Annotated in this window: 430 protein-coding genes, 12 tRNA genes, 2 other RNA genes, 4 pseudogenes and 4 riboswitches (1 of these 452 running past the window's edge); of the genes and pseudogenes, 303 read left to right on the top strand and 145 right to left on the bottom strand. The window is 65.2% G+C overall.

All coding sequences use genetic code 11. The features are described from left to right. From ABIA70_RS02235 to ABIA70_RS02190, 10 genes are all read left to right on the top strand, one after another. Positions 1–224, top strand: the end of a protein-coding gene (locus ABIA70_RS02235; RefSeq protein WP_354145975.1) for a hypothetical protein. Its footprint begins 283 nt before the window's first position; 224 of the gene's 507 nt are visible here — the last part of the coding sequence; its start codon lies beyond the left edge, outside the window; its stop codon occupies positions 222–224. Between the two features lie 730 nt (positions 225–954). Further along, positions 955–2277 carry a DUF3631 domain-containing protein gene (locus ABIA70_RS02230; protein WP_354145974.1) on the top strand — a complete coding sequence of 441 codons (1323 nt, stop codon included), beginning with the start codon at positions 955–957 and terminating at the stop codon, positions 2275–2277. Then, positions 2274–2495, top strand: coding sequence for a hypothetical protein (locus ABIA70_RS02225; protein WP_354145973.1), 222 nt, complete (start codon positions 2274–2276; stop codon positions 2493–2495). Before ABIA70_RS02230 ends, ABIA70_RS02225 begins: the two co-directional genes overlap by 4 nt. Beyond that, positions 2492–2740, top strand: coding sequence for a hypothetical protein (locus tag ABIA70_RS02220; RefSeq protein ID WP_354145972.1), 249 nt, complete (start codon positions 2492–2494; stop codon positions 2738–2740). The genes ABIA70_RS02225 and ABIA70_RS02220 overlap by 4 nt, the downstream gene beginning before the upstream one ends. Beyond that, positions 2737–2961, top strand: coding sequence for a hypothetical protein (locus ABIA70_RS02215; protein WP_354145971.1), 225 nt, complete (start codon positions 2737–2739; stop codon positions 2959–2961). The genes ABIA70_RS02220 and ABIA70_RS02215 overlap by 4 nt, the downstream gene beginning before the upstream one ends. Further along, entirely contained in the window at positions 2962–3165 is a 204-nt protein-coding gene (locus ABIA70_RS02210; protein ID WP_354145970.1) for a hypothetical protein, read from the top strand. Between the two features lie 10 nt (positions 3166–3175). Beyond that, on the top strand, positions 3176–3997 hold the full coding sequence (locus ABIA70_RS02205; RefSeq protein ID WP_354145969.1) for a hypothetical protein: 822 nt from the start codon (positions 3176–3178) through the stop codon (positions 3995–3997). 180 nt (positions 3998–4177) lie between these two features. Continuing rightward, positions 4178–4561 carry a hypothetical protein gene (locus ABIA70_RS02200; protein ID WP_354145968.1) on the top strand — a complete coding sequence of 128 codons (384 nt, stop codon included), beginning with the start codon at positions 4178–4180 and terminating at the stop codon, positions 4559–4561. A 304-nt stretch (positions 4562–4865) separates the two neighbouring features. Next, positions 4866–7718, top strand: a complete 2853-nt coding sequence (locus ABIA70_RS02195) for a phage tail tape measure protein (protein ID WP_354145967.1) — start codon at positions 4866–4868, stop codon at positions 7716–7718. A gap of 110 nt (positions 7719–7828) precedes the next feature. Beyond that, positions 7829–7993, top strand: a complete 165-nt coding sequence (locus tag ABIA70_RS02190; RefSeq protein WP_354145966.1) for a hypothetical protein — start codon at positions 7829–7831, stop codon at positions 7991–7993. Positions 7994–8111: 118 nt separating this feature from the next. Here ABIA70_RS02190 and ABIA70_RS02185 read toward each other — a convergent pair whose 3' ends face one another. Further along, the gene (locus ABIA70_RS02185; protein ID WP_354145965.1) at positions 8112–8426 is read right to left on the bottom strand and encodes a hypothetical protein; all 315 of its coding nucleotides are present in this window, start codon (positions 8424–8426) and stop codon (positions 8112–8114) included. Between the two features lie 76 nt (positions 8427–8502). Then, complete coding sequence (locus ABIA70_RS02180; protein WP_354145964.1) at positions 8503–8688, bottom strand: hypothetical protein; 186 nt, start codon at positions 8686–8688, stop codon at positions 8503–8505. Positions 8689–8712: 24 nt separating this feature from the next. Here ABIA70_RS02180 and ABIA70_RS02175 point away from each other — a divergent pair. The 13 genes and pseudogenes from ABIA70_RS02175 to ssrA form a co-directional block, all read left to right on the top strand. Continuing rightward, positions 8713–9675 (top strand): annotated as a pseudogene (locus tag ABIA70_RS02175) (TadA family conjugal transfer-associated ATPase); the annotation flags it as partial. Then, the gene (locus tag ABIA70_RS02170; protein ID WP_354145963.1) at positions 9675–10529 is read left to right on the top strand and encodes a type II secretion system F family protein; all 855 of its coding nucleotides are present in this window, start codon (positions 9675–9677) and stop codon (positions 10527–10529) included. The pseudogene ABIA70_RS02175 and the gene ABIA70_RS02170, both read left to right, overlap by 1 nt. Beyond that, positions 10526–11467: a type II secretion system F family protein gene (locus tag ABIA70_RS02165; RefSeq protein ID WP_354145962.1), complete on the top strand. Its 942-nt coding sequence runs from the start codon at positions 10526–10528 to the stop codon at positions 11465–11467. Before ABIA70_RS02170 ends, ABIA70_RS02165 begins: the two co-directional genes overlap by 4 nt. A 154-nt stretch (positions 11468–11621) precedes the next feature. Further along, positions 11622–11822: a hypothetical protein gene (locus tag ABIA70_RS02160; protein ID WP_354145961.1), complete on the top strand. Its 201-nt coding sequence runs from the start codon at positions 11622–11624 to the stop codon at positions 11820–11822. Positions 11823–11825: 3 nt separating this feature from the next. Next, positions 11826–12269: a TadE/TadG family type IV pilus assembly protein gene (locus ABIA70_RS02155; RefSeq protein WP_354145960.1), complete on the top strand. Its 444-nt coding sequence runs from the start codon at positions 11826–11828 to the stop codon at positions 12267–12269. A gap of 157 nt (positions 12270–12426) precedes the next feature. Then, positions 12427–12819: a hypothetical protein gene (locus ABIA70_RS02150; protein WP_354145959.1), complete on the top strand. Its 393-nt coding sequence runs from the start codon at positions 12427–12429 to the stop codon at positions 12817–12819. An 89-nt stretch (positions 12820–12908) separates the two neighbouring features. Beyond that, positions 12909–13322: a pilus assembly protein TadG-related protein gene (locus ABIA70_RS02145; RefSeq protein WP_354145958.1), complete on the top strand. Its 414-nt coding sequence runs from the start codon at positions 12909–12911 to the stop codon at positions 13320–13322. 53 nt (positions 13323–13375) lie between these two features. Then, positions 13376–14494, top strand: coding sequence for a peptide chain release factor 2 (prfB, locus tag ABIA70_RS02140; RefSeq protein WP_354145957.1), 1119 nt, complete (start codon positions 13376–13378; stop codon positions 14492–14494). Positions 14495–14669: 175 nt separating this feature from the next. Further along, complete coding sequence (gene ftsE / locus ABIA70_RS02135) at positions 14670–15482, top strand: cell division ATP-binding protein FtsE (protein WP_354145956.1); 813 nt, start codon at positions 14670–14672, stop codon at positions 15480–15482. Then, the gene (ftsX, locus tag ABIA70_RS02130; protein ID WP_354145955.1) at positions 15479–16393 is read left to right on the top strand and encodes a permease-like cell division protein FtsX; all 915 of its coding nucleotides are present in this window, start codon (positions 15479–15481) and stop codon (positions 16391–16393) included. The genes ftsE and ftsX overlap by 4 nt, the downstream gene beginning before the upstream one ends. Positions 16394–16420: 27 nt before the next feature. After that, entirely contained in the window at positions 16421–17848 is a 1428-nt protein-coding gene (locus tag ABIA70_RS02125; RefSeq protein WP_354145954.1) for a peptidoglycan DD-metalloendopeptidase family protein, read from the top strand. Positions 17849–17935: 87 nt separating this feature from the next. Then, positions 17936–18406 (top strand): SsrA-binding protein SmpB, encoded by a 471-nt coding sequence (smpB, locus tag ABIA70_RS02120; protein ID WP_354145953.1) that lies wholly within the window; start codon positions 17936–17938, stop codon positions 18404–18406. Positions 18407–18512: 106 nt separating this feature from the next. Beyond that, positions 18513–18881, top strand: a transfer-messenger RNA (tmRNA) gene (ssrA, locus tag ABIA70_RS02115). A 118-nt stretch (positions 18882–18999) separates the two neighbouring features. Here the strand turns inward: ssrA and ABIA70_RS02110 are convergent. Together ABIA70_RS02110 and ABIA70_RS02105 are read right to left on the bottom strand one after the other, a co-directional pair. Further along, the gene (locus ABIA70_RS02110) at positions 19000–19575 is read right to left on the bottom strand and encodes an acyltransferase family protein (RefSeq protein ID WP_354146573.1); all 576 of its coding nucleotides are present in this window, start codon (positions 19573–19575) and stop codon (positions 19000–19002) included. Beyond that, positions 19547–19969, bottom strand: coding sequence for an acyltransferase family protein (locus ABIA70_RS02105; protein WP_354145952.1), 423 nt, complete (start codon positions 19967–19969; stop codon positions 19547–19549). The genes ABIA70_RS02110 and ABIA70_RS02105 overlap by 29 nt, the downstream gene beginning before the upstream one ends. A gap of 266 nt (positions 19970–20235) precedes the next feature. Here ABIA70_RS02105 and ABIA70_RS02100 point away from each other — a divergent pair, with 266 nt between their 5' ends. After that, positions 20236–21222, top strand: coding sequence for a S1C family serine protease (locus tag ABIA70_RS02100; RefSeq protein WP_354145951.1), 987 nt, complete (start codon positions 20236–20238; stop codon positions 21220–21222). 2 nt (positions 21223–21224) lie between these two features. On the opposite strand, the gene ABIA70_RS02095 is transcribed toward ABIA70_RS02100, so the two are convergent. The 11 genes from ABIA70_RS02095 to ABIA70_RS02045 all read right to left on the bottom strand — a co-directional run bounded on the left by ABIA70_RS02095 (position 21225) and on the right by ABIA70_RS02045 (position 29949). After that, positions 21225–21359 (bottom strand): hypothetical protein, encoded by a 135-nt coding sequence (locus ABIA70_RS02095; RefSeq protein WP_354145950.1) that lies wholly within the window; start codon positions 21357–21359, stop codon positions 21225–21227. Positions 21360–21463: 104 nt separating this feature from the next. After that, on the bottom strand, positions 21464–21832 hold the full coding sequence (locus ABIA70_RS02090; RefSeq protein WP_354145949.1) for a hypothetical protein: 369 nt from the start codon (positions 21830–21832) through the stop codon (positions 21464–21466). Between the two features lie 85 nt (positions 21833–21917). After that, on the bottom strand, positions 21918–22313 hold the full coding sequence (locus tag ABIA70_RS02085; protein ID WP_354145948.1) for a fluoride efflux transporter FluC: 396 nt from the start codon (positions 22311–22313) through the stop codon (positions 21918–21920). Further along, positions 22313–22717: a fluoride efflux transporter FluC gene (locus tag ABIA70_RS02080; RefSeq protein WP_354145947.1), complete on the bottom strand. Its 405-nt coding sequence runs from the start codon at positions 22715–22717 to the stop codon at positions 22313–22315. The genes ABIA70_RS02085 and ABIA70_RS02080 overlap by 1 nt, the downstream gene beginning before the upstream one ends. An 11-nt stretch (positions 22718–22728) precedes the next feature. After that, a complete protein-coding gene (locus ABIA70_RS02075; RefSeq protein ID WP_354145946.1) occupies positions 22729–23445 on the bottom strand; it encodes a metal-dependent transcriptional regulator in 717 nt (238 codons plus the stop codon). 26 nt (positions 23446–23471) lie between these two features. Continuing rightward, the gene (locus ABIA70_RS02070) at positions 23472–24230 is read right to left on the bottom strand and encodes a class I SAM-dependent methyltransferase (RefSeq protein WP_354145945.1); all 759 of its coding nucleotides are present in this window, start codon (positions 24228–24230) and stop codon (positions 23472–23474) included. A 93-nt stretch (positions 24231–24323) separates the two neighbouring features. After that, positions 24324–25751 carry an aminotransferase class V-fold PLP-dependent enzyme gene (locus ABIA70_RS02065; RefSeq protein ID WP_354145944.1) on the bottom strand — a complete coding sequence of 476 codons (1428 nt, stop codon included), beginning with the start codon at positions 25749–25751 and terminating at the stop codon, positions 24324–24326. 36 nt (positions 25752–25787) lie between these two features. After that, positions 25788–25901: riboswitch (SAM riboswitch) on the bottom strand. Between the two features lie 168 nt (positions 25902–26069). Beyond that, on the bottom strand, positions 26070–26882 hold the full coding sequence (hisN, locus tag ABIA70_RS02060; RefSeq protein WP_131682648.1) for a histidinol-phosphatase: 813 nt from the start codon (positions 26880–26882) through the stop codon (positions 26070–26072). A gap of 54 nt (positions 26883–26936) precedes the next feature. Further along, a complete protein-coding gene (rsgA, locus tag ABIA70_RS02055; RefSeq protein ID WP_108599233.1) occupies positions 26937–28052 on the bottom strand; it encodes a ribosome small subunit-dependent GTPase A in 1116 nt (371 codons plus the stop codon). Then, positions 28036–29427, bottom strand: a complete 1392-nt coding sequence (aroA, locus tag ABIA70_RS02050) for a 3-phosphoshikimate 1-carboxyvinyltransferase (protein WP_354145943.1) — start codon at positions 29425–29427, stop codon at positions 28036–28038. The genes rsgA and aroA overlap by 17 nt, the downstream gene beginning before the upstream one ends. Positions 29428–29433: 6 nt before the next feature. Beyond that, the gene (locus ABIA70_RS02045; protein ID WP_354145942.1) at positions 29434–29949 is read right to left on the bottom strand and encodes a DoxX family protein; all 516 of its coding nucleotides are present in this window, start codon (positions 29947–29949) and stop codon (positions 29434–29436) included. Between the two features lie 258 nt (positions 29950–30207). On the opposite strand from ABIA70_RS02045, the gene ABIA70_RS02040 reads away from it, so the two are divergent. Beyond that, entirely contained in the window at positions 30208–31167 is a 960-nt protein-coding gene (locus ABIA70_RS02040) for a sigma-70 family RNA polymerase sigma factor (protein WP_502917168.1), read from the top strand. Beyond that, entirely contained in the window at positions 31164–31424 is a 261-nt protein-coding gene (gene rsrA / locus ABIA70_RS02035; protein WP_354145940.1) for a mycothiol system anti-sigma-R factor, read from the top strand. Before ABIA70_RS02040 ends, rsrA begins: the two co-directional genes overlap by 4 nt. Before the next feature lie 95 nt (positions 31425–31519). Here the strand turns inward: rsrA and ABIA70_RS21635 are convergent, their stop codons facing one another. The 7 genes from ABIA70_RS21635 to ABIA70_RS02005 form a co-directional block, all read right to left on the bottom strand. Then, on the bottom strand, positions 31520–31594 hold the full coding sequence (locus ABIA70_RS21635; protein ID WP_104061284.1) for a 50S ribosomal protein bL37: 75 nt from the start codon (positions 31592–31594) through the stop codon (positions 31520–31522). 106 nt (positions 31595–31700) lie between these two features. Then, the gene (locus tag ABIA70_RS02030) at positions 31701–32312 is read right to left on the bottom strand and encodes a PadR family transcriptional regulator (protein ID WP_354145939.1); all 612 of its coding nucleotides are present in this window, start codon (positions 32310–32312) and stop codon (positions 31701–31703) included. Further along, complete coding sequence (locus tag ABIA70_RS02025) at positions 32312–33157, bottom strand: DUF4097 family beta strand repeat-containing protein (protein ID WP_354145938.1); 846 nt, start codon at positions 33155–33157, stop codon at positions 32312–32314. Before ABIA70_RS02025 ends, ABIA70_RS02030 begins: the two co-directional genes overlap by 1 nt. A 170-nt stretch (positions 33158–33327) precedes the next feature. Continuing rightward, the gene (locus tag ABIA70_RS02020) at positions 33328–34128 is read right to left on the bottom strand and encodes an IS3 family transposase (protein ID WP_354146572.1); all 801 of its coding nucleotides are present in this window, start codon (positions 34126–34128) and stop codon (positions 33328–33330) included. 50 nt (positions 34129–34178) lie between these two features. Continuing rightward, positions 34179–34502: a helix-turn-helix domain-containing protein gene (locus ABIA70_RS02015; protein WP_354145937.1), complete on the bottom strand. Its 324-nt coding sequence runs from the start codon at positions 34500–34502 to the stop codon at positions 34179–34181. Positions 34503–34779: 277 nt separating this feature from the next. Beyond that, the gene (locus tag ABIA70_RS02010) at positions 34780–35379 is read right to left on the bottom strand and encodes a GDSL-type esterase/lipase family protein (protein ID WP_354145936.1); all 600 of its coding nucleotides are present in this window, start codon (positions 35377–35379) and stop codon (positions 34780–34782) included. Between the two features lie 119 nt (positions 35380–35498). Then, entirely contained in the window at positions 35499–39311 is a 3813-nt protein-coding gene (locus ABIA70_RS02005; protein WP_354145935.1) for a multifunctional oxoglutarate decarboxylase/oxoglutarate dehydrogenase thiamine pyrophosphate-binding subunit/dihydrolipoyllysine-residue succinyltransferase subunit, read from the bottom strand. Positions 39312–39787: 476 nt separating this feature from the next. Between ABIA70_RS02005 and ABIA70_RS02000 the strand changes: the two genes are divergently transcribed. The 5 genes from ABIA70_RS02000 (at position 39788) to ABIA70_RS01980 (ending at position 44995) form a co-directional block, all read left to right on the top strand. Continuing rightward, positions 39788–41122 carry a hemolysin family protein gene (locus ABIA70_RS02000; protein ID WP_354145934.1) on the top strand — a complete coding sequence of 445 codons (1335 nt, stop codon included), beginning with the start codon at positions 39788–39790 and terminating at the stop codon, positions 41120–41122. Further along, positions 41119–42189 (top strand): hemolysin family protein, encoded by a 1071-nt coding sequence (locus ABIA70_RS01995; RefSeq protein WP_354145933.1) that lies wholly within the window; start codon positions 41119–41121, stop codon positions 42187–42189. The genes ABIA70_RS02000 and ABIA70_RS01995 overlap by 4 nt, the downstream gene beginning before the upstream one ends. Positions 42190–42297: 108 nt before the next feature. Then, on the top strand, positions 42298–43308 hold the full coding sequence (locus ABIA70_RS01990; protein WP_354145932.1) for a metal ABC transporter solute-binding protein, Zn/Mn family: 1011 nt from the start codon (positions 42298–42300) through the stop codon (positions 43306–43308). Continuing rightward, positions 43305–44120, top strand: coding sequence for a metal ABC transporter ATP-binding protein (locus ABIA70_RS01985; RefSeq protein WP_354145931.1), 816 nt, complete (start codon positions 43305–43307; stop codon positions 44118–44120). The genes ABIA70_RS01990 and ABIA70_RS01985 overlap by 4 nt, the downstream gene beginning before the upstream one ends. Beyond that, positions 44120–44995, top strand: a complete 876-nt coding sequence (locus tag ABIA70_RS01980) for a metal ABC transporter permease (RefSeq protein ID WP_354145930.1) — start codon at positions 44120–44122, stop codon at positions 44993–44995. Before ABIA70_RS01985 ends, ABIA70_RS01980 begins: the two co-directional genes overlap by 1 nt. Positions 44996–45039: 44 nt before the next feature. Here the strand turns inward: ABIA70_RS01980 and ABIA70_RS01975 are convergent, their stop codons facing one another. Next, positions 45040–45525: a Fur family transcriptional regulator gene (locus ABIA70_RS01975; protein ID WP_354146571.1), complete on the bottom strand. Its 486-nt coding sequence runs from the start codon at positions 45523–45525 to the stop codon at positions 45040–45042. Between the two features lie 128 nt (positions 45526–45653). On the opposite strand from ABIA70_RS01975, the gene ABIA70_RS01970 reads away from it, so the two are divergent. From ABIA70_RS01970 to ABIA70_RS01955, 4 genes and pseudogenes are all read left to right on the top strand, one after another. Then, positions 45654–46310, top strand: coding sequence for an MBL fold metallo-hydrolase (locus tag ABIA70_RS01970; RefSeq protein WP_354145929.1), 657 nt, complete (start codon positions 45654–45656; stop codon positions 46308–46310). Positions 46311–46327: 17 nt separating this feature from the next. Beyond that, a pseudogene (locus tag ABIA70_RS01965) lies at positions 46328–47217 on the top strand (sulfurtransferase). Beyond that, positions 47214–48371 (top strand): NAD(P)-dependent alcohol dehydrogenase, encoded by a 1158-nt coding sequence (locus tag ABIA70_RS01960; protein WP_354145928.1) that lies wholly within the window; start codon positions 47214–47216, stop codon positions 48369–48371. The pseudogene ABIA70_RS01965 and the gene ABIA70_RS01960 overlap by 4 nt, the downstream one beginning before the upstream one ends. Continuing rightward, on the top strand, positions 48368–48799 hold the full coding sequence (locus ABIA70_RS01955) for an HIT family protein (RefSeq protein ID WP_354145927.1): 432 nt from the start codon (positions 48368–48370) through the stop codon (positions 48797–48799). Before ABIA70_RS01960 ends, ABIA70_RS01955 begins: the two co-directional genes overlap by 4 nt. Before the next feature lie 40 nt (positions 48800–48839). Here the strand turns inward: ABIA70_RS01955 and hrpA are convergent, their stop codons facing one another. Both hrpA and ABIA70_RS01945 read right to left on the bottom strand, forming a co-directional pair. Beyond that, positions 48840–52781, bottom strand: a complete 3942-nt coding sequence (gene hrpA, locus ABIA70_RS01950) for an ATP-dependent RNA helicase HrpA (protein ID WP_354145926.1) — start codon at positions 52779–52781, stop codon at positions 48840–48842. A gap of 161 nt (positions 52782–52942) precedes the next feature. Further along, positions 52943–53110 carry a hypothetical protein gene (locus ABIA70_RS01945; RefSeq protein ID WP_354145925.1) on the bottom strand — a complete coding sequence of 56 codons (168 nt, stop codon included), beginning with the start codon at positions 53108–53110 and terminating at the stop codon, positions 52943–52945. Between the two features lie 81 nt (positions 53111–53191). Here ABIA70_RS01945 and ABIA70_RS01940 point away from each other — a divergent pair, with 81 nt between their 5' ends. Beyond that, positions 53192–54160 carry a GlxA family transcriptional regulator gene (locus ABIA70_RS01940; protein WP_354145924.1) on the top strand — a complete coding sequence of 323 codons (969 nt, stop codon included), beginning with the start codon at positions 53192–53194 and terminating at the stop codon, positions 54158–54160. A 30-nt stretch (positions 54161–54190) separates the two neighbouring features. Here the strand turns inward: ABIA70_RS01940 and ABIA70_RS01935 are convergent, their stop codons facing one another. Both ABIA70_RS01935 and ABIA70_RS01930 read right to left on the bottom strand, forming a co-directional pair. After that, positions 54191–54514 carry a protealysin inhibitor emfourin gene (locus ABIA70_RS01935; RefSeq protein ID WP_354145923.1) on the bottom strand — a complete coding sequence of 108 codons (324 nt, stop codon included), beginning with the start codon at positions 54512–54514 and terminating at the stop codon, positions 54191–54193. A gap of 62 nt (positions 54515–54576) precedes the next feature. Next, the gene (locus ABIA70_RS01930) at positions 54577–55635 is read right to left on the bottom strand and encodes a M4 family metallopeptidase (RefSeq protein ID WP_354145922.1); all 1059 of its coding nucleotides are present in this window, start codon (positions 55633–55635) and stop codon (positions 54577–54579) included. Positions 55636–55969: 334 nt separating this feature from the next. On the opposite strand from ABIA70_RS01930, the pseudogene ABIA70_RS01925 reads away from it, so the two are divergent. From ABIA70_RS01925 to ABIA70_RS01915, 3 genes and pseudogenes are all read left to right on the top strand, one after another. Then, positions 55970–57504: pseudogene (locus tag ABIA70_RS01925) on the top strand (HNH endonuclease signature motif containing protein). 208 nt (positions 57505–57712) lie between these two features. Then, on the top strand, positions 57713–58372 hold the full coding sequence (locus ABIA70_RS01920) for a DUF6318 family protein (RefSeq protein ID WP_354145921.1): 660 nt from the start codon (positions 57713–57715) through the stop codon (positions 58370–58372). Beyond that, positions 58369–59304 carry a hypothetical protein gene (locus ABIA70_RS01915; RefSeq protein WP_354145920.1) on the top strand — a complete coding sequence of 312 codons (936 nt, stop codon included), beginning with the start codon at positions 58369–58371 and terminating at the stop codon, positions 59302–59304. Before ABIA70_RS01920 ends, ABIA70_RS01915 begins: the two co-directional genes overlap by 4 nt. A gap of 70 nt (positions 59305–59374) precedes the next feature. Here ABIA70_RS01915 and ABIA70_RS01910 read toward each other — a convergent pair. The 4 genes from ABIA70_RS01910 to ABIA70_RS01895 form a co-directional block, all read right to left on the bottom strand. Continuing rightward, positions 59375–59447 (bottom strand) — tRNA-Arg (locus tag ABIA70_RS01910). 77 nt (positions 59448–59524) lie between these two features. After that, complete coding sequence (locus tag ABIA70_RS01905; RefSeq protein WP_354145919.1) at positions 59525–61069, bottom strand: ferredoxin--NADP reductase; 1545 nt, start codon at positions 61067–61069, stop codon at positions 59525–59527. Further along, positions 61066–61938 carry an FAD:protein FMN transferase gene (locus tag ABIA70_RS01900; protein WP_354145918.1) on the bottom strand — a complete coding sequence of 291 codons (873 nt, stop codon included), beginning with the start codon at positions 61936–61938 and terminating at the stop codon, positions 61066–61068. The genes ABIA70_RS01905 and ABIA70_RS01900 overlap by 4 nt, the downstream gene beginning before the upstream one ends. A 3-nt stretch (positions 61939–61941) precedes the next feature. Continuing rightward, a complete protein-coding gene (locus ABIA70_RS01895; protein ID WP_354145917.1) occupies positions 61942–62427 on the bottom strand; it encodes an FMN-binding protein in 486 nt (161 codons plus the stop codon). A gap of 146 nt (positions 62428–62573) precedes the next feature. Here ABIA70_RS01895 and argS point away from each other — a divergent pair, with 146 nt between their 5' ends. The 26 genes from argS to ABIA70_RS01765 all read left to right on the top strand — a co-directional run bounded on the left by argS (position 62574) and on the right by ABIA70_RS01765 (position 92016). After that, a complete protein-coding gene (gene argS, locus ABIA70_RS01890; protein ID WP_354145916.1) occupies positions 62574–64223 on the top strand; it encodes an arginine--tRNA ligase in 1650 nt (549 codons plus the stop codon). 5 nt (positions 64224–64228) lie between these two features. Beyond that, complete coding sequence (lysA, locus tag ABIA70_RS01885) at positions 64229–65722, top strand: diaminopimelate decarboxylase (RefSeq protein ID WP_354145915.1); 1494 nt, start codon at positions 64229–64231, stop codon at positions 65720–65722. Beyond that, complete coding sequence (locus tag ABIA70_RS01880; protein ID WP_354145914.1) at positions 65723–67051, top strand: homoserine dehydrogenase; 1329 nt, start codon at positions 65723–65725, stop codon at positions 67049–67051. It begins immediately after the preceding gene. Then, positions 67052–68158 carry a threonine synthase gene (thrC, locus tag ABIA70_RS01875; RefSeq protein WP_354145913.1) on the top strand — a complete coding sequence of 369 codons (1107 nt, stop codon included), beginning with the start codon at positions 67052–67054 and terminating at the stop codon, positions 68156–68158. Between the two features lie 2 nt (positions 68159–68160). Then, on the top strand, positions 68161–69135 hold the full coding sequence (thrB, locus tag ABIA70_RS01870) for a homoserine kinase (RefSeq protein WP_354145912.1): 975 nt from the start codon (positions 68161–68163) through the stop codon (positions 69133–69135). A gap of 297 nt (positions 69136–69432) precedes the next feature. Then, positions 69433–71649, top strand: a complete 2217-nt coding sequence (gene rho, locus ABIA70_RS01865) for a transcription termination factor Rho (protein ID WP_354145911.1) — start codon at positions 69433–69435, stop codon at positions 71647–71649. Between the two features lie 309 nt (positions 71650–71958). Further along, complete coding sequence (gene prfA, locus ABIA70_RS01860; RefSeq protein WP_354145910.1) at positions 71959–73032, top strand: peptide chain release factor 1; 1074 nt, start codon at positions 71959–71961, stop codon at positions 73030–73032. Positions 73033–73058: 26 nt separating this feature from the next. Beyond that, a complete protein-coding gene (gene prmC / locus ABIA70_RS01855; protein ID WP_354145909.1) occupies positions 73059–73943 on the top strand; it encodes a peptide chain release factor N(5)-glutamine methyltransferase in 885 nt (294 codons plus the stop codon). A 15-nt stretch (positions 73944–73958) separates the two neighbouring features. Continuing rightward, positions 73959–74741, top strand: coding sequence for an L-threonylcarbamoyladenylate synthase (locus tag ABIA70_RS01850; protein WP_354145908.1), 783 nt, complete (start codon positions 73959–73961; stop codon positions 74739–74741). Between the two features lies 1 nt (position 74742). Further along, positions 74743–75651 (top strand): glycosyltransferase, encoded by a 909-nt coding sequence (locus tag ABIA70_RS01845; protein ID WP_354145907.1) that lies wholly within the window; start codon positions 74743–74745, stop codon positions 75649–75651. A gap of 6 nt (positions 75652–75657) precedes the next feature. After that, positions 75658–76614: a glycosyltransferase gene (locus tag ABIA70_RS01840; protein ID WP_354145906.1), complete on the top strand. Its 957-nt coding sequence runs from the start codon at positions 75658–75660 to the stop codon at positions 76612–76614. A 172-nt stretch (positions 76615–76786) separates the two neighbouring features. After that, complete coding sequence (locus ABIA70_RS01835) at positions 76787–78661, top strand: nucleoside-diphosphate sugar epimerase/dehydratase (RefSeq protein ID WP_354145905.1); 1875 nt, start codon at positions 76787–76789, stop codon at positions 78659–78661. Further along, on the top strand, positions 78658–79683 hold the full coding sequence (locus ABIA70_RS01830) for an MraY family glycosyltransferase (protein ID WP_354145904.1): 1026 nt from the start codon (positions 78658–78660) through the stop codon (positions 79681–79683). The genes ABIA70_RS01835 and ABIA70_RS01830 overlap by 4 nt, the downstream gene beginning before the upstream one ends. Positions 79684–79801: 118 nt before the next feature. Further along, positions 79802–80284 carry a hypothetical protein gene (locus tag ABIA70_RS01825; RefSeq protein ID WP_354146570.1) on the top strand — a complete coding sequence of 161 codons (483 nt, stop codon included), beginning with the start codon at positions 79802–79804 and terminating at the stop codon, positions 80282–80284. After that, positions 80277–80615, top strand: a complete 339-nt coding sequence (locus ABIA70_RS01820) for an AtpZ/AtpI family protein (RefSeq protein WP_354145903.1) — start codon at positions 80277–80279, stop codon at positions 80613–80615. Before ABIA70_RS01825 ends, ABIA70_RS01820 begins: the two co-directional genes overlap by 8 nt. An 81-nt stretch (positions 80616–80696) precedes the next feature. Continuing rightward, positions 80697–81497, top strand: a complete 801-nt coding sequence (atpB, locus tag ABIA70_RS01815; RefSeq protein WP_354145902.1) for a F0F1 ATP synthase subunit A — start codon at positions 80697–80699, stop codon at positions 81495–81497. A gap of 78 nt (positions 81498–81575) precedes the next feature. Continuing rightward, positions 81576–81779: an ATP synthase F0 subunit C gene (gene atpE / locus ABIA70_RS01810; protein WP_009356484.1), complete on the top strand. Its 204-nt coding sequence runs from the start codon at positions 81576–81578 to the stop codon at positions 81777–81779. Between the two features lie 57 nt (positions 81780–81836). Next, the gene (locus ABIA70_RS01805) at positions 81837–82382 is read left to right on the top strand and encodes a F0F1 ATP synthase subunit B (protein ID WP_354145901.1); all 546 of its coding nucleotides are present in this window, start codon (positions 81837–81839) and stop codon (positions 82380–82382) included. Next, positions 82382–83209 (top strand): F0F1 ATP synthase subunit delta, encoded by an 828-nt coding sequence (locus ABIA70_RS01800; protein WP_354145900.1) that lies wholly within the window; start codon positions 82382–82384, stop codon positions 83207–83209. The genes ABIA70_RS01805 and ABIA70_RS01800 overlap by 1 nt, the downstream gene beginning before the upstream one ends. Positions 83210–83292: 83 nt before the next feature. Beyond that, entirely contained in the window at positions 83293–84930 is a 1638-nt protein-coding gene (gene atpA / locus ABIA70_RS01795; protein WP_354146569.1) for a F0F1 ATP synthase subunit alpha, read from the top strand. A gap of 77 nt (positions 84931–85007) precedes the next feature. Beyond that, a complete protein-coding gene (locus ABIA70_RS01790; protein ID WP_354145899.1) occupies positions 85008–85901 on the top strand; it encodes a F0F1 ATP synthase subunit gamma in 894 nt (297 codons plus the stop codon). An 80-nt stretch (positions 85902–85981) separates the two neighbouring features. Beyond that, the gene (gene atpD, locus ABIA70_RS01785; RefSeq protein WP_131682607.1) at positions 85982–87436 is read left to right on the top strand and encodes a F0F1 ATP synthase subunit beta; all 1455 of its coding nucleotides are present in this window, start codon (positions 85982–85984) and stop codon (positions 87434–87436) included. Between the two features lies 1 nt (position 87437). Beyond that, positions 87438–87722 carry a F0F1 ATP synthase subunit epsilon gene (locus ABIA70_RS01780; protein WP_108598278.1) on the top strand — a complete coding sequence of 95 codons (285 nt, stop codon included), beginning with the start codon at positions 87438–87440 and terminating at the stop codon, positions 87720–87722. 10 nt (positions 87723–87732) lie between these two features. After that, complete coding sequence (locus ABIA70_RS01775; protein WP_354145898.1) at positions 87733–88164, top strand: DUF2550 domain-containing protein; 432 nt, start codon at positions 87733–87735, stop codon at positions 88162–88164. Between the two features lie 4 nt (positions 88165–88168). Beyond that, positions 88169–89476: an alpha/beta hydrolase gene (locus ABIA70_RS01770; RefSeq protein ID WP_354145897.1), complete on the top strand. Its 1308-nt coding sequence runs from the start codon at positions 88169–88171 to the stop codon at positions 89474–89476. Further along, complete coding sequence (locus ABIA70_RS01765; protein WP_502917145.1) at positions 89464–92016, top strand: bifunctional lysylphosphatidylglycerol flippase/synthetase MprF; 2553 nt, start codon at positions 89464–89466, stop codon at positions 92014–92016. Before ABIA70_RS01770 ends, ABIA70_RS01765 begins: the two co-directional genes overlap by 13 nt. A gap of 103 nt (positions 92017–92119) precedes the next feature. Here the strand turns inward: ABIA70_RS01765 and ABIA70_RS01760 are convergent, their stop codons facing one another. Both ABIA70_RS01760 and nucS read right to left on the bottom strand, forming a co-directional pair. After that, positions 92120–92323 carry a cold-shock protein gene (locus ABIA70_RS01760; RefSeq protein ID WP_011692441.1) on the bottom strand — a complete coding sequence of 68 codons (204 nt, stop codon included), beginning with the start codon at positions 92321–92323 and terminating at the stop codon, positions 92120–92122. 276 nt (positions 92324–92599) lie between these two features. Continuing rightward, positions 92600–93295, bottom strand: coding sequence for an endonuclease NucS (gene nucS, locus ABIA70_RS01755; RefSeq protein ID WP_354145895.1), 696 nt, complete (start codon positions 93293–93295; stop codon positions 92600–92602). A gap of 37 nt (positions 93296–93332) precedes the next feature. On the opposite strand from nucS, the gene ABIA70_RS01750 reads away from it, so the two are divergent. Further along, entirely contained in the window at positions 93333–93689 is a 357-nt protein-coding gene (locus ABIA70_RS01750; protein ID WP_354145894.1) for an Rv1322 family protein, read from the top strand. Positions 93690–93737: 48 nt separating this feature from the next. After that, positions 93738–94538 (top strand): alpha/beta hydrolase, encoded by an 801-nt coding sequence (locus ABIA70_RS01745; RefSeq protein WP_354145893.1) that lies wholly within the window; start codon positions 93738–93740, stop codon positions 94536–94538. On the opposite strand, the gene ABIA70_RS01740 is transcribed toward ABIA70_RS01745, so the two are convergent. Continuing rightward, positions 94535–95785, bottom strand: coding sequence for an AI-2E family transporter (locus ABIA70_RS01740; RefSeq protein ID WP_502917167.1), 1251 nt, complete (start codon positions 95783–95785; stop codon positions 94535–94537). The genes ABIA70_RS01745 and ABIA70_RS01740 overlap by 4 nt on opposite strands. A 286-nt stretch (positions 95786–96071) precedes the next feature. Here ABIA70_RS01740 and ABIA70_RS01735 point away from each other — a divergent pair, with 286 nt between their 5' ends. From ABIA70_RS01735 to ABIA70_RS01700, 8 genes and pseudogenes are all read left to right on the top strand, one after another. Beyond that, positions 96072–97781 (top strand): DUF8094 domain-containing protein, encoded by a 1710-nt coding sequence (locus ABIA70_RS01735; RefSeq protein ID WP_354145891.1) that lies wholly within the window; start codon positions 96072–96074, stop codon positions 97779–97781. A gap of 66 nt (positions 97782–97847) precedes the next feature. Further along, complete coding sequence (locus ABIA70_RS01730; protein WP_354145889.1) at positions 97848–98849, top strand: tetratricopeptide repeat protein; 1002 nt, start codon at positions 97848–97850, stop codon at positions 98847–98849. Then, positions 98849–99945, top strand: a pseudogene (locus tag ABIA70_RS01725) (NADH:flavin oxidoreductase/NADH oxidase). The gene ABIA70_RS01730 and the pseudogene ABIA70_RS01725 overlap by 1 nt, the downstream one beginning before the upstream one ends. 60 nt (positions 99946–100005) lie before the next feature. Continuing rightward, on the top strand, positions 100006–100800 hold the full coding sequence (locus tag ABIA70_RS01720; RefSeq protein ID WP_354145888.1) for an ABC transporter ATP-binding protein: 795 nt from the start codon (positions 100006–100008) through the stop codon (positions 100798–100800). Then, the gene (locus tag ABIA70_RS01715; protein ID WP_354145887.1) at positions 100782–102353 is read left to right on the top strand and encodes a transporter; all 1572 of its coding nucleotides are present in this window, start codon (positions 100782–100784) and stop codon (positions 102351–102353) included. The genes ABIA70_RS01720 and ABIA70_RS01715 overlap by 19 nt, the downstream gene beginning before the upstream one ends. 27 nt (positions 102354–102380) lie before the next feature. Further along, entirely contained in the window at positions 102381–103160 is a 780-nt protein-coding gene (nagB, locus tag ABIA70_RS01710; RefSeq protein WP_354145886.1) for a glucosamine-6-phosphate deaminase, read from the top strand. Positions 103161–103211: 51 nt separating this feature from the next. Then, positions 103212–103553 (top strand): DUF3039 domain-containing protein, encoded by a 342-nt coding sequence (locus tag ABIA70_RS01705; RefSeq protein ID WP_354145885.1) that lies wholly within the window; start codon positions 103212–103214, stop codon positions 103551–103553. Continuing rightward, entirely contained in the window at positions 103553–105334 is a 1782-nt protein-coding gene (locus tag ABIA70_RS01700; RefSeq protein ID WP_354145884.1) for a DEAD/DEAH box helicase, read from the top strand. The genes ABIA70_RS01705 and ABIA70_RS01700 overlap by 1 nt, the downstream gene beginning before the upstream one ends. Before the next feature lie 56 nt (positions 105335–105390). Here ABIA70_RS01700 and ABIA70_RS01695 read toward each other — a convergent pair whose 3' ends face one another. Then, positions 105391–106029, bottom strand: coding sequence for an isochorismatase family protein (locus ABIA70_RS01695; RefSeq protein ID WP_354145883.1), 639 nt, complete (start codon positions 106027–106029; stop codon positions 105391–105393). Continuing rightward, complete coding sequence (locus ABIA70_RS01690; protein WP_354145882.1) at positions 106029–107357, bottom strand: nicotinate phosphoribosyltransferase; 1329 nt, start codon at positions 107355–107357, stop codon at positions 106029–106031. Before ABIA70_RS01690 ends, ABIA70_RS01695 begins: the two co-directional genes overlap by 1 nt. Positions 107358–107512: 155 nt before the next feature. Between ABIA70_RS01690 and clpS the strand changes: the two genes are divergently transcribed. The 6 genes from clpS to rdgB all read left to right on the top strand — a co-directional run bounded on the left by clpS (position 107513) and on the right by rdgB (position 111877). Continuing rightward, positions 107513–107908, top strand: a complete 396-nt coding sequence (gene clpS / locus ABIA70_RS01685) for an ATP-dependent Clp protease adapter ClpS (protein ID WP_354145881.1) — start codon at positions 107513–107515, stop codon at positions 107906–107908. Continuing rightward, positions 107901–108467 carry a DUF2017 domain-containing protein gene (locus tag ABIA70_RS01680; RefSeq protein WP_354145880.1) on the top strand — a complete coding sequence of 189 codons (567 nt, stop codon included), beginning with the start codon at positions 107901–107903 and terminating at the stop codon, positions 108465–108467. The genes clpS and ABIA70_RS01680 overlap by 8 nt, the downstream gene beginning before the upstream one ends. A 125-nt stretch (positions 108468–108592) precedes the next feature. Then, positions 108593–109597 (top strand): glutamate racemase, encoded by a 1005-nt coding sequence (gene murI / locus ABIA70_RS01675; RefSeq protein WP_354146568.1) that lies wholly within the window; start codon positions 108593–108595, stop codon positions 109595–109597. After that, a complete protein-coding gene (locus ABIA70_RS01670) occupies positions 109594–110391 on the top strand; it encodes an MBL fold metallo-hydrolase (protein ID WP_354145879.1) in 798 nt (265 codons plus the stop codon). The genes murI and ABIA70_RS01670 overlap by 4 nt, the downstream gene beginning before the upstream one ends. A gap of 29 nt (positions 110392–110420) precedes the next feature. Beyond that, on the top strand, positions 110421–111179 hold the full coding sequence (gene rph / locus ABIA70_RS01665) for a ribonuclease PH (protein ID WP_354145878.1): 759 nt from the start codon (positions 110421–110423) through the stop codon (positions 111177–111179). A 41-nt stretch (positions 111180–111220) separates the two neighbouring features. Continuing rightward, positions 111221–111877: an RdgB/HAM1 family non-canonical purine NTP pyrophosphatase gene (gene rdgB / locus ABIA70_RS01660; protein ID WP_354145877.1), complete on the top strand. Its 657-nt coding sequence runs from the start codon at positions 111221–111223 to the stop codon at positions 111875–111877. Positions 111878–112000: 123 nt separating this feature from the next. Here rdgB and ABIA70_RS01655 read toward each other — a convergent pair whose 3' ends face one another. Next, positions 112001–112774 (bottom strand): VTT domain-containing protein, encoded by a 774-nt coding sequence (locus ABIA70_RS01655; RefSeq protein ID WP_354146567.1) that lies wholly within the window; start codon positions 112772–112774, stop codon positions 112001–112003. A 68-nt stretch (positions 112775–112842) separates the two neighbouring features. On the opposite strand from ABIA70_RS01655, the gene ABIA70_RS01650 reads away from it, so the two are divergent. After that, entirely contained in the window at positions 112843–113871 is a 1029-nt protein-coding gene (locus tag ABIA70_RS01650; RefSeq protein WP_354145876.1) for a 3'-5' exonuclease, read from the top strand. A gap of 102 nt (positions 113872–113973) precedes the next feature. Next, positions 113974–114492, top strand: a complete 519-nt coding sequence (locus ABIA70_RS01645) for a DUF4395 domain-containing protein (protein WP_354145875.1) — start codon at positions 113974–113976, stop codon at positions 114490–114492. Here ABIA70_RS01645 and ABIA70_RS01640 read toward each other — a convergent pair. Continuing rightward, positions 114479–115561, bottom strand: a complete 1083-nt coding sequence (locus tag ABIA70_RS01640; RefSeq protein ID WP_354145874.1) for an ADP-ribosylglycohydrolase family protein — start codon at positions 115559–115561, stop codon at positions 114479–114481. The genes ABIA70_RS01645 and ABIA70_RS01640 overlap by 14 nt on opposite strands. A 169-nt stretch (positions 115562–115730) precedes the next feature. Between ABIA70_RS01640 and ABIA70_RS01635 the strand changes: the two genes are divergently transcribed. Genes ABIA70_RS01635 through ABIA70_RS01625 form a run of 3 tightly spaced genes read left to right on the top strand, consistent with a single transcriptional unit; the run spans position 115731 to position 120990 of the window. After that, a complete protein-coding gene (locus tag ABIA70_RS01635; RefSeq protein WP_354145873.1) occupies positions 115731–116672 on the top strand; it encodes an MIP/aquaporin family protein in 942 nt (313 codons plus the stop codon). Positions 116673–116728: 56 nt separating this feature from the next. After that, positions 116729–117916 (top strand): exonuclease SbcCD subunit D, encoded by a 1188-nt coding sequence (locus tag ABIA70_RS01630; RefSeq protein ID WP_354145872.1) that lies wholly within the window; start codon positions 116729–116731, stop codon positions 117914–117916. Beyond that, complete coding sequence (locus tag ABIA70_RS01625; protein WP_354145871.1) at positions 117913–120990, top strand: AAA family ATPase; 3078 nt, start codon at positions 117913–117915, stop codon at positions 120988–120990. Before ABIA70_RS01630 ends, ABIA70_RS01625 begins: the two co-directional genes overlap by 4 nt. 106 nt (positions 120991–121096) lie before the next feature. Here the strand turns inward: ABIA70_RS01625 and ABIA70_RS01620 are convergent, their stop codons facing one another. Further along, positions 121097–121825, bottom strand: coding sequence for an IclR family transcriptional regulator (locus ABIA70_RS01620; RefSeq protein ID WP_354145870.1), 729 nt, complete (start codon positions 121823–121825; stop codon positions 121097–121099). Between the two features lie 252 nt (positions 121826–122077). On the opposite strand from ABIA70_RS01620, the gene ABIA70_RS01615 reads away from it, so the two are divergent. After that, on the top strand, positions 122078–123412 hold the full coding sequence (locus ABIA70_RS01615; RefSeq protein WP_354145869.1) for an MFS transporter: 1335 nt from the start codon (positions 122078–122080) through the stop codon (positions 123410–123412). A 116-nt stretch (positions 123413–123528) separates the two neighbouring features. On the opposite strand, the gene ABIA70_RS01610 is transcribed toward ABIA70_RS01615, so the two are convergent. After that, positions 123529–124176 carry a phosphoribosyltransferase gene (locus tag ABIA70_RS01610; RefSeq protein ID WP_354145868.1) on the bottom strand — a complete coding sequence of 216 codons (648 nt, stop codon included), beginning with the start codon at positions 124174–124176 and terminating at the stop codon, positions 123529–123531. Positions 124177–124281: 105 nt separating this feature from the next. Between ABIA70_RS01610 and ABIA70_RS01605 the strand changes: the two genes are divergently transcribed. Next, positions 124282–125295: a pirin family protein gene (locus ABIA70_RS01605; protein ID WP_354145867.1), complete on the top strand. Its 1014-nt coding sequence runs from the start codon at positions 124282–124284 to the stop codon at positions 125293–125295. 102 nt (positions 125296–125397) lie between these two features. Here ABIA70_RS01605 and ABIA70_RS01600 read toward each other — a convergent pair whose 3' ends face one another. Next, positions 125398–126225 (bottom strand): alpha/beta fold hydrolase, encoded by an 828-nt coding sequence (locus tag ABIA70_RS01600; RefSeq protein WP_354145866.1) that lies wholly within the window; start codon positions 126223–126225, stop codon positions 125398–125400. A 230-nt stretch (positions 126226–126455) separates the two neighbouring features. Next, positions 126456–127847: an amino acid permease gene (locus ABIA70_RS01595; protein WP_354145865.1), complete on the bottom strand. Its 1392-nt coding sequence runs from the start codon at positions 127845–127847 to the stop codon at positions 126456–126458. 304 nt (positions 127848–128151) lie between these two features. Here ABIA70_RS01595 and ABIA70_RS01590 point away from each other — a divergent pair, with 304 nt between their 5' ends. From ABIA70_RS01590 to ABIA70_RS01570, 5 genes are read left to right on the top strand one after another with little or no spacing between them, the layout of a single operon-like run. Next, positions 128152–128862 carry an NUDIX hydrolase gene (locus tag ABIA70_RS01590; protein ID WP_354146566.1) on the top strand — a complete coding sequence of 237 codons (711 nt, stop codon included), beginning with the start codon at positions 128152–128154 and terminating at the stop codon, positions 128860–128862. After that, positions 128859–130178 carry a quinolinate synthase NadA gene (gene nadA / locus ABIA70_RS01585; RefSeq protein WP_354145864.1) on the top strand — a complete coding sequence of 440 codons (1320 nt, stop codon included), beginning with the start codon at positions 128859–128861 and terminating at the stop codon, positions 130176–130178. The genes ABIA70_RS01590 and nadA overlap by 4 nt, the downstream gene beginning before the upstream one ends. After that, a complete protein-coding gene (gene nadB, locus ABIA70_RS01580; RefSeq protein WP_354145863.1) occupies positions 130178–131899 on the top strand; it encodes an L-aspartate oxidase in 1722 nt (573 codons plus the stop codon). The genes nadA and nadB overlap by 1 nt, the downstream gene beginning before the upstream one ends. Then, positions 131892–132779 carry a carboxylating nicotinate-nucleotide diphosphorylase gene (gene nadC, locus ABIA70_RS01575; protein WP_354145862.1) on the top strand — a complete coding sequence of 296 codons (888 nt, stop codon included), beginning with the start codon at positions 131892–131894 and terminating at the stop codon, positions 132777–132779. Before nadB ends, nadC begins: the two co-directional genes overlap by 8 nt. Positions 132780–132786: 7 nt before the next feature. Beyond that, a complete protein-coding gene (locus ABIA70_RS01570) occupies positions 132787–133944 on the top strand; it encodes a cysteine desulfurase family protein (protein ID WP_354145861.1) in 1158 nt (385 codons plus the stop codon). A 22-nt stretch (positions 133945–133966) separates the two neighbouring features. Here ABIA70_RS01570 and ABIA70_RS01565 read toward each other — a convergent pair whose 3' ends face one another. The 3 genes from ABIA70_RS01565 to ABIA70_RS01555 are packed head-to-tail and all read right to left on the bottom strand — an operon-like array spanning position 133967 to position 136022. Next, the gene (locus tag ABIA70_RS01565) at positions 133967–134458 is read right to left on the bottom strand and encodes a GtrA family protein (RefSeq protein WP_354145860.1); all 492 of its coding nucleotides are present in this window, start codon (positions 134456–134458) and stop codon (positions 133967–133969) included. A 17-nt stretch (positions 134459–134475) separates the two neighbouring features. Further along, on the bottom strand, positions 134476–135324 hold the full coding sequence (locus ABIA70_RS01560; protein ID WP_354145859.1) for a fumarylacetoacetate hydrolase family protein: 849 nt from the start codon (positions 135322–135324) through the stop codon (positions 134476–134478). A gap of 35 nt (positions 135325–135359) precedes the next feature. Continuing rightward, a complete protein-coding gene (locus tag ABIA70_RS01555) occupies positions 135360–136022 on the bottom strand; it encodes a DUF1684 domain-containing protein (protein ID WP_354145858.1) in 663 nt (220 codons plus the stop codon). A gap of 100 nt (positions 136023–136122) precedes the next feature. Between ABIA70_RS01555 and ABIA70_RS01550 the strand changes: the two genes are divergently transcribed. Both ABIA70_RS01550 and ABIA70_RS01545 read left to right on the top strand, forming a co-directional pair. Further along, a complete protein-coding gene (locus ABIA70_RS01550; protein ID WP_354145857.1) occupies positions 136123–136923 on the top strand; it encodes a hypothetical protein in 801 nt (266 codons plus the stop codon). 71 nt (positions 136924–136994) lie between these two features. Further along, complete coding sequence (locus ABIA70_RS01545; protein WP_354145856.1) at positions 136995–137801, top strand: transglutaminase-like domain-containing protein; 807 nt, start codon at positions 136995–136997, stop codon at positions 137799–137801. Positions 137802–137823: 22 nt separating this feature from the next. Here ABIA70_RS01545 and ABIA70_RS01540 read toward each other — a convergent pair whose 3' ends face one another. The 8 genes from ABIA70_RS01540 to bcp form a co-directional block, all read right to left on the bottom strand. Next, positions 137824–138300, bottom strand: coding sequence for a MarR family winged helix-turn-helix transcriptional regulator (locus ABIA70_RS01540; RefSeq protein ID WP_354145855.1), 477 nt, complete (start codon positions 138298–138300; stop codon positions 137824–137826). Then, positions 138300–139409 carry an LLM class flavin-dependent oxidoreductase gene (locus ABIA70_RS01535; protein ID WP_354145854.1) on the bottom strand — a complete coding sequence of 370 codons (1110 nt, stop codon included), beginning with the start codon at positions 139407–139409 and terminating at the stop codon, positions 138300–138302. The genes ABIA70_RS01540 and ABIA70_RS01535 overlap by 1 nt, the downstream gene beginning before the upstream one ends. Positions 139410–139546: 137 nt before the next feature. Continuing rightward, positions 139547–142783 (bottom strand): efflux RND transporter permease subunit, encoded by a 3237-nt coding sequence (locus ABIA70_RS01530; RefSeq protein WP_354145853.1) that lies wholly within the window; start codon positions 142781–142783, stop codon positions 139547–139549. Between the two features lie 69 nt (positions 142784–142852). Next, entirely contained in the window at positions 142853–144355 is a 1503-nt protein-coding gene (locus tag ABIA70_RS01525; protein ID WP_354145852.1) for a malate:quinone oxidoreductase, read from the bottom strand. 79 nt (positions 144356–144434) lie between these two features. Beyond that, positions 144435–146057 (bottom strand): ABC transporter substrate-binding protein, encoded by a 1623-nt coding sequence (locus tag ABIA70_RS01520; RefSeq protein WP_354146565.1) that lies wholly within the window; start codon positions 146055–146057, stop codon positions 144435–144437. A 228-nt stretch (positions 146058–146285) separates the two neighbouring features. Then, positions 146286–146960: a fasciclin domain-containing protein gene (locus ABIA70_RS01515; protein WP_354145851.1), complete on the bottom strand. Its 675-nt coding sequence runs from the start codon at positions 146958–146960 to the stop codon at positions 146286–146288. 213 nt (positions 146961–147173) lie between these two features. Then, positions 147174–147255, bottom strand: a tRNA-Leu gene (locus ABIA70_RS01510). Positions 147256–147396: 141 nt separating this feature from the next. Continuing rightward, positions 147397–147876: a thioredoxin-dependent thiol peroxidase gene (bcp, locus tag ABIA70_RS01505; protein ID WP_354145850.1), complete on the bottom strand. Its 480-nt coding sequence runs from the start codon at positions 147874–147876 to the stop codon at positions 147397–147399. Between the two features lie 95 nt (positions 147877–147971). On the opposite strand from bcp, the gene ABIA70_RS01500 reads away from it, so the two are divergent. Beyond that, positions 147972–148427, top strand: coding sequence for a MarR family winged helix-turn-helix transcriptional regulator (locus tag ABIA70_RS01500; RefSeq protein ID WP_354146564.1), 456 nt, complete (start codon positions 147972–147974; stop codon positions 148425–148427). Positions 148428–148432: 5 nt separating this feature from the next. Here the strand turns inward: ABIA70_RS01500 and ABIA70_RS01495 are convergent, their stop codons facing one another. Continuing rightward, a complete protein-coding gene (locus ABIA70_RS01495; RefSeq protein ID WP_354145849.1) occupies positions 148433–149101 on the bottom strand; it encodes an ArsR/SmtB family transcription factor in 669 nt (222 codons plus the stop codon). Between the two features lie 92 nt (positions 149102–149193). On the opposite strand from ABIA70_RS01495, the gene ABIA70_RS01490 reads away from it, so the two are divergent. Next, on the top strand, positions 149194–149688 hold the full coding sequence (locus tag ABIA70_RS01490; RefSeq protein ID WP_354145848.1) for a hypothetical protein: 495 nt from the start codon (positions 149194–149196) through the stop codon (positions 149686–149688). A gap of 190 nt (positions 149689–149878) precedes the next feature. Here the strand turns inward: ABIA70_RS01490 and ABIA70_RS01485 are convergent. The 3 genes from ABIA70_RS01485 to ABIA70_RS01475 all read right to left on the bottom strand — a co-directional run bounded on the left by ABIA70_RS01485 (position 149879) and on the right by ABIA70_RS01475 (position 152305). Next, positions 149879–149954, bottom strand: a tRNA-Lys gene (locus tag ABIA70_RS01485). A 115-nt stretch (positions 149955–150069) separates the two neighbouring features. Further along, positions 150070–151113: a PQQ-dependent sugar dehydrogenase gene (locus ABIA70_RS01480; RefSeq protein ID WP_354145847.1), complete on the bottom strand. Its 1044-nt coding sequence runs from the start codon at positions 151111–151113 to the stop codon at positions 150070–150072. Between the two features lie 85 nt (positions 151114–151198). Beyond that, positions 151199–152305: a sunset domain-containing protein gene (locus ABIA70_RS01475; RefSeq protein ID WP_354145846.1), complete on the bottom strand. Its 1107-nt coding sequence runs from the start codon at positions 152303–152305 to the stop codon at positions 151199–151201. Between the two features lie 273 nt (positions 152306–152578). Between ABIA70_RS01475 and ilvD the strand changes: the two genes are divergently transcribed. The 10 genes from ilvD (at position 152579) to ABIA70_RS01425 (ending at position 167658) form a co-directional block, all read left to right on the top strand. Then, a complete protein-coding gene (gene ilvD / locus ABIA70_RS01470; protein WP_354145845.1) occupies positions 152579–154300 on the top strand; it encodes a dihydroxy-acid dehydratase in 1722 nt (573 codons plus the stop codon). Positions 154301–154609: 309 nt separating this feature from the next. Next, positions 154610–156508 (top strand): acetolactate synthase large subunit, encoded by a 1899-nt coding sequence (locus ABIA70_RS01465; RefSeq protein WP_354145844.1) that lies wholly within the window; start codon positions 154610–154612, stop codon positions 156506–156508. A gap of 2 nt (positions 156509–156510) precedes the next feature. Next, complete coding sequence (gene ilvN / locus ABIA70_RS01460) at positions 156511–157023, top strand: acetolactate synthase small subunit (protein ID WP_131682556.1); 513 nt, start codon at positions 156511–156513, stop codon at positions 157021–157023. An 80-nt stretch (positions 157024–157103) separates the two neighbouring features. Then, entirely contained in the window at positions 157104–158129 is a 1026-nt protein-coding gene (gene ilvC / locus ABIA70_RS01455) for a ketol-acid reductoisomerase (RefSeq protein WP_354145843.1), read from the top strand. Positions 158130–158268: 139 nt separating this feature from the next. Next, entirely contained in the window at positions 158269–159858 is a 1590-nt protein-coding gene (gene serA, locus ABIA70_RS01450) for a phosphoglycerate dehydrogenase (RefSeq protein WP_354145842.1), read from the top strand. Positions 159859–160064: 206 nt separating this feature from the next. Next, complete coding sequence (locus tag ABIA70_RS01445) at positions 160065–162860, top strand: FtsX-like permease family protein (RefSeq protein ID WP_354145841.1); 2796 nt, start codon at positions 160065–160067, stop codon at positions 162858–162860. After that, positions 162857–163612, top strand: coding sequence for an ABC transporter ATP-binding protein (locus tag ABIA70_RS01440; RefSeq protein ID WP_354145840.1), 756 nt, complete (start codon positions 162857–162859; stop codon positions 163610–163612). The genes ABIA70_RS01445 and ABIA70_RS01440 overlap by 4 nt, the downstream gene beginning before the upstream one ends. Before the next feature lie 34 nt (positions 163613–163646). After that, positions 163647–165206 (top strand): methionine--tRNA ligase, encoded by a 1560-nt coding sequence (gene metG, locus ABIA70_RS01435; protein ID WP_354145839.1) that lies wholly within the window; start codon positions 163647–163649, stop codon positions 165204–165206. 177 nt (positions 165207–165383) lie between these two features. Next, a complete protein-coding gene (locus ABIA70_RS01430) occupies positions 165384–166436 on the top strand; it encodes a 3-isopropylmalate dehydrogenase (RefSeq protein WP_354145838.1) in 1053 nt (350 codons plus the stop codon). A gap of 109 nt (positions 166437–166545) precedes the next feature. Beyond that, complete coding sequence (locus ABIA70_RS01425) at positions 166546–167658, top strand: branched-chain amino acid aminotransferase (protein WP_354145837.1); 1113 nt, start codon at positions 166546–166548, stop codon at positions 167656–167658. Between the two features lie 129 nt (positions 167659–167787). Here ABIA70_RS01425 and ABIA70_RS01420 read toward each other — a convergent pair whose 3' ends face one another. Continuing rightward, entirely contained in the window at positions 167788–168390 is a 603-nt protein-coding gene (locus tag ABIA70_RS01420) for a hypothetical protein (protein WP_354145836.1), read from the bottom strand. Between the two features lie 92 nt (positions 168391–168482). Between ABIA70_RS01420 and ABIA70_RS01415 the strand changes: the two genes are divergently transcribed. From ABIA70_RS01415 to ABIA70_RS01380, 8 genes are all read left to right on the top strand, one after another. Continuing rightward, positions 168483–169274 carry an MBL fold metallo-hydrolase gene (locus tag ABIA70_RS01415; protein ID WP_354145835.1) on the top strand — a complete coding sequence of 264 codons (792 nt, stop codon included), beginning with the start codon at positions 168483–168485 and terminating at the stop codon, positions 169272–169274. 10 nt (positions 169275–169284) lie between these two features. Further along, positions 169285–170061, top strand: a complete 777-nt coding sequence (locus ABIA70_RS01410; protein WP_354145834.1) for a fumarylacetoacetate hydrolase family protein — start codon at positions 169285–169287, stop codon at positions 170059–170061. A 48-nt stretch (positions 170062–170109) separates the two neighbouring features. Further along, complete coding sequence (gltX, locus tag ABIA70_RS01405; RefSeq protein WP_354145833.1) at positions 170110–171621, top strand: glutamate--tRNA ligase; 1512 nt, start codon at positions 170110–170112, stop codon at positions 171619–171621. A 5-nt stretch (positions 171622–171626) separates the two neighbouring features. Next, positions 171627–172358, top strand: coding sequence for an HAD family hydrolase (locus tag ABIA70_RS01400; RefSeq protein ID WP_354145832.1), 732 nt, complete (start codon positions 171627–171629; stop codon positions 172356–172358). Positions 172359–172508: 150 nt separating this feature from the next. Beyond that, positions 172509–172580 (top strand) — tRNA-Gln (locus ABIA70_RS01395). 128 nt (positions 172581–172708) lie between these two features. Continuing rightward, positions 172709–172784, top strand: a tRNA-Glu gene (locus ABIA70_RS01390). A gap of 221 nt (positions 172785–173005) precedes the next feature. Further along, a complete protein-coding gene (locus tag ABIA70_RS01385) occupies positions 173006–174706 on the top strand; it encodes a dynamin family protein (RefSeq protein ID WP_354146563.1) in 1701 nt (566 codons plus the stop codon). Further along, positions 174703–176319 (top strand): GTPase, encoded by a 1617-nt coding sequence (locus tag ABIA70_RS01380; RefSeq protein WP_354145831.1) that lies wholly within the window; start codon positions 174703–174705, stop codon positions 176317–176319. The genes ABIA70_RS01385 and ABIA70_RS01380 overlap by 4 nt, the downstream gene beginning before the upstream one ends. Before the next feature lie 22 nt (positions 176320–176341). Here ABIA70_RS01380 and ABIA70_RS01375 read toward each other — a convergent pair whose 3' ends face one another. Together ABIA70_RS01375 and ABIA70_RS01370 are read right to left on the bottom strand one after the other, a co-directional pair. Continuing rightward, complete coding sequence (locus tag ABIA70_RS01375) at positions 176342–176881, bottom strand: DUF1697 domain-containing protein (protein ID WP_354145830.1); 540 nt, start codon at positions 176879–176881, stop codon at positions 176342–176344. 48 nt (positions 176882–176929) lie between these two features. After that, positions 176930–177649: an IclR family transcriptional regulator gene (locus ABIA70_RS01370; protein ID WP_108600545.1), complete on the bottom strand. Its 720-nt coding sequence runs from the start codon at positions 177647–177649 to the stop codon at positions 176930–176932. Positions 177650–177760: 111 nt separating this feature from the next. Here ABIA70_RS01370 and leuC point away from each other — a divergent pair, with 111 nt between their 5' ends. From leuC to ABIA70_RS01340, 6 genes are all read left to right on the top strand, one after another. Beyond that, positions 177761–179215 (top strand): 3-isopropylmalate dehydratase large subunit, encoded by a 1455-nt coding sequence (leuC, locus tag ABIA70_RS01365; protein WP_354145829.1) that lies wholly within the window; start codon positions 177761–177763, stop codon positions 179213–179215. Between the two features lie 9 nt (positions 179216–179224). Next, positions 179225–179827, top strand: coding sequence for a 3-isopropylmalate dehydratase small subunit (gene leuD, locus ABIA70_RS01360; protein ID WP_108600546.1), 603 nt, complete (start codon positions 179225–179227; stop codon positions 179825–179827). A 214-nt stretch (positions 179828–180041) separates the two neighbouring features. After that, a complete protein-coding gene (gene murA, locus ABIA70_RS01355; RefSeq protein WP_108600547.1) occupies positions 180042–181367 on the top strand; it encodes a UDP-N-acetylglucosamine 1-carboxyvinyltransferase in 1326 nt (441 codons plus the stop codon). A 10-nt stretch (positions 181368–181377) separates the two neighbouring features. Then, the gene (locus ABIA70_RS01350; RefSeq protein WP_354145828.1) at positions 181378–182145 is read left to right on the top strand and encodes a lysophospholipid acyltransferase family protein; all 768 of its coding nucleotides are present in this window, start codon (positions 181378–181380) and stop codon (positions 182143–182145) included. Further along, positions 182142–183194 (top strand): NAD(P)H-dependent glycerol-3-phosphate dehydrogenase, encoded by a 1053-nt coding sequence (locus tag ABIA70_RS01345; protein WP_354145827.1) that lies wholly within the window; start codon positions 182142–182144, stop codon positions 183192–183194. Before ABIA70_RS01350 ends, ABIA70_RS01345 begins: the two co-directional genes overlap by 4 nt. A 2-nt stretch (positions 183195–183196) precedes the next feature. Continuing rightward, positions 183197–184345, top strand: coding sequence for a D-alanine--D-alanine ligase family protein (locus tag ABIA70_RS01340; protein ID WP_354145826.1), 1149 nt, complete (start codon positions 183197–183199; stop codon positions 184343–184345). Between the two features lie 39 nt (positions 184346–184384). On the opposite strand, the gene ABIA70_RS01335 is transcribed toward ABIA70_RS01340, so the two are convergent. Further along, entirely contained in the window at positions 184385–184894 is a 510-nt protein-coding gene (locus tag ABIA70_RS01335) for a DUF3515 family protein (protein ID WP_354145825.1), read from the bottom strand. A 190-nt stretch (positions 184895–185084) separates the two neighbouring features. Between ABIA70_RS01335 and thiL the strand changes: the two genes are divergently transcribed. The 4 genes from thiL to rsmD are packed head-to-tail and all read left to right on the top strand — an operon-like array spanning position 185085 to position 189958. Further along, positions 185085–186035 (top strand): thiamine-phosphate kinase, encoded by a 951-nt coding sequence (gene thiL / locus ABIA70_RS01330; protein ID WP_502917166.1) that lies wholly within the window; start codon positions 185085–185087, stop codon positions 186033–186035. 22 nt (positions 186036–186057) lie between these two features. Continuing rightward, the gene (locus ABIA70_RS01325) at positions 186058–187053 is read left to right on the top strand and encodes a DAK2 domain-containing protein (RefSeq protein WP_354145823.1); all 996 of its coding nucleotides are present in this window, start codon (positions 186058–186060) and stop codon (positions 187051–187053) included. Further along, the gene (locus ABIA70_RS01320) at positions 187043–189325 is read left to right on the top strand and encodes an ATP-dependent DNA helicase RecG (RefSeq protein WP_354145822.1); all 2283 of its coding nucleotides are present in this window, start codon (positions 187043–187045) and stop codon (positions 189323–189325) included. The genes ABIA70_RS01325 and ABIA70_RS01320 overlap by 11 nt, the downstream gene beginning before the upstream one ends. A gap of 9 nt (positions 189326–189334) precedes the next feature. Continuing rightward, positions 189335–189958: a 16S rRNA (guanine(966)-N(2))-methyltransferase RsmD gene (gene rsmD / locus ABIA70_RS01315; RefSeq protein WP_354145821.1), complete on the top strand. Its 624-nt coding sequence runs from the start codon at positions 189335–189337 to the stop codon at positions 189956–189958. A gap of 13 nt (positions 189959–189971) precedes the next feature. Here rsmD and ABIA70_RS01310 read toward each other — a convergent pair whose 3' ends face one another. Together ABIA70_RS01310 and ABIA70_RS01305 are read right to left on the bottom strand one after the other, a co-directional pair. Then, entirely contained in the window at positions 189972–190760 is a 789-nt protein-coding gene (locus ABIA70_RS01310) for a spermidine synthase (RefSeq protein ID WP_354145820.1), read from the bottom strand. Next, positions 190760–191989 carry an aminotransferase class I/II-fold pyridoxal phosphate-dependent enzyme gene (locus ABIA70_RS01305; protein WP_354145819.1) on the bottom strand — a complete coding sequence of 410 codons (1230 nt, stop codon included), beginning with the start codon at positions 191987–191989 and terminating at the stop codon, positions 190760–190762. Before ABIA70_RS01305 ends, ABIA70_RS01310 begins: the two co-directional genes overlap by 1 nt. A 43-nt stretch (positions 191990–192032) precedes the next feature. Between ABIA70_RS01305 and coaD the strand changes: the two genes are divergently transcribed. From coaD to ftsY, 7 genes are all read left to right on the top strand, one after another. Beyond that, positions 192033–192533, top strand: coding sequence for a pantetheine-phosphate adenylyltransferase (gene coaD / locus ABIA70_RS01300; RefSeq protein ID WP_354145818.1), 501 nt, complete (start codon positions 192033–192035; stop codon positions 192531–192533). A 127-nt stretch (positions 192534–192660) separates the two neighbouring features. Next, positions 192661–193185, top strand: coding sequence for a YceD family protein (locus ABIA70_RS01295; RefSeq protein ID WP_354145817.1), 525 nt, complete (start codon positions 192661–192663; stop codon positions 193183–193185). Positions 193186–193221: 36 nt separating this feature from the next. Then, positions 193222–193425, top strand: a complete 204-nt coding sequence (rpmF, locus tag ABIA70_RS01290) for a 50S ribosomal protein L32 (RefSeq protein WP_009356569.1) — start codon at positions 193222–193224, stop codon at positions 193423–193425. 21 nt (positions 193426–193446) lie between these two features. Next, entirely contained in the window at positions 193447–194175 is a 729-nt protein-coding gene (rnc, locus tag ABIA70_RS01285) for a ribonuclease III (protein WP_354145816.1), read from the top strand. 7 nt (positions 194176–194182) lie between these two features. Then, positions 194183–195169, top strand: coding sequence for a bifunctional DNA-formamidopyrimidine glycosylase/DNA-(apurinic or apyrimidinic site) lyase (gene mutM, locus ABIA70_RS01280; protein WP_354145815.1), 987 nt, complete (start codon positions 194183–194185; stop codon positions 195167–195169). 140 nt (positions 195170–195309) lie between these two features. After that, complete coding sequence (smc, locus tag ABIA70_RS01275; RefSeq protein WP_354145814.1) at positions 195310–198918, top strand: chromosome segregation protein SMC; 3609 nt, start codon at positions 195310–195312, stop codon at positions 198916–198918. Between the two features lie 55 nt (positions 198919–198973). Further along, positions 198974–200182, top strand: coding sequence for a signal recognition particle-docking protein FtsY (ftsY, locus tag ABIA70_RS01270; RefSeq protein ID WP_354145813.1), 1209 nt, complete (start codon positions 198974–198976; stop codon positions 200180–200182). Between the two features lie 37 nt (positions 200183–200219). On the opposite strand, the gene ABIA70_RS01265 is transcribed toward ftsY, so the two are convergent. Further along, positions 200220–201488, bottom strand: coding sequence for an MFS transporter (locus tag ABIA70_RS01265; RefSeq protein ID WP_354145812.1), 1269 nt, complete (start codon positions 201486–201488; stop codon positions 200220–200222). A gap of 224 nt (positions 201489–201712) precedes the next feature. Between ABIA70_RS01265 and ABIA70_RS01260 the strand changes: the two genes are divergently transcribed. Beyond that, positions 201713–203047, top strand: a complete 1335-nt coding sequence (locus tag ABIA70_RS01260; RefSeq protein WP_354145811.1) for an ammonium transporter — start codon at positions 201713–201715, stop codon at positions 203045–203047. Next, positions 203044–203382, top strand: coding sequence for a P-II family nitrogen regulator (locus ABIA70_RS01255; protein ID WP_354145810.1), 339 nt, complete (start codon positions 203044–203046; stop codon positions 203380–203382). Before ABIA70_RS01260 ends, ABIA70_RS01255 begins: the two co-directional genes overlap by 4 nt. A 94-nt stretch (positions 203383–203476) precedes the next feature. On the opposite strand, the gene ABIA70_RS01250 is transcribed toward ABIA70_RS01255, so the two are convergent. Beyond that, a complete protein-coding gene (locus tag ABIA70_RS01250; protein ID WP_354145809.1) occupies positions 203477–204907 on the bottom strand; it encodes a glucose-6-phosphate dehydrogenase in 1431 nt (476 codons plus the stop codon). An 89-nt stretch (positions 204908–204996) separates the two neighbouring features. On the opposite strand from ABIA70_RS01250, the gene ffh reads away from it, so the two are divergent. Further along, positions 204997–206577, top strand: coding sequence for a signal recognition particle protein (gene ffh, locus ABIA70_RS01245; protein ID WP_354145808.1), 1581 nt, complete (start codon positions 204997–204999; stop codon positions 206575–206577). 68 nt (positions 206578–206645) lie between these two features. After that, entirely contained in the window at positions 206646–207380 is a 735-nt protein-coding gene (locus ABIA70_RS01240) for an alpha/beta hydrolase (protein WP_354145807.1), read from the top strand. Here the strand turns inward: ABIA70_RS01240 and thiC are convergent. Continuing rightward, on the bottom strand, positions 207363–209186 hold the full coding sequence (thiC, locus tag ABIA70_RS01235; protein ID WP_354145806.1) for a phosphomethylpyrimidine synthase ThiC: 1824 nt from the start codon (positions 209184–209186) through the stop codon (positions 207363–207365). The two genes, ABIA70_RS01240 and thiC, sit on opposite strands and share 18 nt — an antisense overlap. Beyond that, positions 209181–209288: riboswitch (TPP riboswitch) on the bottom strand. (Overlaps the previous gene by 6 nt.) Before the next feature lie 146 nt (positions 209289–209434). Between thiC and ABIA70_RS01230 the strand changes: the two genes are divergently transcribed. The 16 genes from ABIA70_RS01230 to ABIA70_RS01155 all read left to right on the top strand — a co-directional run bounded on the left by ABIA70_RS01230 (position 209435) and on the right by ABIA70_RS01155 (position 221521). Next, positions 209435–210310, top strand: coding sequence for a VOC family protein (locus ABIA70_RS01230; RefSeq protein WP_354145805.1), 876 nt, complete (start codon positions 209435–209437; stop codon positions 210308–210310). Positions 210311–210426: 116 nt separating this feature from the next. Beyond that, positions 210427–210864, top strand: coding sequence for a hypothetical protein (locus ABIA70_RS01225; RefSeq protein WP_354145804.1), 438 nt, complete (start codon positions 210427–210429; stop codon positions 210862–210864). 194 nt (positions 210865–211058) lie between these two features. Further along, on the top strand, positions 211059–211475 hold the full coding sequence (gene rpsP / locus ABIA70_RS01220; RefSeq protein ID WP_354145803.1) for a 30S ribosomal protein S16: 417 nt from the start codon (positions 211059–211061) through the stop codon (positions 211473–211475). Between the two features lies 1 nt (position 211476). Then, a complete protein-coding gene (locus tag ABIA70_RS01215; protein WP_056349097.1) occupies positions 211477–211719 on the top strand; it encodes an RNA-binding protein in 243 nt (80 codons plus the stop codon). Positions 211720–211831: 112 nt separating this feature from the next. After that, positions 211832–212377, top strand: coding sequence for a ribosome maturation factor RimM (gene rimM, locus ABIA70_RS01210; RefSeq protein ID WP_354145802.1), 546 nt, complete (start codon positions 211832–211834; stop codon positions 212375–212377). After that, positions 212378–213208 carry a tRNA (guanosine(37)-N1)-methyltransferase TrmD gene (gene trmD, locus ABIA70_RS01205; protein WP_354145801.1) on the top strand — a complete coding sequence of 277 codons (831 nt, stop codon included), beginning with the start codon at positions 212378–212380 and terminating at the stop codon, positions 213206–213208. A gap of 260 nt (positions 213209–213468) precedes the next feature. Beyond that, positions 213469–213828 carry a 50S ribosomal protein L19 gene (gene rplS, locus ABIA70_RS01200; RefSeq protein ID WP_108599783.1) on the top strand — a complete coding sequence of 120 codons (360 nt, stop codon included), beginning with the start codon at positions 213469–213471 and terminating at the stop codon, positions 213826–213828. Between the two features lie 80 nt (positions 213829–213908). Beyond that, positions 213909–214586 (top strand): signal peptidase I, encoded by a 678-nt coding sequence (gene lepB, locus ABIA70_RS01195; protein ID WP_354145800.1) that lies wholly within the window; start codon positions 213909–213911, stop codon positions 214584–214586. Then, complete coding sequence (gene lepB, locus ABIA70_RS01190) at positions 214587–215405, top strand: signal peptidase I (protein WP_354145799.1); 819 nt, start codon at positions 214587–214589, stop codon at positions 215403–215405. A gap of 11 nt (positions 215406–215416) precedes the next feature. Beyond that, positions 215417–216163, top strand: a complete 747-nt coding sequence (rnhB, locus tag ABIA70_RS01185) for a ribonuclease HII (RefSeq protein WP_502917165.1) — start codon at positions 215417–215419, stop codon at positions 216161–216163. Between the two features lie 56 nt (positions 216164–216219). Then, entirely contained in the window at positions 216220–216546 is a 327-nt protein-coding gene (locus ABIA70_RS01180) for a DUF2469 domain-containing protein (RefSeq protein ID WP_108599785.1), read from the top strand. Positions 216547–216665: 119 nt separating this feature from the next. Continuing rightward, positions 216666–217022 (top strand): YraN family protein, encoded by a 357-nt coding sequence (locus ABIA70_RS01175; protein WP_354145798.1) that lies wholly within the window; start codon positions 216666–216668, stop codon positions 217020–217022. Beyond that, positions 217023–218567, top strand: coding sequence for a YifB family Mg chelatase-like AAA ATPase (locus ABIA70_RS01170; RefSeq protein WP_354145797.1), 1545 nt, complete (start codon positions 217023–217025; stop codon positions 218565–218567). Positions 218568–218579: 12 nt separating this feature from the next. Continuing rightward, a complete protein-coding gene (gene dprA, locus ABIA70_RS01165) occupies positions 218580–219764 on the top strand; it encodes a DNA-processing protein DprA (RefSeq protein WP_354145796.1) in 1185 nt (394 codons plus the stop codon). 50 nt (positions 219765–219814) lie between these two features. Then, positions 219815–220741, top strand: coding sequence for a tyrosine recombinase XerC (locus ABIA70_RS01160; protein ID WP_354145795.1), 927 nt, complete (start codon positions 219815–219817; stop codon positions 220739–220741). 276 nt (positions 220742–221017) lie between these two features. Beyond that, positions 221018–221521 carry a DUF3145 domain-containing protein gene (locus ABIA70_RS01155; protein ID WP_354145794.1) on the top strand — a complete coding sequence of 168 codons (504 nt, stop codon included), beginning with the start codon at positions 221018–221020 and terminating at the stop codon, positions 221519–221521. 169 nt (positions 221522–221690) lie between these two features. Here the strand turns inward: ABIA70_RS01155 and ABIA70_RS01150 are convergent, their stop codons facing one another. The 6 genes from ABIA70_RS01150 to aceE all read right to left on the bottom strand — a co-directional run bounded on the left by ABIA70_RS01150 (position 221691) and on the right by aceE (position 229712). Then, the gene (locus ABIA70_RS01150; protein WP_354145793.1) at positions 221691–222926 is read right to left on the bottom strand and encodes a beta-ketoacyl-[acyl-carrier-protein] synthase family protein; all 1236 of its coding nucleotides are present in this window, start codon (positions 222924–222926) and stop codon (positions 221691–221693) included. A gap of 153 nt (positions 222927–223079) precedes the next feature. Continuing rightward, complete coding sequence (locus ABIA70_RS01145) at positions 223080–223325, bottom strand: acyl carrier protein (protein WP_306903669.1); 246 nt, start codon at positions 223323–223325, stop codon at positions 223080–223082. An 81-nt stretch (positions 223326–223406) separates the two neighbouring features. Then, on the bottom strand, positions 223407–224468 hold the full coding sequence (locus ABIA70_RS01140; protein ID WP_354145792.1) for a beta-ketoacyl-ACP synthase III: 1062 nt from the start codon (positions 224466–224468) through the stop codon (positions 223407–223409). Next, entirely contained in the window at positions 224465–225394 is a 930-nt protein-coding gene (locus tag ABIA70_RS01135) for an ACP S-malonyltransferase (RefSeq protein ID WP_354145791.1), read from the bottom strand. Before ABIA70_RS01135 ends, ABIA70_RS01140 begins: the two co-directional genes overlap by 4 nt. Positions 225395–225482: 88 nt before the next feature. Next, positions 225483–226727 (bottom strand): PucR family transcriptional regulator, encoded by a 1245-nt coding sequence (locus ABIA70_RS01130; RefSeq protein ID WP_354145790.1) that lies wholly within the window; start codon positions 226725–226727, stop codon positions 225483–225485. Between the two features lie 216 nt (positions 226728–226943). Further along, positions 226944–229712: a pyruvate dehydrogenase (acetyl-transferring), homodimeric type gene (gene aceE / locus ABIA70_RS01125; protein ID WP_354145789.1), complete on the bottom strand. Its 2769-nt coding sequence runs from the start codon at positions 229710–229712 to the stop codon at positions 226944–226946. Between the two features lie 396 nt (positions 229713–230108). Between aceE and ABIA70_RS01120 the strand changes: the two genes are divergently transcribed. The 5 genes from ABIA70_RS01120 to ABIA70_RS01100 all read left to right on the top strand — a co-directional run bounded on the left by ABIA70_RS01120 (position 230109) and on the right by ABIA70_RS01100 (position 232544). Beyond that, complete coding sequence (locus tag ABIA70_RS01120; protein WP_337349229.1) at positions 230109–230528, top strand: DUF3052 domain-containing protein; 420 nt, start codon at positions 230109–230111, stop codon at positions 230526–230528. Positions 230529–230551: 23 nt separating this feature from the next. Then, positions 230552–231019, top strand: coding sequence for a peroxiredoxin (locus ABIA70_RS01115; protein WP_502917164.1), 468 nt, complete (start codon positions 230552–230554; stop codon positions 231017–231019). 6 nt (positions 231020–231025) lie between these two features. After that, positions 231026–231946 (top strand): NAD-dependent protein deacetylase, encoded by a 921-nt coding sequence (locus tag ABIA70_RS01110; protein WP_354145787.1) that lies wholly within the window; start codon positions 231026–231028, stop codon positions 231944–231946. A gap of 100 nt (positions 231947–232046) precedes the next feature. Then, positions 232047–232122: transfer RNA gene (locus ABIA70_RS01105), tRNA-Val, on the top strand. 131 nt (positions 232123–232253) lie between these two features. Further along, on the top strand, positions 232254–232544 hold the full coding sequence (locus tag ABIA70_RS01100; RefSeq protein WP_354145786.1) for a hypothetical protein: 291 nt from the start codon (positions 232254–232256) through the stop codon (positions 232542–232544). Positions 232545–232751: 207 nt separating this feature from the next. Here the strand turns inward: ABIA70_RS01100 and ABIA70_RS01095 are convergent, their stop codons facing one another. Next, on the bottom strand, positions 232752–233522 hold the full coding sequence (locus ABIA70_RS01095) for a MerR family transcriptional regulator (protein WP_354145785.1): 771 nt from the start codon (positions 233520–233522) through the stop codon (positions 232752–232754). A 246-nt stretch (positions 233523–233768) separates the two neighbouring features. Here ABIA70_RS01095 and ABIA70_RS01090 point away from each other — a divergent pair, with 246 nt between their 5' ends. Together ABIA70_RS01090 and ABIA70_RS01085 are read left to right on the top strand one after the other, a co-directional pair. After that, the gene (locus tag ABIA70_RS01090; RefSeq protein WP_354145784.1) at positions 233769–234566 is read left to right on the top strand and encodes an IclR family transcriptional regulator; all 798 of its coding nucleotides are present in this window, start codon (positions 233769–233771) and stop codon (positions 234564–234566) included. Positions 234567–234747: 181 nt separating this feature from the next. Next, positions 234748–236097, top strand: a complete 1350-nt coding sequence (locus tag ABIA70_RS01085; RefSeq protein WP_354145783.1) for an MFS transporter — start codon at positions 234748–234750, stop codon at positions 236095–236097. A gap of 65 nt (positions 236098–236162) precedes the next feature. Here ABIA70_RS01085 and ABIA70_RS01080 read toward each other — a convergent pair whose 3' ends face one another. Continuing rightward, on the bottom strand, positions 236163–237227 hold the full coding sequence (locus tag ABIA70_RS01080; protein WP_354145782.1) for a D-2-hydroxyacid dehydrogenase: 1065 nt from the start codon (positions 237225–237227) through the stop codon (positions 236163–236165). 71 nt (positions 237228–237298) lie between these two features. On the opposite strand from ABIA70_RS01080, the gene ABIA70_RS01075 reads away from it, so the two are divergent. The 3 genes from ABIA70_RS01075 to ABIA70_RS01065 are packed head-to-tail and all read left to right on the top strand — an operon-like array spanning position 237299 to position 240080. Continuing rightward, a complete protein-coding gene (locus ABIA70_RS01075) occupies positions 237299–238210 on the top strand; it encodes an NAD(P)-dependent oxidoreductase (protein ID WP_354145781.1) in 912 nt (303 codons plus the stop codon). 14 nt (positions 238211–238224) lie between these two features. Further along, positions 238225–238995, top strand: a complete 771-nt coding sequence (locus ABIA70_RS01070; RefSeq protein ID WP_354145780.1) for an SDR family oxidoreductase — start codon at positions 238225–238227, stop codon at positions 238993–238995. After that, positions 238995–240080, top strand: a complete 1086-nt coding sequence (locus tag ABIA70_RS01065; RefSeq protein WP_354145779.1) for an L-idonate 5-dehydrogenase — start codon at positions 238995–238997, stop codon at positions 240078–240080. The genes ABIA70_RS01070 and ABIA70_RS01065 overlap by 1 nt, the downstream gene beginning before the upstream one ends. A 28-nt stretch (positions 240081–240108) precedes the next feature. Here ABIA70_RS01065 and ABIA70_RS01060 read toward each other — a convergent pair whose 3' ends face one another. Further along, positions 240109–240837 carry a FadR/GntR family transcriptional regulator gene (locus ABIA70_RS01060; RefSeq protein ID WP_354145778.1) on the bottom strand — a complete coding sequence of 243 codons (729 nt, stop codon included), beginning with the start codon at positions 240835–240837 and terminating at the stop codon, positions 240109–240111. A gap of 175 nt (positions 240838–241012) precedes the next feature. Between ABIA70_RS01060 and gnd the strand changes: the two genes are divergently transcribed. After that, positions 241013–242449: an NADP-dependent phosphogluconate dehydrogenase gene (gene gnd, locus ABIA70_RS01055; RefSeq protein ID WP_354145777.1), complete on the top strand. Its 1437-nt coding sequence runs from the start codon at positions 241013–241015 to the stop codon at positions 242447–242449. Positions 242450–242575: 126 nt separating this feature from the next. Then, a complete protein-coding gene (locus tag ABIA70_RS01050) occupies positions 242576–243409 on the top strand; it encodes an oxidoreductase (protein WP_354145776.1) in 834 nt (277 codons plus the stop codon). A 16-nt stretch (positions 243410–243425) separates the two neighbouring features. Here the strand turns inward: ABIA70_RS01050 and epsC are convergent, their stop codons facing one another. The 3 genes from epsC to msrA all read right to left on the bottom strand — a co-directional run bounded on the left by epsC (position 243426) and on the right by msrA (position 245575). Continuing rightward, on the bottom strand, positions 243426–244010 hold the full coding sequence (epsC, locus tag ABIA70_RS01045; RefSeq protein WP_354145775.1) for a serine O-acetyltransferase EpsC: 585 nt from the start codon (positions 244008–244010) through the stop codon (positions 243426–243428). Positions 244011–244049: 39 nt separating this feature from the next. After that, positions 244050–244985, bottom strand: coding sequence for a cysteine synthase A (gene cysK, locus ABIA70_RS01040; protein ID WP_354145774.1), 936 nt, complete (start codon positions 244983–244985; stop codon positions 244050–244052). A 65-nt stretch (positions 244986–245050) separates the two neighbouring features. Beyond that, a complete protein-coding gene (msrA, locus tag ABIA70_RS01035) occupies positions 245051–245575 on the bottom strand; it encodes a peptide-methionine (S)-S-oxide reductase MsrA (protein WP_354145773.1) in 525 nt (174 codons plus the stop codon). Between the two features lie 111 nt (positions 245576–245686). Here msrA and ABIA70_RS01030 point away from each other — a divergent pair, with 111 nt between their 5' ends. The 3 genes from ABIA70_RS01030 to ABIA70_RS01020 all read left to right on the top strand — a co-directional run bounded on the left by ABIA70_RS01030 (position 245687) and on the right by ABIA70_RS01020 (position 248001). After that, the gene (locus ABIA70_RS01030) at positions 245687–246610 is read left to right on the top strand and encodes a Nif3-like dinuclear metal center hexameric protein (protein WP_354145772.1); all 924 of its coding nucleotides are present in this window, start codon (positions 245687–245689) and stop codon (positions 246608–246610) included. Between the two features lie 135 nt (positions 246611–246745). Then, positions 246746–247483, top strand: a complete 738-nt coding sequence (locus tag ABIA70_RS01025; RefSeq protein ID WP_354145771.1) for a zinc ribbon domain-containing protein — start codon at positions 246746–246748, stop codon at positions 247481–247483. Next, positions 247474–248001 carry a DinB family protein gene (locus ABIA70_RS01020; protein WP_354145770.1) on the top strand — a complete coding sequence of 176 codons (528 nt, stop codon included), beginning with the start codon at positions 247474–247476 and terminating at the stop codon, positions 247999–248001. Before ABIA70_RS01025 ends, ABIA70_RS01020 begins: the two co-directional genes overlap by 10 nt. A 12-nt stretch (positions 248002–248013) precedes the next feature. On the opposite strand, the gene ABIA70_RS01015 is transcribed toward ABIA70_RS01020, so the two are convergent. Further along, positions 248014–248778: a YaaA family protein gene (locus ABIA70_RS01015; protein WP_354145769.1), complete on the bottom strand. Its 765-nt coding sequence runs from the start codon at positions 248776–248778 to the stop codon at positions 248014–248016. 56 nt (positions 248779–248834) lie between these two features. Between ABIA70_RS01015 and rnpB the strand changes: the two genes are divergently transcribed. The 4 genes from rnpB to ABIA70_RS00995 all read left to right on the top strand — a co-directional run bounded on the left by rnpB (position 248835) and on the right by ABIA70_RS00995 (position 252162). After that, an RNA gene (gene rnpB, locus ABIA70_RS01010) (RNase P RNA component class A) lies at positions 248835–249226 on the top strand. Positions 249227–249487: 261 nt separating this feature from the next. Continuing rightward, a complete protein-coding gene (locus ABIA70_RS01005) occupies positions 249488–250966 on the top strand; it encodes a glyceraldehyde-3-phosphate dehydrogenase (protein WP_354145768.1) in 1479 nt (492 codons plus the stop codon). A 79-nt stretch (positions 250967–251045) separates the two neighbouring features. Further along, positions 251046–251255, top strand: coding sequence for a hypothetical protein (locus ABIA70_RS01000; protein WP_354145767.1), 210 nt, complete (start codon positions 251046–251048; stop codon positions 251253–251255). Positions 251256–251364: 109 nt separating this feature from the next. Continuing rightward, entirely contained in the window at positions 251365–252162 is a 798-nt protein-coding gene (locus ABIA70_RS00995; RefSeq protein ID WP_354145766.1) for an HNH endonuclease family protein, read from the top strand. Here the strand turns inward: ABIA70_RS00995 and def are convergent. The 3 genes from def to orn form a co-directional block, all read right to left on the bottom strand. Further along, a complete protein-coding gene (gene def / locus ABIA70_RS00990) occupies positions 252159–252731 on the bottom strand; it encodes a peptide deformylase (RefSeq protein WP_354145765.1) in 573 nt (190 codons plus the stop codon). The genes ABIA70_RS00995 and def overlap by 4 nt on opposite strands. A 117-nt stretch (positions 252732–252848) precedes the next feature. Beyond that, positions 252849–252921 (bottom strand) — tRNA-His (locus tag ABIA70_RS00985). A 128-nt stretch (positions 252922–253049) separates the two neighbouring features. Next, complete coding sequence (gene orn / locus ABIA70_RS00980) at positions 253050–253673, bottom strand: oligoribonuclease (RefSeq protein ID WP_354145764.1); 624 nt, start codon at positions 253671–253673, stop codon at positions 253050–253052. A gap of 160 nt (positions 253674–253833) precedes the next feature. On the opposite strand from orn, the gene mptB reads away from it, so the two are divergent. From mptB to ABIA70_RS00965, 3 genes are all read left to right on the top strand, one after another. After that, a complete protein-coding gene (gene mptB, locus ABIA70_RS00975) occupies positions 253834–255390 on the top strand; it encodes a polyprenol phosphomannose-dependent alpha 1,6 mannosyltransferase MptB (protein WP_502917163.1) in 1557 nt (518 codons plus the stop codon). Positions 255391–255501: 111 nt separating this feature from the next. Further along, positions 255502–255843 carry a hypothetical protein gene (locus tag ABIA70_RS00970; protein ID WP_354145762.1) on the top strand — a complete coding sequence of 114 codons (342 nt, stop codon included), beginning with the start codon at positions 255502–255504 and terminating at the stop codon, positions 255841–255843. Next, positions 255843–256127, top strand: a complete 285-nt coding sequence (locus ABIA70_RS00965; protein ID WP_354145761.1) for a hypothetical protein — start codon at positions 255843–255845, stop codon at positions 256125–256127. The genes ABIA70_RS00970 and ABIA70_RS00965 overlap by 1 nt, the downstream gene beginning before the upstream one ends. A gap of 23 nt (positions 256128–256150) precedes the next feature. Here ABIA70_RS00965 and ABIA70_RS00960 read toward each other — a convergent pair whose 3' ends face one another. The 3 genes from ABIA70_RS00960 to ABIA70_RS00950 are packed head-to-tail and all read right to left on the bottom strand — an operon-like array spanning position 256151 to position 258771. Then, complete coding sequence (locus ABIA70_RS00960; protein WP_354145760.1) at positions 256151–256882, bottom strand: DNA alkylation repair protein; 732 nt, start codon at positions 256880–256882, stop codon at positions 256151–256153. Positions 256883–256891: 9 nt separating this feature from the next. Further along, positions 256892–257656, bottom strand: a complete 765-nt coding sequence (locus ABIA70_RS00955; RefSeq protein WP_354145759.1) for an alpha/beta hydrolase — start codon at positions 257654–257656, stop codon at positions 256892–256894. A gap of 2 nt (positions 257657–257658) precedes the next feature. Next, positions 257659–258771, bottom strand: coding sequence for a LacI family DNA-binding transcriptional regulator (locus ABIA70_RS00950; RefSeq protein WP_354145758.1), 1113 nt, complete (start codon positions 258769–258771; stop codon positions 257659–257661). 176 nt (positions 258772–258947) lie between these two features. Here ABIA70_RS00950 and ABIA70_RS00945 point away from each other — a divergent pair, with 176 nt between their 5' ends. Genes ABIA70_RS00945 through ABIA70_RS00935 form a run of 3 tightly spaced genes read left to right on the top strand, consistent with a single transcriptional unit; the run spans position 258948 to position 262185 of the window. Next, the gene (locus ABIA70_RS00945) at positions 258948–260117 is read left to right on the top strand and encodes a Gfo/Idh/MocA family protein (RefSeq protein WP_108600086.1); all 1170 of its coding nucleotides are present in this window, start codon (positions 258948–258950) and stop codon (positions 260115–260117) included. Continuing rightward, complete coding sequence (locus ABIA70_RS00940) at positions 260117–261331, top strand: dihydrodipicolinate synthase family protein (protein WP_354145757.1); 1215 nt, start codon at positions 260117–260119, stop codon at positions 261329–261331. Before ABIA70_RS00945 ends, ABIA70_RS00940 begins: the two co-directional genes overlap by 1 nt. Next, entirely contained in the window at positions 261328–262185 is an 858-nt protein-coding gene (locus tag ABIA70_RS00935; RefSeq protein WP_354145756.1) for a sugar phosphate isomerase/epimerase family protein, read from the top strand. The genes ABIA70_RS00940 and ABIA70_RS00935 overlap by 4 nt, the downstream gene beginning before the upstream one ends. Positions 262186–262313: 128 nt before the next feature. On the opposite strand, the gene ABIA70_RS00930 is transcribed toward ABIA70_RS00935, so the two are convergent. Further along, entirely contained in the window at positions 262314–263735 is a 1422-nt protein-coding gene (locus ABIA70_RS00930; RefSeq protein ID WP_354145755.1) for an FGGY family carbohydrate kinase, read from the bottom strand. Between the two features lie 2 nt (positions 263736–263737). Further along, positions 263738–264925 carry a xylose isomerase gene (xylA, locus tag ABIA70_RS00925; RefSeq protein ID WP_354145754.1) on the bottom strand — a complete coding sequence of 396 codons (1188 nt, stop codon included), beginning with the start codon at positions 264923–264925 and terminating at the stop codon, positions 263738–263740. Between the two features lie 132 nt (positions 264926–265057). Between xylA and ABIA70_RS00920 the strand changes: the two genes are divergently transcribed. Together ABIA70_RS00920 and ABIA70_RS00915 are read left to right on the top strand one after the other, a co-directional pair. Next, complete coding sequence (locus ABIA70_RS00920; protein ID WP_354145753.1) at positions 265058–266314, top strand: ROK family protein; 1257 nt, start codon at positions 265058–265060, stop codon at positions 266312–266314. Between the two features lie 133 nt (positions 266315–266447). Next, positions 266448–267368 (top strand): hypothetical protein, encoded by a 921-nt coding sequence (locus tag ABIA70_RS00915; RefSeq protein WP_354145752.1) that lies wholly within the window; start codon positions 266448–266450, stop codon positions 267366–267368. Positions 267369–267397: 29 nt separating this feature from the next. Here ABIA70_RS00915 and ABIA70_RS00910 read toward each other — a convergent pair. Beyond that, positions 267398–267470: transfer RNA gene (locus tag ABIA70_RS00910), tRNA-Arg, on the bottom strand. Between the two features lie 237 nt (positions 267471–267707). Here ABIA70_RS00910 and ABIA70_RS00905 point away from each other — a divergent pair. From ABIA70_RS00905 to ettA, 3 genes are all read left to right on the top strand, one after another. After that, entirely contained in the window at positions 267708–268283 is a 576-nt protein-coding gene (locus ABIA70_RS00905) for a single-stranded DNA-binding protein (RefSeq protein WP_354146561.1), read from the top strand. 388 nt (positions 268284–268671) lie between these two features. Then, positions 268672–268953: a DUF6993 domain-containing protein gene (locus ABIA70_RS00900; protein ID WP_354145751.1), complete on the top strand. Its 282-nt coding sequence runs from the start codon at positions 268672–268674 to the stop codon at positions 268951–268953. 46 nt (positions 268954–268999) lie between these two features. Continuing rightward, the gene (gene ettA, locus ABIA70_RS00895; protein ID WP_354145750.1) at positions 269000–270682 is read left to right on the top strand and encodes an energy-dependent translational throttle protein EttA; all 1683 of its coding nucleotides are present in this window, start codon (positions 269000–269002) and stop codon (positions 270680–270682) included. 121 nt (positions 270683–270803) lie between these two features. On the opposite strand, the gene ABIA70_RS00890 is transcribed toward ettA, so the two are convergent. Further along, complete coding sequence (locus ABIA70_RS00890; protein ID WP_354145749.1) at positions 270804–271784, bottom strand: acyl-CoA thioesterase; 981 nt, start codon at positions 271782–271784, stop codon at positions 270804–270806. A gap of 63 nt (positions 271785–271847) precedes the next feature. Between ABIA70_RS00890 and ABIA70_RS00885 the strand changes: the two genes are divergently transcribed. Continuing rightward, positions 271848–272513 carry a DUF8185 domain-containing protein gene (locus tag ABIA70_RS00885; protein ID WP_354145747.1) on the top strand — a complete coding sequence of 222 codons (666 nt, stop codon included), beginning with the start codon at positions 271848–271850 and terminating at the stop codon, positions 272511–272513. Positions 272514–272573: 60 nt separating this feature from the next. On the opposite strand, the gene ABIA70_RS00880 is transcribed toward ABIA70_RS00885, so the two are convergent. After that, on the bottom strand, positions 272574–273026 hold the full coding sequence (locus ABIA70_RS00880; RefSeq protein WP_354145746.1) for a globin: 453 nt from the start codon (positions 273024–273026) through the stop codon (positions 272574–272576). A 4-nt stretch (positions 273027–273030) separates the two neighbouring features. Continuing rightward, on the bottom strand, positions 273031–273720 hold the full coding sequence (locus ABIA70_RS00875) for a mechanosensitive ion channel family protein (RefSeq protein WP_354145745.1): 690 nt from the start codon (positions 273718–273720) through the stop codon (positions 273031–273033). Positions 273721–273840: 120 nt separating this feature from the next. On the opposite strand from ABIA70_RS00875, the gene ABIA70_RS00870 reads away from it, so the two are divergent. Continuing rightward, on the top strand, positions 273841–274842 hold the full coding sequence (locus ABIA70_RS00870) for an NAD-dependent epimerase/dehydratase family protein (RefSeq protein WP_354145744.1): 1002 nt from the start codon (positions 273841–273843) through the stop codon (positions 274840–274842). Here ABIA70_RS00870 and ABIA70_RS00865 read toward each other — a convergent pair. Together ABIA70_RS00865 and pepN are read right to left on the bottom strand one after the other, a co-directional pair. Then, the gene (locus ABIA70_RS00865; protein WP_354145743.1) at positions 274831–275304 is read right to left on the bottom strand and encodes an OsmC family protein; all 474 of its coding nucleotides are present in this window, start codon (positions 275302–275304) and stop codon (positions 274831–274833) included. The two genes, ABIA70_RS00870 and ABIA70_RS00865, sit on opposite strands and share 12 nt — an antisense overlap. 4 nt (positions 275305–275308) lie before the next feature. After that, positions 275309–277882 carry an aminopeptidase N gene (pepN, locus tag ABIA70_RS00860; protein ID WP_354145742.1) on the bottom strand — a complete coding sequence of 858 codons (2574 nt, stop codon included), beginning with the start codon at positions 277880–277882 and terminating at the stop codon, positions 275309–275311. Positions 277883–277992: 110 nt separating this feature from the next. Here pepN and ABIA70_RS00855 point away from each other — a divergent pair, with 110 nt between their 5' ends. The 3 genes from ABIA70_RS00855 to ABIA70_RS00845 all read left to right on the top strand — a co-directional run bounded on the left by ABIA70_RS00855 (position 277993) and on the right by ABIA70_RS00845 (position 280472). After that, positions 277993–279012, top strand: a complete 1020-nt coding sequence (locus ABIA70_RS00855) for a hypothetical protein (RefSeq protein ID WP_354145741.1) — start codon at positions 277993–277995, stop codon at positions 279010–279012. Between the two features lie 66 nt (positions 279013–279078). Further along, complete coding sequence (locus ABIA70_RS00850; RefSeq protein WP_354145740.1) at positions 279079–279573, top strand: ribose-5-phosphate isomerase; 495 nt, start codon at positions 279079–279081, stop codon at positions 279571–279573. Continuing rightward, positions 279573–280472: an Fpg/Nei family DNA glycosylase gene (locus tag ABIA70_RS00845; protein ID WP_354145739.1), complete on the top strand. Its 900-nt coding sequence runs from the start codon at positions 279573–279575 to the stop codon at positions 280470–280472. Before ABIA70_RS00850 ends, ABIA70_RS00845 begins: the two co-directional genes overlap by 1 nt. A gap of 67 nt (positions 280473–280539) precedes the next feature. Here ABIA70_RS00845 and ABIA70_RS00840 read toward each other — a convergent pair. Further along, positions 280540–280613: transfer RNA gene (locus ABIA70_RS00840), tRNA-Gly, on the bottom strand. Positions 280614–280759: 146 nt separating this feature from the next. Here ABIA70_RS00840 and ABIA70_RS00835 point away from each other — a divergent pair. From ABIA70_RS00835 to ABIA70_RS00810, 6 genes are all read left to right on the top strand, one after another. Beyond that, positions 280760–280834 (top strand) — tRNA-Pro (locus tag ABIA70_RS00835). A gap of 81 nt (positions 280835–280915) precedes the next feature. Continuing rightward, positions 280916–282316: a trigger factor gene (tig, locus tag ABIA70_RS00830; RefSeq protein ID WP_354145738.1), complete on the top strand. Its 1401-nt coding sequence runs from the start codon at positions 280916–280918 to the stop codon at positions 282314–282316. A gap of 229 nt (positions 282317–282545) precedes the next feature. After that, positions 282546–283169, top strand: coding sequence for an ATP-dependent Clp protease proteolytic subunit (locus tag ABIA70_RS00825; RefSeq protein WP_354146560.1), 624 nt, complete (start codon positions 282546–282548; stop codon positions 283167–283169). A 38-nt stretch (positions 283170–283207) separates the two neighbouring features. Continuing rightward, positions 283208–283867, top strand: a complete 660-nt coding sequence (locus ABIA70_RS00820) for an ATP-dependent Clp protease proteolytic subunit (RefSeq protein WP_190988153.1) — start codon at positions 283208–283210, stop codon at positions 283865–283867. A gap of 179 nt (positions 283868–284046) precedes the next feature. Then, positions 284047–285327, top strand: a complete 1281-nt coding sequence (gene clpX, locus ABIA70_RS00815; protein WP_354145737.1) for an ATP-dependent Clp protease ATP-binding subunit ClpX — start codon at positions 284047–284049, stop codon at positions 285325–285327. A 45-nt stretch (positions 285328–285372) separates the two neighbouring features. After that, on the top strand, positions 285373–285987 hold the full coding sequence (locus tag ABIA70_RS00810; RefSeq protein ID WP_354145736.1) for a mycothiol-dependent nitroreductase Rv2466c family protein: 615 nt from the start codon (positions 285373–285375) through the stop codon (positions 285985–285987). 337 nt (positions 285988–286324) lie between these two features. Here ABIA70_RS00810 and valS read toward each other — a convergent pair whose 3' ends face one another. Beyond that, on the bottom strand, positions 286325–288943 hold the full coding sequence (valS, locus tag ABIA70_RS00805; protein ID WP_354145735.1) for a valine--tRNA ligase: 2619 nt from the start codon (positions 288941–288943) through the stop codon (positions 286325–286327). A gap of 82 nt (positions 288944–289025) precedes the next feature. Between valS and ABIA70_RS00800 the strand changes: the two genes are divergently transcribed. Next, the gene (locus tag ABIA70_RS00800; protein WP_354145734.1) at positions 289026–289799 is read left to right on the top strand and encodes an SDR family oxidoreductase; all 774 of its coding nucleotides are present in this window, start codon (positions 289026–289028) and stop codon (positions 289797–289799) included. Positions 289800–289916: 117 nt separating this feature from the next. Continuing rightward, entirely contained in the window at positions 289917–290987 is a 1071-nt protein-coding gene (locus tag ABIA70_RS00795; RefSeq protein ID WP_354145733.1) for a glycerophosphodiester phosphodiesterase, read from the top strand. A gap of 66 nt (positions 290988–291053) precedes the next feature. On the opposite strand, the gene ABIA70_RS00790 is transcribed toward ABIA70_RS00795, so the two are convergent. Then, entirely contained in the window at positions 291054–292091 is a 1038-nt protein-coding gene (locus tag ABIA70_RS00790; protein WP_354145732.1) for an endonuclease/exonuclease/phosphatase family protein, read from the bottom strand. Between the two features lie 394 nt (positions 292092–292485). Here ABIA70_RS00790 and ileS point away from each other — a divergent pair, with 394 nt between their 5' ends. The 6 genes from ileS (at position 292486) to ABIA70_RS00760 (ending at position 299575) form a co-directional block, all read left to right on the top strand. Then, positions 292486–295818, top strand: coding sequence for an isoleucine--tRNA ligase (ileS, locus tag ABIA70_RS00785; RefSeq protein ID WP_354145731.1), 3333 nt, complete (start codon positions 292486–292488; stop codon positions 295816–295818). A gap of 3 nt (positions 295819–295821) precedes the next feature. After that, on the top strand, positions 295822–297180 hold the full coding sequence (locus ABIA70_RS00780; RefSeq protein ID WP_354145730.1) for a bifunctional folylpolyglutamate synthase/dihydrofolate synthase: 1359 nt from the start codon (positions 295822–295824) through the stop codon (positions 297178–297180). Positions 297181–297182: 2 nt separating this feature from the next. After that, a complete protein-coding gene (locus tag ABIA70_RS00775; protein WP_354145729.1) occupies positions 297183–297629 on the top strand; it encodes a DUF4233 domain-containing protein in 447 nt (148 codons plus the stop codon). A gap of 37 nt (positions 297630–297666) precedes the next feature. Continuing rightward, complete coding sequence (ndk, locus tag ABIA70_RS00770) at positions 297667–298086, top strand: nucleoside-diphosphate kinase (RefSeq protein ID WP_354145728.1); 420 nt, start codon at positions 297667–297669, stop codon at positions 298084–298086. A gap of 149 nt (positions 298087–298235) precedes the next feature. Further along, positions 298236–298724 (top strand): helix-turn-helix domain-containing protein, encoded by a 489-nt coding sequence (locus ABIA70_RS00765; RefSeq protein ID WP_354145727.1) that lies wholly within the window; start codon positions 298236–298238, stop codon positions 298722–298724. Beyond that, positions 298721–299575, top strand: a complete 855-nt coding sequence (locus tag ABIA70_RS00760) for an IS3 family transposase (RefSeq protein WP_354145726.1) — start codon at positions 298721–298723, stop codon at positions 299573–299575. The genes ABIA70_RS00765 and ABIA70_RS00760 overlap by 4 nt, the downstream gene beginning before the upstream one ends. Before the next feature lie 67 nt (positions 299576–299642). On the opposite strand, the gene ABIA70_RS00755 is transcribed toward ABIA70_RS00760, so the two are convergent. After that, the gene (locus tag ABIA70_RS00755; RefSeq protein ID WP_502917143.1) at positions 299643–300320 is read right to left on the bottom strand and encodes a vitamin K epoxide reductase family protein; all 678 of its coding nucleotides are present in this window, start codon (positions 300318–300320) and stop codon (positions 299643–299645) included. Positions 300321–300771: 451 nt separating this feature from the next. On the opposite strand from ABIA70_RS00755, the gene ABIA70_RS00750 reads away from it, so the two are divergent. From ABIA70_RS00750 to ABIA70_RS00690, 13 genes are all read left to right on the top strand, one after another. Continuing rightward, positions 300772–304248, top strand: a complete 3477-nt coding sequence (locus ABIA70_RS00750) for an Rne/Rng family ribonuclease (protein WP_354145725.1) — start codon at positions 300772–300774, stop codon at positions 304246–304248. A gap of 210 nt (positions 304249–304458) precedes the next feature. Continuing rightward, positions 304459–304556: riboswitch (TPP riboswitch) on the top strand. Positions 304557–304603: 47 nt separating this feature from the next. After that, a complete protein-coding gene (gene thiD / locus ABIA70_RS00745) occupies positions 304604–306082 on the top strand; it encodes a bifunctional hydroxymethylpyrimidine kinase/phosphomethylpyrimidine kinase (protein WP_502917162.1) in 1479 nt (492 codons plus the stop codon). Between the two features lie 272 nt (positions 306083–306354). After that, the gene (gene rplU, locus ABIA70_RS00740; RefSeq protein ID WP_108600109.1) at positions 306355–306663 is read left to right on the top strand and encodes a 50S ribosomal protein L21; all 309 of its coding nucleotides are present in this window, start codon (positions 306355–306357) and stop codon (positions 306661–306663) included. Positions 306664–306722: 59 nt separating this feature from the next. Next, positions 306723–306986 carry a 50S ribosomal protein L27 gene (gene rpmA / locus ABIA70_RS00735; RefSeq protein ID WP_009372867.1) on the top strand — a complete coding sequence of 88 codons (264 nt, stop codon included), beginning with the start codon at positions 306723–306725 and terminating at the stop codon, positions 306984–306986. Between the two features lie 116 nt (positions 306987–307102). Next, positions 307103–308692, top strand: a complete 1590-nt coding sequence (obgE, locus tag ABIA70_RS00730; RefSeq protein ID WP_354145724.1) for a GTPase ObgE — start codon at positions 307103–307105, stop codon at positions 308690–308692. After that, positions 308682–309833, top strand: a complete 1152-nt coding sequence (gene proB, locus ABIA70_RS00725; protein ID WP_354145723.1) for a glutamate 5-kinase — start codon at positions 308682–308684, stop codon at positions 309831–309833. The genes obgE and proB overlap by 11 nt, the downstream gene beginning before the upstream one ends. 26 nt (positions 309834–309859) lie before the next feature. Continuing rightward, on the top strand, positions 309860–311215 hold the full coding sequence (locus tag ABIA70_RS00720) for a glutamate-5-semialdehyde dehydrogenase (protein WP_354145722.1): 1356 nt from the start codon (positions 309860–309862) through the stop codon (positions 311213–311215). 74 nt (positions 311216–311289) lie between these two features. Next, positions 311290–311520: a hypothetical protein gene (locus ABIA70_RS00715; RefSeq protein WP_354145721.1), complete on the top strand. Its 231-nt coding sequence runs from the start codon at positions 311290–311292 to the stop codon at positions 311518–311520. Further along, positions 311465–312190: a nicotinate-nucleotide adenylyltransferase gene (gene nadD, locus ABIA70_RS00710; RefSeq protein WP_354145720.1), complete on the top strand. Its 726-nt coding sequence runs from the start codon at positions 311465–311467 to the stop codon at positions 312188–312190. The genes ABIA70_RS00715 and nadD overlap by 56 nt, the downstream gene beginning before the upstream one ends. Before the next feature lie 7 nt (positions 312191–312197). Next, a complete protein-coding gene (locus tag ABIA70_RS00705) occupies positions 312198–313445 on the top strand; it encodes a hypothetical protein (RefSeq protein WP_354145719.1) in 1248 nt (415 codons plus the stop codon). 58 nt (positions 313446–313503) lie between these two features. Continuing rightward, a complete protein-coding gene (gene rsfS, locus ABIA70_RS00700) occupies positions 313504–313905 on the top strand; it encodes a ribosome silencing factor (RefSeq protein ID WP_354145718.1) in 402 nt (133 codons plus the stop codon). 100 nt (positions 313906–314005) lie between these two features. Continuing rightward, positions 314006–314078 (top strand) — tRNA-Ala (locus tag ABIA70_RS00695). 167 nt (positions 314079–314245) lie between these two features. Next, a tRNA-Ala gene (locus ABIA70_RS00690) sits at positions 314246–314321 on the top strand. A 57-nt stretch (positions 314322–314378) separates the two neighbouring features. Here the strand turns inward: ABIA70_RS00690 and ABIA70_RS00685 are convergent. Next, a complete protein-coding gene (locus ABIA70_RS00685) occupies positions 314379–315725 on the bottom strand; it encodes a class I SAM-dependent methyltransferase (RefSeq protein WP_354145717.1) in 1347 nt (448 codons plus the stop codon). A gap of 103 nt (positions 315726–315828) precedes the next feature. On the opposite strand from ABIA70_RS00685, the gene ABIA70_RS00680 reads away from it, so the two are divergent. The 7 genes from ABIA70_RS00680 (at position 315829) to ABIA70_RS00650 (ending at position 323073) form a co-directional block, all read left to right on the top strand. Further along, complete coding sequence (locus ABIA70_RS00680) at positions 315829–316182, top strand: zinc ribbon domain-containing protein YjdM (protein WP_354145716.1); 354 nt, start codon at positions 315829–315831, stop codon at positions 316180–316182. A gap of 14 nt (positions 316183–316196) precedes the next feature. Beyond that, on the top strand, positions 316197–317303 hold the full coding sequence (locus tag ABIA70_RS00675; protein WP_354145715.1) for an FAD-dependent oxidoreductase: 1107 nt from the start codon (positions 316197–316199) through the stop codon (positions 317301–317303). After that, on the top strand, positions 317296–318432 hold the full coding sequence (locus tag ABIA70_RS00670) for a class I SAM-dependent methyltransferase (protein WP_354145714.1): 1137 nt from the start codon (positions 317296–317298) through the stop codon (positions 318430–318432). The genes ABIA70_RS00675 and ABIA70_RS00670 overlap by 8 nt, the downstream gene beginning before the upstream one ends. Before the next feature lie 110 nt (positions 318433–318542). After that, positions 318543–319799 (top strand): ROK family transcriptional regulator, encoded by a 1257-nt coding sequence (locus tag ABIA70_RS00665; protein WP_354145713.1) that lies wholly within the window; start codon positions 318543–318545, stop codon positions 319797–319799. Between the two features lie 109 nt (positions 319800–319908). Then, on the top strand, positions 319909–321261 hold the full coding sequence (locus ABIA70_RS00660) for an extracellular solute-binding protein (RefSeq protein ID WP_354145712.1): 1353 nt from the start codon (positions 319909–319911) through the stop codon (positions 321259–321261). Between the two features lie 3 nt (positions 321262–321264). After that, positions 321265–322161 carry a carbohydrate ABC transporter permease gene (locus tag ABIA70_RS00655; protein ID WP_354145711.1) on the top strand — a complete coding sequence of 299 codons (897 nt, stop codon included), beginning with the start codon at positions 321265–321267 and terminating at the stop codon, positions 322159–322161. 30 nt (positions 322162–322191) lie between these two features. Further along, on the top strand, positions 322192–323073 hold the full coding sequence (locus tag ABIA70_RS00650; protein WP_354145710.1) for a carbohydrate ABC transporter permease: 882 nt from the start codon (positions 322192–322194) through the stop codon (positions 323071–323073). Positions 323074–323170: 97 nt separating this feature from the next. Here the strand turns inward: ABIA70_RS00650 and ABIA70_RS00645 are convergent, their stop codons facing one another. Continuing rightward, positions 323171–323374 (bottom strand): hypothetical protein, encoded by a 204-nt coding sequence (locus ABIA70_RS00645; protein ID WP_354145709.1) that lies wholly within the window; start codon positions 323372–323374, stop codon positions 323171–323173. 152 nt (positions 323375–323526) lie between these two features. Here ABIA70_RS00645 and ABIA70_RS00640 point away from each other — a divergent pair, with 152 nt between their 5' ends. From ABIA70_RS00640 to metE, 8 genes are all read left to right on the top strand, one after another. Next, on the top strand, positions 323527–324534 hold the full coding sequence (locus ABIA70_RS00640) for an AAA family ATPase (protein ID WP_354145708.1): 1008 nt from the start codon (positions 323527–323529) through the stop codon (positions 324532–324534). Positions 324535–324540: 6 nt separating this feature from the next. Next, positions 324541–325425 (top strand): DUF58 domain-containing protein, encoded by an 885-nt coding sequence (locus tag ABIA70_RS00635; RefSeq protein WP_354145707.1) that lies wholly within the window; start codon positions 324541–324543, stop codon positions 325423–325425. After that, complete coding sequence (locus tag ABIA70_RS00630; protein WP_354145706.1) at positions 325415–325885, top strand: hypothetical protein; 471 nt, start codon at positions 325415–325417, stop codon at positions 325883–325885. The genes ABIA70_RS00635 and ABIA70_RS00630 overlap by 11 nt, the downstream gene beginning before the upstream one ends. Beyond that, positions 325876–326910, top strand: a complete 1035-nt coding sequence (locus ABIA70_RS00625; RefSeq protein ID WP_354145705.1) for a vWA domain-containing protein — start codon at positions 325876–325878, stop codon at positions 326908–326910. The genes ABIA70_RS00630 and ABIA70_RS00625 overlap by 10 nt, the downstream gene beginning before the upstream one ends. Further along, on the top strand, positions 326907–327932 hold the full coding sequence (locus ABIA70_RS00620) for a VWA domain-containing protein (RefSeq protein ID WP_354145704.1): 1026 nt from the start codon (positions 326907–326909) through the stop codon (positions 327930–327932). The genes ABIA70_RS00625 and ABIA70_RS00620 overlap by 4 nt, the downstream gene beginning before the upstream one ends. After that, positions 327929–328678, top strand: coding sequence for a hypothetical protein (locus ABIA70_RS00615; RefSeq protein ID WP_354145703.1), 750 nt, complete (start codon positions 327929–327931; stop codon positions 328676–328678). The genes ABIA70_RS00620 and ABIA70_RS00615 overlap by 4 nt, the downstream gene beginning before the upstream one ends. Before the next feature lie 327 nt (positions 328679–329005). Continuing rightward, positions 329006–329974: a methylenetetrahydrofolate reductase gene (locus ABIA70_RS00610; RefSeq protein ID WP_354145702.1), complete on the top strand. Its 969-nt coding sequence runs from the start codon at positions 329006–329008 to the stop codon at positions 329972–329974. A gap of 60 nt (positions 329975–330034) precedes the next feature. Then, a complete protein-coding gene (metE, locus tag ABIA70_RS00605) occupies positions 330035–332374 on the top strand; it encodes a 5-methyltetrahydropteroyltriglutamate--homocysteine S-methyltransferase (protein ID WP_354145701.1) in 2340 nt (779 codons plus the stop codon). Between the two features lie 30 nt (positions 332375–332404). Here metE and ABIA70_RS00600 read toward each other — a convergent pair whose 3' ends face one another. The 3 genes from ABIA70_RS00600 to ABIA70_RS00590 all read right to left on the bottom strand — a co-directional run bounded on the left by ABIA70_RS00600 (position 332405) and on the right by ABIA70_RS00590 (position 334737). Next, positions 332405–333175, bottom strand: a complete 771-nt coding sequence (locus ABIA70_RS00600) for a DUF4386 family protein (RefSeq protein WP_354145700.1) — start codon at positions 333173–333175, stop codon at positions 332405–332407. Between the two features lie 92 nt (positions 333176–333267). Further along, complete coding sequence (locus ABIA70_RS00595; RefSeq protein ID WP_354145699.1) at positions 333268–333774, bottom strand: DUF2004 domain-containing protein; 507 nt, start codon at positions 333772–333774, stop codon at positions 333268–333270. 45 nt (positions 333775–333819) lie between these two features. Next, a complete protein-coding gene (locus ABIA70_RS00590; protein WP_354145698.1) occupies positions 333820–334737 on the bottom strand; it encodes a LysR family transcriptional regulator in 918 nt (305 codons plus the stop codon). Positions 334738–334862: 125 nt separating this feature from the next. Between ABIA70_RS00590 and ABIA70_RS00585 the strand changes: the two genes are divergently transcribed. The 9 genes from ABIA70_RS00585 to nrdF all read left to right on the top strand — a co-directional run bounded on the left by ABIA70_RS00585 (position 334863) and on the right by nrdF (position 345295). Next, positions 334863–336239: an NAD(P)/FAD-dependent oxidoreductase gene (locus ABIA70_RS00585; RefSeq protein WP_354145697.1), complete on the top strand. Its 1377-nt coding sequence runs from the start codon at positions 334863–334865 to the stop codon at positions 336237–336239. Next, entirely contained in the window at positions 336236–336967 is a 732-nt protein-coding gene (locus ABIA70_RS00580) for a DUF1365 domain-containing protein (RefSeq protein WP_354145696.1), read from the top strand. Before ABIA70_RS00585 ends, ABIA70_RS00580 begins: the two co-directional genes overlap by 4 nt. Next, positions 336964–338337: a class I SAM-dependent methyltransferase gene (locus ABIA70_RS00575; RefSeq protein WP_354145695.1), complete on the top strand. Its 1374-nt coding sequence runs from the start codon at positions 336964–336966 to the stop codon at positions 338335–338337. Before ABIA70_RS00580 ends, ABIA70_RS00575 begins: the two co-directional genes overlap by 4 nt. A 65-nt stretch (positions 338338–338402) precedes the next feature. After that, complete coding sequence (locus ABIA70_RS00570) at positions 338403–340190, top strand: long-chain-fatty-acid--CoA ligase (RefSeq protein WP_354145694.1); 1788 nt, start codon at positions 338403–338405, stop codon at positions 340188–340190. 345 nt (positions 340191–340535) lie between these two features. Next, the gene (nrdH, locus tag ABIA70_RS00565) at positions 340536–340781 is read left to right on the top strand and encodes a glutaredoxin-like protein NrdH (RefSeq protein WP_131683980.1); all 246 of its coding nucleotides are present in this window, start codon (positions 340536–340538) and stop codon (positions 340779–340781) included. A gap of 51 nt (positions 340782–340832) precedes the next feature. Further along, positions 340833–341306, top strand: coding sequence for a class Ib ribonucleoside-diphosphate reductase assembly flavoprotein NrdI (gene nrdI, locus ABIA70_RS00560; RefSeq protein ID WP_354145693.1), 474 nt, complete (start codon positions 340833–340835; stop codon positions 341304–341306). A gap of 65 nt (positions 341307–341371) precedes the next feature. Further along, complete coding sequence (gene nrdE, locus ABIA70_RS00555; RefSeq protein WP_354146557.1) at positions 341372–343492, top strand: class 1b ribonucleoside-diphosphate reductase subunit alpha; 2121 nt, start codon at positions 341372–341374, stop codon at positions 343490–343492. A 37-nt stretch (positions 343493–343529) separates the two neighbouring features. Continuing rightward, positions 343530–344324: an NUMOD3 domain-containing DNA-binding protein gene (locus ABIA70_RS00550; RefSeq protein ID WP_354145692.1), complete on the top strand. Its 795-nt coding sequence runs from the start codon at positions 343530–343532 to the stop codon at positions 344322–344324. Continuing rightward, on the top strand, positions 344321–345295 hold the full coding sequence (nrdF, locus tag ABIA70_RS00545) for a class 1b ribonucleoside-diphosphate reductase subunit beta (RefSeq protein ID WP_108600538.1): 975 nt from the start codon (positions 344321–344323) through the stop codon (positions 345293–345295). The genes ABIA70_RS00550 and nrdF overlap by 4 nt, the downstream gene beginning before the upstream one ends. Before the next feature lie 180 nt (positions 345296–345475). Here the strand turns inward: nrdF and ABIA70_RS00540 are convergent, their stop codons facing one another. The 4 genes from ABIA70_RS00540 to ABIA70_RS00525 form a co-directional block, all read right to left on the bottom strand. Continuing rightward, entirely contained in the window at positions 345476–347011 is a 1536-nt protein-coding gene (locus ABIA70_RS00540) for an HNH endonuclease signature motif containing protein (RefSeq protein WP_354145691.1), read from the bottom strand. Between the two features lie 115 nt (positions 347012–347126). Further along, positions 347127–347894 carry an SCO1664 family protein gene (locus ABIA70_RS00535; RefSeq protein WP_354145690.1) on the bottom strand — a complete coding sequence of 256 codons (768 nt, stop codon included), beginning with the start codon at positions 347892–347894 and terminating at the stop codon, positions 347127–347129. Beyond that, on the bottom strand, positions 347894–348448 hold the full coding sequence (locus tag ABIA70_RS00530; RefSeq protein WP_354145689.1) for a DUF3090 domain-containing protein: 555 nt from the start codon (positions 348446–348448) through the stop codon (positions 347894–347896). The genes ABIA70_RS00535 and ABIA70_RS00530 overlap by 1 nt, the downstream gene beginning before the upstream one ends. 24 nt (positions 348449–348472) lie before the next feature. Further along, the gene (locus ABIA70_RS00525; protein WP_354145688.1) at positions 348473–349165 is read right to left on the bottom strand and encodes a histidine phosphatase family protein; all 693 of its coding nucleotides are present in this window, start codon (positions 349163–349165) and stop codon (positions 348473–348475) included. A 217-nt stretch (positions 349166–349382) separates the two neighbouring features. Between ABIA70_RS00525 and ABIA70_RS00520 the strand changes: the two genes are divergently transcribed. Continuing rightward, positions 349383–350354 carry a metallophosphoesterase gene (locus ABIA70_RS00520; RefSeq protein ID WP_354145687.1) on the top strand — a complete coding sequence of 324 codons (972 nt, stop codon included), beginning with the start codon at positions 349383–349385 and terminating at the stop codon, positions 350352–350354. Positions 350355–350427: 73 nt separating this feature from the next. Here ABIA70_RS00520 and ABIA70_RS00515 read toward each other — a convergent pair whose 3' ends face one another. Further along, entirely contained in the window at positions 350428–350790 is a 363-nt protein-coding gene (locus ABIA70_RS00515; RefSeq protein ID WP_354145686.1) for a UBP-type zinc finger domain-containing protein, read from the bottom strand. Positions 350791–350979: 189 nt separating this feature from the next. Between ABIA70_RS00515 and ABIA70_RS00510 the strand changes: the two genes are divergently transcribed. Both ABIA70_RS00510 and ABIA70_RS00505 read left to right on the top strand, forming a co-directional pair. Then, positions 350980–352749 carry an NAD(P)/FAD-dependent oxidoreductase gene (locus tag ABIA70_RS00510; protein ID WP_354145685.1) on the top strand — a complete coding sequence of 590 codons (1770 nt, stop codon included), beginning with the start codon at positions 350980–350982 and terminating at the stop codon, positions 352747–352749. Continuing rightward, on the top strand, positions 352733–353599 hold the full coding sequence (locus tag ABIA70_RS00505) for a hypothetical protein (protein ID WP_354145684.1): 867 nt from the start codon (positions 352733–352735) through the stop codon (positions 353597–353599). The genes ABIA70_RS00510 and ABIA70_RS00505 overlap by 17 nt, the downstream gene beginning before the upstream one ends. Positions 353600–353677: 78 nt before the next feature. Here ABIA70_RS00505 and ABIA70_RS00500 read toward each other — a convergent pair whose 3' ends face one another. Beyond that, complete coding sequence (locus ABIA70_RS00500) at positions 353678–354202, bottom strand: DUF2087 domain-containing protein (RefSeq protein WP_354145683.1); 525 nt, start codon at positions 354200–354202, stop codon at positions 353678–353680. 248 nt (positions 354203–354450) lie between these two features. Between ABIA70_RS00500 and ABIA70_RS00495 the strand changes: the two genes are divergently transcribed. Continuing rightward, a complete protein-coding gene (locus ABIA70_RS00495; RefSeq protein WP_354145682.1) occupies positions 354451–355299 on the top strand; it encodes a phosphatidylinositol-specific phospholipase C/glycerophosphodiester phosphodiesterase family protein in 849 nt (282 codons plus the stop codon). Between the two features lie 24 nt (positions 355300–355323). Here ABIA70_RS00495 and ABIA70_RS00490 read toward each other — a convergent pair whose 3' ends face one another. Continuing rightward, positions 355324–356178 (bottom strand): phosphatase PAP2 family protein, encoded by an 855-nt coding sequence (locus tag ABIA70_RS00490; protein ID WP_354145681.1) that lies wholly within the window; start codon positions 356176–356178, stop codon positions 355324–355326. Between the two features lie 155 nt (positions 356179–356333). Between ABIA70_RS00490 and ABIA70_RS00485 the strand changes: the two genes are divergently transcribed. Then, positions 356334–357152, top strand: a complete 819-nt coding sequence (locus ABIA70_RS00485) for a CPBP family intramembrane glutamic endopeptidase (protein ID WP_354145680.1) — start codon at positions 356334–356336, stop codon at positions 357150–357152. A gap of 34 nt (positions 357153–357186) precedes the next feature. Here the strand turns inward: ABIA70_RS00485 and ABIA70_RS00480 are convergent, their stop codons facing one another. The 4 genes from ABIA70_RS00480 to ABIA70_RS00465 form a co-directional block, all read right to left on the bottom strand. After that, a complete protein-coding gene (locus ABIA70_RS00480; protein WP_354145679.1) occupies positions 357187–358029 on the bottom strand; it encodes an SDR family NAD(P)-dependent oxidoreductase in 843 nt (280 codons plus the stop codon). Between the two features lie 94 nt (positions 358030–358123). Continuing rightward, a complete protein-coding gene (locus ABIA70_RS00475; protein WP_354145678.1) occupies positions 358124–358732 on the bottom strand; it encodes a hypothetical protein in 609 nt (202 codons plus the stop codon). Between the two features lie 25 nt (positions 358733–358757). Further along, entirely contained in the window at positions 358758–359192 is a 435-nt protein-coding gene (locus ABIA70_RS00470) for an ester cyclase (protein ID WP_354145677.1), read from the bottom strand. Positions 359193–359295: 103 nt separating this feature from the next. Beyond that, positions 359296–361926 (bottom strand): ATP-binding protein, encoded by a 2631-nt coding sequence (locus tag ABIA70_RS00465; RefSeq protein WP_354145676.1) that lies wholly within the window; start codon positions 361924–361926, stop codon positions 359296–359298. Between the two features lie 230 nt (positions 361927–362156). Here ABIA70_RS00465 and ABIA70_RS00460 point away from each other — a divergent pair, with 230 nt between their 5' ends. Further along, positions 362157–362429: a hypothetical protein gene (locus tag ABIA70_RS00460; RefSeq protein ID WP_354145675.1), complete on the top strand. Its 273-nt coding sequence runs from the start codon at positions 362157–362159 to the stop codon at positions 362427–362429. A 15-nt stretch (positions 362430–362444) separates the two neighbouring features. On the opposite strand, the gene ABIA70_RS00455 is transcribed toward ABIA70_RS00460, so the two are convergent. Then, positions 362445–363332: an HNH endonuclease gene (locus ABIA70_RS00455; protein ID WP_354145674.1), complete on the bottom strand. Its 888-nt coding sequence runs from the start codon at positions 363330–363332 to the stop codon at positions 362445–362447. Positions 363333–363404: 72 nt separating this feature from the next. Continuing rightward, a complete protein-coding gene (locus ABIA70_RS00450; protein ID WP_354145673.1) occupies positions 363405–364613 on the bottom strand; it encodes a globin domain-containing protein in 1209 nt (402 codons plus the stop codon). Between the two features lie 187 nt (positions 364614–364800). Here ABIA70_RS00450 and ABIA70_RS00445 point away from each other — a divergent pair, with 187 nt between their 5' ends. The 4 genes from ABIA70_RS00445 (at position 364801) to ABIA70_RS00430 (ending at position 367184) form a co-directional block, all read left to right on the top strand. Further along, positions 364801–365694 carry a ribonuclease Z gene (locus tag ABIA70_RS00445; protein ID WP_354145672.1) on the top strand — a complete coding sequence of 298 codons (894 nt, stop codon included), beginning with the start codon at positions 364801–364803 and terminating at the stop codon, positions 365692–365694. 134 nt (positions 365695–365828) lie between these two features. Then, on the top strand, positions 365829–366578 hold the full coding sequence (locus ABIA70_RS00440; protein WP_354145671.1) for an ANTAR domain-containing protein: 750 nt from the start codon (positions 365829–365831) through the stop codon (positions 366576–366578). A 20-nt stretch (positions 366579–366598) separates the two neighbouring features. Further along, positions 366599–366814: a hypothetical protein gene (locus ABIA70_RS00435; protein ID WP_354145670.1), complete on the top strand. Its 216-nt coding sequence runs from the start codon at positions 366599–366601 to the stop codon at positions 366812–366814. 19 nt (positions 366815–366833) lie between these two features. Next, the gene (locus ABIA70_RS00430; RefSeq protein WP_354145669.1) at positions 366834–367184 is read left to right on the top strand and encodes a hypothetical protein; all 351 of its coding nucleotides are present in this window, start codon (positions 366834–366836) and stop codon (positions 367182–367184) included. Between the two features lie 45 nt (positions 367185–367229). On the opposite strand, the gene ABIA70_RS00425 is transcribed toward ABIA70_RS00430, so the two are convergent. The 4 genes from ABIA70_RS00425 to ABIA70_RS00410 form a co-directional block, all read right to left on the bottom strand. Then, positions 367230–367976, bottom strand: a complete 747-nt coding sequence (locus ABIA70_RS00425) for a hypothetical protein (protein WP_354145668.1) — start codon at positions 367974–367976, stop codon at positions 367230–367232. 137 nt (positions 367977–368113) lie between these two features. Then, on the bottom strand, positions 368114–368305 hold the full coding sequence (locus ABIA70_RS00420; RefSeq protein WP_354145667.1) for a hypothetical protein: 192 nt from the start codon (positions 368303–368305) through the stop codon (positions 368114–368116). Continuing rightward, entirely contained in the window at positions 368302–368889 is a 588-nt protein-coding gene (locus ABIA70_RS00415) for a hypothetical protein (RefSeq protein WP_354145666.1), read from the bottom strand. The genes ABIA70_RS00420 and ABIA70_RS00415 overlap by 4 nt, the downstream gene beginning before the upstream one ends. Before the next feature lie 54 nt (positions 368890–368943). Beyond that, positions 368944–370320, bottom strand: a complete 1377-nt coding sequence (locus ABIA70_RS00410) for a wax ester/triacylglycerol synthase domain-containing protein (protein WP_354145665.1) — start codon at positions 370318–370320, stop codon at positions 368944–368946. A gap of 186 nt (positions 370321–370506) precedes the next feature. Here ABIA70_RS00410 and ABIA70_RS00405 point away from each other — a divergent pair, with 186 nt between their 5' ends. After that, the gene (locus tag ABIA70_RS00405) at positions 370507–371919 is read left to right on the top strand and encodes an amidase (protein WP_354145664.1); all 1413 of its coding nucleotides are present in this window, start codon (positions 370507–370509) and stop codon (positions 371917–371919) included. Between the two features lie 42 nt (positions 371920–371961). Beyond that, on the top strand, positions 371962–373494 hold the full coding sequence (locus ABIA70_RS00400) for a serine hydrolase domain-containing protein (RefSeq protein WP_354145663.1): 1533 nt from the start codon (positions 371962–371964) through the stop codon (positions 373492–373494). On the opposite strand, the gene ABIA70_RS00395 is transcribed toward ABIA70_RS00400, so the two are convergent. Then, positions 373466–373996 carry a MarR family winged helix-turn-helix transcriptional regulator gene (locus tag ABIA70_RS00395; RefSeq protein ID WP_354145662.1) on the bottom strand — a complete coding sequence of 177 codons (531 nt, stop codon included), beginning with the start codon at positions 373994–373996 and terminating at the stop codon, positions 373466–373468. The two genes, ABIA70_RS00400 and ABIA70_RS00395, sit on opposite strands and share 29 nt — an antisense overlap. Before the next feature lie 177 nt (positions 373997–374173). Between ABIA70_RS00395 and ribA the strand changes: the two genes are divergently transcribed. From ribA to ABIA70_RS00380, 3 genes are all read left to right on the top strand, one after another. After that, a complete protein-coding gene (ribA, locus tag ABIA70_RS00390; protein WP_354145661.1) occupies positions 374174–376045 on the top strand; it encodes a GTP cyclohydrolase II RibA in 1872 nt (623 codons plus the stop codon). Between the two features lie 110 nt (positions 376046–376155). Continuing rightward, the gene (locus ABIA70_RS00385; protein WP_354145660.1) at positions 376156–377133 is read left to right on the top strand and encodes a dienelactone hydrolase family protein; all 978 of its coding nucleotides are present in this window, start codon (positions 376156–376158) and stop codon (positions 377131–377133) included. 266 nt (positions 377134–377399) lie between these two features. Beyond that, positions 377400–378863 (top strand): protein adenylyltransferase SelO, encoded by a 1464-nt coding sequence (locus ABIA70_RS00380; RefSeq protein ID WP_354145659.1) that lies wholly within the window; start codon positions 377400–377402, stop codon positions 378861–378863. Positions 378864–378935: 72 nt separating this feature from the next. On the opposite strand, the gene ABIA70_RS00375 is transcribed toward ABIA70_RS00380, so the two are convergent. After that, positions 378936–379769, bottom strand: coding sequence for a C40 family peptidase (locus ABIA70_RS00375; RefSeq protein WP_354145658.1), 834 nt, complete (start codon positions 379767–379769; stop codon positions 378936–378938). Positions 379770–379772: 3 nt separating this feature from the next. Next, positions 379773–379961, bottom strand: a riboswitch (cyclic di-AMP (ydaO/yuaA leader). A 250-nt stretch (positions 379962–380211) separates the two neighbouring features. Here ABIA70_RS00375 and ABIA70_RS00370 point away from each other — a divergent pair. The 4 genes from ABIA70_RS00370 to ABIA70_RS00355 are packed head-to-tail and all read left to right on the top strand — an operon-like array spanning position 380212 to position 382957. After that, complete coding sequence (locus ABIA70_RS00370) at positions 380212–381507, top strand: aggregation-promoting factor C-terminal-like domain-containing protein (protein ID WP_354145657.1); 1296 nt, start codon at positions 380212–380214, stop codon at positions 381505–381507. A gap of 55 nt (positions 381508–381562) precedes the next feature. Beyond that, entirely contained in the window at positions 381563–381925 is a 363-nt protein-coding gene (locus ABIA70_RS00365) for a TraR/DksA family transcriptional regulator (protein WP_354145656.1), read from the top strand. Positions 381926–381928: 3 nt separating this feature from the next. Next, positions 381929–382501 (top strand): DNA alkylation repair protein, encoded by a 573-nt coding sequence (locus ABIA70_RS00360; RefSeq protein WP_354145655.1) that lies wholly within the window; start codon positions 381929–381931, stop codon positions 382499–382501. 15 nt (positions 382502–382516) lie between these two features. After that, a complete protein-coding gene (locus ABIA70_RS00355; RefSeq protein WP_354145654.1) occupies positions 382517–382957 on the top strand; it encodes a DUF1810 domain-containing protein in 441 nt (146 codons plus the stop codon). A gap of 82 nt (positions 382958–383039) precedes the next feature. Here the strand turns inward: ABIA70_RS00355 and ABIA70_RS00350 are convergent, their stop codons facing one another. Next, positions 383040–383933, bottom strand: a complete 894-nt coding sequence (locus tag ABIA70_RS00350) for a glucose 1-dehydrogenase (RefSeq protein ID WP_354145653.1) — start codon at positions 383931–383933, stop codon at positions 383040–383042. Positions 383934–384120: 187 nt separating this feature from the next. Between ABIA70_RS00350 and ABIA70_RS00345 the strand changes: the two genes are divergently transcribed. Both ABIA70_RS00345 and ABIA70_RS00340 read left to right on the top strand, forming a co-directional pair. Next, entirely contained in the window at positions 384121–384312 is a 192-nt protein-coding gene (locus ABIA70_RS00345) for a DUF1918 domain-containing protein (protein WP_354145652.1), read from the top strand. Between the two features lie 55 nt (positions 384313–384367). Continuing rightward, positions 384368–384904 carry an NUDIX domain-containing protein gene (locus ABIA70_RS00340; RefSeq protein WP_354145651.1) on the top strand — a complete coding sequence of 179 codons (537 nt, stop codon included), beginning with the start codon at positions 384368–384370 and terminating at the stop codon, positions 384902–384904. On the opposite strand, the gene ABIA70_RS00335 is transcribed toward ABIA70_RS00340, so the two are convergent. Next, positions 384898–385575 carry an endonuclease/exonuclease/phosphatase family protein gene (locus ABIA70_RS00335; RefSeq protein ID WP_354145650.1) on the bottom strand — a complete coding sequence of 226 codons (678 nt, stop codon included), beginning with the start codon at positions 385573–385575 and terminating at the stop codon, positions 384898–384900. The genes ABIA70_RS00340 and ABIA70_RS00335 overlap by 7 nt on opposite strands. A 156-nt stretch (positions 385576–385731) precedes the next feature. Between ABIA70_RS00335 and ABIA70_RS00330 the strand changes: the two genes are divergently transcribed. After that, positions 385732–386535, top strand: a complete 804-nt coding sequence (locus ABIA70_RS00330; protein WP_354145649.1) for a thioesterase family protein — start codon at positions 385732–385734, stop codon at positions 386533–386535. 12 nt (positions 386536–386547) lie between these two features. On the opposite strand, the gene ABIA70_RS00325 is transcribed toward ABIA70_RS00330, so the two are convergent. From ABIA70_RS00325 to ABIA70_RS00315, 3 genes are all read right to left on the bottom strand, one after another. Beyond that, on the bottom strand, positions 386548–388242 hold the full coding sequence (locus ABIA70_RS00325; RefSeq protein WP_354145648.1) for a SulP family inorganic anion transporter: 1695 nt from the start codon (positions 388240–388242) through the stop codon (positions 386548–386550). A 22-nt stretch (positions 388243–388264) separates the two neighbouring features. Then, positions 388265–388969 (bottom strand): endonuclease/exonuclease/phosphatase family protein, encoded by a 705-nt coding sequence (locus tag ABIA70_RS00320; RefSeq protein ID WP_354146556.1) that lies wholly within the window; start codon positions 388967–388969, stop codon positions 388265–388267. Between the two features lie 92 nt (positions 388970–389061). Then, positions 389062–389451 carry a DUF2177 family protein gene (locus tag ABIA70_RS00315; protein ID WP_354145647.1) on the bottom strand — a complete coding sequence of 130 codons (390 nt, stop codon included), beginning with the start codon at positions 389449–389451 and terminating at the stop codon, positions 389062–389064. A 16-nt stretch (positions 389452–389467) separates the two neighbouring features. On the opposite strand from ABIA70_RS00315, the gene ABIA70_RS00310 reads away from it, so the two are divergent. Beyond that, positions 389468–390235 (top strand): lipoate--protein ligase family protein, encoded by a 768-nt coding sequence (locus ABIA70_RS00310; RefSeq protein WP_354146555.1) that lies wholly within the window; start codon positions 389468–389470, stop codon positions 390233–390235. Between the two features lie 50 nt (positions 390236–390285). On the opposite strand, the gene ABIA70_RS00305 is transcribed toward ABIA70_RS00310, so the two are convergent. From ABIA70_RS00305 to ABIA70_RS00295, 3 genes are all read right to left on the bottom strand, one after another. Beyond that, the gene (locus ABIA70_RS00305; protein WP_354145646.1) at positions 390286–390927 is read right to left on the bottom strand and encodes an MBL fold metallo-hydrolase; all 642 of its coding nucleotides are present in this window, start codon (positions 390925–390927) and stop codon (positions 390286–390288) included. Further along, complete coding sequence (locus tag ABIA70_RS00300; RefSeq protein WP_354145645.1) at positions 390924–392009, bottom strand: S-(hydroxymethyl)mycothiol dehydrogenase; 1086 nt, start codon at positions 392007–392009, stop codon at positions 390924–390926. Before ABIA70_RS00300 ends, ABIA70_RS00305 begins: the two co-directional genes overlap by 4 nt. Before the next feature lie 84 nt (positions 392010–392093). Continuing rightward, positions 392094–392351, bottom strand: a complete 258-nt coding sequence (locus tag ABIA70_RS00295) for a mycoredoxin (protein ID WP_354145644.1) — start codon at positions 392349–392351, stop codon at positions 392094–392096. Positions 392352–392469: 118 nt separating this feature from the next. Between ABIA70_RS00295 and ABIA70_RS00290 the strand changes: the two genes are divergently transcribed. Beyond that, positions 392470–393219 (top strand): SOS response-associated peptidase, encoded by a 750-nt coding sequence (locus tag ABIA70_RS00290; protein WP_354145643.1) that lies wholly within the window; start codon positions 392470–392472, stop codon positions 393217–393219. 12 nt (positions 393220–393231) lie between these two features. On the opposite strand, the gene ABIA70_RS00285 is transcribed toward ABIA70_RS00290, so the two are convergent. Beyond that, the gene (locus tag ABIA70_RS00285; RefSeq protein ID WP_354145642.1) at positions 393232–393654 is read right to left on the bottom strand and encodes a VOC family protein; all 423 of its coding nucleotides are present in this window, start codon (positions 393652–393654) and stop codon (positions 393232–393234) included. A gap of 19 nt (positions 393655–393673) precedes the next feature. Between ABIA70_RS00285 and ABIA70_RS00280 the strand changes: the two genes are divergently transcribed. Beyond that, positions 393674–393994 carry a chorismate mutase gene (locus tag ABIA70_RS00280; RefSeq protein ID WP_354145641.1) on the top strand — a complete coding sequence of 107 codons (321 nt, stop codon included), beginning with the start codon at positions 393674–393676 and terminating at the stop codon, positions 393992–393994. 11 nt (positions 393995–394005) lie between these two features. Here ABIA70_RS00280 and ABIA70_RS00275 read toward each other — a convergent pair whose 3' ends face one another. Beyond that, positions 394006–394395 carry a hypothetical protein gene (locus tag ABIA70_RS00275; RefSeq protein ID WP_354145640.1) on the bottom strand — a complete coding sequence of 130 codons (390 nt, stop codon included), beginning with the start codon at positions 394393–394395 and terminating at the stop codon, positions 394006–394008. Between the two features lie 141 nt (positions 394396–394536). On the opposite strand from ABIA70_RS00275, the gene ABIA70_RS00270 reads away from it, so the two are divergent. The 6 genes from ABIA70_RS00270 (at position 394537) to pdxS (ending at position 402758) form a co-directional block, all read left to right on the top strand. Next, positions 394537–394857, top strand: coding sequence for a DUF6504 family protein (locus ABIA70_RS00270; protein ID WP_354145639.1), 321 nt, complete (start codon positions 394537–394539; stop codon positions 394855–394857). Beyond that, positions 394854–398342, top strand: coding sequence for a DNA polymerase III subunit alpha (locus ABIA70_RS00265; RefSeq protein ID WP_354145638.1), 3489 nt, complete (start codon positions 394854–394856; stop codon positions 398340–398342). The genes ABIA70_RS00270 and ABIA70_RS00265 overlap by 4 nt, the downstream gene beginning before the upstream one ends. A gap of 115 nt (positions 398343–398457) precedes the next feature. Further along, entirely contained in the window at positions 398458–400467 is a 2010-nt protein-coding gene (gene thrS, locus ABIA70_RS00260) for a threonine--tRNA ligase (protein WP_354145637.1), read from the top strand. 19 nt (positions 400468–400486) lie between these two features. Beyond that, positions 400487–401074, top strand: a complete 588-nt coding sequence (locus ABIA70_RS00255) for an HIT family protein (RefSeq protein WP_354145636.1) — start codon at positions 400487–400489, stop codon at positions 401072–401074. Further along, positions 401064–401684, top strand: a complete 621-nt coding sequence (pgsA, locus tag ABIA70_RS00250; RefSeq protein ID WP_354145635.1) for a phosphatidylinositol phosphate synthase — start codon at positions 401064–401066, stop codon at positions 401682–401684. The genes ABIA70_RS00255 and pgsA overlap by 11 nt, the downstream gene beginning before the upstream one ends. A gap of 147 nt (positions 401685–401831) precedes the next feature. Further along, entirely contained in the window at positions 401832–402758 is a 927-nt protein-coding gene (gene pdxS / locus ABIA70_RS00245; RefSeq protein ID WP_354145634.1) for a pyridoxal 5'-phosphate synthase lyase subunit PdxS, read from the top strand. 64 nt (positions 402759–402822) lie between these two features. Here pdxS and ABIA70_RS00240 read toward each other — a convergent pair whose 3' ends face one another. Further along, entirely contained in the window at positions 402823–404835 is a 2013-nt protein-coding gene (locus ABIA70_RS00240; protein ID WP_354145633.1) for a M3 family metallopeptidase, read from the bottom strand. A gap of 84 nt (positions 404836–404919) precedes the next feature. On the opposite strand from ABIA70_RS00240, the gene ABIA70_RS00235 reads away from it, so the two are divergent. Next, positions 404920–406200, top strand: a complete 1281-nt coding sequence (locus ABIA70_RS00235) for a CapA family protein (protein WP_354145632.1) — start codon at positions 404920–404922, stop codon at positions 406198–406200. A gap of 3 nt (positions 406201–406203) precedes the next feature. After that, entirely contained in the window at positions 406204–407574 is a 1371-nt protein-coding gene (locus tag ABIA70_RS00230) for a ferredoxin reductase family protein (protein WP_354145631.1), read from the top strand. 14 nt (positions 407575–407588) lie between these two features. On the opposite strand, the gene ABIA70_RS00225 is transcribed toward ABIA70_RS00230, so the two are convergent. Together ABIA70_RS00225 and ABIA70_RS00220 are read right to left on the bottom strand one after the other, a co-directional pair. Continuing rightward, entirely contained in the window at positions 407589–408350 is a 762-nt protein-coding gene (locus ABIA70_RS00225; RefSeq protein WP_354145630.1) for a type 1 glutamine amidotransferase, read from the bottom strand. Beyond that, entirely contained in the window at positions 408347–409639 is a 1293-nt protein-coding gene (locus ABIA70_RS00220; protein WP_354145629.1) for a Mur ligase family protein, read from the bottom strand. The genes ABIA70_RS00225 and ABIA70_RS00220 overlap by 4 nt, the downstream gene beginning before the upstream one ends. Before the next feature lie 91 nt (positions 409640–409730). Here ABIA70_RS00220 and pdxT point away from each other — a divergent pair, with 91 nt between their 5' ends. The 9 genes from pdxT to ABIA70_RS00175 all read left to right on the top strand — a co-directional run bounded on the left by pdxT (position 409731) and on the right by ABIA70_RS00175 (position 419665). Further along, entirely contained in the window at positions 409731–410441 is a 711-nt protein-coding gene (pdxT, locus tag ABIA70_RS00215; RefSeq protein ID WP_354145628.1) for a pyridoxal 5'-phosphate synthase glutaminase subunit PdxT, read from the top strand. Positions 410442–410444: 3 nt separating this feature from the next. Continuing rightward, positions 410445–411203: a YebC/PmpR family DNA-binding transcriptional regulator gene (locus ABIA70_RS00210; protein ID WP_354145627.1), complete on the top strand. Its 759-nt coding sequence runs from the start codon at positions 410445–410447 to the stop codon at positions 411201–411203. Positions 411204–411238: 35 nt separating this feature from the next. After that, entirely contained in the window at positions 411239–411817 is a 579-nt protein-coding gene (gene ruvC / locus ABIA70_RS00205) for a crossover junction endodeoxyribonuclease RuvC (RefSeq protein ID WP_354145626.1), read from the top strand. 100 nt (positions 411818–411917) lie between these two features. Then, complete coding sequence (gene ruvA / locus ABIA70_RS00200; RefSeq protein ID WP_354145625.1) at positions 411918–412562, top strand: Holliday junction branch migration protein RuvA; 645 nt, start codon at positions 411918–411920, stop codon at positions 412560–412562. Beyond that, complete coding sequence (gene ruvB / locus ABIA70_RS00195) at positions 412555–413643, top strand: Holliday junction branch migration DNA helicase RuvB (RefSeq protein ID WP_354145624.1); 1089 nt, start codon at positions 412555–412557, stop codon at positions 413641–413643. The genes ruvA and ruvB overlap by 8 nt, the downstream gene beginning before the upstream one ends. A gap of 183 nt (positions 413644–413826) precedes the next feature. Further along, positions 413827–414222 (top strand): preprotein translocase subunit YajC, encoded by a 396-nt coding sequence (gene yajC, locus ABIA70_RS00190; protein ID WP_354145623.1) that lies wholly within the window; start codon positions 413827–413829, stop codon positions 414220–414222. A gap of 112 nt (positions 414223–414334) precedes the next feature. Continuing rightward, positions 414335–416092 carry a protein translocase subunit SecD gene (gene secD, locus ABIA70_RS00185; RefSeq protein ID WP_354145622.1) on the top strand — a complete coding sequence of 586 codons (1758 nt, stop codon included), beginning with the start codon at positions 414335–414337 and terminating at the stop codon, positions 416090–416092. After that, entirely contained in the window at positions 416092–417114 is a 1023-nt protein-coding gene (gene secF, locus ABIA70_RS00180; RefSeq protein WP_354145621.1) for a protein translocase subunit SecF, read from the top strand. The genes secD and secF overlap by 1 nt, the downstream gene beginning before the upstream one ends. A gap of 157 nt (positions 417115–417271) precedes the next feature. Further along, positions 417272–419665: a RelA/SpoT family protein gene (locus ABIA70_RS00175; protein ID WP_502917141.1), complete on the top strand. Its 2394-nt coding sequence runs from the start codon at positions 417272–417274 to the stop codon at positions 419663–419665. Here the strand turns inward: ABIA70_RS00175 and ABIA70_RS00170 are convergent. The 3 genes from ABIA70_RS00170 to ABIA70_RS00160 form a co-directional block, all read right to left on the bottom strand. Beyond that, complete coding sequence (locus ABIA70_RS00170; RefSeq protein WP_354145620.1) at positions 419546–420232, bottom strand: type IV toxin-antitoxin system AbiEi family antitoxin; 687 nt, start codon at positions 420230–420232, stop codon at positions 419546–419548. The genes ABIA70_RS00175 and ABIA70_RS00170 overlap by 120 nt on opposite strands. Positions 420233–420363: 131 nt before the next feature. Further along, positions 420364–421971 carry a DUF349 domain-containing protein gene (locus ABIA70_RS00165; RefSeq protein ID WP_502917161.1) on the bottom strand — a complete coding sequence of 536 codons (1608 nt, stop codon included), beginning with the start codon at positions 421969–421971 and terminating at the stop codon, positions 420364–420366. Between the two features lie 171 nt (positions 421972–422142). Continuing rightward, the gene (locus ABIA70_RS00160; RefSeq protein ID WP_354145618.1) at positions 422143–422955 is read right to left on the bottom strand and encodes a peptidylprolyl isomerase; all 813 of its coding nucleotides are present in this window, start codon (positions 422953–422955) and stop codon (positions 422143–422145) included. A 232-nt stretch (positions 422956–423187) separates the two neighbouring features. On the opposite strand from ABIA70_RS00160, the gene hisS reads away from it, so the two are divergent. Continuing rightward, complete coding sequence (gene hisS / locus ABIA70_RS00155) at positions 423188–424561, top strand: histidine--tRNA ligase (RefSeq protein ID WP_354145617.1); 1374 nt, start codon at positions 423188–423190, stop codon at positions 424559–424561. A 5-nt stretch (positions 424562–424566) separates the two neighbouring features. On the opposite strand, the gene ABIA70_RS00150 is transcribed toward hisS, so the two are convergent. Then, positions 424567–425811, bottom strand: coding sequence for an APC family permease (locus ABIA70_RS00150; RefSeq protein WP_354145616.1), 1245 nt, complete (start codon positions 425809–425811; stop codon positions 424567–424569). 110 nt (positions 425812–425921) lie between these two features. Here ABIA70_RS00150 and aspS point away from each other — a divergent pair, with 110 nt between their 5' ends. Together aspS and ABIA70_RS00140 are read left to right on the top strand one after the other, a co-directional pair. After that, positions 425922–427712: an aspartate--tRNA ligase gene (aspS, locus tag ABIA70_RS00145; RefSeq protein WP_354145615.1), complete on the top strand. Its 1791-nt coding sequence runs from the start codon at positions 425922–425924 to the stop codon at positions 427710–427712. Positions 427713–427785: 73 nt separating this feature from the next. After that, positions 427786–428577, top strand: coding sequence for a GNAT family N-acetyltransferase (locus tag ABIA70_RS00140; RefSeq protein ID WP_354145614.1), 792 nt, complete (start codon positions 427786–427788; stop codon positions 428575–428577). On the opposite strand, the gene ABIA70_RS00135 is transcribed toward ABIA70_RS00140, so the two are convergent. The 5 genes from ABIA70_RS00135 to ABIA70_RS00115 form a co-directional block, all read right to left on the bottom strand. Further along, positions 428574–429962: an MFS transporter gene (locus tag ABIA70_RS00135; protein WP_354145613.1), complete on the bottom strand. Its 1389-nt coding sequence runs from the start codon at positions 429960–429962 to the stop codon at positions 428574–428576. The genes ABIA70_RS00140 and ABIA70_RS00135 overlap by 4 nt on opposite strands. 8 nt (positions 429963–429970) lie before the next feature. Continuing rightward, positions 429971–430294, bottom strand: a complete 324-nt coding sequence (locus ABIA70_RS00130) for a Dabb family protein (RefSeq protein ID WP_354145612.1) — start codon at positions 430292–430294, stop codon at positions 429971–429973. A gap of 1 nt (position 430295) precedes the next feature. Then, positions 430296–431975: a 4-oxocyclohexanecarboxylate 2-dehydrogenase gene (gene chcC1, locus ABIA70_RS00125; RefSeq protein ID WP_354145611.1), complete on the bottom strand. Its 1680-nt coding sequence runs from the start codon at positions 431973–431975 to the stop codon at positions 430296–430298. Positions 431976–432028: 53 nt separating this feature from the next. Next, entirely contained in the window at positions 432029–432790 is a 762-nt protein-coding gene (locus ABIA70_RS00120) for an SDR family NAD(P)-dependent oxidoreductase (RefSeq protein WP_354145610.1), read from the bottom strand. 121 nt (positions 432791–432911) lie between these two features. Beyond that, positions 432912–433697, bottom strand: a complete 786-nt coding sequence (locus ABIA70_RS00115; protein ID WP_354145609.1) for an IclR family transcriptional regulator — start codon at positions 433695–433697, stop codon at positions 432912–432914. A 127-nt stretch (positions 433698–433824) separates the two neighbouring features. Between ABIA70_RS00115 and chcC2 the strand changes: the two genes are divergently transcribed. The 6 genes from chcC2 to ABIA70_RS00085 all read left to right on the top strand — a co-directional run bounded on the left by chcC2 (position 433825) and on the right by ABIA70_RS00085 (position 440384). Then, positions 433825–435585, top strand: a complete 1761-nt coding sequence (gene chcC2 / locus ABIA70_RS00110; RefSeq protein WP_354145608.1) for a 4-oxocyclohex-2-ene-1-carboxylate 5-dehydrogenase — start codon at positions 433825–433827, stop codon at positions 435583–435585. Between the two features lie 21 nt (positions 435586–435606). Next, the gene (locus tag ABIA70_RS00105; RefSeq protein ID WP_354145607.1) at positions 435607–436374 is read left to right on the top strand and encodes an IclR family transcriptional regulator; all 768 of its coding nucleotides are present in this window, start codon (positions 435607–435609) and stop codon (positions 436372–436374) included. 150 nt (positions 436375–436524) lie between these two features. Then, positions 436525–437811 carry a cytochrome P450 gene (locus tag ABIA70_RS00100; protein WP_354145606.1) on the top strand — a complete coding sequence of 429 codons (1287 nt, stop codon included), beginning with the start codon at positions 436525–436527 and terminating at the stop codon, positions 437809–437811. Further along, entirely contained in the window at positions 437804–439132 is a 1329-nt protein-coding gene (locus ABIA70_RS00095) for an NAD(P)/FAD-dependent oxidoreductase (RefSeq protein ID WP_354145605.1), read from the top strand. Before ABIA70_RS00100 ends, ABIA70_RS00095 begins: the two co-directional genes overlap by 8 nt. Positions 439133–439141: 9 nt before the next feature. Continuing rightward, positions 439142–439465 carry a 2Fe-2S iron-sulfur cluster-binding protein gene (locus ABIA70_RS00090; protein WP_354145604.1) on the top strand — a complete coding sequence of 108 codons (324 nt, stop codon included), beginning with the start codon at positions 439142–439144 and terminating at the stop codon, positions 439463–439465. A gap of 121 nt (positions 439466–439586) precedes the next feature. After that, entirely contained in the window at positions 439587–440384 is a 798-nt protein-coding gene (locus ABIA70_RS00085; protein WP_354145603.1) for a dioxygenase family protein, read from the top strand. Here the strand turns inward: ABIA70_RS00085 and ABIA70_RS00080 are convergent. Beyond that, positions 440377–441087 (bottom strand): acVLRF1 family peptidyl-tRNA hydrolase, encoded by a 711-nt coding sequence (locus tag ABIA70_RS00080; RefSeq protein ID WP_354145602.1) that lies wholly within the window; start codon positions 441085–441087, stop codon positions 440377–440379. The two genes, ABIA70_RS00085 and ABIA70_RS00080, sit on opposite strands and share 8 nt — an antisense overlap. A 58-nt stretch (positions 441088–441145) precedes the next feature. Here ABIA70_RS00080 and ABIA70_RS00075 point away from each other — a divergent pair, with 58 nt between their 5' ends. The 6 genes from ABIA70_RS00075 (at position 441146) to ruvX (ending at position 447643) form a co-directional block, all read left to right on the top strand. Then, positions 441146–442564, top strand: a complete 1419-nt coding sequence (locus tag ABIA70_RS00075) for a replication-associated recombination protein A (protein ID WP_354145601.1) — start codon at positions 441146–441148, stop codon at positions 442562–442564. A 231-nt stretch (positions 442565–442795) separates the two neighbouring features. Continuing rightward, positions 442796–443422 carry a 30S ribosomal protein S4 gene (rpsD, locus tag ABIA70_RS00070; protein WP_056340296.1) on the top strand — a complete coding sequence of 209 codons (627 nt, stop codon included), beginning with the start codon at positions 442796–442798 and terminating at the stop codon, positions 443420–443422. Between the two features lie 145 nt (positions 443423–443567). Next, positions 443568–443945, top strand: coding sequence for a DUF948 domain-containing protein (locus ABIA70_RS00065; RefSeq protein ID WP_108598960.1), 378 nt, complete (start codon positions 443568–443570; stop codon positions 443943–443945). A 19-nt stretch (positions 443946–443964) separates the two neighbouring features. Next, positions 443965–444210, top strand: a complete 246-nt coding sequence (locus ABIA70_RS00060; protein WP_354145600.1) for a DUF6167 family protein — start codon at positions 443965–443967, stop codon at positions 444208–444210. 135 nt (positions 444211–444345) lie between these two features. Next, complete coding sequence (gene alaS / locus ABIA70_RS00055) at positions 444346–447024, top strand: alanine--tRNA ligase (protein ID WP_354145599.1); 2679 nt, start codon at positions 444346–444348, stop codon at positions 447022–447024. Positions 447025–447031: 7 nt separating this feature from the next. Next, the gene (gene ruvX / locus ABIA70_RS00050) at positions 447032–447643 is read left to right on the top strand and encodes a Holliday junction resolvase RuvX (protein ID WP_354145598.1); all 612 of its coding nucleotides are present in this window, start codon (positions 447032–447034) and stop codon (positions 447641–447643) included. 10 nt (positions 447644–447653) lie between these two features. Here ruvX and ABIA70_RS00045 read toward each other — a convergent pair whose 3' ends face one another. Beyond that, positions 447654–448175: a hypothetical protein gene (locus ABIA70_RS00045; protein WP_354146601.1), complete on the bottom strand. Its 522-nt coding sequence runs from the start codon at positions 448173–448175 to the stop codon at positions 447654–447656. Between the two features lie 39 nt (positions 448176–448214). On the opposite strand from ABIA70_RS00045, the gene mltG reads away from it, so the two are divergent. From mltG to nusB, 8 genes are all read left to right on the top strand, one after another. Then, positions 448215–449285: an endolytic transglycosylase MltG gene (mltG, locus tag ABIA70_RS00040; protein WP_354146553.1), complete on the top strand. Its 1071-nt coding sequence runs from the start codon at positions 448215–448217 to the stop codon at positions 449283–449285. Continuing rightward, on the top strand, positions 449282–450142 hold the full coding sequence (locus ABIA70_RS00035; RefSeq protein ID WP_354145597.1) for a shikimate dehydrogenase: 861 nt from the start codon (positions 449282–449284) through the stop codon (positions 450140–450142). The genes mltG and ABIA70_RS00035 overlap by 4 nt, the downstream gene beginning before the upstream one ends. 26 nt (positions 450143–450168) lie before the next feature. Further along, positions 450169–451368 (top strand): chorismate synthase, encoded by a 1200-nt coding sequence (aroC, locus tag ABIA70_RS00030; protein ID WP_354145596.1) that lies wholly within the window; start codon positions 450169–450171, stop codon positions 451366–451368. Further along, positions 451368–451937 carry a shikimate kinase gene (locus ABIA70_RS00025; protein WP_354145595.1) on the top strand — a complete coding sequence of 190 codons (570 nt, stop codon included), beginning with the start codon at positions 451368–451370 and terminating at the stop codon, positions 451935–451937. The genes aroC and ABIA70_RS00025 overlap by 1 nt, the downstream gene beginning before the upstream one ends. Next, positions 451934–453025 (top strand): 3-dehydroquinate synthase, encoded by a 1092-nt coding sequence (gene aroB / locus ABIA70_RS00020; RefSeq protein ID WP_354145594.1) that lies wholly within the window; start codon positions 451934–451936, stop codon positions 453023–453025. The genes ABIA70_RS00025 and aroB overlap by 4 nt, the downstream gene beginning before the upstream one ends. Further along, a complete protein-coding gene (locus ABIA70_RS00015) occupies positions 453025–453543 on the top strand; it encodes a tetratricopeptide repeat protein (protein WP_354145593.1) in 519 nt (172 codons plus the stop codon). The genes aroB and ABIA70_RS00015 overlap by 1 nt, the downstream gene beginning before the upstream one ends. A 179-nt stretch (positions 453544–453722) precedes the next feature. Next, complete coding sequence (efp, locus tag ABIA70_RS00010; RefSeq protein WP_108600500.1) at positions 453723–454286, top strand: elongation factor P; 564 nt, start codon at positions 453723–453725, stop codon at positions 454284–454286. Further along, the gene (gene nusB, locus ABIA70_RS00005) at positions 454286–454696 is read left to right on the top strand and encodes a transcription antitermination factor NusB (RefSeq protein WP_354145592.1); all 411 of its coding nucleotides are present in this window, start codon (positions 454286–454288) and stop codon (positions 454694–454696) included. Before efp ends, nusB begins: the two co-directional genes overlap by 1 nt. The last annotated feature ends 163 nt before the right edge of the window (positions 454697–454859 follow it).

Raw genomic sequence — 454859 nt, 5'->3', positions numbered from 1 at the left:
AGGACAAGCCCGTTTCTGTTGATGGCGCGGGCATACCGATCACTAACCACTCGGCCCACCAAGCCAGCCGTAGCCGCTGGCCCCTGGAATGCAAGGCTTGTGGCTTGAGATACACCTACAAGTCCGAGTCACTCCAGCCTGTTATCGCTGTGCTACTGCGTGCAGGATGGCGCGAAATATCCCTGTCAGGACTCGAGTCTGCAAGAAAACACACCAAGAATTAGCAGCTACGCCGTTTAGGTGCTATAGTCTCAAGGAGTTGGACAGGTGATTTACTAGCCGTCGCAACAGCAAGCCTCCAAGCAGAGGGAATTTTCCCATGCTCGGAGGCTTTTCTTGTCTTGGACAACTGAACGCGCAAGAGTCGCGTCACTCTCTCGAAGTCGCTCCGCCGATGATCCTGAACTGCTGGCAGCACGCCGCAACCTCAAGGCCGACCGACTAGCCAATTACGTCGCTGAAGTAGTCGCCTCGGCGCCCAGGCTCTCGCAGGAACAGATAGACCGCGTTTCGGTCCTGCTGCGTGGTGGTGCTGCATGACCCACGCACAAGAAAGCCGCCCCGGGCACGAATCCAAGGCGGCTGTAAATCTTGCTACCAACAGCATACCAGTTGCAGTAGACGGAATTATGGCGGCGGCGCTGGTAAATGGCGTACATGTCATAGTCGTGGAGACCGCCGCCGGCAAGTATCGACGTCGAGTGTTCCTGTCGCTAAAAAGTGCCCAAGCTGCCGCTGACAGGGCCGCCATGGCGGGGCACCCTGCAACACTCGTCCTCTGCATGCTTCTGCCCACTCCCGGCGGTGCACAGTGACAGATGACGAGATCCGCGAGTTCATGGCAGACGCTCCAGACGTCCGCACCACGGCCCGCCGCGCCCGGGAATGGATAGATGTACTGGCCTACAGGGCATCTCCCGCGTCCCATTACATACCGATGGCAGGGGATGGGCGATGACGATCCCCGATTACTTCCGCGCTGACACTTACGAGCCCGTCAGTTCCGCCGCTTACGTCAGTTCCGTCGGTTTGATTACAGACCCCCAATCCGTCGGTTCAACCGGTTCCGTCAGTTCCGTCGGTTCCATATCGGGGGTACTAACCGACGTGAGAGCCTGGCTCGCCCGGTTTGTCTGCGTCATGGATGACCTTGATTTGGACCTCCTGACACTTTGGGCAGCTCACACTCACCTTGCTTTTGAGACCTACACAACGCCGCGGCTCGTGCTGGATTCGTCCATGCCGGGATCCGGTAAGACAACAGTGCTGGAACACCTGTCCAGGCTCTGCCTGAGCCCCATACAGGCCGCTTCACTCTCATCCCCTGCTCTCCTTACCCGGATGCTCAACAAGTCCATGAGAACCATCCTCATAGATGAAGTAGACAGGTCCCTTGACCCCAAGAAGCCCGGCGTGGAAGACCTTATAGCCGTCCTGAACTCTGGCTACAAAAGGGGAGCAACCCGCCCCGTACTGGTTCCCAGTAAGGGAGGGGAGTGGGACGTAAGCGAGATGTCCACATTCTCACCGGTAGCGATGGCCGGCAACGCTCCAAACCTCCCAGACGATACCCGCTCACGCTGCATCCGCGTGCTACTCATGCCAGACCTTGAAGGACGCGTCGAATCCTCCGACTGGGAAGAAATAGAGGAAGAGGCCCAGGAACTCGGAAGACGCCTCGTAGAGGCAGCGGAAGAGTCGCGCGAGTTTGTGCGGACGGTACGCCCCGAACTCCCTGAGGGCTGCATAGGTCGCATCAAGGAACGTTGGAACCCCATCAAGCGGGTAGCCACAGCAGCGGGCGAGCATTGGGCCGCCATCGCTGACGAACTCATTAAGAGAGACATAGCGGAGGCAGAGATGGATAAAGAAGACGGAATCAACCACCTGCCCCCGGCTGTGATCCTCCTCAAGGACATAAGGGACGTATGGGACGGGAGTGACGCGTTCACCCCCTCAACAGTCCTCATTCACAAGCTGATTATGCACAACCCCGCCATGTGGAGTGAAGCCAGCAACTACGGCAAGGAACTGAACTCCCAGCGACTCGGCCGGATGTTGGTAACCGCGTTCAAGCTCCACTCAACCAGGCAGGGCGATTCCAAACGTGGATACTTCCGCAAGTCGCTCGAAAACGTGTGGCGTCGGATGGGCATGACTCCTCCAAAAGAAACCGACGGGACCGACGAAACCGCCAAGACCGACGGTTGCCCACTCCACCCAACACCAAAGCCAAACCTCTGCTTCACCTGCTCCAACCTTCAGGAGATCTCATGAATGACGCATTCCTCTCGGACCCGCGCATTGTCGCCGCGCTGGAACCCGACGTACTCACTTTCCTTCGCCAAAACCCGCCCCCGGCCGATGCCGACGCGGATACCCAGATAGGGCACTGGATGGGCGTCACCGCCACAGTCCTGACCAAAGTAACCGAGCTCAGCCAAGAGCTGGCACAGAGCCGGCAACGCGTCCGGGAACTCGAAGCCGACGCGTGACCAACCACAACGAAAAGGGAAAGCCGATGTTTATCAGCGCAGCCCGGTATTACGACCGAAACCTCAAAGACGCGCAGAACCTCAAGGCGCAGCCGGCACTGATAGAGGCACCCGACTGCGAACAGGAAGCCGGCGTCATCATTTGGGGCAGAAAAGACATTCGCGGCCTAATGCCCACTGCTGAGGCACTACGCCTAGCACTAGAGATAGTCGCGGCACTCGATGCCCACAAGGCCAAAGCATGAACCTCACGCCGTTCATCTCCTACCCGAACCGCTACTTGGAAAACGTGACGGGCTCCAGCAAGACGTACGCCCGCGCCGGAATCATCCAAGACACCCGCGGGAATGAAGCACCCTCCGTCGTGATCTTCCGGGCCAAGCAGTGCCTCGCCATCCTGACAGCAGAAGACGCAATCAGGCTCTCAAACGAACTCATCGACCAAGTAGAACGGCCAGTCATCTAAATGACCGAATGCACCTGCCTCGACATCAAGGCACTCATCCACTGCAACCTGACCCGCGGCGAAAACCCCTGCATCTCCACGACCGCGGAACCAGCCCCGGCGCCGGAAGCAACGCCCGAACCCCCGGCGCTCAACTCAGACGCCCTAACCAACTCACTCGCCAGCATCCTTGGCACCAACACCACCATTACCAACGAACTCTAGGGAGAATCACATGCCCATCATCGAAAGCCTCCACAACCTCCGCTCCAACATCGGCGCCGTCCTCGCAGCCGGCGGATCGGTCACCGCAGAATATGAGCGAATCGACAACCGCTGGACAGCATTCATGGACCGCGACAACAACGCCGCCTCACGCCTCGCCGCCGCGGTCATCGGCACCGAACCAGCCGAACAAGTCCACCTCCTGGCAGGGCTCGCACTCGCACAGCAGACAGGCCCGGTACAGATTGCAGCAGTAAACGAAGCAGTGGCCACAGAGGTCTACCCCGCCCTGCGCCTCGAATACAACAAGGTAGCCGCCACCAACTACGACGCACTACGGGAACGGTTCAACGCCACCGCCAAGGACTTCACAGCAGCATGCAACGCCGTAGACCCGGACGCCGAAGCTGAGGCCCTGATGGACGCAACAGACGCCCAGCGCAAAGCCTGGACAACCGCGGCAGTCCTCGCCCCCAAGCTCAGCGCACAGATCCCCGCACTCCTCACCGCAGCCAAGCTCGCCGGCACCATCATTACGGGCAACGATGACCAGCTCCCGCTCACCACCAACCCCGGCGAACAGCACCGCCGCCGCATATGGGAAGCATGGGACAGCACCGAAGGACGAGCAGGCAAGTGGGCTGCACTCATCAAAGCAGGGGCAACCATCGAAGCCCGTCCGCTCGAACAGTTCCGCAGCTACCGACGAGCAGCAGACATGGAGACGCGATACGTCCAGGGCGAGTGGGGTTATGGCCCCGTCGCAGTAGACCCCGAGGACAAGGACTACAAGCCCCAGACCACAGACGGCAAGACCATCGTCATGCGGTAGTCGCAGACCCACAGCCAAGGCGGCTGCGCCCAACACGCAGCCGCCTGGCACACAGGACACACAGGCGGGTACCGGGAGCCGACCGAGGCGCCTCCAAAAAAAAGACCGCCGGTGAGGTCAGCGGATTGCCGAGTGATCCCCGGGCCCCGTTTTTTCAAGCACTTTCGATAGGAGATAGATATGGCTGGTAAGCCAACCGCCCCCGCGGATTTGCGGGCGAGCGGTAAGAAGCTTTGGCGGGAAACGCTGAACGATTTTGACCTCACAGGACCGGAATTGCGGTTGCTTTTGGAGGCTTGCAGGACTGTCGATGAGCTGGAGATCCTCCGGGCGGCGATTCTTGACGGCGATTTGATCACGGTTGGCAGTACCGGCCAGCCTGTCGTTTCCCGCGTGTATGACGAGATCCGCAAACACCGCGATTCCCTGGCGAAGACGATAAGCGCCCTCGCCCTTCCGGCTGAGGATGATTCCAAGCCTCAGACCGTGGCTCAGATCAGGGCACAGAAGGCTAATAACAGCCGGTGGGCGGCTCACCGTAATGCCGTGGCAGTTCATGGCTAGGCGCCGCGCTCCGGAGCCTGTAACGCACGCTCTTGAGTCAGATCCGCGCCGCATTACGCAGCAGGTTTTACCCTCTCCCCGCGGTGACGTCAGGGCATGGTTCAAGGGCGGCGCTTGCTACCGCGTGAACATTGCCGGCGTCACTTACGGATGGGGAGAGGGCCCCAACGTTTGGGCCGCTGTCCTGGATGGCAGTTTCCGGCCCAACGATTATGGCAAACACAACAAAGGAAAGTAGGACACCATCGCAGATAGAAGCGTATCAATAGCGATCGAGGCGAAAGTAAGCAATTTCGTCTCCAATATGCGGACGGCGCAGAAGGCGACCAGTGATTTTGCTGATCGCACGGCGGCGTTCGCTCGGGACAATGAGCAGAACTTGGACCGCGTCGGTAAGGCGTCAATGGTTATGGGCGGCGCCTTGCTCGCGGGCATAGGGCTCGCGGTAAAGGCGGCGTCCGAATTCGATTCGGCAATGTCAGAGGTTCAATCCTCAGTCAAGGGCACTTCCGCAGAAATGGAAATGCTGCGTGAGGCTGCTATTAGTGCCGGCGCTGACACCGCGTTCTCTGCCAAGGAAGCCGCGCAGGGTATTGACGAACTGGCGAAGGCTGGCGTGGCCACAAAGGATATTCTTGGCGGCGGGCTCGCGGGCGCACTGTCACTCGCCGCGGCTGGATCTCTCGACGTTGCTGAGGCAGCAGAAATTAGCGCGTCGGCGCTCGTTCAGTTCGGGCTCGCGGGAGAGGATATCCCTCACCTTGCGGACCTCCTCGCGGCCGGTGCAGGCAAGGCGCAAGGTTCCGTTCAGGACATGGGCGCGGCACTGAATCAGGCGGGCCTTGTGGCGGCGTCTACGGGGCTCTCAATCGAAGAGACCACTGGCGGGCTCGCAGCATTCGCCTCTGCGGGCCTGTTGGGTTCGGACGCGGGAACGTCCTTCAAGTCCATGCTTCAGCGCCTCACGCCCCAGTCCAAAGAGGCTGAAAGCATGATGAAGGAACTGGGCATCTCCGCCTATGACGCCCAGGGGAACTTCAAGGGCCTTGAGGCATTCGCCGGGAACCTGAAGACCTCGATGAAGGACCTGACTCCGGAAGCCCGTAACGCGGCTATGGGAGTCATCTTCGGTTCGGATGCAGTTCGGGCCGCGAACGTCCTTTACGAGCAGGGCGCCAAGGGTATCTCTGACTGGACGGACAAGGTAAACGATCAGGGCTATGCCGCCGTAACGGCATCGATCAAAACCGACAACCTCGCGGGTGATATCGAAAAGCTGGGAGGCTCGTTCGATTCCGTGCTTATCAAGAGTGGCTCTGGTGCCGCAGAGTCCTTGCGCGGCCTTGTACAGGGCGCTGAGGACCTAGTAGACGCCATAGGCAAGATCCCCGCCCCCGTCCTGAATGCAGGCGTAGGAATCGCGGGAATTGCTGGCGGCGCTCTCCTACTCGGCGGGGTCGTAATGTCGGCACTCCCGAAGCTCATGGAGTTCCGAACATCCATGCAGGATCTCGCCACGGCCTCACCCAAGGCGGCCAGTGGTATTTCCAAGGTAGGGAAGGCTGCGGGCGGCGCGGTCGGTGCTCTGGTAGCCCTCCAGATCGCGGCGGCAGTATTCACGGAGAAGCACACCAAATCCGCAGAGGACTACGGGCAGGCGATTCTCAAGGTTGGGAAAGCTGCGGGCTCGGTCAATGCGGGTTCTGGGCTCGACTCCATCTTCGGGAATTACGACGTCGCGCTCGGCCAGTCCGTCAGCAACATCGACAACCTTTCCGACGCAGTCAGCCGACTGACAAACCAGAACTTCAATGACGCCGGCAATAAGCTATTTGATCCGATTCTCTCCTTCCTCACCTTCCCCAAGGGCGAGATCTCGCAGCTTGAAGCCAGGCTTGATGGCCTAGGCAACGAGATGGGGAACCTTGCTAAGAACGGTGCTGGCGAGACAGCGGCGAAGTCCTTCCAAGCCCTGACTAAGGAGTTTGAACGGAACGGCAAGGGTGCGAAGGAAGCACTGGACGCGCTGCCAGGCTATAGGGATGCTCTTATGGGGCTCGCCACTCAGGCAGGCGTCACTCTTGAAGGTCAGGACTTGCTCGACTTCGCCATGGGTAAAGTCCCCGCGTCCATGCGGGAAGCAGCAGGCGCAACGGAAACATTCACCAACGCGGCAGGGCAGGCTAAACCCGTAACTGAGGACATGGCCAAGGCTCTTGAAGAGGTAGGCATCGACGCAGCCGGCGCGATCGTCAACCTCGACAACTTCGCCCAGTCCCTCCTGAATGCGGGGCTGTTGCAGCTCAGCGCTAGGGATGCTGCACGTGGCTTCCAGGAGTCCATAGACAGCCTCTCAGCGTCGGTCATTAAGAACGGGATGACGCTGGACACCAACACGGAGCAGGGCCGCGCTAACGAGGCTGCGCTGGATGCTATTGCCGGGGCGGGTATCCGGGTTGTGGACTCCAACGCCAAGGCGGGTGCCAGCGAGGAATCGCTTCAGGCTAATCTCGCTGACACTTATAACGCGCTCATTGCGGGCGCGGGGCAGCTTGGGATTACCGGGCAGGCGGCTGTAGACCTTGCAAGGGACGTTCTGAAGATCCCGCCGGGCGTGACGATTGAGGCGTGGATGAAGGATCACGCTTCGGCGCAGCTCGATTCAATCAAGGGCAAGGCGGACGACCTCGACGGGCGCCGCGTCTCCATGCTGATTGAGACGATCAACAAGCAAGTCAACATGTCAGAAAACAGGGATGACCCTTCCATGGTTGGGCTCGATCCTGCACGGCACGCAACCGGCGGGCGGGTCTACGGGCCCGGAACACCGACCTCCGACTCAGTGCCGGCGCTCCTGTCGAAGGATGAGTTTGTTATCAAGGCATCCGCGGCCAAGGCAATTGGCTACGGGAACCTTGAACGCCTGAACGGCGGCGACACACAGCCGCTCAGGGCTGGCACGCTGTACGCGCCGGCGAGCGCACCGGCTCGCCAGGCATCGGCACCATTGTCCGGCGCCATGGGTGACATGACCGTGTACGTAACCAACCCCTTTACGGGCGAGGAAGTACAGGGAATCGTCCGCAGCGCCGCTAGTTCAGCGGTGAATGCCGGGATGAACGGCGTTGCCGCCATAGCAGGAGGCCGCGCCCGGTAGACCGCAAACGAAAATAGCCCCGGACCTCATAAGGGGTCCGGGGCCTCTTCATGTCGCACTCCGCCACTATGCTGGGCGGTGCAAGCATCATCCACAACAGGGGGTATTTCATGGCTACGTTTGAAATCAACGGCGGAACCAATTCACAGCGCAAGGTAGAGGCTGAGAAGTACGGCATCAACGACGGCTATTTCCACTTCACGACAGATGCAAAGGGCCGGGTTCTGTCGATAGCAGTCGAGCGGGTCGCATCGGTTGAGCGCGTGAACGATTAGGAACTAATCCGGCCTCCGATAGAAGGCTGACCCGTCTTTCGACTGAAACGCAAGAAACCCCCACCCGGGATATTCCCGGGTGGGGGTTTCTTTTTGTGTGGGAAACAGCGCAGGCGTGCTAAATCAGCGCGGCTATCTGCGCCAGTGCCTCAGCGATCTTTCCGGCCTCTGCGCCCTTCAGGGCATTGTCTCCGTCGCCATCAACATAGAACGTCACGCCATCTTCAAGGGTCCAGTGGCTTGTGACCTTCCAGCCGTCGCCCTCGAACGTGGGGCCGGAGAATGTGGCCCAGTCTTCCGTGCTGGATGAGTCCTTCGTAAACCCTGCCGGCGGCGTGGTGAACTCGATCAAGCGCTCAGTCGCGGTCTTGCCCTGGGCTTCTGCCTGGTTACCGAGTTCGCGGACAGTGGCGGGAGTGGTGATTTTTTCCATGACTGAGACCTGTTTCTGTTTTGTTGTTCCCGTCCCCCAGCGGGACGAGGTTAGCCTAACGGCTGGGTGAGACTATTTAGCGTTCGGTGACTCGGATGTCTTCAGGGTGAAGCTGTTCCCGGTGCCCGTCCTCGAAGGTGACCCAAACGCCATACCTGGTGACTCGCCAGACCTTACCTACAGGCCCGTCAGTGTTGCCCATCATGCCGACGAACTGCACGCGCTTGCCGGCGAATCTGGCTTTCATCTCTTCGAGCGTCATGAAAGAAACGTATATTGAAATAAATCCCCCAACGAGATATACGTGGCGAGAAACGGCGAGTCAGAGCTGACCTCCCTTAGCCTCACCGACCAACAGGTGCGCGACCTCGTGGAGCGCATGCTCAAGAGTTCCGGCCGCCGCTTGGACATGTCTTCCCCGTTCGTCGACGCCGCACTGCCGGACGGATCACGGCTCCACGTCGTCATTCCGGACGTCACACGCCGGCACTGGGCCGTAAACATCCGGAAGTTCGTCGTGAAAGCCAGCCGGCTTGAGCATCTTGTAGAGCTGGGGACATTGACCCCGCAGGCCGCCCGCTTCCTCGGGGCCGCAGTTTCCAGCGGACTGAACATCCTGGTCTCGGGTGCCACCCAGGCAGGCAAGACCACCATGCTCAACTGCCTCGCCGCGAGCATCGGCAGCCGTGAACGGGTCATTACTGTTGAGGAAATCTTTGAACTTCAGTTCCCGCTCCGCGACGTGGTTGGCCTCCAGTGCAGGCAACCCAACCTGGAGGGCGAGGGTGAGATTCCGCTGCGCCGGCTTGTAAAGGAAGCGCTGCGGATGCGCCCGGACCGCTTGGTAGTGGGCGAAGTTCGGGAGGCGGAAAGCCTGGACATGTTGATCGCCCTAAATAGTGGCCTGCCCGGGATGTGTACCGTCCACGCAAATTCTGCCCACGATGCCGTCACCAAGATCTGCACGCTCCCTTTGCTCGCAGGCGAAAACATCTCAAGCGCGTTTGTGGTCCCAACTGTGGCTTCCTGCATCGACCTGGTGGTCCACTGCAGCCGTCACGCCAACGGCCGACGCCAGGTGACTGAAATACTGTCCCTCGGCCGGCGCGTGGAAAACGGCATCATCGAATCGTCCATGATCTTCGCCATGGCGGAGGGCCAGCTTCAGCCGCGGGCCAACTCGATGCCGGCCCCTGAAAAGTTCGCACGCGCAGGGTACGACGTCGCGGCGCTGCTGGAACCGCGCTGATGGCACCTTTCTTGGGGGTGCTGGCCGGGACAGGGCTTTTCCTGATCTGGTGGTCCTTCTGGGACAAGCCGCCAGCGGTAAGCCGCGGCCCGAAGGTCAGCCGCCTTCAGGACCTGCTGGCCTCCGCGGGAATTGAAAAGGTAAGCGGTACGGGCCTCGTTGCCACATGCCTTGGACTGGGCCTCTTCGTTGCGCTCGTTTTCTTCGTGGTCAGCCGGTCGTGGCCAATCTCGGTGTGCTTCGGACTGTTCGGTGCCTGGCTTCCCATTAGCGTGGTCCGCTGGCGCGCCGCGAGGAGGACCGCTGTGCTGAGACAGCTCTGGCCGGACGTGGTTGACCATCTGCGTTCCGCCATCCGCGCCGGACTTTCCTTGCCGGAGGCTCTTATCCAACTGGGGGAAAAGGGCCCGGAGGAGTTGCGGCATGTCTTCCGGGATTTCGGCGCGGACTACCGTGCCGGCGGCCAGTTCGATGCCTCCATCAACAGGCTCAAGGACAGGTTGGCCGATCCGGTGGCCGACCGTATCGTCGAGGCCCTCAGGCTGGCCCGCGAAGTGGGCGGCTCGGACCTGGGGAAGATGCTCGGAACCCTGGCCGAATTCCTGAGGGAAAATGCCCGCACCCGCAGCGAACTCGAGGCACGGCAGTCCTGGACCGTGAACGCCGCCCGGCTCGCCGTTGCCGCTCCGTGGATCGTCATGATGCTCCTGGCCACACGGCCAGAGGCAGTGAGCGCGTACAACACCCCCGTCGGAGCGGGCGTCCTTTTGGGGGGCCTCGTCATATCGCTGTTTTGCTACTCCATCATGCTCCGCATCGGTGCCCTTCCTCGGGACGAAAGGGTGCTCCGATGAACGGAATCTCTGCGGCGGCCGTAATCTGCGGCATCGTGCTCGGGGTGGGGCTTTGGCTGGTGTTCGTTCGGTTGCCTTTCATGCGTCCCCTCACATTCGTCGAGCGCATCGAGCCCCAGCTGAAGTCACAGAACCTTGAATCGCGGCTGCTGCGTCCGAGCGGCCAGAACGCCACCCCGTTCGGGCCTCTGGAGCGGATATTGCGCCCACTGCTACGTGACGGCCTCACTGCGTTGGGAAAGCTGAACCTTGGTTCGAAGGCGCTGAACCGCAGGCTTGCGCAGGCCGGTATCAACAAAACGCCGGTGGATTTCCGGGCCGAGCAACTTCTCTGGGCGGCGGCCGGGTTCGCTGCAGCGTTGGCCGCAGTAATCCTTGGCGCGGTCGCTGGCCGGTTCAGTCCCTTCCTGGCTGTGGTGGCGGTCCTGGGAAGCGCACTGGGCGGTTTCCTCTTCCGCGACTACTGGCTGGGCGTCCAGATCAGCAGGCGGGAGACGCGCATGATGGCTGAGTTCCCCAGCCTCGCCGAACTCATGGCTCTGGCCGTCGGCGCCGGCGAAAGCGCCACGGGCGCCCTTGACCGCGTTTGCCGCAGTGCGCATGGGGAACTGGCCAAGGACTTCGCCAAAATCCTCGCCGAGACCAGGGCCGGGAAACCCCTCGTGGAAGCACTCCACGAATTCTCCGCCCGGACCGACCTCGGCCCGCTCGTACGATTTGTCGACGGCGTCATCGTCGCCGTGGAGCGGGGCACTCCTTTGGCAGACGTGCTCCGGGCTCAGGCCCAGGACGTCCGGGACACGGCCAAACGCGACCTCATGGAATCGGCCGGAAAGAAAGAAATTGCCATGATGGTGCCGCTTGTTTTCGGAGTCCTCCCACTGACGGTGGTATTTGCCGTGTTCCCTGGTATCGCTGCAATCAGCCTGGGCCTGTAGCCATGGCGGCGCCAAGCAGTCACTTCCTCGGACAACCACTTAGCCATCTCCTGACCACGAATAACTCACACACTGAATGGGACTGAAAATGAAGAACCTGGGAATCTCGAGCCGCTTTTTGTTCCTCGCACTTTTTGCGGGTGCATGGTCCTTGATGAGCGCACCTCTACGGCACCCTGAATCCGTCCGGGAAAATACAAACGCCTTCCCCCAGGACCATCCGGAACGCGGCGACGTTCCGGGGTGGGTAATGATCACGCTCATGTCCGCCGTCCTCGTGGCGGGACTCCTGGCCCTCGCGGGCCCTGCCCTCGAAACCATGTTCAACCAGGCAATGGACCGGGTCGGAAAGTAGCGTATGCCTGAGTCCAGCCAGTCCGGTCCCGGCCGGTCCTGCCCCCATCAGCAGGGGCGCGTGCGCCCGGGCTTGGGCAGGGACGAACGCGGCTCGGCTGTGGTGGACTTTGTTCTGGTTGGCGGTCTGCTCACCATGTTCTTCCTGGCAATCATCCAGCTCACGCTCGTCCTGCACGTCCGAAATACGCTCATCGACGCCGCTGCTTCCGGTGCGCGCTACGGGACTCTGGCCGATCGGGGAGCCTCGGATGCGCAGGAACGGGCGTCCGCGCTGATCGGGGCGGCCCTGAACCCCGACTTCGCCCAGGACATCAGCACATCCGAAGTGACCTTCCAAGGTCTGCGGACGCTGGAGGTGACCATCAAGGCTCCCATGCCCGTTATCGGACTCATCGGTCCCCGGGACCTGCTGGAGGTGAAGGGACATGCGGCCATCCAGCCCTAAGGGCCTGCTTTCCTGCCTCGCCCGCAGGTTCGACGAGGCCCTCTGCCGGAGCCGTCCACGACTCCGTCTCCAGGTGCCGGCGGCCGGAGCAAACCATCCATCAGGGCCGCTGGCTCAAGACAGCGTTATCGTCAGGCCCAATGAAGAGGGGAGCGCGGTGGTCGAATTCACGTTCCTGGCCCTCCTCCTGATGGTCCCCGTCGTGTACTTCATCATCACCATCGGCCAGCTTCAGGGAGGGTCCTTCGCCGTTGTGGGTGCGGCTGACCAGGCAGCAAAAGTCTTCGTGGCGCAGCCGGATGCGAAGTCGGCCCACGCCGCGGCGGAGCAGGCGGCCGTCATCGCGCTCGCGGACTTTGGCCACGAAGCCGGCCGGGCGCGGGTCTCTACCCGTTGTGAACCGGCCGACTGCCAGTCCCCGGGCACGGCAGTCACCGTCACAGTGAATCTCACCGTGACGCTGCCGTTCGTCCCGTTCAGTGATGACTTCAGGCTCAGCGCGAGCGAAGTTGAGGCATCGTCCACCCAACTGGTCGGCAGGTTCCGGTGACCCCGGCCGCGACTGCCCCGCAGAGTCCCAGGCAGACTCCCAGGCAGGGACCCCAGCCCAACCCCAGGCAGACCAACGATGACGGCCAGATGATTGTGCTGATCATTGGCTACGTCACGCTTGCCCTGCTGGTCGTCACTGTCGTCATCGGCATCTCCAGCGTTTACCTGGAACACAAGCGGCTTTTGTCCCTGGCCGACGGAGCTTCGCTTGCCGCCGCCGACAGCTACACCCTCGGCGAGGTCGCGGGCGACCACGGGACACCCTCCGCGGTGCTGGGTTCCGGACGGGTCCGCAGCGTGGCGGCGGACTTTATCGCCCGGAGCCCGTCGTCGGCCAGGTTCGACCAGTTGGGCGTTTCAGCGGCGACCGGCAGCCCCGACGGGTCCACCGCCGTCGTGGTTCTCACCGCGGCTGTCCACCCTCCGGTGGTGAACTTCCTGGTGCCGGACGGTATCAGGATCGAGGCGGTTTCCACCGCTCGTTCGCGGCTCACCCGGTGAGCGGACACGGGGGAGTCGGGCCCTTCAGCTGGATAGCGTAGGCTTAAACAACCATGGCCACTATTGATTTTCCCGCAGAAATCCGCGCTCTTCGCGCCACCTACACCTCCATCGAACGAGTCAGCGATGTCGAGGCACTGAAGGAAGACATCGCTGAACTGAGCGAGCGCGCCGGCGAACCGGACCTGTGGGACGACCCCGCTGCGGCCCAGAAGATCACCTCGCGGCTCTCGCACCGCCAGTCGGAGCTCGAGCGGCTGAACAAGCTTGCCTCCCGGATCGACGATCTGGAGGTTCTGGTGGAACTGGGCCAGGACGAGGACGACGCCGACTCCATGAGCGAAGCCGCCGCCGAACTCGAGTCCATCAAGAAGGCCCTGAAGGAACTCGAAGTGGTGACGCTGCTTTCGGGCGAGTTCGACGAACGTGAAGCTGTGGTATCCATCCGCGCCGGTGCCGGCGGCGTGGACGCTGCGGATTTCGCTGAAATGCTGATGCGCATGTACCTTCGCTGGGCCGAACGCCATGGCTACCCCACCACGATCATGGACACGTCCTACGCTGAGGAAGCCGGGCTCAAGTCCGCCACTTTTGAAGTCAAGGCCCCCTACGCGTTCGGCACATTGAGCGTCGAAGCCGGAACACACAGGCTGGTGCGGATCAGCCCCTTCGACAACCAGGGCCGCCGCCAGACGTCCTTTGCTGCCGTCGAAGTGATTCCGCTCATCGAGTCCACAGACTCCATCGACATCCCGGATAACGAGATCCGCGTTGACGTCTTCAGGTCCTCCGGCCCGGGTGGCCAGTCGGTCAACACCACGGACTCAGCGGTGCGCCTCACGCACATCCCCACGGGCACCGTGGTGTCCATGCAGAACGAAAAGTCACAGCTCCAGAACCGCGCTGCAGCCCTGCGCGTCCTGCAGTCCCGTCTGCTTCTCCTTAAAAAGGAGCAGGAGGACGCTGACAAGAAAGCATTCGCCGGTGATGTCAAGGCTTCCTGGGGCGATCAGATGCGTTCGTACGTTTTGAATCCGTACCAGATGGTCAAAGACCTGCGCACCGAACATGAGGTGGGCAACACCTCTGCCGTGTTCGATGGCGAAATTGACGACTTCATCGACGCCGGGATCCGCTGGCGGACGGACAACCGCAACGCAGACAAGTCGTAGCTGACACGCACGCTCACCGGGCCTGATCCGGCGACACACCCCCGGATCCCCCGAAAACCGGCGAAAAGACTGCGTATAGTCGAGGAGCCGGAGCTCTACTTCCCCCAAACGAAAGCCCGCGCGCCGGCTGCAGATCTGGGCTGCATAAGCCATGCCCTGCAGGGTATTTAGGGCCATGATCCGATTCGAAAATGTCACCAAGGTCTACGACCAGACAGCCCGTCCTGCGTTGGACGATGTCAGCCTTGAAATCGACCGTGGTGAGTTCGCATTCCTCGTGGGCGCCTCCGGATCCGGCAAGTCCACGTTCCTCCGGCTTGTGCTCAAGGAGGACAGAGCCTCCTCAGGTGCCGTATACGTGGCCGGGCAAAACGTCGCCAAGATCTCCAGTTGGCGCGTGCCCAGGCTTCGGCGCGGAATCGGCGTGGTGTTTCAGGACTTCCGCCTCCTTCCGCAGAAGAACGTGTTTGCCAACGTTGCCTTCGCGATGCAGGTCATCGGCAAGAGCCGGAGCGTCATCCGCGACACCGTCCCTGAAGTTCTTAAGACGGTGGGCCTGGAGGGCAAGGAGCGCCGCATGCCCCACGAGCTCTCCGGCGGTGAGCAGCAGCGCGTTGCCATAGCCCGCGCGGTGGTCAACCGGCCCGGTATCCTGCTTGCTGACGAGCCCACCGGCAACCTGGACCCCACTACCTCAATGGGAATCATGGGCGTGCTGGACAAGATCAACCAGAACGGCACCACCGTGGTCATGGCCACGCACGACGACGACATCGTCAACGAGATGCGCAAACGCGTGGTGGAACTGAAGCACGGCGTGGTCATCCGCGACGAGGCCAGGGCGCTTTACACCTCCATGATTCCGGTGGTGGGCCAGTCCCGCCGGCTCAAGGATGCCAGCGGCCGGGATGAGACGCCGCCGGCTCAACCGGACCGCCACAGGGACACCGAGCCGGACCGCCGGGATGCAGGGGAGGGGCAGCGATGAGGCTCGCTTTCATACTGGGCGAAATCGGCAGCGGCCTTCGCCGCAATGTCTCCATGGTCGTTTCCGTCATCCTGGTCACCTTCGTCTCCCTGACCTTCGTGGGCGCGGCCGGCATGCTGCAGCTGCAGATCAACCAGATGAAGGGCTACTGGTACGACAAAGTCCAGGTTGCCATCTTCCTCTGCAGCGACGGTTCGACGGCGGCAGGTTGCGCCACCGGTCCGGTCACCCCCGAGCAGCAGGAGAACCTCAAGACGCTCCTGAAGTCACCCGCGGTGGCCCAGTACGTCAACGATTTCCAGTTCGAGTCCAAGGACGAGGCCTACAAGCACTTCAAGGACCAGTTCTCGAATTCACCCATCGTTGATTCGGTGACGCCGGACCAGCTCCCGTCCTCCTTCCGGATCAACATGAAGGATCCGGAAAAGTACCAGATCATCAGTGAGACATTCTCGTCCCAGCCCGGCGTCGAGACTGTCATTGACCAGAGGCAGCTGCTGGAGCGGCTGTTCTCGGCCATGAATGCGGCATCCCTTGTGGCCGTCAGCATCGCCGGCGTGATGATCATCTGCGCCGTCCTCCTTATAGCGACGACTATCCGGCTGTCCGCGTTCAGCCGCCGCCGGGAGACAGGGATCATGCGCCTGGTGGGCGCGTCCAAGATGGTGATCCAGCTGCCGTTCATCCTCGAAGGCGTCATTGCGGCCGTGGTGGGTGCCGCACTGGCATCCGGGACGCTGTGGGCCGTGGCGCACTTCTTCCTGGGCGAGTACCTGTCCAAGCAGTATCCGGACACCGCTTTCATCTCACCGGGCCAGACGCTTATCCTTGCGCCCGCTTTGCTGATCCTTGGCGGATCTTTGGCTGGTATTTCGTCCCTCTTGACCTTACGCAGATATTTGAAGGTTTAGGCTGTGCAAACCGAACAAGGAATCCCTATGAACGTATTGCACCGAACTACGCCCCGTCACCGGGCAGAACGCCGACGTCCGGCGGGCCGCCTCAGCGGCATGCTCAGTGGCGTCCTGGTACTTGTCCTCGCCGCCAGCCTCGGCGCCTCAGCCCCTGTGGCGCGGGCCGATGAACTGGAAGACAAGCAGGCCGCCCTTAAAGCGGAGGCTGCGCGGGTGCAGCAGTCCCTAGAGTTCGTGGATTCCCGGATCGCAAAGGCCGCCGGCGACCTGGTGATTTACCAGGGCCAGTTGCCCGGTGCCCAGCAGGCACTTCTGGAAGCGCAGGGCCGGGTGGCAAGCGCGGTCAAGGAAGTTGAAGCGCTGACGACGCGCGTTGACCTCGCGCAGCAGAACAAAGCGAAAATCACCCAGCAGCTTGAGACCGACAAGCAGAAAATCGCCGACACCAAGAAGCTGATTGGCCAGATCGCCACCCAGGCCTACAAGTCCGGCGGCGTACCCTCGAACCTGACTCTGTTCTTTGGGGCGAACAACGGCGGAAGCCTGACCGAGACGATGGACCTGGCCGACCAGGCCATGCGCAGCCAGAACGCGGCCATGGACAAACTGTCCCAGCAAAGCGCAACCAACGTGAATTCCCAGGCCAGGCTTGAAGCCGTTGAGGTTGAAATCAGGGACCTGAAGGCCAAAGCTGACGCCGCATTGGAGCGGGAGAAGGCGGCCCGTGACGAGGCAGAGGCACGGAAGGCCCAGGTCGACCAGTTGATCGCCGACACCACCCGCCTTGACGCTGAGCTGCAGGCTGCCAAGCCGGGCATTCAGAGCCAAATGGCCGCGGTTGAGGCCAGCCAGAACGCCGTAGCCAACGAGATCGTAGAACGGGACCGCCGGCTCCGTGAAGCCTGGGAAGCCGAACAGCGGCGCCTCGCAGCAGCCGCGGCAGCTGCAGCGGCAGCGGAGGCCGCCGCCCGGAACCAGCCAGCGCCGCCGCAGGCGAGCTACACACCGGTGACAGGTTCGCCGTCGGCCTTTGGCCTGCGGCATCCGTTCTCCGGCGACGTTCCCATCACGTCGGGCTTCGGCTGGCGGGCCACCCCGCCGGGAACCATCGATTTTTACGGCTCCGGCGGCTACATGCACACCGGCATCGACTTCGGAGCAGGGTGCGGCACTCCCGTGTACGCCGCTGCGGCCGGTGAGGTTTTCTCCTCCGGCTGGAACTCCTCCGACGGCGGCGGGTTCCGGGTGAAGCTCTCCCACGGCGTGGTGGAGGGCAACTCGCTGACCACCATCTACTATCACAACGCCAGCGTGGTGGTATCCAACGGCCAGCAGGTTTCCCAGGGACAGCTCATCGCCTACTCGGGAAGCACAGGTAACTCGACCGGATGCCACTCGCACTTTGAGACCTGGCTCAACGGCGCCGCTGTTGACCCGATGCGGCTGCTTTAGGGACGGTCCGCCCCTGCCGTACACTGGTATGACTCCGCGCCGGACTGGCCGGAGTGAACCAGGATTCAAGAACTGAGGAGTTCCGCCGTGCCCAAAGAAAGTGGCCGAAAAGTGGTGGCCACCAACCGGAAGGCCCGGCACGACTACCATGTGCTTGACACCTACGAGGCCGGCATCGCCCTCATGGGGACCGAGGTCAAGTCCCTGCGCGAAGGCCACGCCTCTATGGTTGATGGCTTCTGCACCTTCTACAACGACGAGTTGTGGATGGAGGGCATCCACATCCCGGAATATAACCAGGGGAGCTGGACCAACCACTCGGCACGCCGCCGCCGGAAGCTGTTGCTCCACCGTGAGGAGCTCAACAGGATCTCGTCCAAGATCCGTGAGTCCGGTTTCACCGTGGTTCCGCTGCAGCTGTACTTCCTGGACGGGCGGGCCAAGGTGGAAATCGCGATTGCCCGCGGTAAGAAGGAGTACGACAAGCGCCAGACGCTGCGCGAGCAGCAGGACAAGCGTGAGTCGCTGCGCGAGCTGCGGGAGCGCAACCGCCGCTAGCCCGGACTTGCCCGGGAATGATCCGGGGCACCTGATGCGTTATGATTAATAGTCCGGCAGGGTTTTCCGAGCAATCAAAGGCTCAGCCGGTTTGATAACAAAATATGGGGATGATCGGTTTCGACGATGTTAGTCGCGACAGGTGAAGCGGGTCGAGGATGCAGAATTATCTCGTAAACGCTGTCTGCAAACCAATAAGTGCCAAAGCAAAAAGCACTGACTTCGCTCTTGCTGCCTAAGCAGTAAGACAGTCCGTCAGCCCGAGGTTGCTATTGCCCCGGAAACTGGCGTCATTTAGATAGCCACTGCTGCTTACCTCCGTCATCGGGGTGAGCGGGACTCTTAGATGACTGGGCCCGGATCAGCCTCCTGTTTGCAAGAGGGCTGGGGCCGAGAAAATCCAACGCAAACTGCGCCCGGAGAAGACCTGTTAACACGACATCGGACGGGGGTTCAATTCCCCCCATCTCCACCTCTGAGGTGAGTCGGGACATCCTTCACGGATGTGTCGGGCCACCGGTTGCACCCCGGTCTTCGGACCGGGGTGTTTTTCTTTGCCCGGATTTCGTCGAAGAGCGGTCCCGCGGCGCGGCTTAGACCGGCTGCCGGTGGCGCGCAGCCGTCTTGGCCTGCGGACGGCGAAAGAGGAAACTGAGCCCGCATTTCTTCAGGAGGTACTCCAACCCAGTGCATGCCAAGGCGACGGCCGCGGTCAGGGCGAGTGGGTAGATGAAGGCCATCGTGACTGAGTTTGCGATGACCGGGGCGGCCGGACCCAGTGGGCCATGGAAGGCGAGGACGATGCCGTCCATGACCGGGACGTGCAGTACGTAAATGCCCAGCGTTCGCTTTCCGACCCACGAACCCGCCGCGGCTATCCCACGGTTCCTGGTCAGTGCACTGATTACCGCGACGAGGGCCACGATGGCTGCCAGGCCCCTCAGGATGAAGAGCGCCTGATCGACAACAGGGTTCAGGTCCAACGCAAGCGATATTCCTGACAGCCCAAGGAAGAGCGGGATCGCCACTGCTGCGTGGACCAATTTGCGGACCTCGGCAATGCGGATCAGAAGCGCTTTTCCGTAAACTCCGAGGGCGAAGAAGAAGGCGAGTTCGGGGACCTTGGTCCACTGGCCGGAATCACTGCCTTGCGTCAGGACCGTGATCATCCTCACGGCCGCCAGCGCGGGGAGTCGCCCCGGTCATTGCAGCCGGGATACTAAGCAATGCGTAAACGAGCAGCCACACGGCGTACAGGTAGTAGTTGGTCAGGCTGGCACTGAGCGCCTTTCCATTGCCGAACCCGTTCCGGATCTTGGATGCAGCAAGCATCCCGGATACAGCAAGAAGAAGGGGCATCCGCACGGAGCCCAGCGCAATGGCCACCGTTTCCCACAGCGGGAAGGCGATGCTGCCGGCGTGCTCGAATTTCAGGAAATGCCAGTATCCGACGTGAAACAGAACCACAGCAATGACACAAAGCCCGCGTGCAGCGTCAATCCACTCGATCCGGGACGAGGCTGCGGGCCCGGAATGAATTGTGCCCTTCTGCCCCAAGGTCATGATCAAATCTAGCAACGGGATCCGCGGGTTTTTCCTGCTGCCGGGCACTTAGGGGGGATAGGTACCCCCCAAATTGTGATGCCTGGGATCTACCTTTGGCGGTGCCCAGGAACCATTCAAACCCCAGCAACCAGGCCCGTTGCCAGGGACGCCATCTTCGTTCACCTATGGCGTAACACCTCCGGGACTAGCCGCGCGGCCGCCGTCGTTGTACGCCGTAGGACCCAAGCGCACCTGCCGGGTCCGGTAACACCAGGAGGAGCGCCATGGACCAGCTGCGCAAGCCCAGTCCACCCCCGGCGGCCGACGACGGACCGCTGGACTTTTACTCCGAGACGGTCATGCGGGTGGCCGACACCGTCACACCCCACGTTGCGGCCATAGAAATGACCGGAAACCGCCGGAACGGACGCTTCCGCGTCGGCGCCGGCTCTGCTGTCCTCTTCACAGAGGACGGCTACCTTCTGACGAACTCACACGTCGTGGCGGGCACGCACCATGGCCACGCCGCGTTTGCGGACGGCAGCCGGACCGACCTGGAACTGGTAGGGGTGGACCCCTTGTCCGATCTCGCGGTGGTCCGCGGCAAGGCACCGAAGGTGGCCCCGGCACAGTTCGGCGACGCCGAGACGCTCCGCGTGGGCCAACTTGTCATCGCGGTGGGCAACCCCCTGGGGCTGGCAGGATCAGTGACCGCAGGCGTGGTCAGCGGTTTGGGCCGGGCCATTCCAGTATGGTCGGGCGGAAACCGGCGGGTGATCGAGGACGTCATCCAGACCGACGCGGCACTCAATGCCGGCAGTTCCGGTGGTGCCTTGGCCGATGCGCACAGCCGCATCGTGGGAATCAATACGGCGGTGGCCGGCGCCGGGCTGGGCCTGGCCGTACCGATCAACGCCACCACCCGGCGCATCATCTCAGCCCTGCTGAAGGACGGCCGCGTCAGGCGCGCCTATCTAGGTGTTGTCAGCACACCCATCCGCCTCAATGCCAGTGCCGTGATCAGGACGGGCCAGCGGGACGGGCTTAGGGTGGTGGAGGTTCTGGCTGGTTCCCCGGCCGACCACGCAGGCCTGCAGGCGGGGGACATCATCATGACAGCCGGAAGCCGCCCCGTCAGCAACGCGGAAAGCCTGCAGAAGCTGCTGTTCGCCGATGCAATCGGCCAGCACCTGCAGATCAGCGTCCTGAGGGACGGCAAGGAACTGAATCTGGCGGCCGTCCCGGAAGAGATGGCTGAGAACGGCGGGTAAAGCTACCGGCGCTTCTTCAGGTGGGCTACAGGGTCCTGCGCACCTTCGGGGCTCTTGGCCTTCTTCTCGGCGCGTTTTTCCTTGATGGTCTTAACCGGCTTCTTCGACAGGTTCTGGTGGGGTGTCTTGTCAGGCATGGCGTGCTCCTTACAGCAGGGGGACGGGCTGCGTCCCTCTTCGTAAAATACGCCTTTTTGTGCCCGAATGTAATGCCCTGAACGGGTACGGAATCAGCCCTGGATCAGTCCGGAACCGGGACGTCCGCGATGCCCACAAAACGGGTGCCGACGCCGTCGAACTCGCTCCTGATAAAGCCTTGCCGCACCTGCGGAACTTCACCGGGCGCATGGTGCCCGCAGATCACATACGTGAATTCCGGCCACCACTTTTTAGGGCGGGCCGCTTCTTCGTAGCCGCAGACGGCACATTCCAGGTGGACCCAGACCGGGCGCTTGCCCGTCCGGTTCGCCCGTGACTGGGTCAGCCAGGCCGGGGGATTGTCCAGGATTTCGCCCAGCTCGGCTTCGGTCAGGCGTTTGGGGATGCCATGGCGCTGCGCCATTTCCATCGGTACATCAAGGGCAATTGCCGCGTCGCGTCTGCTAATCATCACAGTCAACGATACGGGACCGCGCCAAACCAGCTAAGCGGTAAACGAACGACGACGGCGGCACCGCGCCTGGGGGAATTTTCAGCTAGGAAGCGATGGCGATGCCCAGGGCCGCAGCCGCGAAACCGGCGGCCAGGTTGGCGCCCACGTTGAGGGCCGCTGCGCCGAACCGCGACTCGCTCAGAAGCCGGACCGTCGCCGTCGTCCAAGAGCTGAAGGTGGTCAGCCCGCCGGCGAGCCCGGTGGCGACGGCCAGCTGCCATGCAGTGTCCAAACCGAGCCGCCCGGTAATACCGATGGACAGTCCGATGATGAGGCACCCGCCGACATTGACGATCAGCGTGGCCCACGGCCAGTGCCGGGGCCTACCAGCGGAGTCGACGGCGGCGCGGCGTCCCGCCCGGTGGGCGAACCAGCTGTCGACGGCGAAGCGCAACAGGGCGCCGGCCATCCCGAATACTCCCACGAGGACAGCAGTCATCATGAGACCACCGTCAGCCGGTCAGCCACCAGCCGCCCCGTCCGCCAGCCGCCAGCCGCGGCACCCAGACCGAGCAGAAGGGACAGCGCGAGGTAGGAGATCCACACGGGATGCCCGCCCGCCCGGGCCAACTGGTCCACGGAGAACACCACCGCAGAGAACGTGGTGAACGAGCCCAGCAGGCCCGGCCCCAGGCCCGCGCGAAGCCAGAAAGCCGTGGCCGGCCTGGCGATCCAGAGCGTTGTGAGAACGGCCAGCACGAAACTCCCCGTCACGTTGATGCCCAGCGTGGTCCAAGGGACCTGGCCGGCTGATTCAGGGAAAACCAGTCCCAGGCCGTAGCGGAGTTCCGTGCCGGCAAATCCACCCAAAGCAACTGCCAGCCATGCCCGCCAGTCAGGCATTCCGGCGATTCTCATGAGGCAGGTACAAGGACACAGCCCGCGTGGGCGTGGTCACTGTGAACCCACAGCGCCGCCGTCACTTCATCCGCCAGATCGTAATCCCGGCTCCTGCCGGCGTGGCGGATCCGCACCATCAGGGCGCCGCCAAACGGCCTGCGCCCCAGGACCTCCACCTCGGCGTCGAGGTCTATTTCCTCCGCCGCCAGGTATCGCAGCAGGTCCGGATTCTCGTCGCTGATGCGCGTGATCCTGCCAGTGTGGCCCTCATCGAGTTCAGCCAACAGGTGGGCGGGAGGCAACAGCACCGTGCCGTCTGCCGAGGGGATGGGGTCGCCATGCGGGTCCCGCTGCGGGTTGCCCAGCTTGGTGGCCATCCGCTCAATGAACGTGTCAGACACCGCATGCTCGAGCAGTTCGGCTTCATCATGGACTTCGTCCCAGCTGTAACCGAGCTCCTGCACAAGGTAGGTTTCGATCAGGCGGTGGCGGCGCACCATGGAAAGCGCAAGCCGAACGCCGGCAGGTGTCAGGGTGATGGCGCTGTATGGTTTATGGTCCACCAGCCCCTGGTCCTTGAGCTTGCGCACCATTTCCGAGACCGATGAGTTCGCAACGCCCAGGCGCTGTGCCAACTGCGAGGACGTGATGGGTTTGGCCTGCCACTCCGTAAAGCCGTATATGACCTTGACGTAGTCCTCGATGGAGGAGGAGGGCGCGCTGGTCTTCACCCCCCAAGCCTACCTGCTGGCGGGCATCACACCCTGGCTGCCCGCCATGTCAGGGTCAGATACGGCAGGCTGATGTCTTCGTCGGCATCGTGTCCCAGATGTTCGTGGAGATACCAGTCGAGGTTGGCCAAGACCTTGCCGCGGATTGCCTCCGTGGCACGCAGGTAATAGCTGCGGGACATCGTCAGCTCCATGATGTCCGCAGTGCTCAGGCTGTCCTCCCACCGGGTGACATGACTCTCGAGGCCTTCAAACCCGGGCCCCACTACCGGCCGGAAACCAGGCTTGTACACATCGCCTGCGTGCATGATGCGGGATAGCCGGTGAACCCAGGGAATGGACGTGTCGAGCTGGTTCCAGATCAGCCCCAGCGTTCCACCGGGCCGAAGGATCCGTGCCAGTTCCGTGCTAGCGGGCAGCGGATCGCACCAGTGCCACGCCTGCGCAACGCTGACGACGTCGAACGCAGAGTCCGGGAGCCCTGTCGCCTCTGCTGTCCCTTGGATTATGGACACCTCAGGGTATTGGGCGCGCAGCTGTTCAAGCATGTCCCCGGAGGGGTCCACCGCTGAGACCGTGAGGCCGCGTTCCAGCAGGAGGGCGGTGAACTTGCCCGTGCCGGCGCCGACGTCCACGGCGTCCCTGGCCCCGGCCGGGATCAGCCAGTCCGCTGATTCGCCGGGGTAGCCGGGGCGTACCCGCTGGTAGTGTTCCCCGCCAGCCTCGAAGCTCTGGCCGAGCTCCCGGCGGCGGCTGTGGTCAAGCCTGGGGCCACCCCGTGCCACGTGCGGCCTCCTTCAACTGATGCCCATGGGTATCCTTCGAATTTACCGCATGGGACCGCAGCCGCCTGATCGTGGCCTGCTGATCAGGAAAGCTCAGTCATCAAGGCACGGTGCCGCACCGGCGGTGCCGGGTGTGTTCGGCGCCCACTCCGGGTACGTGCGGGTGTCGTTGGCCGGAACCCAGCGACCTGAATCCACCACGTAATCCCAACCGAGGCCCGTGCTTCGGAGCTGCTCAATGCCGGCCAGCAGTCGCTGTGCGTCCTCAAGCCGGGACCCCACTCCAAAGCTCGCCCGCAGCGATCCCGAGGGAAGTCCGAGGCGCTTCAGCAGCGGGTGCGCGCAGAAGCGGCCATCCCGGAGGCCGACGCCGTGCTCGGCCGAAAGATAGGCAGCCACCAGTCCCGCATCGTAGCCGGCAACTGAGAAGTTCACGACGCCGATGGTGCCGGTTTCGGCGTCCGTGTCTGAGAAGATCTGGTGGACAGTGACGCCGTCGATTTTCTGCAGTCCTTCCACCAGGAAAGCCCTGATGGCTGATTCGTGGGCGTGCCAGCGTTCCTGATCCAGTGATGCGAGCACCTGGGTAGCGCGGGCCAGCGTGGCCGCACCCAGGACGTTGGGGGAGCCGCCCTCGTGCCGGGCGGGGCCCGTGGCCCAGCTGACGCCGTCGAGCCGTGCCTCACGGACGGCGCCGCCGCCGGCGAGGTGGGGCTTGCCGGCGTCGAGCCAGTCCGTCCGGCCCACCAGCACACCGGCGCCGAACGGGGCATAGAGCTTGTGGCCGGAGAAGACCACGTAGTCGATACTGTCAGCGGTGATGTTGATCCGGCGGTGCGGAGCGAGCTGGGCGGCGTCCACCACAATCCGGGCCCCGAACTCGTGGGCCAAGGTGGCCAGGGTTCTGATGGGGAGAATTTCGCCGGTGACATTGGATGCGCCCGTGACGGCGAGGAGGCTGACGCTTCCCTGCTCAAATTCGGCACGGAGCGCCGCGATGGTCCCCGCGATCGTGTCGGCGGCGACGACGCTGCGGTGCGGGACACCCTGCCACGGCAGGAGGTTGGCGTGGTGTTCGATGTCGAGGTAAAGCACATCGCCGGTTGGCCGTCCATCCGTCAGCGGAAGGCAGCCGGCCAGCAGGTTCAGCGAGTCCGTGGTGTTCCGGGTGAAGATCACGGAGTCGTCCGGGCGGCCGCCCACAAAGCTACGCACGACGTTCCGGGAGTTCTCGTAGACCGAGGTGCTGATCTGCGAGGCATAGCCGGCGCCGCGGTGGACGCTGGCGTAGAACGGCAGGATCTCGTTCAGGTAGGCGGACACCACGGAGAGGGCCGGTGCCGATGCGCCGTAATCCAGGTTGGCGTAACGGATGTGGCCGCCCTGGATCAGCGGCGCCTGGATTTCAGCGCCGGTGACGGCGGACAGGGGGCGCCCGGCGATGGCGAACGGATCGCCGAAAGCGGAGTTGGGTGTGCGAACAGGGGAAACGGCATGGGGGGAGACAGTGGCAGTTGTCACGGAGACCTCACTTTGAAAGGACGCCCGGTGGCCGGGAATCCGCGCTTGCCGGGTCCGTTCCGGACCGGCCTGGTCGTCACCCGGGGCACCCCACCGCGAATGGAGGGTTGCCGGCCAGCAAACCGGGGTTTAGCGCTGGCACTCGTGACCTGTTAAGAGCGTAGGACATCTCCTCGGCCGGGAAAAAGCCCGGACGAATGTTAAGGGCTTTGTTACGCGCATTTGGGTGGTCCCTGCTTTGTCCGAAGATACGACGGCGGACGCCCCCTTGAGGAGGCGCCCGCCGTCGAATGTTCGGAAAAAGGCTCCTGAACCGGACTAGAGGAGATCGTCCAGATCCGGATTCAACCGCTTGAGGACCTCGGAGTGCAGGATGGAGTTCGTGGCCAGGGCGTTGCCGCCGAACGGCCCGTCCACGCCTTCGAGCGAGGTGAAGCGGCCGCCGGCTTCCACCACAATGGGGACCAGCGCAGCCATGTCGTACAGGTTCAGCTCAGGCTCGCAGGCGATGTCCACGGAACCTTCGGCCACCATGCAGTAGGACCAGAAATCGCCGAACGCGCGCGTGCGCCAGACGTCCTCGGTCAGGCCCAGGAAGTCATCGAGGTTGCCGCGCTGCTTCCAGCCGCCCAGGCTCGAATAGGAGAGTGAGGCATCTGACAGCTTGGAGACGTCCGAGACACGGAGCCGGGTGGCGGCCGCGAGCGACCGGCCCATGTAGGCACCGGCGCCTTTGGCCGCCCACCAGCGCTTCCCCAAGGCGGGTGCACTGACCACTCCCACCACCGGTTCGCCTTCGTCTACGAGGGCGATCAGCGTTGCCCAGACCGGAACGCCCCGGACAAAGTTCTTGGTGCCGTCAATCGGATCAATGATCCAGCGTCGGGACCCGTGACCGGAGCTGCCGAATTCCTCCCCGAGCACGGCGTCGCGGGGACGCGAGCGGGAGAGCTGGCCGCGGATGGCTTCCTCGGCGGCTTTGTCCGCGTCGGTGACCGGCGTCAGATCAGGCTTGGTCTCGATGTGCAGGTCCTGTGCCTTGAAGCGGCTCATGGTCTGGTCATCCACGGAATCGGCCAGCACATGGGCCAGGCGCAGGTCATCGTTGTAGCTCGAAGCGGGTTGGATCATGGTTACAAACTACCGTCTTCCGGCTGCTGAGCCGGGGAGGTGGGCGTCCAGCAGCTAGCTGATGCTGCCCAGTTCCTTGGTTTCCTGGCCTTCCAGCCGCGGATCTGCGCCCAGCAGCCGCCTCAGCGATGCGAGCCGGGCCGGTCCGGTTGGGCCCGCGTTGCCGGCGGCCACCCACGCGTCCACTCCGCAGTTGACGGCGGCGGCGTTGTGCTTGCAGCCGCGTTCGCAGGCATCAGTGCCCGGCTCCAGGTCCGGGAAAGACCGCAGGATCCGGTCCGGGTCCACGTGGGCCAGGCCAAACGAGCGGATGCCAGGGGTGTCGATGATCCAGCTGCCCGCCGGGGCGTCGGTCAGTTTCAGGGCCAGGGCCGACGACGACGTGTGGCGGCCGCGGCCCGTCACCGCATTCACGCCGCCAGTGGCACGTTCCGCTCCCGTGAGCGCGTTGACCATGGTGGACTTGCCAACGCCGGAGTGGCCCAGCATCACCGTTACTTTCCCGTCCAGGTGCGCCCGGAGCTGCTCCACCGCATCGCTGTCCAGCCGCGCGGAGAGGCCGTCGTCCGAGCGGGCGTCGATGCCCGAAGCTGCGGAGTCTGCCGTCCGGCTGATGATGACCGGAAAGTCCAGGTGCTCGTAATTCGACAACAGTTCAGCAGGGTCCTTGACGTCCGCCTTGGTGACGAGCAGCAGCGGCTCAATGCCGGCGTCGTACGCGGCCACGAGGGCGCGGTCAATAAAGCCTGTGCGTGGCTCGGGATTGGCGGCGGCCACCACCACCACCAACTGATCAGCGTTGGCCACCACGGCACGCTCAATCGGGTCCGTGTCATCCGCGCTGCGGCGAAGCAGGGTCCGGCGGTCCTGGATCCTGACCAGGCGGGCCAGCGTGTCCGGTTCGCCGGAGACGTCCCCTACGAGGGAGACGAAGTCGCCGGCCACCACGGGGGAACGCCGCAGTTCGCGGGCCCGCGCGGCAATGATGACCCGTTCGTCCCCTGAGCCTTCACCGACAATGGCGGTATACCTGCCGCGGTCAACGGTGATGATGCGGCCGGTGACGGCGTCGTCGTGGCTGGGCCGGTCCTTGGTACGCGGCCGGGAACCCTTCTTGCTCGGCCGGATCCGGACATCGGACTCATCCCAGGAATCAGTGCTGCGCGCCATCGCTGGAACCTTCCGCCACCGCAGCTGCTGATCCGCCCTGGGCGAGCATGTCCGCCCACATCCGCGTGAACTCCGGCATGGTCTTGGCTGTGGTGGCGATGTCTTGGACCTCGATACCGGGTACCGCCAGGCCCAGGATGGCGCCCGCGGTTGCCATCCGGTGGTCGGCGTAGCTGTGGACGACGCCCGCGTGCAGCTTGGCAGGGCGGATCACCAGGCCGTCGCTGGTCTCCTCGGCATCGCCGCCGAGCCGGTTGATTTCGGTGACGAGTGCTGCGAGCCGGTCTGTCTCGTGGCCGCGCAGGTGAGCGATGCCGGTCAACGTTGAAGGACCGCTGGCCAGGGCACAAAGCGCCGCGACGGTAGGGGCAAGTTCGCTCGTTTCGGCAAAATTGCCACCCTTGATCTCAGGTCCGCCGGTAACAGTCAGGACACCGTCAGCCATGCTGACTTCCGCGCCCAGTTCCGCGAGGATGCTTCGCCACAGATCTCCCACCTGCGTGGTTCCTTCGGGCCAGTCCGGAACCCGCACCGTTCCTCCCGTGGCCAGTGCAGCGGCCAGGAAGGGGCCAGCGTTGGAGAGGTCCTGTTCAATGCGCCGGTCAAACGCGCGGATGGGTCCGGGCGCCACCACCCAGTGGTTGGGCACCGAGTCATCAACTGCCACGCCTACACCCCGGAGCACTGCGACTGTCATGTTGATGTGGTCCAGGCTGGGTACGGGTTTTCCAACGTGCTCAAGGTGGAGTCCCTCAGTGAACCTCGCACCCACCAACAGGAGCGCGGAGACAAACTGTGACGACGCGCTGGCGTCGATCACCAGGTGGCCGCCCCGGACTTCCCCGGTGCCCTCAACGCTGAACGGCAGCGAAGAGGGGGTGCCGCCGTCGTCCGTTGTCACTGTTACGCCGAGCCCCTTCAGCGCCTCGATGATGGTGCCCATGGGGCGCTTCCTGGCATGGGGATCGCCGTCGAAGTCGCTCACGCCGTTCCGCAGTGCCGCAAGCGGCGGGACAAAACGCATCACGGTTCCTGCCAGCCCGCAGTCGATGCGCGTCCGTGACGACGGCGCCTCCTGGCTCAAGGGAACGACCTCGAGGTCCGGCCCGAAGGCGCCGTCGCCGGGCACCTCGGTGATGGTGGCACCCAGCTGGCGGAGCGCATCAATCATCAGGGCGGAATCCCGGGAGTGCAGGGGGGCCCTGAGCCGTGACGGGCCGTCGGCCAGCGCGGCGAGCACCAGGAATCGGTTGGTCAGGGATTTCGAACCCGGCACTGTGACAGTGGCGTTGATCGGCCGGCCGGCGAAGGGGGCCGGCCAGTGCGGAACAGTATCGGGGGCGGTGGCGGAAGCTGCGGGGGTGGAACCGGTCATCCGTCCTTACGCCCCCGTTGCCTGCTCCACGGCACGGCGGACTGCCTTGTCCGCCTTATGGAGCTGTTTGCCGGTGGTCTTTTTGGCATCCGCGGCGATGTGCTCGGCACGCCAGGCGAGGCCCGGCTTGCCGGCGGTGTCAACTGATGCGAGAAGAGCTCCGCCGCTGAGTGAGACGTTCTTCAGCAACTGGTTCCGCCGGGCCTCACGGCCTGCTTTGGTGCTGACATCGGCGCTGCGCCATTCCACGAAGGTGTTCAGGAGCGAGATGACTGTCAGTACCGTTGCCGAGAGACGGCTGAACTTGCCTAGGCCGAACAGCACCCCGGCGCCAACCTGCGTTCCGCCGATTACCCGTGCCAGCGTCCGCTCGTCGGCCCGGAAGGGCAGCGATGCTGCTGCTTTCTTCAGGAGCGGCGAAAGCTGCTGGGCGGTGTCGTCGGCATTCTTGAGCTTGTCCAGCCCGGCGGCGACGAAACTCGAGGCAAGCATGGGACGGGCGAGATTACGGACAAAGGACATGGATTTCCTCCTGGCTGGACGAACCGCGTCGAATGCGGCGAAGTCGGTTCTAGTCTTGCACTTTTGGGGAATATTTGCCTGCCACGTGGGGTTATGGATTGCGGGTCCGTCGAACGTTTGGCGGCCCGAAGAATTGACCGGCAACGAATTGCCGCCAGAGATACGCGCCTCTTCCTCAGTGGCCAGTGCTTGGAACTGGCTTTACTTGGAGTGGCCTGACACAGAGTGGAGTTGCCCTTGAGATCGCTGTTGGACGGGATGGACTCTTCAGGCCCCGTAGTACTGCATACTCTGGAATCCGATCCTCCGGAGTACGGAACACCGCGCGCCAAAGCCGTCACAGTAGACTTGAACTCAATGAGCACCCTGGATCCGGCCGTTGAGGCCATGTATGAGGCCTCCGGACGCGAAGCCAAAGCGAGCAACAACGCCCAGCGTGGAGCTGCCGGGACGGGCACAGCCGGGTCTGAAGCGGAGGTGCCTGAAGCCGCAGTGCCTGACGCAGGGCCGGAAGCCGCAGTAACTGAAGCCGCAGTGCCGGAAACGGATGCGTCGGAAACGGACGCGCCGGGTTCGGCCGAGCAGGCCGTGGATGTGGCCACGGAATCAACCGAAGAACGCCGGATCCGTTTTGAGCGCGACGCCATGCAGTATGTGGACCAGCTCTACTCGGCGGCCATGCGGATGGCCCGGAACCCCGCGGACGCGGAGGACCTGGTGCAGGAGGCCTATACCAAGGCGTTTTCGGCCTTCCACCAGTACAAGCCCGGCACCAACCTCAAGGCCTGGCTGTACCGGATCCTGACGAACACGTACATCAATCTTTACCGCAAGCGGCAGCGTGAGCCGCTGCAGTCGAACTCGGACAGTATCGAGGACTGGCAGCTTGCCCGGGCGGAGTCGCACACTTCCCGCGGACTTCGGTCGGCGGAGGCGGAAGCGCTGGACCACCTGCCTGACACAGACGTCAAGCGCGCTTTGCAGGCCATTCCGGAGGAGTTCCGGCTGGCGGTGTACTTCGCCGACGTCGAGGGCTTCGCGTACAAGGAAATCTCGGACATCATGAACACGCCCATCGGCACGGTGATGTCCAGGCTCCACCGCGGCCGGAAGATGCTGCGGGACATGCTGGCGGAATACGCCGCCGAAAGAGGATTCAAAGGTGCCGTCGAATCACAGGACACGGCGGCAAATACAAAACAGGAGAACCGGAAATGAGCGACTGCCAAGGATTGGGCGACTGCGATGATACGCGGATGCAGCGCATCTACGAGTACCTCGACGGAGCGCTGACCCGCGAGGACATCACGGAGATCAAGCACCACCTTGATGAATGTCCTGACTGCACCGAGCAGTACGACCTCGAGTGCGTGATCCGCAAGGTGGTCAAGCGCTCATGTACCGAGGCCGCCCCGGCGAACCTGAAGAATGCCATCCTGGACCGGATCCACGCCATCCGCCCGGTGGACGCCTGACGCGCCTGATTCAGCAGCAGAACCAAAGACGAAGGACCCCGGATGCCGTGTGGCTTCCGGGGTCCTTCGCTTAAACCGATATTCCAAGCTGTTGCTTAGGCGTTGGGGCGCTTGCCGTGGTTCGCGCCGCCACGCTTACGGTCACGACGTTTGCGTGCACGTTTGCTCATAGCTGGCCTCCTTAAATGTTGGTACTCAAAAGAGCTGCCCTCAAGTCTCCCACACCATGGGACAGGCCGTGAAACCGGACGCGCTCATGGACGGTTGCGCGGCGGCTCAGCCGGGCAGCGAGTTGCGGATGGAGATACGCGCCTGGTCCAGCACCGTTTTGACCGTTTCAAGAGTCACGGGGCTCAGTGGCTGCCGGCTCGCGTGCAGGCGGAGCTCTACCCGGAGATCGTCTCGGAATGCCTGCAGCAGCATTTCGGCCTCCTTGAGTTCGCGGATCCCTTCGGTTGGCTGCCGGCCGATATTCCTGAAGTCGGCGGCCCGCGCGGTGGAACGGGCCGCCTCGGCCGTCGCCGCCAGGTCTGCGCGCAGCCCCCGCATGTTGGCGCGGACGTCCTCGCGCAGATTGTCGGCCAGACGGCGGACAGAGGCGGAAATGTCATTTTCGACGCCGGCGAGCTCGTCCCTGCGCTTGTTCAGCTCTGCGAGCCCGGCCTCCGTGATGCGGTAGTTGGTGCGGCGGCCTGCTGTTTCGGTAACCACCAGCCCCTCTTCCTCAAGCTTGCCCAGCCTGGGATAGATGGTGCCGGCGCTGGGGGAGTACGTGCCGCCGAACCGCTCGCTTAACGCCTTGATCAGGTCGTAGCCATGCTTTGGCCCGGACTCGAGCAGGGCCAGCAGGTACAGCCGCAACGCACCGTGGGCGAATACCGGAGGCATCAGTGTGCTGCTTCCGGGTCTTCGGCTTCCCCGTTCCGCGCCGGCTGGCCATGGAAAATGGACGTCTTGCCGGATACGGAGTTGGTACGGACCAGCATGAGCTTGCCGTCCGGTCCGGCAATTGTCTCCAGCTTGCCGCCGGGCTGGGTGTACTTCTGGTCGTCGATAACCACCACGCCGCCGCCGGCTGACTTCGCCACGATGTCCACCCCGACGTCGTGCGGCAACCTGATGGTGAGATCGCCCGACACCGAATTGGCGCCGAAGTCGTTGGTGAAGCTGAGCAGGTCAAAACTCATGTCGCCACTGACGGTGTTGGCCCGTATGTTGGTGAAATGGCCGGACGCTGTAACCTCGCCCGAGACACTCTTGGCGGTCAGGACGCCGTCGTGGTTTCGCACGATGACTTCGCCGCTGACGGTGTTGACGTGCAGGTCCCCGGAAGTGCCGTCCGCCATGACGGAGCCCGAGACTGTATTGAGCCGGGTGTGCCCACTGATGCCCGAAACCAGTCCGTCGCCGCTGACCGTGCCTGCTTCCACATCAATGCCGGCGGGCAGGGCGATGCTGATGACGGCCGAGTTGTTGCTGTTGTGGTTGACCGTTCCCATCAGGTTCTTGAACCACCCCTGCGGGCCGTGCAGTTGGTGGCGGACCTCAAGCCGGCCATCGGTCAGCGACACCGCGACAGGATCGCCGTGGACGTCCGTGATCTCCACCCGGGCGACGTCCTCCGAGTGGGTGACGACGTCGAACCTTCCGCGGACCATGCCCAGCTTCAGTGACTTAACGGCGTCCAGATCAATGGTCTGCGGACCTGTGACGGTCCAGTTGTTCTCCGGCATGAATCCTCCAAGACCGCGATATATCGTGACTGATAAACCCAAGATACTCCCCAGTACATTTCGGGTCAAGATATATCGCGAACAGACGCTCTCGCACTTACTGCGCGTTTTCCGGCAACGCTCTGTCGCGCTGAACTGGTCCCGAGAAGTTGGACTGGCTAAATGAGATCCTAAGCTGCTAGGGCTTGGGCTCGGTATTGCACCGGGCTTAGGCCTTCGAGCTTTGTGGAGATTCTTTTGGTGTTGTACCAGTGGATGTAGTCCTTGATTGCAGCTGCCAGTGCGTCGGTGTTGAGGAAGCGGACGCGGTGGAAGAGTTCTTCCTTGAGGTGACCGAAAAAGTTCTCCATGACGGCGTTGTCGTAGCAGTTGCCCTTGCAGGACATCGACTGGACCGCGCCGGCGCCCTCGATCAGGGTGCGCCAGGAGGCGTGGCGGTACTGAAAACCCTGGTCCGAGTGCACCAGCGGCTGCTGACCGGGCTGCAGGCAGGTCAGAGCCTCACGCAGGGAATCGTTGGTGAGCGCCAGGTTCGGCGACAAGCCCACCGTATAAGAAATGATCTGCCGGTCGAAGAGGTCCATGACCGGTGAGAGGTAGAGCTTCCGGCCGCCGACGTTGAACTCGGTCACATCGGTAACCCACTTCCGGTTCGGCGCATCAGCCTCGAACTCCCGGTTCAGCACGTTGGGCGCTACCGCGCCCTGTTCGCCCTTGTAGGAGTTGTAGCGCTTCCTGCGCCGGACCTTGCAGACCAGCTGCAGTGAGCGCATCAGCTTCAACACGGTCTTCTTCGCGACCGTCCACCCTTGATTGAGCAGCTCCGTATGGACCCGCCGGTGCCCATAGCGGCCATGGTTCGTCTCGAAGACCTCGGTGACCGCCGCTTTGAGCTTCCCTTTCGGGTCGGGCGCCTGGAGCCGGGCCTGGTGATAGAAGAACGTAGACCGGGCCAAACCCGCGACCTGCAGCAGGACCGGGAGAGGATAGTCAGCCTTGAGAGAAACGACGGCCTGGACCTTTACCGTCGTCCCTGTTCCCTCAAGGCCCGCAGTTTTCCCAGATACGCCACCTCAGCGCGCAACCGCTCATTCTCCCGCCGCAACCGCTCAAGCTCGGGCAACTCCGCAGGCGGCGGGGAATCGGGCTTCCGCGGTCTGCCTCCAGGCTTAGGCCGTAACCCGTCCTCACCTTCGAGCCGATACGCCCGGACCCACTTCTGCAGCAGCTCACGCGAGGCCAGACCTGCCTCGACTGCAAGATCGGGGCCGGTCTCGCCCGCGAGGAACCGCTCGACCAAGGCGAGCTTGAACTCGAAAGAGTATGACCTCGCCGGCCTGCTCACCAGCACTCCTTGCCCATGAATCCTCCACCGCCCATACAGTGCCCTGACCGGCACACGAGGCGCATCGAGCGACCGAGCCGCCGACATGTACCCGACACCCTTCTCAAACAACGCTACAGCCGCCGCGCGCTGAGCCTCAGACAATGAACTACGTGCATGCATAAAACTGCTCCCCGGAAGTCCGAACTGAATTTCTCAGTCCAACTTCCGGGGAGCAGTTCACGCGGTGACAGAGGGTTGCACGTTTGGCTGCAGCAAGTGAGAGAGGGTTGGTGGCCTACTCCGGTGTCGCGAGCCCCAGCCACTGGAACCAGCCGCGGTGGAGGACCAGCCACGCCATGAGGCCATAGCCGGCCTGTCCGGGGGTGCCGGCGTTCGCCGCCAGGTCCTGGCGCCACTGTTCGTGGTTCAGCAGCGGGGAGAACGTGTCCACGTAAAGGTGCTTGCGCCGCGTGGTGACGTCCGCGAAGGCTGTGTTCAGCTCGGCGAGGCGGCGGTTCTGTTCGGGGTCCAGGGTGGGCGGCGGACCCACCACGAACACCTCGATCCGGTTCTGCGAGGCGGTGTCGAGGATGTTGGCCAGGTTCAGGCGGCTCCGGGCAGTGGACAGGCCGAACTCGATGTCCCGTCCGGAGAGTCCGATCACCAGGCGGTTCTCGTGGTCGTTGCCGAACCGCCGCCCTGCCTCCTCCAGCCACCGTGCAGCCAGGCCTTCCGTGCCCTCCTGGGGACAGGGGAGGGCATAGCTTTCCAGCGCCATGCCGTCCTGCGGAGTGCGGGCCAGTACGCGGCCCAGCCAGCCGAGCGCCCTGGGATCGCCCAGCCCGGCCAGCAATTCATCTCCTACAGCTGCGAGTCGCAGCTTCCTGTCTTCCACAAGTCCCTCTTTACGTCCGTGCCGGCTGGGGTCAGCCGGCATGTCTATGATCCACCCATTAAACAGAACTGCCCGGCCGGAGTCTGGTATTTCGACGTCCGGCCGGGCAGCCACCGTGGCTACTTCCGTGCAAATGCCTGCTTCAGGAGGGAATCCTGCTCGGCAGCGTGGCGCTTCATGGATCCCGCAGCGGTGGAGGCCGATGCAGGACGCGACACGAGCCGGACCGGGCGGTCCAGCGCGGTCGGCAGGTGGAGGCCCATGAACGGCCACGGACCCTGGTTGGCGGGCTCGTCCTGCGCCCAGATAACCTCGGCGTTCGGGTACTTTGCCAGTTCGGCCGCAATTTCCGCCTGCGGCAGCGGGTAAAGCTGCTCCACACGGACAATCGCGGTGGTCTTGTCATCGGTCTTCTGCCGGGTGGACAGAAGGTCGTAGTACAGGCGGCCCGAGACCAGCAGCACGCGTTCGACGGCGTTGGCCGCCAGCTGCTCATGGTCACCGATCACGGGGCGGAAGGCGCCGGTCGTGAAGTCTTCGACGGACGAAGCGGCAGCCTTGAGGCGCAGCAGCTGCTTCGGCGTGAACACGATCAACGGCTTCCGCGGCCGGCTGTACGCCTGGCGGCGCAGCAGGTGGAAGTGTGATGCGGCCGTCGTCGGGTTGGCCACAATCATGTTCTCTTCGGCACACATCAGCAGGAACCGTTCGATCCGCGCGGAGGAGTGGTCCGGTCCCTGGCCTTCGTAGCCGTGCGGCAGCATCAGCACGAGGGATGAACGCTGGCCCCACTTCTGCTCGGCCGAGGAGATGAATTCATCGATGATGGTCTGCGCGCCGTTGACGAAGTCACCGAACTGCGCCTCCCACAGGACCAGCGCGTCCGGCCGCTCCACGGAGTAGCCGTATTCGAAGCCCATTGCAGCGTATTCGGACAGCAGGGAGTCGTAGATCCACAGCTTGGCCTGGTTGTCGGAGAGGTGGCCCAGGGGCAGCCACTCGTTGCCGTTGGCGCGGTCGTGGAACACGGCGTGCCGCTGGACGAAGGTGCCGCGGCGGGAGTCTTGGCCGGCAAGCCGGACAGGCACGCCCTCCATGATCAGCGAGCCGAAGGCTGCGATCTCGCCAAAGCCCCAGTCGATGCCGCCTTCGCGGGACATCTGTTCGCGCTTTTCGAGGAGCTGCTTGAGCTTGCCGTGGACGGTGAAGTCCTCGGGGATCTCGATGTGGGCGTGCCCGATCCGGGCCAGCGTCTCCGGGGAGATGGCAGTGGAGACCGGAGCATTGGAGCCGGAGTCGGACTGCTGGGCGATGGGACGCTCCAGGTCCGAGACGGCAGCGGAGTCCGCGGTGATGATCGGAATCGGCGAGGTCTGGGCAGCATGTGTCTCGGCGAACACCCGCTCCAGACGTTCCTGGTAGTCGCGCAGCAGCTGCTCTGCTTCTTCCTCGGTGATGTCGCCGCGGCCGATCAGTGCCTCGGTGTACAGCTTGCGGACGGAGCGCTTGGCTTCGATCAGGTTGTACATCATGGGCTGGGTCATCGAGGGATCGTCACCCTCGTTGTGGCCGCGGCGGCGGTAGCACACCATGTCGATCACCACGTCCTTGTGGAAGCGCTGGCGGAACTCGTAAGCGAGCTGCGCGATGCGCACCACGGCTTCGGGATCGTCGCCGTTCACGTGGAATACCGGCGCCTGGATCATCTTGGCAACATCAGTGGAGTACGTGGAAGAGCGCGACGACGACGGTGCCGTGGTGAAACCGACCTGGTTGTTGACCACAACGTGGATGGTGCCGCCCGTGCGGTAGCCACGGAGCTGGGAGAGGTTCAGTGTCTCGGCAACCACGCCCTGGCCCGCAAACGCAGCGTCGCCGTGGACCATGATGGGCAGGACCGGGAAGGCCTCGCCCTGGTCCAGGCGGTCCTGCTTGGCGCGGACGATGCCTTCGAGCACAGAATCAACTGCCTCGAGGTGGGACGGGTTGGCGGCGAGGTAGACCTTGGTCTCGTTGCCGTTCTCCGAAGTGAACGTACCCTCGGTGCCGAGGTGGTACTTCACGTCGCCGGAGCCCTGCACCGAGCGGGGATCCTGGGTGCCTTCGAATTCGCGGAACACCTGGGCGTAGGTCTTGCCGGCGATGTTGGTGAGGACGTTCAGACGGCCGCGGTGGGCCATGCCGATCGCGACCTCGTCCAGGCCGTCGTCGGCGGCGTCGGAAATGATGGCATCGAGCAGCGGAATCAGGGATTCGCCGCCCTCGAGCGAGAAACGCTTCTGGCCGACGAACTTGGTCTGCAGGAAGGTTTCGAACGCTTCGGCTGCGTTCAGCCTGGACACGATGCGCAGCTGCTCTTCACGGCTGGGCTTCGAGTACGGGTGCTCCAGCTGGTCCTGGAACCACTTGCGTTCCTCCGGCTCCTGGATGTGCATGTACTCGATGCCGGTGGTGCGGCAGTAAGCGTCACGGAGCACGCCCAGGATGTCGCGGAACTTCAGCATGGGTGCGCCGCCGAAGCCGCCGGTGGGCCACTCGCGGTCCAGGTCCCACAGCGTCAGGCCGTAAGTGAGGACATCTAGGTCGGGGTGCTTGCGCTGGACGTACTCCAGGGGATCGGTGTCAGCCATCAGGTGGCCGCGCACGCGGTAGGAGTGGATGAGCTGCTGGATCCGGGCGACCTTGTTGATTTCGTCAGCTGGATCGACCTGCAGGTCGGGGCTCCAGCGGACCGGCTCGTACGGAATGCGGAGGGACTCGAAGATCTCGTCGTAGAAGTTCTGCGCGCCCAGCAGCAGCTGGTGTACGAGCTTGAGGAACTCGCCGCTGCCTGCACCCTGGATGACGCGGTGGTCGTAGGTGGAGGTCAGCGTGAGGACCTTGCTGATGGCGTTGTGCGCGATGATTTTCTCGCTGGCGCCCTGGAACTCGGCCGGGTAGTCCAATGCGCCGACGCCGATGATTGCGGCCTGGCCCTTGGAGAGGCGCGGCACGGAGTGGACAGTGCCGATCCCACCGGGGTTGGTCAGCGAAACCGTGGTGCCCTGGTGATCGTCAGCGGTCAGCTTGCCGGCGCGGGCACGCTTGATGAGGTCTTCATAGGTGTGCCAGAACTCGGAGAAATTGAGGGTCTCCGCCTTCTTGATGTTCGGAACCATCAGCAGGCGCGTGCCGTCAGGCTTGGGCATGTCGATGGCAATGCCGAAGTTCACATGGGCGGGCTGGACGGCGACCGGCTTGCCATCAATCTCGTCGTAGTAGACGTTCATCGACGGGAACTGCGACAGGGCCCGGATGACGGCGTAGCCGATCAGGTGGGTGAAGGAAACCTTGCCGCCGCGGGCGCGGGCCAGGTTCGAGTTGATGACCACCCGGTTGTCGATCAGCAGCTTGGCCGGAATGGCCCGGACGCTGGTGGCCGTGGGGACCTCAAGGCTGGTGACCATGTTGGTGGCAATGGCCTTCGCCGGGCCGCGAAGAACGGAAACGACGTCCTCTTCAGGAGCCGTGGGTGCCTTGACGTTCTTGGGCAGCTGCGCGGGGATCGGCGGCGTGCCGGTGCCTGCCTCGGTCTTCTTTGCGCCGTCGCGGGCGACCGTGGCCGGGGCCTTTTTTACCGGTGCAGGGGCGGCCGGAGCCGCCTGGGCGGCTGCCGGGGCCGGTGCCGCGTGCTTCGCCGGGGAGGGCGCAGCCGCAGGAGGGGCCGGCGGCACGGCAGGCATCTCACGGGTGGCGGGGTTGGCTACGGCAGTTGCCGTGCTCCCATTGGAGTTGGAGGAAGATCCGCTGCCTGAGTCGAAGGATTCGAACAGGGGCCACCACTTGGCATCCACGGTGTTCTTGTCCTTTTGATACTGCTCGTACAGTTCATCGACGAGCCACTCGTTTCCGCCAAATTCCTCGGGTAGACGGTGGCTAGGCTGCTCTGGCACTTGAAATACGCCTCTTCCATGAGTTTGATTTCTCTCTGGTCGCCAAGGTGCCGCAGCACAACATTCGAACCAGTCTCTGCGTCCTCTGAACCCAGACCTTTGCCAGTCTAATGAGCATCCTGTGTTAACTGCCAATAAGGGTGACCCAAATCATGGAATGACGTCCGGAAGCCCAATTGTGGCGCGCCGGGCACACCCGCCAGGGCCTTTTTCGAGGACAGGGACGGGCCAATCCGCTCCTGTAGACTGTGATCCTTATGGACAGTAAATCTAGGTGCCGGCCTGGGGGCTGTCAGCGGAGCGTAAACAGCAGCGCCGCGCAGTCCACCCGCAGAGCCGGCAAACCCCGTTCACGCGCCCATCACTCTCCCTCGGTTCATGCCGGCAGAGCCTCTGTGGAAACATCATCGGCCCCGGCCGACCATCCTCCGCCTGGCAGCATTCCCCGGACTCCGGCCATTTTGGCGGGATGCTGAATGGAGTGGTTGCTCCTCGCGGCAGGCTTCCTGCTGATCGCCGGCACCGGTTTCTTCGTCGCCGTCGAATTTTCCCTTATTGCTCTTGACCAGGCCACTGTCCAGCGTGCCATCGACAACGGTGACACCGGAGCTGTACCGCTCCTGAAGTGCCTCAAGTCCCTCTCAACCCAGCTTTCCAGCTGCCAGCTCGGCATCACGCTCACCACGTTGCTGACCGGTTACGTGATGGAACCGTCCGTGGGCCGGCTCCTCGAAGGTCCGCTGGCCGCCGTCGGCATCCCCGAAGTGGCTGCCGCATCCATTTCCCTCGTCATCGCCATGGCGCTGGCCACGCTGCTGTCCATGCTGCTCGGCGAACTGGTGCCCAAAAACATGGCCATCGCGCTCTCCTTTCCGGTGGGCAAAGCGCTGGCGCGGCCACAGCTGGTTTTTACGGCGATTTTCAAGCCCGCCATCGTGGTGCTCAACGGCTTCTCCAACAAAGTACTGAACATCTTCGGTCTTGAAGCCAAGGAAGAGATTTCCGGTGCCCGGACGCCCGCCGAGCTTGCCTCCTTGGTGCGGCGCTCCGCCGCCATGGGAACGCTCGACGCCGGCACGGCCAACTTCGTGGCGCGGACGCTGAACTTTTCGGCGCGGACGGCCGCCGATGTCATGACGCCGAGAATCCGCGTTGAAACCATCGACGCCGACCAGCCGGTCTCGGAAATCCTGGACGCCGCGCGGCGCACCGGGTACTCCCGTTTCCCTGTTATCGGCGAGTCCTCCGACGACATCAAAGGCCTGGTCCACGTCAAAAAAGCCGTTGCCGTGCCCTGGGACCGCCGGGCCAACCTGGAGGCCGGTGCCATCATGACCGATGTCCTCCGGGTGCCGGAGACCATCCACCTTGATGCCCTCCTGGCCGAACTGCGGGAAGGAAACCTCCAGCTCGCGGTCGTACTCGATGAATACGGCGGAACGGCTGGCATCACCACCCTTGAGGACCTCGTGGAGGAAATCGTGGGTGAAGTGGCCGACGAACATGACAAGGTCCGCCCGGGCCTGCTCCAAAGCGCCTCGGGTGACTGGTACTTTCCCGGACTGCTGCGTCCTGACGAGCTTTCCGAACAGATTCCCGGCCTCACCGTTCCGGACGAGTCTGCCTACGAAACCGTCGGCGGGTACGTCATGAGCGAGCTGGGCCGCATCGCCCTCGTGGGCGACACCGTCCCTGTTGGCGGGGGAAGCCTGAGCGTGACAAGAATGGACGGCCGAAGGATCGACAGAATCTGCTTCCACCCGGTCTCGCCCGAACCAGAGCCCGCTCCGGATGACAGGAGCGCACGATGAGTGACTGGGCCGGAATTCTCTGGCTGATAGTCCTCCTGCTTGGCAACGCGTTTTTTGTCGGCGCCGAGTTCGCGGTGATGTCCGCGAGGCGCAGCCAGATTGAACCCCTTGCCGACGCCGGTTCCAAACGGGCGCAGACAACCCTGCGGGCCATGGAGAACGTTTCGCTGATGCTGGCCTGCGCGCAGCTGGGCATCACCGTATGTTCCCTGCTGATCCTGCAGGTGGCCGAACCGGCCATCCATCACCTGATGGCTGCGCCGCTGGAAGCCGTGGGGCTGCCAGTGGAGGTCGCCGACGTCGCAGCCTTCGCCATCGCCCTGATGGTGGTGACCTTCCTCCATGTGACCTTCGGGGAGATGGTGCCGAAAAACATCTCGGTATCCGTGGCTGACAAGGCCGCACTGCTCCTGGCTCCGCCGCTGATGTTCGTGGCAAGGCTGGTCAACCCGGCCATCGTGGCGCTGAACTGGTCTGCGAACCACATCCTCAAGCTGCTCCGGATTGAGCCCAAGGATGAAGTGAACTCGTCTTTCACGTTGGAGGAAGTCCAGTCGATCGTTCAGGAGTCCACCCGCCACGGGCTGGTGGATGACGACCAGGGGCTGATCACCGGCGCGCTCGAGTTCTCGGAATATACGGCATCGAACATCATGGTGCCGCTGGATAACCTGGTGATGCTGAAAGCGGCCACCACACCGGTGGAATTCGAAAAAGCCGTGAGCAGGACGGGGTTCTCCCGGTTCCCCATGCTCGATGACGACGGCATCATCGCCGGCTACCTGCACGTGAAGGATGTGCTGTCGATCCCCGACTCGGACTATCAGCATCCCATCGCCGAGAGCCGGATCCGGTCGCTGGCTAATCTCTCCCTGGACGACGAAGTAGAGACAGCAATGTCGGTCATGCAGCGCACGGGCTCGCACCTTGCCCGCGTGATCGGCGCCGACGGGCAGACGCATGGAGTCCTGTTCCTTGAGGACGTGATCGAGCAGCTCGTGGGCGAGATCCGGGATGCCACCCAGGCGACCGGAATCAGGCGGCTCGGGCAGCCCAATGGTGACTAGAGTGGGCGCCGGCCGGACCCGAGGTCTTTTCTAAATAGGAATCATTCCCATTTAGGGATAGACTCCGTAAAGCAGAAAAGTCCATTCCTGTATTGATTTGAGGTTTCCGTGCGTCACCCCGCCGCCATCCGAACGCCCCTCGCAGCCCTCGCGGGCCTGAGCCTTCTCCTGACGGCCTGCAGCCCGGGCAGCGGGACTGCGCCGCCGTCGGGTTCGGAGACCTCTGCCGGCGCGGTAGACATCGTGGCATCCACCAACGTCTACGCGGACATCGCCAGGCAGGTGGGCGGGGACAAGGTCAACGTCTCCTCCATCATCAACCAGGCCAGCCAGGATCCGCACTCTTACGAGGCAAACGCGCAGGACCGGCTCCTGGTCTCCAAAGCCGATTTGGTGATCGAAAACGGCGGCGGGTACGACGACTTCCTGCACAAACTGGCCGATGACAGCAACATTCCACACAGCAAGATCGTGTCGGCCGTGGAAGTCTCAGGCCTGGCGCCGGAGGAAACCGGCGCCGAGTCGCCGGCCGCCGTCGAATCCGGGGCTGCCAGTGAAACGGATGCAGGGCATGCGCATGACCACGGCGAGTTCAACGAACACGTCTGGTACAGCGTGGACGCGATGGGCAAGCTGGCTGATTCCGTGGCGGCCAAACTGGGCGAACTCGAACCCGCGTCAGCCGCCGTGTTCACGGCAAATGCTGCCACCTTCAAGACCGGGGTGGGCGGCCTGGCCGGCAAGCTTGCGGCGCTGAAGGCCAGCGGTGCAGGTGCACCCGTGGCCGTGACCGAGCCTGTTCCGATGTACCTGCTCGAAGCGGCGGGATTGGAGAATCGGACACCTGCGGACTACACCGCCGCCATCGAAGAAGGCTCCGATGTCCCGCCCGCCGTCCTGAAGGCTGCCACGGACCTGGCAGGATCCAAGGAACTCCGGTTCCTGGCCTACAACTCCCAGACCGAAGGCCCCCAGACCGAAGCCCTGAAGAAGGCGGCGGAAGCGGCCGGTGTTCCCGTCATAGACTTCAGCGAAACCCTTCCGGAGGGCAAGACGTACCTGGAGTGGATGACGGACAATGTTGAGAACGTCGGCAAAGTTTTGGAGAAAAATAGTTGAAACCGGTGGTCAGCCTCCGCGGGGCGTCCCTGCAGTTCGGTAAACGGACGCTCTGGGAGGATCTTGACCTCGACATCAACCCGGGCGAGTTTTTCGCAGTCCTGGGTCCCAACGGCAGCGGAAAGACCAGTTTCCTGAAGGTCCTTCTCGGGCTGCAGGAGCTGCAGTCCGGCCACGCAACACTGGGGGACCGCCCGGTGGAGCGGGGGAGCAGCCTCATCGGCTACATCCCGCAGCAGAAATCATTTGCCCCGGACACTCCCATGCGTGCCAGGGACCTGGTGGGGCTCGGCGTCGACGGACACCGGTGGGGCCTGCGCCTGGGCATGTCCCGGGCAAACCGCAGAATCGACGAGCTGCTGGAACTCGTCGGAGCCACAGACTACGCCAAGGTTCCCGTCGGGATGCTCTCCGGCGGTGAGCAGCAGCGGCTCCGGGTCGCGCAGGCCCTGGCCACCGACCCCAAGGTCCTCCTGTGTGACGAACCCCTGCTATCCCTGGACCTGCATCACCAGCAGGCCGTCAGCGCGCTCATCAACAAGCAGTGCCACGAACAGAACAGCGCGGTGGTGTTCGTCACCCACGAGATCAACCCCATCATCGATTACGTTGACCGGGTGCTCTATCTGGCCGGCGGCCGCTTCAGGGTAGGTACCCCGCAGGAAGTCATGACCACCGAGGTTCTCTCGGACCTGTATGGATCCCACGTGGAAGTCATCCACGCCAACGGGCGCATCGTCGTCGTCGGCCTGCCGGACGCAACCACGCACCACCACGACGTTGTTCCCGTCACGGCCGGCGAGGTGGCCTAATGGACGCGGACAGCATCATCGGTGCGATCTTCAGCTTCGAGAACTACGGGGAACTGCTGGTACTGGTCCAGAACTCCATCTGGGCGGGGGCGGTTCTGGGCGTGCTGGGCGGACTGGTGGGCACCTTCGTAATGAAACGGGACCTGGCGTTCGCCGTCCACGGCATCTCCGAACTGTCATTCGCGGGCGCCGCCTTTGCCCTGCTGATCGGTGCGGACATCGTGTTCGGTTCGCTGATCGGGTCGGTGGCTGCGGCGCTGCTCCTGGGTCTGATGGGGGTCCGGGCCCGGGACAAGAACTCCATCATCGGCGTAATCATGCCGTTCGGTCTGGGCCTGGGCATCCTTTTCCTGTCGCTCTACCAGGGGCGGGCGGCGAACAAGTTCGGCCTCCTGACGGGCCAGATCGTCTCAGTCGATACCGTCCAGCTCCAGGTGCTGGCCGGCGCTGCCGTGGCCGTGATCGCCGCACTCGTCATCATCTGGCGCCCGCTGAACTTTGCCAGCGTTGACCCTGAGCTGGCCGAAGCCCGCGGTGTACCGGTGCGGACCCTCGCATTGATCTTCATGGTGCTGCTGGGCGTCAGTGTGGCGCTGTCCATCCAGGTGGTGGGGGCGCTGCTTGTGCTCGCTCTGCTGATCACCCCGGCCGCGGCCGCGCTGCACGTGACGTCCTCCCCGGTGGCGCTGGTGGTGCTCAGTGTTGTTTTCGCCGTGACGGCCACCGTGGGCGGAATTTTGCTCGCGCTGGGCGGGCGCATCCCGATCAGTCCCTACGTCACCACGCTGTCATTCCTTATATACGTCGTGTGCCGCGTCATCGGGACATTCCGGGCCAGGAAGGGCATCAACGGGCGCCTCGTTCACGCCCAGTGACGGTGGGGGTGTTTCCGTGAGGGCATTTACCAGGCGGTAATTCCCTAGAGCGTGCCGGCGGCCCTGAGCGCCGTGCACTCTGGGCACAGCCCGAAGATCTCCACGGTGTGGGCCACTTCGGTGTAGCCGTGTTCCTGGGCTATCCGGGCTGCCCAGGTTTCCACCGCAGGGGCCTCGACCTCCACGGCCTTCCCGCAGTTGCGGCACAGGAGATGGTGGTGGTGGCCGGTCACTGCGCAGCGCCGGTAGACGGCTTCGCCCTCGCCGTTGCGCAACACATCCACGAGGCCGTCCTCCGCGAGGGACTGGAGGATCCGGTAGGCGGTAGCCAACGACACCGAGACGCCCTGGTTCTGCAGGATGCGGTACAGCTCCTGCGTGCTGACGAAATCGTCCAGCTCGTCCAAAGCGGCGCTGACGGCCAGGCGCTGTTTGGTGACGCGCTGCTCCTTGCCCGGCCCCGTTCCGGAAGCGCCGCCCGCGGATGCAGCGTTCGACGGCGACGCGTCTGCTTTGGTGCCGGACGGCATGGTGGTACTCGCTTCACTGAGGGACGGTGGCAATCATCAAGATTACCAGCCGGTGCTGCCCGGCCGGTTTTCCTTGGACACTCCTGTTTTCCTTGGACAGTCATGGAGCCGGAACCTAGGCTGGCGCTATGAAGCTGACAAAATTCACCCACTCCTGCGTCCGGCTCGAAAAGGACAACCGTGTGATCGTGCTGGATCCGGGGACGTTCTCCGAGACCAAGGAAGCGCTGGCCGGGGCGCACGCCATCCTGGTCACGCACGAACACGGCGATCACGTGGATGTGCCGGCCGTGGTTAACGCCCTCCGCGGCTCAGAGGACCTGGCAGTGTTCGCTCCTGCGGGAGTGGCCACGCACCTGCGTGAGGACGCGCCGCAGCAGGCCGCCCGGATCCACACCGTTGAACCCGGTTCCACTTTTGAGGCAGCCGGCTTCGACATCCGCAGCTTCGGCGGCCAGCATGCGCTCATCCATCCGCACGTGCCCATTGTGGCCAACATCGGCTACCTGGTGGACGGGAACGTCTACCATCCGGGGGACTCCTTCATTGTTCCGGACGGGCTCAATGTCAAGACCTTGCTGGTGCCGCTCCATGCACCTTGGAGCAAGGTCAGTGAGGTGGTGGACTTTGTCATCGCAGTCCGGGCCCCCCAGGCGTTCCAAATCCACGACGGGCTGTTGAACGACATGGGAGTGAAGATCGCAGAGTCCCATGTGGCCCGATTAGGACATAAATACGGCACCGAGTACACCCATCTTGCGGCCGGCGAATCGGTGGAAATCTAGGCGTGCCGGGGAGAACAATGGGTCCACTGATCGATGTACCTGCCCTGGATGCCCGCCTTGCCGCCGGCCAGCCCACTGTTGTGCTGGACGTCCGCTGGGTCCTGGGCGACCCCAATGGCCGGGACCACTACCTGGAGGGGCACCTCCCGGGGCGGTGTTCGTCGACCTTGCCACCGAGCTTGCGGCACCGGCCGACCCGTCCCGGGGAAGGCACCCGCTGCCTTCCGCCGCCGATTTCCAGGAGACCGCCAGGCGCTGGGGAATCAACGACGGCGATGCAGTCGTGGCATACGACAACAACGGGAACATGGCTGCCGCCCGGCTCTGGTGGATGCTCCGCAACGCTGGTTTCGAGGAGGTGTACCTGCTCGACGGCGGCCTGGCCGCCTGGCAGGCCGCCGGACTGGACGTGGACACCGGGCCCGTTGAGGCCGCCGTCGGCAACGTTTCCTTTGAGGCTTCACTCGGTGGCCGCGGCCGGATGTCAGCAATCGGCGCGTCCGGAGCAGCAGGCTGGCCGGCAACCGGCATCCTGCTGGATGCCCGGGCCGGCGAAAGGTACCGGGGTGAGATCGAACCCGTCGATCCGAGGGCCGGCCATATTCCCGGCGCCCTGAGCGCGCCCACAACGGAGAATGTGGACAGGGACGGACGGTTCCTTCCTCCGGACGCGCTGCGGCGCCGGTTTGAGGGTCTGGGAATCACCGGGGACGTTCGGGTTGCTGTCTACTGCGGTTCGGGCGTCACGGCAGCCCACGAGGTTGCCGCCCTCGAAATCGCGGGGTTCCGGGCCGCCCTGTATCCGGGGTCATTCTCGGAATGGTCGAACAATCCCAGGCTCCCCGTGGCCACGGGCAGCGAGCCGATTGGCGATGCCGCGGCCACCGGGGGTAGCGTCGCACTATGACTCCAGGACGACCGGTACCGCCGCCCCTTGCCCGCCCCGTGTTGCCGGCCGAGGCCCCTGCCCCCGATCGCGGCACGGGCGTCCTCGCCGCTGCCTATGGGGCCGTTTCCGGCGAGAGTGGCCTCGTCCCGCTGACCCTGGCACGGCGGGCCCTCAAGGAGGACGACGTCGAGATCGCCATCGAATTCTGCGGCCTGTGCCACTCGGACGTGCACGCGACCCGAGGTGAATGGGGTACCCAGAACTATCCCCTGGTGCCGGGCCACGAAATCGTGGGAACCGTCAGCCGCGTCGGTTCGGCCGTGGATGATTTCTCCCCGGGTGACCGGGTGGGCGTCGGCTGCATGGTTGATTCCTGCCGGGAATGCGAAAGCTGCCTGAACGGTATGGAACAGTACTGCGAAAACGGCATCACCGGGACATACGGGGCCAAGGACCCCCGCAACGGCGACGCCATCACCCAGGGCGGATATTCGTCCTCCGTGGTGGTGGATCGCCGCTACGTGCTCCGTGTGCCCGCCAACCTTGACCCGGCCGCCGTCGCACCATTGCTCTGCGCCGGAGTCACCACCTTCTCCCCGCTCCGGCACTTCGATGTGGAGGAAGGCGACGTGGTGGGTGTGGTGGGCCTTGGCGGCCTCGGCCACATGGCCGTCAAGCTGGCCAAGGCCATGGGCGCGCGCGTGGTGGTCTTCACCACCTCCGAGGCCAAGGTACCGGCGGCATTGGAACTCGGGGCCGACGAAGTCGTCCTGTCCCGGGACGCGGACGCCATGGCCGCCGCGAACCGCAGCATCGACCTCATCATCGACACCGTGGCCGCCCCGCACGACCTGAACCCTTTCTTCCGGACGCTCCGCGTGGACGGCGAGTTGTTCCAGCTGGGGCTCCCGTCCGAGGCCATGCCGCCGGTTGACCCCAGGGCCCTGATCCGCCGGCGGATCTCGTACTCCGGTTCGCTGATTGGCGGGATCGCCGAGACACAGGAGATGCTCGATTTCTGTGCTGAACACGATGTGGTTGCCGACATCGAACTGGTGCGCGCAGACCAGCTCAACGACGCCTATGACCGGATGGTGGCCGGCGACGTCAAGTACCGTTTTGTGCTGGACACCAGCACGCTGCAGGCCCCGGCCAAGGAGGCAAACGCATGAGCACCCTGTTCACCAAGATCATCAACGGCGAGATTCCCGGTCGGTTCGTCTGGCGTGAGCCCGACGTCGTGGCCTTCCTGACAACCGGTCCGCTGGCCGACGGGCACACCTTGGTTGTCCCCACCGAGGAGGTTGACCGCTGGACCGATGCGTCTCCTGAGACGCTCGCCAAGGTCATGGAAGTGGCCCGGCGGATCGGCGCCGTCCAGCTGGACGTCTTCCCGGCCGAGCGGGCAGGACTGATTGTGGCGGGCTACGAAATCAACCACATGCATATCCACGTGTGGCCGTCCAGGAGCATGGCTGACTTCGACTTCGCCTCGGCGGACCAGAACCCGGACCCCGCCGTCCTGGACGCCAACGCGGAGAAGCTCCGCGAAGGTCTGCGGGCTGCCGGCTACGGCGGGTTCGTGCCCGACCGAAACTGATTTAAGCCGGCCGGACAGGCTTAGGGGGCCTCGTGAGGGCTTAGGCCGGCGCGAGGGCTTTGTTGAGCACGGCCCTGATCCGCTTTTCGGAGACGGAGTAGGCGGTTCCGAGTTCGACGGCGAAGAGACTCACCCGGAGCTCTTCGATCATCCAGCGCACCTGCGTCAACTCGGCACCGACCCGCCGGCCGGGGAGCAGCGCCGAGACGGCGTCGTCGTAGTCGTCCTCCAAACGTTGGACAACGGCCATGTTCAGTGCATCGCGCTGGACGTTGCCCGGCAGCCTTTCGAGGCGCTTCTCGATGGCCGCGAGGTATCGGGGGAGCTGGCTCAGCTGCGCGTACCCGGTTTTCGCGACGAAGCCCGGATAGACCAGCTGTTCGAGCTGGCTCTTCACGTCGTTCAGGGCGCTGATCAGCGCAAGGCTGGTGGTCCCCTTCAGCAGCTTCTCGATTCGCCGGGTGCTGGCCAGGATCCGCTCCACCACGGCCGTCACGCTGAAGACCGTATCGATCAGCTCGGCGCGCACCCGCTCATAGAGGGCATCAAAGGACTCTCGGTCCCATGGCAACTCAGCCGGGGTCAGCTTGTCGATCGCAGCGAGGGCGCAGTCAGCGATCAGCGCGGACACGGAGCCGTGCGGGTTCTGGCTGAACGTGAGTTTCTCGGTGTTGTTCAGGTGTTCCAGGACGTACCGGTCCGGGGCGGGGACCCTGAGCGCCAGCAACCGGATCACCCCGCCGCGCATGGCTTCCAGCTGTTCCGATGGCGTTTGGAAGACGCGCAGTGCCACCGAGGTCCCTTCATCCACCAGTGCAGGGTACCCGGTGACGGTATGGCCCTTGACGGTGTTGCTGACCTGCCGCTGCACAGCACCGAAGGACCACTCGGTAAGGCCGGTTTGCTCGCGGAAGCCGGGGGCAGTGCCGGGCGTCATCCCGTTTCCGGACACGCTCAAGTTTCCTGCGGGTATTGCACCGGACCTTCCCCCGGACTTCGGCGCGGTGGTCCCGGGCGTTGCGCCCAATGATTCCGCAATGGCCCGGCGCGTTGCCGGCGCCAGGCGTTCCTGGAGGGCAGCCAGGTCCTTGCCTTCATCGAGTACCTTCCCCTTGCTGTCCACCACTCTGAAGCTCACGCGCAGGTGGGACGGTACGGCATCCCAGTTCCAGGACCCGGGTGGGATGACCTGTCCCCGGATCCGGCGAAGGGCCAGTTCCAGCGAAGCTTCCAGGTCATCGTTGGCCGGATCGAAGTCCGACTCCAGGGCGGCAACGGCCTGGCGGGCGACGTCGGGGGCGGGGACAAAATTCTTGCGGATCTGCTTCGGCAGCGACTTGATCAGGGCGGCCACGAGCTCCACACGCTGCCCCGGGATCAGCCAGCGGAAGGGGGCGTCGTCGAGCTGGTTCAAAAAGAGCACTGGCACTTCGGCCGTAACGCCGTCGGATGGGTTGGGCGGCGAGCCGGGCGCCACCGGATGGAACTCGTAAGTCAGCGGCAGCTCGAAGCCCTTATGCAGCCAGGTCTTGGGATAGGCGGACTCGTCCAGGTCATCTGCGTCTTCACTGAGCAGCAGCGACTTGTCATAGTCCAGAAGGTCCGGGTTCTTCTGACGCGCCTCTTTCCACCATTTGTCGAAGTGCCGTTCGGACACCACCTCGGGGCCGAGCCTGGCATCGTAGAACTCAAAAAGCGTCTCGTCGTCCACCAGCAGGCCGCGCCGCCGCATCCGGGCTTCGAGCTCCTCCACCTCGAGGAGGAGGGCGCGGTTGCGGTGGAAGAACTTGTGGTGGGTCTTCCAATCACCCTCCACCAGCGCATGCCTGATGAACAGTTCGCGGGCAAGGACCGGGTCCACGCGGCTGTAATTAATCCGGCGCTGGGGAATGATGGGAACGCCGTAAAGGGTGACCTTCTCGTAGGCCATGACGGCGCCCATTTTCGTGGACCAGTGCGGCTCGCTGTAGCTGCGCTTGACGAGGTCCGGCGCCACCTGTTCTGCCCAGACGGGATCGAACTTTGCAGCGACCCTTGCCCAGAGGCGGCTGGTCTCCACGAGCTCAGCTGCCATGACAAACGTGGGGGACTTCTTGAACAGCGCAGAGCCGGGGAAGATCGCGAAGCGGCTGCCGCGCGCGCCCGCGTACTCACGCTTGCGTTCGTCGAGGATGCCGATGTGGCTCAGCAGCCCCGACAGCAGGCTGACATGGATTCCCTCGTGGTTGCCCACCGGATCGGCAAGGCGTTTGTTATCCAGGCTGATACCGAGTGGCCGGGCCAGCTGCCTGAGCTGGGCAAAGAGATCCTGCCACTCCCGGACCCGGAGGTAGTTGATGAACTCGGTCCGGCACAGCCTGCGGAACTGGGTGGAGGAGAGTTCCTGCTGCTTCTCCTGGATGTAGTTCCAGAGGTTCAGGAAGCCGGTGAAGTCGGAGTTTTCGTCGCGGAAGCGTGCGTGCTTCTCGGCGGCAAGCTGCTGCTTGTCCGTGGGGCGCTCGCGCGGGTCCTGGATTGTCAGTGCAGCAGCCAGGATCATGACCTCGCGGACGCAGCCGCGCTTCCCCGCCTCCACAATCATCCGGCCGAGCCGGGGATCGACCGGGAGCTGGGCAAGCTTCTGCCCGACGGCGGTCAGCCCGCCGCTCTTCGCGTCCCCGGGCCGTACGGCATTCAGGGCGCCGAGCTCACGTAGAAGGGTCACGCCGTCGTTGATTGCCCGCGAATCCGGCGGTTCAACGAACGGGAAGTTCTCCACGTCCTTGGGACCGCGGGCAACCCCCATGGCAGTCATCTGCAGGATGACGGCAGCCAGGTTGGTACGGAGGATTTCGGGGTCGGTGAACAGGGGGCGGGACTCGAAGTCCTCTTCCGAATAGAGTCTGATGGCGATGCCGTCGGACACGCGCCCGCACCGGCCGGAGCGCTGGTTCGCCGACGCCTGCGATACGCGTTCGATCGGCAGCCGCTGGACCTTGGTGCGGTGTGAGTAACGCGAGATGCGCGCTGTCCCGGTATCGATCACGTACTTGATGCCGGGGACGGTGAGGGACGTTTCGGCCACGTTGGTGGCGAGGATAATGCGCCGCTTGTTGCCCGGGTGAAAGACCTTGTGCTGTTCCTGCAGGCTCAGCCTGGCAAAGAGCGGCAGGACCTCGGTGCCTGCGAGCCGGCGGTTCGTCTGGATCCTCGCGTTGAGTGCCTCAGCGGCGTCGCGGATCTCGCGCTCGCCGGAGAAGAAAATCAGGATGTCGCCGGGGGCCTCAGCGGCGAGTTCATCGACGGCGTCGCACACGGCATCCAGGGGGTCGCGGTCCTCCTCGAGCTCGTCGTCGGACGCTGCGTCGTCGTCGTCCGCCGCACCGCCGGCCGGCTGCGACAGCGGCCGGTACCGGATCTCCACCGGGTAAGTCCGGCCGGAAACCTCGATGATGGGGGAGGGATCCTCGTCCGTGCCGAAGTGCTTGGCGAAGCGCTCGGGATCGATGGTTGCCGAGGTGATGATGATCTTCAGATCCGGCCGCTGGGGCAGGATGCGCTTGAGGTAGCCCAAAATGAAGTCGATGTTGAGGCTGCGTTCGTGGGCCTCGTCGATGATGATGGCGTTGTATTTGCGCAGCAGTCTATCGCGCTGAATCTCCGCTAGCAGGATGCCGTCCGTCATCAGCTTGACCTTGGTGGAGCGGCTGACTTCCCCTGTGAACCGCACCTGGAAGCCCACCTCCTGGCCGATCTCCACGCCCAGCTCCTCGGCAATGCGTTCGGCCACAGTGCGGGCCGCGAGACGACGCGGCTGCGTGTGCCCGATCAGGCCGTTATCGCCGAGGCCAAGCTCGAGGCACATCTTGGGGATCTGGGTGGTCTTGCCGGAGCCCGTTTCCCCGGCGATGATGGTCACCTGGTTGGCGGCGATGGCAGCCATCAGGTCCTCGCGGCGCTCGGAAACGGGCAGCTCAGCAGGGTAGGAGATATGAAATGTCATGGCTGCTGCCAGTCTACTGGGGCATCGGCTGTTTCCCGTCCTCGCCGGCCGGCTTCTGGCTGGACAACCAGAGCCGGGAACCCGGACAGCACGCAGGGACCCGGCTCCTGATGGGCCGGGTCCCTGCGTGCCGTTCGGATGGGTGGGGTAAAGCCTGCGGATCAGAATATCCGCAATGTGTAGCTGGAGCTGGGCAGGTCCAGGGCGGACCAGGCCTGATCGGAGGTGACAGGAGGATTGTGGCCGAGGCCGTCGCGCAGGAGCGCTGCGACGGTGCCTGCCAGGACGAGGAGGAGCAGTACAAGGAGGATGATTCCGAAGATTTCCATGGCTCAATCCTGCTCCGGGGGCTGCCTTCAAAACAGTGGCAGAAATGACCAAAAAGAGCAAATTTCTGCCATAATGGAAGCATGCTGAAGACAGTAGCTGTGATCGTCGTTCCCAACTTTGCCATCTTCGAATTCGGCACCGCGTGCGAGGTGTTTGGCCTGGACAGGTCAGAGCGCGGCAGCGGGGTTCCGGCGTTCGACTTCCGTGTCTGTACGCCTGAACCTGGCGACGTCCGGATGAAATCGGGCCTCTCAATGCACGTCAGCTTGGGCCTCGAAGCCACCAAGGATGCCGACCTCGTGATCATGGCCCCCTACGGGCGGGACGAAGATGTTCCGGAATCCGTGATGGAGGCCTTGCGGGCGGCTGACGCCCGGGGAGCCTGGGTAATGTCCATCTGCTCCGGCGCTTTCGCGCTGGCCCGCGCCGGCATCCTGAACGGCCGGCGCTGCACCACGCACTGGCACTATTCCCAGGAGCTTGCCAGCCGGTACCCCGAGGTACGCGTGGACGAAAACGTGCTGTATGTCCAGGATGGCAACCTGATTACCAGCGCCGGGACCGCGGCGGGGATTGATGCCTGCCTCCACCTGGTGCGCGTGGAACTGGGCGCCAACGTTGCGGCAGCCATCGCCCGCGACATGGTGGTGCCCCCGCACCGCGACGGCGGCCAGGCACAGTTCATTGACCGGCCAATGCCCACTTGCGGGTCGGCGCCAATGGAGGCGTTGCTGCGCTGGATGGTGCAGAACCTTGACCGGGAACACACCGTCAGTGACCTGGCTTCCCGGGTGCACATGTCGGACCGGACCTTCGCGCGCCGCTTCCGCTCAGAGACCGGGGCGACGCCGGCTGCCTGGCTGAACTCCCAGCGGGTCATCCGGGCGCAGGAACTGTTGGAGTCCACGGACCTCAACATCGATGAGGTTGCCCGGGAATCCGGCTTCGGGCATCCTGTGCTGCTCCGCCACCACTTTGCGAAGGTGCTGGACACCAGCCCGCAGTCCTACCGCCGGGCGTTCCGCGGCCAGCTCGCATCAGTGGGGTAATTATTAGCGGGCCAGTTATTCGCCTACCGCTTACTGGCGAACCTGAGCGGGTCCGGCAGGGGAGTCTTCCGCAGCCTGGCGCGTCGTGTCCACCAATACACGCCACGGACCCGTGACGGCCTGTTCCGGCAGGGCGGCGCGGTGCTGACCAGCCCTGATCGAGTAGATGAACCGATCCGGCTGGGGGGCAGCGGTTTCAGCGATTGCTGCCCGGACTGTCTTTGGCACCGCATCCCAAGGGCATGCTTCAACGATGGGCTGCCACTGGTTTCTCGCGCTCTCCGTTACGGCGTTCACCGTCCATACCCGTGTCAGCGCGGCGAGGCCGCCGGTGCGCTCCACACTGATTTTCATGGCCTGGTTCCTGGTCTTCCCTGCAGCTTGGCCGTCCGCTCGGCGGGATGGCAAAGCACTGGTTACAGCTTTACCTTCACAGTTTCCCACGCCTTCCGGACGGCGTCATGCTCCGCCGAACCGGAACCATAAAGCTCGACGGCGGACGCCGCCGTCGCCCGGGCCAGCATCCTGAAAGTGGCGGCGGCAGGGAGCGAGCCGCCGGTGAGGGTGTCGTACCAAATCCGGCCCGGCGCCTCCCAGGCGTTTCCCCCCAGGGATTCAGCGGTGAGATAGAAGGCGCGGTTAGGGATGCCGGAGTTGATGTGGACGCCGCCGTTGTCTGCGCTGGTCCGCACGTAAGAGTCCATCGAATCGGGCTGGGGATCCTTGCCCAGCACGTCGTCGTCGTATGCGGTGCCGGGGGCCTTCAGGGAGCGCAGGGCCGTACCTTGCACCTGGGGCGTGAAGAGCCCCTCACCAACAAGCCAGCTTGCCTCCGCGGCGGTCTGGTTTTTGACGTACTGTTCCACGAGCGCTCCGAAAACGTCCGACATCGATTCGTTGATTGCGCCCGCCTGGTTCCGGTACGCCAGGCCGGCGGAATACTGGGTGACTCCGTGGGCCAACTCGTGGCCGATGACGCTCAGCGAGCTTGTGAAGCGCTGGAAAATTTCGCCATCGCCGTCTCCGAAGACCATCTGCCGTCCGTCCCAAAAGGCATTGTCGTAGAGCTTGCCGAAATGCACAGCGGCGTCGAGCGGGAGCCCCCCGCCGTCGATGGAATTCCGGCCGAAGACGTCAGCATACAGGCGGTGCGTGTGCCCGAGGCCGTCGAAAGCTTCGTCTGCGGACACGTCGCCGGAAGCCGGGTCGCCTTCCTTGCGCACCAGTTTGCCGGGCAGGATCTCAGAGCCGGCCGCGTCGTAAACGCTTCGGTTGGGCGGACCGGGTTTGACGTCCCGCAGCCCATGCGGAGCTGCGGGAGCAGGCTGGGTCCTGGCGGACAGGACCGACCTCACGTGGCTCAACGCTTCCTTTGCCGCGCGGGCGGCGCTCTGGAACTGCGGTGCGTCCTGCCGGGCCAAACGCCGCAGCAGGTAGGGCGGAATGATGGAACAAAATGTAGCTGGACGGTGCATGGCCTACCCCCTGAAGTTGGTATCAACAGCCTATGAGGGGCCACTGACAATCTTGGGCAGGCTCACCAGGTGGCTCGATCTGCCGCCCGACGCGGAGGCTCTGCAAGGCGTTGACTCAAGCTGGAATGGACTGTATGACGGCGGCGGGTTGTCACGGGGGGGCTGCATTCCCTTCCAAGGATGCTGCCTTTGTAGCCCAGCAGAGCCTGCGCCTCTGCCGGCAGTTTCGAGTTGTGCTGCGTGAATGGCGGCTGCAGAATAGGGCGGCTGCAGAGAAGGGCGGCTGCAGAACCCGGTCACCATAAATGTCAGTGCCCCCTGACAGGGTAGAGGTATGGGAAACAGGGTGGCGGTTGAGGCGGCGGAGGCTGTTTGTGCCTCCGCGGCGGCGCTGCTCGCTGCGGTTCAGGGCGGCACGGACTCGGCCAGTGTTGCCGGGCATACCGGGTTCACCGGGAACGCGGACGCTGCCCGGCTGGCTGGGTGCGCTGCTGATAATCCGTTGCGCCGGGAAGCCGATGGCTGGTTGGACACGCTGGCCCTTACCGCCAGGCTCAATTCGCAGGTCGCCGCTGTGGCGGTCCACGCGGCAGCCGGGTATGCCGGCACGGCCCAGGCGTTGGCGTCCCCCGATACCTCTGATCGGGCGCAGGAGATGGCCGTCGTGGCAGAGGTCGCGTGTGTGCTGACCGTCAGCGAACGGACCGCCGGGGCCCTGCTGGCCGAATCCCAGGCCCTGACCACCGCGTTGCCGCTGACCCTTTCCGCTCTGACGGCAGGGTCGCTGTCCTGGCAGCATGCCCGGGTCATGGTGGACGAAATCGCCAACCTCGACGCTTCTGCTGCTCAGGCGTTGGAGGCGCACTTCCTGGACCCGGGGCGGAGAACCCCAACCGGGGCTGCCCGGCCGGGGAACTGGTCCCGTCCCGGTTCCGGCACAAGGCCAGGATCTGGCGGGAACGCCATCACCCGGTGAGCATCGAAAAACGCCACACCAGAAGTGTCGCGGACCGGCGGCTGGAATACCGGCCGGACCGGGACGGCATGGCCTGGCTCTCGGCGTACCTGCCCGCTGACCAGGCCGCCGGGATCTGGAACCGCACCACCGCCGCCGCCCGCGCCCTGCAGGGCCAGGACGAGGACCGCACCATGACCCAGATGCGTGCCGACATCGCCGCCACCCTGCTCCTCTGTGGGGACGCGGACGGAAGCGCCGCGGGGCGGGTTCCTTCACCACGGGCGCAGGTCCTTCTCACCGTGCCCATCATGTCCCTCCTCGGCGCCACCGATGAACCGGCCATGCTGGACGGGTTCGGGCCGATCCCGGTCACCATGGCACGCAGGCTCATCGCATACGGCGCCACGTCGTTCCACCGCGTCCTGATCGACCCCAGGGACGGGGCACCGCTGGAGATCGGCCGGACCAGCTACCCGGTCACCAAAGCCCAACGCCAATGGCTGCGCCTCCGCGACGGAAAATGCCCGTTCCCCGGCTGCCACAACCAATCCCTGGACAACGAAGCGGACCACCTCCTCGCCTGGGCACACGGCGGCACCACCGGCATCACCAACCTGGCCCAGCCCTGCCCGAAACACCACAAGCTCCGGCACACCGGCGGCTGGACACCCGGCCCGGCAACCAAACACGAACCGCCGGGCTGGATCTCACCGTCAGGCAGACGCTACGCCAGCGAATACCCCGACTGGGAACCACCACAACTGCCGGAACAATGGCTAAGCCCGCCACTCGCCGAGCGCTGGAGCTCAGAGGCTGTGTTGCTCGGCGTGCTTGCGGACACCGTCCAGCCTGGTACGTCCGACATTGCCGACTGGTTCTGGTTGGAGACGAGCAGCAGGGCGGCAACGTAGTCCGCTTTCACGGAGCCACTTTTCGCTGCCTAAATCTTCCGAGATATGGGTGTGCCATCGGCATGTGACTTTTTATATCAATTCCCGGGTGGTAGAACCGTGGGCGGGTAGCTGTGGATAACTTTGATCACCCAAATGTCGGCTGGGCTACCCTTGAGTCATTGTCCGGAGCAATGCGTTTTGAAAACTATCGGGGGATTAGCTGCCCATGACATCGCACAAACTCACTTCGTCTTGGCGCATCCGAGGGGTCAGCGTTGCCCTTGTCGTGGCAGCGGCCGCCGCGCTTTCGGGCTGCAATTCCGGTGGTGACCCCGGCCCGGCCGCCACAGCGACATCCTCAGCTGTTGAGTCCATCTCGCCGAGAGCAACCCCAACGCCAACCGCAACGTACAAACCCGCGGACGCAACAGGGCGAGCCCAAAATGTTCCCCTTCCGGTGCTGCCCGAAGTGGCGAGGACCGAGACGAAGGAAGGACTCGAGGCCTTTGCCCGGTACTGGTATGCCACTTTGACGTACGCCTACGAGACAGGGGATATCAAACCACTCGAAAGCATCTCGGGTCCTGACTGTGGTAGCTGTGGGAGGGTTAAAGAGGTTGTCGAAGGTTGGCACTCGGACGGTAGGTGGCTTGTCGGCGGGCGAATGGTGGTCGAGGGGGCGCAGACCAAGTTCGTTGAGGTAACACCCGGTGAATATCAGGTCTTGATTCAAGTCCGACAGGATCCAGTTTCTTATTACCGAGCCGACAAGACCTTGGACGAGACATCTAAGAGCGGCCCCGCAATCGGCGATATCATGATTTCCACATTTGAAAATGGTCAGTGGAAGGCGAAAACCGTTGAGCATCTGGTCAATGAAAAATGAAAGAGATTGCCCGTAGCGCGATTGGCGTACTTCTAGTGCTCAGCTATCTGACACTCTCATCAGGCACCGCCGCCTCTGCAGCTGACTCACCTGTCAAGGGCGAGTGGGACGAAACGGGCGCCACTCTCGGGACGTGGTTTCAGCACCCTGATTCAGGATCTTGGACTCAAGTACCTATGGGGGTGGCGGAGAACGATCCGTATGTCTACCTGTACAAGCACGTGTGCAGGGCTGACCCGATTCTTGACGGCTCCAATTGCACTGGGCCGGACGTCGCCTGCACAGCGGGCGACGACGGAAGAAGCGTAAATTGGTATCGGTCGTTCGCGGACTTTGCTCCGCGTGTGTGGAGTTTTTTTGCAGGCCCAACTTGTATCTATGACGAAAAACCCGTTGACGTGCTTGAGCAGATTGCCGCGGAGATCCAACAGCAGTTCCAAAGTCTGCCGGTCAATGCAGGGACGGTCGTGGCGCAGCCGAGCCCGCACACCCTACGCGGGGCTGAAACCAACTTCTACGCAAACGCCGCCGAGCAGCAGTTCGATGTCACCATGTTCGGCCAGAAAGTGCACGTAGTCGCCACACCGGTTCAGTACACCTGGAATTACGGCGACGGAACCGTGTTCGGTCCTCAGCCGTCCATGGGCGGACCCCTTCCGCAGGAGCGCTGGGGAGAGAAGACGAGAACCAGTCACGTTTACACGAATACGGGCGACTTCCAGGTGGTCCTGACAACGTCCTTCCAAGGAACGTACTCGGTCAACAGCGGGCCACCATTACCCATCCCCGGCCAGGGCCAGTTCAGCGCCCCGCCGCAGACTGTCAGCGTGTGGCGCTCCATCACCCGCAACTACGCGGACGACTGCAATCAAAATCCGCACGGCCAAGGATGCCCCGGAGCCATCCCGGTCCCGCAAAACCAAGGCGGCTGATAATCGGATAACCAAAGCGAACCAAATACAAAAACCCCCACCGCTAAGACAAGCGGTGGGGGTTTCATTGTGCCCTCGATAGGATTCGAACCTACGACCTTCTGCTCCGGAGGCAGACGCTCTATCCCCTGAGCTACGAGGGCAATCCAGGGATCCTGCCGTTGCCAGCGGGACGTCCTAGAGCTTAGCAGGAAGGTGGCCTGCAATGGAAAACGCCCGGTCAGTAGCCCGCAAAAGAATCCACGTGCACACGCCGCGCGCCCGCTTTCCGGGCCGCGCGCCGCAGCGCGGCAACACTCGCGGGCGACCCGGATACGTACACCGAACGCTCGGCGATATCCGGAACCAACGCCCGCAGCGACGCCCCGTCCAGCCGCCCAGCGGCAACGCCGGCGTCAGTAATGAACGACGGCGGAGCTGAGCCGTCCGCCAGGCGCGCCAGGACGCGGGCGCCGGATTCCTGCAGTTCGCTGGCGTAGGCAATTTCCTCGGCATTGCGGGCGAGGAGCAGAAGCACTACGTCTCGATCCCGGGCGGCACCTGCCGAGAGGTGCCCCAGGAATGGGGTGATGCCGATGCCGGCCGCGATGAGCAGGATCGGTTCCTTGGGATCCCGCGGCAGTACAAAGTCGCCTCCCACAGAGGTCGCCGCCACCTCATCACCCGGTTTCAGTGCCAACAGGACCTTCTTGGCGGCGGAAAGTGGCTCCGCCGTCCGGACGCCAAACTTGACCGTGCTTGAGCCGGGGGAACTGGTCAGGCTGAACACCCGGCGTCGGCCTTTGCCGTCCGACTTGGCATGCGGCAGGTCCAATTCCATGTACTGGCCCGGGAGGAAGCGGACCGGCCGGGACGGCTCAAAAACGAACTCCGTGGTGCTGGGCGTTAAAGCGCGTGACCCGGCAAAGCGAAGTCGCAGCCCTCCGCGCTGGCCAACCAGGAACGCCAGGAGGTTGCCCAGCAGCAGTGCAAGCTCCGGCGAGTTGGCTAGGAAGCCAAAGTTGTACGGCACCGCAAACACCACGCCCACCACAGCGGCAAGTGCGAGCTGCTGCCATCGGCGCGGCGGCAGAGTCAGCGGCTCGGTCAGCATGAAGCCGGCAAAGAAGAGCAAAGGCCGCTGCGCCAAGGCCTGCCAGAGGGCGCCGCCGAAGGACACCTCTGCCTGCAGCAATTCCGCCGTAACAATGGCCAAAGCAATCACCACGAACACGGATGCCATGAGGAACTTCCGCGTCCGGTACAGGACCAGCAGGATGCCCGGGACCAGAAGCCACAACATCGCCGGCGTCGCTGCCCACCACGTGGCGATGTTCAGCCCCGTCAGACCGGCGAGGAACGCACCGGCCGCCGCGGGGTTGAAGATATGCCGGCCGCGCCAGGCCAGTGCGTATTTGGAGGCGGAGGCCAGCACACAAGCCAGGGCCACTCCTGCCATGTCCAAGGGCGCAAAGGCGGGCCAGAACAGGAAATACAGAAGCAGGCCCGTAATCAGGGAAGACTCCGAATGCGGACGCACCTGAAACAGTGCCGCCAGCCCGCGATTGGAGAGGTACGTCAGGCCCAAGCACAGCGCCAGGTGCACCAGCATCTGCGGGATACCGAACGTGAGCCATCCCAAGGCGTTGAGCAGGAGGCTATATGCAGCAAGGACGGCCAGCACCAACAGTATGAGCCGGTACATCGTGTACTTGCCCAGCAGGGTATCCAACCTGCCCGCAGGTGAAACGGCCGCGCCTGCTTTCGGGGCATCAACAGGACTCATGTGAACAGTGTCCCTTCAAATCCGGAGGAAAAGGCGGCGCTTCCATCAGAAAAAACCACCAGCCATGAGAAGTCGAAAGTACGTTCCAGCTCAGCGCCCGGAGTGAAGAACAACGCCGTCGCCAAGGCATCGGCCACCATGGTGCTCTCCGCCATGGTCCATGTGGCCACGGCCGTGCTGACCGGGCGCCCCGTGGTGCCATCCAGCACATGGTGCAGGCCGTCGCCCCAAGCCCGCCGGTTTGAGGCTGAAGCGCACAACGCGCCACTGCCCAGCGAGACGGTGCCGATTGCCTGCGCCGGATCGTACGGATGTTCCAACGCCACTGTGACCGGATCGGTGCCGGAGTGCAGCAGGTCGCCGCTCGCATCAATCACGAAGGAAACCACGCCAGAGGACCGCAGCTCGGCCGCCAGGACGTCCACCAACTGGCCCTTTCCTGCGGCGCCGATGTCGAGGACAAGCGGAGAAGATGTGGTGAGGACGGGGCCGTCCCAGTCCAGGACATCCTCCCAGCGCGGTGCAGGCACCGCAGCGCCCGCAGGTGTCAGGGAGTAGGTTGCGTCGTACCCCAATTGCTGCAGGCTGCCACCGATCAGGGGAGTCATTGCTCCGGCGGTGATTTCGTAAAGTGCCCGGTACAGGCGGCCGAGGGCCGCTGCCTCGCTTGGTAACGTATAGCGCCCGGGCTGCCGGGCCATGGCACTTACCGTCGAATCGGGCCTGAACCGGGACCAGTCGCCGTCGTACTTCTCAACCGCGGCTAGCAGCCGCGAGCGGACTGCATGCTCAAGCGGCCGGGGCGTGGAGATCTCCCAACGGGTACCGATCCCGTCGAATGCGAAGTCCGCCCACTCCGGATGCGGCACGGCCTACTTGGCCTCGGCTTTGATCGTTTCGAGGGCCTTGTTGAAACCGCCGCTGGTCAGCGAGGATCCGGCGACCTTGGACACGTTGAGCTCGTCGATGCTTTTGCCCACGATCTGCGCCGCGATGCCGCCGGCGAATTCGCCCTGGAATTTCCTGGTGTTCGGATTGGACGGATGCTGGGTGATGTTCACCGCAGTGACGGTCCCTGAGGCCAGCGTCAGCTCCACCCCCACGGTTTCAGTGCCGTTGGGGGATACATACGTGCCGTCGGCGCTGTAGGTGCCGTCCTTGTAGGCGGAGCCGCTGCTGGCCAGCGAGGATGCGGTGCCCGACGGCGATGTAGTGGATGGGGCCGCGGCCGAGGAGCCGGCGGAGGTAGCGGGGTCCGATGCACCCTGTGTGGCCGAGGGTGCGCAGCCGGCGACCGTTCCCGCCAGGGAAAGGCCGGCGACGCCGGCGAAAACACTCTTGCGGACTGACGGTCTCATAAGGGTCTCGTTTCGTGGGCTGGGTGCTTACGGTGTACTCAACGTCGGAATCAGCGTAATGGTTCAGCCTGTGGTTGCACCGTGTGCGGGCTGTGTCGCCCAACGCTCAAATTCGTCCACGTGGCACCCCCCGGTAGGCTAGAGGTGTGACTCCCGAAGAACTCTCCCTCGCCATATCCGCCTGCCTGAAAGATGCCGTCGCCGCCGGCGAAATTGCCCTTTCCGCATCAGCCGTCCCTGATGATGTGCGCGTGGAGCGACCGAAAAACCGGGACCACGGCGACTGGGCCACCAACATCGCCCTCCAGCTGGCCAAACAGGCCGGCACCAATCCCCGCGAGTTCGCCGCTGTGCTGAGCACCCGGCTGAAGTCCATCAATGGCGTGTCCGCGGTGGATATTGCCGGACCGGGCTTCCTGAACATCACCGTGGATGCAGGTGCTGCAGGTTCCCTCGCCAAGGTTATTGTCGAAGCGGGCTCACAGTACGGCACAAACTCGGCGCTCGCCGGACACACCGTGAACATGGAGTTCGTCTCCGCCAACCCCACCGGACCGCTGCACATCGGGCACACCCGCTGGGCCGCTCTCGGCGACGCCATCGCCCGGGTGCTGCGTGCTTCCGGCGCTGAAGTCACCGCCGAGTACTACATCAATGACGCCGGCACCCAGATGAACGTCTTTGCCCAGTCCGTCTATAACCGGCTCCACGGCCTTTCCGTTCCCGACGGCGGTTACCCCGGCCAGTACATCGCGGACCTTGGCCACGAGGTGCTCACTGCGCACCCGGACATCCGCGAACTGACCGAAGTGGCGGCCATCCCGGTCATCCGCGCCGCGGCCTACGAAGCGCAGATGAAGGACATCAAAGCCACGCTCGCCGATTTCGGCGTCGATTTCGACGTGTTCTTCTCCGAACAGGAACTGCACGACGCCGGCGCTATTGAAAGTGCCGTAGCCCGCCTCCGCGAACAGGGCCACGTGTTCGACGACGGCGGTGCGGTCTGGCTGCGGACCACCGATTTCGGGGACGACAAGGACCGCGTCATGATCCGCGCGAACGGCGAACCGACGTACTTTGCCGCCGACGCTGCCTACTACCTGTCCAAGAAGGACCGCGGCTACACCGAGAAGATCTACCTGCTCGGCGCGGACCACCACGGCTACATCAACCGGCTCAAGGCCATTGCGGCTGCCGCCGGGGACGACCCCGAGGTCAACATCGAGGTGCTGATCGGCCAGCTGGTTTCCGTCAACGGTGCCAAGCTGTCCAAGCGTGCCGGCAACATCATCGAGCTCAAAGACCTCATCGACTGGCTGGGCAAGGACGCCGTGCGCTACTCGCTGGCACGCTTCCCGGCCGATTCGCCGCTGACCCTGGACCCGGACCTGCTGAAGAAACACAGCAACGAGAACCCGGTCTTCTACGTCCAGTACGCCCACGCGCGTACCCGCGGTGCCGCCCGCAACGCCGTCGCTGCCGGTGTGGACCGCAGCGCGTTCGAGGCTTCCCTGCTGGACCACGCTACCGAGAACGAGCTGCTTTCCTACCTGGGCAGCTACCCCTCGATCGTGGCCAAGGCAGCTGAACTGCGAGAGCCGCACAGGGTGGCCCGCCACCTCGAGGTGATTGCCGGCGCGTACCACCGCTGGTACGACGCCTGCCGCATCGCGCCCATGGGTGACGAGCCGGTGACGGACGTCAACCGCACCCGCCTTTGGCTCAACGACGCCACCAGCCAGGTGCTGGCCAACGGCCTGCACCTCCTTGGCGTTTCCGCGCCGGAACGGATGTGATCCCCATGTCAGTACAGCCTTCGACCTCTGCGGGTCACGAGTCGCCCCTGGCCCCTGAATGGCTTGCCGTTCCCGCCGATCTGAACGCCCTGCACCAGCCGCTCTGGGCCCAGGACGTTGACCGGAACGACGACGGCGAACTCACCATCGCCGGCGTAACGGTCAGCGAGCTGCAACGGCAGTACGGAACGCCGTTGTTCGTGATGAGCGAGAACGATTTCCGCGCCCGCGCCCGCGCCTTCAGCGACGCCTTCAACAACGCGTTCGCTGATATCTGCGGGGGAGTGGACGTCTACTACGCCGGCAAGTCGTTCCTGTGCACCGCTGTGGTGCGGTGGGTCGAGGAAGAAGGCCTGCGGCTGGACACGGCCTCCGGCGGTGAGCTGGCTGTCGCTGCGAGGGCCCGCATCCCCGGAGCGGACGTCGCTCTCCACGGCAACAACAAGTCCGACGCCGAAATCCACCGGGCCCTCGACATGAAACTGGGCCGGATCGTGGTGGACAGCCTCGACGAACTGGAGCGGGTAGCCAAGATCGCCGAAGGCCGTGGCGAAACCGCCAAAGTGATGCTGCGCCTGACTCCCGGCGTGCACGCCCACACCCACGAGTTCATCGCCACCGCCCACGAGGACCAGAAGTTCGGCCTTTCCATGGCGGGAGACACCACCGAAGAGGCCGGCCTCTCGGCCGCCGAAGAGGCAGTGGCGGCAGCCACCGCCTATGCCAGCATCGAACTGCTGGGATTGCACTGCCACATCGGGTCCCAGATTTTCGAGCCTGACGGTTTTGCCCTGGCCGCCGAGAAGCTCCTTCGTTTCCTCGCCGCCATGCAGGAAAAGTACTCCATTGTGCTGCCCGAGCTGGACCTGGGGGGCGGCTACGGCATTGCCTACACTCCCGTGGACACGCCCCGCCCCGCAGCCGAGATCGCGCAGGCGATGGCCGCCGTCGTGCGTTCCACGTGCGCCGAACTGGGCATCAGGTCCCCCCGGATCTCGATTGAACCGGGCCGCGCCATCGTGGGCAGCACGGCGTTCACGCTGTACGAGGTAGGCACCCTGAAGACCGTCCGCGTCGACGCGCCGCCCGCTGGAACAGCCGAAACAGCTGGAACGCAGACGGAAAACGTTACGTATCCCCGCCGCTATGTGTCGGTGGACGGCGGCATGAGCGATAACGCCCGCCCGGTGCTGTACGACGCGGATTATTCGGCCATTCTCGCCTCCCGCACCTCGGACGCGGCGCCGCAGCTGTCCCGCGTGGTGGGCAAACATTGCGAGAGCGGCGACATAGTTGTTAGAGATGTATATCTGCCCGAGGACGTGGCAGCCGGTGATCTGCTTGCTGTACCGGGTACCGGCGCCTACTGCTGGGCCCTGTCGAGTAACTACAACTATCTGGCCCGGCCGGGCGTTGTCGCGGTGCGCGACGGATCTTCCCGGCTGATTGTCCGCGGGGAAACCGAAGAAGATCTGCTCAACCGCGACATGGGAGTCTGAATGACTGAATTGCGAACCCTGAAAGTAGCCCTCCTGGGCTGTGGCAACGTTGGGGCCCAGGTTGCGCGGATTCTCATTGAGGACGCCGACGCCCTGGCCGCCCGTACCGGTGCCAAACTGCAGCTCAGCGGCATTGCCGTGCGGAATGTGAATGCCAAGCGCGACGTCGACCTGCCGCAGGAACTCTTCACCACCGACGCCGACACCCTGGTCAAGGATGCCGACCTGGTGATCGAGCTGATGGGCGGCATTGAGCCGGCCCGCACGCTGATCCTGTCCGCGCTGAGCAACGGCGCCTGCGTAGTCACCGGCAACAAAGCCCTGCTGGCCCAGGACGGGCCCACCCTTTACGAGGCGGCTGACAAGGCCGGCGTCCAGCTGTCCTTCGAAGCTGCCGTGGCCGGTGCCATCCCCATCCTGCGCCCCATCCGCGACAGCCTTTCGGGCGACCGGATCACCCGGGTGCTGGGCATCGTCAACGGAACCACCAACTTCATCCTGGACCAGATGGATTCGACAGGCGCCCAGTTCGCCGACGCCCTCGCCGAAGCCCAGCGCCTCGGCTACGCGGAAGCGGACCCCACCGCCGACGTCGAAGGCCATGACGCCGCCGCCAAAGCTGCCATTCTCGCCACGCTGTCCTTCCACACCCGGTTCGCGCTCGAAAACGTCCACTGCGAAGGCATCACCAACGTCAGCGCGGCAGACATCGCCGCGGCAAAGGACGCAGGTTTTGTCATCAAGCTGCTGGCCATCGCCGAAAAGCTTCCCGCCACAGGCGCGGAAACAGGCGGCGGCGAAGGCGTTTCGGTGCGCGTCCACCCGACGCTGCTTCCCCGTGAGCATCCGCTGGCCGCGGTACGCGGCGCGTTCAACGCCGTGTTCATCGAAGCGGAAAACGCCGGTGAACTGATGTTCTACGGCCAGGGCGCCGGTGGCACCCCGACGGCGTCTGCCGTGCTCGGTGACCTCGTTTCGGCCGCCCGCCGCCTGGTACTGGGCGGACCCCAGCGCACCGAAACCACCACCGGCCACATCCCGGCCCTGCCCATCGAAGCGGCAACCACCAGCTACTACATCGGCCTCGACGTCGCCGATCAGCCCGGGGTCCTGGCCCGCATCGCCCAGCTTTTTGCTGAGCACGGGGTGTCCATCGAAATCATGCGGCAGACCATCCACCGGGACGCCGAGTCCAACGTGGAGTCCGCCGAACTGCGGATCGTCACGCACCGCGCATCAGAGGCCGCCCTCGCAGCCACCGTCGAGGCCGTCAAGGGCCTGGACGTCATCAATTCAGTTACATCCGTTCTGCGGGTAGAAGGAGTCTAAGTGGCTCACCAATGGCGCGGCGTTATCCGCGAATACGCTGACCGACTGCCCGTCACGGAATCCACCAGGGTCATCACGCTGGGCGAGGGCGGCACACCGCTGGTCCACGCGCAGAAGCTCTCTGAACTCACCGGGTCCACGGTCTACCTGAAGGTGGAGGGCATGAACCCCACCGGTTCGTTCAAGGACCGCGGCATGACCATGGCCATGACCGCTGCCGTCGCCTCAGGCGCTAAGGCCGTTGTCTGCGCTTCCACCGGCAACACTTCGGCTTCGGCTGCTGCCTACGCCACCGCGGCAGGCCTGCAGTGCGCGGTGCTGGTTCCCGAGGGCAAGATCTCCATGGGCAAGCTGAGCCAGGCGATCGCCCACGGCGCCACCTTGCTGCAGGTCGATGGCAACTTCGACAACTGCCTGGACATTGCGCGGAAGCTGGGGGAGTCCTACCCCGTCTTCCTGGTGAACTCCGTCAACCCCGCCCGTATCCAGGGCCAGAAGACGGGCGCCTTCGAGATCGTCGACGCACTCGGCGACGCCCCGGACATCCACATCCTGCCTGTTGGCAACGCCGGCAACATCACCGCGTACTGGAAGGGCTACAAGGAGTACTCCGCGCCGTTCGAGTCCGATACAGCCGGCACGCTGCCTGCCGTGTCCACGAAAAACCCGCAGATGTGGGGTTACCAGGCCGCAGGGGCGGCACCGTTTGTGGCCGGGCACCCCATCACGGAGCCGGACACCATCGCGACGGCCATCCGGATCGGCAACCCCGCCTCCTGGGACGGTGCCATTGCCGCGCGGGACGAGTCCGGCGGATTCATCGACGCGGTAACCGACGAACAGATCCTCGACGCCCACCGCTGGCTGTCAGCCCGCGAAGGCGTTTTCGTTGAGCCCGGCTCCGCCGCGGGTGTGGCCGGTCTGATCAAGAAGCACGCCGCCGGCGAGGTTCCTTCCGGCAAGACCATCGTCATCACCGTCACCGGCCATGGCCTCAAGGACCCGCAGTGGGCCCTGCGGACCGAGGACGGCAGCGAGGTGCAGCCGGTCAAGGTCTCCAACGACGTTGTCACGGTTGCAGCTGAACTGGGACTGGAAGAAAAGTAACCTTGAAAACCACCTCGCCCACGGCCGTTGACCTTCCCGTCATCGCGTCAGGACAGCGCGTCACCGTCAGGGTCCCGGCCACCAGCGCCAACCTTGGCCCGGGATACGACAGCCTGGGCCTCGCCCTGGCACTGCATGACACCCTGACGGTGGAGAGCCTCAAAACGGACGAGCTGGTCTTCGAGCTCAGCGGCGAGGGGGCGGACACCCTTCCCCGGGATGCCAGCCACCTGGTTGTCCGGGCCATGGAGGCCGCCTTTGCGCGGCTTGGCTACAAGCACGGCGGGCTCAGGATTACGGCACAGAACGTTAACCCCCACGGCCGGGGCCTTGGCTCCTCAGCATCGGCCGTGGTGGCCGCTGTTTCCGCAGCCAACGCCCTCGTGCCGGAGGCCACGCAGCGTGGGCGGGACTGGATCCTGCAGCTGACCAGCGAAATGGAAGGCCATCCGGACAACGTCGCCCCGGCGATTTTCGGCGAACTGGCGCTGTCGTGGCAGGACAGTGACCGGTACAGCAGCACCTGCGCCACGGTGAATGCTTCCGTGATCCCTATCGTCGCCGTCCCCGACTTCGAACTTTCCACCGAGGCTGCGCGCGCCTTGCTCCCCGCATCAGTGGGTCATCATGCGGCGGCAATGAACTCCGGCCGTGCTGCGCTCCTCATCCACGCGTTGACGCAGAAGCCCGAATTCCTGCTCGCCGGAACCGAGGACTATCTCCACCAGAGCTACCGTGCAGAGGCCATGCGTCCCAGCGCGGCACTGATCAGGGCCCTGCGCAATGCGGGCCACGCGGCAGTGGTGTCCGGGGCCGGGCCCACTGTCCTGGTGCTCGCCAACGGAGAGACCGAAGCCGCAGAAGTACTGTCGTTCATAGACTCGTTTACGACCGCCAACACGCCAAGCGTCGGCTGGCGTGTGCTGAAGCTCGCAGTGGACGTTGAAGGTGCTAAGGTGGACTTGCACCGGCGGTAATTCCGCCTATCTGATCTGTTACTGCACTTAGTTGCATTTCGATCTCCTACTGCGCAATGTTTTCCGGTGCCGCCTGCTTGGTCTGTCGCAGGAATCTGCAGCAAGAAGTGTCTGCCCCTGAGCCGACAGTCCAGCGTTCCGTCATTAATCGGTGCGTGAGGTGAATTAATATCCGGCCCTGCTGGCCGAAATCCAACCGGCAAGGCCGAAATCCCGGCTGCAGATCTGAACTGCGGCCCGATCAAATCATCGCGTCCAGCTCCCAGTCTGGACGCCGTCGAGGGGGAAGGATCCTTCGTGACCGAAACCACTGAGCTGTCTTCAGCTGTGGACACATCAACTTCTGCTGCCGGATCGTTAACGGCCGCACCCACCAAGAGCAGTGGCCTCGCCGGCCTGAAGCTCGCCCAGCTGCAGGCACTTGCCAGCCAGTTGGGCATTTCCGGTGGATCCCGCATGCGCAAGGGGGATCTGGTCACCGCCATTTCCGCCCACCGTGCGGGAACGTCGCCCAGCAAGGCCACTGCCAAGGTGGCCGAAAAGGCGACTGAAAACCACCAGGCCCAGGCTCCTGCCGCCCCCGTGGCAGCGAGCGAAACGGCCGAAGCCCCCGCCGCCGAGGGAACCCGCGCCCGTGGCCGTGGCCGCAGCCGCCGTGCAGTGAGCGACGGCGTTGTTGCCGCTCCCGCAACGTCAGCAGCCGAGGCGCCTGCCACAGAAGCTCCGGCCGCTGCACCGGCTGAAGCTCCGGCGGCCGCTCCGGCCGAGTCCGGCGCTGCAGGGGAAGGCGCCGGCGATCGCCGCCCGCCCCGTACCCGCAACCGTCGTCGCGGCGAAGCAGCCGCAACGTCCCCGCAGGCAGCGGAAACCGCTGAGGCGCCGTCGGAGCAGCCCGTCGCTGAACAGCGCCAGGCCGAACGCACGGAAACCCAGCGCACAGACGCCCAGCGCGGCGAAACCCAGCGCACTGACGCTCAGGGCGCGGAATCCGGCGACGGACAGCGTAGTGACCGTCGTGACGCCGGCCGTACCCGTGGCGCCCGCGACACCAACGTCCGCGAAGCAGCCACAGACGGCGGCCGTGACAACGCAGGCAGCCGTGAGGCCGGCCAGCGTGAAGGCACCCGCGACAACACCCGCGACACCGACGACGCCGACGGCGGCAGCCGCCGGAACCGCCGGAACCGCCGTGACCGGAACGACCGTAATGACCGCCCAGGCGGCCAGGACAACCGGGACAGCCGCGACGGACGGGACAACTCCCGCAACGACCGTTTCCGCGACCGCAACGACCGCCGTCGGGGCCGCGCCCAGGGTCCTGATGTTGACGACGTCGAGGTCACCGAGGACGACGTTTTGCTGCCGGTTGCCGGCATCCTGGACGTCCTGGAGAACTACGCGTTCATCCGTACTTCCGGATACCTGCCGGGCCCGAACGACGTGTACGTCTCCCTCGCCCAGGTCAAGAAGTACAACCTTCGCAAGGGCGACGCCGTAGTCGGCGCCATCCGCGCACCGCGTGATGGCGAGGACCGCAGCCAGCAGTCCGCCCGCCAGAAGTTCAACGCCCTGGTGCGCATCACCTCGGTCAACGGGAAGACGCCGGAAGAGCTCAAGGACCGCGTCGAGTTCGCCAAGCTGGTTCCGCTCTACCCGTCCGAGCGCCTGCGCCTCGAGACCGACCCCAAGAAGATCGGCCCCCGCGTCATTGACCTGGTTGCCCCGATCGGCAAGGGCCAGCGTGGCCTGATCGTCTCCCCGCCGAAGGCTGGAAAGACGCTCATCCTGCAGTCCATCGCCAACGCCATCACCACCAACAATCCTGAGGTCCACCTCATGATGGTGCTTGTTGACGAACGCCCCGAAGAAGTCACGGACATGCAGCGCACCGTCAAGGGTGAGGTTATTGCCTCCACCTTCGACCGTCCCGCCGATGACCACACCACCGTGGCCGAGCTCTCCATCGAACGCGCCAAGCGCCTCGTGGAAATGGGCATGGACGTGGTTGTGCTCCTTGATTCGATGACCCGGCTGGGCCGCGCCTACAACCTGGCAGCACCGGCCTCCGGCCGTATCCTGTCCGGTGGTGTCGACTCCGCAGCGCTGTACCCGCCGAAGCGGTTCTTCGGCGCAGCCCGCAACATCGAAAACGGCGGCTCGCTGACCATCCTGGCAACGGCCCTGGTGGAGACCGGTTCCAAGATGGACGAAGTCATCTTCGAAGAGTTCAAGGGCACCGGCAACATGGAGCTCCGCCTGTCCCGCCAGCTGGCTGACAAGCGCATCTTCCCGGCGGTGGACGTCAACGCGTCCGGCACCCGCCGCGAAGAGAACCTGCTTTCCCCCGAGGAAGTCAAGATCATGTGGAAGCTGCGCCGCGTCCTTTCCGGACTCGAAACGCAGCAGAGCCTTGAGCTGCTGACCAACAAGATCCGGGAGACCCAGAGCAACGTCGAGTTCCTCATGCAGGTCCAGAAGACGACGCTTGGTGCGAAGTCGGATAACGACAAATAGCTGAGCCCACCGCTCAAAATATGCCGGCCCCGCCCCTCCGCCGGGTGGCTTGCGATCTACGATCCCAAGCCACCCGGCTCCGGCAGGCCCGTAAGGGAGATGACGAGGACCCCGACCTGAGCTTGCGAAGGTTGGGAGTCATCGACTGCTCCCTGGCCGGCATATTTTGAGCGGTTCGTCGTTAAGCGGTTCCGCCGCACCAGGAGCAACGCGGGGTCACTTTGAGCCCAAAAAAGGCCTTAGATTGGGCGGTAAGTGACCCCGCGTTGCAGTAACTAGACTTGTAAAGAGTCGAAAGAGGTTTTGAAAATGTTTGAGTCCGTACAGGGCCTGCTTGATGAGCATGAGGCTATCCAGGCGCAGCTGGGGGATCCTGCTGTCTACGCTGACCAGCGGCTCGCCAGGAAGCTCGGGCGGCGGTCTGCGCAGCTCAACGGCATTGTTGAGGCCTATCACAAGTGGGAGGCCATCCGCGATGACCTTGCTGCTGCCAAGGAGATGGCGGGGGAGGACCCCGAGTTCGCTGCCGAGGTTCCCGAGCTTGAGGCGGCAATGGAGGCTGCTTCTGCCAAGCTGCGGCGCCTGCTCATTCCGCGGGACCCTGACGACGCCCGCAATGTGATCCTTGAGGTAAAGGGCGGCGAAGGCGGCGACGAAGCCGCGCTGTTCGCCGGCGACCTCCTGCGGATGTACACCCGGTACGCGGAATCCCGCGGCTGGAAGACTGAACTGATCTCCGCCACGGAATCGGATCTGGGCGGCTACAAAGACGTCCAGATGGCCGTCAAGGGTAACTCGAACGATCCCGCCGAGGGCGTCTACGCGCGGCTCAAGTTCGAGGGCGGCGTGCACCGTGTGCAGCGCGTGCCGGTCACTGAATCGCAGGGCCGGATCCACACGTCCGCGGCAGGCGTCCTTGTGCTGCCCGAGGTCGACGAGCCCGAAGAGCTGGACATCAACCAGAACGACCTCAAGATCGACGTTTACCGCTCCTCGGGGCCCGGCGGGCAGTCCGTGAACACCACGGACTCCGCTGTCCGCATCACGCACCTTCCCACCGGCATCGTGGTGGCCATGCAGAACGAGAAATCCCAGCTGCAGAACCGCGAAGCCGGCATGCGCGTGCTCCGTGCCCGCATCCTGGCGCACCAGCAGGAGATCATCGACGCCGAGAACTCGGCCCAGCGCAAGTCGCAGATCCGCACCATGGACCGGTCAGAGCGAATCCGTACCTACAACTACCCGGAAAACCGCATCGCGGACCACCGCACCGGCTACAAGGCGTACAACCTGGACCAGGTGATGAACGGCGACCTTGAGCCCGTCATCCAGTCGGCCATCGAGATGGACGAACAGGCACGCCTGGACGCCATCGGCGAATAGCCGCACCCTGTGACAACAGAATTACAGTGACAAACGACTTCTCGACACCCCGGCAAGGGCAGTCCCTGCGGACTGCCGTCAGTGAAGCCACGGCCATCCTGCGCGACGCCGGGGTCCCCAGCCCCCGTGTCGACGCCGAACTGTTGGCGGACCACCTCCTCGGTGTAGGGCTCGGCAGGCTGCGGGCGATGATGTTGGGGGACTCGCCGGCGCCTGCTGGCTACGCGGAACTGATTGCCGAACGCGCCCGCCGGATCCCGCTCCAGCACATCACCGGGGTGGCGCATTTCCGCTACCTGGAGCTGGCGGTCGGGCCCGGCGTCTTCATCCCGCGGCCGGAAACAGAATCGGTGGTCCAGCTGGTAATTGACCATGTCAAAGGCATGGCGCACCCGCGGATTGTGGACCTGGGGACGGGTTCCGGCGCAATCGCGGGCTCCCTCGCGCACGAGGTTCCGGGCGCGGAAGTGCATGCAGTGGAGTTCAGTCCTTTCGCGCATGCCTGGGCAACAAAGAACCTCGCTCCCCTGGGTGTAAAGCTCGTCCTGGGGGACCTTCGGAACGCGTTGCCGGAACTTAACGGAACGTTCGACGTCGTGGTTTCCAACCCGCCGTACATCCCCGCTGAGGCCATCCCCAACGAACCCGAGGTGGCACTCCACGATCCCCCCGAAGCCCTGTACGGCGGGGGAGCGGACGGCATGGAACTGCCGACGGCGGCGGCCGCCTCGGCTGCCCGGCTGTTGGTTCCGGGCGGCTACTTCGTGATGGAACACGCTGAAGTCCAGTCGACCTGGATCGCCGGAATGATGAAGCGGACGGGTGCCTGGGCTGAGGTCACCACGCACCTGGACCTCAACGGCAAAGAACGCGCCACCAGCGCAGTGCTTGCCGGACCGCACAACGAGTGATGAAAGAATAGGCCAGTGACCACAACCTACAACTGCACCTCAGAGGATCAGCGTGCCCTGGGGCTGGAGCATGCCCAGCGCGCCATCAACGAAAAGAAGTGCGTGGTGTTTCCCACTGACACCGTCTACGGGATTGCTGCTGACGCCTTTTCGCCGCAGGCCGTGACCATGCTGCTGGTCTCCAAGGGGCGCAGCCGCACCATGCCTCCGCCGGTGCTCATCCCCAGGATCAACGCACTGGACGGACTCGCCACGGATATTTCTTCCGATGCCCGCAAACTCGCTGAGGCCTTCTGGCCCGGCGGCCTGACCCTGATCCTGCACGCCCAGCCGTCCCTGGACTGGGACCTCGGCGAGACCCGCGGAACGGTGGCCCTCCGGATGCCTGCCGACGAGGTGGCCCAGGAACTCCTCACGCTGACCGGTCCGCTGGCCGTGTCCTCTGCCAACCGCACCGGCCACGCCCCTGCCCAAACAGCAGCGGAGGCACGCGAGCAGCTCTCCGAATCCGTGGAGGTCTACCTCGAGGGCGGCTTCCGGCCCCTCGTCGGAACGGCCGCCGTGCCCTCAACCATCGTGGATGCCACCGGCCCCCTGTTGCGGGTTGTGCGCAACGGCGCAGTGTCCCTGGAGCAACTCCGCGAGCACGTTCCGGGCGTACTGGGTCTGGGCGAGATCCCGATGGCAGAGGAACCCGTGGAGGAAATTCCAGCCGCTGAGGACAGCACCACAGAAACGCCGGCCGCCGAGAACACCGGTGCCACCGCGACCGCCGCCGACGATGCACCGAGGAACTGACATGCAGCCCAAAATCGCCGTCGCGGCAGTAACTTTTGACCGGCATGAGGAACTTACGCTCCTCCTGAAGGGGCTGGCAGAACAGACCGCCCCCATCCACTCGATCGCGCTGGTGGACTCGGGCACCGTCCCGGCGACCGACGTCGTCAATGCCGGCGGTGACAACATCAATTACCTGCGTTCCGAGGCCAACCTCGGCGGTGCCGGGGGATTCGCCTACGCGATCCTGGCCGCCATGGCCAGCGGCGCGGAGTGGATCTGGCTGATGGACGACGACGGCCACCCCGAGGACGCCAGCTGCCTCGCCGAGCTGCTCAAGACCGCCGACGAGCACCAGCTCGACATCGTCAGCCCACTCGTTGCCGCCACGGCCGATCCCAACCGGCTCTCGTTCAACTTCCGGATCAACGGACTGCTGACCAACGACCGCTCCCGGCTGGCACCGATGGGCTACCTTCCGGACATGGTGCACTTCTTCAACGGCGCCCTGATCCGCACTGAGGTCTTCTACAAGATCGGCATCCCCGACGTGAAGTTCTTCATCCGCGGCGATGAGGTCGATTTCCTCTCCCGGGTCAAGAAGGCCGGCCTGAAGTACGGCACCCTGGCCACCGTCGCCGTCCAGCACCCGGCCACCTGGACGGAGATGAAGCCGCTCTTCGGCGGCTTCATCACCCCCGTGATTCCCGAGGGCGAATTCAAGCGTTACTGCTACTTCCGCAACCGCGGCTACCTCACCCGGAAGTACCGGAGCCTGCGCTGGTTCAGCGCTGACATTGTGGGCTTCCCGTATTACTTCCTGAAGACCGGCGACCTCAAGGGCCTGGCTCACTGGTTCGGGGCCTACTCCACCGGCTTCCGCGGAAAGGGCTTCGGCTCGCCCGCCCAACTGATGTCCAGCAACAGCTAGGCCGGCGTGAAGAACCTTTATGCCGTCGTCGTCACTTACAACCGTGCCGACTTCCTGCAGAACCTGCTCGATTCCTTCAGCCGCCTGGGTACCCGGCCGGACCGGATTCTGGTGGTGGACAACGCCAGCAGCGACCACACGGAAGAAGTTGTCGCCCGCGCGGTTGCCGCCGGAGAGCTTCCGATCCAGTATGAGCGGCTGGCCGCGAACGTGGGCGGTTCCGGTGGATTCTCGCGCGGTGTCGAACTTGCGCTGGCGGCCGGTGCCGAGTGGCTGTGGCTGATGGACGACGACGTCGAGGTGCTCCCCGGGGCGGTCGAGGCGCTGGACAGGTTCACCGCCGACTACTCGTGCATGATCGGCCGCCGCTACGACGCAGCGGGCAAGCCCTTCTTCTGGCAGCACCACTTCGTCGAGGCGCTTGGCGTGTTCCTGCCCGTCTCGGGGGACGTCTTCCGAAAATCCGAGGTTTTCCGCACGAACGTCGGAAATTTCGAGGGCATGCTGATCAGCGCGCCGCTGGCCGCAAGCATCGGGCTGCCGGACCCCCGGTTCTTCATCACCTGGGACGACCTCATCTACGGCTGGCTCGCTGCACAACAGACGCCGGTGGCTTATGTCAACGCCTTTGTCATCAGGAAAGTCCGGGCGCAGCGGCAGGTGGATCTGGGCGTGCGCCACCTCAACGATTCCTCCGACCTGAGCCGGCGCTACGTGATGCGGAACCGGGGCCACGTGGCCCAGTACCTGCGTGCCTACGGCAAGTACAACAGGTTCGGATTCGGCGCCGGGACGGCCCTGACATATCTGAAGGAAATTGTGCGGCTGGTGCTGGTCGAACGCAGCCTGAAGGGGGCCGGTGCGTTGTGGCAGGGCTGGCGCGAATCACGCGGCATCCTCGCCGACCGGAGCTGGCAGCCGATGCCGCCGGTGGCCCTTGAGGCTGGCCGGAAACCGGACTGACCCCGGATGTGATCGGGATTCCGGGCCCCTCCCGCCGACACGGAACCGGGTTTACGGCCTGTCAGCGATTAGTATCGAGGAAGACCCGGCTGCATTCCGGCAGTTGCAAGGCCGGGTAATTTTTGAAACAGGCGCATGCCGCCGTGGTAGTGGAAGTCGGTTGCAATCTCTGTTGACTACGAAATCTGAAGCGCGCGGACCTGCCGCAACACATGACGAGAAGAAGCCCCCGCTGTGGATCTGGATCCAGCTCTTCCTCGATTCGATGTCGTGGGTCGTAGCGATCATCCTGGCGCTGCTGCTGCGCTACGAAATGGGCGTACGCGAGGAACAGCTTGTCAGTGCCATGGTCATCATGGCGCTGGCCATCGTGGTCCAGGCCCTCGCCGGCTATGCGCTGGCACTGTACCGCGGCAGGTATCCGTACGGCAGCTTCCAGGAAGCCAAGGCCCTCGTCTTCGTCACCGTGATTGTGGCCGCTTCCATCACCCTGAGCCTGCTCGTACTCTACGAAGACATCGGGATCGGCCGCAGCGTCGGACTCATCGCCTTCCCGTTCGCCTGCCTCTTCATGGGGGCGGCGCGCTACGCCAAGCGGCTGTATGCGGAGAGTAAGAACCGTCCCGGCGACGGCGCCCAAAACACCCTGATCTACGGGGCGGGCTTCCTCGGCAACTCCCTGCTGACCCGAATGCTGCAGGACGCCGATTCGCCGTACTTCCCGGTGGGCCTGATCGACGACGATCCCAGCAAGAAACACCTGCGGCTCTCCGGCGTCCAGGTCCAGGGCCGCGGCGACGACCTGCCGGCCATCATCCGGCGCACCCGCGCCACCGTCCTGGTGCTGGCATTTGCCAATGTCGAGGCTTCCGTGGTCCGGCGCATTTCAGACGCCGTCGCCGGCATGAACGTCAGGGTGCTGGTCCTGCCTCCGCTGCGGGACATGCTGGGCCGGGGTGCCCCCGAGGGTTTCTCCGATTTCCGCGACGTGGCGGTCGAGGACCTGATCGGCCGGCGCCCGGTGGACATCAAGGTGGACGAGATCGCCGGCTACATCAAGGGCAAGCGAGTTTTGGTCACGGGTGCCGGCGGTTCGATCGGCTCCGAACTGTGCCGGCAGATCGTCCAGTTTTCGCCGGCGGAACTGATCATGCTTGACCACGACGAAACCGGGCTGCAGCACACCCAGATCTCCATCACCGGCCGGGGACTGCTCGCCGGCCGCGACACGGTCCTGGCCAGCATCCGCGACGGTGCCGCCCTCCGGGAGATCTTCCAGGACCGCCGCCCCGAGGTGGTCTTCCACGCCGCCGCCCTTAAACACGCGCCGCTGCTGCAGCAGTATCCGGTCGAGGCCTGGAAAACAAACGTCCTGGGCACCCTGAACGTGCTGCGGGCGGCCGAGCACGCGGGCGTTTCACATTTTGTGAATATCTCCACCGACAAGGCGGCGAACCCGACGACGGCGCTGGGTCATTCAAAGCGCGTGGCCGAGAAGCTGGCTGCCTGGATGGCCGGCCAGACCGGCCGCAAATTCGTCTCCGTCCGGTTCGGCAACGTGATGGGCAGCCGCGGCTCGATGCTCCCGCTCTTCACCGAGCAGATCCGCGTCGGCGGCCCGGTGACCGTCACAGACCCCGAAGTCACCCGGTTCTTCATGACCATCCCGGAAGCGTGCCAGCTGGTGATCCAGGCCGGCGCAATCGGCCGCGGCGGCGAAGTCATGATCCTGGACATGGGGGAGCCGGTCAAGATCCTGGATGTCGCCCAGCGCATGATCGCCATGTCCGGCAAGAAGGTGGACATCGTCTACACCGGCCTTCGTCCCGGTGAGAAGCTTCACGAGGAACTCGTTGGCATCGGCGAGCTGGACCAGCGCCCCCTGCATCCGAAGATTTCGCACACCAGGGCGCAGGAACAGGACCCCGCCGCGCTGGACATCGATGTCTGGCTGGCCCGCTGTGAGGCCGAGCAGGGAATCGACATCGCGTCCATCCCCGACGAGGAAGCCGATGAACCTGGCCAGAACGTCAGGGCGGCGTCATGATGCCCATCTGGCTCGCCGCCGGCATCACCCTGCTGGCCAGCCTCCTGCTTCCATTTGCGGTCAAGCCCTGGTTGGTCAGGATGGGCGTCGTGGATGTTCCGTCCGCCCGGTCATCGCACGGCCGGACCACGATCCGGGGCATGGGGGTGGCCGTTTCCCTGGCCACCGGCATCGGATACGCGGCCGCCGTCGGGCTGGGGGCAGTGACGGTGGACCGTTCGGTCTTCCTTGTTGTACTCGCGATCATCGCGGCAAGCGCAGTGGTTGGCTGGGTCGAGGACCTTCGTGGCCTTTCCATCCGTGGCCGGGCGGCGGCGCAGCTGGGGATCGGTGCCGTGGGTTCTGCCGCCCTGATCCATCTCACTGGCCAGTCCTTCTGGTGGCTGCCACTGGCGGCCCTGGCCATTGCGGCCTACATCAACATTGCCAACTTCATGGACGGCGTCAACGGCATTTCCAGCTTCCACGGAATCCTCGCGGGCTCGGCGTATGCGGTGGCCGGGCAGCTGACCGGACTGCCCTGGCTCACCGCCGGCGGTGCCGTGCTGGCCATGGCGTTCCTGGGTTTCCTGCCCTGGAACCTCTCCCGGGGCTCCGTCTTCCTGGGCGACGTCGGCAGCTACCTGCTCGGTGCCTCGGTTGCGGCCCTGGCGGTGGCCGGGTTCTTCAGCGGTGTCTATGTGGAGTACATACTGGCTCCGATCCTGGTTTACGTGGCAGACACCGGCTATACCCTGCTGCGCAGGATCAGCGCGGGGGAACGGTGGTACGCGTCCCACCGCGAGCACGTTTACCAGCGGCTGACCGACGTCGGCTTTTCGCACCTGCAGTCCGCCGGCACGGTCGCTGCGTGCACTGCCGCGCTCATCGTGCTGAGCTTCATTGCCGCCACGGCAGCGCTGCCCACCGTAGTGCTTTGTGTCGCCGGAAGTCTCGCCGTCCTGGCGATATACCTGGTTTCGCCGGACCTGATCCGACGCTTCCGTCGGCGCCGGAAGGTCACCCGGGCACCCGTGTCCTAGGCCGCCAGGAGGCGCGGCGGCCACCGCGGCGCCGTCATGTTCTATCTCGTGTAGAATTCAGGTGCGGCACATCGCCGCGCTACTGAAACCACCGAACACCCTCGACGATTGGGATCTCATGACCTCCAACGCCGAACCCGGACCAACGTCCGGCTCCGGACCCGTTGGTGTCTCAGGTCCCACAAAATCCCTGTGGCTGCGCCTTCTGGCCGTCAGCTCCGTAGCCGGGGGAGCCGCCTTGCTGCTCGCCAGCCTGGCTGCGCTCCTTCTGGACGGGCCGGCGGCCGCGCTGTCGTCCATCTTTGGTGGCCTGCTGGTGATGCTCTTTTTCGCCGTCAGCCTCCTGGTTGGCCACTTCGTGGGCCGCACGAATCCTTCCGGGGCAATCGGTATGTTCGTTGCGACCTATTTCATCAAAGTCGTGGGCTTCGCCGTCGTGCTTTTTGTGATCGGCGCCCCCGCCTGGTTGAACAGCCGATGGTTCGTTATCGGGGCAGTTGCCACTGTGGTCCTGTGGCAGGCGGCCGAGCTTTATGCGTTCAGCAGGGCCCGGCTTCAGATCTACAACGACCCCGAAGCCGAGGAAACCCATAATGCCTGAGTCGAAGCACACGCCCGGAAAGGGTGCCGGAAGCTTCAAAACCAACGCCTCCACACCAGGGGTATCTGCGGAAAACAGCGACGGCGGATACAACGCCGGGATGGCCGTCTTCAGCTACATAATTGGCGGAATCATCGTCTGGAGTTTGATAGGGTGGGGTCTGGATTATCTGTGGGGAACCCGCTGGATCGTGCTCGCAGGCGCTCTGCTTGGAGCTGTCGGAGGTTTCTATCTTTCCCACATGCATGGCCTTACCAGTTCAAGAAACACTGCCGGTAAGAGCGACGCAGGGAGCGGCCCGTCCGCAGACGGAAACACTAATGCCAAATAATTTCACAGGGGGAACTGCGGAGCGAAAACCCGCCGGTCCCCGACATACGCCCAATGATGGACACTGCAGAGAGGAAACGCGTTGATCGCGCTTGCGCTCCCGGCCCAAGATTCTGGAGAGTTTACTCCTCCAGGAATTGAAGAAATGCACCTGCCGGCAATCCTGCCGTGGGGGGTGGCGGACGGATTCTCCAAGCAGATGCTGCTGGTTATCCTGTCGGTCGTCATTATCGCTACATTCTTTCTGCTAGCTGCCCGTAAGCAGCAGCTTGTCCCCGGCAAGCTCCAGTTCGCTGGTGAAATGGCCTACGGCTTTGTGCGTAACAGCATCGCCAAGGACATTATCGGCGGCAAAGATTTCATGAAGTATGTGCCGCTGTTGTTCAGCCTCTTCTTCTTTATCCTCGTAAACAACATCTACGGCGCAATTCCCGTGCTCCAGCTCCCGAGCTTCTCGCACGTCGGCGGCGCCTATGTCCTCGCGGGCATTGTTTACGTCACATGGATTGCCATCGGCATCCGGAAGAACGGCCTGAAGTACTTCAAGCTGGCCACCGTACCCTCCGGCGTACCGGTCTACATCCTTCCCCTGATCATCCCGATCGAGATCATCTCCAACTTCCTGGTCCGGCCGGTCACGCACAGCCTCCGTCTGTTTGCCACCATGCTGGCCGGTCACCTGATCGTCATGATTGCAGGCTCGGGCATCGAGTACCTCATCATGCAGGAGAACATCCTGCTCAAGGGCACTTCGCTCCTCGTGCTCGGCGGCGCCATCGCCATGTACATGCTGGAAGCGCTGATCATGGCGCTCCAGGCCTACGTCTTCACGCTGCTTACCGCCATCTACATCGAGGGCGCACTGCACGCGGACAGCCACTAGGCATCCACAAACTTCCCCTTGCGGGGATGAAGCAAACCAAACAACCTGCCACATAGATGGCATCTTGAAAGGAATAAAATGGAAGGCAATCTCAACCTCGTAGGTTACGGTCTGTCCGCAATCGGCGGTGGTATCGGTGTTGGTCTCGTGTTCGCCGCTTACATCAACGGCGTCGCACGCCAGCCGGAAGCCCAGCGGGTCCTGCAGCCGATCGCATTCCTCGGCCTCGCGCTGACTGAAGCCCTCGCCATCCTCGGCCTGGTCTTCGCTTTCGTTCTCTAAGTCTGACTTCAGAACCAAGCGAACATCCAAGACCGAGTAGATAAGGACGGGTGAATTATGAACCAGGTGATCATCTCAGCTGCCACTGAGGCTAACCCACTGGTACCCAACGTCTGGGAAATGGGCGTTGTCCTCGTCGGCTTTGCTGTCCTCATGTTCATCGTGGTCAAGTTCATTGTCCCGATGTTCGAGAAGACGTTTGCAGAGCGCGCTGAGGCAATCGAAGGCGGCATCGCCAAGGCTGAAAAGGCCCAGGCGGAAGCATCCGCTGCCCTCGAAGAGTACAAGCAGCAGCTCAATGATGCCCGCGCGGAAGCCAACCGCATCCGCGAGGAAGCCCGTGCCGAAGGCGCCCAGATCCTTGCGGACCTGAAGGAGAAGGCAGCTGCAGAGTCTGCCCGCATCACAGCCCAGGCACACGTGCAGATCGAATCGGAGCGCCAGGCCGCAGTTGTGTCGCTGCGCTCCGAGGTAGGCACGCTGGCCACTACGCTGGCAGGCCGCATCGTTGGCGAGGCGCTCAACGATGACGAGCGTTCCGCCCGCGTTGTTGACCGCTTCCTTGCAGATCTGGAGAACCAGAACGCAGGTGCAGCTAAGTAATGTCAGGTGTATCGAGCGAATCGCTGACCACGGCGCTGACCAAACTGGAAGCCCAGCTTCCGTTTGCCTCGCTGCAGTTGGCAAAGGAACTCTTCGGAATCCTGGGAACGGTGGACAGCTCGGCTGGCTTGCGCCGCGCCCTGACTGACCCGTCCCGCAACGGTGACGAAAAGTCGGCGCTGGTCAAGCAGCTTGTTGGCGGAAAAGTCTCCGCTGATGCTGCGGATATCGCGGCCGGACTGGCCAGCTCACGCTGGGCATCGGCCCGTGATATCGGCGATGCACTCGAGACGCTTGCCGCAACGGTGGTCATAGCCGTTGCTGAAAACAAGTCGGCCGTTTCTGCCTCCGGACTCTCTGGGCTGGAAGAACTGGAGAACGATCTGTTCTCCTTCAACCAGGCCGTTGCCTCCAACCACGAGGTACAACGTGCTCTGTCGGAGCCGCAGGCCAGTGCTGCAGCGAAGATCGGCCTGGCGGAGAAGCTGGTGCCCGGCTCAAGTGAGGAAGCAAAAGTCCTCATTGGCCAGGCAGTTTCACAGCCACGCGGCATCAAGCCGACGAAGCTGGTGGCCCGGTTCGCCGAGCTCGCAGCCAAGCGGCAGCAGCGCTGGATTGCAACGGTCAAGGTGACGCGTCCCCTCACGGAGACGCAGTACGCCCGCCTCCAGTCAGGGCTCAATGCCCTGTACGGGCGCGAGCTCAAGATCAACATCAGTGTTGATCCTGAACTGATCGGCGGCATCCGTGTCCAGGTGGGTGACGAAGTGCTTGACGCTTCGGTTATCACCCGGCTGGGCCAGCTTCAGCGCCAACTGGCCGGTTAGCCGGACAAGCACAACTTAACGAAACGAAACCCCGGTCATCGTGAGCAACGATGATCACGAAAACAGGAGAGCAGGGACTGCAGATGGCCGAATTGACCATCAACGCCGACGACGTCCGTATTGCGTTGAACGAGTTCGCGGCGTCCTACGAACCCGGAAACGCTGAGCGCGTAGAGGTCGGCCGTGTAACGACCGCAGGTGACGGCATCGCCCGTGTTGAGGGCCTTCCCTCGGTCATGGCGAACGAGCTGCTTCGCTTCGAAGACGGCACCCTGGGCCTGGCCCAGAACCTCGACGTGCGCGAAATCGGTGTCATCATCCTCGGTGACTTCACGGGAATCGAAGAAGGCCAGGAAGTCCACCGCACCGGACAGGTCCTGTCCGTGCCGGTAGGCGACGCCTTCCTCGGCCGAGTGGTTGACCCGCTGGGCCAGCCCATCGATGACCTTGGCGAGATCAAGGCCGAAACCACCCGTGCCCTGGAACTCCAGGCGCCCGGCGTGACCGCACGCAAGTCGGTTCACGAGCCGATGCAGACCGGTCTGAAGGCTATCGACGCCATGATCCCGATCGGCCGGGGACAGCGCCAGCTGATCATCGGTGACCGCCAGACCGGCAAGTCGGCTATCGCTATCGACACCATCATCAACCAGAAGGCCAACTGGGCTTCAGGGGATGTCAGCAAGCAGGTGCGCTGCATCTACGTCGCGATCGGCCAGAAGGCGTCCACGATCGCTGCTGTCCGCCAGACCCTCGAGGACAACGGCGCGCTGGAATACACCACCATTGTGGCTTCCCCCGCGTCTGACCCCGCAGGCTTCAAGTACCTGGCACCGTACGCCGGCTCGGCTATCGGCCAGCACTGGATGTACGGCGGCAAGCATGTCCTGATCGTGTTCGACGACCTCTCCAAGCAGGCCGAGGCCTACCGTGCTGTGTCGCTGCTGCTGCGCCGCCCGCCGGGACGCGAAGCCTACCCGGGCGACGTCTTCTACCTGCACTCCCGTCTGCTGGAGCGTTGTGCCAAGCTCTCCGACGAACTCGGAGCGGGTTCGATGACCGGCCTGCCGCTCATCGAAACCAAGGCAAACGACGTCTCGGCGTACATCCCGACCAACGTGATCTCCATTACCGATGGCCAGATCTTCCTGCAGTCGGACCTCTTCAACGCCAACCAGCGTCCCGCCGTGGACGTCGGTGTCTCCGTCTCCCGCGTCGGTGGCGCTGCACAGGTGAAGTCCATGAAGAAGGTTTCCGGCACGTTGAAGCTGGAACTGGCTCAGTACCGTGACATGCAGGCTTTCGCAATGTTCGCGTCGGACCTCGACGCCGCATCGCGCCAGCAGCTGACCCGTGGGGCCCGCCTCATGGAACTGCTCAAGCAGGGCCAGTACTCACCGTTCCCGGTTGAGAACCAGGTCGTGTCCATCTGGGCCGGTACCAACGGCCACCTTGATGAGGTCCCGGTTGAGGACATCAACCGCTTCGAGACCGAGTTCCTGGAGCACCTCAAGCACAAGTCCTCGATCCTGACCACGCTGGCGCAGACCAACGTGATGGACGATGACACCGCTGAAGCACTGAAGACCGCGATCGTGGCCTTCAAGAAGGGCTTCTTCGGCGAGGGCGACAACCTCCTGGTAGGTGCTGGCCACGAGGAGCACGAAGCCATCGACGAGGCTCAGGTCGACCAGGAAAAAATCGTCAAGCAGAAGCGCTAGTTTCGCTGGCAGGGACTGCCGGAGGCCCTTCGGGTTTCCGGCAGTCCCGGCCATCGGGATCTTAGGAAAGGAAAAGTATGGGAGCCCAGATTCGGGTCTACCGCCAGAAGATCAGCTCGACCACGTCGATGCGCAAGATCTTCAAGGCGATGGAACTGATCGCTACCTCGCGCATCGGCAAGGCCCGCGCACGCGTAGCGGCTTCACTGCCTTACGCAAACGCGATCACGCGTGCCGTTTCTGCTGTGGCAAGCCAGAGCGAGATCGACCACCCGCTGGTCACCGAGCCGGCACAGATCCGCCGCGCCGCCGTCCTGATCATCACCGCTGACCGCGGCCTTGCAGGGTCCTACTCCGCGACGGTACTCAAGCAGGCTGAAGGCCTGATTGAGCTGCTCCACGAGGAGGGCAAGGAAGTCAAGACCTACGTGATGGGCCGCAAGGCGCAGGCGTACTTCGATTTCCGGAACCGTGCTTTCGAGCGCGGATGGACCGGCAACACGGACGCCCCGGTGTTCGAAGTTGCACGCGAGGTTGGTGCTGCACTGCTGGAGGACTTCGCCACCGCATACGAAGAGGGTGGCGTTGACGAGATCCATGTTGTCTATACCCGCTTCAAGTCCATGGTGACGCAGGAACCGACTGTCATCCGTCTGCTTCCCCTCGAGGTTGTCGAAGAGAAGGCTGCGTCCGAATCGGACCTCCTGCCGCTCTACGAATTCGAGCCGGAAACGGAGCAGGTTCTTGATGCTCTGCTTCCGCGCTACATCGAGTCACGTATTTTCGCCGCCATGTTGCAGGCAGCAGCTTCCGAGCTCGCAGCCCGCCAGCGGGCGATGAAGTCCGCCGGCGACAACGCGACGGACCTCATCAAGAAGTACACGCGTCTGCGCAACACTGCCCGTCAGGCTGAAATTACGCAGGAACTTTCCGAAATCGTTGCCGGTGCCGACGCCTTGAGTGCGTCCTAGCCAGCACGGTCCGGCCCAGCTGTACCTGCACCAAGAAATAAACTTAACCCCCACGCCATCTACTGAGTGAAGTGAGAGAGATGACTGCCACCGCTACCGAACACGTAGCAGCAACGTCCGGTGCTACCGGCCGTATTGCCCGTGTTATTGGCCCGGTTGTCGACGTCGAATTCCCGGCTGACGCAATCCCCTCGATTTACAACGCCCTCACCACGGAGATTACTCTCAACGGTGAAACCAAGACCGTAACGTTCGAGGTCGCCCTGCACCTGGGTGACAACCTCATTCGTGCCATCTCCCTGCAGGCCACCGACGGACTCGTCCGCGGTACCAGCGTTGTGGACACCGGCTCGCCCATCACCGTGCCCGTTGGCGACGGCGTCAAGGGTCACATCTTCAACGTGCTGGGCAAGCCCCTCGACGTTGACGAGTCCGAGATCCAGGCTTCGGACTACTGGCCGATCCACCGCAAGGCACCTGCCTTCGCGACCCTTGAAGGTTCCACCGAGATGCTGGAAACCGGCATCAAGGTCATCGACCTGCTCACCCCGTACATCAAGGGTGGAAAGATCGGCCTCTTCGGCGGCGCCGGCGTTGGCAAGACCGTCCTGATCCAGGAAATGATCACCCGTGTTGCCCGCAACTTCGGTGGTACTTCCGTCTTCGCCGGTGTCGGCGAGCGTACCCGTGAGGGCAACGACCTCTGGGTTGAAATGGAAGAGGCTGGCGTCCTCAAGGACACTGCCCTTGTATTCGGCCAGATGGATGAGCCGCCGGGAACGCGTCTTCGCGTGGCCCTTTCCGCCCTGACCATGGCGGAATACTTCCGCGATGTCCAGAACCAGGACGTGTTGCTCTTCATCGACAACATCTTCCGCTTCACGCAGGCAGGTTCCGAGGTTTCCACCCTCCTCGGCCGCATGCCGTCGGCTGTGGGCTACCAGCCCAACCTGGCAGACGAGATGGGACTCCTCCAGGAGCGCATCACGTCCACCAAGGGCCACTCCATCACCTCGATGCAAGCCATCTACGTTCCCGCAGATGACTACACCGACCCGGCCCCGGCCACGACCTTCGCACACCTCGACGCAACCACGGAACTGTCCCGTGAAATTGCTTCCCGTGGTCTGTACCCGGCCGTTGACCCGCTGACGTCGACTTCCCGAATCCTGGACCCCCAGTACATCGGCAAGGATCACTACAACACGGCTGTCCGTGTGAAGCAGATCCTGCAGAAGAACAAGGAACTCCAGGACATCATCGCCATCCTCGGTGTCGATGAGCTCTCGGAAGAGGACAAGATCGTCGTGTCGCGTGCACGCCGTATCCAGCAGTTCCTCTCCCAGAACACCTACACCGCCAAGCAGTTCACCGGCGTCGAAGGCTCCACGGTGGCCATCAAGGACACCATCGAAGGCTTCACTGCCATCTGCGACGGCGACCTCGACCACATTGCAGAGCAGGCGTTCTTCAACGTCGGCGGCCTGGATGACGTTGAGCGCCAGTGGGCCAAGATCCAGGAACAGACCAAGTAATATGGCTGAGCTTGAGGTTGAGATTGTCGCAGCGGACCACTTCGTGTGGTCCGGAGCGGCCAAGATGGTCAAGGCCCGCACCAGCGATGGTGAAATCGGAATCCTGCCCGGCCACTCGCCCCTGCTGGCGATCCTGGCCGAAGGTGAACTGGCCATTGAGCCGGTTTCCGGGGACCGCATTGCCGTAGCTGTTGACGGCGGATTCTTCTCCGTTGACAACAACCGCGTGGTGATTGTTGCTGACAACGCCCAACTGGGTGACGCGGCTACTGCTGGGATCCGCTAGCACGACCCTGATGGACGCTCCGACTCTTACGTTCATCGCACTGGCAATCGCCTTCGGATTGCTGATTTTTACACTGTGCCTTTCAGGGGTGCGCCGCTTCAACCTGCGGCGCGCCCTGGGCACGGCCGACGCCTCCATTTGCCTGGCTGGAAACAGCTGGCAGATGGGGGTTTGTCGTTACCAGGACAACGATCTTGAGTGGTTCCGGCTGCTCTCCCTGAGCGTCCGTCCCAAACACAAATTCAAGCGCAGCTCGCTGGAGCTGCTCGGCCGCCGCAAGCCCACCGAAGCTGAGGCTGTGAAGGTCCAGCCTGACGTCGTGATCGTCGAGTTGCGCTATGAAGGCCAGGACCTTCGGCTGGCCATGAAATTCGATGCCTATACGGGACTGTCCTCCTGGCTGGAAGCCGGGCCGGTCGTCGGCGTAGGTACCTGGCGCTAGGCACGTGGACTGGATCGCCGATATCAGGTTGACGGACGGGCCGCTCTACTGGACGGCCTGGGTCCTCGGCGTTGCTGCCGGCGTCTACCTGATCTTCCGACCGCGGCCGCTGACCCGCCGCCGCTGGTTCGTTAGCGTTGCCGCCGCCCTGGCCGCAGCTGCCGGCCTGGTCCTCGTGGTGCACTGGATCCTGATCTACCTGACTTCCGTTTTTCCTGACGAACTGCCGTGGGACGTCCTTGCCTGGGTGTTTGCCGCCGTCGTGGCACTGTTTCTTTTGCTGCTGAGGCTCCCGCCGGGATCATGGCGCAGCCGTACGCTGGACGGTGTTGCCCTCCTGGCGGTGATACTGCTTGCCGCCGTGCAGATCAACGCCTACTTTGGCCTCAACAGGACAGTGGCGGACCTTACGGGCACGGCTCTTTCCCGGATCCCGCCCCTTGAGCAGGAGCTGAAGCGCCAGGCCGGCAGCACCGCGCAGACCCTGTCCGGCTGGAAGCCCGCCGGTGACCTTCCCCCCGACGGCGTCCTGCGCACCGCCTCCATTCCGGCAACGGCCTCCGGCCTCCAGACCCGCGACTCCTACATTTACCTGCCCCCTGCCTACTTTGCCTCGAACCGTCCCAGCCTTCCGGTCCTGGTGCTGGTTCCCGGCCAGCCCGGCGGCCCGGCGGACTGGCTGACCGGGGGTTCCCTGCAGCGGCGCATGGACAGTTTCGCGGCGGATCACGGGGGAGTGGCCCCTGTGGTGGTGGTGGTGGACCCCAACGGGAGCCAGTCGGCGAATTACCTTTGCATGGACAGCGCCATGGCCAAGGCTGACACCTACATGGCAGTGGATGTGCCGGCATGGATTCTGGGCAATCTCGACGTCGACTCCGACCACAAGCGGTGGGCAGTTGGCGGGTTCAGTTTTGGGGCCACGTGCGCCATACAAATGGGCACCCGGCATCCGGAACTCTATGCCGGTGTCCTGGCCTTCGCCAGCGAGAGGGAGCCGGCACTGGCCAAGGAACGCCAGAAGACCGTTGATGCAGCGTTCAACGGCGATACCGGTGCCTTCGACGCACAGCTGCCGCTGACCCTGATGGGCGAGCGGCAATACCCCGGCAGTGTGGCCTACTTCGCGGCAGGCGCCACCGATCCGGAGTTCGTGGGCAACCTCCGTGCGCTGAGCGCGGCTGCCCGCGGGGCAGGGTTCACGGTGGGGGAGGACGAGGTCCCGCACGTAGGCCATTCCTGGGACATGCTGACTCCGGGCCTGACCAACGGGCTCGACCTCCTGGCCAGGCAGTGGGGATGGGAGGAGTGAGGACCCTGAACGAGGTCCGTGCGCCTGCGCTGCTTTGGTCAACTGTGGGGTTGCCGGCTGCCCGGAAGCTTTGGGATTACGTGCGCTCCGTACCTTTGACGCTGTGCATCCTCGGACTTTTCCTGGCCGTCGGTGCCCTCACCGGGAGTTACCTCAGCGGTCCGCCTGTGGAGCTTCTGCCCGTCGCCGGCGTCAGCGCCCCCGGACTGAGGGGCGGCGCCTGGTGGGCGCTTTTCACGTCCCTGTTCTTTGCCACCAACCCGCTGGCCTACCTTGTTGCATCGTTGATGATCCTGCTGCTGTTGGGCCTGGCCGAGCGCAGGCTGGGACCGCTCCGGACTGGCCTGATATTCCTCTGCGGCCAGTTCGCCGGCGTCACGGTGTTCCTGCTCCTGACCCAGCTGGCCCGTTACGCGGGAGACGGCTGGCTGGGGCTCATGGCGGACTACAGCCTGATCGGGCCCTACGCCGCTGTCCTGACTGTTTCCATGGCGGCCAGTGGCCATCTCCCGCTCCTCTGGCGCCGCCGCCTGTGGACCGCCGTGCTCTCCGTTGCCCTCCTGCTGGTCCTGTACGTGGGGCATCCGGAGACGGTCATTGGACTGATAGGAGCCGTTCTTGGCCTCGCCGCCAGCTGGTGGCACCAGGGTGACCTCAGCCATCTGCATGCGCCGCGTTCAACAGGCCGTGAGACCAGGAACCTCCTGGCACTGACGGTGGCTGTGTTTGCCGTGGGGCCCATCCTGACGGCAGTGGCCCGCACACCTACCGGTCCGCTGGCGCTGCTCCGGGACGTGGTCCTGAATCCCGTGCCCACGCTGGGCCAGCTCGAAGCAAACTGCGGCCCGACTGTGGAGGCCTCGTGCCTGGAGGTGGGCCGGGCGGGATTCACCGGGCCGCTCGGACTTGCCGTGGCAGTGGTGCCGGTTGTCCTGTTGCTGATCTGTGCCGACGGCATGCGCCGCGGCCGCAGAATGGCGCTGCGCATCACACTGGCAATCCAGCTTGCCGTCACCGCACTGGCGGCCGTCTACCTGGCTCTCTTTGCGCTGATACCGCACTATCCGTCACGGCCGCAGACCGCCGCCATGGGCTCCGGGTTCGCCCACATCCTGCCCCTGGTCATTGTGCCCCTCCTGCTCGCGGTGCTGCTGTGGATTAACCGGAGGCAGTTCCGGGTGGAGACGGTCCCAAGCGCCCGCCGCAAACTCATAGCCGTGGTGGGCGGTGTCTGGCTCTTCCTGGCCGGGAGCTACACCGTCGCCTGGTTCGGGGCCGGCGGAATGACGCGCGACGGCGGCCTGCTGGGTCTGCTGGCCGAATTGTCCAGGCAGTACCTTCCTGTGCCGCTTCCGAACCTGTACCGCCGGGTCTTTGCCGACCGCAACAGCCTGGAGTCCCTGATTTTCGGTTACTCCGGACCGGTGTTCTGGTTGGTTGCCCTGGCCGGGGTCTGGTCCGTGCTTCTGGGACGGCATCATGGCAGCGACTCCGGGCACGATGACAGGGCCAAGGCACGGATGCTCCTCCATCAGGGCGGCGATTCGTTGTCGTGGATGGCCCTCTGGGAGCCTAACCGCTACTGGTTCAGCCCGGACGGACACGGCGCGGTTGCCTACCAGCAGCACGGCAACGTTGCCCTGACGCTCGCGGGTCCCTTCGGTGCCGCAGACACCCGGTTGCGGACTGCCGAGGAATTCCTTGACTACTGTGCCGGCGGGGCCCTCGTGCCCGCCTTCTACTCCTGCGACAGCACGCTGTGGCCGCTGCTTCAGCGGCGCGGCTTCCAGCGGGTCGCGGTGGCCCAGGAAACCCGGCTTGCCATCCAGGAGCTCGAATTCAAGGGTAAGGAATGGCAGAACGTCCGGACAGCGCTGAACCGGGCAGCCAAAATAGGGGTCAAAGCTGTCTGGGGCACCTACCACGGACTTCCGGTGGAACTGCGCGCCCGGCTGAGCGAGGTGTCGGAGGAGTGGGCAGCGGCAAAAACCATTCCCGAAATGGGTTTCACGCTCGGCGGCATTGATGAACTGATGGATGACGAGGTGCTGTGCTGCCTGGCCGTTGACGGCCACGGCTCCGTGCACGGGGTCACCAGTTGGCTGCCCGTTTACGACGGCGGGAAGGTGGTCAGCCGCACCCTGGACGTGATGCGCCGGGCCGATGAAGGATTTCCGGGGGTGATGGAGTTCCTGATTGCCTCCGCGGTGCTCAAGTTGCGGGACTCCGTGGAAGTTATTTCGCTCTCCGGGTCGCCGCTTGCACAGCATCCCGGGGAGGGGGAAGAGCAGGACGCGACGGATCCGGCCGAGAACCTGGTCCGCATCCTTGATGTGGTGGGCCACGCCCTGGAACCCGTCTATGGGTTCCGGTCCCTGGCGGCGTTCAAATCCCGTTTCAAGCCCGAGTACCGGGCGCTGTACCTGTATTACCAGGACCCGCTGCAGTTGCCGGCAATTGGACGCGCTCTCACCCGTGCCTATTTGCCGGGCCTCTCGCTGCGCCAAGGGGCGCGGCTCGTCCGGAGCCTCGTCAGCTGAGGCGGGGGCATGGCCTGCCGTCATAAACAAAAAGATCCCCGGCACGGATGTTGGGGATCTTCTTGTAGCTGAAGGCCGCACCTGGCGGCCGTCGAAGCGGGGATCAGACCAGCGTTACGCCGGTTGCCTGGGGGCCCTTGGCGCCCTGACCGATCTCGAACTGAACGCGCTGGTTCTCATCGAGGGTCTTGAATCCACCGGTCTGGATCTCGGAGTAGTGAACGAAGACATCGCCATCGGAGTCATCCGGGGTAATGAAGCCGAAGCCCTTTTCAGCGTTGAACCACTTGACGGTTCCCTGTGCCATTTTATTTCTCCTCATTATGGAACTTATCTAAGGCCAGCACACCTCGTGCCGGACTTGGTCACTCCGCGAGAAGAATCCTTCACTGCCCGTTCCTTGGGAACAGGCCCTGCAGGAGCTTCGCGCTCGCAACTTGTCTTGCGAGCATGAAAAACACCTACACAAAGACTGTCCTAAGAATTTCATGCCGTTCCTGTCAGGTCAACGGCTCTGACCGGCGAATCCAGCAAATCTTAGGTAAAAAGCGGATGAATCCCCTCGTCAGGGGCGTGCGGCGCTTCAGAACAGCCGGGATTCGCTGTCATCCACGCCGCGCATGGCATCGTAGTCCAGCGTGATGCAGTCGATCCCGCGGTCGTTGGCCAGCACCTTCGCCTGCGGCTTGATCTGCTGGGCCGCGAAGATTCCGCGCACCGGCGCCAGCCGGGGATCCCGGTTGAGGAGTTCAAGATAGCGTGTCAGCTGCTCCACGCCGTCGATGTCGCCCCGGCGCTTGAGCTCGATGGCTACGGTGGCGCCGGCGGCGTCCCTGGCCAGGATGTCCACCGGTCCGATCGCGGTGAAGTACTCGCGACGGATCAGTGAGAAGCCCTCGCCAAGCGTCTCGATCTGGTCCGCGAGCAGGCGCTGCAGGTCCGCCTCGACGCCGTCCTTGATCAGGCCCGGGTCCACGCCCAGGTCGTGGGAGGACTCATGGAGCTGCTCATGGATGTTGATGATGAGCCGGTCATCGGTCTTGGCCGACTGCACGGTCCACTGCTCAGTGACACCAAGCTCAAGGTCAACGTCGTCCGGTGTCGACACACGGAGTGTGGCCGGCGGGCTCATCCAGTTCAGCGGCTTATAGGAACCGCCGTCGGAGTGGACCAGCACCGAGCCGTCGGCCTTAACCAGCAGGAGCCTGGTGGCAAGGGGGAGATGGGCTTTAAGCCGGCCAACGTAATCAACGGAGCATTGGGCTATGACAAGTCGCACGCCGTACACACTACCGGGGCTGGGGCAGAATGGAGGCATGCCCCGTTCCAACCGCCCCCGCCGCCCGGCCTCCGGAAAACCGGGAGGACCTCCCGGCAGGGCCGCAGGAAAGAAGGGCAGCGGGGAAGTCCCTGAGCTGGATCTGGAGCGTGCCCGGGCAGGCATTGCCCGCCGGGAGAGCGCCCCCGACGGCGAGTGGATGGTCCGGACCATGACCGCAAAAAACGCGGAAAAGACCTACATCTGCCCCGGCTGCTCCACTGCAGTGGTTCCCGGGATTGCCCATCTGGTGGTGTGGAAGGACGACCACCTGTTCGGGGCGGCGGCCGGTCTTGCCGAACGCCGCCACTGGCACACGAACTGCTGGCTGTCCCGGTCCTACCGCTACCGCTGAGGCACCCGGCTCGCCGGCCCCCGCCCCTGAGTCGCTAAGCTGGCAGGCATGACTTTTGATCCGGCGTCGTTCGAATTCACCCAGCCCTCGGGCCCGTCACCCATCCGTGCCTCCACGGTCCTGCCGGCCCGGCGGGAGAACATCCACCTCCACACGGAGGACGGCCACGAACTGGTGGGGGAGCTGGCGCTGCCGGAATCGGGCCCGGTCACTGCGACGCTGATCACCCTGCACCCGCTGCCGACCCACGGCGGGTTCATGGACTCCCATGTCTTCCGCAAGGCCTCTTACCGGCTTCCCGCCCTGGCGGGTGTGGCCGTGCTCCGCTTCAACACGCGCGGAACGTCATCGCCGCGCGGCACCAGCGCCGGAACGTTCGAAGAGGGGATCGGCGAGCGGCTCGACGTCGAGGCGGCGGTGCGGTTCGCCGTCGAACGTCAGCTCCCCAACCGCTGGCTGGTGGGTTGGTCCTTCGGCACCGAGCTGGCGCTGATGTACGGCGCCGTGGAGCCGGTGGCCAGCCAGATCGAGGGCGCAGTACTGTTGTCGCCGCCGCTGCACCGCGCCACTGACGCCCATCTCCGGCTGTGGGCGGAGGCGGCCAAACCGCTGACAGTGCTCGTGCCCGAGCACGACGACTACCTTCAGCCCGCGGCTGCCGCAGAACGCTTCAGCCTGGTGCCCCATGCCCGGGTGGTAGCGGTCGACGGCGCCAAGCACCTTTGGGTGGGGGAGAAATACGCCTCGCGTGCGCTCAATGAGATCGTCGATGACGTCACCGAAGCCGGTTCCGGCCCCGAAGGCCTGCCGCAGGAGTGGAACGGGCCGGTGTCCACGGCCGTCGCCTAATGCTTGTCCTGGCGGACGATGTAGATCTCCTTCAGGAGCAGCAGGATGGCGGCGGCAGTGGGGATGGCGATCAGGGCGCCCAGGACGCCCAGCAGGCTGCCGCCGGCAATGACGGAGATGACGGCCACCGCCCCGGGCACGGCCACGGCTTTCTGCATGATGCGCGGGGAGATGAAGTAGGCCTCGAACTGAAGGTAGGCGAAGTAGCAGACCGCGTAGATGGCGGCCGTCTGCCAGCCCACGGTCAGTGATATCAGCACCACGATCACGCCCGCAATGAGCCCGCCGACCAGGGGGATGAACGCCAGCAGCGCCACCACGAAGGCAAGCAGCAGGGCGAACGGGACCCCGACGATGGACATTACGATGAAGGCGAACAGGGCATTGAGCAAGGCAACGCAGGCCTGGCCGATCACGTAGTTGCCCACTGAACGGGTGATCTCCTCGGACAGCGCGGCAACCCGCGGCCGCCGGGAGCGGGGGGCCAGCCGGTAGCCCCACTTCTTCATGGCCGGAAGCGCCGCCAGGAAGTAAAGGCTCAGGACCAGGACAATCAGGGTGCCGAAGAGTCCGTTGGCGAGGGTGGAGCCGAAGCCCACCACTCCGCCGAAGATCCCTCCCATGGCGGCCGGATCATTGACGAACTTATCGAGTTCCTCAGTGACGCGGTCGCGGATGCCGAACTGGCTGTCCACGGTGCGGAAAAATTCAGAATCGATGAAGTCCCGCACCCAGGTGGGTGCCTGCTCCACAATTTCCGTGACCTGTTCGACAATCGTGGGAATGAGGGTGGCGAAAAACCCCGCCACCGCACCCACCAGTACTGCGACGGAAAGCAGAATGCCGGCCGGGCGGGGAATCTTCCGGTTCTCCAGCCAACCGACCACCGGCTCCAGCCCAAGGGCGATAAACAGCGCGGCCACAATCCACAGCAGCAGTTGCGTGGTGTTCGAACCGATCCAGTAGACCAGCAGTGCAAGGCCCACTCCCACGGTGCCCATGAAACCCATGTACAGCGGATGCTGAGGGGAGATGCGCGGGCCCGGCTTGCCGAACTGGGGAGACGTCTCGCCGTCCGCTGCGGTGTCCTCTTCAGCGGCCTGGTACTCAGGCGGCAATTCCGGCGGCATCTCAAAACGAAGCCTGGGCTGGGCCCCCGGCAGCGGCTGGCGGAGGCGGCGGGCAATGAAGCCCAAGGCGGCGGCCGCGGCCGCGGTCCGCTTTCTCCTGGCAGGCTTTGCCTGCAGGGGTTTTTCCGGCAGGGACTGCGGGGCGCCTGCGGCCGGTTGATTCTCGTGTGCCGCGGAGGACTCATCCGTCTTGTCAGTCACTGGATTATGGGGCCCGTTCCGTGCGTGGCGCCGCGTGTGCGTGCCGGTGTGATGATCATCGCAAACACTATCAGCAGCCTTGGTACCAGACGCGGGAACGGCCGGTCGGGAGGGCCTGCGCGGGACCTGACGGGGCCGCCGACGGGCCCCAAAAGGGGGTCCCGGTAACAAAACGGTTACTATTGAGGGTAAACCCCCGCTGATGATAGGTGTTTCCTTGCGTTTCAAGACTGCAGTCGCACTCGTGCTGCTCGGCCTCCTGACACTTCTGGCCGGTATCGGCCAGAAAACCATTTGGGCTCCCTCCCCGACCTTCACGGCTTCGGCCCCGTCAGATGCGGCCGCGGCACCCCTGACCGTAATCGACCAGAAACTGCGCACGCTGCACGGTGGAACGGTGAAGATCAAGATCGAGGGGGACGGCGCCTTCATGCTCGCGGCCGGCCGGCCCGATGACGTGGATGCCTGGGTGGGCCAGAGTGCCCACAACACCGTGACGGGGGTTTCCGAGGACGAGAAATCGCTCCAGCTCGAACACGCGGACGGCGAGGCAACAGTTCCGAACCCCGCAGGATCGGACCTGTGGGTTTCAACCGAAAACGCCAGCGGCGCACTGGAGTACTCCTGGACCCCGCCCGCGGACGGGGAATGGTCCCTGTTGCTGGCCTCCGACGGCACCAAGCCTGCGCCCTCCTCGATCTCCATGACATTCCCCAATGACACCGCCACACCCTGGGCCGTCCCGCTGATGGTCCTCGGCGGGCTCCTGATCCTGGCCGGCATCGCCCTGGCGATCCTCTCGGCAAGGAAGAAGGACGGCGAAGGCGACGGCCAGGGCAGCGGTTTTGCCCAGCGTGCCCGGGCGAAGTCCGAAGCCCGGTCCTCTTCGAAGCTGCAGATGGTCTCCGGTGGAGCCGCCGTTGCCGCTGTGACCGCCGTCGTTGTGGCGGTAACCGGTGGCGCCGCCAGTGCTGCCACCACACCCGCCCCGGCTCCGGCAACCGGATCCCCTGCCGCAGAGGCACCGGCCTCGCCCGTCCTCCTGGACGCCCAGTTCCGCCGGATCCTGGAACAGGTCTCCAGCGCCGTGGACGCCGGTGACGGCGCAAAGGACGCGGCCAAGCTCGCTGAGCGGGTCGGTGGCACGGAGCTTGAAGTCCGCACGCAGAACTACAAAATCCGTTCCCAGGTGGGTACCTATGAAGCCCGCATGCCGGTCCGTTCCACGAAGCTGCTCACCACCGTGGTCACCAGTGAACGCAGCTGGCCCCGCTCGGTCCTGGCTGTCACCCAGGGCGACGGCAACGTTGTCCCGCAGCTCCTGACCCTGGTCCAGCCGTCCCCGCGCGAGAACTACAAGCTCACCGAGACCACCCCGCTGCAGCCAGGAACAACGTTCCCGGCGATCAACCGGAGCGGGACGCAGACCCTGGCCGCCGCTGACAAGTCGGGGCTGCTTTACAGCGGTGAAGAAGCCCTTGCCGGGTTGGCCGACCGCCTGGCCAACCCCGAGTCGAGCTTCAAGGACAAGCTGTTGGAAGGCGCATCCTCGCCGTACATTGCCGATACGCTCTCCTACCAGGCAGAGGTGGTCAAGTCGGGTGAAAACGGCACCTTCTCCTTCACCCACAAGGTGGTGCCGGAAAGCACCGTGGTATTCCGCACTGCCGACGGCGGGGCGCTGGTTCTGGGCCGGATTAACTTCGGCTTCGACGGCACGCCCAAGGCCTCCGGCGACAAACTCACCATCGGTGACGACGCCGCGGCGCTCGCCGGCGGCAAGGAAACCACCACCGGCATGGTCCTGAACTTCGCCGAGTCGATGGCGGTCTATGTCCCGCCCGCAGGCTCCACCGATCCCATGAAGCTGGTGGCAGCCACCCGTGGACTGGTAGGGGCAAGCTTCAAGTAGGGCCGAAAGGGTAAACCCCTTCACGCAGTACACCCGGCAGCGGCCGGAGTGGCTAGAGTGGAAAGCATGAGTTCGCCAGCTTCCCGCCCAGTCCCTCCAGCCGCTGCCAGCCTGCTTAACCTGCGTGGCGCCGTCGACCTTTCTTCACTGAAACAGCGGCAGGCGCCGCCCGCGGTCCCCGGCAACACCCCCGCGGGTCCGCAGGCCCCCGCCGATCAGGCCGGTACCGCGAACCCCGACGCCGGCCCCGCTCCGCTGAGGGTCGACGTCACCGAAAGCAACTTCCAGGAGCTGGTGGAGCTTTCTGCCCAGGTTCCGGTTGTCATCGCGCTGTGGGCCGCCTACTCACCCGAATCCGCCGGGATGCTGGACACCCTTGAACGCGTGGTCAACAGCTTTGCCGGCCGGCTGGTCCTGGGCACCGCCGACATCGACGCGTTCCCGCAGCTCGCACAGGCATTCCAGGTCCAGGCTGTCCCCACGGCAATCGCCGTAGTCAAGGGCCAGCCGGTTCCCCTCTTCCAGGGCGGCGCCGAGGAACCCCAGATCAGGGCCATCCTGGATGAACTGCTGAAAGTCGCCGCAGCCAACGGCGTCACGGGCAGCCTTGGCGGGGGAGTGCAGCAGGACGCCGAGCCTGCCCCGCTGCCGCCGCTGCACCAGGCCGCCTTCGACGCCATCGAGGCAGGCGACTACGAAGCCGCAGCGGTGGCCTACCGCCAGGCCCTGCTGGAGATGCCCGCCGACGCCGAAGCCAAGGCCGGCCTCGCCCAGGTGGAACTGATGGCCAGGCTCCAGGCGCTCTCCGCAGAGGACACCGAAGCACTCCGGACCCTCGCCGCCAACGAACCCGACAACCTGGAGGCCCAGCTGGGCGTGGCCGACGTGGACGTCGCCGGCGGTCATGTGGAGGATGCCTTCAACCGCGTGGTCAGCTTCATCGGCCGGAACTTCGGCCCGGAACGGGAAACCGCACGCGTCCGGCTCCTGGAGCTCTTCGACGTGGTGGGCACCACCGACCCCCGTGTCGGCAAGGCGCGGCAGGGGCTGGCCAGGGTGCTGTTCTAGTGCCGGCACTCTTTGAGCCGCTGAAGCTCCGCTCGCTGGAGCTGAAGCACCGGGGCTGGGTCTCGCCCATGTGCCAGTACAGCTGCGGTCCCGACGGCGCCCCCGGAGTGCCGAATGACTGGCACCTGATGCATCTGGGCTCCTTCGCCGCCGGCGGCGCCGCGCTTATCCTCACCGAGGCGGCCGCCGTCAATGCGCAGGGGCGGATCAGCCCCAGGGACGCCGGGCTCTACAACGACGAACAGGCAGAAGCCTGGCAGCGGATCACTGATTTTGTGCACCGCAACGGTGCCGCCGACACGAAGATCGGGGTCCAGCTGGCCCACGCCGGCGGAAGGCGTCCACGTACTGGCCCTTTTCCGGGCAACGGGGGAGCGTGCCGGAGTCCGACGGGGGCTGGTCCACGGTGGGCCCCTCGCCGACGGCATTTGACGGCTATGCCGAACCGGCCGGGATGACCGGGGAACAGATCCACGGGGTGATCGGTGATTTCGCCGAAGCCGCGGTCCGTGCGGTCGATGCCGGGTTTGACACCGTGGAGCTGCATGGTGCCCACGGCTACCTCCTGCACCAGTTCCAGAGCCCGCTGACCAACACACGGACTGACTCCTGGGGCGGCGACGAGGAAGGCCGCAACCGGCTGATGCTCGCCGTCGTTGATGCGGTCCGCGACGTCATCCCCGAATCCATGCCCCTGCTGCTGCGGATCTCTGCCACCGACTGGGCGCGGGGCGGCGTCGACATCGAGGCATCCGTCCGCCTGGCCGCCCAGGCGGCCGAGCGCGGCGTTGACCTCGTGGACGTTTCCAGCGGCGGCGCCGTGGCCCATCAGGACATCAGGCCCGGCCCGGGTTACCAGACAGGCTTCTCCGAGCGGATCCGCCGGGAAGCCAATGTCCCCACCGGAACTGTGGGCCTGCTGACCTCCGCGGACCAGGCCGAACATGCCGTGGCAACCGGACAGGCCGACGGGGTGTTCATCGCCAGGGCGGCGCTCCGCGATCCGCACTGGTGGCTCCGCGCCGCATTCAAACTTGGACACGAGCTGGCGTGGCCGCCGCAATATGAACGTGCCATCCCACGGCATTCGTTCTAGGCGCGCCGCTGGCGAATAAGCCCTTCACCCCGCGCGGAGCCGAGGCGTTACGCTGACTCTATGACTGCTCCGCATCCTGACCGGGTGCCGCCCGCCGGCCCGTTACCTGCCCTGTCAATCCGTGGGCTCGCCAAGCGTTTCGGCGGGAAAATCGCCGTGGACGGGATCAGCCTGGATGTCCCGGCAGGTTCGTTTTTTGGCATTGTGGGCCCCAACGGCGCCGGCAAGACCACCACTTTGTCGATGGCCACCGGCTTGATGCGGCCGGACTTCGGCACCGCGGTGGTGCACGGGGTTGACGTCTGGGCCAGGCCGCTGGAGGCGAAAAAGCTCATGGGCATCCTGCCTGACGGCGTGCGCCTCTTTGACCGGCTGACCGGCGAGCAGCTCGTCACCTACGCCGGACTGCTGCGGGGCATGGACAAGGAAGTGGTGGCTTCCCGGGTGGGTGAGCTGTTGTCCGCACTGGACCTTGGCGACGACGCCGGGACCCTGGTGGTGGACTACTCCGCAGGCATGACCAAGAAGATAGCCCTCGCGTCCGCGCTGATCCACGCTCCGCGGCTCCTGGTGCTGGACGAGCCCTTCGAATCCGTGGACCCCGTCTCCGCATCGAACATCCGCGCCATCCTGGACCGCTACGTTGCATCCGGCGGGACGGTGATCGTGTCCAGCCACGTCATGGATCTGGTCCAGCGGATGTGCGACCACGTGGCCGTGGTGGCCGTCGGCAGGCTGCTCGCCGTAGGAACGGTGGATGAGGTCCGCGCCGGTCAGTCGCTGGAGGAAAGATTCGTTCAGCTGGTGGGCGGGCGCAACCACACGGAAGGCCTGGAATGGTTGCGCACCTTCTGAGGCTGAAGCTGACCCTGCTCCGCAACGGCCTGCGCCGCAGCCCGTGGCAACTTGTGGGCATGGCGTTCGGTGGACTGTACGCGCTGGGCCTGGTGGGGGCGCTGGTGGTGGCCCTGGTTCTGCTGCGCCGTGCGGATCCGGAGCTTGCGCACATGGCAGTAGTGCTTGGCGGGTCGGCGGCCCTGCTGGGGTGGGGCATTGTTCCCATCGCGGCCTCGGCGGTGGACATGACCCTGGACCCTGCGCGGTTCACCACGTCAGCCATCCCCATGCCGCAGCTCCTGACCGGCCTGGCACTGGGTGGGCTGATCGGCATCCCCGGCCTGGCCACGGCGCTGGTTGCCCTGGCCACCGTGTGGACCTGGGCCCGGGGCCCGCTCCCCGCAGCTGCCGCACTGGTGGGCGCTGCGCTGGGCGTGATGAGTTGTATTGTCCTGTCCAGGGTGGTGACCACCGCAACGGCCAGCCTGGCGTCGTCGCGCCGCTTCAAGGACGTCAGCGCCATTGCCTTCATGATCCCTTTGGTCATGATGGGCCCCATTGTGGCGGGTGTCAGCAGGGGAATAGCCGCCTCAGCGGGGTTCCTCACGGAGCTGACGGCAACCCTGTCCTGGACGCCCCTGGGTGCGGCGTGGTCGCTCGGCGGCGACGTTGCCGCCGGCCGGCCCCTGGAGGCCGCCGTCAAATTCGTTCTTGCCGTGGCCACTTTAGCGGGCCTCGCCTGGTGCTGGAAGCTGCTCCTGGAGCGGGCACTGGTCAATCCGCCGTTCGCCGGAAGCGGGAGCCGAAAGGGCGGAAATCTGGGTCTGTTCGGGCTGCTGCCGGCAACGCCGGCCGGTGCCGTGACGGCAAGGTCCCTGACGTACTGGGTGCGGGATCCCCGCTATTCGGGTTCCCTGGTGGTGGTACCGCTGCTGCCCGTTCTGCTGGTCTTCCAGGGCAGCCAGTCCGGCAACTATGGGTCCCTGGCGTTCGCGGCACCCCTGTCAGCGTTCCTCCTGGCCTGGTCCATCTCGGCGGACGTCTCCTATGACAACACAGCATTTGCCCTTCATGTCGCCACCGGCGTGCGGGGGGTGGATGACCGGCTGGGACGGGCGCTGGCCTGCCTCGCCTTCGCCCTGCCTGTGGTGCTCATCTTTGCGGTGGGCCAGGCGTTTTTCACCGGCGGCTGGGCGGAGTTGCCGGGTCAGCTTGGCCTCAGCCTGGGGGTCCTCTTCACGGGCCTGGGGCTGTCCTCCGTGGTGTCGGCGCGCTACACGGTTGCTGTTCCGTTGCCCGGCGACAGCCCGTTCAAAAAGCCCCCGGGCAATGTGGGACAGACACTCGCTGTGCAGTTCGCCGGCATGGGTATCCTGGGCCTCCTGGTCCTGCCCGAGGTGGTCCTGTTCATCGCGCAGCTGCTCACCGGCAATCCCGTCCTGGGGTGGGCCAACCTGGCCGTCGGCCTGATGCTGGGACTGGCCCTGTTTGCGGCAGGCATCCGGCTCGGTGGCAAGTGGCTCGATGCACGCGGTCCCGAACTGCTGGCCCAGCTGACCGTGAACCGCTGAGCCCGGCCCAACGAAAGGTCGTGATCCATGGAAGTCGTCATCCTCCCGGGCAGCAGGCAGATGGGAAAGCTGGCCGCCGACGCCATCGAGGAACTGGTGCGGAAGAAGCCGGAGGCAGTGCTGGGCCTGGCCACGGGGTCCTCGCCCCTGCCCGTCTACGATGAACTGGCGGGGCGCCACAGCGGCGGCCTGGATTTTAGCCAGGCGCACGCCTTTGCACTGGACGAGTACGTGGGCCTGGCACCCGGGCACCCGGAATCCTACCGGGAAGTGATCCGGCGCGAGTTCACCACCCGGGTGAACATTCCCGAGGACAATGTCCATACACCCGACGGCGCCGCGAAGGATCTACCCGGCGCCTGCCGGTCCTATGAGGCCGCAATGCGGGCAGCGGGCGGGGTGGACCTGCAGCTGCTGGGCGTGGGTACCGATGGGCACATCGGTTTCAATGAGCCTGGATCATCCCTCGCGTCGCGGACCCGCATCAAGAGCCTGACCGAACAGACGCGGCGGGACAATGCCCGGTTCTTCTCCGGCCTGGCGGAGGTGCCGCACCACGTGGTTACCCAGGGGCTGGGCACCATCATGGAAGCCCGGCATATCGTCCTGGTTGCCACAGGAGCGCGTAAGGCCCCGGCTGTCCGTGACTTCGTGGAAGGTCCGGTCTCGGCGTTCTGCCCGGCGTCGATCCTGCAGTTCCACCCGCACGCCACCATCCTGGTGGATGAAGCTGCCGCATCCTCGCTGAAGCTGGCGGATTTCTACCGGCACACGTACGAACACAAACCCGCCTGGCAGGGACTGTGAGGGCGAAACGGTCCGGCCGCCGTCGAACGTCCAGGGCCGGGGGAGGCTAAGATGGATGCCATGACTAGCATGACGGACCCTCTCGAAAACGACCCGATGCGCGAGCTTTCCGGGGCTGGAACGTCCACGGCCACCATTGAGCGCGAAGAGCTGCGCCAGGAAGTGGAGCCCGGCGACCGGGAACGCTTCTCGCACTATGTGCGCAAGGAAAAGATCATGGAATCCGCGCTGACGGGCGAGCCTGTCATTGCCCTGTGCGGCAAGGTGTGGACGCCCGGCCGGGATCCGAAGAAGTTCCCGGTGTGCCCCATGTGCAAAGAGGTCTATGACGGCCTCCGCCCGGGCAACGACGGCGGCAAGGGTCCCGGAGGGGACTCAGGCAACAACAAGTAGTGACGGAGACGCTCTTTGGCGGCCCCACCCTGCCTCCGGCCTATCCGGAACGCGCAGCCTGGGGAACCGCCCAAAAACTCCGTGCCTGGCAGCAGGAAGCGCTTGACCTCTACTTCCGAACCGGTCCCCGGGACTTCCTCGCGGTAGCAACCCCCGGCGCCGGCAAGACCACCTTCGCCCTGCGGGTGGCCTCCATGCTCATCGAGGCCGGAGCGGTGAACCGCGTGACCATCGTGGCGCCAACGGATCACCTGAAACGGCAGTGGGCCGACGCCGCCGCCAAGGTGGGCATCGCCATCGATCCGAACTTCAAGAACGCCGACGGCCAGCACGGCCGCGGCTTCGTCGGTGTGGCCGTCACGTACGCGCAGGTGGCCAGCAAGCCGATGCTGCACCGCGCCAAGACTGAGGCCGCCCGGACGCTGGTGATCCTTGACGAGATCCACCACGGCGGCGAGGCCCTGTCATGGGGTGACGGCCTGAAAGAGGCATTCGATCCCGCGGCCCGGCGGCTGTCCCTGACGGGTACGCCGTTCCGTTCGGACACCTCACCCATTCCCTTCGTGGAATACGCCGAGGACCGTGACGGCATCAGGCGGTCCAAAGCGGACTACACCTACGGCTACGGCAACGCCCTGCGCGACCACGTGGTGCGGCCTGTCATGTTCATGGCCTACTCCGGCCAGATGCGGTGGCGCACCAGCGCCGGGGAAGAGATGGCTGCCTCCCTCGGCGAGGCCGCTGTGACCAAGGACATCACGGCGCACGCCTGGCGGACTGCGCTGAACCCGGCCGGCGAATGGATTCCGGCTGTCCTGGCCGGAGCGGACAAGCGCCTCAGCGAGGTCCGCCGCACCGTCCCTGATGCCGGCGGCCTGGTTATCGCCACTGACCACGAGGATGCCAGGGCTTATGCCGGGCAGTTGAAGAAGATTACGGGGGAGTCGCCAACCGTCATTCTCTCCGACGACGCCAAGGCCTCCAGCAAGATCGAGGAGTTCACCACCAGCGGGAAACGATGGATGGTGGCGGTCCGCATGGTTTCTGAAGGCGTGGATGTGCCGCGGCTGTCCGTGGGCGTCTATGCGACGTCCACGTCGACTCCGCTGTTCTTCGCCCAGGCAGTGGGACGCTTTGTCCGTGCCCGTAAGCGGGGTGAAACCGCCTCGGTGTTCCTTCCGTCGGTGCCGGCGCTGATGGGACTGGCCAACTCCATGGAACTGGAGCGGGACCACGCCCTGGACCGCCCCGAAAAAGAGGACGGCGACGGCCTTTTCAGCCCCGAGGATTCCCTGATGGCCGAGGCCAACCGGGAGGACAAAGCCTCGGACAGCCTGACCAAGGGCAAGTTTGAGGCCCTCGATTCACAGGCTTCCTTTGACCGCGTCCTGTTCGACGGCGGTGAGTTCGGCACCGGGGGAGAGGTGGGCTCCGAGGATGAGCTGGATTTCCTGGGCATTCCGGGCCTCCTGGACGCCGAGCAGGTAGGCACTCTCCTGCGGCAGCGCCAGCACGAGCAGCTCAACCGGAAGAACCGGCGCTCGCCGGTGGCTGAACCGGCAGCCGCTCCTGCAATGCCCGACCACCGGATGCTGATGGACCTGCGGAACGAGCTGGCCAAGAACGTGGCTGCCTGGTCTGCCCGGACCGGGACCCCGCACGGCGTGGTGCACACCAAGCTCCGGACCGTTTGTGGCGGTCCGCCGGTGGCACAGGCCAACGAGGAGCAGCTTCAGTCGCGGCTGCGGAAGCTCCAGGACTGGTTCATCGGCCGCAAGTGACCGGCCAGAAGTGACCGGGCAGAAGTGACCGGGCGCCGATGACCCGCCGGAAGTGATCAGCTGACTTCGACGCCGCCGAGCTCCATTTCGGCTACGGCATCCTCAAGGTCCTCGGCGATGCCGGCAGTAAGCGAGCGGATGACCGTCACGGAGTAGCCCGCCTGGACCGCATCCAGTGCGGTGGCCATGACGCAGTAATCGGTGGCGATCCCCACCACCACCACGTCCTCGACGTCGTGGCTCTGCAGCCAGTCGTCCAGGCCGATGGCGTCATCCGCCGGCGAGTAGTCCCCGGCGTCCGCGTCGGCGGGAAGGGAACCGGCCAGCCGTTCGCCGGTGGGAACGGCATCCTCGGGCGCCAGCAGGCCTTCGAACCCGGAATACGCCGCGGCGAACTGGCCCTTCTGGAAGTACGCCTGGATGTATTCGGTGTCCAGGTCCGGGTGGAGTTCGGCGCCCCGGGTTCCCGCTACGCAGTGGCGCGGCCAGCTGTCCTTGAAGTCCGGGGTGTCGGAAAAGTGCGCACCGGGATCGATGTGCCAGTCCTGCGTGGCAACAATATGGTCGAATTCGGTGTGGTGGGCGTCAACGTAGTCACTGATGGCCGACGCCACGTGGGCACCGCCGGGCACGGCGAGCGAACCGCCCTCGCAGAAGTCGTTCTGGACGTCGACGATGATCAGGGCGCGGGACATCAGTTCTCCTCGTAGATGGTGGGAATGGCAGGCTCGCCGCGCTGCAGTCGGTTAACCACGGCGGGCAGTTCGGCCATGGTGTCGGCATGGCGCTGGCGTGCGCGCATCACGCCCTCGTGCCCGGTCCAGCCAGGGAGAAGCTCGCCGTTCTTCATGAACTGCTGCAGGAGGGGCCGGTCGTTGCCGTCGTCATCGGGACGGTGGCCGATTCCCACAACTTCCTGGGTGGCGATGCCGCGCTCGTTGAGCTTGCGCAGCGCGTACTTGCGGCCGCCCATGCTGGTTTTGTTCTTGGCGGCCTTCGCCACGGACACGAAGTTACCGGCGTCGTCGGTGCGGCTGACCAGCTTGTAGACCATGCTGGCCGTGGGGGCCCCCGAGCCCGTCACCAGCGAGGTGCCCACGCCGTAGGAGTCGACAGGGGCGGACTGGAGGCCCGCGATCGCGAATTCGTCGAGGTCCGAGGTGACCATGATCCGCGTGTTCTCGTTGCCGAGCTGGTCCAGGAGTTGGCGGACCCACTGTGCCTGGGCGACGAGGTCGCCGGAGTCGAGGCGGACGCCCCCGAGTTTCGGTCCCGCCAGCTCAACGGCCGCACGGACCGCTGTTTCGACGTCGTACGTGTCCACCAGCAGCGAGGTGCCTTCCCCCAGGGAGGCGAGCTGGGCCTCGAACGCTTCGCGTTCAGTGTCATGCAGGAGGGTGAAGGAGTGCGCGGCAGTGCCGACGGTCTTGATGCCGTACCGCATGCCGGCCTCAAGGTTGGAAGTGCTGTGGAAACCGGCGATGACGGCGGCCCGGGCGGAGGCGGTTGCCGCCTCCTCATGGGTGCGCCGGGACCCCATCTCAATGCACGGCCGGTCGCCTGCCGCGCTGATCATGCGCGACGCGGCCGAGGCAATGGCGCTGTCGTGGTTCAGGACCGAGAGTATGTAGGTCTCCAGCATGCAGGCTTCAGCGAAGGTTGATTCGACAATCAGGATGGGGGAGTTGGGGAAGTACGCCTCGCCTTCCGGGTAGCCCCAGATGTCGCCGGAGAACCGGTAGTTCGCCAGATAGTCCAGCGTGTCCTGGTTGACCACCCCGGTCCGGCCCAGGAAGTCCAGCTCCGCTTCGCCGAACCGGAAGTCGGCAAGGCCTTCGAGAAGCCGGCCGGTACCGGCCACGATCCCGTACCGCCGGCCATCGGGCAGGCGCCTGGCAAAGGCCTCGAACACCGACTTGCGGTGGGCGGCGCCGGAATGCAGCGACGCCTGCAGCATGGTCAGCTCGTAGTGGTCTGTGTACAAGGACGTGCGGGGATGGTCCCAGCCGGCAGGGGTACTCACAAAATTCACTTTAGTCCCCACCGGCTCCCACGTCTCGCTTCGCTTCGCCGCGGGGCCCTCGCCGGCGTGGGCCCACCCACCCGCTCCCGCGTCTCGCTTCGCTTCGCCGCGGGGCCCTCGCCGGCGTGGGCCCAGCATCCCCATAGAATGGACAGATGACCATAAGCGTTGCGCCCGGCCCTGATACACGGGAAGGGGTCCGGGAGGGGACCCGGACCGGCACCGAGGCCTCCGCGGATTCCCTGACCGCCCCGGACATCCCGTGGAACCTGGTGATCTGGAATGACCCGGTAAATCTGATGAGCTATGTCAGCTACGTGTTCCAGAGCTACTTCGGCTATTCCGAGTCCAAAGCGAACAAGCTGATGATGGAAGTCCACAAGAAGGGCCGGTCCATCGTCGCCCACGGCAGCAAGGAACAGGTTGAGCGGCACGCCGTCGCCATGCACGGCTTCGGGTTGTGGGCCACCGTGGAAAAGGCCAGCGGCGGAAACGGCGGAAACTCAAAGAAATCCGGCGGATCCGGACAGGGCAAGGGAAAACGTGGCTAAAGCATTCAAGAACGGACTCAAAGGCATCACCGGCTTCCTGGAACCGGCTGAACGGGAACTGCTCCGCAGCCTGATCGACGACGTCATCTCCATGCTCCAGCCGGAAGAGCGCGAAAACCAGGATCCGCTTGCCGCGCTGATCGGGCTGGACATGGATGTCCGCGAACCTGCCGACAGGGCCGTCAAGCGACTTCTGCCCAACGTCGCGAAGGACGACGACGGCGCGTCCCTTGAGTTCCGCCAGCTCACCGAACGCTCGCTGCGGGAAACGAAGATCGGCGCGCTGCGCGCCGCGGCGCTGGACCTGGACAAGGACGAGGTGGTCCTGACCGCCGAGGGCGCACGGCACTGGTCGATGGCCCTGAACGATGTCCGCCTCGTGCTGGCTGAGCGCCTGGACATCCGGGACGAGGAGGATGCTGAGCACGTGCACCTGATGCAGGACTGGTCCCAGGCGGAGGACGTCGAAAGCTACCTCGCGCTCGTGTACAACTTCACCACGTGGCTGCAGGAATCGCTGGTCCAGGCCATGCTCCAGTCGCTGGATTCGCGCGCCTGAACCGGACAGGTGATGCCCCTGTGGATCGCACTGTGACACATTCGACATGAGTCGGCCGCCACAATGAGATGGCTGCGGACTCAGGGAAGACCTATCCTCGAATAATCATGACAACAGCCTCGAGCATGGATCCAGTGGCGGAAGCGCCGGAGCCCGCCGCCAGCGACAACGCCGGTGCCGTGGGCTCCCGCCCCATCGGGGTCTTCGACTCGGGCGTCGGCGGACTGACGGTGGCGCGGTCCATCATTGACCAGCTGCCCAACGAATCGATCCTGTACGTGGGGGACACCGCCCACGGTCCCTACGGGCCGCTCCCCATCGCGGAAGTGCGCGCCAACGCCCTGGGTGTGATGGACGAACTGGTGGACTCCGGGGTCAAGCTCCTCACCATCGCCTGCAATTCGGCGTCGGCGGCTGTCCTCCGGGACGCCCGCGAGCGGTATACGGCCCGCTACGGAATTCCCGTGATCGAAGTGATCCAGCCGGCCGTACGGCGTGCTGTCGCCGCCACCCGCAGCGGGCGCATCGGCGTCATCGGAACGTCCGCCACCGTTGGTTCCCGGGCCTACGAGGACACTTTTGCCGCCGCGCCGGACCTGGCCATCACGTCTGCCGCCTGCCCGGAGTTCGTCAATTACGTCGAGGCAGGGATCACCACCGGCCCGGCGCTGCTGGCCCTGGCCGAGGATTACCTGGCACCCCTGAAGGCCGCCGGCGTGGACACCGTGGTGCTGGGCTGCACACACTATCCGCTGCTGACCGGGGTGATTTCCTTCGTGATGGGCGATGACGTGACACTGGTGTCCAGCGCCGAGGAAACGGCGAAGGACGTCTACCGCGCGCTGGTCACCCATGACCTCCAGCGCACCGCGGAAAGCGCGCCCGAACACCACTTCATCGCAACAGGTGACGCCGCCCAGTTCGAGGCGCTGGCACGCCGCTTCCTCGGACCCGAGGTGCTCTCCGTCCAGCACGTGGACCATGTCGCCGCCCAGTACCCCACGGGCAGCCTGGCGCGGATCACCCCCGAGATGGTGGCAGCTGCCCGGAACGCCGCATCCCTGCGCACCGCCGGACCCAGGATCTCGAACTTCGTCAGCGCCCGCAGGGCCGGAGGTCCCGGCCTGTGAAGCTCACCATCGTTGGCTGCACAGGCTCCTTTCCCGGTCCCGGCTCGCCGGCGTCGTGCTACCTCCTGACAGCCAGCGACGGCGAGCGGACGTGGAAGATCGTGCTGGACCTGGGAAGCGGAGCACTGGGCGCCATCCAGCGCTATACGGACCTGGAAGACATCGACGCCATCTTCCTCACCCACCTGCACCCGGACCACTGCATGGACCTGTGCGGCCTGCACGTGGCGGTCAGGTGGAAACCGGGCGGCTGGGGACGCGGCAGGATCCCGGTGTGGGGGCCCGCGGCCACCGCGGACCGGATGGCCACCGCCTACGGGCTGGAACTGGATCCCGGCATGCATGAGGAGTTCGACTTCACCAACTGGACCGAACGAGAATCCGTGCCGCTGGGGCCGTTCACCGTAACGCCGTTCGCAGTGAACCATCCCGTCGAAGAGGCCTATGCACTCAGGGTCGAGGTGACCGAGCCGGACAAGGACGGCCGCCAGGTCACCCGCGTCCTGACCTATTCCGGCGACACCGATTCCTGCGCGGGGCTGGAGGAGGCGGCCAAGGACGCTGACCTCTTCCTCTGCGAGGCCGCTTTTGAAGAAGGCAGGGACGATGACATCAAGGATGTCCACCTGACCGGCAAACGGGCCGGTGAGGCAGCGGCCGCAGCAGGAGCGCGCAGGCTCCTCCTCACGCACATCCCCGTCTGGACTTCACAGACCACCGTCATGGCTGAAGCCCGGCCGGTCTTCGGCGGCGACGTCGCCGTTGCCGTGGCTGGGGTGCACTACACGATTTAGGGAGCCGGCGAAGTCGATAAGCTAAAGGCATGACTTCTGAAGCAACTGCAGTGCCCGTAATACGCGCCGACGGCCGCGCACCTGACCAGCTCCGCCCCATCAGCATCACGCGGGGATGGTCCAAGCAGGCCGAGGGATCGGCCCTGATCGAATTCGGCAACACCAGGGTCCTGTGCACCGCATCGCTCACGGCAGGGGTGCCCCGCTGGCTCAAGGGCGAGGGCCGCGGCTGGGTGACGGCCGAGTACGCCATGCTTCCCCGGGCCACCAACACCCGCTCCGACCGGGAATCCGTGAGGGGAAAAATCGGCGGGCGCACGCACGAAATCTCCCGGCTGATCGGCCGGTCGCTCCGGTCCATCATCGACACCAAAGCACTGGGTGAGAACACGATTGTGCTGGACTGCGACGTCCTGCAGGCTGACGGCGGAACCCGCACCGCGGCCATCACCGGAGCCTACGTGGCGCTGGCCGATGCCATCCGCTTCGCCCGGGACAACAAGCTCATCGCCCGGAACGCGCAGCCCCTGATCGACACCATCGCCGCCGTCTCGGTGGGCATCATCGACGGCGTCCCCATGCTGGACCTGCCGTACGTCGAGGACGTCCGCGCCGAGACCGACATGAACGTTGTGGTCACCGGCTCCGGAAAGTTCGTTGAGGTGCAGGGCACCGCCGAGGGCGCACCCTTTGACCGGGACGAGCTCAACCAGCTGCTGGACCTGGCCTTGCTTGGCACCACCCAGCTGGCTGCGATCCAGCGGGAAACCCTCGCCGACGTCCTGTGACTACCGGTCCTGTGAATGCCGGCCGCGTGGACGCCGGCCGTATGGATGTTGCTCCTGGCACAGCTGACGCGCCCCGCCTTGTCTTGGCCACGCACAACCAGGGCAAGCTCAGGGAGCTTCGGGACCTCCTGCGCGGACAGATCCCAGGGCTCGACGTCGACACTCAGGTGGTGGATGCCGCCGCGGCGGGTGGGCCGGACGTCGTCGAAACCGGCGTGACGTTTGCCGAGAACTCGCTGCTGAAGGCCCGCGCTGTCGCCGAGGCGACGGGCCTGGTGGCGATCGCCGACGACTCGGGGCTGGCAGTTGATGTCCTGGGCGGAGCTCCGGGGATTTTTTCTGCGCGATGGGCAGGCAGGCACGGTGACGATGCCGCCAACCTGAGGCTCCTCCTGGACCAGCTCTCCGATGTGCCGGACGGCCACCGCGGAGCGGCGTTTGTGTGCGCCGCGGCCCTGGCTGTTCCGGGGTCAGATGACGGTGGCCGCGAAGTGGTCGAGTACGGCCAGCTTGAGGGAATCCTGCTGAGGGAACCACGCGGTGAAGGCGGCTTTGGCTACGACCCCATCCTGCAGCCGCTGGGGGAGAGCCGCAGCTGTGCCGAGCTGTCGTCGGAGGAAAAGAACGCGATCAGCCACCGCGGGAAGGCCTTCCGGGCCCTGGTGCCGGCCATCGTCGAGGCCCTCGGCCGGCAGTAGTCGTGGGCTTCGGTAGGTTCCGGTGGCCTCCGGACCGATGGCGCCGCCGGACTTGAACGCTGCCTGGCTTAAACATGTGAGGGGCCCTGCATCGCAGGGCCCCTCACGTGTTTGCGGACTTGCCTAGTCCAGGTTGGTCTTGCGCTCCTCGACGGGAGCGTGTTCCTCAATGAATTCGTCGACGGCGTCGGTGCCGAAGGCGGCAGCCTGGCGCTTGGCGGAAAGCGCGCGGAGGAGCTCAATGCCAATGGGAATCACTGAGACGAGGACGATGGCGATGAAGATGATGTCGAGGTTCTCGCGCACCCACGGCACGCGGTCGCCCAGGAGGTACCCGAGGAGCGTCACGCCGCCGCCCCAGAGCACGGCGCCAATGACGTTGTACAGGAAGAACTTTCGCTTGCTCATCTGGGCCACGCCCACAATCACGGGCACGAAGGTCCGGATGATCGGGACGAAGCGGGCCAGGATCAGGGCTTTGCCCCCATGCTTTTCGAAGAAGGCGTGCGCGCTTTCAACGTTCTCACGCTTGAAAAGCCTGGAGTTCGGCTTGTTGAAGATTGCCGGGCCGGCCTTGGACCCGATCAGGTAGCCGGTCTGGTTGCCGACGATAGCCGCAATGACGATCAGCAGCGCCAGCAGCCAGACGTTGAATTTGATGGTGTCGGTGGCGACCAGGAGTCCGGCCGTGAACAGCATCGAATCGCCAGGCAGGAAGAACCCCACCAGCAGGCCGGTCTCGGCAAAGACGATCCCGCACACCAGCAGCACCACCCAGGGCGCGAGTGCAGGATCGGCCAGGAAGACCTGGGGGTTCAGCCAGTCGGGGAGGAAGGAGGCCAGCTGCGGCTGGACCGGTCCTGCTCCGCCCAGCAAGGGCACGGCAAAGTCACTGATCGCAAGGAAGTTCACCACTCAAGGGTACTTGACAGGTCCGGGCCGGGTTCGAAGGTAAAGTATGGGCCGTGGGTTTGGACTTTACGGCGATCGACTTCGAGACGGCCAACGGCTTCCGCGGTTCACCGTGCGCGGTGGGCCTGACGAAGGTCCGTGGCGGACGCGTCGTGGACGAGGCATCCTGGCTGATGCGGCCGCCGTCGGGCCACGACCACTTCGAATACCACAACGTCCGGATCCATGGCATCAGGTCCGAGGACGTAGCGGGCCTTCCGCGGTTCGGCGAGCTGTTTCCGGAGATCGGCGCGTTCATCGGAGGCGACGTCCTGGCCGCGCACAACGCCGCCTTTGACCTCGGTGTGATCCGGTCCGGGCTCGAGGTCTCCGGCCTGCCCGGCCCGGCCTACGACTACGTCTGCACCGTGATGCTGTCCCGGCGCTGCTATTCGCTGGTCTCCAACTCCCTGCCGTTCGCCGCCGAGGAAGCAGGAGTTCCGCTGGTCAACCACCACGACGCCGCGGAGGATGCCCGCGCGTGCGCCGGCATCCTGATTGACATCGCAGCGCGTAACAACGCCAACAGCATCGCCGAGCTGTACCTGTCGCTGGGCCTTGAACTGCCGCGTCAGCATGCGTTTGACCCGGCACGTGATGCCCTCTCCAAGGCCAGCCTGACCGCCGTTTCGGGGGTGTCGGCCAGTGGCAACGGTGCGGCGCTGGTCCGGCCGTTCCTGTCAGGCTGGCCGGAGGAGGGTGCCAACCCTGTGCCCAATGCCGACGCCGAGCGGTCCCACCCGCTGTACGGCCAGACTGTCGTCTTTACCGGCGAGCTCGCCATGGCACGGCCGGAAGCAAAAGTGCGGTCCGCAGAGCTGGGTGCCCGGCCGGAAAGCCGCGTGACGGCGCGGACCACGGTGCTGGTGGTGGGAGACGGGTTTGTGGCCGCGGACCTCCGTTCCGGGAGGCTGACCGGCAAGGCACGGCGCGTCCTGGAGCTGCACGATCGCGGCCAGGCCATAGAGGTCCTCTCCGAAGGCGAGTTTCTTCAGATGGTGGGCGGCTACGCGCCGCTGGCGGGAACCGCTTTTACCCAGTAGCCCTGGTTGCCCGCTCTTCGAATACCAGGGCAAAAGGGGCCGCCGGGTTCATGCGGCGCAACAAACCTTTCCCCCGGGGCCGGCGGCTCCTAGCCTTGCAGGATGACTAACCTCACCGGAAGCAAGACCACGGGCATCAACTGGTCCGCTGTGTTCGCCTTTCCGAATCCCGTCAACGAGTACGCGGCCCGGATCACCGCCGGACTGGTGGTGCTCCTGGCGGGCGCGACACTCCTGACCGGGTGGGGGTGGGGTCTGGTACTGCTGGCTGCTGGATTCTGGCTGCGGGTGCTCTTCGGGCCACGGATTTCGCCGCTCGCTTTGCTCTCGGTCAAGGTCCTGGCGCCCAGGCTGGGCCGTGCGCGCCTGGTTCCCGGGCCCCCCAAGCGTTTCGCCCAGGGCATGGGTACGGTGGTCTCCACCGTTGCGCTGATCCTTTTCGCTGCCGGCGCGGCCCCGGCTGCCTGGATAGTGCTGGCGGTCCTGATCGCCGCGGCGTCACTGGAGGCCTTTGCCGGGTTCTGCCTGGGCTGCGTCATTTTCGGGCTGCTGCAGCGCCGGGGACTGATCCCCGAGGACGTCTGCGAGGCCTGCAACAACGTGTCCCTCAGGCGGTCGTAACCCCCACCAGTTGATCGGCCATGCCCCGGATGACCTCCGGCGCTTCGAGGGCCTCCAGCCATGCCTTCGGCAGGCAGTCCTCGCCGTAGAGGGCACCCAGGATGTTTCCGGCGATCGACCCCGTGGAATCGCTGTCCCCGCTGTGGTTGACGGCGAGCGCCACAGCGGCCCTGAAATGCTCTTCCGGTGACACGCCGGAGCCGGCGCCAGGAGCGGTAGCCAGAACGGCATAAAGCCCGACGGCGAACGCTTCCTCCGCAACCCGGCCTTCACCGAGCTGCCGCACCAGTTCCTCAGGCTGCAGGACTGCTTCTCCGGCCAGGCTGACTGCGGCTTCCAGCCGCTCCGGCAATTCCGACGCTACGTCCTTCAGCCCCCGCACGTCCTCAAGGACGGCCGCCGCCGCCGCGTGCAGGCTGTGCCCGGACACGAGATGGTGGATGAGCAGGCTGAAGCTGCCGGCACTCTGCCGGGCGGACGGATGGCCGTGCGTCAGCGACGCGGCGTCGGCACTGAACTTATAGACGGCGTCGGCCGATATATGGGGAATCAGGCCGAACGGCGCCGAGCGCATCACCGTTCCGCAGCCTTTCGAATCGGGGTTCACGGGCCGGTAGATCGTCCCCATCTCCCCGCCGGCGAGGCCCGAGATGCACGCATTTCCCGGAGCCCGGCGATGCCTGAGGACTTCGTTGCCGTCGATCCACCGCGGCGGGGGCGCCGGGGCCGCCGGGTGTGCCGGCCCGCCCTGGGTACCCAGCCACCGCAGGTAGGCCAGCCACAGGCAGGCGTTGACGTCCGCGCCCACCCCATCATTGGCCCATTCCAGTGCCTCCACCAGTCCGTCCACGGTGTACAGCGTCATTTGCGTGTCGTCCGAAAAGTGGCTGCCGCCCTCAAGCGTTGTGAGGTCCGTCAGTCCGTGGGGGCCGAACCGGCTTCGGATCGCCTCGATCGAATCGAACTCCACGGCATAACCCAGTGAATCCCCCAGGGCGCCGCCCAGCAGGCAGCCGTGGATGCGGGACTTCAGCGAGGGCGCCGCGAATGCGTCTTGATCGATGCTCATGACAGTAAATTTACCGCGGCGGCCGGGCCCCGGGTCGCCGGGCGCTAAGCTCGGACTCAGCAAATGCCCAGAATCACTTGGCAGAATGCAATGGCCCCCACGAATTCCCAGCGGCCGGCGCGTTTGTTCCCCGCCGCAGCGATACCCCACTGATAAGGACCGCCCCACCATGACCACGCCCGTGCCCGTCCACCGTGATCCCGCCCCAGCGCCGGCAGCAGGAAACACTGCCGAAGTCCGCCACGGTCTGGCAGCCAGGCTTTCCGCGGAAGCCTTCGGCAGCCTGTTCCTCGTGGTGGCCGGCCTTGGCGTGCCGCTGTTCTCGATTCCGCAGTCCAGCCCGCTGCCCGCGGCGCTCGCAGCCGGCCTTGCGGTGACTGCGGCCATGCTCTCGGTGGGGTACGTCTCCGGCGGACACTTCAACCCGGCGGTCACAGTTGGCCATGCCGTCGCCGGACAGATCCGCCTCGCCGATGCGGCAGCGTACATCGGAGCGCAGCTGGTGGGTGGCCTTCTGGGCGCACTGGCCCTGTTCGGCATCCTCCGGACCCTGCCCGGCATCCAGGACAGCAGGACCGCCTTCGACACCGTGACAGCCGGTTTTGGCGAGCACTCGATCATCCAGGCCCCCCTCGCCGCAGTCCTCCTGCTGGAAGTCCTGGGCGCCGCCATTTTGGTAGCCGTATTCCTCGGTACCGCCAACAACAAGGACACCAACAAGGCGTCGGCCGCCATTGCCGTGGGCCTCGCCTTCGCCGTCCTGCTCCAGCTCGGCCTGTCCGTGGGCAATGCCCCGTTCAACCCGGCCCGTGCCACAGCCTCCGCGCTGTTCAGCTCCACCTGGTCCCTTGAGCAGTTGTGGGTCTTTTGGGTTGCTCCGTTGGTGGGTGCGGCCATCGCAGGGCTGGTCTTCCGCGGCTTTGCCGTACCGGCCACGAGCCCCACGCCTGCGGACGACAGGCTGGACGCTGAAGAAGCGGCATTCGACGGCGGGGACGCGGCATCCCTTGACGGCCACGGGTCCGCCGCTCCAGCCTCCGCTGCGGTCACTCCGGAGGAGACGGACCGCCGCGATGAGGCCCGGGATTTCTTCGACGGGAAGCGCGGCTAGGACGGACCGCTGCGGCGGTTGCCGAAACTGTCAGTGGCAGCCGATAGCGTAGGAATATGCGGTTATTGCACACATCGGACTGGCACTTGGGCCGGTCGTTTCACGGCGTCGGGATGCTGGACGCCCAGCGGTCCTTCATCGATCAGCTCGTCAGCGCCGTCTCCGGGCATGAGGTGGATGTTGTCCTGATTGCCGGGGACGTCTATGACCGCGCCCTTCCCGGCGTCGATGTGGTGGGGCTGCTGGATGAGGCACTGGTCCGGCTCACAGCGGCCGGAGCCCAGGTGGTTCTGACCAGCGGCAACCACGACTCCGCCATCCGGCTGGGGTTCGCCTCCCGGCTGCTGGAGCGGGGCGGCGTACACCTGCGGACCAGGCTGGCGGACCTGGACAAACCCATCATTTTGCCCCTCACACCCGGGGCCGGTGATCACGGCGGGAATGGTGCGGTCCTGGCCATCTACGGGATTCCCTGGCTGGAACCGCGCCTCGTCGCCGAACAACTCGGCGTGGAGCCTGCAAGCCATTTCGAGGTGACGCGCGCCGCTGCCGAGCGCATCCGGACGGACCTGGCAGAACGCGGCAAGGCTGGCGCCATCCATTCAGTGGTACTGGCCCACACCTTCGCCAGCGGCGGGATCAGCTCTGACAGCGAGCGGGATCTCAGCATCGGAGGAGTGGGGGCCGTGCCCCTGGATCTCTTCGACGGCTTCAGCTATACCGCACTGGGGCACCTGCACGGGCGGCAAACCCTCTCGCCGAACGTCAGGTATTCGGGCTCGCCGCTGGCTTACTCCTTCTCGGAAGCCAAGCACACCAAAGGAGGCTGGCTGATCGACGTCGGCCCGGACGGCGTTGGCAGCATCGCGGAAGTGACGTGGGAGGCGCCCCGGAAGCTGGCTGTGCTTCGCGGCGACATTGCCCACCTGCTGGAGTCCGGAGAGCACACCTGGGCTGAAGGAGCGTACTGCCAGATAACCCTGACGGATGCACAAAGGCCGCAGCAGGCCATGGAACGGCTGCGGGTCCGTTTCCCGGACACCCTGGTCCTCGGATTTGATCCCCAGGGGGGCACCGTGAAGCAGTCGGCGAGCTACAGCAGCAGGCTCGCTGAGGCCCAGGATGATCTGTCCGTTTGCTGCGGCTTCCTGGAACACGTCCGGGGGCGCGGTGCCGATGCACCCGAACGGGCGGCGCTTGCCGCTGCCCTGGACAACGTGCGCCTGCGGGAGGCAGCGCTGTGAGAATCCACCGCCTGAGAATCTCCGCGTTCGGACCCTTTGCCGGCACGGAGGAAATCGACTTCGACAGGTTGAGCGCCCACGGGCTCTTCCTCCTCAACGGACCAACAGGGGCCGGCAAGACCAGTGTGCTCGATGCCATCTGCTTTGCCCTGTACGGATCGGTGCCGGGGGCCCGCCAGGAGGGCAAGCGGCTCCGCAGCGATCACGCGGAGCCGGCACTGGAACCGGCGGTCACCTGTGAGTTTTCCGCCCAGGGGCGCCATTTTGAAGTCAGCAGGTCCCCCTCATGGGAGAAGCCGAGCGCCCGGGGCAAGAACGGCTTCACCACCCAGCAGGCCAAGACTCTCCTCCGCGAACGGATCGGCGGGGCCTGGACGGAGAAATCGGGACGCAACGATGAAGCCGGCGCCGAGATCACCGCCCTGCTGGGCATGGACCGGGAGCAGTTCACCCGGGTGGTGATGCTTCCCCAGGGCGACTTTGCGGCGTTCCTGAGGTCCAAGGCGGCAGACCGGCTGGAACTGCTGCAAAAACTCTTCGGCACCCAGCGGTTTGAGGCGCTGGAGCAGGAACTGTCGGTTCAGTCCCAGGCGGCACGGAACGATGTGGCACGGCTGAACGCCGAGCTTGAGCTGCTGCTGGCGCGCGCTGAAGCGGATGCCTCCCCGCTGGACCTTGAGGATTCCGCATCCCGCTCACCGGAGGGGCCCGGTGACCGGATAGCCTGGCTGCAGGAAGGGGCGGCACGCCGCGCCGCGGGACTGTCGGCAGCGGCGGGTGAGGCCGCGGCGGTGAGCAGGCTTGCGTCCGGCCAGTTCGAAAGCGAGGTTGCCCGGAGGGAAAGGCGCCGCAGGCTGGCAGCCGCGGCAGCCCGGAGGTCAGCCGCTGAGGCGTCCCGTCCAACACTCGAGCTCCAAGCAGGGCGCCTGGCGCAGCACCGCCAGGCTGAAGTTCTCAGCGGCCAGCTGCAGGCCGTCGAGGCCAGTGAAAACCAGGTCCGCCATGCCGCCGGAGCCATGGAGTCGGCCATCACCCTGCTTCGGATGGCGGTGGAAGAGGAACCCGAGCTGGCACAGCTTGACCTTGGGGCGCTGGACGAACAGCGGCCGGGCGTGCTCGGGTCCCTCGATGTGGCCCGTGAACTCAGCCGGCTCCGGTCACTGCTGGCCGTCGTGGAAGCGACGCTGCCGGACGAAGAACGGCTGGCTGAGCTTACCGGGCGGCGCCGTTCCCTGGTCACGAAGCAGCAGGAACTCTCACAATCGGAGCGCGAACGAGGCGACCTGCTGGAAAACCTGCGCTCGGAGCTCACGGGTCTGGCTGCCGGGCTTCTGCCTTTGGAGGAGCTGGCTTCGGCGGCGACGCTCCACGCTAAGGAAGCAGACGCCGCGGACGAGCTTCTTCAGGTCGTCCGCCGGTACAGGGCTGCCTTGGCCTCCCGGGAGCTGGCAGTGGACCGCCACTCTGCGGCCCGGGAGATCCAGCTGGAAAAGAAACTCCGCTGGCTCGACCTGCGGGAAGAACGACTCGCCAACGCCGCTGCGGAACTCGCCGCCCACCTGGTTGAGGGGGAATCCTGCCCTGTCTGTGGCAGCGCGGCGCACCCGGCTCCCGCGGAGGCGGCCGCCTCCGCGCTTGGGCTGGGCCAGGCGGAGGAAGAGGCCCAGCAGGCGCACGAGGCCGCGGAGGTCACGCTCTCCGCGCTGGACAAAGCGCTGGGTGAAGCCAACCAGTTGGTAGCCGTGCTGGCCGGCCAGGGCGGCGACACCCCCGAAGAAGAGGCCCTGCGGGCTGTCGAGGTTGCCCGAAGCGCTGCACGGGCGTCGCAGACTGCCGTGAAGGATCTGGCTGACTTACGGAAACAGCTCGAGGCAAAAGAAGCCCGGATTGCCGCCGTGGAGTCGGAAACCCTCAGCGCGGCGTCCGAACTTGCCCGGGTGGCTGCTGCCATAGCGGAGGTCTCGGACCAGCTGTCGTCGCTTGAACAAGCACTTTCCAGCCTGCGCAGCGGTCACCGCAGCCTCACGCACAGGCTGCGTTCCCTGCAGGATGCCGCCGCCACTCTGGAGAAAACCCTGACCGCCCAGGCACAACTGGACCGGGCTGAGACGCGGGCCCGTGAAGCCCGGATCCAGCTGGAGCACGCGCTGCCGGAGGCGGGCTTCAGCTCGGCCGAGGATGCACTTGCGCAACTGCTGTCGGAAACCGAGGCTGCTGCCCTGCTTGCCGACATTCGGACCGGACAGGATGAGCTGGCCCGGATCACTGAGCTGTTCGCGTCCGAAGAGCTGTTGCTGGCACAGCAGGAAGCCCTGGCGAATCCGGCCGTGGACGAGGCCCTTGAAGTGGCCAGGGAAGCGGAGCTGAAGGCGGCCGCTGACCAGGCCGCGCGGGAGGCACGGGACGCTGACCTCGCCGCAGCCATCGCCTCGCGCACCGTGGCATCTTTGGCCGCCATCGGCAAGGAGTACGGGCGGCTGGCCGGAACCGGACGCGGGCCACGGGAGCATGCGCTGCTGTTGACGGCGCTGGCCGACACCGCGGCAGGCCGTGGAGATAACACCTACCGCATGAGCCTGAACAGCTACGTTCTGGCCGCACGTCTTGAGCAGGTGGCCCTGGCGGCTTCGGAACGCCTGGTCGCCATGAGCGATGGCCGCTACCTGCTGCAGCATTCCGACGCGAGGGCCGCACGCGGGGCGAAGTCCGGCTTGGGCCTGGAAGTTGTCGACCAATGGACGGGGCACCGCCGGGACACGTCCACCCTCTCCGGCGGCGAATCGTTCATGGCATCGCTCTCGCTGGCCCTGGGACTGGCAGATGTTGTCCAGCAGGAAGCCGGCGGAATCCAGATTGAGACGCTTTTTGTGGACGAAGGCTTTGGCAGCCTGGATGAACAGTCCCTGGAACAGGTCATGGACGCACTGGAGGGACTCCGCGACGGCGGGCGCGTGGTGGGCCTCGTCAGCCACGTCGGCGAAATGAAGCAGCGCATTGGCACGCAGCTTCAGGTCCTTAAGGGACGCAACGGTTCAACCCTCCGTATTTCCGACGCCGCGGAGGTCCTGGTCTGACAGACATACGCATGCCGTATGACAGACGTGCCCACGCCCCTACCCCCGCCGTCGGCGGTTAGCGTGCTGCGGGCAAACCGCCCGGCGGGACAAGGGCGCGGAGCCTTCAGCCCAGCTGCGCTTCGATCCGGCCGGCACCGGCCACCAGCGCAGCGGCTACCTTGTCGGGATCCTGGCCGGCCCGGATGTAGACGACGGCGAGGGCGGCGGGCCTGCCGCCGGGAACCCGCACAGGGACGGCCACGGAGGAAACCCCCGCAATGACCTCATCGTGGCTGGCGGCATAGCCCCGGCTCCTCGCTTCCGCGGCCTCCGGCCGATACGGGGTGCCTGGGGCAGCCGCGTGCCAATCAGCCTCTGTGTACGCTGACTGGATGGCGATCCCGGGGGCCCCGGCGCTGACCGGGTGCCGCGAGCCGGGGTGCTGGACGATGCCGGCTCCGGTGTGCCGCGGGTCCACTGTCACCAGCGTGACGCAGTCATCGCGGTCCCATACCGCCACGAAAGCGCTCATGGCCAGGGCATTTGCGAGCTGCGTCAGCTCCGGGAGGGCGGCTGTCTGCAGATTGCGCGAAACACCCCTGGCCAGAACGGCGAGTCCCGGCCCGGGCTGGACTTTGCCGGCATCATCGCGCACCAGCAGGGAATGGTCTTCCAGGGTCCGCAGGATCCGGTAGGCCACGGAGCGGTGAACCCCCATGGCGTCGGCCAGTTCGGCAATGGTCAACGGGCTTTGGGCGGCCGCCAGAATCTCCAGGGCGCGGATGCCACGCGAAAGGGTTTGGGACGGGGAAGCCGGTGCCTGTCCTGCTGAGGCCGCGGCGGTGGAAGTCATGGTTTCCATCCTAGGGGGCGGCGCAGGCGAGGCTTCGGGCCCTTGGTTGGCTGGCCGGATACTGTGTCCTGATTTCGAATAGTAAGTTCAAATATAGAACTCATGGCAGCTATAATCAAAAAATTAGTGCGATTAGTCACATGCTCGGGTACTCTCGTACTAACTGACCGTTCGATCAGTAAATCGCTTGGCCTGAAATCACCTTTGGCAGCCGCGTACCCAACCGGCGCTGCCCCCAGCCACGGAGTTCCAATGACCGCAACTTCACACGTCGACTCAGAGACCGGCCCCAGCAGCAAGCATGAGGAACGCAAGGTCCTCGCCGGGACACTGGTCGGCACCACCATCGAGTGGTACGACTTCTTCATCTTCGCCCAGCTGACAGCAACGCTGCTGTCCCCGCTGTTCCTCGCCCCGCTCAACGACTCCAACCCCGGCCTTGCGCAGATCCTGTCCTTCGCCCTCATTGGCATCAGCTTCCTGTTCCGCCCGCTGGGGGCTGTTATTGCCGGCCATCTGGGCGACCGGCTGGGACGCAAGGCCATGCTGGTCTTCACCCTCATCATGATGGGCGCCGCCACGGCCCTGATCGGCATGCTGCCGACCTACAAGGACATCGGAGTCTGGGCGCCGATCCTGCTGATCCTGCTCCGTATCATCCAGGGCTTCTCCGCAGGCGGTGAATGGGGCGGCGCGGCCCTGATGGCCGTTGAGCACGCTCCCCGGAGCAAGCGGGGCCTGTTTGGCGCCTACCCGCAGATCGGCGTTCCCGTTGGCATGATCCTGGCCACTGGCCTGTTGTACTTCCTCAACACCGGCATGTCCAAAGAAGACTTCGGCGCCTGGGGCTGGCGGGTGCCGTTCCTGCTGTCCATCGTGCTGATTGTGGTGGGCTACCTGATCCGCCGTGCAGTGGCCGAGAGCCCGGTCTTCAAGGAAATGATCGAACGCAAGGAGAAGGCCAAGGCTCCGCTCGGACAGCTGATCAAGTTCCACAAGAAGTCCGTGCTCTACTCCACCATGATCTTCATCGGCAACAACGCTGCCGGCTACCTGTTGATCGCGTTCTTCATCTCGTACGCCACCAAGACGCTGAAGATGCCGGTGGCAGAGATCCTGCTGGCCACCACCCTTGCGTCCTTCGGCTGGCTGATCTTTACGCTCGTCGGGGGATGGCTCTCCGACAAGATCGGCCGGGTCAAGACGTTCCTGATCGGGTACGGCATTGTGTTTGCGTGGATGATCCCGATGTTCGCCCTGATCGACACCAAGAACATCATGCTCTACGGCCTGGCGCTGTTCGTCCTGACTATCGGCCTGGGGCTGTCCTACGGACCGATGTCCGCAATGTATGCCGAGATGTTCCCGGCCAACGTCCGCTACTCAGGCATTTCCATCGGCTACGCGTTCGGCGCGATCCTGGGTGGTGCATTCGCGGCCACCATCGCGGAGACGCTGATGCAGGCAACCAAGTGGACCGGATCCATCGGTATCTACATCATGATCCTGTGCGTTATTTCCGCAATCGGCGTACTCCTTGCCGGGGAAACCAAGGGCCGCCCGCTCGGCGTCAGCAGCCACCACTAGAAAGTTCCCTGCGTCATAGAACGGCGGGACCCGGCCATCTGGCCGGGTCCCGCCGTTCCTGCAACTGGCCGTTCCTGCAACTGGTGCAGGGGAGTTCCGCCGGACCGGCAGCCTGCTTACCGGCTCAGGAAGCGGACTGCATCCTCGTCAGTCAATTGCTCGAAGTGCCGGTAGAAGCTGCCGACGGCACGGAACTTGCCGGGAAGGTGCAGGCACAGTACGGCATCGCAGACCCGCGAGACAGCCTCTTCGGCTTCCACTGAACCCACCGGAGCAGCCGCCACCACTTTGGCTGCGCCGGCGGAGCGCACCGCCTCCACGGCTGCGCGCATGGTGGCTCCGGTAGCAAGGCCGTCGTCCACCAGGAGGACGGTCTTGCCGGTCAGGTCGTGGTGGATCCCGGGGTAGGCCTCCGCCCGACGGAGCAGTTCGGCCCGTTCGCGTTGTTCCACCTCGTCCAGCCACTCCTGCCGGACACCGTGGTCCAAAACACGGGCAATAAGGGGCCGGTTGAGGACCCGAACAACCCGTCCTCCGGCCCAGGCCAAGGCACCGTATGCGGTTTCGTCATGGCCGGGAATGCCGAGCTTGCGGACTAGGACAGCACCCAGGGGCAGGTAAAGCGCTTTGGCGGCCGCAGCCGCCACGGGAATGCCACCGCGTGCCAGGCCCAGGACAATGGCGTCGGGACGTTCGCGGAACTGCGTCAGCACCGCTGCCAGCTGCTCGCCGGCATCGGTGCGGTCCTCAAAACGCGTGCTCATTGCTCCCTCTCAGGCTCTCTCGCCACCCCGGTTCCAGCCTACCTTCTGGTTCGGCGGCGGCGGGAGGCACGGTGGCCCTCATGCTGCCCGACCTAGACTTTATCCATGAGCAACCTCGAAACCGTTCCCGAAGAAGTGGTCTGCGCCTTTGAGAAGACCTTCGGCGATGCCGAGGTCCTCCCGCCGAGGGAGGTTCCCCTTGGTGGGGTTCGTGCCATGGACGTCAGGCGGACGCTGCCGCAGAAGCGCCGCAGCCTGATCGGTGCCTGGTGCTTCGTAGACCACTATGGACCCGACCTTGTGCCGGCATCGGGCGGAATGAACGTGCCCCGGCACCCGCATACAGGCCTGGCGACGGTCAGCTGGCTGTTCTCGGGCAAGATTTCACACCGCGATTCGGCAGGGTTCACAGCTGTGGTCCGTCCCGGTGAGGTGAACCTGATGGTCGCGGGCAGGGGCATCTCGCACCAGGAGTTTTCTACCCCGGACACCTCAATCCTGCACGGAGCGCAGCTGTGGTTTGCCCTGCCGGAGGCAACCCGGCACATGGCCCCGACCTTTGAGCACTACGCGCCGGAGCCGGTCCTCGGCGACGGAACCGAAGTCCGCGTCTTCCTCGGATCGCTGGCCGGCTCGACGTCGCCGGTGGAAACCTACACCCCTCCTTTGCTGGGAGCCGAGGCGGTGCTGAGGCCCGGCGCACGGCTCGAGCTGGAGCTCGACCGGAACTTCGAGCACGGGATCCTGCTGGACACCGGCGATCTGCGGCTCGACGGCGGCCAGGTGCCGGTGGACCATCTCGTCTACCTGCCGGCCGGACGGTCATCCCTGGTGCTGGAGGCCGGGGTGAACCCGGTCCGGGTGCTCGTCATCGGCGGCGAGCCCCTTGGCGAACAGATAGTCATGTGGTGGAACTTCATCGGGAGGACCCATGAAGAGGTGGTTGCCTACCGCGCCGCCTGGCAGGCCGAGATCGGCGCCGAAGCGGCCAAGCCGCCCGAAGACGGCACTTACCCGGACGGGGCACCCTACCCGCGCTTTGGCCCCTACCCCGACAACATGCCCGCTCCCTTGCCCGCCCCGGTACTTCCCAACGTGCAGTTGCGACCCCGCGGCTGAAACAGCGCGGCGGCCGCTGAAGCCTGCCCCTGCCGTCCGGGCCGGCTCAGGCTCGCTGACACGCTCAGACCCGCTGTAAAGTGCTGCTGCTCGGGTAGGGGGTCAGACAGCGAGAAAGGCGATGGCACCCTGTTTGAAAGCCCGGCTGGTGATGGCGTTCGTGTGGTTCCGCCCGGCCAGGACCAGCTGCTCGGCCATGGAGCCGGCCCTGATCCCGAGCTCGGCGAGTTGCGGCATGGTGGCCGCGCGTTCATCCTTGTCGCCGGCCACCAGAAGCATCGGCATATGGGGCACGGCTTCGGCGGGGTCGAAGGGCTCGTCCTTGATGGCCTCAACCAGTGAAAGCAGCGCGAAGATGTTGTTGCTCGGCATGAGCATTGCCATCTTCAGCAGCCCGGCCGTGGATTCGTCGGCGATGGGGGTCCCGTCGGCGAGGTAGCGCTGCGCCGCCACGAGGTCGAAGGCGGCCAGGGGGTCCGAAATGTTTGGTCCGCCCAGGACCAGCCGGTGAACGATCTCCGGCTGTGTGGCGCCGAACTCCCAGCCGAGGCGTGCACCCAGCGAATATCCCACCACGTCCACGCCGCTGGAAGCGTCGCCGTGGTGCAGGGGCCGCACGCCGGCGTCGAAAGCTATCTGGAGCAGGTCCGCGCGGATGCGGCTGGGGGAGTAGGAGTCGCGGTCCTCCGGGGCGCCGCTGCGGCCGTGCCCGGGCAGGTCCACGGTAATGACACGCCGGCCCGCCTCCAGCAGAGCCGAGACCCAGCCGGTGTCCTCCCAGTTCAGCTTGCTGGAGGAAGAGAACCCGTGCAGCAGCAGGACCGGCCGCAGCCCGGCATCCGAGGCGGGTTCATGCACCTGCACATACAGCTGGGGATCCGTCCCTTCCACTGTGTGGGAATGCATCTCGCCGGTGTGCCTGCCGCTCATGGTGTCAGTCCTCATCATCAAGTACGGCGCCCAGGCGGACCCGGCGCTTGGCTGCGTCATCCTTCGGTGGCCGCGATTTCCGGCAGCCCACCGGAGGTACGCACCACTTTACCTGTCTGTGGACCGGGCAGTTCAACAGCGGATTCCGTCCTTTCCACCCCTGCTTGAGGCTGGTGCACTGAGGCCGGCTGCACTCCGCCCGGGCACCCGAAGCGGTGCGAGCGGATGCGCTAGCTTCGGCTGGCTCTTTCGCGGCGGGAGGCGGCTGCCCGGCGCCCGAACCAGCACGCAGCGGCGAGGGCGGCGATCAGGGCGATGGTGCTGAAGAGCTGGGACCGGGTGCTCTCGGCGCTGAAGCCCACAGCGAAGATCAGTCCAAGCAGCACCAGTCCAACAATGGTCAGTCCCGGGAACCAACGCATCCGCAGGGGCAGGCGGGTGCCGTTGCGGTCGGCGCGCCGCCGGAGAATCAGCTGGGATACCAGGGCAGTGCCCCACACCACGAGGCACGTTGAGCCGACCAACTGGAACAGCGCGGGCAGGATTCTGTCCGGAAAAAGCAGTTCCAGAACGGTGGCAGAGAATCCAAAAGCCACTGAGACGCCGACGGCGGGTACCGGCACGCCTGCCTTGCCCAGCCGGGCGAGAAGATGTGGCGCCTCGCCACGTTCGGCGAGCGAGTACACCATGCGGGAAGCGCCGTAAAGGTTGGCATTCAAAGCCGAGAGAAGTGCGACCACGGCCACCAGCGTTATTGCCGTTCCTGCCCCGGGGATCCGTGCGGCGTCCAGAACTCCCGCGAAGGGCGAGGCGAGCCCTTGGGAGGTGGCGGGAAGAACGGCCGCGATAACAAAAACGGAACCAATGTAGAAGACAAGGATCCGCCACAGCACTGTCCGCACGGCGTTGGCTACGCTGTGCTCCGGGTCTTCGGTTTCCGCGGCGGCCACAGCAACGATCTCGGTCCCGCCAAAGGCGAAGATGACAACGAACAGAGCCGTCGCGATTCCACCAATGCCGGCCGGAGCGAAATCTGTTGTGATGTTCGCCAGTCCGGGGGATGCCACATCGGGAAGGAGCCCCAGGAGCAGTGCGGCACCCACGGCCAGGAAAAGGACAATGGCAGCCACCTTCAGGATGGCGAACCAGAACTCGAACTCACCGAAATGCCTGACCCCCACCAGGTTGATGGCCGTAAAGACCACCATAAAGACCAGTGCCAGCGCCCAGACCGGCAGGGCCGGCCAGACTGTCGCCAGGAGTCCGGCAGCTCCGAGCGCTTCCGCGGCGATGACCACCACCAGTTGAAGCCACCACAGCCAGCCCACAGTGGCGCCGGCAGTTTTTCCCAGGGCCACCTCCGCGTACACGGAGAACGCGCCGCTCGTGGGGTGTGCGGCGGCCATTTCCCCAAGGGCCCACATCACCAGGATGATGAGCGTGCCGGCAACGAGGTACGAGATCAGCACGGCCGGTCCGGCAGCCTGGATCCCGGCCCCGGAGCCCAGGAAGAGGCCGGCTCCGATGGCACTTCCCAGTCCCATCATGGTGAGCTGGCGGCTCTTCATCGTGTGGCCGAGACGAGGCGCTTCGGGGCGCACCTGGGTGGACTGCAGTGTCATGCCTGGGAACCTTCTTGGGGTTGGGGGTGTCCGCGAGGGACCAATTGACATTACCGCCTTTCGCGACGGCCCTGGGACACAGGCGATTGCCCGGCTCGCCGCCGGGGTCACCGCGTCCGGTCGCAGTCAGGGCGCGGCAGTCAGGGTCCCGCCGCCTTTCCGCAACGAGGAATGGCGGCAGTGAAACATTTTGAATCGGACGGCAGTGGACGTAGAATCAGTTCTAGTCACTTTGACTTTAACTGGAGCCGCGGCCATAGAAACCGCCCGGGCAGTATGGACGACGGAAGGCAGGTGGAAGGCAATGTACGGCACGTCAGCTAACGTCTCCGAGCGCGCGAAAGCCGCGCCGTCCCTGGCCATCTCCACCGTGATCTTCGCACTGAGGCCCAGTGAATCATCGGGCCGCCCCACCCTCTGGCTGCCCCTCGTCCGCAGGATCCGCGAGCCGTACAAGGGCCTGTGGGCGCTGCCGGGCGGACCGCTGACGCACACCGAATCGCTGCCGGACGCCGCATCGCGGAACCTGCAGGAGACCACCGGCCTGGCGCCGAGCTATCTGGAACAGCTCTACGCCTTCGGCGGGCTGCACCGCTCGCCCACCCAGCGCGTCGTCTCGATTGTCTACTGGGCGCTGGTGCAGCCCACGGAGGCCGCCCTCGCCGATGAGTCGGAGAACGTGAGGTGGTTCCGGGCTGACAAAGTCCCGGACCTGGCCTTCGACCACAACGCCATCGTCGAGTACGCGCTGTTCCGACTGAGGAACAAGCTGGCCTACGGCTCCGTGGCCTATCACTTCCTGGGGGAGTACTTCACACTCGCCCAGGTCCGGGAGGTCTACGAGGCCGTCCTGGACACCCGCCTGGATCCGGCCAATTTCCGGCGCCAGCTTAAATCCACGCCGGAGATTGTGGAAACCGGCGAATACCTGCAGGGCGGCAAGCACCGTCCACCACGTCTCTACCGCTTCACCGGCCGCCCCGGCCTCGACCCCGATAACAGGAGCACACCATGAGCAGCGTCAATACAGCAATCCAGCTGATCACGCGGGAACAGGCCGAAACCGCGGCTGCCGGCAAAGCCGCTGGCCGGGCGGGTGCCACCTGCAGCCCCGCCCTCGCGAAAGGCCCGTGGGAGTACGACCTTGCCGAGGCGCTCGCCGGAGCGCCCGCCTACGGCCCTGGCGCATCCAGCGCCGACGTTGCCCCTGCCGCTACGCCCCGCCAGGGCCAGTTGCCGGAGGAGTACAAGCTCGCCGGCGACGCCGAGCTTGATGTGCGGATCCGCGCAGCCAAGGAAAAGCTGGGCGACCGCGCGGTGATCCTGGGCCACTTCTACCAGCGAGACGAAGTCATCCAGTACGCCGACTTCGTGGGGGACTCCTTCCAGCTTGCGAACGCTGCGCTGACCAGGCCTGACGCAGAGGCCATCATCTTCTGCGGTGTCCACTTCATGGCCGAAACCGCGGACATCCTGTCCACCCCGGAACAGGCCGTCATCCTGCCCAACCTCGCGGCCGGTTGCTCCATGGCGGACATGGCGGACACCGACTCCGTCGAGGAATGCTGGGAACAGCTCGAAGAGATCTTCGGAACAGAAAAGGACGACGCCGGCCGCGTCCCGGTCATCCCGGTCACCTACATGAACTCCTCGGCATCCCTGAAGGCTTTCTGCGGCCGCAACGGCGGCATCGTCTGCACATCCTCCAACGCAAAGGTAGTGCTGGAATGGGCCTTCGAACGCGGCCAGCGCGTCCTGTTCTTCCCGGACCAGCACCTGGGCCGCAACACCGCAAAGGCCCTGGGAGTGCCGCTGGAGCAGATGCCCATGTGGAATCCGCGCAAAGAACTCGGCGGCAACGACGAACAGGCACTGCTGGACTCCCGCGTCATCCTCTGGCACGGCTTCTGCTCAGTCCATAAGCGCTTCAACGTGGGGCAGATCGAGGAGGCCCGCGCCGACTTCCCCGGAGTCAACGTCATTGTGCACCCCGAGTGCCCCATGGAGGTAGTGGACGCTGCCGATTCCGCCGGCTCCACCGACTTCATCAAGAAGGCCATTGCCGCAGCCACCGAACCCGCCACGTTTGCCATCGGCACTGAAATCAACATGGTCAACCGGCTGGCAGCGGAATACCCGCAGCACACCATTTTCTGCCTGGACCCGGTCATCTGCCCCTGCTCCACCATGTACCGGATCCACCCCGGCTACCTCGCCTGGGTCCTGGAAGAACTTGTGGAGGGCCGCATCGTCAACCGCATCACCGTCGCGGATTCCGTGCAGGAGAATGCCAGGACCGCGCTCGAGCGCATGCTCGCTGCCAGGCCGTAATGACCGGAATCCATTCCCGGCGGCTGGTCGTCGTCGGAAGCGGCATCGCAGGGCTGTACGCCTCGCTCCTGGCGGCGGACGCCGGCCTGGATGTGGTGCTGCTGACAAAAGGCGACCTTCAGGAAAGCAACACCTGGTACGCCCAGGGCGGCATTTCGGCAGTCCTGGACGAGCCCGCGCCGGGAGACACTGTGGCGGCGCACATCGCTGACACCCTCAAGGCGGGGGCCGGCCACTGCAACCAGGAGGCGGTGCGGCTGCTGTGCACCGAGGCGCGCCGGGACATCGCCGGGCTGCAGCGTTTCGGCGTGCGGTTTGACGTGGACGACGACGGCGACCCCGCTTTGGGGCTCGAGGCAGCACATTCCGCCCCGCGGATCCTGCACGCCGGCGGAGACGCCACCGGCGCCGGTGTGGCCGACGCCCTGATCCGCGCCGTCCTGGCCCGGCAGGCCAAAGGGACCATCCGGCTGTTCGCCCATGCCCACGCCACCGCGCTGCTTCAGACCCACGGCAGGGTGACCGGCGTTGAGCTTACCCACGACGACGCGAGCGTCACCGTGGGAGCGGACGCCGTGCTGCTGGCCACCGGCGGTGCCGGCCGGCTCTTCGCCCAGACCACCAACCCAGCCGTCGCCACCGCCGATGGCCTTGCGTTGGGCTGGCGTGCCGGCGCGGCCGTGGCAGACCTCGAGTTCTTCCAGTTCCACCCCACCTGCCTGGTGAACCCTGCCGGCGCACAACGGGAGCCGATGCTCATCTCCGAAGCCGTCCGCGGCGAAGGCGCCATCCTGGCCGATTCGAACGGCAAGCGGTTTATGCCCGAATATCACCCTGACGCCGAACTTGCACCGCGCGACGTCGTCTCCCGCAGCATCGCCCTCCACCTGGCCAAACTCGGCGACCCCAACGGCCACGTGTACCTCGACGCCAGGGGTATTGAACGATCAAAGGGCCGAGGCTTCCTCGCGAAGCGCTTCCCCACCCTCAGCGCCCGGACCCGCGAAGCCGGCATCGACTGGACCCGCGAACTCGTCCCCGTTGCTCCGGCTGCCCACTACTGGATGGGCGGCATCACCACCGACCTCCACGCCCGGACCAGCGTTCCCGGACTCTACGCCGCCGGCGAAGTTGCCTGCACCGGCGTGCACGGGGCGAACCGCCTGGCCAGCAACTCACTGTTGGAAGGCTTGGTATTCGGCCGGCGGGCTGTTGAAAGCTTCCTGCAGGGCGGGACTGATTCGTCGGGCGGTGATCCGGAAGCGTGCATCAAGGGGTGGCCGCTAGCGGCCGAGGGCCCACGCGATCAGGGTTCCCTGGCCGAGCTTGCGAGGCGAGGGGGATCGTGGGGAGCACGCGGAGGATTACCGTTCGACGAATCCCAACCTGCAACCGGCTTCAAACCAGCGCCTGGTCCTGGGCCGTTTTCCCGGGATGCCCTGCGGCGCCTGATGACTGCCAAGGCCGGGGTGCTCCGTAATGGGGTGTTGCTACGTGAGGCGGCGGCTGTGCTGGGGGGGTGGGCCGCAGATGGCGGTCCTCGGGGGGTTGAGGACGCCAACCTGCTGCTGGCTTCGCAGCTGCTGGTGCGTGCTGCCCTTGGGCGGCGGGAGTCCTTGGGCGCCCATTACCGCAGTGACAGCCCGGTGGATGCGGCCATGATCGAAGAACTTGAAGAGAGCTACCGAATGCGCCCGAAAGCGAGCCTTGTCCATGAGTAGAACAGCCGTGTTTGAACTGACCCTTCCGGCAGCGCCGGTGCGGGAGATCCTGGAGCGGGCGTTCGCCGAGGATGCGCCGGCCGGGGACATTACGTCGCAGCTGCTCATACCGGTAGAGGCGCGCGCAACAGCTGTTTTGAACGCCCGGGTTCCGGGTGTTTTCAGCGGCGGAACAGTGTTCCGGGACGCGATGCTGCTCGTCGATCCGGACACCGAAGTGGAGCTGCTGCTCACCGACGGGGAACGGTTCGACGCCGGGACGCACCTCGCGCGGGTCAGCGGCAGGGCGCGTTCGGTCCTGCTGGCTGAGCGGGTGGCCCTGAATCTGGTCCAGCGGATGTCGGCCATCGCCACCAAAACCGCGGAATTCGTAAAACTGACCGACGGGACCACTGCCCGGATCACTGACACACGGAAGACCACTCCCGGGCTGCGCATCCTGGAACGCTTCGCCGTCCGCTGCGGTGGCGGGGCCAACCACCGGTACAGCCTCTCCGACGCGGTCCTGGCCAAGGACAACCACCTGGCGGTGATGACCGGCGGTGATCCGGCCAAGCTGACGGAGCTGCTGGCTGCAGCCAAAGCCCAGCTGGGCCACACCACCCACTTCGAAGTGGAGGTGGACAGCATGGAGCAGATCGAGCCGGTGCTGGCGGCCGGTGTGGACACCATCATGCTGGACAACTTCACACTGGACGGCCTGAAGGCCGGCGTGGCGCAGGTCGGCGGCCGCGCCAGGGTGGAAGCCAGCGGCAACGTAAACCTGCAGACGGTGGCCGGCATCGCCGCCACCGGAGTCGATGTCATCTCCATCGGCGGACTCACCCACAGCGTGGCAGCGCTGGACCTGGGCCTCGATGTCGAACTGAGCGTGAAGTGAACAGGCCGTGATTTTCCTCGACGCAGCTGCCACCACCCCCGTCCGCCGCGAAGTGCTCGACGCCATGTGGCCTTATCTCACGGGGGAGTTCGGCAATCCTTCCAGCCATCATTCGCTGGGGGAGGCAGCTGCCTCAGCGCTCGCCGACGCCAGGGCGGCGGTGGCCGGCGTCCTGGGCTGCCGTCCCGGCGAGGTGACCTTCACCTCCGGCGGCACCGAGGCCGACAACCTCGCCGTTAAGGGCATTGCGCTGGCCCGGCAGGCGGTTGACCCCCGGTTCAACCGGGTGGTGATCAGCGCCGTCGAGCACCCGGCTGTGGAGGAGTCGGCACGATATTTGGAACGGTTCCACGGGTTCGCCGTTGACGTGGTTCCTGTTGACGGCACAGGCCGTGTGACGCCGGAGGCGCTCGCCGCCGCACTCCGGCCGGAGACAGCGCTGGCCAGCGTGATGTATGCCAACAATGAAGTAGGGACGGTCCAGCCGGTCGCACGGCTGGCGGAACTGGCACGGGCGCAGGGCATTCCGTTCCATACCGACGCCGTCCAGGCCGCGGGCTGGCTGCCGCTGGACGTCAAAATCCTGGGGGTGGATGCGTTGAGCATCTCGGGGCACAAACTCGGGGCGCCCAAGGGCTCCGGCGTGCTCTACGTCAGGGGCCGGACCCGCATCGAGCCGCTGGTGCACGGCGGCGGCCAGGAACGCGGGCGGCGGTCCGGAACTGAAAACGTTGCAGGCGCGGTGGGCCTGGCCACGGCCCTGACCCTGGCGCAGTCCGGGCAACAGCAACTCGCAGACCGCGTCTCCACGCTGCGGGACGGGTTCATTCGCGAGGTCCTCAGGGCCGTTCCGGGGGCTGTCCTGACCGGCCACCCCACCGAACGCCTGCCCTCGGTGGCATCTTTCTGCTTCCCGGGGACCAGCGGGGAATCGGTCCTGCTGGAGCTGGAGCGGCAGGGCGTGGTGTGCTCCAGCGGCTCGGCGTGCGCCGCGGGCTCAGATGCACCGTCGCCGGTCCTCACGGCCATGGGCTTTGAGGCGGAGGTTGCCCAGACAGCGGTGCGGTTCAGCTTCGATTCGACCGTCAGCGGCGACGATCTTGCAGCGGCTGCGAAAGCCGTGGGCGCCGCCGTCGGAAGCATCCGTACCCTTGGCCGGGCCTGACCGCCTCTGGATGTGGCGCGCCCTAGATGTGGCGGGCCCGGCGGAAGATCCAGTGCCGGAGCATAGTGAAGCGCACGGCCGTGGCAAGGAAGCCTGAGAGCGTGGTGGTCCACAGTTCATCTGCCACTGTGGCCTCGGGATGGAGCCAGTGGAGTACGCCGAGGCTCCCGCCGGTGATCACCAGAGCCACGGCAATCACGATTACGCCATGCAGATGGTCCCGGGCCATCCTGTGCTGCCCGGCGATCCTGAACGTCAGCCTGCGGTTCAGGGCTGTGTTCATCAGAGACGTCAGAATCAGCGCGGCCGCGTTCGCCAGCTGGGGGCCCAGCCAGGGGCGCAGCAGGGCATAGAGGGCGAGCGAGGCGGCGGTGCAGATGATGCCTACACCGGTGAACCGGATGAGCTGCCGGACCACGGGGAACCTGTAGATTCCGCGGTGGTGCCGGGTGGCCGGTGCGTGGCGGATGGGCCGCTGCGCCAGCTGGGTGGCGGGCGCAGCAGGGGTTTCCATGGGTCCAGCCTGTCACATCAGGCAGGCGTATCCTCCCAGGCGGCCGTCCTGACCGGGTTGGCGAGTTCCCCGATGCCCTCGATCCGGCACACCACCGTGTCGCCCGGCCGGATGCGGGTGCACTCGGCCGGGAAGCCGGTCAGGACCAGATCGCCGGGGTGCAGGGTCATAAAGGAGCTGAGGTAGACAAGGATCTCGTCCACCTTCCAGCCGAGGTCGGAGCTGGACGCGGGCTTCAGTTCCACGCCGTTGTGGATGATGCCGATGGAAACGTCGGAATCATCGAGGTCCGTGACGATCCACGGGCCCGCCGGGGTGAAGGTGTCCTGGCTTTTGGCGCTGATCCAGAGTTCGTCGGATTTCTGCAGGTCGCGGGCCGACACGTCGTTGCCGATGGTGAAACCCAGGACAGCGCTGTGTGCCGTGTCCAGGGTCAGGCCGCGGGCTTTCCGTCCGATGACGACGGTCAGTTCCGCTTCGGGATCGACGTAGCCCACGGTGGAGCTCAACTCGATGGCATCCCCGGGTCCGATCACGCTGGAGGCGGCCTTGTGGAATGCCTGGGGCGGGAGGTCACGGCCCGGCTTGCCCGTGTTGTGGGCCATGCCCAGGACGTTGGCCGGAACCGACGGCGCCAGGAAGGTGAACGAATCCTGGTCCACCACGGTGCCGGTCTCCCAGCCTGCCCGCGCGGGGCTGTTGGCATTTGCCCGGGACGCGGTGAAGGGGGAAGGGACGACAGTCCATGAGCGGCCGGCCGCGGAGTCAAAGTCCGGGGCATCGTTGGCCACGAAAAACTGCTCGTCAGGAGCAGCCGCAGGGGAGGGCCGGACACGCGCGAGGCGGCGGGGAGCGCTGGGAGTCATCATGACATCCTACGTCCTCGCTGCGGCGGGATGCGTTAGTACAGTTCGCCCACGGGAATCTCAACGGCAAGGCGGTTGGACGGTCCGGCCAGCGGGCAGGCCCACGCCTCGTTGTACGCGCAGGACGGGTTGTAGGCGAAGTTGAAGTCCAGGACAAACTCGGCGTCCGGCCCCGAGCCGCGCACACCGTGGAACGCGCCCTTGATGGTGTCCAGCAGGTACCGCCCGGCGCCGTAGCTGCCGCCGGGCTGGCCGGCCGTGGCATCCCGGAAAGGAACAAAGATTCCGCCGCCGTAACCCAGAAGCCTCCATACTGCGAGCTGGCCCATCTCAGGGAGATCGAAGGTCCCCAGCCGGACGAAGTGGACCACGCCGTCGGTCCCGGTGTCCACACTCATCTCCCGGCCGGCGCCCTGGAGGGTCAGCGGGACGTGGAAGCGGTAGATGGGATCGTAGTCGGCTGTCTTGAGTCCGGAGAACTGCTGCTTGTCGCGGGCGCTGAGGGCGGATGCCGGATGCGTGGCGAACATGCGGTCGCGTTCATGCCGCCAATGGGAATGCGCCTCAGCAGGGCTGTCGGCGGAAATTCTCCGCACCGTGTCGTAGAGGGCAAAAGTCCGCAGCCGCCAGTCTGCAATGTCGAGAGCGGAGATATCCGCCAGGCTCTCTTGGTCTGCGCCGTACTGCTCTTCCGCCATAGCCACCAGCCTAGCCCTGTTGGGCGAGGGGAATGTCCGGTCAACGACACGCAGCCCGGCCCCGCCGCGGCCACGCCGTCTTCACCGTTAAGCTGGCGGCATGACATGCAGGGCGAGATCGTGGGGATTGCGGGTGGCAGTGCTCCTCGCTGCAGGGACTCTGGTTGCCGGGTGCACCGCCCCTGGCGGCAGCGCTCCGGCGTGGACAGCCCGGCCGGACACATCCGCCTCCCAAGACGCCAGCCCGGCGGCCACCGGCAGCCCAACGGCACCAAACGCCTCTCCGGAGGGATCTGCCTCCGCAACCCCCGGCCCGGCCGCAACGGCCGCTTCGTGGAAGACATTCACCGATCCCGCCAAGACCATAAGTTTTGACCTGCCGGAGGAATGGATCGCCCAGTCCGTCCCGCCTGAAGACGGTACGTTGCCCGGTGCCCTGAAGATCGACGTGAAAAAGCAGGATGGCACCTTCGTGGCCGCGCTGCGGACCGGGTTGCCGCCGTCGTCCTCTGAGTGCCCCGAGGACGCCCGGAAGCCTTACGTAGTGGTCAGCAGCGTGCCGGTGGAGCTGCCCGGCCTCACCGGCGAAGGTACCATCGCCCCGCATGTGGTGTTCCGCGTGATCCAGGGCTACCGGTACTTCGGCTCCTACGGCATCACCAACATTGTGGGCGGCGCGGACGGGCGGGCGTGCGGGCTCCGCAACGTGGTCCGCGGTCCCGCGGGAAAGGGCGACTACTCGTTCGGGGACGTGGGGGTGCTGAGGGCGTTCGCCCCGGATGAGAAAGTGGCTCCGGCCAAGGCATATGACACCCTTGAACAGGCAGCCAAGTACGTCAGCGAGAGTGCTGAATTCGCGAACGTCCAGCGGATGCTAATGTCTCTGGAGATCAAAAACTAGTCCTGCCGCCGGCTCCATGAGCGCCGGGTTGGAGCGGGAAGTTCTGCCACTACCTCACACCCCGGAGATACATGGAACGCACCGTTGCCGCACGGATGGTCTTCAAGACCGTGGCCGACACCAAGGCAGCCCTGGCCATCGCTGTAGCCAGGAATTCCGGCTACGCCTCATTTACCGAATCCCTCACGGTCACCGCGGCCGGGCAGCCGGTCCCGGTCCGTGAACTCACTGACCATCATGGCGGGCGGCTCCACTACATGGAGTTCGCCGAACCCTCCGAGGTTACGGTTGAGTACACAGCCACTGTGGCAGGCCGGGCCGTCCCCGAAGATGCCACGCTGGCCGAACTCATCCGGTATGTCCGGCCCAGCCGTTATGCCGAGTCTGACCGGCTGCTTCCCACCGCCTATGCCGAATTCGGCGGACTGCACGGCGAGGAACTGCTCCATGCAGTACGGAGCTGGGTGTATGGCGAGCTCCGCTACATCAGCGGTTCCTCCAGGGGTACCGACGGCGCCGTCGAGACGCTTCTGCACCGCAGGGGAGTATGCCGGGACTTTGCACACCTTGCCATCGCACTGCTTCGTTCCAAGGACATCCCGGCACGGCTTGCCGCGGTCTACGCACCCGGGCTGAGCCCCATGGACTTCCACGCGGTGGCCGAAGCCCATGTCAACGGGGCCTGGCATGTCATCGACCCCACGGGGCTTGCCCCGCGGGAGTCGATGCTGCGGATCACTGCAGGCCGGGATTCGTCCGACACCGCGTTCCTGTCCACCGTGGGCGGCAGCCTGACCCTGAACGAACTGCGCGTCACCGCTGTGGTCAACGGCGCGCTGCCGGCGGAGGACCCTGCCACGCTGGTAGTGCTGGGCTAGTAGTACCGCCTGGGCAGTACGGCTAGTCCTGCTTTGCCGGGCGGGCACCCACTGAATGCCGGAGTTTCTCGGTGAGGCGCTGAAGTTCCTTCTGCTCGGCGGCTGTGAGGGCGGGCCCCACCAGGCTGGAGATGTCGCGCACATGGGCGCGGCCGATTTCCTTCTGCAGGGCAGCCCCCTCCTCCGTCAGCTTCAGAAGCACGCCCCGGCGGTCGTCAGGGGCCGGCATCCGGTCAACGAGCCCCCGCTTCTCCAGCCGCTCGACCAGCCTGCTGAGGCTTGACTGGCTCAGCAGCACATGGTCATTGAGTTCGTTGAGCCGGAGCCAGCCGGACGGACACCGGGAGAGCGTGAACAGCACGTCGTACTCGTTCACGGCAACCTCCCGGAAGGCGGGACCGGCCTGGAGTTTCCGCATGACCGCAACCTGGGCCCTGAACAGGGACTCCCAGGTTTCCGCGGCCAGGCGGACCGATGAGTCATTCCGCTCGGTTGCCATCACGCCTCCGACGAAGCTGTTTCAGTGGCCTGGGCAGCCATCAGGGCCGCGACGCGGCCGGCGTGGGTGGGCGGGTCCGGCACGTGCGCCGGCTTGAGGGCCGCGTATTCCTTGCGGAGCACAGGGAGCACTTCCTCGCCGAACAGGTCAAGCTGTTCGAGCACCGTCTTCAGGGGCAGGCCGGCGTGGTCGATCAGGAACAGCTGGCGCTGGTAGTCGCCGAAGTACTCACGGAATGTCAGGGTCTTTTCGATGACTTCCTGCGGGCTGCCCACGGTGAGCGGTGTCTGCGAGGTGAAGTCCTCCAGGGACGGACCGTGGCCGTAAACGGGAGCATTGTCGAAGTAGGGGCGGAATTCCTTGACCGCGTCCTGGGAGTTCTTCCGCATGAAGAACTGTCCGCCGAGGCCCACGATCGCCTGGTCAGCCTTGCCGTGGCCGTAGTGCTCATAGCGCTCGCGGTACAGGCCGATCAGCTGCTGGTAGTGCTCCTTGGGCCAGAAGATGTTGTTCGCGAAGAAGCCGTCACCGTAGTAGGCGGCCACTTCGGCGATCTGCGGCGTCCGGATGGAGCCGTGCCACACGAAGGGGGCGACGCCGTCGAGCGGCCGGGGAGTGGACGTGAAGTTCTGCAGGGGCGTGCGGAACTTGCCGGACCAGTTCACCGTGTCCTCGTCCCACAGGCGGCGCAGCAGTGCGTAGTTTTCGATGGCCAGCTCGACGCCGTCCTGGATGTTCTTGCCGAACCAGGGGTACACGGGAGCGGTGTTGCCGCGGCCCAGGACCAGGTCCACACGGCCATCAGCCAGGTGCTGGAGCATGGCGAAGTCTTCGGCGATCTTGACCGGATCGTTGGTGGTGATCAGCGTGGTGGCCGTTGAAAGGGTGATCCGCTCGGTCTGGGCGGCGATGTAGGCGAGCGTGGTGGTGGGTGAGGAGGAGAAGAACGGGCGGTTGTGGTGCTCGCCGATGGCGTAGACGTCCATGCCGATTTCCTCGACCTTTTTGGCGATGGCCACGGAGGCCTTGATGCGCTCGTTCTCCGTCGGTGTCCGGCCGGTGGTGGGGTCAGTGGTGATGTCACTGACACTGAATACGCCGATCTGCATGGTATGGCCTTCCGTTTCCTGGTGTTCTCTGGGCTTGCTTCTACAATACCAGATTTCCATGCGTTTGCATGTATCGACGGATACAACGCAGGACCCTCGCGATTATTCCCTGAAGTCGCCGGCCGTTTGCCGGGGCGCTACTGGGTGTCGCCCGCGGCGGCGCGGCGGCCGCTGACCTTGGGCACACTGCCGGTGGTCCAGTCGCGGAACTCGGCATCGACGTCGTCCGCTGGCGTGAATTCCGGGCGGTTGTGCATCTCCCGCAGCAGCGCCTTCTTTTCCCGCCGGCCCTCTACCAGCCGGTACAGCACCGGAACCAGCACCAGGGTCAGTGCGGTGGAGGAGACCAGCCCGCCGATCACCACCACTGCGAGCGGCTGGGAGATGAAGCCGCCGCCCCCGGTCAGGCCCAGCGCCATCGGGGTCAGGGCAAACACGGTCGCCAGGGCGGTCATCAGGATGGGGCGGAGGCGCTGCCTCGCCCCGTGGGTGATGGCATCCGCAACGCTCATCCCGGGAAGCCCGTTCCGCGGCTTCCGGTACTGGTTGATCAGGTCAATCAGCACAATGGCGTTCGTCACCACGATTCCCACCAGCATCAGCATGCCGATCAGGGACGGCAGGCCCAGGGGGACTCCGGTGACGAGCAGCAGGGCAACCGCACCGGTTGCTGCAAAGGGAACCGAGACCAGCAGGATCAGTGGCTGGATCAGCGACTTGAATGTGGCCACCATGATCACGTACACAATGGCGATGGCCGCGAGCAATGCCAGGCCCAGCTGCTGGAAGGACTCCGCCTGCTGGGTGGTGGCGCCGCCGATTGCCGCGGTGACCCCTGCCGGGAGGCTGACAGTCTCAAGGCGCTTCTGCACTTCTGTGTTCACCGCTCCGAGGTTGGAGCCCGACGGCGTGACGGACACTTTGGCGGTCCGCTGTCCGTTGCTGGCGGTGATGGATACCGGCACGTCCACCTGCTCCACGGAGGCGATGCTCCCCAGGGTCACCGGCGCGCCCGCCGCAGGGAGGGCGATGTTCCGGACCGCATCGATGCTGGTGAACCGTGTGCCTTTGCCGATCTGCACCGGAAAGTCGTCGGTGTCGATCCGGACGGTGCCGGCGGGGATGGGGCTGATCGTCGAAGCCAGGACGCCGGCCACCTGTTCCTCGTTCAGTCCGGCGGCGGTGGTTTTGGCCCGGTCCACCTTGACCTGGACCACCGGCTGGCTGGCCGCGAGGTTGGTTGTGACCTCGCTGGTTCCAGGGACTCCGGTCATCGCCTGCACCATGGCGTCGCTGGCCGTCCGGAGGTCCCCGGATGTCGCGGCCTTGATGGTGATGTCCACCGTGGAGGAGGTCCCGAAGCCTCCCTGCTGGGAGCCCACCGTAATCTTCCCGGCGTCCGCCACCTTGCCAAGCTCATCGCGGACCGTCTGCTGAAGCCTTGCCTGGTTCACCTTTTCGTTGGTGACAACAGTGAATGTGGAGTTTGAGGAACCGGAGGAGGTCAGCGCGGCAAAGCCCGCCTGGGCGTTGCCCGAGGTGACCTGGACGTTCTTGATGCCCTCGATGCCCAGGAGGACCTCCTCGAGCCTGATGGCGGCAGCACTGGTGTCCGCAAGGCTGGTGCCGGCCGGCATCACCTGGCGGACGGTCATGCTGTTCTGCCCGGAGTCGCCGAGCAGGTTGGTGGCCAGCAGCGGCGTCATGGCCGCCGTGCCGCCGAGCACCAGGGCTGCGGCCACCAGCGTCAGGACAGGATGCTTCTGGGTCTTGCCGAGGATGGGCAGGTACCCGCGCTGGAGCGGGCTCTTCGCCTCGGCTTCCTGTGCCTTGGCCCGGGCAGCAGCGGCAACGCCGCCGGCGGCGAAGGAACCCGCAGCGGGGGAGCCGGCCGCAGGCGCAGCCGGGCTTCTGAGGAACCAGTAGGCAAGAACCGGAACAATGGTCAGGGATACCAGCAGGGACGCCAGCAACGCCATGGTGACCGTCAGGGCGAAGGGGCGGAAGAGTTCACCGGCGAGCTCACCAACGAAGGCGATTGGCAGGAAGACCGCCACGGTGGTCAGCGTGGAGGCGGTGATGGCACCGGCCACCTCACGGATGGCGGTGAGGATCGCGGCCACCTTCTCCTCCCCGTAGCTGAGGTGGCGCTTGATGTTTTCGATGACCACGATCGAGTCGTCCACCACGCGTCCGATGGCAATGGTGAGCGCGCCCAGTGTAAGGATGTTCAGCGAATAGCCGGTTCCGGACAGTCCGATGAAGGTGATCAGCAGCGACAACGGGATGGACACGGCGGTGACGAGGGTGGAGCGGGCGGACATCAGGAACACGAGGATGACTGCCACCGCGAAGCCGAGCCCCAGCAGACCTTCGGTGGTGAGGTCCTTGATGGACTTTTCAATGAAGGGGGCCTGGTCGAAGACGGCGGTGAATTTTGCGTTCGAACCCAGTTCCGTTTCCAGGGCCGCCAGGGAATCGTTCACTGCATGGGAGATCCCCACGGTGTCGCCCTCGGGCTTCTTGGTGACTGAAACCGCCAGGGTTTCCTGCCCGTTGGTCCGGGTGATGGAGGTCCGTTCGTCGTCGCGCAGGCTGACGTCCGCCACCGCGGCGATGGTCGCGGCGTCCTTGGCCCCGCCGACGGGCAGCGCCTTGATTGCCTCCAGTGAATCAACCGGACTGCCGATCTGGAGGGATAGGGTCTTGCCCTTCTCCTGGATGGTTCCGGCCGGAATCAGTGCGCCGTTGTTGCTTAGGGCATCCCTGATGGAGGCAATGGTGGCGCCCTTGGCTGCCATGGCGTCCGGCCGGGGCAGGATCTCGATGTGCTGGGTGGCGCCGCCGGTGACGTCGGCTCCCCGGACGCCGTCGATCTTCTGCAGCCGGGGAACTGTAAGCCGCTGCAGGTCCGCGTTCAGTTCGCTGAGCGGCCTGTCCGAGGAGACAGCCAGGAACACGATGGGAAAGTCACTGATGCTGCCGGCGATGGCCTGCGGCTGTACGTCCTCGGGCAGGGACCGCTTGGCGTTGGAAATGGCACGGTCGATCTGGTTCCGGGCGCGGTCGAGGTTGGTCCCGTAGGTGAACACCATGGTGATCTGGGAGACGCCGTTGCGTGAGGTTGACGACGTCGACTCAAGGCCCTCGACTCCGTTCAGCGCCGTCTCCAGCGGTGCACTGACCTGTTTGTCCACCACTTCCGGTGATGCGCCGGGCATCGCCGAAAGTACCGTGATCTGCGGGAACTCGATGGAGGGAATGAGTTCCTGCTTCAGCGATGACATGGTTATCACGCCGAACACCGACGCGAAGACGGTGATCAGCGCGATCAGCGCCCGGTTCGCAAGTGAAAGTTGTGCCAGCCGGAACATCGCGTTCTCTCCTGTGGGGTTGGTGGACCAGTCCGGGCCGGACCGGCCTGCGTGCTTGCCCCCGCAGGGTCAGGCGTTGGTTGAAACGCTGTCCAGCTGGAGGGCTTTGGCGGTTGCCATTTCGAGTTCAGCGGCCAGTTCCGGCTTTTCGTCGAGCTTTTCGCCGTAGCCCGGCATCATGTCCTTAAGTTTCCCCTGCCAGCCCTTGAAGTTCTTGGGGAAGGCCTTTTGGAGAAGTTCGATCATGATGGGGACTGCGGTGGAAGCTCCGGGCGAGGCACCAAGCAGGGCACCGATGGAGCCATCGCGGCCGGCGATGACTTCGGTGCCGAACTGCAGTACGCCGCCCTTCTTGGGGTCTTTCTTAATGATCTGTACACGCTGGCCGGCGGTAATCAGTTCCCAGTCGCCGTCTTTGGCCTCCGGGTAGTACTCGCGCAGCGCCTCCACCTTGTCGGCGTGCTTCTTGGCGACCTCCTTGACGAGGTACGCCGTGAGGTCCATGTTGTCCTTCGCCACCGCCAGCATCGGAATGATGTTGCTCGGGCGGATGGACAATGGCAGGTCCAGGTAGGAGCCGTTCTTCAGGAAATTGGTGGAGAATCCGGCGTAGGGTCCGAAAAGCAGCGAACGCTTCCCGTTGACGTAGCGCGTATCCAGGTGGGGAACGGACATGGGCGGCGCGCCAACGGAAGCCTGGCCGTAGACCTTGGCGCTGTGCTGGGCGGCGAGTTTTTCGTCGGTGCAGCGGAAGAACTGGCCGGAGACGGGGAAACCGCCGTAGCCCTTGCTCTCGGGAATGCCGGAGGCCTGCAGGAGGTGCAGCGCGCCGCCGCCGGCGCCGACAAACACAAACTTGGCGTGGATCTTCCCGTGTTCCCCGGAGGCCGGGTATTTGATCGACAGGTCCCAGCCGCCGTCGGACGATTTGGAGATCCCGGTGACGTCGTGGCCGTAGTTGAGTTCGACGCCGTTGTTCCCCAGGTAGGTGGTCAACTCCCGGGTCAGTGCGCCGAAGTCCACGTCGGTGCCTTCCGCTGCACGGGTGGCGGCGATGCGCTGCTTCGGATCGCGGCCTTTGACGATGAGCGGGGCCCACTTGGCAATCTGCGCGTGGTCCTCGGAGTACTCCATGCTGCGGAACAGGGTGTGGGGCTTGAGCGCCTCAAAGCGGGTCCTCAGGAATTTGGCGTTGTTCTCGCCGATCACAAAACTCATGTGCGGAACGGTGTTGATGAAGCCCTTCGGCGAGCCGATCAGCGACTCTTCCACCAGGTGGGACCAGAACTGGCGGGAAAGCTGGAACTGTTCATTGATCAGCAGCGCCTTGGAGGGGTCCACGGAGCCGTCTTTGGCTGCGGGGGAGTAGTTGAGCTCGCACAGGGCGGCATGTCCCGTGCCGGCGTTGTTCCACGGGTCTGAACTTTCCAGCCCCGGCTGGTCCAGCCGTTCGAACAGGGAGATGGTCCAGTTGGGTTCAAGCTGCTTGATGAAGGCGCCCAGTGTGGCGCTCATGATGCCGCCGCCAATCAGTACGACGTCGGCATGTTGGGTCTTGGAAATGAAGGTCACAATCAGTCTCCGATAGCAGCGGCTCTGGCTGTCACAGAATATCCCCGCACCGCCTGCATACTGAAATTGGCCGGGGCCGTCAAGACTTCAGCTGGACCTTTGTGAAAACTTCATTCAGGACCGGGGACGCGGGGTAGTTGCTGACGCGGTCCGACAGCGCGAGGGCCGAAATCGGGAAGGCGATGGGGACGGCAGGCACTGTCACCGCGATCTGGGCGTTGATGCTGTGGTACAGCTCGTTGCGCTCATCGCCCGCAGGCAGGCCTCTGGCCCGGTTGATCTTGGAAAAGACCTGCGGGTCCTGGTAACCGAACTCGCCGTTCTTTTCGCCGAACAGCGGCCCCACAAAGTTGTCGGCATCGGCATAGGCGCCGTTCCAGCCCAGCAGGTGAAGGGCGTGGTCCCCGGGTGACTGGACCTTCTGGAGGTAGCCATCGGACCAGTCCACCGGGACAGGCTTGATGTTCAGTCCGACGGCGGTCAGTTGCCGGCTGATCTCCGCATAGATTTTCTCGGGTGTCGGAAGGTACGGGCGGGTTGCGTTCAGCGGATAGTAGAACCTGAGCTCTTCGCCCTTGTAGCCGCCTTGGGCAAGGTAGGCCTTGGCCTTGACCGGATCGTGGCCCAGGGCGGGTGCTTCATTGTTGAAGCCGCTGATCTTGGGCGGGACGAACTGGGAGGCCTTGGCCGTGTTGTCGATGAAGAACTTGCGGATCAGGGTTTCTTTGTCGATGGCCAGCTCGATCGCCTGCCGGACCTTCTCGTTCTGCAGGACAGGCACTTCCTGGTTGATGCCCAGGTACATCACCGAAAAGGGATCACGCTGGACGATCTGCATTCCCCGCTTGACCAGCTGGTCGAAGTTCCCCACTGTCACTGCATCGAAGCCGTCGATCTTGCCGTCCAGCAGGGCCTGGAGACGCGTCTGGGGATGGTCATAGGTGACGAAATTGATGGTGGCGATCTGTCCGCGGTCGCCCCAGTAATCCGGATGCGTCACCAGCCGGACACTCGCATCGTCCCAGGCGGCAAGGCTGAACGGCCCGGTCCCCACAGGCTTGGTGGCGAACCGGGACACGGCATTGCCGCTGCGGACCTGGTCCAGTACATCCGCTGTGCCCGCGGCCAGGGCAGCCGGGGAGGCGATGGCGAAGGCTGGAAGGGTCAGAGCCTGGAGGAAGGCGGTAAATCGCTGCGTGAGGTCAATCCGCACCGTGTCCGGGGACACCGCCGTGCAGCTTTTGAAGATGGACAGGGCTGCTTCATCGGCGTGCGCCTTGAAGACGCCCTTGAAGGAACTACCCGGTGCCTGACGCCGCAGATCCGCTGGGAAGGCAAACCAGCGCTTGAAGTTCGCACACACGGCGTCGGCATTAAAAGGGGTGCCGTCCTGGAAAGTGACGCCGCTGCGAAGCTTGAAAGTGTAGGCCCGGCCTTCGTCGGATTCGTTCCATTCCGTGGCCAGCAGCGGGGTGGGTTTTCCGGTGGTCTGGTCAACGCCCACGAGGCCTTCGAGGATCTGACGCGTGATCCGGTAGCTTTCCACATCGCTGGAGAGGGCCGGATCGAGGCCCAGCGGCTGGGACGCTGTGCCGAACGTAAACGTTTGGGCCGGCTCCGTGCCGGGAGCCGCTGTTGAAGGCAACGCCGGTGTTGGTGACGGTGACGGGCTGCCCGTACATGACGTCAGGCCCAGGGCCATGAAAACGGTGCCGGTCTTGATGACCGTTCGCCGCGATGTACTGCTGGGCACTCGTGTATCACCTCTGGGCTGTCCGGCGGGCGCCGCGGACCGCGGGCCAAAGGACACAGTCTAGTGGACCCACGTCGGTGCTTCCTGACAGCACAGGAAACCCACCCCGCCCCACGCGCCGGAGGCCCGTTCCGTGGGAACGGGCCTCCGGGCCGTGCAGGGGTTCGGCCCTGGAAATTACTTGGGCATCAGCACCGAGTCGACCAGGTATACCGTTGCGTTGGCCGTCTTGACGCCGCCGCAGATCACCTTGGCCCCGTCAACCATGAGTGCGTCGCCGCTGCCGGTGACCGTTACGGAACCGCCCTGGACCGTGGCGTGGGTTCCGGCGATCTTGTCAGGAGTGATCTGGCCGGGGACAACGTGGTAGGTCAGGATCTTGCTCAGGAGGGCGTCGTCCGTCTTGAGCGTCTCGATGGTAGCCGCGTCAATCTTCGCGAAGGCGTCGTCCACCGGGGCGAAGACCGTGAATTCGCTGCCGTTGAGCGTGTCCACCAGATTAACCTTGGGGTTCAGCTTTCCGGAGACAGCAGCGGTCAGGGTGGTGAGGATGGGATTGTTGGACGCCGCGACTGCTACCGGGTCAAGGGCCATCCCGGCCACCGAGCCTGCTCCTGTGGGGACCTTCTCGGCATAGCCTGCGCATCCGGCGCCGACCAGGTTGGCTGCCGGATCCATGGCGGCGGCAGTGGCTGATGCCTTCGGTGACGGCGCCATGCTGGAAGCCGACGGCGCAGCGGAGGGAGCTGCTGAGCTCGTAGCGGTTGAGGCTCCGCCGCAAGCCGTGAGGCTCAGCAAGGCTGCAGCTGCAACGCCTGCGACGGTGAAGGTTGTGCGCTTGAATGACTGCATTGAATTTCTCCTTATTTGTGCCGGTTTATTGCCCGTTGAAGACGAAGTGTCTGCTGTGGCTCTTTGCGACTGTTGGGCACCTGCCCTTGGCTGGTGTCTCAATGGGTATTCGGCCGTTACCCGGAAGCGGATGGGTAAACGAAAGGAGTTTTATTTTTGTTAAACGAAAAGAGACCCAGGCCGCTGGGCCTGGATCTCTTTACTTTGGAATTGTGCGCAAGGGGGGACTTGAACCCCCACGCCCGAAGGCACAGGAACCTAAATCCTGCGTGTCTGCCAATTTCACCACTCGCGCATGGCAGTTGCCGCCACTGTAATTCCGTACTGCCCGGTTACCCGGTCAGGGATTGAAAAACGTGCGACGGCGGATGCCAGCTTCCATTGTAGCCTCGGCCAGGCGGGGGTACCGTCAGGCGGTTCTTTGCCCCGTATCCGGCTAGGCGTCCAGCTTAAGATCGCGCCGCAGTTTGGCCACATGGCCCGTGGCCCGGACGTTGTATTGGGCCAACGCCACTTTTCCGTCAGGGTCAACGACGATGGTGGACCGGATCAGCCCCTGGTAGGTCTTCCCGTAGTTCTTCTTTTCCCCCCAGGCGCCATAGGCCTCCGCGACGGCGTGGTCCTCGTCCGAGAGCAGCGGAAAGCTGAGTGCCTCCTTCGCCGCAAACGCGGCAAGCTTCTTCACGGGGTCCGGAGACACGCCGAGAATCCGGTAGCCGGCCGACGCGAAGGAGGCCAGGTTATCGCGGAAGTCGCACGCCTCCTTGGTGCAGCCAGGAGTGGAGGCGGCCGGGTAGAAGTACACAATCGTGCCGGAGCCGTCGCCGTCGCCGGCGGCAAGGCTGACGTCATTTCCGGCTGAATCCTTCAAGGTAAACCCGGGAGCATCGGCACCGGTCATCAGTCTGTCGGCCATTCTTAATCTCCTAGTTGCAGGCGGGACACACCAGCTTAGTAAGCATGCGCAGCAAGGGCCAATGAGCACTGGCTATACTTGCTGGTATGCCTGACATGGATCACTGGCCCACTGGGCGCCTCTTGTCCACTGCGGCGCGCCTCGTCGAACACTCCTGGAACGAAAAACTGAGCGCTATAGGATTGACACACGCAGGCGTGATCGCCATCGAAGTACTCTCCGCGCAAGGATCCATGACGCAGGCCCAACTGGCCCAGTATGTGCGTGTCCAGGCGCAGACCATGGGAAAAACCCTCAGCCGGTTGGAGTCCCACGGACACATTGTGCGGGTCCGCAGCACGTCGGACCGCCGGAGCCAGGTGGTGTCCCTCACTGACAGCGGACGTGAAGCGGCCCTGGCAGCTGTAGAGATGGAGCGCTCCGTGCTTGCGGCCGCATCCATCGACCCTGAGCTCCTGCGGCAGGAACTCCAGGCAGTCGTCCGAGAGTTGGCCAGCCAGTTCGCTTCGCCCGCTGCCCGCGCCCTGGTTGACGGCGCTCCGCTGAACTGAGCGGCTCACCTGCCCGAATGTTCTATCGGGAGCCCTGCCGCCTTCCATTCGGGAAAGCCGTCTTCAAGCCTTACCGCACGGCGCCCGTCGCCGGTGAGCAACCGCACGGCCTCATCCGCATACACGCAATATGGCCCGCGGCAGTAGGCGACGATTTCGCTCCCCTGGGGAACCTCGCGCAGCCGGGACTTCACGTCCGGCAAGGGCACCGATAGGGCACCCGGGATGTGCCCGGCCGCGTACTCTGGTTGCGGCCGCACGTCCAGCACAACGACGTCGCCTTGCCGAAGCCGCAGCAGCAGTTCGTCCCGCGTGATGGTACTCAGGTCGGCGCGGTCGCCGACGTATGCACGAACGAGACCGTCCAGCTCCCCGGTGTGCGCTTCGGCAGTCTCCCGAAGTGACCGCCACAGCCGCTCCACAGCCGGGCTGGCGAGAGAGTAATAGATCCGGGTCCCCGAGCGTCGGGAGCAGGCGAGGCCGGCCCGCAGCAGGCGCTGCAGATGCTGGGATGTATTGGCCATACTTTGGTGGATCTCCGCGGCCAGCTCCTCAACCGACCGCTCGCCCTGTGCAAGGACATCGATCAGCTGCGCCCTCCTGCCGTTCCCCAACACCCTGGCAGCTTCGACGAGGGCGTCGAAGAGCTCATCCTTTTCCTTTTGGCCGCCCACTCGCGCCTCCTGTTCAAGAATTATCTTGACAATCATACTGTCAAAGGATTCTTATTCAAGTACCTACTTGAATAAGAAAGGGGGTGGTGGCCGTGTCCACCATCCAAGCTCCCCAGCAGAAACAGTCCAGCCTCCGGACGGGAGCCGTGCTCATGACGCTCGCCGGTCTGGCCTTCGTGGGATACGCCGTCATTTTCCTGGTGCTCAATTTCACGGACGCCTTCCTGGAACTGGGCATTGGACCCGATCAGGTGGACAAGGGGAAGGCAGAGATCGAGGCGTTCAGCCCACAGCTGTATCACTACATCAGCCATCTGCACATCGCGGTAAGCGGCTTCATCGCTGCAACAGGGCTGGCCGTGGCAGGCCTGTCCTGGTACGGGGTGCGCCGCGGAGAACGGTGGGCGTTCACCACAGCGGTTGTCGTCCCGGTCGTCGGCCTGGCAGTGGCCCTCCCCGCGCACTACCCTTGGGGTCTGGCAACGCTGGGGCACCTCGGCCTGATCTACCTCGCCGTGCTCATCTTCCTGGCCGGGGTCGTGGCGGCCTACAGGGGACTCCGAAGCCCCGAGCTTACACACCGCTGACACGCCCCTGGCGGCCCTGATCAGCTGCAGCCGGGCGCGCCCTTTAGATGGGAAAAGGTCTTTGACCTGGGCCCGCCCAGTATCAGAGGCATCGCCGTTATAAGACAGTCCGCAGATCTCCCATACTTTGATCTCCGGGCAAACGAAAACCCCGCCCTCACGGCCTGGGCCGATGAGGACGGGGTTTCTTTGGTGCACCCCCCGGGACTTGAACCCGGAACCCATTGATTAAGAGTCAATTGCTCTGCCAATTGAGCTAGAGGTGCATCTCTTTGTGGTGATCTCCCGGGCTTTTTCTTTCCCCGTTGATCTCCGCAACGACATGAAACTCTACACGAACTTTCGGCCCATGTGAAATCGACGTGGCACTGGTGTTCAGGGTCATTCGCCGGGTGCCAGAACCAGCACAAAATCGGGGTTTTGGTTGTTTGTGAGCAACCAGAAGCCGCCGTCGGGCGTGCGGATAACGTCCCGGATCCTGCCGTACTCGCGTGTGAAATAGGCCACAGGCGCACTGGCGTCTTCGCCCGCCAGGCTGACGGTCCACAGGCGCTGGCCGCGAAGCGCGCCCAGATAGGCGGTGGATCCCACTATCTCAAGTCCGCTTGGCGAGGACTCCGCCGTCGAAGGCCACACCACCTTGGCATCGCGGTACCCTTCCCGGTGCGGCGCTCCCGTGACGGCCGGCCACCCGTAGTTGGCTCCCGGCGCGATGAGGTTGAGCTCGTCGTCGATTTCAGGGCCGAATTCGCTGGCCCACAGCCGGCCCTCGGCGTCCCAGGCCAGTCCTTGGACGTTTCTGTGGCCCAGGCTGTACACGGCGTTGCCGAACGGATTGCCGGGCGCGGGTTCGCCCTCCCTGGTCAGCCGCAGGATTTTTCCGCCCAGGGCGTTGGTGTCCTGTGGCTGTTCCCGCCGCTGCGAGTCGCCCGTCCCCACGTAAAGAAAGCCGTCCGGTCCGAACCGGATCCTGCCGCCGTTGTGCGTGGAAGCTTTGGGGATGCCGGTGAAAATCACCTCGGGCCCGCCGACGGAGAGTGATCCATCCGGTTTCTCCGTCAGCTCCACCCTGGCGATGCGGTTGTCCTGCGGGGACGTGAAGTACAGGTAGAGAAAGCGGTCATTGGCGAAATCGGGGGAGAGGGCAAGCCCCAGCAGGCCGCCCTCACCCGCCGGAGCCACTCCCGCTATCTTTCCGATCGTCGAAGCCTGGCCGTTCCGGACGGCCTTCAGCAGCGATGTCTCGCGCTCGGAGATGACAGCCGTTCCGTTCGGCAGGAAAACCGCTGCCCAGGGAATTTCGAGACGGAGGTCAAGCTTTCCTGTCACTGACAGGGGCGCTGCGGTGGCCGTCGCGGCGTCGGTGCTGCTGCCGGTCGGCGCGCGATCACTGTCACCGGTGCACCCTGACAGCAATAGGGCCATGCCGAAGGCCGCGGCGAAGCTCCACAGCAGGGGCTTCCCTGACGAAGTGCCCGCCAGGGAGCCTCTGAGAGAACCGGGGGCAGCCCTAGAGCCGGGTCCGCCGCGGAGCACGGAATCCGGCGGCCTCCGCATGTGCCGGGGACTCAAACCAGACGTCGGCTCTGATCTGCTCATACTCCGGGTGCCCCTCCTCGTAATAGACCATCGTCCCGGCGTCGCCCTTCACGTCGAAGTCCACGGGGCCGCTGCCATCCTGGGCAGGCGATGCGGAGCCCGCTCCGTACGGCTGGTCCGCAGCCAAATGGCCGGCGGGTTCTGCCGCGCCTTCGCGGTCAACAGCGGTTCCCGAAGGCTCGGCCACGTGACTGGCAGCCGTTTCCACAGCCGCGGATGACCGGGCCCGGTCTGCCGTTTCCGTTTCGGGACCGTTGTCTGCAAACCCGGTCCCGGCGGGAGAAACATGCGTCCCGGCGGGAGCGACCCGGGTCCCGGACTGCGCTGGTTCAGTCTTCCCGGCTTCATCGGCAGCTTCGGCCGCAGCCGTTTCGGCGCCGGGCAACGTCGGGGAATGAGGTTCTGTGTATTCCGGGTGATGGACGTAAGGGGTTTCGGTCGCCGGAGGTGTCACAGGCCATTGTGAGGCGCCGGCGCCCGAGGATTCGCGGGCTGCGGGCCGGTGGGTGGCCGCGTGGGGGGAGCCGTCAGCTTCTGACCACTGGGTTTCCCACTCGCCTTCGTCGGTTGCAGTACCCCGGTCCGTCTCAGGACCGTGGTCGGTTGCAGTACCGTTGCCAGCCGCGTCAACGTTGTCAGGCACAGCACGCCTGTTGGTTTCGGCCTCCTGTGGTTCAACACCGTGGGTGGGTTCTGCGGCTTGGGGTTCTGCGGGTGCCCGTTCACCGATGGTGGCCGGCCCTGCCGGAGTTTCCCGGGGCTCAGCCGGGCGCGAAGCAGCGGGCGCCTCGTCCGCCGTCGTCGGGGCTGCCGGTTCGGCTGGACTGCCGAAACCCGCCGCGCCGGGTATCCCTGCTGTGCCGGCTGCTTCTGCTGATGCGGCCGCGCTGCCGCCTGACAGGCCGCCTTCCGCCCGGCCCGGCACGGAGCCGCCCTTCGAGGAATTGTTGCGGTTCAGCAGCCACCACACAACGCCGATGATGAGCACAATAATGATTATCCAGAAGACGAAATCCATAGCGGGGCCCTTCAGTACCTATGGCAGGGTTGCCGTTTCCCTGACGGTACGTCGGCGCGAACGTGACTGTCTAGGCTTGGTGTCCGCTGCGGCGCCGATGCCGGAGAATCCCGCCCGCCCCATGGTCTTCGCCGTCATTGGCTGCCGCAGGTCTTCGGGTTGTCTCAATATTTGAGACGGAAGTCCAGCATTTGATCGAAATATCCGCTTTTTTCTGCTTAACAGGGCCATTACGGTCTTTGGGCTCCTGTCCGGAGCAATAGACTTTCACCCATGAGTGAGGACACCCAGATCGCAACCGAGAACAAGATCGACATCAAACCCCGAAGCCGGGTTGTCACCGACGGGATCCATGCAGCCCCTGCGCGCGGCATGTTCCGTGCGGTCGGAATGGGGGATGACGACTTCGCAAAACCCCAGATCGGCGTCGCGAGTTCCTGGAACGAAATCACTCCCTGCAACCTTTCCCTGAACCGGCTGGCCCAGGGCGCCAAGGAAGGCGTCCACGCCGGCGGCGGCTTCCCGATGCAGTTCGGCACCATCTCCGTCTCTGACGGCATCTCCATGGGGCATGAGGGCATGCACTTCTCCCTGGTGTCCCGCGAGGTCATCGCCGACTCCGTGGAAACCGTCATGCAGGCTGAGCGCATCGACGGCTCGGTCCTTCTCGCCGGCTGCGACAAGTCCCTGCCGGGCATGCTCATGGCAGCGGCCCGTCTGGACCTCGCCAGCGTCTTCCTTTACGCAGGCTCCATCATGCCGGGCTGGGTCAAGCTCGAAGACGGCTCCGAGAAGGAAGTCACCCTCATTGACGCCTTCGAGGCCGTCGGCGCGTGCGCCGCGGGCAAGATGAGCCTCGGGGACCTCGAACGCATCGAAAAGGCCATTTGCCCGGGCGAAGGCGCCTGCGGCGGCATGTATACGGCCAACACGATGGCCTGCATCGGCGAAGCCCTGGGCATGTCCCTGCCGGGCTCGGCAGCCCCGCCCTCGGCAGACCGCCGTCGTGATGAGTTCGCCCGCAAGTCAGGCGAAGCCGTGGTGAACCTGCTCCGCCTCGGCATCACCGCCCGGGACATCATGACCAAGAAGGCGTTCGAGAACGCCATCGCGGTCACCATGGCGTTCGGCGGTTCCACCAACGCCGTGCTGCACCTTCTCGCCATCGCCCGCGAAGCCGAGGTTGAGCTCAACCTCGAGGACTTCAACCGCATCGGCGACAAGATCCCGCACCTGGGTGACCTCAAGCCCTTCGGCCGCTACGTGATGACCGACGTCGACAAGATCGGCGGCGTGCCGGTCATCATGCGCGCACTGCTCGACGCCGGGCTGCTGCACGGCGACTGCCTCACCGTCACCGGAAAAACCGTTGCGGAAAACCTCGAAGCGATCAATCCGCCGGACCTGGACGGCAAGATTCTCCGGGCCCTGGACAATCCGATCCACAAGACCGGCGGCATCACCATCCTGCACGGTTCAATGGCCCCGGAAGGCGCCGTCGTCAAGAGCGCCGGCTTCGACGCCGACGTCTTCGAAGGCACCGCCCGCGTGTTCGAGCGCGAGCAGGGTGCCCTGGACGCTCTGGACAACGGCAAGATCAAGGCCGGCGACGTCGTCGTCATCCGCTACGAAGGCCCCAAGGGCGGCCCCGGCATGCGCGAAATGCTCGCCATCACAGGAGCCATCAAGGGCGCCGGTCTGGGCAAGGACGTCCTGCTCCTCACCGATGGCCGTTTCTCCGGCGGCACCACCGGCCTGTGCATCGGCCACGTCGCTCCGGAAGCTGTGGACGGCGGCCCTATTGCCTTCGTCCAGGACGGCGACCGCATCCGGGTGGACATCGCGGCCCGCACGTTCGACCTGCTGGTGGAAGAGGCCGAACTCGAGTCCCGCAGGATCGGCTGGGAGCCGCTGCCGGCCAAGTTCACCAAGGGCGTCCTGGCCAAGTACGCCAAGCTGGTGCACAGCGCCTCCACCGGCGCATACTGCGGGTAACACCGCAAAAATCTGACGGCCGGGCGCGGAAAGCAGCGCCCGGCTCGTGGACAACGACGTCCACATGGTGAGATCGCGTATCGCTTCGTTGACACGCTTTCCACCAGAGGGAAAACTGAACGCATGATCGCATTCGTTACAAGCTGCGCCGCTGCAGAAGCAGTCGTCGTCCTTACCAAGCGCGTGGCTCCATAGCCTCCACTGGTAACGAACAGTCACGCGCAACCCCTCGAAAAGCCGCCAGGCTGAGGGGTTTTTTTATTTCCGCAGTTTCGACAGAACCACAGATGATCCACAAGGAAGAGTCCGATGAGCAAAGGATCGCCAATCAGCCCCTCGCTGATGGCTACAAAGTCCGCTGGAGCCCCCAAGGCTCCGGACCGTGCCGACCGAACGGCTGACGCCGTCGTCGAGCTTGCCGCTGTCTCTCCTGTCCTTGGACCGAACAACGTTGTACCCCCAACGGTGATGACCGGTTCAGAAGCTATTGTCCGCTCGCTCGAAGAACTCGGCGTCGACGATATTTTTGGTTTGCCCGGTGGCGCGATCCTGCCTACCTATGACCCCTTGATGGCCTCCAACATGAACCACGTATTGGTCCGTCACGAACAGGGAGCCGGCCACGCCGCGCAAGGCTATGCCATGGTTACCGGCCGGGTGGGCGTCTGCATCGCCACCTCCGGCCCCGGTGCCACCAACCTCGTTACCGCCATCATGGATGCCCATATGGACTCCGTCCCGCTGGTGGCCATCACCGGCCAGGTCTCCAGCGGCGTGATCGGCACCGACGCGTTCCAGGAAGCCGACATCGTGGGCATCACCATGCCCATCACCAAGCATTCCTTCCTGGTGACCGACCCCAATGACATCCCGCATGTCATGGCGGAGGCCTTCCACCTGGCTTCCACCGGACGTCCCGGCCCAGTGCTGGTGGACGTGGCGAAGGATGCCCAGCAGGGGCAGATGACCTTTTCCTGGCCGCCCAGGATCGACCTTCCCGGATACCGCCCGGTCACCCGCGGGCACAACAAGCAGGTCCGCGAGGCGGCCAAGCTGATCGCGGCTTCCAGCAAGCCGGTTCTGTACGTGGGCGGCGGCGTCGTCAAGGCCCACGCATCCGTAGAGCTGCGTGAACTGGCGGAACTCACCGGCGCACCAGTGGTCACCACCCTGATGGCGCGTGGCGTGTTCCCGGACTCCCACCCGCAGCACGTCGGCATGCCGGGCATGCACGGGACCGTTTCGGCGGTGACGGCGCTCCAGCAGTCGGATCTCCTGATTACCCTGGGAGCCCGCTTCGATGACCGCGTCACCGGCATCCTGAAGTCCTTTGCACCGAACGCCAAGGTGATCCACGCGGACATCGATCCTGCCGAAATCTCCAAGAACCGGACAGCGGACGTGCCGATCGTCGGATCCGTCAAGGAAATCATTCCTGAACTCACCGAGGCCGTCCGCACGCAGTTCGAGGCGGCCGGCACGCCGGACCTCACCACCTGGTGGGCCTTCCTGAACAACCTGAAGGAAACCTACCCGCTGGGCTGGACCGAACCCGACGACGGACTCACCGCCCCGCAGCGCGTCATCGAACGCATCGGGGCGCTCACCGGACCGGAAGGCATCTACGTTGCCGGTGTGGGCCAGCACCAGATGTGGGCCGCGCAGTTCATCAAGTATGAGCGCCCGCACGCCTGGCTCAACTCGGGCGGTGCCGGCACCATGGGCTACGCGGTTCCCGCGGCCATGGGCGCCAAGGTGGGGGAGCCGGACCGGGTGGTCTGGGCCATCGACGGCGACGGCTGCTTCCAGATGACCAACCAGGAACTTGCTACGTGCGCCATCAACAAGATCCCCATCAAGGTTGCCATCATCAACAACTCCTCGCTGGGCATGGTCCGGCAGTGGCAGACCCTCTTCTACGAGGGCCGCTACTCCAACACCGACCTCAATACGGGCCACAAGACCGTCCGGATCCCGGACTTCGTCAAGCTCGGCGAGGCCTACGGCTGCGCCTCATTCCGCTGTGAGCGGGACGAGGACATCGACGCCACCATCCAAAAGGCCCTCGAAATCAACGACCGCCCCGTGGTCATCGATTTTGTGGTGAGCCCCGACTCCATGGTGTGGCCGATGGTGCCCGCCGGCGTCAGCAATGACCAGATCCAGGTTGCCCGCAACATGACCCCGGAATGGGAAGAGGAGGACTGATCATGAGCCGCCACACACTGTCCGTTCTGGTCGAAGACAAGCCCGGCGTACTGACCCGCGTCGCGAGCCTGTTCGCCCGCCGTGCCTTTAACATCAACTCCCTGGCCGTCGGCCCGACGGAAGTTCCGGGCATGTCCCGGATGACCGTCGTCGTCGACGCCGACGGTGACCTCATTGAACAGGTCACCAAACAGCTCAACAAACTGGTCAACGTGATCAAGATCGTTGAGCTGACCCCCGAATCTTCCGTGCAGCGAGACCACATCCTGGTCAAGGTACGTGCGGATGCCGCAACACGTCTGCAGGTGACCCAGGCTGCAGACCTGTTCCGCGCTTCAGTGGTTGACGTCTCCACAGACTCCGTAGTCATTGAAGCAACAGGCCACCCCGAAAAGCTCACCGCGCTGCTCTCAGTGCTCGAGCCTTTCGGCATCCGCGAAATTGTGCAGTCCGGCACGCTGGCCGTTGGACGGGGATCCCGCTCCATGAGTGACAGGGCTTTGCGCAGCGCCTAGGCGCAGCACACAGCCCGTGCAGTACCGCAACACAACAGACTGTTTACACCAGAGAATCCACTCAAAAGGAGACACCCAAAGTGACTGAAATGTTCTACGACGACGACGCCGACCTGTCGATCATCCAGGGCCGCACCGTTGCCGTCATCGGTTACGGATCCCAGGGCCACGCCCACGCCCTGAGCCTGCGCGACTCCGGCGTCGACGTCCGCGTCGGCCTCAAGGAAGGCTCCAAGTCCCGTGCCAAGGCAGAAGCCGAGGGCCTGCGCGTCCTCAACGTTGCCGACGCCGTCGCCGAAGCCGACCTCATCATGGTCCTCACCCCGGACCAGGTCCAGCGCCACGTCTACGCCGAGGACATTGCTCCGAACCTGCAGGCCGGCGACGCCCTGTTCTTCGGCCACGGCTTCAACATCCGCTACGGCTACATCCAGCCGCCGGCAGACGTCGACGTCGCCCTGGTGGCACCCAAGGGTCCGGGCCACATTGTCCGCCGCGAATTTGAAGCCGGCCGCGGCGTGCCCGACCTGATCGCCGTGGAGCAGAACGCTTCCGGCAAGGCCCGGGAACTGGCACTGTCCTACGCCAAGGCAATCGGCGGCACCCGTGCAGGCGTTATCGAGACCACCTTCACCGAAGAGACCGAAACCGACCTCTTCGGCGAGCAGGCCGTTCTCTGCGGCGGTACCTCACAGCTGGTCCAGTACGGCTTCGAGGTCCTCACCGAGGCCGGTTACAAGCCCGAGGTTGCCTACTTCGAGGTCCTGCACGAGCTCAAGCTCATCGTTGACCTCATGGTCGAAGGCGGCATCGCCAAGCAGCGCTGGTCCGTCTCGGACACCGCGGAATACGGCGACTACGTCTCCGGCCCCCGCGTCATCACCCCCGAGGTGAAGGAAAACATGAAGGCTGTCCTGAAGGACATCCAGGACGGCACCTTCGCCAAGCGCTTCATCGATGACCAGGACGCCGGCGGACCCGAGTTCGCCGAACTGCGCAAAAAGGGTGAAGACCACCCGATCGAGGCCACCGGCCGCGAACTGCGCAAGCTTTTCTCCTGGATCAAGACCAGCGACGACTACACCGAAGGCTCCGTAGCCCGCTAGGACAAACGCCGGGGCGGACCTCAGGCAAGCCCCGCATATAACGACAGAGAGGCCGGGTTCACACTTAACAATGTGAGCCCGGCCTTTCCGTCGGCCTAGACTTGTTCCATCCCAAGGACTGCAACGCAGAGGATCAGCCGTGTCAAAACCCGTAGTACTGCTCGCCGAAGAACTTTCGCCCGCCACCATCGAGGCCCTGGGCCCGGACTTCGAAATCCGCCAGACCGACGGGGCCGACCGCTCCCAGCTGCTCTCCGCCATCGCCGACGTGGACGCCATCCTGGTCCGCTCCGCCACCCAGGTGGACGCCGAAGCCATTGCCGCCGCCAAGAACCTCAAGGTCATCGCCCGCGCCGGCGTCGGCCTGGACAACGTTGACATCAAAGCCGCCACCCAGGCCGGCGTCATGGTGGTCAACGCCCCGACGTCGAACATCATCTCGGCCGCGGAACTCACGGTCGGACACATCCTGAGCCTGGCGCGTCACATTCCCCAGGCCAGCGCGGCACTGAAAAACGGTGAATGGAAGCGTTCCAAATATACCGGCATCGAACTCTTCGAGAAGAAGGTCGGCATCATCGGCCTCGGCCGCATCGGTGCGCTGGTTGCCGCCCGCCTCCAGGGCTTCGACACCGAGATCCTCGCTTACGATCCCTACATCACCTCGGCACGCGCCGCCCAGCTCGGCGTCAAGCTCGTCACCCTGGACGAACTGCTCAGCCAGTCCGACTTCGTCACCATCCACATGCCCAAGACGCCGGAAACGGTCGGCATGCTCGGCGCTGACGCCTTCACCAAGATGAAGTCCACCGCGTATGTGATCAACGTTGCCCGCGGCGGCCTCGTGGACGAAGAAGCGCTCTACGCAGCCCTGGAGGACCGCCAGATCGCCGGGGCAGCCGTGGATGTCTTCGTCAAGGAACCCAGCACCGACCTGCCGTTTTTCGCCCTGGACAACGTGGTGGTCACCCCGCACCTGGGTGCCTCCACCGACGAAGCCCAGGAAAAGGCCGGCGTCTCCGTGGCCAGGTCCGTGCGCCTGGCGCTGGCCGGAGAACTCGTTCCGGATGCAGTGAACGTCGCCGGCGGCGTGATCGCCCCCGACGTCCGCCCCGGCATTCCGCTCATCGAAAAGCTGGGCCGGATCTTCACCGCACTGACCCATGCTTCCGTGACCCAGATCGACGTCGAGGTGGCCGGCGAGATCGCGGCGCTGGACGTCAAGGTCCTGGAGCTTGCCGCCCTCAAGGGCATCTTCGCCGACGTCGTCACCGAGCAGGTTTCCTACGTCAACGCTCCGGTCATCGCCGAGCAGCGCGGCATCAACGTCCGCCTGATCACCACGCCGGACGCCGAGGACTACCGGAACGTCCTGACCCTCCGTGGCGCCCTGAGCGACGGCTCGCAGATCTCCGTGGCTGGGACCCTGACCGGACCCAAGCAGGTGGAGAAACTTGTTGGAGTCAACGGCTACGACGTTGAGATCCCCATCAGCGAGCACCTCGTGGTGGTTTCCTACGCCGACCGTCCGGGCGTGATCGGTACCATCGGACACATCCTTGGCATGAACAACATCAACATCGCCGGTATGCAGGTGGCGCGGCAGGCCGAAGGCGGCCAGGTCCTGGCCCTGCTCACCATCGACAGCTCCGTTCCCCAGCAGGTCCTGGATGCCATCAAGGCAGGCATCGGGGCCGAAATGGTCCGCGAAGTGGACCTCGAAGACTAAGAACGGCAGTGCCATGAATGACGCGTGAGCCGAACCTTAACTCCGGCCACGTATGATTGGCCGGTCTGCTTACAATGGCTAGGTCCTGTTTCAGGACAGCGCCGGCAGACCGGCCAATACTTTTTGCACACCAGGCAGGAAATGCCTTCATGTCCGCCGCCCGCGGACAGCTGTGTGCGCACGCAATCCAGGTTTCAGGGAGCCCAATGAACGCCGTCCAGAGGTTCATCAGAAGCAAAGTGCTGCTGCTGACCGCGGCCATCTTGATCGCAGCCATGTGCTTGTCGGTCCTCGTCCAAGGCCAGTCTCAGGCCGCGCTTAACAGGACGGTGGATGAGAACTCCCGGGGGCTCTACGACGTCCTCGTTCAGGCCAAGGCAGGCTCCGGAGGGCTGATGCAGCCGGAGATCGCCAACGGCGGCGGCGGGATCAGCTTCGACCAGCTTGAAAACATCCGGAAGCTCACCGGAACCTCCGTGGCGGCCCCGATCAGCCTCGTCTCACGCGTGACCCAGAACCTGGAGGCGCCGCGGCTCGACGCCATGGACTACCTCGGCTACAACTCGGGGTTGGCCGGAACGGCCACCACCGACCAGGCCGCCGGCGCTACTGAGCCCGGCAAATGGCCGGCCGCAGAGTCCGTGTTGAGCGACACCGCCAAGAGCTACCGCCTGACTGCCAGCGCCGTCAGCTCGGACGGCGTCTCCGAGCAGACGCTTTTCAAGTCCACCGCCGAAGGCAAGCTGGGCAAAGCCCGCCTCGTCGAAGAGAAGTCCGCCGGCGGCACCAGCATCCGCATAGCCCCTCCCGCCGGTGAAACCGGCATCAAGTTCCCCGCACCGGCCGGCGGCTCCGAACACAACCTCTTCAACCTCTCGGTCTCCCTGCCCCTCTCGCCTGAGGTCACGGAGTCCGTCGTCGCCGTCGACCCCGTCTCCGAGCGGGCACTGCTCGGCGCGGCGGGCGACTTCCTGGCACCGCTCCAGAAGGCCCCGCCGGCCGATGCCCGCAACGCCGGTGCCATTGGCCGGCACTTCGAAAGCCTCTTTACCAACGGCATCAGCATGGCCGAACTGAATGAAGGCCCTGACTTCCTTGGCGTCAAGCTCAAGTACTGGGCACCCCTGATGACGCAGTACCAGCAGGCGAAGCGCAGCGGACAACTCACCGCTGACTCGCAGGCGATTCCCCTGATTGTCCGCTCCGGCACGTCCCTGGACCTCAAGTACAACGTCAAAATCGAAGAGATCGACGCCGCCGGCAAGGTGGTGAAGGAAGTCGGCACGGCATCGCGCTCACTGGGCAAGGACTACCTGCCCTTCGTGTCCAAGGATCCATTCGCCCTCTCCTGGCCCGGTTCCACCGATCACTCCGGCCTCCTCGGCAGCGCCGGCAACTTCAACCAGGGCCTCTACACCCCGGCGACGTGGAGCACCGACTTTGCCGCTGCGCCGCGATACACGGACGGCGAAGCTGCCGCCAACGGGGCGGTCGACAAGACCGCTGTCCCGGGCGACTGGGTCACCGTCAACAGGCTTCCCGAAAAGGGCGCCAACGGCGCACCCGTGGACCAGACCCAGCGCCAACCCGTGGATGAAAGGTCCTACCGGGAAGACCTGGCAACGGGGGAGAAGCTGGCCGCACCGCTGGCCATGGTCTACGGAACCTTCGATCCCTCCGCCGTGGGACAGGCCGCAGGCGACGTCAACCGGCTCCCGCTGGGCGGCTATGACCCCACACCGCTGACCCGCACCAAAGATGCCGAGGGCAAGACGGTCACCGCCGGCGAACTCAAGCCCCCGCTCAGCGCCACCGGTCTGGCGAGCCAGTCCGCGGGCGCCATCACTGACTACTACGGCCTGGCCGCAGCCCGTGGCTACAAGAACAATGCTGCCGTGATCGATGCCGTCCGTGTCCGGGCCAAGGCGCCCGGCAGCTGGAAGGAAGCCCAGCCGGACGTTGAAAAGCTCGCCGGCGAGATCCGCGCGATGGGACTTGAGGCCACCGTCGTGGCCGGTTCTTCGCGGGAAGACGCCAGCATCTTCGTCCCCGGATATTCAAAGGATGGCGCCGGCAAGGAATCGGCGCTGGGCACGGTGCAGCAGTCGTGGGTCAGGCAGAACGCGGCAGATGCCGTCTCCGGTTCACTTACCGGCACGAACGTCACCCTGCTCTTCCTGACGCTCTGCGGCGCGGCCCTTCTCACGGGTGCCTCGACCGTCAGCTACATCAGGAAGCGCAAGCGTGAAGCGGGCACCCTGCGGGCCATGGGCTGGACCCAGCGGCGCATCCGGAACTGGGTACTCGAGGAATTCGGTGTCGGTGCGGCCTTGCTCGCCGTCGCAGGAATCATCCTGAGCCTGGTGAGCTGGAGCCTGGTAACTGCCGTAGTGTCCGCGTCCGTCCTGGTGCTGTATGCCGCGGCCGCCTTCTTCGCCGCCCAGCAACTGCGCCACAGGGACGTTGTGGACCAGGAACCCCAGCATGACGAACGGCTGATCCCCGTCGACTCACCGCTGACGTTCGCGAACCGCCAGCTGAGCACCAACAAATTCAACAGCATCTCCCTGGCAGTGGCGGTTGGCGTGTTCGGCGCCGCGGTGGGCGGGCTCGTGGCTCTGCTCATTGACATTCCCCGCGCCGCGGGTGCGAGTGCGCTCAGCGGGCTGGCCGCAGCAAGCATCGCGCTGCCCAGTATGCTCCTCGCGCTGGCCGGCGTGGTGGTGGGACTGATCCTGACGCTGGTTACAGGCCGGTTTGAGCTCAATGCCAAACGCCAGTACCTGGGCATCCTCGAGGCCATGGGCTGGAACCCTGACATGCTCCGCCAGGTCCGCTTGTTCGAAAACGCGCTGGTGGGCACGGTTGCCCTTCCGCTGGGCGTTCTTGGTGCGCTGGGCATCGGGCTGCTACTGGCACCCTATGCGGCGCTGTGGGCCGGAGTCGCCGGCCTGGTGGCTGTACTTTGCTGGATACCGATTGCAACGAAAGTGGTCCAATGACAAACGAGACGAATGTTCACCGGAACCGGAGGTCCGGCCTGGTTGAGGCGCCGCTGCAGACCCGCGCCAATACCATCGTCAAATCAGCAGACCACGGCACGCCGCTGGAACTGAGCGATATCACCATCCGCTACGGCGGCGGCAAGGGCGGAGCCGAGGCCGTCAGTGTTGTGGAGGGCTTTGACCTGACGCTGCACGCCGGTGAGATGCACTGCGTCGCTGGCCGGAGCGGCTCCGGCAAGACCAGCATCCTGACGGTGGGTGCTGGCCTGACGCTTCCGACGTCGGGCCGTGTCTTCTGGGAAGGTGACTCCCTGGAGACCATGGGCGATGACGAAATCGCCGACCGCCGTCGCGCCCTGATCGGGTACGTGGACCAGGGCGGCGCACTGATCGACGGCATGAGCGCCCTCGAGAACGTGCTGCTCCCGGCCGTCCCGGACGGTGAGGTGGACCAGCGCCGCGACATGGCCAAGGACCTCCTGGACCTCGTGGGCCTGGGCCGCCGCATGCGGCACCGCCCGGCCCAGCTCTCCGGTGGCGAACGCCAGCGCGTGGCCATCGCCCGTGCGCTGATCCTGGGCACACGCGTCCTGGTGGTGGATGAGCCCACCGCCAGCCTGGACCGGGCATCAGCCAACCGCATCATCAGCATCCTCAAGGACACCACCTCGGACGGAATCGCAGTGCTGGTCGCTTCACATGACCACGAACTGGTCCGCCTGAGCGATACGCTGACTGAACTTATCTAGCCCGTCCCTCCGCACCCAAAGGTATTGTCCGCACGTGACTGCTCCAGAGAAGACCCCGTTCTACATCACCACGGCCATCACCTACCCCAACGGGGTGCCGCACATCGGGCACGCCTACGAGTACATAGCCACAGACGCCATGGCGCGCTTCAAGCGGCTGGATGGCTATGACGTGATGTTCCTGACGGGCACGGACGAGCACGGCATGAAGATCGCCCAGGCGGCGGAAAAAGAGGGCATGACGCCCAAGGAACTGGTGGACCGCAACGCGGAGGTCTACAAGGCGGCGCACGCCGCCCTGGGCATCACCTACAGCAGGTTCATCCGCACCACGGACGCTGACCACTACGCCGCCTCCCAGGCCATCTGGAAAAAGATGGAAGCCAACGGCGATATCTACCTGTCCAAATATGAGGGCTGGTACTCCGTCCGGGATGAAGCCTTCTATGTGGAGGACGACACCGTGGTCAAGGACGATGGCGTGCGCTACTCCAAGGAGACGGACACCGAGGTGACCTGGACCGCTGAGGAGAGCTACTTCTTCCGGCTGTCCTCCTACCAGGACCGGCTCCTGGCGCTCTACGAGGCCCAGCCGGAATTCGGTGCACCGCAGTACCGGTTCAACGAGGTCATCAGCTTCGTCAGGCGCGGCCTCGAGGACCTGTCCATCAGCCGGACCACCTTCGACTGGGGCGTCCCCGTCCCCGGTAACGACAAACACGTCATGTACGTGTGGGTGGACGCGCTGACGAACTATCTGACCGGTGTTGGCTACCCCGATGTGGACTCCGAACAGTTCAGGAAGTACTGGCCCGCCGACGTCCACATCATCGGCAAGGACATCTCACGCTTCCACGCCATTTACTGGCCGGCTTTCCTGATGAGTGCCGGCATCGAGCTGCCCAAGCGGGTCATGATTCACGGCTTCCTGAACAACAACGGTGTGAAGATGTCCAAGTCCCTGGGCAACGTGGTGGCGCCGGCCGATTTCGTGGAGCAGTACGGCCTGGACCAGGTGCGGTTCTTCTTCCTTCGCGAGGTCCCGTTCGGCGCCGACGGCAACTACAACCACGAGGCAATCGTGGGCCGGATGAACTCGGACCTGGCTAATAACTTCGGAAACCTGGCGCAGCGTTCGCTGTCCATGGTGGCCAAGAACTGCGGCGGCCTGGTCCCCGAGCCGGGTGCGTTCACGGCTGAGGACAACGCAATCCTGGAGCAGGCCGGGGGTCTGTTGGAGACTGCCCGGGCAGCCTTCGAAAAGCAGGAATTCAGCCGCGCGCTCGAGGCCATCTGGGGCGTACTGGGGGACACCAACGCCTACTTCGCCGAGCAGGCGCCGTGGATCCTGCGGAAGACCGACGTCGAACGCATGAATACTGTGCTGTACGTGACCCTTGAAGTGCTGCGGACAGTGTCCATCCTGGCGCAGCCGGTTACGCCCACCGCCACGGCCGCCCTCCTGGACACCCTTGGCCAGCCTGAAGGCGAAGCGCGCCAGTTCTCAGCCCTCGGAACACCAATCGTTCCGGGAACTGCACTGCCGGCACCTGCCCCCGTGTTCCCGAAATATGAGGAACCCGCCGAAGCCTGACCCTAGGCGACGCTCTGTCACTACCTGCGGCTTGCTGGAGGACGCTCTTTCACTTTCGTCAAGAGAGTGAGAGAGGGTCTTCTGTTTTCTTGCAGCAAGTGAGAGAGCGTGGCGGCGCGTGTTCGGATTGTGAGACGACTTGACCAGCATGTGGATGACTTCGTTAAGCTGAAAAGCATGAGCGCATCGACGATAAATCTGGCTGTCATTCCCGGTGACGGCATTGGCCCCGAAGTCATAGCCGAGGCATTGAAGGTCCTCGAAAAGGCAGTCGCGGCTGAAGGCGTCGTCCTTGAGCAGACCCACTACAAGCTCGGCGCCGAGCACTGGCTGGAAACCGGCGAGACCCTTCCGGACGAGGTATTGGCAGACCTGCGCACGAGGGATGCCATCCTGTTCGGTGCGGTGGGTGCCGCCCCCGGCGACACCCGGATCCCCTCGGGCATCATCGAGCGGGAGCTGCTCCTCAAGCTCCGCTTCAGCCTGGACCACTACGTCAACCTGCGGCCCTCGAAGCTTTACAGCACGGTCGGAAGTCCGCTGGCCAACCCGGGCACCATCGATTTTGTTGTGGTCCGCGAAGGTACCGAAGGCCCCTACGTCGGCAACGGCGGCAGCCTGCGCGCCGGAACACCGCACGAGGTGGCCACCGAGGTTTCGCTGAACACGGCCCACGGTGTGGAGCGGGTGGTGCGCGATGCTTTCCGCCGCGCCAGCGCCCGGGACCGCAAGCACCTGACACTGGTGCACAAGCACAACGTCCTGGTTTACGCCGGCCACCTGTGGAAGCGCACGGTCGAGGCTGTGGCCAAGGAATTCCCTGAGGTCACCCACGACTACCTCCACGTGGACGCCGCGACGATCTTCATGGTCACCGACCCGTCCCGCTTCGACGTCATTGTCACCGACAACCTCTTTGGCGACATCCTGACCGACCTCGCCGCAGCCATCACCGGCGGCATCGGGCTGGCCGCCTCGGGCAACATCAATATGGACCGCACCGCACCTTCCATGTTCGAACCCGTGCACGGCTCCGCCCCGGACATTGCGGGCCAGCAGAAAGCGGATCCCACGGCAGCCATCCTTTCCGCAGCCCTGCTCCTGGACCACCTCGGCTACACCGAAGCGGCCCGGAAAGTTGAAGCGGCAGTGATCGCCGACGTCGAAAAGCGCGACGGCGGCGCACGCGCCACCAGTGCGGTCGGGGACGCCATCGCGGCGGGGCTGTAGCCCGGCCTGCAGGCGCTGCCAACGGGCGTAAGCTTGTTTCGAATCACCAAATGCTGCCCTGCTGCTCAACGCTGAACGGACTCCCAGGGCAGCCGATCGTGGAGGAACCATGACCCAGACTGCCCATGGCGTCGAATTCAACCAGCAGCTCTCGGCAACTCCGAAGTCAGCTGAAGAGCGTGCAGCAATCCTGGCAAACCCGGGGTTCGGCAATTACTTCACCGACCACACCGCGGTGGTGGACTACAGCGTCGACGAACATGGTGAGGGCGGCTGGCATAACCCGCGCATTGAAGCATACGGACCCATCTCCCTGGACCCCTCGGCAGCAGTGCTGCACTACGGCCAGGAGATTTTCGAAGGGCTCAAAGCATACCGGCACGCCGACGGATCCATCTGGACGTTCCGCCCGGAGGCCAATGCCGCACGGCTCAATAAGTCGGCCCGCAGGCTTGCCCTGCCCGAACTTCCGGTTGAATACTTCCTCAGCGCCATCCGCGAACTCGTTTCAGTGGACCGGGAATGGGTTCCTTCAGGTGACGGTGAGGCCTTGTATCTGCGCCCGTTCATGATCGCCACAGAGGCCTTCCTGGGTGTCCGCGCCGCCCGCGAAGTGTCCTTCCGCGTGATCGCCTCACCGGCCGGCAACTACTTCGGCGGCGAACTGAAACCGGTGTCCATCTGGATCTCCCGCGAATACGCCCGCGCGGGCCGCGGGGGCACCGGAGCCGCCAAGTGCGGCGGCAACTATGCGGCCTCCCTGATCGCCCAGCAGGAAGCCGAGGCGAACGGCTGCAAGCAGGTGCTGTTCCTGGACCAGTTCAATGACAACGCTGTCGAGGAACTGGGCGGCATGAACGTCTTCTTCGTGATGAAGGACGGATCGCTGGTGACCCCGGCGCTCACCGGCACCATCCTGGAGGGCGTCACACGGTCCTCCGTGATGCAGGTGGCCAAGGACATGGGCCGGACGGTCACCGAACGCAAGATCACCCTGGATGAGTGGCGCGACGGCGTCGCCTCGGGCGAGATCACCGAGGTGTTTGCCTGCGGCACTGCCGCCGTCATCACACCCATTGGCGTGCTGAAGGACGCCACGGAGTTCATCGGCTCCGAGCACGCCAAAGCCGGCGAAACCACCATGGCCATCCGCGAGCAATTACTGGGCATCCAGACCGGCACCGTGCCGGACAGGCATGGCTGGCTGACCCGCCTGGCCTGATCCCATCTCGTCTGATCCCAAGCAACGCGGGGTCACTCCTGGCCCATTCCCGCCGTCGGATTGGGCATCGAGTGACCCCGCGTTGCTGTTAAAGGCGCGGGGGAAGCCCGAACGCGGGACGTGGCGGGCCTAGCGGCGGGCGGCCTTCCGGGCGGCGTTCTTAAGTGCCTTGCGGGAGACCGGCTTCAGGGCCTTGCGGGCTGCTTCGTCGGCCAATGCCCGGTTGCGCCGGGCATCGATGACGTCGTTCCAGAGCGCCGTTGCGAACGCACCGCCATCCTGCGCGTAGACGTCGTACGGGTAGCCGGCAAAGATACCTGGCGTGGTGGTGCCGCTGGGCAGGTCCGTCCCCATCGCCCTCGCGACGGCGTCGCCCACAGCCCAGGTCCGGGTCAGGTGGTGGGTGAGGTTCTCCTGGACGAAGATGTTTGCGTCGCTGGAGGCAGCCGCGCGGTTCAGGAGTATCGCCAGGTCCTCAGCGAGCAAAGCCTTGGCCCATTCCTCCACAGGAGCTGAACCGGAACGGAAATCCTTGGCGAGACCCTCCACCGCCTCGCTCCAGTCAGTGGTCTCGCGGAATTTCTTCCACGTGGGGAACCAGACGATGCTGCCCGTTGCGTGGTTGTGGATGTGCTGGAGCCCGGTGTTCTTCTCCGTTGCAGCATGGTCGTGGCCTGCAGCGTCGGCGCCTGCCAGGAGTTCGGCCAGGGTACGGGTGGGTGTGGTGCTCATGGGTACCGGGATGCTCTCTTTAGAGGGTGGGTTCGGGACACATAACCTGCAGCCGTGCCCGGGTTATTCCTCTCCGGTGCAAAGATGGTGCGGTGAACTCCACCTCGAGCAGCGGCACACGGCCCGGCAGTACCCTGGCAACGTCCCTCTTGGCCCCCAATCCCGGGCCCATGAGCCTGGAGGGCACCAATTCCTACCTGGTCTCCGCAGCCGGGTCCGGGGGTTCGGTGGTGGTGGATCCCGGCCCGGCCGACGAAGGCCATCTTCAGGCTCTGGCCAGCCGCGGCCCCGTGGAACTCATTCTGGTGACGCACCGGCATGCGGACCATACGGCCGGCTCGCTGCGGCTGCACGAGCTGACCGGAGCCCCCGTTCGGGCGGCGGATCCCGGGCATTGCCACGGCGGACGGCCACTCCAGGACGGCGAGACAATCCTTGCGGCCGGGGTGGCGATCGGGGTGCTGGCCACGCCTGGACACACCTCCGATTCGGTCTGCTTCCACCTCCCGGATGATGGTCCTAAGGGCTCAGTGCTGACCGGCGACACAATCCTGGGCCGCGGCACCACGGTGCTGGACTACCCTGACGGCACCTTGGGCGATTACCTCCAGACCCTGGACCGGCTCGAAGCCCTCGGCGCCGCCACTGTCCTGCCGGCCCACGGGCCCACGCTTCCCTCACTCGCTGTCGTCGCGCGCGCCTACCGGGAACACCGCCTCGAACGGCTGGACCAGATCCGCGCGGCGCTGGACCGCCTTGGCCCGGACGCCGGGGTGACCGCCGTGGCGGATGCCGTGTATGCCGACGTCGAACCCCACCTGAGGCGGGCCGTGGAAATGTCGGTGGCAGCACAGCTCCACTACCTCCGCCGTCCAAGACTGTAGGGTAAGAACCATGCGTATTGCCCGGTTTGTAGTCGATTCTGATCCCCTGTACGGCGTTGTTGAAGGCGAGTCCGGCAGTGAGGAAGTCACTGTCATCAACGGTGACCCGTTCTTCAACGGCGTGGAGCGTACCCACGTCAGGCACAAGCTTGAAGACGTCCGGCTCCTGGCCCCGATCATTCCGCGCAGCAAGGTGATCGGCGTCGGCCGCAATTTCGCCGAGCACGCCGCCGAACTCGGCAACGAAGTCCCGCAGCACCCTCTGCTGTTCCTGAAACCGAACACCTCCGTGATCGGCCCCAACGATCCCATCGTGCTGCCCGAATTCTCGGATGAAGTCTCTTTTGAGGCCGAACTCTGCGTGATTATCGGCAGGATCTGCAAGGACGTTCCCGAAGACCGGGTGGACGACGTCATCTTCGGCTACACCTGCGGCAACGACCTCACAGCCCGCGACGTGCAGAAAACGGACCTGCAGTGGGCCCGGGCGAAGGGCTTCGACACCTCGGCGCCGCTTGGTCCGTGGATCGAGACGGAGCTCGATACCGAGGACCTCCGGATCCAGGGCCGGCTGAACGGCGAACTCCGGCAGGACGGCAGCACCAACCAGATGATCCGCGGCGTCCGTGAACTCGTCTCCATTGTCTCGCACGCCTTCACCTTGCTCCCCGGCGACGTCATCATGACCGGCACCCCGGCCGGCGTCGGCCTTGTCACTGCAGGTGACCGTTACGAGGTGGAGATCGAGGGCATCGGGCGCCTCTCCAACCCGGTGGTCCGCCGCTGACGTCCACTGGTTTCCGGGAAGGCGCCACGCGGTAAAGTTGGAGCCACTATGACTACTGCCTCCGCGTCCAACACCGCTTTCCCGTCCGTCACCGCCGACACCCCCGTCAGGGTCCGGTTCTGCCCGTCACCGACCGGCACCCCCCACGTCGGACTGATTCGTACCGCGCTCTTCAACTGGGCCCACGCCAAGCACACCAAGGGCACTTTCGTTTTCCGGATTGAAGACACTGATGCGGCACGTGACTCGGAGGAGAGCTACCAGCAGCTCCTGGAAGCGCTGAAGTGGCTCGGCATCACGTGGGAAGAGGGCGTGGAGGTCGGCGGACCGCACGAACCGTACCGGCAGTCGCAGCGACTGGACCTCTACAAGGACGTTGTGGCCAAGCTCCTGGAGGCCGGGTACGCCTACGAGTGCTACTCCTCGCCTGACGAGGTGGAGGCACGCCACCGCGCCGCCGGCCGGGATCCCAAACTCGGTTACGACAACTTCGACCGCGAGCTCAGTGACGAACAGGTTGCCGCTTTCAAGGCCGACGGCCGCCGGCCCGTCCTGCGGGTCCGGATGCCGGACGAGGATGTCACCTTCACCGACATCGTCCGCGGCGAGATCACCTTCAAGGCCGGAAGCATCCCGGACTACGTCATTGTCCGCGCCGACGGCTCGCCGCTTTACACGCTGGTCAACCCGGTGGACGATGCGCTGATGGGCATAACGCACGTTCTCCGCGGCGAGGACCTGCTCTCCTCCACACCCCGCCAGGTGGTGCTGATCCGCGCGCTCATCGAGATCGGCGTCGCAAGCTACATGCCGGTCTTCGGCCACCTTCCGTACGTGATGGGTGAAGGCAACAAGAAGCTCTCCAAGCGTGACCCGCAGTCCAACCTGTTCCTGCTCCGGGACCGCGGCTTCATTCCCGAGGGCCTGCTGAACTACCTCTCGCTGCTGGGTTGGAGCCTCTCCGCGGATGAAGACATCTTTACTGTGGACCAGCTGATCGAGAATTTCGACGTTCACGACGTCCTGGCCAACCCCGCGCGCTTCGACATCAAGAAGGCCGAGGCCATCAACGGCACCCACATCCGCATGCTTGACGCGGAGGATTTCCGGGCACGCCTGGTCCCGTACCTGCGCACCGCCGGATTTGTGGGGGACGAGCTCACCAGCCGCCAGGAGTACATCCTTACCGAGGCGGCACCTCTGGTGCAGGAGCGCATCACGCTGCTGGGCGAAGCTCCCGAGATGCTGGCTTTCCTCTTCAAAGCCGACGACGCCATCGACGTTGCCGATGATGCCCGCAAGGGGCTGCCGGAGAACCTCACCGAAGCCCTGGACGCGGCCATTGCCGCCCTCGAGCCGGTGGAGGTTTGGGACCCGGACAACATCCAGGCCGCACTGAAGCAGGCGCTGGTGGAGGGCCTCGGCATGAAACCGCGGCTCGCGTTCGGCCCGGTGCGCACAGCCATCTCCGGCCGCCGCATTTCGCCGCCGCTTTTCGAATCCATGGTGATCCTCGGCAAGGAATCTTCCCTGCGCCGGCTCCGCACCTTCCGCGGCTGATGGCCATGACCGGTACCCCGGCCAAGGGAGTCCTGGACACCCGCTTCGGAACCATCCGCGGGGTCCTTTTCGACATTGATGACACCCTGGTTGACCTTGAGTACGCAATGACCACAGCCCTGCGCGAGGTCAGCGAACACCTCCTTCCCGGCCTTGACCAGGGCGGATGGGAGCGGTTCGGCAGGATCTTCACGCATGAAACCACGCACTACTACGACAGGTATCTGGCGGGCGAGCTGACCTTTAATGACCAGCGGCTGCTGCGTGGCCGGGCAGCCCTTGGCCATTTCGGGGTGGAACTGGCCGACGGCGAGGAATCCCACCAGTGGCTGTCGGCCTACGGCCGGCTCCAGCCCGGCTACGTCCGCGCCTTTGAGGATGTTGTTCCGCTCCTTGACCTCCTGGACGATGCCGGGGTGCCTTACGGTGCGGTGAGCAATAACGTCCATGACTACCAGCGGGCAAAACTTGATGGCGCCGGCCTGGAACGCATCAAACGCCTCGTGGGAACCGACACCGTGGGCGTGGCCAAACCCGAGCCGGCAATCTACCTCGAAGGCGTCCGCCTCCTGGACGTTGCCCCGGCGCAGACCCTGTTCGTGGGGGACAACCGGCTGCTGGATGCTGAAGGCTCGACGGCGGCGGGACTGGTGGGCGTCTGGCTCAACAGGACGGGGGAGCCGCTGCAGGAGTTCGGGGGTCACGAAGTCGGCTCCCTGAGCCAGCTGCTCGCCTGATTGCGGGCAACCCGCTGCTCCGGCCCCGGAGCTGCGGTTCCAGCGGTTGCGCCGATTTGTGCGAGCCTCAAGTCTCGGGTAAAGTAATTTCTCGTGCTGAGGCGCACGGAGCACGGGTTGAAGCCCGAAAATCCGGCCCGAAAGTGTCATTGGGATATGGTGTAATTGGCAACACTACGGTTTCTGGTACCGTCATTCTAGGTTCGAGTCCTGGTATCCCAGCTCTGGTTCGGTCGCAGGAACTGCGCAGCGGATCAGGGGTTTTGAACCGGTTTTGCCGATTTGAAACACCTGCTGAGTGTGTGAAATACTCGCTTAGCAAACCGGCCTTCAGCCGGTTGGAAGTACGCGGCCCCATCGTATAGCGGCCTAGTACGCTGCCCTCTCACGGCGGTAACGCGGGTTCGAATCCCGCTGGGGTCACCATCGAAAATCGGTCCCGGGCATCAGCCCGGGGCCGTTTTTTAGTTGTGGAACCCGCTGCCGTGGCCCGACGGGAATGCTTCTTCAACTGGCATGATGTTGCTGTGACCTCCTCCGATGGGCCCGGCCCGCAACTTCCTCCTCCGCTGCCGAGCCGCGCACCGAAGACCCATGCCGCCCGGCCGCCCAGCGGGGCGGCCGAGGCTGCTGTCGGTTTGCTGGAAATGGTGCGGGCGGATCTTTCCGCTGTGTCACTGCCCCTTGCCCTGCCTGAGGTCGAACAGGCGCGCCTGGACGCCCGTAACGCCGTCGGCCAGCTGGACGACTACATCCTGCCCCGCTACCGCAGCCTGGATGCACCCCTGCTTGCCGTCGTCGGCGGTTCCACTGGCGCCGGAAAATCAACCCTGGTCAACGCCCTCGTGGGGCACCCGGTCACCCGCTCGGGGGCGATCAGGCCCACCACGAGGCAGCCCATCCTGCTTCATCATCCCGCGGACGCAGGCTGGTTCGAAGGCCACAGAATCCTGCCAACCCTCAGCCGGATCCGGGGAACCATTTCAAAGGAACCGCTTCCTGCCAGCCGGGCGGGAGCAACCCCTGATGCTGAAGCCATCTCCTCACTCGTGCTGGTCGCGGATGCCGCGGTTCCAAAAGGGATCGCTCTGCTGGACGCTCCGGACGTCGACTCCATTTCCGATGACAACCGGCGCCTGGCCGGGCAGCTGCTCGCCGCCGCGGACCTCTGGGTCTTCGTCACGACGGCGAACCGCTACGCAGACGCCGTCCCATGGAAGCTGCTTCTGAACGCAGCCTCCCGGGACATCATGGTTGCCGTGGTGCTGGACCGGGTGCCGCAGGAGGCAGAAGCTGAAGTGAGTGCCGACCTGCGCGCCCTCCTCCAGCAGGAAGGCCTCGGCGGTGCCGGCCTCTTCATCGTGCGGGAAACGTACCTTGACGACCTTGGCATGCTGCCGCAGGGCTCCGTGCAGCCGCTGAGGAGCTGGCTTCAGGAACTGGCGGCCGACTCGGCCGGACGGTCCGAGATTGCCCGGCGGACGCTGAACGGTACGGTCAGGGCACTCGCCGGGCGGGTAGGCGCTGTGGCGCAGGCGGTCCAGGAGCAGGAGCAGGCCGCTGCGGCGCTGCGCTCCGACGCCAAGGATGCCTACCGCGATGCCGGCACCAGGATTCTGGACGCCACCAAAGACGGCGCCCTGCTGCGCGGGGAGGTTCTCGCGCGGTGGCAGGACTTCGTGGGAACGGGGGAGTTCTTCCGGACCCTGGAGCAGAACGTCGGCCGGCTGCGGGACCGGATGGGAGCATTTTTCCGGGGCGAACCCATGCCGGCTGTGGGGGTGGAAGTGGCTATAGAAACAGGGCTGCAGGCGGTCATCCTCGACGAGGCCGCGAACGCCGCCGAAGAGACCGACCAGCGGTGGCGCTCCGACCCCGCGGGCCGCCAACTGCTGGGCACCGACGACCTCTCCGGGACCAGCCAAGGCTTTGCCGACAAGGCCGCGGCGGAAATACGGGCCTGGCAGGCGGGCCTGATGGAACTCATCCGCACTGAGGGCCAAGGCAAACGCACCCAGGCCAGATGGCTGTCGTTCGGCATCAACGGCCTCGGCGCAGCGCTCATGATCGTGGTGTTCTCCATGACCGCGGGACTGACAGGGCTGGAGATCGGCGTGGCAGGCGGCACCGCCGTCGTAGGGCAGCGGCTCCTGGAAGCGGTGTTCGGTGAGGACGCCGTCCGCCGGCTGGCGCAAACGGCGCGCGAGGACCTTCACGTCCGGTGTCAACGGCTGCTGCAGGCGGAGCAACAGAAGTTCCTGGACCGCCTCCCCGGCGGCGCTGCCGGTACCGCGGATGTTTTAGCAGGCCACGCGGCCGCCCTGTCACGCCTGGCAGACCAGGCATGAGCCGCCACAGTGTAGCCCGTGAAGCTTCGCGGCTGGACCGCAGGCTGGAGTCGCTGGACGAGGCCCGCGAACTGGCGGAGGGCGTCTTGCCGGAGGCTGCCTTGGAGGACGTGTTCCGGCTCCTGGAACGTGCCAGCTCCAGGCGGTCGTTATCGGCCGATCACACAGTTGTTGGATTCTTCGGCGCCACCGGCAGCGGCAAGTCCTCGCTGTTCAACGCGGTCAGCGGCGCTGAAATTGCGACGGCGGCGGCCCGCCGGCCCACAACATCCGAGCCGTTGGCGGGTATCTGGGGAGCCGAGGGCAGCGAACCGCTGCTGGACTGGCTTGATGTGCGCAACCGGCACCATGCAGTGCCTGTGGAGGGGTTCGCGGACGAGGACACGGGGCTGATCCTGCTGGACCTTCCGGACTTCGATTCCACCCGGGCCGCCAACCGGGAGATCGTGGAACGGATGGTGGGCCTCGTTGACGTACTCGTCTGGGTGCTTGATCCGCAGAAGTACGCCGACGCCGCAGTGCACAACGACTTCCTTAAGCCCCTGGCCGCCCACGGTGCCGTGACCCTGGTGGTGCTCAACCAGGTGGACAGGCTGCCCGAAAGGGATGTGCAGCCTGTCCTGGAATCGCTGCAGGGGATTCTGGCCCGTGACGGCCTGGGCAAGGTGCAGGTCCTTGGCGCGTCCGCGCTCAGGGGCACCGGCGTCGACCGCGTCAGAAGTGCTATCCGAAGCGTTGCAGTGCAGCGCCAGGCGCTCTCCCAGCGGCTGGCCGCTGACGTTTCGCGCGCCTCGATGCAGCTGAGGCTGGTCTCAGGCGAGGGGGAGGCCGCGGGCGTCAGTTCGTCCTCGAAGGCACGTCTTACCGACGAGCTGGCCGTAGCCGCCAACGTCCCGGTGGTGGTCAGCGCTGTTGGCCGGTCCTACCGGCTTGAATCGACGCGCAGAACGGGATGGCCGGCAACACGGTGGCTGGTGCGCTTCAGGGCGGATCCGCTGCGCCGCCTGAACCTGCGCAGTGCAAACCCGTCCCAGCTCAACCGGACATCGCTCCCGCCCGCCGGTGCCCCCGAACGTGCCCGCACCGACGCCGCCGTCCGGGAGTTTGCGGATGCTGCCAGCGCCGGCGCCCCCGGTCCGTGGCGTGCGGCGATCCGCGGCGCCGCCCGCGAAGGGCGGGAAGCCCTTCCGGACGCGCTGGACCAGGCCATCGCCGGAACCGACCTGATGGCTTCGCGGAAGTCATGGTGGTGGGGAGTTTTCAATGTCATCCAGTGGCTCGCCCTGCTGACAGCCCTCGGCGGGCTGGGCTGGCTCGGCGTCCTGGCCGGACTTGCCTACTTCCAGATGCCGGTCCCCGAGGTTCCGAGGGTGGAGGGGTGGCCGGTGCCGACGCTGATGATCGCCGGCGGGGTGGTCCTGGGGATATTCCTGGCGCTGACCGGAAAGTTCATCGGTGCCGGCGTGGCCAACGCGCGGGCGGCGAGGGCACGGAAGCGGCTGCGCACTGCAGTGGGCGATGTGGCCCAGGGGATGGTGGTTGAACCCGTAGAAGTGGAAGTCACCCGGCTCAAATCGTTCAACACCGCGCTGAAAGCTGCAGCAGGAAGTTAGGGCAGGGCACTACGACAGGGCGCTACGATAGCGCAGCCGCGGCGTCCCGGACCTTGATCATGGTCCGAAGGTTCCGCGTGGTGGTGGATGCCTTGTACTTGGGCTTGGCGGAGATCTTGCTGAACGGGCTGTCAAGGGTCCCGCCGGCGGGAGCCAGCCACGCCAGTGCTTCGGGACCGAGCCGCTGCTGTTCCGAGTTTTCGAGGGCTGCGCCGGCGGCATCAAGTTCATCCAGACGGGCTTTATCCGAGCCCAGTGTGATGTACGTGTGGGTGCTTTTGTTGTCTTCCGGGTACGGGCAGGCTGCCACCAGCTCGGCCACCCGGGCTGCCGTCAGGACAACCACCCAGGCTTCGTAGCCGAACGAGTCACGCAGGCACTTCTCACATCGGACTTTGACTTCGGCGGTATCAAGGTCGCTGGCCAGCACCACGTTGCCGCTGGCCAGCAGCGTCCTGACCCCGGCGAAGCCCGCGGCCTCCAGGGCAGCCTTGAGGTCGGCCATTTTGATGTTGATCCCGCCCACGTTGATGCCGCGGAGGAAGACTGCGTAGCTGTTCATGCCGACAGCCTAACCGCGGCCGGCCCGATGCCGGGGAGGGATGCAGGCTCAGTCGTTGTTCTTGCGCAGGGCGTCGGTGAGGATCCGGCCGGCGTTGCACACCACTTCGGCGTGGAGGCGGCCGGGCTGGCGGGTGAGCCGCTCAATGGGGCCGGAAATCGAGACAGCGGCGATGACGCGTCCGGACGGTCCCCGGACCGGCGCAGAGACTGAGGCGACTCCAGGCTCACGTTCGCCGAGGCTCTGGCCCCAGCCCCGCCGTCGTACGCCGGCCAGAACCGTAGGGGTGAAGCGGGCAGACTGCAGCCCCTCCAGGAGGCGGTCGTGGTCCTCCCACGCGAGCAGCACCTGGGCCGCGGAGCCGGCTTTCATCGAAAGCTGGGTTCCCACGGGGATGGTGTCGCGCAGGCCGATGGGGCGTTCAGCGGAAGCAACGCAGACGCGCCACTCACCCTGCCGCCGGAAGATTTGGGCGCTCTCGCCGGTGGCGTCACGCAGCTGCATCAGGACCGGCCCTGCGGAGGCGATCAGCCGGTCCTCGCCGGCGGCCGAGGCGAGCTCCACGAGGCGGCTGCCGAGGACGAAGCGGCCCTGGATGTCCCGGCTCACCAGCCGGTGATGGACCAGCGCCAGGGCAAGCCGGTGGACCGTGGGCCGGGCGAGGCCCGTGGCTGCCACCAGCTGCGCAAGGGTGGTGGGCCCGGCCTCCAATGCATCAAGCACGTGGGCTGCTTTATCAATGACACCGACTCCACTAGAATTGTCCATGTAATGATATTGCCGTCTCATTATCTGAGATGCAAATGTTTCGGCTGGCGGATACCACGGCCGTGCTGATTCAGTGGACCCAACAGTCAACAGCAGTGAAGGGAGATGGCCGTGGCAAAGACACTGGCCGAGAAAGTCTGGGATGCGCACGTGGTGCGCAAAGGCGACGGCGAAGGAGCCAATGCCCAGCCCGACCTTCTCTTCATCGACCTCCATCTTGTCCACGAGGTGACCTCCCCGCAGGCATTCGAGGGCCTGAGGCTTGCCGGCCGGCCGCTGCGCCGGCCGGACCTCACCATCGCAACGGAGGACCACAACACTCCCACGCTGGACATCGACAAGCCCATTGCCGACCTCACCAGCCGTACCCAGATCCAGACGCTGCGCAACAACTGTGCGGAGTTCGGTGTGCGCCTGCATTCCCTTGGCGACGCGGAGCAGGGAATCGTGCACGTTGTCGGCCCCCAGCTCGGCCTGACCCAGCCCGGCATGACCGTCGTGTGCGGTGACTCCCACACGTCCACGCACGGCGCTTTCGGTGCGCTGGCCATGGGCATTGGAACCTCTGAGGTGGAGCACGTCATGGCCACCCAGACCCTGTCCCTGAAGCCGTTCAAGACCATGGCCATCAACGTCGACGGCTCGCTGCGTCCCGGCGTTACCGCCAAGGACATCATCCTCGCCGTCATCGCCAAAATCGGCACCGGCGGCGGCCAGGGCTACGTCCTGGAATACCGCGGTTCAGCCATCCGCGCGCTGTCCATGGAAGCCCGGATGACCATCTGCAACATGTCCATCGAGGCCGGCGCCCGCGCCGGCCTGGTGGCCCCGGACCAGACCACCTACGACTACATGTTCGGCCGCCCGCACGCGCCCCAGGGAGCAGACTGGGATGCCGCCGTCGAGTATTGGAACACCCTGAGGACCGACGACGACGCCACCTTCGACGTCGAGGTGGACCTCGACGCCGACACGCTGGAGCCGTTCGTCACCTGGGGTACAAACCCTGGCCAGGGCGTTTCGCTTTCCGCGTCCGTGCCGTCGCCGGAGGACTTCGGCGACGAAAACGCCAAGGCCGCCGCTGAACGCGCCCTGACGTACATGGGGCTTGAGGCGGGCACGCCCATGAAGGACATCCGGGTGGACACCGTCTTCCTGGGCTCCTGCACCAACTCGCGGATGGAAGATCTCCGCGCCGCTGCGGACATCATTCGCGGCCGCCAAAAGGACCCCAACATCCGGATGCTGGTTGTCCCAGGTTCGGCCCGCGTCCGTCTTGAAGCCGAGGCTGAGGGCCTGGACAAGGTCTTCAAGGATTTCGGTGCCGAGTGGCGCTTCGCCGGCTGCTCCATGTGCCTGGGCATGAACCCGGACCAGCTGGAAGTAGGGGAGCGCTGTGCGTCCACCTCCAACCGCAACTTCGAAGGCCGGCAGGGCAAGGGCGGGCGCACCCACCTCGTCTCGCCGGTGGTGGCAGCTGCCACTGCCATCCGCGGAACGCTCAGCTCGCCGTCGGACCTTGATCCGGCCCCCGAATCCGCCGCCATCCGCACCGACGCAGCCTAGGAGACCGCCATGGAAAAGTTCACCACCCACACCGGTATCGGCGTTCCGCTGCGCCAGAGCAACGTTGACACGGACCAGATCATCCCGGCCGTCTACCTCAAGCGGATCACCCGCACCGGGTTCGAGGACGCGCTGTTCTCCGCCTGGCGCAAGGACCCGGCCTTCATTCTGAACCAGGCGCCGTTCAACGCCGGCTCCGTGCTGGTGGCCGGCCCGGACTTCGGCACCGGTTCTTCCCGTGAGCACGCCGTCTGGGCCCTGAAGGACTACGGCTTCAAGACTGTCCTCTCGTCCCGTTTTGCGGATATCTTCCGCGGCAACTCCGGCAAGCAGGGCCTGTTGGCTGCGGAGCTCGCCCAGGATGACATCGAGCTGATCTGGAAGGAACTCGAGAACGCCCCCGGCACCGAGGTCACCGTCGATCTGGTGTCGAAGACCGTGATCTGCGGCAACATCGTGGCACCCTTCGAGATCGACGATTACACCCGCTGGCGCCTGCTCGAAGGCCTGGACGACATCGGCCTGACACTCCAGCACGAAGAGGACATCACCGCCTACGAGGCCACCCGTCCCGCCTTCATGCCCACCACCCTCCCGGCCCGTCTTTCCTGAGCCGCCCTGAAGCAACGCGGGGTCACTCTACGCCCAATAAAGTCGACTTATCGGGCCTGGAGTGACCCCGCGTTGCTTCTGTCGTGACAAGCTCGGCGGCGGAAGTTTCGACGGCGCAGGCCGCACCGTATTTCGGTTCGGTAACGCGACCTCCTATGCTTAGCTGGAGCCTTTGCAAGGATTTTGGGGCGAGTAATCGTAAGGAAACCGGTATATGAGTAGTGTTCTGACAATCCGTGGCGGAGTCCCGCTGACAGGCCGCGTCACCGTTCGGGGGGCCAAGAACCTGGTCCCCAAGGCCATGGTGGCAGCGCTGTTGGGCAACGAACCGTCGGTGTTGCGGAACGTCCCGGAGATCAAGGACGTAGAGGTTGTCACCTCACTCCTGCAGCTCCACGGGGTGACGGTGGTCAAGGATCCCGTCAGCGGGGATCTGACCCTGGATCCGAAGGGGGCCAAGACCGCCCCGAGCACTGCGATCGACGCGCACGCCGGAGATTCCCGCATTCCGATCCTGCTGTGCGGACCGCTGATCCATGCCATTGGTGAGGCCTTCATCCCGGACCTTGGCGGCTGCAAGATCGGCGACCGGCCCATCGATTACCACCTCAACGTGCTGCGCCAGTTCGGTGCGGTGGTGGAGAAGCGCCCCGGCGGCATCCACATCTCCGCCCCCAAAGGCCTGCAGGGCGCCAAGATCTCCCTGCCGTACCCTTCCGTCGGTGCCACCGAGCAGGTGCTGCTCAGCGCCACCCGCGCCGAGGGCATCACCGAGCTCTCCGGCGCCGCAACGGAACCGGAGATCATCGACCTCATCGCCGTGCTCCAGAAAATGGGCGCCATCATCAGCGTCCAGACTGACCGCACCATCCGCATCGAGGGCGTCCGCGACCTGGGCGGCTACAACCACCGCGCGCTCTCGGACCGCAACGAATCGGCGTCGTGGGCATCAGCTGCGCTCGTGACCCGGGGCGACATCTTCGTTGAAGGTGCGTCGCAGCGGGACATGATGACTTTCCTGAACACCTACCGCAAGGTGGGCGGCGGCATGGACATCGGCGAGGACGGAATCCGGTTCTACCACAAGGGCGGCAAGCTCAACCCGCTGGTCCTGGAAACGGATGTCCACCCTGGCTTCATGACCGACTGGCAGCAGCCCCTCGTGGTGGCCCTGACCCAGGCTGAGGGTGTCTCGATTGTCCACGAGACCGTCTATGAGAACAGGTTCGGTTTCACCGACGCCCTCATCCGGATGGGCGCCAACATCCAGGTTCACCGTGAGTGCCTGGGCAGTGTGCCGTGCCGGTTCGGCCAGCGCAACTTCCTCCACTCGGCCGTCATCTCCGGGCCGACCCAGCTCAAGGGCACTGACATCGACGTCCCCGACCTGCGCGGCGGCTTCAGCCACCTGATCGCTGCGCTTGCAGCCACGGGCGTCTCACGGGTGACCGGGATCGACATCATTAACCGCGGCTATGAGCGGTTTACCGAAAAGCTGGCCGGCCTCGGCGCCGATTTCGACATCACCTCGACAAAGTAGCGGTGGACACGTGAAGGAACCGGCCAAGAGCCAGGCCACCCTCTTTGTGGTTGCCGCGATAGTGCGCCCGCTGCTTAATGCAATGATGAACAAGAAGTGGGAGGGCCTGGAGAACCTCCCCGCCGGCGGCTTCATCGCTGCGCCCAACCATTGCACCGAGATCGATCCCCTGATCGTGGGTCACGTGCTGTATAACAACCAGCGCGCGCCGCACTTCCTGGCCAAATCAGGCCTGTTCAAGGTTCCGGTCCTGGGCTGGGTCCTGAGGGCCACCCGCCAGATCCCGGTGGAACGTTCGACGGCGGGGGCGAACCGCTCGCTGCAGCTCGCCCAGGAGATTGTGGCCGACGGCGGTGCCATCATCATCTACCCCGAAGGCACCCTCACCCGCGATCCCGACATGTGGCCGATGAAGGGCCATACAGGCGCTGCCCGGCTGGCTCTTGAAGGGGGGATTCCCGTGGTGCCGATCGCCCATTGGGGTGCCCACGAGGTCTTCCCGCGCTATGCGAAGCGGTTCTACCTGTTCCCGCGCAAGACCTCCCGGGTCGTCGTCGGGAAGCCCGTGGACCTGAGTGCGTTTGCCGGCCGGCCCCTGGACAAGGCCACACTGACCGCGGCCACCGATGCGATCATGGACGCCGTGACCGGGCTGTTGGCCGGACTCCGCAACGAGGAGCCGCCTGCACAGCGCTGGGATCCCTCGCAGCAGAACCAGGACGCCCGCGGCCGCATCCAGGGTCGTCGGAAGCCTGACGGCGCTGCTGATGCCACATGACCGCTGACGGGGCGAGCCAGGGTTCAGCCCGGTCCGTCGCTGTCCTGGGAGCCGGTTCCTGGGGGACCACTTTCGCCAAGATCCTTGCCGATGCAGCCGCAGCAGCGGGTGACCAGCGGAGCATCCGGCTGTGGGGCCGGCGCAGCGAAGTGGTGGAGCAGATCAACACCTCCCACAGGAACGTCCAGTACCTGAAGGACATCGAACTGCCTTCAAGCATCACCGCCTCCACCGACGTGGCGGAAGTGCTCGCCGGTGCGGACCTCGTGGTCCTCGCCGTGCCCGCCCAGTCCCTCAGGCTGCAGCTCCGCCAATGGAAGCCGCTGATCGCTCCGCATGCCGTGGTGGTGTCCCTGATGAAGGGCCTGGAGCTCGGCACGGACTCCCGGATGAGTGAGGTCATCAGCCAGGAACTGGGGATTCCGGCGGACCGCATCGCGGTGGTGTCCGGTCCAAACCTCGCGATGGAGATCGCCCGCGAAGAACCCACTGCTTCCGTTGTGGCCTGTTCCGATGCCGCAGCCGCGGGGTGGATTGCCCGCAGCTGCACCGCGCCTTACTTCCGCCCCTACACGACGGCGGATGTCGTGGGCGTTGAGATCGGCGGCATCGTCAAGAACGTCATTGCCCTGGCGGTCGGTATCTGCGAGGGAAAACAGATGGGGGACAACACCAAGGCCTCCGTGATCACCCGGGGCCTGGCTGAAACCTCGAGGCTCGCTCTTGCCCTTGGCGGGGACGCCCGGACCATGGCCGGGTTGGCCGGTCTGGGGGACCTGGTGGCAACCTGCTCCTCCCCGCTTTCACGAAACCACACCGCAGGCCGCCTGCTGGGCGAGGGGCTGACGCTCGATGAGCTGGCCCTGAAGATGACGCAGACGGCCGAGGGGATAAAATCCGGCCCCGCCGTTCATGAACTTGCCGGCAAGCTGGGCGTCGACATGCCCATTACCGCTGCCGTCGTGGCCGTACTGGCCGGCAAACTTTCCGTAGACCAACTGGGGCCGCTGCTGCTGGCCCGGGACCTGAAACCCGAAGGCGATTACTGAGAATGTCCGATGAAAACCTGACCGCAACGGACTCCGCCCCCCGGGCAAAACCCCGCGTGGCCGTGCTCTTCGGCGGCCGGTCCAGCGAACATGCGGTGAGCTGCGTGACCGCCGCCGGTGTGCTGGGTGCGATCAACAAAGACAAGTACGAGGTCATCCCCATCGGCATCGCCAAGTCGGGCCAATGGGTGCTGGCAGCGGAGGACACCGCCCAGTGGTCCCTGTCCGATACCTCACTGCCCGAGGTCCGGCCGTCGTCGGAAACGGTCACCCTGGCGGAGATCGGCGGAGAGCACCAGCTCATCGTTGCCTCCCCGAACGCGGTTCCGCAGGAACTGGGCACCGTTGATGTTGTGTTCCCGCTGCTCCACGGTCCCTTCGGTGAAGACGGCACCATCCAGGGGCTCCTGGAACTGTCCGATACCCGGTACGTCGGCGCCGGAGTGCTCGCCTCTGCCGTTGGCATGGACAAGCACTACATGAAGGTTGTTTTCGAGGCTGCCGGTCTGCACGTGGGACCATACATCGCCGTCACGGACCGCCAGTGGGTCAAGGATGCGGAATCGGTGCGCAAGCAGGTGGACCGCCTCGGCTTCCCTGTATTCGTCAAGCCGGCGCGCGCCGGCTCCTCTATGGGAATCTCCAAAGTCGACTCGCTGGAAGGGCTGGATGCGGCCATCGAGGAAGCCCGCCGGCACGACCTCAAACTGGTCATCGAGGCGGGCATCGTGGGGCGCGAAATTGAATGCGCCGTCCTGGAGGGCCGCGGGACCGATTCTCCGCGGACGTCGATGCCGGGCGAAATTTCCGTAGCCGCCGGGAGCCACGAATTCTACGACTTCAATGCGAAGTACGTTGAAGACGACGCCGCCGCGCTGAGCTGCCCCGCCGACATCCCGGAGGAAGCCATCGCCCGCGTGCGGGAGCTGGCCGCGGCGGCATTCGACGCCGTGGGGGCCGAGGGCCTCAGCCGCGTGGACTTCTTCTACACCCCTGATGGTGAACTGATCATCAACGAGATCAACACCATGCCGGGGTTTACGCCCAAAAGCATGTATCCGCAGATGTGGGCAGCATCCGGGCTGGCCTACGAGGACCTGATTGATGAGCTGATCTACCTCGCACTGCACCGGAAGACCGGCCTGCGCTGACCCGCTCCTGCGGGGACCGCCGGTCAGGCCTTCTGCACCCTACTGACCGGCCGGCAGGTTCTGCAGTTCCTCCTGGCCCACGCAGTTCCGGGTGGCGGGCACCTTGGCGGCCGCAGCGGAAAGGTCAGCAAGGACAGTAGCGGAACTGATCGTCTCCTGGTCCTTCGTGAGGAGGATCTCGGTGGCAGGTTCGCGGCCAAAAGTTGTCAGGGTCCACGCCTTGTCACCCTCCTTGATGACCCAATCGACGTTATTGACGCTGACGCACCGGTCCGTCGTCGGGCCCGGAACGTTAACGCCGCAGCGCAGGATCACCTGGGACGGATCGCCCCACGCGGCAGTGGCCTGGCTGTTGGTCTTTCGCAGCGGCGCGTCACCGATGGCATCCGGTAGGGCGACCATCATGGGGGCGCAAGCAGGGTTGGCGGCGTCGGCCGCCGGTGCCACGTCCACCACGGGGGAGCAGGCGGCCAGAAAGGCTCCGGTTAAAACGGTGGTCAGCAGGATCCCGGACACGCGGACAGGCAAAGGCAAACGGGGATGGTGCATCCATCAAGCCTAGTGCCGTCCCGGTGTGACGCCGAACCCGGACGCCGCCGGACCGGGGCCGCGGAGCAGCAATGTCAGTCAGCCGTTGTAGCGTAGGGGCGTGCCTGAAAATCCCCTGACTGAACAAACCCCGACCGTGGGAGGATTGTCCGAAGCTGACTTGCTTACACGGATCTTTCCAAGGCTGGAGATGGGCGGGCGGCACGCTGCCTCAACACTGCTTGGCCCGGGTGATGACGCCGCCATCGTCGCCGCCCCTGACGGCAGGACGCTCATCAGCATCGACACCCAGGTGCAGGACCAGGACTTCAGGCTCGAGTGGGCCAGCGGTTACCGCACCACCGGGTACGACGTTGGGTGGAAGGCCGCGGCCCAGAACCTCAGTGACATCAACGCCATGGGTGCCACAGCCACCTCCATGGTGGTCAGCCTGACCCTGCCGCCGGAAACGCCGGTCAGCTGGGTGGAGGAACTGGCGGACGGCCTGGCGGCGGCAATAAAGGAACTGGGGGCCACGCATTGCTCAGTCGCCGGCGGCGATCTGGGCCGCGGCCGGGAAATCTCCGTGACCGTCGCCGTGCTGGGCACCCTGGCAGGGGGAGACGCCGTGCTTCGCTCCGGTGCCCAAGCCGGGGATGTCCTGGCCCTTGCCGGGACCGTGGGCAGGGCGGCCGCCGGGCTTGCCCTCCTGGAATCGGACTTGGACGTCAATGCCCTCCCGCAGGAACTGCGTGGGCTGCTGGACATCCAGTGCAGGCCGCAGCCACCGCTCGCCGCCGGACCGCTGGCCAGGGCAGCGGGAGCCACCGCCATGATGGACATCTCCGACGGACTGCTCCGGGACGGAACCCGGCTGGCCCTCGCCGGCAACGTGGTCCTGGACCTGGCGCCTGCGGAACTGAAGCGGCTGGCGGAAAGCCTCAAACCGGCGTCGGATCTCCTGCTGGCGGACCCGATGGCCTGGGTACTGGGTGGGGGAGAAGACCACGGACTGCTGGCCACATTTCCCCCTGACGTTCAGCTGCCTCCCGGATTCACTGCGATAGGCTCAGTACAGGCCCCGGGAATCAGCTCCGGCCCGGGCGTTACGATTGCGGGCCACGCCGCTGGTACCGGGGGATGGGATCATTTTGCAGAATAAGGTTGCCGCCAACGCTCAAGCGATGAAGCGGTGGTTGGACAAGGCCGAAACGGCCATTGGCAACCATAGCGACCGCCTCAATGCCATCAACATCTTTCCCGTGGCCGACGGCGACACCGGGACAAACCTCTACCTCACTGTCCGGGCAGCCGCCCGGGCCCTGCACAGCGACGCGGCAGGCCAGCCCGGCACGGGCCAAGGGGACGTCGGGATGGTGCTGGCCAGGGCCGGCCGGGCCGCCATGGAGCAGGCCCGGGGCAACTCCGGAACGCTCTTCTCGGTCTTTCTCTGCGCCGCGGCCGAGCCGCTTGCAGGCCACCCGCGGCTGACATCCAACCTCCTCGCCGCTGCCCTGAACCGTGCCCAGATCCGTGCCTGGTCTGCACTGAGCGACCCCGTACCCGGCACCATGCTTTCGGTAATGGAAGCCGCCGCCCGTGCTGCTGCCGAGGTGGATGGCGGAAACAACGGCGACCACAGCAACCACGCACTGGGCCTTGCCCTTGACGCCGCCGTGAACGGCGCCCTGGCCGCAGTGGTGAACACAGAAGGCCAGTTGCCCGCCCTCGAGGCAGCCCATGTTGTCGATGCCGGGGGTGTGGGCATGCTCCTCATACTCGATTGCCTCCGATCGGCCGTGATGGGCGAAGAACTCCAGGGCGAACTCCTGGACGGGCTGCATGGCTACGACGTCCAGGATCCCCACATCCACACCGACCTGCCTGACGACGACGGTGTTGAGGTCATGTGCACCATCAGCCTTTCCCCGCTCAGCGCGGCCACGCTCAGGCAGCGGCTGGACGAGATCGGCGACTCCGTCATCATGAGCCAGGTGGACAGCTCGGCCGGGACCGACGGCGCCTACCGGTGGCGCGTCCATGTCCACGTCCCCGACGCCGATCCCGCCGTCGCGCTGATCCGTTCCCTGGGCGAGCCCAGCGACATTTCGGTAAGTCAGCTCGCACTGGCCCGTGACCCCGAACCGGCTCCGGCGAACTCCAGCGGGCATGAACGCTGACCTGGACGTTGCCCTTGAACGCCGCATCGGAAAGCGTTCCGCGGCAGTCATCGAGAAGAACCTCGGGATAACTACGGTCGGCGGCCTGCTGAACTACTTCCCGCGGCGCTACCTGAACCGTGGTGAGCTGACGCCCATCAGTGAGGTTCCCCTGGACGAGGAGGTCACCCTTATTGCCCGCGTCCTCTCCAACAGCACCCGCAAGATGCATACCCGCCGCGGTTCCATCACCGACGTCGTTATTACTGACGACGCCGCGTCCCACGGGCGCCCCAGGCTATCCGCCGTGGGACCCGGCAGCGGGCACGGCACGCTCAAGGTCACCTTCTTCAATGGCTTCCGGGCAAAAGCGGAGCTCCTGCCCGGCCGCCGCGTCATGTTCTCCGGCAAGGTAACGCGGTATGGTTCCTCACTGAGCCTGACCAACCCGGATTTCAACCTCCTGGACGAGGACCCGGATATGCCGGGCGTCGATCCCGAAAAGCTCGCCGCCATGCCCGTTCCGGTGTATCCGGCCACCAGCAAACTCACCAGCTGGTCCATCCAGAAAGTCATTGCCACCCTGCTGGAGACCCTGGACCTGGACGACTTGCCGGATCCGCTGCCGGAGCCGGTAGTCCGCCGGGAGAAGTTCCTGCCGGTGGCCCAGGCTTACCGGCTCATCCACAGGCCGGAATCGAATGACGACTGGAAGCAGGCCCAGGAGCGTCTCCGGTACCAGGAGGCCTTGGTCCTGCAGGCGGCTTTGGCCCGGCGACGCGCCCAGCTCGCGGCGGAGGAAGCCACTGCCCGGCGTCCTTCGGCGGACGGGCTGCTGGCGGCCTTCGACAAGCAGCTTCCTTTTACGCTCACGGCCGGGCAGGCGGCTGTAGGCAAAACCCTCGCAGCCGAGCTGGCGCAGGACAGCCCCATGAACCGGCTGCTGCAGGGCGAAGTCGGCTCGGGCAAGACGATCGTCGCACTGCGGGCCATGCTCCAGGTGGTGGATGCAGGCGGACAGGCAGCTCTGCTGGCGCCCACCGAAGTCCTGGCGTCGCAGCACTTCGATTCCATCCGCGGGACCCTGGGCGCCTTGTCGCGGGACCCCATGATGGCCCGGGACGGCCTGCTGGGCGGCCTGGCCGGAAACGCCGTCGAGGTCAGCCTGCTCACGGGCTCCATGCCCGCTGCTGCCCGCAAACGTGCCCTCCTGGACGCAGCTTCCGGCGAGGCCGGGATTGTGATCGGGACGCACGCGCTGCTCAGCGAAAACGTCTCTTTCTACGACCTCGGCCTGATCGTGGTGGACGAGCAGCACCGCTTCGGGGTGGAACAGCGTGATGTGCTGAGGTCCAAGGCCAGCAAACCGCCGCATCTGCTGGTCATGACGGCCACGCCGATTCCACGGACTGTGGCCATGACGGTCTTCGGGGACCTGGAAACCTCGGTGCTGGACGAGCTTCCCGCCGGCAGGGCGCCGATCTCCACCCATGTGGTGGGGCTTGCCGAAAACCCCGGCTGGGCCGGCCGCATCTGGTCCCGGTCCCGGGAGGAGATCGACGCCGGGCACCAGGTATTTGTGGTGTGCCCCAGGATCGGCGCAGACGACGACGGCGACTTCAGTCCCGGTGAGGCGGAACCGTCAGAGGCTGACCTGGAAAGCGGCGGCAGCGGGCGCGAGCTCGCATCGGTAACCGCCGTCGTCGAACAACTCCAGCAGGAGCCGGCACTGACCGGCGTCCCGCTGGCGGCGCTGCACGGCCGCCAGGACACGGCCGTGAAATCGGCGGCGATGGCGGACTTCACGGCCAACAGGATAAAGCTCCTGGTCTCCACCACCGTCATCGAAGTGGGGGTGGACGTCCCCAACGCCACGCTCATGGTCATTCTCGATGCTGACCGCTTCGGCATTTCCCAGTTGCACCAGCTGCGCGGCCGGGTAGGCCGCGGCGGGCTGAACGGAACGTGCCTGCTGGTCACCAGCCTCGAGACCGGGCACCCCAGCCGGCGCAGGCTGGACGCAGTAGCAGCCACCACCGACGGGTTTGAACTCTCCCAGGAAGACCTCAAGCTCAGGCGCGAGGGCGACATCCTGGGGGCGTCGCAGTCAGGTGGCCGCTCCACGCTGAAGTTGCTGCGGGTACTTGAGCACGAGGAAATTATTGCCCGTGCGCGGGCTGACGCGCAGGCGATCGTCGGCGGGGACCCTTCGCTGGAGCGCCATCCCCAGCTGGCTGAGGCCATTGACGAGTACCTTAACCCCGAGAAGGAGGCGTTCCTTGAACGCGGATAGCAGGAGGCCATGAGCCGGATCATCGCGGGCGCCGCCGGCGGAACACCGCTGGCAAACGTGCCAGGGTCCCTCACCCGGCCCACCACGGACCGGGTCAAGGAAGCACTGTTTTCCCGCCTCGACGCCTTCGGTGTCATCGCCGGAGCCCGGGTCCTGGACCTTTACGCGGGCTCCGGGGCGTTGGGAGTGGAGAGCGGCAGCAGGGGGGCCGTCACCGTGGACCTCGTGGAATTCGACGCCAAAGCCAGTGCCGTGTGCCAACGCAACGCCGACCTCGTGAACGGCCTGTTGGGACGAAAAGCCGTGACGGTCCATCGGTCGAAAGTGGAGTCGTTCCTTGAACGCGCCGGGGACGCCGCCAGCTGGGACCTTGTCTTCATGGACCCTCCGTATCCGCTGGACGAGCCCGCGTTGTCAGCGGTGCTGGGTAAACTCGCGGACCATCTCGCGCCCTCGGCCGTGGTGGTGGTGGAACGCTCGTCCCGCTCGCCGGAACCCGGCTGGCCAGCCGGCGTGGAGCGCTTTGCCGAGAAGAAGTACGGCGAAACCCGGTTGTGGTTCGCCGAGCCTGCCGTTCCGGATGCCATCCCGCCGGACATTGTCATTGACGGGCAGGAGCAGAGCGCGCCCTAGCGGTGGACGCGGCTCAGCCGGCCAGCAGGTCCAGGTCGACGCCGGCGAGCACCTTTGCGGGGTGGGGACCCCGTGCAGTCAACTGGGCCGTCCAGGCCTCAGGCCATTTTGTCTGTGTCCCGGCCAGGATGATATTGCCGGGGTAGCGGCCGGCGAACATGCCGGCTTCGGCGAAAGCGGCGACATCGGTCATTGCACGGCGCATGGCTGCCGCCTGGCTTCGCACCAATGTCAGCGCCGGCTCATCGCCCACGTTGACGATCAGCACGCCCTCCGGCGCCAGGCGTGCCCTTGCCTCCTGGTAGAACTCCGTGCAGGCGATGTGCTCCGGCGCTTCCGGTCCGGAGAAGATATCCAGGATGACGACGTCGAACCGGAGTCCCGCGCCGACGTCGGCGAGCGAGTTGCGGGCATCGCCGATGACAGTGTGCAGGTCTGTCCCGTCAGGCAGGGGCAGTTGCTGCAGGACGAAGTCGAGCAACTCGCGTTCCAGCTCCACCGCGTACTGCACGGACCCGGGCCTCGTCGCCTGGATGTAGCGGGCCAGGGTCAGTGCACCGGCGCCCAGATGCAGGGCTGTGACCGGCCGGCCTTCGGGAGCGGCGAGGTCCACCAGGTGGCCGATCCGCCGCAGGTATTCGTAGAAGATCTCTTCCGGGTGTGCGAGGTTGACGTGCGACTGCTCCGCCCCGCCGATGCTCAGGACATAGGCGCCGGGGGTGAAGGCATCGGGCTCGATCGCGGCATGCTGTCCCGTGGTCCGCAGGTACCTCGCGGCACGGAGGTTGCCGGGGCCGGCCATCAGAGCTTTCCACTGAGGGTCGCCAGGCGTGCGGCGGCCTCTTCGAGGACTTCGACTTTCTTGCAGAAGGCGAACCTGAGGAGGCTGCGGGTGCGTTCCGCGCCGGCGGGGTGGCAAAACACGGGGACGGGGATGGCGGCCACCCCAACCAGCTCCGGCAGCCTGCGGGCGAGGTCCACCGAGTCACGGATACCGAGCGGCGCCGTGTCCACGTTGACGAAATAGGTGCCCTGCGGGGTAAAAACATCAAAGCCGGCTGCCCGGAGCCCCTGGCTGAGGATGTCGCGCTTCTCCCGAAGGGTGGCCGCAATGCCGTGGTAAAACGCGTCCGGTAATCCCAGGCCTGTGGCAATGGCTGCCTGGAAGGGCGTGCCCGAACTGTAGGTCAGGAACTGCTTGACGGTGCGGACCGCGGCGACCAGGTGTTCCGGGCCTGTCAGCCAGCCGATCTTCCAGCCGGTGAAGGAAAACGTCTTACCTGCGGACGAGATGGTGATGGTCCGTTCGGCGGCCCCGGGCAGGGTGGCCACCGGAATGTGGCCCGCGCCGAACGTGAGGTGCTCGTACACTTCGTCGGTGATGATGAGGCACTCGTGCCTTCGGGCGAGCTCGACGACGCGCTGAAGGACCTCCCGGGGAAAGACAGCGCCGGTTGGATTGTGCGGGTTGTTCAGCAGCACCACGCGGGTGCGGTCGGTGAAGGCTGCCTCGAGGGCCGCCAGGTCCGGGAAGAAGTCGGGAGCCAGCAGGGGTGCGGTGACATGGGTGGCCCCCGAGAGCGCGATGACGGCGCCGTAGGAGTCATAGAAGGGCTCGAAGGTCAGCACCTCATCGCCGGCGCCCACGAAAGCCAGCAGAGCCGCTGCAAGTCCTTCCGTGGCGCCGGTGGTGATGATGACCTCTGTCTGCGGGTCATGGGTTAGCCCGTAGAACCGCTCCTGGTGTGCTGCAACAGCCTCACGCAGTTCAAGGATGCCTTTGCCCGGCGCGTACTGGTTGGCACCGGCGTCGATGGCGGCCATCGCCGCTGCCTTGATTTCCGCCGGTCCGTCTTCGTCCGGGAATCCCTGCCCCAGGTTGATGGCGCCGGTCTTTGCAGCGAGGGTGGTCATCTCCTCAAAGATGGTGACGCCCAGCCGCCCGGCGGGTCCCAGGAGGTTGGCGCCGGCAGCCGCGCGTTGCCACGGAGCCGGTACGGCAGGTTGGAAAGGTTCCCGCGGTGCATGCATCCAGTCATGGTATCCCGGCCTTCGGATGCGGTAGGTTCGGTGCATGAGACGCGCTGTCTGCCCCGGATCCTTTGACCCCATTCATAACGGTCATCTCGAGGTAATCGCCCGAGCGGCGGGCCTCTTCGATGAAGTGATTGTGGCCGTGTCCACCAACTATGCGAAAAAGTACATGTTCAGCCTGGGGGACCGGATCGACATGGCGCGGGAAACCCTGGCCTCCCTCAAAGGCATCGTGGTGGAGCCTGTCGGGGACGGCCTGCTGGCTGAGTACTGCCGCCAGCGTGGAGTCTCCGCGATCGTGAAGGGCCTCCGTTCCTCGTCGGACTTTGACTACGAACTCCCCATGGCCACCATGAACCGACAGCTCAGCGGCGTCGAGACGGTCTTCCTGCCGGCCGAGGCGCACTACCTCCATTTGTCATCCACCCTGATCAAGGAAGTGGCAGGGCTGGGTGGCAACGTCTCGGACTATGTGCCCCGCTCTGTGCAGAAGAGGATGCTCGCTGGCGGGTCTGCGCCGGACCAGCCGAACAGAGGGTAGGCTTGTCGCGGTACTTTCGACGGGCCGTCCGTCGCCTGGTTTGAGTCCCTAAGGTTCTTCAGGCTAAGATGGTACGTCGGTCATATGTTCAACAGGAGTTCTCATTAAACGAGATGCTAGTTCGCCCTTGGCGTTCGACGTCAAGGACCTCGGGCGCAGCCCGGGAAGCATGCGGACACTGACGGAACATGTACCCGCACCGAGTGATCTTGGTGTGGCACTCATTGGCGTCCAGGAAGGCTCGGATATCGGGCTGGACCTGCGGCTTGAGGCCGTACACGAAGGAATCCTGGTCTCAGGAACCGCAACCGCCCGGGTAACGGGCGAGTGCGGCCGATGCCTGGATCCCCTTGCGTATGACCTTGAGGTCGATGTGCAGGAACTTTTCTTCTATGAAGGCATACTGTCTTTGGATGAAGAAGATGAAGAAGAGCAACGTCGAGTCGAGCACGATCTTATCGATCTTGAACCGGTGTTGCGGGACGCAGTTGTAACCATGCTGCCGTTCCAGCCGGTGTGCCGGGAAGACTGCCAGGGCCTTTGTTCCGAATGCGGAATTCGCCTGGAAGACGAGCCGGGTCATCACCACGAGGTCCTGGATCCTCGCTGGGCTGCCCTAGCCGACCTGGCTAAGCCTGACCGGCAAAACTGATTTGTACGTGTTTGTCTAGAGAGAAATGAGTTAGCCGTGGCTGTCCCGAAGCGGAAAATGTCTCGCTCGAATACCCGCGCCCGCCGCTCCCAGTGGAAGGCAACTGCCCCCCACCTGGTGAAGACCGTAGAGAACGGCCAGGTTACTTACAGCCTGCCGCACCAGGCAAAAGTCGTTACCGACTCGGCTGGCACTGCGCTGTTCCTTGAGTACAAGGGACGCAAGGTCGCAGACGTCTAATCGGCCCCTAAGGCTGAGATGATGTCTTCAACTGAAGAGCTTCTGAAGCGTCTCGGTGTCTCTATTGACGCCGGGACGCTTCGTCTTGCGCTCACACACCGCTCCTACGCCTACGAAAACGGCGGCATCCCCACGAACGAGCGTCTCGAGTTCCTGGGTGACTCCATCCTGGGCTTCTCGGTGACGGACGCCCTGTACCGGGACAACCCGACGCTGCCCGAAGGCGATCTGGCCAAGCGCCGTTCCGCTGTGGTCAGCACGCGCGCCCTCGCAGGCATCGGCCGCAGCCTCGGCATCGGGGAGTTTATCTACCTGGGCCAGGGCGAAAAGCTGACCGAAGGCAAAAACAAGGCCTCGATCCTGGCCGACACCATGGAGGCGCTGATCGGCGCCACCTACGTGTCGAACGACATCGAGACTGCACGCCAGCTGGTCATGCGCCTGATCGGGCCGCTATTGAAGGATGCCGCCGCCCTTGGGGCCGGCACAGACTGGAAGACCAGCATCCAGGAACTCGCCGCCAGCAGGCAGCTCGGAACCATCTACTACGCAGTGGAGGGGGCCGGCCCTGACCATGCCCGGACCTTCACGGCTGTCCTGAACATCGGCGGAACGCCATACGGCAACGGATCCGGCCACTCCAAGAAGGAAGCGGAGCAGGAAGCCGCCGCTGACGCCTGGCGGGCACTGTCCGGAACCGTTGGATCAGCGGAAGCCGGCGGATCACCCGGGTCCGCCGCCGGCGCCTAGGCGCGCCATGCCTGAACTTCCGGAAGTGGAAGTGGTCCGCCGCGGACTGGTGAGTTGGGTGCGCGGCCGGACCATCACCTCTGTTGAGGTCCTGGACCCCAGATCCATCCGGCGCCATGCACTGGGTCTTGAGGATTTCATCGGAAACCTTCGGGGCGCCACAGTCATTGACGTGGTGCGGCGCGGCAAATTCCTGTGGCTTCCCTTGACAGATTCCCCGAATTCCCCGGATTCCCCGCCGGCGGCCGGAGGCGGGCCCGGTCCGGACAGCAGTCCCGCCGTCGCCCTGATGGCCCACCTGGGCATGAGCGGGCAGTTACTGATGCAGGACGAAGCAGCTCCTGACGAAAAGCACCTGAAAGTCCGGCTCCGGCTGAGCCCGCGCGAGGGGATGCCGGAGCAGTTACGGTTTGTGGACCAGCGGATCTTCGGGGGACTCTTTGTGACCGCGATGGTCCCCACGGACGACGGCGGCCCGGGCGGGCTTGCCGAGTCGCCCATGCCGCTGATTGCCGGGGAAGCCGCACATATCGCCCGCGATCCCCTGGACCCGGCGTTCTCCTTCGACCTGTTCTACCGGCGCCTTCGGAAACGAAAGACCGGACTCAAACGCGCCCTGCTGGACCAGGGCCTGGTCTCGGGAATCGGCAATATCTACGCGGATGAGGCCCTGTGGCGTGCGCAGCTGCATTATGCCCGGCCCACAGACACCCTGAAGCGGCAGGAAGCGGAACGGGTGCTGCGGTGCGCCCGGGAGGTCATGCTGGACGCTCTGGCTGCGGGCGGGACCAGCTTCGATTCCCTCTACGTCAACGTCAACGGCGCCTCAGGATATTTTGACCGCTCCCTGAGCGCCTACGGCAGGGAGGGGCAGCCCTGCGGGCGGTGCGCCGCTGCGGGAATCCACTCCACCATCCGCCGCGAGCAGTTCATGAACCGTTCCTCGCATACCTGCCCGGTCTGCCAGCCCCGGCCCCGGAACGGGCGCTTCTAGGCCCACCCGGTGGCCCCAGGGCCGTCCCCACCCCGTGGCCGGGCAGGGACAGGCAACCGCAAATCCGCGGAAAGCCGCCCATACCAAGTAGATTTGGGGCAGCAGAAACTGCCTCAGCCACTCAGGAGATCCGAAACACCTTGCACCTCAAGAGCCTGACCGTCCGGGGGTTCAAATCGTTCGCGTCCGCCACGACGTTCGATTTTGAGCCCGGCGTCACCGCCGTGGTGGGGCCCAACGGCTCAGGCAAGTCCAACGTCGTGGACGCCCTCGCCTGGGTAATGGGGGAGCAGGGCGCCAAGACGCTTCGGGGCGGCAAGATGGAGGACGTCATCTTCGCCGGCACCTCAGGCCGCCCGCCCCTGGGCCGGGCCCACGTCTCGCTGACCATCGACAACACCGACGGCGCCCTCCCCATCGAATACAGCGAGGTCACCATCTCGCGGACCCTGTTCCGCACGGGTGGCTCCGAGTACGCCATCAACGGAGCCGGCTGCCGGCTTCTTGACATTCAGGAACTGCTGTCTGACTCCGGGCTTGGCCGGGAGATGCACGTCATTGTGGGCCAGGGGCAGCTGGACAAGGTCCTGCACGCCACTCCGGAGGACCGCCGCGGATTCATCGAGGAAGCTGCCGGGATCCTGAAGCACCGCCGCCGGAAGGAGAAGACGGTCCGCAAACTTGAAGCGATGCAGGCCAACCTTCAGCGGCTCACGGACCTGACCGGGGAAATCAGGCGTCAGCTCACGCCGCTGGGCAAACAGGCCGAGGTGGCGCGCCGGGCCCAACGCGTCCAGTTCGACGTCCGGGATGCCCGGGCCCGGCTCCTGGCCGATGACCTCGCGCGGCTCCAGAGCTCGCTTGAACAGGACGTGGCGGACGAGAAAGCGCTCAAGGCGCGGCGGCTGAACGTGGAGCAGGAACTGGAGGCCGGGCAAAGGCGGCTCGCGGAACTCGAGCAGCTGGCGGCCGAGGCAACCCCGCGGCTCAATGCCGCGCGGGACACCTGGTACCGGCTCTCCGCGTCCCGCGAGCGGCTCCGCTCCCTCGGATCCCTGGCACAGGAGCGCAGCAGGATCCTCGGCTCAGTGGACGCCGAGCCACAATCGGGACGGGATCCGGACCAGCTGGAACGGCAGGCTGCGCGGGTCCGCGAAGAGCTGGCGGAACTCGAACGCCACATCCTTGACAAGGCCAGCGCCCTTGACGCAGCCACCGCGGCCAGGACCGGTGCCGAGCAGGAGTCGCTCGCGGAGGAGAAACGGCTGACCGCGGTCCTGCGCGCCGCAGCCGACCGGCGTGAAGGCCTCGCCCGGCTCGCGGGCCAGGTGGGCGCCGCCCGGTCGCGGGTGGAATCGGCCCAGGCTGAGCTTGGCAGGCTGCGGGAGTCCCTCGCTGCCGGCTCCGAACGGAGGCGGCAGGCGCAATCCGAATTCACGGCGCTGGAGACGCAGGTAGCAGGCGTCGAGGAAGGCGAGGAGAGCCTTGACGCCGAGTATGAGGATGCGAGCGCCGAGCTGGACGCCGCAATCCAGGATATTGCCGGCCTCACCGAGGCGGAGGCAGGCGCCATGCGCGAACGTGATGCTCTGGCCGCCCGCCGCGACGCCCTGCAGCTCGGCCTGAACCGCAAAGACGGTGCAGGCCATGCGCTGAATGCAGGACTCGCCGGCGTCAGCGGCACGCTGGCGTCAGAGCTGAGTGTTGAGGCGGGCTGCGAGACGGCGATCGCTGCGGCCCTGGGCGAGGCGTCCGAGGCCATCCTCGTGCAGGACCCGCAGGCCGCAGCGGCCGTTCTCCGGCTGCTCAAGGACGACGACGCCGGCCGTGCCGCGCTGCTCCTGCAATCGGCCGCGCCCACTCCGGGAGCGGGCCAGCCACGGACACAGTCCGCACACGCGCCCGAACAACTGCCCGACGGAGCCCAGTACGCCACGGGACTCGTTTCGGCGTCAGGAGCCACCGGCCGTGCCGTCGCCGCGCTCCTGGAAGGGGTCGCCGTCGTCGGGGACCTGGAAGCTGCAGCCCGCCTTGTGGCGGCCAATCCGGGACTGACAGCAGTGACCCGGGCCGGGGACGTCTTTACCGCCATGACGGTCGCCGGCGGTTCCGCGAAGGCGCCCTCACTCCTGGAGGTACAGGCCGCCGTCGACGACGCCGAGTACCGGCTCCGGGACGTCACCACGGATTTGGAGCGGAACATGTTCGCGCTGGCCGCCGCCAAGGTCAGGCGGACAGCCGCGCAGAGCCGGGCTGATGCCGCGCTGGACCGCCTGCACGAATCCGATGCCCGGCTCGCGGCAGTCGCAGAGCGGTTGGGCCACCTGAATTCGGTCCTGCGCAGCGCCGTGGGGGAGAGCGACAGGCTGGCCGCATCCCTTGCAAAAGCAGAGGCCAACGTGGACACAGAAGAGGAGTCGCTCGCAGCCGTCGCAGCCCGGCTGGCTGCGGCGCAGGAGGCGCCCGCCGAAGAAGAACCCTCCACTGCCCACCGCGATGCGCTGGCGCTGGCAGCCTCACAGGCGCGTTCTGCCGAAATGGAGGCCAGGCTCACGCTCCGCAGCGCTGAGGAGCAGCTGACTGCCCACCGCAACCGTGCCCTTTCTCTGGAGCGCGCGGCGGCTACGGAACGCCGGGCGCGGGAGGAAGCGGCCGAGCGGGCCCGTGTCCGCCGCAGCCAGGCCAGGCGTGCCGGCGCCGTGTCCGCCGCAGTTGGGCTGGCAGCCGGGTTCATCGACATCTCCGTGGAGCTCGCAGCCCATGAGCGCGACCTCGCCGAGGAAAACAGGGAGTTGCGGGACCGCGGACTCCTGGAAGCCAGGACGGAAACCACGGCCATGGCGGCAGAGCTGGCCCGGCTGACCGATACAGTGCACCGCGACGAACTGGCCCGCACCCAGCAGCGGGCACGGATCGAAGCCCTGGAAACCCGTTCCATCGACGAACTCGGCATCACTCCCGACGTGCTGGTGGCAGACTACGGCCCGGACGTCCCTGTTCCGGTCCCGGCTGAGGAAAGCAACGACAAATGGGCCGCGCTGCGGGCACCGGTGGATGACGACGGCGCCCCCGTCGTCGAAGGCAAACAGTTCGTGCGGGAGGAACAGGAGAAGCGCCTCCGGAAGGCCGAGCGGGACCTGTCCAGCCTGGGCCGGGTGAACCCGCTTGCCCTGGAGGAGTTCGCCGCGCTGGAGGAACGGCACCAGTTCCTGAGCACCCAGCTGGAGGACCTCAAGGCGAGCCGCAAGGACCTGCTGGACATCATCAAAGAAGTGGATGACCGCGTCCAGCGCGTTTTCGCCGAAGCCTTTGAAGACACCCAGGCGCAGTTCGTCCGTGTCTTCGCGCGCCTCTTTCCCGGCGGGGAGGGACGCCTGGTCCTGACCGATCCCTCGGACATGCTGACCACGGGGATTGAGGTTGAGGCACGCCCTGCCGGAAAGAGAATCAAGCGGCTCTCCCTGTTGTCCGGCGGCGAACGTTCCCTGACCGCCGTCGCCCTGCTGGTGGCCATCTTCAAGGCCCGGCCGTCACCGTTCTATGTGATGGACGAAGTCGAAGCGGCCCTTGATGACACCAACCTGAGCCGGCTCATCACCATCTTCGAAGAGCTGCGGGAGTCCAGCCAGCTCATCGTGATCACCCACCAGAAGCGGACCATGGAAGTGGCGGACGCTCTGTACGGCGTGACGATGCGGGGGGACGGCGTGTCCACGGTCATCAGCCAGCGCCTTGGCGCTGAGGTCTAGCCTCCGCGCCGGTCACAGCCCCGAACGCCTGACGCGTTTGTGAGAAGCTAGGGGAGTGAATGACATCCTCCCCATTATTCTGTCCATTGTTGCTGCCCTGGCGGTTATTGGCGGGCTGATCCCGGTCCTGTTGAAGACGCGGAAGAACATCACCCAGTACCCGGGTACGCGTGACGCCAATGATCCCGTCGCACCGCGGGGTGGCGGAACACTGCTCGAGGACGCACCCGTGGCGCCTGCCGAGCGGAAGACCCCTGCCGGCGTCGACCTCGAAGACCTTGAGGTGACCGAGGTTCCCGACGACGCCGCAGGCCTCGAAACCATCCCGGTGGAGACGCCCCTGCCGGTGGCCGGCCGCCTCACCCGGCTGCGTGAGCGGCTGGTACGCTCCAACAACATCCTGGGCAAAGGCCTGCTGGCGCTGCTCTCAAGCGACAGTATTGACGAAAACGTCTGGGACGAGGTCGAGGAGACCCTCCTGCTGGCCGACCTGGGGACGGAACCAACCATGCAGTTGGTCGATGCCCTCCGGGAGCGCGTGAAGGTGCTCGGCACCAGGACCCCGGAGCAGGTCAAGGCGCTGCTGCGTGAGGAACTCATCAAGCTGGTGGATCCCACCATGGACCGCAGCCTGAACGTCACCCGCCATGCGGACAAGCCGGCCATTGTGTTGGTGGTCGGCGTCAACGGGGTCGGCAAGACCACCACGGTCGGCAAGCTCGCGCGCGTGCTTGTCGCCGAGGACAAAGACGTGCTGCTGGGCGCGGCGGACACCTTCCGGGCCGCCGCGGCGGAACAGTTGGCCACCTGGGGCCAGCGTGTGGGCGTCCCCACTGTGAAGTCCGACGTCGACGGCGCCGACCCGGCTTCAGTCGCCTATGAGGCGGTGAAGGCAGGGATTGACCAGGAGGTCGACGTCGTCATGATTGACACCGCCGGCCGGCTGCAGAACAAGACAGGCCTGATGGATGAACTGGGCAAGGTCAAACGTGTCATCGAGAAGCTGGCCGAAGTCGACGAGGTGCTGCTGGTGCTGGACGCCACCACCGGCCAGAACGGCCTGAACCAGGCCCGCGTCTTCGCCGAGGTGGTGAACATCACCGGCATCGTCCTGACCAAACTCGATGGCACCGCGAAGGGCGGGATTGTGGTGGCCATCCAGAAATCGCTCGGTGTGCCCGTCAAGCTCATCGGCCTCGGCGAAGGGGCCGATGACCTCGCTCCCTTTGAGGCGGAAGGCTTTGTTGACGCGCTGCTGAACTAAGCGCCCGTTTCCATCTTCGAGGGGTGGGATCCCGCCGCTAAGCCCCGGCTTTAGCGGCGGAATCCCACCCCTCGGTCCGTTTCAGCGGCTCCGCGGTGCCCGCCCAGACCGCCGCCGCCAGCACCAGCACACCGCCGGTGACGCCGAAAGCCCAGCCGTACCCGAGCTGGTCGGCCAGGACGCCGGCCAGGACCGGCCCCGCGATCGCCCCGACATCCGAAGTCATCTGGTATGCCGCCAGGACCCGCCCGCCGGACCGTTTGCTCCCGATGACGTCCGCGATCGCGGCCTGCTGGGCGGGGCCAAGCAGGCCCGACCCGGCGCCGGCGACAGCCGAGGCGGCCAGGAACCACCCCAGATCGCCCGTGAAGCCGATGGCTGCCGTAGCGAAACCGGCAACCAGCAGGCCGGCCACCATCATCGGGCGCCTGCCCAGGCTGTCCGCCAGGCGGCCCGAGACCGTCAGGGCAGCTGCGTTGCCGGCGGCGAACACGGCCAAAGCAAGGCCCGCCGCCTCCGGGCCTGAGCCGAGGGCAGCCACCGCGAAGAGTGGCACCGTGGCCATCCGGACACCGAAGGTGGCCCATCCGTTGGCGAAGCTGGACAGCATGGCCGAACGGTAGGCGCCAACTCCCCAAGCGTCGGCGAACCGCATGGCCGGGCCGTGGCTGCCGGCGGAGCGAATGGTGGAAGGCACATGGCTGAGCTGGGTCTGCACCACCACAGCGGCCAGGACAAGCGCCGCCGCGTAGCCAAGGAACGGGACCCTCAGACCGAAGCCGGCCAGCATGCCGCCCACAATCGGTCCACACACGTTCCCTATCAGGAAGGCTGAGGCGTACGCGCCCGATACCCGGCCCCGGCTTTCCGGCGGCGCCAGCCTGATCACCAACGCCATCGAGGCCACGGTGAACATCACCGAACCCACGCCGCCCAGGCCCCTGAAGACCAGGAGCTGCCAGTAGTCCTGGGCAAACGCGCACGCCGCCGTCGAACCGGCCACAATAAGCAGCCCGGCCACGTAGACAGGCCGCTCGCCCAGCCTGCCGATCATCGCCCCGCCCGCCGGAGCGAACACCAGGCGCATGAAGGCGAAGATGCTCACAATCACGGCAGCGGCGGTAGCTCCGACGTCGAAGGTTGTTGCGAATTGCGGCAACACGGGCGCAACGAGCCCGAATCCCAAGGCAATCAGGAACGCTGCGGCCAACATCACCTTGATGTCCCGGGGAAGCCGCGCCCGCTCGGGACGAATAACCGCCAGGATCCTTGTTGTGACGCGGCTCACGCGGGATGGTGCCGTCATAGGAGTGGGTTCCTTGCAAAATCAGCGGCCGGGCGTCGGCGGCAATGATGAAACATAACCGTAACAAGCCGGAGATGCACCATTTACTTCCTAGAGGTTGTTGTAACAAACCCGCAATCTAAATCCTCCGCGGGCGAAACACGGCAGCGACAAACTCGAAGCAGGACGCAAAAGGCGTTGGCAGGCGGCTGGTCCGCAGAATCGATATAGGGAGGACGTGCACCATGGAACTTACCGCAGGTCACGTATGGCTTATGGTGGCGGCAGCACTCGTGCTGTTCATGACACCGGGCCTGGCATTTTTCTACGGCGGCATGACGCGCGCCAAGGCTGCGCTGAACATGATGATGATGAGCTTCATCTCCATCGGAATGGTCGGCGTCGTATGGGTTCTCTGGGGCGCTTCCATGAGCTCCGGTGAGGGCTTCCTGCAGATCGTAGGGAACCCCTTCGCAACCTTCGGCCTTGAGGGCATCACGACGCCGGACGGCCTGATCAAGGTCGGTTACGCCGCTACCTTCGCCATCATCACTGTGGCACTGATCAGCGGCGCGATCGCTGACCGCGCCAAGTTCGGCGCCTGGACCGTGTTCGTGCCGGTCTGGGTCACACTCGTCTACTGCCCCTTGGCCTACATGGTGTGGGGCGGCGGACTCTTCGGCCCTGAAGGAGCCATTGGACAGGCCCTCGGCCCGGCCATCGACTTCGCCGGCGGCACCGTAGTCCACATCAACGCCGGTGTTGCGGCCCTGGTTCTTGTTCTGATCATCGGCAACCGGCGCGGCTTCGGCAAGGACCCGAACCACCGCCCGCACAACATCCCCTTCGTGATGCTTGGCGCTGCCATCCTGTGGTTCGGCTGGTTCGGCTTCAACGGCGGCGCAGCAACCACCGCTGAGCAGGGCGGCCTGATCTGGATCAACACCCTCGCAGCTCCGGCCGCCGCCATGCTGGGCTGGCTCATCACCGAACGCATCCGCGACGGCCACCCCACCTCCCTGGGCGCCGCATCCGGTGTGGTGGCAGGCCTCGTGGCCATCACCCCCGCCTGCGCCAACGTCAGCCCGGTGGGCGCACTTGGACTCGGCGTTGTGGCCGGTGTCGCCTCGGCCCTGGCAGTAGGCCTGAAGTTCCGCTGGGGCTTTGATGACTCCCTGGATGTTGTGGGCGTGCACCTCGTCTCCGGCATCATCGGAACCGTTGCGCTGGGCTTCATCGCCCTGCCCACCGATGGAGTGGGCGGCGGCCTCTTCTACGGCGGCGGCGCGGCCCAGCTCTGGGCACAGCTCGCAGCAGCGGGTATTGCCATTGCCTACTCTGCGATCCTCACGGCGATCATCGCCTTCGCCATCCACAAGACGATGGGCTTCCGCGTCTCCCAGGAGCAGGAAGTGGTTGGTGTTGACCTCAGCCTGCACGCCGAGACGGCTTACGAGTTCGGAGTGGGCGGCCACGGCGGAAGCTTCCAGCCGCTGCACGAACTGATCACGGGCAAGGGATCCTCCGAAGGAGCCAAGAAGTCAGAGGCCGCAACAGGCAAGGAAAGCGTAGAGGCATGAAACTGATCACAGCAATCGTCCGGCCGGAGAAGCTCGAATCCATCCGGGAAGGCCTGGAGTCGTACGGCGTCCAGGGGCTGACGGTCAGCGCAGCGAGCGGCTACGGCCGCCAGCGCGGATACACAGAGGTCTACCGGGGAGCCGAATACAACGTGGACCTCCTGCCCAAGATAAGGGTCGAGGTGCTCGCCACCGACGAGCAGGCCGACGACATCCTGGATGTCATCATCGCCAGCTCCAACACCGGCCGGGCCGGCGACGGCAAGGTCTGGATGGTGGATGTCCACGAGGCAGTCAGGGTCCGCACCGGAGAACGCGGCGTCGCCGCGATCTAGCAAATTCACTGCAGACGCACAAAGAGCAGGCAGGAAACCTCCAAGGTTTCCTGCCTGCTCTTTCTGTTGCACGGGTTACTCTGCCTGCCGCGACTTAGTCGGCGGGCCCCGGGCCCGGCCGAACGGGACTGCCTACCCGAGCTGGCCATGTTTCGGGACCTGCGGAGCCGGCGTCGTACTCTTCCAACGGCACGGTGCCCCGCTGCCAGGCCTTCAGCACGGGCTCAATGATCCGCCAGCAGTCCTCGGCTGTGTCGCCGCGTACCGACAGGAGGGGATCCCCGTTCAGCACACCTTCGAGCACTTCGCCATAAGGCAGCAACTCCGAAGCGCTCAGTTCGGTGTTCAACGTGACCCGGCTCAGGCTGAAGATGCTGCCCGGGCCGTTGACGTCGACGTCGAACTGGAGCGTGTCCGGTCCGAAACCGATCCGCAGCTGGTTGGGGGAGTCCACTCCCGTAAAGCCTCCCGGAAGGTGGGGGACCGGACGGAACGTGATCACAGCCTCCTTGCGCTTTGCGCCCAGGGCCTTGCCCGAGCGCAGGATGAAGGGGACGCCCTTCCAGCGCCAGTTGTCGATCTCCACCTGGACCTCCGCGAGGGTCTCCGTGCCCCGGGCCGGGTCCACCCCGGTTTCCTTCGCATAGTCGGGGACCTTTTTGCCCGAGACCGACCCTGCCGTGTAAACGGCCCGGCGCGTCGACTTTGCGTAAGGCGCGCTGATGCTGCTGGCCCGCAGCACGGTGGCGATGGCGTCCCTCAGGTCCCGCTCTCCGATGGTGGCCGGCGGCTCGATGGCTACAAGGGCCATGATCTCCAGCAGGTGGCTCTGGATCATGTCCCGCAGTGCGCCGGCGTTGTCGTAGTACCGTGCGCGCCCTTCGAGCGCCAGGTCCTCGTCGAAGATGATCTCCACCTTTTCAACGTGCTCGCGGTTCCAGACAGGCTCCAGGAAATTGTTGGCGAAACGCAGGCCCAGGATGTTCAGCACGGTGGCTTTGCCCAGGAAATGGTCCACGCGGTGGATGTGGTCCTCGGGAACCAGTGCCGCAAGCGTCCCGTTCAGCGCACGTGCGGATGCCTCGCTGGAACCAAAGGGCTTTTCCATCACCAGCCGCGTTCCGGCGGGTACCTGTTCGGGCCGCAGCGCTTCGCAGGCGAGCTGGCTCACACGGGGTGGGAGGGCAAAGTAGACCGCTGTGGGCCCGTCCAGGCCCGCCAGCAAAGCGGCCAGAGCCCCGTCCGCCGTCACATCAAGCTGGTGGTATTCCGTCGCCTTCGCCAGCGCTTTGAGTGCCTTTTTCCCGGCCGCGTCCGCGGTCTCCGCGGCAGCGGCGAAGGCGTCCTGGACCCGGGCCCGCCACTTTTCGGCGGGCCAGTCGTCCGAGCCGGCGCCCACCAGCCTGAGCCCCTCGGCGCGGCCTTTGGCCACCAGCCGGGCAAGACCGGGCAGCAGCAGCCGTCCGGTCAGATCCCCGGAGGCACCCAGGATGAGCAGCGTTTTTACACTCGTTTGGCTCGTCACCTACGACAGCATGCCATCTTGCAGGCCCGTCTTGGTACCCTAGATAGTCGAGTCCCACCTGTAACTCCACTGAAAGAAGTGCGCGGCGCGTGTTCAATTCACTCTCTGACCGGTTGACAGCAACCTTCAAGAATCTCCGTGGCAAGGGCCGCCTCACGGAGGCCGACGTCGATGCCACCGTCCGGGAGATCCGCCGCGCCCTCCTGGATGCCGATGTCGCCGTTCCCGTGGTGCGCGAATTCACGGCCCGCGTGCGTGAGCGCGCCCTCGGGGCCGAGGTGTCCGGGGCGCTGAACCCCAGCCAGCAGATCGTGAAGATCGTCAACGAGGAACTGGTTGAGATTCTCGGCGGTGAGACCCGCCGCATCCGGATGGCCAAGACCGGCCCCACCATCATCATGCTTGCCGGCCTTCAGGGTGCCGGTAAAACCACGCTCGCGGGAAAACTCGCCAAGTGGCTGAAGTCCCAGGGCCACAGCCCCATCCTGGTGGCGTGCGACCTCCAGCGTCCCAACGCCGTCACCCAGCTCCAGGTGGTCGGCAAGCGCGCCGGCGTTCCCGTCTTTGCCCCGCACCCGGGCGCAACCTCCGAACTGGAGCACCCGGCCGGTGACCCTGTCGCCGTCGCACGCGCCGGCGTCGAGGAAGCGCGCCAGAAGCTGCACGACTTTGTCATCGTGGACACTGCCGGACGCCTCGGTGTTGACACAGAGATGATGGAGCAGGCGCGCCAGATCCGCCGCGCCATCGTTCCCAACGAAGTGCTCTTCGTCATTGACGCCATGATCGGCCAGGACGCCGTCAATACGGCCATGGCCTTTGATGAGGGCGTCAACTTCACCGGTGTCGTCCTGTCAAAGCTCGACGGCGACGCCCGCGGCGGTGCCGCGCTTTCAGTCGCGTCGGTCACCGGGAAGCCCGTTATGTTCGCGTCCACGGGTGAAGGTGTTGACGATTTTGAGCTTTTCCACCCTGACCGGATGGCCTCACGCATCCTGGACATGGGCGACGTCCTGACGCTGATTGAGCAGGCGGAAAAGAACTGGGACAAGGACGAAGCTGCCCGGATGGCGAAGAAGTTCGCCGACCAGGAAGACTTCACCCTCGACGACTTCCTTTCCCAGATGCAGCAGATCCGCAACATGGGCTCCATGAAGAAGATGCTCATGATGATGCCGGGGGCCCAGAACATCCGCCAGCAGCTTGAACAGTTCGACGAGCGCGAGATCGACCGTGTCGAGGCCATCGTCCGTTCCATGACGCCGCACGAACGGGTAGCCCCGAAGATCATCAACGGCTCCCGCCGGGCGCGCATCGCGCGCGGTTCGGGCGTGCACGTCTCGGAGGTCAACGGCCTGCTGGAGCGTTTTGCGCAGGCCCAGAAGATGATGAAAAAGATGGCCCAGGGCGGCGGCATGCCCGGAATGCCGGGGATGCCCGGCATGGGCGGTCCCGGCGGGGCGCGCAAGGGCGGAAAGAACGCACCGAAGAAGAAGGCCCGTTCCGGCAACCCTGCCAAGGCGGCGCAGGAGCTCAAGGACGCCGAGGCGCGAAGGGCGGGGGCCGCGAAGGCGCTTCCCACCGGTGCTGCGTTCGGCCAGCAGTCCGGCGACTTCGATCCCTCGCAGCTGAACCTGCCCAAGGGTTTCGACAAGTTCCTCGGCAAGTAGCCCGGTCTTCAAAGCCCGGCATGGTGCCGGGTCGTGAGGATGTCAGTGCCGTCGAATAGGGTTGGGTCATGTTCAAGCAGAGGGTAGTGTTCGTGCACGGCGCCGGGCCCTTCGGGGCGGCGGCGTGGCCGCGTCAGCACGGAATGGCCCTGGCCTACGATGCACTGTTCCTCCGGCGGCACGGCTTCGACCCCGTCGCCGAGCCCTTGGAGTCTTCCTTTACGGAGGACACGAACATCATCCTGCGCTCGCTGGCCGATGACGGCCGCGGAGGCGCCGGCGGCCACGTTGTCGCCCATGCCCAAGGCTCCATCGCAGCCATGATGGCCGCCGTCCAGCGTCCTGACCTCGTATTCTCCCTGACCCTGGTGGAGCCGGCGTGCCTGTCGCTGACCGCTGAACTGCCTGCCACCTCAGCCCATGTTGCGCTCATGCGGCCGCTCTTTGACGTCCGGCACCAGCTGGGCGATGAAGACTTCCAGCGTGAGTTCGTACGCAGGATGTTCGCGGCGGACCTGCAGGAGCCCGCCACGCCGGAGGAAAAGCGGTCAGCACGCCGGCTCCGGCTGCAGGCGCCGCCCTGGGAAGCGCCGCTTCACATCGTTCCCGGGGTCCCCACCATGGTGGTTACCGGGGGGTGGGAACCGCTCTATGAGGAAATTGCCGGGTACCTGCGCGAGACCGGCGCCCTGCACCGCATCGCTGCGGGCGGGCACCGGCCCCAGGACTCGGCGGAAGGCGACCGCGCCATCCGGTCCTTTATCGCCGAGGCCAGCAGGTCAGCGTCAGTTCAGGCTTCCTAAGGCCGCCTCAGCGTCGGTTGCCGGTACCTGCAGTTCAGGCAGATAAACCCTGCCGCCGGACGCCATGAACTCCGCGCTCTTGGCCCGCATGCCGCTGTATGCCTCGGCGATTGCTGCCTGGGAATCGGCTGAACCGTATTCGTCCCTGATGTCCTGGCTGATCTTCATCGAACAGAACTTCGGTCCGCACATGGAGCAGAAGTGGGCTGTTTTCGCGGCCTCGGCAGGCAGGGTTTCGTCATGGAACGCCTCTGCGGTCACCGGGTCCAGGGACAGCGCGAACTGGTCGCGCCACCGGAACTCGAACCGCGCTTTGGACAGGGCATCGTCCCGCTCGTGGGCGCCGGGGTGGCCCTTGGCAAGATCCGCGGCATGGGCGGCAATCTTGTAGGTGATCACTCCGGTTTTGACGTCGTCCTTGTTGGGCAGTCCCAGATGTTCCTTCGGTGTGACATAACAGAGCATCGCAGTGCCGTAGCGGGCGATTTCGGTGGCGCCGATGGCGGAGGTGATGTGGTCATAGCCGGGAGCCACATCGGTGACCAGGGGACCGAGGGTGTAGAACGGGGCGCCCTTGCACAGTTCCTGCTGCCGCTCCACGTTCTCGCGCACCAAATGGAAAGGCACGTGTCCGGGACCCTCCACCATGACCTGGACATCGAACTCCCAGGCACGCTGGGTAAGTTCAGCCAGCGTATCCAGTTCGGCGAACTGGGCGGCGTCGTTGGCGTCCGCCGTCGCTCCCGGCCGCAGGCCGTCCCCCAGTGAGAACGCCACATCGTACTTCGCGAAGATTTCGCAGAGTTCGTCGAAATGGGTATACAGGAAGTTTTCCTGGTGGTGCGCCAGGCACCAGCCGGCCATGATGGAGCCGCCCCGGGACACGATGCCCGTGACGCGGTTGGCCGTCAGCGGAACGTAGCGGAGCAGCACGCCGGCATGGACGGTCATGTAGTCCACGCCCTGTTCGCACTGCTCGATGACGGTGTCGCGGAAAATTTCCCAGGTCAGGGCGTTGGCCTCGCCGTTGACCTTCTCGAGGGCCTGGTAGATGGGCACGGTGCCGATCGGCACAGGTGCATTGCGGAGGAGCCATTCGCGGGTGGTGTGGATGTCATCGCCGGTGGAGAGGTCCATGACGGTGTCCGCGCCCCACTGCGTGGCCCACTGGAGTTTGTCGACTTCCTCGGCGATGGAACTGGTCACCGCGGAGTTTCCGATGTTCGCGTTGATCTTCACCAGGAAAGCCTTGCCAATGATCATCGGCTCTGATTCCGGGTGGTTGATATTGGCGGGGATGATGGCACGCCCGGCAGCCACCTCGCTGCGGACCAGCTCAACGTCGCAGTTCTCCCGCAGCGCAACAAACCTCATCTCCGGAGTGATGATGCCCGCTCTGGCGTAGTGCATCTGGGTCACCGTCCTGCCTTCGACGGCGCGGCGGGGCACCGGCCGCGCTCCTTTCCACTCCGATGAAGCCGCCCCCCGGCGGACGGCCGAGCGGCCGTCGTCGAACAGGTTCCGCCCGCGGCCTGAATACGCCTCGGTGTCACCTCGCGATTCGATCCAGGAGGAGCGGAACGGTTCCAGGCCGACGACGGGATCGCTGCCGGGACCCGCCGTCCGGTAGACCTGCAATGGCGTGTTGGCTTCGCCGTTGGGGGAGGGTTCCAGGGCGATCTCGGTGACGGGGACCCGGATGCCGTTGTCCGGATCCTCAAGGTACGCCAGGGAATGGGACTTCAGTGACTCGGTGTTTTTGATTGTCCCGTGGACAGGGCTGTGCTGTGTTTCGGTGGTGCTCAAGGGATACTCACTTCCTTCGCCGGCATTACCCGGACAGGTTCAACGGTCGCAGGCAGCGTCAGCCTGATCTCAGCCCATGCGTGGGCCCCCGTGTGGTCGTAGACGAAGCTACCACAGCATGACCTTCCCGGGCTGAGCCGATGGGGATAATCAGAAAAGCAGAAGCACTTGAATTAAATTGAAGCTTCAAGTAAATTAGGTTCATAGCGGCCTTCGAACCCGAAGACCACGGGATACGGGAGTTTTCAATGACTGCAGAAGCAACCAGCCAGGATCTCCTTCCTGCCGATCTCACCATGGGCACCGTGATGCTCAAGGTGGGCGACATGAAGCTGATGACGGACTACTACCAGCGCGCCCTTGGCCTGGAGGTCGTTGCGGAGCAGGACGGCGGTGTCTACCTGGGCCGGCTGCAGCGACCCCTGGTCCACCTCGCAGCAGCCCCCTCATTGAATCTTCCCGGCAGGGGAGAAGCGGGGCTTTTCCACACCGCGCTTCTCTTCGAGACCCGCGCCGCGCTGGCCGCCACCGTGGCAACCACCGCCCAGTACGAACCCCGGTCCTTCACCGGCAGCGCCGATCACCTCGTCAGTGAGGCTTTCTACTTCAATGACCCTGAGGGCAACGGCATCGAACTCTACTGGGACCGGCCCCGGGAAAACTGGTCCTGGGAAGGCACCGACGTGGTCATGGACAGCCTTGCGCTGCCGCCGCAGCGCTATCTTGAGCAGCACCTGACCGAGGAATCCCTGGAAGGCCGGCACGGGGCCGGTGCCGGCGTCGGCCACATCCACCTCCAGGTGGGCGATGTCCACTCCGCCCAGAAGTTCTACGTGGACACCCTGGGCTTCGAAAAGACCGCGGGCTGGCACGGGCAGGCGCTGTTTGTCTCAGCCGGCAGGTACCACCACCACATGGCCATGAACGTCTGGAACAGCCGCGGCGCGGGGCCGCGCAAGGACACCCTGGGCCTGGGCGAGGTGCTCATCGAAGTCCCTTCGGGTGACGACGTCGGGGCGCTCGCCGAACGGTTGAAAGCAGCCGGGGTGGCCTCGCGCAACACAGGAGCCGAACTGCGCTTCGAGGACCCGTGGCGTAACAGCATCCGGGTCGCCGTCCGCTGAACTCCGCGCAGGCCAGGGGTGCGGCCCGCCATGTACTAGGCTGATTCCGAACGGCCCGGGCGGCACTTAAAGCTGCCCGACAGTGCCGCACCGTCGACGGAATGAGGGCTGTTCCCATGGGCTTCACAGAAATCTTTGTAGCTACCCACGACGCCGCGCTGAAGCGCGCCGGGGTCCTTGATGCCGGAGGCTCGCCGGAAGGTCCGGCCGTGCGCATTCCAGGGGTCAGTGACTTCGAGATAGAGCAGCTGGGCGACCTCGCCGGAGCGGCGGTCCACGCCGGCGGTGAAGGCTATGAACTTGCCATGGTTGATGTTTCCAGTGACTCCCTCCTCGGCGTACCGCCGGCCATGGTGCGGGCGCTCGCGGACCTGCTCACCTACGAAACCGAGGGCGAAGGCAATGTCCTTGAAGACGTCGCAGAAGAGTGGGCGGCCCAGGACGACATGCCCTTTGGCGCGGCGGATGCCCGCAAATATGTACAGCAGCTCGCTGAGCTTGCCGCCTCCATCGATGATGCGGAGCGCAGCGGGGTGTATGTCTGGTCCTCCTAGATGGCCGGCGTATGCCTGGTCAGCACGTGTCAAGTCGAAATCCTGACGCTGATCTGGCACAATAAACAGGTACTCGATCTGCGTGGCCCCTCTCTCCGCGTCCGGATCCTGTCCTTCGAACCCTCAAGTATGGCCCGCCCCACGGGTGCAGAACGTCGGTTCACCCCCTTTCTGAAACAGGAGTGACCACAAAAGTGGCCGTAAAGATTCGCCTTAAGCGCTTTGGCAAAATGCGCGCACCGTACTACCGCATCGTCGTCATGGACGCACGCTCCAAGCGTGACGGCCGTGCCATCGAAGAAATCGGCAAGTACCACCCCACCGAAGAGCCCTCATACATCGAGGTCGACACGGACCGTGCCCAGTACTGGCTCGGCGTTGGCGCACAGCCGTCCGAGCAGGTTGCCGCGATCCTCAAGATCACCGGTGACTGGCAGAAGTTCAAGGGCCTCCCGGGCCAGGAAGGCACCCTGAAGACGAAGGCTCCCAAGGCTGCCTTCGTTACCCCGGAAAAGGGTTCCGTGATCATCCCGGAAGCCATCACCAAGAAGGCAAAGCAGTCTGACGCAGCCGAGGCCCCGGCCGAGGCAGAGACCACCGAGGCTGAGTAGATTGCTGGCAGAGGCGCTCGAACACCTGGTTCGGGGAATCGTTGATTCGCCGGAAGATGTCAAGGTCAGCTCGAAGAACAACCGCCGCGGGGACACCCTCGAGGTCCGTGTTCATCAGGATGACCTGGGACGGGTGATCGGCCGCCAGGGCCGCACCGCACGGGCACTGCGCACCGTTGTGGCGGCACTGGCAGACGGCGAGCCGGTAAGGGTCGACGTCGTCGACACCGACCGCCGCCGCTAAGCGCCCGGCAATATCAGTTTTTTGCTCCGGCCCTTCCACCAGTAACGGTGGAGGGGCCGGAGTGCTTTCACTACAAACACCGTGGGTAACCCACAACCGGACAGGGGAACAGATGCAGCTTCAGGTCGCACGAATCGGCAAACCGCATGGAATCCGTGGGGAAGTGACGGTCCAGGTGCTGACGGACGCCCCGGAAGACCGGTTTGTTCCCGGCACGGAGTTCGTGGTGGAACCCGCGTCGGCCGGACCGCTGACTGTTGAGAGTGCACGCTGGAACAAAGACATCCTCCTGCTTGGATTCGCCGGCATTGAAAACCGCAACCAGGCGGAGACGCTGCGCGGAGCCAAGCTGTTCATCGAGACTGAAGAGCTGGATGAGGACGACGACGAGGGCTGGTACGAGCACGAGCTTGTGGGACTCGAGGCGCGGGTCGGGTCACAGGTTGTCGGCAAGGTCGCGGCCCTGCACACCATGCCCGTCCAGGATCTGCTGGTGATCGAAGGCGCGGACGGCAAGGAAATCCTCGTCCCGTTCGTGGAACAGATCGTTCCGGAAGTCGACGTGGCCGGCGGATTTATCCTGCTGACACCCCCGGACGGACTGTTTGACATCAACTCCGAGGACGCCGGTACAGGCGAACCGGAGGAGAACGCGTAGATGAGAATCGACGTCGTCAGTATTTTCCCCGAATACCTGGCGCCCCTGGAGCTGTCCCTCATCGGCAAGGCCCGCCAGGACGGGCTGCTGGACCTGCACGTCCATGACCTCCGCCACTTCACCACCGACAAACACCGCACTGTCGATGACACGCCCTACGGCGGCGGGGCCGGCATGGTGATGAAGGCAGAGCCCTGGGCCCAGGCGCTGGAAGCCGTGGCTGAAGCCAGCGCGGGCAAGGCAGCAAAGCCGGTGCTGATCGTGCCGTCGCCCGCGGGCGAGCGGTTCACCCAGGCGCTGGCACATGAACTGGCCGAAGAGGACCAGCTCGTTTTCGCCTGCGGACGCTACGAGGGCATCGACGAGCGTGTCATTGAATGGGCGGAAGAGCACTTCACGGTGCGGCCCATGAGCCTTGGCGACTATGTGCTGAACGGCGGCGAAGTGGCTGTCCTGGCCATGGTGGAAGCCATCGGCCGGCTGCTGCCCGGAGTGGTGGGGAACCCGGAATCGCTGGTGGAGGAATCCCATTCAGACGGTCTGCTGGAATACCCGGTCTACACCAAACCCTCAAGCTGGCGTGAGCGGGAGGTGCCCGCGGTGCTGCTGAGCGGCAACCACGGCAAGATTGCCCAGTGGCGCCGCCACGAGCAGTACCGGCGGACGGCCCAGCGCCGCCCTGACTTACTCGAAAAGTTCGACGCCGGGAAGCTGCCTCGTGCCGACCGGACCGCGCTGGCGGAGCTGGGGTACGACGTCGTCGACGGTCACCTCCGCGCCCGGGGAGGGTCCGGGACCGACGAGGACGCGGGAACCGGCCCCGCTGCCTGAAGCGTGCCTCAGCCTGAACCGGCGCGATTACCGGAGGCGGCGATTGGCTGTAGGCGTGCGATTGTGGCAAAATTAGTCCTTGTGTCTGCTGGGTCCGCACCTGCTACAGGGGGAGCGCAACCAACAGCTGGACAACCCGGTACTTTCAATCAGTGAAGGAACCGGACCCACTTAACTTTCGGCGGTAATTTCCGGTACATCCGGGCTTGCCCGCCGTGACCCAAAGTGAATGACCTGTGGCGTTCACCAGGAGTGCAATTATGCATATTCTCGATTCAGTAGATGCAGCCTCGCTGCGCACCGATGTTCCCGAGTTCCGCGCGGGTGACACCCTCAAGGTTCACGTGAACATCATCGAAGGCAAGAACTCCCGTGTCCAGGTCTTCCAGGGCTTCGTCCTGGGCCGCCACGGCGATGGCCTCCGCGAAACCTTCACGGTCCGCAAGGTCTCCTTCGGCGTCGGCGTGGAGCGTACGTTCCCGGTTCACTCCCCGATCATTGAAAAGATCGAGGTCGTTTCCAAGGGTGACGTGCGCCGCGCCAAGCTTTACTACATGCGCGAACTGCGCGGCAAGGCTGCCAAGATCAAGGAAAAGCGCGACTTCCACACCGCCAAGTAGGTCTTACCGGACCTACAAAGCAGGCCCCAGCCGTACCAGGCCAGCGCCATTTTCGTAACAGCGCCCCAGGAATATGGATCATGGACCAGACAAAACGCCAGCCCCGAAAAACGGGCTGGCGTTTTGCGTTGCTCGTACTTCTGCTGGCCGTGGCTGTCAGCGGGCTGGTGCGTTCGCTTTGGCTGGATGTCTACTTCATTCCGTCAGGGTCCATGGAACCGGCGTTTGAACGCGGCGACCGTATTCTCGTTTCCAGAACCGACTTCAACGCCGACCCCATCCGCCGTGGCGACATCGTGGTCTTTGACGGCAGGGGTTCATTCGCGCCCCTCAACAGCGGCCGTGGGCCCGTGCTCGATGCCCTTGGCGAAACGGGCCAATGGCTCGGACTGGCCGGCAGCGACACCACGTACGTCAAGCGTGTCATCGGCCTTCCGGGGGATACCGTGGTCTGCTGCGACGCCGACGGCAAGATCACAGTGAACGGAAAAGCGCTTGACGAGCCGTACCTGTTCAAAGGGGACGAGCCAAGCACCCAGACCTTCAGCGCGGTGGTGCCGGCCGGCCGGCTTTGGCTCCTGGGCGACCACCGCTCAGAGTCGGCTGATTCCCGGAGCCTGCTTGGTGCACCGGGCGGGGGCATGGTCCCGTTGGAGAGGGTGATCGGCAGGCCGGTCCGGATCATCTGGCCACTTGATAGATTTGCTGAGATACCACGGCCGGCAGCGGCAGGCCTAATGACAGAGGACGTACAGTAGATGCCCGAGAATCACGCCCGGATACCAGAGCCGCCCCGTGACGGTGCGCCCGGTACCTCCGGGGAAGGTACTTCCACCGAGGCTGACGCCGGTCCGGCAGCGCCCGCACCGGGAAGGCGTTCCTCGTCGCCCAAGGCCGTGCCCGCTGCACCAAGCCAGCTCTTCGTCTGGCTGAAGGAAATCGCAACAGTCGTGGTGATTGCCGTGGTGCTCTCCTTCCTCATCAAGACTTTCCTCTTCCGGGCCTTCTATATTCCCTCGGAGTCGATGGTTAACACCCTGGACGTCAACGACCGCATCTTCGTCAACCTCCTCGTGCCCGAGCCGTTCGCGCTCTCGCGGGGTGACGTGGTGGTCTTCCGGGACACCCAGGGCTGGCTGAACACCGCGCCGGAGAAAGAAAACGGACCGTTCACGTGGGTGCAGGACGGCCTCACCTTCGTGGGCCTGCTGCCGGATAACTCCGAACAGCACCTCGTCAAGCGGGCCATAGGGCTCCCCGGTGACCACGTGATCTGCTGCGGCGCCGACGGTAAACTCTCCATTAACGGCACTCCGATCGATGAGAGCTACATCAACGTTGACGAAGAACCGCAGATGCGTGCCTTCGACGTCGTCGTTCCTGAAGGGAAGATCTGGGTCATGGGCGATAACCGCAACCATTCCGCTGATTCCCGCTCCCATCTGGATTCGAACGGCGGATTCGTTGACCTGAAGGATGTGGAGGGCAAGGCGGCCGTCATTGCCTGGCCGCTGAACCGGATCAAGGTCCTGGACAACTACCCTGCCGTGTTCCGGAACGTGCCTGCGGGGGGATAGCTTTGTCCGCAATTACTCCGGACGCCGTGGCCACGGCTCCAGCCCGCCAGGTATCGCCAGTCCGTTCCAAGGCGCCGACGCTCCGGCACGAGCGGACCTTCAAGGCGCAGGGTGCCCGCTATCTCGCCGGAGTCGATGAGGTGGGCCGCGGGGCCCTGGCAGGACCTGTCAGTGTAGGGATCGCCGTGGTGGACCTCCACAAGCAGAAGCCCCTGTCCGGGGTAAGGGACAGCAAGCTGCTCAGCCCAATGGAGCGGGAACGCCTGGAACCGCTGGTCAGGAGCTGGAGCGTGGCTTCGGCTGTAGGCCACGCCTCCTCCCGGGAGATTGATGCCCTGGGCCTCATCGCGGCGCTCCGGCTGGCCGGAACCCGTGCATGGCTGGAGATCCTCGCGGCAGGCGTCAGTCCGGACGTGGTTCTGCTTGATGGGAGCCACAACTGGCTCTCGCCGCCGGAACAACGTTCCCTGTTCGATGAGGCGGCCCCGGGTCCGGGCTGTGACGCCCCGGTCCACACCAAGATCAAAGCGGACATGCAGTGCCTCAGTGTCGCGGCCGCCAGTGTTATTGCCAAGGTGGAGCGCGACGGGCAAATGCGGGGACTGCACCTCGAATACCCCGATTTCGGCTGGGACCTCAACAAGGGTTACGCCACTCCGCTCCACCGCGACGCCCTCCGCGCCGCCGGGCCTACGCCATACCACCGCGTGAGCTGGAACCTTCTGGGCGGCGAACTGTTTCCTGAGGCGGGAACCTAGCGTCCTCCCCGGCCACCGCGGCGCCCGTGGCGGCCTGAATGGTGCAAGATGGAAGCATGAGTGCAGAGGATCTTGAAAACTACGAAACCGACATGGAGCTGCAGCTCTACCGTGAATATCGGGATGTCGTCGGGCTCTTCAGTTACGTTGTCGAGACCGAGCGCCGCTTCTACCTCGCGAACCACGTAGACCTCCAGGCCCGCAGCGCCGACGGCGAGGTCTACTTCGACCTGACCCTGCACGATGCGTGGGTTTGGGACGTCTACCGTTCGGCCCGCTTCGTCAAGACGGTCCGCGTACTGACGTTCAAGGACGTCAACGTTGAAGAACTCCCGCGCAACGAGGAACTTGCCTTGCCGAAGGATGTTGACCTCGGCAACTGACCGTTGTCCGCATGCCCACTCCTCCTCCACACCGCTGTTTTCCTGAGGTTACCCACATAGGCGGGTAGCTTTCCTTCCGCTGCAGTCCCGCCCCCGCAGGCTGGTTGCGGAGGTAGAAAATGAAATCGAAAGACCTGTTGGGCCGCCGCGGCGAGGAGCTGGCCGTAGGCTATCTTGAATCACTCGGCATGCTGGTGGTGGAACGCAACTGGCGCTGCACCGAAGGTGAAATAGACATTGTGGCCCTGGACGGGGACGCGTTGGTTATCGCTGAGGTGAAAACCCGGCGGTCGCTGGACTACGGGCACCCTTTCGAGGCCGTGGGGGAAGATAAACTGGCGCGGCTGCACCGGCTCGGCGCGGCGTGGTGCCGGGACCGGGAGCTGCGGATGCCGCTCCGGCGCGTGGACGTCATTGCCGTGGTGGACGACGGCGCCGGCGAACCCCTGGTGGAACACCTCAAGGGGGTGGGGTAGTTGGCTCTCGGGCGGACCTACTCCGTAGCCCTCGTGGGCCTGAACGGGTACATCGTCGAAGTAGAGGCCGACATCGGGCAGACGCTGCCAAACTTTGTGATTCTGGGTTTGCCGGATGCAGCCCTGAACGAGGCCAAGGAGCGGATACGCTCCGCCGCCAAGAATTCAGGAATCCCTTTGAGCCGGCGGAAGATCACCGCCAACCTGATTCCGGCATCTTTGCCCAAACGTGGTTCCGGCTTTGACCTGGCCGTCACCATGGCGGTCCTGCGGGCGGCGAATGACATCAAAGCAACTGAGCGGACCGTCTTCATCGCTGAGCTGGGGCTGGACGGCCGGCTGAGGCCTGTGCGTGGCATCCTTCCCGCCGTCATGGCTGCCGTCCAGGCCGGCTACCCGGAAGTAGTGGTGGCCCACGCCAACCTGGCCGAAGCCTCGCTGGTCCCGGGAGCGAATGTCAGGGGCTACCGGACACTCGCCAGGCTTGCTCTCGATTTCGGTGCTGACCCGCAGGAGCTCGCCCTGGACTTCGAGCCGGAAGACGAGGCCGGCCCGGGTGACGCTTCGAACGCTGCCTTGGCCGTGCCCGATATGGCCGACGTTTCCGGCCAGGGCGAAGCACGGCGGGCGCTGGAAGTAGCCGCCGCCGGTGCCCACCATCTTCTGCTTACGGGTCCGCCGGGGGCGGGAAAGACCATGCTTGCGGAGCGGTTGCCCGGGCTCCTTCCGGACCTGGCCGACAACGAAGCCATGGAAGTCACCGCGATCCATTCCCTCTGCGGCCTTCCTTCCTCTGCCGTTCAGCTCCTGCGGCGTCCGCCCTTTGAAAATCCGCACCACTCGGCAACCGCCGCTGCCATCATCGGCGGTGGTTCGGGGCTTCCCCGCCCGGGTGCCGCTTCCCGGGCCCACCGCGGGGTCCTGTTCCTTGACGAGGCACCGGAGTATGAGCGGCGTGTCCTGGATGCCCTTCGTCAGCCGCTGGAAAGCGGAGAACTCGTCATTCACCGTTCCGCGGGAACGGCCGCCTATCCTGCACGGTTCCAACTGGTGCTTGCCGCCAACCCGTGTCCGTGCGGCAAAGCCTCGGGCAAAGGCCTCGACTGCACCTGCACGCCCATGATGCGGCGCCGCTACGTGGCCAGGATGTCCGGGCCGCTGCTGGACCGCGTGGACATCCAGTTGCAGGTGGAGCGCGTTTCCCTGGCCGACTTCGGTCAGGCCGGAGAGGAGGAGGATACCGCCACAGTGGCCAAGCGTGTGGCCGCAGCAAGAAGCCGACAGGCTGACCGGCTTCGTCCCTTGGGCCTGGAGACGAACTCCCAGGTTCCCGGCCGGATTCTGCGCGGTGACCTCCGGCTGCCCGCAACGGCAACCCGGATCCTGGACCACTCACTGGAACGGGGAGTACTGACGGCCAGAGGCTACGATCGCGTTCTCCGGTTGGCCTGGACCCTGGCCGATCTGTCCCACCGCGACATGCCCGATACAAACGACATTGGCCAGGCCCTGGGCCTCCGGCAGGCTGCCTCGGCAGCGGCGTGAAGGAAGAAGCAGATGGAAAACGAACGCATTGCCCGGGCCGCACTCTCACGGCTGATGGAACCCCAGGACGCCGCGGGACTTGCGCTCGTGCAGGCCGCCGGCGCCCAGGACGCGCTGAGGATTGCCACGGGCCGGCTGCCCGGCGGCCCGGCGCTTGAGAAGGAAATCACGGGCCTGCTTGCGGACAACGGCGCCGGCACAGCGTGGAGCGGTCTTGCGGATGCGCTGAAACGGTGGGCGCCGCGGATTCCCGATTTAGCCCCTGAACGGGACCTGGCGACCATGGCCCGGCTCGGTGGCAGGCTGATTGTGCCGTCGGACGATCTCTGGCCTGCCCAGCTTAATGACCTCGGCATTCACGAGCCCATCTGTCTGTGGTGGCGCGGCCTCGAACAGGAACTTCCCGGCGTGGACAAGTGCGTGGCGCTTGTCGGGTCACGCGACAGCACCAGCTACGGCGCCTCCGTCACGGGCGACCTCGCGTATTCACTGGCGCAGCGGGGCTTCACTGTGGTCTCCGGCGGCGCGTACGGCATCGACGCCCACGCCCACCGGGCGGCATTGGCCGGAGGATCAGGGGCGATACCCACCATCGCGGTCATGGCGGGCGGTGTCGACAGGTTTTACCCGTCCGGAAACGAGGACCTCCTGCGGGCTGTCTGCAACCAGGGGGCCGTGATCGCCGAAGTCCCGCCGGGGTCTGCCCCCACCCGCTACCGCTTCCTCCAGCGGAACAGGCTCATCGCGGCGCTGGCTGCCGTCACGGTGGTAGTGGAGGCCCGGTGGCGCTCCGGGGCGCTGAACTCGGCGCACCACGCGGAGAGTCTTGGCCGGGCGGTCGGGGCTGTTCCCGGTTCCGTGCACAGTGCCAACTCCGCGGGTTGCCATCGCCTGCTACGCGATGGGGGAGCCGTCTGCGTGACCGATGCGGCCGAAATCGCCGAGCTTGCCTCGCCAAGCGGGGAGGGGCTCGCGGAGCCGAAAACCGGGCGTGCGGCGGACCACGACGGACTGACCCTGGAAGACCTGATCCTTCTGGATGCACTGCCATTGAGATCCACGACGTCCGTGGAGAAACTCTGCGCAGTTGCCGGCCTCAGCGCCGACTCGGTCCGGGCGGGATTGGGCAGGCTGGGCCTGCTGGGACTGGCGGTCTCGGAACGGGGCGGGTGGAAACGAGCCAAGGATTCCGCCTAGTTTGCTGTGTCCGGGACTGTGTGCGGGTTGAATTCTGGGACAGTGGAACAGTGGAGAACCAGGAACTGCCCCCGGCGTTTGACCAGGCACTGGCCGGTTTCGGCAGGTACCTTACAGCGGAGCGTGCCAGGTCCGGGCACACACTCCGCGCCTACCTCTCCGACGTGCGCAGCCTGCTCGGCTACGCCGCCTCCGAGGGCCTCACGGACCTGCCTGGTCTGGAGCTGGGGACGTTCCGGCGCTGGCTGGGAGAGCAAAGCCAGGCCGGAATCTCCCGGTCCACGCTGGCCCGGCGATCGGCGACCGCGAGGTCCTTCACCACCTGGGCCATGCGGGAGGAACTCATTGGGACTGACCCAGCGCTGCGGCTGAAGGCACCAAAAGCCGAAAAATCCCTGCCGGGGGTGCTGCAGTCCGGACAGCTCCTCCGGCTGCTCAACAGCCTGGAGGAGGCCGCTTCCGGGGGAGCACCGCTCCCTGTGCGCAACCGGGCGATGGTCGAACTCCTGTACGCCAGCGGCCTGCGCGTGGGGGAGCTGGCAGGACTGGACGTCGACGACCTCAACCCCGACCGCCGTACCCTGCGGGTGATCGGCAAAGGCAACAAGGAGCGGACCGTGCCCTACGGCGTCCCGGCGGCTCTCGCGGTAGACGACTGGCTCCGCCGGGGCCGGCCGGTCCTGGCGAAGGACCACAGCGGCCCCGCGCTTTTCCTCGGCTCCAGAGGCAACCGCGTGGACCAACGCCAGGTCAGGGCCGTCGTCAAGGACCTCTTCGAAGCCTTGGGCGACACGTCCGCAACCGGACCCCACGCCCTGAGGCATTCCGCGGCAACCCATCTGCTCGATGGCGGGGCCGATCTTCGCGCAGTCCAGGAAATCCTTGGCCACAGCAGCCTGGCCACCACCCAGATCTATACGCACGTGTCGGTGGAGAGGCTCCGACAGAGTTACCAGCAGGCCCATCCCAGGGCCTGATGGCACGGACCGGCATCCCGGAGGGACGCCGGAGACACCGCCTGCCGCCCGTGACGAATCGCACTGGCGTAATTACGCGGGGTACGGCACAATAAGAGTCAGGTCCGGCAACTTTCAAGTCCCGCTTGAAGCTCATTGGCTTCAGGTGTGACGGCAGGTGCCGGACACAGTTTAATAATCAGGCAGGAAAAACCGCCGCTGGAGGGTACAGCGCAGGGCAGTTTCATCCAGGCAGAGGTCGTTGGGGAAGACGTACCTACAGCTATGGAGGATGGAATGTCTGTTGCAATGACCCGTGGTGTGCTGTTTGTTCACTCAGCCCCTACTGCACTGTGCCCGCACGTTGAGTGGGCCATCGGATCCGTCGTGGATAAGCGGACGGATCTGGAGTGGACCCCTCAGCCTGCCGCGCCCGGAATGTTCCGGGCTGAGCTCTCCTGGACGGGAACGCCCGGCACCGGAGCGCTGCTGGCGTCGTCACTTCGCGGCTGGGCGCACCTGCGCTACGAAGTCACCGAAGAACCGAGCCAGGGCGTTGACGGCGGCCGTTGGTCGCACACCCCGGAGCTTGGCATCTTCCATGCCACCACGGATGTGCACGGCAACATCATGGTCTCAGAGGACCGGATCCGGTATGCCTACGAGACCGGTGCCGGCGATCCCTCCGCCGTGTACCACGAACTTTCGCTGGCCCTCGGTGAGGCCTGGGACGAGGAGCTCGAACCCTTCCGCCACGCTGCGGAAGGCGCCCCGGTACGCTGGCTCCACCAGGTGGGCTGACCGCCGTCGGAGGCGCACCGCCGCCGATGGCCGGGTACCTCACCAGTAGCTGACCCCCATAGCAAGGCGCACAAAAGCCATTGCGAGGCGCCAAAAAGCAAAGAGGAGCGGGCCCCGCCAACGCGGGGCCCGCTCCTGTTGTGTTCCGGGCTGCTGTCAGACCGTGCTGTCAGACGCTGCGGACAGCGATGACGGCATTGTGGCCGCCGAAGCCGAAGGAGTTGCTCAGTGCCACGATCTGGCCTTTCGGCAGATCCCGGGCAGAAGTAACAACGTCCAGCGGGATCTCGGGGTCCTGGTTTTCGAGGTTGATCGTCACCGGTGCCTTGCGTTCGTAGACTGCCAGGACCGTGAGGACCGCCTCCACCGCGCCGGACGCACCCAGCAGGTGTCCCATCTGCGATTTGGTAGCCGAAACCGCAACGCTGTCGAGGTGGTTGCCGAGGGCTGCACGAAGCGCTGTGTACTCAGGCTTGTCACCCACCGGTGTGGACGTGGCGTGGGCGTTGACGTGGACAACGTCGTCGGCCTGGATCCGGCCGTCGAACATGGCTGCCTTCAGCGCGCGGGTGGCGCCAAGTCCCTGCGGGTCCGGGGCGGTGATGTGGTAGGCGTCCGCTGTCACGGAGGTGCCTGCCAGCTCGCCGTAAATGCGGGCGCCACGGGCCAGGGCGTGCTCCTCGGCTTCGAGGACCAGGGCTCCGGCGCCTTCGCCCATGACAAAGCCGTCGCGGCCCAGGTCGTAAGGGCGCGAGGCGCCCTGGGGATCGTCGTTGCGCCGGGACAGCGCCTGCATCGAGGCGAACGCGGCCAGGGGCATCGGGTGGATGGCTGCTTCGGCCCCGCCGCACATGACAACGTCGGCTTTGCCGGAGCGGATCAGGTCCAGGCCCAGGTGCAGGGCCTCGGTTCCGGAAGCGCAGGCAGAGACAGGGGTGTGGGCGCCGGCACGGGCACCGAGGTCAAGGCTGACGGCGGCAGCGACGCCGTTGGGCATCAGCATGGGGACCGTCATGGGGAGGACGCGGCGGGGCCCCTTTTCCTTCAGGGTGTCCCATGCGTCGAGCAGGGTCCAAACACCGCCGATGCCGGTAGCGAAGGCCACGGCGAGACGGTCGGGGTCGATCTCGGTGATACCGGAGTCGGCCCAGGCTTCGCGGGAGGCGATCACACCGAACTGGGTAGATGGATCCATGCGCTTGGCCTCGACGCGGCTCAGGACCTCCAGGGCCGGCGTGGAGCAGCGGGCGGCAAAGTGGACCGGAAGCTCGTACTTGGCTACCCAGTCGTCTTCGAGGGTGCGGGCACCGGAGACCCCCTTCAGGGCGTTGCTCCACATAGTGGGCACGTCGCCGCCGATGGGCGTGGTGGCACCCAGACCGGTAATGACTACTTTGCGTGTCATTGGATCACTCTCTGTCGGTGGGCAGGCCATATCCGGAAGTCTCACCGGGGTCCCGCGGGTGGGCAGTTGGCTGCCAGGAAATATGAGGGGGACTGCCGGCCCGGCCTGGGCACGGACCGGCAGTCCAGTCAGCCGTAAGTGGCTGGAGCCTGGCTAGGCCTGGGCGCCTGCGATAAAGCTGACGGCGTCGCCAACGGTCTTGAGGTTCTTGACCTCTTCGTCCGGGATGCGGACGCCGAACTTCTCTTCGGCGTTGACAACGATGGTCATCATGGAGATGGAGTCGATGTCCAGGTCCTCGGTGAAGGACTTGTCCGGCTCAACGGCCTCGGGGGCCAGGCCGGTCTCTTCGTTCACGATTTCGGCCAAACCGGCCAGGATCTCTTCGTTGCTAGCCATTGATGGCTCCTTTTCTTGTTATTGCCGGCGGGTGGTGCCGGAAACGGTGCAGCCCGCGGGTGCGGCCTGTGTGGGACTTTCTTAAGGAAGAACGATTACCTGGGCACCGAAGACCAGCCCGGCGCCGAAGCCGATCTGGAGTGCGAGGCCGCCGCTGAGCTCAGGGTGTTCCTGGAGCAGCCGGTGGGTGGCCAGGGGGATGGAGGCGGCCGAGGTATTGCCGGCCTCCGCGATGTCCCGGGCCACGATGACGGACTCGGGAAGCTTGAGTTTCTTGACCATCTCGTCGATGATCCGCATGTTGGCCTGGTGCGGAATGAAGGCGGCGAGGTCTTCAGCCTTGACACCGGCGGCCTCCAGGGCCTGCTGTGCCATCTTCGCCATTTCCCAGACTGCCCAGCGGAAGACGGTCTGCCCGTCCTGGCGAAGGGTGGGGTAGAGCTCCTGTGCCTCTTCGAGCAGGGCAAAGTCGCCGGACTCGTCCGACTGGCGGGCCGCGAGGCTCAGGTCACGGACATCGAGCAGGGAGCGGGTCATGCCGATGGCATCCCACTTGCTTCCGTCCGAACCCCAGACGGAGGGTCCGATGCCCGGGGTGTCCGACGGGCCGATGACCACTGCGCCGGCACCGTCGCCCAGCAGGAAGGAAATGGTCCGTTCCCTGTTGTCGATGACGTCGGAGAGCTTCTCCGCGCCGACGACCAGGACGTAGTCGGCGGTTCCGGCGCGGACCAAGGCGTCGGCCTGGGCGATCCCGTAGCAGTAGCCGGCGCAGGCAGCCGATATGTCGAAGGCGGGTGCCGGTGTTGCGCCAATGCGGTCAGCCAGTGCTGCAGCGGCCGACGGCGTGGCATAGGGGTGGGTGACGGTCGAAACGATGACCGCCCCCAGCTGTGAGGCTTCGATGCCGGCCTTCTGCAGGGCCTCCCGGGCAGCGCCCTCGGCCATATCCACGACGCTGACGTCGGCGGGGGCACGGTGGCGGGTGATGATGCCGGTCCGCTGGCGGATCCACTCGTCTGAGGAATCGATCCACTGGCAGACATCTTCGTTGGTGACAATGACATCGGGCCGGAATGCGCCCAGGCCAAGGATGCGGCTGTTCGCATGGACGGGAAGCTGGTTCAGCGTGGGAACGCTCATGCGTTTCCCTCCAATTCTGCGAAGAGTGCCAGTGCGGCTGTGAGGTCATCCGGGGTTTTGACGGCAACGGTTTTGACACCGGGCATGCCGCGCTTGGCGAGTCCGGCCAGCGTTCCGGCGGGGGCCAGCTCGATGACACCCGTGACACCGCGCTGGACCAGTGTTTCCATGCAAAGGTCCCATCGGACAGGCCGGGAGACCTGGGCAATGAGGCTGTCGACGGCGGCCCCGCCGTCGATGACTTCCTGGCCGTCGAAGTTCGACAGCAACGGAACCAGCGGCTTCTGCGGCTTGAGTTGCGGTTTCAGGGCTTCGAGGGCGCTCACGGCAGGGGACATATGCGAGGTGTGGAAGGCTCCGGCCACCTTGAGCGGAATGACCCTGGCCTTGGCCGGCGGGTTGTCCGCGAGTGCCTTGAGCTGTTCGAAGGTTCCCGCAGCCACGGTCTGGCCGGCGCCGTTGACGTTGGCCGGGGTAGCGCCGGAGGCTTCGATGGCTGCCAGGACCTCTGCCGGGTCTCCACCCACCACTGCACTCATACCGGTGGGCGTCACAGCGGCGGCAGCCGCCATGCTGTTGGCGCGCTCACGGACGAACGTCATGGCTTCCTGCTCGGTGAGTACCCCGGCCAGGGCCGATGCGGTGATCTCACCGACGGAATGTCCGGCGAGGATCACGGGGAGCGTGGCGAGCTCGACGTCGAACAGGGACTTCGCGGCAACCAGGCCGGCAGCAACAATCAGGGGCTGCGCAACGGCCGTGTCCTTGATGGTTTCCTCGTCCGAGGTGGTCCCGTGAGCCGTCAGGTCGATGCCTGCGATCTCGCTGAGGGAGGCCAGTTGGCCTGCTACCGAAGGCAGTTCCAGCCAAGGGGCCAGAAAACCGGGGGTCTGTGAGCCCTGTCCAGGGCAGACTATTGCAAGCACGTATCCAGCTTTCCAAATTACTGTGTCATCAAGCGGTGTTTGTCTGCACCAAGCTCAAGAGGTCAGATTGTAGGAAGTCTACAACGACTCAGGGCTGGTTCCGCGCAGGATGACGTTCGGCCGGCGCTTTTGGCGGTGCCGAAAGCCGCCCGACCACCAGCGCCGCCTGCAGCACAAACGCCTCACGGGGGAGGAGTGGATCCCAGCCCGTGACGTCGCAGACTCTCTTGAGCCGGTACCTCACCGTGTTGGCGTGCACAAACAGTTCCCGGGCTGTCGCCTCGAGGGAATGGCCCAGTTCAAGGTAGGTCCCCAGTGTCTCCACCAGCCCGTTGGAGGCGGCCACGAGAGGCCGGTAGATGTTCTTGACCAGCGACCGGCGCGCCGCTTCGTCGCCGGAGATGACGCGTTCGGGCAGCAGGTCGTCGGCTGCCACGGGGCGCGGGGCTGAGGGCCAGGCCCGTGCGGCGGTGAGACCGGCGAAAGCCGACTGGGCCGATCCGCTGGCCTCCAGCAATGAACCTGCCTCCGGGCCATAGACAACGGGGCCCGGCGCGAACATTTCGCTGAGCTTCAGGTAGGCGGTCTCCCTGTCCTTGACGCCGCCCAGAATCAGGATGAGACGGTCACCCTGGATGCCCACCAGCGCGTCCTCGGCGTAGCGGCTGGCCAACCGACGCAGTTCGCTGACGTAACTGGCGCTGGGTTCCGACGGCGAGTTCCCCACCATCACCGTGAATTTCTCCTGGGCTTTCCAGCCCAGCGCTGCGATCCGGGAACGCAGGGCGTCGGTGTTTTCACCGCGCAGGATGGCATCCACGATCAGCGCCTCAAGCCGGGTATCCCAGGATCCGCGGGATTCAGCCGCGCGCGCGTACACATCGGCCGCGGCGAAGGCGACTTCACGCGAGTACCGGAGGACGGCCTCCCGGAGCGAGGGCTGGTCCGCTTCTGGGGCGATGACCGGTACCTGGTCCTCCACCACTTCGACCACGATCCGGATGAGCTGGAGCGCCTTTTGCAGGCTGATGGAGCGGGTCAGTTCCGTCGGTGCGGTTCCGAAGACGTCGGAAAGGATCCAGGAAGGCGAACTGGGACGTTCGTACCAGGTGACGAACGCGGCTATTCCGTTCTGCGCCACCATCCCCAGGGCGGAGCGTTCGTCGGAGCTGAGGCGCGAGTACCAGGGCAGCGATTTCTCAAGCTGGCGAAGGGTGGTGGTGGACAGCTGGCCTACACTCGCCCGGAGCTTCTTCAGGGTTTCGGATTTCTCCGGCGTCATGCTGCGCGAGGGCGGCTTGCGCTTCACGGGCGCGGCGGTTGGCTCTGGCATCTTCTGAGCATACGGTGCCCGCCACACAAGCTCCATTTGTGCAAAGGCTACAACGGGCTTGGATCTGCGTCACAACCATGGTGCGGGGCAACAGCCGGGTGCCGGGCAACTGCGGTAAACGACGACGACGGCCCCCACCGTGGGTGGGGACCGTCGTTTCGCGTGGCGACTGCCGCCGTCGTGCGTTTCCGCTGACGGGCGGTCAGCGGAGGCGGATCAGGATTCGCCGCCTGCGTTGCCGGTGGAACCGGCGTTGACGTTGTGCAGGCGGTACTTCTCGATTGCCTTGGCCGGGGCCTGGGCATCCACTTCGCCGCGGCGGGCCAGCATCTCCAGGGACCGCACCACGATGGAGTGGATGTCGTTCTTGAAGAAACGCCGGGCCGCTGCGCGGGTGTCGGAGAAGCCGAAGCCGTCGGCACCCAGGGAAGCGAACTCGTTGGGCACGAACTGCCGGATCTGGTCCGGGACGGCCTTCATGTAGTCCGAGACGGCAACAACCGGACCGGTGGCACCGGCAAGCTGCTGGGTCACAAAAGGAACACGTGCAGGCTGGCCAGGGTTGAGGAAAGCCTCTTCCTCGGCGGCCATGCCGTCGCGGCGCAGCTCGTTCCAGGAGGTGACTGACCAGACATCGGCCGAGACACCCCAGTCATCCGCAAGCAGCTGCTGCGCACTGATGGCCCAGGGCACCGAGACACCCGAGGCCAGGATCTGGGTCCGGGGACCGTCGATCTTCGCCGGGGCCACCAGGTAGATGCCCTTGAGTACGCCTTCAACATCCAGCTCTTCCGGTTCGGCAGGCTGGGTGATCGGCTCGTTGTAGACCGTCAGGTAGTACATCAGGTTCCGGTCCGTGGAGTCCGGCCCGTACATGCGCTCGATGCCGTCCCGGATGATGTGGCCCATCTCGTACCCGTAGGCGGGGTCGTAGGTGACCACGGCCGGGTTGGTGGAGGCGAGCAGCGGCGAGTGGCCGTCAGCGTGCTGGAGCCCTTCGCCGGTCAGGGTGGTCCGGCCTGCGGTGGCACCGATGATGAAGCCGCGGGCCATCTGGTCACCGGCGGCCCAGAAGGCGTCGCCGGTGCGCTGGAAGCCGAACATGGAGTAGAACACGTAGACCGGGATCAGCGGCACGCCGTGGGTGGCGTATGCGGTGCCGGCGGCGGTGAAGGCCGCCACAGCGCCGGCTTCGTTGATGCCGGGGTGGATCAGCTGGCCCTGCGCCGATTCCTTGTACGCGAGCACCAGGTCGCGGTCCACGGACAGGTAGTTCTGGCCCTTGGGGTTGTAGATCTTTGCCGTGGGGAAGAACGCGTCCATGCCGAAGGTGCGGGCTTCATCCGGGATGATCGGCGCGATGTGCTTGCCGAAGTTCTTGTCCCGCATGAGGTCCTTGAGGAGCCGGACAAACGCCATGGTGGTCGCGGCCTGCTGCTTGCCGGAGCCGCGCTTGGCGACCTCATAGGTTTTGGCGTCAGGCAGGGCGATGTCCTGGTGCTTGGACCGGCGCTCCGGGACGGCGCCGCCGAGCTCGGCACGGCGTTCCATCATGTACTTGATCTCCGGCGCATCCGTGCCGGGGTGGTAGTACGGGGGCTGGTACAGGTCCTTCTCGAGCTCTTCGTCGGTGACCGGAATCCGCAGGTGGTCGCGGAACTTCTTCAGGTCGTCCAGGGTGAGCTTCTTCATCTGGTGCGTCGCGTTGCGGCCCTCGAAGTGCGGCCCGAGTCCGTAGCCCTTGACCGTCTTGGCCAGGATCACGGTGGGCTTGCCCTTGAATTCGGTGGCTGCCTTGTATGCGGCGTACACCTTTCGGTAATCGTGGCCACCGCGCTTGAGGTTCCAGATCTGGTCATCGGTGAGGTCCGCGACGAGGTCCTTGGTCTGGGGGTCCTTGCCGAAGAAATGCTCGCGGACGAACCCGCCGGACTCTGCCTTGTAGGTCTGGTAATCACCGTCAGGGGTTTCGTTCATGATCTTCACGAGCGAGCCGTCGGAGTCCTTGGTGAGCAGGTCATCCCACTCCCGGCCCCAGACAACCTTGATGACGTTCCAGCCGGCGCCGCGGAAGAACGCCTCGAGTTCCTGCATGATCTTGCCGTTGCCGCGGACCGGGCCGTCAAGGCGCTGGAGGTTGCAGTTGATGACGAAGTTCAGGTTGTCCAGGTTCTCGTTCGCTGCAAGCTGGAGCAGGCCACGGGACTCGGGCTCGTCCATCTCGCCGTCGCCCAGGAACGCCCAGACCTGCTGGTCCGAGGTGTCCTTGAGGCCGCGGTTGTGCAGGTACCGGTTGGACTGGGCCTGGTAGATCGCATTCATGGGACCGATGCCCATGGATACTGTCGGGAATTCCCAGAACTCGGGCATCAGCCGCGGGTGCGGGTAGGAGGACAGTGCGTGGCCTTCCTTGGACTTTTCCTGCCGGAACCCGTCCAGGTCCTGCTCGGAAAGCCGGCCTTCCATAAAGGCGCGGGCGTACATACCGGGGGATGCGTGGCCCTGGAAGAAGACCTGGTCACCGCCGCCGGGGTGGTCCTTGCCGCGGAAGAAGTGGTTGAAGCCCACTTCATACAGGGTGGCAGCGCCGGCATAGGTGGAGATGTGCCCGCCCACCCCGATGTTCGCCTTCTGCGCACGGTGGACCATGATCGCGGCGTTCCACCGCATGTAGGCACGGTACCTGCGCTCGTATTCCTCGTTGCCGGGGAACGGCGCTTCCTGGTCCACCGGAATGGTGTTCACGTAGTCCGTGGTGGTCACCATCGGCACGCCAACGCTTTGCGCGCCGGCGCGCTGCAGCAGGCTCCGCATGATGTATTGGGCACGTTCGGTGCCCTGTTCCCTGATCAGTGCGTCCAGGGACTCAACCCATTCAGCGGTCTCTTCCGGATCACGATCAGGCAGCTGGTTAGTTAACCCGCTGAGGATATGGGAGGTATCTTCTCCTGCAGCCACGTCCAACCTCTCTTTGCGCGCATGCATCGGCGCACTCAGGCCGGGCAGGGTAGCTGTCCGGCGCAAACGCGACGTGTGCGACGTATCGGTTACAACAGCCCGGTCATGTGCGCCGGGCAGGGTCCTAGCACGCCTATGCCTGCACCGGGTTCCAGGGTGGTCGCCCCGCAGGCATAGTTGTCACAGCCACTCTAGCTGTGACTTCCGCGCGATGCGTAGCCGCGTCCGTGGCATCGCTGTTGTATTTCGCGGTCATACTGGTTGTGTGACGAAACCCTTTGCCATGCGGGTGCCGGCACCGGATGTGACGCAGAATATGGCGGATCGCGGTGGCGCCAGCTTGAAGCGCAGGCTCAAAGGGTGTTGGCTTGGAGTAATGGAAATCACTATGCGCACTGCATGTATTAGGCATTGGAGGAACACGTGAGCGAGGCCGACGCCGCCACTTCGGTAAATGTGGCGGAAAAATTGGGTTTCAAAAACGGGGATCTGATTCAGGAGTTCGGTTACGACGACGACGTCGATTTCGACTTACGTGACGATATTGAGGACCTCACCGGGTCCGAGCTCCTTGATGAAGACGACCATGACGTCGTTGACGCCGTCATCTTTTGGTGGCGGGACGGCGACGGGGACCTTGTCGATACGCTCATGGATTCACTGACCACCCTGAGTGAGAACGGTGTTGTCTGGGTGCTGACCCCAAAGTCGGGCAGGCCGGGCTATGTGTCGCCGGCGGAAATCCAGGAAGCGGCACCCACAGCCGGGCTTCACCTCACCACCTCGGCGGGTGTCTCCAAGGACTGGAGTGCAACCCGGCTGGTGAGCAGGAAGAACAAGTGACGGCAGCGCTTTCAACTGCCGGCATGACTGTTCCGGCGGTAGGGGAGCCCGCGCCGGATTTCGAACTGGCCAACCAGTTCGGTGAACCTGTCAGGCTGTCTTCCTTCCGCGGGCAAAATGTGGTGCTGGTCTTCTACCCGTTCGCTTTCTCCGGCATCTGCACGGGTGAACTGTGCGAGATCAGGGACAACCTGTCTGTGTTCGAGGACGCCCGGGCAACCGTCCTGGCGGTGTCCGTCGACAGCAAGTTCAGCCTGCGGGCGTATGCGGAGAAGGAGGGGTACGGCTTCGACCTCCTCGCCGACTTCTGGCCCCATGGTGCCGTCGCTGAGGCGTACGGGGTCTTCGACCGGGAGAGCGGAATGGCCCGTCGCGGGACCTTCATCATCGACGCCGCCGGAACCATCCGCTACGTGGTGGTGAATCCGCGGGGCCAGGCCCGCGAACTTGCTGAATACCGCGATGTTCTGGCGGGCCTGGAACAGGCCTGAGCCGGCATGGACCAGCAGCGGCGCGGCATTGGCCTGACGGGCTTTGCCAGCCTGCCGGCAACTGACCCTGCCCCGCTGTCCGACGAGCACCGGGACGTCCTGGAGCAAATCCGGGACCTGGTGGCCGGCAGACGCCTGGCACTGCTGACCGGCGCTGGACTGAGCACGGATTCCGGTATTCCGGACTACCGGGGCCCGGACTCGGTGCCGCGGTCGCCCATGACCTATCAGGAATTCGTGCGCGACGCCGCCAACCGCCAGCGCTATTGGGCCCGGAACCACATTGGCTGGTCCCACCTGCGGCGCGCCGATCCCAATCCGGGGCACCTTGCAGCCGCAGAGTTGGAGCGGCGTGGTCTGCTGACGGGCCTGATCACCCAGAACGTGGACCGGCTTCACGAGGACGCGGGCAGCCGGAACGTCATTGACCTCCACGGGCGCTATGACCAGGTGGTTTGCCTGGACTGCGGGCGGACGTACAGCCGGCGCCTGATGGCGGGAATGCTGGAAGAGTTGAATCCCGGTTTCCTGGAGCAGGCCACCGGTTCGGGCCTGGTGGAAATGGCCCCTGATGCGGACGCCATTGTTGAGGATGCGGCCCTGATCGGCAGTTTTGTGGTTGCGGTGTGCCCTGCCTGCGGCGGCAGGCTGAAGCCTGACTTTGTCTACTTCGGGGAAAACGTGCCCAAGGAGCGGGTGGCAGCCTCCTACGCCACCGTGGACGCCGCCGAAGCGCTCCTGGTTGCCGGCTCGTCCCTGACAGTGATGAGCGGGCTGAGGTTCGTTCGGCATGCTGCAAAGGACGGCAAGCCGGTGGTGATCATCAACCGCGGCGAGACCCGCGGCGACCAGCATGCAACCATCAAGCTCCACGCCGGAGTGAGCGAGGCCCTGACCTGGCTCGCAGCCGAACTTCCCGATCTCTGAGCCTCCTGCGGGGCAGTGCGCCGATTGGCTTTTGCTCCCGCAGGTCAGGTAGAGTTTATGTTCGTTGGTTGACGCGCCGTGGCGCGGAAATCGGCGGTTTGGGTCTTTAGCTCAGCTGGTAGAGCGCCACGTTTACACCGTGGATGTCATCGGTTCGATCCCGGTAGGACCCACCACGAAGCCCCCGTTGTTCCCGGCTTACAGGCCAGGAGCGGCGGGGGTTTTCCCGTACCACGGCACCCCTTGATCCAGGCGGCGGACAAACCCTTCCGCCTTTTTGTCGGTGCCGGTCCCTAGAGTTCCTGAAATGGAATACGTAGAGGTCAAAACGTCGAGGGAAGGGATCCCGACGGCGGTGCTGAGCGAGGGCAGGGAGTGGGCTGTCGGCGCCGAAACCGTCAGGTGGTTCGAACGGGTCAGCTGGTGGGAGGCGCAGCGCCGCATGCCCAAGGGGCTGGGCCGGGTGGATGTCGAGGTTCTGCAGGTCCAGGTGAGGCTGGGATCCAACCCGCATTCCGCGCTGACCACCATGGTTCTTGAGCGCGACGGCCAGGGCGGCGGCTGGCGGAAGAGAGAATCCCTTGCCAGCGCTGCGTGAATTCGGGCGGCAGTTTTTGGGCATTGGAAAACCCTCCACCGCGACTATTGGGGGATGCCGCGGTGGAGGGCCTGAGATGAATATACCGTGAACTTCCGGAAACAAAAAACGGCAATACTGGAACAGTCCTTGAGCCGGCGTGATCCGGCAAGAAACTGACGCGCCTGGCGGCAGTGTACCGGCCATCTGTCCGCCTGCTCGGACGGATCACTGATCCAGCCCGCGCTCATACCCCTTCCGCACGCGCTGGAGGTACGACACCAGTTCCTGGAGCCGCTCCGCGGCCCAGGGCAGCCTGGCGCTCAGCTCCTGACTCTTTTCCTGCCACAGGCTCCGCGCTGCAACCTTGGTCGCATCATTGCTGTGGAACTGGGAACCAAGCGCATCCCACCGCCTCGCAAAGTCCCGGACGGCGGGGTCGTCTACAGGCGTATTTGCCGACACGTAGCCCAGGCCTTCTTCAACAAGACCGGCAAACGTGGTCCTGGCATCGTCAACGGCAGCCGGGCCAAGCTCGGCCCGGCGATGCGCCAGTTCGGTGCGCTGTTCCTCAGTGAAATACTTCTCGTACATCGTCATCCCTTCCAAGATGGATATGAGTTGATCGACGGACGGCATTGCACCGCCCATGTTGTCCAGCAAAGCCTGGATCTGGCGTTGAAGGCGCTGCGCCTGCTGCGCCTGGTCACGCAGTGCCGATAACTGGCTGGTGAGTAGCCGCCGCACTGCGAAGACATCGTCCGGCGACGCCGCAAGGACCTCACGGACCTGATCGAGCGACAAACCCAGCGCCCGCAGGGCCCTGATCCGATATAAGCGGCGGACGTCCTCTTCCGAATACCGCCGGTGCCCGGACTCCGTCCGGCCTGTGGCACGAAACAGTCCGATCTGGTCGTAGTGGTGCAAGGTCCGCACGGTGACCCCGCACAGGGCGCCAAGTTCGCCAATGCTCCATGAATGCCCACCGGTCTCCAACATGTCTCTCACTTTAAGACCTGACGTTGCGTCAGGATCAAGCATCAACTGGTAGTACTTGAGGCGCACTGGGTGCGCTGCCAAGAGCGGTGGCGGTCAACCAGGCCGGTGCGCACTCAAAGCCGTGCAGGGGGCTCATCTCCGCCCCCACATCCACGGACGCTACGGCTGGGAGCCATTATGATGGTTAGTGTTCAGCTGAATGAACAAGCAATTTGAGCGCCGCCACGTGCCGATCAAAGGAGAATCATGGCCGATTCCCGCACCTCCCGTTCCTCTGAGGGCTTAGGGAGCACCTCTCCGGCACCCGCCGTCACGCGCGCCGCCGCGGTCATGGACGCCCTGGCGGCATCCGCCACCGGGAGGCTTACACTCAGTGACCTGGCCCGGGAGCTGGGCATTCCCAAGTCGTCCACGTCCAACCTGCTGCTGGCTCTCGAAGAGGCAAGGCTGATCAGCCGCCAGGGGGCGGAGTTCACTCTGGGCCGGAAGCTGGTGGAACTCGGTGCGGCCTACCTGAGCCGGCTCGACGAGGTTCAGGAGTTCTACCGCTTCTGTGAGCAGGCGCCGACTCTTTCCGGGGAAACCGTCCGCATTGCCATGCTCGATGGCACGAACGTGATCTACCTTGCCCGTTACGAAGGGCACCCGGCCGTCCGCCTGACCTCGAACATCGGCGACAAAATGCCGGTCTCGCTGTGCGCCGTGGGTAAGGCGTTGATTGCCCGGCTCCATGATCACGATATTGAGAGCATGTTTCCTGATGACGTCCAGCTGCCGGTACTGACGCCGAAGTCACTGCGGACCGGCGCCGAGCTTAAGGCCCAGCTGAAGACCATCCGGGAGCAGGGCTATGCATTTGAAGACGAAGAATCCACCACCGGCGTGGTCTGCCTGGCCGTCTCGGTGCCCACCCGCGGCGCCCATGGCCCGAGCCTCGGCCTGTCAGTTACCGCACTGAAGGCCACCTACTCCGCGGAGCAGGGTTCCCAGATGGTCAAGGAACTGAATGAACTTGCACGGTCCCTGGGCAATCCCATGGGCTGACCGAGGCCCAGTGGCTGCTCTGACCTGCGCCTGAAACCTGCGAGAGACCAAAAGAGCACGCCGGACCACTTGCATGGTGTTCAACTTGCTGTACTCTGTTCAATATAGTGATCGACGCCACGGGTGTCCTTGCTATCCCACCAGGCCAACGGGGGCCTGGAGTGTTTTTGAGGGAGTTCTTGTGACAACTCGTACTAAATCACCGCAGGCAGAACTGGACGGCGCCGTCGTCGATCCTGACCAGCTGCGAAGGGCAACACTTGCCAGTTCCGTAGGTTCCGCTCTGGAGTACTACGACTTCTATATTTACGGGCTGGCCTCAGCCCTGATCTTCGGACCGCTCTTTTTCTCGCCGCTGGGCGAAAGCGGGGCGGTCATCGCCTCCTTTGCCACCTACGGAGTGGGCTTCGCGGCCAGGCCGTTCGGCGGAGTCGTCTTCGGCTACATCGGTGACAGGTTCGGCAGGAAGATGGTTCTGATCCTCACCATCGGCCTGATGGGCATGGCCAGCTTCGCCATAGGACTCCTGCCCACCTTTGAGCAGGCCGGCATGCTGGGCGCTGTGCTGCTCGTGGCGCTGCGCATCCTCCAGGGCCTGGGTGCCGGGGCCGAGCAGGCAGGTGCCACCACCCTGATTTCAGAGGTGGCCCCGCGCCGCCGTCGCGGTTTCTTCGCTGCGCTGCCGTTCGTTGGAATCCAGCTGGGCACCCTGCTGGGAGCCGGCACCTTTGCCCTGATGGCGCTGGCAGATAAGGATGTCCTGCAGGGCTGGCTCTGGCGGGTCCCTTTCCTGGCGAGTGTCATCCTGATTGCCATTGCCGTCTTCATCCGGCTCCGGCTCAAGGAAACCCCGGTCTTCCAGGAACTGGAAAAGCACAAGGCCGTGGCCAAGAATCCGGTGGGCCACATCTGGCGGCACTCGAAGAAGAACGTGCTCATCGGCATCGGCCTGCGCATGGGGGAGAACGGAAACTCGTCCATCTACTCCGCGCTCCTGGTATCTTTCATCAGCCTGCCCGCCGGTGTCTTCGCCGGCGATAAGTTCATTGGCCCCACGGGCCTGCTCATCGCGGCAGGGTTCGCTGCGGTCATGGTGGTCACGTTCGGTGCCCTGTCAGACCGCTTCGGCCGCGTTCCGGTGTACCGTTACGGCGCGCTCTTCCAGGCCGCCATCGCCCTGCCGGCCTTCTATTTGGTCACCCTGGGCAACGTCACCCTGGTCTGGGTGGTCATGGTGGTGGGCATCGCGCTGGGTGTGCAGTCAATGCTTGGTCCCCAGTGTGCCCTCCTGCCGGAACTCTTCGGCGCCCAGCACCGCTTCACGGGCGTGGCACTGAGCCGCGAGCTCTCCGCGGTGATGGCCGGCGGGTTCGCTCCGATGATCGGTGTGGCGTTGCTTGCCGCTACCGGCCACTCCTGGCTGGTCCCCGCCATCTACTCCCTGGTCCTGGCGCTGATCTCATTCGGCACCACCTTCTTCACCCCCGAAACGGTGGGCCGGGACCTGGTCCTCGTGGAGGACGCCAGCTAAAGGCACCGCACGCAAAGAAGGCGGCCTTCCCGGAATGGGAAGGCCGCCTTCTTGGGTTTGGCAGCTCAGTAGAAGTGGACCGGGTCCACGAGATGGGGAAGGTCGCCGCCGTCGAGGAAGGTGCGGAGGTTGCTGCAGAAGCGCTCTGAGATCAGCCGGTTCTCGGCCGCACTGAGGGCCGACGTGTGCGGTGATACCAATACCTTGGGATGGGCCCACAGCGGACTGTCCCGGGGGAGCGGCTCAACGGCAAAGACATCGAGGCAGGCGTAGGACACCTGGCCGTTGTCGAGCGCCTCGAGCAGGGCGTCCTCATCCACAACAGTGCCGCGGCCCACGTTCACGAGCACCGTTCCCGGCTTCATCGCCGCAAACACGTCGCGGCTGAACAGCTTCTCCGTGTAGGGGGTCCCGGGCAGGGTGTTCACCACGGCATCGGCGGTGGAAAGGAGCAGGGCGAGTCCGTCATTGTCCGAAACCTCTTCGATTCCCTCAATCGGCTCCACCGTGCGTTTGGTGCCGCTGACTTTCATGCCCAGGGCGCGTGCGATGCGGGCGGTCTCCAGGCCTATTTCGCCGAGGCCGGCCACCACCAGCGTGGAACCGCTCACCAGCCGCGTGGGCGTCCGCAGTTCGGGCCACACCCTGGCGGCCTGGTCCCGGGCCAACTCGGCGCTCCGCTTGAAGCCGTTGAGGATCCCCAGCGCGGCGAACTCTGCGAGCGGCAGCGCGTGTACCCCTGCGGAGGTGGTGACCTTGAATTTCCGTAGTGTTTCCTGGTCCAGTCCAGAGGCCTTGACTGCGCCGCCGGCGCCGGCGGCCATGGCGTGTACCCACTGGAGCCGCGGATTTTCGCGTGCGATGCGGGCAAGGCCCGCGGGACTTTCGTTGGGCAGGCCGTACAGTACCTGCGCTTGGTTGAGCATGGCCCAGTACCGCTCCTCCTGCCCGGGAGTGCGCTTGAAATCCGGGTCCCCGGAGTGGTCGGCCGGGAAACGTTCCGGCGGGAGGAGCTCTGGCTCGTAAAGGACGGTTACGGACGGGTCTACGGCTCGGATGCGGTCCACGAACTCTGCTTCGAGCGGGACGGCGATCGCGACAGTGATTTCAGTCGTCATAGTGTTCATCATACTGAATAGAGGCTAGGATATTGGACAGATTTCCCTTCATTAACCACACGACGACGTGAGCCGAGGACATTGTGGATATAAAAAAGGCAGGCTTCGTGGGCCTGGGCAATATGGGCCTGCCCATGGCGAAGAACCTGCTCCTGGCCGGTTGGGAGGTCACCGGCTGGAACCGATCATCGGGGCCGGTGCAGGACTTTGTGGGGCAGGGCGGGCGCGAAGCACCTGATGTTGCCTCGCTGCGCGACCTGCCCGTCATAGCCTTCATGCTCCCGGACCTGCCCTTCATCGAGGAGGCGGCGTCGGAACTGCTGGCGGGCTGGGCGCAAAGGCCACCGGCCGCCGGCACCGCGGTGGTGGTTTTGAGCTCCGTCTCTTCCGCAAAAGTCCAGGACTTCGGGCGACGGGTCCGCGAGGCGAGCCACGGCAGGGCCGCCGTGGTGGATGCACCGGTCAGCGGCGGGACAGCAGGTGCATCCGAGGGGACCCTGGCCATAATGGCCGGAGGGGCGGCCGGGGACTTTCGGCGGCTCGAAGCGTTCTTCGGTGCAATGGGAACCACGGTAAGGCATATGGGCCCGCTCGGATCGGGGTCACTTGCCAAGGCATGCAACCAGCTCCTCGTAGGGACCACGACGGCGGCGCTCGCCGAGGCGGCAGACCTGGCCGAACGTTCCGGCATGGATCCGGGAGCACTTTTCGAGGTTTTGGCGGGCGGCCTGGCCGGCAGCCGCGTCCTGGAGATCGTGGGTCCGCGGCTGGTCCGGAAGGACTACACCCCCACAGGCCCTGCGAAATTCATGCACAAGGACCTTTCCTTCGTCCTGGAATCCGCACGGGCAGCCGGTGCCGCCGTGCCGATGGCGACGGCCGCAGAGGAACTCTACGCCGAACTGAAACGCCAGGGACTCGGGGACCTTGATCTCGCCGTCGTCCGAAAGACCATTTCCAATCTGGGTGACCATCAGGCAGCCACGACCAACTGAGGAAACAAGACGCCATGACTTCACTATTTGACCTGACCGGGCGCGTTGCCCTGGTGACCGGTTCGAGCCGGGGGATAGGTAACGCGCTGGCGCGGGCGCTGGCCGACGCCGGTGCCACAGTGGTGCTGAACGGCATCAATACGGAGCGGTTGAAGGCTGCGGAAGTGGTGTTGGCGGCTGATTTTGCGCCCGGCCGTATCCACAGCGTCGCGTTTGATGTCACTTCTGATGCGGACGCGGCCCGCGGGGTTGCGTGGGTGGAAGAGCATGTGGGTCCCCTGGAGATCCTGGTGAACAATGCAGGGATCCAGCACCGGGTGCCGATGCTGGACCTGGACGTGGCCGACTGGGAACGGGTGATTGCGACGGACCTGACCAGTGCATTCCTGGTGGGCCGGGAGGCTGCCCGGCATATGATCCCGCGCGGGCACGGCAAAATCATCAACATCTGCTCGGTCCAGACGGACCTGGCCCGGCCCACCATCGCCCCGTATGTTGCGGCCAAGGGCGGACTGCGGAACCTGACCCGCGCCATGACGGCAGAATGGGCGGCCTCGGGCCTGCAGATCAACGGGATTGCACCCGGGTACATCCACACGGAGATGACGCAGAACCTGGTGGACGATGAGCAGTTCAACTCCTGGATCCTAGGCAGAACCCCGGCCAACCGTTGGGGGACCGTGCAGGACCTCGCAGGCCCTGCCGTTTGGCTGGCATCGGACGGTTCGAATTTCGTCAACGGGCAGACCATCTTCATCGACGGCGGAATGACGGTGGTGGTCTGATGTCAGTGGATACAGCACTGCCGGTTACGGGGTTGGCCGTCGTGGCCCACGCCGCTGGCGACCTTCGGATCGACGAGCTCCCGCTCGCGGCGCCCGCCTTGGACCAGGCCGTCGTCGAGGTCCGGTACGGGGGCATCTGCGGCTCGGACCTGCACTACTGGCTGCACGGCGCGGCGGGGGAATCTGTCCTGAAGGCCCCGCTGGTGCTCGGGCACGAGATTTCCGGGACAGTGGTCCAGGCTGCCGCGGACGGGACCGGCCCTGCGGCGGGGACGCCTGTAGCGGTCCACCCGGCCACCCCCGGCCCTGGCACGGGCGCAGCGGCGGGCGTGCGGTATCCGGCGGACCGGCCCAACCTTTCCCCGGGGTGCACGTATCTGGGCAGTGCAGCCCGGTTCCCGCATACGGACGGCGCATTCAGCCGCTACGTCAACCTGCCTGCCCGGATGCTCCGGGCGCTGCCGGAGGCGCTGGACCTTCGCATGGCGGCGCTGATCGAACCCGCTGCGGTGGCCTGGCACGCGGTGGCTCGCGCTGGGGACGTAAAAGGCAAAACGGCCCTTGTGATCGGCTCCGGTCCCATTGGCGCGCTGGTTGTCGCGGTCCTCAAGCGTGCCGGCGCAGCCCGGATCACCGCCGTCGACATGCATCCCAAACCGTTGGAGATCGCGGGGGCGGTGGGGGCTGATGAGGTGATCAACGCCGCTGACGCGGAAGCGATCAGCGACGTGCAGGCCGACGTCGTCATTGAATCCTCCGGCAGCCACCACGGGCTGGCCTCGGCCATCCAAGGCGCAACCCGCGGCGGCACCGTGGTCATGGTGGGGCTGCTGCCCGCCGGCCCGCAGCCGGTCCTGATCTCGCTGGCCATCACCCGCGAACTGGAGCTGAAGGGTTCGTTCCGCTTCAACAACGAGATCGACGAGGTCATCGCCGCGCTCACGGACGGCTCACTGCACATCGGCCCGGTCATCACCCACGAATACCCGGTGGAGGAAGCACTCGAAGCATTCGCCGTCGCCAGGAATTCCGCAGAATCCGGCAAGGTCCTGCTGGATTTCCGGCCGGTCAGTTCCGGTGCCTGATTCCTGCGCTGCCTGATTCCTGCGGCGCCTAGTTCCTGCGGACGGGGATGAACACCCGAGGCTGATCCGTCCAGGTATCGGACATCCGCGTCATGGTGCGCCGCATGATCCGCTCGGAGGCCTCCCTCGCAGCCGGAGCATCGCCCGCGGCCACTGCTTCGGCCAGGTCAACGTGCCACTGGAGTGCGCCCTCGTGCGGGTGGTCCGGCATCAGGCCGTGGACCGTGCGTCCGGTCAGGGTTTCCGCTACCTGCCCCATCAGGTTCGCGAACATCTCGTTGCCCGAGCCGGACAGCAGGATCGAGTGGAACGCTATGTCCAGGTCGAGGAACCGCGGAACGTCGCCGTCGTGGCCTGCGTCGCGCAGGGCGTGGGCGATGTCCACCAGCTCCCGGCGCAGCGGCGCGGGGGCGTTCATGGCGGCCAGTTCCGCCGCTGCGGGCTCGACGGCGGACCGCAGCTCTGCCAGCGACCGCAACTGTGCGCCGCGGCCCTCGCCCGACAGCCGCCAGCGGATGACCTGCGGATCAAAAGGATTCCAGCGGCTCGGCGGCAAGACACGGATGCCGACGCGCTTGATGGTTTCCACCAGGCCCAGTGACTGGAGGACCCGGACAGCTTCACGGACCACCGAGCGGGAAACGCGGAGCTCTTCCTCGAGGTGCTCTGCCAGCATGACATGTCCGGTGGGGAGGTCGCCCGTGATGATCCGGGTGCCAAGATTTTCAATGGCACGGTGGTGCAGGCTGGTCGACATGCAGACAAGCCTAGACTGGGAAACGGCCGGCCGTGTTCCATAAAGTGGTCCCCGCTTTCCCGAAGCCGATTGAATATATATGCTTTATTCGGACCCCATGGTTCGTGCCAGCCTGCTTCGCACCGTACGCGGAGCCCCCTGCACATCCATTGCACACAATGAATTGGAGTTTTTGATGTCTGCACACATCGGTGTCACCGGCCTCGCCGTAATGGGCGCCAACCTGGCCCGCAACCTCGCCCGCAACGGCTTCACGGTTGCCCTGCACAACAGGTCGGTGGAAAAGACCGACGCGCTGCTCGAAAAGCACGGCACGGACGGCGACTTCATCCGCACCGAGACCCTGCAGGAACTGGTCGACTCGCTGGAAAAGCCCCGCCGTGTCCTGATCATGGTCAAGGCCGGCAAGCCGGTCGACTCGGTCATCGAGCAGTTGGAACCGCTGCTCGAAGCCGGCGACATCATCATCGACGCCGGAAACTCGCACTACGAGGACACCCGCCGCCGCGAAGCAGCCCTGGCCAAGAAGGACCTGCACTTCGTCGGCATCGGAGTCTCCGGCGGTGAGGAAGGCGCCCTCAACGGCCCGTCCATCATGCCCGGCGGTTCCAAGGAATCCTACGAAGCCCTCGGTCCCCTGCTGGAGAAAATCGCAGCACACGTGGACGGCAAGCCCTGCTGCGCCTGGATCGGCACCGACGGCGCCGGCCACTTCGTCAAGATGGTCCACAACGGCATCGAATACGCCGACATGCAGGTCATCGGCGAAGCGTTCGACCTCCTGCGCTCCGGCGCGGGCATTGAGCCGGCTGACCAGGCAAAGATCTTCGAAGAGTGGAACAAGGGCGACCTCGCCTCCTTCCTGATCGAAATCTCCGCCCAGGTCCTGGGCCACGTGGACGCCAAGACGGGCAAGCCGTTCGTCGACGTCGTCGTGGACGCGGCAGGCCAGAAGGGTACCGGCCGCTGGACGGTCATCTCCGCGCTGGAACTGGGCTCGCCGGTCTCCGGCATCGCCGAATCGGTCTTCGCCCGTGCCCTGTCCTCGCAGGCAGCGCAGCGCAAGCTTGGCCAGGAGCTGCTTGCCGGCGAGGAAATCGCCGTCGACGTTCCGGAAACCTTCGTTGAGGATGTCCGCCAGGCGCTGTACGCCTCCAAGCTGGTGTCCTACGCCCAGGGCCTGGACATGCTGACGTCCGCGGCCACGGAATATGGCTGGGACCTCAAGCTGGACGAGATCGCCTCCCTCTGGAGGGGCGGCTGCATCATCCGGGCCGAGCTCCTCAAGGAAATCACCAAGGCCTACGCGGCGGAAGACAAGCCGGCCAACCTGCTGTTCGCCCCCGCCTTCACCAAGGCAATCGCCGAGGTCCTGCCGGCATGGCGCCGCGTGGTCTCCACGGCTGTACAGCTGGGCATCCCCGTGCCGGTGTTCTCCTCCTCGCTGGCCTACTACGACGGCCTGCGCCGCAAGCGCCTGCCGGCCGCAGTGATCCAGGGCCAGCGCGACCTCTTCGGTGCCCACACCTACGGCCGCATCGACGCCGAGGGCACGTTCCACACGCTCTGGGGCGAAGACAAGTCCGAAATCGAAGCCGTCGACACCCACTAGGCACTCCACCACTGAAACTGCACAGCCCAGCACGCACCTGCGGCCGGAGCTTCCCGGATATTCTGGGAGGCGCCGGCCGTTGGCGTTCGGTGCAACAAGGCGTGTCCGTCCACCGAGGGAGTCCAAGTGTCCCAGCCAGTAGCGTTGATTACGGGAGCATCCACCGGCATCGGCTTCGAAGCGGCCAAAAAGCTGGGCAGCCAGGGCTTTACGGTCTATGCCGGTGCCCGCCGGGTGGACCTGATGGAGCCCCTCAAGGCCCAGGGCATCAACGTCCTGGCACTTGACGTGACGGACGACGAATCGATGCGCGCCGCCGTCGGACGGGTTCTGGAGGAACGCGGGCGGATCGATGTCCTGGTCAACAACGCCGGCTATGGGTCGTACGGGGCCCTCGAACAGGTGGACCTCGCAGAGGGCAGGCGGCAGTTTGACGTCAACGTCTTCGGGCTTGCCAGGATGACCCAACTGGTGCTGCCGGCCATGCGGGCGGCCGGGCGGGGAAGGATCATCAATATATCCTCCATCGGCGGGAAGTACTACGAACCCCTGGGTGCCTGGTACCACGCCACCAAGTTCGCCGTTGAGGGCATGAGCGACTCGCTGCGGCTGGAGCTCAAGCCGCATGGGATCGAGGTCTGCATCATTGAACCGGCCAGCACGCTCAGTGAATGGGGCCGTATTTCGGCGGACGGGCTGCTTGCCAGCAGCGGCGCAGGTCCGTACGCGGACCAGGCCAGGGACATGGCGGCCGTGCTGGCGTCCACCGACAAGCCGGAACTGTCAACGCCGCCGGAGGTCATCGCGGCGGCAATCCTGCATGCAGCGACGGCGGCGCGACCCAAGACCCGCTATCCGGTGGGCAGGGGAGCGTCAGCCATTCTCGCCCTCAGGAGGATCCTGCCCGACCGGCTTTATGATGCGGCGGTCACCCTGATGCTGAAGCGCATCGCAGGCTAGGCGCCGCAGCGGATGCTCAGATCCGGTATTCGATGTCGTATTCGGCGGGATCCACAGCCGGCTTTGTTTCGCGCTGGGCATCCCGGTGGCGCCATTTGGCGGGCACACCCGTAACGATCGACTCCGGCGGAGCATCCTTGACCACCACGGCGTTGGCGCCCACGGCACTGTCGCGACCGATGGTGATGGGCCCCAGGATCTTGGCGCCGGCGCCGATGGTCACCCGGTCCTCAATGGTGGGGTGGCGCTTGACCTTGGCCAGCGAGCGTCCACCGAGCGTGACGCCGTGATAGATCATGACGTCTTCGCCGATCTCCGCGGTCTCGCCGATGACCACACCCATGCCGTGGTCGATGAAAAAGCGACGCCCGATCGTGGCACCGGGATGTATTTCGATTCCGGTCAGGAAGCGGCCCAGTTGGGACACCAGCCGCGCCGGAAACCGGAGCCCGGGATACCGCCACATTTTGTGCGTCAGGCGGTGGATCCAGATGGCATGCAGCCCTGAATATGCGAAAAAGTTCTCAAAGGAACCCCGGGCCGCCGGGTCATGCGACCGGGCGGCGTCGAGGTCTTCTTTTAGTCTTGCGAAAAAGCCCACAAAGTTCTTTCTACAGGAAATGGGCCGACAGCTGTTGGATCAGCCGCGGATATCGTCATAGAGGACGGTGGAGATGTAACGCTCTCCAAAGTCACAGACGACGGCGACGATGAGCTTACCGGCGTTCTCGGGCCGCTTGGCCAGTTCCAGCGCGCCCCAGACGATGGCACCGGAAGAGATGCCGCCCAGGATGCCTTCCTTGATTCCGAGCTCACGGGCTACCCGTACTGAATCTTCCAGGGTGGCGTCCAGGACCTCGTCGTAGACGTTGGTGTCCAGGATTTCGGGGATGAAGTTGGCGCCGATGCCCTGGATCTTGTGCGGTCCGGGTGCACCGCCGTTCAGGATGGCTGAGTCCTTCGGTTCGATGGCGACGATCTGGACTTCGGGCTTGCGTTCCTTCAGGACCTGGCCGACGCCGGTGACGGTACCGCCGGTTCCGATGCCGGCGACGAAGATGTCCACCTTGCCATCGGTGTCCGTCCAGATTTCCTCGGCCGTGGTGGTGCGGTGGATCTCGGGGTTGGCCTCGTTGGCGAACTGCTGGGCCCAGATGGAGTTCTCCGTGTTGGCCACGATTTCCTGGGCCTTCTCCACGGCGCCGCGCATTCCCTCGGAGCCCGGCGTCAGGACGATCTCGGCGCCGAAGGCCCGAAGCATGACACGGCGTTCGGTTGACATGGTCTCGGGCATCGTCAGGATGACCTTGTAGCCGCGTGCAGCGCCAACCATGGCCAGGGCGATTCCGGTGTTGCCGGAGGTTCCTTCGACAATGGTTCCACCGGGCTTCAGGGCGCCGGACTTTTCGGCGGCGTCAACGATGGCCACACCGATGCGGTCCTTGACGCTGTTGGCCGGGTTGTAGAACTCGAGCTTGACGGCCACAGTGGCATCCAGGCCTTCGGTCAGCCGGTTCAGGCGGACCAGCGGGGTGCCGCCGACAAGCTGCGTTACATCGTCATAGATCCGTGCCATGTAGATATGCCTATCTCTCAAGAGTGAATACTGAGGTCAGCCTAACGATGGCTGTGCAGCGGCTGCTAAGCATTAAGCCATGCAGAGTAATATTTCCTGGCCTTGGCGAGCTTCGGGTTGATGATCACCTGGCAGTAGCCCTGCTCGGGGTGTTTGGCGTAATAGTCCTGATGGAAATCCTCCGCGACATGGAAGCGCGGCAGCCGGCTGACCTCGGTCACGATCGGATGCGCCCACAGTGCCTGGTTCCGTTCAATGGCCTCTTCGAAGAGGATTTTTTCCTCGGTGGTCTCGTAGAACATGGAGGACCGGTACTGCGTGCCGACGTCGTAGCCCTGGCGGTTCAGCGTGGTGGGGTCGTGCAGGGCAAAGAACATGTCCAGGATGACCTCTGCCGGGATGATGTCTTCATCGAATGTGACGGCTACAACCTCGGCGTGGCCGGTGGTGCCGTTGCAGACCGAGTAGTAATCGGGGTGCGGGTCATGGCCGCCGGTGTAGCCGGAAATCACCGAGCTCACGCCCTTGGTTTTCTGGTAAACGGCGTCCAGGCACCAGAAGCAGCCTCCGCCAAGTACAAAAGTTTTCATGACCTCTTCAATGGTTGAGCGTCCCGGATGATTCCCGAGGTGCTTCACGAGACACCTCCAGCGACTGTGCCACATGCGGGCGGGAACGCCGAATGGGGTAAAACTGAGTCTATGGAACCTGTGGACAGCGGCCTTACAGATGCGGACAAGCTCGACGACGGCACCGCGTCAGGGGAGGGTGCGCGGGCGGACGGGTCAGCTCCGCCGACATTGGCCCAGCTGCTGCTGGCGGTGGAAGAACTTTGGCCGGAGTCACTGGCTGAAAACTGGGACGAGGTGGGCCTCGTGGCGGGACGTCCGTCGGCGCCGGTCACCCGGGTGATGTTCGCCGTTGATCCAACGCTGGAGGTAATTGACGAAGCGGTGGAATGGGGTGCCGAGCTGCTGATCACCCACCACCCGTTGCTCCTCAAAGGCGTCACCTCGGTGGCGGCGACCACCGCCAAGGGCCAGGCAATCCACCGGCTCATCGAGTCGGGAACCGCGTTGCTGACCGTTCACACCAATGGTGATTCCGCCGTCGGAGGCGTTTCCGACGTCCTCGCGGACGCTCTGGGCCTGGAGGACGTTTCCCCGCTGACGGTCGCCGCCAACGGGCTGCCCGAAGAAGGCATCGGGCGGGTCGGTGACCTGCCTGAGGTGATGAGCCTGGGTGACTTCGCCGCGCGGGTGTTCGGCATCCTGCCGTCAGTGGCGGGGGGAGTCCGCGTCTCGGGCGACAAGGACGGACTGATACGCCGCGTTGCCGTCTGCGGCGGAGCCGGCGACTCCCTGTTCAACGAGGTCCGGGCAAGCAACGCGGACGTCTATGTCACGGCCGATCTCCGGCACCACCCGGCGTCCGAAGCCCGCGAAGGTGCAGTGAACGGCCGGCCTTACCTTATTGACGTCTCGCACTTCGCCAGCGAATGGCTGTGGTTGCCCGCGGCGGCGTCGGCGCTGGGCAACGTGCTCGCCGACCAGGGGCATGACGTGGAGATTCAGGTGAGCAGCACCAACAGTGATCCGTGGGACTTCATTCTGACCCCGGGCTAAGCCTGGCGTGCGGGGTCATGTCGCCGGGAGCCGGCGGGGACGGAGCGAGGCAGGGGAGCAGGCCAGGCGCTAGAGTCTATAGAGCGCCTGCAGGGTGCCCGGCTACGGCCGGCAGGGATCAAGCGGAGGTATCAGTTGGCTAAGGCAGCACCGGCGGAACAGTTGAAGTTGCTCGAACTGCAGGGGCTGGATGCGAGGCTCAAGTCCCTGTCCAACCGCCGCCGGGCCCTTGAAACCGATCCGCGGATCGAAGACCTGCAATCGGCACTGTCCGTGGCCAACGGCGAACTGGGTGCAGCGAAGATGGCTGTCCACGATGCCGAAACCGAGCTCAAGCGGGCCGAGGCCGACGTCGAACAGGTCGCCTCCAGGATCGAGAGGGACGAAGCGCGGCTCAACAGCGGCACCGGCCTCTCCAAAGACCTCGTGGCACTGCAGAAGGATATTGCGTCCCTGAACAACCGACGCTCCGTGCTGGAGGACATCGAGCTCGAAGTCCTGGAGCGTCTGGACACGCTCCGCGCCAGGCAGGCCGCCCAGCAGCAGATCGTGGATAAGATCCAGGGCTCCTTCAGCGGAATCCGCTCCGAGCTCGACGAGGCCCTGGCCGAGGTTGAAGCGGAAGCCACTGTGGTTCGTGGCAAGCGCGCCGAATTCGCCTCAGGACTCGACGCCGGAATGCTGGCTGTCTACGAAAAGACCCTGGCCAAGCGCGGCGTGGGCGCCGCCCGGCTGTTCCATGGGACATCAGAGGCCTCCGGCATGAAGCTGAGCCCGGGCGACCTCGCCGAGATCAAGGCTGCCGCTGAGGACGACATCGTGTTCTGTCCGGATTCCGGAGCTATCCTGGTGCGCTCCGCAGAGTGGAACTGAATCCAACGAAGGAACAGATCCGGGCGGAGTACGGCCGTACCCGCCGGGAACTTCAGGCGTGGCTGGAAAACGCCACCGCAGGGGACCTTCGCCGCAAGAGCAACGGCACGAAGTGGACGAACGAGGAACTGCTGTTCCACATGGTGTTCGGCTATATGGTGGTCCGCGCCCTCCTGCCCCTGGTCCACGCCGTCAGCAGGCTGCCCCGGCCGGTCGGTACAGGATTTGCCGCGGTTTTGAACGCCGGCACTGGGCCATTCAACGTCGTGAACTACTGGGGATCACGGGCCGCTTCGATGTTTTACAACCGGCGGCGGATGGGCCGGAAACTGGACAAAACCCTGGCAGCCCTGTCCCGCCGGCTCGAACGCGAGACGCCGGCCGGCCTGGCCCGGTCGATGCCATTCCCGGACCGGTGGGACCCCTTTTTCGCTTCCGTGATGACCGTCAATGACGTCTACGCCTACCCGATCCTCCACTTCGACTTCCACGGCAGGCAGCTGAGCCTTGAGGGTTGATTCCTGCCGGTCCTAGCCAGGCAGGAGGATGTTCAGGGTGTGCGGCTTCCGCGCCGAACCGTCCACCAGCTCAGCGTCCCACTTTTCGCGGGCTGCCTTCAGGAGCTGCGACGGCGTCTGCGGGGCTTTGCCGCGGCGGACCAGCAGGTGCCGCGCCAGCTCGCCGCGGGTGTGTTTGGCAAAGTGACTGACTACCTTGCGCACGCCGTCCACCTCAGTGAAAACGTTGACTGCCACCGTCTGCTCCGGCGGCGGGGCCCAGGCTGCCGAGTAAGTGCTGGAGCGGCAGTCCACCAGCAGGTGTCCGGACGATGCCCCGCCGAGGGCCTCGGAAAGCTGCGGTTTCCAGAACGAGGCGAGACGGCCGACGTCGGGCAGTGCCGTTCCCATGGACAGCCGGTAGGCAGGGACACTGTCACCGAAGCGGATGGCACCCCACAGCGCGGAGATCACCAGCACTGCCTCATTGGCCTTCCGGCGCTGCGCCGGGGTCAGGGTTTTGTAGCCGAGGGCGTCATACAGAACACCCGAGTAGATCCGGTGGGCAGGAGCCGCCGGCTCCGCGTGCAGCCGGGTGTTGCGTTCGACGTCGTCCTTCAGTGATGCGCCGACGCCCAGCAGCGCGAGGGCGTCCTCGTGGGCGCTGACGGTTCCCAGTGACTCGAGGACTTTAGCGCGGTACGTGTTCAGTGCCGGAAAACTGAGCGAAGGCCAGTCGACGGCGGATCCGCGGGTTGCGGGGGTCTTGCCCTCGGAGGGTGGAAGCAGAATCAGCACCGTACGATCCTACCGGCGGCGGCAGCGCCGCCTCCGACGGTAGACTGGACGGCGGATGGGTTGACCAGGCGGCCGCGCGTCACGCAAGTGGCTCGAGGAACGTCCGGGCTCCGCAGGGCAGGGTGGTGGGTAACGCCCACTCGGGGTAACCCGCAGGCCAGTGCCACAGAGAACAGACCGCCTGCATCGCGCCGGTTTGAAAGCGGCACGAAGCAGGTAAGGGTGAAACGGTGGTGTAAGAGACCACCAGCTTCCCGGGTGACCGGGAAGGCTAGGTAAACCCCACCCGGAGCAAGGCCAGACAGGACACGTTTGAGGGCTGCCCGCCCGAGTGTCCGGGTAGGCCGCTGGAGGGCGTCGGCAACGGCGTCCGTAGATGGATGGCCGCTACTCCCGCGCCGGCAACGGCACGGGAGCACAGAACCCGGCGTATCGGTCAACCCATCCATTCACCGCGGCCGGTTTGCCCTTAGTGTGAGTGACTTCACGCCCTCGGCGGCGTTCCATGGGCCGCCTCCAGCCTAGAATGGAGACTGAACGTAGAAGTTCTGCCACCGGATCTGCGTTCGCAGCCGGTGGTTTTTCTTTGCGCTTCGCCACGGCGTCCGGGGTGGACCGAATCCCCGGCGACGCCTGCGCCCCGGAGCACCTCCGGCGGCCGACATCCGCATACGAGGACGTATGGGGCTGACCCGAGGAAGGTAGTTCTGTGAGCCAGACATCAGATTCTTGTCTTGATACGTGGATGGGCCGGGAGGCTCTCGCCGAGGCCATGATTCCGGTGATCGGCCGGCTGTACCGCGAAAACAATGTGGTGACGTCCATCCACGGCCGCAGCCTGATCAACAAGTCCACCATGAACATCCTCAAGGCGCACCGTTTCGCCCGCCGCATGAGCAAGGACGAGCTGCTCCTGGAGGACACCGCGCCGCTGCTGAATACCCTGGCTACTCTGCAGCTGGGCGCCGCGGCCATCGACATCGCCCGCCTCAACCAGAAGTTCAAGGCGGAAGGCAACGGCGCCACCCTGGAGGAATTCCTCCGCGCCGAACTGGCCGACGTCGTCGGCAGGTACGGTGCCGACGACCGCACCAGCACCGACGTCGTCCTCTACGGTTTCGGCCGGATCGGGCGGCTGCTGGCGCGCCTCCTCATCGAAAAGGCGGGCGGCGGCCACGGCCTGCGCCTGCGCGCCATCGTGGTGCGCCGTGGTTCGGACAAGGACCTTGCCAAGCGCGCCAGCCTGCTCCGCCGCGACTCGGTACACGGCTCCTTCGAAGGCACCATCCGGGTGGACGAAGAAGCGAACACCATCACCGCCAACGGCGTCCAGGTCCAGGTCATCTACTCGGACAACCCTGCCACCATCGACTACACCGCCTACGGCATCCACAAGGCACTCGTCGTGGACAACACCGGCCGGTGGCGCGACGCAGAGGGACTGTCCCAGCACCTGCAGAGCAATGGCGTGGAACGCGTCCTGCTGACGGCACCGGGCAAGGGCGCCCTGAAGAACATCGTGCACGGCATCAACCACGGCAGCATCGAGGACACCGACCAGATCGTGTCTGCGGCCTCGTGCACCACCAATGCCATCACCCCGGTCCTGAAGGCCATCAACGACAAGTTCGGCGTGATCCACGGGCACGTCGAAACCGTCCACTCCTTCACCAACGACCAGAACCTGATCGACAATTTCCACAAGGGTGACCGCCGCGGCCGCTCCGCCGCACTGAACATGGTCATCACCGAAACCGGAGCGGCCACTGCTGTCGCGAAGGCACTGCCCGAACTCCAGGGCAAGCTTTCCGGCAGCTCCATCCGCGTCCCCACTCCGGACGTCTCGCTGGCCATCCTGAACCTCAGCCTGGAAAACGGCACCACCAAGGACGAGGTGAACGACTACCTGCGCCAGATGTCCCTGCATTCGGACCTGCGCAAGCAGATTGACTACATCGATTCACCCGAGGTTGTGTCCACGGACTTCGTCGGCTCACGCCGTGCCGGCATCGTCGACGGGCTTGCCACGATCTCCAACGACAAGAACGTCATCCTTTACGTCTGGTACGACAACGAATTCGGTTACAGCTGCCAGGTGGTCCGGGTCATGGAGGAAATGGCCGGCGTCAACCCGCCGTCATTCCCCGCCAGGGAATCCGCGGCTGCTTTGGCCGCCATCGCCGTCTAGTCCCAAGCGGGTCCGGGCTTCCCGGAGATTCCCGGCTGATTCGCTGGAATCAGCCGGGAATCGGGATCACACTGGTGAAATGGAAAATGACTCAACCCTCCAGCATGAGACCACCCTCGAACACGCCCTCGACGTAGCCAAAGCCAATCACAAGGAAGCCATCCGGCTCCTGGACCAGGCGCGCGCGGCGAGGAGTGCCGGGGACATCGGCGAGGACAGGGTGCGACAGCTGGAAGCACTCCTTAAACTGGCCGAGGAAGATCTCCGGAGGGTGATGCGGGAGCAGTAGGGGTCCCCGCCCGACGACTCTTCCTCCCCACTGTGGATATCCGTCCCCCTGTCGGTGGGGTGGCCTAGGCTCTTCTGGTGAACTATCTCTTCGGAAGGGCCGGCCGCCCGTGACGGTCAGTTGGGCGGCCTACCGTCGCGCGCGAAGGCGCTCAAGGCAGGCTTGGGCTGTACTGGCGCTGCTGGCTGTGTCCTTGGTGGCGTCGGGAGTCTGGTTCTTTACCGCCGGCCAGTTCGCGGCCGCCGAACCCGCCACGGCAGGACCGGCGGAGGCGCCCGTATTTGACGGTTCCTTCATGAAGCCCGTGATTCCTGCGCACCCCGTGCCGCAGGGGACCGCGCTGGCCGCCCTGGAGGGGCTGCCCGTCAAAGGGCGTGCTCCGAAAGACAACTACCAGCGGGAGGCCTTCGGGCAGGCCTGGCTGGACGTGGACCGGAACGGCTGCGACACCCGGAATGACATCCTGCGCCGTGACCTCACTGCAGTGGTGTTCACCGAGGGTTCCAAATGCCGGGTAGCGTCCGGTGCCATCCGGGAGCCCTACATCGGGCTGGCAGTGGAATTCCGCCGGGGGTCGGAGAGCAGCAAGGAAATACAGATCGACCACGTGGTGGCCCTTGGCGACGCTTGGCAGAAGGGCGCCCAAGGCCTGACGGCCAAGCAACGCCAAAGCCTTGCCAACGACCCCCTGAACCTCATAGCTGCGGACGGTCCCGCCAACCAGGAGAAGGGCGCAGGGGACGCCGCTACCTGGCTGCCCCAGAACAAGAACTTCCGCTGCCACTATGTTGCCCGGCAGATCTCGGTCAAGGCCTCCTACGCGCTGTGGGTCACGCAGCCGGAAAAGGATGCGATGAAGCGGGTCCTGGACTCCTGCCCGGACCAACCCACCCTCGCCGCGGGCTAATGGCCGAACGGATCCGGGTCCACCCCGGGCATCCAGGTCAGTCCGGGCACGCCCCAACCGCTCTTCTTTGCCTGCTTCAGGGCTTTCCTGGCGTAACGGTCCAGCAGCCGGTTGACGTAAAGCTTGCCGTCCAGATGGTCGTACTCGTGCTGGATCACGCGGGCAAACCAGCCGGTCGCTTCGAATTCCACCGGCTGCCCGTTGCCATCAAAGCCTTGCACCCGGGCCCACTCGGCGCGCTTGAGCGGGTACTGGCCGCCCGGGAAGGAGAGGCAGCCTTCTTCCTCTTCGTCGGGGTCGGGCAGTGCGCCGGAAACCTTGGACAGGGTCAGCACCGGGTTGACCAATGCCCCCACCGGGGGAGCGCCGTCGTCGTTGGCGAACTTGTAGACGAACAGCCTTTTTCCCACGCCGACCTGCGGCGCTGCCAGGCCCACTCCGTTCGCGGCGTCGTTGGTTTCAAACATGTCCGCGATCAGGGTGCGCAGTTCGTCGTCGAACACCCGCACCTCAGCGGCACGGCGGTGCAATACCGGTTCCCCCCAGATGGTGATCGGCAGAACTGTCATGTCAGGCGGCCCTTCGTGCGTGCGGCGTGACGCCGGCAAATGTGCAAAAAAATGGAGGCCGCACCGGAATATCCGGTGCGGCCTCCAAACGAACGGCAGCTTCTGCCGTCCCATGAGGGTGAGCTACGGGGGTTGAACCCGCGACCTCCTGGACCACAACCAGGCGCTCTGCCAACTGAGCTAAGCCCACCATGTGCCGCTCAGATGTCCGGTGATCCGGTCATTTGGAAAGGCAACTCAAATAGCTTACCTGCTGTTCGGGGATGCTCGTGCCACTTTCGCGGTTTTTGCAGAAATTTCCCCGAAACGTGGCGCAGATTACTGTCCCGGCGTGGCCGCGCCGTCGGTGATGCGCTTCGCGATTTCCCGGGCTGTGATGCTGTCCGGTCCGGGAGCTGGGACAAAAACAGCCTCCCGGTAGTAGCGGAGTTCGTCGATCGAATCCTGGATATCGCCCAGGGCGCGGTGGCCGCCCTTCTTCGCAGGGGACTGGAAGTATGCCCGCGCAAACCAGCGCCGCGAGAGTTCCTTGATGGTGCTCACATCGATCACGCGGTAGTGCAGGTGTTCCACCACGGCCGGCATGTCGCGGGAGAGAAAGACGCGGTCTGTCCCTACTGAGTTGCCGCCCAACGGTGCCTTGCGCGGGTCCGGCACCCATTTCTCGATGTACTCCATCACCGCGGCCTCGGCCTCGGCCATGGTCTTTCCGTGCGGCAGCTCCTGGAGCAGCCCGGACCGGGTGTGCATGTCCCGGACGAAGTCGTTCATCTGGGCGAGCGCGGAGTCTTCAGGCTTGATGACCACGTCCACGCCGTCACCGAGGACATTGAGCTCCGAGTCCGTGACCAGGGCTGCCACCTCGATCAGGGCGTCGGTCTTGATGTCCAGGCCGGTCATTTCGCAGTCGATCCAGACGATGCGTTCGTTAGATATAGGCACCGGACCAGCCTACCGTTTAGCCCCGCCGCAATCGTCCGATGTTAGGATTTCGGGTACAGAGGGGCGTGAACCTGGCCGCTGTGCTGTGCCTGTGCGGCCGGGCGGCTTCCGCGGCCCGCGGGCCGAAGCGCTGAATGCAAAGAGAATGGACGATCCTGAGATGACGGCGCCTGTGCCTGCAACGGGGGAGATAGCCGCCACTTTGATCCCCGGGCCCGTTGAGGCGGAAGTGGACAACCCGCGGTCCCCGATCCTGGCCGGGTTCGTTGGCTCGGTGTTCATGATGATCGGGTCGTTGGGTGTCGGCTGGCTTGCGCCGGTTTCCGAACTCCGCCGGATGCCGGTCTTCATCTGGATGCGCACGGAAGCGGTGGGTGTTGCCCTTGCCATTGTGCTGCTGGCGATCGGCGGAATGCTTCTGGTCCGGTCGTGGCTGAGGCTGGGCCAGCGGGTCCGTGTCTGGGGGCCCCAAGCACGCAAAGCAACCCTGCAGGCCGTGGCCGCCTGGGGCCTGCCCATGACGTTCACCGTCCCCTTGTTCAGCCGCGATGTCTACGCCTACATCGGCCAGGGCAGGCTGATGGTGGAAGGGTTCAATCCTTACGAGAACGGCATTTCGGCGCTGTCGAACTACTTCCAGCTCGGTGCGGACAAGATGTGGACCGAGGCCCCGGTGCCCTACGGACAGCTGTTCCTCTGGATCGAGCAGTTCGTGGTCTGGTCCACCAACGTCCAGCCCGAGGCCAGCGTCATTTTGTTCAGGCTGGTGGCCATTTTTGGGGTGGGGCTCTGCATCGTCTACGTACCAAAGCTGGCCGAACTCCACGGCGTCAATCCGCACCGCGCCCTCTGGCTCACCGCCGCCAACCCGTTGTTTCTCACCAACTTCATTGCCAGCGTCCACAACGATGCCCTGATGATCGGCCTGGCGCTGGCAGGGCTGTATTACTCGGCAACCCGGCGCGCGGTCCTGGGCATCGTCCTGGTGACACTGTCGATCGCGGTGAAGCCCATCACCATCGTATTCCTGCCGTTCATCGGCCTCCTCTGGGCAGGGAAGAAAGCGGGCTGGTCCAGGAAGTTCCTCTTCTGGGCCCTCACAGCAGGGCTGAGCTTCGCCATTCTCTATGGCCTGAGCCTGGTCAACGGCTTCGGCTTCGGCTGGATCAACGGGCTGTCGGCGCCCGGAAGCATCTTCATCTGGTACGCGCCCGTGGGGCTGGTTGGCCTGGTGGTGGCCACCATCTCGAACGCCTTCGGCCTTGACGGCTGGACGCTGGCCGGTTGGGTCTTCGACGCCGGCAAACTGCTCGCCGTGCTCATCGTCGCCTGGCAGATCTTCAGGGGTGATCATGACCGCCTCATGCGCCGCCTGACGCTGGCGTTCGCGGCCGTGGTGGTCCTCGCCCCGATGATCCAGTCCTGGTATGTGGTCTGGCTCATCCCCTTGTTCGCAGTGACCGGCATCAGGAACGACTGGCAGGTCAAGGCGCTGTATTTCATCGTCTCGTTCTTTATGATCTACGCCATTTCCGACCAGCTGGAGGTCTTCCCCTACCTGCAGACGGAGGACTTGGGCCTTGCCCTGGTGCTGGCACGGGTGGCTTCTGCGGTGACCGGCCTGCTGTTTGGCCTGTACCTGATTTTCTGGGATCCGCGCACCAGGCGCCTGTTCCGCAAGACCCACGATCCCGTCCTCGAGCGCCCGGTTATCTAGCATCCGGATCCAGCGTCCGCAGGTCGGGCCGCGTGACGGGGCTTTCGACTCTGCTGCCGGCCGTGTGCCGCACCTAGGGTCGAAGCATCCCGGTTCTTAAGGAGGTGCCTGATGGGCAGTTCACGGCAGATGCGGACCGGAAGGGCCATGCGGACTGTGGTGGGCGTCTTCGGCCTGCTGGCGGCCCTGGCCGGCATGGAGCACGGGCTGGGGGAGATCCTCCAGGGCCCGGTGGCGCCAGATGGCCTGGTGTTTCGCTCGTGGCCTGGGAACGAGGCGTTCGAGACGCTCGGCGGAGAGCCGGCCATGACAGTGATCCCCAATCTGCTGGTTTCCGGGATCCTCACCGTGGTGGTCGCCGCCGTGTTCGCAATCTGGGCGGTCACGGGGATTCAACGCCGGCACGGATCCTTGGGGCTGATCGGCCTTTCGCTGGCGGGGCGTCAGGGCTGATGGTCCGTTCGGGGCAGCCGGGCCGGACCGCCCGGGTGCTGGCCAGGATCTGGCCGTGGGCGCTGGGCATCGGGGTGGCGGGTTACCTCGGACTGGTTCCGGGGACGCTCGTACTGCAGGGACTGTGGGGATCACCGCCGGAAACGCTGGTGTACGGGCTTATGGTGGCGGCCTTCGGCGGGGTGCTGTTGGCGCTGGCCGGAGCCCGTTCCAGCAGCCGGCTTGAGGCCTTGCCTGTCCCGGTCCGGACCCGGCGCCGCCCGAGGTCACGGACGCTGCGCTGACTCCGTGCTGTCGAGGCTGCCGGTCACCCTCCCGCGGCGACCGGGGCCGGGAGGTTCCGCAGGGCTTCCTTCCGGGACAGCGGACTCAACCGGGTGCCATGCTCTGCCACGAAGCCACGGACCCACCCCGGTTCTGTTTTGGCATATTCGCGTAACGCCCAGCCAATGGCCTTGCGGATGAAGAACTCCGGGTCGGCCATGTTGGGTTCGATGACCGCCCGCAACAGGGCCTGGTCGGTGCGGGTTTTGGCCTTCAGCTGGGACGTGATCGAGGCGCGCCGGATCCAGAAATCCTCGTCCCTGCTCCAGTCGAGCAGCACTCCGGTCATCATGGTGCGGTGGGCCTCAAGCAGGCCGTACAGGCGGTGCGCCACTGCGTCCACGAAATCCCACCAGGCTCCGGTGCGGATGATTTCCTCGTAGACGGGCAGCATCAGTTGATCACCGGCCACCATGCGAAGGCCCGTCAGGTCGATAGCCGCGTACCGTTCCTCCCTGGCCGCGGCATGGCGCCAGAGTTCCAGTACCGTTGCGCGAAGCTGGCCAGCGGACGTGAACGGATGGGCGGCGGCGGCCGCGAGGGCCAGCCGCCTGACCTCCGGCACCCTGATGCCCAGGGAGGGCAGGGTGGACTTCATGTAGGCCTGGGCCCCGGCCCCGCGCACCGGGTCCTCATGTTCCAACAGTTCCGCCCTTACCGCGGCCAGTACTTCAAGGTTCGGCGCTTCAGCGCCCGGCACTTCATTCTCGGACATGGGGTAACTCTAAGGGCGGACGGGGCTGCCCGTACGGGGGGCCTGCACCCACCCCATCCGGTCCAGCCAGGCCGCACACAGCGCTGTCCACTGGTCCGGCCCCGGCACCTCACGGGCAAGGCCCAGGCCGTGGCTGCCGTGCGGAAACACATGGAGCTCGGCGGGAACGCCGGCGCGCGCCAGTGACCCGGTGTAGGCAAGGCTGTGATGAACGGACACCGCCGCGTCGTCGGCGGTGTGCCACACAAAGGCGGGCGGGGTGGCAGCTGTGACCTGCAGATCGGCGGACAGTGCCCGGAGCAGATCCCCCGACGGCGACCCGCCCAGTAAGTTGTGGACGGATCCCTGATGGGGGTCATCCAGGCAGGACACCACGGGATAGCAGAGAACTGCCAGGTCCGGCACCGCTGCCTGGACGTCAAGGAGGGAATTTCCGGTGGCGGCCGCCGTCGACAGGGTTGCCGCCAGATGACCTCCCGCCGAAAAGCCCAGGACGCCCACACGGGTGCTGTCCACGGAGAGGCCAAGGCCGCCGCCGCGAATGCGAAGCATGGCCTCCTTGGCATCCTCCAGCGGCGCCGGGTGCCGGTCCGGCGCGACGCGGTACCGCAGCACAAAAGCATGGATTCCCAGGCCGGCCAGCCAGGCCGCCACCGGTTCGGCCTCGTGGCCGGCCTGGCGGGCATACCCTCCACCGGGGAGGACCAGCATTGCCGGGCGCGGGCCGGTGTCGGTGCCGCAGGCCTGGACGGCCGTGAACGCGCCGGGGAGCACCCTCAGGCCACTGTTTCGGTGCTGCGCCGGAGCGTCACCTTGCCGGTGACCGGGGATGGTGCTGCGCCGTCGCCGTCCCTGCCGGCCGCACTGCGGGCTGCCTGCCTGCCGATTTCCTCGAGGGGAAGGTGGACGGTGGAAAGCGCAGGGCGGAAATCCCGCAGGGTTTCGATATCATCAAAACCGGCGACGGTGGCGTCGCGCGGGATCCGCAGTCCTTGGGAGCGAAGTGCGGCTGCTGCCCCGATCGCCATCACGTCATTCACGGCGAAAATACACAGCGGTGCCGGAGCAGCTGCCGGCGGTGCGGCCGGGGCCGGGCGGTCATCCGATGGGGCAGCGCCCCCGGGTCGTGCGGCTTTGATCCGTGCCGCAATGGCGAGCCCGGCGTCGAAGCCGCCTGACCTGTTGAAGGAGGTCCGCAGGACCTCTGCTGCCGGCCGGCCCGCAGCAGACAGTCCTTGCTGGAACCCGCGGATCCGGTCATCGGAGGTGAGCAGTCCCTCAGGCCCGCCGATGATGACAAACTCCCCTTCACGGGTGGCGGCCAGTTCTGATGCGAGCTGCGCCGCCAGCTCTTCATTGGGGACCTGTACCACGTGGTAACCCTCTTCAGTGGCGGCTCCAACGACCGCGTGGCCCACTACGGCGACCTGGCCGCCGTTGCGGCAGTAGCGGTCCAGTTCCGCGGCCAGTTCGGCGTTGCCCTCCACGTCCTCCGGGCGGGACATGCGGGACCCCGCAATAACGATGGAGTCCGCCCGCCGGGCGGCGAAGGCTGCCACGGCCTCCTTCTCACTTGCCGGGGCACCCTCAGTGCTCGCAAGCAGCACCATTTTTCGCTGTTCCCGGGCCGCCTCCTGCACGCCGCGGGCGATCGCGGAAAAGTAGGGATCTGCGATGTCATGCACGATCAGCCCGATCAGGCCGGAACTGGATTTGGCCAGACCCTGGGCCTGGGCATTGGGGATGTAGCCAAGGGATTCCGCGGCCTGGCGCACGCGGTCCGCTATGTCCTTGCCGGGTATCCTGGCGGACCCGTTCAGAACCCGTGAGGCTGTGGCGGGCGAGACGCCGGCGAGCCGGGCCACCTCGGTAAGGGTGCTTGCTGCCACGGCCTCTCCTGCTTTCTGTCGTTTGGGACACTGACGCGCTGAGTTCAGTATGGCAGTTTGAAACTGGCAGAGGAAAGCGCTTGCCAAGGATGGATCCGGTGATGCATCATTGACTCAGTGGGAATGCGCTTTCCCAATAGGCTTGAGTAACACTGCTCACTCACCGTGGAGGACACATGGGCTTCGAAACAAAGACGATCCGCATCGCCATGAACGGCATCACCGGCCGGATGGGTTACCGCCAGCACCTGCTGCGTTCCATCCTCCCCATCCGTGACGCCGGCGGCTTCACCCTGGAGGACGGCACCCGCGTCCAGGTCGAACCGATCCTGGTGGGCCGCAACGAAGCCAAGATCCGCGAACTCGCTGAACTGCACAAGGTTTCCGAGTGGACCACCGACCTCGACTCCGTCATCAACGACCCCACTGTGGACATCATCTTTGATGCCTCGATGACCAGCCTCCGCGCCGCAACCCTGAAGAAGGCGATGCTGGCCGGAAAGCACATTTTCACCGAGAAGCCCACCGCAGAGACCCTTGAAGAGGCCATCGAACTGGCACGCATCGGCAAGGAAGCCGGGGTCACCGCAGGCGTCGTGCACGACAAGCTCTACCTGCCCGGCCTGGTCAAGCTGCGCCGCCTGGTGGACGAAGGCTTCTTCGGCCGCATCCTCTCCATCCGCGGCGAGTTCGGCTACTGGGTCTTCGAAGGCGACGTGCAGGCAGCCCAGCGTCCGTCCTGGAACTACCGCAAGGAAGACGGCGGCGGAATGACCACGGACATGTTCTGCCACTGGAACTACGTCCTTGAAGGCATCATCGGCAAGGTCAAGAGCGTCAATGCCAAGACCGCCACCCACATCCCCGCGCGCTGGGACGAAGCAGGCAAGGAATACAAGGCAACGGCCGACGACGCCTCCTACGGCATCTTCGAGCTCGAGACCCCGGCCGGTGAGCCTGTCATCGGCCAGATCAACTCCTCCTGGGCAGTCCGGGTCTACCGCGACGAACTGGTGGAGTTCCAGATTGACGGCACGCACGGTTCCGCCGTGGCCGGCCTGAACAAGTGCGTTGCCCAGCAGCGCGCACACACACCCAAGCCGGTCTGGAACCCGGACCTGCCCGTCACCGAATCCTTCCGCAGCCAGTGGCAGGAAGTCCCGGCCAATGCAGAGCTGGACAACGGCTTCAAGCTGCAGTGGGAGGAGTTCCTCCGCGACGTCGTCGCCGGCCGCGAGCACCGCTTCGGCCTGCTTTCGGCTGCCCGCGGAGTCCAGCTCGCTGAGCTGGGCCTGCAGTCCAACGACGAACGGCGCACCATCGACATCCCGGAGATCACGCTCTGATGACTTCCCTGATCCTTCCTTCCAGCGACGGCGGCACGCGCGAGTACCGCCTCCAGGGCGGCACGTCGTGGGCGCGTCCCACTGCCCCGCTCACTGCCCGCCGCGCCTACGCCGCCGCGCACGTGATCCCCGAGGTCCTGGGCGACAACACGCCCGGCGCTCCCGCCAGCCTCGACTGGGACGCCACCATGGCATACCGCCACGAACTCTGGTCCTACGGCCTCGGCGTCGCCGATGCCATGGACACCGCCCAGCGCGGCATGGGACTTGACTGGGCTGCGACCCAGCAGCTCATCAAGCGCACCGGTGTAGAGGCAGCATCCGTGGCCTCCGCCGGTAACGCCGCAACCGCCGGCAGGTCGGTGCGCGACCTCGTCGCCTGCGGAGCCGGCACGGACCAGCTCGACATGGCCGCACTGCCCACCGGAGAGGCCGGACTTGCTGCCGTCCTCGATGCCTACCGCGAGCAGATCGCCGTCGTGTCCGAAGCCGGACCAAAGGTCATCCTGATGGCCTCCCGCGCCCTCGCCAGGGTGGCCACCAGCCCGGACGACTACCTGAAGGTGTACTCCACCCTGCTCCAGGAAGTGGACCAGCCTGTCATCCTGCACTGGCTCGGGACGATGTTCGATCCCGCCCTGGCCGGCTACTGGGGTTCAGCTGACGTGGCACAGGCCACCGACACGTTCCTCTCCCTGATCCGCGACAACGCGGACAAGGTTGACGGTGTCAAGGTTTCCCTGCTCGATGCCAGCCACGAGGTTGCCCTCCGCGCCGTGCTGCCCGAAGGCGTCCGCCTCTACACCGGGGACGACTTCAACTACCCCGAACTGATCGACGGCGACGGCAGCCACCACTCGGACGCCCTGCTGGGGATCTTCGCCGCCATCTACCCGGCCGCCTCCGTCGCATTGCAGCACTACGACGCCGGCAACGGCGTCAAGGCTCGCGAAATTCTGGACTCCACCCGCGAACTGGGCAAACACATCTTCAGCGCACCCACGTTCTACTACAAGACCGGGATCGCCTTTATGTCCTGGCTCAACGGCAAGCAGCCCGGCTTCCAAATGGTGGGCGGCCTGCACTCCGGCCGGTCCGTATGCCACCTCGCCAGGACGTTCGAACTCGCCGACCAGGCGGGACTGCTGAAGGACCCGGCCCTCGCCGCATTCCGGATGTCGGACTACCTGCGGATCAACGGAGTGGGAGCATGACCGTGAATTCAGACGCATCGCCGTTCTCCCGCCTCGCGATCAACAGCGCCACCACCAAGAAATGGACCCTCGCCCAGGTTGTGGACGGTTGCGTCAACGCCGGCATCCCGTCGATCGGGCCGTGGCGTGACCGCGTTGAAGAAGCCGGCCTGGACAAAGCGGCACGCCTGATCAAGGACGCCGGGCTGCGGGTCTCATCCCTCTGCCGCGGTGGCTTCCTCACCGCCGCCGATGCCGAGGGGCAGGCCGCCGCGCTGGCCGACAACCGGGCAGCCATCCTCGAAGCCGTGGCCCTGGACACCAAGGAGCTGTTCCTGGTGGTGGGTGGCCTGGCGCCCGGGGAGAAGGACGTGGTGGCTGCGCGCCGACGCGTCGCAGACCGCCTGGCTGATCTGGCCCCCTTCGCCCAGGAGAACGGGGTGCGCCTCGTCCTGGAACCGTTGCACCCGATGTACGCCGCAGACCGGGCCCTCGTCTCCACGTTGGGCCAGGCACTGGATCTGGCAGCACCCTTCGACGCCTCCACGGTGGGCGTCGCCATCGACACCTTCCATGTCTGGTGGGACCCGGAGCTCAGGGCCCAGATCGCGCGGGCCGGCCGGGAGGGCCGGATCGCCTCCTACCAGGTGTGCGACTTCAACATGCCCATGGCCCCGGATCCGCTGCTGTCCCGCGGTTACATGGGCGACGGCGTCGTGGACTTCGCCACGATTGGAACCTGGGTGCGCGAGGCAGGCTACACCGGTGACATCGAAGTCGAAATCTTTAATCAGGAGATCTGGGACACGGACGGCAACACCGTCCTGGCCACGGTCAAGGAGCGGTACAAGGAGCTTGTCCTCCCGTACGCCTGACCTGATTCAGACCGCGGGCTCCTGCTACGTCACGGCAGGAGCCTGCGCCCCACCAGCAAAAGGACCTGCACCGTTCACGGTGCAGGTCCTTTTGTCTTGCCTTTGGAACTATAGGTATTGCCTTGAAACTAGGCGAGGTAGGCGGCAGCGTGCAGGCGGTACCTGGCCAGCGTGCCGTCGTCGGACGTTTCCGCAGGAAGCTCCACACCGCTGACGGTCCAGTCGGGGAAGCCGCCGGCCAGTACCGCGGCAGCCTGGCGGGCGGCGCCGTCGGCCACGTATTCGCCGGGCGTCGGAACAAACGCCGGCAGGCCCAACAGTTGGCTTGCGGCCTGCTGGACCGCTGCGGACTGCGCGCCGCCGCCCACCAGGATGACCCGGCGCGCGTCCACACCCTGTGTCTGCAGGGCGGCCAGGCCGTCCGCGAGGGAACAGACCACGCCCTCGACGGCGGCGCGGGCCAGGTTTGCGGGCGTGTAGTTGGCACGGGTGATGCCGTGCAGGGAGCCCGCCGCCTCGGGCAGGTTGGGCGTGCGTTCGCCGTCGAAATAAGGGACCAGCGTCAGCCCGCCGGCTCCCGGAGCGGCCGCCAGGGCCAGTTCATTGAATCCCGCCAGGCTGACGTCCAGGAGCGCTGCGGTGGCGTCGAAGACACGCGTTGCGTTCAGGGTGCAGGCGAGCGGCAGGAAGTTGCCTGTGGCATCGGCAAATCCTGCCACCAGGCCGGATTCGTCGTCTGCCGGCGTGGCCGAGACCGCAAAAACAGTGCCGGAGGTACCCAGCGACATCACGACGTCGCCCACGCCGGCGCCAACGCCAAGGGCGGCTGCGGCGTTGTCGCCCGCACCCGGGCCGATGAGCGCCCCTTCCGGGGTCTTCCCCGAAATGTCCAACGGGCCGACGACGGCGGGGAGGCGGGGGACGTGGCCCAGGGACTTTTCAAGGGCAACAGGAAGGTACCGGCCGGTGGATGCGGAATAGTAGCCGGTGCCCGATGCGTCGGACCGGTCGGTGTGCAGGGCGGCCAGGCCGGCCTCGCCGCTGCCCGGGCCGAACCCCGCCAGCCGCCAGGACAGCCAGTCGTGGGGGAGGCAGACCGCTGCAACGCGGGCTGCGTTGTCCGGTTCGTTGTCCGCGAGCCAGCGCAGCTTGGTGATGGTCAGCGAGGCCACGGGAACTGTTCCCGTGGCGCCGGCCCAGTAGCGGGCCCCCTGGCCGGGGTCGCCGCCACCTGCTTCCCTGATCAGTTCCAGTGCAGCCGGTGCACTCCGGTTGTCGTTCCAGAGCAAGGCCGGGCGGATCACTTCCCCGTCAGCGTCAAGGCAGACCATGCCGTGCTGCTGACTGCCCACGGAGACTGCGCTGACGTCGCCAAGGCCGCCGGCCTGTTCGATGGCTTCCTGGAGCGCGTTCCACCAATGATCGGGATGCACCTCTGTTCCGTCTGGGTGGCCGGCGCGGCCCTGGCGGAGGAGCTCACCGGTGGCCGCGTCCCGGATCACCACCTTGCAGGACTGGGTGGAGCTGTCGATGCCGGCAACGAGCGCCATGGTCAGCGGGCGTTGAGCAGGTGTTCGATGGCCAGCTGGTTGAGCCGCACAAAGGCGAACGAGCGCTCGCCGGCGGCATCGGCGTCGAAGTTTTCGAACGCAGCGGCATCGGCCAGAAGCTCGGCCGCGGTTTCGCCGGCGGTGAGTGTCGGCTCGCCCAGCTCGAAGATGCCCGATGTGGCAAGCGCTTCCTGCACTTCAGGGTCGGCGCGGAACGCCAGGGCGCGTTCCTTGAGCAGGAGGTACATGGACATGTTGGACTTGGCGGATTCCCAGACGCCGTCGTAGCCGTCGGTGCGTGAAGGCTTGTAGTCGAAGTGGCGGGGGCCGTCGTATTTGGGGCCGCCGTTCGGGAATCCGTTTTCGAGCAGGTCAACGGTGAAGAAGGCACTGGTGAGGTCACCATGGCCGAACACGAGGTCCTGGTCGTACTTGATCCCGCGCTGGCCGTTCAGGTCGATGTGGAACAGCTTGCCGGCCCAGAGGGCCTGCGCGATCCCATGGGTGAAGTTCAGCCCGGCCATCTGCTCGTGTCCCGTCTCCGGGTTAAGGCCCACAATGTCGCCGTGTTCCAGCTCTGCAATGAATGCCAGGCCGTGGCCGACGGTGGGGAGGAAGATGTCGCCGCGGGGTTCGTTGGGCTTGGGCTCCAAGGCGATGCGGAGGTTGTAGCCCTTGTCCTTGATGTAGGCAGCGGCGGTGTCGACGCCCTCCTTCATGCGGTCCAGGGCAGCGGACAGGTCCTTGGAACCGTCGTACTCGCTGCCTTCACGGCCGCCCCACATCACGAAAGTCTCGGCACCGAATTCTGCGGCGGAGTCGATGTTTCGCAGGACCTTGCTGAGCGCGAAGCGCCGGACGGAGCGGTCATTGGAGGTGAAGCCGCCGTCCTTGAACACCGGGTGGCTGAACAGGTTGGTGGTCACCATGGGGACCTTGAGTCCGGTTTCCTGCAGGGCAGTGCGGAAGTTCTTCAGGATCAGTTCGCGCTCCGAGACAGTGGCGTCGAAAGGAACCAGATCGTTGTCGTGAAAGGTGAGTCCGTATGCCCCGAGGTCACTGAGCTTGTGAACGGCTTCAACAGGGTCCAGCGGCTTTCGGGTTGCGACGCCGAAAGGATCGGCTCCGGTCCAGCCAACGGTCCAAAGGCCGAAGGTGAACTTGTCGGCCGGGGAGGGGGAGAGAGTCATGATGCGTCCTTGCATTAGAGGGAACCGAAGATCCCGGTGGAGTTAGTTTATTGCTTGAACTATATGGGCCCGTATGAGCTAAGGTCAATAGGAAACGGGCCGTGATCGTCCCTGAATGAGAAGGAGGACCGGATGGCGAGCTCCGCGCCGGCTGCAGGTACCCCCGAACACGGAATGCCTGGCAACATGGGGGACGTCCGCCGGGGCAACCTGGCCCTGGTCATGGGCCGGATCGCGCACTCCAAAGCAGGAACCCACCTGACCCGTGCCCAGATTGCTGCTGCCACCGGCCTCACCAAGGCCTCCGTTTCAAGCCTGGTGCTGGACCTTCTTGATGCCGGCATCGTCCGCGAAGTAGGGCTGAATCCGCAGGGGGAGCGGGGGCGCCCCGGTGTGGGGCTGGAACTGGATCCCGCGAACGGCGTGATGGGAATGGAAGTCAACGTCGACTACATCTCAGCGGGAGTGACGGACCTGGCCGGCAACCTGCTTCTGCAGGAGACGGTGGAGCAGGACAACCGAACCGCTTCACCCGTTGCCGTGACGGCGGCGCTGGCCGGACTGGCAGCCGGACTCCGGGCATCGGCCGAAGCCCAGGGAGTCCGCGTGCTGGGCGGCGGGCTGGCCGTCCCTGGCCTGGTGGACGACAAAACCGGGACGGTCATTACGGCACCCAACCTCGGGTGGAACAACGAAACCCTGGACCTGCACGCACTGCTTCCCGATGTGCGGCTGGGCACCACACTCTTCAACGAGGCCAACGCCGCAGCATTGGCCGAGTTGCGCTACCGCCCGGCAGGCCGTGCCGACTTTCTGTTTGTCTCCGGTGAAGTCGGCGTTGGCGGCGGGCTGGTCATCGGCTCTGAACTGTTCACAGGTCCGCACGGGCATGCGGGCGAGCTGGGCCACGTTGTGGTCGAGCCTGACGGGGCAGCCTGTTCCTGCGGCGGCCGGGGATGCCTTGAGACCGTGGCCGGCCAGGACGCGATTTTCGCGGCCGCAGGAATTTCCCCGCGGCGGCAAGCCAACCGGCAGGCGTCCGCCGGCCCTTCCCGGTCCGAAAGCCTGGATCAGTTGTTGTCCCTGATCACCGGCGGGGATGCGGATGCGCTCGCCGCCGTCGTCCGTGCCGGTCATTTCCTCGGTGTGGCTGTGGCTTCGTCCGTCCGGCTGCTCAATATTTCTTCAGTGGTGCTGGGCGGCCACTTTGCCCTTCTGGGGGAGTGGATCATGCCCGCGCTCACAGAAAGCCTGGCAACCTACGCCCCGGGCAAGGTCCTGCCGGGCAACATCAGCCTCTCAGCCGTGGGACAGGCAGGGGCCCTTCTCGGCGCCGCCGGCAGCGTGGTCACCTCGCTCGTTGAGGCTCCGCACCGGCTGTATTCCTAGGGGCCCAGAATCCCCAAGGGACCAGGGCACGGTCCGGGGTCCGGTACCTCCCTGCGTTCGGAAACGGGCAGGACGACTCCGCTGTTGTTGCCGGCCGCTTCCGGGCCGTGGCGCCGCTGCGTAGACTTTGGCCATGTCCGCCGTATCCGGGGATTTCACCTGTCGGGGCGCCCCACTGGAGTACTGGTTCGTGAAGCTCCAGGCCGGGGACCTCTCCTTCCTCGTTGACTTCATCTTCCGGGCCGGTGCTGACGCGGCCGAAGTCCGGATCAGCCTGTGGGTTCGCCGGAAGGGGCGCGTTGTTCGTTCCGGGACGATCTCTGGAAGGGCGCGGGGAACTGAGGTCGTAATCGGTGAAAGCCTGTTTGCGGCCAATCGCAGCATTGGCCGGATCGCGGACGTCGGGTGGGAACTCAGCTGGGAGCCCGGGTCCGTCCGGATCGCCCCAAGCATTCCCGTGACGGGAGTGCTCCATCCCCTGGACCTGGAGCTCATCAGTTATCCCCGGCTCAGCATCACCGGGCAGGTGAGGGTGTCCCATGAGGTGTTTCCCGTACGGAACGCGGCAGGAACGATGACCCACTACTGGGGCCGACGGCTTCCTGATGCGTGGCGTTGGGTGTCCGCGGCTGGACCTGACGGCACCGGCACAGCCGTCGAGGCAGTCCTGATGAGGACCCGGTTGTGGGGACGTGCCCCGGCTCTGGCCGCGGGATACTTGTGGACCGCCGGGGAAAAACGCCAGGCCGGCAACCTCCTGGTATCCCCCGTCAGCGGGCTGCTCAACACTGCCGGGCCGGGGACCGACTTCGTCCTGACCGGCCGCAGCCTGCGCCGCACGGTTCGGCTGAGTTGCAGGGCCGCGCCGGAAGACTTCAACGACCTCGGCGAGGGAATCCGGCAGACACTGCAGGGAACGTGCACGCTCGCAGGGGACAGTCCGGCCATGACGGGCGCTGGACTGGAGTACCGCAGCCTGGCTTGGAAGCTCCGGGAAAATAAAACACCCCGGTCCTGGGACCGGGGTGTAAACGGTGACTCGACCCACCCGTAACGGATGCCTCGCGTCATCGCAGCAAATTGTGCCCCAGGAGGGAATCGAACCCCCGACCGGCGGATTAGAAGGCCGCTGCTCTATCCCCTGAGCTACTGGGGCACGTGGCGCCACGACCAGAAATCCGGCGCATGAAAAGTTTACATTGCCCCGGCTGCGGCTGCGTCACCGTGCCCGCCGCGCGCGCCCTTATCCTTGACCCTTCAAATGCGTCTTGTCCTCCACAACGCGGGCCGGGCGAGTTATGCACATACGCAACTTGGCCCCTGCCCGCCAAATCGGTCCCGCGCGAAGCTGGTTTTGCCGCTAAGGCACAACCTTTAGAGACAGGACATGACGATGAACGACACCATCACGATCCGTGGCTTCGTGGCCACCGAGATCAAGACCTCCACCACACCAGGAGGAGTTGGCACAGCCTCCTTCCGCTTCGGTTCGACCGGCCGGCGCTATGACCGCGCCTCAAATACCTGGGTGGACCTCCCAACCAACTGGTTCAATGTCCAGGGCTACCGCCAGCTTGCCGGGAACATGGCCTGCAGCATCAGGAAGGGCCAACGCGTGATTGTGGTGGGCCGGCTCAAACTGCGCAGCTGGGAGAAGGACGGCCGGACCTACCATTCGACTGAGATCGACGCGGAATCTGTTGGCCACGATCTCATGTGGGGTTCAGCCAACTACACCCGCAACGCGAACAACGGCCTGCACCCGGCATCGGAGAACAACGCGGCGGGGCAAGGGCTGGCGGAGCCGGCACACGACATCGGCCTCCCTGACCCCGAGGGCGACGAGGATCCGGGTGAAGAGGACCACCCGGACGACGATGCAGCCGCCGGGATCTTCCTGGTGGATGCAGACGGCAACCGTACCCCTGTAGACGCCGAAACGGGGGAACTGGCTGGGGCTGCCGTCTGACCCCCGGCCGACCCGCAGTTCCGCCCGGGGGTGGGCCGCGTGGCAGAATGACGGCATGAAGCGCGCGACGGCAGACCCACAGGCAGTCCAGGTCACCGGCAGGGCCGCTCATTCCCGGGCGGGCGGAACATCCGCGGGACGGCAACAGGTGGTCCTTGCAGGGTGCCTCATGTTGGCACTCTCACTGACAGCATGCACCGGCGGCTCATCAGACGGGACGAAGACTGCAGGCGCCACGCCCGCGGGAGGGGCTGGCACAGGCAGTACCCCGCCCGGCGCCCCCGCCCCGAACGCCACCGCCCCGAGCGCTATAGCCCCAAGCTCCACCGTCCCCGGTGCAGCGGGTCCTGATACTGCCGAATCGGCGCAGGACGCTGCTAGTGCACTCATGAAACAGACAGTGACTGATGCGCTGAGCCGGCTGGCGGCGGGGACGCCCAAGCCGGCCACGTCGCAGGTAACCGATGCCCTGACCGGCGCCGGCGTAGCACCTGCAGCCCTGGAAGTGTCGGCGAGCCGCACACCCACCGGGCTGGAGGCCGACGCCATTGAAGCGGGCGTGCTGCAGGGTACTGACTGCGTGATCGGCCAGATCCGGGACGGCAGCGTCACGGTCACTGTTCTGCAGGTGCTGGCGAGCGGCAAGTGCTTCGTGGGCGCGGCCGCCTGACCCTTCGAATGTGAGATATGCGCGCCAACCCACTAGATTTGGAACCATGGCGGAATTTATCTACACAATGACCAAGGCCCGCAAAGCCGTTGGCGAAAAACTCATTCTTGACGACGTAAGCATGTCCTTCTTCCCGGGCGCCAAAATTGGTGTTGTTGGCCCGAACGGTGCCGGTAAGTCCACCATCCTCAAGATCATGGCCGGCCTGGATACCCCCTCGAACGGTGAGGCCCGGCTCAGCCCCGGCTACACAGTGGGAATCCTCCTGCAGGAACCGCCGCTGAACGAGGAAAAGACGGTACTGGGCAACGTCCAGGAGGGTGTCGGCGAAATCTACGGCAAGATCCAGCGGTTCAACGAGATCTCCGAGGAAATGGCCAGCCCCGACGCTGACTACGACACATTGCTCGAAGAAATGGGCCACCTGCAGGAGGCCATCGACGCCGCAGACGCGTGGGACCTTGATTCCCAGCTGGAGCAGGCCATGGACGCCCTCCGCTGTCCGCCCGCGGACGCTGACGTGACACTCCTCTCCGGCGGTGAGCGCCGGCGTGTGGCGCTCTGCAAGCTCCTGCTGCAGAAGCCGGACCTCCTGCTGCTGGACGAGCCCACCAACCACCTTGACGCGGAAAGCGTGCTCTGGCTCGAACAGCACCTCTCCAGCTACGCCGGGGCTGTCCTGGCCGTCACGCACGACCGTTACTTCCTTGACCACGTCGCCGAATGGATCGCCGAGGTCGACCGCGGCCACCTGTACCCCTACGAAGGCAACTACTCCACATACCTGGAGAAGAAGCGCGCCCGCCTCGAAGTCCAGGGCAAGAAAGACGCCAAGCAGGCCAAGCGCCTCACCGAAGAACTCGAGTGGGTCCGCTCCAACGCCAAGGGCCGCCAGACCAAGTCCAAGGCACGCCTTGCCCGTTACGAGGAAATGGCAGCGGAAGCAGACCGCACCCGCAAGCTCGACTTCGAAGAAATCCAGATCCCGCCGGGACCCCGCCTCGGCGGCCTGGTGCTCGAAGCCAAGGACCTGCAGAAGGGCTTCGAGGACCGGACCCTCATCGACGGACTGTCCTTTACCCTTCCCCGCAACGGCATCGTCGGCGTCATCGGCCCCAACGGTGTTGGCAAGACCACGCTGTTCAAGACCATCGTGGGCCTGGAACCGCTCGACGGCGGTGTCCTGAAGATCGGTGATTCGGTCAAGATCTCCTACGCGGACCAGAGCCGCGGCGGCATCGATCCCAACAAGACCCTGTGGGAAGTTGTCTCGGACGGCCTGGACTATATCCAGGTGGGCCACGTTGAAATGCCTTCGCGTGCCTACGTAGCCGCATTCGGCTTCAAGGGCCCGGACCAGCAGAAGAAGGCCGGGGTACTCTCCGGTGGTGAGCGCAACCGCCTGAACCTCGCGCTGACCCTCAAGCAGGGCGGAAACCTGCTGCTCCTTGACGAACCCACCAACGACCTCGACGTCGAGACCCTCAGCAGCCTCGAAAACGCGCTGCTCGAATTCCCCGGCTGCGCCGTGGTGGTATCGCACGACCGCTGGTTCCTGGACCGGGTGGCCACCCACATCCTCGCCTATGAAGGCGACGAGGAGAATCCCTCCAAGTGGTACTGGTTCGAGGGTAACTTCGAATCCTACGAGGAGAACAAGGTTGAGCGGCTCGGACCCGATGCGGCCAAACCGCACCGCGTCACGCACCGCCGCCTCACCCGCGACTAATCACTAACCGCGGCTAGTCGCTAACCGCGGTTATAACGCGACTGAACAGAAAGGCCGGCATCCTCAGGGATGCCGGCCTTTCTGCTGTCCGGCCCGTGAAGGCCGGCAGGGACACGCCGGGTCAGTCCCGCCCGGCCTTGCGGATCTGATGCTCCAGCACTTTGGTCTGGAAAGCACCTACCACCTTGTTTTTCAGGTCTGTGGGCACGCGGACCATTCCCTCCTGTGCCACAGAAGCGACGTGCTGACCGGCCCGGTTGAAGATCTTGCCGGTGGCCAGGCCCCGGGCCCCCTGGGCGCTGGGGGATTCCTGGACGTACAGCAGCCACTCATCCACGCGGGCGGGCCGGTGCCACCACATCGCGTGGTCCAGGCTGGCCACGCTCATCCCGGGCGTGATCCAGCTGAGCCCGTGGCGGCGCAGGATGGATTCAAGCAACGTGTAGTCGCTGGCATAGGCCAAGGCAGCGCGGTGCAGGTTCAAATCGTCCGGCATGGGCCCGAAAGTCTTCATCCACACAGCATTCCTGGCCTCCTTCTTCCCCTTGGCCGAAACGTACAGGGGCGGGTCCACATGCCTGATGTCGAAGGGCCGCTCGTAAGCCCAGTGACGTGCCACGGGGTGGTCAAACTTGCCAAGCAGTTCCGCGGTGCTGGGCAGCGACTCGGGGTCGGGCATGCCGGCGGGCATCGTGGATTCGTGGTCAATGCCCTCATCCGGGTCCTGGAACGAGGCGATCATCGAGAGGATCGGCACGCCCTCCTGATAGGCGTGGACCCGCCGCGCCGAAAACGACCGGCCGTCGCGCAGCCGCTGGACACCGAAGGTAATCGCCTTGTTGGCGTCCCCGGGCCGCAGGAAATAGCCATGCATCGAGTGCACAAACCGTTCCGGGTCCACCGTGCGCATAGCCGCAACAAGTGACTGGGCCAGGACCTGGCCGCCGAACACCCGCTGACGGGGCTGCTGCTGCGACGGTCCAAGGAAGATGTCCTCATCGGTCCGGGCGCCTTCAAGCTCACCCAGGTCAAGGAGCTGGATCAGCGATGAGGTGGGGTCTCCGCTGGGAGGCGCCAGCAGTCCGGTTTCGGCTTCAGTCATGGTTTGACTCTAGACGGCGCCCCGCCGCTGCTCAACCGGGGTCCAGCCGGTAGTGTTCTCTATGTGTCTGACCTTCTTACCCAGTCCTTCCGGTTCGCCGATCCGCGTGATCTCGCCGATCTGCGCACCTTCGCCACGCGCGCAAAAGCAGTCGACGACGGCGCCATCCGGCTCCAGGCCGCCGGTTCCGTTCTCGCCGCGTACGTGTGCGTCCTGAGGCCGCGGCTGCTGGGCGAATCCACTCCCACCATCCTTGGCCTGCGCACCATGGCACTCGCCGAGCCTTCCACGACCGACGTCACTGTTCCGCTGTCAGCGGTCCTGGACCGCCTGGCCAGGGCGGGCGAGGACGACGTCGAACTGCCGGTTCCGCCGTCCACCGTCAGCGAATCGTGGACGGGAGTCGGGGCCCCGCGCGCGGGCTGGGAGCCGATGGGCACCCTGTCCGATTCCGGTCTGCGGCAGGCGGCCGAAGCCGGCATCACCGAAGTCGCTGGCATCGTGCCGACCAACCCCGGGGCTCTGATGGTCAATAATGCCCGGGCGTCGGTGTGGGGCAGGGAGCTGGACGAATCGGGGATTCCGCTCGGCGCAGCCTTCGCTGCCCTGACACTGGGATTCCTCGGAGACGGGGACCAGAAGCTTTACCGGGCGGGGCGCTGGTTCCGCCTCAGCGGTCCGCGCGGTCACGTCCTGGCCAGGACGGGCAGCGGGCTGCAGCAGCCCTGACCCGGTCATGGCAAACAGTACGGTGATTGCCAAACCGGACGGTCAGGGCATTAACGGGTCTCAGGGCTCCGAAGGGCTGTTCACCATGGACAGTGCGGCGCGTTCCATGTAGTCCCACAGGGTCCCCTCGTACAGCGGGGGCAGTTCCAGGGAGTCCACGGCTGCCCGCATGTGAAACAGCCAGCGGTCCTTGGCTTCCGGGGTGACCCGGAACGGCACGTGGCGCATCCGAAGCCGGGGGTGGCCGCGCTCCTCGCCGTAGGTGGTGGGCCCGCCCCAGTACTGTTCCAGGAACATCAGGAAGCGCCGCTTGGCAGGGCCCAGGTCTTCCTCGGGATACATCGGGCGCAACAGCGGATCGGTTGCCACGCCGTCGTAGAACACGTCGATCAGCCTGACGAACGTCTCGTGGCCGCCCACGGCATCGTAGAAGTTGTCGGTGTAGCCGGGCTGGCTGAAGGGATCGTTCTGCATCAGCTGGCGCGGCGGTTGCGGCTCGGCGGGTGTGGTCATGATTCTATTCTCCGGCTTTCTGGTCAGTCTTTTTAGCCTCGGTAGGCGGCTCATGCAATGCAGTCTCCGTTTCCGCGTCAAGGGGCTCCGCCGCCGGAACGTAATTGCCCTGGGAGCGGTTGCCGACCCGCAGGATTTCACCGTTGCGCAGGTACCAGATGGCGCCGTCGTCGGAGCGGACGCGGGTGATGCGCAGGCCCATGGACTCCACGACACCCACGACCTCGCTGGTTTCGATGACATCGCCGATTCCGTACTGGTCTTCAATGGTGATGAAGATCCCGGCCAGGAAGTCGCGGATCAGCTGCTGTGCGCCGAAGCCGATGGCTACACCGAGGATTCCCACGCTGGTCAGCAGCGGGGCGATGTTGATGTCAAGGTTCTGCAGGACGTACATGCTGGTGATGACGGCCACGAGCACACCCACGATGCTGTTGAGCAGCGACCCGATGGTCTCCGCGCGCTGGACACGGCGCTCATGGTCCAGTGCCCGAATGGCCGGTGCCACCCACTTGAAATGCGCTTTCTTGAAAAAGTTGCTCCCTGAGGCCACACGCTTGCTGATCCGGGAAATCACAAAGGTTGCCACCAGCCAGATGGCGATACCGACACCCAGGCTGATGACGATGCCGGTGATGCTGATGCCGTCCGGCTCACTGGCGGCGGATGGAAGTATGGACATCATGCTGAACATAGGGGGTAAAACTCCTTGAGGGTCTCCGGCGGCGGCCGGTGGAAGGCATCAGCGGGTGCACGGGTGGCGCGGCACGCTGGGCACTGTTCTCATTCAACCCTAGCGCCGTACCGTGGACCCATGCGCATCCTGATACTCGGTGGAACGGCCTTTCTCTCCTCGGAAATAGCCCGGCAAGCCCTGGCCGCCGGGCACCAGGTAACGTGCCTGGCCCGCGGTTCGGCCGGCCGGCCGCCGGAGGGAGCCGACTGGGTGCGGACGGACCGTTCACTGGGCGCGAACGCATATGACGGTGTCAGCGGCGTTTGGGACGAAGTTGTCGAGGTGGCCCGCGACACCGTGCTGGCCGCGGATGCCCTGGCCGCCCTCGCAGGGCGGGCCGGCCACTGGACGTTTGTGTCGAGCTGTTCCGTTTATGCCGACCATACGACGCCGGGAGCAGCAGAGGATGCCGCCCTCCTGCCGCCCTTGCCTGCCGGGACGGAGTCCACCCCGGATAACTATGGTGAATCCAAGTCGGCCATCGAGCAAGCCACTTTGGCCGCCGCGGGCGACAAAGCGCACCTCTGCAGGGCCGGCCTCATCGGCGGTCCCGGCGATGCGACGGACCGGTACGGCTACTGGCCGGCGAGGTTCGCCCGGGACAACCGGCCTGCCGTGGTGCCGGACATCGCCGGGCATCCCACGCAGGTCATCGATGTCCGCGACCTCGCCCGGTGGATCCTGGATGCCGCCGGGCAGGGTGTCACCGGCGCGCTGAATGCGGTGGGCGACCCGGTGCCCTTCGGCGACTACATCGCAGCGTCCAGGACCGCCGCCGGGTACCGGGGCGAGGCTCTCACGGCGAGTGAGGACTGGCTGGTGGAGAAAGGCATCGATTACTGGGCAGGACCTGATTCCCTGCCGCTGTGGCTGCCGCCCGGCCACGAGGGCTTTTGTGCCCGCAGCAACTGGGCTGCGCGTGCCGCCGGACTGGCCACCCGGCCCTGGCAGGACACTGTGGCGGACACGCTGCTGGACGAGCGCATCCGGGGCCTGGGCCGTCACCGCAAAGCCGGGCTTTCGCCTGCAACGGAGACCCGGCTGGCGGGTGAGCTGCTGGCCGTCCGCTCAGGCCGTTAGCGTCACGGGTTCGTGCCGCACCGGAAAGTTGACGCTGCGGGCGATGAAGCAGACCTGGTTGGCTTCGCGGTGCAGTTGTTCAGCCACGGCAACGTGCTCCGGGTCCGCCAGGGTCACGTGCGGGTGCAGCGTCACGGATTCAAACTGCCCGCTGCCATCCCGGTTCAGGTGCAGGGTTCCGGTGGCCTCGTCCCGGTAGTCGGTGACCACCACGCCGTGCCGTACGGCCACATGAAGGAAGGACAGCATGTGGCACTGTGCCAAGGCGGCCAGGAGCAGTTGTTCGGGGTTGTACCGGTCACGGTCACCGTGGAAGGTCGGATCGGCTGAGCCCGGCAGGACCGGCAGGCCCGGGATCAGGACGTCGTGGTCCCGCGAGTAGCCACGGTACGACGACGTTCCTTCCCCCAGGTTGCCGGTCCACTGCACGGTCAGCGAATAGCGATGCTCACTCAGGCTCATGGCCTCAGGCCTGGAGTTCGCCGGGGAGAACGTCCGCGGCGCGTGCCTGCAGTGCCCGGGCAACGCCGTCGCGGTTTTCCAGCATCATCCGCCGCAGTGCGGTGCTGTCCGCCGGGAGGCCGGCCAGGAAACGGTCCGTCCGGTCAACTGTCGCCTGCGTTGTCAGCAGCGCCGGATAGAGTCCGACGACGATCTGCTGGGCCAGTGCGTGGGTCCGGTTTGCCACGATCCCGGGGACAGCCTCGAAGTACTTCTCGGCGTAGGGCTCAAGGAGCGAGCGGTCAAGGACGCGCATGAAGCCGTTCACGGCCGAACCCTGCAGTGCGTTGGACAGCTCGCCCTTGACCACAATCGCGTCCCAGGCCTTGGCCTTGGCCTCGGCGGTGGGAATCGCGGCGGTGGCCAGGGCAGCAGCGTTCTGTCCGCTCGCGGTGCGGTCCCGCTCCAGTTCGGCGTCGATCCCTTCCTGGCCAAGCCTGCCGCCCGCAACCAGCGAGGTGAGCAGTTCCCAGCGCAGGTCCTGGTCCACAGCCAGCCCTTCCAGCGTCGCTGACCCGTCGAGAAGACCTGACACCGTGTCCAGCTGTGCGGCGCTGCGGGCCAGCTGGCTGAAGGCCTTCAGGAACTGCAGCTGGGCATCGGATCCGCCAGGGGCCGTGGAAGCCAGGTCGCGGAGAACGTCTGCAGCGGCAACGGAAGTGGCCTCGCGGTGCTCTTCGGCGACGTAGAAATTCAGCGTGGTGGCCAGCTGGCGGAGCTGGGTCTGGATCACGGAGGAGTCGGACTCCGAACCGATATTGGCCAGGATCAGCTCCACGTACCGGCGCGCAGGGGTCTCGCCGTCCCGGGCACCGTCCCAGGCGGAGTTCCACACCAGGGTCCGGGGAAGGCTCCGGGCGAAGTCCTTCAGGTGGGCTGTCGCGGTGGCAAGGGATTTTTCGTCCAGGCGGACTTTGGTGTAGGCGAGATCGTCGTCGTTGATGAGGATCAGGTCCGGCTGGGCCAGACCGGCAAGCGCGGGCACTTCGGTCCGTTCACCGTCGACGTCGAGTTCCTCCCGGTGGACGCGCTCCAGCTTGCCCGCGCCGTTGAGGTTGTAGAACCCGACGGCCAGGCGGTGCGGACGGATGGTGGGCCACTCCTTTACCGCTGACTGGATGATGCTGAAGGAGGCCAGGTTCCCGTCCGCGTCCAGTTCCAGCTCGGGCTGGAGGGTGTTCACACCGGCGGTTTCCAGCCACAGCCGGCCCCACTGGTCAAGGTCGCGGCCGCTGGCTTTTTCCAGCTCCACCATCAGGTCGCTGAGCTCGGTGTTCTGCCACGCGTGCTTGGCGAAGTACTCGCGGACACCTGCCATGAACTGTTCCGGCCCCACCCACGAGACCAGCTGGCGCAGCACCGACGCGCCCTTGGCGTAGGTGATGCCGTCGAAGTTGACTTCCACGTCCTGGAGATCGTTGATTTCGGCGAAGATCGGGTGCGTGGTGGGCAGCTGGTCCTGGCGGTAGGCCCAGGACTTCTCCACCGACGCGAAGGTGGTCCAGGCGCTGGTGAAGGATGTGTTTTCCACCGCCGCGAGGTGGGACATGTATTCGGCGAAGGATTCGTTGAGCCAGAGGTCGTTCCACCAGCGCATGGTCACGAGGTCGCCGAACCACATGTGTGCGAGTTCGTGCAGGACGGTGATGGCGCGGCGTTCGATCTGCGCGTCCGTGACCTTGCTGCGGAAAACGTACCCTTCCAGGATGGTCACGGCGCCGGCGTTCTCCATGGCTCCGGCGTTGAACTCGGGAACAAACAGCTGGTCGTACTTTTCGAACGGGTAAGGACAGCCGAACTGGGCCTCGAAGAACTCGAAGCCCTGGCGGGTCAGTTCGAAGATGTTGTCCGCGTCCAGGTACTGCATCAGGGACTTTCGGGCAAAGACACCGAGCGGGATGACCCGGCCGTCGGAGCTGCGCACTTCGCTGCGGACCGACTGGTACGGGCCGGCGATCAGGGCAGTGACATAGGAGGACAGCCGCGGTGTCGGTGCGAAGGACCACACGGACCGGGCCCCGCCGTCGGCCGCCGGCGAGGTTGTTTCCGGCGCCGGCGTGGGGGAGCCGGAGATGAGGTCCCAGTGCGAGGGTGCCGTGACGGTGAAGGCGAAGGTGGCCTTGAGGTCCGGCTGTTCAAAGACCGCGAACATCCGGCGCGAATCGGGCACCTCGAACTGCGTGTACAGGTACACCTCGTTGTCCACGGGGTCCACAAAGCGGTGCAGGCCTTCGCCGGTGTTCATGTAGGGCGCGTCAGCCACCACGGTCAGTTCGTTGGAGCCCGCAAGGTCAGGCAGCTGGATACGGATGCCGTCTGCCACAGCCGCGGGATCCAGGGAGCGGCCGTTGAGCGTGACGCTATGGACGGAATGCGTGACGGCGTCGATGAACGTGGAGGATCCGGGGACCGCCGTGAATTTCACTGTCGTGGTGCTGCCAAAAACCTTGTCGCCCCTGGTCAGGTCCAGGCTGACCTCGTAGGACTCGACGTTGATCAGTTCAGCGCGCTCGCGGGCTTCAGCGCGCGTCAGGTTCATGCCTGGCAAGTGTGCCTCCAGAAAGGGGTTGCGGTTGCCGGCGGGCGGTGGCCAGCACCGGCACAGTGAAGTCATTCTGTCACGGCGCCCGCCGGGAGTAGCGTTAATGCATGGGAAAGTTCCGGGATTCTGTCGATGCCAGTGCACTGCGCTTCGCGGTGGGCTTTCCCGTGATGCTGGCGGCCGCTTTTGTTTTTTGCGCTTTTTTGCTCCGGCCCGATCTTCCGGAGCCCATGGCGATCGGCTGGACGGCCGACGGCGGCTCCTCCTTTGCTCCCTTTGGCGCCTACGCCGGCGGCGGAGGGCTGATCATCGTCGCCGCCGGGTGGCTGGTCCTGTCCCAGGCGGTGCCATTGTCGCGTCCCGCCGTGATGCGGCGGATCATGATGGGGACGGGGCTGTTCCTGAGCCTGTTTGTCACCTCCGTCCTGGCCGCGGGTCTCGTGGGCCAGACCGGCCTGGCCGATGCGCGGGAGTCGCACGTTGACCTGACGGTGCTGGCGCTCGGCAGCGGAGCCGCCGTGTCGCTCGGGGTCATCATGGGTTTCGTCTTCAAAGCCGACAGGCAGTGGTCGCCCGAGGACGACCGGGCCCTGGAACTGGCCCTCGCCCGCGAGTTCGATCCGGATCTGGCTGGAGACACCATCCGGCTGTGGGTGCACGCACGCAGCTCGGTTTTCGTCATGATCGCCGTGGGGACCCTGTTCCCTGCCGCGCTGATCACGGTGGCGCTGCCATGGCTCGGCGCCCTGGTGGCAGTCCTCGCTGTGGTGGCAGCTGCCTTCCTCTGCGCCCGGGTAAAGGCCGACCGCCACGGCCTGCGTGTCCTGGTGGCGGGCGTGCTGCCCGTCATGGACGTGCCGGCGTCTGCCATCTCCGCCGCCAGTGCGGCGGACGTCCGCGCAGCCGACTACGGCGGGTGGGGCTACCGGAACCACAGCGGCACCGCCGCGATGCTGGTCAGCAGCGGGCCCGCCGTCGTCGTGCGCAAAACGGACGGCCACAGCGTAGCGGTCAGCGGCGGAAGCCCGGCGACGGCGGAGCGGCTTGCCGAAGTCCTCACCCGCGTCGCGGCAAGGGCGCGCCGGGGCGGCGCTGCCAGTCCTGCCGGCGGGGCCCCGGAGTCCTAGCATCCGCCAGTCCTAGTATCCTTGTCCGTGTCGATCCGACCCTTGGCCTAACGAACGGATACTGCTGTGACTTCTTCCCCTGCCTTCCCGCGGGTGCACATCGCCACCGACCACGCCGGCATGGAACTCAGCGCCCACCTGGTCAGCCACCTCACGGCAAAGGGCTACGAGGTTGTGGACCACGGCCCCAAAGAGTACGACGCCCAGGACGACTACCCCTCCTTCTGCATCAACGCTGCGCTCGCCGTGGTGGCCGACCAGCAGGCCGGGATCAACGCACTCGGGATCGTGCTCGGCGGCTCCGGCAACGGCGAGCAGATCGCCGCCAACAAGGTCAAGGGCGTGCGCGCCGCCCTCGCCTGGAACCTCTCGACGGCCACGCTGGCACGCGAGCACAACGACGCCAACGTGGTGGCAGTGGGCGGCCGCCAGCACACCGTGGGGGAAGCAACCGAACTCATCGAAGCTTTCCTGGCCGAGCCTTTCAGCAACGATGAGCGCCACGTCCGCCGGATCAGCAAGATCGCGGCCTACGAAGCCACCGGCGAGGTCGTCGAGTAGTGCCCGAAGGGCATTCGGTCCGCCGCCTGGCGCACCAGTTCGGCGACGTCTTCACCGGCGAGGCACTCTCCGTGAGCAGTCCGCAGGGCAGGTTCGCCGCGGGGGCAGCCCTGCTTGACGGCCACACGCTGACCGATTCCCGCGCCCACGGCAAGCACCTCTTCCTGCACTTTGACCATGCGATGGTGCTTCACGTCCACCTGGGTCTGTATGGTGCGTGGGATTTTGGCGGCGATGCCACGTTCCGGGGTGCCTCCAGCATCGGTGCGCCGCGCAAAGTGGGGGAGCAGGAGCTGTTTGACGACGACGGCGACGACGGCGACTACCAGGGTCCTCCCGAGCCGCGCGGCGCTGTCCGCGTCCGGCTGGTCAGCGCGCACGGGTGGGCGGACCTGCGCGGTGCCACCACGTGCGCTGTGATCACCGAGGCCGAGGCGCTGGCAGTCCTTGCCCGTCTGGGTCCGGATCCGCTCCGGAACCTGCCAGGGGACAGGTCCCGGTTCGCCGCAGGACTGCAGGCCCGCAAGACGCCGGTCGCGGCGCTGCTGATGGACCAGAAGGTGATTGCCGGCGTCGGAAATGTCTACCGGGCCGAAGTGCTGTTCCGCCAGCAGCTCGATCCCTGGCTGCCGGGCAACGCCCTCTCCCGCGGCGCCGCCGAACTCCTGTGGGACGACACGGCGGCAGTGATGGCCGACGGCGTCCGCGACGGGCGGATCATCACCACGCCGGCGGTTTACTGGGACGCCGGCGCCCTGCTTCCCGCGGGGGAACACGCCCACTATGTGTACAAGCGGGAGGGGCTGCCGTGCCGGGTGTGCGCCGGGCCGGTGGCTGTCACCGGGTTAGTCGGCCGCAAGCTGTACTGGTGCCCCGGCTGCCAGCAGGACGCGCAGTAGTTCCCGTCCCTGGAAAGCAAAAAAAGCAGGACCCCCCACCTTTTGGTGAGGGGTCCTGCTTCGCATCTGGAGGGGACGACGGGAATCGAACCCGCGTAATCAGTTTGGAAGACTGAGGCTTTACCATTAAGCTACGTCCCCGTAAGTACAGCTTTGCCAACGCTTAAGTTTAGCGGCCGGACTTCCGGGCTGGCTCTTCAAGCCGGATACAACTAAACCTAATTCATGCCCCACGTGTCAAATGTGCAATCGCCGCCCAAATCACCGTAGACTTGCCTGTGCACTTACGGGGTGTAGCTCAGCTTGGCTAGAGCACCTGCTTTGGGAGCAGGAAGTCGCAGGTTCAAATCCTGTCACCCCGACTCTGCGGCCCGGGCCGACGGCCTGGACAGAACACATGCTTTTGCAGAAACCCATCCCACAAACCCAGGAGTACTTAGACCGTGAAGAGCGCTGTCGAGAACCTCACCCCCACGCGGGTCAAGCTCAATGTTGAGGTCCCCTTTGAGGAATTGAAGCCCAGCATCGACGAGGCATACAAGACTGTTGCTTCGCAGATCCAGGTCCCTGGCTTCCGTAAGGGCAAGGTCCCTTCCAAGCTGATCGACCAGCGCGTTGGCCGCGGCTACGTGCTCGAGACTGCCATCAACGAAGGCCTCAACGGCTGGTACCAGGCTGCGGTGCAGGAATCAGGCATCCGTCCCCTGAGCCGCCCCGAGGTTGAGATCACCGAAGTTCCGGACCCCACCTCCACCGACGGCGAACTGAAGTTCCACGCCGAGGTTGATGTCCGCCCCGAGATCGAACTGCCTGACTACGCCGGCATCAAGGTCGAGGTTGCCGCCGCAGAGTCCTCCGACGAGGACGTCGACAAGGCCCTGGACGAACTCCGCGGCCGCTTTGGCACGCTGAAGTCCGTGGACCGCCCGGCTGCCGATGGCGACTTCCTGACCATCGACATCAACGCCACCATCGACGGCGCGGACGTTGACTCCGCCTCGGGCCTGTCCTACCAGGTAGGCGCCGGAACCATGCTTGAGGGCCTGGACGAGGCCGTCACCGGCCTGAGCGTTGACGAAGACGCCATCTTCGAGACCACCCTGGTGGGCGGCGACCACGCCGGCGAATCCGCCCAGGTGAAGGTGGTTGTCAAGGCTGTCAAGGAACGCGAACTCCCCGAGGCCAACGACGACTTCGCCCAGCTGGCCTCCGAGTTCGACACCCTTGCCGAACTCCGTGAGGACCTGGCCAAGCAGGCTGCCGACTCCAAGGTCGTCGAGCAGGGCGTAGAAGCCCGCGACAAGGTCCTGGACAAGCTCGTTGAGCTCGTCGAGGTTCCGGTTCCGGACTCGGTCGTTGAAGAGCAGCTCGAAGCCCACTTCAAAGAGGGCAGCGGCCACGGCGAGGGTGAGCACGACACCGAGGAACACCGCGAAGAGGTCAAGGCCAACACCGCCCGCGCCTTCCAGAACGAAATCATCCTCGACGCCATTGCCGAAAAGGAAGAAGTCAACGTCAGCCAGAACGAGCTGATCGACTACATCGTCACCACCGCCAGCCAGTACGGCATGGACCCGAACCAGTTCGCCCAGATCATCGATCAGAGCGGCCAGGTCCCCATGATGGTCTCCGAGGTACGCCGCCGCAAGGCACTGGCTGTTGTCCTCGGCCAGGCTACTGTGACCGACACCGACGGCAAGGCCGTTGACCTCAGCGACTTCGTCCGCCCAGGCGGCGAAGAAGAAGCTGCGGCCGTCGAAGCCGAAGCGCCCGAGGCCGACGCTTCCGAAGGCACCGGGACCGAAGCGGCTCCGAACGATGATCCGGCAGCCGTAAAGTTCTAGCACGCCCCGTGTGACAGCAGCCCCTGGACCAGCCGGTCCGGGGGCTGCCTGCTTTAACCGACGCTCCTTAGCGATCGTGCGCCGTCAGCGAACAGCGCGATTCCGGCGAACAATTAGGCCATCAAAACGGTTAGTGTCCAAGTAGTGAAGTTCAGTGATGTCGTTCAGTAACGTCACCGTCACCAGCGAGAGGTAAGTACACATGTCACAGCACGCAGAGGCTCCCCGGATGGCGACGGTCGATCCCGCAGCCCAGGACAACTACATCTACAACCGCCTCCTCAAGGAGCGGATCATCTGGCTCGGTTCCGAGGTGCGTGACGACAACGCCAACGCCATCTGCTCCCAGCTGCTGCTCCTGTCCGCCGAGAACCCGGAAAAGGACATCTACCTCTACATCAACTCTCCGGGCGGTTCCGTGACGGCGGGCATGGCCATCTATGACACCATGCAGTTCATCCCGAACGACGTCGTCACCGTCGCCACCGGGCTGGCCGCATCCATGGGGCAGTTCCTGCTGTCCTCCGGGACCAAAGGCAAGCGCTACGCCACCCCGAACGCCCGCGTCCTGATGCACCAGCCCTCCGGCGGAATCGGCGGCACGGCTTCGGACATCAAGATCCAGGCCGAGCTGATCCTCCACATGAAGAAGGTCATGGCTGAACTGACTGCAGACCAGACCGGCCAGAGCGTGGAGACCATCCTCAAGGACAATGACCGCGACAAGTGGTTCACTGCCAAGGAGGCCCTCGACTACGGCTTCTTCGACAAGATCGCGGCCCACGCCGGTTCCGTGTCCGGCGGCGGCGGAACCGCCAACGGCACCTCCGGCGAGCCGGCATCCGAGAAGTAACCCCGGCACTTTCGAACTCTCAGATCAGGAGCAACACAATGACCTACAACTTCGGATCGACTGCCGGTAACCTTCCGACCAGCCGCTACGTCCTTCCCCAGTTCGAAGAGCGCACGCCCTACGGCTTCAAGCGCCAGGACCCTTACACCAAACTGTTCGAGGACCGCATCATCTTCCTCGGCGTGCAGATCGACGACGCCTCCGCCGATGACGTCATGGCCCAGCTGCTGGTGCTCGAGTCCACCGACCCGGACCGCGACATCACGCTGTACATCAACTCCCCGGGCGGCTCCTTCACCGCCATGACCGCGATCTACGACACCATGACGTACATCCGCCCGGAGATCCAGACCGTCTGCCTTGGCCAGGCCGCCAGCGCCGCCGCCGTCATCCTTGCAGCCGGCACCCCCGGCAAGCGGCTTGCCCTTCCCAACGCCCGTGTCCTGATCCACCAGCCGGCCCTCTCGGGCGGCCAGGGCGGGCAGGCCTCGGACCTTGAGATCCAGGCTGCGGAAGTTATGCGGATGCGTTCATGGCTTGAAGACACGCTGGCCCACCACTCGGGCCGCACCCCGGAGCAGGTCAACAACGACATTGAGCGTGACAAGATCCTGACTGCCGCCGAGGCCCTGGATTACGGCCTGATCGACCAGGTCCTTGATTCGCGCAAGATGAAGCCCCAGGCCATTACCCGGTAGTAACGTTTTTCCAGGCCGGTGCGGTCCAGTTTATTTGGGCGGCACCGGCCTTCGCTTTCCACCCTTGAGGCCGAATGTGACCTAGAGTGGAAGGTGTCACGGCCATCCCTCCCAGGGCCGCCGGGTTTCCAGCAACGGTGCACAGCTGCCTGGCAGCAAGATACTAAAGGGGTTCACATATGGCTCGGATTGGCGAGAGCACGGATCTGCTGAAGTGTTCTTTCTGCGGAAAGAGCCAGAAGCAGGTGCGGAAGCTCATTGCCGGGCCCGGTGTCTACATCTGCGATGAATGCATTGAGCTCTGCAACGAGATCATTGAAGAAGAACTCGCCGAAGTCGCCGACCTGGGCAGTTTCGAACTTCCCAAGCCCCGCGAAATCTTTGACTTCCTGCAGGAATACGTCATCGGCCAGGAGCCTGCAAAGCGTTCCCTCGCCGTCGCCGTCTATAACCACTACAAGCGGATCCAGGCAGGCCACGCACCCAAGAGCGGCAGCCTCGCTGACGGCGGCCACCACGACGACGTCGAGATCGCCAAGTCGAACATCCTCCTGATCGGCCCCACAGGCTGCGGCAAGACATACCTCGCCCAGACCCTGGCGCGCCGGCTGAACGTCCCCTTCGCTGTTGCTGATGCCACCGCCCTCACGGAAGCCGGCTACGTGGGCGAGGACGTCGAGAACATCCTCCTCAAGCTCATCCAGGCCGCGGACTACGACGTCAAGAAGGCCGAACAGGGCATCATCTACATCGACGAAATCGACAAGATTTCGCGCAAGAGCGAGAACCCCTCCATCACCCGCGACGTTTCCGGTGAAGGCGTGCAGCAGGCGCTCCTGAAGATCCTGGAGGGAACCGTGGCCTCCGTGCCGCCGCAGGGCGGACGTAAGCACCCGCACCAGGAATTCATCCAGATCGACACCACCAACGTGCTGTTCATCGTGGCCGGGGCCTTTGCCGGGCTGGAAGAGATCATCGGTTCACGTTCGGGGCGCAAAGGCATCGGTTTCGGTGCACCGCTCAACGATGCCAGCAACAAGGTGGATTCCTACGGGGAGGTCATGCCCGAGGACCTCCTGAAGTTCGGCCTGATCCCTGAGTTTATCGGCCGGCTCCCCGTGATCACCACGGTCTCCAGCCTGGACCGCGACGCCCTTATCCAGATCCTGTCCACCCCGAAGAACGCGCTGGTCAAGCAGTACCAGAAGATGTTCCAGATCGACGGGGTGGAACTTGTTTTCGACGACGGAGCGCTCGACGCCATTGCCGACCAGGCCCTGGAACGGGGAACCGGCGCCCGGGGCCTGCGCGCCATCATGGAGGAAGTGCTGCTTCCGGTCATGTTCGACCTCCCCAGCCGCGAGGATGTGGCCAGCGTCGTCATCACCGAGGACGTCGTCCTGAACAAGGCCGAGCCCACCCTTGTTCCGCACGTGACCAAGCGGCGCAAGTCCGCCTGACGCACCCGCATTTTCGACACCGAAAGAATCCAGAGGAAATCACGCATGCCTGAAAACACCACCAACCAAGCTGACTTCTGGTTCGATCCGCTGTGCCCGTTCGCCTGGATTACTTCACGCTGGATCGGTGAGGTGCAGGGCGTCCGAGACATCGACACCGTCTGGCACGTGATGAGCCTGGCTGTCCTGAACGAGGGCCGGGACCTGGAGCCCGGGTACCGTGAAGCCATGGACAAAGCCTGGGGGCCGGTGCGGGTCATCATTGCGGCCAAGGAGCAGCACGGTGACGAGGTCATCAAGCCGCTGTATGACGCCATGGGCACCCAGATCCACATCGGCGGTGAGAAGGACTTCGGCATCGTCATCAGCAAGGCCCTCGCGGAGTGCGGTCTTCCCGCCGGACTCGCGGAGGCTGCCGCCACCGACGACTGGGACAGCCAGTTGAAGGCCAGCCACGAGGAGGGCATCTCACTGGTTGGCCAGGACGTCGGCACCCCGGTTGTTGCCTTCAACGGCACAGCCTTCTTCGGGCCCGTGCTGACCCGCATCCCGCGGGGCGAGCAGGCCGGACAACTGTGGGACGCCACGGTGGCACTGGCCTCCTACCCGCATTTCTTCGAGATCAAGCGCAGCCGCACGGAACGCCCCGAGTTCAACTGATCTGCACGGATAGGCCCCGGAAGAACTACTCTGATGTAGTTCTTCCGGGGCTCTTGCGCTTCCCTGCCCGCGGGACCAAAATAGTTCTTACCCACTTCGAAAGAAGCGGGACGCAGGAACCGAAGATTCAGTGATATGTATCCGACGCAGCCATCGGCAAAGCCGGATACAAGCTACCAGTGACGAGGTAGGAAGACCTGAAATTCTTAGGATTTTGCCAGACCATCAAAGACGTCACCAGATGGCCGAAAAGTCGAAGCCCCACCAACGGCAAAACGCTGATGGGGCTTCCCCTTTGCCCAAAAACAGGCTGCGCGTGAAGCACGCGCCGATCCGGTCAGGCCTGAGCAGGCTCCTCCGGAGCTGCCAGGACAACATCGCTGACGCTCAGTTCGCCCTCGCCGGCAACCAGGGTCAGTTCCCGCGCGTTCGAGGCCGCCTTGAGGTCGCCCAGTCCGGCCTTCAGCTGTGTTGTCAGTGACTCGGATGCCGTGATCGTGGCGGACAGGACCTCGGTGCGCTGCTTGACCTTGGCCTCGGACTTCGCTTTCCGGACCCCGCTCAGGGCGGAGCCAACGGTCGCGAGGAGCGTGGTGTCGCCGTCGACCTCCAAGGCGGCGGGCCACTCGGCACGGTGGACGGACCCGTTTCGCCACCACCCCCAGACCTCTTCGGTGGCGAAGGGCAGGAACGGGGCGAACAGCCGCAGCAGGGTGTCCAGGCTGGTCGCAAGGGCGGCGAGTACGGATGCCTGCTCAGCTTCGCCGGCAGCGCCGTAGGCGCGGTCCTTGATGAGCTCCACGTAGTCGTCCGTGAACTGCCAGAAGAAGCTCTCGGTGATCTGCAGGGCACGGGCGTAGTCGTAGTTGTCGAACGCCTTGGTGGACTGGCGCACCACATCTGCCAGCTGCGCAAGCACAGCGCGGTCCAGGGGATTGGCCAGGACGGAGAGGTCGCCGGACACCACTGAGTTCTCTGTCGCACCCAGGTTCAGGACGAACTTGGAGGCGTTCAGCAGCTTGATGGCCAGGCGGCGGCCGATCTTCATCTGGGCAATCTCGTACGCTGTGTCCGCGCCGAGCTTGGCCGAGGTGGCCCAGTAGCGGACGGCATCCGAGCCGAACTCGTCGAGCACATCGGTGGGAACCACCACGTTGCCCTTGGACTTGGACATCTTCTTCCGGTCCGGGTCCAGGATCCAGCCCGAGATGGCCGCGTGCTTCCACGGCGCCTTGTCCTGGAGGGCATCGGCCTGGACCACTGAGGAGAACAGCCAGGTGCGGATGATGTCGTGACCCTGGGGCCGCAGGTCAAACGGGAACACCTTGGCGAAGAGGTCCTCGTCCCGGCTCCAGCCGCCCACGATCTGGGGCGTCAGGGAGGACGTGGCCCAGGTGTCCAGGATGTCGGCGTCGCCGGCGAACCCGCCGGGGACATCGCGCTGCGACTCCTCGTAGCCCGGCGCGGCATCCGCGGCGGGGTCCACCGGCAGCTGCTCGTCCAGCGGCACGATCGGGGCGTCGTACTGCGGGTTGCCGTCGGCGTCCAGCGGGTACCAAACCGGGATGGGGACACCGAAGAAACGCTGGCGGGAAACGAGCCAGTCGCCGTTCAGGCCGGAGATCCAGTTCTCGTAGCGGGACCGCATGAAGGCGGGGTGGAAGTCGATCTCGTGGCCGCGCGCGATCAGGCGTTCGCGGCGTTCTTCGTCGCGGCCGCCGTTGCGGTAGTACCACTGGCGGGAGGTGACCACTTCGAGGGGCTTGTCGCCCTTTTCGTAGAAGTTCACCGGGTGCATGATCTTCTTCGGTTCGCCCTCGATCAGGTCCTCGGCAGCCAGGAGCTCCACCACGGCTTCCTTGGCGCTGAAGACCGTCTTGCCGGCGATTGCCTCGAAGGCAGCACGGCCGGCATCGGTGGTGATCCACTCGGGGGTGTCGCCGATGATCCGTCCGTCGCGGCCTACGATCGCGCGGGTGGGCAGCTGGAGTTCGCGCCACCAGGTGACGTCGGTGAGGTCGCCGAAGGTGCAGACCATGGCGATGCCGGAGCCCTTGTCGGCCTTGGCCAGCGGGTGGGCCCTGACCTCAACCTCAACGCCGAAGACCGGGGAGGTGACCTTCTTGCCGAAGAGCGGCTGGTAGCGCTCGTCGTCGGGGTTGGCCACCAGGGCGGCGCAGGCTGCGAGCAGTTCCGGGCGGGTGGTCTCGATGTAGATCTTTTCGCCGTCTTCTGTGAAGAACGGGTACCGGTAGTAGGCGCCCGCAACCTCGCGGTCCTCGAGTTCAGCCTGGGCCACGGCGGTACGGAAGGTGACATCCCACAGGGTGGGGGCTTCGGCCATGTAGGCGTCGCCGGCTGCCAGGTTGGCCAGGAAGGCCCGCTGGGAGACTTCCCGCGACGCGTCATCGATGGTCCGGTAGGTCAGCTGCCAGTCCACGGATAGGCCGAGCTGCTGGAACAGGCTTTCGAAGACTTTCTCATCCTCCACAGCCAGTTCTTCACACAGCTCGATGAAGTTGCGGCGCGAGACGACATCGAAATCGCGCTGGTTCTTGGCAGGCTCGGCGGGGGGACGGTAGCCGGCGTTGTAGGGAATGGCCGGGTCGCATCGCACGCCGTAGTAGTTCTGGACGCGGCGCTCCGTGGGCAGGCCGTTGTCATCCCAGCCCATCGGATAGAAGACGTTCTTGCCGATCATGCGCTGGTACCGGGCCAGCACGTCAGTGTGCGTGAAGGAGAACATGTGGCCCACATGCAGCGAGCCTGACGCAGTGGGCGGGGGAGTGTCGATCGAGTAGACCTGCTCCCGGGTGGTGTCCGGGTTGAACTTGTAGGTCCCTTCGGCCAGCCAGCGCTGCGTGAGGGCAGCTTCGAGCCCCTCAAGGGCGGGCTTGTCCGGAACGTTGATAGGGGCGGTGGAGGGCGTGTCTGTACCCTGAGTGTCTTCAGCCATTTGCCAATTGTTTCATGGCCGGCACTTCATCCGGCGACATCGGGCGGGGCAGCGGTCCGGCCGGTCCCGTTAGGGTGGTTCCATGACTGAAGATTCACGCAAGGCAACAGCACAAAAGGCAGCAGTAGTAACCGGGGCAAGCACCGGCATCGGCGAGGCAACTGTCCGCGCGCTGACGGCCGAAGGCTGGACGGTCTTCGCCGTCGCCCGGCGCGCCGAACGGCTGGCAGCGCTGGAAGCGGAAACCGGCGCCGTCGGCATTCCCGCGGACATTACAGAGGACGACGACGTCACCCGGCTTCTCGCCCGCGTCACCGCCGCCGGCGGCGTGGACACGCTCATTAACATCGCCGGCGGGGCCCGGGGCGCTGACCAGTTGGGCGACGCCAACACCGAGGACTGGGAATGGATGTACCAGGTCAACGTCCTGGGCACCATGAAAATCACCCGTGCCTTCCTGCCCATGCTTCGCGCCACCGGTGAGGGCACAGTGCTGAACCTGACGTCCACCGCCGGACTGGCAGCCTACGAAGGCGGCGCAGGCTACAACGCGGCCAAGTTCGCCCAGCACGCCATGACCGGGGCGCTCCGGCTTGAGGAAGCTGAGAACAACCTCCGCGTCATCGAGGTGGCCCCCGGGCTGGTCCACACCGAGGAGTTCGCCCTCAACCGGCTCGGCGACCAGCAGGCGGCCGCGAAGGTCTACCAGGGCGTGGAGAAACCCCTGACGGCCCAGGACGTGGCCGACGTCGTGCGGTACGCCGTGAGTGTCCCGCACCACGTCAACCTGGACCAGATCGTGATGCGGCCGGTGGCGCAGGCCGCCAACCACAAGCTGATCCGCAAGCAGGCCTGACGGCACCGGACGTTCAACCGGGGTTAAGGCGGATGTCGGGCAGCGGTGGCCGGCTGTTGGCCGGCGCCCACGACGGTGGCACATGCACCTGCACACCACCAGAGTGGAGAACACCACATGCACACCCCGACGAAGCTAGGCGCTGCCGTACTGAGCGCAGCGCTGCTGCTCGCCATCCCCTCCCACGCCATGGCTGCGGACACCAACCCCCAGGGCGGAGACAACCATTTCGACCTCCAGGCCCACCGGGGCGGAATAGGGCTCACGGTTGAGTCCACCCTGCCGGCCTTCGCCAAGGCCCTGGAAACCGGCGTCACCACCCTTGAACTTGATCTCCAGATCACCAGGGACGGGCGCGAAGTCATCACGCACGACCGCAGGATCAGCGACAAGAAGTGCGCCGACACCGCCCCGGTCACGCCGGGGGACACGCTGTTCCCGTACGTTGGCAAGTACATCAAGGACCTCACGTTCGACCAGGTCCGGAGCCTCGACTGCGGAACGCGCACGCTACCGCAGTTCCCTGGCCAGCAGGCCGCGCCCGGCGAGAAAATGCCCACCCTGGCAGAGCTGTTTGCCCTCGTGGATTCGTACCGCGCCAGCCAGGTGAAATTCAACATCGAAACCAAGGTCGAGGCCGGGGCGCCGGAGCAGACTGCACCGCGTGAGCAGTTCGTGGACGTCGCGCTGCGGGAGATCAACGCCGCGAACATGCAGCACCGCGTGTCCATCCAGAGCTTTGACTGGGGTTCGCTGCGCCTCGTGCAGCAGCGTGACCCGCAGATCCGCACTGTGGCGCTGACCAACAAGGACTTCCTGCAGGCCGGCCAGCCGGGCAGCTCGCCGTGGCTCGGTGGCATTGACTCCGACGATTTCGGCGGTGACCTCGTCAACGCGGCGCACCACCTCGGTTTCGACGCAATCTCGCCGGTGCACGGCACCCCGCAGAACGGCACCGTCCTGGACGCCAATTACGTTCCGTACGTCACCGCGGACATGGTGGAGCGCGCCCACGCGGCCGGAATGCAGGTCATCCCCTGGACCGTGGACGACAAGCCCACCATGAGGTCCCTGATCGCCACCGGCGTTGACGGAATCATCACCGACTATCCTGACCGTCTCCGCGAGGTCATGGATGAGTCCGGCATGAAGCTTCCGCAGAGCTTCCAGGCAGTTCCCGGGCACTGATCCCGCAACGGGTTCAATCAACGGATTGGATGAAGGGCGGGGCGCCTTGGGCGTCCCGCCCTTCTGTCATAGCCGGACCTGGGCCGCTGCCGGAAGGCTCAGCGTGGCCATCACGGCGGCGTGATCCGTTCCGGAGACCCGATGGACTTTGTAGTCCCTGCTGTCCAGCCCGCGGCTTGTGACCAGATGATCGATGGTGACGCCGGGGAGGGGTGGCCCTTCCATGGGCCATGTGGGCACCAGCCGCGATCCTGAGGCCGCTCCGATATCCACCAGGGCAGCGGCGTCTCCGTCCCGTCCTTGACCCCGGGCCAGGAGTGCCCTGAATTCGGCGTGGTCGTAGGTTGCGTTGAAGTCGCCGGTGAGAAGCCTCGCGCCGGGCCGGTCCGCTACCCTGCCCACGGCTGCCAGGTCGCTTCGCCACTGGGCCACACGGTCTTCCACGGGCGGAAAAACGTGAACGCTTGTTACTTCCAGCACGGCGGCCGCCCCGTTCGCTGCCGCCGTCAGCCGCACGGTAGGGATCTTAAAAGGCGTGTCGGGAACATTGCCAACCAGCTCCATCGGATAACGCGAATACAGTGCGGTGCCTGCTGCGCCCTTGGATGGCTGGCTGATCCGCTGCGGCAGCAACGCGTCCAGGCCTGCGGCCGAAAGCCGGTCCTGGAGCCCCTGCGTGAATTCCTGCATCGCGAGCAGCGACACGTCGTTGTCGCGGACCAGGGCCACGATCTGGCCGGCGTCGGCTTGGCCCAACTCTGAATTGAGGTTCATGACGGTCAGCGGCACCGTAGTGCCGGTGGCCGCAACTGCAGGGCGGCCGGCGTCGAGGGGGAAAAGCCAGAACGCCTGGCACACCAGAAGGACAACTGCCACGCCCTGCTGCCACCGGCTGCGTCCCAGAAGGGCCAGGAGCAGCGCTGCTGCGGCGGGCACGGCGAGCCACGGGGTGAAGGACACCAGTTGCACCACCAGCACGGGCCACTGCGCCGGAATTGCCCGGCAGACGGACAAGGCCACCACCGGTACGCTGGCCAGGAGCCACAGCCACCTGAACAACGCAGCACCTCGCGTTTTTGCGGACCCGCGGCCGGAAACTGTCATGGCCTTGAGTCTATTCATTGCAGGCTGTTTTGGAGCCTTGTCCCTTCCCCCTTGTCCTTCCCTTTTGGCCGCGATCGCAGAATGGCGGTGACCGGCCCGCGATAGTAGACTCAAAGACGGTGTTGACCCGGCTATCACCGGCGAGCTTCCGGAAGAACGCATTGACCGCCAGGGATCTGGCTGCCGGTGTCAGTAGAACCGGACGGGTAAGCCCGTCACAGCAGTAATGAGCGGCCGGCCCGCAGTTCTCCGGGAGGAGGGCTGGTGCCGGTAAGTGAGGTGGTACCGCGGTGAGCGTGCAGTCCCCGGACTGTGCGGAAGCCGTCCTCGCATCCTGAACGGAACCGGGCAGCAGCAGCTGTACGGTTCACCAGCTCAACCCAGGATGTCGAGAATGACGTATTACCCCAAAGCCTCAGCCTCCCCTTCGGACGCTGCTTCAAGCGGCACTGCTGCCGGCGCCTCCCACTCCGTGAAATTTCCGGAGGTCGAAGAGCGCATCCTGAAGTACTGGGAACAGGACGGCACCTTCCAGGCCAGCATCGACCAGCGCAGTGCCGACATGCCAGGGGGTGCGCCCGGCAGCAACGAGTTCGTCTTCTACGACGGTCCGCCCTTTGCCAACGGCCTGCCGCACTACGGACACCTCCTGACCGGATATGCCAAGGACCTGGTGGGCCGTTACCAGACCCAGCGCGGTAAGCGGGTGGAGCGGCGTTTCGGCTGGGACACGCACGGCCTCCCTGCCGAGCTGGAAGCCATGAAGCAGCTCGGCATGACGGACAAGACCCAGATCGAGGCCATGGGCATCGACAAGTTCAACGACGCCTGCCGCGCTTCGGTGATGAAGTATGCCGATGAGTGGAAGAACTACGTCACCCGCCAGGCCCGCTGGGTGGACTTCGAGAACGACTACAAGACCCTCAACGTGGAGTACATGGAATCGGTCCTCTGGGCGTTCAAGCAGCTGCACGAAAAAGGCCTGACGTACAACGGCTACCGCGTGCTGCCGTACTGCTGGAAAGACGAAACGCCGCTGTCCAACCATGAACTGCGCATGGACGACGACGTCTACAAGAACCGGCAGGACCAGACCGTTACGGTCACGTTCCCCATCACGGCGGGGGAGTCGGAGCTGTCCCGGCAGCTGGCCGGCGTCCAGGCACTCGCCTGGACCACCACGCCCTGGACCCTGCCCACCAACCTGGCGCTCGCCGTCGGACCTTCCATCACCTATGCCGTGGTGCCCGCGGGCCCCCACGGCATCAAGGCCGCCTCAGCGGACGCGCCGGTCACCGGAAGGTTCCTCCTGGCAGCGGACCTGCTGGGCATGTACGCCAAGGACCTTGGATACGACGACGCCGACTCGGCGGAGGCAGCGGTTCTCTCCACCCACGTCGGTTCGGAGCTGGAAGGGCTGCAGTACGCGCCGCTGTGGAGCGACTTCAGCGACACCGAGAAGTACGGCACACAGAATGCCTGGCGCATCCTGGTGGCCGACTACGTGACCACCACGGACGGTACGGGCATCGTCCACCAGGCTCCCGCTTACGGCGAGGATGACCAGAAGATCTGTGAAGAGGCCGGCATCCCCGTGGTGCTGTCAGTGGACGAGGGCGCCAAATTCCTGCCGCTGTTCAAGCACGGCGACCTGCACGACATCGCGGGCCTCCAGGTTTTCGAAGCGAACAAGCCCATCACGCAGGTGCTCCGCGCCCAGGGCCGCCTTGTCCGCCAGGCCAGCTACGAGCACTCGTACCCGCACTGCTGGCGCTGCCGCAACCCGCTGATCTACCGCGCCGTGTCCTCCTGGTACGTCGAGGTCACCAAGTTCAAGGACCGGATGTCCGAACTGAACCAGGACATCAACTGGATCCCCGGCAACGTCAAGGACGGCCAGTTCGGCAAATGGCTGGCCAACGCCCGTGACTGGTCCATCAGCCGCAACCGCTACTGGGGCAGCCCCATCCCGGTGTGGCAGTCCAGCGATCCGGAATTCCCGCGGACGGACGTGTACGGCTCCCTCGCCGAGATCGAGGCCGACTTCGGCCGCCTGCCGCTGAACAACGACGGCCAGGTTGACCTGCACCGCCCGTTCATTGACGAACTCACCCGTCCCAACCCGGATGATCCCCGCACTCCCGAAGAGGGACAGTCCGTGATGCGGCGCGTCGAGGACGTCCTGGACGTCTGGTTCGACTCCGGCTCGATGCCGTACGGCCAGGTCCACTACCCCTTCGAGAACGAAGCCTGGTTCGATACCCACAATCCAGCAGACTTCATCGTGGAGTACATCGGCCAGACCCGCGGCTGGTTCTACATGCTGCACATCCTCTCCACGGCGCTGTTCGACCGGCCTGCCTTCCGCAACGTCATCAGCCACGGCATCGTTCTGGGCTCCGACGGGCAGAAAATGTCCAAGAGCCTGCGCAACTACCCGGACGTCTCCGAGGTCCTGGACCGCGACGGCTCCGACGCCATGCGCTGGTTCCTGATGTCCAGCCCCATCCTGCGCGGCGGCAACCTGGTGGTCACCGAACAGGGAATCCGCGACGGCGTCCGTCAGGTCATCCTGCCGCTGTGGAACGTCTACAGCTTCTTCACGCTCTACACCAATGCCGCTGACGGCGGCCAGGGCTACGACGCGAAGCTCCGCTACGACGGCTACGCAGACACGCTGGACCAGTACCTGCTGGCCAACACCGGCGACCTTGTCCGCAACATGACAGCCCAGCTGGACAGCTACGACATCTCCGGCGCCTGCGATGAACTCCGCAGCTACCTGGACATGCTCACCAACTGGTACGTCCGCCGCAGCCGCCAGCGCTTCTTCGACGAGAACGCTGACGCATTCGACGCGCTGTACACAGCGCTGGAGACCGTCTCCCGCGTGGCCGCGTCGCTGTTGCCGCTGGTCTCGGAGGAGATCTGGCGCGGCCTGACCGGCGGCCGGTCCGTGCACCTGGCCGACTGGCCGGACGCTGCCCTGTTCCCGTCGAACCCGGCCCTGGTCGAAGCAATGGACCGTGTGCAGCAGATCTGCTCCACCGGCTCATCGCTGCGCAAGGCCGCCAACCTGCGCGTCCGCCTCCCGCTGCAGGAACTGACCGTCGTGGCACCCGGCGCGGATTCGCTGGGAGGCTTCGCCGCCGTCGTCGCCGATGAACTGAACATCCGTTCGGTCCGCCTGCTCGACGCCGACAGCGCGTCCCCGGAGGAGTTCGGGATCGAGCAGAAGCTCGTGGTCAACGCACGCGCCGCGGGCCCGCGCCTGGGCAAGAACGTCCAGCTGGCCATCAAGGGCTCGAAATCCGGCGACTGGTCGGTTTCGGAAGCCGGAGTTGTCACCGTCGGCGGACTGGAGCTCGAGCCGCAGGAGTACACGCTGGAGACCGTCGTGGCGGAAGCCGCTGAGGGTGCCGGTTCGCGGGCGGCTGCAGTCCTGCCGGGCGGCGGCTTCGTGGTGCTGAACACCCAGGTCACGCCGGAACTTGAGGCCGAAGGGACGGCACGCGATATGGTCCGCGCCATCCAGCAGGCCCGCAAGGACGCCGGACTGAACGTAAGCGACCGGATCAGGACCACCGTCACGGCCGGGCAGCTGGTCCTCGATGCCCTGCTGGCCAACGCCGAACTGGTCAAAACCGAAACCCTGACCCTGGAGCTGGACACCGTGCCGGTTAATTCAGGCGAACCGCGCATCACCGTCGAAAAGACAGAGGCCTAGGACATGACCGACGAATTCTCCGTGGAAAGTGTCTACGCCGAGCTGTTGGGCCGCGCTCCGGAAAACAAGATGGAGCCGCGCCTGGCGCCGCTGTTCCGTGCAATGGATGTGCTGGGCGAGCCCAACAAGGCGTTCCCGATCATCCATGTGACCGGCACCAACGGCAAGACCTCCACCGCCCGGATGATCGAGGCGGGGCTGCGTGCCCACGGGCTGAGCACCGGCCGCTACACCAGCCCGCACCTGTCCAAGGTCACCGAACGGATCAGCATCGACGGCCACCCTGTTTCAGATGAGACGTTTGTGCGCATCTGGGACGAGATCCGCCCCTACCTGCAGATCGTCGACGACGAACTCACGGCCGCGGGCGAACCAGGGCTCACGTACTTTGAGTGCCTGACCATCCTGGGATTTGCGGTTTTCGCCGACCAGCCGGTCAACGTGGCCGTCATCGAGGTGGGGCTTGGCGGGATCACCGATGCCACCAACGTGGGCGACGGACAGGTTTCGGTGGTCACCCCCATCTCGCTGGACCACACGGACCTGCTCGGCGACACCACCGAGGACATCGCCTACGAGAAGGCCGGGATCATCAAACCCGGTGGTTTCCTGATCAGTGCGGCCCAGCCCGTGGACGCTGCCCAGGTGCTGCTGGAAAAGGCCAAGGAAGTCTCGGTCCCGTTCCGCTTTGAAGGCGTGGAGTTCGGCGTCGAATCCCGGACGGTTGCCGTGGGCGGACAGGTCGTGAGCATCCAGGGCATCGCCGGGCGGTACCCGGAACTGCTGATACCGCTGCACGGCGCGCACCAGGCCCAGAATGCCGCTGTTGCGGTGGCGGCATTGGAGGCGTTCTTCGGCGGGGAAAAGGAACTTGACGCCGAAATCCTGCAGGAGGCGTTTGCGTCCGTCACGTCCCCCGGCCGCCTCGAAGTGGTCCGGACGGCGCCCACCATCATCGTCGACGCCGCCCACAACCCCGATGGCATCCGGGCCTCCGCCGAGGCCATCCAGGAATCCTTCAGCTTCACCCGGCTCGTTCCGGTGGTGGGCGTCCTCAAGGAGAAGGACGCGGAGGAGATCCTGCGCCAGCTCAAGGAATCCCTGGGCGACCTTGCAGAGGAATACTGCTTCACGCAGTCGAATTCGCCACGCGCAGTACCAGCAGCCGAGCTGGCTGAGCTCGCTGTGGAGATGGGCTTCGGTGAGGACAACATCCACATAGCCGAAAAACTTGACGACGCCCTGGAATGGGCTGTGGAACGCGCCGAAGCCAACGACGACCTTTCCGGGGGAGTCCTGGTGACGGGGTCCATCACGCTGGTTGCTGAGGCGCGGATCCTGCTCGGAAAGACGGAGGCCTAGCGATGGCCAGACTGACCAAGGCCCAGCGCGAGTGGCGCCCCGGGATGCCGAAGAAGCGCCGGTCCACGAAGGTGATGTTCGCCTCCACAGTCCTGCTGCTCGAGGCGTTTGTCGTGTTTTTCGCGACCCTGGCCGTATTCGGGCTCAGGCGCGGGGAGCTTCCGCCCGCGCTGATCCTGGGCACCGGAATAGCCCTCAGCCTGGTCATGATCTTCGCCTGCGCGGTGCTGTCCAGGCCATGGGGTGTGGGACTGGGCTGGATTCTGCAGATCGTGCTGATCCTGACCGGCGTCGTCGAACCCATGATGTTCCTGGTGGGCGCGCTGTTCGGCCTGGCCTGGTGGTACGGGATCAGGACCGGCATCCGGATCGACTCCGAGTCCGCGCAGCGCGAACGCGAGCAGGCCGAATGGAACGCGGCGCACGGGGACTCCCCGCAAGCCTCGTAGAATTGTCCCGAAACCCCACCAACGCATTGGAGCAGTTGTGAGCATTGAGCGCACCCTAGTTTTGATCAAGCCCGACGGCGTGGCCCGCAATCTCAGCGGCGCTATCCTCAGCCGCATTGAGGCAAAGGGCTACACCCTCGCCGAGCTCAAGAAGGTCGACGCCAGCCGCGAGCTTCTGGAGCAGCACTACGAGGAGCACGTGGGCAAGCCGTTCTATGAGCCGCTCGTGGAGTTCATGCTCAGCGGGCCGGTAGTGGCAGCGATCTTCGAGGGCCACCGCGTCATTGAAGGCTTCCGCTCCCTCGCCGGAACCACCGATCCCACCACTGCCGCCCCGGGAACCATCCGCGGGGACTTCGGCCGCGACTGGGGCCTGAAGGTCCAGCAGAACCTGGTCCACGGCTCGGACTCTGCCGACTCGGCCGAGCGCGAAATCAAGATCTGGTTCCAGGGCTAGGCAACGCGGGGTCACTTAGAGCCCATTCCAGGCTGTTTATCGGGCGTTAAGTGACCCCGCCCTGCGCACAAAGAGCCCCCGCTTCTTCGTGAACTGCTCCCCGAAAGTTGGACTGAGAAATTCAGTTCCGACTTCCGGGGAGCAGTTTTATGCATGCACGTAGTTCGTTGTCAGAGGAGCAGCGCGAGGCCGCTGTAGCGTGGTTCGAGAAGGGCATCGCAGATAAGGCGACAGCCGGCTTGCTGGGCGTCTCCCGCGGGCCGGTAAGGCTTCTCTATCGGCGGTGGAAGATCCATGGTCGAGGAGCGCTGGTGGCCAAGCCAACAAAGCATGCGTACTCGTTCGAATTCAAGCTCGCATTGGTCGAACGGTTCATCGCGGGTGAGACTGCCCCTGATCTTGCGGCGGAGGTGGGCTTGTCCTCTCCCGGGTTACTGAAGACGTGGGCACGTGTGTACCGTCGCGAGGGCGCAGACGCGTTGCGCCCGAAGCCTAAAGGCAGGCCCCAGGCGCCACCGGTCGCGCAGCCCGCGGAGATACCCGAACTGGAGCGATTGCGGCGGGAGAACGAGCGGTTGCGGGCGGAAGTGGCTTACCTGGGAAAATTGCGGGCCTTGAGGGCGCAGGAACGACGGTGAAGGTCCAGGCCCTCATCGCCCTCAAGGCTGACTTCCCGCTTCCGGTTCTGCTGCAGGCCGCAGGTCTTGCCAGGTCCACGTTTTTCTATCACCAGGCCCGCCTCCAGGCCCCCGATCCCCAAGAGGCGATCAAGGCTGCGGTCACGGAAATTTTCAAGAAGAATCATGGCCGGTACGGGCATCGGCGCATCCACATCGAGATGGTCAAGTACGGGTGGACGGTCGCGAAGAAGACCGTGCTGAAGCTGATGCGTTCCCTGGGGCTCGTCTGCAAAGTCCGGCGCAGGAAGCGTTACAACTCCTACCAGGGCGGGCAGGGCCGGATTGCCCCGAACGTGCTCAACCGGGAGTTCGAGGCTGATGCCCCGAACCGGAAGTGGGTAACGGATGTGACTGAATTCAGCGTTGGCGACCGGAAGCTCTACCTCTCGCCAGTCATGGACCTCTTCGACCGGCAGGTCATCTCTTACTCCATTGGAATGTCACCGAACCTGGTGCTCACCAACACTTCGCTGCGCCAGGCCCTTGCCTGTCTGGAGCAAGGCCAGCAGCCGCTCGTGCATTCGGACCAGGGATTCCAGTACCAGCACGTCTCATGGCGGAATCTGCTGCAGGGCGCCGGCGCGGTCCAGTCGATGTCCCGCAAAGGCAACTGCTACGACAACGCCGTGATAGAGAACTTCTTCGGACACCTCAAGGAAGAACTCTTCCATCGGGTCCGTTTCATCAACACCGACGCACTGGCAGCAGCACTGCACGAGTACATCCGCTGGTACAACACCGAAAGAATCTCGACAAAGCTTGAGGGCCTGAGCCCGGTGCAATACCGGGCCCAGGCCCTCGCGGCTTAGGATTTTATTTGGCCAGTCCAACTTCTGGGGACCAGTTCATCGGAAACGGGGGCTCTTTGTGCGTCTGCTAGAAGCCTGACGTTCCCGCGAACACCTGGATGAAGGCGAAGAAGATCGTGGCGATGACGGCTACGTAAAGCAACGCTGTGATGACCCATCCGGAGTCGCCCAGCACGCGTGCTGCGCCGGCGGGTACCGGGATGACGCCTTGGGTGACGTTCCTGATGGTTACCCAAACAAACAGCGGGATCATTGCGGCCCAGACGATCATGCAGAACGGGCACAGGATATGGATCGAGTACAGGGCCTGGGACCAGAGCCAGACCACGAACGCGAAGCCCAGCGTGACACCCGCCTGGAGCCCGAGCCAGTACCAGCGGGCGAAGGTGGCTCCTGAGAGCAGGGCCATGCCGACGGCAAGGATGACTGCGAAGGCCACGATGCCGATGAACATGTTGGGGAAGCCGAACACCGAACTCTGCCAGGTCTGCATCACCTGGCCACAGGAAATCCAGGGGTTTACATCGCACACGGTGGTGTGGTTGGGATCCTTGAGGACCTCGAGCTTCTCCAGGACCAGGGTCCCGGATGCCAGCCAGCCCACGAGGCTGGTGATGACCATCAGCCAGCCAAGCGGCCGGTTACGCGCCATGGGCGGGACGGAATTGGCGGTCACAGGATCCGGGCCTGCCATGCGTTCGGCTGCCGGGCTGCCGGTGCCTGTGGCGGGGGAGATGCTGGGCATTGTTCGTGGCGTCCTTTGCGTCGGGTGCTCCTTGCCTGATTGTAACGCCGGCGGCTGGGGACAGCATTCAGCCTGAAGTGCCCCAGCGATCCGAGTCCGGCCTTCCGCCGTCTTTCGGCCCGGGTGTGAGAGAATGAACGTGGCTGGAGGCCGACCCACATTCGGACTCCGGTCCGGTGGCTTGTTCCCAAGACCGCCAATGACGAGCTGGGCAAGCTTCGGATTTTCTGATCCGGTTTCCCGCGTCCCATTGGTCGGCACCTGGTTGTGGCATGTAGAACAACGGGTTTCAGGACACAGCCGACGGCTCCCACGGGCTGCCGCACCCCACTGCCGGTGCGAACCTGGGAGTATCCACTTGACTTCTGTCAACGCCTGCGGGTTTTGACAAATATGTGCCCCAATGGGTGCCGGATGTGGCGGTACGTCAGGGGCAGGAGTGTTGCCACATATGGAAAACGACCAAGTACCAGCCGTTAATAACGAAGCAGAAGCGGCCGAAGCCGCTGAAGCGCCGAAGAAGGTCACCCGGACCAGGCGGAAAGCAGCGCCGAAGGCCGCCGCGACGGACGCAGCCGCCGCCACAGATGCAGGCGCCGCCACTGACGCAGACGCCGTCGCCGCGCCGGAGGCAGCGGCCCCCGGCATGGCTGAAGCCGAAACGCTGACCGGCGACGCTGTGTCCGCTGCGCCGGTAACCAAAGCCCCCGTCCGCCGGACACGTGCGCGCAAGGCCGTTGAGCAGGCAGAGCCGCTGCCCGCCTTCGCAGCCGAAGCCATGGAGACGCCTGCTGCCGGGGAGCCCGTAGCCGAGCCAGCCGTCGAGGCCGCTGCTGAGGTGCCGGACGGGGAAGCCGCTGCGGACACCAAGCCTGTCCGCCGCCGCCGCGTTGCCACCCGGAAGACCTCTGCCCCGGAAACTGCCGTGGCCGCTGAGACTGCCGTGGCCCCCGAAACAGCAGCTGTGACGGCGACCGAAGCAGCCGGGGTTGCGTCAGCCGCGGAAGCCCCGGCAGCCCCGGCGGTTCCGGAAGCTCCGGCCGCCCAGGAGCAGGCCCAGGAGGAAGCCGCAGACCAGCAAACCGCCGCTCCGGCAGCAGAGCCGGTCCCCGCGGGGACCGCCAGCCCGTTCGGTTCCCTGTTCCTTGAGCCCGGCTCGGCGACGTCGGTGCTTTTCCAGGCACCTGACCTGAGCACAGTGGTCCGCCCCGCCCCCGCAGCCGTTGCCGCTGCGGCGGGACCCGAAGAGGACGACGCCGAGGACGGCGAAGCCGACGACGCCAACGGCCGCCGCCGGCGCCGCAGCCGTGGCCGCCGCGGACGCAGCCGCGCCGATGACACTGAAAGCGATGCTGATGCTGCCGACGGCGGCCAGGATGCGGCCGCTGAAGACGACGAGGAGTCAGCAGGCCAGGCCGACGAAGGAGTGACGTCCCGCCGTCGCCGCCGCCGTCGCCGTGGCGACCAGGACCTCGAGCTGACCGGAGGGGAAGGCGATGATCCGCCCAACACGGTCACTCGCGTCCGCGCACCGCGCGCCGCCACCGAAGCGCCGGTCAATAACCGCGTGACATCCGTCAAGGGCTCCACCAGGCTCGAAGCGAAGAAGCAGCGCAGGCGTGAATCCCGCGATACCGGCCGCCGTCGGACCGTTATCACCGAGGCCGAGTTCCTGGCCCGCCGTGAATCCGTTGACCGGCAGATGATCGTCCGCCAGCGCGATGACAGAATCCAGATCGCCGTCCTGGAAGACGGCGTCCTGGCCGAGCACTTTGTCTCCAAGACCCAGCAGGATTCCCTGATCGGCAACGTCTACCTCGGCAAGGTGCAGAATGTGCTGCCTTCCATGGAAGCGGCATTCGTTGACATCGGGCGCGGCCGAAACGCGGTCCTGTACGCCGGCGAGGTGAACTGGGAAGCCGTCAACCTCGAAGGCAAGCAGCGCCGGATCGAGAACGCCCTGAAATCTGGCGACACCGTGCTGGTCCAGGTCACCAAGGATCCCGTTGGCCACAAGGGCGCACGCCTGACCAGCCAGATCTCCCTCCCCGGCCGCTACCTCGTGTACGTGCCCGGCGGCTCGATGACCGGCATCTCCCGCAAACTGCCCGACGTCGAACGCAACCGCCTCAAGCGCATCCTCAAGGACCGCCTCCCCGAGCACGCCGGCGTGATTGTCCGCACCGCTGCCGAGGGCGCCTCGGAAGAGGAACTCACGCATGACATCAACCGGCTGCGGGCGCAGTGGGAAGGCATCGAAAGCCAGTCCACGTCCACGAAGATCCTCGCCCCGGAACTGCTGTACGGCGAACCTGACCTCACCATCAAGGTGGTCCGCGACGTCTTCAACGAGGACTTCTCCAAGCTGATTGTTTCCGGTGAGGAGGCCTGGGACACCATCGAGGCGTACGTCACGTACGTTGCGCCGGACCTGGTGGGACGCCTCGAAAAGTGGACCAGCGACCAGGACATCTTCGCTGCCTGGCGGATCGACGAGCAGATCCACAAGGCGCTCGAACGCAAGGTCTTCCTGCCCTCCGGCGGCTCCCTGGTGATCGACCGTACCGAAGCCATGACCGTGGTGGACGTCAACACCGGGAAGTTCACCGGCAGCGGCGGCAACCTTGAGGAAACCGTCACCAAGAACAACCTCGAAGCAGCCGAAGAAGTTGTCCGGCAGCTCCGGCTCCGTGACATCGGCGGCATTATTGTCATCGACTTCATCGACATGGTGCTCGAGTCCAACCGCGACCTTGTGCTGCGCCGCATGGTGGAATGCCTGGGCCGTGACCGCACCAAGCACCAGGTCGCCGAAGTGACATCGCTGGGCCTTGTCCAGATGACGCGCAAGCGGATGGGCACCGGGCTCCTCGAGGTCTTCGGGGAGCAGTGCGAAACGTGCGCCGGCCGCGGCATCGTCACCCACGACGATCCTGTGGAACACCGCCGGGCCAATGCAGTCGCTGCCGAGCATCACGTGCAGCGTGCAGACAGCCACCGGATGGACGCGCCGCGCACCGACCAGCGTCCTGATCAGCGCATGGACAGCCCGCGCGGAGACAACCAGCCTGGCGGACGCAACGACCGCAAGCGCCGCCGTGGCCGTGGCGGCCAGCCCCTGGAGGTGGCGCCGGCAGCCCCGGTGCAGATCCACACCGTCCACCCCGACCCCAGCGATGCCGAGCGCCACGCCAAGGCCGAGGCCACGAGGGCTGCACTGGCGAACATTGCCGCTGCTGCCCACGCTGCGCACCTGCATGAGGAAGAGATGGCTCAGGCGGCAGGCGCCGCGGGCCATGCTGCTCCTCCGGCGGCCCAGGCCCAGGCCCCGGCGCAGGCGGCCCCGGCGCCGGCTGTGCCTCCGGCCCCGGCAGAGCGCTCCGAGACTGACTCCACCGGCCGCCCGGCTGCTGTGCTGACGTTCGGCGGCGAGCAGGTCGTGCTGCCGTTCGTTGAGCATCACGCGGACCACCCGCACTCGCCTGCCCTGACCCTGGACCGCCTCGCTGAGGCGTTCGCCAACCTGGGTGCGCCGGTTCCCGCTGAGGCCACGCCGGCTGCTGAGCCGGCTGAGGCTGCTTCAGCAGCCACGCCGGCACAAGGCCAGGGTGCTGAGCGCGCCCAGGCTGAACGCCCCCAGGCGGACCGCCCGGCACGCCAGAAGCCTGCCGCGGAGGAGAAGGACTACTCGGACCACACAGCAGACCAGTCCCGCACCCGCCGCCCGCGGCGGAACCGGAGCGCCAGCCGTGCCCAGGGCGCTGCGAACGCCACTTCGGTGGAACACCATGAAGCAGTTCCGGCGGCTTCCGCCGGGCACTCCCATGCTGCCAAGGCGCCGGAGCACACCCCGGCTCCTGCGGTTGCCAAACCCGCAGCCGAGGCTCCCATCATCCTCGGGGTAGGGGTTCCGGCCTCGGAGCTCTGACCAGCGGAGCTCCGACCAACAAGGGTCTGACAAACATAGTCCTGACCCACCAAGGCTCTGACGAACGAGTACACCGGGATGCCCGGCCAGTCCTGTAATCCACAGGGCGGCCGGGCATCGTGCGTTGAACCACCGTTGGCGCCAGCCGCGTGCGTGCCGCCGTCCCGGCACGTCACGGAAGGCCCGAGCCTGCGCAAAACGCTAGGCTGGACCACTGACACGGGGTGCCGCGCAGAGTGCCGGCTGAGATCCAGACCCGTTGAACCTGTCCGGTTAGCACCGGCGAAGGGATGTCTCCTTGGCTTCCACATCTGTCCTTCCCCAGGCCGCACCAGGCCAACACGCAACCGCCCCCGTGCGGCACGGGATTCCGCGTGTTCTCTCCATTGCGGGCTCCGACCCGTCAGGTGGCGCCGGAATACAGGCGGACCTGAAAAGCATCGCCGCCCTCGGTGGCTACGGCATGGCGGCCATCACCGCCCTGACTGCCCAGAACACGAGGGGCGTCCGGGCCGTGCATGTTCCGCCGGCATCCTTCCTCGCCCAGCAGTTGGAGGCCATCAGTGACGACATCACCATCGATGCCGTTAAGATCGGCATGCTTGGCGACGCTGAAGTGATTGCCGTGGTCCGCGGCTGGCTTGAAAAAGTCCGTCCCGCCGTCGTTGTTCTTGATCCGGTGATGGTGGCAACCAGCGGGGACCGGCTCCTGAAGGAGTCCGCGGAAGGCGCCCTGCGGGAGCTCTTGCCTCTGGCGGACCTGATCACCCCCAACCTGGTGGAACTTGCCCTCCTTCTCGGTGAGCCGCAGGCGCAGAGCTGGGAAGCGGCGCTGCAGCAGGGACGCCGGCTTTCGTCAGCGACCGGCGCCACCATCCTGGTTAAGGGCGGCCACCTCGACGGCGGTGACTGCCCCGATGCCCTGGTCAACACCTCAGGACTGCTTTCGCAGGAAGTAGTGGAGCTGGCGGGGGAGCGGGTACCCACGCCGAACAGCCACGGCACGGGCTGTTCGCTGTCGTCGGCGATGGCGGCTGCGCAGGCCCGCCTGGGGGACTGGGAAGCCGCGCTGCGCCAGGTGAAGCCGTGGCTGGCCGGAGCGCTGCAGGCCTCCGGCCAGCTGGAGGTGGGTGGCGGAAACGGTCCGATCCACCACTTCCATCACACGCGGCAGGCCCCGGCCGAGGGTGAATTCGCGCAGCTGCTCCGGCGGGCAGCCGCGCCGGATCTGGAGGCCATCTACAAACTCGAGTTCATCCGCGACCTCGCCACCGGCGCCCTGTCCGAGGAACAGTTCGCGTATTACCTCGCCCAGGACGCCATCTACCTCAACGGCTACTCGCGGGTCCTGGCCCGGGCCAGCGCGCTGGCGCCCACCGAAGGCGCCCAGCTGTTCTGGGCACGCTCAGCGCAGCAGTGCCTGGAGGTCGAATCCGAGCTGCACAGGAGCTGGCTCAAGTCGCGCACAGTGGTGCCGGGCCTGGGACCGGTCACAAAGTCGTATGTGGACCACCTCCTGGCCGCGTCCGTGTCCGGAAGTTACGGAGCGCTGGTGGCGGCCGTACTCCCATGCTTCTGGCTGTACGCCGAGGTGGGCAGGACCCTGCACGAGGAGTTTGTCGCCGCCGGCGCATCGGCGGAGCACCCCTACGCCGACTGGCTGCGGACCTACGCCGACGAGGACTTCGCCCGGGCCACCCGTGAGGCCATCGCCCTGGCTGACGAAGCCGGGCGGAACGGCTCAGAGGACGAGCGGGCAGCCATGATTGCCGCGTTCAGCCAGTCCTGCCGGTTCGAAGTGGAGTTCTTCGACGCGCCGCGCCTGCACGCCTGAGCACAAACTGCTGCTCCAGCCGGTACGATAGTCGGGCACGGTTCCTGGTTGTCAGTGTTGTATCCGTTTGTGGGTCCTATCACAGACAACCGCCCGTAACCAGCCTCATTTGCGGCCGAAGGCAAAATTAGCGTATTCTAGATCTTCGGTGCTTACGCCAACACTTGGGTTACGACCCCACGGCGTTGAGGCACAGCGAGAGCCCAGCCAATTATGGAACCAGGTTCCGCACGCAAATCTAGTAATAAACGTCGAGAGAAGTGAGTTCCCAAGTGGTGTACGCGATTGTCCGCGCAGGCGGCCGGCAAGAGAAGGTCTCCGTTGGAGACTTCGTTACCCTCAACCGCGTCGCCGGTGGAGCTGGCAGCACCATTGAGCTGCCCGTCCTGCTCCTGGTGGACGGTGAGAAGGTCACCGCCGCAGCTGCGGACCTGGCCAAGGTAACTGTCACGGCTGAGATCCTCAATGACCTTCGCGGTCCGAAGATCGTCATCCAGAAGTTCAAGAACAAGACCGGTTACAAGAAGCGCCAGGGTCACCGTCAGGAACTGACCAAGGTCAAGATCACTGGTATCAAGTAACCTTCGTTACTGTTCAGGTTTTCAGCAGATTCCCCAGAATTTAGAGGCAGGCATTTCAAATGGCACATAAAAAAGGCGCGAGCTCCACTCGCAACGGTCGTGACTCAAACGCCCAGTACCTTGGCGTCAAGCGCTTCGGCGGCCAGGTAGTTTCCGCAGGCGAGATCATCGTCCGCCAGCGCGGCACCCACTTCCACCCGGGCGCCGGCGTAGGCCGTGGCGGCGACGACACCCTGTTCGCACTGACCCCGGGAGCTGTCGAGTTCGGCACCCGCCGCGGTCGCCGCGTAGTCAACATCGTTGCTGCTGCAGCTGCAGAGTAACTAATAGTTCTGAAGCGGTGGAGCGGACCTGTTGGTCCGCTCCACTGTTCTTTTAACCGCATTACAATCGTCTTGGTGCCTGCGGGCGTCCAGGAAACAGCACTGAGGAGATCCACGTGGCGAGCTTTGTAGACCGGGTAGTACTGCACGTATCCGGCGGTACCGGCGGCCACGGCTGTGTCTCCGTCCACCGGGAGAAGTTCAAGCCTCTCGGCGGACCCGACGGCGGCAACGGCGGCGACGGCGGCGACGTCATCCTGCGCGTCGATCACCAGACCACCACGCTGCTGGACTACCACCACGCCCCGCACCGCCATGCCACCAACGGCGGCCCGGGCATGGGCGACTGGCGCGGCGGTAAAAGCGGCGAAACACTGATCCTTCCTGTCCCGGACGGCACCGTGGTCAAGTCCAAGGACGGAACCGTCCTGGCCGACCTCGTCGGCGAGGGTGCCGAGTACGTTGCCGCGGCCGGTGGCCAGGGCGGCCTGGGCAACGCGTCGCTGTCCTCCCAGAAGCGCCGGGCCCCGGGCTTCGCGCTCCTCGGCATCGAGGGCGAGTCCAGCGACATCGTGCTGGAACTGAAGTCCATTGCGGACATCGCCCTGGTGGGCTTCCCCTCTGCCGGCAAATCCAGCCTGATCGCGGCCATGTCAGCCGCGCGGCCCAAGATTGCCGACTACCCCTTCACCACACTCATTCCCAACCTCGGCGTTGTCCAGGCCGGCGATGTCCGTTTCACCATCGCTGACGTCCCGGGCCTGATCGAAGGCGCCAGCGAGGGCAAGGGCCTTGGCCACCACTTCCTGCGCCACGTGGAACGCTGCGCGGCCCTGGTTCACGTGCTGGACTGTGGCACCCTGGAAGCGGACCGCGATCCGCTCTCCGATCTGGCCATCATCGAGGCGGAACTGGAAAAGTACGCCGTGGACATGAGTTACGCCGGCACCGACGGCGAGGTTGTCCCGCTGAACCACCGCCCTCGCCTCGTGGCCCTGAACAAGGTTGACCTCCCGGACGGCAAGGACATGGCCGAGTTCGTTCGCCCGGAACTGGAATCCCGTGGCTACCGGGTCTTCGAAATCTCAGCAACCAGCCACGAGGGCCTGCGCCAGCTTGGCTTTGCCATGGCGGAAATCGTCCAGGCTGCCAGGGACACCCTTGCCGCCGCTCCGCCGAAGGTCCAGCCTCCCGTGCTGCGCCCGCGTGCCGTCAACGAGGCCGGGTTCAAGATCCGCCGCGAGGAAAAGAACCTGGAGCCGCTGTTCCGCGTTCTCGGGGACAAGCCCGTGCGCTGGGTCAAGCAGACCGACTTCACCAATGAAGAAGCCATCGGCTACCTGGCGGACCGCCTCGCCAAACTCGGCGTGGAAAATGAACTTTTCAAGCAGGGTGCCAAGCCGGGCGACACCGTGGTTATCGGCGAGGACGACGGCGTCGTCTTCGACTGGGAGCCCACCATGATGGCCGGCGCCGAGCTGCTCGCCGCCCCGCGTGGCACCGACGTCCGGTTTGCGGACATCGGCGACCGCCCCACCCGCGGCCAGAAGCGGGACGAGCAGCAGGAGCGCAAGGATGCCAAGGCAGCCGCCCGCGCCGAGCTCGAGGCCGAACGCAAAGCCGGAATCTGGACCGAATCGGTCAGCAGCCGCCGGGTCGCCAAGCCGCTCAAGGAGAGTGGACTGGGCGCAGACCATGACGAGTAGCACCGCCGCCGCGGTCCCGCACCTGCGGACCGCGGACCGCAGCGTGCTCTCCGGAGCCCGCAGGATTGTGGTCAAGGTCGGCTCGTCGTCGCTGACCAGCATCAAGGGCGGCATCTCCGAGGAGGCCCTGACCGCCCTTGCCGATGCGCTTGCCGCGAAACGGAACGCCGGCACGGAGATCATCCTGGTGTCCTCGGGGGCCATCGCGGCGGGCCTGGCGCCCCTGGGCCTGGCCAAGCGGCCGCGTGACCTTGCCACCCAGCAGGCCGCGGCCAGCGTTGGCCAGGGCCTGCTGATGGCCCGCTACACACAGGCGTTCGGCGCCCATGGCGTGACCGTAAGCCAGGTGCTGCTCACCGCGGATGACCTGATGCGCCGCAGCCAGCACACCAACGCCTTCCGCGCCCTGGACCGGCTCCTGAACCTCGGTGTGGTGCCCGTGGTCAACGAAAACGACACCGTGGCCACCCACGAGATCCGGTTCGGGGACAACGACCGCCTCGCCGCTCTGGTGGCGCACCTGGTCCGCGCTGACGCGCTGGTGCTGCTCTCCGACGTCGACTCCCTGTATGACGGGCCGCCGTCGCACGGCGCCAAGCGGATTCCGCTCGTCGAAGGCCCGCATGATCTCGATGGGGTTTCCATCGGCAAGACCGGGAAAGCAGGCGTGGGGACCGGGGGCATGATGACCAAGGTCGAGGCGGCAACCATAGCTGCCGGCTCGGGGATCCACGCACTGGTCACCTCCACCGCCAATGCCGCGGCAGCATTGGCCGGGGACGACGTCGGGACCTGGTTCACCGTCAACGGCGCCCGCAAGCCGGTCCGGATTCTGTGGTTGGAGCATCTGGCGTCAGTCCGTGGCCGGCTGATTCTCGACGACGGCGCCGTCAAGGCTGTCCGCGACCGCCACACCTCCCTGTTGCCGGCCGGCATTTCCGCCGTTGACGGCGATTTTGAAGCGGGCGACGCCGTCGAGATGGTCAGTGCCGACGGCACCGTCATTGCCCGGGGCCTTGTCAACTACTCCGCGGCGGAACTGCCCCAGATGCTGGGAAGGTCCACTAAGGAACTCGGCAAGTCGCTGGGCCGCGGCTATGACCGTGAAGTTGTTCACGTTGATGACCTGGTGCTGGTCTGAGCACGCGACTCGCCTAAACTTGAACCATGACTGAGGCGCTGACCCACAATACTGCTGCGACATCCGCGGACAACACGGCCGTCCCTGCTTCCCCGGAAGCACCTTCCGTTGCGGTCTCCGCCGCTGACGTTGAGGCCGCAGTGCACGCGATCGCCGACCGTTCAAAGCACGCAGCACGCCGGATGGCCAGGGCCAACCGGGCGTGGAAGGACCGCGGCCTGCGCGCCATCGCGGCCTCCCTCCAGGAGCGCAAAGCCTTTATCCTGGCCGCGAATGCCAAGGACGTGGCTGCCGGCAAGGCCAACGGCACCTCCGCAGCAATGCTGGACCGCCTGACGTTGACTGAAGCCCGCATCGCCGGACTCGTGGATGCCCTGGAGAACCTCGCAAACCTGCCGGACCCGGTGGGCAATGTGGTCCGCGGGCAGACCCTGCCCAACGGCCTCCGCCTTCGCCAGGTCAATGTGCCCATGGGTGTGGTTGCGGCCATTTACGAAGCCCGCCCCAACGTCACCGTGGATATCGCCGGGCTGGCCCTCAAGAGCGGCAACGCCGTCATCCTCCGTGGCGGCACTGCTGCCGCCGAAACCAATGAAGCCCTCGTCCACGTGCTCCGTGACGCGCTGGACAGTGTGGGTCTGCCCTCCGACGCCGTGCAGACCGTGGACCAGTACGGCCGTGAAGGCGCGAACGCCCTGATGCGCGCCCGCGGCCGCGTTGATGTTCTGATCCCGCGTGGCGGGCGCGAACTGATCCAGTCCGTCGTCACCAACGCCGCCGTGCCCGTCATTGAGACCGGTGAGGGCAACGTCCACATCTTCATCGACGAATCTGCCGGTGAAGAGATGGCCGTGGACATCCTGCTCAACGCCAAAACCCAGCGGCCCAGCGTCTGCAACACCGTGGAGACCCTCCTGGTCCATTCACGCTCCCCGGTGCTGCCTGCCGTGGCCGCCGCCCTGAGGGCCGCGGGAGTGAGGCTGCACGTTGATGAGCGGGTCCGTGCGGCCCTGCCGGCCTCCGTCGAGTCCGAGCCGGCGTCGGACGTTGACTGGGGGACCGAATACATGGACCTTGACCTTGCTGTAGCCATGGTGGACAGCCTGGATGACGCCGTCAAGCACATCCGCACCTGGTCCACCGGCCACACCGAAGCCATCCTCACCAACAACCTCGCCAACGCAGAGCGTTTCATTGCCGAGATCGACTCGGCAGCGGTGATCGTGAACGCGTCCACGCGTTTTACCGACGGCGGCGAGCTGGGCCTGGGCGCAGAGGTGGGCATTTCCACCCAGAAGCTGCACGCCCGCGGCCCGATGGGGCTGACCGAGCTCACCACTACCAAGTGGATCGTGCAGGGCGAGGGCCAGGTCCGCGGGTAGCGACGCGGTAACATAGACAAAAGTCCCACAGCGGCGGAAAATCCGCTGCCACATCTTGAACCCTAGGGGAGATAATGCTGCTCCAGCAGATTGCCATGACCGTTGCCGAAGGCGGAGAACACGAACCTGCTCCGCTGTGGGCTGAGCCCTGGGTCTTCGGCGTGGTCATGTTCGCCCTCCTGCTGGTGCTGATGTTCATCACCTGGTCCTACTCCAACCTGGGCAACCGGCACACGGTGACCGAAGAGCATGCCGATCCGCACCGCCAGCACCCCAACAAGCACGATCACGGCCAAGGCCACTGACATTTCCAGTGTTCTGCACCGCAAAGGTGCTGAAGGCCGGCTGCGGCTGGGTGTGATGGGCGGGACGTTCGATCCCATCCACCACGGCCACCTCGTCGCAGCCAGTGAAGTGGCGGCGAAGTTCGGTCTGGACGAAGTGGTCTTTGTCCCCACCGGGCAGCCATGGCAAAAATCCCACAAGCAGGTCAGCGAGGCCGAACACCGCTACCTGATGACGGTTATCGCCACGGCGTCGAACCCGCGCTTCACCGTGAGCAGGGTCGATGTTGACCGGCCGGGTCCCACGTATACCATTGATACCTTGCGGGACCTGCGTACCCAGCGCCCGGATGCGGACCTTTTCTTCATCACCGGAGCCGACGCGCTGGCGCAGATCCTGTCCTGGAAAGACATCGATGAACTGTGGTCGCTGGCGCACTTTGTCGGCGTAACGCGGCCCGGGCATGTGCTTGACGGCATGGGCCGGAAAGACGTCAGCCTCCTGGAAGTGCCCGCCATGGCCATTTCCTCCACCGATTGCCGGATCAGGGTAGCCGGGCATAATCCCGTCTGGTACCTCGTGCCGGACGGTGTGGTGCAGTACATCGCCAAATACGGACTGTATGCCGAGGGACCATGTCCCCAGGACGTCCGCACTACCGAAACAGACGAGTCAGCCAGTACTGAATGAGTTCTCAATGAGTCAGGAACAGCCCCCCGTCCGTAGCCGCCGCGAACTGCGGCAGTCCAGAGACGGGAACCAGGTTGCCGGGCCTCCCGCCCCCGGCCAGCTTTCGCCTGCATCAAAACAACGCCGGGTGTCCGACACCCCGGTGGATTCAGTACCCGAGCAGTCACCCGCCCAGCGGTCCTCGCAGATCCGCGCCCGTGACCGGGCTGCCCTGCGTACCATCAAGGAATTGGAAGAAAAAGAGGGGCAGCTCTCTGCCGGCGGCCCTCCCACCCGCAGGCAGCTGCGGCTGCAGCAGCTCAAGGAACAGGCCGTCACCTCGGCCAACCCCATCATTTCCCCCGCCGGCCCGCAGAGCGGTCCCGTCAAGCCCGGCGGCGGACCCGCCGGCAAGCAGAGCGGTCCCGGCAAGCCCGGCGGCGGACCCGCCGGCAAGACCAGCCCTGCGGTACCCACCCCTGGCTCCGGCGTACCGGCCGGGATGAGCGTGGAGCAGGCCCTCGCGGCCCGTTCGCTAATTGCCGAGCAGGCCAAGAACCAGCTGGCCAAAATGGAGCACATCGCTTCGCTTGATCCCGAGGCGGTGGACCCGGACATCCTCGCCGAACAGATCGCCCTTGCCGAGCGTGCCGCCATCCTCAACCGCCGGGCCATGGCGAAGCAGAAACTGGCAGAGCAGGCGGAACCCCCCGCGGCCACCCAAGGATCCACCACGTCCCCACGCCCGGCATCACCGCCGGCCGGGCGGCCGGGCCCGGCGACTGCCGCCAACCTTGCCATGGTGACGCCGCTGGAATTCGTGCAGGTCCCCGGCATCGACCGTCCCGTGATGAAACCCTCGGCGACCTCCCATGTTCCTGTCGTCACCCAGCCCGGGCAAAAGGTCCGGACCGGCGGCAAAGGCCGGCGGCCGTCCGCCGCGGCGAAGCAGGCACCAGCCGGTTCTGCACCGGCCGTACCGTCGGGCCGCTCCCGGGTCATCGCCCGCGCAGAGGCGGCCGCCCGGGCTGCTGCCGAGCCGAAGCGTGTGGCACCGGTTTTGCCGGACCAGCCGGTGGGGGAGTCTGATGACCTTTTCGACGACCTTCCCCGCATCCCGGCCAGCTCAGCGCATGGGCTTGAGCCGCTGGATGCAGCAACCGCAGGCCTGGCCCGCGCCAATCGGCTCAGGCTGATGCAGGTTCTCGTACTCGTTTTCGGGATCGTGGCCCTCATCTCCGGCGTCATCCTCATCATCAGCGGCATCTCCCGCTGACCGGGCGCCCCTCCCAAAGCGCCCGCTCATAAAGCTTTAGAAAACAACAAGGAGTCCCGTGACTGCATCAGATTCATCCATCGCCATAGCCCGCCACGCCGCCAAGGCTGCCGCGGACAAAATTGCCCACGACATCGTGGCACTTGACGTCAGTGAGCGCCTGGCACTGGCCGACGTCTTCCTCATCGCCTCCGCGCCGAGCGAACGCCAGGTCAACGCCATCGTGGACGGCATTGAAGAGGAACTGGCCAAACAGGACCTGCGGCCGACGCGCCGCGAGGGCCGCTCCGGCGGACGCTGGGTGCTGCTGGACTACTCGGACATCGTCATCCATGTCCAGCACGAAGAAGACCGCGTCTTCTACGCTTTGGAGCGCCTATGGAAGGACTGCCCCGTGGTTGACCTGCAGCTGGCTGACGACACGTCAGCCAAGGCTCCGGCGGCCTCCGAGGCAGAATAAGGGACTCCGCCGGGCCCAATATGCCCGATTTGGAATTTTCTGAAACGCTGGTCTAAGATATTTGAGTTGCTCCGGGGAAACCGCGGAATAACGAGGGTCCGGGGCTGTGGCGCAGCTGGTAGCGCACCTGCATGGCATGCAGGGGGTCAGGGGTTCGAGTCCCCTCAGCTCCACCGGATGGTCCGCCGGAATCGAGAGATTCCGGCGGACTTTTTTGTTGCACCCGAAGGACACTGCCGGTTGCCGCCGACAGGACTCCTCCGATTGGCGCCAACCGCGGATTTCCATTAAGCTGAACAGGTTGCTTCGGGCGGTCTGAACCGCCCTACAGCGCGGATTTGGGGCTGTGGCGCAGCTGGTAGCGCACCTGCATGGCATGCAGGGGGTCAGGGGTTCGAGTCCCCTCAGCTCCACCAAATCCGGGAACCATCCCGGGAACACGAAGAGCCACCCGCATGGGTGGCTCTTCGGTTTTAAACCCAGTCTGTCCGGCGTAACGGCGGTGCTTCTCCGCCGGCCTTCTGCACCAGCACCTGGTTGACGCCCGTGAGGCCGGTCTCGAAACCCAAGGCGCTTGATGCCATGTACAGCCGCCACACCCGGGCACGGCCCAGGCTGGTCAGCCTGACAGCCTCGTCCCAGTTCTCCTCGAGCCGCCGCACCCACGCCCGCAGGGTCAGGGCGTAGTGGAGGCGCAAGGCCTCGACGTCGAGCACTTCAAATCCGCAGCCCTCCAGCGCACTGACCATCTCGCCGAGGCTGATCATCTCCCCGTCAGGGAAGACATAACGCGGAATAAAGGAATCGGGGTCCGGTTTTGTGGGGCCGGCGTTCCAGGAAATGGCGTGGTTGAGTAGCCGGCCGCCCGGACGGAGCAGGCCGTGCAGCACCTGGACGTAGTGGGGCATCTGTTCCCGGCCAACGTGTTCGGACATGCCGATCGAGCTGATGGCATCAAAGGGTCCGTCCGGGATATCCCGGTAATCCTGCACACGGATGTCGATGTTTTCCGTCAGACCCGCATCCGCAGCCCGTTTGCGGGCACGCACGGCCTGCTCCGAGGACAGCGTCACCCCTACCACCGAGACGCCGTAATGTTCGGCGGCGTGCAGGGCAAAACTGCCCCAGCCACAGCCCACGTCCAGCACCCGCATCCCGAGCTTGAGTCCGAGTTTGCGGCACACCAGGTCCAGCTTTGCTGCCTGCGCCGCCTCGAGCCCCGCGACGAGGCCCGCGCCGTCCGCATGCCCGCCCGCCGCCCCGCCGTGCAGCGCCGCGCCGTCCGGGGTTCCGTTACCCCACACGGCGCACGAGTAGACCATCGACGGTCCCAGCACGAGGGCGTAAAAGTCGTTGCCGACGTCGTAATGGTGCGAGATTGCCGCAGCATCGCGCCGGCGCGTGTGCAGCCGGCCCTTCCTGGCGACCCTCGCCTCCTCCGGGGGTGGCGCGGGGTTGGGCCCCAGCGCGCCCAGCCGCACAGCTGTAGTGACGAGCGTGACCAGTTCGCGGGGAGTCAGCGGACTGAAGGGGCCGGGCTCCGAGAACTTTCCCACGGAGCTCAGCGCGGTAAAGCCCGCGAAGATGTCGCCCGGAGCGTCGACGTCGCCGGAAACATAGGCGCGGCTGAGCCCCAGCTGCCCCGGCGACCACAGGATCCGGCGCAGGGCCCGGCGCGACCTGAACTCGAGGACCGGGGCACCCGGCGGACCGGCCTCGGAGCCGTCCCAGGCCCGCAGCCGCAGCGGAACCTCATCGGTACCCAGGACTATGGCCAGCGCTTTGGCCAGCAGTGCGGCGGCCCCTTTTTCCCTCGTCATGGTGTCCCTGCCCTTCTTCCGACTTGCCCTTCTTCGGCCATGGCCCAACAGTACGACGGCGGCGGGCGCCTGTCAGCGCTGCCGCCACGATTATCATGGGGGAGTGAACGAAACCCTGCCGCCTTGCCCCGAATGCTCCAGCGCGTACACCTATGAGTTGGGTGCGCTCCTGGTCTGCCCGGAATGCGGCCACGAATGGTCCGCCGAGGCGGCAGATGGGACGGACGGGCCGGGGCAGCGGGTCATCAAGGATGCAGTGGGCAATGTCCTGGCCGACGGCGATACCGTCACGGTGGTCAAAGACCTGAAGATCAAAGGCAGTTCCAGTGTCATCAAGGTCGGCACCAAGGTCCGCGGGATCAGGCTTATGGACGGCGTGGGGGATCACGATATCGACTGCAAAGTCGACGGTGTGGGGCCCATGCAGCTCAAATCCTCCGTGGTGAAGAAGGTCTGACCGGGATCCGCGCAATGTCAACCGCGAAAGTCGATGTGGCGGTCATCGGGGCAGGCCAGGCCGGTCTTTCCGCCGCATTCCACCTGCAGCGCAGGGGGCTGGCGTACACGGTGTTCGATGCAGAGGAAGGTCCCGGCGGGGCATGGCGCCACCGCTGGAAGAGCCTGCGGATGGCCACCGTCAACGGCATCAGCGACCTCCCCGGGATCGCCAAACCTGAGGTGGACCCGGCCGAGCCAAGCTCGGAGTTCCTGACCCGGTACTTCGCCGGCTACGAACGGGAACTCGGGCTTGAGGTCCTGCGCCCCGTCAAAGTCACCGCCGTGGCCCGCGAAGATGCGGATCCGGCAGGAAGGCTGCGGGTCAGCACCAGCCGTGGTGACTGGTCGGCGAAGGCCCTCATCAACGCCACCGGTACCTGGACCCGGCCGTTCTGGCCCATCTATCCCGGCCGGGCCACGTTCCGGGGCCGGCAGCTGCACGTCGCGGACTATGTTTCCGCGGAGGAGTTCCGCGGCCTGCACGTCATTGTGGTGGGCGGCGGCATCTCCGCCGTCGGGCTTCTGGACGAGATTTCACAGGTGACCTCCACCAGCTGGTTCACCAGGCGGGAACCGGAATGGCGGGACGCCACATTCGATGCCCGGGCCGGGCACGACGCCGTCGCCCTCGTGGAGGAACGCGTCCGGCAGGGGCTGCCGCCGCAAAGCGTGGTGTCCGTGACGGGCCTCATCCGGACTCCGGCACTGCGCGCCGCAGAACTGCGTGGCGCGCTGGACCGACGCCCCATGTTCACGTCAATAGAGCCCGACGGCGTCCGGCTCACCGACGGCAGCCTGCACCGGGCGGACGTCATCCTGTGGGCCACCGGGTTCCGGGCAGAACTCGAACACCTGGCGCCGCTGCACCTGAGGGGACCCGGCGGCGGCATTGCCATGGATGGAACCCAGGTGGCAGCGGAGCCACGCGTGCACCTCGTCGGTTACGGGCCGTCGTCGTCCACCATCGGCGCCAACCGGGCAGGCCGGGCGGCCGTGACGGCAATCCTCAAGCTGCCTGCGCTGCAGCATCAGCAGCCCACCCCCACAGCACCAGAACAGACAGCAGGAACCCGTGGCTGAGAAAAGTCTTGAGGCCATCTTCGGCACCCTGCGGCGGTACCCGGACGTCGAAGCCCCCAACCTCCAGGCCTGGGACGCCACTGACAGGCTGTTGCTGGAAGCTGCTGCGGACAGGCTGCACGCCGGCAGCGACCTGACGGTGATCGGCGACCGCTACGGCGCCCTCACGCTCGGCGCGCTGACCGTGCTCGGCGTCCGGCGGGTCAGGGTGCACGAGGACCTCATTACGGGGGAGCGTGCCCTGCGGAACAACGCGGCAGCCCTCGGTGTCGAGGCCACAGGTTACCGGCAACTGCCCCTGGGGGAGGAGCTGCTTGCAGGCGCGCAGACTGTGCTTCTGCAGCTGCCCCGGACCCTGGCGGAGCTGGAAGAAGTTGCCGCGGCGGTGGCATGCTATGCAGCCCCGGATGCTGTGCTGCTCGCCGGCGGACGGATCAAGCACATGTCCTTGGGCATGAATGCGGTCCTGGAACGGTACTTCCAGTCGGTCCAGCCGCAGCTGGCGCGGCAGAAGTCACGGATCATCCTGGCCGGGGGAGCCCGGAAAGGGGCGTCCGCAGGGCCAGGTCCCGCCGTCGGGCATCTTGCAGGGCTTGACCTGGACGTGGCAGCGCGCGGTGCCGTCTTCGCCGGGACCAAGCTGGACATCGGCACCAGGTTCCTGCTGGACTTCCTGTCCGAAATGCCTTCCGCACGGCATGCCGTGGACCTGGGCTGCGGCACCGGAATCCTCGCCGCCATGTACGCGCGCGCCCATCCCGAATCGCACATCACGGCCACCGACCGGTCCGCGGCCGCCGTGGCCTCCGCCCTGGGCACCGCGCAGGCCAACGGACTTGACGACCGGATCAGCGTTCTCCAGGACGATGCCATGAGCACATTGCCTGCGGCCAGCGCCGATCTGATCCTGCTGAATCCGCCCTTCCACCTCGGTGCCAGTGTGCACGCCGGAGCAGGCATCAAGATGTTCGAGGCGGCCGCACGGGTGCTGGCCCCGGGCGGTGAGCTGTGGACGGTCTTCAACCGGCACCTGCAGTACCTCCCGGTGCTGGAACGGCTGGTGGGCCCCACCAAGGTCAGGGGCGCCAACCCGAAGTTCACAGTGGCTGTCAGCACCCGCCGGCCCTAGGGCTGCAGGAGCTTGCCGCGGCGCGGCCTGCCTCCGGCTCTGGGCGTATGTCAAGGGGTAACGTACCATTCAGACAACATGAGTACGCGGCCAAAACTCTAGGGGAGACCGTGCCAGAAATCCGCCAGTCCTCGCCCCCACGGCGCGGAACCAACCTTCCCCGCATGGGGGACTTCAACCTCACGGTCATTCTCGACGCCATCCGCAGGTCATCCGGCGGGCTCAGCCGGGTGGAGCTCGCCCAGATCGTCGGCCTCTCGCCCCAGACAATTTCCAACATCTCCCGCCGCCTGCTGGACCAGCACCTCATCGTCGAGGCCGGCAAGGAAGGCAGCGGGCCCGGCAAACCGCGCACCATGCTGCGCCTCAACCCGGCCGGCATGTACGCCATCGGGGTCCACCTGGACCCGGCCGTAACCACCTTTGTGGTGCTGGACCTGGTCGGCGCGGTGGTGCAGCATTCCCGGATCAAGACACCGGGCGGCAACGACCCCGCCGCGGTCATCGCCACGATTGCCACCCAGATCGGGCAACTCGTCGAGGATTCGGGTGTGGACGTCGCAAAGATCGCAGGCCTTGGCGTGGCGGCACCGGGACCCATCGACCTGGACAACGGCACCGTGGTGGACCCTCCGCTGCTGCCGGGCTGGGACCGCGTGGAACTCCGCAACGCCCTGGCCAAGGCAACCGGCTACTCCGTCCTGGTTGACAAGGACGTCACCAGCGCCGCCGTCGCGGAAACGTGGGCCGGTGGCCCCAGCGGGGCCGGCAGCTTCATCTTCATGTACATGGGTACGGGCATCGGCTGCGGAATTGTGCTCAACGACGAGGTGGTTCGCGGTACGTCGGGAAACGCCGGCGAGATCGGCCACATCGTGGTGGAACCGGATGGACCCCTTTGCGATTGCGGGCTGCACGGCTGTGTGAAGTCCTCGGCCATCCCGCAGGTGCTGGTCGCCGAAGCAGTAGCCGCCGGGATCCTCGACGACCCGGGAACCAGGAACAGTGGGGCGGACGTCCAGCAGAGCTTCGCGAAGCTGTGCGACCTCGCCGACGCCGGCGATGCCAAGGCCCTGGCCATCATCGACAAATCCGCCGTCCTCGTGGCCCGCGCGGTCTCGGTGGTCACCAACACCCTGGACGTGGAACGGGTGGTCTTCGGCGGGCCTTTCTGGAGCCGGATCGCCGACCGCTACCTGGCCACGGTCCCTGTGCTCGTGGACGCCAACAGCGCCGCCCGCCTCATCCACACCATAGAGGTCGTCGGCACCGGAGTAGGCGAGGATGTCGGCGCCATTGGCGCCGCCTGCCTCGTCCTGGAACACACACTCGCGCCACGGGCGCAGCGGCTTCTCCTGGAAGCCTGAACCGGCAGGTCCTTGCTTGCGCCGGGCGCCCCCTCTAGCATGTGGATTATCGCCGCGGCTGGGGCCCGCAGACAAAAGAGGACTGCAGCCATTTACTGAATGGAGCACCATGCGTCCCCGGGCCCTCGTTTTTTCTGCATTCATCTCCGCCGCGGCCCTGAGCCTGGCGGCCTGTTCACCGGCCGCTCCCGCCGAATCGGCTAAGGCCCTGAAGGTGGTCTACCAGAAGACCGATTCCTTCACCGCCCTGGACACCCTGTTCCAGGCGGCCAAGAAGGAATTCGAGGCTGCCAACCAGGGCGTCACGGTCAACCTGGAGCCCATCCAGGCGAACGACGACGACTACGGCACCAAGCTTGCCCTCGCCCTGCGCTCGTCCTCCACAGCACCCGACGTCTTCTACGAGGACACCTTCAAGGTCCGCTCCGACGTCGACGCCGGCTACCTCCTGAAACTGGACAGCCACCTGGACAAATGGAAGGACTGGAACACTTTTGATGACGCCGCCAAAGCTGCGGGCCGCGGGGACGACGGCGGGATATACGCCGTTCCGCTGGGCACCGATACGCGGGGGATCTGGTACAACAAAAAGGTCCTCGCCGCCGCCGGGGTGAACGTCCCGTGGGAGCCCCGGAGCTGGCAGGACATCCTGGACACGGCCCGGAAGATCAAGGCAAACGATCCTTCGGTGGTGCCGTTCAACATGTACGCCGGCAAGGGCACGGGTGAAGGCACCGTGATGCAAAGCTTCTACGAACTCCTCTATGGAACGGGCGCCGGGCTTTACGACACCGAGGCGAAAAAGTGGGTGGTCGGCTCGAAGGGTTTCACCGACTCGCTGGCATTCCTGGAGACCCTGTACGAGGAACAGCTCGCCGTCTCACCGGCCGAGGCCCTCGACGCCAATGTCTGGAAGAAAGTGTTCGGGGAGTGGCTGCCGCAGGGCAAGATGGGCGCCACCGTCGAGGGGTCCTACGCGCCGTCCTTTTGGCAGAAGGGCGGCAGCTACGAATGGCCCGCCTACGGGGAGGAGATGGGCGTGACCGCCTTCCCCACCCAGAACGGCCAGGCGCCCGGCGGAGTAAGCATGTCAGGCGGCTGGACCCTGGCGGTGGGGGCCGGCACCAAGGATGCGCAGCTGGCTTTCGACTTCCTGGCCACGGCACTGAACCAGAAGAATTCGCTGGCATTCAACAAAGCCAGCTCGCAGATCGCCGTCCGAAAAGACGTCGCCGCTGATTCCGGCTACCAGGCGGCGAACCCGTTCGTGAAGGACGTGTCCGAACTCGTGGCGGTCACGCACTACCGGCCCGCGACGGCGGACTACCCCCGGATCTCCGCTGCGGTACAGGAGGCCACGGAAGCGGTGATCACCGGGGCGAAATCCCCGGCGAAGGCTGCCGCCGACTACGATGCCGCGGTCAAGGGCATCGTGGGTGACGCCAAGACCATCGCGAAATAACCGGTGCCCCTCACTGAACCGCGCCGCCGCACCCTGTCCGGCCGGAGCGCCCGGCTGCTTCCCGTCCTCCCGGCGGTGGTCCTCCTGCTGGTCTTCCTTGCCGGGCCCGTGCTCTGGGCTTTCCACGCATCGTTCACCAATGCGGCCCTGACCGGCCGGAACGCCCGCAGTCCCGGCTGGATCGGGTTCGAGAATTACGCCAGGCTGCTCAGTGACCCCGTCCTGCCGCTGTCCCTGGCCCTGACCGTCCTGTTCGTCGGCGGCTCCGCCATCCTCGGCCAGAATGTCCTCGGGCTCGCCATCGCCGTCCTGATGAGGAGGGCGCGCCGGCCGGTGTCCGCCGTGGTCGGAACGGCCGTGGTGGCCGCCTGGGTGCTGCCCGAGATCGTGGCTGCCTTCGCCGCCTACGCCTATTTCAGCCGGGACGGAACGCTCAACCAGATCCTGGGCGGACTTGGTCTTGGGCAGCCCGATTGGCTGTATTCATTTCCGATGGCTGCCATCATGCTTGCCAATATCTGGCGCGGCACCGCGTTCTCCATGCTCGTTTACCGTGCCGCACTGGACGAGGTGCCCGGTGAAGTGACGGAGGCAGCCCTGATGGACGGTGCCACCGGCTGGCAACGGCTGGCGTTCATCACCATTCCCATGATCCGGGGCAGCATCGCCACCAACCTGATGCTCATTACCCTCCAAACCCTGGCGGTGTTCACCCTCATCTGGGTGATGACCGCCGGCGGGCCCGCGAATGCCAGCACCACGCTGCCGGTGCTGGCGTACCAGGAGGCCTTCAAATTCGGCGACATCGGGTACGGCACGGCCGTGGCATCCGTGCTGATCCTCATCGGACTGGTGTTCGGGGCGGCGTACGTCCGGCTCCTCCGCGAGGGCAAACCATGACGACGGGATCTCCATGACGACGGGATCTCCATGACGACGGCGGCCCGGACGTCCGCGGAAGCGCTGCGGGAGGGGGCCGGGGCGGTCTCGCGTGCCCGGCGGCGCGCCCGGGTCCCTGCTGACGCGGCCCTGATTCTGATCGGCGCCTGTTTTGTCCTGCCGCTGCTTTGGCTGGTGTTTGCCTCCCTTGACCCCTCGGCCGGACACGAGGCAAGGCTTCCGCGGGAGGTCTCACTCGCCAACTTTGCGGCGATCATGACACCGGGGCTGCTGTTCGGGCCGCTGTGGAACAGCCTGGTGCTCTCCGCCGGAACGGGTGCCGTCAACCTTGTGGCCGCAGTGCTGGCCGCCTATCCTCTTTCCCGCTACCAGTCCCGGTTCAACAAACCTTTTATGTACACCATCCTGTTCGGGACCTGCCTGCCGATTACGGCCATCATGGTTCCCGTTTACGGGCTGTTTGTGCAGCTGGAACTCCTGGACTCCATGCCGGCCACCATCTTCTTCATGGCCACCACCACCCTCCCCATGGCCATCTGGATGACGAAGAACTTCATGGACGCCGTGCCGGTATCACTGGAGGAAGCAGCGTGGGTTGACGGTGCATCGGGACTGACTGCGCTGCGGACCATCGTCCTGCCGCTGATGCGGCAGGGGCTGGGAGTGGTGTTCATCTTTGTGTTCATCCAGGCCTGGGGAAACTTCTTCGTTCCCTTCGTCCTGCTCCTGTCCGAAGCCCGCCAACCGGCAGCCGTTTCGATCTACAGCTTCTTCGGACAGCACGGGGCAGTTGCCTACGGCCAGCTGGCCGCTTTTTCCATCCTGTATTCAGTCCCGGTCCTGGCCCTCTACGTCATTGTGGCCAAGGGCGCGGGCAGCTCCTTCGCACTCTCAGGCGCGGTCAAGGGCTGACCAGGAACCCTGATGCCGAACCCGGACCCCGGGTGGAGCGCCGGCAGGGCCAGCAGCGCCAGCAGAGCCGGCAGTGCCAGCAGCGCCGCCAGGACCATCAGTCGATGTCCTCCACCACCACTCCGTAGGGAAGGGTGTCGTCGAGGTGGGCCTGATGGCCGGTGGGACCCACGTTGTAGGTGACCCGGACACCGTGGCTCTGGTCAGCAGCCGACTGCTGCAGCACAGGCTTTACGGCAAGGACGAAGCTCTCGCTTTTGTCGGCGAGAAACTGCTTGTAACTGGCTGGAAGCTCGCTCATGGCAAAAGGATAGACCTGCGGGACCCCCGATGGGGAGGGGTCCCCATTGCGGGCGGTGAAGCTACTGGCTTGGATAGGATGGCGGACATGGTGCAGCCGGGCAACACCGTCCGTGTACCGGCCACCGTGCAGCAGCCATCAGGGGGAATCCAGTGCTTCAGACCAGTGCGCCCGCGCGTATGGAACCGGCGGAACTGGCCCGCGCACAGCAGGTGGTGGCGAACATTTCACGCAGCTTCGATGCCAAAGTGGTGGGCCAGGTGCGCCTCCGTGAGTCGTTGCTTGTTGGCCTCATGACGGGCGGGCACATCCTTCTGGAGAGCGTGCCCGGACTGGCCAAGACCACAGCAGCCCAGACGGTCGCCGAGGCTGTCAGCGCCGAGTTCCGCCGGATCCAGTGCACCCCGGACCTGTTGCCCAGCGACATCGTGGGCACGCAGATCTACGACGCCGCCAAGGGCACGTTCATCACCCGGCTTGGCCCGGTGCATGCCAACATCGTGCTGCTGGATGAGATCAACCGCTCCAGCGCGAAAACCCAGAGCGCCATGCTCGAGGCCATGCAGGAGCGTCAGACCTCCATCGGTGGGCAGGAGTACAAGCTCCCCTCGCCCTTCCTGGTGCTCGCAACGCAGAACCCGATCGAGCAGGAAGGCACCTACCAGCTTCCCGAGGCACAGATGGACCGGTTCATGCTCAAGGATGTCCTGGACTACCCGTCACCGGCGGAGGAAGCGGAGATCATCCGGCGCATTGATGCCGGCGTCTTCACCCCCGGGCAGATCCCCGCGGCGGCAGTGTCACTGGATGCCGTCTCAGGCGTCCAGGAGTTGGTGAGGCGGATCTACATCGATCCGGCCATCATCAACTACATCGTGGGACTGGTGTTTGTCACCCGCAATGCCGGGCAATACATTGACCGGCGCCTGGCCGGCTTCATCGAGTTCGGCGCCAGCCCCCGCGCCAGCATTGCCTTCAGCCAGGCGGCCCGGGCAGTCGCGCTCATCAACGGCCGCGACCACGTGATCCCGGAGGACGTGAAATCCCTTGCACACCGGGTGCTGCGGCACCGGCTCATCCTGGGCTTCGAGGCAGTGGCCGAACAGGTGCCGGTGGAAACCATCATCGACGCCATCGTGGCGTCCGTCCAGACTCCCTGAGCCGGCGTGGCAAGCCTGCTCCAGCGCGTCAGGGCGAAGATGGCCATCTTCGCCCACCGGAGAGCCCGTGGAATGCTCGACGGCGAGTACGGTTCAGTTTTCCGTGGCCGCAGCCTCGACTTTGATGACCTGCGCGCCTACGTCCCCGGCGACGAGGTCCGCGACATCGACTGGAAAGCTACCGCCCGGCACGGCTCACCCCTGATCAAACGGTATGTGGCAGTGCGCCGGCAGACGGTCCTGCTTATTGCCGATACCGGCCGGAACATGGCTGCGGAATCCCGGGACGGTGAAACCAAGAAGGACATCGCCGTCATGGCGCTGGGTGTTGTGGGGTATCTCGCCCACAGGCACGGCGACGTGGTGGGACTGGTCTGCGGCGACGCGAACGGCAGCCGCGCCATCCCGGCAAAATCGGGGGAGGCGCACCTGGAACGGCTCCTCCGTGAGGTTGACTCGTCCACGGGGCTGGATTCGGGCCCGAGCAGGATTGATGAGCAGCTGGAGCACGTGGCCCGCACCGTCAAGGGCCGGTACCTGCTGTTCGTGGTGGCTGATGAACGGGCCGGGTTCCCGGGCACCGAACAGCTGCTGCGGCGGCTGCGCGCCCAGCATGAAATCCTTTGGCTGACCATCCGGGACGCCGACCTGGTGGGGGAACGCCACACCGGCCAGGACGCGTTCAGTGTGGCAGATTCCGCACTGCTGTTGGGGCACCTGGCAGCATCGCCGGACGTGGCCGCGGCATACGCCAGGGCTGCCGGGGAGCGCGACGCCAGCCGGTACGCCATGTTCCGGCGGGCCGGCATCACCGAAGGCCACGTGACCGGCAGCGCCGGCGTCATGGCCGAACTGTTCGCCCTCCTGGAAAGGCACCGGCGTGCAGGATGACCAGGGCTTCTACGGACCCCTCCAGTACAGCCAGGGCTGGATATGGGCAGGGCTCGCCCTCCTGGCCGTGGTGCTGGGCTGGTACGCCTTCGTTCTCTTCAGCACCGGCCGGCGCCGGGCTCCGGCGCCCCGGCCCCGGTTCACGCCGCCGTCGGACCTTGCCGCCCTGAAACAGGCGTACCTCCAACGCATCGACGCCGTGAGCGCCGGCGCCGCCGCCGGGCAGCTGACCACCCGTGAATCGCACCGGGAACTGAGCCTGCTGGTCCGCAAGTTCGCCCGCGACGTCACCGGGGTGGATGCCCCGCGGATGACCCTCGCAGAGCTGCACGGGCACCCGCTCCCCGCAACTGCCGAGGCTGTCGGCAGGATCTACCCGGGCGAGTTCGGCCTGGAACCGTTGCCGGCTGTCGCCGATTCAGCCGAGACCGCGCGCCGGGCGGTGCGGGAATGGAGCTGATGTTCTGGTGGCTCGTGCCAGTGGCGCTGGTCATTGCCGCAGCTGCCGGCTGGTTTGCCCTCCGGCCCCGTCCCGGCGGAAACGGACGACGGCGGCCGGTTGCCAACGCGGACCGGCTCACCGCCCTTCCCGAGTACCAGGCTGCCCTCCGCCGGCACCGCCGCTGGCTGGCAACCGCGGCGCTCGCAGGAGCGGCCCTGATGATTTCCTCAGTGGCCGCGGCCGCGCGCCCCGTGGAACTGACCACGAGCCGGCCGGAACAGCGCAACCGGGACATCATGCTGTGCCTGGACGCCTCCGGCTCGATGAGCAGCGCCGACTCCGCCGTCGTGGAGGTGTTTGCCCGGCTGGCGAAGGAATTCGACGGCGAACGCATTGGCCTCACCGTCTTCGACAGCACCGCCGTGCAGGTCTTCCCGCTCACGGACGACTACGAATACGTGGAGGAACAGCTCGCACTGGCCCGCGATGCCTTTGACGGAGAGCCCGGGAGCGCTGGTTTCCTGGACGGCACGTGGGGCGGCCGCGGTTCCTCGCTGATCGGCGACGGCCTGGCCTCCTGCGTGAACGGATTCCCCGCCGGAAAGCCCGGCACGGACTCCGGCCCGCAGACCGGCACGGACAGCGCGGACTCCGGCCGGCGGCGGCCTCGGTCCGTTGTCCTGGCGACGGACAACTACCTTTCCGGCGACCCCATCTTCACCCTGGAGCAGGCGGGTGCCCTGGCGGAGGAACGCGGCGTGAAGGTGTACGCGCTGAATCCCGGCGACCTGGACTATGGAACCGGGCCCGGCCAGCCCGGGGCAAGGCTCCGCGCGGTAGCCGAAGCCAGCGGCGGTGCCTACTATGCGTTGGACAGCCCCGACGCCGTCACGGGCATCGTCCGGACCGTACAGGAGACGGAAGCAGCCACGCTGCAGGGTGCGGCCCGGGCTGTCATCTCTGACCGGCCTGAGCTGCCCCTCGCGCTGGCACTCCTGTCGGGGCTGGTGCTGGTGGGCGCGTCCTGGAGGCTGAGGCCATGACGCTTCAGCCAATCCTGCCGTGGTGGCTCCTTGCCCCGGCCGTCGCGCTGGCGATTCTCTTTCTGGGCTGGCGGGTGTTCCGTTCGGCCCGCGACCGTTCGTCCGGGCCGTTGCGTGAGTGGCTGTTCCGCTCCGCGCTGGTCCTGCTCATCATCGCAGCGGCGCTCCGTCCAGGTTTCCCGGGGGGAAGCGCCCAGGGGGCCTCGTCAGACCTGAACGTCTTCTTCGTCGTGGACACCACCACCAGCATCGTCGCCGAAGACTACGGCAATGGCTCGCCCCGGCTGGACGGGGTCCGCCAGGACATCATGGCCATCGCGGCTGCACTTCCCGGGGCCCGCTTCTCTGTCCTGACGTTTGACAGCAACGCCGTGGTGCGGATGCCGCTGACCACTGACACTACGGCCCTGGAGACCATGGTCTCCGTCCTGGAACCGCAGGTGACCGCGTATTCCAAGGGCAGCAGCGTCACTATCGCCGGAGAACTGCTGGCCGAACGCCTGAAGGCGGCGCGGGCAGGCCATCCGGAACGGCCCCGGCTGGTCTACTACCTGGGCGACGGTGAGCAGACCAGCGGCAAGCCACCGGAGGCACTGAAGGTCGACGGCGGCCTGGTCGACGGCGGTGCGGTGCTGGGCTTCGGCACCCAGGAGGGCGGCCGGATGAAGGACCCCGGGCAGCGTCCGGGCGGCGATGTGAGGGGCAACGGTTACGTTCAGGACCGCTCGTCGGGAGGCGCCCGGGACGCGGTGTCCATCATTGATGAAGGCCGCTTGCGCGGGATCGCCGCCGGGCTGGGTGTTCCGTATGTGCACCGTTCCGCCGGGGACCTGGTGGCGGCCATGATGCAGCAGGCGGACCCGGGGGATTTGCAGCGCTCGCCGGATGACACCGGCCTGGGCGGAAGGACGGAGCTGTACTGGATCTTCGCCCTTGCAGCGTTCCTTCTGGGCCTGCGGGAGACGTCCCTGCTGGTGCGTCAGTGGCGCCGGCTCCGGCCCCAGGAAGGGGCCCGGACGTGACGCGGCGTGCCATCGAGGGGCCGGGGGACCGGTCAACGCTCCGGCGCCGGCTGCTCCTCTGGTCTGCGCTGCCTGTCATCCTTCTCCTGTGCATTGCGGCCAAGCTGCTCAGCGTGGGCATCCTCGCCGGCGCGGCTGACCGGGGCTTCGCTGCCGGCGACGCGGCGGCGGTGGCGGACGCCGCGGCCGGCCTGGGCATCGCCAACCTTGTTGAGCCGCACAAGGCGCCGTTCGCCGATGGGGACAGCCTGGTCCTCGCCGGGGACTTCGCCGGAGCCCGCCAGCGCTTCGAAGAGGCACTCCCGCTTGCGGGCCCGGCCGACAGTTGCGTGATCCGGGTCAACCTGGTGCTCAGCATCGAACACCTCGGCGACGAGCGGGCCGAGGCGGAAGACACGACGGCGGCCGCCAGGCTCTTCGCCGAGGGCCTCGCTGTGGTGGACGGTGCGCCGCCGGGCTGCTTTACCGAAGGCGGATCCGGCGGAGCAGACACAGGTGCGGGTCAGCAGCTGGATCAGGCCGCCGGGCGGCTCAGGCAGAAGGCGGCCGACGCCGCTGCCGGTGACGCCACGCCGCCGCCGGCAGAGGGGAAGACCGACCAGCCTGCCGATCCCGCCCGGGAGACCCAGCTGGACCAGCTCCAGGACAGTTCACGGGAAGCCCAGCGGGAGCGCAATACGGGGCAGGAGCGGGACGAGTACCTGCGCGATGACGGCTACGGGGCCGGCCCTGACCGCCCGTGGTAGCGGCGAACAGCGAAGAATGTTCTGTCCGGCTGCGAAACGGGCCGTAAAGCTGCGTCTTAATTCGGCCGCGACTTGAACCCTGCCGCTCGGCCTCCTAGAGTTCTATACAAGTTACCGAGGTAACGTGTCAGCGATCCTCCGCTCTGGAGGGTGTGGGTGCCCCCATGTGGGCCTGACATTTGCTCACGGACAACTTCATTCCAGGCGTAACAGTCGCGGCTGCGTCCTTGTGGAGTTCTTCCGTGTTCCCCAAACTCAAATTCATTGCCGGCCCTGCCGTCACATCTGCTGACGTCAGCCCCCAATGGCCCAAAGCCAAGGACGCAAATGTCACCGCCAAGCCTTATCGAATCACATCCGGATCTTTCCGAAACCACCGCCCCTGTGGCGCTCTCCTATGAGCTCTTCCCGCCCCGGTCGCCGGCGGCAGCCGAGTCTCTGTGGAACACCATCCGGGAACTCGAAACCACGGACCCGGACTACGTCTCCGTCACCTATGGTGCCAGCGGCTCCAACCGCGACACCGCCGTCGAACTCATCAACCGGCTCCTCCTCGAAACCACGCTCCGACCCCTGGCCCACCTGACCTGCGTCGGCAACACGCCGCAGGAACTGGCGGAGATCATCGGGGACCTGCTGGACACCGGCGTGCGGGGCATCCTTGCCCTCCGCGGCGACCGGCCCCAGGACGGAACACCGCCGGTTCCCGGTTCGCTGCGGTATGCACAGGACCTGATCGAGCTCATCCGCCGTGTTGAGCAGCGGCGTTCAGCCCTGCTGTGCGCCGGCAAGATCGCCGTCGGCGTGGCTGCCTACCCCACGAGGCACCCGGAATCTCCCAGCGAGGACCACGACGTCGAGGTGCTGCTGGCCAAGCAGCGCTCCGGCGCCGACTTTGCCATCACCCAGGTCTTCTTCCACACGGACCAGTACGCGGACCTGCTCAGCAGGGCCCGCCGCGCCGGGGTCACCATCCCCATCATCCCGGGCATCATGCCGTTCACCAGCCCCCGCCGGGTGAAGCGGCTCGGCGAACTCAGCGGCGTTGAGCCGGACCCGCAGCTGCTGGCCCGCCTGGCCGCTGCGGACACCGACGCCGACCGCCACCGGATCGGCGTCCGGGCCACCGTGGACCTGGCCAAGGCAGCGCTCGACGCCGGTGCCCAGGGCATCCACCTGTACACGTTCAACGAACACCAGAGCGCCCTGGAGGTTCTGGACAAGCTGGCACTGCCACGCCACTCCCGCTCCGCCGGCCGCCGCACCGCGATCCTCCAGCGCCAACTGGCCAGCTGACCCCTTCGTAAGTCACACCAGACCATTCCCAAGCCTTCACCAACCTCCAAGGACTTTGTCATGCCTGAAAACAACCTCTCCGTCACTCCGTTCCCGTCAGCCTCGCTGCTTGGCTACCCGCGCATCGGCCGTCGCCGCGAACTCAAAAAGGCCGTCGAAGCCTACTGGGCCGGCAAGATCGACTCCGCAGAGCTTGATGCCGCTGCCAAGGACATCCAGCTGACCACCGCCAGGCGCCTGCAGGAACTGGGCCTCACCGAGGCCGCCGCCGTTCCGGGCACGTTCTCCTACTACGACCAGGTACTGGACGCCACCGCGCACCTCGGCGCCGTCCCCGCCCGTTTCGGAAACCTCCTCAACGCCGAGGGCCAGCTGGACATCGATGGATACTTCACCCTGGCCCGCGGCACCAAGGACCAGCAGCCGCTGGAAATGACCAAGTGGTTCGACACCAACTACCACTACCTCGTTCCGGAGATCGGCCCCGAGACCGAATTCAGCCTGGCTTCCAACCGCATCGTTGAGGAATTCGAGTTCGCCTTGGCCAACGGCATCGAAACGCGCCCCTACATCGTCGGCCCGGTCACGTACCTGCTGCTTTCCAAGGCTTCCGACGACGCCCCCGCCGGCTTCGCCCCGCTGTCCCGCCTCGAGGACGTCCTTCCGGTCTACGTTCAGCTGCTCGAGAAGCTCGCTGCTGCAGGAGCCAGCTGGATCCAGCTCGACGAGCCCGCGCTGGTTGTTGACCAGGACACCCCGGCCGCAGAAATCGAAGCTGCCGTGGCCCGCGCCTACGAAGTCCTCTCCCGAACCGCCACCCGCCCGCAGATCCTCGTCTCCACCCCCTACGGCGCCCTGGACGGCCAGCTCGGAACCCTCGCCGCCACCAACATCGACGCCCTGCACATCGACGCCTTCAAGGGCGCGGTGCCCTCCGCGGCGGCACTCGCCGGCCTGGGCAACAAGACCCTGGTTGCCGGCGTCGTTGACGGCCACAACATCTGGCGCAACGACCTCGCCGTCTCCGCCGCGAAGCTGGATGAACTGAAGGCCGCCGCTGGCCGCGTCACCGTCAGCACCTCCACCTCCACGCAGCACGTCCCCCACGACGTCACCGAAGAGACCCGGCTTTCCGAGCAGCTGCGCAGCTGGCTCGCGTTCGCCGACCAGAAGGCTGTGGAAGTCACAACCCTCGCCGCCTACCTGGCGGATCCGGCCTCGGCCAAGGCAGCCATCGACGAGGCTTCCGCCGTCATCGCCGCGCGCGCCACCGCTGAGGGCGTCCGCCGTGACGACGTCCGCGCCCGCACCGGGGCGCTGACCGCGGGTGACTTCAGCCGTTCAGCCTACGAAGTCCGCGAAGCAGCCCAGGAAGAAGCCCTGCACCTGCCGCCGCTTCCCACCACCACCATCGGCTCCTTCCCGCAGACCGCCGAGATCCGGTCCGCCCGTGCCCGCAACAACAAGGGCGACCTCACCAATGAGCAGTACGAGCAGCTCATGAAGGACGAGATCAAGCGCGTTGTGGACCTGCAGGAAGAGCTCGGCTACGACGTCCTGGTGCACGGCGAGCCCGAGCGCAATGACATGGTCCAGTACTTCGCCGAGAACCTCGAGGGCTTCGACGTCACGGTGCACGGCTGGGTCCAGTCATACGGCTCACGCTGCACCCGCCCGTCCATCCTGTGGGGAGACGTCACCCGCAGCGCGCCCATCACGGTGAAGTGGGCCGAATACGCCCAGTCCCTGACGGGCAAGCCGATGAAGGGCATGCTCACCGGTCCGGTCACCATCCTGGCCTGGTCATTCGTCCGCGATGACCAGCCGCTGGGCGAGACCGCCAACCAGGTGGGCCTGGCCCTGCGCGATGAGATCGCTGACCTAGAAGCAGCAGGCATCAAGATCATCCAGGTGGACGAGCCGGCGCTGCGTGAACTGCTTCCCCTGCGGAAAGCAGACCACGCCGCGTACCTGAAATGGTCTGTGGATTCCTTCCGCCTGGCCACCGCCGGCGTCGCCGACGCCACGCAGATCCACACGCACCTGTGCTACTCGGAATTCGGCGTGATCATCGACGCGATCGACGGCCTCGACGCCGACGTCACCTCCATCGAAGCCGCCCGCTCCCGGATGGAGGTTGTCCACGACCTCGAGTCCCACGGCTTCGGCCGCGGCGTGGGTCCGGGCGTCTACGACATCCACTCGCCGCGTGTTCCGGGCGAGCAGGAAGTCACCGAGCTGCTGGCCACCGCCGTCAAGCACGTCCCGTCCCGCCAGCTCTGGGTCAACCCGGACTGCGGCCTGAAGACCCGCGGCTACGCCGAGACCGAAGAGTCCCTGCGCAACCTGGTCAAGGCCACCAGGACGGTCCGCGCCGGACTGCTCGAAACCGCCAAGTAAGACCAAAGCACCACGCCCGACGGCGGCCGGTCACCTCAGGTGGCCGGCCGCCTTTTCGTTCCTGCGCCAGGCACTGATGAGCAGCCAGACCGTCCAGGCCACAGTCAGGATGATCCCCGCCAGCGTTGGCACGGCGTTTGCCGCGGCGAAACCTTCCGCACCGATGATCCAGCCCTGGACCCAGTAAGCCACCCCGGCCAACGCCATCAGGTAGCCGATGAACCGGGAAACCCGCCGGGTGGCTGCGATGACCATGCCCAGGAGGACCAGGGCGGTGCCCAGCAGGAAGCTCTGGTAGCTCCGCATGCCCCACTCGAGCCAGCGGATGCCCTCCGCGGTGGCGAAGCGCACCGCTTTCTCCGGCTCGGCAGCCGACGCCCAGGCATCCACCGCGTGCTTGAGCGCCACGCCGTCGACGGCCTGAAGCACGCCGTAAAGTGCCAGGGCCAGAGCCGCCGAAAGCGCGCCGAAACGTGCTGACCAGGCCGCGGCACCATGCCGGATATTGAGGGCCCGCCACAGGGCAATCAGCCCGGCGCTCAACAGCGCCATGCCGATGAACTGGCCCAGGTGCGCGGCGGTCCAGATGCCGCTGCCGGCGTATGCGGTGAACGATGCCACATGGTCATTCGCGTCATGCGACTCGGCGTGGAGCAGGCCGGCTGCCACCGAAACCACGACACCGCCCAGGAGCAGTACCGCTGCCAGGCGCAAGGAGCGTCTGTCCACCGTTTGCGGCCGTGTTCGGTTCAGGACCGCCGAACGGCCGGTCCCGCTGCTGCCTGCCTGGATATCGTCCATGGTGCCCACCGTCCTTCATATGGAGGCCAGGAAAAAAATGGCAGTTCCATGGTGACGCAGGCGGGGCAGTACGCGCCAGGGCAGAAGGACCCTCAGGACTCCCAGAGGATTTCGTCGTCGACTACGCCGTCTTCGTCGGCGGAAGCCACCAGCACCTCGTCGGTGAAGTGGGACCCGAGCGTGAAATCCAGGACGAAGTAGCGTTCGGGCTGGCCGGGGTAGATGCCCACGTGGCCGAGCTTGAGTGCCTTGAGGAAGACGTCGTTGGTGAGCTGGCTGCGGTCCTCGACGCCGAATACCTTGCGCAGGTGCTCGTCCTTAACCGCGTTGCAGTGGAACTGCAGGTATTCCTGCGGGCTGCTGCCTTCCTGCTCCAGCTCATCGGCGATCATCTGCCGCACCTCATCGACGAGCTCGGGCAGGAAACGCAAGCGGTAGTCCACCTTGTGCATGGCCGCTTCATCGAAGTGGTCGTGCGCGTTGATGTTCAGGTCGAGTTCCAGCGTCTGGCCACCCAGCTCGTGTTTCGCGGCGATGTTGTGATCCCTGCCGTGGTTGAGCTCGATCTCTCCAAAGTGCCTGCTCGCTACCCTGTTCATACTTTCAACATAGACCCCAAAAGCGCGGCATTCCAGCATTCGGGACTATTTGCCTCCAGCCCCTGAACTGGCCAGAGTGTCCGCGAGGAGGTCCACAAACAGCTGTACCCGGGCGGTCTTCTTCTCGTTGATGAGCAGGGCGAAGACGTTCCGGGCGAGCCGGATCTCCGGGACGTCCAGCACCACGACGCCGGCCGGCCGGTTCCGCAAAGCCAGCTCCGGCACCAGTGCCGCGCCGAGCCCCGCGGCGGCCATTTCGAGGCTGGCATGGAAATCGTCGCTGCGGGCCACCACGCGGGGATGGAGGTTGCAGCTGGAGAAGAGGCGTTCAATCACGACGGCGTCGGGGCTCCCGGGATGGTGCATGATCCACGGCAGTTCGGACAGGTGGTCCGCGGCCACCTTGGCGTCGCTGCGGAAACCCCAGCCCGCGGGCAGCACCACCCGGAAGTCGTCATCGCCGATCCACTGCCGGTTGATGGTGTGCGGCCAGGCCAGGCCGGACTGGCCCACCTGGAAGACCAGAGCCACATCAAGGTCCCCGCCGGTCCGCAGGCCCTGGATGGTCAGGGCCGGTTCCGCAACGGACACCCTCAGGTCGATGCCGAGGTCCTTCCAGGCCGGATTCCTGAGGATGCGCGGGAGTACGTAGGTGGCCAGGCTGGGAAAGATTCCCAGCCTGAGTTCCTCGCTGGCGGCGTCGTGGGTTTTGGCCGCGGCGGCCATCAGGGCCTCGATGTCGGTCAGCACCTTTGCCGCGTGACGGGTCATGACCACGGCGGCCTCGGTGGGAACCACGCTCTTGGCCGACCGCTGGAAGAGGACGACGCCGGTTTCCCGTTCCAGCGTGGACATCTGCTGGGAGACCGCCGACGCCGTGTACCCCAGTCGCGCCGCGGCCGCAGCGAACGAACCCAGCCGGGTAACCTCAAGGAGCGTCTTCAGATGCACGGGATTTACCACCCGCCCACAGTACTCTGCCCGGTCGCCGCCGAAAAAGCTCCTCCGCATCCACACCCATCCAACGGACCGGCGGTGCCGAATAGCCGTTGACTTACCAACGGCAGATGTTCAGCAGAGGAGCACAATTGTCAGCAAACCCAGCCTGGAGTGGAGGCGCGAGCCGGCGCATTGCCGTCATCGGAAGCGGTGTGGCCGGCCTGACGGCCGCCTATGTCCTGAACAGGGAAGACGACGTCACCCTGTTCGAGGCGGACAGCAGGCTCGGCGGCCACGCGCACACCCACGCCGTCCCGCAGCAGGACGGCAGCGTCCTGGGGATCGACACCGGTTTCATCGTCCATAACGAGCGGACGTACCCCACCCTGCTGCGGCTTTTTTCCGAGCTGGGCGTCCAGACCCAGGACTCCGAGATGAGCATGTCCGTCCGCTGTGACGGCTGCGGCCTGGAGTACGCCGGTGCCCGTGACGGCGCCCGCGGGATCATCGCCCGCCCCTCCAGCCTGTTGCGCGGACGCTACCTGCGGATGCTGCTGGAGGTCACGCGGTTCTACCGGAAGGCGCGTGCCCTGATCCAGGTTCCAGAGGCAGCCGCCGCGGCCGGCACGGACCCTGCGGAGCTGACCCTCGGCGAATTCCTGGCCCGGGAGCGGTTCAGTCCGTACTTCATCTCCCATTTCATGACCCCAGTTGTCAGCGCTGTCTGGTCCTGCGACCCCACCACGGCGCTGGCATATCCCGCGCGTTACCTCTTCACGTTCCTCGGCCATCACGGCATGCTGGGGGTCAAGGGTTCGCCGCAGTGGCGGACTGTCACGGGCGGGTCGGAGAGGTACGTGGAAAAGCTTGCGGCAACGTTGCCGGATATCAGGCGCAGCAGCCCCGTGACCGCCATCCGCCGCCATGCCCTTGGTGTTGAGCTTGTCACGGCCGAGGGGATCGAAGATTTCGACGCCGTGGTCATCGCAACCCACCCCGCCCAGGCCCTCAGCTTCCTTGCCGATGCCACCCTTGACGAGAAGGAAGCCCTTGGCGGCATGCCCTACTCCGTCAACCACACCGTTTTCCACCGGGACCCGGCGGTCCTTCCTGCCGCGGACAACGCCAAGGCCTCTTGGAACTACCGGCTTCCCGGCTGCGACGCACGCCCTGACAAGGTGCTGGTCAGCTACGACCTCACCAGGCTCCAGCGCCTGCAGCCCGCCGACGGCAAGCCGTACCTGGTGAGCCTGGGCGAGTCCGAGCTGATCGGGGAGAACCAGGTCCTGGAGCGCATGGTGTACGAGCACCCGCAGTACACCCCGGAGTCAGTGCGCGCGCAGCAGCGGATCGCTGCCCTGAGCGATAGCCGCATCGCCTACGCCGGCGCCTACCTGGGTTGGGGCTTCCACGAAGACGGTGCCCTGTCCGGGGTGCGGGCTGCCGCGCATCTGGGCCGGAGCTGGGACGGCCCTGAACTGCAGTCACCCGAGCCCGAACTGCAGACAGCCTCGGAGGGCACATGAGCTTCACTGCAGCCATCTACCGCACCTCCATCTCCCATGTGCGCAAGACCCCGCTGAAGAACGCCTTCACCTACCGGAGCTACAGCTGGTTTGTCGATGTGGACCGGCTCCCGGTCCTCCCGCGGATGCTGCGGCCGCTTGCGGACTTCAGGGCAGCCGACCACCTGGGAGATCCCGGTGCCAGCATCCGCAGCAATGTGGAACGGTTCCTGCGGACCCGGGGGATAGAGCCCGACGGCGGTGCCATCCGGATGCTGACCAGTGCCCGGGTGTTCGGGCACGTCTTCAACCCGCTCTCCCTTTTCTGGTGCTACCGGCAGTCCGGGGATCTGCAGTGCGTCATCGCGGAAGTCCATAACACGTACGGGGAACGCCACTGCTATGTCCTTGAAACGGATTCCGCCGGCCGCGCCAGTGTGCCCAAGGCGTTCTACGTTTCACCGTTCAATGATGTTGACGGGCAATACCGCATGAAAGTGCCCGCACCCCGGGAACGGCTCTCAGTTTCCATCGTCCTGGAGCGTGAGGGCCACCGGCCCTTCGTCGCCACCATGGACGGGGACCGGCGCCCCGCCACGGTCCCGAACATCCTGGCAGCGGCGGCGGCTGTCCCGGCCGCGCCGCTGCTGGTATCCGCTTTGATCCGGATACAGGGCATTAAACTCTGGGCAAGACGCCTGCCCGTCGTCAAAAGGCCACATCACCCCTCACAGGAGGCAGTTCAATGACTATGACCGATGAGAACGGAACGGCTGCAGCTGTAGAGGTTACAGCCGGGAAGTCAGCAGCGCGGCACCCGGTGAACGTGCCAAACGGTGCCGGGGTACCGGCGTCGCCCGCCACCATCGATCCGGAAGTGTGGCCCGGTGTTGCCCAGCCGCCGTCGGGAACTAAAGCCCTGGTGGCGGGCAAAGCCGCAGGGCTCCTTTTCAAAGCCGCCCTCCGCCGGCTGCCCGTCATCGTGGCCTACCCGGACGGCTCCGTCGTGGGCGCAGGCGGCCCCGATGCCCCCGTGATGACCATGGTGCGGCCCGAGGCGTTCGAGGCCAGGATCGGGGACAACGGCCTGATCGGGCTGGGCGAGTCCTTCATGGCCGGCGACTGGGAAGCATCCGATCTCGCGGCGGTTCTGGAGGTCTTCGCCGCCTCAGTGGACACGCTGATCCCCAAACCGCTCCAGCAACTGCGGACCCTTTACCTGCCCCGGACTCCGCGGCACGAGCAGAACGCCGAGCAGAACACCCGCAGCAACATCTCGCGCCACTACGACCTCTCCAACGAGCTCTTTTCCAACTTCCTGGACGGGACCATGAGCTACTCGTCCGCGCTCTTCCCGCTCGCCGACGGCGCGCTGGACTCGGTGCCCTGGGAAGCACTGGCCGAGGCCCAGCAGGCCAAGATCGACAGGCTCCTGGACAAGGCCGGCGTCCGTAGCGGCACCCGCCTTCTGGAGATCGGCACCGGGTGGGGCGAACTGGCCCTGCGCGCAGCAGCCAGGGGCGCCACTGTCTACAGCGTCACGCTCTCCAGCGAACAGCAGGCCCTGGCACAGGAACGCATCGCGGACGCAGGCTACGCCGGCCAGGTCACCGTGGCCCTGCAGGACTACAGGGCGGTGGAGGGCGAGTTCGACGCCGTGGTGTCCGTGGAGATGATCGAGGCCGTGGGGTATGAGTACTGGCCCATCTACTTCCAGACCATCGACAGGGTGCTGGCCCCGGGCGGGAAGGTGGCCATCCAGGCCATCACCATGCCGCACGGCCGCATGCTGGCGACCCGCAACGCCTACACCTGGGTGCACAAGTACATCTTCCCGGGCGGGTTCCTGCCCTCGGTGCGGGCCATCGAGGGCGTCACCCAGCAGCACACCACGCTCCGCGTCCGGGAACGGATGGGCATGGGCGACCACTACGCGGCCACCCTGCGGCTCTGGGAGGAACGGTTCATCGCGCGCTCGCAGGAAGTGGGGGAGCTGGGCTTCGATGCCGTGTTCCAGCGGATGTGGATTTTCTACCTGGCCTACTCGCGGGCAGGTTTCCAGTCCGGCTACCTCGATGTGCAGCAGATCGTGCTGGACCGCAGGGAGGCGCAGCTCTAGTAGGGTGATTCGGGCGTGCCCATGGTTCGCAGACCCCGGCGGATTCCAGTGGCAAAGGACTGATCATGAAGTGGAAAACCACCTGGAAAGCACCTGGCGGCAATGCAGGGAACGGCGCAGCTCCCCAGCCGGAGCAGCCGTGGAGTGAACGCCCCTGGACCCGGTCCTACGGCCCGGGGGTCCCGGCCGGCCTGGCGCTCCCGGAGGGTTCGCTGGTGGACCTCGTCGACCAGTCGGTACGGCGGTACGGGTCCAGGACCGCCCTGGAGTTCTTTGGCGCCCGGACCAGCTACCGCGAGCTCGGAACACAGATCAGCCGGGCTGCCGCAGGCCTGAAGAAACTGGGTGTGAAGGCCGGGGACAGGGTTGCCCTCGTCATGCCGAACTGCCCGCAGCACGTCGTCGCGTTCCATGCCGTGCTGCGCCTGGGGGCGGTCGTGGTGGAACACAATCCCCTCTATACGGACCGCGAACTGCGGCACCTGTTCGAGGACCACGGGGCAACCATCGCAATTGTCTGGGACAAGGCACTGGAGCGGGTCCGCCATCTGCCGGCCGACGTCGGGCTCCGCAGTATCGTTTCGGTGGAACTGATTCCCGCGATGCCGCTGTTGCAGCGGCTGGCGCTGCGGCTGCCGGTTCCTGCCGCCCGGAAGGCCCGCGCCGCCCTCACCGTCAGCAAGCAGGAGACGAAAGCACAGCCGGCGCCGGCTGTGCGGCCGGTGCTGCCGTGGCGGGAACTGCTCGGCGCCGGAGAGCTCAAAAGGAAGCATCCCCGGCCCGCCGCCCAGGACCTCGCAGTCCTCCAGTACACCTCCGGCACCACGGGGCCGCCCAAGGCTGCCATGCTCAGCCATGCCAATCTGCAGGCGAACGCCGCGCAGGGCCGGGCCTGGGTCCCGGGGCTCCAGGAAGGCAAGGAAACCGTGTACGCGGTCCTGCCGCTCTTCCACGCCTACGGCCTGACGTTGTGCATGACCTTCGCGTTGAGCATCGGCGCGAAGCTGGTCCTGTTTCCCAAGTTCGACGTCGACCTTGTACTGAAGGCGTTCAGGAAGTCACCGGCAACGTTCCTGCCTGCCGTGCCGCCCATCTACGACCGGATAGCCGCCGCCGCGGCCGAACGCGGCATCGGGCTGGAAAGCATCCGCTTTTCCATCTCCGGCGCCATGAACCTGCCGACGGCCACGGTGGAGACCTGGGAGAAAGCCACGGGCGGCTACCTGATCGAGGGCTACGGGCTGACCGAAACGTCCCCGATTGCGATCGGGAACCCCTTCGGCCCCACGCGTAAGCCGGGGACGGTGGGCGTTCCGTTCCCGCTGACCGACATCCGGGTGGTGGATCCCAGGAACACCGCGCTGGACCGGGCCCCGGGCGAGGAAGGGGAGCTCCTGATCCGCGGCCCCCAGGTGTTCTCCGGCTACTGGAACCGGCCCGAGGAGACAGAGGACGCACTGCTCGACGGCGGCTGGTTCCGCACCGGGGACATCGTCTCCGTGGACGACGACTACTTCGTCACCATCCGGGACCGGATCAAGGAACTGATCATCACGGGCGGCTTCAACGTCTCGCCGAGCGAGGTGGAGGACGTCATAGCCGCCTTCCCGGGCGTTTCGGAAGTCTCCGTCGTCGGGCTGCCCCGTCCTGGAGGCGGCGAAGACGTGGTGGCCGCCGTGGTGCCCAGCCCCGGAACCACCCTTGATTCCGCGGCGCTCCTGGCCTTCGCCCGAGAGAACCTCACCGCCTACAAGGTTCCGCGCCGGGTGGTGGTGCTCGACTCCCTCCCACGTTCACTCATTGGCAAAGTCCTGCGCCGGGAGATCCGGGACAAGCTGGTGGCCCAGGGCTGAGCCGGGTCCGGCGGCCCGTCCCCATGTGCCCCTGACCACTACATGTAGTGGTCTGCCACTCGTTCCAAACGCGCCGCCACCAGGCGCGACACGCCGTCCGGAAAACGACACGCGGGCCGTTAAATGTGGCTAAGTACTCCACAGGGTGTGGATTTCGTCCGCGAAAATGCCTGAAATCCGGACATTTTGCGGGCCTTTGCCTGTGGATTAAAAGTGCATTAAATGACATACTTGTAATACATCATCTTGGGGTTCCGGAGAGCCGTCTGCACTACATGTAGTATCGACGTACAGCTTGGGCGGGACAAAGACGAGCGAAGATTTCGATAAAAGGGGACAGGGACCATGACCGTTACGGTTTACACAAAGCCGGCTTGTGTTCAGTGCAACGCAACCTACCGTGCGCTGGACAAAAAGGGCATCACTTACCAGAGCGTTGACATCTCCCAGGACGCCGAGGCCCTTGAGCGACTGAAGGCCCTGGGTTACATGCAGGCTCCCGTAGTGGTCACCGACCAGGACCACTGGTCAGGCTTCCGCCCGGACAAGATTGAGGAACTGGCCCTGGCGTCCGTTTCCTCCGTGGCCTAGGCCGCACTTTCCGCCATTCGGCAACCCATCAACACTCCTGAGGTAACTCCCGTGGCAGCACTGGCAGTGGCCGAGGCCCAAGTGGCCGGGTTGCCGCCTGTCACCACGCAGAGCCAGCTCATCTACTTTTCCTCCACCTCCGAGAACACCAGCCGCTTCGTCTCAAAGCTCGGCCGGGAAAACGCTCGGATCCCGCTTCATTCAAAAGACGCACCCCTTCTCGCCACCCGGCCGTTCGTGCTGGTGCTGCCGACGTACGGCGGTACCGGGGGAGAGGGATCAGTACCCAAGCAGGTCATCCGCTTTCTGAACAACCCGCAGAACAGGAAACTGATCCGCGGTGTCATCGGTGCCGGCAACACAAACTTCGGGGACAACTACTGCATGGCTGCGGACATCATCGCCGCCAAATGCCGGGTACCCCGGCTCTACCGTTTCGAACTCATGGGCACGCCAGAAGACGTGGCCCGGGTCAACCAAGGATTGGATACGTTTTGGACACGACTGTCTCAGACACAGAAGTAACCAGGGCCGAAGGCCAGGGAACCCGTGTTGCTGAAAAGCACGGCGTGGACCTGGAGAAGGCCGAAATGCCGGCGGCTTACAAGGGCCTGGGCTACCACGAGCTGAACGCCATGCTCAACCTGTATGGCCCCAACGGCGAGATCCAGTTCGAGGCTGACCGCGAGGCTGCGCACCAGTACTTCCTGCAGCACGTGAACAACAACACCGTTTTCTTCCATGACCTGGAGGAGAAACTCGATTACCTGGTGAAGAACCAGTACTACGAGCGCGAAACCCTCGACCAGTACACGATGAACTTCATCCGCGAGCTCTACAACCGCGCGTACAAGAAGAAGTTCCGCTTCGAGACCTTCCTGGGCGCGTTCAAGTTCTACACCTCCTACACGCTGAAGACGTTCGACGGCAAGCGTTTCCTGGAGCGCTACGAGGACCGGGTGTGCATGGTTGCCCTGCACCTGGCCCGCGGCGACGAGCAGCTCGCCCTGCAGATGGTGGACGAGATCATCGAAGGCCGCTTCCAGCCGGCCACCCCCACTTTCCTGAACGCCGGCAAGCGCCAGCGCGGCGAGCTGGTCTCCTGCTTCCTGCTCCGCATCGAAGACAACATGGAGTCGATCGGCCGGTCCATCAACTCCGCCCTGCAGCTGTCCAAGCGCGGCGGGGGTGTGGCGTTCGCGCTGACCAACATCCGCGAGGTCGGCGCCCCGATCAAGCAGATCGAGAACCAGTCCTCCGGTGTCATCCCCGTGATGAAGCTCCTCGAGGACAGCTTCTCCTACGCCAACCAGCTCGGTGCCCGCCAGGGTGCCGGCGCTGTGTACCTGCACGCGCACCACCCGGACATCTACCGCTTCCTGGACACCAAGCGCGAGAATGCGGATGAGAAGATCCGCATCAAGACCCTCTCGCTGGGTGTTGTCATCCCGGACATCACGTTCGAGCTGGCCAAGAAGGACGAGGACATGTACCTGTTCTCCCCCTACGACGTCGAACGCGTCTACGGCATGCCGTTCTCGGACGTCTCGGTCACCGAGAAGTACTACGAGATGGTGGACGATTCCCGGATCAAGAAGACCAAGATCAAGGCGCGTGAGTTCTTCCAGACGCTCGCCGAGATCCAGTTCGAGTCCGGCTACCCGTACATCATGTTCGAGGACACCGTGAACCGGGAGAACCCGATTGACGGCAAGATCATCATGTCCAACCTGTGCTCGGAGATCCTCCAGGTCTCCCAGCCCACCACGTACAACGATGACCTGTCCTACGCCGAGACAGGCAAGGACATCTCCTGCAACCTGGGCTCGCTGAACATCGCCAAGACCATGGACAGCCCGGACTTCGGCCTGACCATCGAGACGGCCATCCGGTCCCTCTCGGCAGTCTCGGACATGTCCAACATCACCTCGGTGCCCTCCATCGCCCGCGGCAACGACCAAAGCCACGCCATTGGCCTCGGCCAGATGAACCTGCACGGTTACCTTGCCCGCGAGCGGGTCCACTACGGGTCCGAAGAGGGCCTGGACTTCACCAACATCTACTTCTACTCGGTGGTGTACCACGCGGTCCGCGCCTCCAATAAGCTGGCCATCCAGACCGGCCAGACGTTCGGCGGCTTCGAGAAGTCCAAGTACGCCTCGGGTGAGTTCTTCGACAAGTACACCGACCGCGAGTGGGTGCCCCAGACCGCGAAGGTTGCGGAGCTGTTCAAGAACATCCACATCCCCACCCAGGATGACTGGCGCGAGCTGAAGGCTTCGGTCATGGAGCACGGCATCTACAACCAGAACCTGCAGGCCGTGCCTCCCACGGGCTCGATCTCCTACATCAACAACTCCACCTCCTCGATCCACCCGGTGGCGTCCAAGATCGAGATCCGCAAGGAAGGCAAGCTGGGCCGCGTGTACTACCCGGCGCCGTACCTCACCAACGACAACCTGGAGTACTACCAGGACGCGTACGAACTCGGCTACGAGAAAGTCATCGACACCTACGCCGCTGCAACCCAGCACGTTGACCAGGGCCTGTCCCTGACGCTGTTCTTCAAGGACACCGCCACCACGCGTGACATCAACAAGGCCCAGATCTACGCCTGGAAAAAGGGCATTAAGACCATCTACTACATCCGTCTCCGCCAGCTCGCGCTGGAGGGAACTGAGGTGGACAACTGCGTTTCATGTATGTTGTGATCAACCGAAATAGGTTGACTTTCATTTAGGGGGTTGAATGATGGAAACGACGACGGCGCCAGGCGGCTTGGTCTACGGCATCCGGCTTCGGCGGGAGGTCGAGTACCGCTATGTCGGTATCACCACCAAGACGGCCAGTCGTCGTTTCCATCAGCACCTCCGGGTTGCCGCCGAGGGGCGAAAGACGCCATTCTATGACTGGGTTCGAAAGCAGGACCCCGCCGATCTCATTGCTGACGAGCTTGACTGGATCGAAGGTTTGCCCGAACTGGGCCAGGCAGAGGTGGACTGGATCAGTTACCTGCGCCGCGAGGGGGACCGCCTGCTCAATCTTTCGGAGGGCGGACTCGGTCCGACCGGCGTTGTCTGGACGACGGAGATGAGGGAAGCCGCAAGTATCCGTGGCACGGGGCGGAAGGGGTCAAGCCGGCCTGGCCCTGCAAATCCGTTCTATGGCCGGGAGCACAGCGAGGAGCAGCGAAAGAAATGGGAAGCCGATCGAAAGGGCACCTATTCTGGTGCGGACAATCCGAACTTCGGTAAGTTCGGGGCGGATCACCCGAGTTTTGGACACGCCATGAGTGAAGAATCCCGTGCTGCGCTCTCGGAAGCGAGGAAGGGCGCTGGTAACCCCAACTTCGGGAAAAAGGCCAGCGCCGAAACCCGTGCGAAAATGTCTGCGGTCCGGAAGGGCCAGCCAATGCCCTCCAGCCAACGCAGTGCCCACACCAGACATCACACCAACAAAGGCATAGAGAAAGCCGACTGCAGATTCTGCGTCGAGGACTCAGCCAAACCAAGTCTCTCATCAGAAAGCGAGTCGGAGTCATGACAGAAAAAGTAAAGCTTCTCAGCCATGTTGAGGCGATCAACTGGAACCGCATCCAGGACGAAAAGGACGTTGACGTCTGGAACCGTCTTGTCAACAACTTCTGGCTGCCGGAGAAGATCCCGCTGTCCAACGACGTCCAGTCGTGGGCCACGCTGACCCCCGACGAGCAGCAGCTCACCATGCGCGTGTTCACGGGGCTGACGCTGCTGGACACCATCCAGGGAACCGTTGGCGCCGTCTCTTTGATTCCGGACGCACTGACCCCGCACGAAGAGGCCGTGTACACGAACATAGCCTTCATGGAGTCCGTGCACGCCAAGAGCTACTCCTCCATCTTCTCCACGCTGGCCTCCACCAAGGAGATCGACGAAGCCTTCCGCTGGTCCACCGAGAACGCCAACCTTCAGAAGAAGGCGCAGATCGTCATGGACTACTACCAGGGCGATGACCCGCTGAAGCGCAAGGTGGCCTCCACGCTGCTGGAGAGCTTCCTGTTCTACTCGGGCTTCTACCTGCCGATGTACTGGTCCTCGAGGGCCAAGCTGACGAACACGGCTGACCTGATCCGTCTGATCATCCGCGATGAGGCCGTGCACGGCTACTACATCGGCTACAAGTTCCAGAAGGGCCTCGAAGGCCTGTCCGAGGAGCGCAAGCAGGAGATCAAGGACTACACGTTCGAGCTGCTCTTCGAGCTGTACGAGAACGAAGTCCAGTACACCCACGATCTCTACGACTCCGTCGGCCTGGCCGAGGACGTCAAGAAGTTCCTGCACTACAACGCCAACAAAGCGCTGATGAACCTCGGCTACGAAGCGATGTTCCCGGCCTCGGTCACCGACGTGAACCCGGCTATCCTCTCGGCTCTGTCACCGAACGCTGATGAGAACCACGACTTCTTCTCCGGGTCGGGTTCCTCGTACGTCATCGGTAAGGCTGTCAATACTGAGGATGATGACTGGGACTTCTAGAACCCGGCAATACTTTCGGGATTTGATAGTAGGGGACTCCGCACGCCGCGTGCGGGGTCCCCTTTGCGATGGCGAAAGCCGATGCGGATCCAGCATCCGGGATGGGCGGTGGCGCAGCGGAGCCCAGGGGGGCAGCGGAGCCCAAAGGCAGCGGAGACCTGACGGGTCCGTCCGGAAAGCTCACCTTCTACCGAGGTACGCGTGAAGGCAGTCTTCTCCTGCCGAGCGCGGTATCTGGAGATAATCCGCAGGCCCACCCGCGGCGGTGAAGGCAGGGGGATAGGGCCCAGTGCGGTGGCCCTCGCCGGCTCGCGGCCACAATGAAGTCGGCCAATGAGGCGGTTCCCAATCCTGTTGTTCGCTTTTGTATTTCCGCCCTGAGGGTGAGATCCAACCGGGCGACGCATTCTTTGTTGCCGGCGTCGGTCTCCAGCCGACGGCGTGTTTGAGCCTGTGGTGCTTGGCACATAGCTGTCCCAGGTTGCTGATTCCGGTGGTTCCGCCGTGATGCCAGGCCAGGAGGTGGTCTGCCTCGTTGTCCACGGAATGGTTGCTGCAACCTGGGAACGAGCACTTGCCGTCGCGCATCCGTAGCCAGTTCCGCATTGCCTTTGTGAGCCTGTAACTGGTCCTGCTGATTTCCAAAGGCGCCCCGTCCCGTGGATCCACGAGCACCCGGTGGAACGAGTCAGCTCCGTTCGCCACCAGGGCCCGCGCCATGGAGGCGGGGATGGGCCCGTACCCGTCGAGCATCGCCGGCTCTTCGGTCAGCCCGAGCAGGGATAAGACGGGAACGGTGACCAGGACTTCCGCCCGGGGCGTGGCGACATCTGCGAGGCCGGCGTGCCCCTCCTTGCCCCCAGTCCCGCTGCTGCCGACGCTGTCGCCGGGGCGAGTGCAGCTGTTATGGCTTCGGAGGGCGGCCGCGGCGAAGGCGTCTGCCCGTAGCTGCGTGAGCGTCCGGTCCTCGTGGGGACCTTGCAGGCCCCGGGCGATGGCGGTAAAGCGGTTCCAGATCGCCACTGCCTGGTCCGCGGGAAGGTACGCAGACAGCCGCGCCATGCCATCGTGCTCCGGGGCATATTCCAGGCACCTGTCCTGCGCGCCTTTGATGTGGCGTTTCTCGATGCTGTCCGGGTGGTGGCGTTCCCGCCACGTGCGGGCCTTCTGCCGGAACCTGTAGGCGGGCATCTCGCCGGCCGGGCAACCGCTGGCAGGGTTGGGCGCGTCAGGGTCGAGGAAGTGGGCTTCCAGCGCCCCAGCTGCGACGTGGTCAAGGGTGGCGGTCTCGTCCACCATCACCCTGGCGTGCTGCCACGACACCGTTCCCGCCTGCAGGGCTGCCAAGGTTCTTGGCAGAGAGTTTGCCAAGGCGTAGGACTGGGACAGAAGTGCGCCTGCGGCCCCGTCGCCAATGGCCAGTACGCAGCCCACCTCTGCGGCGATGGCCATTTCCTGCGCTTGGACTGGCATTTCCGGAGGCGCCGCGGACCGTGCGGAGTCGGCGTATTTAGCGGCCCCTGCCGCCTTCAATGCCGCGACCCGCGCCTCGGTCCGTGCAACTCCGGCGAGGATATCCAAGCACCCATCCGCAATGTCGGCCAGCGGATCGGTGTCAGAGAGCAACCCGAAACCGGATTGAGCCACCTCAGCGTGAAGCATGGCAATGGCGGCGCCGATCGCCTCAAAAGCCTTCACCACCGCTTCGCTTGCCATATACCGATTATGGAAGGGGGGTCTGACATTTTGCGTAGTGCGTGAACTGGTCCAAGCGAGCGGCACGGGCTCGGCCTCAACCCAATCATCAGCGAAGGCCGTGGCCGTGATTCCCTTAGAACAGCGGCCAGGGCACCGCCGACATCTCACCGCTCGGAGCCGGGAACCGACCCGCCAAGCGCAACCGGGCGCAGCGCGCGGCGAGCGCCGCGATTTCTTCGGCGCTGAGCAGGTCCGCCAGGTTTCGGCCCAGCTCACCGTCCAGTCCTTCGCTGACACGGTCGATGCCCTCAAGTTCCTCGAGGGTCAGAGCGTCGCCCAGCCACCCCCACAGCACCGTGCGCAGCTTGTGGTCACGGTGGAAGGTGAGCCCGTGGTCCACGCCGTGCCGGTGTCCGTCCGTCATGGCAAGGATGTGGTCACCTTTTCGGTCGGCATTGTTTACGACGACGTCGAACACGGCCATGCGTCTAAGCGCGGGAGAGTCCTCATGTATGAGGGCGACCATCCGTCCGTTCTCATCCTCACCCTCGAGGACGTGTTTCCAACCGGCCTCCGGTACGTCGTCCGACGCAACGAGGTCTACCGCGTCCTGTCCGGGGTCTGTCTCCTGCCACAGCTGCACCATCCCTTCACCGAACGGACCATCGCGCAGCCAGGTGCGAGGCACTACGCTCCAGCCGAGGACCTCCGAGACCAGGTAGGCGGCAACCTCCCGGTGGGCAAGGACGCCGTCGGGAAAATCCCACAGCGGTTTCTCCCCGGCTATCGGCTTATAGACAACCGTCACGTCGCCAATGCTGCCCAGGAAGGTGGCGTTCGACGCCGTCGTGATGCGCCCACTGAGCGTGAACTCGGCCGTTGCCAGGTCAGGCGCCGGCATCAGACCTCGGGCAGAGTGCAGACATGCCCGTCGGCGTCTACGGGGTAACCGCAGAGGGGGCAGGCGGGACGCCCGGCGCCCACAACCTCTCGCGTGCGCTTAGCGAATGCGCGGGCAGTGCCAACCGGCATCCGCACCAGCAGCATTTCGGGCACATCCGGTTCGTCCTCATCAAGGGATTCGTCGTCGTTATCAGCGTCGACCTCGGTGATCGGATAGGCCTCTATCACGACCTGCGCCGTCGTCGGGTCCCAACCTAAGCTCATGGCGCCGGTCCGAAACTGCTCCTGAACGGCCTCGAGCTGGTCATTGTCCACCAATTCAATGGGGGTACTGGTGGGAACGCTGTGGGGGTTGCCCTCGACGGTAAGGAGCTGGTCGAGAATTTCGTCGATTTTATCGGCGAGCAGAGCCGACTGCTGCTTTTCCAGGGCAATACTCACGATCTGCGTCCCGCCGCGCACCTGCAGGTAGAACGTGCGCGCCCCCGGAAGGCCGATGGTGCCAACGACGACCCGATCAGGCCAGGCAAACTCATGAACACGTGTAGGCATGTTCAGTATTTTAGGCCATGAGGTTCATGGCGCCTTTTGCCCTGCTCCGCCGCCCACCGGCGCGTCGCCAGAGTGGATGCCGTTCGACAGCCACGACAGATCCCCCGCGTCGGTGTTGGTCGCGTAGACGCTCGGCCGACTGGCGCCGTAGCGCACGATCGATGCGGAGGCGGGGCCCACGTTAATGCGCTGGAACAGGTCAAGGTGCATGCCGAGCGCGTCGGCGAGGATTGACTTGATGATGTCACCGTGACTCACCGCCACCCACACGGCCCCTGGCCCGTACTCGGCTTCGAAGGCTGCATCGTGGCGTCGAATTGCGGCCACCGACCGGGCCTGCATCGCGGCCATGGATTCGCCGCCGGGAAAGACGACGGCGGACGGTTGCGACTGCACAACCGGCCACAGATCCTCGGTTGCAAGATCACTGAGCGTGCGGCCCTGCCACTGGCCGTAATCGCACTCGGTGAGATCGGATTCCAACGGCGCGTACGGCGTGCCGGCCTGGCGGTCGAGGATGAGCCGGGCAGTCTGCTGACAGCGCTCAAGAGGGCTCGACACCACCCCAACTACGGGCACCGCCGCGAGCCGCTCTCCGGTCAAGGCCGCCTGCTCGCGCCCGATCTGGTCCAGGCTGACACCGGCGGCCCGACCGGCCAGCAGTCCGGTGGCATTGGCTGTGGTGCGGCCGTGCCGCACGAGAATAACTGTCGCCATCCACCCAGCCTAACCATCCGCTCGACGGCTGTTTACGCACACCCTGGAAATTTGCCGGCCAACTTGCCACCATCGGTGTGTCCCGGACGGCTGGACCATCGGCTGCCCACTGCGACTTCGGCCGGAGTTTACTGGGCAGCCCTCGCTTCGTTGCCACGGCGTCACCTGGCCCTGTTTCGCTCGTGCTGTTGCTTTTACTATCACTCAGGAGCTCACGATGCCGATCCAGTTCCCCACGCCCCTCACCAACCATGGCCAGAGCCGCCGCAGCTTCCTGGGCATGAGCGCGGGCGCGGCCGCCGCTTTTGCCGTCTCCGGGGCGCCGGTTGCAGCAGCGGCAACGTCCCGCGGCGCTGAGCCGCCGCTGCGATTCGGTGTCATTGCCGACTGCCAGTACGCCGACAAGCCCGACCGCGGCGTCCGGCTATACCGGCAGTCGATTAGCAAGCTGCAGGAGGCAGTGGCCACTCTCAACGAGGAGGACCTCCGGTTCGCGCTGCACCTCGGCGACTTCGTTGACGAGTTCCCGGAGAGCTTTGATGCTGTGATGCCGATCTGGGATCAGCTGAGGATGTCGAAGTACCACGTTCTGGGCAACCATGACTTCCAGATGCCCCGCGAGGACGTGCTGCGTACCTTAGACATGCCGGCCTCCTACCACCAGTTCCGCCGCAACGGCTGGCGATTCATCATTGTGGACACGAACGACGTCAGCACCTACGGCAACCCTGAAGGCTCCGCCAGCTACGCACTGGCCGAGGAGATGCGGGCCGGGCTGCAGGCGGCGGGCAAGCCAAACGGCCAGACCTGGAACGGCGGCGTTGGTGCCGAGCAGCTCGCCTGGATCGAGCAGACCCTTGAGCTCGCTCGCCACAACGGGGAGAAGGTGGTACTCAATGCGCACCACCCTGTCTTCCCCCTCAACCAGCACAACGCCTACAACGACACCACACTCGTGGACCTGGTGACCTCCTACGACAATGTCGTCGCCTGGTTCAACGGCCACAACCACGCAGGGAACTACGGCTTCGCCGGTGGCACTCACTTCATCACTTTCAAGGGGATGCTCGACACGACCGTGAATTCCTACGCCACTGTCCAGGCGTTCGAGGACCGCCTTGTGGTGGAAGGATTCGGTCGCGAGCCGAATCGGATCGTCCCCATCGGCGCCCCTGCATACGAGGTCTGATTGAGAAGTCGCCCGCGGCGGTGAGATGCCTCAGACCCCTTCTTGCGTCAGTGAGGTTGCTCTGCATCCGCGGTTACCGGTGCAGGTGCTCCCGCCAGTCTTCAGGCACCTTGTCTGCCGGCGCAGGCGAAGGCTGCGCCGGTGGCCTGGACTGAGGATCCGGAAGCCGCGGGCCGCGAAAGAACTTCTGCGTGGTGTGCTCGTAGAACCAGTCCTCCCCAGGTTCAAAGGACCTTATGACAGGGTGACCTTCAGTGCGCGCGTGGGCGCTGGCATGCTGTGAGGGTGATGCATCGCAGCATCCGATGTGGCCGCATTGGGCACAGCGGCGAAGATGCAGCCACCATCCCGGGCCGTCACCGCTGAGGCACTCCAGACACCCTGTTCCACTGGGCAAGGCGACGAGGCTGATTCCCGGAACCTTACGGTCTTCCATGGGGTCCTCCATTCCCATCGCTGCGGTTCTGCCCAGGCCATCCCGCCCGCCCGCCGTCGGGAGCCATTGTGGCAGAATCTCCGCGCCCATGGAATGCCAGGACCGAGGCGACCAACGGCCCTTGTCCCCGATGTCCCGGCGCGGGTATCGTGATCGCCACCGAACCAGTGAACCGGAAAGACGGCGGCCATGGATGACTCGGTTCCGATCTTATTGATTGCCACCACAGACCCGGCCTCTCGGCGCATTCTTGGAGATGAGTTGCGCCGACGCTACGGTGCCGACTACGAGGTGTTGGCCTGCACCGACCACGCCCACGGCCGGGCGGTGCTCGAGAGTCTCCGGCGCTGGAATCGCCCGGTCGCCCTCATCCTGGGGTGCTACGGACCGGCTGACCGCGGCGGACTCGATTTCCTGCGTCGTGCCTATGGCTTCCACCCGGCCGCCAAGCGCGGTGTTGTGGTGACATGGGGTGACTTCGCCAGCGCCCCGACTGTATTCCGGGCGATCGCGCAGGGGTACGCCGAGCTGCTGATCATACGTCCCGAACGAGTGCGCGACGAAGAATTCCACGGGGCGATTACCGACGCCCTCGACGACTGGCACCTGGCCCAGGGGGTCGGGTTCGAGGCGGTCCGGCTGATCGGGGAGGTAGGCGACGAAAGGACTCATGCGTTGCGCGACAACCTGAGCCGAAACCACATCCCGGTGGGCTTCCACCCTGTCGGGTCGGAGACGGCGGAACGGACGCTGGATAGCCTGGGCCTGCACGATCCCGCGCTGCCGGTTTTGGTACTGGAGTTCACCGCTTCACCGGTTGTCCTCGAGAACCCCAGTGACCTGGAGATCGCCGAAGCGATCGGGGTGACGCGGCCGCCACCGGCCGGCAAGGTCTTCGACGTGGTAGTCGTGGGAGCCGGTCCCTCCGGTCTCGCGACCGCCGTGTATGCCTCCTCCGAGGGCCTCTCCACCATGGTGGTGGAAGGAGAGGCTGTGGGAGGGCAGGCCGGCACCAGTTCCTTGATCCGCAACTACCCCGGCTTCTCCCGCGGTGTGAGCGGCGCCCACCTGGCCTACCGCTCATTTCACCAGGCCTGGACGTTGGGCACGGACTTCCTGTTCTTGCGGAAGGTGATGGGGCTCCGAGCGGACGGAACACTGTACGCTGTGTCCATTTCCGACGGCAGTGTCGTGCGGTGCCGCACCGTCGTGGTGGCCACCGGCGTGGACTACCGTCGCCTCGGCATACCTCAGCTGGAGGATCTGGTCGGCAGGGGTGTTTTCTACGGGGCCACAGTCTCCGAGGCGCCGTCGATGACCGGAAAGCAGGTCTGTGTAGTGGGTGGCGGCAATTCGGCCGGACAGGCGGTTCTGCACCTTGCGAAGTACGCGAAGAAAGTGACGCTGCTGGTGCGCGGACCCACACTGTCGGTCAGCATGTCGGAGTACCTCATCTCCCAACTTGAGGCCACCCGCAACGTTGCGATCCGCTACAGCACGGCGATCGTGGGGGCCCGCGACCAGGACGGCTTCCTTGCCGCCGTCAGGGTGGCCTCCTCCGGAGCAGCCAATGCAACCTCGAGCGAGGAGCTCGAAGCGGGGGGCTGCTTCGTGCTGATAGGTTCGGTGCCGCGGACGTCCTGGCTGCCGGACGCCGTCGAGCGTGACGCTGCCGGTTTTCTGCGCACGGGCGCCATTCGAAATGTCAGTGACGACGCCGGTTCCGTCAGGCCGAACAGGTTTCCCTTGGCGCTGGAAACCAGCATGCCCGGCATTTTTGCGATCGGTGACGTGCGGGCCGGTTCGATCAAACGAGTGGCTACCGCAGTCGGGGACGGCGCCACCGTGGTCTCGATGCTTCACACCTACCTGGCCGAGAACCCCCTGCCTGCCTCGGCCTCTGCCCCTGGTGAGGCAGCGGCAACCGAGGAGCAGCCCAGTGATGTCCCCTTCAAGTGAGGCCACGCCGTTGATTCCGCCGATGCGGCGGCTGCTCTACGTCGCTGCATTCCTCGTTTTTCTTGCCGGGCTCGTGCTCTTCGTCTTTCCGCTCCGGACTGACGAATTCTTCGCGTGGACAGTCAATCCGCCCATGACCGCGGTCTTCCTGGGGGCCGCATACTGGTCGAGCGCCGGCCTGGAGGTTGCGGGCGCCGGTTCGAGGAGCTGGGATTCAGCGAGGCTGGCGGTCTGGCCCGTGTTCATCTTCACGACCCTGACCCTCGGAGTCACCCTGCTTCATCTCGATCGCTTCCACCTGTCGCCGACCACTGCCCCCACTGCCCAGATAGCCACCTGGGCGTGGCTGGCAATCTACGCCATCGTGCCCGTGGCGATGGTCGTCATCAGCCGGATGCAGATCCGGTCCCGGCCTCCTGCCCCAAAGTCCGAGAGGGCGGGACGGCCGGTGCTGCCGCCTGCGCTCCGGCTGCTCATGGTGGGAATCGCCGGCGTCCTGCTGTTATACGGCGTGGCGCTCCTGGCAGTACCGCTTTATGCCGCGACGTGGTGGCCGTGGCAGCTGTCCGAGCTCACAGGGAGGGCGGTGGGAGCGTGGCTGGTCGGTCTTGGCTGGTCGGCCGCGCAGGGCCAGTTCAGCGGCGACCTCCGCTCCGTCCGCCCCGTGGCCCTGACCTCCGTTGTCTTCGTCATTCTGCAGGCGCTTGCCCTGCTGCGGTATGGCGGCGCCCTGACCTGGCCAAGCGCACCGGCGGTCGGCTTCGCAACCGTACTGCTCGCCATTGGAGTGGCCGGCGGATGGGCACTGGCACTGTCCCGTTCGCCTGCAACCCGGACCGGAGTTACGTGAGCGGCCTTCCCGCGTTGGCTTGACCCTTCGGACTGGCTGGGAGCTATGTTGGGGCCGTGGAAGCATTGGCCTGGCGCGTTACATTTCTTCCTGCCGGGAGTACGAAGACCCCGAAGCCGTCCGTTGCAGCAGGCCGTAGTCGACCATGTACCGGCGCAGCAACACCACATCGTCGGTGTAACTGAGAAGCCGTTCATTGACCTGCTGTTCGGTCAGGTGTTCGCCGGGCTGGATTGCTTCGCTGATGATCCACGCCAAAAGCTCACGCCTGTCCCCGATGTTGGCCGGATACCGTTCGATCCTGCCCAGGCGCGTGAAGCGGGCCAACCCGGTCTGCGCCTGTCGCCGGGGGAGTTGGGAAAGAAGATCCCGGAAGATGGATTCAGGTGCCACCAGTTTGTCCGCAGCATTGCGTTCGATCAGACCGGACTCCAGCAACGCTGCTATCGCCCGGTTCCGCCGGTGATCCTTCAGATCAGCAAGCACATCGGGGAGCTTTGCACCGAGCACTATTTGTGCGTAGGCGGTTCTTGCATCGCTGTTGGCGAGGGTCGCCACAACCCGCCGCCAATGTGGTCCGCTTAGTCTCGTGCCTCCGGTCACATCGTCTTCCTCACCCTGCGTCTGCCCACCTGCTGACTACCTGCTGAAATCGTAATCCTGACGCAGGTGAAGGCGGAATGACAGATGGGGCGGTGCCTGGAATGTCCGAACGTCGCCGTTCAGTACCGTTCACGCTCCTGACACCAGGACTTCCCCATTCGTTGGTATCCGGCGGGAAGGCTGAAGCAGGTGCCGGCGTGCCTTATCCGCCGAGCTGAACCACCCCCCAACTGCTCAAGGAGAACCCCGTGCTTGTTGAAAGTGCTGCCGCCGCTCTCGTGGCACTGACGTCCCTGACCGGCGTCACCATCCCCTCATACGCCGCCTCTGCCCCGGATGTTGTTCTGGGCCAGCCGCTGGCCGAAGCCCACGCGCATAATGACTATGAGCACGAGAAACCCCTGTTTGATGCCTTGGCCCACGGGTTCACCAGTGTCGAGGCGGACGTGTGGCTTGTTGACGGCGAGCTGCTGGTGGCCCACGACCTGGAGGATGCGCAGGCGGGCAAGACCCTGGAGAGCCTCTACCTGGACCCGCTGGACGAGCTCGTCAGGCAGGAAGGCCACAGCGTGTACCCGGGCTGGGACGGGAGCCTGCAGTTGCTGATCGACATCAAGAGCGACGGCGGGAGCACCTACGCCGCCATCGAACAGGAACTGAGCGAGCACCCCGCCCTGATGACCCGTTACGCCAACGGCAAGGTCAGCGAGGGCCCGGTGACCGCGGTCATCAGCGGCAACAGGCCCCTGGCCACCATGGCGGCCGACGAGAAGCGCTACGGCTTCTTCGACGGACGCTCCGCCGACCTGGCTTCCGGGATGCCGTCCACCCTTATGCCGCTGGTCAGCGACAACTGGACGAAGCTGTTCACCTGGCGGGGCGTAGGTCCCATGCCCGAGATTGAGCGGGCCAGGCTGCACACCTACGTCGCGGCCGCCCACGATAAGGGGTACCGGGTCCGTTTCTGGGCTACCCCCGATATGCCCGGCGAGGCCCGCGAAGCCATGTGGACCGAGCTCTACCATGCAGGCGTCGACCACATCAATACCGACGACCTCCAGGCCCTGGAACAGTTCCTCAGCAGCCAACAGGGCTAGGATCCAGGACTTCGATCCTGACCTTTACGCTGGCAGGGAGTCGGGCATTCCGCCTCGATGCCCTGCTGCCGGATGCACACGGGTGGTGAGGTACAGCCGGTGCGCCGTGATGACCAGCGCCAGCCAGGCAGCCCCCAGAGCCCAGGCCGCCAGCACGTCCGTGAGCCAGTGGTGCCCCAGGTAGACACGGCTCAGTCCCATTGTCGCGGCGAAGACGGCTGCGGCGGCGATGGTCAGAACGCGTGCCCGGTGGGATCGAAGTCGAAGGACTATCAAGTACGCGACGATCCCGGCGATCACGACCGAGTTCAGTGAATGGCCGCTGGGAAAGGATGCGGAGTATTCGTAGGGCGGCACTGCATCTGTCAGCGGTGGCCGGGTCCTGCCGATCAGTCTTTTGCCCGCAATGGTCATCAGAAGGGATCCGACGCCGGCGACGACGATCAGAATCACCGGTGTCCAGGATCGGCGCCGCACAGCGAGCCCGACCATGACAGCCAGCGCCAGCAATGGCATGCCGATGGTTCCACCGATGTCTGTGTACGCCGTCGTCACGATGTCCAAGGCCGGCGACCGAAACGTCTTCGCACCGTCCAGCACCGGGTGATCGAGCCCGGCAACCCCGTCAGCTTCCACCACGGATTCATATACCTGGGCAAAAACCGCAGTCAGGGAGATCGCCAGCACGGCACCGACAACCAAGGTGATGATGAGTGCAGCGTGAGAACCAAGCAGGCTGCTGATGCGCTGGGCGATGAAAGCAAGGACCTGGCCGATTCTGGTGTCCCAGCGGGTAAGGTCCTGACCGCCGACGAAGCGGTCCCGCTGAACTTCGCCAGTTACTCCGCCATCTGGCGGATTCTTTTCTGTAAGCGACACTTGTTGGCCCTTTCGCCACGTAACACCCAAAGTAGTAAGTAACCTTACCTTGCTCGTGAGAAGGACTGGGCCGCGTCGAAACCGGAAGCTGAACCTTGCCCGGACTTGGCGCACGGACGGTATCGCCCAACAGCAAGCGCTGACATGCTGGAGGGGTGACATCAATCTCGACCCGGCCGCTCCGCACCGCCCTCACGTGGAAGCTGGTGCCAGCGGCGCTGCTCTCGGCATCCGGAGTGCTGCTTTTCGGCTTTGAGAATGACTTGTTGGGCTACGGTGTGCTCGCCTTGAGCCTTGTCACAGCGGCACTTATCGACCGTGAGCTCGCGCGGCACCTCGGCCTGGTCGCGGCCGGCATGGTCTTCATCAGCCTGGTTCCCCTGAATGCGGATTTGAGCGTTTCACACATGACCCTGATGGGCGGTGTCCTCGCGCTGGCCGTGCTGGTGCCGTGGCTGGTGTCGAAGTACGCCTACGGTGAGGACATCATCAGATTCCCGGTGAACACCGGCCATAAATGGCCATTGGCCGCGAAACTGTATCTGGTGGCTGTGGTGGGGCTCGCCTACTTCATTTTGCCCGTGTACCTGATCCGGACGGGGGTCTACCAAAACTGGCCCGACGCCTCAGACCCCACTGTCTTCTGGCGGCTCTTTCTCGGCGTGAACACTGTGGGCATCTGGGACGAGCTGTTCTTCATCTGCACCACCTTCACCCTGCTCCGGCGGCACTTCCCGGACTGGCTCGCCAACATACTGCAGGCCGTGGTCTTTTCGTCCTTCCTTTGGGAGATCGGTTACCAGGCCTGGGGCCCGCTGCTGACGTTCCCGTTCGCGCTGCTCCAGGGCTACACGTTCAAGCTGACCAAGTCATTCACCTACGTGGTAGCCGTGCACCTGCTCTTCGACTTCGTGCTGTTCCTGGCTCTGGTGCACGCGCACAACCGAGACTGGCTGCCGGTCTTCCTCTACTGAGCCATGCGCCACCAGCGGCCGCGGTTAGGAGGTTTCATCCAGGTCCGGCCAGTTTCGAGCACGTGTCCCACAGCCGACGGCGGGCCTCAGGATCCGATCCCATCCCGGGAGTAGGGAGCTCCTTGCGCTTCGCCCAGAGCTTGCCGGAGACCCCTGCCGTTTCGTCCGACATGGCCAGCCAGAGCGCTGTGTCCACAGCCTTTTCCGCCGGTGCGCCGAAGGTGTTCGTGATCCAGCGGAAAGGGCCGCGGACATCCTCCAAGAGCGAGGTGTTCTTGACCAGCCCCGGATGAACGGCATTGGCCACCACGCCAGAACCTCGCAGGCGTTCGGCGAACTCCTGCGTAAGGAGCACCCGGGCCAGCATTGTTTGAGGCGTCGAGCGAAGGTAGCTGTACCTGCCCCTGGCGGTCTGGAGGTCCTCGAAATTAATCCTGGTGTTGCCATATTTGGAGGCAATATTGACGATGCGTGAAGGGTGCCGCCCGCCGGCGCGCTTCAGCGCGTCCAGCATCAGGTTGGTCATGAGGAAGTAGGCCATCACGTTCGTGGCGAAAGTCAGCTCAAGCCCGTCGGGGGTGACATGGCGCTCCTTGCGGAAAACACCCGCGGCGTTGACCAGCACGTCCAGACTGTCGTGGCGGGACAGGAACTCAGCTGCCGCAGTCCGGATCGAGGACTGGACCGAAAGGTCACACGCCAACGGCTCCAGCCGGGCGGCAGGAACCAGCGAGCGGATGGCCTTAACCGCCTCTTCCGCGCGGGCGGACGAGCGCCCCACCACCACAACCAAGGCACCTCCCCGGGCAAGGCCGGTTGCCACCGCCTGTCCCAGTCCGCCTGTTGCACCCGTAACCAGAGCTATCTTGCCTTCCATCGCAGCCATCTCCTTCGGCTCCAGCATCACCGGTGAAGGGCATTCCAGCTAGGGTCATCCGGCCCGAAACCCGATGCGCGCCCAGCAGGAGTTCTCAGTACTTCTGGGCCAGCAGGGCAGCGGCCGCGATCTGCCCGCCGTCGAGCATGATGGATTGTTCATCCATCCCGGCTTCCTTCCACTGGACCACGAGGCGCAGATCGCCGCCGACGGGAAGCGGCCACAGCCATAGCCGGGCCGCTCCGGTCAGTTGATCGTCGTTGCCGCTTCCCCCTTGGCCGTTGGCCACCAGGACCGGCCCGGTGACGGTCTCGCTGCCGTCAAACATGCCGGGCCGGATCTGCGTGGAAGTGGTCTTGCCGCCGTCGGGAAATTCGGCTCCGAAGAGCAGCGCAGATTCAAGGTCTTCGGCGTAGCCCGGGCCGGGGGGCGGCTGCCGGAAGAACCGCGCGTTCGCGGCAGCCCATTCCCTGTCGCTTTCGCTGGTCCGCCGGACGGACCAGACGACGTCGACGGCGCAACCGTTCGAGTAGACCTCTGCGCACTTGACGGCCATGACGAACCCCGGAGCGCGGTGGAGGAACTTTCCGAAGTGGACCACGCCGGGCAGTTCGTTCGACGGCGGCCCGAGCCATTCCGGCATGACATGACGAGGTGGACGCGGACGTTCCGGCGGTTCAGGCAGGTCCTGGAAGAAAGTCATGCGCTCATCTCCTGAAGTAGGGCCGTCAGCCGGCAGTCTGCGCCTGTGTGGTTACCGCCGTCAACTGCTGTTTCACATCCTCCCAGTTCATGACCACCCGGCGCTCGACGATCTGCCCATCCATGACCCGCTCCAGGGTCAGGGCCTCGGTGGTGATGGGGATGCCCGCCGGGGCGATCCCCTCAAACTCACCGCCGCTGTGGACCGCATGCATGATGACCCTGCAGGCCACCAGGTCTCCCTCCGCGACCTGTTCCTCAACAGTGAAGCGCGTGTCGCTGAACGTTGCGTTCCACCCGGCGATGGTCTGCAGGAGCGCGTCCCTGTCCGCCGGTTCCCGGTTTCCATGCACGTAGGCCTGGAGATGCGGTGACAGTATCCGGGACAGGGCGGCCTCGTCCTGATCCTCGAAGGCTTCGAAGAAACTGCGCACCACGGCTTTGTTCTGGTCGGCAGTCATTGGAGTGTTCCTTTCTGTTGGTGTCCGGACCGTCCGGACACCAACAGATTAGGATCCTGCCGTAACGCCTGGCACCGTGCCCATGCGTAGCTGGGGGAGGGAATCAGCGGCCTGGGGGAGGGCTTCTGCGGCCGATTCCCAAAGCATCCTGTTCCGGGCCCAGGCCGTGGCGGAATGCGTAGTTGGCGGCCGCCGCGCGGGCAGCCGAGCCCTCCACTCCGATCTTTGCGTACAGATTGGCGGTATGCCTTTCCACGGTCCGGACACTGAGGCCGAGATCCTGTGCGATGTCCTGATTGCTCTCACCCCCGGCCAGGAGATGAAGCACCTCGGTTTCGCGAGGGGTAAGCCGGGTGGCCGTCAAACCGGCGACCTTGCCCGGCGCTGCCTGCTGCTGGAGCTGCTGAAGTTCACTGATCAACGCCTCGGCCGCCTGCTGCGTCATGGAACGTCCGGCTTCAACGTTCTCCAGGAAGCCGTCTTCGCCCAGCAGAGCTTTTGCTGTTGATCCGGTGAGGGCGGCCTGATTCCTGTCGAGTACCCACAGGACCGCTCCAAAGCGATCAAGCCGGATCTGGGAGGAGCCCAGAAGCTTCGCGGAAACCTGCGGCATCCCGAGCGACGCCGCAAGTGACGCCCAGGCGGCCATTGCCATGGTCACGCCCCAGTCATCGTTGCCGTCCCTCGCCACCTGCACTGCCTCGGTAAGATGCTTGCCGGCCAGTCCCAGCTCGCCCCGCACCCTCGCGACCTGACCCAACCGGACACACCGCCGGGCGATGGCGAAGGGATGTCCCAGTTGGCGGGCAAGGCCCTGGCTCTCGGAGTAGCACTCCGCAGCCTTATCGACATCCCCAAGCAGGAAAGAGGCATCGCCCAGCGCGAAAAGGCAGGCCGAGGTCCACCAGCGGTCTTCGGCTTGCCGTTCCAGGACCAGGCCTTCTGAAGCCAGGACCGCTGCCCGTTGCGGGTCCGTTCCCATGGTTGCGTGGGCCAGGTAATGCAGTTGCCGTCCCACCGCTGCAGTGTCTCCCATTTCACCGAAGATCCGGGCTGCCCGTTCCCAATGCTGCCGCGCCTCGTCAGCCAGGCCGGCGTGAAGGGCGAGGAAGCCTGTCGCGTCCGAGAGTTCGGCCAGTGCCCGGTCAGGCAAAGTGTGGCCGGCAGCGAGGTACTTGCGAAGCCACATCAGCCCTTCTGCGAATTCACCACGCAATTGCCACACCTGCGCAAGGGCACAAGCCATTCTGGCCCCACTCTCGAGCCGCTCCGGCTGCCCAAGGCTCCAGTCCAGGGCTGCCCTGAGATTCCCGCGGTCCTGCTCGAGCCGGACCGTCCACTGGGGTTGCCGGGGTCCGTTCAATTCTGTCTGCGCCTGCCTGGCCAATGCCGCGAACCGTTCCGCGTGATTTGCCCTGACCGCTTGCCGTTCCCCGGATGAGCGCAACTTCTCGTCCGCGTACTGCCGGATGACCTCCAGGAGCCGGAAACGCCTGGCACCGTCAACTGGCCGCTCCACTACCACCAGGGACTGGTCCACCAGGTCCGAGAGCGTGCCGAGGATGTCCTCACGCTGCAGTTCTCCACCGGCGCAGACCAGTTCGGCATCGTCCACAGCCCACCCGCCGGCAAAGACCGACAACCGCCGCAGCAGGGTCCGCTCCGCAACGGTAAGGAGCCCATGGCTCCAGTCAAGGGCCGCCCGCAGGGTGGCGTGGCGTCGCGCGGCAGCAGCTCCGCCTCCGGTGAGCAGGATCAAAGCGCGCTCCAGACGCTCGTCGAGCTGGGCCGTCGTCAGTACTTTGACGCGGCTGGCCGCCAGTTCAATGGCCAGCGGAAGGCCATCCAACCTCCGGCAGACCCGGACAAGGGGTGCGGCGTTTTCCCGGGACACGGTGAACCCTGGAATCACCAAGGCTGCACGCTCGTTAAAAAGCTTTACGGATTCGCACGCCGCAATTTCTACTATCGCGAGGTCTTCGGCGGCGGGGACCGGCAAGGGATCCAGCTGGAAATTGCGCGCATTGGCCGGCAACGCAATCCTGCTGGTGGCAAGGATGCGCAGGCCGGGACAGAGTTCCAGAAGTTCCAGGGAGATTTTCGCGCATTCCGTGGCGATCTGCTCGCAGTTGTCGAGCACCAGCAGCACCCGCCTGCTGCCCAGGTGGTCCACAATTGCCGAGACTGCTGACTGGCCCGGTTTGATAAAGAGAGCCAATGCAGAGGCGATGCTCGACGATACGAGATGGGCGTCGGATGTCGCGGACAGGTCAACCCAATAAGTACCGCCAGCGTTTAGCAGGGGTCCCGCCTGGTTTGCGAAAGCGAGGGCCAGGCGCGATTTGCCGGTGCCGGCCGTCCCGGTGATGGTGAGTAGGCGGGACCTCCCGGAATCCAGCCATGTGACCAGTTCATCCAACTCGCGCCTTCGGCCCACAAAGCTGGTCAGCGGCCGGGGTGAGTTGCCCCGGTAGTCAGGGCCGCCGTCGGTTGATGCGATCGGGGCTGCATGCAGGGCCATCTGGCGGAGTCGGAGTGCTGCATCGTAGCGGGTGTGCACGCCGAGCTTGTGGAAGATCCGGCGCCGGTACCACTTGACCGAACTCGGTGCGAGGTTAAGCCTGGCCGCGATTTCGCCGCTGCCCAGGCCCTCGACCAGGAGAACTGCCACGTCGTTCTCCCGGTGCGTCAGCGGCTGGTCCGTCGCCGCATGCTGAGCTTGATCCTGGGACATTCCTGTACCGTTCCGGCGAAGTAGCACAAGCGGCCATGGCTCAACCCCCGGAGCGTAGTCCGCGTCTGTGTCCATTCTCCTCCCGGCCGGACCTTGCTGTCCCGCTGGCGGGGCCTGAATGCGGACGGAACGGGAGGTGCAGTGAAGGTCTGGATCGGGCCGGGCACCGGGTCTACATTGGTTTAAGGCTCATGCCGAGGGCCGACTCATCATCGATTCAGGAGGGGACCGTGAGCCCCACACCAAAACAACCATTGACCGATGACAGCATCCAGGTCCGCCAGGTCAACCACTACCAGTTCAGCTGGGTTGCCGGTGACCCCGGGAAACCCGGAACATGGACCCTCCAGCTGGTCCTTGACCAGGGTGCCTGGGAAGAGTTCCTGACCATCGAAGCGGAGGATGCCGAGGTTCTCAAGGGACTCCTTAAGCGTTCTGCCACCGTGTTCTACGACGTGCGGCGGCGGACCCTGATGTTCGGCACCACCCCCGCCGGGCAATAGCAAGAGGCACGGACCTCACTCGGGCTGTCCTCCGAGGATGCGCCGTGCATCCGCCTGCGCTTCAAGGGCCTGCTCACTGACAGTTTCGCCCCGCAGATGGCCCGAGGCCGACATGACGCCCCGGAGTTCCGAAACGGTGCGGGGAGTGCTGACGCCACGGTGGGCCATGGCGTGGCAGTTTGCGCACAGCGGCACGAGGTCGGCCACAGGGTCCAGCTGGTACGCGCCGCCCAGCTGGGACGCCGGCACAGTGTGGTGCACGTGGATGAAACCCTCGCCAATCCCGCCATAGTTTGACTCGAACGAAAAGCCGCAGGCGGCACACGACGTGCCATGGAAGGCCAAGCACACACGGCGCGCATCCGGGTCCCGCTCATAGCGGTTCACCTCCACCCGGCTCACCGCCTCCCGGGGGCAGGTACCCGGAACAAGCTGGGCAGGGTCCACTGCGGCCGGCCCCAGGTCCCGCCACAGCTGACGCAAACCAGGCTCCGACGACGGCGGCACGGCCGATCCGGAGCGCCTGTTGCGGCCGTGCCACCGTAGCGCAGGGACGCCGGCAGCGAGGGTGTCCAGGGGGATCTGCTCGCCGAGTGGAAGCAGCGCATCGAAGTCAACGCTGACGTACCGGTCAAGGACCGCCGTGTCACCGGACTTGCCGGCGTCGAGGGGTTCGGACAGCTCGAAAGGTTCGGACACCACGGTTCCGTGGCCGATCAGGCCACGGCTCGAGACACTTCCGCCCTGCAGCACAAGCCACGCCTCCGTCCCGGGCCCGATGTTGCGGCGGCCGATACTCCACCGTTCCACGTGCCGGCCGGACTCCGCGACCTGCTCGACGACGTCGCGGTAGTTCCAGCCGTTCCACCGGTCCGGGTTCCATCCAAGAATTACTGCAGCCATCCGTGCCTCCTGTCGCGTCTCTGAGACTATCCCCAGCCGGCTTCAGAAGGTGACTGCACGCCGTCGTCGTAATTACTGGTAGTCGGCCAGCCAGAGATCAGGCCCGAACACTTCGTACTGGATGTCCTTGGGCCGGGTCCCCTTGGCGATGAGGTCGCTCCGCACTGCCTGCAGGAACGGCAGCGGGCCACAGAGGTAGTACTCGGCATCGATCGGCAGCTCGACAGCGTTGACGTCCATGAACCCTGTGAACGTCGAACCGGCTGCGTCCCCGCCACCGGATGGATTCAGGAACCAGCTGTGCATGGAGCCCTCGGCCAGCGCGCTGATGTCGTCACTGACCTGCTTGCGCAGCGGAAACGAGTCCTCACTGTCATCGGCATGCAGGAGCAACACCTGGCGCTGGGACCCGGCCTTTACAAGGTGCGAGAGCATTCCGGCCATGGGCGTGATGCCGATGCCGGCGCTCGCCATAACCACCGGCCGGTCGGTGTACTCCAGCACCACGTCGCCGAACGGGGCCGAAAGCACCACCTCATCGCCCACCTTGACATCGTTGTGCAACAGGTTGGACATCTCGCCGTCGGGGGTGCTGAGCCCGTGGACCCTTTTGACGGCGAAATGCCGGTGCTTGCCGTCGTCGGCGCGGGTGAGGCTGTATTGCCGCGGCTGGTGCACCCCGTCCTTCATGAGCATCTTGATGGTCACATACTGTCCGGGCAGGGACGGCTTCACCTCCCGTTCGTCGGTCCGCTCCACCACGAAGGTGACGACGTCGTCCGTCTCCTGAATGCGCTCGGCGACGCGCCAGGTGCGCCAAATGGTTTCCGGTGAGAGGTGGACCGCGTTGTAGAGTCCGCGTTCCTGGTTGATCAGCAGGTTGCCCATCAGCCAGTAAACCTCGTCCCAGGCGGCCGCCACCTCCGGTGTCACTGCATCGCCCAGCACATCCACGATCGCCCAGAACAGGTGTTCGTGGACTATCTGGTACTGGTCCGGGGCCAGGCCGAGGGAGACGTGTTTGTGGGCTACCCGCGACAGCAGATGGTCCGGGAGCTGATCAGGTTTTTCCAGCAAGAGGGTGGCGAACGCGGCGATTGATCCGGCGAGCGCCTGCTGTTGCCGGCCGTCCGCCTGGTTTCCGCGGTTGAAAAGGCCGTCGAGCAGGTCCGGCCTCGCGTCGAACATGTGCTTGTAGAACCTTTTGGCAATCTCTTCAATGTTGGCGCCCACCACAGGCAGCGTTGCCTCGATGATGGGGCGGGAAGCGTCAGAGAGCATGGTGCGTCCTTCCGGAATGGACCGGCTGCTGCCAAGCCGTGCGTTGCCTTGGCTGTGCCAATGTAGCAGTCAATGTATGCCATAAGACCGGGCGATGGTCCCTTGCCGGGACCCCCGGGAGGGTGTAGGCAGGCCCAACCCGCCGGTCGACTGGATGGAGCGGCCAGCGGGTGAGAGACTCGGTTCCATGCGTGAGCTGGTAGTGCTGGGCACGGCCTCCCAGGTCCCTACGCGGACCCGCAACCACAACGGATACCTGTTGCGGTTCGATGGCGCGGGCCTGCTGTTTGATCCGGGGGAGGGGACCCAGCGCCAGATGATCCATGCCGGGGTTTCGGTCACGCAGATCACCCGCATCTGCCTCACCCACGTGCACGGAGACCACTGCTACGGGCTGCCGGGCGTGCTGTCGCGGATGGCCCTGGACGGCGTAGCGCACCCGGTCCACCTCCACTATCCTTCCTCGGGGGAGGAGATGGTCCGCGCGCTCGTGGCCATCGCCACGCCCGGAATCGACCTGAGGCTGCACCCGCATGGCGGCCCCGGAGCGGTTGCACCCGGACTGGAGGTCCGGGCCCTGGACCACCGCATCGAGACCTACGGCTACAGGCTGACCGAACCTGATGGCCGGAGTCTCGTGCCTGAACGGCTTGCCGCCTCCGGGATCTCGGGTCCCGACGTCGGTCGCCTCCAACGCGACGGAAGCCTTGCCGGCGTCCGGCTTGAGGATGTCAGCGTTCACCGTCCCGGGCAGCGCTTCGCCTTCGTCATGGACACGGCCCCCTGCGGCGGCGCGGAGGAACTTGCCGACGGCGTCGATCTCCTGGTCGCGGAGTCCACCTTCAGCAATGCCGACGCCGGTCTCGCCTCGGAGTACCGGCACCTCACCGCAGGACAGGCGGGGAAGCTGGCGGCCGGCGCCGCCGTCGGCATGCTGGTTCTCACACACTTCTCCTCACGCTACGGCGACGACGTCACCGCGCTCGCAGAGCAGGCCCGTGCCCGTGCCGGTGGCGCGGGTGTGGTGGCGGCAAATGATCTGGACCGGATCGGTTTTCCCAAACGCCGGCAATTTTCCTGAACCGTCCGCGGCAGCAATGGGGCGCGGCCTTCCTCTGGGGCGGGCAGAAGAGAGTAGGCTGGGAATACCGTTAGGCAGAACGCGGACGCCCGTCAAGACTGGGCGTGGATCCCACAGCATCCGGAAGGTTGCACATGGCTGCCCGAGTTCCCCTTTCCTATCCAGCCGCCGATATCACCCGGCACGTCGAGGACCTGGTACTTAATTGTCCGGACCTCTCCGGCTTCCTCAAGGACCTTGCGTCCTTCTGTGCCGGCCAGCAGGCCTACGTTTCCGGGGATGTTTCCTGCGGCGTCACTGTGCTCAGGGCCTCCGGCATTCCCCATACGGGCGGCTCCGAAGAACCCACCCGAAGCCTGGAGGACGTCCAGACCCGGTACCGCGAAGGGCCGGGCTTGTCGGCAGCCCTCGATGAGGCGATGGTCCTTGTCACGGATCTGAGATCCGAAGAGCGCTGGCCGAGCTTCATCGATGCTGCGAGGCGCGAAAAGGTGCTCTCAGTCCTGGCCTTGCCGGTGCAGCTGGAAGGCGCGGCCAGTGCCGCCATGAGCTTCTACAGTCTCCGGCCACATGGGTTCGGCAGGGAAGCCATCGCCAGCGCACACGCACTGGCTGCTGACGCATCGAAAGGGCTGCGACTTGTCCTCCGGATCGCGACTCTGCGGGAAACCGAGCAGAATCTGCGGACCGTGATGGCGGCACGACCGCCTATTGATATTGCCGTCGGTGTGATCATCGGGCAGGAACACTGCAGCCAGGATGTGGCGCTTGAATGGCTTTTCCGGGCCTCACGTGCCCGCAACATCGGCATCCGCGATCTCGCGTCGGAGATCATTGCCACCGCCGGGAACGCCCACCCGGTCAAGATCCATTTCGACGACTGACAGGAACGTGGGGTTTTTCAATGGACGCCGGGACCATCAGCGCCCTGATCGGCGGATACTTTGCTGCCGTTGTTGCTGTGTTTCTCATCTACTCGCCGGTCCTGCTCCTCTTCGTTGGTTTGCTGATCACAGCAGGCTTGGTGCAACTGCTGGCGTGGCCGTTCCTCATTCTGTTCCGTAGGCTTCGCCGGCATCATCCGGAGCCCCCGTCGGACGGATCCTGGCTCTTGCGCTGATCCCGGGAAGGGGAGTGGCATGACGTGGATAGTGGTGCTGTTCCTCGTGGCCCATGGGCTGGTTCACCTGGGGATGTGGTGTACACCCTTTGATCCGGCGAAGGCTCCCTTCGATCCACGCCGTTCCTGGATCGCCGTCCGGCTGGGCTTGGAAAAAGCTGCGCGGCGTTTCAGCGTGGCCTTCGCAGTGGGTGCCGCCGTCGCATTCGTCGCGGCGGGCATAGCCGTGATGGTCGGCGCCGCGTGGGCGCCCGCAGCCGCTGTCACAGGTGCGGTCATATCCCTGATGCTCACCGCCCTCTACTTCCACCGTTGGCTGATGTTGAATCTCCTGATCAACGCGGTCATCATCGCCGTCGCGCTGCAGTGAAGCACGGAGCGCGGCCAGTGCCGTTGCCGCAGGGCTTGGTGGCCTTCACTTATCCGCGGATGGCTCTTGGGTGGCGGCCCCGGGTCTGAACAGCCTCGCCAGGAGGAGACCCGCCACAATGAGGGTCAGCCAGACGATGCTGATGACGGCGATCTCGAAGACGTCGCCACGGTCTTTTCCCATGAAGGAGGACACCACGGCGAGCGCAAGGAGCACGGCAGCGAAGCTCAGCAGAAACAGCCAACGCAGGCTCTTCTCCACACGTGTTGCGTTGCCGAGCGCCGGGACAAGGCAAAGGAACACCAGGCTCATCAGCAGATAGCCGAGTTCCTCCAGGGCGATGAAGATGCCGTTCGGGTTGTATTGGGAGAAGATGGCCCACCCGTCAAGCTGCCCCTTCTCCAGGCTTGGCTGCATGACCGTGGCCTGGATGTAGTAGTTAATCAGGAGGACGGCGGCCGCGATGGCAGCCACGGCCAAGGCCAGCAGGCTGTACACCTTGTGCTCGGGCGGAGTATGTTCATGCACGGCCGCCACAAGTGCCACGAAGAGCAGCATGAGGAGCATCGCCGGAAACAGCCAGTAGTAGTCACCCGGCCATTGATCTGCAATCTGTTTGCTGGTGAACGGGTAGGGGACTTTGTCCGGCAGGGCTGTCAGGGCAAGACCGAAGGTCACCGCAGTCACCATGGCCGTGGCAAGCGCCACGCGGTGACCGAACCGGGACTTGGCAGCGCCGCTCTGCGCGGCCCGTAGTGGCGCGGACGAGGACATTCTCTTTTGGCTGTCCATGATGGCGGCCTCCCGATCCCTTGTAGGGACTGCGACAACAGACCAGCGCCTTGCTGTATAGGGCCACTATGGATCGCCGGGAAGCAGCGGCACAAGAGGACAAAAGACCCTGCGCAGTGCTCGAACGCAGGTGCTGACTAGATGGGTTCCTTGGCCAGGGCCTTGGTCTTGGCGGGCGTTTCGCGCCCGAGACGCTCATCGAGGGTCACCCGCAGCCTCGCAGCCGCCACTTGAACGCGGTGTTCGGCGGGGGAGACCTTCTTGGCCGGCGCCGGGGAGGCGCTACGGGGGGTATGAACGAAGCGGTGTTCAGATGTGCCTGCACTCATGGTCCCGCCTCCTTGGCCTCGTCCTCATGTGTCGTTCCATTGTCCACCATGTACCCGCCGGAGTCCACGGCATTTGCGGGCGGCCCGCCGGCAGTCACGGCCCCGGCGCCGCCTTCATCCGTGCCTCCGGGCTCCTCGCCGTCCGCTTCGACGGCGTCGCCATTGCCTTCCCCGTTGTCGTCGCCGGAGACGTTTTTCCAGGCAATGTCGAAAAGCTCCAGTTCCTCCTTGCGGGCCAATTCACTGCGAGCCAGGACGTCCAACGTCGCCAGGCCCAGGGCCTTGGTACCTTCATCAGCGTCAAGCGCCCGGTCCAGGGCCCACTGGGTCCGGCGCCACCATTCAGCCCGGCTATCGGCCTCGGTCTTCTGCTGCAGGGCCCGGGCGTCCGCTTCGCGCTTCTGCTCCAGGGTGGTCTTATCGGCGGTGGTCCGCTGCTTCAGGGTGCGCCAGTTGATATAGAAGGCGAGGAGAGCCGCAATCAGGACAGCCAGGGGCCCCAGTCCCGCCAGGATCACCCACCAGTCGGCCGGCCCTGAGTGGATGATCACGTCAAGGGGGCTCGGGGAGGGCGTCGGAGTCACAGGACCAGCTTAGGCCGCGGCACAGAGCGGTCGCTGCACGGGGCCATCAAGCCATCACGGAGTCGTGACATTGCCTCCCGGAGCAGCTGCGGCCAGGAGTGACCGCAGCTCAGCCTGGGTTGCGGTGGTGAACTCGTTGAGGTCGGGATAGGCGTCGCCGTCGGCAACCACCATGGCGTTGAACTGACCCGCGTAGGACAGTGCTCCGACGCCGAGGGATACGTTGCCGGTCAGATTCAGCAGGGGGAAGACCTCAAGGAGCTGGGAGCCCGCGAAGTAGAGCCGCTGTTGCGGCCCCGGCAGGTCCGCCGTTTCGACGTTGATCCGTTGGCGGACGATGAGCCGCAGCAGGACTGCACTCACCAGTTCGGTCCGGAAGATGCTTCCGAGCGACGGGCGCACCATGGCCTTGCCGCGGGCAGTTTCAGCCGCGATCACCCTGAGTGTCATGACGGGATCCGCGGCGCTGACCGGGAGCCGGACCACCATCTGTGTGATGAGGTTCCCGCCCACATTTGTTGCTCCCTGGGTTCGCAAGGACACCGGCACGTAGACCGGGAGGCTGACGCCTTGGACCTGCTCGCCACGGCTTCGCAGCAGGCCGCGCAGACCGCCGGCGGTGACAGCGAGGAGCACGTCGTTGACCTTGGCTCCGTTCGTCCGGGCGATGCGCATGACAGGGCCGAGATCGGCGCGGACCAGCCCGAACGTGCGGTCAGGGCCCACCACCCGGTTAAGGCTTGTGCGGGGTCCAGGCTCTTCGCCGACCAGCTCGCGCAGGGAGGGCCAGGCCACACGGGCGCGGCGCAGGGCCCCCACGGGGTCGGCGAGGGCAGCGAGCGAATGCTCGAAGCCGGCGGCGCTGCGCCGCAGGTTATCGGTGAAAAGATCCCGCGAAGTGGGCTTTGCCGCAGGCTTCCACGGCAGCGAATCGGGTGCTTCAGCATCCGGGCTGACGTCGAGGAAGGCTGCAAGGTCCGCGACTCCTGCAATGCCGTCGGCGACGACGTGGTGCAGCCTGATGAACAGGCCGACGCGGGCTTCGGGGAGCCCGGGCAGGAACCACATCTCCCACAACGGACGGGTGGGGTCCAGCCGGCAACGGCGCAGGCGTTCGACGGTCCGAAGGAGCTGGGTGTCATCCCCCGGGACGGGAACCTGGGCAACGTTGACGTGATGGCCAATGCTGAACCCGCGATCGTCCACCCAAAGAGGCCAACCGAGGACCTTTCTTGGCGAATATAGAACCTGGCGGAACCGGGGCAGCAGGTGGAGACGGCCCTCGACCGCCTGTTGGGCGGCAGCAAGGCGGAAGCGCCCGTCGGGCTCAAGGAACGCGCCGCCGTCGATGACTGCCAGTACGCCGACGTCCTGCGGCCACCGCTCATCGGGCCAGAGCATCAGCCGGTCTTCGGCGGTGATTCTCTCCACGGCTTACCACCTCCCATCCATGGTTGGTGGCCTTGTGCACGCAGGTCCAGAGTCCTTGGACCCAACCGCCCCAGCCACCCGGAACCTGGCATGTACAGGCTCCGCGCGAGCAGGGATACTGAAGGCCTCACCCCGATTCCCGCACCGGGGCGAAATGCAACGATGCTGTCGAGGCAGGTGATGGATATGGCTGTCACAGGCTCCGAGCTCTGGCGCCTGGGCGCCGGTGAGCTGGCCGGGGCCATCAGGTCCAAGCAGGCATCGAGCAGTGAAGTGGTGGATTCGCACCTGCGGCGGATATCGCAGGTGAATCCCGTGATCAACGCAGTCACTGTTGTTTTGGCCGAAGAGGCCATGGCGGCAGCGGAGGCAGCCGACCAGGCCACGGCTCACGGGGCCGAGCTGCCTCCCCTGCACGGGGTCCCCTTTACGGTCAAAGCCAACATCGACCTCCTCGGTACACCGACCACCGCGGGACTCAAAGCGCTGACCGGGGCGTACCCCGCCCAGGACGCTCCCCAGGTACGGCGCTTGCGGAATGCCGGGGCAATCCCGATCGGCCGGACCAACTGCCCGAGTCTCGCGGTGCGGTGGCACACTGACAGCGAGTTGTGGGGAGCCACCCTCAACCCCTGGGACCGCTCGCGAACGCCCGGCGCCTCCAGCGGCGGCGAGGCGGCAGCGCTCGCCACCGGCATGACGCCGCTTGGTCTGGGCAATGACGGCCTGGGCTCGCTGCGGTGGCCGGCCCAGTGCTGCGGCGTCACCGCGCTGAAGCCGACCCTGGGCCGGATCCCCCATGCGACGGCTGACCCGGCCGTGGTGCCGATCGGCGTCCAGCTGACAGATGTGGAAGGCCCCCTGGCCCGGCGCGTCGCGGATCTCCGGATCGCCTTCGAGATCATGGCAGGACCCGACTGGCGGGACCCGTGGTCCGTGCCCGCGCCGCTGCGGGGGCCCGGACTCAACAAACCAATCCACGTTGCACTGGTCATGGACCCCTGCGGCCAGGGGACCGCCCGGCAGGTGCAGGACGGTTTGACCAAGGCAGCCCAGGCTCTCAGGGATGCCGGCTACGTCGTCCGGGAAGTGGAGCCGCCGTCGATCAGCGAAGCTGCGAAAACTCTGCTCGGCATGCTGAACACAGCAGAGGTCCGGGCGATGTGGGACACCATGGGCCCGCTGCTCCCGATGGACGCCCGGCGCTTTTTTACGGCGTTTTACGAGGTCGCAGGGCCCTCCGACCCGGTCGCCACGATGCAGAGCTTCATGACGCGGCAATCGCTGCTGCGCACCTGGGGGGAATTCCAGGTCACGTACCCGTTAATCGCCGGACCCGTCTACACGGACGTTCCCTTCGAGGCCGGAACCGATCTTGACGAGGGCAAAGTGGCGCAGACGATCAGGGGAATGCGGCTGACAACAGCGGTCAACGCCCTGGGGCTGCCTGCCGTGGCGATGCCCGTGGGCCTCGAAGATGGCCTGCCGCAGGCGGTTCAGCTGATCGGGCCGCGGTTCCGGGAGGATCTGTGCCTGGATGCCGCTGCAGCGATCGAGGAAAGGCTCGGAATCCTCACCCCGATCGACCCGCTCGGCTAAGTGACCACCCGCACAACAGGACATGTGGAGGAGCTGAGTTGCGTGACCACCGCATACATCGCCGGAGACCCCGGGCAACCCGACGGGGTTGCCGTGCGTGCGAAGATCACCGAGGTGCTGGACCGCTGGCCGTCGGCCGGCGTGGCGGTGGCAGTTGTGCGGAACGGAATGCCGCCCCGTTTCCATCTGCACGGCGTCGCAGACGTGGCAACGGGGGAACCGGTGACCGAAGAGACCGTGTTCCGCATCGGCTCGCTCACAAAAACCGTCACGGCGGTCGCCGTCATGCAGCTATGGGAGCGCGGGCTGATCGATCTTGACGCGCCGGCCAACAGCTACCTCACCGCCTTTCGGCTGACGCCCGTCCGCCCGGACCTCCGGCCGGCAACTGTCCGGCACCTGCTCACGCACACGTCCGGCGTCGGATACTGGCGCCGGATCCCGGACCTGCTCCGTCCCGCCCTGGGCGCGGGTATCAGCGCCGCCCGTCTGGAGCCGCTGGCAGGCTACTACCGCCGCGGACTGCCCCAGGAGATCCAGCCCGGGACCAAATGGGCCTACAGCAACCACGGCTTCGCAGCACTGGGCCAGATAGTCGAGGATGTCACGGGCCGGACGCTGGCGGACTACTTCCGCGGGCAGATCTTCGACCCACTGGGAATGGACCACACCGACCTGATCCGCTCCGACCGGGTGCGCCCCGGCCTGGCAACCGGCTACGTCATGCGCCGCCGGGGCCTCGTCCCCGTAGCTGACTTTGAGGTGCCGACACCCGGGGGAGGCGGAGTGTACTCGACGGCGGCAGACATGGCCCGCTACGTGGCGTCGTTGCTGCAGGGAGGAGCCACGGAAAGGGGCCAGGTACTGAAGTCTTCGACGGCGGAGATGATGTTCCAGCCACACTTCCAGCCCGACCCGCGCGTGCCGGGAGCGGCGCTGGGGTTCAACATCGGTGCGGAAGGGAAGCACCGGACAGTGGGCAAGGACGGCATCCTGTCCGGATTCCTGGCGCACCTGGCCATGGCGCAGGGCGAGGGCCTGGGCGTGGTGGTCCTGACGAACACCGGCGCCATCAGCGGGCAAGGAGCGGCGTCCCCTCTAGGCACCGCGCTGCTACGGCACCTGCTCCGCCTTCCCCGCGAATCGCTGCGCACCGACGTGCCGCCGCACGCGGAGGTCTGGGCCTCGCTGTGCGGCTGGTACGCGCCCGCCCCCGGGCCCGTCACCAACCTGTTCAACCGATTGCTCGTCGGTGCCGGCGTCGAAGTCGTGGTCCACCGCAACCAGCTGCTGATGAAACCGCTTACCCCCGTGCCGGCGATGCGCAACGGCATGCGCCTGCACCCCGACAACCCGGACGATCCGTACGCCTTCCGGATCGACATGTCCGAACTCGGCCAGGGAACGGTTCCGGTCGTATTCACGCGTCCTGACGGTACGGGGAACAACCAGCTCCTGATGGACATGATCGCGTTCCAGAAGCGCCCCGACGCGCGGAACCCGAGGCGGTTGGCCACCGGAGCTCTGGCCGCCGGGGCAGCCGCCCTTACGATCGGGCGGGGCCTGCGCCACTAGGCCCGGACCCGGGGTTCCCGCTCCGCAGGCAGCGGTCGTCCGGGTCGATCGCTCCCATGATCCGCTTGCCGATCCCCCCGAGCTGGCAGGACTGCGCCTTGGTGAGCGGATCAAATACCAGGCTGCGGACGGCCTCGACGTGGCCAGGGGCTGTCCGCACAACCTTTTCCCGGCCCTCCTCTGTAAGGGTGGCCAGCGTGATGCGTCCGTCGGCAGGATCGGTGGAGCGCCTGACCCAGCCCCGCTTCTCCAGGCGGCTCACCACCTGGGACAGCCGGGGGAGGCCCGACTCCGTAAAGCCGGCCAGGTCACTCATTCTGCGCGTGCGGGCCGGTGCTTCGGACAGTCCGGCAAGAACCATGTACTCAAAGTGGCTCAGCCCGGCATCACGCTGCAGCTGGGCGTCCAGCGCTGCGGGCAGCTTCATCAACACGCCCACCAGCGTCAGCCAAACTTCGCGTTCATCGCTGCTGAGCCAGCGCGGTTCCTCGGCATTATCCACAGGGTCCAGTGTACGTCGTTTACTTCACGCATTAACTTTGGCCGCACAGTAATCACTTGCGTCATGAACTAATGCCCTGTACGGTTTACTTTAAGATTCAACTAACGCGGTTGGCTTGGTGCCGTTCCTGCGAACGGCAAACCTGCCGCCGTCCTACCTGCTTCCCGAGGAGCTGAGATGACCGTTCTGTCCGAGACCATGGTGCGTCCCTACGGACAACCGGCCACCGTGCGGAGCCAGGTCACAGTCCCGTTGCGCTTCCCCGATGGCTTCACTGCCACCGCCGAGGTGATGACGTTCCACGGACTGTCCGACGGTCAGGAGCACCTGCTGCTTGCGCTCGGTGAGTGGGAGCAGACCCTCCTCAACCAGGGACCGTCAGTTAAGGCGCCGCTGGTCAGGCTCCACAGCGAGTGCCTCACGGGCGATGTTTTTGGCAGCGAGCGCTGCGACTGCGGCCCACAGCTGCGCGAGGCAGTCGAGGAAATCTCCGCCGTCGGGGGCTTCCTTCTGTACCTCCGTCAGGAAGGGCGCGGGATCGGCCTCTACTCCAAGCTCGACGCCTACGCCTTGCAGGACCAGGGCCTGGATACTTACGAAGCGAATGTCGCGCTGGGCCGGGGCGAGGATGAACGGGATTACAGCGCCGCAGCCCAGATGCTCGACGCACTCGGCGCCGGCCGCATAAACCTCCTGACCAACAACCCCGACAAGGTCGGCCAGCTCGCTGCCCTGGGCATCAACGTCGCCGAACAAGTTCCGACCCGGGTCCACCTCTCCGAGGCCAACCACCGCTACCTGGCCGCCAAGCGGAACCACACCGCCCACACCATCGAGCTGCCCGCCGCAGGCTCCGCTGCCCCGACGCCCGCTGCGAACCCTGAAGTCCCCACCCACGACGAGCTGCTGGCCCGCGTGGATGCCCTCGTTCCCCGGCTCAGGGAGCGCGCCGAGGAGACCGAACGGATCCGGCAGGTCCCGGACGCCACGATTGCGGAACTGAAGCAGGCGGGTGTCTTCCAGATGCTGGCGCCGAAGGCTGTCGGCGGATTCGGCATGGGCCTGGAAACCTACGTCCAGGTAGTGCGCCGGCTGGCCCAGGGATGTGTTTCTACCGCGTGGAGCGCAGGGCACCTCGCAGAGCACGTCTGGATGCTGGCACGGTGGCCCCAAGAGGCCCAGGACGAAGTCTTCGCCAACGGGCCCGCTCCGCTGGCGGCCGCTACCGGTGCTCCTCCGGGCAAGGCCGCAGAAGTTACCGGCGGCTTCACCATCACGGGCCGCTGGAGCTTCGCCTCCGGTGTCATGCACTCCGAATGGGCTCTCCTGGCCGCACTGCACGGCGATGTCCGGATGCAATTCCTCGTGCCGGTGGCTGATCTTGAACTGCTGGACGTGTGGCACACGGCCGGCCTGCGGGGGACGGGAAGCAATGATCTCAGGGCAAAAGGGCTCTTCGTCCCCGCGCACCGGGCGCTGGCCTGGGACCGCCTGGCTGCAGCGGACAACCCCGGAAGCGGCATTCACCCGGATCCGAACATCCACATCCCGATGGCCACGTTCCTGAACATGGTGGCCCCGGCAGCTGCCCTTGGCGCTGCCGAGCACGCCATCGAGGTGTTCCGCGAGCTGATGATGGTGCGCAAAGTCAAGCAGACAGCGCAGAAGCGCCAGGCGGATTCACCCCTGGCCCAGGCCCGCTTCTCCCAGGCTTACGGCCAGGTTGCCACTGCCCGGCTGCACTGGGAAGAAGCCATCCGGGTGGTGTCCGGCTCCTACGAGCGCCGGCCCGTGGCTTTCACCGACAAGGAGCGGGCGCAGTACCGGCTCTCCCTCGGCCTGAGCGGTGCGGCATCCGCCGAGGCCGTCCGGCTCATCCTGACGGGCTCAGGCGGCAGCGTGCACAGGCTTTCGCACCCCCTCCAGCGGATACAGCGCGATGTCAATGTCCTGCTTAACCACACTTCCCTGACCATGGATCCGGTCCTGGAGCAGGCCGGACGCGGCCTCCTGGACCTCGGCTTCACCATTCCGGCTGAACAGTTCTAGATACAAAAGCGCCCTGACAAAAGTCGGGCGCTGGCCCACCAAAGGCCACCGGCCCTTGCACGGCTGCCTGCCTTGGAGGAGGATATTCGCCTCAGCCGAGGAGGCCAATGATGATCGAGCTTGGAAAGTTTGAACGGTACCTGATCGAGGAATTCTTCGACGATTACCGGGCCGGGGCGATGTCCCACCGCACTTTCACCCGCAGGGTCGCGTTCATCATGGGAAGCATGAGCGCAGCATCGGCGGCGATGCTGCTTGTGGGCTGCACGCCCGAGGAAGTCCCCTCCAGCGGCGACCCGATGCCGAGCCCCGACCGCCCGTCCTCCGCCGCGGCGGGCAGGCCGCCCACCGGAAGTGCCGTGCCCGGGGCAAAAAGCCCCCTCTCCATCCCGGAGGGTGCTGCAGGGCTCACGACGGCGACCGTCCGGTTCCCCTCCGGCGGCACCGACATCAGCGGTTACCTCGCCCGGCCGGAATCGGGCCAGGCCGGTCCCGCGGTGCTTGTCTGCCACGAGAACCGCGGGCTCACTCCGCACATCCAGGACGTTGCACGGCGTTTTGCCAAAGCCGGTTACGCCGCGTTGGCCGTTGACCTGTTGAGCAGGGAGGGAGGCACGGCAAGCCTTGACGCCGACGCCGTATCCGGAGCTCTCACCCGTGCCGGAGCCCAACGCCACGTTGGTGACTTCGCCGCCGCCTTTGAATGCCTCCAGGCCCAGGACTTTGTGGACCCGGGCAGGATTGCCATGAACGGATACTGCTTCGGCGGCGGCATCACCTGGCAGGCCGCCACCGAGTTGCCCGGCCTGAAAGCCACTGCTGCGTTCTACGGACCCGCCCCTGACCTGAACAAGGTCCCTTCCATCAAGGCGGCGGTGTTCGGCATCTACGCTGAACTCGACCAGCGGATCACCGGGGCAATGCCCGCCCTCCGCGATGCCCTGGCAGCCAGCAACATCACCCATCAGGTCACCGTGTATCCCGGCGTCGACCACGCCTTCCACAATGACACCGGCCCGCGTTACGACGAGGCGCAGGCTACCGCTGCCTGGAACGACACGTTGTCCTGGTTCGGGCAGCACCTCTGACCGGTTGCCTGAACCTGAAGCTGCACCTCAGCCGACCGGATGCCCGTAATCGCAGGTATCCTGGCCATCCCTGACCTCGTGGCCCTGGATACAGGTGACCGTGGGGGCTGGGGAAGGTCATGGCCCAGGAAGAACAGGCTGCTCCTCCCGTGTTCAAAGCCGGCGTCCTCGCGTCGCAGCCAGCTGCGGCATTTTAGGCTCGGGCAACCGGTTCGGGGCCGGTGGATTCCGGCAGTGGACGCGTGCCCCGCGGGTAGTCTTGAAACATGAGAGCCGCAGCCGGAACCACGCTCACCTTCGAGGGCCGCTTCGCCAGTGAATTCGAAGAGCTGGCCGTTCCCTGGCAGGCGGAGGAGGCCCCGGATCCGCGGCTCCTGGTCCTGAATGAGCGGTTGGCCTTTGAGCTGGGCCTGAATCCGGCTGATCTGCGGACTCCCGCAGGGACACGCCTGCTGATCGGCAACCTGATCCCGGAAGGGGCCACGCCTGTTGCCCAGGCTTACGCCGGACACCAGTTCGGCGGGTACTCGCCGATTCTGGGGGACGGACGGGCCCTGCTCCTCGGTGAGGTTACGGACGCCCACGGGCAGGTCCGCGACGTCCATCTCAAAGGCTCAGGCCGCACACCGTTTGCCCGCGCCGGCGACGGCCTCGCCGTCGTCGGTCCGATGCTGCGGGAGTACCTCGTCAGCGAGTCCATGCACGCGATGGGTATCCCCACCACGCGGTCCCTCGCCGTCGTAGGCACAGGGCGGCCGGTCCGCCGCGAATCGATGCTGCCCGGGGCTGTGCTCACCCGGGTGGCCAGCAGCCATTTACGCGTGGGGAGCTTCCAGTTTGCCAGGATCAACGGAGACACCGGCCTCCTGCGGCGCCTTGCTGACCATGCGATCAGCCGCCATCATCCGGCAGCGGCCAAGGCCGCGCAGCCATATGTGGCGTTTTTCGATGCGGTGATAGCGGCCCAGGCCTCGCTGGTGGCCCGGTGGATGCTGGTGGGGTTCGTCCACGGCGTGATGAACACGGACAACATGACCATCTCCGGCGAAACAATCGACTACGGTCCGTGCGCGTTCATGGACGCCTTCAACCCAGGCGCGGTCTACAGCTCCATCGACCAGGGCGGACGCTACGCCTACGGCAACCAGCCGCTGATCGCCGAATGGAACCTTACCCGGCTCGCCGAGGCACTGCTGCCCCTGCTCCACGAGGACCAGGAGCAGGCTGTTGCGCTCGCCGTGGAGTCCCTCGGCGCTTTCGGCACGCAGTACAGCGCCGCGTGGCTGGCCGGGATGAAGGCCAAGCTCGGGCTGGGCGCGGACGCAAACGACGATGTCGCGGCGACGTTGGCGGAGGAGCTGCTGGCTTTGTTGAAGGACGGGGAAGTGGACTACACATCGTTCTTCCGGGCCCTCAGCTTGGCTGCCGGTGGAGCCACAGAAACCGCCCGGGAACTTTTCGCGGATCCGGCGGCATTCGACGCCTGGGCCGAACGCTGGCTGGCTCTGGCGCCCGACGCGGAGGCGATGGGCCGGGCCAACCCCGTGTACATCCCCAGGAACCATCTTGTTGAGGAGGCCCTGGCCGCCGCTACGGCCGGCGACCTGGCACCGTTCAACCGTTTAGCGGAAGTGCTGGCCGATCCCTACACGGAGCGGCCGGGCCTGGAACGCTATGCGGGCCCCGCCCCGGATGACTTCGGGAGCTACCGGACGTTCTGCGGGACCTGAGCACAGGAAACAGCGGACGACGACGGCGGCGGGTTGCTTGAGGCGGCCCGCCGCCGTCGGATCCGGCCGGGATCACGCTACGCGGACGAAGGACGCTCCCGTGAGCCAGCTGATGGAGTGGACTTCAGTCTTGTAGCCGTCCACGCCGCCGCTGACAACCTGGCCGTTGCCGGCGTAGACGCCTACGTGGCCGGCGGTGATAACGAGGTCACCGGCGGCGGGTGCACCCACCACGCTGCCGTACTGGAAGAACTGGCCGGGCGCCAGGTCTCCCACACTCTTGCCGACAGAGCGCAAGGCCTTCTCCACCATTGCCGTGCAGTCCTGCTGGATTCCAAGCTGCGAGTAGGCGGACGCCAGGATCGCCGAGCCTGCGGCGCCGGAAGGAGCCGGGGCTGCCGGTGCGGAGGTGGAGGCCAGCCGGACCCCGGTGTTGGTCGGCGCGGCAGCGGCCACAGCCGCCTTGGGAGCCGGAGCCGGAGCTGCGTAGCCGGCGCCCGGGATGTTGATCTGGTTGCCAGGGTAGATGATCGAGTTTACCGACAGCCCGTTGGCGGTCAGGACATCACCGAGGGCGACGCCGTACGCGGACGAAATCGCACCGAGGGTGTCACCCGAAACGACGGTGTGGACGTTGCCCACGGCTGCGGCGGGGGCAGCTGCCGGGGCAGCCACAGGTGCGCTGGCCTGGCCCTGGACGGTGGTGGTCCCGGAGTTGTCCGGTCCCTGGACGCCGGCCTGTGCTGCAGTGCCGGCGCTGAAAAGCATGCCCGATGCGGCTACAGCGACCAGAGCCGGCCTGCCGATGGTGCGGGCGTGTGCCTTGGCTGTCGAAGACAGGCCTGTCAGCACAATGGAGCTGGCTGGAACGGCACGATGGCGTGCGGAAGCAGTGTTCTTTGACATGGTTGATCGCCTCTCCCATGCCTGCGGGGTGAGCTGTCGGGTTCGGGTCGGAGACACCCGGCCGGCAACGCCTCCGCACGGGACGGAGTGTTGACGACTTAACCCCAAGACTTCCTGCGAAGCCGTGGAAACGTGGTTCCCCCGTCCCTGCCAGTTGAAAGCGACTGGGTCCCGGTTCAGCGGCAGGGCTCGGCATACTGACGGGAATGTCCCGACTTGAGTCGGGGCACCGGACGACCATAACTTCTGTTCGCCGGGAATGTCACATTCCGGTAACGGCATGTAAGCGGTAGCGGTGCCTCGCTTTCGCCCCCGCATTAACACCGGACGGTAACGATGTAGCAGGTCAGGGGCTCAATAGCGTATATGCCCGGTAGGCTCACCAACTATGTCCCGTTTTTTTCAAAATGTGAGGCGGCCTGTCTTTGCAGGTGCTCTGGCGGTGGCCTTTGCCGCCTCGTTATCGATGCTGCCGGCACACGCCGGCGACGACGCGGCCCCCGGCGGCTATCCCTCGTGGCAGGACGTTCAGAACGCCCGGCAAAGTGAGGCCGGCAAAGCCGCGGAGGTTACCAAAATCAATGACCTCCTCAGCGGCCTCCAGGCGCGGGCTGAAGAGTTGGGAAGCGCTGCGGTTACCTCTGCCGCCGAGTACGCCGTCGCAGAAGCGGCCCTTCAGGACGCAACGTCCCGGCTGGACATCCTTGCCGGCCAAACCGCACGCGCAACCGCGGATCTGGACCAGCACAGGAGGGAAATCGGAGCGTTGGCTGCCCAGTCGTACAAGACCGGCGGCACCAACATGGGCTTCTTCGTAGCCCTGGATGCCGTGCAGACCAACAGCATCCAGGGCCTGAACGTCGTCAGGATCGTCAGTGACAAAACGGCCGCCCTGGTGGCCAAAGCCGCAGCCGCCGAGCGGGTGGCCCATGCGCTGGCGGACCAGGAGAAGGCAGCCCGGGCGGAGCGTGAGCGGCTCTCCGGGGAAGCGAAAAGCAAGCTCGGAGCGGCCCAGGCGGCTCAGCAGGCCATGTCCCGGCAGCTCACTGAGCAGCAGGAGCACAGCGGGGAGCTCACTGCGCAGCTTGCATCCCTCAAAGGCACCACCGCCGCGGTGGAAGGGGAATTCCGGCAGGGTCAGGCGGCCCAGGCCGCCTACGAAACGGCCCAGGCCGCGAAGCGCGCCGCGGCGGCAGAGCAGGCACGCCGTCAGGAAGAGGCGGCTGCGAAGGCAGCGGCCCTCGCAGCCGCGCAGAAACCGGTGAACCCTCAGCCCGTGGCACCTGCCGCACCGCCGCCCGTGGCACCCGCCGCACCGCCGCCCGTGGCACCTGCCGCACCGCCGCCGGCGGCACCGGCACCCGCGCCGGGCCCGACGCCGGCCCCGCCTCCGGTCGTCGTCGCACCGTCCGTGCCGGGCGGTGCAGTCAATGACCCGGCGGGGGCGAAGAGCTATGCATCCGGGCGGCTGTCAGCCTTCGGGTGGGGCCAGGACCAGTTCACGTGCCTGGCGCAGCTGTGGACCAAGGAATCGAACTGGCTGACCACGGCCACCAATCCGTACTCGGGCGCTTACGGCATAGCCCAGGCGCTGCCCCCGGGAAAGTACAGCTCTGCCGGGAGCGACTGGCTCACCAGCTACAGGACGCAGGTGGAATGGGGCTTGGCCTATATCGCGGACAGGTACCGGTCGCCGTGCGGTGCCTGGAGCCACTCGGTTGCCAATAACTGGTACTGACCTGTCCGGACTCACAGTGCCGGCAGTCGGGGTATGTCCGGGCTAGGCTTTCCCCATGGCTGACTTTGAACGTTTCCGGCTCCTTCTGGAGGAGGAGCGCGCACGGAAGCTTGCGCTGCTGCCGGCGCTTCGTGCGGACATTTCCTCGGCCGCTGCCGCCCGCCAGGATTCCAATGTGGACGACGAACACGATCCCGAGGGTGCCACCATTGCTTTCGAACTGTCCCAGGCATCCGCCCTGCTGAACCAAAGCACCTCCGGACTCGCCGCTGTTGAAGCCGCGCTTCAACGGATCACGGACGGGAAGTATGGGTTGTGCGCGGTCTGCGGCCAGCCCATCGCCGAGGGTCGCCTTGAGGCCCGGCCCTGGACGCCGTTCTGCATCAACCACGCCGCGGCCGGGCGCCAGGGACGGTAAGCCGTGAACGGGAAGGTGCATGATGCCGCCGCCTTTATCGATGCCACGCTGCAGAACGAGGGTTCGTGGTACCGGGCCGACGACGTCGAAACGAGAGTCGGCGGGGCGCTGTCGTCCTACGGGGCTTCGGTGGGAGCCATCCGCGGGACGGTCCGGGATGCGGGCCGGAAGTTCAAGGACCTTGACCACGACGAAGTGACGGCCCTTGCCTCGCTTCTTTGGGGTCAGCCAGGCCCTGGCCGGCGGCCGGTGTTTGAGCGTCGGCTGGCGGCGGTGGTTCTCCTGCAGTCGCAGGCCGGCCTGCTGCGGCATACTGATCTGACGCGGGTCGAGGGTTTCATCCGCACTGCCCGCGCAGCCGAACTGGTGGCCCCGCTCATTGCAGACGTCGTGATGCCGCTGTTGGCCGCATTGGAGGGAAAGGACCGGCAGCGGGCCGAAACGGTCATTGGCCGGTGGCATCAGGACCCGGACGAGTGGGTCCGCCACGCCGCTTCACTGACGTCCGGGAACAGTGATGGGAATACTGCCGGGACCGCTGGGGGGAACCCGAACCGATCAGCCAGAACCGCTTGAAAGAAGGAGACACATATGAGTGAGCCCTACAACCTGGAACGCTTTGTTGAAGCCCAGGATGAGTCCGGGACCTACGGCCAGGCGCTGTCGGAACTGCAGCTGGGCCGGAAGACGGGCCACTGGATGTGGTTCATCTTTCCCCAGTTCGCCGGGCTTGGCACCAGCCCGACGTCCGTCAGGTACGCCATCACCTCGCTTCCGGAAGCGCAGGCCTATTTGAAGCACGAAGTCCTGGGGCCGCGGCTCCTGGAGTGCGCGGCAGCCATGGCCACCCACGCCGGCCGGCCGGCCACGGAGATCCTAGGCGGGATCGATGCCAGGAAGCTGCACTCCTCCATGACTTTGTTCCTGCGCGCGGCTCCCGGTGAGACTGTCTTCAAGACAGTGCTGGCGCAGTTTTTCGACGGCGAGCCTGATCCCGCCACCGATGCGCTGCTCGCCGGTGACCGTGGCTGAGACGGGCCGGTAAACAACGGCAGCGGTGCACCCCTCTGCTGGAGCACGCCGCCGCCGTCGGTCTTTTGTCGCCCTGCCGCATCTAGGGCGAGGGCGTGCCGCCGTTCACGTTCAGCGTTTCGCCAACCACGTAACTGGACTCGGCGGAGGCAAGGAACACGTAGGCCGGGGCGAGCTCGGCGGGCTGGCCTGCGCGGCCCAGGGGAGTTGACTGCCCGAAGCCCGGCAGATCTTCCTTCGGCTGGCCGCTGCTGACCTGCAGCGGCGTCCAAATGGGACCGGGGGCCACAGCATTGACGCGGATGCCTTTGGGCGCCAGCTGCCGGGCCAGACCTTTCGTGAAGTTGTTGATGCCCGCCTTGGTGGTGGCGTAGTCCACCAGTGTGGGAGAGGGGTTGCACGCCTGGATGGACGTGGTGTTGATGATGGTCGATCCGGCCGGCAGGTGCGGAAGCGCCGCTTTGGTGAGCCAGAACATCGCGTAGAGATTGGTCTTCAGCGTGTGGTCGAACTGTTCATCGGTGATGTCAGCAAGGGTCTCCTGTGCCACCTGCTTCCCGGCGTTGTTGACCAGGATGTCCACTCCGCCCAGGACCGCGACGGCGGTGTCCACCAGTTCCTGGCACGCCGCGGGGTCCTTCAGGTCGCCGGGAACTTTGACGGCTTTTCGGCCCGCTGCCTCGATCAGGGCGGCAATGCGCGCCGCGTCCTCTTCCTCCTGCGGCAGGTAGGAGAGCACGACGTCGGACCCCTCGCGGGCGAAAGCGATGGCTGTCGCAGCTCCGATTCCGGAGTCCGCGCCGGTCACGATGGCCCTGCGCCCCTCGAGCCGGCCGGTCCCGCGGTAGGTCTCCTCGCCCAGGTCTGCTTTGGGCTTAAGCTCCGCATCCAGGCCGGGCTCTGGCTGGTGCTGCTCCGGAGGCGAAATCTTCTCATAGGCCGTCACGGGGTTCCGGAAGGTGTACTGATCCGTCATGGTATTCCTCCTGTTGACTGCGGCTGCAACGGGCAGGCGGTTCGCCCAAACCAAGAAAGCTAAGCATGCTTAGGGTCCCACCCTAGGCAATGAGGAGGGCACCTGCCAACCCCGGCACCAATCCAAGCTGTTCACCCCTGTTCCAGCTGTGCCGTCAGTCGTAACCTAGGGCTGGGAGGTGATTGCCATGGAGGCAGCGCAGGGTGACAGGATCATCGTCCATGGGAGGACCGTAGGGGCCTCGGACCGGCATGGGGTGATTATGGAAGTCAGGGGCCAGGAAGGCCACCCGCCGTACCTGGTCCGCTTTGACGACGGCCACGAAACTGTGATGTACCCCGGCGGCGACTTCGCCGTCGAGCGCGGACACGGAAGCTGAGCGGCCGGCGCGGCGGTCCGCTGCGCCAGGGGAGGGCACCTGTCAGACTGGAGTCATGGATCATTCCCTGGCTGCCACTTTTGACGGTGCTAACGCCCAATCCAGGCCCCCGCTGACCGGTCCGCGCGATCCCGGTGACGCGTGGGTGGAAGGTGTCCACGGCAGGTTCTGGGGGAGGTTCGGTGCCGCCGGGGTGTTGGCGTATGACCCCGCCAAGGGCGTCCTCCTCCAGCACCGGGCCCTATGGAGCCACAACGGGGGGACCTGGGGGCTTCCCGGCGGGGCCCTGCACCAGGACGAGGATGCCGTCACGGGTGCCCTTCGTGAAGCCTACGAGGAAGCCGCCGTTCCGGCCGCGGATGTCAAAGTCCTGTTCAGTTCCGTGCTGGACATCGGCTACTGGTCCTACACCACTGTTGTTGTGCACGTGGCCCGGCCGTTTGAGCCTGTGATCAGCGACCCCGAAAGCCTCGAACTCAGCTGGATTCCGGTGGCGGATGTGCAGCGAAAGGAACTCCACCCCGGCTTCGCAAGGTCCTGGCCCGGGCTCCGGCCGCGGATGCTGGAGCTTGCCGCGGCGCTCCGTCAGTAGTCCTGGCCGTATTCGGCGCTGACGAGGATCGGCAGGTGGTCGGACTTGCCGCGCGGCAGGGTTTCCACGCTTTCGATATCCAGTCCCAACGACGTGGCAAAGTCGAAGTGGCCCTTGAAGAGCTTGTACCGGGTGTAGGTTCGGCGGTCACTGAGGGACAGCGCGTATCCCGTTTCCTTCATCTGGGTGTGGAGGTTCTTGGTGAAGAACGGATAGTTGAAATCGCCCACCATGAGCGTCATCAGGCCGCTTCCCATACTGAGAAGCTCGGCATGGGCAGCGTGGATCTGCTTGCGCCGCAGTGAGTTCGACGCGGTGAGCGGCGCGGCATGGAACGAGCCGATTACCAGTTCGTGCTGGGTTTCGTTGTCCACCACGCGGGTGCCGATCAGCCGTTCATGGGCTGGCGCCAACACCCTGTCGTGCATCGATTTCTTCAAGGCGAAGGACTGCGTGTCCAAGGCCGTAAACCGGCTGGTGCGGTAGTAAATGGCGAGTCCCAGCCGGTTGCCCTTGGTGGAGTCCGCAAGGTGCAGCGGGCCGAGTGTTGCCGGCAGATCACTGGAATCCACCTCCTGCAGGCAGAGTGCGTCAATGTCGAAATTCCGGGCAAGGGCGAGGAGTTCGCCGCTCGCCTTGTGCTTGCGAAGGTTGTAGCTGATGACGCGCATTCGTGGAACACCTCTTCAGAGGGTTGCTGACAGGACCAGGTTTGAGTCTACCTAGGCCGGGTTCCCCTGCGCCCGCATTTCGTGGCTTCCGCTTAAGCCCCGGCCACACAGGTACAGTTAATCCTCATTCACCCGGTACCACAGGAAGGGCCAATTTTGACCAAGGATCTGCCGGAACTGGCCGATGGCAACTTCTACTACGAGGCGCTCGGGGGAGGCCGCTTCCGGTCCACCATCCACGCGCAGGGCGCCTGGAACGTCCATGAGCAGCACATGGCACCGGCGTCGGGATTGCTTGCCGACAGCCTCGAGCGCCATGAACCCCGCACGGACATGCGGATGGCGCGGCTGAGCTACGAGATCCTGGGGCTGATCCCCGGCGGAGAGTTCCAGATCCAGACCACCACCCTTCGTCCGGGCCGGACCATCGAACTCCTGCAGGCAGAACTTGTGGCGTGCGCCAGGGTCGCCATCCGGGCCACAGCATGGCGGATGGTTACCAGTGACACTGCCGCGGTGGCCGCCACCGAGGACGCCGCCATTCCCGCGCCGGACGAATGCAAACCCTACGACGGCGCCAGTGTCTGGCCCGGAGGCTATATCCGGTCCTTGGAAATGCTCGCCGCCGATGGCCACAGGCCCGGAGCCGGCAAGGTCTGGCTGCGCACCGAACATCCCCTGACGGACAAGGCGGACAGCGGTGACCTGGCCCGGCTCATTGGCCTGGTGGACACCGCCAACGGGATCGCCGCCCGCGTCCCCCCGGGAAAGGACAGCTACGCGTTCCCCAACCTGGACCTGCAGATCCATATGTACCGCAGGCCCGGGGGCGAATGGCTGGGCCTGGACAATGCGGTGTCATTCGGTGCTGACGGCATCGGGCTGACCTCCACCGTCCTGCATGACCTGAAGGGCCCCTTCGGGCGTGCCGAACAGATCCTGACCCTGCGCAGGTCCTGACACTCGCAGGTCCTAGTCGAGGCCCGTTTCCCTCTTGTAGCTGCGCACCGCGTTGTGGATGGTCGGGTAGAAGTGGTCGGCCGTGAACCGCGCGGCGGCGCCGAAGCGGGTCAGCCTGTCCTTGACGGGCCCCTTCATTTCAGCGAAGACCAGGCTGATGCCCTGCTGCGCCAGTTCGTCGTCGAGCTGGACGAGCTCGTCCAGAGCTGTGGTGTCCAGATCCGTAATGGGTTCGGCGGCGACGATGACCCAGCGCACGGGCGTCGGGGCGGCGGCCACCAGTGCGCGGATGTGTTCGGTGAAGACCTCGCCGTTGGCGAAAAACAGCGGCGCGTCAAAGCGGGCGATGACCAGGCCTTCGACCCGTTGGCCTTCCGGATGCCTGCCAAGGTCGTGGAAGCCGGGAACGTCGTCCAGGCTAGCCAGCTCGGTGCGGTAGGGATCCCAGGCGCGGCGGACAAAGGCCATCAGCGACAGGCCGATTGCCACCACGATTCCCTCCAGGACCCCGACAAATGCTACGCCCAGGAATGCGGCGATCAGCAGCAGGGTCTCGGTCTTGCTCATCCTGATCAGGCGGAAGAGTGCTTTGACGTCAACCAGCGATGAGGCAGCCGCCATCACCACCGCGGCAAGGGTGGCGGTGGGCAGGAAGGCAGTCACTCCGGGCGCCGCCACCATAAAGACCACCACGATGGCGGCGGCCACGATGCCGCTGAACTGGGTCCGGGCCCCGGCATCGAGGACGATGGGGGTGCGGGAGGAACTGCCGCAGACGGGAAATCCACCCAGCAGTCCGCTCGCGGCGTTGGCAATGCCCAGGGCTCCCATTTCGTGATTGCCGTCGACCCTGATCCCACGGCGCGCGGCGAGGCTCTTGGAAAGCGTCGAGGTGTCGGCGAAGGCGATAAGGGCAATACCCGCTGCCGGGGCCACGAGCGACAGGATGTCATCGATGCTGATTCCGCCCAGGGCAGGCGATGGCAGGCCGGCGGGCAGGGCGCCCACCACCGGAAGTTCGCCGGCCAGGTTGAACGCTGCTGCAGCCGCGATGGACGCGGCCACGGCAACCAGCACGCCCGGGATCTTCCAGGGCAGAAGGCGCATGGCAATTATTGCCCCCAGCGTTCCGGCACCGAAGGCCAGGGCCACAGGGTTGACTTCGCCCCGTGCGACCGCACCGGCTGTCGCGCCAACGCGCCCAACCAAAGAATCGGCATCGACTGAAATCCCCAGCAGTCGGGGAAGCTGGCTCACCATCACGGTCAGGGCAATGCCGTTGAGGTACCCGATCCGGATAGGACTGGAGAGCAGGCCCGTAACGAATCCCAGCTTCAGGATCCGGCCGGCAAGCAGGAAGACGCCGATCAGGATGGCCAGCATGCCCGCCAGTGCCACGGCGTGTTCGGGGTCCCGGCCGGCCAGGGGCAGGATGGCCGCTGCGATCATCGGCGCCAGCGACGAGTCGGGTCCCACAATGACCACCCGGGCCGGACCGAACAGGGCGTAGAAGAACATGGGGACCACCGACGCGTACAGGCCCGTCACCGCCGGGAGCCCGGACGCTTCCGCATAGGCCATACCCGCAGGAATCAGCGCCGCACTCAGTGCGGCGCCTGCAGCGAGGTCAGACTTCAGCCAGGAGAGCCGGTACTGGCGTGCCACGCCAATGGCCGGGACGGCCTTGTCAATCCAGTCGCTGCGCAATCCGGGCCTCCGGAGTAGGTGGTCAGGGTGCCGGCGGGTCTTGGGCCGGAGTGGACTCCTGACCGTATTCGGCGGTGACCAGGATGGGCAGGTGGTCGGAGGCGCCGCGGGGCAGGGTTTCGACGTTCTCTATGTCCAGTCCCAGCGAAGTGGCGAAGTCAAAGTGGCCCTTGAAAACCTTGTACCGCGTGTAGGTCCGGCGGTTGCTGAGGGAGAGCTCATAGCCGGAATTCTTGAGGTGTTCGGTGAGGTTCCTGGTGAAGAGCGGGTAGTTGAAGTCCCCGACCATCAGGGTCATCAGGCCAGTTCCCATGCCCAGCAGTTCCGCGTGGGCTGCATGGATCTGGTTGCGCCGCAGCGAGTTCGTGGCCGTCAGCGGGGAAGCATGGAAGGAGGAAATCACAAGTTCGTGGTCCGTCTCGTTGTCCCGCACCCGCGTGCCGATGAGGCGCTCGTGCGCGGGCGCCAGCACCATGTCATGCAGTGACTTCTTCAGCGCGAAGGTCTTCGTTTCGTACGCCGTAAAGCGCTCGCGCCGGTAGTAGATGGCCAGGCCAAGGCGGTTGCCCTTGGTGGCATCCGCGAGATGCAGCGGCCCGACTGTGTCGGGCAGCTTGGTCGTATCGCACTCCTGCAGGCAGAGCGCGTCCGCCTGGAAATCCTGGGCCAGATCAACCAGTTCCCCGCTGGCCTGGTGATTCCGGAGATTGTAGCTAATGACTCGTATCAGTGGATGACCTCTCCTGAGGATTGGCGGGTGGGACCAGTTCCTGAGTCTATCCACATGGGCGGCCGCGGCGGGCCAACCGCAGCTGTATGTCAGGTGCTGCGGAAGACCAGCCAGCCGGCGAGGGTGGACAGTCCGGTCAGGGCCGCGCCCCACAGCATGTCCACAACGATGAGCTGCAGCGGCCAGGTCTTGAGGGTGGCGGCGTTCGTCAGGTCATAGGTCGCGTAGGCGAAGGCGCCCAGCGCCGCCCCATAGCCGACGGCGGTCAGCCAGCTGCCGCCGTCGAGCGCCGGCCGCAGGGCAAAGAAGACAATCCCCGCTATGTAAATGACATAGAAGGCCACGGCGTACCCTAAATGGGGCTTGTCTGCCAGCAGGTCACCGATGTGGCTCCGGTAGAACGGGTTCATGAGCTTGAGCCAGACGGCGTCAATGGCCGCGAATGCAACGGCAACAACGAGGAATTGCAATATGACCATGAGGGAGCTTAGCAAGATGCAGGAGGGCCAGTCGGGACCCCGGACGCTCACCGTGGTGCGGCAGGACAGTTCCCTGGGCGCGGCACGGGACCTGGAATTCGGGCTTGAGCTGCTGACCCGGGCCAGGACCGGCAGCATCGGACCCACACTGAGGCTGTACCGTCCGGTTCCCACCGTCGCCTTTGGCCAGCGGGACACCCGCCTCCCCGGCTTCGAGGCAGCCGCCCAGGCCTGCCGGGACCTCGGTTTTGAACCCCTGGTGCGGAAGGCCGGCGGGCGTGCCGCCGCCTACCATCAGGGCACACTGGTGGTGGATCACGTGGAGCCCGAAACTGATGCGATTGCCGGCTCCAAAAACAGGTTCAGTTTCTTCGGCGACCTGCTGGCCGATACCCTGCGGAGCGTTGGCGTGCACGCCGCGGTCGGCGAGATCCCGGGGGAGTACTGCCCTGGGGAGTTCAGCGTTCACGGCATCCGCCCGGCTGATCCGGCGGACCGGATCAAACTCGTGGGAACGGCACAGCGCGTGGTGAGCGGCGGCTGGCTTTTCAGCTCCGTCATAGTGGTTGAGAACTCTGCACCCATCCGCAGGGTCCTCACCGACAGCTACGCGGCCCTGGGGCTGGACTGGGACCCGGCCACCGCCGGTGCGGCCAACGACCTCGTGCCGGGACTGACGGTCCACGATGTCGAGGACGCCGTTATCGCCGCGTACGCGGGCCACACCTCCCTCCGGAACGCTGACTTCAGCAGCTATACCCGTCTGAACGGCGGGGAGGCGTAGCCCGCAACGTTGGCGGGCTGTTTGGCGGGCCCGCAGTCGTGGCCTGCCGGTCAGTGGCCCCGGGCGATCCATTCCTCAAGGTGCGGAGCTTCCGCGCCGATGGTGGTGGTGTCGCCGTGGCCGGTGCGGACCACGGTCTGGGCCGGAAGGGGCAACAGCCAGGTCCGGATTGACTCGATGATGGTCGGGAAGTCGCTGTAGGACCGGCCCGTGGCTCCGGGGCCGCCCTGGAACAGGGTGTCGCCGCTGAAGACGGTGCTTTCGCCGTCCGGGCCTTCCGCGAGGTGGAAGCACACCGAACCCGGCGAGTGCCCGGGAGTGTGCAGGGCTGTCAGCTTTGCGCCGGCCACCTCGAACACGTCGCCGTGGCTGATACCGGCGTCGGGGTCCACCTCCGGATACACGCTGCGCCAGAGCATCCAGTCCGCCCGGTGGAGGTGGACCGGGGCGTTGACGAGGTTCCGGAAGTCACCCACCGACCGGATGTGGTCGTCGTGGCCGTGGGTCAGCAGGATCGCCTTGAGCTTCCGGCCGCCCACCGCGGCGGCAACGGCCTTCGCGTCGTGTGCCGGATCGATGACCACGCATTCCTCGTCGTTGCCTACGATCCAGACGTTGTTGTCAACGTCCCACGTGCCGCCGTCGAGCGAGAATGTTCCGGAGGTCACCAGACGGTCGATCCGGAGGCTCACAGTTCCACCACCGACCGCAGGACCGAACCGGAGTGCATCTTGTCGAAAGCCTCTTCCACCTGGTCGATGGTGATCCGTTCGGTGACGAAGGCATCGAGATCCAGCTTGCCCTGTTTGTAGAGGCTGATGAGCATGGGGAAGTCCCTGGACGGCAGGCAGTCGCCGTACCAGGAGGACTTCAGGGATCCGCCGCGGCCGAACACGTCCAGCAGTGGCAGTTCCAGCGTCATCTCCGGGGTGGGGACGCCCACCAGCACAACGGTGCCGGCGAGGTCGCGGGCGTAGAACGCCTGCTTGTACGTTTCGGGGCGTCCGACGGCGTCGATCACCACATCAGCGCCGAAGCCGCCGGTGAGTTCGCGGATCTTCTCCACCGGATCGGCTTCGGAGGAGTCAACCGTGTGGGTGGCGCCGAGCTCCTTGGCGCGCTCCAGCTTTTTCGCGTCGATGTCCACCGCGATGATGGTGGTTGCGCCCGCAAGCGCGGCACCGGCGATGGCAGCCACGCCCACGCCGCCGCAGCCGATCACAGCCACCGAGTCACCACGTTTGACCCCGCCCGTGTTGATGGCGGCGCCAATGCCCGCCATCACGCCGCAGCCGAGCAGCCCGATCGCGGCAGCATCGGCGTCGGGATCTACCTTGGTGCACTGGCCGGCGGCAACGAGCGTCTTCTCGGTGAAGGCCCCGATGCCCAGTGCCGCGGACAGCTCGGTGCCGTCCTCAAGTGTCATTTTCTGGGTGGCGTTATGCGTGTTGAAGCAGTACTGGGCCTGGCCGCGCCTGCATGCACGGCAGTTGCCGCAGACGGCCCGCCAGTTCAGCACCACGCGGTCACCCGGAACCACGTTCGTGACGTCGGGGCCCACCGCGTTGACCACCCCGGTAGCCTCATGGCCGAGCAGGAACGGGAAGTCATCACTGATGCCGCCGAGCTTGTAGTGCAGGTCTGTGTGGCAGACGCCGCTGGTCAGGATGTCCACCAGCACCTCGCCCGGTCCCGGATCCGGAACAAGGATGGTCTCCAGAGTGACCGGGGCGCCCTTGGAACGGGCTACGACACCTTTGACTTTATGGACCACGGAAGGCTCCCTTAATGCAGATAGACAGAACGGGACCAACACGGATGTTGGTCCCGTTCTGTCTACCACATGTGCCGGCGGGGGCTAGGCCGCGAGACGGCTCTTGACCTCCGCCAAGGAGGGATTCGTGGCGGAGGTGCCGTCCGGGAAGAGCACGGTAGGCACGGTCTGGTTGCCGCCGTTAAGCTGCTCCACAAGCTCGGCCGTGCCGTCGACTTCCTCGATGTTGATTTCCGTGTAGCCGATGCCCTGCGCGTCAAGCTGCTTCTTCAACCGGTTGCAGTAGCCGCACCAGGTGGTGGAAAACATGGTGATGGTGCCGTCTTCGGGGGTAAAGTCCACGGAGCTCTCCTGAAATCGTTGGGGGTTTCGTTCCCGTCAACGGTAACCCGCACCGGGGTATTCCCCGATGCGGGTGGGGCCGGATGACAGTGCACTGCAGGGATGGCATGCTGAAGCCATGTGTGGACGCTATGTGATGGCACGTGCCGTGGGGGACCTGCTGGCGGAATTCGACGCGGAGCTGGAGGAGAACGTCGAGCTGCCGCCGTCCTGGAATGTGGCGCCAACCGATGATGTTCCCATTGTGCTGGAGCGCCTGAAGGACGACTCGACGGTGCGGCAGCTGCATGTGGCCCGCTGGGGACTGGTGCCGTCCTGGGCCAAGGATCCCGGCATCGGCTCCAAAATGATCAACGCCCGGAGCGAAACGGTGCTGGAAAAGCCCGCGTTCCGCAAGGCCGTCCAGTCCCGCCGCTGCGCCGTTCCCGCGGACGGATATTACGAGTGGAAGCAGGGCACGGGCAAAGCCAAGCAGCCCTACTACGTCCACCCGGGCGAGGGGAACGGCCTGGTGTTCGCCGGCCTGTACGAATGGTGGAAGGACCCGTCCAAATCAGAGGACGATCCCGGACGGTGGCTGCTCTCCACCTCCATCCTGACGGCAGACACCCCGCCGCCGGGCGCGGAGTCGACTGTCTTCGGCAGGCTTACTGCCCTGCATGACCGTGTGCCGCTGCCCATGGACCGGGCCACGATGGAGTCCTGGATCGACCCGCAGATAGACGATGCCGCATTCCTCGTGGACCTGGTCCGTGCCCATGTGAAGGACGTGGCTGCGGACTGGCACGTTGATTCGGTAGGCCGGGAGGTGGGAAACGTGCGCAACAATTCCCCCGAACTCATCCGGCCGGTGGAGGCACTCTTCTAAGGCGGGATGCCGCTAAACGGTGACTCCGCCGCCGTCGTCCACTGCCCAAGTGGGGTTGTAGGCAACTTCCCAGCGGAAGCCGTCCGGATCCGCGAAATAGCCGCTGTACCCTCCCCACGGCTGCGTGACGGGCTCGGCAATGATGGCGGCGCCGGCAGCCGCCGCGTCGGCCAGGACCTGGTCCACTTCCTCATGGCTGGCCAGATTGTGGCTGAGGGTGATGCACGGGACAGCGCCGGGGGCGTCCACCCCTGCCTCGGCCTGCATCTGCCTGGCATCCCACAGGGAAAGCATCAGGCCGTGGTTGACCTGGATAAACACCACATCGCCCGGAATTTCGCGGTGGATGGGCCAGCCGAGGCCCTCCGCATAGAACCGGCGGGAGGCCTCAACGCTGCGAACACCTAGTGAGATGAAGTCGACTCTGGGCTGCATGCTTCGATACTGTCAGATCATGGCGACAATACAAGGAAACGAACGGGACGCTTTGGCCGACAAGGAACAGCTCGCTGCCGTGCGCATTGCGGTGGACGAGGTGGACGACCAGATCGTCACCCTGATCGCGCGGCGTGAACGGCTGATCCGGATCGCCGGAACCCTGAAAGGCGACGACGCCGAAGTCAGGGCTCCCGGCAGGGTGGAACGGGTGATCGAGCATGTACGGAACGCTGCCGAAAAGAAGGACATCGACCCGGACATCGTGGAATCAACCTACCGGGCCATGATTTCAGGCTTCATCGAACTCGAAATGAAGGTACACAAAGAGACCAGCTAAAGCCGGTCTCTTTACAGTGCTTCCTCGACCGGGAAGCCCCCCTGGAAATCGCGGCCGTCGGCCTCGCTGAACGCTGTCATGAAGTGCCCTTTGCCCAGGCCCTGAATGGCTGCCATGGGAAAGTTTCCCGTGATGGTGTTGCCCGAGTGGGACACTCCGGAAAGGTCGTAATTTTCCTCGGTGGTCTGGTCATGGCAGAACGAGTAGAAGGCGATTGCCTCCCCGTTCAGGAATTCAATACCCAGCCGTCTTTGTGATGAATGGTCAGGGCTCGACGCCACCAGTCCCACAACGTACGCACCCGCGCCCGGTATGTTGCCGTCGATATCAAAGTTGGCCACGAGCGTGTTGTCCTGGGCTTTGATGCTTACGTGCTTGAGGAGTGCGTCATGGGAGCTCATGGCACAATCCTGCCCTCCTGCTGGCCGTCCGTCCACCCCCGTCTAGGTTTTGTCAGGGCACCGGCGTAGACTGGATTTGTTCGAACACATATTCGAACGAATTGTTGTGAACGTCTGTATCAGCCGCTCCGGGAGGCACCCATGGGTATGTTCAGCGAGTCCGTGGAGGTCCGTTGCACTCCAGCCGGCCAGCCGTTGGATCTCCAGTGGGCCGGTCGGCACTACACGGTATGCGCCGAACCTTCACGGTGGTATGAACGCCGTCAATGGTGGGCTGAGGAAAGCCGCGCACCCCTCGGCAGCGGGCCCGGGCTGGTGGATCACGAGATCTGGCGCGTCCAGGTGCAGGACGTCCGGCGGGATGCCGCAGAACCGCTCACCCTGGACCTCACCAGGCACATCAGCAGCGGCCGCTGGAGGCTGCTGCGGATCCACGACGCACTCCGGCCCAAAACGGCATGACCTTCACGCACCTCCACGTTTCCACCGCCTTCAGCGCGCACTACGGCGTTTCCTGGCCTGATGAGCTGGCCCAGGCCGCAGCCGCTGACGGCGCAACTGCGCTTGCCTGCACTGACAGGGACGGCCTTTACGGCACCGTAAAACACCTCAAAGCCTGTATGGCTGCCGGCATAGATCCTGTGGTGGGAGTTGACCTTGCGGTCTTCGACGACGACGGCGACCACCGCACCCAGCTCGCCGGCAGGGTGGTGGTGCTCGCCCGTGGCCACAACAACGGGGCAGGCTACCGCGCCCTGTGCCGGTTGGTCTCTGATGCCCATGCCCGCACATCCGGCAAATCCGGGGGAGCGGTGCCGGTGGCTGTCACCCGCGCCGAACTCGCCTCACGCACGCTTGACCCAAAAACCCTGAAGCCTGTGCTGACCGTCCTGATCGGACCGGATTCCGACGTCGGCCGGGCCATGGGCGGCAGGCGGTACCTATTGCCGCGCACACTTTTCAAGCTCTGGGTCGAGACCATGCCTGCCGGAACGCTGGTTGCCGAGGTGGTCTCCCAGCTCAGTGCCCCCGGAGCGCCCTTGAGTACCTCCCATGCGGTGCGCATGCTGAAGCTCGCGGAAGAACACCGGGTCCCGGCCGTGCTGACCAATGCAGTCCGCTACTGCGCCGAGGACGGCGCTGCCACAGCTGACGTACTCGACTCCGCCCGGACGCTGAAGTCCCTGCCGGAACTAGCGGCCGAACCGCTGCTCCAGCCCAACGGCCAGGGCTGGCTGAAATCAGCAGGGCAGATGCTTCAGCTGGGCAAGGAAATCATCAATGCTGCAGGTTACGGAACGGCGGACCTCAAACAGCTGATGGCACAGACTGAGGCGCTCGCCGATTTCTGCCGGATTGATCCGGTGACGGACATGGGGTGGAAACAGCCTGTGGTCCCTGAAGCCTCAGTGATTGGAATCAGCCAGGACCCGCACCGGGAACTGGTGCAGCGCTGCGAAGCTGGAATCGGCCGCCGGTTCCCCGGGATTACAGGCTCTGCAAATAAGGAGATGCGTCACCGGCTTGATCACGAGCTTGGCATCATCCGGAATCTTGGGTTCTCCTCCTACTTCCTCACCGTTGCGGAAGTTTCCCGGATGATCCAGGACATGGGAGTCAGGGCGGCCGCGCGTGGTTCCGGAGCCTCAAGTCTGGTCAATTACCTGATCGAGGTAAGCCACGTTAACCCGCTTCAGCATGACCTCATCTTTGAGCGGTTCCTTTCCCGGGACCGCGCCACCCTGCCGGACATTGACATCGACGTCGAAAGCGCTGAGCGGCACAACGTCTACCGGAGGATCTTTGACCGGTTCGGCGCCGAGCGGGTAACCCTGATGAGCATGCAGAACGGATACCGCGCCCGTGGTGCGGTCCGTGATGCCGGAATGGCGTTGGGCATGGACGAAGGCGATGTCGGGGAAATCGCCAAGCAACTGTGGAGATTTTCGGCCCGGAAATTCCGTGAAGCCCTGGTGGAGAAGCCTGAGCTCAGGGAATTTGCCGGCCGGGTGGAGCAGCGGGACTATGCCGAAAACCAGCAGCTTGATCTGCTGGTGGACCTGACGGAACGGCTGGACCGGCTGCCCCGCCATATTTCCATGCACCCCTGCGGAGTGATCCTGGGCGACGCCACACTCCTGGACCGGACCCCCGTCCAGCCCAGCGGTTTGGGCCTGCCCATGAGCCAGTTCGACAAACACGACATGGATCCCATGGGCATGCTCAAGCTCGATGTCCTGGGGGTCAGGATGCAAAGTGCCATGGCCTTTGCCGTCCGGGAAGTGATCCGGATCCATCCATCCAAAGCTGAAGTTGTTGCCGCGGGCAGCCATCCCCTGGGTTCCGACGGGACAGGGCCGGATTACATCGCCGCGAATGGCATGATCAATCTCAACGCGGTGCCGCTGGACGATGAACCAACCTACGAACTGATCCGCAGCACCCACACCCTTGGCTGTTTCCAGATCGAGTCACCCGGACAGCGTGAGCTGATCGGCAAGATGGCCCCGCGTGAGTTCAATGACCTCATCATCGACATTTCGCTGTTCCGGCCCGGTCCGATGAAGTCCGACATGGTCCGGCCTTTCCTGGAGCACCGGCACGGGTTCGCTCCGGAGGTCTATCCGCACCCTGACCTGAAACCGGTGCTTCAGGAAACCCATGGAGTCACTGTCTTCCATGAACAGATCCTCAAGACATTCGATGTCATGACCGGTTGCGGGCTGGCGCGGGCGGATGAGTTCCGCCGGGCGCTGGGCAATGAAGTCCTCGAGCTGAAAGTGGAAGATTTTTTCCGCAGGGAAGCCAGGGCAAAGGGCTATACCCCCGAAGTGGTGGATAAGGTCTGGGGCACCCTTAAAGCGTTTGGCAGCTTTGGCTTCTGCAAAGCCCACGGAGCCGCATTTGCCGTGCCCACCTACCAGTCGGCCTGGCTGAAAACCCACCACCCTGAGGCTTTCCTGGCCGGATTGTGGGAACACGATCCCGGCATGTACCCGAAACGGCTGCTGGTGGCAGAAGCCCGGAGGCTGGGGATTCCCGTCCTTCCGCTGGACATCAACCGCAGCGACGCGGAGTACAGGGTTGAACGTGTCACGGCCGGGCCGGATACCGGCAAGCTGGGGATCAGGCTGAGCCTCAACGGCATCTACGGACTCTCAGGGGCCGAGCTCAAACGGATTGTCGCCGGCCAGCCCTACGACTCCCTGGCTGACCTGCGGGCCCGGTCCAGGCTAAGCAAGCCCACCATCAAAAGGCTCGCCCAGCTCGGTGCCTTTGATTCGCTGCACCGTGATTCCGGAGGTGCAGCCAACCGCGCAGACCTCGTCCAGCATCTGCAAAAACTGCAGTCCGCGGGCGGAACCCGGAAAGGCCACGATGTCATGGAAGGCCAGCTGTCTTTGCCACTGGGGGATGTGGAACTGCGGAACCTCAAGCCAGGGCTCCCGGCGCCTACCCTGGTGGACAATGTCCGGGCAGAGCTGGACCTGATGGCCATTGATGTCAGCGGGCACCTGATGGACAGCCACCGGCCAATGCTGGACCGGCTAGGGGTCACCACCGCGGACAAACTGCTAAGCCTGCGCAACGGAACTGAGGTGCTGGTGGCAGGGGTGCGGATCGCCACCCAGACCCCGCCCATGCGTGGCGGACGCCGGGTGGTTTTCATCAGTATCGATGACGGCACCGGCTGCATTGATTCGGTGTTCTTCCATGAAGCCCAGGAACAGGCGGGGCTCCTGTTGTTCGGGACCAGGCTGCTGCTGATCCGCGGCACCACCAGGAGGACAGGTCCGCGGGGAATCAGCCTGAGTGCCAACATGGCGTGGGACCTGAGCCGGGTTGAAACATTGCCGTTTCCGGCCTCACTGCCCCGGACAGCCGACGTTCCACACCCTCTGGACGGGATCAGCCGGAGCCTGGCAATTACCGGGATGGGCGGCTGAGGGCCCGCGGGTCCCGTTGGTCGGCCTCCCGGGAAACCGATAGCATTGACGATGGCTGGCTGTGGTCCCCGTATGCCACAAGCTATGAAGCCTAAACTTTGAATAGGAGACACCCGTGTCAGATGCCCAGCAGATCACCCTCATCGTCGATGGCGAAGAGACCAAGGTGACTACCGGGACAACCGGTGCGGAACTCTTCTTTGAGCGCCGCGACGTCGTTGTGGCCCGCGTCAACGGCGAGCTGAAGGACCTGGACCAGGAACTGCCCGAGGGCGCCGAAATCCAGGCCGTCACCATCGGTTCTCCCGACGGGCTCAACGTCCTGCGGCACTCCACAGCCCACGTCATGGCCCAGGCAGTGCAGCAGTTGCGGCCGGACGCCAAGCTGGGCATCGGCCCGTACATCACAGACGGCTTCTACTTCGACTTCGACGTCGCCGAGCCGTTCACCCCCGAGGACCTCAAGACCCTCGAAAAGATGATGCTCAAGATCGTCAACCAGAACCAGAAGTTCGTCCGCCGCGTCGTCAATGAGGACGAAGCCCGTGAGGCGATGAAGGACGAGCCCTACAAACTCGAACTCCTGGGCAAAAAGGACGAAGCCGCCGAAGCGGGCGAAGGGGTCAACGTCGAAGTTGGCGCCGGGGACATCACCATCTACGGCAACGTGGACCGCAAGAGCGGGGAGAGCATCTGGTGCGACCTCTGCCGTGGCCCGCACCTGCCCAACACCAAGCTGATCTCCAACGCCTTTGCGCTGACCCGCTCTTCCTCGGCCTACTGGCTGGGGAACCAGAAGAACCAGCAGCTGCAGCGGATCTACGGTACGGCGTGGCCCACCAAGGACGAACTGAAGGCCTACCAGGAACGGATCGCCGAAGCTGAACGCCGCGACCACCGCAAGCTTGGCGTGGAGCTGGACCTGTTCTCGTTCCCGGACGAGCTTGGCTCAGGCCTGCCCGTTTTCCACCCCAAGGGGGGCATCATCCGCAAGGAGATGGAGGACTACTCCCGGCAGCGCCACGTCGACGCAGGCTACGAGTTCGTCTACACCCCGCACATCACCAAGGGCCACCTGTACGAAGTCTCGGGCCACCTTGACTGGTACAAAGAGGGCATGTTCCCGGCCATGCACGTGGACGCTGAACTCAATGAGAACGGCACCGTGCGCAAGCCCGGCCAGGATTACTACCTGAAGCCGATGAACTGCCCCATGCACAACCTGATCTTCCGTGCGCGCGGCCGCTCCTACCGCGAACTGCCCCTGCGCCTCTTCGAATTCGGTGCGGTCTACCGCTACGAGAAGTCCGGCGTAGTACATGGCCTCACCCGGGTCCGGGGCATGACCCAGGACGACGCCCACATCTACTGCACGCGCGATCAGATGAAGGACGAACTCACCAAGACCCTGAACTTCGTCCTGGACCTGCTCAAGGACTACGGCCTGAACGACTTCTACCTGGAGCTTTCCACCAAGGACCCGGAGAAGTACGTCGGCGAAGACGCCGCCTGGGAAGAAGCCACCAGGACCCTCGCTGAAGTGGCCGAGGAATCCGGCCTGGAACTGGTTGCGGATCCGGGCGGAGCCGCGTTCTACGGCCCCAAGATTTCCGTGCAGGCAAAGGACGCCCTGGGCCGGACCTGGCAGATGTCCACCATCCAGCTGGACTTCAACCTCCCGGAGCGCTTCGAACTGGAATTCCAGGCGGCTGACGGCACCCGCCAGCGTCCGGTGATGATCCACCGCGCACTCTTCGGTTCCATCGAGCGCTTCATGGGAGTCCTCACCGAGCACTACGCCGGGGCATTCCCCGCATGGCTTTCACCGGTCCAGGTGGTGGGCATCCCGGTGGCCGAGACCTTCAACGAGTACATGTTCGACGTCGTTGACCAGCTCAAGGCGGCGGGGATCCGTGCCGAGGTCGATACGTCCTCGGACAGGTTCCCCAAGAAGATCCGCACCGCCAGCAAGGACAAGGTCCCCTTTGTCCTGATCGCGGGAGGCGACGACGCCGAGGCCGGAGCGGTGTCGTTCCGCTTCCGTGACGGCAGCCAGGACAACGGCGTACCGGTGGCCGAGGCAGTCAAGCGGATCACAGAAGCCGTCCGTAACCGGACCAGCTAGCGGAAACGGACAGACCACTGTGCAAGAGAACACAGGCGCTGGATATCCAGGCGATGCCGGCGTGACCGATGACTTTGATCTCGCGGGCGTGCCGGACGCTTTCCAGCGCCTGTGGACTCCCCACCGGATGGCCTACATCAAGGGCGGCCAGCACCAGTTCAAGAATGAGGATGACTGCCCGTTCTGTGTAGGACCCGGGCGGAGCGACGAGGAAGCCCTCATCGTCCACCGGGGGAAGACCTGCTACGTGGTTCTCAACCTCTTTCCGTACAACCCGGGCCATCTCCTGGTCTGTCCGTACCGGCACGTCCCTGATTACACGGACCTGACACTCGAGGAAACTGCAGAGTTCGCCGAGATCACCCAGACGGCCATGAAGGTCCTGCGCAAGGTGGCGAACCCGGGCGGCTTCAACCTCGGCATGAACCAGGGCGTGGTGGGCGGGGCGGGGATCGCAGCGCACCTGCACCAGCACATAGTTCCGCGCTGGGGCGGCGACGGCAACTTCTTTCCCATCATTGCCCAGACCAAGGCCATCACGCAGACCCTTGACGAGGTCCGCCAGCAGGTCGCCGAGGCCTGGCCCGGGGAGACGGATGCTGAATAAGCACGCGCGCGGGTTCTTCACCGCGCTGTTCACCCCGCTTGCCCGTTGGCTTCTGAAAATCGGTGTTTCGCCCGACGCCGTCACGGTCATTGGAACCGTCGGCGTAGTAGCCGGCGCCCTGGTCTTCTACCCCCTCGGCCAGCTCTGGTGGGGGACGCTGTTCATCACCGCGTTCATCTTCTCCGACGTCCTGGACGGAATCATGGCCAGGATGCGGGACACCGAAGGGCGGTGGGGCAACTTCCTGGACTCCACCCTGGACAGGATCGCGGACGGTGCACTTTTCGCCGGCGTCGCCATCTGGTTCTTTACCGGGGGCGCAGACTACGCCATCGCCGTCGCCGCGGTGCTCTGCCTGGTGCTGGGCATGGTGGTCTCCTATGCGCGGGCCAAAGCCGAGTCCCTCGGATTCACAGCCAACGTGGGCATCGCCGAACGCGCGGAACGGCTCGTTTCGGTGCTGGTGGTCACCGGATTCACCGGCCTCGGACTGCCCCCGGTTGTGCTGCTGGTGACGCTCGGGCTGCTGGCCATGGCCAGCCTCGTCACGGTCATCCAGCGCATCGCCTCCGTCCGGCGCCAGGCCCTGACCGGGACCACCGCGGGCTGAGTAACGCTGATTAAGTCCGCCGGGCGCGGTGGGACTACTATTAGGACTGCCCGGTCATTGGATCCGGCAATCCGTGTGTGTAAATTTCGGCACCTCCGTGCCACCTCACGCCCGGCGAAGGTCATCTATCTACCCATAGGGGTTTTTGTGTCTACACCTGATGTAAGCAGCGAAGCCGGTTCGTCCGCGAACAGCGTCACGGGCAGCAACCGCGTCAAGCGCGGTATGGCTGAGATGCTCAAGGGCGGCGTCATCATGGACGTCGTCAACGTCGAACAGGCCCGCATCGCCGAAGATGCCGGTGCCGTGGCAGTCATGGCGCTGGAACGCGTTCCGGCCGATATCCGCGCCCAGGGCGGCGTGTCCCGCATGTCCGACCCGGACATGATCGACAAGATCATCGACGCCGTGTCCGTGCCCGTCATGGCCAAGGCCAGGATCGGCCACTTCGTCGAGGCGCAGATCCTGCAGTCCCTCGGCGTGGACTACATTGACGAGTCCGAGGTCCTGACCCCGGCCGACTACACCAACCACATCGACAAGTGGAAGTTCACGGTTCCCTTCGTCTGTGGCGCCACCAACCTCGGTGAGGCACTGCGCCGCATCAACGAGGGCGCGGCGATGATCCGTTCCAAGGGCGAGGCCGGCACCGGGGACGTCTCCAACGCCACCACCCACATGCGCCAGATCCGCGCCGAGATCCTCAAGCTCGCGTCCTTGCCCGAGGACGAGCTGTACGTCGCGGCCAAGGAACTGCAGGCCCCGTACGAGCTCGTCAAGGAAATCGCCTCCACCGGCAAGCTCCCCGTGGTGCTGTTCACCGCCGGCGGTATCGCCACCCCGGCTGACGCTGCGATGATGATGCAGCTCGGCGCCGACGGCGTGTTCGTCGGCTCCGGCATCTTCAAGTCCGGCAACCCGGCCCAGCGTGCCGCTGCCGTCGTGAAGGCCACCACGTTCTTCGATGACCCCGATGTCATCGCCAAGGCCTCCCGCGGCCTGGGCGAAGCCATGGTGGGCATCAACGTCGACGAGATCCCGCAGCCTCACCGCCTCGCCGAGCGCGGCTGGTAACAGCGGCAAAAGCAGTACGACGCCGGCCCGTAACCTCTCCAGGTGGCGGGCCGGCGTCGTTCGTTTACTCGAGGCCGCGGCGCTTCAGCAGCGGCTCCAACCGGGCGTCGCGTCCCCGGAGGGTCCGGAAGGACTCCAGCGGATCCCGGCTGTTCCCGCGGGCCAGGAGTTCCCGGCGGAACCGTTCACCGTTGGTCCGGGTCATCCCGCCCTGCTCGGTGAACCAGTCCACTGTCTCGGCGTCCAGCACTTCACTCCAGATGTAGGAGTAGTAGCCGGCTGCGTAACCGTCGCCCGCGAAAATGTGCTGGAAATAGCCAGTGCGGTACCGCGGCGGGATGAGTGCGTGCGCCACTCCGGCGGCCGCCAGCGCCTTTTCCTCGAAGGCGACGGCGTCGTCCGGGACCGCGTTGACGTCCAGTGTGTGCCACGCCAGGTCCAGCAGCGCTGCCCCGAGGTACTCGGCGGTCCCGAAACCTTCCCCCCATAGCCGCGCCTCATTCAGCTTGTCCACCACCTCCTGCGGCAGCGGTTCACCGGTGACGTGGTGCCGGGCATAGTTGGTCAGCACCTCAGGCCAAAGAATCCACATCTCGTTGACCTGTGAGGGATACTCCACGAAGTCCCGCGGGACCGCGGTGCCGGAGAAACGGGGGTACGTCACGTTGGAGAACAGGCCGTGGAGTGCATGCCCGAATTCGTGGAAGGTGGTCCGCAGTTCGTCCAGCGTCAATAGCGTGGGCTCACCTGCGGGAGGCTTTGAAATATTGAGGTTATTGATCACCACCGGCCGCGTGCCGAGCAGGTCGGACTGTTCAACCAGCGAGTTCATCCAGGCGCCGCCCCGCTTGGACCCGCGCTTGTAGTAGTCGCCGAGGAACAGCCCCAGTCCACTCCCGTCCTGGTCCCGGACCTCCCAGAGACGGACGTCGGGATGGTATCCGGCGAGGTCCGGGCGTTCGTGGAAGGTAATGCCGTAGAGGGACGTGGCGGCGAAGAAGACGCCGTCCCGCAGGACGCGGTCAAGCTCGAAATACGGCCGGAGCGCCTGCTCGTCCACCGCATATCTTTCCCGCCGGACTTTGGCAGAGTAGTAGGCCCAGTCCCAAGCCTCCAGCGGATGCCCGGCCGTTGCGGCCAAAGCAGCAGCCTCGGCGTCGGCATTGCGGACCGCAGCGGGGGCCAGCCTGTTCAGCATGGACTGTACAGCGTCGAAATCGGGCGCGGTTTGCCGGTCCACCACCAGTTCGGCATAGTTTGCGAACCCCAGCAGCGCAGCTTTTTCGGCCCGGAGGCGGGCCATCGACCTGGCATGCTCCAGGACATCGAGGCTGCCGCCGTCGCTGCCACGGCTGACTGAGGCCTGAAACAGCCGACGGCGGATGTCGCGGTTCTCGAGTGCGGCCAGGGCGGGCTGGTTGCTGGGTTGGATCAGCGTCAGGAGGAATTTGCCGTCGTGGCCGGCGGCTCGGGCGGCCTCGGCGGCGCTGGCGACGTCATCTGCAGGCAGACCCGCCAGGTCCTCTGCAGTGTCCAGCAGAAGGGCCGCCGATTTCATGCCCTCCTTGACCCGCTGGCCGAACTCCGTGCCGAGCCTGGACAGTTCAGCGTTGATCTCCTTCAGATGTTCCTGTCCTGCCTCATCGAGCTGGATGCCCGACTGGCGGAATTCCTTGAGGTATTCCTCCACCAGCCGGACTGATTCAGGGTCAAGGCCGGTAGTGTCTATCGACGCAAACCTGTCGAAGAGGGCGCGGTTGAGGAAGATCCGGTCCTGATGGGCGGACAGCCGCGGCGAGAGTTCGGTTTCCAGGTCATTGATCTCGTCCGATGCATCGGCGGAGACAAGAGTGTAGAAGGCGGCTGAAGCCCGCTGCAGCAGCTGGCCGGCCCTTTCCATGGCCACTGCCGTGTTCTCGAAGGTCGCCGGGTCCGGGCTGTCTGTGATCGCCTGGATTTCAGCCAGGTGCCCGGACAGGCCTGCGTCCACGGCTTCGGCGTAATCCGAGGGGCTGAGCTGGGCAAACGGTGGCAGGTGGTAGGGCAGGGGGCTGGCGCTTAGGAGCGGATTCGTCATCACGCAAACCTTTCATACCGGCGCAGGCTTCTCAATGCATGAATGTCCGCCCCATGTGGGGCGGCCGAACCTAGAATGGCGCTTATGGCGAACATACATGGCAGTGCTGCCGTTCGGCTGGGGGCGGTGCTATCGGCACTGTTCCTGGCGGCGACGCTCGCTGGCTGCGGTCTCATGGCCGAGCAGCAGGGGAGTGCCACCTCCGGCGCTGCCGCCAAGGAGTCGGCCGCGGGACGGCCGGGCGCCACGCCAACCCCCACGCCCCCCGCCTCAGCGCTCAGCCCGACGCCCACGCCCACCCCGACGCCGGGCGCCGGGCCTGCCTGCCCCACCCTGCGCTGCACGTCGGTCCTGCTCACCGGTGACATGCTGGTCCACGCCCAGCTCTGGCAGCAGGCCCGTGATGACGCCGCCGCGGCAGGGAAGACCGGGCTGGATTTCGGGCCGCTGCTCGAAGGGCAGCGCCGGTACATCCAGCGCAGCGATCTCGCCATCTGCCATCAGGAAACTCCGGTCGCGGGGCCCGAGGGGCCGTTCGCCGCCTACCCGTCGTTCAACGTTCCCCCGCAGATCATCACGGCGTCCAAGGCCGTCGGGTACCAGGCGTGCACCACCGCGAGCAACCACACGATCGACCGCAACACTGACGGGCTGCTGCGCACCCTGGATGCCCTGGACGCTGCGGGGCTGAAGCACACCGGTTCCTACCGTACCCAGACCGAGTCCCAGGGCATCCTGATTCTTCCGACCAAGGCCGCGAAGATCGCCGTGATCGAAGGGACTTACGGCCTCAACGGCCAGTACCCCGAATACGACTGGCAGGTGGACATGCTGGACGCGCCGACCATGATCGCCAAGGCCGTCAAAGCCCGGGCGCTCGGCGCGGACATCGTCCTGGGCGCTATGCACGCGGGGGACGAGTACGCGGGCGAACCCAACGCCCAGCAGCAGGAGGTAGCGCACGCCCTGGTGGACAGCGGGCAGTTCACCATGATCTACGGCCACCACACGCACTCCGTACTACCCATCGAAAATTACAAGGGCACCTGGATCGTGTATGGCCTGGGCAATGGCGTCACCGAACTGTCCCCGTGGTACGTGGTGAACAACGAAGGACTGCTGGTGCGCGCACAGTTCAGCCAGGACGCAGCAGGCAAGTGGTCGGCGTCGGACCTTGCGTGGGCACCCTCGGTAATTGTCCGCGATCCCTACCGCTGGTGCTCCGTAGCGTCGGACGCACCCCAAGGTGTCTGCGCCACCCCCGAGGCGGACGCCGCCACGCGCCTGAGGACGTCCACGGTGGTGGCGTCCATGGGCGCCCCCGCTGCAGGAGCCCATGAACTGCTGATCACGAAGGAGCCCTGAGCCGTGTCCGGCACACATTCGGCGACCCGCCGGAGGCGTTCCGCAATCCTCGGCGTGCCCGTCCGGCTGACCGGGCCGCTGGCCATCGGATTCCTCGTTGTCGCCTACCTGTCGCTGTGGCTCGTGGCACGCCCTGAAGGCGAACCCTTTATGCGCCACCTCGGTCAGCTGTTCGGCGGGGAATCGGTCCTGCTGATGTCCATCGCGCTTGTTCTGATCAGCACCCTTCCGCACGTCGAGCTCGGCTTTGGCGGGATAGATTACGCGGCCATCTGGCACCGCCGCCTCGCCATCGCAGGGACGGTGCTTTTGCTGCCCCATGTGGAACTGGCGTCCAACCCGCAGGCCACTGCCCTCGGCAAGGCCCTGGCAGTGCCCGGAGCTGTGGGGCTGGCAGCCTTGATCGCCTGGGCCATCCTGCCGCGCTGGCGCACCATGCTGCCGCATGCTGTCCACGGCGTGGTACTCCGGGCCCGCGAAACGTGGCCGGTGAAGCTGGTCACGCGTTTCCTGGGCGGCTATGAACGGTGGCGCGGCTTCCACCGTTTGACGGGCCTGTTCGTCGCGGCAGGCTTCTTCCACGGGCTCCTGGACGCCACGGCTTTTGAATCGACGCCGGTGTTGCGCTGGAGCTACGTGGTGATAGGCGGCGTCGGACTGGGGTTCTATGCCTACCGTGAACTGGTGGCGCGCCATTTCCTCCCGCATCACGACTACCAGGTGGACGAAGTACGCACGGTGGCGCCCGGACTCGTCGATGTGCACCTCAAACCCCTGGGGAGGCCCCTTAAGTTCAAACCAGGCCAGTTCGCCATGATCTACCTGGAGACGCAGGATGGCTGGCAGCGGCATCCGTTCTCGATTTCCGGGGCGCCTGCGGACCAAGGCATCCGTATCACGGTCAAGGCGCTGGGAGACCATACAACGAAACTTCCGGAGGTGGTCCAGGCGGGAATGCCCGCCGTGGTCAGCGGGCCTTACGGCAGGTTTGACCGCCTCACAGGGACCGCGCGACAGATCTGGATCGCCGGTGGTGTCGGCATCACGCCGTTCCTGAGCTGGCTTCGGTCCCTCGACGGAGAGCTGAACGAGGACGTCGACCTCTTTGTCACTTCTTCCGGGCGTTCACCGTTTGCCGACGAGGTCCAGGCCATTGCCAAAGCCCACCCGCGCCTTACGGTCCATCTGATAGACACCACAACGGACGGCCGCCTGACCCCGCAGCACGTGCTGGCGGCCGTTAAGGCAGATCCGGGCGGGCTGTCGGTCTTCATGGGCGGTCCCGACCCCATGCTCAAAGAGTTCCGGCGGGCATTCCGCGCCGCCGGCGTCCGCCCTGCCAACATCCACCGGGAATACTTCCACTGGCGCTGACCCAGGGACGGACCTCAGCGTGGACGGCGGGCGGCGTGTTCGCGGGCCAGGGCGGCGTAGTGGTCGTCCGGGGCGCCCGGGTCAAAGGTTCCGAACTTCCGTTCCGCGGCAGTCCGGATCAGGAAGTCCGCGATAGCCGGGTTCTTGGGGAGCAATGACCCGTGCAGGTAACTGGCCACCACATTCTTGTAGCGCGCCCCCTCATTGCCGTCCTTGCTGTTGTTGCCTGTTCCCTTGGCCACCGTTCCCAGCGGGCGCACGCCGCTTCCCAGGGTCGTCTGCCCGCTGTGGTTCTCATACCCGAGCACCTCGCCGAACTCCGGCGTCGAAACTTTGACGTTGCCGATCAGGCGTTCGTCAGTGCCGTGGGTCTCGACGTCGAGGATGCCGATGCCCGGAATGACGGTCCCGAGACGGGTCTTGAAGAAGCGTCCGAACAGCTGGTAGAGGCCGCAGATGACCAGCATCGGAGCACCATCCTCAGCCAGTTCCGTGAGGGTGCCGGCGCGGCGCTGAAGATCCTCCTGGATGATCAGCTGGCCGCTGTCCTGGCCGCCGCCGCCGACGATGATGTCAACGTCCGCCGGGAAGTCGTCGCCCGGGTTGTACTCCAGGAGTTCGGGCGTGTAGCCGTGCCACTGGACCCGCCGCTTCAGCACCAGCGCGTTGCCCCAGTCGCCGTAGATGTTCATGTCACGGGGGTAGAGCTGCAGGATCCGGATGATGCCCTTGCCTGCGGATTTGTCCACCGGAGCGGCCTGTGGTTCCTGGGTCATGAGACCACCTCGACTGTGGTGATTTTGGACAGCTCCCGGCGGATGGCCAGCATGGCTGTGTACGTGCAGAAGACCCGCTTCGGTTTCCCTTTGGCTTCGCGGATAAAAGCGGCCAGGGCAGGCGCGATGTCCGGTTCGACGGCGCCGATGGCCACGTTGTCGTACTGCAGTCGGAGCGCCATGTCGTAAGCGCGGGACCCTGTCAGCTGGTCCACACCGCCCTCCCGGAGGGAGTCGAATTCCACGTCCCAGAGCCAGGACATGTCGCGGCCGTCGGCGTAATTGTCGTTAATGGCGATCATGGTGGCGTAGCCGCCGGCGGAAAAGGACTTGAGCCCCAGCCTGAAGCCGCTGGGATTCTTGACCAGCACGAGATCCAGTGGCTGGCCGTCCACGGTCAGGCTTTCGCCGCGGCCGAACGCGGGTTCAACCTGCGACAGCGCGGTGAGCAGGGTGCTGTGGTTGGCAGTCACGGCACCTGAGCCGCAGATGCTGCGGGCGAGGGAAAGCGCGGCGGCGGCGTTGAAAATGTTGTAGACACCGCGCAGTTTCATCCCGGTGGTGACCGTGACGCCGTCGTACTCAAAATCAGCGGTGTCCGGTCCCACTTTGCGGAGGACGACGTCGGCGGAGGGCTTCTCCGGGAGGGCTGCGGGAAGGGGGCTTCCGGGCGCTGCCCGCATGTCGTCGTCGTTGGGGAACGTGCTCAACAGGGAATCGTCCAGGCCGAAGTACCGGACTTCCTGCCCGGTCAGTGTCTCGGCAATGCGGGCAACCCGCGGATCTTCCCGGTTGAGGACCACGGTCCCGGTGGTTTTGGCCGCGATGTGCTGCAGGAGCTGGGCGGTCTTGTCGATCTCGCCGAAACGGTCGAGCTGATCCCGCAGGACGTTGAGCAGGAGGCAGTACCGGGGCGGGACGCGGTTCACGAAGTGCACGGCATGTGCCTCATCGAGCTCCAGGACGGCAACGTCTGCCTGCAGGCGGCCGCGCCAGTCCACCTCGCCCAGCAGCGCCGCGGCCACACCGCGGGTGAAATTGCTGCCCGTGCGGTTGGTGAAGACCTTCAGGCCCTGGCTCTCCAGGAGCTCCACCACCATCTTGGTGGTGGTGGTTTTTCCATTGGTTCCGCTGACCACGGCAACACCATGGGGGAGGGTGGAGAGTGTCCGCTGCATGAAGCCGGGATCGATTTTTTCGACCACCAGACCGGGCAGGGCGGACCCGCCACCCCTAAGCCGGGACACCCGGCGGACCAGCTTGCCGAGCGGAACACTGATGTAAAGCATGCTCTGTAATATATCCCAGCAACGGCATGGACCCCTGACGGGGATGGCCCTCCGCACCTGGCCGGGGCGGTCCGGCCATTATGCTGAATGGATGACAAACCCCCTCTCCGCCGCTTCCGCACGCGTGGGCGCAGGCCTGCGGATCGGCGTCCTGGCCCTCCAGGGCGACTTCCGCGAGCACCTCCGGGCTGTTGAAGCAGCCGGTGCCGCCGGCGTCGGAATCCGCAGGCCCGAGGAGCTGGAAGGCCTCGACGGCCTGATCATTCCGGGCGGCGAATCCACTGCCATCGACAAGCTGGCCCGCGCCTTCGACCTTGCCGGCCCGTTAACGGAGACCATCCGCGGCGGCCTCCCCACCTATGGTTCCTGCGCCGGCATGATCCTCCTCGCTGACCAAATCGCCGACCCGGCAACGGACCTTTCCGGAAAACCCCAGCAGACCTTCGGCGGCCTGGACATCACCGTGCGGCGCAACGCGTTCGGGCGCCAGCGGGAATCATTCGAAACAGATCTCGACTTCAAAGGCCTCGATTTCAGCGCCACCGCCTCCGGCGTCGCCCCCGTTCATGCCGTGTTTATCCGCGGCCCGTGGGTGGAACGGGTTGGCCCAGGCGTCGAGATCCTGGCCCAGGTTGAACCGGCGGATCCCGTCCACGCGTCCCACGCGGCAAGCCTGCCGGGGACGGCTAGAATTGTTGCAGTGCGTTCGGGCCACCTGTTGGCCACCTCCTTCCACCCGGAAGTGACTGGGGAGAAACGCGTACATGAACTTTTTATCCGCATGATCAGAGGAGAAGCGTAAAGCATGTCAGGCCACTCCAAATGGGCAACGACCAAGCACAAGAAGGCCATCCTCGATAGCCGCCGCGCCAAGTCGTTCGCCAAGCTGATCAAGAACATCGAAGTCGCCGCACGCATGGGCGGCCCGGACCTCCAGGGCAACCCGGGGCTCGAACTCGCCGTCACCAAGGCCAAGAAGACTTCCGTCCCGGCGGACAACATCGACCGCGCCATCAAGCGCGGTGCGGGCCTGACCGGTGAAGTGGTGGATTACACCGAGATCATGTACGAATGCCGTGGCCCACAGGGTTCCGCGCTGCTGATCGAGTGCCTGACGGACAACAAGAACCGTGCGGCCTCCGAAGTCCGCCTCGCCATCTCCCGCAACGGCGGCACCATCGCCGACCCCGGTTCCGTCAGCTACCTGTTCAGCCGCAAGGGCGTGGTGTCCCTGCCCAAGAAGGACCTCACCGAGGACGACGTCCTGATGGCCGTCCTGGATGCCGGCGCCGAAGAGGTCAAGGACAACGGGGATACCTTCGAGATCCACTCGGAGCCCACCGACCTCCAAGCCGTCCGCGATGCCCTCAAAGAGGCCGGCATCGAGTACGACACTGACGAAGCCGAATTCGTTCCGTCGATGCAGGTGCCGCTGGACCTGGAAGCCGCCAAGAAGTTCATGAAGCTTGTTGACGCCCTGGAGGACCTCGACGACGTCCAGAACGTCTACAGCAACGCGGACCTCAGCGACGAAGTCCAGGCCGCCCTGGAAGAATCCGAATGACCTTCCGCCTTGCGGCGTAGGACGGTCGGCTTCCGGTGACGCTGCGCGTACTCGGGGTTGACCCGGGCCTCACCCGCTGCGGCATCGGAGTGGTCGACGTCGAACGGAACCGCCGGGCCACGATGGTGGCCTTCGGGGTGGTGGGCACTTCGCCGGAGGATTCCCTGGATCAGCGGCTCCTGGTGATTGCCCTGGCCATCGACGAGTGGCTGGACCGCCACGAGCCCCACGTCCTCGCCGTCGAGCGTGTCTTCTCACAACTGAATGTCAGCACGGTCATGGGGGTGGCGCAGGCGTCCGGCGTGGTGATTGCGGCGGCTGCCCGGCGCGGGATCCCGGTGGCGCTGCACACGCCGTCGGAAGTCAAGGCCGCCGTCACCGGCAGCGGCACCTCGAACAAGGACGCCGTGACCAAGCTGGTCACCAAGATCCTCCGGCTGGACGCCCCGCCCCGTCCGGCCGACGCGGCCGACGCCCTTGCCCTGGCCATCACCCACGCCTGGCGCGCGGGCAGCGGGGCGGCGGTGGCAACTACGGGTCCCGGCAGCCTCTCGCTGACGCCGGCCCAGCGGGCCTGGGCCGACGCCGAGGCCAAAGCGCGCCGCGCACGGTGAACGTCCCGCTGTGCCGCCGCAGAACTTGTTAGGGTATTCGTAGATATGTTCGGATAGCCGGTCTTGCCCACGAGCCCGGCGGTACCCCAGGAGCACGGCCTTGATCAGTTTCCTTCGCGGAACAGTAGCCCACGTTGGTCTTTCCAGTGCAGTGATCGACCTCAACGGCGCGGGCATGAGCGTCAACGCCACGCCGCAGACCCTGAGCAAGCTTCGAACGGGGGAGGAAGGCAAACTTTTCACTTCCCTGATCGTCCGCGAGGATTCCCTCACCTTGTTCGGATTTGCTTCCGACGACGAACGTGAAGTCTTCGATGTCCTGCTCAGTGTCAGCGGCGTGGGTCCCCGCCTGGCGCTTGCTGTGCTGGCGGTCCACGAGCCGGAGTCCATCCGGGTGGCCGCGCACACCGGCGACAGCAAGACCTTCACCAAGGTTCCCGGCATCGGACCCAAGGTGGGCGCCAGGATCGTGCTGGAACTTGCCGGCAAGCTGGTGCCGCACGGAACCACCGGTGCGCCGGCGGTGGCTACGCCGGCGGAGGCAGCCTGGAAACCACAGGTGGTGGCTGCCATGACCAGCCTGGGCTGGTCCGAGAAGGACGCCACGGCCAGCATCGACAAAGCCCTGGCGGATGACCCCGAGGTTTCCTTCCGCGGCAATGTCGCGGAGATCCTGCGGACCACACTCCGCTGGCTGGGCCAGGATGGCGCGCGGGCCGGAAACCGGGTAGGCAGCCGTGGCTGAGCCGTCTGTGGTAGCGGCGGTGGAGGAACCGGAAGACCGTGCCATTGAGGCCGCCCTCCGGCCCAAGAACCTGGACGACTTCGTGGGTCAGCACCGCGTCCGGAAGCAGCTCTCCCTGGTCCTTCAGGCTTCGCGCATGCGCGGCCGCAGTGCTGACCATGTGCTTTTTTCAGGCCCGCCCGGGCTAGGCAAAACCACGCTCGCCATGATTGTTGCGTCTGAAATGAACGCGCCCCTGCGGATCAGCAGCGGCCCGGCGATTCAGCACGCAGGTGACCTCGCCGCCATCCTGTCCTCGCTTTCTGAAGGCGAGGTCCTGTTCCTCGACGAAATCCACCGCATGTCGCGGCCCGCCGAGGAAATGCTGTACATGGCGATGGAAGATTTCCGCGTGGACATCGTGGTGGGCAAGGGCGCCGGTGCCACCGCCATTCCGCTGGAGCTTCCGCCTTTCACCCTGGTGGGCGCCACCACCCGGGCGGGACTGCTGCCCGGGCCGCTGCGGGACAGGTTCGGCTTTACGGGTCACCTTGAGTTCTACAGCGTGGCTGAGCTCGAACTGGTGCTCCGGCGGTCAGCCGGACTGCTGGACCTGAAGGTCAACTCTGCGGGCTTCAGCGAAATCGCCGGCCGCTCGCGCGGTACGCCCCGTATTGCCAACCGGCTCCTCCGGCGCGTCCGTGACTGGGCCCTGGTGCACGGGATCGAGCAGATTGATGCGCGCACCGCGTCCGCCGCCCTGGACATGTACGAAGTGGACAAGCGTGGCCTGGACCGTCTGGACCGCGCAGTGCTCGAGGCGCTGATCACCAAGTTCGGCGGCGGGCCCGTGGGACTCTCAACCCTCGCCATTGCAGTGGGGGAGGAGACCGAAACAGTGGAAACGGTGGCCGAACCGTTCCTGGTGCGCGAAGGCCTCCTGGGCAGGACACCCCGGGGCCGCATCGCGATGGCGCCGGCCTGGACCCATCTGGGCTATGCCGTTCCGGCCGGAGTTTTCGCCCAGGAACCGCTTGATCTGTTCGAATCCGGCGCGGAAAGTGCTGAGCCCTCCGCCGCATGGGCGCCGAACAGCCAATAAGACTGTCCTTTCAGCTTTTCCCTTTAGACTGGTATGACACCCGGCACGTTCGGGTCTTTGTTCCCGCCGGCGGCTCTGACCAGCCGATGCCTGCCAGGCACGATTTTTCTGCAACGTGGAACGAAGCGGACGCAGCCAACCCTCGATACGCCAGTACAGAACGGAATCTTTCCTGTGGATCCAATGAACATCGTCTTGTTCGCAATGCTCGGAATCTTCATCTTCATGATGTTCCGCCGGAACAAGAAGACGAAAGAACAGCAGGTACAGCTGCAGTCCCAGTTCGCTCCCGGTGTTGAGGTCATGACCACCTTCGGACTCTTCGGCCGGATCGTCTCCATGGACGAAGCCGAAAACAAGGTTGTCCTCGAGCTGTCTCCCGGCAACCTGGCTACGGTGCACCGCCAGGCAGTGACCAAGATCGTGGAGCCTGCCGTAGTGGCTGAGGATGAGCCTACGGTTGTCCCCGACGACGCTTCCTCATTGACTGCACACGACTCGGGCACTGCTGCGGCATCCGCCGAGACGCCGGACGAGACCCTCAAACGCCTTAACGACGAGGGCAAGAAGGACAGCTAGTCCGCGCCGAACGGCACGCGCTTAGAACACCTCTACGGCTTTGGGGGTTACCGCCGGGGGAGCATCAGCTCCCTTCCGGTGGTTCTTCCGTAAATAAGAGAAAGATCTTTCAATGGCTCGAACTGGCCCCAAGAAACCAGGCCTCAGGGTACTGGTGTGGCTCGGCGTAATCCTCGCCGTGCTGACCGCCGTCCTGGCGGGCGGCACCGTTGCCGGGCAGGCAAGCTGGGCACCCAAACTGGCGCTTGACCTTGAGGGCGGCACCCAGATGATCCTGGCGCCCAAGGTTGAGGGCGGTTCTGACATTAACGAAGAGCAGCTCAACCAGGCCGTGGCCATCATCCGCCAGCGGGTTGACGGCTCAGGTGTGGCTGAAGCGGAAATCAGCACCCAGTCCGGCCGCAACGTCGTGGTCAGTCTTCCCGGTACGCCTTCCACCGCGACCAGGGCACTGATCCAGGCTTCCGCGGACATGAACTTCCGCCCGGTCATCCTGAACGGGTCCGGGGCGGCTGTACCGGCTGAGTCCCTCACCCCTGAGGACCAGCTGCCGAAGCCCACCGCGGAACCTGCCAACAGCAGCGACACCAACTGGATCACGCCCGAGCTCTACCGCCAGTTCGAGACCCTTGACTGCGACAACCCGTCCCAGGACAAGCAGGAACGTTCAGACCCCGCGAAGCCGCTGGTCACCTGCGAGCCTGCGACGGCGACGACGCCGGCACTGAAGTACATCCTGGGCCCCGTTGAGGTCAAGGGCAGCAACATCGTCACGTCCTCCTTCCAGCTGCAGCAGGGATCCCAGGGCGCCGTCACGAACCAGTGGGCAGTCAACATCCAGTTCGACGAGGAAGGCACGGCCAAGTTCAAGGACGTCACCCAACGCCTGAACCAGTTCTACGCAGCCGCCGGCGGTGAAGCCGGGAACGATCCGAAGGCGCAGTTTGCCATTGTCCTGGACGACCAGGTCATTTCCGCGCCGCGCTCCCTGGCAGTCATCACCGACGGCCGGCCGCAGATCACCGGTAACTTCACCGAGCAGACCGCCAAGGCCCTGTCCGACCAGCTCCGGTTCGGCGCACTTCCCATCAGCTTCGAGATCCAGAGCGAACAGCAGATTTCGGCCACCCTCGGTGGCGAACAGCTGCGCATGGGCCTCCTGGCCGGCGTCATCGGCCTGTTGCTGGTGGTTGTGTATTCGCTCTTCCAGTACCGCGCCCTGGGGTTTGTCACCATTGCGTCCCTGGTGGTGGCAGGTGCGCTGACCTATCTCGCCATCGCCATCCTCGGATGGACCGAAAATTATCGTCTTTCCCTTGCCGGCGTGGCAGGCCTCATCGTGGCTATCGGCCAGACCGCCGACTCGTTCATTGTCTACTTTGAACGGATCCGCGACGAACTGCGCGAGGGCCGTGGGCTGGTATCGGCTGTCGAAAACGGCTGGAAGCGTGCCAAGCGAACGGTGCTTGCCTCCAAGGCCGTCAACCTGCTCGCCGCACTGGTGCTCTACTTTGTGGCCGTCGGCAACGTCCGCGGCTTCGCTTTCACCCTTGGCCTGACGGCCATTGCCGACCTCATCGTCGTCTTTATGTTCACGCACCCCACCCTGCAGTTGCTGGCACGCACCAAGTTCTTCGGCGAAGGCCACGCCTTCTCCGGCCTTGACCCCAAGCGCCTCGGCGTTGTGCCGCTTTACCGCGGTGCAGGGCGCCTTCGCACGCCGGAATCAAAGCCCGCCGTTGTCCGGGCCAAGAACACCGGCGCAGCAGCAGAGGCCGAACGCAGGATGACCATCGCCGAACGCCGCCTCGCGGAAAAGCAGGAGCAGCTCACGGGCTCCTCCAAGGGCGCAGCCAAGGAGAACAAGTAATGTCCAGCAGCTTCGCCACTTTCGGCAACGAGCTCTACACCGGCAAACGGTCCTACAACTTTGTGGGCGCCAAGAAGATCTGGTTCCTCATCGCGGCGGTGGCGGTGGCGCTGTCCATCCTCATCCCGGTGGCCAAGGGCGGATTCAACCTTGGCATCGAATTCCGCGGCGGGTCCGAATTCACTGTTTCCAACGTCAAGACCACCGATGCCAACGCCGGGGAGAAGGCGGTCCAGGACGTCGTTCCCGGCGCCATTCCCCGCGTTGCCAACGTGGCCGGCAGCACCATGCGGATCCAGACCGACAAACTCACTGATGACGAGACCCTCAAAATCAAGTCCGGTCTGACTTCCGCCTACGGCGTCACGGACAACGAGGTGACGTCCACGTTCGTGGGACCAACCTGGGGAGCGGACGTCACCAAACAGGCCCTGATCGGCCTGGTGGTGTTTGTCGCCCTCGCGGCCGTCCTCATGGCGCTTTACTTCCGGACGTGGAAGATGTCGCTCTCGGCTATTGCGGGCATGCTCGTCACCATGTTCATCACCGCCGGGGTCTACGCGCTGAGTGACTTTGAGGTCACGCCGTCAGCCATCATCGGCTTCCTCACCGTCCTCAGCTATTCCCTGTACGACACGGTGGTGGTATTCGACAAGATCAGGGAAAACACGGTTGACCTGTCGGCGTCCACTCGCCGCACCTTCGCCGAGGAGGTGAACCTTGCCGTTAACCAGACCCTGGTCCGCTCCATCAACACCATGATGGTGGCCATTCTTCCGGTGGGTGCCATCCTGTTCATCGGCGCAGGACTGCTGGGCGCCGGTACCCTCCGCGATCTGTCCCTTGCACTGTTTGTGGGAATCCTGATCGGAACGGCTGCCACGATCTTCGTGGCCGCGCCGATGTATGCGTGGCTGCGGCAGAGCGAGCCGGACCTGGTGAAGCAGGCCAAACGTGTGGAGCAGCGGAGGGCCGAGAGCTCAGCCCGCACGGACGTTTCAACGGCTCCAGCAGGGGCCTGACGCCGCAACTGCAGCGGCCTGACCCGCGGTTGTTACGGGCCGGCCGGCATCGGAATACCGACGCCGGCCGGCCCGTTGGCGTTTAAGGCCCCGGTTATAGAACTGAACTGACTGGGGAATAGACTGGGGTAATTAAACAGGTGTGAGGGGTGCTTCATTGGAAGAGCGTTCGGCGTCGGTGCCAGCGGCAGGCGGGGATGAGAATCCGGGCCACGGACCACAGACGGGGCTCGCCGCTTCAGCACGCCCGGGGCCGGTGGTCCCGGTGGACAATTCCGGCGCGCGGCCCACTTTCCCCGGTCGCCGGGAACGCACCCGCTCGCGCCTGGCGCGGCTGACGGGGTTCACGGCCACCAGCTATTCCCCCATTCTTGAGCCTTTGCTCCGCACGGTCCGGGCGAACAACCCCAAGGAAGACTTTGAGCTGATCCAGCGGGCGTTCGAGGTTGCGGAACGCTGCCACCGCGGGCAGAAGCGCAAGAGCGGCGATCCCTACATCACCCACCCGGTGGCCGTCGCCACCATCCTGGCGGAACTCGGCCTCAGCGGCACCACCCTCGCCGCGGCCCTGCTCCATGACACGGTCGAGGACACCTCCTACACCCTGGCGGACCTGAAGCGGGACTTCGGCCCTGAGGTCGCAATGCTGGTGGACGGTGTGACCAAGCTGGACAAAGTCAGCTTCGGTGAAGCTGCGCAGTCCGAGACCGTCCGCAAGATGGTCGTGGCCATGGCCAAGGACATCCGTGTCCTCATGATCAAACTCGCGGACAGGCTCCACAACGCCCGGACCTGGCGGTTCGTTTCAGCGGAGTCATCGGCCAGGAAAGCCCGTGAAACCCTCGAGATCTTCGCACCCTTGGCCCACCGGCTGGGTATGAACACCATCAAGTGGGAGCTGGAGGACCTGTCCTTCGCAGCCCTCTACCCGAAGGTCTACGAGGAGATCGTCCGGATGGTGGGGGACCGCACCCCTGAACGGGAGAAGAGCCTCAGCGTCATCCGGGACCAGATCACCGAAGACCTCCGCGCCGCCAAGATCAAGGCCACCATCACCGGCAGGCCCAAGCACTACTACTCGATCTACCAGAAAATGGTGGTCCGGGACAAAGACTTTGACGACATCAACGACCTCATGGGCGTGCGCGTCCTGGTCGATTCCGTCCGGGACTGCTACGCCGCTTTGGGCACCATGCATTCACGGTGGAACCCCCTGCCGGGGCGGTTCAAAGACTACATCGCCATGCCCAAGTTCAACATGTACCAGTCACTCCACACCACGGTGATCGGCCCGGGCGGCAAACCGGTGGAGATCCAGATCAGGACCCACGAAATGCACCGCCGCGCCGAGTACGGTGTGGCCGCGCACTGGAAGTACAAGGACCAGCCCAACCGCACGGCTGTTGGCCCCGGGAGTCCGCGCGACGGCGACATGGGCTGGCTGAGGTCCCTGGTGGACTGGCAGCAGGAAACCTCCGATCCCGGTGAGTTCCTTGATTCCCTGCGGTTCGAGATCAACGCCCGCGAAGTCTTCGTGTTCACACCCAAGGGCGAGGTCATGGCCCTCCCGGCCGGATCAACCCCCGTGGACTTCGCCTACGCCGTCCACACCGAAGTAGGGCACCGGACCATCGGCGCCCGGGTCAATGGCAAGCTGGTTCCGCTGAACAGCGAGCTGAACCACGGCGACTGGGTGGAGATCTTCACCTCCAAGGCCGAGGGGGCCGGTCCCAGCCAGGACTGGCAGCACTTCGTCAAAAGCGCACGTGCGCGGAACAAGATCCGTCAGTGGTTCAGCAAGGAGCGCCGCGAAGAGGCGATCGACCGCGGCAAGGAACTGCTGACCAGGGCCATGCGGAAGCAGAACCTGCCCCTGCAGCGGCTCATGACGCACGAGGCCCTGGCTGCGGTCGCCGCCGAATTCAAATACGTGGACATCTCGGGGCTCTACGCCGGTGTTGGTGACGGGCATACTTCAGCGCAGTCTGTGATGGAGAAGCTCGTCGAAAGCCTCGGCGGTAACGAGAGCACCGATGAAGACGTCAGCGAAGTCAGCATTCCCACCCATGTGGCCAAGACGAAGTTCTCGGATTCCGGGGTGGTGGTGCGCGGCGTTGGCGACGTCTGGGTGAAGCTGGCCCGCTGCTGCACCCCTGTCCCGCCGGACCCGATTCTGGGGTTCGTCACGCGCGGTTCCGGTGTGTCTGTCCACCGCACGGACTGCACCAACATCTCGGACCTGAAGGACCAGCCCGACAGGATAGTGGACGTCGACTGGGCTCCCACCCAGTCCAGTGTTTTCCTGGTGGAGATCCAGGTGGAGGCCCTGGACCGGAAGTCCCTGCTCTCGGACGTCACGCGGGTGCTCTCCGAGAACCACGTCAACATCCTGGCCGCCAGTGTGAACACCTCCAGCGACAGGGTGGCCATCTCAAGGTTCGCCTTCGAGATGGGGGATCCCAAGTACCTCAGCCACGTCCTCAGCGCTGTCCGGCGGATCGACGGCGTCTTCGACGTCTACCGGACCACGGGCAACAAGCGCAGGAGCTAGCAGGGCAAGCTTTTCCAGGGCGGCCCTCTTGTGCGGGACCCTGGGGGTGGCTTCGATGGCCAGGACCAGCAGGCGGAGCCGTACGTCCTTCTCCGGCCGCGCCAGCAATCCTTGCAACGCCGGCAAAGCGCGGTGTGCCTCCACGTGCAGGGCAACGTCCACGGCGGTACGCAGCGGACTGGATACCATCAGACCGCCCATGCTGACGACGTCGAACGGTCCGAGCCTGACCTCGTGGAGTGTGCAGCCGCGCGTGTTCCGCAGGCCGGAAATCCGCCGTTTGGCATCCACCAGCAGCGCCAGCTTGTCCGGTTCTGCCGCGCAGCCGTAGATCCAGGCCGCAGTCATCCGTCCGGCCACCACCCGTTGCCTCACTGCGGCGGAAATGGCATTGGCGGCTGCCCTGGCCCGCAGCTGGGGTGACGCCGGCGCCTCGGGGAGCGTGAAGCCGTGCTGGTGGAACTGCGCCAGGACACCGTCTGCGGCGAGCGACTGAAGTTCCGGCCACGCGAATGGGCGCCCCGGTGAGTACAGCTCGGGGTACTGCGTTGGTGTTGGTGAGGCCATCCATCCATCCTGCCGCCCCACTCATTAAACGCACAGGCCCGGCACCGGTTATGTGGATAAACCGGAGCCGGGCCTGTGCAGCTCAGCCGTTGCCGTTGGCGACGGCCGGTGAGTCTTTGGTGCGGGGTGTCCTAGGACAGTTCGCTGGCGGACCGCTGGATCTGGTCGAGCCAGGCCTGCCGTGCCTCGAGGGCTTCCTTGGCTGCCTTGATCTTCCGCTGGTCACCGAGCTTCTCGGCTTTGGCCAGATCGTCCTGCAACCCGGAAATGGCGGCCTCGAGCTGGGAAAGCGCACTGTTGGTGCGGGCCTTCGTTTCCGGGTTTGAGCGCTGCCAGTTTTCCTCTTCGGCATGGCGGACAGCGTCCTCCACCTTCCGAAGGCCGGCTTCGATCCGGCCCATGTCGGCGCGGGGGACCTTGCCCGCTTCTTCCCAGCGGTCGCGGACGGACTGGAGCGCCTTCTTGGCAGCATTCAGGTCCCTGACCGGCAGGATGGCGTTGGCTTCAACCAGGAGGGCTTCCTTCACCGTCAGGTTGGCCGCGTATTCCTGGTCAATCTCTTCGTTGGCCGCCTGGCGGGAGGTGAAGAAAACGTCCTGGGCTGCGCGGAAACGCGCCCACAATGCGTCGTCGTCCTTGCGGCTTGCCCGCGGGGAGGCCTTCCATTCATCCATCAGGCGGCGGTACTCGCCGGCTGCGAATCCCCAGTCCGTGGAGGAAGAGAGCGCTTCGGCCTCTGCAATCAGCTTCTCCTTGGCCGTCTTGGCGGCCGAGTTGGTGCTGTCCAGCTGGGAGAAATAGGCGCGGCGGTGGCGGTCAAAGACCGTGCGGGCTGCACGGAACCGCTTCCACAGAGCGTCCTCGTTGCTGCGTCCCAGCCTGACACCGCTCTTCTGGGCGGTCTTCCAGCTTTCAAACAGCTCGTTCATCCGGGCGCTGGAGGTCTTCCACTGGATCTGGGCGGGATCCTGGCCGGAGATCTCTTCGGCTTCTGCCACGATTGCTTCGCGGGCCGAGAGCTCAGCCGCGCGAACGGCGTCGTGCTCTGCCTTCTCTGACTTTTCGAGTTCCGAAATCTGCGTCGAAAGCGCATCCAGGCGCGCTTCGGCGGCACGGAGATCGCCCACCATGTTCCGCTCCGCGAGCTGCTCGCGGAGGTGGGTGACGGTCTTCTGCATGTCGGTGCTCGGCGCCTTGGAGCTGACGCGCTGTTCCAGGAGCACCACTTGCGCCACGATGTCGTCATACTTCCGGGCGAAATACGCGAGGGCCTCGTCATTGCTGACGCCGGGGTATTGGCCCACCGGGTGCTCTTCGCCGTCGATGGTGAGGAAGACGTGGCCGTCTCCTTCGACGCGGCCCCACCGGGCAGCCTCGGCCAGTGACGTCGCAGAAGCGACCGGCGCGGGCGCTGCGGCCGGGGTTGCCGCTGCAGGCTTGGGCCGCGCGGCGAAGGCTGCCGGTGAAGGAGCAGGACGCGCCGCAGGCGAGGAAGCCGGGGCAGGAACCGCAGGAGCCGGCGCGGGGGTGCTGTCTTCAGCCGCGGGCTCTTCGACCGCTGGCTCTTCGACCGGTGCCGGCGCGGGGGTGCTGTCTTCAGCCGCGGGCTCTTCGACCGGTGCCGGCGCGGGTGCGGGCTCTTCGACCGCTGGCTCTTCGACCGGTGCCGGCGCGGGGGTGCTGTCTTCAGCCGCGGGCTCTTCGACCGGTGCCGGCGCGGCGGCACTGTCCTGATCCACGGTCTCTACAACCGTGGGCTGGTCAGCTGCTGCCTGGTCAGCAACGGGGGCCGTTGCCTCGGTCAGGTCTGCTGCTGTTTCGTCGGATTTCTGACTGTCTGTCACCGCTAAAAGTCTTTCGCTTGGAGGGAAATACTCGCATACGCACCGCAGCCATGAAGGCCGGGCTTCCTACTTCAGAGAAAACGAGTCTATCGTGACTGGTTCCACGGGCGCGCCGTCCGTGTCGCTGTTGACCGGGGTGATTCCCCCAGCAGCCACGGCGGATACCACGTCGAGTCCGGACGTCACCTTGCCCACCACCGTATAGCCACCGGCTGAGTCCGCCGGAATCACCGTGTCCTTGTAGACAATGAAGAACTGGGTGCCGTTGCCGTAGGCGTTGTTGCCGGTCCGGGCCACGGCGATGGTGCCGGCCGGATACATGTTGTCTGCCGGGACATTTTCGAGGGGACCCCAGGTGTAGTCGGGATTCCCGCTGCCATTGCCGTCCGCGGACCCGCACTGCAGGACGCCGAAGCTTTCCCCCGTGGTCAGCCGATGGCAGGTCTTGCCGGCGAAGTAGCCCTCCTCGCTAAGGGACCTGAACACCGCGGCAGCCTGGGGCGCCTTCGTGCCGTCGAGTTCCACGCCGAGCGCGCCCTTGTTCAGGACGAGATCGCCTGTGAACACCTTGCCGGCAGCAGTGTCCGCTGCGGGGATGTTGGCGGCGTTCGACGGGGGAGCTGACGAAGTGGGGGAGGCGGAAGCGGAAGGGCTGGTCAGGCCCGCTTCCGCCGCGGCAAACTCGTCCTCGGTCGGGTTGCCGGAAAATGCGGTGAGTTGAAGAACGACGGCGAGCACCACAGCGGCGGCTCCGGCGCCGGCGGCGATGAGGTTGTCCCGCTTCCGCCGTGACTCCTGGTCCCGCCGCAACTCGCGCTTTGCCTCCATCTGCTGGATGCGCCGTTTGGCTTCACGGGCACTGCGTGAACTGGCCGCCAAGGATCCTCCTGTATGTCGGGCCGCGTCCGGTTTCTAAAGGGATGACGCGGTTGCTGGGTGGCAGCCTTCCCCGGCGCCGGCCACCTTATTAGAGATGAAGGCGGATGCCGCATAAACTGACTGCCGCACATAGTTTATGCACGACTGACTGGACTGCCGCCGTTCCCGGCCCGTTTCGGGCGAATGCCGGGCAAAGTCCCAGGCACCCTTCATCCAGAGGAGAATTTCCACCATGGCACGCACAGCCTCCCTTTCCGGATTCCCCGAGTGGCTTCCCGAGGAGCGGCTGGTGGAGTTGCATGTGCTGGATACGCTCCGCAGGGTCTTCGAACTGCACGGTTTCGGTTCCATCGAGACCCGCGCGGTGGAGACCGTGGGCCAGCTGCTGCGCAAAGGCGAGATCGATAAGGAAGTGTACGGACTCAGCCGCCTCCAGGAGGATGAGGAGCCGGTGAAGGCCGGCAAGGCCGATCCCCACGCCCTTGCACTCCACTTCGACCTGACGGTGCCGTTTGCGCGTTATGTGGTGGAAAACGCCGGATACCTTGCCTTCCCGTTCCGGCGCTACCAGATCCAGAAGGTCTGGCGCGGGGAACGCCCGCAGGAAGGACGCGCCCGGGAATTCACGCAGGCGGACATCGACGTTGTTGGAGATGGTGAACTGCCCTTCCGCTATGACGTGGAAATTGCCCTGGTGATCGCCGAAGCGCTCAGCGCCCTGCCCATCCCGGACTTCCGTCTCCGCATCAACAACCGGAAACTGGCCGAGGGTTTCTACCGCGGCATCGGCCTGGACGACACAGCCGGCGTGCTGCGCAGCATCGACAAGCTGGAAAAGATCGGCCCCGCCAAGGTTGCTGAGCTGCTGAAAGCCGAACTCGGAGCTTCCGATGACCAGGCGCAACTGGCATTGAAACTGGCAGCCATCCGCACCGAAGACACCTCCTTTGTGGCCGAGGTCCGCGCACTGGGTGTCAGCAACGACCTGCTCGAGGAAGGCCTGAGCGAACTCGAACAGGTCATTGACGCGGCAGTGCAGCGCGCGCCCGGCAAGGTGGTTGCCGATCTCAGTATTGCCCGCGGCCTGGACTATTACACCGGCACCGTGGTGGAGACCGTCCTGGTTGGGCATGAGCAGCTCGGTTCCATCTGCTCGGGTGGCCGGTATGACGCCCTGGCCTCGAAGGGCAACCGCAAGTTCCCCGGCGTCGGCCTGTCCATCGGTGTTACCCGGCTGGTCTCACGGATCCTCAGTCAGGACCTTGCCAAGGCTTCCCGCTCCGTCCCCACCGTGGTGCTCGTGGCGCTCACCAATGACGACAGCTGGGGTTCCGCGCAGGATGTTGCCGCCCAGCTCCGCAGCCGGGGCATTGCCACTGAAGTTGCCGCCAAGGCCGAAAAATTCGGTAAACAGATCAAGTTCGCCGACCGCCGCGGCATTCCGTTTGTCTGGTTCACGGACGACGACGGCAATCACCAGGTCAAGGACATCCGGTCAGGCGAACAGGTGGTTGCCTTCCCGGAAATCTGGACACCGCCGTCGGAAGATCTCACTGTTCAGGTCACCACCGTCGAGAAGGAAACGGCAGCCGCCCGGCCGGCCTGACACAGCTAGCGGCGGAGCCTCAGCACCAGGAATCTGCCTGCTGCTCCGGCCGCCAGGACAGCGGCCATCCCCAGCACCGAGACGGCCGGCAGTGTGAAGGCCAGCAGCAGGCAGCTGAAGAAACCCACCACGTTGAGCCATCTCGGGGCATGGGCCGGGTGCGCCTCCAGGGTGTAGGCCGCCGCATTGGCCACCGCATAGTAGATCAGGACGCCGAAGCTGGAAAAGCCCACCACGGTCATAACATCCGTGGTCAGCAGCAGGAGCACGACGGCGGCGGCCACCGTCAGTTCAGCCACGTACGGCACCGTGTGCTTGCCGCCCACCCTGGCGAGTGGCCCGGGCAGGTCGCGTTCCCGGGCCATCGCCAGTGCAGTCCGTCCGATGCCGGTGATAAGGGCGAGGAGCGCTCCCAGGCAAGCCGCGGCAGCACCTGCCTGAACCAGCGGCGCGCCGGCACCGAGCCGCGAATTAACCACCGCATCCAGCAGGGGAGCGGTGGATGCCGCGAGCTGGCCGTCAGGTAAATGGTTGAGCAGGAGCACCGCCATAGCCAGGTAGATGGCGAAGGCTCCGGCCAGGGCGCCGAGGATTGCGCGGGGAATTGTCCTGGCGGGATCCTTCACCTCTTCGCCCAGGGTGGCGATCCGTGCGTAACCGGCGAAGGCAAAAAACATCAGGCCTGCTGCGGGCAGCACACCGCCGGGTCCGCCGGCAGTGGCTGGGCCGGCCCCGGTGCCGGCCGGGTGCGGGCCCATCACGGCGGCGGCGCCAACAAACGCCAGGGTGGCCACCACAATCCCCAGCAGGATTTTGGTCAGGAAAGCTGTGCGCGTGATGCCGAACAGGTTAACTACTGTCAATGCGATCACAGCTGCGATGGCAATGGGCACTGCGTAGGACGGGGCCACGTAATGTCCGAAGGTCAGCGCCATCGCCGCACAGGACGCCGTCTTTCCCGTCACGAACCCCCAGCCGGCCAGGAATCCGGGCCACTCGCCCAGCCGCTTCCGGCCGTACACGTAGGTGCCGCCGCTTGCCGGATACGTTGCGGCCAGTTCCGCGGACGCCACCGCATTGCAGTACGCCACGGCGCCGGCGAGGAGAACGGCGAGGATGAGATAGTTCCCGGCAAGGCTTGCCGCGGGAGCAAAGACCACAAAGACGCCCGCCCCCAGCATGGATCCGAGTCCGATGGCCGTGGCGTCAATTGCGCCCAGCCTCCGCTGAAGCTGCCGGTGCGGTGACATTGGGGGAGGGGCGCCTTTCCAACGGGTAAACTCGAACGGGATTGTTCCCGGAACGATCCTATGCACTTTCAGTCTTTGTTTTCCTGCTGTCTCTTTCAGAAAGGCGTGCTGTGCTGCGCACACATGACCTCGGATCCCTTCGCTCCGAGCACATTGGACAAACCGTAACCCTGGCCGGCTGGGTAGGCCGCCGCCGAGATCACGGTGGTGTCGCATTCGTGGACCTGCGCGACGCCTCCGGCGTGGCCCAGGTGGTGGTCCGTGAGGAAGAGGTCTTCCACGGTCTGCGCAACGAGTACGTCCTCCAGATCACCGGCACGGTCTCCAAACGGCCCGACGGCAACGAAAACCCGGCTCTGGCCACGGGCGAGATCGAGGTCATGGCCGACAAGGTGGTTATCCTCAACACCTCGGATCCGCTGCCCTTCCAGATCGACGAGCACGTCGAAGTGGGCGAGGAAGCCCGCCTGAAGCACCGCTACCTGGACTTGCGCCGCCCCGGCCCCGCCCGCAACCTCCGCCTGCGCTCGGAGGCAAACCGGATTGCCCGCGAACTGCTCCACCAGGACGGTTATGTCGAGATCGAGACCCCAACGCTGACGCGTTCGACGCCGGAAGGCGCCCGCGACTTCGTTGTCCCCGCACGCCTCGCGCCGGGTTCCTGGTACGCCCTTCCGCAGTCCCCGCAGCTTTTCAAGCAGCTCCTGCAGGTTGGCGGCTTCGAGAAGTACTACCAGATCGCACGCTGCTACCGCGACGAGGATTTCCGCGCCGACCGCCAGCCGGAATTCACCCAGCTGGACATTGAGGCCAGCTTCGTGGACCAGGACGACATCATCGCCCTGGGCGAGAACATCGTCAAAGCCCTGTGGAAACTGATCGACGTCGAAATCCCCACGCCCATCCAGCGCATCACCTATGCAGACGCGATGGCCCGGTACGGTTCGGACAAGCCCGACCTCCGTTTCGGCGTCGAGCTGACCGAACTGACCGAGTTCTTCAAGGACACCGGCTTCGGCGTCTTCAAGGCACCCTATGTCGGCGCCGTGGTGATGCCCGGGGGCGCCTCTCAGCCGCGCCGGACCCTGGACGGCTGGCAGGAATTCGCCAAGCAGCGCGGACACAAGGGCCTGGCGTATGTGCTCTTCAAGGAAGACGGCGAACTCGCCGGTCCGGTTGCCAAGAACCTGACCGAAACCGAGCGTTCCGGCCTGGCCGACGCCGTCGGCGCCAAGCCCGGTGACTGCATCTTCTTTGCCGCCGGCGAGAAGTCCGCCGCCCGCGCCCTGCTCGGTGCCGCCCGCGTGGAAATCGGCCACCGCACCGGCCTGATCGACCCCAGCGACTGGGCCTTCTGCTGGGTTGTTGACGCACCCATGTTCGAACCCGCCGCCGCGGCGGTGGCTTCCGGCGATGTGGCAGTCGGTGCTGGCTCATGGACCGCCGTCCACCATGCCTTCACCTCGCCCAAGCCCGAGTTCATGGACACGTTCGACCAGGACCCGGAATCAGCCCTTTCCTACGCCTATGACATCGTCTGCAACGGCAATGAAATTGGCGGCGGTTCCATCCGTATCCACGAGCGCGAGGTCCAGGAACGGGTCTTCGAGCTGATGGGCCTGGACCGGGCGGATGCACAGACCAAGTTCGGCTTCCTGCTGGAGGGCTTCAAATTCGGCGCCCCTCCGCACGGCGGCATCGCGTTCGGCTGGGACCGTGTGGTGGCGTTGCTGGCAGGCGTCGAGTCCATCCGCGACGTCATCGCCTTCCCGAAGACCGGCAACGGCTATGACCCGCTGACGCAGGCTCCGGCCCCCATCACGCCTCAGCAGCGCAAGGAAGCCGGCGTCGACTTCAAGCCGGAAACGAAGCCGGTAGAGGCCAAGAAGCCCGAAGCGTAAGGCATACAGAAGGCTCCCTGGCTGACGAACTGCAGCAGCCGGGGAGCCTATTGCATCCGGAAGGTGGAACGCCATGACAGGCCCAACCCTGCCCCGGCTTGAGGTGCTGATGGACGCTGCGTGGCCCGCCCCCGACCGCGCGGAATCCGCAGGATGGGTGTTGCGGGCCGCGTCAGGGGTGACGCAGCGCGCCAATTCCGTATGGGTCCGCGAGCCTGGCAGCGACCCCCACCGGCAGCTCGCTGCCTTGCGGGAGGCCAGGCTCTGGTACCGGGCGCGGCGGCTTCCACTGATCTTCCAGGTGTTCGCCGATCACCGCTCCGCTGCCTTGAATGCCCTGCTTGATGACGAGGGCTTCACGCGGCAGTCCGAGACCCTCATCATGACCCTTGATTCTTCCGGGACGGGCCATCAGAAAGCCGGGCCGGCCGGCGTCGAAATATCGGAGAAGCCGTCAGAGGAATGGTTGCAGCTCTGGTGGAGTGTTGATGGCCGCGGCGGTCCCGCCGAGCGTGAGACGGCCCACGCCATTCTGGAGGCCTGCCCGGCCCTGTATGCACTGGTGAGGGACGACGACGGCGCTCCCGCCGCCGTCGGCCGGCTTGCCCTTCCCGTGGGTGAGGGCGGTGCCGGCGGCATCTACTGCATGGCAACGCGTACGGACCTCCGCCGCCGCGGATTTGGAGGCCGGGTGCTCACGGCCCTGTCCGATGCGGCGGAGGCGGCCGGAACCGGGAGTCTCTGGCTGCTTGTCACCGCACAGAACCGGGGGGCGCAGGCCCTTTACGCAGCGGCCGGCTTCCAGGAAACCGGCCGCTACCTCTACCGGCAGGAGCGGCCCAAGCGGCACCTGACAGGCTGCTAGGGGACCCGGGAGGCTGTCTGCTGTTCTCCCAGGTTTTCCCGGCGGCGGGCGGTTCCCTGAAGGTAGGGAGCGCCCAGTTCCGCAATCGGTGTCCTGAATGTCTCCCGTGAGAAGAACGCTGAAACCGCTGCGATGAGCATGCAGACGGTGCCGAAAATGGCCACCGGAACCCACCCGGTGACGCCGGGCGTGAGGAGCATACCCGCGATCATCGGCGCGAATCCGGCCAGAACCAGCCCGAGCTGGTTCCCCAGGGCCATGCCGGTATAACGGACCGGCGCGGCGAATTGCTCCGCGAAGAACGAGGGCCAAATGCCGTTGAAGCCTGAGTACAGCACCGTCATATTCAGGAATGCGGCCAGGAAGACCAACGCGAGATTGCCCGAGGACAGTGCCAGGAAGTACAGGAAGATCGTTACCGAGCAGCCGATCGCGGCTGTCAGGAGCATGGGACGCCGCCCGATCCGGTCCGAAAGCCTGGCCGCAAGCGGCATCGCGATCATGGACAGTCCGATTGCCACAGCGTTTACCGTCAGGATGGAAGCACGGTCAAAGCCCGCGGTGGAGGTGGCATATGCCAATCCGAAGACGGTGAAGATCGTCTGCATGACGGACATGATGGACATTCCGACGACCCGGAGCACATCAGGGCCCTGGAACTTAAGAACTTCCTTCACAGGCATAGGGGCAACCTGGTTCTTTTGCTGGGCTTCCTCAAAGACCGGGGTCTCGTCCAGGTGTGTCCGCACCCAGTAGGCAATGGCCAGGACCACGATGGAGAGCCAGAATGGGATGCGCCAGCCCCAGGCCATCATGGCTTCCTGCGGCATCGCTGCTACGGGGATGAAGACAAGGGTGGCGAGCACCATGCCGGCGGCGTAGCCGGTCATTACGAAGCTGGTGAAAAAGCCACGCCTTCCTTCAGGGGAGTGTTCAAGGGTCAGGGTTGAGGCGCCTGCCGACTCCGCGCCGGCGGAGAAGCCTTGCGCCAGGCGGCCCGCCACCAGGAGTATCGGGGCCCATATTCCCACCTGCTCATAGCCAGGCAGGAAACCAATGGTCAGTGAGGACAGACCCATGATGCCCAGGGTGAGCAGCAGGATTTTCTTGCGGCCCAGCCTGTCGCCGTAGTGCCCCATGACCAGGCCTCCGATCGGACGGGCGACATAGGCAACGCCGAAGGTGGCGAATGCGCTGATGAGCCCTATCGCCGGGTCGGCTGCCGGGAAAAAGATGTGCGGGAAGACCAAGGCGGCGGCAGTCCCGTAGATGAAGAAGTCGTAGTATTCCAGCGTGCTGCCGAGAAAGGACGCCAATGCGGCCTTGCCGGGTGTCTTGCGTTGGTTCGGGCGTGCTTCGGAATGGGTTGGGGATACGGACTGCATGGGTCTCCTTAAGACGTCAGTGTCTTGGCGGGCGCGGGGTCCACCAGGTGGAAATCCACCGAGAGGATCTGCTGGCTGTTGGGGAACGAGTACGCCTTCAGCGGCTCGTGGAGCGGATGCGTGTTGTACACCGCGATGTCCTCGACCGTTTCGAAGTCGGCCACGATGGCGTAGTCGAAGGAACGGGCCGTGCTGAGCACGTCAGGTCCGTGGGTGAGTTGAAGCATGCCGGGTATGCTCCCGGTCATCCTGTTGAGCCCGGCGATCCAGGCCTGCTTGTCTGCGGGCGGGAAATCCGGTTTGAACTTGAACAGCACCGTATGCCGGATCATCTCAGGCTCCTACCAGTTCCGGTGTGGATTCCTGCTGTCCCGCCGCGGCGTACTCCGCGGGCTGGCCGGCGATGGTCCGCCCGGCGAGGTAGCCCATCGTCATGATCGGGCCGAGGGTGGCGCCCGCACCGGGATATCCGGCAGCGTAAGCGTTTTCGGTAGTATTGCCGGCGGCGAACAGCCCCGGGATGGGGAGGTTGTCGACGTCGAGCACGCGGGCCACGCCGTCGGTGGCGACGCCACCGTTGGTGCCGAAGGCGCCGTTGACTACCTCCATTGCGTAGAACGGGCCCGTGAGCAGGGGACCCAGGGACGGGTTCGGGTACTGGTTTTCGTTGTCGCCCCAGTACTGGTCGTAGGCACTTTCGCCGCGGCCGAAGTCGGGGTCTTCTCCCTTGACTGCAAACTCATTGAAGCGCGCGATGGTTGCACTGAGGTTGTCCGCGGGTACGTTGATCTTCGCCGCCAGTTCCTCAACTGTCGCCGCCTCCACGAGGTAGCCGGGGGTGGGCTGCCCGGCACGGTGTGCAAGGATTCCATAGCGCTCCATGTACCCGTGGTCCACGATCACGTGGGCAGGGGTATTAAGGGTCTGGTTGTTGGCGGAGTCCCAGGACTGCAGGCTCCGGGCGAGGTCGTTGTAGTTCTGGGATTCGTTCGCAAAACGGCGGCCATGGCGGTTGACCATGATCGAGCCGGGACCCTGGCGTTCGAAGCGCAGGAGGGTGCCGATCGCCTGGCCGTCCCGGGTATCCCCGGTGACCGACATGGGCGCCCACCAGGCTTCCCTGGTGCCGCGGGTCTGGCACCCGATCCGCTGGGCCATCCGCAGACCGTCACCGGTGTTCGAGGGCGGCGAGCACATCGTGTAAAGCCGCGAGGCGAGCATCGAGTCCGCCAGCGCCTTGTCCCATTCGAAGCCTCCGGTGGCGAGCACCACGCCGTCGTTCGCCAGGAAGGTTTCGCCGGTTTCAAGTTCGACGCCGGTCACCCGGCCGCCGCCGTCGGTCATCAGGCGGTGTCCCCGTGCTCCGGTGACGAGCGCTGCAGCGTCGCGGACCAGGCTGGCGAGCAGCATGGATACGAGGGCCTGGCCCTTCGCCACCAGTCCGTCGGCCTGGCGTTGGTTCAGGTCCTCCCAGGGAAACTTGGTGAACGCGCCCCAGTTTTCGTATTCCTGCATGGTGAACGGCGTCCGGCCGTCGCTGCGCACATGTTCCCTGAGGCCGCCCAGGGCTTCCAGGCTGTTGAACAGCTCCGGCTCAACCGTGCGGCCGCCTTCCACGGCCCCAGGGAGGTCCTGCCGGTAGTCGGGAAAGTTGTTGAGGAAGATAAAGCTTAGGCCGCACTCCTCTTCGACAAAGCGGAGCATCTGGTCCCCGTAGGTCAGTGCCGCGTCCAGCAGTTCATCGCGGCCGCGTCCCCGGGCCACGGCGCGCACATAATCCGCCGCCGCCTCCTTTGAGTCCGCGATGCCGGCCTGGCGGGCATGGTGGTTGTCCGCCACCCACAGCATGCCGCCGGAGACTGCTGACGTGCCGCCCAGCAGGGCACTTTTCTCGAGGACGACAACGGACTTGCCGGCCCGGGCTGCCGTAGCCGCTGCCGTGAGGGCGCCGGCACCGGAACCTACGACGACGACGTCGTAGCGTTCGGACGCGGTTCCATTAACGAATTTCATCAGGGTGTTGCCTTTCGGGAGTAAAAAGCGGGGACACGGCACATTGAGCCGGGTCAGACGGCGGTGTAACCGCCGTCGATGACGAGTTCGGAACCCGTCGTGAAGCGGGATTCGTCGGATGCCAGGTACAGCACGCCGTAGGCGATCTCGTCCGGCTTGCCTTGCCGCGGGAGGGGATTGGAACCAACCAGTTGCTTGTAGTAAGCCTCCGCGCCGATCTCGGACTGCTCCGCCGAGCGGCGGCTCATCCTGGTGTCCATGGATCCGGGGTGGATGGAATTCACCCTGATGCCATGGCTTCCGTACGCTGCCGCATCCGACTTGCTCAGGAGCCGCACTGCACCTTTGGTCGCGTGGTAAAGCGGCACGTTCCGTCCGCCGGTGATGCCGTGGATGGAGGAGAAGTTGACGATGCTCCCGGCGCCTTTTTCGATCATGCCGGGGACCACGTGCTTGGTCATGAGCCAGACGCCTTTGACATTGACGTTGAAGATCGTGTCGAAGTTCGTCACCGAGGCCGTGTGGGAGGCTCCGGCGGGGCCGATAATTCCGGCGGCGTTGACCAGGATGTCCGGTGCGCCCAGTTCGTCGCGCACCCTGCGGATGGCGTCCGCGACGCTCTCCTCGCTGGTGACGTCGACGTCGTACTCACTGATGTTTGGGTGGGCCGCTCCGGCCGGGATGCCGGCAACATCCAGGCTGGCGACTACGGCGCCGTGCTCAGCCAGCAGGGCCGCGGTGGCGCCGCCGAGGTCGCCGCGGCCGCCTGTGACGATGGCGGTCTTGCCCGCCACGCGGTTCGCTGTGGTATTCATGTGGTCTGCTCCTCTGAGTCCCGCAGCTTCATCGCTGCGTCCTAGCCAGAGTCGCAGGCCGCATGTGACTGGAACCACATGTTTACCGATGAACGGAAATAGTCGAATTCAGGGGTCCTGCTCAGTGACTTTGGCGCAGGGTACCCTTCAGCTCGCCACGCCAGCCGAGGGCACGCGAGATTCCACGCGCCGAAGCCATCAGCACAGGCACCCGTGCCGCTGGATTCTCCTCGTTGCGCGGGACCACCACGCTAAGTGCCGCGCGGATTGCGTTGTCCGGCCCGAAAACGGGGACGGCGATACCGCTGGATTCGGGAACAATCACGCCCGGCATGGCAGCAAAGCCGCGCTGCCTGATCCCGGCCAGATGACGGCGCAACTCGGACGGGTCGGTCAGTGTCGTTTCCGTGAACTTCGTCAGGGGCCGGGCCAGGAAGCTGTCCTGGTAGGCCGCGGGGGAGTGCGCCAGGAGGACAAGGCCCGACGACGTCGCGTGGAGCGGCAGCCGGCCCGCAACTTTGGTGATGTCCACTATGGTCTTATCGGAACCCAGGCGTTCGATGTACAGCACCTCGTCCGAATCCAGGATGCCAAGCGTGGTGGAGTGCTGCACCACTGCCTGGACGTCCTCCATGAAAGGCAGCGCGGCCTCCCTCAGGCTAAGCGTCTTGGACCCTCGCGACCCCAGTTCCCACATTCGCGTGCCGATATGGATGTCGCCGCCGGGCTCACGTTCAAGCAGCCGTTCCTGGAGCAGGTCATTGACCAGCCGGTAGGTGGTGGTGACCGGCAGCCCGGTCCTGCGCCCGAGTTCGGCGACGCTCATGGAACTATGGCGGTCGTCGAATGCACTCACGATCTTCACGAAGCGGCCGATGATCGACTCGCCCGATGCGGAATTGGCCACATTGCTCCTTCGATTCCCGCTCAATGGTAATCCTCCTCCCCGGAGGCGGCACCACCCGGTCTACTGGGGGTTTAGCTTTCCACCCGGCCGCGGCAACGATGCGGGCCGACTGATTGGAGCAGGATTTATGAGCAAGGCAACAACCGTGGGCAAATCACCCGTCGCCGCCACGACAGTCTGTGACGTCCTCGTCATCGGCTCCGGCGTGGCCGGGATGGCTGCCGCCATAAAGGCAGCCTCACAGGGGCTAAGTGTGATCGTGGCGGAAAAAGAACAATATTTCGGCGGGACCACCGCTATTTCCGCCGGCTGGGCGTGGGTCCCGGGCAACAGGCAGGGCGTGTCGCAGGGCGACACCCGCGAGGACGCCGAGACCTACCTGCAGAACCTCGCCCCGGACACGTTCAATGAAGCAGGCGTCCGGGACTTCCTGGACACGGTCCCGGAGGCGATCTCCTTTTTCGAGAATGAAACCGAGGTGAAATTCACCTATCCGGAAAAGTCCCCGGATTACCAGATGGACCTGCCCGGGGCGAAGCTCTCCGGCCGCGCCATCCTGCCCCAGGACGTTGATGCAAGGGTCCTGGGGGACAAGCGTCTGTTGATCCAGCCGTACATGAGTTCCTACACCGTGTTCGGCTACATGCCCCAGGTGGGCCCGGATATCAACGAGTTCTTCCACGTGAATCAGTCCGTGAAGTCCTTCGTTTATGTGGCCAAGAAGCTGCTGCGCACCTGGGCGGATGCTGCCCGGTACAAGCGCCCCGTCCTGCGCTCAAACGGCAATGCCCTGATGACCCGCATGGTCAAGAGCGCCGATGACCTGGGTGTGCGGCTGTGGAAGTCTTCGCCCGCACTCTCCCTGACCAGGGACGACGCCGGAACCGTCACCGGGGCTGTCCTTGGCGGTGAGCATGCCGCCACAGTCACGGCTCGGCTGGGCGTGATCCTTGCCGCCGGCGGCTTCTCTGGGAACAAGGAACTGCGGCGGCAGTACTTCCCGCATGACTCCGACGGCGACGACCACTTCACCCCGACAGTGGGCCACGGCGGGGACGCCGCAGTCCTGGCGACGAGTGCAGGCGGCCACATCGATGACTCGGTGTTCAGTGTGGGCTCCTGGGCCCCCGTAACCGTGTTCAAGTACCTGAGCGGAAAGGAGCGGCTCTTCCCGCACCTGCGGGCCATCGGCTTGCCGGGCCTGATCGCCGTCGACCGCCACGGCAAGCGCTTCGGCAACGAGGCGCTTAGCTATCACGACTTCGGCGGCGCCATGATCAGGCACAACAAGGACGAGGACAGGACGTTCGGCTACGTGATCGGGGACGCGAAGACGATGCACAAGTACGGCATTGGCTACGCCAAGCCCTGGCCGATGCCCCGCGGCTATTTCTACCGGACCGGGTACCTGTTCAAGGCGGACACGCTGGCGGAACTGGCCGGAAAGCTTGGCATCGACGCCGAGGGCCTTGCGGCCACCGTCGCGGACTTCAACCCGGCCGCGGAGCGGGGCGAAGACGCTGCCTTCGGACGCGGTTCCACGCTTTACAACCACTTCCGCGGCGACATGGAGCACAAGCCGAACCCCAACCTTGCCCCGGTGGGGAAGGGCCCCTACTACGCCGCCAAAATCCAGATGGGCGACCTGGGCACCTTCGCCGGAATCGGCGTCAACGAGCATTCGGAAGTCGTCACGACCGAGGGGACAGCAGTTCCCGGCCTCCTGGCTGTCGGGGCCGCGGCTGTGAGCGTCTTCGGCGGAGGTTACCCGGGCTACGGGTCCCACATCGGGCCGGCACTGGTTTTCGGTTACCGGGCTGGCCGGGACATCGCTTCCCTGGCCGCCGGCCGGGACGAAGCCCGCGGCGCCAGCGTCGCAGCAGGCTAGTTGGAGTGGCCGGAGGCGTTCATGGCAAACTCATCATCCGGTGAATCGGTCATCAGCCGCGTGGTGCGGCTGATGAGTGCGTTCGACCGGGACCTGCCCACCATGACGCTCTCCGGCCTCGCCCGCCGCGCGGGCCTGCCGTTGACAACGGCGCAGCGGCTGGTGAACGACCTGGTCTTGCACGGACTGATAGAGCGGTTGCCGGACGGCAACCTGCGCTCGGGGATGCGGATGTGGGAGCTGGCCTCACGGGGGTCGCACGCGCTGAATCTTCGCGAGCTCGCACTGCCGTTCCTGGACGATGTCCAGTCGGCCGTTCACCAGCACACCACCTTGGCGGTGCTCGACCGCGGGACGGTGCTTTACGTGGAGCGCCTGTCCTCGCCCGAGTCCAGTCTGGACGCGGCCCATATCGCCCAGCGGATGCCAATTCACGCATCGTCCTCGGGCCTGGTGCTGCTGGCCTTTTCCGCGCCCGCGTTTCAGGACGAAGTGCTCGCACGCCCACTGTCCGCCGTCACGTCCGAGACCATTACCGACCCGCCACTGATCCGGAAGCATCTGGCCGAAATCCGCCAGCGCGGCTACGTGGCCCTGCCTGGCATCGGCGTCACGGAGTGGACAGGCATCGCCGTGCCTGTGTTCGGACCCGGCAACGCCATAGCGGCGGCCCTGAACGCCATTGTGCCGAGGCACGAAGCCGCGGTTCCTTGGACGGTGCCCGCGCTGCTGACGGCTGCCAACGGCATTTCACGGGCCTTGAAAGCCGCTCCGCGACGCCGTCGGTAGCCCATTCCCGCGACCATTGCCGTGTTGCCAGGCCGGTGCCGGAGTCTTTCGCACCCGATGAACGGAAGTCCTCTGGGGCTGGCCGGAGGGAGCCCGGCATGCTGGGTTGAGACGTAAATCACGTCCGAACACTCCGAAAGAAGGACAATGATGTCTTCCGTCACGGCAGAGATTTCAGCAGCACCCGTTCCGGGTGGCGTTCACGTCCCGGCCCCGGGACTGCCCCCGTATTCGCACGAACTGGCCTGGCCAGAGGGGATGGCCCCGTTCAAGGTGGTCGACGACGGCACCCAGGGGGATCCCTATGCCCACTATGAGTGGATGCGGGAGAACGCTCCAGTGCTTCGCGCCCATTCACCTGTATCGGATGTGTGGTTCATTTCCCGTTACGAGGATGTCCGCAAGGCTATGCGGGCCCCCAAGATCTTCTCCTCCCAGGTTGTCGACCCCGTTCCGCTGACCTTCCTGACCCTCTTCGACGCCCCCAACCACACGCGCCTTCGCCAGGTGGTGGCACAGGCCTTCATTCCCAAGGCAATTGCCCGCTTCGAGGAGCGTGTCCGCGAAAACGCCGGCAAGTATTTGGCCCCAATGCTTGCGGCCGGCGGCGGGGACGCCGTGGATGACTATGCCATCCCGCTCAGCATGTCCACCATCAGCGCACTGCTGGACGTGCCGGCCGAGGACTTCGAGAAGATGAAGTTCTGGTCCGACGAAACCTTCAGCTACTTCGGCCGGCTGGCCCGGAACGCCCAGGGTACCGGCACCGACGAAGAAAGCACCTTTGAGTTCTTCGCCTACCTGAAAGACACCATGGAGCGCCTCTACCGGGAGGGCAGCGAATCCGTTGGCGGCCACATTGCCCGGATGTGGAAGGAAGGCCTGCTCAGCGAGAAGGAAGCCAAGGAACTCTGCGCTTTCGTCTTCGTCGCCGGTCATGACACCACCACCATCCTGCTGGCCAACGCGTTCCGGGTCTTCAGCGAGCAGCCGGCGCTGCTGGACCGGATCCGCCGCAACCCAGAAGACGCGAACCTCTTTGTTGAAGAACTTGCACGCTACCGCGGCACCGTGCAGCGGGCGAGCAGGATCACCACCGAAGCCGTGGAGGTGGCCGGGGTGACCATCCCTGCCGGCGGCATCGTCAGGCTGCTGCCTGCCGCGGCGAATCGCGACAGCAATAAATACCCGGACGGCGAGCGCTTCGATATCGACCGCAATACCGACGGCCATCTCGGCTTCGGCCACGGCGTCCACAGCTGTCTGGGGGCCCCGCTTGCGCGGTTGGAGGTGGTGGTGACCGTGAAGCTCCTCGCCGAAAAACTGGGATCCCTCTCGCTGGACCCGGACAAGCCGATCGAGTACGTGCGCGGAAACAACCTGACAAACTCCGGTCCGGAACACCTCCACGTCCTGTTGGAGGAGTCCAATGCGTGAGCAGCCAGTGATCCAGGACAACATGAACCGCCGCGCATCAGCGGCCGCCGCGCCCGTGGTGATTGTGGGGGCGGGGCATTCCGGCGTCGCGGTGGCCGCAGGACTACGGTCCCGCGGCTGGGAAGGCGGTATCCTGCTGCTTGAAGCGGAGAAGGAGACGCCCTACGAGCGGCCTCCGCTGTCCAAGGAACTCCTGAAGCCGGACGCGCCGGATGAGTCCGCCGTGTTGCGCAAGGAGAAGTTCTACCAGGATAAGGACATCGACCGTGTTGCCGGGACCGCCGTGGAATCGATTGACCGGCAGGGCCGGACGGTCCGGCTCTCCGACGGCACGCGCCACGACTATCACCGGCTCGTCATCGCCACGGGTTCGAGGGCGAGAGACCTCACGGTTCCCGGAGCGGGCCTGCCCGGGGTGCAGGCTCTGAGGACGCGCGAGGACGCCCTCCAGCTCAAACGGCAGCTGGTGGCCGGGGCCCGCGTTGCCATCATCGGTGCTGGCTACATCGGCCTGGAAGTGGCCGCTGCCGCAGCCGCAAAAGGCTGCGAGGTCACCGTGCTGGAGTTCCAGGACCGGGTGATGAGCCGGGTGACCTCAGAGCCAGTGTCACGACACTTCGAAAAGCTGCATGAAGGACACGGAGTCCGGTTCGTCTTTGGCGTAGCCGTGACGGCAATCGAAGGCGTCGAGCGCGCCGAAGGCGTGGTTACAGCCGACGGCTCGATATTCCCCGCCGACGTCGTACTGGCCGGAATCGGTGTCATCCCCAACCAGGAACTGGCCGCTGAAGCCGGACTTGAGTGCCGGGACGGCATCCTCGTGGACGACGACGGGCGGACCTCCGACCCCGCAATCTATGCGACTGGCGACGTCACTCGCTTCACGAGCCCCGTTGACGGCGCCAGCCAGCGCCTGGAATGCATCCAGAACGCACAGGCGCAGGCGGACAAGGTGGCCGCCCACATCACCGACCAACCGGCAGCAGTTCCGGAAATCCCCTGGTTCTGGACCGTCCAGCACGGTGTCCGGCTTCAGACTGCCGGCGTGCGCCACCCCGACGACGAAGTGATTGTGCGAGGCGACCCCGCCGGCCGCAGTTTCTCGGTGGTCTACCTGCGGGAGGGCCGCCTCGCCGCGGTGGACACCATCGCGCACCTGGCGGATTTTCGGCCGGCCCGGAAACTGATCGCCAACACGGCACGGATGGATCCGGCGTTGGTGGCAGATCATGGGGTCCCCCTCACGGATGCCATTCTTCGCCGCGCCGACTCCGATGACCGTCCCCGCACCGATGCTGCCCTTGCCGCAGCCCACATCTAAGGAACCATTATGAGCAACAACAAACTCACTGTCATTGACCGCGAAGGCTCCACCCACGATCTCGAATGGGAGCAGGACCAGACTCTGATGGAGGCGCTGCGTGACAACGACCTTCCCGTCCTTGCCTCCTGCGGCGGAACCGCATCCTGTGCAACCTGCCACGTTTTCCTGGAGAAGGAGGTCTTCGACACCCTTGGTGACCGCAGCGAGGACGAGTTGGAACTGCTCGTCGAAGCTGAGGGTTACCGGGAATGCGGCTCCCGGCTATCCTGCCAGCTGGACTTCCGCCGGGAACTTGACGGGCTGAGGGTTACCCTCGCGCCCGAGGAGTAGGTGGGTGTTCCGGGCGCATCCGGACCGGCTGTGGATGACGGAGCTTGATGCGCAGGGGCTGGCCAGGATGCCCATCCTTGTTTTAGTTGAATGTTCAACCAAAGCCACGTAGAATGTTCATATGACACAAACACTTGGCCAGCCCCCGGTTCTCTTCCTCAGCCACGGTGCGCCGCCGCTTGCCGACGACGCCACTTGGACCCGGCAGTTGCACGACTGGTCCGGCACATTCAGTAAGCCCAAGGACATTCTGATGATCTCCGCGCATTGGGAAAACGCGCCCGTGACGCTCAGTGCCACCCAGCGGGATCCCGGCCTCGTCTATGACTTCGGCGGGTTCGCCCAGAAGTACTACGAGGTCAAGTACGACGCCCCGCAGGCGCCTGAGCTCGCGGCGGAAGTGGACCGGCTGGTGGCCTGCCATGGCCACCACGTGGAGCGCGACGAAAGCCGTGGGCTGGACCACGGCGCATACGTGCCGCTCAAGGAGCTGTTCCCGGAGGCAGATGTCCCCGTTGTCCAGATGTCCATGCCCACGCTCGATCCGCAGGGCCTGTTCAACCTGGGTATGTCCCTGGCACCCCTGCGGGAACGCGGCACGCTCATCGTCGGCTCCGGGTTCACCACGCACAACCTGCGCTGGTTCAACCCTGCCGGTGGGCCGGACAGTGCTCCGCCGGCAGCCTCAAGCGAGTTTGACCACTGGGCTGAAGAGGCCATGGCCCGCGGCGATGTGGACTCCATCCTGGACTTCCTGAACAAGGCCCCGGCCGCGCGCCAGGCCCACCCTCGCAGCGAGCACTGGGCGCCGCTCTATGTTGCCCTCGGCGCAGCTTATGGCTCCGGAGAACTGAAGGCGAAGACTGCAATCGACGGATTCTGGTACGGCCTGTCGAAGCGGTCCTGGACCCTCACCTAGGAACTGTTGCGGCCTGCCCGGGGGCGTCGGCCACCTGGATCCGCACTGAGCGGACATCGGCCGCGGCCTTCTTGAGGACCGAGCCGTTGGGGTCCGCCACGTCCAGGAAGGCCAGCCGGGAGAGGTCTGCGTAAGGCTTCATGACGGGGTGGTCCAGCACCAGGCCTGCCAGGGTCCGGTCACCGCCCGGGGCAAGGTATTCGATCGGCTGGCCGCCCAGGATCGTGGCCGCGTGGGCTGCTACTTTTTCCACCAGTTCATCGGCCTGGTTGGCGCGGCGGCGGGCGAACCGCTGCTGGGACTGGCCTCCGGCGGCGGTCCGGCCCTGCACGTACCGCGAGCCGGTTTTGGACGCCAACACTTCGCCTTCCCGCGCCACCGCCACCCCATAACCGCCGCGCCGCACCAGCACCAGTCCCACCGTCCGGGGTTGGCTGGAGACCGACGCCATGCGCTCCACGGGACCGCTGCCGCGTCCGGGACGTCCGTCCGGAGGCCACGGCGCCTGGAGCAGCGCGACGGTGCCGTCGGCTGCCAGCAGCCGCACGCCGTCGTCGTCGTCGCTTATCCGGAAGCCGCCGTGCGCGGCGCCGAAACGCTCAACCCACCCAGCCAGGCGGGATCCCGGTACAAACGCCGTCCGGACCGAGCCCGCTCGGGCTGATCCCGTACGGCTGACGCCGTTGGTGCTGCGGGCGGTCATGGCTGGTCCCTTGTGAGCGTGCGGATAAGCGGTGCTGAACTATGAGTAGCCTATCTATGTGGATGATCTCTTCGGCCAAGGGCCCGGCAATGACGACGACGACAGTAACGGGTCGCCGTCCGCTGACCGTGCCGGGGCAAGCCGGAGCGCGGCGCAGCGCAGTCCGTTGGCGGTCAGGATGCGGCCCCGCACCCTTGATGATGTGGTGGGCCAGCAGCACCTGCTTGGCCAGGGCTCACCCCTGCGGCAGCTCGCGGCCGGCACTGACGCCGTGGGACCTGCCGGCCCCAGCTCCCTGATCCTGTGGGGACCCCCGGGGACCGGCAAAACCACGCTCGCGCACGTGATCGCCAAGGGGAAAGGGCGGAAGTTCGTAGAACTTTCCGCGATCACTGCCGGAGTCAAGGATGTCCGGCGGGTCATGGACGACGCACTGACAGCCCGCGACCTCTACAAAACCACCACGGTGCTTTTCCTTGACGAGATCCACCGGTTCAACAAGGCGCAGCAGGACGCGCTGCTGCCCGGGGTGGAGAACCGCTGGGTGGTGCTGGTGGCTGCAACCACCGAGAACCCCTCCTTCTCCGTAGTCTCGCCACTGCTCTCCAGATCCCTCCTGCTGACACTGAAACCGCTGACCGAAGCGGACATTGAAGGGCTGCTGCAGCGGGCAGTGGCCGACGAACGTGGCCTCAACGGCAAAGTAGCCCTCAGCGCGGAAGGGCTCGCCCACCTGGTGCGCCTCTCCGGCGGCGATGCCCGGCGGGCCCTGACCGCACTGGAAGCAGCCGCAGGGGTGGCGTTCGGCGACGCGGATGATGCTGCTGACGAAGACGCGCCCGTCACGGTGGAGCTGAAGCATACGGAACGTGCCCTCGATGTGGCAGCGGTCCGCTACGACCGCGCGGGGGACCAGCACTATGACGTTGCCAGTGCCTTCATCAAGTCGGTCCGCGGCTCCGACGTCGACGCCTCGCTGCATTACCTGGCACGGATGCTGGAGGCAGGGGAGGACCCCCGGTTCATTGCCCGGCGCATTGTGATTTCCGCCGCCGAGGATGTGGGCATGGCGGACCCCAGTGCTTTGCAGACGGCGGTAGCAGCCGCCCAGGCGGTCCAGCTCATAGGCATGCCGGAGGCGCGGATCGTGCTTGCCGAAGCAGTGGTGCACCTGGCCACCGCCCCGAAGTCCAATGCTGCGTACATGGGCATCAACAAGGCAATTGCGGACGTCCGTGCCGGTCTTGGCAACGGAATCCCGGCCCACCTGCGTGACGCGCATTACCCCGGTTCCAAACAGCTGGGCCACGGCAAGGGATACAAATACGCCCACGACGCCCCCCATTCGGTGGCCAGCCAGCAGTACCCGCCGGACGACCTCGTTGGCCGCGACTACTACGAGCCCACCGCCAACGGCGCGGAACGGGATATCGCCGTGCGCCTGGAACGGCTGCGGAAGATCATCCGCGGCAGCTGAACGGGCAGGTCAACCGGTCGTTGAACCCGCACCGAATGCGGCGGGGGCCCGAATCCTGCTAAGATGGTTCGTTGTCTGGCAAGGCACGGACGCAATCCCCAACATCCTTCAGTCTTTTCTGCTGTTTGTCGGGGTAGCCCTGTGCCCAGTAGCAAAAGGCAGCGGTTGGCCGATGCTCTCCATCGTGGAGGCCAGTAACACTGACACACCGCAGATATTGGAAGGACACAAGTGGCTAACAACACTCGTGCTCGCCGTACAGCACGCCTCTCGCGTGCACTCGGCATTGCTCTGACCCCCAAGGCCGCCAAGTACATGGAGCGCCGCCCGTACGGCCCCGGTGAGCATGGCCGTGCCCGCAAGAAGCAGGACTCCGACTACGCCGTACGTCTGCGCGAAAAGCAGCGTCTGCGCGCCCAGTACGGCATCCGCGAAGCCCAGATGACCCGTGCCTTCGAAGAAGCCCGCCGCACCAAGGGCCTGACCGGTGAAAACCTGATCGAACTGCTCGAAATGCGTCTTGACGCCCTCGTGCTGCGTGCAGGCTTCGCCCGCACCATCGCCCAGGCCCGCCAGCTCGTTGTGCACCGCCACATCATGGTTGACGGCATCCGCGTTGACCGCCCGTCCTTCCGCGTCGGCGAGGGCCAGCTGGTCCACGTCCACACCCGCAGCGAGACCATGGTTCCGCTTCAGGTCGCCGCAGCCGGTGCACACCGCGACGTCCTTCCCCAGGTCCCGGCCTACCTGGACGTCAAGCTTGACGCCCTGCAGGCACGCCTGGTCCGCCGCCCGAAGCGCTCCGAGGTTCCCGTAACCTGCGAAGAGCAGCTCGTCGTCGAATTCTACGCACGCTAAATCCCAGCAGCGTATCCAAAGAAGCCCGTGGCAAGCGCCACGGGCTTCTTTGTATGTAAGGTACTTGGGGGACATCTGCGGAACGCATCAAGGCAGCGTGCGCGGAGGTTACGGATCCACGTCAGTTTCAAGGAGATGAACGTCTATGTCTGGTGGCGATATTGCCGGCCTGATCGCAGCCGGAGTGTTTGCGCTCCTGGTGCTGCTGCTTGCTGTGCCGATCCTGAAGCTTGGCAGCGTATTTGATGAAATCAGGACTTCCATCCGCTCCATCAGCGACGGCGCCACGCCCCTCATGGACGAAGTCACCGCCACGGTGTCCACCACCAACCAGCAGCTGAAGAAGGTGGATGGCATTGCCTCCAACGTTTCGGATGCTTCAGCGAACCTTTCCGCGCTGTCCTCGCTGGTTGCCGCGACGGTCGGTTCACCGCTGATCAAGGTTGCCGCCTTCAGTTACGGCGTTCGGACTGCCCTCGCCTCCCGCAAGAAGCCAGCCGCCGCCGGCCGGCGCAGCCGCTAGACCACCCGGAGAAACTGATATGAAACGACTTGTCTGGATGGGAATCGGCGTGGCTATCGGAGTCATAGCCTTCCGTAAGATCAGCGAGGCCCAGTCCAATCTGGGACCCGAAGGCCTCAACCGGGCTGTAGGCCGGCTTGCCGACGGAGTCTACGACTTCGCGGACGCCGTCCGGGCCGGTATGCAGGAGCGTGAGACCGACCTCCGCGCGGCCCTCGGCGTTGAGTCCCCGGCAGTGCCGTCGCGGGATGCACTCGCACGCTGACCACGCGGCCGGAAAACGCGCAGTCATAAAAAGCGCGAGAATTAAACCAGCAGTCCCTGCATGCGGGCGCCGCTGTCTGAATAGAACTCTCACGCGCCACAGGTGCGTGAACCAAGAAGGGTATGTAATCAGCTCATGAAGTCGCAGGAGATCACAAAGCGCTGGGTGGACTTTTTTGTCAGCAAGGGCCACACCGCCGTTCCCTCCGCCTCGCTGGTCTCCAGCGACCCCTCCCTGCTGTTCACGGTGGCTGGCATGGTCCCGTTCATTCCTTACCTGACGGCCCGCGAAGAAGCCCCCTACTCCCGCGCCACCAGCGTCCAGAAGTGCATCCGCACCGGCGACATCGAGGAAGTCGGCAAGACCGCCCGCCATGGCACCTTCTTCCAGATGTGCGGCAACTTCTCCTTCGGCGACTACTTCAAGGAAGACGCCATCAAGTTCGCCTGGGAGCTGCTCACCAAGAGCGTCGATGACGGCGGCTACGGCCTGCCGCCCGAACGCCTATGGGTGACCGTCTACGAAGAGGACGACGAAGCCAAGGAACTGTGGCTGAAGAACACCGGTGTCCCGGAAGAACGCATCCAGCGCATGGGCAAGGCCGACAACTACTGGCACACCGGCCAGCCCGGTCCCGCCGGCCCCTGCTCGGAAATCTACTACGACCGGGGACCCGCGTACGGCGTCGAAGGCGGTCCGATCGCCGACGAGAACCGTTACGTCGAGATCTGGAACCTGGTGTTCATGCAGTACCAGATCGACAACGTCCGTTCGAAGGACGACTTCGACATCGTGGGTGAACTGCCCAAGAAGAACATCGACACCGGCCTCGGCATGGAACGTCTCGCCATGATCCTGCAGGGCGTCGAGAACATGTACGAGACCGACCAGGTCCGGCCCGTGATCGACAAGGCAGCCGAACTGTCCGGCCGCGAATACACCTCGGCCGAAACGCCGGATGATCCGCACCACACGGACGACGTCCGGATGCGGGTCGTTGGTGACCACATCAGGTCCGCGCTGATGCTGATCGCCGACGGCGTGACCCCCTCGAACGAAGGCCGCGGCTACGTCCTGCGCCGCCTCATCCGCCGTGCTGTCCGCTCGATGCGGCTGCTCGGCGTCGAAAAAGCCTGCCTCCCGGACCTGCTGCCGGCATCACGCGACGCCATGAAGGGTGTCTACCCGGTGGTGGAGACCGACTTCGACCGCATCAGCCGGATCGCCTACGCCGAAGAGCGGGCTTTCCTGCGCACCATCGCCTCGGGGACCGCCCGCCTTGAGGACGCCGTCACGGAGTCCAAGGCCGCCGGCCAGCCCCTCTCCGGTGCGTACGCCTTTGCCCTGCATGACACCTACGGATTCCCGATCGACCTCACCCTGGAGATGGCGGAGGAAGCCGGGCTCAAGGTCGATGAACCCGAATTCCGCCGGCTGATGCTGGAGCAGCGCCGCCGCGCCCAGGCCGATGCCAAGGGCAAGAAGGGCGGCCACGCCGATCTCAGCGCCTTCCAGGAACTCCTGGCGCAGGGCGAGACGGTTTTCACCGGCTACACCGACCTCGACGGAGAGTCGCGGGTCCGCGGGATCCTCAGCGGCGGCCGGCAGGTGGCGCAGGCCGCCACGGGCGATGAGATTGAACTCGTCCTCGCCGAGACGCCGTTCTACGCCGAGGCCGGTGGCCAGGCTGCCGATACCGGCCTCATCACCGGTGACGGATTCGTCGTCGAGGTCCTCGACGTCCAGCGCCCGCTGAAGGGACTCAGCGTCCACAAGGCCATCGTCCGCGAGGGCGAGATCGGATCCGACGTACTGGTACGGGCTGCCGTGGACCGGGAACGGCGCCATGCCGCCGAGCAGGCGCACACCGGCACGCACATTGTGCACGCTGCACTGCACCAGATCCTCGGGCCGGAAGCCACGCAGCGGGGCTCCTACAACAAGGCCGGCTACCTGCGCTTCGACTTCGCCTGGGGTGAAGGACTCTCTGCCGCCACGCGCTCCGAGATCGAGGAAGTCTCCAACCTCGCCATCCGCAACAACTACCGGGTGGACACCAAAGTCATGGGGCTCGCCGAGGCCAAGGCCCTTGGCGCAATGGCGCTGTTCGGTGAGAACTACGGCAGTGAAGTCCGCGTTGTGGAGATCGACGGCGCCTGGTCCCGTGAGCTCTGCGGCGGCACGCATGTGGCCAACACCTCTCTCATCGGCAGCCTTTCGTTGCTCGGGGAACAGTCGGTGGGTTCAGGCAACCGCCGCGTCGAAGCCTTCGTGGGCATGGACGCGTTCCGCCATCTGGCGGCTGAACGGGCCTTGGTTACTGAGCTGACTGAACTGCTGAAGGTACCCTCCGGCCAGCTGGCCGACAGGATTGCCAGCACACTGAACAAGCTCAAGGCCACGGAGAAGGAACTGGACCGCCTGCGGAAGGAACAGCTCTCCGCAGCTGCAGCCAACCTGGTAGGCACCGCAAAGGACGCCGCTGGAGTCAGGGTCATCGCGCACGACGCCGGCCAGATCGGCGGTGCCGACGACGTCCGCAACCTCGCACTGGACCTGCGCAGCCGCCTCGGTTCGCAGGCTTCCACCGTGGCCGTTGCAGGTGTCAGCAACGACCGCCCCATGATCCTGGTCGCCACCAACGAGGCCGCCCGGGAGGCCGGAGTCAAGGCAGGCGCCCTGGTGCGCCTCGCCGCGGGTATCCTCGGCGGCGGCGGCGGCGGCAAAGATGACGTAGCCCAGGGCGGCGGCACCGACCCCAGTAAGGTCGCACCGGCGCTTGCCGCCGTTGTGGACGCTATCTCCGGGCGATAAGGATCCAGTGACACAAGCACTTGCAGCCGGCGGCTACCCCCAGGGAATCAAACTGGGGGTAGACGTGGGCACAGTCAGGGTAGGTGTGGCGGTCTGCGACCGTGATGCCATTCTGGCCACGCCGTATAAGACACTGGACAGGAACGCGAAGAAGAATTCCGACGTCCGGGTCATTGCCTCGCTGGCGGAGGAACTCGGTGCCGTCCAGGTCATCGTCGGGCTGCCGCGCACCATGAAGGGGGAGGAACATGCCTCCGCCCGCATGGCCACCGACTACGCGGAGCTGCTGGTGGCCGAGCTTGTCCGCCGTGGCATTGACGTGCCGGTGAACCTGGTGGACGAGCGCCTCAGCAGCGTCACAGCCCACCGGAACCTTCACGAAGCTGGCATGAGCAGCCGCAACCACCGTAAAGTGGTTGATCAGGTTGCGGCGGCCGGCATTCTCCAGCACGCCATCGACATGCAAAAAGCCAGGGGAGCGGACGTTGGCACCCGCGTGGGCGCACCGCCCGAACACCGGCCTTCCGGAGCCGTTTCGGCAGCTGAGAGCGCCGAATCCCGAACGGAAGACCAGTCTCGATCTCAGAACACGGAAGGCTACAGTGAGCCCGTCCTATAACGGCGACGCCTCAGGCACCATGGGTGACCATGGTGGCAGGCCGCTGACCCGCAAGGAACTCCGCGAACAGGAAAAGGCGTTGCGCGGCGAAAGCAACGACGTCGTTCCCGAGCAGGCGTACGAGACCGGGCACGACGATCCGGAAGCAGCGGACCGCCATGTGGCACCCGACGCCGGCCCTCGCCTGCCGGACGCCAGCCCCGAAGCGGCGCCTGCACCTGGCCCCGTCATCCCGGCTGTTCCAGAAGCTGCGCCTTCCATCCAGCATGCGGAGCCTGCCCAGCAGGAACCGGCCCAGCATGAGGACCAGGCCTGGCCCGAAGAGGGCGAAGCCCATCCTGTTCACGAAGCCCATGACGTTGACGAAGTTCACGATGTTCACCAGGACCATTTGGTCCACGCTGGACTCGGAGGTCACGGGGTTCATGGGGAACATGGAGTTCACGGCGCCCATGACGCCCATGCGGGTTATGAACCCCACGGCCATTACTACGACGACGCCCATGACGAATACGCAGCGGATTCCCACCATGATGACGGTCTCCTCGGCGACACAGGCGCGGCAACCGTAGTGCGGGGGCCGTCGAAAAAAGTGCGCCGCCGCCGTCGCCTCCTCGCACTCTTTCTCACTTTGGCCGTCTTTGTCACTGCGGTGGCTGTCGGCGCACAGTTTCTTAAGCCGTTGCTCGGTAACGACAAGCCCGGGGACTACCCAGGTCCCGGAACAGGCGAAGTCAAGGTTTCCGTGGCGCCCGGCGAAGGGACCGCATCCATGGCTGCGAAACTGGAAAACCAGAAAGTGGTTGCCAACGCGGAGACGTTCCTGAAGGCTTTCGCCGCATCGGGGGCAGTCCTGTCGCCCGGGGACTACACCTTCAAAAAGGAGATGAAAAACGCCGACGCCGTCAACGTCCTGCTGGGGACCGACAAGAGCAAGGTGATCTATTTCGCCTTGAGCGCGGGTCTGAGGGTCGGCGAATCGCTGCAGGCGATCGCGGAAGGTTCAGGTGTTTCCCTTCAGCAACTGAAGGAACTGAGCAACGCTCCTGCACAGTTCGGCCTGCCGGCCAATGCCAAGAATCTCGAAGGGTTCCTGGCTCCGGGGGAGTACCGCTTCCCCCTGGGCACCCCGGCCAAGGACATCCTTCAAAGCCTGGTCAAGGTCACCACTGATGAACTCGTGGCCCAAGGCATCACCGACCCGGCCAAGCAGTACCAAGCCGTGATCGTGGCCAGTATCGTGCAGGCCGAGGGCGGCCAGGCCGAGTACGGTGACGTCGCCGGCGCCATCTACAACCGGCTTAAGCCCAATGACCAGACCAACGGGTACCTCCAGGTGGACTCCGCGGTGACTTACGGTCTCGGCACGAAGAGCTTCAACTTCACGGACGAACAGCGCCAGGACAAGTCCAACCCGTACAACACCTACGCGAACCCCGGGCTGCCCCCCGGCCCGATCGGTTCGCCCGGCAAGACGGCAATCGACGCAGCCGCCAAGCCCAAAACCAATGACTACCTCTACTGGGTGACCATTAACCTGGACACCAAGGAGACCAAGTTCTCCAAGACGCTGGCCGAGCACAACGTCTTTGTGGAGCAGTACAACACGTGGTGCACCGCCAACGTGGGCCGGTGCACATGAGCCTTCGGGCCGCCGTTCTCGGTCACCCGATCAGCCATTCCAAGTCCCCGGCCCTCCATCTGGCGGCTTATGCCAAGCTGGGCATCGACATCGGCTACACGGCCATCGACGTCACCGAGCCGGGGCTGCCTGCGCTGATGGCCAGGATCAGGACCGAGGACGGTTGGCGGGGTCTGTCCGTGACGATGCCCCTGAAGACCGGCATGGTGGCCGAAGTGGACGAGGTCCGTGGTGTGGCGCGCACCCTGGGAGTGGTCAATACGGTCGCCTTCGAAGAGGACGGCGGCATTGTCAGGCGGGTCGGCTACAACACCGACGTCGCCGGAATCGTGAACGCCGTACGTAACGCCGGTGTTGCCTCGAGCCCTGCCGCTGTTGTCCTGGGCGGCGGCGGGACGGCAGCCTCCGCCGTCGCCGCACTCAAAGAGCTGGGCACGGAGCACGCGGAGATATTTGTCCGGGACATCTCCCGGGCCGCGGAGGCGCGTGCCGCCGCAGCCGGCGTCGGACTTTCCATCACCGTGAGGCCGTTGGCGGAGGCCGCCGTTCCCACGGCACACGCCGACGTCGCGATTTCCACGCTCCCGCCCTACGGGGCGGATGACCTTGCCCTGCAGATCGCCGCACTCGGCACCAAAACGCCGGGCGTGCTGCTCGATGTTGCCTATGACCCGTGGCCCAGCCGGATCGCTGCTGTGTGGCAGGACGGCGGCGGTGCAGTGGTCCCCGGACTTGAGATGCTGCTGTACCAGGCAGTGGAGCAGGTGCGTCTTTTCACCGGCCTTGGCGAGGAAGTTAACGCAGCTGTCATAGATGTGATGTGTGACGCAGTCGACCTTCCCCGACGGGCGATCTGAGCGCCATACGTGGCAGGATGGAAATTATGTTGCGTTGGTTGACTGCCGGTGAATCCCATGGTCCGGCCCTGATGGGAATTATTGAAGGCGTACCTGCCGGTGTGGAAATCACCAGCGGGCAGATCGCCGATTCGCTGGCCCGCCGCCGCCTCGGTTACGGCCGTGGTGCGCGCATGAAGTTTGAGCAGGACGTGGTCACTATCCTTGGCGGCGTCCGGCACGGCCTGACCCAGGGTGGGCCGGTGGCCATCCAGGTGGGCAACACCGAATGGCCCAAATGGGAGCAGATCATGTCCGCGGACCCCGTGGATCCTGACATCCTCGCCGATCAGGCACGCAATGCACCGCTCACGCGGCCCCGCCCCGGTCACGCCGATTTCACCGGGATGCAGAAGTACGGCTTTGACGAAGCACGTCCGGTCCTCGAACGCGCCAGCGCGCGCGAAACCGCCACCCGCGTTGCCATGGGTACCGTAGCGTCCCAGTTCCTCAAGCACCTGGGCATTGAGCTCGTCAGCCACACCGTTTCCATCGCCAGCGTGACAGTGCCCGAAGGACGGCCGTTGCCCGTTCCCGCCAACGTCATCGCCCTCGACGCTGATCCCCTGCGCTGCTTCGACCGTGAGACGTCCGACGCCATGGTGGCCGAAGTGGACGCTGCGCACAAGGAAGGCGAAACCCTTGGGGGCGTTGTCGAGGTCCTCGCGTACGGCCTGCCGCCCGGGCTGGGCAGTTACGTCCACTGGGACCGCCGCCTGGACTCGCGCCTGGCTGCAGCCCTGATGGGCATCCAGGCCATCAAAGGCGTGGAAGTAGGCGACGGCTTCCTCACCGCAGCCCGCCGGGGTTCGGCAGCCCACGACGAAATCGTCAAGGACGCCGACGGCAAAATCATCCGCACGTCCAACCGCGCCGGCGGCATCGAAGGCGGCATGAGCATCGGGGACGTGCTGCGTGTCCGGGCCGCCATGAAGCCCATCGCCACTGTGCCCCGCGCCCTGCGGACGGTTGACGTCAGCACGGGGGAGGCGGCCAAGGCGCACCACCAGCGTTCGGACGTCTGTGCGGTGCCGGCGGCGGGCGTTGTCGCCGAAGCGATGGTGGCGCTGGTCCTGGCGGAAGCCGTTATGGAAAAGTTCGGCGGGGACTCCGTGGCGGAGACCGCACGCAACATCAAGGGTTACCTGGACAACATTCCGGCATCCCTGGACTCGATTGGCCACTAGTGCCCCGGAGCAGCAAAGCCGGTGTCCCGGGTAGCAGGCCCATCGTCCTGATTGGACCGATGGCGGTGGGCAAGTCAACCATCGGCCAGGAACTTGCCCAGCAACTGCGCGTACCTTTCGTGGACACTGACGTCCTCATCGTTGAGTCCCATGGCAGCATTGCCAGTATTTTCGCCGGCCGCGGTGAGCACGCTTTCCGGGAGATCGAGGCCCGGACCGTAGCCGCTGCCCTTGAGCACGCGCAAGGCACCGGCACCGTGGTTTCACTGGGTGGCGGGGCGGTACTGGACTCGGGAACGCAACAACTCCTGGCCCGCTGCACAGTGGTCTACCTCGAATGCGATGAGGAAACAGTGGCCAGCCGGATTGCCCGGAATTCGGGCAGGCCGCTGCTGGCCGGCGACGGGATGGCCCGCTGGTCCACGCTATTTGCCACCAGGAAGCCCGTCTACGAACGGCTGGCCGACGTGGTTATCGATGTCCGCCACGGCTCGGTCACCGAGCTGGGACACCGGCTGCAGGTCGCGCTTAGCGACTACTCAGCCGCCAAACAGGAAGTTGAAAAGTGAGCGTCGATTCAACAATCATCAAGGTCACCGGTGAGTCCGCAGGGCAGAACTACGACGTCGTAGTGGGCCGCGGGCTGCTGGGCAGCCTTCCGGAACTGCTGGGGGAGCGGGTCCGCCGCGTACTGGTTATCCACCCGCGGGCCTTACGCCTCACCGGTGACACCGTCCGCGATGAGCTGGCTGCCGCAGGTTTTACGGCCCTGACCGCGGAAATCCCTGACGCCGAAGAAGGCAAACACATCCAGGTTGCCGCTTTCTGCTGGCAGGTTCTGGGCCAGAACGACTTCACCCGCTCCGATGCCATCGTCGCCGTCGGCGGCGGCGCCGTGACGGACCTCGCCGGGTTTGTGGCGGCTACCTGGCTCCGCGGCGTGAAAGTCATCCACATGCCCACCAGCCTGCTGGGCATGGTGGACGCTTCCGTGGGCGGCAAGACCGGCATCAACACGGCCGAAGGCAAGAACCTGGTGGGCGCCTTCCACCCGCCCGCCGGAGTATTGGTCGATCTGGACACGCTCAAAACTCTGCCCCGCAACGAGATCATCTCCGGAATGGCCGAAGTCATCAAATGCGGTTTCATCGCCGATCCGGCCATCCTGGAGCTGGTGGAGCGTGACCCGGCAGCGGCCACGGACCCCGGATCAGACGCCCTGCGTGAGCTGATCGAACGCGCCATTGCGGTCAAGGCCAGAGTGGTTTCGGAGGACCTCAAGGAATCAGGTCTCCGCGAGATCCTGAACTACGGCCACACGCTGGGCCACGCCATCGAGCTTGTGGAGCGCTACTCCTGGCGGCATGGCGCGGCGGTGTCCGTGGGGATGATGTTCGCAGCGGAGCTTGCCCGCAGCGTCGGCCGGCTCAGCGATGCCGACGCGGACCGCCACCGAAGCATCCTTGAGACCCTGGGGCTTCCGGTCACTTACCGTCGGGACCGGTGGCAGGGGCTGCTCGATGGCATGCGGCGGGACAAGAAATCCCGCGGTGACCTGCTTCGCTTCGTTGTCCTGGACGGCATCGCCAAACCAGGCATCCTCGACGTGCCCGACACGTCGCTGCTCTTCGCGGCGTACCAGGAAATCGCCTCCTGATGCAGGGCGACGTTGCGGGCACGGGCGACTGGCCCGAGGCAGGATTCCCCGGCATCAGGATCAACCCGTTGTCGCTGCTGCCGGAGATTGTCAACGCGGACTCCTGCCAGGCTGCCTTGACGGCATCCACCGACCCCGCGGACCGCGTTTTCGTCCTGATCGCCGAGGGCCACGCCTCCGAAGCGGCCGAGCTGCTGGCTGAGGCCCGCTTCAAGGACCCGGAGTCTTTCCAGTTGCGCGCCTGCGAGGCCGAACTGCTCCGGATCACCCACCGCACGGACCGGTCCATAGAGCTGTTCCGGCAGTTGCTGGCAGAGTTCCACGGAACCGACCGCGAGGCCCTCATCCAGCAGTACCTGGGCAGGGCGCATTACACGGCAGGGCACAACTCGGCCGCCGTGGAGGCTTTTGCCAGGGCACTGGACCTTCGCGTTGCACAGTCGGCCGACGCGGCGCTGATCTACTCCTCCACCGTGGCACTCCAGCGGGCGCGGGACGTCCTGGACCTGGCCTGCTGAGCCTCCCGTCCGAAGCCGGGGAGTGCCCCGGGGAAGGCCGTGAACAGGGCTGCCCCGGATTTGCCGGTAGAATGGTTCTTGGATTTTTGATAAACACGCGCTCGGCGCCCTAACGGGGCGTAACCGGCCGGCATAGAACGTCTGACAACTGACCAGACATTAGAAACCAGAGGAAACCAGTGGCAACCACTAACGACATCAAGAACGGCACGGTCCTTAAGCTCGAGGGCCAGCTCTGGAACATCATCGAATTCCAGCACGTCAAGCCCGGCAAGGGCGGCGCCTTCGTGCGGACCAAAATGCGCAATGTGATGTCCGGCAAGGTTGTGGACAAGACGTTCAATGCCGGACTCAAGATCGAGACCGCAACGGTTGACCGCCGCGATTACCAGTACCTGTACCAGGACGGCGCGGATTACGTGTTCATGGACACCGTGGACTACGACCAGATCACCGTATCCGGCGCGACCGTGGGCGACGCCACCAACTTCATGCTTGAGAACCAGATGGTCAACATTGCCATCCACGAAGGCAACCCGCTCTACATCGAGCTCCCGCCCAGCGTTGTCCTGGAGATCACCTACACCGAGCCTGGCCTGCAGGGCGACCGCTCCTCGGCCGGCACCAAGCCGGCAACCCTGGAGACGGGCTACGAGATCCAGGTGCCGCTGTTCGTTGAGAACAACACCAAGGTCAAGGTTGACACCCGCGACGGCAGCTACCTCGGCCGGGTCAGCGAGTAGTGAGCGCACGCGGCAAAGCCCGTAACAGGGCACTGGATGTACTTTTCGAAGCCGAGCAGCGTTCCGTTTCGGCGTTCGACGTGCTGCGGGGCCGGCGTGAACTGACAGATCAGATCGTGAACCCCTACACCCTTGAAATCGTGGAGGGCGTGGTTTCCCAGCAGCCCGCCATCGACGAATTCCTGGAGACCTATTCCCAGGGCTGGACCCTGGAACGCATGCCCTCGGTGGACCGCATTATCCTGCGCATCGGCACCTGGGAACTCCTGTACAACGATGACGTACCCGACGGCGTCGCGGTCAGTGAGGCAGTGGCTCTTGCCAAGACGCTCTCAACCGATGAGTCGCCGTCGTTCATCAACGGCCTCCTGGGGCGCCTGCAGCAGCTGAAGCCCTCGCTGCTCGCCTAAAAGGCGGCGACCCCGGCCAAGGGACCGGCGTCCACTTGATGTGGAGGCCGGTCCCTTTTGCGCGTCTGGCTGTACTGTCCCGGCAGGTTGATGACACGGGGATTGATTTGACGCAATAAGAGGACCTCCGGGTGTTGTGTGGTGCTTGTCGAGAGCGAACACA

The organism is Arthrobacter sp. 754 (genome assembly GCF_040548695.1).
GTDB lineage: Bacteria > Actinomycetota > Actinomycetes > Actinomycetales > Micrococcaceae > Arthrobacter.
Note: the sequence above shows the minus strand (reverse complement) of the source record. Positions and strands in the feature narration are given on the sequence as shown.

Bases quoted from the DNA above. Each gene is read 5' to 3' on its own strand.
- ABIA70_RS02230 (WP_354145974.1), top strand. From the start codon at position 955: ATGACGATCCCCGATTACTTCCGCGCTGACACTTACGAGCCCGTCAGT.
- ABIA70_RS02225 (WP_354145973.1), top strand. From the start codon at position 2,274: ATGAATGACGCATTCCTCTCGGACCCGCGCATTGTCGCCGCGCTGGAA.
- ABIA70_RS02215 (WP_354145971.1), top strand. From the start codon at position 2,737: ATGAACCTCACGCCGTTCATCTCCTACCCGAACCGCTACTTGGAAAAC.
- ABIA70_RS02210 (WP_354145970.1), top strand. From the start codon at position 2,962: ATGACCGAATGCACCTGCCTCGACATCAAGGCACTCATCCACTGCAAC.
- ABIA70_RS02205 (WP_354145969.1), top strand. From the start codon at position 3,176: ATGCCCATCATCGAAAGCCTCCACAACCTCCGCTCCAACATCGGCGCC.
- ABIA70_RS02200 (WP_354145968.1), top strand. From the start codon at position 4,178: ATGGCTGGTAAGCCAACCGCCCCCGCGGATTTGCGGGCGAGCGGTAAG.
- ABIA70_RS02195 (WP_354145967.1), top strand. From the start codon at position 4,866: ATGCGGACGGCGCAGAAGGCGACCAGTGATTTTGCTGATCGCACGGCG.
- ABIA70_RS02190 (WP_354145966.1), top strand. From the start codon at position 7,829: ATGGCTACGTTTGAAATCAACGGCGGAACCAATTCACAGCGCAAGGTA.
- ABIA70_RS02185 (WP_354145965.1), bottom strand. From the start codon at position 8,426: ATGGAAAAAATCACCACTCCCGCCACTGTCCGCGAACTCGGTAACCAG.
- ABIA70_RS02180 (WP_354145964.1), bottom strand. From the start codon at position 8,688: ATGACGCTCGAAGAGATGAAAGCCAGATTCGCCGGCAAGCGCGTGCAG.
- ABIA70_RS02170 (WP_354145963.1), top strand. From the start codon at position 9,675: ATGGCACCTTTCTTGGGGGTGCTGGCCGGGACAGGGCTTTTCCTGATC.
- ABIA70_RS02165 (WP_354145962.1), top strand. From the start codon at position 10,526: ATGAACGGAATCTCTGCGGCGGCCGTAATCTGCGGCATCGTGCTCGGG.
- ABIA70_RS02160 (WP_354145961.1), top strand. From the start codon at position 11,622: ATGAGCGCACCTCTACGGCACCCTGAATCCGTCCGGGAAAATACAAAC.
- ABIA70_RS02155 (WP_354145960.1), top strand. From the start codon at position 11,826: ATGCCTGAGTCCAGCCAGTCCGGTCCCGGCCGGTCCTGCCCCCATCAG.
- ABIA70_RS02145 (WP_354145958.1), top strand. From the start codon at position 12,909: ATGATTGTGCTGATCATTGGCTACGTCACGCTTGCCCTGCTGGTCGTC.
- prfB (WP_354145957.1), top strand. From the start codon at position 13,376: ATGGCCACTATTGATTTTCCCGCAGAAATCCGCGCTCTTCGCGCCACC.
- ftsE (WP_354145956.1), top strand. From the start codon at position 14,670: ATGATCCGATTCGAAAATGTCACCAAGGTCTACGACCAGACAGCCCGT.
- ftsX (WP_354145955.1), top strand. From the start codon at position 15,479: ATGAGGCTCGCTTTCATACTGGGCGAAATCGGCAGCGGCCTTCGCCGC.
- ABIA70_RS02125 (WP_354145954.1), top strand. From the start codon at position 16,421: ATGAACGTATTGCACCGAACTACGCCCCGTCACCGGGCAGAACGCCGA.
- ABIA70_RS02110 (WP_354146573.1), bottom strand. From the start codon at position 19,575: ATGATCACGGTCCTGACGCAAGGCAGTGATTCCGGCCAGTGGACCAAG.
- ABIA70_RS02105 (WP_354145952.1), bottom strand. From the start codon at position 19,969: ATGACCTTGGGGCAGAAGGGCACAATTCATTCCGGGCCCGCAGCCTCG.
- ABIA70_RS02100 (WP_354145951.1), top strand. From the start codon at position 20,236: ATGGACCAGCTGCGCAAGCCCAGTCCACCCCCGGCGGCCGACGACGGA.
- ABIA70_RS02095 (WP_354145950.1), bottom strand. From the start codon at position 21,359: ATGCCTGACAAGACACCCCACCAGAACCTGTCGAAGAAGCCGGTTAAG.
- ABIA70_RS02090 (WP_354145949.1), bottom strand. From the start codon at position 21,832: ATGATTAGCAGACGCGACGCGGCAATTGCCCTTGATGTACCGATGGAA.
- ABIA70_RS02085 (WP_354145948.1), bottom strand. From the start codon at position 22,313: ATGACTGCTGTCCTCGTGGGAGTATTCGGGATGGCCGGCGCCCTGTTG.
- ABIA70_RS02080 (WP_354145947.1), bottom strand. From the start codon at position 22,717: ATGCCTGACTGGCGGGCATGGCTGGCAGTTGCTTTGGGTGGATTTGCC.
- hisN (WP_131682648.1), bottom strand. From the start codon at position 26,882: ATGATCCAACCCGCTTCGAGCTACAACGATGACCTGCGCCTGGCCCAT.
- rsgA (WP_108599233.1), bottom strand. From the start codon at position 28,052: ATGGCGCGCAGCACTGATTCCTGGGATGAGTCCGATGTCCGGATCCGG.
- aroA (WP_354145943.1), bottom strand. From the start codon at position 29,427: ATGACCGGTTCCACCCCCGCAGCTTCCGCCACCGCCCCCGATACTGTT.
- ABIA70_RS02045 (WP_354145942.1), bottom strand. From the start codon at position 29,949: ATGTCCTTTGTCCGTAATCTCGCCCGTCCCATGCTTGCCTCGAGTTTC.
- ABIA70_RS02040 (WP_502917168.1), top strand. From the start codon at position 30,208: ATGGACTCTTCAGGCCCCGTAGTACTGCATACTCTGGAATCCGATCCT.
- rsrA (WP_354145940.1), top strand. From the start codon at position 31,164: ATGAGCGACTGCCAAGGATTGGGCGACTGCGATGATACGCGGATGCAG.
- ABIA70_RS02030 (WP_354145939.1), bottom strand. From the start codon at position 32,312: ATGCCTCCGGTATTCGCCCACGGTGCGTTGCGGCTGTACCTGCTGGCC.
- ABIA70_RS02025 (WP_354145938.1), bottom strand. From the start codon at position 33,157: ATGCCGGAGAACAACTGGACCGTCACAGGTCCGCAGACCATTGATCTG.
- ABIA70_RS02000 (WP_354145934.1), top strand. From the start codon at position 39,788: ATGGAGTGGTTGCTCCTCGCGGCAGGCTTCCTGCTGATCGCCGGCACC.
- ABIA70_RS01995 (WP_354145933.1), top strand. From the start codon at position 41,119: ATGAGTGACTGGGCCGGAATTCTCTGGCTGATAGTCCTCCTGCTTGGC.
- ABIA70_RS01980 (WP_354145930.1), top strand. From the start codon at position 44,120: ATGGACGCGGACAGCATCATCGGTGCGATCTTCAGCTTCGAGAACTAC.
- ABIA70_RS01975 (WP_354146571.1), bottom strand. From the start codon at position 45,525: ATGCCGTCCGGCACCAAAGCAGACGCGTCGCCGTCGAACGCTGCATCC.
- ABIA70_RS01970 (WP_354145929.1), top strand. From the start codon at position 45,654: ATGAAGCTGACAAAATTCACCCACTCCTGCGTCCGGCTCGAAAAGGAC.
- ABIA70_RS01960 (WP_354145928.1), top strand. From the start codon at position 47,214: ATGACTCCAGGACGACCGGTACCGCCGCCCCTTGCCCGCCCCGTGTTG.
- ABIA70_RS01955 (WP_354145927.1), top strand. From the start codon at position 48,368: ATGAGCACCCTGTTCACCAAGATCATCAACGGCGAGATTCCCGGTCGG.
- hrpA (WP_354145926.1), bottom strand. From the start codon at position 52,781: ATGACATTTCATATCTCCTACCCTGCTGAGCTGCCCGTTTCCGAGCGC.
- ABIA70_RS01945 (WP_354145925.1), bottom strand. From the start codon at position 53,110: ATGGAAATCTTCGGAATCATCCTCCTTGTACTGCTCCTCCTCGTCCTG.
- ABIA70_RS01940 (WP_354145924.1), top strand. From the start codon at position 53,192: ATGCTGAAGACAGTAGCTGTGATCGTCGTTCCCAACTTTGCCATCTTC.
- ABIA70_RS01935 (WP_354145923.1), bottom strand. From the start codon at position 54,514: ATGAAAATCAGTGTGGAGCGCACCGGCGGCCTCGCCGCGCTGACACGG.
- ABIA70_RS01930 (WP_354145922.1), bottom strand. From the start codon at position 55,635: ATGCACCGTCCAGCTACATTTTGTTCCATCATTCCGCCCTACCTGCTG.
- ABIA70_RS01920 (WP_354145921.1), top strand. From the start codon at position 57,713: ATGACATCGCACAAACTCACTTCGTCTTGGCGCATCCGAGGGGTCAGC.
- ABIA70_RS01915 (WP_354145920.1), top strand. From the start codon at position 58,369: ATGAAAGAGATTGCCCGTAGCGCGATTGGCGTACTTCTAGTGCTCAGC.
- ABIA70_RS01905 (WP_354145919.1), bottom strand. From the start codon at position 61,069: ATGAGTCCTGTTGATGCCCCGAAAGCAGGCGCGGCCGTTTCACCTGCG.
- ABIA70_RS01895 (WP_354145917.1), bottom strand. From the start codon at position 62,427: ATGAGACCGTCAGTCCGCAAGAGTGTTTTCGCCGGCGTCGCCGGCCTT.
- lysA (WP_354145915.1), top strand. From the start codon at position 64,229: ATGTCAGTACAGCCTTCGACCTCTGCGGGTCACGAGTCGCCCCTGGCC.
- ABIA70_RS01880 (WP_354145914.1), top strand. From the start codon at position 65,723: ATGACTGAATTGCGAACCCTGAAAGTAGCCCTCCTGGGCTGTGGCAAC.
- prfA (WP_354145910.1), top strand. From the start codon at position 71,959: ATGTTTGAGTCCGTACAGGGCCTGCTTGATGAGCATGAGGCTATCCAG.
- ABIA70_RS01845 (WP_354145907.1), top strand. From the start codon at position 74,743: ATGCAGCCCAAAATCGCCGTCGCGGCAGTAACTTTTGACCGGCATGAG.
- ABIA70_RS01830 (WP_354145904.1), top strand. From the start codon at position 78,658: ATGATGCCCATCTGGCTCGCCGCCGGCATCACCCTGCTGGCCAGCCTC.
- ABIA70_RS01825 (WP_354146570.1), top strand. From the start codon at position 79,802: ATGACCTCCAACGCCGAACCCGGACCAACGTCCGGCTCCGGACCCGTT.
- ABIA70_RS01820 (WP_354145903.1), top strand. From the start codon at position 80,277: ATGCCTGAGTCGAAGCACACGCCCGGAAAGGGTGCCGGAAGCTTCAAA.
- atpE (WP_009356484.1), top strand. From the start codon at position 81,576: ATGGAAGGCAATCTCAACCTCGTAGGTTACGGTCTGTCCGCAATCGGC.
- ABIA70_RS01805 (WP_354145901.1), top strand. From the start codon at position 81,837: ATGAACCAGGTGATCATCTCAGCTGCCACTGAGGCTAACCCACTGGTA.
- ABIA70_RS01800 (WP_354145900.1), top strand. From the start codon at position 82,382: ATGTCAGGTGTATCGAGCGAATCGCTGACCACGGCGCTGACCAAACTG.
- atpA (WP_354146569.1), top strand. From the start codon at position 83,293: ATGGCCGAATTGACCATCAACGCCGACGACGTCCGTATTGCGTTGAAC.
- ABIA70_RS01790 (WP_354145899.1), top strand. From the start codon at position 85,008: ATGGGAGCCCAGATTCGGGTCTACCGCCAGAAGATCAGCTCGACCACG.
- atpD (WP_131682607.1), top strand. From the start codon at position 85,982: ATGACTGCCACCGCTACCGAACACGTAGCAGCAACGTCCGGTGCTACC.
- ABIA70_RS01780 (WP_108598278.1), top strand. From the start codon at position 87,438: ATGGCTGAGCTTGAGGTTGAGATTGTCGCAGCGGACCACTTCGTGTGG.
- ABIA70_RS01775 (WP_354145898.1), top strand. From the start codon at position 87,733: ATGGACGCTCCGACTCTTACGTTCATCGCACTGGCAATCGCCTTCGGA.
- ABIA70_RS01765 (WP_502917145.1), top strand. From the start codon at position 89,464: ATGGGAGGAGTGAGGACCCTGAACGAGGTCCGTGCGCCTGCGCTGCTT.
- ABIA70_RS01760 (WP_011692441.1), bottom strand. From the start codon at position 92,323: ATGGCACAGGGAACCGTCAAGTGGTTCAACGCTGAAAAGGGCTTCGGC.
- ABIA70_RS01750 (WP_354145894.1), top strand. From the start codon at position 93,333: ATGCCCCGTTCCAACCGCCCCCGCCGCCCGGCCTCCGGAAAACCGGGA.
- ABIA70_RS01745 (WP_354145893.1), top strand. From the start codon at position 93,738: ATGACTTTTGATCCGGCGTCGTTCGAATTCACCCAGCCCTCGGGCCCG.
- ABIA70_RS01735 (WP_354145891.1), top strand. From the start codon at position 96,072: ATGATAGGTGTTTCCTTGCGTTTCAAGACTGCAGTCGCACTCGTGCTG.
- ABIA70_RS01730 (WP_354145889.1), top strand. From the start codon at position 97,848: ATGAGTTCGCCAGCTTCCCGCCCAGTCCCTCCAGCCGCTGCCAGCCTG.
- ABIA70_RS01720 (WP_354145888.1), top strand. From the start codon at position 100,006: ATGACTGCTCCGCATCCTGACCGGGTGCCGCCCGCCGGCCCGTTACCT.
- ABIA70_RS01715 (WP_354145887.1), top strand. From the start codon at position 100,782: ATGGTTGCGCACCTTCTGAGGCTGAAGCTGACCCTGCTCCGCAACGGC.
- nagB (WP_354145886.1), top strand. From the start codon at position 102,381: ATGGAAGTCGTCATCCTCCCGGGCAGCAGGCAGATGGGAAAGCTGGCC.
- ABIA70_RS01705 (WP_354145885.1), top strand. From the start codon at position 103,212: ATGGATGCCATGACTAGCATGACGGACCCTCTCGAAAACGACCCGATG.
- ABIA70_RS01695 (WP_354145883.1), bottom strand. From the start codon at position 106,029: ATGTCCCGCGCCCTGATCATCGTCGACGTCCAGAACGACTTCTGCGAG.
- clpS (WP_354145881.1), top strand. From the start codon at position 107,513: ATGACCATAAGCGTTGCGCCCGGCCCTGATACACGGGAAGGGGTCCGG.
- murI (WP_354146568.1), top strand. From the start codon at position 108,593: ATGGATCCAGTGGCGGAAGCGCCGGAGCCCGCCGCCAGCGACAACGCC.
- rph (WP_354145878.1), top strand. From the start codon at position 110,421: ATGACTTCTGAAGCAACTGCAGTGCCCGTAATACGCGCCGACGGCCGC.
- rdgB (WP_354145877.1), top strand. From the start codon at position 111,221: ATGGATGTTGCTCCTGGCACAGCTGACGCGCCCCGCCTTGTCTTGGCC.
- ABIA70_RS01645 (WP_354145875.1), top strand. From the start codon at position 113,974: ATGACTAACCTCACCGGAAGCAAGACCACGGGCATCAACTGGTCCGCT.
- ABIA70_RS01640 (WP_354145874.1), bottom strand. From the start codon at position 115,561: ATGAGCATCGATCAAGACGCATTCGCGGCGCCCTCGCTGAAGTCCCGC.
- ABIA70_RS01635 (WP_354145873.1), top strand. From the start codon at position 115,731: ATGACCACGCCCGTGCCCGTCCACCGTGATCCCGCCCCAGCGCCGGCA.
- ABIA70_RS01630 (WP_354145872.1), top strand. From the start codon at position 116,729: ATGCGGTTATTGCACACATCGGACTGGCACTTGGGCCGGTCGTTTCAC.
- ABIA70_RS01620 (WP_354145870.1), bottom strand. From the start codon at position 121,825: ATGACTTCCACCGCCGCGGCCTCAGCAGGACAGGCACCGGCTTCCCCG.
- ABIA70_RS01615 (WP_354145869.1), top strand. From the start codon at position 122,078: ATGACCGCAACTTCACACGTCGACTCAGAGACCGGCCCCAGCAGCAAG.
- ABIA70_RS01610 (WP_354145868.1), bottom strand. From the start codon at position 124,176: ATGAGCACGCGTTTTGAGGACCGCACCGATGCCGGCGAGCAGCTGGCA.
- ABIA70_RS01605 (WP_354145867.1), top strand. From the start codon at position 124,282: ATGAGCAACCTCGAAACCGTTCCCGAAGAAGTGGTCTGCGCCTTTGAG.
- ABIA70_RS01600 (WP_354145866.1), bottom strand. From the start codon at position 126,225: ATGAGCGGCAGGCACACCGGCGAGATGCATTCCCACACAGTGGAAGGG.
- ABIA70_RS01595 (WP_354145865.1), bottom strand. From the start codon at position 127,847: ATGACACTGCAGTCCACCCAGGTGCGCCCCGAAGCGCCTCGTCTCGGC.
- ABIA70_RS01590 (WP_354146566.1), top strand. From the start codon at position 128,152: ATGTACGGCACGTCAGCTAACGTCTCCGAGCGCGCGAAAGCCGCGCCG.
- nadA (WP_354145864.1), top strand. From the start codon at position 128,859: ATGAGCAGCGTCAATACAGCAATCCAGCTGATCACGCGGGAACAGGCC.
- nadB (WP_354145863.1), top strand. From the start codon at position 130,178: ATGACCGGAATCCATTCCCGGCGGCTGGTCGTCGTCGGAAGCGGCATC.
- nadC (WP_354145862.1), top strand. From the start codon at position 131,892: ATGAGTAGAACAGCCGTGTTTGAACTGACCCTTCCGGCAGCGCCGGTG.
- ABIA70_RS01565 (WP_354145860.1), bottom strand. From the start codon at position 134,458: ATGGAAACCCCTGCTGCGCCCGCCACCCAGCTGGCGCAGCGGCCCATC.
- ABIA70_RS01560 (WP_354145859.1), bottom strand. From the start codon at position 135,324: ATGACTCCCAGCGCTCCCCGCCGCCTCGCGCGTGTCCGGCCCTCCCCT.
- ABIA70_RS01555 (WP_354145858.1), bottom strand. From the start codon at position 136,022: ATGGCGGAAGAGCAGTACGGCGCAGACCAAGAGAGCCTGGCGGATATC.
- ABIA70_RS01550 (WP_354145857.1), top strand. From the start codon at position 136,123: ATGACATGCAGGGCGAGATCGTGGGGATTGCGGGTGGCAGTGCTCCTC.
- ABIA70_RS01545 (WP_354145856.1), top strand. From the start codon at position 136,995: ATGGAACGCACCGTTGCCGCACGGATGGTCTTCAAGACCGTGGCCGAC.
- ABIA70_RS01540 (WP_354145855.1), bottom strand. From the start codon at position 138,300: ATGGCAACCGAGCGGAATGACTCATCGGTCCGCCTGGCCGCGGAAACC.
- ABIA70_RS01535 (WP_354145854.1), bottom strand. From the start codon at position 139,409: ATGCAGATCGGCGTATTCAGTGTCAGTGACATCACCACTGACCCCACC.
- ABIA70_RS01530 (WP_354145853.1), bottom strand. From the start codon at position 142,783: ATGTTCCGGCTGGCACAACTTTCACTTGCGAACCGGGCGCTGATCGCG.
- ABIA70_RS01520 (WP_354146565.1), bottom strand. From the start codon at position 146,057: ATGGCCCTGGGCCTGACGTCATGTACGGGCAGCCCGTCACCGTCACCA.
- ABIA70_RS01515 (WP_354145851.1), bottom strand. From the start codon at position 146,960: ATGCAGTCATTCAAGCGCACAACCTTCACCGTCGCAGGCGTTGCAGCT.
- bcp (WP_354145850.1), bottom strand. From the start codon at position 147,876: ATGGCCGACAGACTGATGACCGGTGCCGATGCTCCCGGGTTTACCTTG.
- ABIA70_RS01500 (WP_354146564.1), top strand. From the start codon at position 147,972: ATGGATCACTGGCCCACTGGGCGCCTCTTGTCCACTGCGGCGCGCCTC.
- ABIA70_RS01480 (WP_354145847.1), bottom strand. From the start codon at position 151,113: ATGGCCCTATTGCTGTCAGGGTGCACCGGTGACAGTGATCGCGCGCCG.
- ABIA70_RS01475 (WP_354145846.1), bottom strand. From the start codon at position 152,305: ATGGATTTCGTCTTCTGGATAATCATTATTGTGCTCATCATCGGCGTT.
- ilvD (WP_354145845.1), top strand. From the start codon at position 152,579: ATGAGTGAGGACACCCAGATCGCAACCGAGAACAAGATCGACATCAAA.
- ABIA70_RS01465 (WP_354145844.1), top strand. From the start codon at position 154,610: ATGAGCAAAGGATCGCCAATCAGCCCCTCGCTGATGGCTACAAAGTCC.
- ilvN (WP_131682556.1), top strand. From the start codon at position 156,511: ATGAGCCGCCACACACTGTCCGTTCTGGTCGAAGACAAGCCCGGCGTA.
- ABIA70_RS01445 (WP_354145841.1), top strand. From the start codon at position 160,065: ATGAACGCCGTCCAGAGGTTCATCAGAAGCAAAGTGCTGCTGCTGACC.
- ABIA70_RS01440 (WP_354145840.1), top strand. From the start codon at position 162,857: ATGACAAACGAGACGAATGTTCACCGGAACCGGAGGTCCGGCCTGGTT.
- ABIA70_RS01430 (WP_354145838.1), top strand. From the start codon at position 165,384: ATGAGCGCATCGACGATAAATCTGGCTGTCATTCCCGGTGACGGCATT.
- ABIA70_RS01425 (WP_354145837.1), top strand. From the start codon at position 166,546: ATGACCCAGACTGCCCATGGCGTCGAATTCAACCAGCAGCTCTCGGCA.
- ABIA70_RS01420 (WP_354145836.1), bottom strand. From the start codon at position 168,390: ATGAGCACCACACCCACCCGTACCCTGGCCGAACTCCTGGCAGGCGCC.
- ABIA70_RS01410 (WP_354145834.1), top strand. From the start codon at position 169,285: ATGCGTATTGCCCGGTTTGTAGTCGATTCTGATCCCCTGTACGGCGTT.
- gltX (WP_354145833.1), top strand. From the start codon at position 170,110: ATGACTACTGCCTCCGCGTCCAACACCGCTTTCCCGTCCGTCACCGCC.
- ABIA70_RS01400 (WP_354145832.1), top strand. From the start codon at position 171,627: ATGACCGGTACCCCGGCCAAGGGAGTCCTGGACACCCGCTTCGGAACC.
- ABIA70_RS01385 (WP_354146563.1), top strand. From the start codon at position 173,006: ATGGTGCGGGCGGATCTTTCCGCTGTGTCACTGCCCCTTGCCCTGCCT.
- ABIA70_RS01380 (WP_354145831.1), top strand. From the start codon at position 174,703: ATGAGCCGCCACAGTGTAGCCCGTGAAGCTTCGCGGCTGGACCGCAGG.
- ABIA70_RS01375 (WP_354145830.1), bottom strand. From the start codon at position 176,881: ATGAACAGCTACGCAGTCTTCCTCCGCGGCATCAACGTGGGCGGGATC.
- ABIA70_RS01370 (WP_108600545.1), bottom strand. From the start codon at position 177,649: ATGGACAATTCTAGTGGAGTCGGTGTCATTGATAAAGCAGCCCACGTG.
- leuD (WP_108600546.1), top strand. From the start codon at position 179,225: ATGGAAAAGTTCACCACCCACACCGGTATCGGCGTTCCGCTGCGCCAG.
- murA (WP_108600547.1), top strand. From the start codon at position 180,042: ATGAGTAGTGTTCTGACAATCCGTGGCGGAGTCCCGCTGACAGGCCGC.
- ABIA70_RS01345 (WP_354145827.1), top strand. From the start codon at position 182,142: ATGACCGCTGACGGGGCGAGCCAGGGTTCAGCCCGGTCCGTCGCTGTC.
- ABIA70_RS01340 (WP_354145826.1), top strand. From the start codon at position 183,197: ATGTCCGATGAAAACCTGACCGCAACGGACTCCGCCCCCCGGGCAAAA.
- ABIA70_RS01335 (WP_354145825.1), bottom strand. From the start codon at position 184,894: ATGCACCATCCCCGTTTGCCTTTGCCTGTCCGCGTGTCCGGGATCCTG.
- thiL (WP_502917166.1), top strand. From the start codon at position 185,085: ATGGGCGGGCGGCACGCTGCCTCAACACTGCTTGGCCCGGGTGATGAC.
- ABIA70_RS01325 (WP_354145823.1), top strand. From the start codon at position 186,058: ATGAAGCGGTGGTTGGACAAGGCCGAAACGGCCATTGGCAACCATAGC.
- ABIA70_RS01320 (WP_354145822.1), top strand. From the start codon at position 187,043: ATGAACGCTGACCTGGACGTTGCCCTTGAACGCCGCATCGGAAAGCGT.
- rsmD (WP_354145821.1), top strand. From the start codon at position 189,335: ATGAGCCGGATCATCGCGGGCGCCGCCGGCGGAACACCGCTGGCAAAC.
- ABIA70_RS01310 (WP_354145820.1), bottom strand. From the start codon at position 190,760: ATGGCCGGCCCCGGCAACCTCCGTGCCGCGAGGTACCTGCGGACCACG.
- ABIA70_RS01305 (WP_354145819.1), bottom strand. From the start codon at position 191,989: ATGCATGCACCGCGGGAACCTTTCCAACCTGCCGTACCGGCTCCGTGG.
- coaD (WP_354145818.1), top strand. From the start codon at position 192,033: ATGAGACGCGCTGTCTGCCCCGGATCCTTTGACCCCATTCATAACGGT.
- rnc (WP_354145816.1), top strand. From the start codon at position 193,447: ATGTCTTCAACTGAAGAGCTTCTGAAGCGTCTCGGTGTCTCTATTGAC.
- mutM (WP_354145815.1), top strand. From the start codon at position 194,183: ATGCCTGAACTTCCGGAAGTGGAAGTGGTCCGCCGCGGACTGGTGAGT.
- ABIA70_RS01265 (WP_354145812.1), bottom strand. From the start codon at position 201,488: ATGACGGCACCATCCCGCGTGAGCCGCGTCACAACAAGGATCCTGGCG.
- ABIA70_RS01260 (WP_354145811.1), top strand. From the start codon at position 201,713: ATGGAACTTACCGCAGGTCACGTATGGCTTATGGTGGCGGCAGCACTC.
- ABIA70_RS01255 (WP_354145810.1), top strand. From the start codon at position 203,044: ATGAAACTGATCACAGCAATCGTCCGGCCGGAGAAGCTCGAATCCATC.
- ABIA70_RS01240 (WP_354145807.1), top strand. From the start codon at position 206,646: ATGTTCAAGCAGAGGGTAGTGTTCGTGCACGGCGCCGGGCCCTTCGGG.
- ABIA70_RS01230 (WP_354145805.1), top strand. From the start codon at position 209,435: ATGACTGCAGAAGCAACCAGCCAGGATCTCCTTCCTGCCGATCTCACC.
- ABIA70_RS01225 (WP_354145804.1), top strand. From the start codon at position 210,427: ATGGGCTTCACAGAAATCTTTGTAGCTACCCACGACGCCGCGCTGAAG.
- rimM (WP_354145802.1), top strand. From the start codon at position 211,832: ATGCAGCTTCAGGTCGCACGAATCGGCAAACCGCATGGAATCCGTGGG.
- trmD (WP_354145801.1), top strand. From the start codon at position 212,378: ATGAGAATCGACGTCGTCAGTATTTTCCCCGAATACCTGGCGCCCCTG.
- rplS (WP_108599783.1), top strand. From the start codon at position 213,469: ATGCATATTCTCGATTCAGTAGATGCAGCCTCGCTGCGCACCGATGTT.
- lepB (WP_354145800.1), top strand. From the start codon at position 213,909: ATGGACCAGACAAAACGCCAGCCCCGAAAAACGGGCTGGCGTTTTGCG.
- lepB (WP_354145799.1), top strand. From the start codon at position 214,587: ATGCCCGAGAATCACGCCCGGATACCAGAGCCGCCCCGTGACGGTGCG.
- ABIA70_RS01180 (WP_108599785.1), top strand. From the start codon at position 216,220: ATGAGTGCAGAGGATCTTGAAAACTACGAAACCGACATGGAGCTGCAG.
- ABIA70_RS01175 (WP_354145798.1), top strand. From the start codon at position 216,666: ATGAAATCGAAAGACCTGTTGGGCCGCCGCGGCGAGGAGCTGGCCGTA.
- dprA (WP_354145796.1), top strand. From the start codon at position 218,580: ATGGAAAACGAACGCATTGCCCGGGCCGCACTCTCACGGCTGATGGAA.
- ABIA70_RS01155 (WP_354145794.1), top strand. From the start codon at position 221,018: ATGTCTGTTGCAATGACCCGTGGTGTGCTGTTTGTTCACTCAGCCCCT.
- ABIA70_RS01150 (WP_354145793.1), bottom strand. From the start codon at position 222,926: ATGACACGCAAAGTAGTCATTACCGGTCTGGGTGCCACCACGCCCATC.
- ABIA70_RS01145 (WP_306903669.1), bottom strand. From the start codon at position 223,325: ATGGCTAGCAACGAAGAGATCCTGGCCGGTTTGGCCGAAATCGTGAAC.
- ABIA70_RS01140 (WP_354145792.1), bottom strand. From the start codon at position 224,468: ATGAGCGTTCCCACGCTGAACCAGCTTCCCGTCCATGCGAACAGCCGC.
- ABIA70_RS01130 (WP_354145790.1), bottom strand. From the start codon at position 226,727: ATGCCAGAGCCAACCGCCGCGCCCGTGAAGCGCAAGCCGCCCTCGCGC.
- aceE (WP_354145789.1), bottom strand. From the start codon at position 229,712: ATGCATGCGCGCAAAGAGAGGTTGGACGTGGCTGCAGGAGAAGATACC.
- ABIA70_RS01115 (WP_502917164.1), top strand. From the start codon at position 230,552: ATGACTGTTCCGGCGGTAGGGGAGCCCGCGCCGGATTTCGAACTGGCC.
- ABIA70_RS01110 (WP_354145787.1), top strand. From the start codon at position 231,026: ATGGACCAGCAGCGGCGCGGCATTGGCCTGACGGGCTTTGCCAGCCTG.
- ABIA70_RS01100 (WP_354145786.1), top strand. From the start codon at position 232,254: ATGGAATACGTAGAGGTCAAAACGTCGAGGGAAGGGATCCCGACGGCG.
- ABIA70_RS01095 (WP_354145785.1), bottom strand. From the start codon at position 233,522: ATGTTGGAGACCGGTGGGCATTCATGGAGCATTGGCGAACTTGGCGCC.
- ABIA70_RS01090 (WP_354145784.1), top strand. From the start codon at position 233,769: ATGGCCGATTCCCGCACCTCCCGTTCCTCTGAGGGCTTAGGGAGCACC.
- ABIA70_RS01080 (WP_354145782.1), bottom strand. From the start codon at position 237,227: ATGATGAACACTATGACGACTGAAATCACTGTCGCGATCGCCGTCCCG.
- ABIA70_RS01070 (WP_354145780.1), top strand. From the start codon at position 238,225: ATGACTTCACTATTTGACCTGACCGGGCGCGTTGCCCTGGTGACCGGT.
- ABIA70_RS01065 (WP_354145779.1), top strand. From the start codon at position 238,995: ATGTCAGTGGATACAGCACTGCCGGTTACGGGGTTGGCCGTCGTGGCC.
- ABIA70_RS01060 (WP_354145778.1), bottom strand. From the start codon at position 240,837: ATGTCGACCAGCCTGCACCACCGTGCCATTGAAAATCTTGGCACCCGG.
- gnd (WP_354145777.1), top strand. From the start codon at position 241,013: ATGTCTGCACACATCGGTGTCACCGGCCTCGCCGTAATGGGCGCCAAC.
- cysK (WP_354145774.1), bottom strand. From the start codon at position 244,985: ATGGCACGGATCTATGACGATGTAACGCAGCTTGTCGGCGGCACCCCG.
- msrA (WP_354145773.1), bottom strand. From the start codon at position 245,575: ATGAAAACTTTTGTACTTGGCGGAGGCTGCTTCTGGTGCCTGGACGCC.
- ABIA70_RS01030 (WP_354145772.1), top strand. From the start codon at position 245,687: ATGGAACCTGTGGACAGCGGCCTTACAGATGCGGACAAGCTCGACGAC.
- ABIA70_RS01000 (WP_354145767.1), top strand. From the start codon at position 251,046: ATGGAAAATGACTCAACCCTCCAGCATGAGACCACCCTCGAACACGCC.
- def (WP_354145765.1), bottom strand. From the start codon at position 252,731: ATGACAGTTCTGCCGATCACCATCTGGGGGGAACCGGTATTGCACCGC.
- mptB (WP_502917163.1), top strand. From the start codon at position 253,834: ATGACGGCGCCTGTGCCTGCAACGGGGGAGATAGCCGCCACTTTGATC.
- ABIA70_RS00970 (WP_354145762.1), top strand. From the start codon at position 255,502: ATGGGCAGTTCACGGCAGATGCGGACCGGAAGGGCCATGCGGACTGTG.
- ABIA70_RS00965 (WP_354145761.1), top strand. From the start codon at position 255,843: ATGGTCCGTTCGGGGCAGCCGGGCCGGACCGCCCGGGTGCTGGCCAGG.
- ABIA70_RS00960 (WP_354145760.1), bottom strand. From the start codon at position 256,882: ATGTCCGAGAATGAAGTGCCGGGCGCTGAAGCGCCGAACCTTGAAGTA.
- ABIA70_RS00945 (WP_108600086.1), top strand. From the start codon at position 258,948: ATGGGCTTCGAAACAAAGACGATCCGCATCGCCATGAACGGCATCACC.
- ABIA70_RS00940 (WP_354145757.1), top strand. From the start codon at position 260,117: ATGACTTCCCTGATCCTTCCTTCCAGCGACGGCGGCACGCGCGAGTAC.
- ABIA70_RS00935 (WP_354145756.1), top strand. From the start codon at position 261,328: ATGACCGTGAATTCAGACGCATCGCCGTTCTCCCGCCTCGCGATCAAC.
- ABIA70_RS00930 (WP_354145755.1), bottom strand. From the start codon at position 263,735: ATGGCGCTCGTTGCCGGCATCGACAGCTCCACCCAGTCCTGCAAGGTG.
- xylA (WP_354145754.1), bottom strand. From the start codon at position 264,925: ATGACTCTCTCCCCCTCCCCGGCCGACAAGTTCACCTTCGGCCTTTGG.
- ABIA70_RS00920 (WP_354145753.1), top strand. From the start codon at position 265,058: ATGGCGAGCTCCGCGCCGGCTGCAGGTACCCCCGAACACGGAATGCCT.
- ABIA70_RS00915 (WP_354145752.1), top strand. From the start codon at position 266,448: ATGTCCGCCGTATCCGGGGATTTCACCTGTCGGGGCGCCCCACTGGAG.
- ABIA70_RS00905 (WP_354146561.1), top strand. From the start codon at position 267,708: ATGAACGACACCATCACGATCCGTGGCTTCGTGGCCACCGAGATCAAG.
- ABIA70_RS00900 (WP_354145751.1), top strand. From the start codon at position 268,672: ATGAAACAGACAGTGACTGATGCGCTGAGCCGGCTGGCGGCGGGGACG.
- ettA (WP_354145750.1), top strand. From the start codon at position 269,000: ATGGCGGAATTTATCTACACAATGACCAAGGCCCGCAAAGCCGTTGGC.
- ABIA70_RS00890 (WP_354145749.1), bottom strand. From the start codon at position 271,784: ATGACTGAAGCCGAAACCGGACTGCTGGCGCCTCCCAGCGGAGACCCC.
- ABIA70_RS00880 (WP_354145746.1), bottom strand. From the start codon at position 273,026: ATGACCACACCCGCCGAGCCGCAACCGCCGCGCCAGCTGATGCAGAAC.
- ABIA70_RS00875 (WP_354145745.1), bottom strand. From the start codon at position 273,720: ATGTTCAGCATGATGTCCATACTTCCATCCGCCGCCAGTGAGCCGGAC.
- ABIA70_RS00870 (WP_354145744.1), top strand. From the start codon at position 273,841: ATGCGCATCCTGATACTCGGTGGAACGGCCTTTCTCTCCTCGGAAATA.
- ABIA70_RS00865 (WP_354145743.1), bottom strand. From the start codon at position 275,304: ATGAGCCTGAGTGAGCATCGCTATTCGCTGACCGTGCAGTGGACCGGC.
- pepN (WP_354145742.1), bottom strand. From the start codon at position 277,882: ATGAACCTGACGCGCGCTGAAGCCCGCGAGCGCGCTGAACTGATCAAC.
- ABIA70_RS00855 (WP_354145741.1), top strand. From the start codon at position 277,993: ATGGGAAAGTTCCGGGATTCTGTCGATGCCAGTGCACTGCGCTTCGCG.
- ABIA70_RS00825 (WP_354146560.1), top strand. From the start codon at position 282,546: ATGGCGACGGTCGATCCCGCAGCCCAGGACAACTACATCTACAACCGC.
- ABIA70_RS00820 (WP_190988153.1), top strand. From the start codon at position 283,208: ATGACCTACAACTTCGGATCGACTGCCGGTAACCTTCCGACCAGCCGC.
- clpX (WP_354145737.1), top strand. From the start codon at position 284,047: ATGGCTCGGATTGGCGAGAGCACGGATCTGCTGAAGTGTTCTTTCTGC.
- ABIA70_RS00810 (WP_354145736.1), top strand. From the start codon at position 285,373: ATGCCTGAAAACACCACCAACCAAGCTGACTTCTGGTTCGATCCGCTG.
- valS (WP_354145735.1), bottom strand. From the start codon at position 288,943: ATGGCTGAAGACACTCAGGGTACAGACACGCCCTCCACCGCCCCTATC.
- ABIA70_RS00800 (WP_354145734.1), top strand. From the start codon at position 289,026: ATGACTGAAGATTCACGCAAGGCAACAGCACAAAAGGCAGCAGTAGTA.
- ABIA70_RS00795 (WP_354145733.1), top strand. From the start codon at position 289,917: ATGCACACCCCGACGAAGCTAGGCGCTGCCGTACTGAGCGCAGCGCTG.
- ABIA70_RS00790 (WP_354145732.1), bottom strand. From the start codon at position 292,091: ATGACAGTTTCCGGCCGCGGGTCCGCAAAAACGCGAGGTGCTGCGTTG.
- ileS (WP_354145731.1), top strand. From the start codon at position 292,486: ATGACGTATTACCCCAAAGCCTCAGCCTCCCCTTCGGACGCTGCTTCA.
- ABIA70_RS00780 (WP_354145730.1), top strand. From the start codon at position 295,822: ATGACCGACGAATTCTCCGTGGAAAGTGTCTACGCCGAGCTGTTGGGC.
- ABIA70_RS00775 (WP_354145729.1), top strand. From the start codon at position 297,183: ATGGCCAGACTGACCAAGGCCCAGCGCGAGTGGCGCCCCGGGATGCCG.
- ABIA70_RS00765 (WP_354145727.1), top strand. From the start codon at position 298,236: ATGCATGCACGTAGTTCGTTGTCAGAGGAGCAGCGCGAGGCCGCTGTA.
- ABIA70_RS00755 (WP_502917143.1), bottom strand. From the start codon at position 300,320: ATGCCCAGCATCTCCCCCGCCACAGGCACCGGCAGCCCGGCAGCCGAA.
- ABIA70_RS00750 (WP_354145725.1), top strand. From the start codon at position 300,772: ATGGAAAACGACCAAGTACCAGCCGTTAATAACGAAGCAGAAGCGGCC.
- rpmA (WP_009372867.1), top strand. From the start codon at position 306,723: ATGGCACATAAAAAAGGCGCGAGCTCCACTCGCAACGGTCGTGACTCA.
- proB (WP_354145723.1), top strand. From the start codon at position 308,682: ATGACGAGTAGCACCGCCGCCGCGGTCCCGCACCTGCGGACCGCGGAC.
- ABIA70_RS00720 (WP_354145722.1), top strand. From the start codon at position 309,860: ATGACTGAGGCGCTGACCCACAATACTGCTGCGACATCCGCGGACAAC.
- ABIA70_RS00715 (WP_354145721.1), top strand. From the start codon at position 311,290: ATGCTGCTCCAGCAGATTGCCATGACCGTTGCCGAAGGCGGAGAACAC.
- nadD (WP_354145720.1), top strand. From the start codon at position 311,465: ATGCCGATCCGCACCGCCAGCACCCCAACAAGCACGATCACGGCCAAG.
- ABIA70_RS00705 (WP_354145719.1), top strand. From the start codon at position 312,198: ATGAGTCAGGAACAGCCCCCCGTCCGTAGCCGCCGCGAACTGCGGCAG.
- ABIA70_RS00685 (WP_354145717.1), bottom strand. From the start codon at position 315,725: ATGACGAGGGAAAAAGGGGCCGCCGCACTGCTGGCCAAAGCGCTGGCC.
- ABIA70_RS00675 (WP_354145715.1), top strand. From the start codon at position 316,197: ATGTCAACCGCGAAAGTCGATGTGGCGGTCATCGGGGCAGGCCAGGCC.
- ABIA70_RS00660 (WP_354145712.1), top strand. From the start codon at position 319,909: ATGCGTCCCCGGGCCCTCGTTTTTTCTGCATTCATCTCCGCCGCGGCC.
- ABIA70_RS00650 (WP_354145710.1), top strand. From the start codon at position 322,192: ATGACGACGGCGGCCCGGACGTCCGCGGAAGCGCTGCGGGAGGGGGCC.
- ABIA70_RS00645 (WP_354145709.1), bottom strand. From the start codon at position 323,374: ATGAGCGAGCTTCCAGCCAGTTACAAGCAGTTTCTCGCCGACAAAAGC.
- ABIA70_RS00625 (WP_354145705.1), top strand. From the start codon at position 325,876: ATGGAGCTGATGTTCTGGTGGCTCGTGCCAGTGGCGCTGGTCATTGCC.
- ABIA70_RS00620 (WP_354145704.1), top strand. From the start codon at position 326,907: ATGACGCTTCAGCCAATCCTGCCGTGGTGGCTCCTTGCCCCGGCCGTC.
- ABIA70_RS00610 (WP_354145702.1), top strand. From the start codon at position 329,006: ATGTCACCGCCAAGCCTTATCGAATCACATCCGGATCTTTCCGAAACC.
- metE (WP_354145701.1), top strand. From the start codon at position 330,035: ATGCCTGAAAACAACCTCTCCGTCACTCCGTTCCCGTCAGCCTCGCTG.
- ABIA70_RS00600 (WP_354145700.1), bottom strand. From the start codon at position 333,175: ATGGACGATATCCAGGCAGGCAGCAGCGGGACCGGCCGTTCGGCGGTC.
- ABIA70_RS00595 (WP_354145699.1), bottom strand. From the start codon at position 333,774: ATGAACAGGGTAGCGAGCAGGCACTTTGGAGAGATCGAGCTCAACCAC.
- ABIA70_RS00580 (WP_354145696.1), top strand. From the start codon at position 336,236: ATGAGCTTCACTGCAGCCATCTACCGCACCTCCATCTCCCATGTGCGC.
- ABIA70_RS00575 (WP_354145695.1), top strand. From the start codon at position 336,964: ATGACTATGACCGATGAGAACGGAACGGCTGCAGCTGTAGAGGTTACA.
- ABIA70_RS00570 (WP_354145694.1), top strand. From the start codon at position 338,403: ATGAAGTGGAAAACCACCTGGAAAGCACCTGGCGGCAATGCAGGGAAC.
- nrdH (WP_131683980.1), top strand. From the start codon at position 340,536: ATGACCGTTACGGTTTACACAAAGCCGGCTTGTGTTCAGTGCAACGCA.
- nrdE (WP_354146557.1), top strand. From the start codon at position 341,372: ATGCCGGCGGCTTACAAGGGCCTGGGCTACCACGAGCTGAACGCCATG.
- ABIA70_RS00550 (WP_354145692.1), top strand. From the start codon at position 343,530: ATGATGGAAACGACGACGGCGCCAGGCGGCTTGGTCTACGGCATCCGG.
- nrdF (WP_108600538.1), top strand. From the start codon at position 344,321: ATGACAGAAAAAGTAAAGCTTCTCAGCCATGTTGAGGCGATCAACTGG.
- ABIA70_RS00540 (WP_354145691.1), bottom strand. From the start codon at position 347,011: ATGGCAAGCGAAGCGGTGGTGAAGGCTTTTGAGGCGATCGGCGCCGCC.
- ABIA70_RS00535 (WP_354145690.1), bottom strand. From the start codon at position 347,894: ATGCCGGCGCCTGACCTGGCAACGGCCGAGTTCACGCTCAGTGGGCGC.
- ABIA70_RS00530 (WP_354145689.1), bottom strand. From the start codon at position 348,448: ATGCCTACACGTGTTCATGAGTTTGCCTGGCCTGATCGGGTCGTCGTT.
- ABIA70_RS00525 (WP_354145688.1), bottom strand. From the start codon at position 349,165: ATGGCGACAGTTATTCTCGTGCGGCACGGCCGCACCACAGCCAATGCC.
- ABIA70_RS00520 (WP_354145687.1), top strand. From the start codon at position 349,383: ATGCCGATCCAGTTCCCCACGCCCCTCACCAACCATGGCCAGAGCCGC.
- ABIA70_RS00515 (WP_354145686.1), bottom strand. From the start codon at position 350,790: ATGGAAGACCGTAAGGTTCCGGGAATCAGCCTCGTCGCCTTGCCCAGT.
- ABIA70_RS00510 (WP_354145685.1), top strand. From the start codon at position 350,980: ATGGATGACTCGGTTCCGATCTTATTGATTGCCACCACAGACCCGGCC.
- ABIA70_RS00505 (WP_354145684.1), top strand. From the start codon at position 352,733: ATGTCCCCTTCAAGTGAGGCCACGCCGTTGATTCCGCCGATGCGGCGG.
- ABIA70_RS00480 (WP_354145679.1), bottom strand. From the start codon at position 358,029: ATGGAAGGCAAGATAGCTCTGGTTACGGGTGCAACAGGCGGACTGGGA.
- ABIA70_RS00475 (WP_354145678.1), bottom strand. From the start codon at position 358,732: ATGACTTTCTTCCAGGACCTGCCTGAACCGCCGGAACGTCCGCGTCCA.
- ABIA70_RS00470 (WP_354145677.1), bottom strand. From the start codon at position 359,192: ATGACTGCCGACCAGAACAAAGCCGTGGTGCGCAGTTTCTTCGAAGCC.
- ABIA70_RS00465 (WP_354145676.1), bottom strand. From the start codon at position 361,926: ATGTCCCAGGATCAAGCTCAGCATGCGGCGACGGACCAGCCGCTGACG.
- ABIA70_RS00455 (WP_354145674.1), bottom strand. From the start codon at position 363,332: ATGGCTGCAGTAATTCTTGGATGGAACCCGGACCGGTGGAACGGCTGG.
- ABIA70_RS00450 (WP_354145673.1), bottom strand. From the start codon at position 364,613: ATGCTCTCTGACGCTTCCCGCCCCATCATCGAGGCAACGCTGCCTGTG.
- ABIA70_RS00445 (WP_354145672.1), top strand. From the start codon at position 364,801: ATGCGTGAGCTGGTAGTGCTGGGCACGGCCTCCCAGGTCCCTACGCGG.
- ABIA70_RS00440 (WP_354145671.1), top strand. From the start codon at position 365,829: ATGGCTGCCCGAGTTCCCCTTTCCTATCCAGCCGCCGATATCACCCGG.
- ABIA70_RS00435 (WP_354145670.1), top strand. From the start codon at position 366,599: ATGGACGCCGGGACCATCAGCGCCCTGATCGGCGGATACTTTGCTGCC.
- ABIA70_RS00430 (WP_354145669.1), top strand. From the start codon at position 366,834: ATGACGTGGATAGTGGTGCTGTTCCTCGTGGCCCATGGGCTGGTTCAC.
- ABIA70_RS00425 (WP_354145668.1), bottom strand. From the start codon at position 367,976: ATGGACAGCCAAAAGAGAATGTCCTCGTCCGCGCCACTACGGGCCGCG.
- ABIA70_RS00420 (WP_354145667.1), bottom strand. From the start codon at position 368,305: ATGAGTGCAGGCACATCTGAACACCGCTTCGTTCATACCCCCCGTAGC.
- ABIA70_RS00405 (WP_354145664.1), top strand. From the start codon at position 370,507: ATGGCTGTCACAGGCTCCGAGCTCTGGCGCCTGGGCGCCGGTGAGCTG.
- ribA (WP_354145661.1), top strand. From the start codon at position 374,174: ATGACCGTTCTGTCCGAGACCATGGTGCGTCCCTACGGACAACCGGCC.
- ABIA70_RS00385 (WP_354145660.1), top strand. From the start codon at position 376,156: ATGATCGAGCTTGGAAAGTTTGAACGGTACCTGATCGAGGAATTCTTC.
- ABIA70_RS00380 (WP_354145659.1), top strand. From the start codon at position 377,400: ATGAGAGCCGCAGCCGGAACCACGCTCACCTTCGAGGGCCGCTTCGCC.
- ABIA70_RS00375 (WP_354145658.1), bottom strand. From the start codon at position 379,769: ATGTCAAAGAACACTGCTTCCGCACGCCATCGTGCCGTTCCAGCCAGC.
- ABIA70_RS00365 (WP_354145656.1), top strand. From the start codon at position 381,563: ATGGCTGACTTTGAACGTTTCCGGCTCCTTCTGGAGGAGGAGCGCGCA.
- ABIA70_RS00355 (WP_354145654.1), top strand. From the start codon at position 382,517: ATGAGTGAGCCCTACAACCTGGAACGCTTTGTTGAAGCCCAGGATGAG.
- ABIA70_RS00350 (WP_354145653.1), bottom strand. From the start codon at position 383,933: ATGACGGATCAGTACACCTTCCGGAACCCCGTGACGGCCTATGAGAAG.
- ABIA70_RS00345 (WP_354145652.1), top strand. From the start codon at position 384,121: ATGGAGGCAGCGCAGGGTGACAGGATCATCGTCCATGGGAGGACCGTA.
- ABIA70_RS00340 (WP_354145651.1), top strand. From the start codon at position 384,368: ATGGATCATTCCCTGGCTGCCACTTTTGACGGTGCTAACGCCCAATCC.
- ABIA70_RS00335 (WP_354145650.1), bottom strand. From the start codon at position 385,575: ATGCGCGTCATCAGCTACAACCTTCGCAAGCACAAGGCGAGCGGCGAA.
- ABIA70_RS00315 (WP_354145647.1), bottom strand. From the start codon at position 389,451: ATGGTCATATTGCAATTCCTCGTTGTTGCCGTTGCATTCGCGGCCATT.
- ABIA70_RS00310 (WP_354146555.1), top strand. From the start codon at position 389,468: ATGCAGGAGGGCCAGTCGGGACCCCGGACGCTCACCGTGGTGCGGCAG.
- ABIA70_RS00290 (WP_354145643.1), top strand. From the start codon at position 392,470: ATGTGTGGACGCTATGTGATGGCACGTGCCGTGGGGGACCTGCTGGCG.
- ABIA70_RS00285 (WP_354145642.1), bottom strand. From the start codon at position 393,654: ATGCAGCCCAGAGTCGACTTCATCTCACTAGGTGTTCGCAGCGTTGAG.
- ABIA70_RS00280 (WP_354145641.1), top strand. From the start codon at position 393,674: ATGGCGACAATACAAGGAAACGAACGGGACGCTTTGGCCGACAAGGAA.
- ABIA70_RS00275 (WP_354145640.1), bottom strand. From the start codon at position 394,395: ATGAGCTCCCATGACGCACTCCTCAAGCACGTAAGCATCAAAGCCCAG.
- ABIA70_RS00270 (WP_354145639.1), top strand. From the start codon at position 394,537: ATGGGTATGTTCAGCGAGTCCGTGGAGGTCCGTTGCACTCCAGCCGGC.
- ABIA70_RS00265 (WP_354145638.1), top strand. From the start codon at position 394,854: ATGACCTTCACGCACCTCCACGTTTCCACCGCCTTCAGCGCGCACTAC.
- pgsA (WP_354145635.1), top strand. From the start codon at position 401,064: ATGCTGAATAAGCACGCGCGCGGGTTCTTCACCGCGCTGTTCACCCCG.
- ABIA70_RS00240 (WP_354145633.1), bottom strand. From the start codon at position 404,835: ATGACGAATCCGCTCCTAAGCGCCAGCCCCCTGCCCTACCACCTGCCA.
- ABIA70_RS00235 (WP_354145632.1), top strand. From the start codon at position 404,920: ATGGCGAACATACATGGCAGTGCTGCCGTTCGGCTGGGGGCGGTGCTA.
- ABIA70_RS00225 (WP_354145630.1), bottom strand. From the start codon at position 408,350: ATGACCCAGGAACCACAGGCCGCTCCGGTGGACAAATCCGCAGGCAAG.
- ABIA70_RS00220 (WP_354145629.1), bottom strand. From the start codon at position 409,639: ATGCTTTACATCAGTGTTCCGCTCGGCAAGCTGGTCCGCCGGGTGTCC.
- pdxT (WP_354145628.1), top strand. From the start codon at position 409,731: ATGACAAACCCCCTCTCCGCCGCTTCCGCACGCGTGGGCGCAGGCCTG.
- ABIA70_RS00210 (WP_354145627.1), top strand. From the start codon at position 410,445: ATGTCAGGCCACTCCAAATGGGCAACGACCAAGCACAAGAAGGCCATC.
- yajC (WP_354145623.1), top strand. From the start codon at position 413,827: ATGAACATCGTCTTGTTCGCAATGCTCGGAATCTTCATCTTCATGATG.
- secD (WP_354145622.1), top strand. From the start codon at position 414,335: ATGGCTCGAACTGGCCCCAAGAAACCAGGCCTCAGGGTACTGGTGTGG.
- secF (WP_354145621.1), top strand. From the start codon at position 416,092: ATGTCCAGCAGCTTCGCCACTTTCGGCAACGAGCTCTACACCGGCAAA.
- ABIA70_RS00170 (WP_354145620.1), bottom strand. From the start codon at position 420,232: ATGGCCTCACCAACACCAACGCAGTACCCCGAGCTGTACTCACCGGGG.
- hisS (WP_354145617.1), top strand. From the start codon at position 423,188: ATGGCACGCACAGCCTCCCTTTCCGGATTCCCCGAGTGGCTTCCCGAG.
- ABIA70_RS00150 (WP_354145616.1), bottom strand. From the start codon at position 425,811: ATGTCACCGCACCGGCAGCTTCAGCGGAGGCTGGGCGCAATTGACGCC.
- ABIA70_RS00140 (WP_354145614.1), top strand. From the start codon at position 427,786: ATGACAGGCCCAACCCTGCCCCGGCTTGAGGTGCTGATGGACGCTGCG.
- ABIA70_RS00135 (WP_354145613.1), bottom strand. From the start codon at position 429,962: ATGCAGTCCGTATCCCCAACCCATTCCGAAGCACGCCCGAACCAACGC.
- ABIA70_RS00130 (WP_354145612.1), bottom strand. From the start codon at position 430,294: ATGATCCGGCATACGGTGCTGTTCAAGTTCAAACCGGATTTCCCGCCC.
- chcC1 (WP_354145611.1), bottom strand. From the start codon at position 431,975: ATGAAATTCGTTAATGGAACCGCGTCCGAACGCTACGACGTCGTCGTC.
- ABIA70_RS00120 (WP_354145610.1), bottom strand. From the start codon at position 432,790: ATGAATACCACAGCGAACCGCGTGGCGGGCAAGACCGCCATCGTCACA.
- chcC2 (WP_354145608.1), top strand. From the start codon at position 433,825: ATGAGCAAGGCAACAACCGTGGGCAAATCACCCGTCGCCGCCACGACA.
- ABIA70_RS00105 (WP_354145607.1), top strand. From the start codon at position 435,607: ATGGCAAACTCATCATCCGGTGAATCGGTCATCAGCCGCGTGGTGCGG.
- ABIA70_RS00100 (WP_354145606.1), top strand. From the start codon at position 436,525: ATGTCTTCCGTCACGGCAGAGATTTCAGCAGCACCCGTTCCGGGTGGC.
- ABIA70_RS00095 (WP_354145605.1), top strand. From the start codon at position 437,804: ATGCGTGAGCAGCCAGTGATCCAGGACAACATGAACCGCCGCGCATCA.
- ABIA70_RS00090 (WP_354145604.1), top strand. From the start codon at position 439,142: ATGAGCAACAACAAACTCACTGTCATTGACCGCGAAGGCTCCACCCAC.
- ABIA70_RS00085 (WP_354145603.1), top strand. From the start codon at position 439,587: ATGACACAAACACTTGGCCAGCCCCCGGTTCTCTTCCTCAGCCACGGT.
- ABIA70_RS00080 (WP_354145602.1), bottom strand. From the start codon at position 441,087: ATGACCGCCCGCAGCACCAACGGCGTCAGCCGTACGGGATCAGCCCGA.
- ABIA70_RS00065 (WP_108598960.1), top strand. From the start codon at position 443,568: ATGTCTGGTGGCGATATTGCCGGCCTGATCGCAGCCGGAGTGTTTGCG.
- ABIA70_RS00060 (WP_354145600.1), top strand. From the start codon at position 443,965: ATGAAACGACTTGTCTGGATGGGAATCGGCGTGGCTATCGGAGTCATA.
- alaS (WP_354145599.1), top strand. From the start codon at position 444,346: ATGAAGTCGCAGGAGATCACAAAGCGCTGGGTGGACTTTTTTGTCAGC.
- ABIA70_RS00045 (WP_354146601.1), bottom strand. From the start codon at position 448,175: ATGGTGGGAATCCGCTGCGTATTCGTCATGGGCGTCGTCGTAGTAATG.
- ABIA70_RS00035 (WP_354145597.1), top strand. From the start codon at position 449,282: ATGAGCCTTCGGGCCGCCGTTCTCGGTCACCCGATCAGCCATTCCAAG.
- aroC (WP_354145596.1), top strand. From the start codon at position 450,169: ATGTTGCGTTGGTTGACTGCCGGTGAATCCCATGGTCCGGCCCTGATG.
- ABIA70_RS00015 (WP_354145593.1), top strand. From the start codon at position 453,025: ATGCAGGGCGACGTTGCGGGCACGGGCGACTGGCCCGAGGCAGGATTC.